406 protein-coding genes, 6 tRNA genes, 3 rRNA genes and 4 pseudogenes (1 of these 419 only partly in view) are annotated in these 461373 nt (G+C 33.6%); 225 read left to right on the top strand and 194 right to left on the bottom strand.

From position 1 onward, the window contains the following. The 3 genes from FJOH_RS15375 to FJOH_RS15365 all read left to right on the top strand — a co-directional run. A protein-coding gene (locus tag FJOH_RS15375; RefSeq protein WP_012025025.1) for a DUF779 domain-containing protein crosses the window boundary here: on the top strand, positions 1-295 show its 3' portion. 80 nt of this gene lie to the left of the window's left edge; 295 of the gene's 375 nt are visible here — the last part of the coding sequence; the start codon falls outside the window, past its left edge; its stop codon occupies positions 293-295. A 219-nt stretch (positions 296-514) separates the two neighbouring features. Continuing rightward, complete coding sequence (locus FJOH_RS15370; protein WP_012025024.1) at positions 515-1042, top strand: TetR/AcrR family transcriptional regulator; 528 nt, start codon at positions 515-517, stop codon at positions 1040-1042. Further along, positions 1042-1455 (top strand): nuclear transport factor 2 family protein, encoded by a 414-nt coding sequence (locus FJOH_RS15365; RefSeq protein WP_012025023.1) that lies wholly within the window; start codon positions 1042-1044, stop codon positions 1453-1455. Before FJOH_RS15370 ends, FJOH_RS15365 begins: the two co-directional genes overlap by 1 nt. 15 nt (positions 1456-1470) lie before the next feature. On the opposite strand, the gene FJOH_RS15360 is transcribed toward FJOH_RS15365, so the two are convergent. From FJOH_RS15360 to FJOH_RS15305, 12 genes are all read right to left on the bottom strand, one after another. Next, positions 1471-2100 (bottom strand): MCP four helix bundle domain-containing protein, encoded by a 630-nt coding sequence (locus FJOH_RS15360; protein ID WP_012025022.1) that lies wholly within the window; start codon positions 2098-2100, stop codon positions 1471-1473. A gap of 217 nt (positions 2101-2317) precedes the next feature. Next, positions 2318-4042 carry a sodium:solute symporter gene (locus FJOH_RS15355; RefSeq protein ID WP_012025021.1) on the bottom strand — a complete coding sequence of 575 codons (1725 nt, stop codon included), beginning with the start codon at positions 4040-4042 and terminating at the stop codon, positions 2318-2320. Positions 4043-4164: 122 nt separating this feature from the next. After that, positions 4165-6696, bottom strand: a complete 2532-nt coding sequence (locus FJOH_RS15350) for a PIG-L family deacetylase (RefSeq protein WP_012025020.1) — start codon at positions 6694-6696, stop codon at positions 4165-4167. A 186-nt stretch (positions 6697-6882) separates the two neighbouring features. Further along, a complete protein-coding gene (locus tag FJOH_RS15345; RefSeq protein WP_012025019.1) occupies positions 6883-8505 on the bottom strand; it encodes an LVIVD repeat-containing protein in 1623 nt (540 codons plus the stop codon). Positions 8506-8722: 217 nt separating this feature from the next. After that, entirely contained in the window at positions 8723-9238 is a 516-nt protein-coding gene (locus FJOH_RS15340) for a hypothetical protein (protein ID WP_012025018.1), read from the bottom strand. Between the two features lie 195 nt (positions 9239-9433). Further along, entirely contained in the window at positions 9434-11263 is a 1830-nt protein-coding gene (locus FJOH_RS15335; RefSeq protein WP_012025017.1) for a BamA/TamA family outer membrane protein, read from the bottom strand. 89 nt (positions 11264-11352) lie between these two features. Beyond that, a complete protein-coding gene (locus tag FJOH_RS15330) occupies positions 11353-12453 on the bottom strand; it encodes an AI-2E family transporter (RefSeq protein WP_012025016.1) in 1101 nt (366 codons plus the stop codon). Between the two features lie 112 nt (positions 12454-12565). Further along, on the bottom strand, positions 12566-13096 hold the full coding sequence (locus tag FJOH_RS15325) for a mechanosensitive ion channel domain-containing protein (RefSeq protein ID WP_012025015.1): 531 nt from the start codon (positions 13094-13096) through the stop codon (positions 12566-12568). Between the two features lie 10 nt (positions 13097-13106). Next, positions 13107-13691: a Maf-like protein gene (locus tag FJOH_RS15320; protein WP_012025014.1), complete on the bottom strand. Its 585-nt coding sequence runs from the start codon at positions 13689-13691 to the stop codon at positions 13107-13109. Beyond that, positions 13684-14610 (bottom strand): geranylgeranylglycerol-phosphate geranylgeranyltransferase, encoded by a 927-nt coding sequence (locus FJOH_RS15315; protein WP_012025013.1) that lies wholly within the window; start codon positions 14608-14610, stop codon positions 13684-13686. The genes FJOH_RS15320 and FJOH_RS15315 overlap by 8 nt, the downstream gene beginning before the upstream one ends. Positions 14611-14692: 82 nt before the next feature. Continuing rightward, positions 14693-15220 (bottom strand): KdsC family phosphatase, encoded by a 528-nt coding sequence (locus tag FJOH_RS15310; RefSeq protein ID WP_012025012.1) that lies wholly within the window; start codon positions 15218-15220, stop codon positions 14693-14695. Then, positions 15204-15965 (bottom strand): Rossmann-like and DUF2520 domain-containing protein, encoded by a 762-nt coding sequence (locus tag FJOH_RS15305; RefSeq protein WP_012025011.1) that lies wholly within the window; start codon positions 15963-15965, stop codon positions 15204-15206. The genes FJOH_RS15310 and FJOH_RS15305 overlap by 17 nt, the downstream gene beginning before the upstream one ends. A gap of 270 nt (positions 15966-16235) precedes the next feature. On the opposite strand from FJOH_RS15305, the gene ccsA reads away from it, so the two are divergent. After that, positions 16236-19460, top strand: coding sequence for a cytochrome c biogenesis protein CcsA (gene ccsA, locus FJOH_RS15300; RefSeq protein WP_012025010.1), 3225 nt, complete (start codon positions 16236-16238; stop codon positions 19458-19460). Between the two features lie 57 nt (positions 19461-19517). Here the strand turns inward: ccsA and FJOH_RS26570 are convergent, their stop codons facing one another. Beyond that, a complete protein-coding gene (locus FJOH_RS26570; protein WP_012025009.1) occupies positions 19518-20903 on the bottom strand; it encodes an alpha/beta fold hydrolase in 1386 nt (461 codons plus the stop codon). Between the two features lie 73 nt (positions 20904-20976). Between FJOH_RS26570 and FJOH_RS15290 the strand changes: the two genes are divergently transcribed. The 3 genes from FJOH_RS15290 to FJOH_RS15280 all read left to right on the top strand — a co-directional run bounded on the left by FJOH_RS15290 (position 20977) and on the right by FJOH_RS15280 (position 23611). After that, positions 20977-21651 (top strand): ArsR/SmtB family transcription factor, encoded by a 675-nt coding sequence (locus tag FJOH_RS15290; protein WP_012025008.1) that lies wholly within the window; start codon positions 20977-20979, stop codon positions 21649-21651. A gap of 150 nt (positions 21652-21801) precedes the next feature. Next, positions 21802-22557 carry a hypothetical protein gene (locus tag FJOH_RS15285; protein WP_012025007.1) on the top strand — a complete coding sequence of 252 codons (756 nt, stop codon included), beginning with the start codon at positions 21802-21804 and terminating at the stop codon, positions 22555-22557. A gap of 73 nt (positions 22558-22630) precedes the next feature. Further along, on the top strand, positions 22631-23611 hold the full coding sequence (locus tag FJOH_RS15280) for a hypothetical protein (RefSeq protein ID WP_012025006.1): 981 nt from the start codon (positions 22631-22633) through the stop codon (positions 23609-23611). A gap of 125 nt (positions 23612-23736) precedes the next feature. Here the strand turns inward: FJOH_RS15280 and FJOH_RS15275 are convergent, their stop codons facing one another. Together FJOH_RS15275 and FJOH_RS15270 are read right to left on the bottom strand one after the other, a co-directional pair. Then, on the bottom strand, positions 23737-24525 hold the full coding sequence (locus FJOH_RS15275) for an anti-sigma factor (RefSeq protein WP_012025005.1): 789 nt from the start codon (positions 24523-24525) through the stop codon (positions 23737-23739). Next, a complete protein-coding gene (locus FJOH_RS15270; protein ID WP_012025004.1) occupies positions 24525-25055 on the bottom strand; it encodes an RNA polymerase sigma factor in 531 nt (176 codons plus the stop codon). Before FJOH_RS15270 ends, FJOH_RS15275 begins: the two co-directional genes overlap by 1 nt. Positions 25056-25791: 736 nt before the next feature. Between FJOH_RS15270 and FJOH_RS15265 the strand changes: the two genes are divergently transcribed. Next, positions 25792-26379: a glutathione peroxidase gene (locus FJOH_RS15265; protein WP_012025003.1), complete on the top strand. Its 588-nt coding sequence runs from the start codon at positions 25792-25794 to the stop codon at positions 26377-26379. 184 nt (positions 26380-26563) lie between these two features. Here the strand turns inward: FJOH_RS15265 and FJOH_RS15260 are convergent, their stop codons facing one another. The 5 genes from FJOH_RS15260 to FJOH_RS15240 all read right to left on the bottom strand — a co-directional run bounded on the left by FJOH_RS15260 (position 26564) and on the right by FJOH_RS15240 (position 34073). Next, entirely contained in the window at positions 26564-27487 is a 924-nt protein-coding gene (locus tag FJOH_RS15260; protein ID WP_012025002.1) for an AraC family transcriptional regulator, read from the bottom strand. 72 nt (positions 27488-27559) lie between these two features. Beyond that, positions 27560-28423 (bottom strand): bestrophin family protein, encoded by an 864-nt coding sequence (locus FJOH_RS15255; protein WP_012025001.1) that lies wholly within the window; start codon positions 28421-28423, stop codon positions 27560-27562. A 26-nt stretch (positions 28424-28449) separates the two neighbouring features. Beyond that, positions 28450-29760, bottom strand: coding sequence for a TolC family protein (locus FJOH_RS15250; protein ID WP_012025000.1), 1311 nt, complete (start codon positions 29758-29760; stop codon positions 28450-28452). A 62-nt stretch (positions 29761-29822) separates the two neighbouring features. After that, a complete protein-coding gene (locus tag FJOH_RS15245) occupies positions 29823-32921 on the bottom strand; it encodes an efflux RND transporter permease subunit (protein ID WP_012024999.1) in 3099 nt (1032 codons plus the stop codon). 93 nt (positions 32922-33014) lie between these two features. Next, the gene (locus FJOH_RS15240) at positions 33015-34073 is read right to left on the bottom strand and encodes an efflux RND transporter periplasmic adaptor subunit (RefSeq protein ID WP_012024998.1); all 1059 of its coding nucleotides are present in this window, start codon (positions 34071-34073) and stop codon (positions 33015-33017) included. A 539-nt stretch (positions 34074-34612) separates the two neighbouring features. Between FJOH_RS15240 and FJOH_RS15235 the strand changes: the two genes are divergently transcribed. From FJOH_RS15235 to FJOH_RS15225, 3 genes are all read left to right on the top strand, one after another. Further along, on the top strand, positions 34613-35212 hold the full coding sequence (locus FJOH_RS15235; RefSeq protein ID WP_012024997.1) for a DUF6436 domain-containing protein: 600 nt from the start codon (positions 34613-34615) through the stop codon (positions 35210-35212). A gap of 28 nt (positions 35213-35240) precedes the next feature. Next, entirely contained in the window at positions 35241-36095 is an 855-nt protein-coding gene (locus FJOH_RS15230; RefSeq protein ID WP_012024996.1) for a hypothetical protein, read from the top strand. Between the two features lie 73 nt (positions 36096-36168). Next, a complete protein-coding gene (locus FJOH_RS15225; RefSeq protein WP_012024995.1) occupies positions 36169-36774 on the top strand; it encodes a PAS domain-containing protein in 606 nt (201 codons plus the stop codon). A gap of 254 nt (positions 36775-37028) precedes the next feature. Here FJOH_RS15225 and recG read toward each other — a convergent pair whose 3' ends face one another. Continuing rightward, positions 37029-39137 (bottom strand): ATP-dependent DNA helicase RecG, encoded by a 2109-nt coding sequence (recG, locus tag FJOH_RS15220; protein WP_012024994.1) that lies wholly within the window; start codon positions 39135-39137, stop codon positions 37029-37031. A 345-nt stretch (positions 39138-39482) separates the two neighbouring features. On the opposite strand from recG, the gene FJOH_RS15215 reads away from it, so the two are divergent. Genes FJOH_RS15215 through FJOH_RS15205 form a run of 3 tightly spaced genes read left to right on the top strand, consistent with a single transcriptional unit; the run spans position 39483 to position 42239 of the window. Further along, positions 39483-41279 carry a hypothetical protein gene (locus tag FJOH_RS15215; RefSeq protein ID WP_044047769.1) on the top strand — a complete coding sequence of 599 codons (1797 nt, stop codon included), beginning with the start codon at positions 39483-39485 and terminating at the stop codon, positions 41277-41279. 28 nt (positions 41280-41307) lie between these two features. Next, positions 41308-41847: a DUF1697 domain-containing protein gene (locus tag FJOH_RS15210; protein ID WP_012024992.1), complete on the top strand. Its 540-nt coding sequence runs from the start codon at positions 41308-41310 to the stop codon at positions 41845-41847. Beyond that, positions 41847-42239: a DUF4348 domain-containing protein gene (locus tag FJOH_RS15205; RefSeq protein ID WP_012024991.1), complete on the top strand. Its 393-nt coding sequence runs from the start codon at positions 41847-41849 to the stop codon at positions 42237-42239. Before FJOH_RS15210 ends, FJOH_RS15205 begins: the two co-directional genes overlap by 1 nt. A 3-nt stretch (positions 42240-42242) precedes the next feature. On the opposite strand, the gene FJOH_RS15200 is transcribed toward FJOH_RS15205, so the two are convergent. From FJOH_RS15200 to FJOH_RS15190, 3 genes are read right to left on the bottom strand one after another with little or no spacing between them, the layout of a single operon-like run. After that, positions 42243-42746 carry a hypothetical protein gene (locus tag FJOH_RS15200; protein WP_012024990.1) on the bottom strand — a complete coding sequence of 168 codons (504 nt, stop codon included), beginning with the start codon at positions 42744-42746 and terminating at the stop codon, positions 42243-42245. A 1-nt stretch (position 42747) separates the two neighbouring features. After that, positions 42748-43143 carry a peptidase associated/transthyretin-like domain-containing protein gene (locus FJOH_RS15195; RefSeq protein WP_012024989.1) on the bottom strand — a complete coding sequence of 132 codons (396 nt, stop codon included), beginning with the start codon at positions 43141-43143 and terminating at the stop codon, positions 42748-42750. Next, positions 43143-43967 (bottom strand): Dph6-related ATP pyrophosphatase, encoded by an 825-nt coding sequence (locus tag FJOH_RS15190; protein WP_012024988.1) that lies wholly within the window; start codon positions 43965-43967, stop codon positions 43143-43145. The genes FJOH_RS15195 and FJOH_RS15190 overlap by 1 nt, the downstream gene beginning before the upstream one ends. A gap of 13 nt (positions 43968-43980) precedes the next feature. Between FJOH_RS15190 and FJOH_RS15185 the strand changes: the two genes are divergently transcribed. Beyond that, positions 43981-46041, top strand: a complete 2061-nt coding sequence (locus FJOH_RS15185) for a M1 family metallopeptidase (protein ID WP_012024987.1) — start codon at positions 43981-43983, stop codon at positions 46039-46041. A 33-nt stretch (positions 46042-46074) separates the two neighbouring features. Next, positions 46075-46980: a patatin-like phospholipase family protein gene (locus FJOH_RS15180; protein ID WP_012024986.1), complete on the top strand. Its 906-nt coding sequence runs from the start codon at positions 46075-46077 to the stop codon at positions 46978-46980. 72 nt (positions 46981-47052) lie between these two features. Here the strand turns inward: FJOH_RS15180 and FJOH_RS15175 are convergent, their stop codons facing one another. After that, complete coding sequence (locus FJOH_RS15175; protein WP_012024985.1) at positions 47053-47574, bottom strand: DUF7935 family protein; 522 nt, start codon at positions 47572-47574, stop codon at positions 47053-47055. A 124-nt stretch (positions 47575-47698) separates the two neighbouring features. Between FJOH_RS15175 and FJOH_RS15170 the strand changes: the two genes are divergently transcribed. The 5 genes from FJOH_RS15170 (at position 47699) to FJOH_RS15155 (ending at position 52447) form a co-directional block, all read left to right on the top strand. Beyond that, complete coding sequence (locus tag FJOH_RS15170; protein ID WP_012024984.1) at positions 47699-48466, top strand: sulfite exporter TauE/SafE family protein; 768 nt, start codon at positions 47699-47701, stop codon at positions 48464-48466. 82 nt (positions 48467-48548) lie between these two features. Continuing rightward, positions 48549-48710: a hypothetical protein gene (locus FJOH_RS26995; protein ID WP_159436630.1), complete on the top strand. Its 162-nt coding sequence runs from the start codon at positions 48549-48551 to the stop codon at positions 48708-48710. Positions 48711-48941: 231 nt separating this feature from the next. After that, positions 48942-51278, top strand: coding sequence for an ATP-dependent helicase (locus tag FJOH_RS15165; protein WP_012024983.1), 2337 nt, complete (start codon positions 48942-48944; stop codon positions 51276-51278). Position 51279: 1 nt separating this feature from the next. Next, positions 51280-51693 carry a hypothetical protein gene (locus FJOH_RS15160; protein ID WP_012024982.1) on the top strand — a complete coding sequence of 138 codons (414 nt, stop codon included), beginning with the start codon at positions 51280-51282 and terminating at the stop codon, positions 51691-51693. A gap of 133 nt (positions 51694-51826) precedes the next feature. Beyond that, positions 51827-52447 (top strand): L-threonylcarbamoyladenylate synthase, encoded by a 621-nt coding sequence (locus FJOH_RS15155; protein WP_012024981.1) that lies wholly within the window; start codon positions 51827-51829, stop codon positions 52445-52447. A 187-nt stretch (positions 52448-52634) separates the two neighbouring features. Here the strand turns inward: FJOH_RS15155 and FJOH_RS15150 are convergent, their stop codons facing one another. From FJOH_RS15150 to FJOH_RS15140, 3 genes are read right to left on the bottom strand one after another with little or no spacing between them, the layout of a single operon-like run. Further along, complete coding sequence (locus FJOH_RS15150; protein ID WP_012024980.1) at positions 52635-53468, bottom strand: OmpA/MotB family protein; 834 nt, start codon at positions 53466-53468, stop codon at positions 52635-52637. A gap of 34 nt (positions 53469-53502) precedes the next feature. After that, positions 53503-54522, bottom strand: a complete 1020-nt coding sequence (locus tag FJOH_RS15145; RefSeq protein ID WP_012024979.1) for a glycosyltransferase family 2 protein — start codon at positions 54520-54522, stop codon at positions 53503-53505. Between the two features lie 14 nt (positions 54523-54536). Further along, positions 54537-54989 (bottom strand): type I restriction enzyme HsdR N-terminal domain-containing protein, encoded by a 453-nt coding sequence (locus FJOH_RS15140; protein WP_012024978.1) that lies wholly within the window; start codon positions 54987-54989, stop codon positions 54537-54539. Positions 54990-55083: 94 nt separating this feature from the next. Here FJOH_RS15140 and holA point away from each other — a divergent pair, with 94 nt between their 5' ends. The 3 genes from holA to ettA all read left to right on the top strand — a co-directional run bounded on the left by holA (position 55084) and on the right by ettA (position 58095). Next, entirely contained in the window at positions 55084-56088 is a 1005-nt protein-coding gene (holA, locus tag FJOH_RS15135) for a DNA polymerase III subunit delta (protein ID WP_012024977.1), read from the top strand. A 64-nt stretch (positions 56089-56152) separates the two neighbouring features. Further along, on the top strand, positions 56153-56335 hold the full coding sequence (locus FJOH_RS26565) for a CAL67264 family membrane protein (RefSeq protein ID WP_012024976.1): 183 nt from the start codon (positions 56153-56155) through the stop codon (positions 56333-56335). 68 nt (positions 56336-56403) lie between these two features. Then, positions 56404-58095, top strand: coding sequence for an energy-dependent translational throttle protein EttA (gene ettA / locus FJOH_RS15130; protein ID WP_012024975.1), 1692 nt, complete (start codon positions 56404-56406; stop codon positions 58093-58095). Between the two features lie 234 nt (positions 58096-58329). Here the strand turns inward: ettA and FJOH_RS15125 are convergent, their stop codons facing one another. From FJOH_RS15125 to FJOH_RS15115, 3 genes are all read right to left on the bottom strand, one after another. Then, positions 58330-58773, bottom strand: a complete 444-nt coding sequence (locus FJOH_RS15125) for a thiol-disulfide oxidoreductase DCC family protein (RefSeq protein ID WP_012024974.1) — start codon at positions 58771-58773, stop codon at positions 58330-58332. 13 nt (positions 58774-58786) lie between these two features. Next, positions 58787-59092, bottom strand: a complete 306-nt coding sequence (locus tag FJOH_RS15120) for a GIY-YIG nuclease family protein (RefSeq protein ID WP_012024973.1) — start codon at positions 59090-59092, stop codon at positions 58787-58789. A gap of 315 nt (positions 59093-59407) precedes the next feature. Continuing rightward, positions 59408-61573 carry an endonuclease MutS2 gene (locus FJOH_RS15115; protein WP_012024972.1) on the bottom strand — a complete coding sequence of 722 codons (2166 nt, stop codon included), beginning with the start codon at positions 61571-61573 and terminating at the stop codon, positions 59408-59410. A 133-nt stretch (positions 61574-61706) separates the two neighbouring features. Between FJOH_RS15115 and FJOH_RS15110 the strand changes: the two genes are divergently transcribed. Further along, on the top strand, positions 61707-62372 hold the full coding sequence (locus FJOH_RS15110; RefSeq protein WP_012024971.1) for a uracil-DNA glycosylase: 666 nt from the start codon (positions 61707-61709) through the stop codon (positions 62370-62372). A gap of 23 nt (positions 62373-62395) precedes the next feature. Here FJOH_RS15110 and FJOH_RS15105 read toward each other — a convergent pair whose 3' ends face one another. From FJOH_RS15105 to porX, 6 genes are all read right to left on the bottom strand, one after another. Further along, positions 62396-63055 carry a hypothetical protein gene (locus FJOH_RS15105; protein WP_012024970.1) on the bottom strand — a complete coding sequence of 220 codons (660 nt, stop codon included), beginning with the start codon at positions 63053-63055 and terminating at the stop codon, positions 62396-62398. 20 nt (positions 63056-63075) lie between these two features. After that, positions 63076-63450, bottom strand: coding sequence for a DUF4258 domain-containing protein (locus FJOH_RS15100; RefSeq protein ID WP_012024969.1), 375 nt, complete (start codon positions 63448-63450; stop codon positions 63076-63078). A gap of 36 nt (positions 63451-63486) precedes the next feature. Further along, positions 63487-64686 (bottom strand): alanine dehydrogenase, encoded by a 1200-nt coding sequence (locus FJOH_RS15095; protein WP_012024968.1) that lies wholly within the window; start codon positions 64684-64686, stop codon positions 63487-63489. Between the two features lie 157 nt (positions 64687-64843). After that, entirely contained in the window at positions 64844-65614 is a 771-nt protein-coding gene (locus FJOH_RS15090; protein ID WP_012024967.1) for a DUF4262 domain-containing protein, read from the bottom strand. 4 nt (positions 65615-65618) lie between these two features. Continuing rightward, positions 65619-66026 carry a tRNA (adenosine(37)-N6)-threonylcarbamoyltransferase complex ATPase subunit type 1 TsaE gene (tsaE, locus tag FJOH_RS15085; RefSeq protein WP_012024966.1) on the bottom strand — a complete coding sequence of 136 codons (408 nt, stop codon included), beginning with the start codon at positions 66024-66026 and terminating at the stop codon, positions 65619-65621. A gap of 79 nt (positions 66027-66105) precedes the next feature. Then, positions 66106-67659 carry a T9SS response regulator signal transducer PorX gene (porX, locus tag FJOH_RS15080; protein WP_012024965.1) on the bottom strand — a complete coding sequence of 518 codons (1554 nt, stop codon included), beginning with the start codon at positions 67657-67659 and terminating at the stop codon, positions 66106-66108. 222 nt (positions 67660-67881) lie between these two features. Here porX and FJOH_RS15075 point away from each other — a divergent pair, with 222 nt between their 5' ends. The 23 genes from FJOH_RS15075 to FJOH_RS14965 all read left to right on the top strand — a co-directional run bounded on the left by FJOH_RS15075 (position 67882) and on the right by FJOH_RS14965 (position 93550). After that, positions 67882-69111 carry an HD domain-containing protein gene (locus FJOH_RS15075; protein WP_012024964.1) on the top strand — a complete coding sequence of 410 codons (1230 nt, stop codon included), beginning with the start codon at positions 67882-67884 and terminating at the stop codon, positions 69109-69111. Between the two features lie 39 nt (positions 69112-69150). Next, entirely contained in the window at positions 69151-70194 is a 1044-nt protein-coding gene (gene lpxD, locus FJOH_RS15070) for a UDP-3-O-(3-hydroxymyristoyl)glucosamine N-acyltransferase (RefSeq protein WP_012024963.1), read from the top strand. Continuing rightward, positions 70187-71575: a bifunctional UDP-3-O-[3-hydroxymyristoyl] N-acetylglucosamine deacetylase/3-hydroxyacyl-ACP dehydratase gene (locus tag FJOH_RS15065; protein WP_044048329.1), complete on the top strand. Its 1389-nt coding sequence runs from the start codon at positions 70187-70189 to the stop codon at positions 71573-71575. The genes lpxD and FJOH_RS15065 overlap by 8 nt, the downstream gene beginning before the upstream one ends. 70 nt (positions 71576-71645) lie before the next feature. Continuing rightward, positions 71646-72431, top strand: a complete 786-nt coding sequence (gene lpxA / locus FJOH_RS15060; RefSeq protein ID WP_012024961.1) for an acyl-ACP--UDP-N-acetylglucosamine O-acyltransferase — start codon at positions 71646-71648, stop codon at positions 72429-72431. A 143-nt stretch (positions 72432-72574) separates the two neighbouring features. Then, positions 72575-73141 carry an elongation factor P gene (gene efp, locus FJOH_RS15055; RefSeq protein ID WP_012024960.1) on the top strand — a complete coding sequence of 189 codons (567 nt, stop codon included), beginning with the start codon at positions 72575-72577 and terminating at the stop codon, positions 73139-73141. 121 nt (positions 73142-73262) lie between these two features. Continuing rightward, on the top strand, positions 73263-74192 hold the full coding sequence (locus FJOH_RS15050; RefSeq protein WP_012024959.1) for a UDP-3-O-(3-hydroxymyristoyl)glucosamine N-acyltransferase: 930 nt from the start codon (positions 73263-73265) through the stop codon (positions 74190-74192). Position 74193: 1 nt separating this feature from the next. After that, on the top strand, positions 74194-74556 hold the full coding sequence (locus tag FJOH_RS15045; RefSeq protein WP_012024958.1) for a nuclear transport factor 2 family protein: 363 nt from the start codon (positions 74194-74196) through the stop codon (positions 74554-74556). A gap of 86 nt (positions 74557-74642) precedes the next feature. Next, positions 74643-75515, top strand: coding sequence for a succinate--CoA ligase subunit alpha (sucD, locus tag FJOH_RS15040; RefSeq protein WP_012024957.1), 873 nt, complete (start codon positions 74643-74645; stop codon positions 75513-75515). A gap of 151 nt (positions 75516-75666) precedes the next feature. Further along, positions 75667-76095, top strand: coding sequence for a hypothetical protein (locus FJOH_RS15035; protein WP_012024956.1), 429 nt, complete (start codon positions 75667-75669; stop codon positions 76093-76095). Between the two features lie 363 nt (positions 76096-76458). Beyond that, positions 76459-77070, top strand: coding sequence for an RNA polymerase sigma factor (locus tag FJOH_RS15030; protein ID WP_012024955.1), 612 nt, complete (start codon positions 76459-76461; stop codon positions 77068-77070). An 89-nt stretch (positions 77071-77159) separates the two neighbouring features. Next, positions 77160-78233 (top strand): FecR family protein, encoded by a 1074-nt coding sequence (locus FJOH_RS15025; RefSeq protein ID WP_012024954.1) that lies wholly within the window; start codon positions 77160-77162, stop codon positions 78231-78233. Between the two features lie 343 nt (positions 78234-78576). Continuing rightward, positions 78577-82290: a SusC/RagA family TonB-linked outer membrane protein gene (locus FJOH_RS15020; protein WP_012024953.1), complete on the top strand. Its 3714-nt coding sequence runs from the start codon at positions 78577-78579 to the stop codon at positions 82288-82290. A gap of 11 nt (positions 82291-82301) precedes the next feature. Continuing rightward, the gene (locus tag FJOH_RS15015; protein ID WP_012024952.1) at positions 82302-83780 is read left to right on the top strand and encodes a RagB/SusD family nutrient uptake outer membrane protein; all 1479 of its coding nucleotides are present in this window, start codon (positions 82302-82304) and stop codon (positions 83778-83780) included. A 19-nt stretch (positions 83781-83799) separates the two neighbouring features. Continuing rightward, positions 83800-84660: a zinc-binding metallopeptidase gene (locus tag FJOH_RS15010; protein ID WP_044047767.1), complete on the top strand. Its 861-nt coding sequence runs from the start codon at positions 83800-83802 to the stop codon at positions 84658-84660. Positions 84661-84693: 33 nt separating this feature from the next. Beyond that, positions 84694-86037, top strand: a complete 1344-nt coding sequence (locus FJOH_RS15005; RefSeq protein WP_012024950.1) for a DUF4302 domain-containing protein — start codon at positions 84694-84696, stop codon at positions 86035-86037. Positions 86038-86094: 57 nt separating this feature from the next. Next, positions 86095-86364 (top strand): hypothetical protein, encoded by a 270-nt coding sequence (locus tag FJOH_RS15000; protein ID WP_044047766.1) that lies wholly within the window; start codon positions 86095-86097, stop codon positions 86362-86364. Positions 86365-86576: 212 nt separating this feature from the next. Next, on the top strand, positions 86577-86786 hold the full coding sequence (locus FJOH_RS14995) for a hypothetical protein (RefSeq protein WP_012024949.1): 210 nt from the start codon (positions 86577-86579) through the stop codon (positions 86784-86786). A 257-nt stretch (positions 86787-87043) separates the two neighbouring features. Next, positions 87044-87790 (top strand): 3-oxoacyl-[acyl-carrier-protein] reductase, encoded by a 747-nt coding sequence (gene fabG, locus FJOH_RS14990; protein WP_012024948.1) that lies wholly within the window; start codon positions 87044-87046, stop codon positions 87788-87790. 80 nt (positions 87791-87870) lie between these two features. Next, positions 87871-89898: a hypothetical protein gene (locus tag FJOH_RS14985; RefSeq protein WP_012024947.1), complete on the top strand. Its 2028-nt coding sequence runs from the start codon at positions 87871-87873 to the stop codon at positions 89896-89898. A 64-nt stretch (positions 89899-89962) separates the two neighbouring features. After that, positions 89963-90796, top strand: coding sequence for a DUF4846 domain-containing protein (locus tag FJOH_RS14980; RefSeq protein ID WP_012024946.1), 834 nt, complete (start codon positions 89963-89965; stop codon positions 90794-90796). Continuing rightward, positions 90797-91543 (top strand): M15 family metallopeptidase, encoded by a 747-nt coding sequence (locus FJOH_RS14975; RefSeq protein ID WP_012024945.1) that lies wholly within the window; start codon positions 90797-90799, stop codon positions 91541-91543. It begins immediately after the preceding gene. A gap of 70 nt (positions 91544-91613) precedes the next feature. Continuing rightward, the gene (locus tag FJOH_RS14970) at positions 91614-92510 is read left to right on the top strand and encodes a LysR family transcriptional regulator (RefSeq protein ID WP_012024944.1); all 897 of its coding nucleotides are present in this window, start codon (positions 91614-91616) and stop codon (positions 92508-92510) included. Between the two features lie 74 nt (positions 92511-92584). Continuing rightward, a complete protein-coding gene (locus FJOH_RS14965; RefSeq protein ID WP_044047764.1) occupies positions 92585-93550 on the top strand; it encodes a YeiH family protein in 966 nt (321 codons plus the stop codon). 2 nt (positions 93551-93552) lie between these two features. On the opposite strand, the gene FJOH_RS14960 is transcribed toward FJOH_RS14965, so the two are convergent. Next, complete coding sequence (locus FJOH_RS14960) at positions 93553-94503, bottom strand: hypothetical protein (RefSeq protein WP_012024942.1); 951 nt, start codon at positions 94501-94503, stop codon at positions 93553-93555. Positions 94504-94678: 175 nt separating this feature from the next. Here FJOH_RS14960 and FJOH_RS14955 point away from each other — a divergent pair, with 175 nt between their 5' ends. Continuing rightward, complete coding sequence (locus FJOH_RS14955) at positions 94679-95677, top strand: zinc dependent phospholipase C family protein (protein WP_012024941.1); 999 nt, start codon at positions 94679-94681, stop codon at positions 95675-95677. 108 nt (positions 95678-95785) lie between these two features. Here FJOH_RS14955 and FJOH_RS14950 read toward each other — a convergent pair whose 3' ends face one another. After that, complete coding sequence (locus FJOH_RS14950; RefSeq protein WP_012024940.1) at positions 95786-97924, bottom strand: alkaline phosphatase family protein; 2139 nt, start codon at positions 97922-97924, stop codon at positions 95786-95788. 202 nt (positions 97925-98126) lie between these two features. Here FJOH_RS14950 and FJOH_RS14945 point away from each other — a divergent pair, with 202 nt between their 5' ends. From FJOH_RS14945 to FJOH_RS14895, 11 genes are all read left to right on the top strand, one after another. Next, positions 98127-98789, top strand: a complete 663-nt coding sequence (locus tag FJOH_RS14945; RefSeq protein ID WP_012024939.1) for a response regulator transcription factor — start codon at positions 98127-98129, stop codon at positions 98787-98789. 5 nt (positions 98790-98794) lie between these two features. Further along, the gene (locus FJOH_RS14940) at positions 98795-100195 is read left to right on the top strand and encodes a sensor histidine kinase (protein ID WP_012024938.1); all 1401 of its coding nucleotides are present in this window, start codon (positions 98795-98797) and stop codon (positions 100193-100195) included. A 310-nt stretch (positions 100196-100505) separates the two neighbouring features. Then, complete coding sequence (gene hisG / locus FJOH_RS14935) at positions 100506-101363, top strand: ATP phosphoribosyltransferase (RefSeq protein WP_012024937.1); 858 nt, start codon at positions 100506-100508, stop codon at positions 101361-101363. Between the two features lie 127 nt (positions 101364-101490). Beyond that, entirely contained in the window at positions 101491-102774 is a 1284-nt protein-coding gene (hisD, locus tag FJOH_RS14930) for a histidinol dehydrogenase (RefSeq protein WP_012024936.1), read from the top strand. An 84-nt stretch (positions 102775-102858) separates the two neighbouring features. Further along, on the top strand, positions 102859-103908 hold the full coding sequence (gene hisC / locus FJOH_RS14925; RefSeq protein WP_012024935.1) for a histidinol-phosphate transaminase: 1050 nt from the start codon (positions 102859-102861) through the stop codon (positions 103906-103908). Positions 103909-104073: 165 nt separating this feature from the next. Next, positions 104074-105210, top strand: coding sequence for a bifunctional histidinol-phosphatase/imidazoleglycerol-phosphate dehydratase HisB (hisB, locus tag FJOH_RS14920; RefSeq protein ID WP_012024934.1), 1137 nt, complete (start codon positions 104074-104076; stop codon positions 105208-105210). 103 nt (positions 105211-105313) lie between these two features. After that, entirely contained in the window at positions 105314-105895 is a 582-nt protein-coding gene (gene hisH, locus FJOH_RS14915; RefSeq protein ID WP_012024933.1) for an imidazole glycerol phosphate synthase subunit HisH, read from the top strand. Positions 105896-105988: 93 nt separating this feature from the next. Next, entirely contained in the window at positions 105989-106711 is a 723-nt protein-coding gene (gene hisA, locus FJOH_RS14910; protein WP_012024932.1) for a 1-(5-phosphoribosyl)-5-[(5-phosphoribosylamino)methylideneamino]imidazole-4-carboxamide isomerase, read from the top strand. Positions 106712-106787: 76 nt separating this feature from the next. After that, positions 106788-107543 (top strand): imidazole glycerol phosphate synthase subunit HisF, encoded by a 756-nt coding sequence (gene hisF, locus FJOH_RS14905; protein WP_012024931.1) that lies wholly within the window; start codon positions 106788-106790, stop codon positions 107541-107543. Between the two features lie 91 nt (positions 107544-107634). Then, positions 107635-108231: a bifunctional phosphoribosyl-AMP cyclohydrolase/phosphoribosyl-ATP diphosphatase HisIE gene (hisIE, locus tag FJOH_RS14900; protein ID WP_012024930.1), complete on the top strand. Its 597-nt coding sequence runs from the start codon at positions 107635-107637 to the stop codon at positions 108229-108231. A gap of 119 nt (positions 108232-108350) precedes the next feature. Then, a complete protein-coding gene (locus FJOH_RS14895) occupies positions 108351-108959 on the top strand; it encodes a hypothetical protein (RefSeq protein WP_012024929.1) in 609 nt (202 codons plus the stop codon). Between the two features lie 25 nt (positions 108960-108984). Here FJOH_RS14895 and FJOH_RS14890 read toward each other — a convergent pair whose 3' ends face one another. Then, the gene (locus tag FJOH_RS14890; RefSeq protein ID WP_012024928.1) at positions 108985-109683 is read right to left on the bottom strand and encodes a carbohydrate-binding family 9-like protein; all 699 of its coding nucleotides are present in this window, start codon (positions 109681-109683) and stop codon (positions 108985-108987) included. Between the two features lie 116 nt (positions 109684-109799). Between FJOH_RS14890 and FJOH_RS14885 the strand changes: the two genes are divergently transcribed. After that, entirely contained in the window at positions 109800-111455 is a 1656-nt protein-coding gene (locus FJOH_RS14885) for a M1 family metallopeptidase (RefSeq protein WP_012024927.1), read from the top strand. A 156-nt stretch (positions 111456-111611) separates the two neighbouring features. Continuing rightward, the gene (locus FJOH_RS14880) at positions 111612-113267 is read left to right on the top strand and encodes a M1 family metallopeptidase (RefSeq protein WP_012024926.1); all 1656 of its coding nucleotides are present in this window, start codon (positions 111612-111614) and stop codon (positions 113265-113267) included. A gap of 199 nt (positions 113268-113466) precedes the next feature. On the opposite strand, the gene FJOH_RS14875 is transcribed toward FJOH_RS14880, so the two are convergent. Next, positions 113467-115011, bottom strand: coding sequence for a hypothetical protein (locus FJOH_RS14875; RefSeq protein ID WP_012024925.1), 1545 nt, complete (start codon positions 115009-115011; stop codon positions 113467-113469). Between the two features lie 155 nt (positions 115012-115166). Here FJOH_RS14875 and FJOH_RS14870 point away from each other — a divergent pair, with 155 nt between their 5' ends. From FJOH_RS14870 to acs, 7 genes are all read left to right on the top strand, one after another. Next, positions 115167-116342 carry a 2-isopropylmalate synthase gene (locus tag FJOH_RS14870; RefSeq protein WP_052295190.1) on the top strand — a complete coding sequence of 392 codons (1176 nt, stop codon included), beginning with the start codon at positions 115167-115169 and terminating at the stop codon, positions 116340-116342. 68 nt (positions 116343-116410) lie between these two features. Then, complete coding sequence (leuB, locus tag FJOH_RS14865) at positions 116411-117529, top strand: 3-isopropylmalate dehydrogenase (RefSeq protein ID WP_012024923.1); 1119 nt, start codon at positions 116411-116413, stop codon at positions 117527-117529. A gap of 269 nt (positions 117530-117798) precedes the next feature. Further along, positions 117799-119472 carry a dihydroxy-acid dehydratase gene (gene ilvD, locus FJOH_RS14860; RefSeq protein ID WP_012024922.1) on the top strand — a complete coding sequence of 558 codons (1674 nt, stop codon included), beginning with the start codon at positions 117799-117801 and terminating at the stop codon, positions 119470-119472. 63 nt (positions 119473-119535) lie between these two features. Then, positions 119536-121230, top strand: a complete 1695-nt coding sequence (ilvB, locus tag FJOH_RS14855; RefSeq protein ID WP_012024921.1) for a biosynthetic-type acetolactate synthase large subunit — start codon at positions 119536-119538, stop codon at positions 121228-121230. Positions 121231-121320: 90 nt separating this feature from the next. Further along, positions 121321-121842, top strand: coding sequence for an acetolactate synthase small subunit (gene ilvN / locus FJOH_RS14850; RefSeq protein WP_012024920.1), 522 nt, complete (start codon positions 121321-121323; stop codon positions 121840-121842). Between the two features lie 78 nt (positions 121843-121920). After that, positions 121921-123390 (top strand): ketol-acid reductoisomerase, encoded by a 1470-nt coding sequence (gene ilvC, locus FJOH_RS14845; RefSeq protein WP_012024919.1) that lies wholly within the window; start codon positions 121921-121923, stop codon positions 123388-123390. A gap of 500 nt (positions 123391-123890) precedes the next feature. Beyond that, entirely contained in the window at positions 123891-125801 is a 1911-nt protein-coding gene (acs, locus tag FJOH_RS14840) for an acetate--CoA ligase (RefSeq protein ID WP_012024918.1), read from the top strand. 106 nt (positions 125802-125907) lie between these two features. Here acs and FJOH_RS14835 read toward each other — a convergent pair whose 3' ends face one another. Continuing rightward, positions 125908-126504 (bottom strand): 3'-5' exonuclease, encoded by a 597-nt coding sequence (locus FJOH_RS14835; RefSeq protein WP_012024917.1) that lies wholly within the window; start codon positions 126502-126504, stop codon positions 125908-125910. A 2-nt stretch (positions 126505-126506) separates the two neighbouring features. Next, positions 126507-128421, bottom strand: a pseudogene (locus FJOH_RS14830) (DUF294 nucleotidyltransferase-like domain-containing protein). 663 nt (positions 128422-129084) lie between these two features. Between FJOH_RS14830 and FJOH_RS14825 the strand changes: the two are divergent. Next, complete coding sequence (locus FJOH_RS14825; protein WP_012024916.1) at positions 129085-129372, top strand: type II toxin-antitoxin system RelE/ParE family toxin; 288 nt, start codon at positions 129085-129087, stop codon at positions 129370-129372. On the opposite strand, the gene FJOH_RS14820 is transcribed toward FJOH_RS14825, so the two are convergent. Then, entirely contained in the window at positions 129369-129683 is a 315-nt protein-coding gene (locus tag FJOH_RS14820; RefSeq protein ID WP_012024915.1) for a hypothetical protein, read from the bottom strand. The genes FJOH_RS14825 and FJOH_RS14820 overlap by 4 nt on opposite strands. Before the next feature lie 713 nt (positions 129684-130396). Between FJOH_RS14820 and FJOH_RS14815 the strand changes: the two genes are divergently transcribed. Further along, entirely contained in the window at positions 130397-130792 is a 396-nt protein-coding gene (locus FJOH_RS14815) for a helix-turn-helix domain-containing protein (protein WP_012024914.1), read from the top strand. Positions 130793-130856: 64 nt separating this feature from the next. On the opposite strand, the gene FJOH_RS14810 is transcribed toward FJOH_RS14815, so the two are convergent. After that, complete coding sequence (locus FJOH_RS14810) at positions 130857-131276, bottom strand: hypothetical protein (protein ID WP_012024913.1); 420 nt, start codon at positions 131274-131276, stop codon at positions 130857-130859. A gap of 140 nt (positions 131277-131416) precedes the next feature. Here FJOH_RS14810 and FJOH_RS14805 point away from each other — a divergent pair, with 140 nt between their 5' ends. Beyond that, on the top strand, positions 131417-132646 hold the full coding sequence (locus FJOH_RS14805; RefSeq protein WP_012024912.1) for a multidrug effflux MFS transporter: 1230 nt from the start codon (positions 131417-131419) through the stop codon (positions 132644-132646). 77 nt (positions 132647-132723) lie between these two features. Here FJOH_RS14805 and FJOH_RS14800 read toward each other — a convergent pair whose 3' ends face one another. The 4 genes from FJOH_RS14800 to FJOH_RS14785 all read right to left on the bottom strand — a co-directional run bounded on the left by FJOH_RS14800 (position 132724) and on the right by FJOH_RS14785 (position 137781). Next, complete coding sequence (locus tag FJOH_RS14800; protein ID WP_012024911.1) at positions 132724-133992, bottom strand: NAD(P)/FAD-dependent oxidoreductase; 1269 nt, start codon at positions 133990-133992, stop codon at positions 132724-132726. Positions 133993-134074: 82 nt separating this feature from the next. After that, positions 134075-135409: a DEAD/DEAH box helicase gene (locus tag FJOH_RS14795; RefSeq protein ID WP_012024910.1), complete on the bottom strand. Its 1335-nt coding sequence runs from the start codon at positions 135407-135409 to the stop codon at positions 134075-134077. Positions 135410-135599: 190 nt separating this feature from the next. Further along, a complete protein-coding gene (locus tag FJOH_RS14790) occupies positions 135600-137138 on the bottom strand; it encodes a DEAD/DEAH box helicase (RefSeq protein WP_012024909.1) in 1539 nt (512 codons plus the stop codon). A gap of 109 nt (positions 137139-137247) precedes the next feature. After that, positions 137248-137781, bottom strand: coding sequence for a DUF6155 family protein (locus tag FJOH_RS14785; protein WP_012024908.1), 534 nt, complete (start codon positions 137779-137781; stop codon positions 137248-137250). Positions 137782-137885: 104 nt separating this feature from the next. Here FJOH_RS14785 and FJOH_RS14780 point away from each other — a divergent pair, with 104 nt between their 5' ends. Both FJOH_RS14780 and FJOH_RS14775 read left to right on the top strand, forming a co-directional pair. Continuing rightward, positions 137886-138179 (top strand): DUF3817 domain-containing protein, encoded by a 294-nt coding sequence (locus tag FJOH_RS14780; RefSeq protein ID WP_012024907.1) that lies wholly within the window; start codon positions 137886-137888, stop codon positions 138177-138179. Then, positions 138172-139431, top strand: coding sequence for a mechanosensitive ion channel family protein (locus FJOH_RS14775; protein WP_012024906.1), 1260 nt, complete (start codon positions 138172-138174; stop codon positions 139429-139431). Before FJOH_RS14780 ends, FJOH_RS14775 begins: the two co-directional genes overlap by 8 nt. A gap of 74 nt (positions 139432-139505) precedes the next feature. On the opposite strand, the gene FJOH_RS14770 is transcribed toward FJOH_RS14775, so the two are convergent. Then, entirely contained in the window at positions 139506-139934 is a 429-nt protein-coding gene (locus FJOH_RS14770) for a hypothetical protein (RefSeq protein ID WP_012024905.1), read from the bottom strand. A 125-nt stretch (positions 139935-140059) separates the two neighbouring features. Between FJOH_RS14770 and FJOH_RS14765 the strand changes: the two genes are divergently transcribed. The 4 genes from FJOH_RS14765 (at position 140060) to FJOH_RS14750 (ending at position 142606) form a co-directional block, all read left to right on the top strand. After that, complete coding sequence (locus tag FJOH_RS14765; protein WP_012024904.1) at positions 140060-140467, top strand: hypothetical protein; 408 nt, start codon at positions 140060-140062, stop codon at positions 140465-140467. Positions 140468-140478: 11 nt separating this feature from the next. Next, entirely contained in the window at positions 140479-140940 is a 462-nt protein-coding gene (locus FJOH_RS26270) for a hypothetical protein (RefSeq protein ID WP_012024903.1), read from the top strand. A gap of 32 nt (positions 140941-140972) precedes the next feature. Beyond that, the gene (locus FJOH_RS14755; protein ID WP_012024902.1) at positions 140973-141548 is read left to right on the top strand and encodes a Crp/Fnr family transcriptional regulator; all 576 of its coding nucleotides are present in this window, start codon (positions 140973-140975) and stop codon (positions 141546-141548) included. A gap of 86 nt (positions 141549-141634) precedes the next feature. Next, a complete protein-coding gene (locus FJOH_RS14750) occupies positions 141635-142606 on the top strand; it encodes a quinone oxidoreductase family protein (RefSeq protein ID WP_012024901.1) in 972 nt (323 codons plus the stop codon). Between the two features lie 163 nt (positions 142607-142769). Here the strand turns inward: FJOH_RS14750 and FJOH_RS14745 are convergent, their stop codons facing one another. Further along, positions 142770-144746 (bottom strand): alpha-ketoacid dehydrogenase subunit alpha/beta, encoded by a 1977-nt coding sequence (locus FJOH_RS14745; protein WP_012024900.1) that lies wholly within the window; start codon positions 144744-144746, stop codon positions 142770-142772. Positions 144747-145111: 365 nt separating this feature from the next. Here FJOH_RS14745 and FJOH_RS14740 point away from each other — a divergent pair, with 365 nt between their 5' ends. From FJOH_RS14740 to FJOH_RS14700, 9 genes are all read left to right on the top strand, one after another. Then, a complete protein-coding gene (locus FJOH_RS14740; RefSeq protein WP_012024899.1) occupies positions 145112-146062 on the top strand; it encodes an isopenicillin N synthase family dioxygenase in 951 nt (316 codons plus the stop codon). A 131-nt stretch (positions 146063-146193) separates the two neighbouring features. After that, a complete protein-coding gene (locus FJOH_RS14735; RefSeq protein ID WP_012024898.1) occupies positions 146194-146526 on the top strand; it encodes a translation initiation factor in 333 nt (110 codons plus the stop codon). Positions 146527-146626: 100 nt separating this feature from the next. Then, a complete protein-coding gene (locus tag FJOH_RS14730; RefSeq protein WP_012024897.1) occupies positions 146627-147496 on the top strand; it encodes a nucleoside phosphorylase in 870 nt (289 codons plus the stop codon). Between the two features lie 35 nt (positions 147497-147531). Next, positions 147532-147924, top strand: a complete 393-nt coding sequence (locus FJOH_RS14725) for a VOC family protein (protein ID WP_012024896.1) — start codon at positions 147532-147534, stop codon at positions 147922-147924. After that, entirely contained in the window at positions 147924-148397 is a 474-nt protein-coding gene (locus FJOH_RS14720) for a DUF4265 domain-containing protein (protein ID WP_012024895.1), read from the top strand. The genes FJOH_RS14725 and FJOH_RS14720 overlap by 1 nt, the downstream gene beginning before the upstream one ends. Positions 148398-148449: 52 nt before the next feature. After that, on the top strand, positions 148450-149301 hold the full coding sequence (locus FJOH_RS14715; RefSeq protein ID WP_012024894.1) for a substrate-binding domain-containing protein: 852 nt from the start codon (positions 148450-148452) through the stop codon (positions 149299-149301). Positions 149302-149319: 18 nt separating this feature from the next. Beyond that, positions 149320-150252, top strand: a complete 933-nt coding sequence (locus tag FJOH_RS14710) for a transglutaminase-like domain-containing protein (RefSeq protein WP_012024893.1) — start codon at positions 149320-149322, stop codon at positions 150250-150252. A 127-nt stretch (positions 150253-150379) separates the two neighbouring features. After that, positions 150380-150751 carry a hypothetical protein gene (locus FJOH_RS14705; protein WP_121361225.1) on the top strand — a complete coding sequence of 124 codons (372 nt, stop codon included), beginning with the start codon at positions 150380-150382 and terminating at the stop codon, positions 150749-150751. Between the two features lie 157 nt (positions 150752-150908). Beyond that, complete coding sequence (locus FJOH_RS14700) at positions 150909-151961, top strand: linear amide C-N hydrolase (protein ID WP_012024891.1); 1053 nt, start codon at positions 150909-150911, stop codon at positions 151959-151961. Positions 151962-152016: 55 nt separating this feature from the next. Here the strand turns inward: FJOH_RS14700 and FJOH_RS14695 are convergent, their stop codons facing one another. Beyond that, on the bottom strand, positions 152017-152364 hold the full coding sequence (locus FJOH_RS14695; RefSeq protein ID WP_012024890.1) for a DUF2200 domain-containing protein: 348 nt from the start codon (positions 152362-152364) through the stop codon (positions 152017-152019). Between the two features lie 150 nt (positions 152365-152514). On the opposite strand from FJOH_RS14695, the gene FJOH_RS14690 reads away from it, so the two are divergent. From FJOH_RS14690 to FJOH_RS14680, 3 genes are read left to right on the top strand one after another with little or no spacing between them, the layout of a single operon-like run. Continuing rightward, on the top strand, positions 152515-152841 hold the full coding sequence (locus tag FJOH_RS14690) for an ArsR/SmtB family transcription factor (protein ID WP_012024889.1): 327 nt from the start codon (positions 152515-152517) through the stop codon (positions 152839-152841). 3 nt (positions 152842-152844) lie between these two features. After that, positions 152845-153312 carry an SRPBCC domain-containing protein gene (locus FJOH_RS14685; RefSeq protein ID WP_012024888.1) on the top strand — a complete coding sequence of 156 codons (468 nt, stop codon included), beginning with the start codon at positions 152845-152847 and terminating at the stop codon, positions 153310-153312. 6 nt (positions 153313-153318) lie between these two features. Beyond that, positions 153319-153693, top strand: a complete 375-nt coding sequence (locus FJOH_RS14680; RefSeq protein ID WP_012024887.1) for a DoxX family protein — start codon at positions 153319-153321, stop codon at positions 153691-153693. Between the two features lie 152 nt (positions 153694-153845). Here FJOH_RS14680 and FJOH_RS14675 read toward each other — a convergent pair whose 3' ends face one another. Further along, positions 153846-155009 (bottom strand): FAD-dependent oxidoreductase, encoded by a 1164-nt coding sequence (locus tag FJOH_RS14675; protein WP_012024886.1) that lies wholly within the window; start codon positions 155007-155009, stop codon positions 153846-153848. A gap of 92 nt (positions 155010-155101) precedes the next feature. Between FJOH_RS14675 and FJOH_RS14670 the strand changes: the two genes are divergently transcribed. From FJOH_RS14670 to FJOH_RS14640, 7 genes are all read left to right on the top strand, one after another. Then, positions 155102-156064, top strand: a complete 963-nt coding sequence (locus tag FJOH_RS14670) for a helix-turn-helix transcriptional regulator (protein ID WP_012024885.1) — start codon at positions 155102-155104, stop codon at positions 156062-156064. A 35-nt stretch (positions 156065-156099) separates the two neighbouring features. Next, entirely contained in the window at positions 156100-156855 is a 756-nt protein-coding gene (locus FJOH_RS14665) for a helix-turn-helix domain-containing protein (RefSeq protein WP_012024884.1), read from the top strand. 73 nt (positions 156856-156928) lie between these two features. Beyond that, positions 156929-158044 carry an FAD-dependent oxidoreductase gene (locus FJOH_RS14660; protein ID WP_012024883.1) on the top strand — a complete coding sequence of 372 codons (1116 nt, stop codon included), beginning with the start codon at positions 156929-156931 and terminating at the stop codon, positions 158042-158044. Between the two features lie 72 nt (positions 158045-158116). Beyond that, positions 158117-158527, top strand: coding sequence for a VOC family protein (locus tag FJOH_RS14655; RefSeq protein WP_012024882.1), 411 nt, complete (start codon positions 158117-158119; stop codon positions 158525-158527). A gap of 22 nt (positions 158528-158549) precedes the next feature. Beyond that, a complete protein-coding gene (locus tag FJOH_RS14650; RefSeq protein WP_012024881.1) occupies positions 158550-159095 on the top strand; it encodes a helix-turn-helix domain-containing protein in 546 nt (181 codons plus the stop codon). 88 nt (positions 159096-159183) lie between these two features. Continuing rightward, a complete protein-coding gene (locus tag FJOH_RS14645; protein ID WP_012024880.1) occupies positions 159184-160122 on the top strand; it encodes a hypothetical protein in 939 nt (312 codons plus the stop codon). Positions 160123-160180: 58 nt separating this feature from the next. Further along, positions 160181-160543 carry a nuclear transport factor 2 family protein gene (locus FJOH_RS14640; RefSeq protein WP_012024879.1) on the top strand — a complete coding sequence of 121 codons (363 nt, stop codon included), beginning with the start codon at positions 160181-160183 and terminating at the stop codon, positions 160541-160543. Between the two features lie 10 nt (positions 160544-160553). Here FJOH_RS14640 and FJOH_RS14635 read toward each other — a convergent pair whose 3' ends face one another. Continuing rightward, positions 160554-160949, bottom strand: a complete 396-nt coding sequence (locus tag FJOH_RS14635; RefSeq protein ID WP_012024878.1) for a VOC family protein — start codon at positions 160947-160949, stop codon at positions 160554-160556. A gap of 129 nt (positions 160950-161078) precedes the next feature. On the opposite strand from FJOH_RS14635, the gene FJOH_RS14630 reads away from it, so the two are divergent. After that, the gene (locus FJOH_RS14630; RefSeq protein WP_012024877.1) at positions 161079-161651 is read left to right on the top strand and encodes a hypothetical protein; all 573 of its coding nucleotides are present in this window, start codon (positions 161079-161081) and stop codon (positions 161649-161651) included. A 56-nt stretch (positions 161652-161707) separates the two neighbouring features. Here the strand turns inward: FJOH_RS14630 and FJOH_RS14625 are convergent, their stop codons facing one another. The 3 genes from FJOH_RS14625 to FJOH_RS14615 form a co-directional block, all read right to left on the bottom strand. After that, entirely contained in the window at positions 161708-162115 is a 408-nt protein-coding gene (locus tag FJOH_RS14625) for a helix-turn-helix domain-containing protein (protein ID WP_012024876.1), read from the bottom strand. Between the two features lie 205 nt (positions 162116-162320). After that, positions 162321-162395 (bottom strand) — tRNA-Val (locus FJOH_RS14620). Positions 162396-162779: 384 nt separating this feature from the next. Beyond that, a tRNA-Val gene (locus FJOH_RS14615) sits at positions 162780-162854 on the bottom strand. Positions 162855-163120: 266 nt separating this feature from the next. On the opposite strand from FJOH_RS14615, the gene FJOH_RS14610 reads away from it, so the two are divergent. After that, on the top strand, positions 163121-164905 hold the full coding sequence (locus tag FJOH_RS14610; RefSeq protein WP_012024875.1) for an ABC transporter ATP-binding protein: 1785 nt from the start codon (positions 163121-163123) through the stop codon (positions 164903-164905). A 151-nt stretch (positions 164906-165056) separates the two neighbouring features. On the opposite strand, the gene FJOH_RS14605 is transcribed toward FJOH_RS14610, so the two are convergent. Beyond that, on the bottom strand, positions 165057-166226 hold the full coding sequence (locus FJOH_RS14605) for a proline dehydrogenase family protein (protein WP_012024874.1): 1170 nt from the start codon (positions 166224-166226) through the stop codon (positions 165057-165059). A gap of 196 nt (positions 166227-166422) precedes the next feature. Between FJOH_RS14605 and FJOH_RS14600 the strand changes: the two genes are divergently transcribed. From FJOH_RS14600 to recQ, 6 genes are all read left to right on the top strand, one after another. Further along, positions 166423-168744, top strand: a complete 2322-nt coding sequence (locus FJOH_RS14600; RefSeq protein WP_012024873.1) for an O-antigen ligase family protein — start codon at positions 166423-166425, stop codon at positions 168742-168744. A 133-nt stretch (positions 168745-168877) separates the two neighbouring features. After that, positions 168878-169945 (top strand): 3-dehydroquinate synthase, encoded by a 1068-nt coding sequence (aroB, locus tag FJOH_RS14595; protein WP_012024872.1) that lies wholly within the window; start codon positions 168878-168880, stop codon positions 169943-169945. 299 nt (positions 169946-170244) lie between these two features. After that, positions 170245-171648 carry a type III PLP-dependent enzyme domain-containing protein gene (locus FJOH_RS14585; RefSeq protein ID WP_012024871.1) on the top strand — a complete coding sequence of 468 codons (1404 nt, stop codon included), beginning with the start codon at positions 170245-170247 and terminating at the stop codon, positions 171646-171648. 109 nt (positions 171649-171757) lie between these two features. Beyond that, a complete protein-coding gene (locus tag FJOH_RS14580; protein WP_012024870.1) occupies positions 171758-172726 on the top strand; it encodes a deoxyhypusine synthase family protein in 969 nt (322 codons plus the stop codon). Between the two features lie 9 nt (positions 172727-172735). Further along, the gene (locus FJOH_RS14575; protein ID WP_012024869.1) at positions 172736-173149 is read left to right on the top strand and encodes a hypothetical protein; all 414 of its coding nucleotides are present in this window, start codon (positions 172736-172738) and stop codon (positions 173147-173149) included. 143 nt (positions 173150-173292) lie between these two features. Continuing rightward, entirely contained in the window at positions 173293-175410 is a 2118-nt protein-coding gene (gene recQ / locus FJOH_RS14570; protein WP_012024868.1) for a DNA helicase RecQ, read from the top strand. A gap of 62 nt (positions 175411-175472) precedes the next feature. Here recQ and FJOH_RS14565 read toward each other — a convergent pair whose 3' ends face one another. The 4 genes from FJOH_RS14565 to FJOH_RS14550 all read right to left on the bottom strand — a co-directional run bounded on the left by FJOH_RS14565 (position 175473) and on the right by FJOH_RS14550 (position 180391). Next, positions 175473-175988 carry a DinB family protein gene (locus tag FJOH_RS14565; RefSeq protein ID WP_012024867.1) on the bottom strand — a complete coding sequence of 172 codons (516 nt, stop codon included), beginning with the start codon at positions 175986-175988 and terminating at the stop codon, positions 175473-175475. Positions 175989-176001: 13 nt separating this feature from the next. Next, positions 176002-178587, bottom strand: a complete 2586-nt coding sequence (locus FJOH_RS14560) for a phosphoenolpyruvate carboxylase (protein WP_012024866.1) — start codon at positions 178585-178587, stop codon at positions 176002-176004. 92 nt (positions 178588-178679) lie between these two features. After that, a complete protein-coding gene (locus tag FJOH_RS14555) occupies positions 178680-179159 on the bottom strand; it encodes an Lrp/AsnC family transcriptional regulator (protein WP_008468989.1) in 480 nt (159 codons plus the stop codon). A 77-nt stretch (positions 179160-179236) separates the two neighbouring features. Beyond that, positions 179237-180391: a M14 family metallopeptidase gene (locus FJOH_RS14550; protein WP_012024865.1), complete on the bottom strand. Its 1155-nt coding sequence runs from the start codon at positions 180389-180391 to the stop codon at positions 179237-179239. A 312-nt stretch (positions 180392-180703) separates the two neighbouring features. Between FJOH_RS14550 and FJOH_RS14545 the strand changes: the two genes are divergently transcribed. Further along, positions 180704-181171, top strand: a complete 468-nt coding sequence (locus tag FJOH_RS14545) for a helix-turn-helix domain-containing protein (protein ID WP_012024864.1) — start codon at positions 180704-180706, stop codon at positions 181169-181171. Positions 181172-181254: 83 nt separating this feature from the next. On the opposite strand, the gene FJOH_RS14540 is transcribed toward FJOH_RS14545, so the two are convergent. Next, entirely contained in the window at positions 181255-181806 is a 552-nt protein-coding gene (locus FJOH_RS14540) for a 1-acyl-sn-glycerol-3-phosphate acyltransferase (protein ID WP_012024863.1), read from the bottom strand. Between the two features lie 65 nt (positions 181807-181871). On the opposite strand from FJOH_RS14540, the gene FJOH_RS14535 reads away from it, so the two are divergent. From FJOH_RS14535 to FJOH_RS14510, 7 genes are all read left to right on the top strand, one after another. Then, positions 181872-182537, top strand: coding sequence for a spermidine synthase (locus FJOH_RS14535; RefSeq protein ID WP_012024862.1), 666 nt, complete (start codon positions 181872-181874; stop codon positions 182535-182537). Positions 182538-182548: 11 nt separating this feature from the next. Further along, positions 182549-183226, top strand: coding sequence for a peptidoglycan DD-metalloendopeptidase family protein (locus FJOH_RS14530; protein ID WP_012024861.1), 678 nt, complete (start codon positions 182549-182551; stop codon positions 183224-183226). Positions 183227-183232: 6 nt separating this feature from the next. Then, positions 183233-183712 (top strand): hypothetical protein, encoded by a 480-nt coding sequence (locus FJOH_RS14525; RefSeq protein ID WP_044048326.1) that lies wholly within the window; start codon positions 183233-183235, stop codon positions 183710-183712. An 11-nt stretch (positions 183713-183723) separates the two neighbouring features. Beyond that, positions 183724-183855, top strand: a complete 132-nt coding sequence (locus FJOH_RS27360) for a hypothetical protein (protein WP_262487881.1) — start codon at positions 183724-183726, stop codon at positions 183853-183855. 123 nt (positions 183856-183978) lie between these two features. After that, positions 183979-184254, top strand: coding sequence for a hypothetical protein (locus tag FJOH_RS27245; RefSeq protein WP_012024859.1), 276 nt, complete (start codon positions 183979-183981; stop codon positions 184252-184254). 51 nt (positions 184255-184305) lie between these two features. Then, complete coding sequence (locus FJOH_RS14515; RefSeq protein ID WP_012024858.1) at positions 184306-184776, top strand: nuclear transport factor 2 family protein; 471 nt, start codon at positions 184306-184308, stop codon at positions 184774-184776. A gap of 118 nt (positions 184777-184894) precedes the next feature. Next, positions 184895-186637, top strand: coding sequence for an APC family permease (locus FJOH_RS14510; protein WP_012024857.1), 1743 nt, complete (start codon positions 184895-184897; stop codon positions 186635-186637). Positions 186638-186730: 93 nt separating this feature from the next. On the opposite strand, the gene FJOH_RS14505 is transcribed toward FJOH_RS14510, so the two are convergent. After that, entirely contained in the window at positions 186731-188218 is a 1488-nt protein-coding gene (locus FJOH_RS14505; RefSeq protein ID WP_012024856.1) for an aminotransferase class V-fold PLP-dependent enzyme, read from the bottom strand. 180 nt (positions 188219-188398) lie between these two features. Between FJOH_RS14505 and msrA the strand changes: the two genes are divergently transcribed. After that, the gene (gene msrA / locus FJOH_RS14500; RefSeq protein ID WP_012024855.1) at positions 188399-188932 is read left to right on the top strand and encodes a peptide-methionine (S)-S-oxide reductase MsrA; all 534 of its coding nucleotides are present in this window, start codon (positions 188399-188401) and stop codon (positions 188930-188932) included. A gap of 135 nt (positions 188933-189067) precedes the next feature. Beyond that, a complete protein-coding gene (locus tag FJOH_RS14495) occupies positions 189068-190636 on the top strand; it encodes a protein adenylyltransferase SelO (RefSeq protein WP_012024854.1) in 1569 nt (522 codons plus the stop codon). A gap of 138 nt (positions 190637-190774) precedes the next feature. Here FJOH_RS14495 and FJOH_RS14490 read toward each other — a convergent pair whose 3' ends face one another. Further along, positions 190775-191743 (bottom strand): YpdA family putative bacillithiol disulfide reductase, encoded by a 969-nt coding sequence (locus FJOH_RS14490; protein ID WP_012024853.1) that lies wholly within the window; start codon positions 191741-191743, stop codon positions 190775-190777. Between the two features lie 3 nt (positions 191744-191746). Further along, the gene (locus FJOH_RS14485; protein WP_012024852.1) at positions 191747-192223 is read right to left on the bottom strand and encodes a CYTH domain-containing protein; all 477 of its coding nucleotides are present in this window, start codon (positions 192221-192223) and stop codon (positions 191747-191749) included. A gap of 196 nt (positions 192224-192419) precedes the next feature. On the opposite strand from FJOH_RS14485, the gene FJOH_RS14480 reads away from it, so the two are divergent. Beyond that, positions 192420-193331 (top strand): OmpA family protein, encoded by a 912-nt coding sequence (locus FJOH_RS14480; RefSeq protein WP_012024851.1) that lies wholly within the window; start codon positions 192420-192422, stop codon positions 193329-193331. A gap of 16 nt (positions 193332-193347) precedes the next feature. Continuing rightward, positions 193348-193902 (top strand): hypothetical protein, encoded by a 555-nt coding sequence (locus FJOH_RS14475; RefSeq protein WP_012024850.1) that lies wholly within the window; start codon positions 193348-193350, stop codon positions 193900-193902. Between the two features lie 68 nt (positions 193903-193970). Here the strand turns inward: FJOH_RS14475 and FJOH_RS14470 are convergent, their stop codons facing one another. The 8 genes from FJOH_RS14470 to menD all read right to left on the bottom strand — a co-directional run bounded on the left by FJOH_RS14470 (position 193971) and on the right by menD (position 202850). After that, positions 193971-195038 (bottom strand): o-succinylbenzoate synthase, encoded by a 1068-nt coding sequence (locus FJOH_RS14470; RefSeq protein WP_012024849.1) that lies wholly within the window; start codon positions 195036-195038, stop codon positions 193971-193973. Between the two features lie 37 nt (positions 195039-195075). Next, positions 195076-196278 (bottom strand): tetratricopeptide repeat protein, encoded by a 1203-nt coding sequence (locus FJOH_RS14465; protein ID WP_012024848.1) that lies wholly within the window; start codon positions 196276-196278, stop codon positions 195076-195078. A gap of 96 nt (positions 196279-196374) precedes the next feature. Next, on the bottom strand, positions 196375-197052 hold the full coding sequence (locus FJOH_RS14460) for a metal-dependent hydrolase (protein ID WP_012024847.1): 678 nt from the start codon (positions 197050-197052) through the stop codon (positions 196375-196377). A 29-nt stretch (positions 197053-197081) separates the two neighbouring features. Further along, positions 197082-198044, bottom strand: a complete 963-nt coding sequence (gene menA / locus FJOH_RS14455; RefSeq protein WP_012024846.1) for a 1,4-dihydroxy-2-naphthoate octaprenyltransferase — start codon at positions 198042-198044, stop codon at positions 197082-197084. Between the two features lie 166 nt (positions 198045-198210). Then, on the bottom strand, positions 198211-199044 hold the full coding sequence (locus tag FJOH_RS14450) for a 1,4-dihydroxy-2-naphthoyl-CoA synthase (protein WP_012024845.1): 834 nt from the start codon (positions 199042-199044) through the stop codon (positions 198211-198213). A 719-nt stretch (positions 199045-199763) separates the two neighbouring features. Continuing rightward, on the bottom strand, positions 199764-200618 hold the full coding sequence (locus FJOH_RS14445; protein WP_012024844.1) for a CvfB family protein: 855 nt from the start codon (positions 200616-200618) through the stop codon (positions 199764-199766). 135 nt (positions 200619-200753) lie between these two features. Continuing rightward, entirely contained in the window at positions 200754-201095 is a 342-nt protein-coding gene (locus tag FJOH_RS14440) for a DUF2853 family protein (protein WP_012024843.1), read from the bottom strand. Positions 201096-201185: 90 nt separating this feature from the next. Next, a complete protein-coding gene (gene menD, locus FJOH_RS14435; protein ID WP_012024842.1) occupies positions 201186-202850 on the bottom strand; it encodes a 2-succinyl-5-enolpyruvyl-6-hydroxy-3-cyclohexene-1-carboxylic-acid synthase in 1665 nt (554 codons plus the stop codon). 177 nt (positions 202851-203027) lie between these two features. Between menD and FJOH_RS14430 the strand changes: the two genes are divergently transcribed. Then, positions 203028-204203, top strand: coding sequence for a thioredoxin family protein (locus FJOH_RS14430; protein ID WP_012024841.1), 1176 nt, complete (start codon positions 203028-203030; stop codon positions 204201-204203). A 64-nt stretch (positions 204204-204267) separates the two neighbouring features. Beyond that, the gene (locus tag FJOH_RS14425) at positions 204268-204765 is read left to right on the top strand and encodes a GNAT family N-acetyltransferase (protein ID WP_012024840.1); all 498 of its coding nucleotides are present in this window, start codon (positions 204268-204270) and stop codon (positions 204763-204765) included. 89 nt (positions 204766-204854) lie between these two features. Here FJOH_RS14425 and FJOH_RS14420 read toward each other — a convergent pair whose 3' ends face one another. The 5 genes from FJOH_RS14420 to FJOH_RS14400 form a co-directional block, all read right to left on the bottom strand. Continuing rightward, positions 204855-205697 carry a DUF2911 domain-containing protein gene (locus tag FJOH_RS14420; protein ID WP_012024839.1) on the bottom strand — a complete coding sequence of 281 codons (843 nt, stop codon included), beginning with the start codon at positions 205695-205697 and terminating at the stop codon, positions 204855-204857. A gap of 70 nt (positions 205698-205767) precedes the next feature. Continuing rightward, a complete protein-coding gene (locus FJOH_RS14415; RefSeq protein ID WP_012024838.1) occupies positions 205768-206430 on the bottom strand; it encodes an HAD family hydrolase in 663 nt (220 codons plus the stop codon). 140 nt (positions 206431-206570) lie between these two features. Continuing rightward, complete coding sequence (locus FJOH_RS14410; RefSeq protein WP_012024837.1) at positions 206571-207284, bottom strand: tRNA threonylcarbamoyladenosine dehydratase; 714 nt, start codon at positions 207282-207284, stop codon at positions 206571-206573. Between the two features lie 56 nt (positions 207285-207340). After that, entirely contained in the window at positions 207341-207994 is a 654-nt protein-coding gene (locus tag FJOH_RS14405; protein ID WP_012024836.1) for a TatD family hydrolase, read from the bottom strand. Then, entirely contained in the window at positions 207994-208593 is a 600-nt protein-coding gene (locus FJOH_RS14400; protein WP_012024835.1) for a DUF1684 domain-containing protein, read from the bottom strand. The genes FJOH_RS14405 and FJOH_RS14400 overlap by 1 nt, the downstream gene beginning before the upstream one ends. Before the next feature lie 97 nt (positions 208594-208690). Here FJOH_RS14400 and FJOH_RS14395 point away from each other — a divergent pair, with 97 nt between their 5' ends. From FJOH_RS14395 to FJOH_RS14360, 8 genes are all read left to right on the top strand, one after another. After that, positions 208691-209905, top strand: a complete 1215-nt coding sequence (locus FJOH_RS14395; protein ID WP_012024834.1) for an MDR family MFS transporter — start codon at positions 208691-208693, stop codon at positions 209903-209905. 170 nt (positions 209906-210075) lie between these two features. Next, complete coding sequence (locus tag FJOH_RS14390; protein ID WP_012024833.1) at positions 210076-210444, top strand: BlaI/MecI/CopY family transcriptional regulator; 369 nt, start codon at positions 210076-210078, stop codon at positions 210442-210444. A gap of 5 nt (positions 210445-210449) precedes the next feature. Continuing rightward, positions 210450-212045 carry a M56 family metallopeptidase gene (locus FJOH_RS14385; RefSeq protein ID WP_044047757.1) on the top strand — a complete coding sequence of 532 codons (1596 nt, stop codon included), beginning with the start codon at positions 210450-210452 and terminating at the stop codon, positions 212043-212045. A 27-nt stretch (positions 212046-212072) separates the two neighbouring features. After that, positions 212073-212441, top strand: coding sequence for a BlaI/MecI/CopY family transcriptional regulator (locus FJOH_RS14380; RefSeq protein WP_012024831.1), 369 nt, complete (start codon positions 212073-212075; stop codon positions 212439-212441). Positions 212442-212446: 5 nt separating this feature from the next. Then, positions 212447-214252 (top strand): M56 family metallopeptidase, encoded by a 1806-nt coding sequence (locus FJOH_RS14375; protein WP_012024830.1) that lies wholly within the window; start codon positions 212447-212449, stop codon positions 214250-214252. 22 nt (positions 214253-214274) lie between these two features. Further along, a complete protein-coding gene (locus FJOH_RS14370; RefSeq protein WP_012024829.1) occupies positions 214275-215726 on the top strand; it encodes a serine hydrolase domain-containing protein in 1452 nt (483 codons plus the stop codon). Positions 215727-215806: 80 nt separating this feature from the next. After that, positions 215807-215950: a hypothetical protein gene (locus FJOH_RS14365; protein ID WP_012024828.1), complete on the top strand. Its 144-nt coding sequence runs from the start codon at positions 215807-215809 to the stop codon at positions 215948-215950. A 58-nt stretch (positions 215951-216008) separates the two neighbouring features. Then, complete coding sequence (locus tag FJOH_RS14360; protein WP_012024827.1) at positions 216009-216854, top strand: EamA family transporter; 846 nt, start codon at positions 216009-216011, stop codon at positions 216852-216854. Positions 216855-216917: 63 nt separating this feature from the next. Here the strand turns inward: FJOH_RS14360 and FJOH_RS14355 are convergent, their stop codons facing one another. After that, complete coding sequence (locus FJOH_RS14355; RefSeq protein ID WP_012024826.1) at positions 216918-217472, bottom strand: fasciclin domain-containing protein; 555 nt, start codon at positions 217470-217472, stop codon at positions 216918-216920. 213 nt (positions 217473-217685) lie between these two features. Between FJOH_RS14355 and FJOH_RS14350 the strand changes: the two genes are divergently transcribed. Next, positions 217686-218213: an ExbD/TolR family protein gene (locus FJOH_RS14350; protein ID WP_012024825.1), complete on the top strand. Its 528-nt coding sequence runs from the start codon at positions 217686-217688 to the stop codon at positions 218211-218213. Positions 218214-218236: 23 nt separating this feature from the next. Further along, positions 218237-218761, top strand: coding sequence for an ExbD/TolR family protein (locus tag FJOH_RS14345; protein WP_012024824.1), 525 nt, complete (start codon positions 218237-218239; stop codon positions 218759-218761). Positions 218762-218886: 125 nt separating this feature from the next. Here the strand turns inward: FJOH_RS14345 and rpsA are convergent, their stop codons facing one another. From rpsA to FJOH_RS14325, 4 genes are all read right to left on the bottom strand, one after another. Beyond that, complete coding sequence (rpsA, locus tag FJOH_RS14340) at positions 218887-220662, bottom strand: 30S ribosomal protein S1 (protein WP_012024823.1); 1776 nt, start codon at positions 220660-220662, stop codon at positions 218887-218889. 165 nt (positions 220663-220827) lie between these two features. Beyond that, positions 220828-221706: a hypothetical protein gene (locus tag FJOH_RS14335; RefSeq protein ID WP_012024822.1), complete on the bottom strand. Its 879-nt coding sequence runs from the start codon at positions 221704-221706 to the stop codon at positions 220828-220830. 174 nt (positions 221707-221880) lie between these two features. Next, positions 221881-222624, bottom strand: a complete 744-nt coding sequence (locus FJOH_RS14330; RefSeq protein ID WP_123875680.1) for a hypothetical protein — start codon at positions 222622-222624, stop codon at positions 221881-221883. Between the two features lie 58 nt (positions 222625-222682). Next, positions 222683-223405, bottom strand: a complete 723-nt coding sequence (locus FJOH_RS14325) for a hypothetical protein (RefSeq protein WP_044047755.1) — start codon at positions 223403-223405, stop codon at positions 222683-222685. Positions 223406-223618: 213 nt separating this feature from the next. On the opposite strand from FJOH_RS14325, the gene FJOH_RS14320 reads away from it, so the two are divergent. Next, positions 223619-224545: a DUF6708 domain-containing protein gene (locus FJOH_RS14320; RefSeq protein WP_012024819.1), complete on the top strand. Its 927-nt coding sequence runs from the start codon at positions 223619-223621 to the stop codon at positions 224543-224545. A 100-nt stretch (positions 224546-224645) separates the two neighbouring features. On the opposite strand, the gene FJOH_RS14315 is transcribed toward FJOH_RS14320, so the two are convergent. The 5 genes from FJOH_RS14315 to FJOH_RS14295 form a co-directional block, all read right to left on the bottom strand. Beyond that, positions 224646-226022, bottom strand: a complete 1377-nt coding sequence (locus tag FJOH_RS14315) for a nucleoside permease (RefSeq protein WP_012024818.1) — start codon at positions 226020-226022, stop codon at positions 224646-224648. Between the two features lie 69 nt (positions 226023-226091). Continuing rightward, entirely contained in the window at positions 226092-226784 is a 693-nt protein-coding gene (cmk, locus tag FJOH_RS14310; protein ID WP_012024817.1) for a (d)CMP kinase, read from the bottom strand. Between the two features lie 215 nt (positions 226785-226999). After that, positions 227000-228019 carry a type IX secretion system protein PorQ gene (porQ, locus tag FJOH_RS14305; protein ID WP_012024816.1) on the bottom strand — a complete coding sequence of 340 codons (1020 nt, stop codon included), beginning with the start codon at positions 228017-228019 and terminating at the stop codon, positions 227000-227002. A gap of 146 nt (positions 228020-228165) precedes the next feature. Continuing rightward, on the bottom strand, positions 228166-230619 hold the full coding sequence (lon, locus tag FJOH_RS14300) for an endopeptidase La (protein WP_012024815.1): 2454 nt from the start codon (positions 230617-230619) through the stop codon (positions 228166-228168). Positions 230620-230837: 218 nt separating this feature from the next. Beyond that, positions 230838-231530 (bottom strand): hypothetical protein, encoded by a 693-nt coding sequence (locus tag FJOH_RS14295; protein ID WP_012024814.1) that lies wholly within the window; start codon positions 231528-231530, stop codon positions 230838-230840. Between the two features lie 171 nt (positions 231531-231701). Here FJOH_RS14295 and FJOH_RS14290 point away from each other — a divergent pair, with 171 nt between their 5' ends. The 4 genes from FJOH_RS14290 to FJOH_RS14275 all read left to right on the top strand — a co-directional run bounded on the left by FJOH_RS14290 (position 231702) and on the right by FJOH_RS14275 (position 234656). Beyond that, entirely contained in the window at positions 231702-232268 is a 567-nt protein-coding gene (locus FJOH_RS14290; RefSeq protein WP_012024813.1) for an RNA polymerase sigma factor, read from the top strand. A 66-nt stretch (positions 232269-232334) separates the two neighbouring features. Next, positions 232335-232871 (top strand): anti ECF-type sigma factor, encoded by a 537-nt coding sequence (locus FJOH_RS14285; RefSeq protein ID WP_012024812.1) that lies wholly within the window; start codon positions 232335-232337, stop codon positions 232869-232871. Further along, the gene (locus tag FJOH_RS14280) at positions 232855-233913 is read left to right on the top strand and encodes a DUF4097 family beta strand repeat-containing protein (RefSeq protein WP_012024811.1); all 1059 of its coding nucleotides are present in this window, start codon (positions 232855-232857) and stop codon (positions 233911-233913) included. Before FJOH_RS14285 ends, FJOH_RS14280 begins: the two co-directional genes overlap by 17 nt. Positions 233914-233933: 20 nt before the next feature. Beyond that, positions 233934-234656: a head GIN domain-containing protein gene (locus FJOH_RS14275; protein ID WP_012024810.1), complete on the top strand. Its 723-nt coding sequence runs from the start codon at positions 233934-233936 to the stop codon at positions 234654-234656. A 93-nt stretch (positions 234657-234749) separates the two neighbouring features. Here the strand turns inward: FJOH_RS14275 and FJOH_RS14270 are convergent, their stop codons facing one another. From FJOH_RS14270 to glgB, 4 genes are all read right to left on the bottom strand, one after another. Next, positions 234750-236069, bottom strand: a complete 1320-nt coding sequence (locus tag FJOH_RS14270) for an MFS transporter (RefSeq protein ID WP_012024809.1) — start codon at positions 236067-236069, stop codon at positions 234750-234752. A gap of 160 nt (positions 236070-236229) precedes the next feature. After that, positions 236230-237039, bottom strand: a complete 810-nt coding sequence (locus FJOH_RS14265) for a M48 family metallopeptidase (RefSeq protein WP_012024808.1) — start codon at positions 237037-237039, stop codon at positions 236230-236232. A gap of 83 nt (positions 237040-237122) precedes the next feature. Next, positions 237123-239522: a glycoside hydrolase family 31 protein gene (locus tag FJOH_RS14260; protein ID WP_012024807.1), complete on the bottom strand. Its 2400-nt coding sequence runs from the start codon at positions 239520-239522 to the stop codon at positions 237123-237125. A gap of 202 nt (positions 239523-239724) precedes the next feature. Continuing rightward, complete coding sequence (glgB, locus tag FJOH_RS14255) at positions 239725-241629, bottom strand: 1,4-alpha-glucan branching protein GlgB (RefSeq protein WP_012024806.1); 1905 nt, start codon at positions 241627-241629, stop codon at positions 239725-239727. Between the two features lie 2 nt (positions 241630-241631). Here glgB and FJOH_RS27355 point away from each other — a divergent pair, with 2 nt between their 5' ends. Beyond that, positions 241632-241757, top strand: a complete 126-nt coding sequence (locus FJOH_RS27355; protein ID WP_012024805.1) for a hypothetical protein — start codon at positions 241632-241634, stop codon at positions 241755-241757. Positions 241758-241760: 3 nt separating this feature from the next. Here FJOH_RS27355 and FJOH_RS14250 read toward each other — a convergent pair whose 3' ends face one another. After that, positions 241761-243041: a glucose-1-phosphate adenylyltransferase gene (locus FJOH_RS14250; RefSeq protein ID WP_012024804.1), complete on the bottom strand. Its 1281-nt coding sequence runs from the start codon at positions 243039-243041 to the stop codon at positions 241761-241763. Then, positions 243038-244459, bottom strand: a complete 1422-nt coding sequence (locus tag FJOH_RS14245; RefSeq protein ID WP_012024803.1) for a glycogen synthase — start codon at positions 244457-244459, stop codon at positions 243038-243040. The genes FJOH_RS14250 and FJOH_RS14245 overlap by 4 nt, the downstream gene beginning before the upstream one ends. A 114-nt stretch (positions 244460-244573) precedes the next feature. Between FJOH_RS14245 and FJOH_RS14240 the strand changes: the two genes are divergently transcribed. Continuing rightward, a complete protein-coding gene (locus FJOH_RS14240; protein ID WP_012024802.1) occupies positions 244574-245440 on the top strand; it encodes an alpha/beta hydrolase in 867 nt (288 codons plus the stop codon). Positions 245441-245485: 45 nt separating this feature from the next. After that, positions 245486-246136: an endonuclease III domain-containing protein gene (locus tag FJOH_RS14235; protein ID WP_012024801.1), complete on the top strand. Its 651-nt coding sequence runs from the start codon at positions 245486-245488 to the stop codon at positions 246134-246136. A gap of 1 nt (position 246137) precedes the next feature. On the opposite strand, the gene FJOH_RS14230 is transcribed toward FJOH_RS14235, so the two are convergent. The 10 genes from FJOH_RS14230 to FJOH_RS14185 form a co-directional block, all read right to left on the bottom strand. Continuing rightward, the gene (locus tag FJOH_RS14230; protein WP_012024800.1) at positions 246138-246572 is read right to left on the bottom strand and encodes a nuclear transport factor 2 family protein; all 435 of its coding nucleotides are present in this window, start codon (positions 246570-246572) and stop codon (positions 246138-246140) included. Between the two features lie 14 nt (positions 246573-246586). Next, positions 246587-247054: a DUF1569 domain-containing protein gene (locus tag FJOH_RS14225; protein WP_012024799.1), complete on the bottom strand. Its 468-nt coding sequence runs from the start codon at positions 247052-247054 to the stop codon at positions 246587-246589. 127 nt (positions 247055-247181) lie between these two features. Next, positions 247182-247267 (bottom strand) — tRNA-Leu (locus FJOH_RS14220). A gap of 6 nt (positions 247268-247273) precedes the next feature. Continuing rightward, a tRNA-Phe gene (locus FJOH_RS14215) sits at positions 247274-247346 on the bottom strand. 71 nt (positions 247347-247417) lie between these two features. Then, a 5S ribosomal RNA gene (gene rrf, locus FJOH_RS14210) occupies positions 247418-247527 on the bottom strand. Positions 247528-247679: 152 nt separating this feature from the next. Next, a 23S ribosomal RNA gene (locus tag FJOH_RS14205) occupies positions 247680-250563 on the bottom strand. Between the two features lie 187 nt (positions 250564-250750). Then, positions 250751-250824 (bottom strand) — tRNA-Ala (locus tag FJOH_RS14200). Between the two features lie 140 nt (positions 250825-250964). Further along, a tRNA-Ile gene (locus FJOH_RS14195) sits at positions 250965-251038 on the bottom strand. A 125-nt stretch (positions 251039-251163) separates the two neighbouring features. Next, positions 251164-252677: ribosomal RNA gene (locus tag FJOH_RS14190) — 16S ribosomal RNA — on the bottom strand. Together the 16S, 23S and 5S rRNA genes with 4 tRNA genes alongside form the textbook arrangement of a ribosomal RNA operon. An 868-nt stretch (positions 252678-253545) precedes the next feature. Beyond that, complete coding sequence (locus FJOH_RS14185; protein WP_012024798.1) at positions 253546-254229, bottom strand: DUF4294 domain-containing protein; 684 nt, start codon at positions 254227-254229, stop codon at positions 253546-253548. A gap of 81 nt (positions 254230-254310) precedes the next feature. Here FJOH_RS14185 and FJOH_RS14180 point away from each other — a divergent pair, with 81 nt between their 5' ends. From FJOH_RS14180 to FJOH_RS14155, 6 genes are all read left to right on the top strand, one after another. Then, positions 254311-255399 carry a M42 family metallopeptidase gene (locus FJOH_RS14180; RefSeq protein WP_012024797.1) on the top strand — a complete coding sequence of 363 codons (1089 nt, stop codon included), beginning with the start codon at positions 254311-254313 and terminating at the stop codon, positions 255397-255399. A 65-nt stretch (positions 255400-255464) separates the two neighbouring features. Beyond that, positions 255465-256145 (top strand): response regulator transcription factor, encoded by a 681-nt coding sequence (locus FJOH_RS14175; protein ID WP_012024796.1) that lies wholly within the window; start codon positions 255465-255467, stop codon positions 256143-256145. Further along, the gene (locus tag FJOH_RS14170; RefSeq protein WP_012024795.1) at positions 256142-257503 is read left to right on the top strand and encodes a HAMP domain-containing sensor histidine kinase; all 1362 of its coding nucleotides are present in this window, start codon (positions 256142-256144) and stop codon (positions 257501-257503) included. The genes FJOH_RS14175 and FJOH_RS14170 overlap by 4 nt, the downstream gene beginning before the upstream one ends. Before the next feature lie 87 nt (positions 257504-257590). Then, positions 257591-258838: a TolC family protein gene (locus FJOH_RS14165; RefSeq protein ID WP_012024794.1), complete on the top strand. Its 1248-nt coding sequence runs from the start codon at positions 257591-257593 to the stop codon at positions 258836-258838. Positions 258839-258850: 12 nt separating this feature from the next. Continuing rightward, the gene (locus FJOH_RS14160; protein ID WP_012024793.1) at positions 258851-259936 is read left to right on the top strand and encodes an efflux RND transporter periplasmic adaptor subunit; all 1086 of its coding nucleotides are present in this window, start codon (positions 258851-258853) and stop codon (positions 259934-259936) included. A gap of 3 nt (positions 259937-259939) precedes the next feature. After that, the gene (locus FJOH_RS14155) at positions 259940-263038 is read left to right on the top strand and encodes an efflux RND transporter permease subunit (RefSeq protein WP_012024792.1); all 3099 of its coding nucleotides are present in this window, start codon (positions 259940-259942) and stop codon (positions 263036-263038) included. 179 nt (positions 263039-263217) lie between these two features. On the opposite strand, the gene FJOH_RS14150 is transcribed toward FJOH_RS14155, so the two are convergent. The 6 genes from FJOH_RS14150 to FJOH_RS14125 all read right to left on the bottom strand — a co-directional run bounded on the left by FJOH_RS14150 (position 263218) and on the right by FJOH_RS14125 (position 268786). Beyond that, positions 263218-263601, bottom strand: a complete 384-nt coding sequence (locus tag FJOH_RS14150) for an ankyrin repeat domain-containing protein (RefSeq protein WP_012024791.1) — start codon at positions 263599-263601, stop codon at positions 263218-263220. 466 nt (positions 263602-264067) lie between these two features. Next, positions 264068-265219, bottom strand: coding sequence for a glycoside hydrolase family 26 protein (locus FJOH_RS14145; protein ID WP_012024790.1), 1152 nt, complete (start codon positions 265217-265219; stop codon positions 264068-264070). A 32-nt stretch (positions 265220-265251) separates the two neighbouring features. Next, positions 265252-266205, bottom strand: coding sequence for a phosphoribosylaminoimidazolesuccinocarboxamide synthase (locus tag FJOH_RS14140; RefSeq protein WP_012024789.1), 954 nt, complete (start codon positions 266203-266205; stop codon positions 265252-265254). A 172-nt stretch (positions 266206-266377) separates the two neighbouring features. Further along, positions 266378-267208 (bottom strand): Cof-type HAD-IIB family hydrolase, encoded by an 831-nt coding sequence (locus FJOH_RS14135; protein ID WP_044047754.1) that lies wholly within the window; start codon positions 267206-267208, stop codon positions 266378-266380. Between the two features lie 138 nt (positions 267209-267346). Continuing rightward, complete coding sequence (locus tag FJOH_RS14130) at positions 267347-267709, bottom strand: DUF1801 domain-containing protein (RefSeq protein ID WP_044048324.1); 363 nt, start codon at positions 267707-267709, stop codon at positions 267347-267349. A 126-nt stretch (positions 267710-267835) separates the two neighbouring features. Further along, positions 267836-268786: a PhoH family protein gene (locus tag FJOH_RS14125; protein ID WP_012024786.1), complete on the bottom strand. Its 951-nt coding sequence runs from the start codon at positions 268784-268786 to the stop codon at positions 267836-267838. A gap of 311 nt (positions 268787-269097) precedes the next feature. On the opposite strand from FJOH_RS14125, the gene FJOH_RS14120 reads away from it, so the two are divergent. The 5 genes from FJOH_RS14120 to dnaN all read left to right on the top strand — a co-directional run bounded on the left by FJOH_RS14120 (position 269098) and on the right by dnaN (position 274355). Further along, positions 269098-269925: an SAM hydrolase/SAM-dependent halogenase family protein gene (locus FJOH_RS14120; protein WP_044047753.1), complete on the top strand. Its 828-nt coding sequence runs from the start codon at positions 269098-269100 to the stop codon at positions 269923-269925. A gap of 317 nt (positions 269926-270242) precedes the next feature. Further along, entirely contained in the window at positions 270243-270539 is a 297-nt protein-coding gene (locus FJOH_RS14115; RefSeq protein WP_012024784.1) for a putative quinol monooxygenase, read from the top strand. A gap of 179 nt (positions 270540-270718) precedes the next feature. Next, positions 270719-271444, top strand: coding sequence for a gliding motility-associated ABC transporter permease subunit GldF (gene gldF / locus FJOH_RS14110; protein ID WP_012024783.1), 726 nt, complete (start codon positions 270719-270721; stop codon positions 271442-271444). Then, positions 271444-273129, top strand: a complete 1686-nt coding sequence (gene gldG, locus FJOH_RS14105; RefSeq protein WP_012024782.1) for a gliding motility-associated ABC transporter substrate-binding protein GldG — start codon at positions 271444-271446, stop codon at positions 273127-273129. Before gldF ends, gldG begins: the two co-directional genes overlap by 1 nt. A gap of 107 nt (positions 273130-273236) precedes the next feature. Beyond that, positions 273237-274355 carry a DNA polymerase III subunit beta gene (gene dnaN, locus FJOH_RS14100; protein ID WP_012024781.1) on the top strand — a complete coding sequence of 373 codons (1119 nt, stop codon included), beginning with the start codon at positions 273237-273239 and terminating at the stop codon, positions 274353-274355. Positions 274356-274709: 354 nt separating this feature from the next. On the opposite strand, the gene FJOH_RS14095 is transcribed toward dnaN, so the two are convergent. Then, positions 274710-275366: a hypothetical protein gene (locus tag FJOH_RS14095; protein WP_012024780.1), complete on the bottom strand. Its 657-nt coding sequence runs from the start codon at positions 275364-275366 to the stop codon at positions 274710-274712. A 141-nt stretch (positions 275367-275507) separates the two neighbouring features. On the opposite strand from FJOH_RS14095, the gene FJOH_RS14090 reads away from it, so the two are divergent. Continuing rightward, positions 275508-276137 (top strand): DsbA family oxidoreductase, encoded by a 630-nt coding sequence (locus FJOH_RS14090; protein WP_012024779.1) that lies wholly within the window; start codon positions 275508-275510, stop codon positions 276135-276137. Between the two features lie 56 nt (positions 276138-276193). On the opposite strand, the gene FJOH_RS14085 is transcribed toward FJOH_RS14090, so the two are convergent. From FJOH_RS14085 to FJOH_RS14040, 10 genes are all read right to left on the bottom strand, one after another. Then, positions 276194-277093 (bottom strand): ROK family protein, encoded by a 900-nt coding sequence (locus tag FJOH_RS14085; RefSeq protein ID WP_012024778.1) that lies wholly within the window; start codon positions 277091-277093, stop codon positions 276194-276196. Between the two features lie 21 nt (positions 277094-277114). Beyond that, positions 277115-278578: a glycoside hydrolase family 125 protein gene (locus FJOH_RS14080; protein ID WP_012024777.1), complete on the bottom strand. Its 1464-nt coding sequence runs from the start codon at positions 278576-278578 to the stop codon at positions 277115-277117. An 8-nt stretch (positions 278579-278586) separates the two neighbouring features. Then, positions 278587-280866: a GH92 family glycosyl hydrolase gene (locus tag FJOH_RS14075; RefSeq protein WP_012024776.1), complete on the bottom strand. Its 2280-nt coding sequence runs from the start codon at positions 280864-280866 to the stop codon at positions 278587-278589. A 152-nt stretch (positions 280867-281018) separates the two neighbouring features. Next, positions 281019-283280 carry a GH92 family glycosyl hydrolase gene (locus tag FJOH_RS14070; RefSeq protein ID WP_012024775.1) on the bottom strand — a complete coding sequence of 754 codons (2262 nt, stop codon included), beginning with the start codon at positions 283278-283280 and terminating at the stop codon, positions 281019-281021. Positions 283281-283426: 146 nt separating this feature from the next. Then, positions 283427-285418: a beta-mannosidase gene (locus FJOH_RS14065; protein WP_012024774.1), complete on the bottom strand. Its 1992-nt coding sequence runs from the start codon at positions 285416-285418 to the stop codon at positions 283427-283429. Between the two features lie 430 nt (positions 285419-285848). Beyond that, positions 285849-287363, bottom strand: coding sequence for a SusD/RagB family nutrient-binding outer membrane lipoprotein (locus tag FJOH_RS14060; RefSeq protein ID WP_012024773.1), 1515 nt, complete (start codon positions 287361-287363; stop codon positions 285849-285851). Positions 287364-287375: 12 nt separating this feature from the next. Continuing rightward, entirely contained in the window at positions 287376-290468 is a 3093-nt protein-coding gene (locus FJOH_RS14055) for a SusC/RagA family TonB-linked outer membrane protein (RefSeq protein ID WP_044048323.1), read from the bottom strand. A gap of 283 nt (positions 290469-290751) precedes the next feature. Continuing rightward, the gene (locus FJOH_RS14050) at positions 290752-291762 is read right to left on the bottom strand and encodes a LacI family DNA-binding transcriptional regulator (protein ID WP_012024771.1); all 1011 of its coding nucleotides are present in this window, start codon (positions 291760-291762) and stop codon (positions 290752-290754) included. Between the two features lie 445 nt (positions 291763-292207). After that, positions 292208-293980, bottom strand: coding sequence for a MutS-related protein (locus tag FJOH_RS14045; protein WP_012024770.1), 1773 nt, complete (start codon positions 293978-293980; stop codon positions 292208-292210). 69 nt (positions 293981-294049) lie between these two features. Beyond that, positions 294050-294883, bottom strand: a complete 834-nt coding sequence (locus FJOH_RS14040) for a universal stress protein (RefSeq protein WP_012024769.1) — start codon at positions 294881-294883, stop codon at positions 294050-294052. A 182-nt stretch (positions 294884-295065) separates the two neighbouring features. On the opposite strand from FJOH_RS14040, the gene mnmE reads away from it, so the two are divergent. The 5 genes from mnmE to FJOH_RS14020 all read left to right on the top strand — a co-directional run bounded on the left by mnmE (position 295066) and on the right by FJOH_RS14020 (position 299197). Further along, complete coding sequence (mnmE, locus tag FJOH_RS14035) at positions 295066-296466, top strand: tRNA uridine-5-carboxymethylaminomethyl(34) synthesis GTPase MnmE (protein ID WP_012024768.1); 1401 nt, start codon at positions 295066-295068, stop codon at positions 296464-296466. Positions 296467-296709: 243 nt separating this feature from the next. Beyond that, positions 296710-297282 carry a helix-turn-helix domain-containing protein gene (locus FJOH_RS14030; protein ID WP_012024767.1) on the top strand — a complete coding sequence of 191 codons (573 nt, stop codon included), beginning with the start codon at positions 296710-296712 and terminating at the stop codon, positions 297280-297282. After that, positions 297269-298417: a tyrosine-type recombinase/integrase gene (locus tag FJOH_RS14025; RefSeq protein WP_044047750.1), complete on the top strand. Its 1149-nt coding sequence runs from the start codon at positions 297269-297271 to the stop codon at positions 298415-298417. Before FJOH_RS14030 ends, FJOH_RS14025 begins: the two co-directional genes overlap by 14 nt. A gap of 133 nt (positions 298418-298550) precedes the next feature. Continuing rightward, on the top strand, positions 298551-298604 hold the full coding sequence (locus tag FJOH_RS26560; RefSeq protein WP_073099591.1) for a hypothetical protein: 54 nt from the start codon (positions 298551-298553) through the stop codon (positions 298602-298604). Positions 298605-298807: 203 nt separating this feature from the next. Next, positions 298808-299197 carry a hypothetical protein gene (locus FJOH_RS14020; protein WP_012024765.1) on the top strand — a complete coding sequence of 130 codons (390 nt, stop codon included), beginning with the start codon at positions 298808-298810 and terminating at the stop codon, positions 299195-299197. A gap of 352 nt (positions 299198-299549) precedes the next feature. Here the strand turns inward: FJOH_RS14020 and FJOH_RS14015 are convergent, their stop codons facing one another. The 5 genes from FJOH_RS14015 to FJOH_RS13995 form a co-directional block, all read right to left on the bottom strand. Further along, on the bottom strand, positions 299550-300383 hold the full coding sequence (locus FJOH_RS14015; protein WP_012024764.1) for a T9SS sorting signal type C domain-containing protein: 834 nt from the start codon (positions 300381-300383) through the stop codon (positions 299550-299552). A gap of 420 nt (positions 300384-300803) precedes the next feature. After that, positions 300804-301172 (bottom strand): hypothetical protein, encoded by a 369-nt coding sequence (locus FJOH_RS14010; RefSeq protein WP_123875764.1) that lies wholly within the window; start codon positions 301170-301172, stop codon positions 300804-300806. 164 nt (positions 301173-301336) lie between these two features. Next, positions 301337-301672, bottom strand: a complete 336-nt coding sequence (locus tag FJOH_RS14005) for a helix-turn-helix domain-containing protein (protein ID WP_012024762.1) — start codon at positions 301670-301672, stop codon at positions 301337-301339. Continuing rightward, the gene (locus tag FJOH_RS14000) at positions 301669-301980 is read right to left on the bottom strand and encodes a hypothetical protein (protein ID WP_012024761.1); all 312 of its coding nucleotides are present in this window, start codon (positions 301978-301980) and stop codon (positions 301669-301671) included. Before FJOH_RS14000 ends, FJOH_RS14005 begins: the two co-directional genes overlap by 4 nt. A gap of 5 nt (positions 301981-301985) precedes the next feature. Continuing rightward, positions 301986-302351 (bottom strand): hypothetical protein, encoded by a 366-nt coding sequence (locus FJOH_RS13995; protein ID WP_052295189.1) that lies wholly within the window; start codon positions 302349-302351, stop codon positions 301986-301988. Here FJOH_RS13995 and FJOH_RS13990 point away from each other — a divergent pair. The 8 genes from FJOH_RS13990 (at position 302337) to FJOH_RS13955 (ending at position 314485) form a co-directional block, all read left to right on the top strand. Further along, on the top strand, positions 302337-303140 hold the full coding sequence (locus FJOH_RS13990) for a restriction endonuclease subunit S (RefSeq protein ID WP_012024760.1): 804 nt from the start codon (positions 302337-302339) through the stop codon (positions 303138-303140). The genes FJOH_RS13995 and FJOH_RS13990 overlap by 15 nt on opposite strands. A gap of 1 nt (position 303141) precedes the next feature. Next, positions 303142-304374, top strand: a complete 1233-nt coding sequence (locus tag FJOH_RS13985) for an AAA family ATPase (protein ID WP_012024759.1) — start codon at positions 303142-303144, stop codon at positions 304372-304374. Continuing rightward, positions 304361-305068 (top strand): HNH endonuclease, encoded by a 708-nt coding sequence (locus FJOH_RS13980; RefSeq protein WP_012024758.1) that lies wholly within the window; start codon positions 304361-304363, stop codon positions 305066-305068. Before FJOH_RS13985 ends, FJOH_RS13980 begins: the two co-directional genes overlap by 14 nt. Then, the gene (locus FJOH_RS13975) at positions 305065-308091 is read left to right on the top strand and encodes a type I restriction endonuclease subunit R (protein WP_012024757.1); all 3027 of its coding nucleotides are present in this window, start codon (positions 305065-305067) and stop codon (positions 308089-308091) included. Before FJOH_RS13980 ends, FJOH_RS13975 begins: the two co-directional genes overlap by 4 nt. A 188-nt stretch (positions 308092-308279) precedes the next feature. Continuing rightward, a complete protein-coding gene (locus FJOH_RS13970) occupies positions 308280-310085 on the top strand; it encodes a DUF262 domain-containing protein (protein ID WP_012024756.1) in 1806 nt (601 codons plus the stop codon). Continuing rightward, on the top strand, positions 310082-312628 hold the full coding sequence (locus FJOH_RS13965) for a DUF262 domain-containing protein (protein ID WP_012024755.1): 2547 nt from the start codon (positions 310082-310084) through the stop codon (positions 312626-312628). The genes FJOH_RS13970 and FJOH_RS13965 overlap by 4 nt, the downstream gene beginning before the upstream one ends. A gap of 283 nt (positions 312629-312911) precedes the next feature. Beyond that, positions 312912-313880: a hypothetical protein gene (locus FJOH_RS13960; RefSeq protein WP_012024754.1), complete on the top strand. Its 969-nt coding sequence runs from the start codon at positions 312912-312914 to the stop codon at positions 313878-313880. After that, entirely contained in the window at positions 313880-314485 is a 606-nt protein-coding gene (locus FJOH_RS13955; RefSeq protein WP_012024753.1) for a hypothetical protein, read from the top strand. The genes FJOH_RS13960 and FJOH_RS13955 overlap by 1 nt, the downstream gene beginning before the upstream one ends. Positions 314486-314798: 313 nt before the next feature. On the opposite strand, the gene hxpB is transcribed toward FJOH_RS13955, so the two are convergent. The 15 genes from hxpB to FJOH_RS13880 form a co-directional block, all read right to left on the bottom strand. Continuing rightward, entirely contained in the window at positions 314799-315464 is a 666-nt protein-coding gene (gene hxpB / locus FJOH_RS13950; RefSeq protein ID WP_012024752.1) for a hexitol phosphatase HxpB, read from the bottom strand. A 269-nt stretch (positions 315465-315733) separates the two neighbouring features. Further along, positions 315734-316483 (bottom strand): hypothetical protein, encoded by a 750-nt coding sequence (locus FJOH_RS13945; RefSeq protein WP_012024751.1) that lies wholly within the window; start codon positions 316481-316483, stop codon positions 315734-315736. A gap of 170 nt (positions 316484-316653) precedes the next feature. Continuing rightward, a complete protein-coding gene (locus FJOH_RS26555) occupies positions 316654-317229 on the bottom strand; it encodes an SH3 domain-containing protein (protein ID WP_073099590.1) in 576 nt (191 codons plus the stop codon). 670 nt (positions 317230-317899) lie between these two features. After that, positions 317900-322456 carry an Ig-like domain-containing protein gene (locus FJOH_RS13935; protein WP_012024749.1) on the bottom strand — a complete coding sequence of 1519 codons (4557 nt, stop codon included), beginning with the start codon at positions 322454-322456 and terminating at the stop codon, positions 317900-317902. A gap of 26 nt (positions 322457-322482) precedes the next feature. Next, positions 322483-322782, bottom strand: a complete 300-nt coding sequence (locus tag FJOH_RS13930) for a DUF6916 family protein (RefSeq protein ID WP_012024748.1) — start codon at positions 322780-322782, stop codon at positions 322483-322485. Between the two features lie 16 nt (positions 322783-322798). Next, positions 322799-323299 (bottom strand): GNAT family N-acetyltransferase, encoded by a 501-nt coding sequence (locus tag FJOH_RS13925; protein ID WP_012024747.1) that lies wholly within the window; start codon positions 323297-323299, stop codon positions 322799-322801. Between the two features lie 11 nt (positions 323300-323310). Beyond that, entirely contained in the window at positions 323311-323826 is a 516-nt protein-coding gene (locus FJOH_RS13920; RefSeq protein ID WP_012024746.1) for a phage tail protein, read from the bottom strand. Positions 323827-323878: 52 nt separating this feature from the next. Beyond that, positions 323879-324400 (bottom strand): phage tail protein, encoded by a 522-nt coding sequence (locus tag FJOH_RS13915; protein WP_044047747.1) that lies wholly within the window; start codon positions 324398-324400, stop codon positions 323879-323881. 23 nt (positions 324401-324423) lie between these two features. Then, positions 324424-324933 (bottom strand): phage tail protein, encoded by a 510-nt coding sequence (locus FJOH_RS13910; RefSeq protein ID WP_012024744.1) that lies wholly within the window; start codon positions 324931-324933, stop codon positions 324424-324426. A 37-nt stretch (positions 324934-324970) separates the two neighbouring features. After that, complete coding sequence (locus FJOH_RS13905; RefSeq protein WP_012024743.1) at positions 324971-325636, bottom strand: hypothetical protein; 666 nt, start codon at positions 325634-325636, stop codon at positions 324971-324973. A gap of 582 nt (positions 325637-326218) precedes the next feature. After that, positions 326219-326878, bottom strand: coding sequence for an IS1 family transposase (locus FJOH_RS13900; protein WP_012024742.1), 660 nt, complete (start codon positions 326876-326878; stop codon positions 326219-326221). A gap of 212 nt (positions 326879-327090) precedes the next feature. Continuing rightward, positions 327091-327438 carry a YbbC/YhhH family protein gene (locus tag FJOH_RS26265; protein ID WP_012024741.1) on the bottom strand — a complete coding sequence of 116 codons (348 nt, stop codon included), beginning with the start codon at positions 327436-327438 and terminating at the stop codon, positions 327091-327093. A gap of 17 nt (positions 327439-327455) precedes the next feature. After that, entirely contained in the window at positions 327456-328148 is a 693-nt protein-coding gene (locus tag FJOH_RS13890; protein ID WP_012024740.1) for a DUF4329 domain-containing protein, read from the bottom strand. Positions 328149-328268: 120 nt separating this feature from the next. Further along, the gene (locus tag FJOH_RS13885; RefSeq protein WP_044047745.1) at positions 328269-328451 is read right to left on the bottom strand and encodes a hypothetical protein; all 183 of its coding nucleotides are present in this window, start codon (positions 328449-328451) and stop codon (positions 328269-328271) included. A 373-nt stretch (positions 328452-328824) separates the two neighbouring features. Then, positions 328825-329088 carry a helix-turn-helix domain-containing protein gene (locus FJOH_RS13880; protein ID WP_012024739.1) on the bottom strand — a complete coding sequence of 88 codons (264 nt, stop codon included), beginning with the start codon at positions 329086-329088 and terminating at the stop codon, positions 328825-328827. Between the two features lie 112 nt (positions 329089-329200). On the opposite strand from FJOH_RS13880, the gene FJOH_RS13875 reads away from it, so the two are divergent. Further along, positions 329201-329572: a hypothetical protein gene (locus tag FJOH_RS13875; RefSeq protein WP_012024738.1), complete on the top strand. Its 372-nt coding sequence runs from the start codon at positions 329201-329203 to the stop codon at positions 329570-329572. Between the two features lie 42 nt (positions 329573-329614). Here the strand turns inward: FJOH_RS13875 and FJOH_RS13870 are convergent, their stop codons facing one another. The 10 genes from FJOH_RS13870 to FJOH_RS13825 all read right to left on the bottom strand — a co-directional run bounded on the left by FJOH_RS13870 (position 329615) and on the right by FJOH_RS13825 (position 347051). Then, positions 329615-330481 (bottom strand): tyrosine-type recombinase/integrase, encoded by an 867-nt coding sequence (locus FJOH_RS13870; protein ID WP_081432672.1) that lies wholly within the window; start codon positions 330479-330481, stop codon positions 329615-329617. Between the two features lie 11 nt (positions 330482-330492). Further along, a complete protein-coding gene (locus tag FJOH_RS13865) occupies positions 330493-331410 on the bottom strand; it encodes a tyrosine-type recombinase/integrase (RefSeq protein WP_012024736.1) in 918 nt (305 codons plus the stop codon). A gap of 110 nt (positions 331411-331520) precedes the next feature. Continuing rightward, entirely contained in the window at positions 331521-333200 is a 1680-nt protein-coding gene (locus tag FJOH_RS13860; protein WP_012024735.1) for a P-loop NTPase family protein, read from the bottom strand. 4 nt (positions 333201-333204) lie between these two features. Next, complete coding sequence (locus FJOH_RS13855; RefSeq protein ID WP_012024734.1) at positions 333205-333768, bottom strand: hypothetical protein; 564 nt, start codon at positions 333766-333768, stop codon at positions 333205-333207. Between the two features lie 425 nt (positions 333769-334193). Then, the gene (locus FJOH_RS13850) at positions 334194-334769 is read right to left on the bottom strand and encodes a tyrosine-type recombinase/integrase (RefSeq protein WP_012024733.1); all 576 of its coding nucleotides are present in this window, start codon (positions 334767-334769) and stop codon (positions 334194-334196) included. Between the two features lie 363 nt (positions 334770-335132). Beyond that, positions 335133-335777, bottom strand: coding sequence for a hypothetical protein (locus FJOH_RS13845; protein ID WP_012024732.1), 645 nt, complete (start codon positions 335775-335777; stop codon positions 335133-335135). 502 nt (positions 335778-336279) lie between these two features. Then, positions 336280-336651 carry a hypothetical protein gene (locus FJOH_RS13840; protein ID WP_123875774.1) on the bottom strand — a complete coding sequence of 124 codons (372 nt, stop codon included), beginning with the start codon at positions 336649-336651 and terminating at the stop codon, positions 336280-336282. A 31-nt stretch (positions 336652-336682) separates the two neighbouring features. Beyond that, entirely contained in the window at positions 336683-341914 is a 5232-nt protein-coding gene (locus FJOH_RS26260) for a DUF6443 domain-containing protein (protein ID WP_012024730.1), read from the bottom strand. A gap of 13 nt (positions 341915-341927) precedes the next feature. Beyond that, complete coding sequence (locus FJOH_RS13830; RefSeq protein WP_012024729.1) at positions 341928-345386, bottom strand: RHS repeat domain-containing protein; 3459 nt, start codon at positions 345384-345386, stop codon at positions 341928-341930. Between the two features lie 3 nt (positions 345387-345389). Further along, positions 345390-347051 (bottom strand): T9SS type A sorting domain-containing protein, encoded by a 1662-nt coding sequence (locus FJOH_RS13825; protein ID WP_044047738.1) that lies wholly within the window; start codon positions 347049-347051, stop codon positions 345390-345392. 1477 nt (positions 347052-348528) lie between these two features. On the opposite strand from FJOH_RS13825, the gene FJOH_RS13820 reads away from it, so the two are divergent. From FJOH_RS13820 to FJOH_RS13815, 3 genes are all read left to right on the top strand, one after another. After that, on the top strand, positions 348529-349098 hold the full coding sequence (locus tag FJOH_RS13820; RefSeq protein ID WP_012024727.1) for a hypothetical protein: 570 nt from the start codon (positions 348529-348531) through the stop codon (positions 349096-349098). 270 nt (positions 349099-349368) lie between these two features. Further along, entirely contained in the window at positions 349369-349524 is a 156-nt protein-coding gene (locus tag FJOH_RS26990; RefSeq protein ID WP_159436648.1) for a hypothetical protein, read from the top strand. A 292-nt stretch (positions 349525-349816) separates the two neighbouring features. Beyond that, the gene (locus FJOH_RS13815; protein ID WP_012024726.1) at positions 349817-350041 is read left to right on the top strand and encodes a hypothetical protein; all 225 of its coding nucleotides are present in this window, start codon (positions 349817-349819) and stop codon (positions 350039-350041) included. A 96-nt stretch (positions 350042-350137) separates the two neighbouring features. Here FJOH_RS13815 and FJOH_RS13810 read toward each other — a convergent pair whose 3' ends face one another. The 7 genes and pseudogenes from FJOH_RS13810 to FJOH_RS27230 form a co-directional block, all read right to left on the bottom strand. Then, positions 350138-351238, bottom strand: coding sequence for a catalase family protein (locus FJOH_RS13810; protein WP_012024725.1), 1101 nt, complete (start codon positions 351236-351238; stop codon positions 350138-350140). Positions 351239-351267: 29 nt separating this feature from the next. Further along, on the bottom strand, positions 351268-352227 hold the full coding sequence (locus tag FJOH_RS13805; RefSeq protein ID WP_012024724.1) for a beta-propeller domain-containing protein: 960 nt from the start codon (positions 352225-352227) through the stop codon (positions 351268-351270). Positions 352228-352229: 2 nt separating this feature from the next. Continuing rightward, complete coding sequence (locus FJOH_RS13800; RefSeq protein ID WP_012024723.1) at positions 352230-353396, bottom strand: PQQ-dependent sugar dehydrogenase; 1167 nt, start codon at positions 353394-353396, stop codon at positions 352230-352232. An 841-nt stretch (positions 353397-354237) separates the two neighbouring features. After that, positions 354238-354891: a YciE/YciF ferroxidase family protein gene (locus FJOH_RS13795; RefSeq protein WP_012024722.1), complete on the bottom strand. Its 654-nt coding sequence runs from the start codon at positions 354889-354891 to the stop codon at positions 354238-354240. Positions 354892-355303: 412 nt separating this feature from the next. Continuing rightward, a complete protein-coding gene (locus tag FJOH_RS13790) occupies positions 355304-355597 on the bottom strand; it encodes a hypothetical protein (RefSeq protein WP_012024721.1) in 294 nt (97 codons plus the stop codon). 179 nt (positions 355598-355776) lie between these two features. Then, positions 355777-356520, bottom strand: a complete 744-nt coding sequence (locus FJOH_RS27235) for a zinc-binding dehydrogenase (RefSeq protein WP_238381504.1) — start codon at positions 356518-356520, stop codon at positions 355777-355779. 39 nt (positions 356521-356559) lie between these two features. Continuing rightward, positions 356560-356943 (bottom strand): annotated as a pseudogene (locus FJOH_RS27230) (alcohol dehydrogenase catalytic domain-containing protein); the annotation flags it as partial. Positions 356944-357545: 602 nt separating this feature from the next. Between FJOH_RS27230 and FJOH_RS13780 the strand changes: the two are divergent. Then, on the top strand, positions 357546-359729 hold the full coding sequence (locus FJOH_RS13780; RefSeq protein ID WP_044048315.1) for a hypothetical protein: 2184 nt from the start codon (positions 357546-357548) through the stop codon (positions 359727-359729). A 188-nt stretch (positions 359730-359917) separates the two neighbouring features. After that, positions 359918-360718 carry an SDR family oxidoreductase gene (locus tag FJOH_RS13775; protein ID WP_012024718.1) on the top strand — a complete coding sequence of 267 codons (801 nt, stop codon included), beginning with the start codon at positions 359918-359920 and terminating at the stop codon, positions 360716-360718. A 443-nt stretch (positions 360719-361161) separates the two neighbouring features. Here FJOH_RS13775 and FJOH_RS13770 read toward each other — a convergent pair whose 3' ends face one another. Both FJOH_RS13770 and FJOH_RS13765 read right to left on the bottom strand, forming a co-directional pair. Beyond that, the gene (locus FJOH_RS13770; protein WP_044047735.1) at positions 361162-361371 is read right to left on the bottom strand and encodes a hypothetical protein; all 210 of its coding nucleotides are present in this window, start codon (positions 361369-361371) and stop codon (positions 361162-361164) included. Between the two features lie 666 nt (positions 361372-362037). Beyond that, positions 362038-362361, bottom strand: a complete 324-nt coding sequence (locus FJOH_RS13765) for a hypothetical protein (protein WP_012024717.1) — start codon at positions 362359-362361, stop codon at positions 362038-362040. A 710-nt stretch (positions 362362-363071) separates the two neighbouring features. On the opposite strand from FJOH_RS13765, the gene FJOH_RS13760 reads away from it, so the two are divergent. Beyond that, positions 363072-363326: a DUF6965 family protein gene (locus FJOH_RS13760; protein WP_012024716.1), complete on the top strand. Its 255-nt coding sequence runs from the start codon at positions 363072-363074 to the stop codon at positions 363324-363326. 71 nt (positions 363327-363397) lie between these two features. Here FJOH_RS13760 and FJOH_RS26550 read toward each other — a convergent pair whose 3' ends face one another. Beyond that, a complete protein-coding gene (locus tag FJOH_RS26550; RefSeq protein ID WP_044048314.1) occupies positions 363398-363847 on the bottom strand; it encodes a response regulator in 450 nt (149 codons plus the stop codon). 396 nt (positions 363848-364243) lie between these two features. Here FJOH_RS26550 and FJOH_RS13750 point away from each other — a divergent pair. From FJOH_RS13750 to FJOH_RS13710, 9 genes and pseudogenes are all read left to right on the top strand, one after another. Then, positions 364244-364627 (top strand): annotated as a pseudogene (locus tag FJOH_RS13750) (DNA polymerase Y family protein); the annotation flags it as partial. Between the two features lie 209 nt (positions 364628-364836). Further along, on the top strand, positions 364837-365298 hold the full coding sequence (locus FJOH_RS27350) for a CorA family divalent cation transporter (protein WP_044047733.1): 462 nt from the start codon (positions 364837-364839) through the stop codon (positions 365296-365298). Next, positions 365289-365738: a CorA family divalent cation transporter gene (locus tag FJOH_RS27345; protein ID WP_073099556.1), complete on the top strand. Its 450-nt coding sequence runs from the start codon at positions 365289-365291 to the stop codon at positions 365736-365738. Before FJOH_RS27350 ends, FJOH_RS27345 begins: the two co-directional genes overlap by 10 nt. Before the next feature lie 337 nt (positions 365739-366075). After that, a complete protein-coding gene (locus FJOH_RS13735) occupies positions 366076-367029 on the top strand; it encodes a hypothetical protein (RefSeq protein ID WP_012024712.1) in 954 nt (317 codons plus the stop codon). Positions 367030-367052: 23 nt separating this feature from the next. After that, complete coding sequence (locus tag FJOH_RS13730; RefSeq protein WP_044047729.1) at positions 367053-367403, top strand: type 1 glutamine amidotransferase family protein; 351 nt, start codon at positions 367053-367055, stop codon at positions 367401-367403. Between the two features lie 17 nt (positions 367404-367420). Next, positions 367421-367990 carry a YciE/YciF ferroxidase family protein gene (locus FJOH_RS13725; RefSeq protein WP_012024711.1) on the top strand — a complete coding sequence of 190 codons (570 nt, stop codon included), beginning with the start codon at positions 367421-367423 and terminating at the stop codon, positions 367988-367990. A gap of 218 nt (positions 367991-368208) precedes the next feature. Further along, the gene (locus FJOH_RS13720; protein ID WP_012024710.1) at positions 368209-369789 is read left to right on the top strand and encodes an FAD-dependent oxidoreductase; all 1581 of its coding nucleotides are present in this window, start codon (positions 368209-368211) and stop codon (positions 369787-369789) included. Positions 369790-369801: 12 nt separating this feature from the next. After that, the gene (locus FJOH_RS13715; protein WP_012024709.1) at positions 369802-370248 is read left to right on the top strand and encodes a hypothetical protein; all 447 of its coding nucleotides are present in this window, start codon (positions 369802-369804) and stop codon (positions 370246-370248) included. A 138-nt stretch (positions 370249-370386) separates the two neighbouring features. Further along, the gene (locus FJOH_RS13710) at positions 370387-371391 is read left to right on the top strand and encodes an SDR family oxidoreductase (RefSeq protein ID WP_012024708.1); all 1005 of its coding nucleotides are present in this window, start codon (positions 370387-370389) and stop codon (positions 371389-371391) included. A gap of 680 nt (positions 371392-372071) precedes the next feature. Here the strand turns inward: FJOH_RS13710 and FJOH_RS13705 are convergent. Further along, the gene (locus FJOH_RS13705; RefSeq protein ID WP_012024707.1) at positions 372072-373259 is read right to left on the bottom strand and encodes a glycosyl hydrolase family 95 catalytic domain-containing protein; all 1188 of its coding nucleotides are present in this window, start codon (positions 373257-373259) and stop codon (positions 372072-372074) included. Positions 373260-373467: 208 nt separating this feature from the next. On the opposite strand from FJOH_RS13705, the gene FJOH_RS13700 reads away from it, so the two are divergent. The 4 genes from FJOH_RS13700 (at position 373468) to FJOH_RS13685 (ending at position 378518) form a co-directional block, all read left to right on the top strand. Further along, positions 373468-374466: an AAA family ATPase gene (locus tag FJOH_RS13700; protein ID WP_012024706.1), complete on the top strand. Its 999-nt coding sequence runs from the start codon at positions 373468-373470 to the stop codon at positions 374464-374466. Positions 374467-374471: 5 nt separating this feature from the next. After that, a complete protein-coding gene (locus FJOH_RS13695; protein WP_012024705.1) occupies positions 374472-376937 on the top strand; it encodes a S8 family peptidase in 2466 nt (821 codons plus the stop codon). A 486-nt stretch (positions 376938-377423) separates the two neighbouring features. Continuing rightward, entirely contained in the window at positions 377424-377705 is a 282-nt protein-coding gene (locus tag FJOH_RS13690) for a hypothetical protein (protein ID WP_044047727.1), read from the top strand. Positions 377706-378230: 525 nt separating this feature from the next. Then, positions 378231-378518 carry a hypothetical protein gene (locus FJOH_RS13685; protein ID WP_044047725.1) on the top strand — a complete coding sequence of 96 codons (288 nt, stop codon included), beginning with the start codon at positions 378231-378233 and terminating at the stop codon, positions 378516-378518. Positions 378519-378812: 294 nt separating this feature from the next. Here FJOH_RS13685 and FJOH_RS13680 read toward each other — a convergent pair whose 3' ends face one another. After that, complete coding sequence (locus FJOH_RS13680; RefSeq protein WP_012024704.1) at positions 378813-379004, bottom strand: cold-shock protein; 192 nt, start codon at positions 379002-379004, stop codon at positions 378813-378815. Between the two features lie 283 nt (positions 379005-379287). Between FJOH_RS13680 and FJOH_RS13675 the strand changes: the two genes are divergently transcribed. After that, a complete protein-coding gene (locus FJOH_RS13675) occupies positions 379288-379515 on the top strand; it encodes a hypothetical protein (RefSeq protein ID WP_123875696.1) in 228 nt (75 codons plus the stop codon). Positions 379516-379572: 57 nt separating this feature from the next. Here the strand turns inward: FJOH_RS13675 and FJOH_RS26985 are convergent, their stop codons facing one another. Then, the gene (locus FJOH_RS26985; RefSeq protein ID WP_159436649.1) at positions 379573-379710 is read right to left on the bottom strand and encodes a hypothetical protein; all 138 of its coding nucleotides are present in this window, start codon (positions 379708-379710) and stop codon (positions 379573-379575) included. A gap of 587 nt (positions 379711-380297) precedes the next feature. Between FJOH_RS26985 and FJOH_RS13670 the strand changes: the two genes are divergently transcribed. Together FJOH_RS13670 and FJOH_RS13665 are read left to right on the top strand one after the other, a co-directional pair. Next, a complete protein-coding gene (locus FJOH_RS13670) occupies positions 380298-381410 on the top strand; it encodes an IS3 family transposase (RefSeq protein WP_012024703.1) in 1113 nt (370 codons plus the stop codon). A gap of 18 nt (positions 381411-381428) precedes the next feature. After that, positions 381429-382550, top strand: coding sequence for an IS3 family transposase (locus FJOH_RS13665; protein ID WP_012024702.1), 1122 nt, complete (start codon positions 381429-381431; stop codon positions 382548-382550). 306 nt (positions 382551-382856) lie between these two features. On the opposite strand, the gene FJOH_RS13660 is transcribed toward FJOH_RS13665, so the two are convergent. From FJOH_RS13660 to dnaK, 5 genes are all read right to left on the bottom strand, one after another. Then, on the bottom strand, positions 382857-383189 hold the full coding sequence (locus FJOH_RS13660) for a helix-turn-helix domain-containing protein (protein ID WP_012024701.1): 333 nt from the start codon (positions 383187-383189) through the stop codon (positions 382857-382859). Between the two features lie 113 nt (positions 383190-383302). Beyond that, positions 383303-384052 carry a hypothetical protein gene (locus FJOH_RS13655; protein WP_012024700.1) on the bottom strand — a complete coding sequence of 250 codons (750 nt, stop codon included), beginning with the start codon at positions 384050-384052 and terminating at the stop codon, positions 383303-383305. Beyond that, on the bottom strand, positions 384049-385308 hold the full coding sequence (locus tag FJOH_RS13650; protein ID WP_012024699.1) for a site-specific integrase: 1260 nt from the start codon (positions 385306-385308) through the stop codon (positions 384049-384051). The genes FJOH_RS13655 and FJOH_RS13650 overlap by 4 nt, the downstream gene beginning before the upstream one ends. Further along, on the bottom strand, positions 385305-385859 hold the full coding sequence (locus FJOH_RS13645) for a helix-turn-helix domain-containing protein (protein ID WP_012024698.1): 555 nt from the start codon (positions 385857-385859) through the stop codon (positions 385305-385307). Before FJOH_RS13645 ends, FJOH_RS13650 begins: the two co-directional genes overlap by 4 nt. Before the next feature lie 205 nt (positions 385860-386064). Continuing rightward, the gene (dnaK, locus tag FJOH_RS13640) at positions 386065-387948 is read right to left on the bottom strand and encodes a molecular chaperone DnaK (RefSeq protein ID WP_012024697.1); all 1884 of its coding nucleotides are present in this window, start codon (positions 387946-387948) and stop codon (positions 386065-386067) included. Positions 387949-388309: 361 nt separating this feature from the next. Here dnaK and FJOH_RS13635 point away from each other — a divergent pair, with 361 nt between their 5' ends. Both FJOH_RS13635 and FJOH_RS13630 read left to right on the top strand, forming a co-directional pair. Beyond that, on the top strand, positions 388310-389581 hold the full coding sequence (locus FJOH_RS13635; protein WP_012024696.1) for a Na+/H+ antiporter: 1272 nt from the start codon (positions 388310-388312) through the stop codon (positions 389579-389581). Between the two features lie 105 nt (positions 389582-389686). Further along, positions 389687-390124 (top strand): acyl-CoA thioesterase, encoded by a 438-nt coding sequence (locus FJOH_RS13630; protein WP_012024695.1) that lies wholly within the window; start codon positions 389687-389689, stop codon positions 390122-390124. A 65-nt stretch (positions 390125-390189) separates the two neighbouring features. Here FJOH_RS13630 and FJOH_RS13625 read toward each other — a convergent pair whose 3' ends face one another. Beyond that, the gene (locus FJOH_RS13625) at positions 390190-393189 is read right to left on the bottom strand and encodes a LamG-like jellyroll fold domain-containing protein (RefSeq protein ID WP_123875697.1); all 3000 of its coding nucleotides are present in this window, start codon (positions 393187-393189) and stop codon (positions 390190-390192) included. A gap of 336 nt (positions 393190-393525) precedes the next feature. Here FJOH_RS13625 and FJOH_RS13620 point away from each other — a divergent pair, with 336 nt between their 5' ends. The 7 genes from FJOH_RS13620 (at position 393526) to FJOH_RS13590 (ending at position 399672) form a co-directional block, all read left to right on the top strand. Then, positions 393526-394362 carry a mechanosensitive ion channel family protein gene (locus FJOH_RS13620; RefSeq protein WP_012024693.1) on the top strand — a complete coding sequence of 279 codons (837 nt, stop codon included), beginning with the start codon at positions 393526-393528 and terminating at the stop codon, positions 394360-394362. A 95-nt stretch (positions 394363-394457) separates the two neighbouring features. After that, positions 394458-395450: an alpha/beta fold hydrolase gene (locus FJOH_RS13615; RefSeq protein WP_012024692.1), complete on the top strand. Its 993-nt coding sequence runs from the start codon at positions 394458-394460 to the stop codon at positions 395448-395450. Between the two features lie 63 nt (positions 395451-395513). Beyond that, a complete protein-coding gene (locus FJOH_RS13610) occupies positions 395514-395903 on the top strand; it encodes a DUF1398 domain-containing protein (RefSeq protein WP_012024691.1) in 390 nt (129 codons plus the stop codon). An 8-nt stretch (positions 395904-395911) separates the two neighbouring features. Then, positions 395912-396769 carry a ThuA domain-containing protein gene (locus FJOH_RS13605; RefSeq protein WP_200799109.1) on the top strand — a complete coding sequence of 286 codons (858 nt, stop codon included), beginning with the start codon at positions 395912-395914 and terminating at the stop codon, positions 396767-396769. Between the two features lies 1 nt (position 396770). Beyond that, a complete protein-coding gene (locus tag FJOH_RS13600) occupies positions 396771-397622 on the top strand; it encodes a sulfurtransferase (protein WP_012024689.1) in 852 nt (283 codons plus the stop codon). A 190-nt stretch (positions 397623-397812) separates the two neighbouring features. Further along, positions 397813-399054: an ATP-binding cassette domain-containing protein gene (locus tag FJOH_RS13595; protein WP_012024688.1), complete on the top strand. Its 1242-nt coding sequence runs from the start codon at positions 397813-397815 to the stop codon at positions 399052-399054. 6 nt (positions 399055-399060) lie between these two features. Continuing rightward, on the top strand, positions 399061-399672 hold the full coding sequence (locus FJOH_RS13590) for a family 16 glycoside hydrolase (protein WP_012024687.1): 612 nt from the start codon (positions 399061-399063) through the stop codon (positions 399670-399672). Positions 399673-399839: 167 nt separating this feature from the next. Here the strand turns inward: FJOH_RS13590 and FJOH_RS13585 are convergent, their stop codons facing one another. Next, positions 399840-400883: an RluA family pseudouridine synthase gene (locus FJOH_RS13585; protein ID WP_012024686.1), complete on the bottom strand. Its 1044-nt coding sequence runs from the start codon at positions 400881-400883 to the stop codon at positions 399840-399842. Further along, positions 400873-401490, bottom strand: a complete 618-nt coding sequence (locus tag FJOH_RS13580; protein WP_012024685.1) for a PASTA domain-containing protein — start codon at positions 401488-401490, stop codon at positions 400873-400875. The genes FJOH_RS13585 and FJOH_RS13580 overlap by 11 nt, the downstream gene beginning before the upstream one ends. A gap of 231 nt (positions 401491-401721) precedes the next feature. Here FJOH_RS13580 and FJOH_RS13575 point away from each other — a divergent pair, with 231 nt between their 5' ends. The 4 genes from FJOH_RS13575 to FJOH_RS13560 all read left to right on the top strand — a co-directional run bounded on the left by FJOH_RS13575 (position 401722) and on the right by FJOH_RS13560 (position 404767). Continuing rightward, positions 401722-402693 (top strand): D-alanine--D-alanine ligase, encoded by a 972-nt coding sequence (locus tag FJOH_RS13575; RefSeq protein ID WP_012024684.1) that lies wholly within the window; start codon positions 401722-401724, stop codon positions 402691-402693. Positions 402694-402829: 136 nt separating this feature from the next. Next, positions 402830-403522: a DUF421 domain-containing protein gene (locus FJOH_RS13570; RefSeq protein WP_012024683.1), complete on the top strand. Its 693-nt coding sequence runs from the start codon at positions 402830-402832 to the stop codon at positions 403520-403522. A gap of 90 nt (positions 403523-403612) precedes the next feature. Then, positions 403613-404071 carry a pantetheine-phosphate adenylyltransferase gene (coaD, locus tag FJOH_RS13565; RefSeq protein WP_012024682.1) on the top strand — a complete coding sequence of 153 codons (459 nt, stop codon included), beginning with the start codon at positions 403613-403615 and terminating at the stop codon, positions 404069-404071. Between the two features lie 117 nt (positions 404072-404188). Further along, entirely contained in the window at positions 404189-404767 is a 579-nt protein-coding gene (locus tag FJOH_RS13560; protein WP_012024681.1) for a PhnA domain-containing protein, read from the top strand. A gap of 177 nt (positions 404768-404944) precedes the next feature. Here FJOH_RS13560 and FJOH_RS13555 read toward each other — a convergent pair whose 3' ends face one another. Continuing rightward, positions 404945-405391 (bottom strand): hypothetical protein, encoded by a 447-nt coding sequence (locus FJOH_RS13555; protein ID WP_012024680.1) that lies wholly within the window; start codon positions 405389-405391, stop codon positions 404945-404947. 176 nt (positions 405392-405567) lie between these two features. Further along, positions 405568-406929 carry a DEAD/DEAH box helicase gene (locus tag FJOH_RS13550; protein WP_012024679.1) on the bottom strand — a complete coding sequence of 454 codons (1362 nt, stop codon included), beginning with the start codon at positions 406927-406929 and terminating at the stop codon, positions 405568-405570. Between the two features lie 259 nt (positions 406930-407188). On the opposite strand from FJOH_RS13550, the gene FJOH_RS13545 reads away from it, so the two are divergent. Continuing rightward, positions 407189-408916 (top strand): M14 family metallopeptidase, encoded by a 1728-nt coding sequence (locus FJOH_RS13545; RefSeq protein ID WP_012024678.1) that lies wholly within the window; start codon positions 407189-407191, stop codon positions 408914-408916. Between the two features lie 148 nt (positions 408917-409064). After that, positions 409065-409403 carry a cyclic-phosphate processing receiver domain-containing protein gene (locus FJOH_RS13540; protein ID WP_044048308.1) on the top strand — a complete coding sequence of 113 codons (339 nt, stop codon included), beginning with the start codon at positions 409065-409067 and terminating at the stop codon, positions 409401-409403. Positions 409404-410506: 1103 nt separating this feature from the next. Here FJOH_RS13540 and FJOH_RS13535 read toward each other — a convergent pair. The 8 genes and pseudogenes from FJOH_RS13535 to FJOH_RS13510 form a co-directional block, all read right to left on the bottom strand. Then, positions 410507-411301, bottom strand: coding sequence for a hypothetical protein (locus FJOH_RS13535; RefSeq protein WP_012024676.1), 795 nt, complete (start codon positions 411299-411301; stop codon positions 410507-410509). Between the two features lie 10 nt (positions 411302-411311). Then, positions 411312-411458: a M15 family metallopeptidase gene (locus tag FJOH_RS26545; protein ID WP_081432670.1), complete on the bottom strand. Its 147-nt coding sequence runs from the start codon at positions 411456-411458 to the stop codon at positions 411312-411314. A 132-nt stretch (positions 411459-411590) separates the two neighbouring features. Then, positions 411591-412442, bottom strand: a complete 852-nt coding sequence (locus tag FJOH_RS13530) for a hypothetical protein (protein ID WP_012024675.1) — start codon at positions 412440-412442, stop codon at positions 411591-411593. Continuing rightward, entirely contained in the window at positions 412439-414808 is a 2370-nt protein-coding gene (locus FJOH_RS13525) for a glycoside hydrolase family 19 protein (RefSeq protein WP_012024674.1), read from the bottom strand. Before FJOH_RS13525 ends, FJOH_RS13530 begins: the two co-directional genes overlap by 4 nt. Before the next feature lie 8 nt (positions 414809-414816). Next, positions 414817-415302, bottom strand: a complete 486-nt coding sequence (locus tag FJOH_RS13520; protein WP_012024673.1) for a DUF4280 domain-containing protein — start codon at positions 415300-415302, stop codon at positions 414817-414819. Positions 415303-415326: 24 nt separating this feature from the next. Next, complete coding sequence (locus tag FJOH_RS26980) at positions 415327-415503, bottom strand: hypothetical protein (protein ID WP_159436650.1); 177 nt, start codon at positions 415501-415503, stop codon at positions 415327-415329. Between the two features lie 316 nt (positions 415504-415819). Then, a pseudogene (locus tag FJOH_RS13515) lies at positions 415820-416232 on the bottom strand (helix-turn-helix domain-containing protein). Positions 416233-416391: 159 nt separating this feature from the next. Further along, positions 416392-417042 (bottom strand): NUDIX hydrolase, encoded by a 651-nt coding sequence (locus FJOH_RS13510; RefSeq protein ID WP_012024671.1) that lies wholly within the window; start codon positions 417040-417042, stop codon positions 416392-416394. Between the two features lie 7 nt (positions 417043-417049). Here FJOH_RS13510 and pyrE point away from each other — a divergent pair, with 7 nt between their 5' ends. Next, positions 417050-417694 carry an orotate phosphoribosyltransferase gene (gene pyrE, locus FJOH_RS13505; RefSeq protein ID WP_012024670.1) on the top strand — a complete coding sequence of 215 codons (645 nt, stop codon included), beginning with the start codon at positions 417050-417052 and terminating at the stop codon, positions 417692-417694. 175 nt (positions 417695-417869) lie between these two features. Beyond that, a complete protein-coding gene (locus FJOH_RS13500) occupies positions 417870-418262 on the top strand; it encodes a hypothetical protein (RefSeq protein WP_012024669.1) in 393 nt (130 codons plus the stop codon). 339 nt (positions 418263-418601) lie between these two features. Here the strand turns inward: FJOH_RS13500 and FJOH_RS13495 are convergent, their stop codons facing one another. Continuing rightward, the gene (locus tag FJOH_RS13495; RefSeq protein WP_012024668.1) at positions 418602-419330 is read right to left on the bottom strand and encodes a biotin--[acetyl-CoA-carboxylase] ligase; all 729 of its coding nucleotides are present in this window, start codon (positions 419328-419330) and stop codon (positions 418602-418604) included. A 92-nt stretch (positions 419331-419422) separates the two neighbouring features. On the opposite strand from FJOH_RS13495, the gene rsfS reads away from it, so the two are divergent. The 8 genes from rsfS (at position 419423) to FJOH_RS13455 (ending at position 425399) form a co-directional block, all read left to right on the top strand. Continuing rightward, entirely contained in the window at positions 419423-419794 is a 372-nt protein-coding gene (rsfS, locus tag FJOH_RS13490; protein ID WP_012024667.1) for a ribosome silencing factor, read from the top strand. A gap of 16 nt (positions 419795-419810) precedes the next feature. Continuing rightward, on the top strand, positions 419811-421736 hold the full coding sequence (ftsH, locus tag FJOH_RS13485; protein WP_012024666.1) for an ATP-dependent zinc metalloprotease FtsH: 1926 nt from the start codon (positions 419811-419813) through the stop codon (positions 421734-421736). 116 nt (positions 421737-421852) lie between these two features. Beyond that, positions 421853-422458 carry a hypothetical protein gene (locus tag FJOH_RS13480; protein ID WP_012024665.1) on the top strand — a complete coding sequence of 202 codons (606 nt, stop codon included), beginning with the start codon at positions 421853-421855 and terminating at the stop codon, positions 422456-422458. Position 422459: 1 nt separating this feature from the next. Then, positions 422460-423350 carry a phosphatidate cytidylyltransferase gene (locus FJOH_RS13475; RefSeq protein WP_012024664.1) on the top strand — a complete coding sequence of 297 codons (891 nt, stop codon included), beginning with the start codon at positions 422460-422462 and terminating at the stop codon, positions 423348-423350. Further along, positions 423340-423993, top strand: coding sequence for a phosphatidylserine decarboxylase family protein (locus FJOH_RS13470; RefSeq protein WP_012024663.1), 654 nt, complete (start codon positions 423340-423342; stop codon positions 423991-423993). Before FJOH_RS13475 ends, FJOH_RS13470 begins: the two co-directional genes overlap by 11 nt. Continuing rightward, the gene (locus FJOH_RS13465) at positions 423994-424263 is read left to right on the top strand and encodes an acyl-CoA-binding protein (RefSeq protein WP_012024662.1); all 270 of its coding nucleotides are present in this window, start codon (positions 423994-423996) and stop codon (positions 424261-424263) included. It abuts the gene before it with no gap. Positions 424264-424272: 9 nt separating this feature from the next. Continuing rightward, entirely contained in the window at positions 424273-425055 is a 783-nt protein-coding gene (locus FJOH_RS13460) for a superoxide dismutase (RefSeq protein WP_012024661.1), read from the top strand. 14 nt (positions 425056-425069) lie between these two features. Beyond that, on the top strand, positions 425070-425399 hold the full coding sequence (locus FJOH_RS13455) for a hypothetical protein (RefSeq protein WP_012024660.1): 330 nt from the start codon (positions 425070-425072) through the stop codon (positions 425397-425399). Here the strand turns inward: FJOH_RS13455 and FJOH_RS13450 are convergent. Continuing rightward, the gene (locus tag FJOH_RS13450; protein WP_044047723.1) at positions 425388-427262 is read right to left on the bottom strand and encodes an alpha-amylase family glycosyl hydrolase; all 1875 of its coding nucleotides are present in this window, start codon (positions 427260-427262) and stop codon (positions 425388-425390) included. The genes FJOH_RS13455 and FJOH_RS13450 overlap by 12 nt on opposite strands. 353 nt (positions 427263-427615) lie before the next feature. Between FJOH_RS13450 and FJOH_RS13445 the strand changes: the two genes are divergently transcribed. The 7 genes from FJOH_RS13445 (at position 427616) to FJOH_RS13415 (ending at position 436790) form a co-directional block, all read left to right on the top strand. Beyond that, the gene (locus tag FJOH_RS13445) at positions 427616-429295 is read left to right on the top strand and encodes an OstA-like protein (protein ID WP_044047722.1); all 1680 of its coding nucleotides are present in this window, start codon (positions 427616-427618) and stop codon (positions 429293-429295) included. A gap of 239 nt (positions 429296-429534) precedes the next feature. Further along, positions 429535-430728, top strand: coding sequence for an aspartate aminotransferase family protein (locus FJOH_RS13440; protein WP_012024657.1), 1194 nt, complete (start codon positions 429535-429537; stop codon positions 430726-430728). Between the two features lie 167 nt (positions 430729-430895). After that, positions 430896-432290: a tetratricopeptide repeat protein gene (locus FJOH_RS13435; protein WP_012024656.1), complete on the top strand. Its 1395-nt coding sequence runs from the start codon at positions 430896-430898 to the stop codon at positions 432288-432290. Between the two features lie 2 nt (positions 432291-432292). Continuing rightward, entirely contained in the window at positions 432293-433042 is a 750-nt protein-coding gene (locus FJOH_RS13430) for a shikimate dehydrogenase family protein (protein WP_012024655.1), read from the top strand. Between the two features lie 64 nt (positions 433043-433106). Beyond that, on the top strand, positions 433107-433853 hold the full coding sequence (locus FJOH_RS13425; protein ID WP_012024654.1) for a hypothetical protein: 747 nt from the start codon (positions 433107-433109) through the stop codon (positions 433851-433853). 245 nt (positions 433854-434098) lie between these two features. Further along, a complete protein-coding gene (locus FJOH_RS13420; protein WP_012024653.1) occupies positions 434099-436078 on the top strand; it encodes a DUF349 domain-containing protein in 1980 nt (659 codons plus the stop codon). 292 nt (positions 436079-436370) lie between these two features. Then, positions 436371-436790, top strand: a complete 420-nt coding sequence (locus FJOH_RS13415; protein ID WP_012024652.1) for an OsmC family protein — start codon at positions 436371-436373, stop codon at positions 436788-436790. A 69-nt stretch (positions 436791-436859) separates the two neighbouring features. Here the strand turns inward: FJOH_RS13415 and FJOH_RS13410 are convergent, their stop codons facing one another. Next, positions 436860-438134: a tetratricopeptide repeat protein gene (locus FJOH_RS13410; RefSeq protein WP_012024651.1), complete on the bottom strand. Its 1275-nt coding sequence runs from the start codon at positions 438132-438134 to the stop codon at positions 436860-436862. Between the two features lie 50 nt (positions 438135-438184). Continuing rightward, on the bottom strand, positions 438185-440824 hold the full coding sequence (gene gyrA, locus FJOH_RS13405; RefSeq protein WP_012024650.1) for a DNA gyrase subunit A: 2640 nt from the start codon (positions 440822-440824) through the stop codon (positions 438185-438187). A gap of 258 nt (positions 440825-441082) precedes the next feature. Between gyrA and FJOH_RS13400 the strand changes: the two genes are divergently transcribed. From FJOH_RS13400 to FJOH_RS13390, 3 genes are all read left to right on the top strand, one after another. Beyond that, positions 441083-443629 (top strand): ATP-dependent Clp protease ATP-binding subunit, encoded by a 2547-nt coding sequence (locus FJOH_RS13400; protein WP_012024649.1) that lies wholly within the window; start codon positions 441083-441085, stop codon positions 443627-443629. Positions 443630-443768: 139 nt separating this feature from the next. After that, entirely contained in the window at positions 443769-445136 is a 1368-nt protein-coding gene (rimK, locus tag FJOH_RS13395; RefSeq protein WP_012024648.1) for a 30S ribosomal protein S6--L-glutamate ligase, read from the top strand. A 102-nt stretch (positions 445137-445238) separates the two neighbouring features. Beyond that, positions 445239-445757 carry a DUF421 domain-containing protein gene (locus tag FJOH_RS13390; RefSeq protein WP_012024647.1) on the top strand — a complete coding sequence of 173 codons (519 nt, stop codon included), beginning with the start codon at positions 445239-445241 and terminating at the stop codon, positions 445755-445757. Between the two features lie 47 nt (positions 445758-445804). On the opposite strand, the gene FJOH_RS13385 is transcribed toward FJOH_RS13390, so the two are convergent. The 5 genes from FJOH_RS13385 to hutH form a co-directional block, all read right to left on the bottom strand. Further along, complete coding sequence (locus FJOH_RS13385; protein ID WP_012024646.1) at positions 445805-447172, bottom strand: SMI1/KNR4 family protein; 1368 nt, start codon at positions 447170-447172, stop codon at positions 445805-445807. A 34-nt stretch (positions 447173-447206) separates the two neighbouring features. Then, entirely contained in the window at positions 447207-447719 is a 513-nt protein-coding gene (locus FJOH_RS13380; protein WP_012024645.1) for a hypothetical protein, read from the bottom strand. A 238-nt stretch (positions 447720-447957) separates the two neighbouring features. Then, positions 447958-449292: an inorganic phosphate transporter gene (locus FJOH_RS13375; protein WP_012024644.1), complete on the bottom strand. Its 1335-nt coding sequence runs from the start codon at positions 449290-449292 to the stop codon at positions 447958-447960. Positions 449293-449322: 30 nt separating this feature from the next. Further along, positions 449323-449967, bottom strand: coding sequence for a DUF47 domain-containing protein (locus FJOH_RS13370; protein ID WP_012024643.1), 645 nt, complete (start codon positions 449965-449967; stop codon positions 449323-449325). Between the two features lie 49 nt (positions 449968-450016). Continuing rightward, a complete protein-coding gene (gene hutH / locus FJOH_RS13365) occupies positions 450017-451531 on the bottom strand; it encodes a histidine ammonia-lyase (protein WP_044048307.1) in 1515 nt (504 codons plus the stop codon). Positions 451532-452174: 643 nt separating this feature from the next. On the opposite strand from hutH, the gene thrA reads away from it, so the two are divergent. The 3 genes from thrA (at position 452175) to thrC (ending at position 457094) form a co-directional block, all read left to right on the top strand. Next, the gene (gene thrA / locus FJOH_RS13360; RefSeq protein WP_012024641.1) at positions 452175-454622 is read left to right on the top strand and encodes a bifunctional aspartate kinase/homoserine dehydrogenase I; all 2448 of its coding nucleotides are present in this window, start codon (positions 452175-452177) and stop codon (positions 454620-454622) included. A gap of 167 nt (positions 454623-454789) precedes the next feature. After that, positions 454790-455710, top strand: a complete 921-nt coding sequence (locus FJOH_RS13355; RefSeq protein ID WP_012024640.1) for a homoserine kinase — start codon at positions 454790-454792, stop codon at positions 455708-455710. Positions 455711-455804: 94 nt separating this feature from the next. Continuing rightward, positions 455805-457094 (top strand): threonine synthase, encoded by a 1290-nt coding sequence (gene thrC / locus FJOH_RS13350; protein WP_012024639.1) that lies wholly within the window; start codon positions 455805-455807, stop codon positions 457092-457094. Between the two features lie 52 nt (positions 457095-457146). On the opposite strand, the gene FJOH_RS13345 is transcribed toward thrC, so the two are convergent. Continuing rightward, complete coding sequence (locus FJOH_RS13345) at positions 457147-459792, bottom strand: HD domain-containing protein (protein WP_012024638.1); 2646 nt, start codon at positions 459790-459792, stop codon at positions 457147-457149. Between the two features lie 189 nt (positions 459793-459981). Further along, positions 459982-460377: a helix-turn-helix domain-containing protein gene (locus FJOH_RS13340; RefSeq protein WP_012024637.1), complete on the bottom strand. Its 396-nt coding sequence runs from the start codon at positions 460375-460377 to the stop codon at positions 459982-459984. A gap of 136 nt (positions 460378-460513) precedes the next feature. On the opposite strand from FJOH_RS13340, the gene FJOH_RS13335 reads away from it, so the two are divergent. Then, the gene (locus tag FJOH_RS13335) at positions 460514-461038 is read left to right on the top strand and encodes a hypothetical protein (protein WP_012024636.1); all 525 of its coding nucleotides are present in this window, start codon (positions 460514-460516) and stop codon (positions 461036-461038) included. Next, the gene (locus FJOH_RS13330) at positions 461022-461255 is read left to right on the top strand and encodes a hypothetical protein (RefSeq protein ID WP_012024635.1); all 234 of its coding nucleotides are present in this window, start codon (positions 461022-461024) and stop codon (positions 461253-461255) included. The genes FJOH_RS13335 and FJOH_RS13330 overlap by 17 nt, the downstream gene beginning before the upstream one ends. The last annotated feature ends 118 nt before the right edge of the window (positions 461256-461373 follow it).

Raw genomic sequence — 461373 nt, 5'->3', positions numbered from 1 at the left:
TTATCAGGCAGGCGGATGCTGCGAAGGAACGCAGCCACAATGTTTTGAAAAAGGCGGTTATTACCAGCGAATGGGTGATGTATGTATTGGCACGATTGAAGATACTGAATTTTGGGTAGATAAAGATTTATTCGAATATTGGAAACATGCGCATTTTACCCTTAAAGTTATTGATGCTTTTGGCGTGGGAGGTTTCTCTCTCGAAACTCCTTTAAAAAAAACTTTTCAAATTGAATATAGAATTTTTACCGAAGAGGAAGAGAAGGATTTGCAACCTGTAAAGGTTTTTGATTGAAGGAGGAGATTTTAAGAGACAAAGTAACAAAGTAACAAAGGTTCAAAGGGATAAAGGTTCAAAGGGATAAAGGTTCAAAGGTTCAAAAGGATAAAGAGACAAGGTTTTTTTATAGAGACGCACTGTGGTGCGTCTTTTTTTTGAAATTTTTTAAAACAAACAGACAAGTCTGTCTATTTGTTTTAAAAATTATTATATTTGTATTCTAATTTATTTGAAATGCTCCCTAAAGAACGAATTTTAGAAAAGACTTTTACTTTATTTCACAAACAAGGTTATAATGCTACGGGAATCAATCAGATTATTGAAGAAGCGAAAGTAGCCAAAGCAAGCTTTTATCAACATTTTAAATCAAAAGAAGATTTATGTGTGGCTTTTTTGAATCAGCGTCATTCTTTTTGGTTTGATGAACTGGAGAAATTTACTTTAAATGCAGAAGACTTAAATTCTAAAGTTTTAAGCTCTTTTGACTTTTTAATTTTCATGAATGCAAAAGAAAATTTTAGAGGATGCAGTTTTCTTAATATACTTTCTGAAATTCCGCCTGATAATAGTAAAATACGCAGCGTTATTCAAAGTCATAAAAGTGATTTGCGGAATTATTTTAGGGAAATTTTAAAAGAGGAACAACTATCAGATCATGTGTATTTATTATTTGAAAGCTGTATAATAGAAAGTCAGTTGTTTAAATCAAACGAGTTAATAGAACAGTCAAAAAAAATAATTCAAACTTTAATTTTAAAATAATGGAACAGAAATTACCATTGCCGCCTTTCACTTTAGAAACCGCAATAGAAAAAATTCAACTGGCAGAAGATGCGTGGAACAGTCAGGATCCGGAAAGAGTATCCAAAGCTTATACTGTTGACAGCGAATGGAGAAACAGGGATAAATTCGTAAACGGACGTGAGGAAATTGTTCTTTTTCTAACCGAAAAATGGAAGAAAGAGAAAAATTATAAACTTAAAAAGGAATATTGGGCTCATACTGACAACAGAATCGCAGTACGATTTGAATATGAATATCAGGATATTAACGGAAACTGGTTTAGAGCTTACGGAAATGAAAACTGGGAATTTGATGCCAATGGTTTAATGCAGAAAAGATTTGCCAGTATAAACGACCTGCAAATAAAAGAAGAAGACAGGAAGTTAAGATAAATTCTATGGAATAAATTAATTCATACTAGGCGGTTCAGGGATTTTTATTTTTCTCTTGATTTTTTTTACAATTAAAAGATAAAAAGTTATACCGCCTAAAACAATTAATAAAGCAATTTGCAATTGTCCTAAACTATTGTTTTTGCTGTACATAGCATTTGCATTTGCCAGTTTTGCTTTTCCTTCTTTTATTTGAATCTGCGATAAAGATTCTAAAGTTTTCAGTGCTTCGGCACTTGAACTGGCAATTTTACTCCAATTTTTATTTTCAACCTGTTTGTTGATTTCCTTACAGGAGCTTAAAAAAGTATCAAAGTATTGTTTTTCTTTATTGGTTAAAACCGTTTTGGCATACAAATCATCAATGTTATGAATAATATCAAGTGTATGAATGATTTCGCTTTTTTTGATGTTATCGCTTAAATCCAGTTTTTCGGCTTCGGCTTTTATGAAATGCAATTGTTTGGAATATTGAAAAATATAGTGAGCAACAACCAATCTGTCTTTGTAAATCGCGTTGATATTTTCATTTACATTTTTAGAATTCCGGAGTGTATTAAAGTTTCCTAATAAAATAATGAGCATTACAATCAGCAATACAAAAGCCGCTTTGGTTTTATTGCTGTATTTTTTTTGGTCTCTCATAATGCTTAGTTTAGGAAATTGCTTTTCTCAAAGATAGAAATTTGTTTCTGACTAAACAGTATTTTTCGAAACTTGAAAACAACAACAAAATGTCATTTCGAGTAACAAGAAATCACACCAGTGTTTCTGCGTAGAAAGCCGACAATCTTTGTAGATTTTCTAATGTGATTTCTTCTTTGTCGAAATGACAAAATTATGTGTAATAACAAGAGATGTATTATTCTAATACCAGCTCTTCATCATTTGGTTTTCCTTTAAAAAATAAGAATTGCAATAAAAGCGACAATACAATAGTTAAAATCGCACCAATGAAATTCAGCCATAAATAGCCTAATTTTTCCTGACTGTAAATCATGTAATAATAAATTACAAAAATGGTTAACTGACTAATAATAGCGCTGATAAACATTGGTTTTGCCTGAACTCTTTTTAAATAAAAACCAACAAGGAAGATTCCCAGAACTGTTCCGTAAAAGATAGATCCAATGATGTTTACAAGCTGAATTAAATTCTCAAACAAAGTTCCCACACAAGCAAAAAGTATTGCTACAACTCCCCAAAATAAAGTAAAAAATTTAGTTGCATGAAGATAATGTTTCTCTGATTTTTCGGTTTTGAGGTTTCTTTTGTAAATGTCGATTGCGGTTGTAGAAGCCAAAGCGTTTAATCCGGAAGCTGTTGATGACATGGCAGCTGAAAGAATCACGGCAAGCAGTAAACCAATTAATCCTTTTGGTAAATAATGCAGAATGAAATGGAAAAAGACATAATCTTTATCATTCGTTTCGCTGTTGCTGTCGGCTCTTGAAATGATTTCTTTGGCGCGGTCGCGTAAATCTTTTTCTTTATTCGACAAATTCACTAATTCTTTTCTCAGAATCGGATTATCGTAATCCTGATTTAACTGATCGATATACAGCAGATTAATTACTTTTTTATCTTCAGAAAGTTTGCTTAGTTTTTTTTCTAAAGCATGGTATTCTTCTTTATAAGCTGATTTTTCGATTACAACTTTATTGTTCGGATTAAAATTTAACGGAACTGGATTGAACTGAAAAAACACAAATACCATTACTCCGGTAAGAAGTATGAAAAACTGCATTGGAACTTTTAAAAGTCCGTTCATGATTAATCCCATCTGGCTTTCAGCAACTGATTTTCCTGATAAATATCTTCCAACCTGCGACTGATCTGTACCAAAATAGGCGAGGGCTAAGAAAAATCCTCCGGTAATACCGCTCCAAAAAGTATATTTTTCTTCTGGATCAAAAGAGAAATCCACAATATTCATTTTATCGTTTGCACCAGCAATATGCAAAGCACTTGTAAAAGTCATATCGTTTGGCAGATAATGCAGAATCAGGAAAAAGGTGATAAACATTCCCGACATGATTACAAACATCTGCTGTTTCTGCGTAACGTTTACGGCTTTGGTTCCTCCAGAAAACGTATAAATAATTACCATTACCCCAATTATGATATTCATAACGGTAAGGTTCCAGCCCAAAAGTGCCGACAAAATAATGGCAGGGGCATAAATGGTAAGTCCGGTTCCTAATCCTCGTTGTACTAAAAACAGGATAGCGGCAAGCGAACGTGTTTTTACATCAAATCGTTTTTCGAGAAATTCATAGGCAGTAAATACTTTGTATTTGTGATAAAGCGGAATAAATGTCAAACAAATCACAATCATGGCAATTGGAAGTCCGAAATAGAATTGAACAAATCCCATTCCGTCGTGATAAGCCTGTCCCGGTGTAGACAAAAAAGTAATGGCGCTGGCCTGTGTTGCCATTACAGAAAGTCCAACGGTGTACCACGGAGTTTCGTTGTTTCCTAAAATAAAGTCTTCAACGTTTTTGCTTCCTTTGGTTTTCCATGAACCATATCCAACAATGAATAAAAGGGTTACAATAAGTACGATCCAGTCAAATAGCTGCATAAGGTTATGAATAAAATTGCATGATTAAGAAAAAAATCACAATGTAAATTGCGTTAGCTACCAAAACATAGGTGTAGCTTTTTTTCCATTTTTTTGTTTTTTTAGCTTCCATATTGCGGTTTTTATTGCTTTATATCTTGTTTTGGAGCTTCAATTGGCTGTTTTAGCGAAATAATATTCGACAGCAGTTTATAAGCGCCGGAAACACCTTCTGGTAATTCTCTAAAGAAACTTAAACCGGTATAGATGTAATATCCTTTTCCGTAAGGAGCTACTAATAAAGCGCCTTTTTTAGCTGATTCTCCTTTATCATGTGATGAAATAATAGGAGTAAAGGCCGGGTCAAATTCGTCTGGATAATATAAACCCTGTTCTTGTGTCCAGCCTTCAAAATCTTTAGACGTGATTTTGTTTGGCGTATTTAAAACCGGATGATTAGGAGCTAAGAATGTAACCTTTGCGTTTTCTTCGGTTACACGGTCATTTGATAATTTTAACGGATATGGTGCAATTTTATCGGTAACCAATTTTCCGTTGGTATTGTACTGCACGATCATGTTTTTACCGCTTTTTACGAAATTGAATAAAATGTTCTGTTTGTTAGCCAAAGCATTTACGGTATTATAAGCACGGATTCCCGTAATCACAGTACTAAATGAATCTAATTTTTCAGGAGTAATTTCTTCTGGTTTTAAAATAGAAACTTTGTATCCCATTTGAGTCAGACTTTCCGGAACTTCGTCACCAGCGCCCATAATATAAGCGATAGCATCGCCAGAAGTTTTTAAATCTATTCTGATACATTTTGATTCTGCCGGTTTTAAAACCATTTGTTTCGTAATATGATTAAAATCAATAATGGTTTGGTCTCTGTCAAAACGCTTATTGTCTACAACGGCAATGCTTTTTGCGACAACTTCTTCTGGATTAACGGGCGGTGTAACTTCAAAATAAAAGATTTGTTCTGTTCCTTTTTTGTCTAAAGTAAACGGAATTTGTTTTGGAGATACACTCCAGCTTTTTGGAAGTTCTAATTGTAAATTTCCTTTTATATCATCTTTTCCTGCACGTACTTTTACCGGAATCATTTTGGTTTTAGTATCTCTAAAAACCAATACTTTCTCTAAAATAGAGGTTGTAACTTCTGGCACTATATCCAGAAAATTATACATTTCGCCTTTTACACCGTCGTTGTATTTGTAAACTACAGTACGTTCAAACGGAATTTCAACACCGCTTATTTTTACATTAAAAACAACCTTTACTTCTCTGATAATATCAGGAATTCCAATATTTAATTGGTTAGAAACGGTGTACATTCCAACTGATGCCTTTTCTTTTAACCAGTAAGGCTGTGTATATTCAATGTTGTTTGGAAGCTGTATCTGCAGATTGATTCTTTGATCGTTATTGTCTTTTAAAACACTGTTTTGAACTGTAGTTTTATTGTCCGGCAATGTTGTAATGCTTGTTAACTGCATTTCAACAGCACATCGGTTTATGGCTTCAAGACTTAATTTTATTGTGCTTCCCGGAGTTGCTTCCTGTTCGCTTGCAACAGCTTCAAGGTATAAACCAGAGCAGGAAGCAATAATATTTTTAATAGCGGCTGCTTTTACAGTTTTCCAATGTGTATCGTCTAAAGCTTCAATCATAGAATACGCTTTTACCAAATCTGGAATACTGGCAGATGGATTATTGAAATTGTACTTTTCAATAATTGCCGAAATCAAATCTCCAATTGGTTTTCCGTTTTTAACGCGGTTCCAGCTGGTGTCAATTCCATCAAACAAATTATCACGGTCTTTTGGAGCTTCGCCATTAATAAGTTCAAGGTATTCAGTTTCTAAACCGCGAACTCCTGTACTTCCAAAACCTTGTGATTGATGACGGCTTCGGCTTAAAGCTGCAATTTCCTGATTTGATTTTCCTGTTCCTGTATAATAAACTCCTGTTTCGAGTTTAGTAAATTTAGATTTGTTAGCAGCATCAAATTTTTCCTGGCTTCCGTAAAACCACCACGATGGATTAAAAAACTGACGTTTTACCTGCCACGGAGCAACATATTTAAGCTGTTCTGGATATATTTTAGGATCGTTTGTTAATTTAAAACTTTCAACACTCAGCATAGCAGATGATGTATGATGTCCGTGAGTAGTTCCCGGCGAACGATGATCGAATCGGTTAATGATAATATCCGGCTGAAAATTTCTGATGGTCCAAACCACATCGGCAAGAACTTTGTCTTTATCCCAAATTTCGAGTGTTTCGTCTGGATTTTTAGAAAAACCAAAATCATTTGCTCTTGAAAAGAATTGTTCTCCGCCGTCAATTTTTCGGGCTTCGATTAATTCCTGAGTTCTAATTACACCAAGCAGTTCACGCAATTGCGGGCCAATTAAGTTTTGTCCGCCGTCGCCTCTTGTTAACGATAAATAACCTGTTCTGGCATTCATTTCGTTGGCCAGATAAGAAATCATACGGGTATTTTCGTCATCAGGATGTGCGGCAAGATACAATACAGAACCTAAAAAGTTTAGCTTTTTAATTTGATTGTAAATTTCAACAGAATTTGGTTTTTGAGGCTGTTGTGCAAATGTGATTTGAAAACCTATAAAAAATAGAAGAAGAAATGAAACCTGTATTTTTCGCATGGCAGAGTTAGATGTTTTTTTGAAATTGTCCCAAAAATACTAATTATTTTATGGAAGATTATTTAAATGAAATGTTAACGCACAATAATTATACCTTAATTTTAAGAATAAAATAAAAAAAGCTGCCAGAAATAAATCTGACAGCTTCTCTATATTAAGTTGTAAAGTGCCTTAACGCTTACAATTTTATTTTAATTTGTTCTCGGTGTCTTTGTAATTTCCTGTTATGGTTACGTTGCTTCCTTTAGTTACTTTTCCGTAAATAGTAATAGAAGAATCGTTTCCGATAAAATTAATTTTGGCACCGCTGTTTAATCTTAAATCTCCCCAAATTACAACTGAACCTTCAATTTGCAATAGTGAATTGCTGTTGATAACAAGTTCTGTTGGGTTTGACTGCTGGTATTTACCCTGAGATAAACTTCCTCTCATATTAAAAGTACCGCCGCTGTTTAAAGTTAAGTTACTTAAAACTGAGATAGCACCGCAATGTGTTAATGTTGCTCCAGAATTTATAATTGCTGAATTTATAGAAGTTGCTCCCTGATACGATTTAATTTCATTTGAATTCAAGATTAAATCTTTTCCTTGATTGTATAAACCATAAGTTAAACAGCTTGCAAACGTTGTATTTGGTTTTTCCATCTTAATGATTTTTAAACCGCCTGTTCCGCTGGCAACATAAATGTAGTTACCGCTTGATTTTACATAGTTTGATGAACCTGCAATTCCTACAGAACCTAATAAGCTGTATTGTGTTCCCGGTTGGTAAACATTAAGTCCTAATGCACCATTAGCAAGAAATGCATATCCATCGTTTATAGAAACTGCATTGGTAACATTATCTTCTCCGGCTGTCGCAATTGCAATGGTCTGTAATTTAGAACCGCTGTTAATATCATACACACCAAGACCGTTTGGACCTTCAGAAACTAAAAGTTTTGTTCCGTCAATATCCATAGTTCTTTTTGCACCGCTTACATCTGTAGATGTTGTAAAGCTTTTTTGCAGAGCAAGTGTTGTTTGATTGTAAATATTAACGCCTTTAGTACCGCTTAAAGTCACAACTTTATCAGATGTTAAAGCAATCGAACGTAAATCTGCCATTGCAGTTTTTCCTGTAACTGCTTTTGTTGAAGTACTTATTTTAAATAAACTTCCGTTATCTCCAGTTACAGCAAAATAGTTAGAAGTATTAGCAGCAACATCTGTTGTTACTCTGCTTTCTAAATAATTAGTAGTTAATTTATCTGTTAGTAATCCTGAGCTTAACGGCATATTGAAAACAACAGCTGGATTACTGCCTAATAACGGATCTTTGTCTACATCTTTTGCAGCACCAATAATAAGGCTTCCGTTAGAGTAGGTAAGTGAGGTAATATCTGTATTAGGAATTAAAGCAGATGTAACTAATTTTGGTTTATAAGGATCTGAAACATCAATAACATCGATAGCTCCAGAATATACATCGCCTCTTGTAATATAAGAAACATAAGCGTAGTTACCGTTTACAGTAACATGGCTTGCCTGTAAAGTTTTTCCATTAGCGTCTACCGGTGGTTTTATTTCAGCAATTTGGACTAAAGGGAAAGAAGTAACGGTGTTTTCAGCAGTTTTACCAGTTAATGAACCGTTTTCGATAGCAATTACTCCTGAGTTAGTGTAATCAAGTCTTTGATTTAAAGTGTTTTGATCTGAGGTAATTGTAATACTGTCTAACGATTGATCGTTTTTGTTGTCATTGTTATCGTCACAAGAAATTAATAATGACAATGCTAAAAATGAAAATAAATAGACATTCTTTTTCATAATTGTGTTTTTTGGATTTTGAAATTCGCTGCAAATGTATGTTATAAATCTAATAAAACAAGTTTGTTCTGTTAATAAATAGCTTTAAATCATTGTGTTATGCTATTTATGCGAAAAGCTTACTGTTTTAACTAAAGTTATTAAAAATAATAGTTAAAAAAAAGAGAGTATCAATAATTTTGATACTCTCTTGCAGTTAAAACTTAGTAATTTGATATTATCTTCTTCCAGGACCTCCGTGTCTATGATCATCATCATGGTCATGTCTGTCGTGTTTTCCGTGGTGTTTATCATGTTTGTCATAATGTTTGTAATCTCTGTGGTCATGACGATCATTATATCCGTAAACTGGTCTTGGTTTGTAAGGTCTTTGCGGTGCACCGTGGTATCCTCTATAATATTTTACTTTATGACGGTCAAAATATACATAAGGAGTTCTTCCGTGGTAATCTGTTAAAACTACTTTGTATCCTCCGTATAAATCATAGTTTCTGTATTGTCTTGGCAAATAAGTTGTTCTAACCCATTTTCCTCTTCCGAAATAGATGAATTGTGATGCACGTACATCATAATAAGCCTCAATGTCTGGAAGATAATAATATTCCATTTCAGAATATCCTGCAGGTCCCCAAGCTGGAGGTGTTCCTATATTAACGTTAATTGATACCTGAGCTTGTGTGGCATTTGCAACCAAAAGAAATAATCCGGCGATTGCTATTTTTATTGTTTTCATCTTTTCTAAAATTTAAAATGTTAATCTTGTTTAGAGATTTTCATATACCGTGCCAAAAATAAAAAACAACTGCATTTCGTCGAATAAAATATGTGTTTTGTCGAGTTGAATAAAGGTAAGTTTATTGTAAAATATTGATTTTTAAAGTGTTTGTTGAGTCTTAAATAAATCAAAAAAAAATAAAAATATTTTTAATTATTTATATTCTACAATTCTTGGCTTTGCAAGTTCAAAATTTTGCAAACCATAATCTGTAGTTTCAAAAGTATTGGTTTTGAAAACATTATCACCCTGAAGCGGAATACTTGGATAGTATGACAGTGACAGCTGAAAGGAACTAAAAACCAAATAGTCATTACTGATTAATAGTCCTAAAGTTACTTTAGAATACGATTTGCTGTCAAACATTGCGCTGTTAGGATTTCCTAAAAAAGCAATAGAATAATTAAAAAACGGATTTAAACGAAATCCCCAAAGTGCATGCGGAGAATAGGTTTGAGTCTGCAAGGATAAAACTGTTTTACTTGTTCCGTATAATGCAGTCCTAAATCCTGCCAGACCGTTTTCTTCATTTACGTTAAGCTGATCTCCTATAATATCTTCGTGATTTGCTCCAACAACTACTTTTGGATTAACGAATTGTCGTAATTTCCAGTTTCCTATACTAAAAAGCTTAGTAAAATAATTGGCTTCAAATAAATAAGATGTCTGATACGTTTTTGATTCGTGAAAATAAGTTCCAGCTTCAAAATTCATACTTAAAAAACCTAAACGATAATAGTTTCCAAAAGAAAATTGTGCCCCGGCATAAGGTCTCCAGATATTATTTTTATACTGGTAGCCAAATGTAACTCCATAAATTCTTCCAATAGGAACGTCTTCAATCTGACCGTTTCTAAAAATATAGCTGTCTTTGATAAATTTACGTCTGTTAAGTCCAACGCCCATTAAGAGCAGTTTTTCATCAGAATAGAAATGGGTAGGATCATGTATAGAATCTGGCGATTCGCTGTAATTGACGTTTAAAAATCGCGCAGAAGTAATTAAATTAGTAATAGCTTCATTATCATCTTCATAAACCTTTGTGGCTTTACCAACCCATAAATCCTGAAAATTGTTTTTGAAAGTTTGAAAAGCAAACGATTGATCTGGTGCCTGCAGAGTATCTTTCCTAAAATTCTGGCCTACAAAAACACCGCCCGCCCATTTAGTCAGCGGAGAATAGAAATCCCTTTCAATATCAATACTTTTAGTATAATTATTATCTAAATCCATATTGTAGTGAAGGATGGTCGAGATATAGGTGTTTTTTATATTAGGAACGGTGTATGTAATATCGTTTCCATTTGCTCCATCATCAAACCTGTTTGTAAAACGATATTCAAGTTGTTGACCTGAACCAAAAAAATCTTTTTCTTTAAATCCTACAGAAACTCTGCTGCTGGATATTGAAAAACGCGGAATTGTACTCCAGGAATCCAAAACCCTGATGGTTACATCAACAGAATCTGAAGCCGGACTTGCCAGTTCGTTAGTAATTCGAACTGCTGTAACATATCTTTGGGCACGAATTAAACGCTCAGATTCCTGTACTTTATAAGTATCGTAAACACTGTTTCTTTTAAATAAAAGAAGATTATAGATGGCTATTTTCTTGGTTTTTAAATGCAGTCTGTTTCCGGTTCTTTCTCCCCAATTTTTTGGTTTTGCAGTTGTATCTGTAATGGAATATCCAAACGGATCGAGTGTAACAATATTTATATTTCTAATAATTTTGCCTTCATAATTTTGAGAATCAGTAGGTATAATAATTTCCTTTTTTTTAGGTCTTTTGGTTCTAAAAAGCAGTTTATGAAGTGTTTGCGTAAATTTATTTTTCTTAGAATAATTTTTAATCTTGGTGTAAATCTCCGTACTGTCTTTTTTGGGAGGATTTTCCTTTTTTGTTTTATCTGTCTGAGCGCAAATGCTTTGTAAACAAAAGCATAAGGAAATAAAAACAATTATTTTTTTATTTAGTAACATTCAGATCGGTTTAAAACTTTATTTTAAGGCAGATTATTCTATGAATTTAAGATAAATAACAGATATATTTAAATAATCAAGAGATTATTTTATTCCTGTGTTTTGGTTCTTCGGACTCTCCAGGCAAATTTTCGTGGAATATGATTTCCCATTAAATATCCCCATGGTTCAAGCGATTCAATTCTGTCAAATATGATTTTTAATATCGCTAAAAGCGGAATTGCGAGAAACATTCCGGAAATTCCGGCGGCGGCTCCGCCCACAATAATTCCCATAATTGAGACAAAAGCATTGATTTCTACTTTTGTATTTATAATTAATGGAACAAGCAGATTGTTATCAATAAACTGAACAATAATATTTACTATTAAAATTCCTAAAATCATCGAAATCTCGGCAGAACCCGTCAATGAAGCCAAAACAGTTATAATTCCGGCAACTAAAATTCCGATATAAGGAATAAGATTTAATATTCCGGTTATCAAGCCTAATAAGATAAAATATTTAATACCAATAATCCACAATCCTAAGCCGGTTAACACAGAAACAACGATCATTTCAATTATTAAACTAACAATGTAATTGTTTATAGAAACTTTGATTTGAGAAAGAATATCTTTTAAAACAGAATGGTTTTCTTTGCTTATAAGTTTCGCTAAAAACAGTTTAAAATGTTCTTTATAAATTAAGAACAAAAACGTATAAATTATAATAATAGTACTGTCTAAAAGGACATCGCTTATAGATATTATGGCTGATCCTAATTTTGCCTGGCCATTTTTAACTGAATCCTTTGTAACTGAGTCAAGATATTTTTTTTGATCTCCAATGCTGATCTCAAAATTTTCTCTGATAAACTTATGAATTTCAATAATAAATGAATTGGCGTTTTTCTTTATGGTATCAAAATCGTTAGCCATATAGGTAACCTGATAGGAAATAAACACTAAAATGCCCACAATAAAAGAGAGGAAAACAGCCATGCAGATTATTGCTGCCAGATGTCTTGGGAACTTAAGTTTTGTGTTTAAAAAAGTAAATATCGGCAGTAATAAAACAGCAAATAAAAATGCCAGTAATACGGGAGTTAAAATATCTTTTGCAATGCAGAAAATGTAAGCAAAAGAAATTAAACTTACTAAAATACAAGCAAGCTTTGCATAAAACGGCAGCTTTAAAGGTTGAGTCATTTTGGTGAAATTTTATAAATAGATATACAATTGGTAAAGCAAATATTATAATATAATTAAATTATAACGTTCCAGCTTTTTGTATATACTTTATAAAATTCCCATTCAAAAATTAGTCAAAAAATTCTTTCTCTTCGTAATGTGCAGGCATTATTGAAATTCCCTTTTGTAACAGGAGATTATTAGGGAAAATAATTTTTTCGCCTTCTTTAGTTCGTAAGCTTACATGAAAGGTGTTTATGTCTTCTATTTCGGCTTCAATTGGAAAATCTTTATCGTGAATTTTTATAGTATCGCCAATTCTGAAAGGAAATGAAAAAAACAAAATCATTCCAGAAGTTATATTGCTTAAAATAGACCATTGCGCAAACATGGCAACACCAATAACGGTTGCAATTGATGAAACAGTAATGAATATATCTTTTGTTTCTACTCCCCAAATTACAATCAAACTAATTGTTACCAAAATATTCATAAATACATGAGTGTATTTGATAACTAAATTAGTACGATGTTCTAATAAGTGGCTTGAGGCTGCAAAGCGGCGGATTAATTTGGCAGTAATCATTCGTAAAGCGACTAAAGCCAATAGAAGAATTATTGTAGCAAGTATTTCCTGAGTATATTCTTTTAAAGAAAACATAAATAAATTTTTACACTAATGTAGTCAAATATTCGTAAACTTTGGCTGTTGGAAGTCCCATAACATTGGTGTAAGAACCTTCGACTTTTGTAACTGCCATAAAACCAAACCATTCCTGAATGCCATAAGCTCCAGCTTTGTCGTAAGGTTTGTAGTTTTCGATATAATATAAAATACTTTCATCTGATAAATCTTTGAAAGTAACTTTTGTAACATCATGTAAAAGGGTAAAAGCAGTGTTAGTTTTAAAACAAACCGATGTAATAACTTCGTGAGTAGTATTCGACATTGATTTGATCATTTGAAAAGCATCTTCGGCATTTTTTGGTTTGCCTAAAGCTTTGTTCTGATGCCATACAATTGTGTCGCTGGTTACCAATATTTCATTTTCTTTTAATTCTCCTTCAAAAGCATTTGCTTTTAACTCTGCCAGAAAATTGGTTATTTCGACTGCTTTTAATTCAGGCGGATAGATTTCTTCTACATCTTTTAATCGAATTTCGAAATCAAGATCCAGATCTTTAAAAAACTGCTGTCTGCGAGGCGATCCCGAAGCCAGTATAATTTTATATTTTTTGAGTTTTTCTTTAAGCATTGTATTGGTGGTTTAAGCTGATTACTAAAATTGATAAAATTCCGAAGAACAAAATCAATTTTAAAATAGTACTTAAATGATGAAAATCCTTTTTTGTTTTAGCGCCGAATATCTTTACTATAAAATATAATAATGGTGCAAGAACAAAAACAAACGTATAAAACGTAACGATTAACAGATTATTTTGGAAGAAATATTTATTGATGTAAAGCAGCGATAAAATAAACGGAATTATAGTAAATCCCAACGCAATTTTAGCAGCTCTGTTTTTCCCAATAGCAATTGGCAGCGTGTTCATTCCCTGATTGTAATCGCCGTCCATGTCTTCAATATCTTTTACTATTTCGCGCACAAAATTGATCATAAAGGCAAACAAAGCATAATCAACCAATATTGAAAATAAGCTGGCCATTTGAGCCTGATTTTCGGTAGTTGTAGCAGGAAATAAATCAAATACACCAATAATTAAAACACTAATAGAAAGGAGTAAAGCAACTACAAAATTCCCCAGAATCATGATCTGTTTTAGATTAGTTGCATAAAAATAAAGAAGCGATGCAATAAAAATAAACAATGAAGCAAACATTGGCCTCATGATCACATTTGAAAGATAAAACCCTAATGCTACACCTGTAATGTTTAATCCTATATAAATATTGTACGCTCTGGTTTCAGAAATTCCTTTACCAACAACAACATTCTCTGGTTTATTGATAGTATCTGTTGGTACATCAAAAATATTGTTGATTACATAACCTGCTGCCGCAAGCAAAACTGTACTTAAAACCAAAAGTCCGTATTGCCAGTCAGCTAATGCCAAAGGAATATCCTGTTGTTTTAAAAAAGCATAACGAAATAAAACCTGCATAAAAGCAAGCATGAGTAGATTTTTATATCGAATTAGTTTTAGATATTTCATTTTTTGAGGTTCTGAGTGGCTAAGATGCTAAGGTTCTAAGTTTTTTAATTAACAATTAATCATTAACAATTCACAATTAGATTTAATCGTGTTTTCCGTTAAAATATTCCATCCATTTTCCCTGTACTTTCATCACCTGTTCGATAACGTCTCTTGCAGCGCCTTTTCCGCCTTTTACGTGCGAAATATAACGGCAGATGTTTTTAATTTCAGGAACTGCATCCTGAGGAGAAGCTGGTAAACCTACTAATTTCATTACATGATAATCCGGAATATCGTCTCCCATATATAAAACCTGTTCTGGTTTGATGTTGTTCGCTTCTGTATACTCTTTAAATGTTTTAACTTTATCAGGAGTTCCTAAATGAATATCAGTAATTCCTAAATTTTGAAGTCTTACGCGGACACCTTCGTTGCTGCCGCCAGAAATAATGCACACATTGTAACCGCTTTCTACAGCCGCTTTCATGGCATAACCGTCACGAATATTCATCGTACGAAGAATTTCTCCTTCTGTGGTTACAAAAACCGAACTGTCTGTAAGTACGCCATCAACATCAAAAATAAATGTTGTAATGTCGTTCATCATTTCTTTATAACTTTTTGCCATTATTCTGTATAGATTGTGTTAGTATTTTATAAATATTTTTTTGATTTTCATTGGTAATAAAATCCAAATGTGCATCGGTTGTAACCGAATCATGTCGTTTTGCGGGACCGGTTTGAGCGTCAACAGGATCTAATGTTTTAATTTTTTCGGCAGTTTCCTGAATTAAAGGTCTTAAAACTTCAAAAGGAACCTGATGTTCTTCGCATATTTCCTGACCAATCTGGTACAAATGATTGGTAAAGTTGTTTACAAAAACAGCGGCAACATGCAAAGCCTTTCTTTGCTCAGAACTTATGGAGAAAACAGCATTTGAAATACTTTTTGCTGTATTTTCTAAAATTGCATAATCATTGTGATTTTCAGTTTCTAAACAAATCGGAATTACTGAAAAATCAACTTCTTTGGTTTTTGAAAATGTCTGCAGGGGATAAAAAACGCCTTTTCTGTTTTTTGAATCTAAAATATCAATTGAAGTCGTACCTGAAGTATGAACAACCAATTGGTTTTCAAAAGGTAATTGACTTGAAACTTCTGAAATGGCATTGTCTGAAACGGAAATAATGTATAAGTCTGCTTCTTTTAATGCAGAAAATTCGGTTACAATTTTTTTTGAATCAAGAAGGTGAATTAAGGCTTCTTTTTTTCTCGAAAATGCCTGTACAATTTCGACAAGAGGATTTGCTGAAAAAGCTTTTATCAGATGCTGTGCGACGTTTCCGGAACCAATAATTGTGAGTCGAATCATACCCGCAAAATTAACATTATTTTTTCTAAAGAAAATATGGTATGGCTAAGTTTGACTACACATAACACAGATTAGACTGATTTATATGGTTTTATGTTTTATTTATTGCAGAAAAATAAAAGAAACTTAAAAAATAATCCATTAAATCTGTGTAATCTGCGGGCTTTTGTTATACCTGATTATTTGGTTTTTATTAACAAATAACATTTACCTCAAATCAACATTTTTAAGTATTTTTGTGGCACTTTTATACAATGTAATTCCTAAGAAATGGATAAAAAAATATTCTCTTTTTTGTTTTCTACACGATTAATGGCCGTTCTTTTTCTAACATTCGCAATTGCAATGGGTGTTGGAACTTTTATCGAAAGTAAATACAATACCGATACAGCCAGAATTTTAATTTATAATACTTGGTGGTTTGAGGCAATAATGCTGGTGTTTGTGATTAATTTCTTCGGAAATATCAAACGCTATCAATTGCATAAAAAAGAAAAATGGGCCACTTTATTACTTCACATTGCCTTTATTTTTATCATTTTAGGAGCTTTTATTACACGTTATATTAGTTATGAAGGAATGATGCCAATTCGCGAAGGTGCGGCAGAAAACCAAATTTATTCAGATAAAACATTCTTAACCGTTTTTGTTGACGGTGAATATAAAGGAGAAATGAAACGTAGAGTTTTTGAAAAAAGCCTGCTGCTTTCTCCAGTTACCAATAACGATTTTTCTATTGACGGAAAATTCGATCAGACTCCGTTTGAGGTTACCTATTCTAAGTATATAATGGGAGCCAAAGAGGTTGTAAAAGAAGATCCAAACGGAATTTTATATCTTAAATTAGTTGAAGCAGGAGCAGGCGGACGTGAAGAGCATTACCTGAAAGAAGGTGAAGTTCAAAACATTCACAATGTATTGTTTGCTTTAAATAAACCAACTGACGGCGCTATTAATATTAATACAACCGGAAAAGAATACACTATTCAGACTCCGTTTGAAGGTGAATTTATGCGAATGGCTGATCAGTTTAAAGGAAAAGTTACTAAAGATAATGTACAGCCGTTAATGATGCGTTCGTTATACAGTATTGGTGATATTCGTATCGTTTTTCCAGAACCGCCAATTAAAGGAAAAGTTGATTATGAATCAAATAATGACTTTAAAGCAAAATCTCATACAGATGCTTTGATTGTAAAAGTAAAAGCTGAAGGACAGGAAAAAGAAGTAATGCTGATGGGTTCTAAAGGAAGTATTGGAGAACCAAAAACAGTTAAAATAGGAAATATTGAGTATTCTTTATTCTACGGAAGTAAAGCGTATGTCTTGCCGTTTAAAATAAAATTAAACGATTTTATTGCAGACAAATACCCTGGAACAGAAAAAAGTTATTCTGCTTTTAAAAGTAAAGTAACAGTTCAGGATTCTACAGAAACTTTTGATGCAGATATTTTTATGAATCACGTTTTGGATCATAAAGGATATCGTTTCTTTCAGTCTTCATTTGATCCGGACGAAAAAGGAACTGTTTTATCAGTAAACCATGATTTTTGGGGAACTAATATTACTTATTTAGGTTATTTTCTATTATACATTGGTTTAATGGCAATTATGTTTACTAAACATTCTCGTTTTGGAGATTTGAAAAAGAAATTAGAAGCGATTCAAAAGAAAAAAGAAAAACTAATTAAAATATTGGTTTTATTTATTGCTTTAAATGGATTAAGTGGTTTTGCTCAGGAAGCGCCGCACGTTCACACACCGGGACACGTTCATGAACACGAACATAATCATAGTACAGATCCAAATGATCACGCTAATCATGTTACAGCACCGCCAAGTCAAAAACAATTAGACTCATTATTGAATATTTACAAAGCGCCAGAATCTCACGCAGCAAAATTTGGACGTTTGATTATTCAGGATGCTGGAGGAAGAATGAAACCTATTAATACGTTTTCATCTGAATTACTTCGTAAAGTAAGCCACAGTGATAAATATAACGGAATGAATTCTGATCAGGTTTTCTTGTCTATGACGCAATATGGGCAGGTTTGGATTCAGATTCCTTTAATTTATATTAAATCAGGAAACGATAGTATTCGTAAAATTATCGGAATTGATTCAAAAGATCAATATGCTCCTTTTATAAAATTCTTTGATCAGCAGGGAAATTATAAATTATCTCCTTATTTAGATGCAGCTTATAAAGCAGCAAATCCGAATAACTTTGAGAAAGATTTTGTTGAAACCGATAAAAAAGTAAACTTAATGGAATCTGCTTTAAGCGGCAGTATTTTGAAAATTTTTCCAATTCCAAATGACCCAAACCACAAATGGGTTTCTTACTTAGAGCGTGATAATAATAATTTTAAAGGAATGGATTCTACGTATGTAAAGCAAATCCTTCCGTTGTATTTTAGCGCTTTAAATAATGCTTCAATTTCAAAAAACTGGGATACTGCAGATCAATTAGTAGAAAGCATTAATGGTTTCCAGAAGAAATTTGGAGCTAAAGTACGCCCGTCAGAAGATAAAATAGATGCAGAGATTGCTTACAACAAATATGATGTTTTCAAAGTATTGCCATATTGGTATATTACAGCATCTATATTGATGTTAATGTTTACGATTTTAAACATTTTCTTCGAGAAAAAATGGCTTCGTATTACCGTTAATGGTTTCCATATTATTGTAGGATTGTTATTTGTTCTTCATACATTGGCATTAATTGCCCGCTGGTATATTTCTGGCCACGCTCCTTGGAGTAACGCTTACGAATCTATAGTTTACGTAGCTTGGTCAACGATGTTCTTTGGACTGGCTTTTGACAGAAAATCAAAATTAACTGTGGCTTCATCTGCGTTTGTTACCGCAATGATTTTAATGGCGGCTTATATGAACTGGATTGATCCTGAAATTGCAAACTTACAGCCTGTTCTTAATTCATATTGGTTAATGATTCACGTTGCCGTAATTGTAGCAAGTTATGGTCCAACAGCATTAGGAATGATTTTAGGTTTTGTTGCTTTAGTATTGATTTTCTTTACCAATGAGAAAAACAAAGCTAAAATGGATTTACATATCAAAGAAGTAAGTTACATTAACGAAATGGCCTTAACAATTGGTTTGATCATGCTTACAATTGGTAACTTCCTTGGAGGACAATGGGCAAATGAAAGCTGGGGTCGTTACTGGGGCTGGGATCCAAAAGAAACCTGGGCTTTAATCTCGATTATGGTTTATGCGTTTGTAATTCACGCACGTTTTGTACCTGCTTTAAGAGGAAAATGGTTCTTTAACTTAATGAGTATGTTTGCCTTTATCTCAATTTTGTTTACTTATTATGGAGTAAACTTCCACTTAGTTGGTTTACACTCTTATGCAAGCGGAGAAGCGCATTCATTAAACTGGATTTATTATTGTTTGGCAGTAATTTCAGTAATTGGAGCAGTTACATACCCAAAATACCGCAAATATTATAAAAAGAAATAGTATTCGACTTTAGATAAATAAAAAAGGTTCAACAATTAAGTTGAACCTTTTTTTATTTTACTTATTTACTCTTTTACTATCATTAGGAGTTTCGTTGCGGTCAAACATTCCATAGTCTCTCACCACATTAGCTATTCGCAGATGATAGTCTTTAAATATAAAATCTCTGCCATTTGATTGTGCATTTCTATGACTTTCCAGATTGCGCCATTTTTCAATAGCTTTTTCATTTTTCCAAAAAGACAATGATAGTATTTTTTCGGGATTAGAAATACTTTGAAATCTTTCGATAGAAATAAAGCCTTCTATTTTTTCTAATTCAGGTTTAAGACTTAATGCAATATCAAGATAGTTTTGTTTGTAAGCAGTATTTGGAATGACCTCAAAAATTACAGCAATATCGTGTTCTTTATCCTCCAAAGTATTTTTATTGTCTTTTAGGAAACTTAAAGTTTCGTTGTACAAATCATTTCTGCTTTTTTCTAAATGCATAACATGTGTTCCTTTTTGAATAACAACATATTTTTTAGATGCCGCATTTTCCAATGAAACAAACAAGCCTTCAGCATCATTATTATCAGGGTATTTATCCCATTCACCTCTTATAATCATTGTTTTTACAGTGATTTTTTTTGGATCATAATATGAGTTGTTATGTAATAAATCCTGAACGTCAGCTGAAGGCCCAGAAGGGAATCGAACAGTCACATTTTCAGATTTCAAAGTCAAAGGATCGCTTTTTTTCCAAATTTCTCCCCAAGATTCAAATATTTCCGGTTCTAATTGACATTCTCTGTTTACTGGTGTTAAACTCTTCATAGCACTTATACGCTGTTGCGGAGTCATTTCTTCGAATGAATTTGATATTTTTTCAAATTCTGTATTTTCATTTCTAGCTGTTATTGCAGCAAACAGAACTAATTTTTCTACGTTATCAGGAATTTTAGATGCGTATAAAGCAGCAACAGAACCTCCCCAAGAATGGCCAATTAAGTAAATCTTAGATTTACCAGTTTCTTTTAAAATAAAATCTACTGCTTTTTCTACGTCCAAAGAAACTTCAGCAGCTCTTCCAACAATCTTGTTTGACGGACTTTTCATTTCTGGATATCGGTCAGAATTTCCATAACCTAAAAAATCTAATGCATAAACATTATATCCATTTTCAGATAAATTTTGCATCCAGGAAGAATTATTCATTTTAAAACCAAATGAAAGTTCAGCAGGAAATGATGATCCATGAAGAAAAAGAACAGGATAATCATTAGAAGTCTTTTGTGGAATTATATGGTTAATTGCAATTTTGAGTTCGGGAATATGGCTTTGAATTTTTAAAATTTCCATTGAATCTGAGTTTTTTGAATTTAAAATTTTAGTGTTGTTTTGAGCATTTATTAATGAAGTTAAAAACATAAACACATGCAGAATAGTATTTTTTTTCATTGTATTTTTTTTACAAAAATAAAATTGGAATAACTTTGACAGTTAAATAGAAACTTAACTATGATTGCAGGGTATGAATAATGAAATTAGCAGAATAAGTACAATAATAGGTGACCCGGTGAGATCAGTAATTTTATGGACACTATTAGATAATAGGGCGTATACGGCAATTGAACTTGCTAATGTTGTTGAAACATCACCGCAAAATATCAGCATTCATTTATCTAAACTAGTAAATGCTGACTTACTGACTGTTGAAAGCCAGGGAAGACACAAATACTACAAGTTATTAAATCCCGAAATTGCTGGTGTCATTGAAGGAATTGCAAATTTAGTTCCCAAAGAAAGACAAAAAAATGTGACGGATAATAATTCTGGAATTAAATATTGCAGAACCTGTTATGACCATTTAGCAGGAAAAATTGGTGTAGAAATTACAGCGAAATTAATAGATAAAAAATATATTGTATTAGATAATAAGGCTTTTTTAGTGACAGAAGAAGGGAAAAATTTTTTCAACAATCTGGGAATAGATCTTGAAGCATTAAAAAAACAAAAAAGAATTTTCGCAAAGCCCTGTCTTGATTGGAGTGAACGAAAACATCATTTATCGGGTTCATTGGCGGCAGCACTTTTAAACAAAATGTTTGAGATGGACTGGATCAGAAGAATAGATAATTCCAGAGCTGTATCGATAACAGCAAACGGACAAAAAGCGTTATATGATAAGTTGAAGTTAATCGTATAATTTTAATTTAAAACTTTTTAAAAAGAAGGAAAAAACTTATATTTTATTTACTTTTGCAAAGTATTAAACCAATGTAAGTTTATCAATGAATACTCAAAAACCTATTTTAGTAATTGTAGTTCAAGGTGAAAAATTTTTTAATTATTAAAAATGAATCTTATTATACCAGAAATAATCAGAGAAGCTAGAATAGATAGATTAGATATTGATTGGAATGAAGAAAATTTTAATAGATATATCCATTTACTTGTAACAAATTGCTACTTAGAAGAACAAATTTCAAAAATTAGTTATAAAGGCTGTATTTCATTAGCTGCTTCATTAAGTGAATGGAATTATTGGTATCTTAATTCAGATAAAAGATCAGAAATTTTTGTTCCAGTTATTAATGCATTATGGGCCAGTGTAATTGATCCAGTATATTTAAAAAGTTTTTACTTTCACTATGCACCAGAAATTGAAAATTCAAAAACTCCAATAGAAGTAAATCTAGCTATCTTGAGTTTTTTATTAGAACAGTATACAGATAAAAAGTACATGCCTTCTTTTACAACTAAGTGCTTAATAAACTTAATAGTTTTTACACAAAATTTAATTCCGCATAAACGAATATTTAATAAATGGTTATCCGAATCAATTTACAAACTTCTTGAAACTTTTCCTTTGCAATATTATGCAGATATAACTTTAAAAGGTGGTGATATGTTTTATGATTCCTATGAAGAAAAATCGATTCCTCGTGATTTTTTTTTCGAAACTTCATTCATTTATAATAATACAGAATCAATAAAATTATTAAATCAATTTTTAGGATCATTAAATTGGAAAACGAATCAATTCTTATCATCACCAAACGAAGTACTTCAAAAAGGATTTAAAGGGAATGTACCCTATTTTATCCAATAGGTTTAATATAAAGAAGGAAAAAACTTATATTTTGTTTACTTTTGCAAAGTATTAAACCAATGTAAGTTTATCAATGAATACTCAAAAACCTATTTTAGTAATTGTAGTTGAAGGTGAAAAATTTTTTAATTTTTTTAAAAATGAAGTTGAAAAAATCTGGCCTTCGCATTCCATATATTTTTTAGAAAATTATTCTGGACAGGTTTTATATAAGTTTAATTATCCTGCTAATACTGATCTTTTAGACTTTCCTTATATTACTGAACCTTCATGGAAAAATTATAAAGAAGATATTGGATATGTATGGCATCTTGAAAATATGGAAGTTGTAAAAACAGATTACAGCAATACAGCGATTCTTAAATCAGCAGAAAAGATTATTTTCATGTCTCCATATTTGTGTCAAGTTGATGCAATTGCATTTGAAATACTTATAAACCAAACTCTTGGTAAAGCAGATAAACCTTGTTTATATTGCAGTGCTGAAAGTTTTGATAGAGAAAAAATTAAGCTTTCTATGAAAAATCCGGTCGCTGTAACTGATGATTTTTTTCAGGATAGTGTAAGATTTTATACTGCCAAACGCTTTTTTGAATATAATTTTAATTTTAACTCTTGTGTTCTATTTAAACCAGCTTTACAAAAAGCCGGCATTTTGAATAGTGATTTTGTTTTTACCAAATATGTTTTTCAGATTTTCTACGCACTAAAAAATAAATCTGATTTCAGCTTCGATGATATGTTTGATATGATATACTATTGGAAAGGTACAGGTTTATATCCAGAAGCCTCAAGTTTTTATTCAGATACTATAGTTCAAAACTTAATTGACGCCGGATTAATAGAAGATAATGGAAATGGTACAGAAGATAACAAACATTATGATTTTACTGAAAAAGGAAAAGCTTTATTTAAGTTTATTAATCCAGAATGCTGGGATATAGATATGCTGGGAAAATTAATAGTATGGCAGCAAAACTGGCCGGAATGTAAAAGAGAGATGGAAGATTATTTAGTGCAATTTTTTAGAAAGCAAATGGAATTTAATGGGTAACAGAATAATGGCCTTGGCTATTCTTAAAAGTAAAGTTCCGTTCATAATTATGATTTTTGGTTTATAAAAAAAGCACATATTAAAATTAATTAATATGCGCTTAAATTTTATAATTAAGTTCGTTTTTAAACTTTTCCTAAAGTGTATAATTGTTCCATTGTAGGCGTTGGACTTCCGCCTGCAGGTTCTAAAGTAATCCCGAAAGCTTCTGCAGAATCTGTCTGGCTTACAGCAAAGATTTTTTGAGAATTTCCTTCAAAATTATCCAATAAACCAATACTTGTTGGCGTAAGAACCGGACTAAGCTTTAAAGACCAAACCTGATAAACCATTCCTTTTGGCGGTGTTGGTAAACCCGCAGCATCAATATAAGTTGTTTTTGTCTGCTTGTTCCAGTACACTTTTGCAAAAGATGTTGGAGAAACCGCCTGACCACCAAGTGTTACGCCAGTATTTTTAATATCTCTAACGATACTTAGGTTTTTCTCAGTCTGCTTATTCTGCTGATCTAAGAACGCGTATTCTCTTTGAATTTTATTTTTCTCACTTCCAACTGTAGAAATAGCTTGTTTTGTTTTTGTCAGTTCTAAAGTCTGGTATCCAAAACCTAACAGTAATAACACCGCAGCTGCCCAGCCCACATATTGTGTCCAGTTTGACGTTGGTTTCAACTCAACTACTTTGCCATGTTTAAGTTCTAAACGCGCTTTAATTTTTTCAAAATTTTCAACAGAGTGGAAAGGAGCAAAGCTGGATGATAAAGCTACAATGGCTTTTTCTATCGCAATAATTTCCTGATCTACATCTTTATTATTCTTAGCCAGTTCGGCTATTTCCAGATTCTCCTTTTCGGTTAATAAACCGTAAACATAAAGTTCTAGAATTCCTGATTCAATATATTCTTGTGCTTCCATTATATTTTTAGATAATTTCTTAAATCGTTAATACAGTTTCTGTTTTGAGTTTTGATAGTTCCCAGTGGCAGTGCCAATTCTTCTGAAGCTTCTTGCTGAGTATATCCTTTAAAAAATAACAAATCAATTATTTCGATACATTTTGGTTTCAGTTTTTTTACGAACTCCTGAATACCAATTGTATCAATTCGATTAGTTAATTTATTACTGTCATCTAACAGATTTACGAAATTATCTGAGGAAAGGTTTTTTTGGCTGTTATTAAAATTTTTAGATCTCAGCTTGTCAATAGACGTATTCCTAGCTATATTAAGGATCCAGGTGTAAAATCGGCCCTTGCTTTCATTATATGAATCGATGTTTTTCCAGATTTTTACAAAAACTTCCTGCAAAACATCTTCGGCTTCTTCACGATTTTTTATTAGAACATTAATAACTGAGAATAAACTTTTAGAGTACATATCGTACAAATGGGTAAAAGCTCTTTCGTCTTTTTTGTAAATTAATACTAACAATTCTTCTTGACTCATAGATTTGGATTTAAAGCTTAAACAAAAATTTATCGAACATATTTTTATAACCTGAGATAAAGATAATTCATTTTTTTGTGAAAAATACTATTTTTTTAGTAGCCAAAAACTTAGGAAAATTAAGGCTTGAGAAAAAAAAGTAAAAAAAAGTGCAATTTTTTTTACTTTTTTTAAATCCAAAAGCAAACCTCTTACGTATATAACCTTAGAAATGAAAATGATAATTAAAACGTTCTCGAATTTCTTAAAAAAGTATTTATGATCAGGATAGAAAATTTGAAAATATTAATTGTTGGTTTAACAGCCGTTTTATCATTAATTAATTTTAGCAATAGTGATTTTAAAAACGAAATCACAAAGAAGGTTGCATTGCATTTGAAATTTTAGAAAAAGATATTGAATAGTTGATGTCCTCGGACTTCCAACTGAAAATTATAATAAATTACACATTTTCCAAAGAAGAAATTTTCCACACATACACGCCATAAATAAATTGAATAAGTGTGATTTAAATAAAAGAAAATGATTTTCAATATAACCGGGGCATCAACTATAATTTACAATATATAAAGGTAACAATCATTAATTCATGGTTTGATTTGTTTGTATGGGGGGAAGCCTGGCGTCTGATTAACGCCAGGCTTCAATTTTTATTTAACTTATTATTAATAAAAATAAAGACTTCAAAATCATACGCCTGAAATACTTTTTAATTAATTTTATAAAAAATTATACAATGAAAAAAATACTATTTATAGCTTGCAGTGCCATTTTTTTTATAAGTGCACAAGCTGAGGCTCAAACAAGCAAGAATAAATTATCTAAATCAGATAAGGCTATGGCAAAAGAAACAATTTACCAGTTTAAAGTAGAAGATTTATCAGGAGACACTTTTGATTTTGCGTCTTTAAAAGGCAAAAAAATCTTAATTGTAAATACAGCATCAAAATGCGGTTTAACGCCTCAATACAAAGATCTTGAAGCTGTTTATAAAGAATACAAAGATAAAGGATTTGTAATTGTTGGTTTTCCTGCAAACAACTTCGCATCGCAAGAGCCTGGAACAAACAAAGAAATTGAAACTTTCTGCCAGCAGAATTACGGTGTAACTTTTCCTATGATGAACAAAGTTTCTGTAAAAGGAGATGATATGTGCGATGTTTACAAATTCCTGACTCAAAAATCTAAAAACGGTTTACAGGATTCTGAAGTTGAATGGAATTTTCAAAAATACCTGATTAATGAAAAAGGTGAATTGGTTAAAGTAATCAAACCTAGAACTCTAGTAACAGAGCCAGAAGTAATTAATTGGATAAAAAGCTAAATTAAAACTATCTAAACCGAAAAAATCCACAAATTTGAGTTTGTCAAATTTGTGGATTTTTTTTTAGTTGGTAAGGTACTGAGGTTCTAAGGTACTAAGCTACTAAGGTTTTATTTTTTATGTTCAAAATGACACAATCAGCAGAAAAAAGCTCAGAACCTTAGTACCTTAGAATCTCAGTACCTTAATTAACATAGAGTAACTGATATTGTTTCGGTGTAATTCCTTCGTGTTTTTTAAATAATCGTATGAAATAATTCGCATCTTCAAAACCAGATAAATAACAAACCTCGTTTATTTGAATTCCAGGATTTCTAAGCAGTTTTTTGGCATGCTTTATTTTTTCATTTAAAATATATTCAATCGGGCTCATGCCTAATTCTCTTTTGAAAAAGCGATAGAATGATGTAGTACTCATACAGGCTTTTTCGCTTAGGATTTTTAGATTTATATTTTCTTTTAAATTGAGCCTTATAAATTCTGTTACTTCATAAATTGGATTATTGGACTGAATTACAATGCCTTCGTCAATAGATTTTGCAGTTTGTGTCTGGATAATTCTAATTAATAATTCCTGTAAAGTTAAATCGGCAAGAGCATCTTTTGTTATCGATGTACTCATACATTCTTTTATAAGTTTGTTGATCGTTGCGGCAAGATCAACATTATTATAAAAGAAATAATTCTGATAGTTTAACTGCCAGAAGGCATCAGTTCCTTCTTTTGGATAACGCTCGTTTAAGAAGTTTAAAGTTTCATTAATTTTAGTATTATCAATAGCTAAAGCGAGACATTGAGTGGGATTTTCTCTGGATGCTTCTGGAAAATCGATTTTCATTTCGATATTGGATGGAACAACTACAGTTTCTCCCGGAAGGTAATCAAAAGCGGGTTCATCAAAAAGATGCATGATTTTTTTACCGCGAAGCATACTAGTTACCACAAAATCATTGAATTTAAGCGGTACAAGATTAGACGATTCGTAAGTCTCAAAAAGATTTAATTCGCATTGATTAAGCGTATAAACGCTCCTGTTTTCAACAAGTGTTTTTAATGATTTTTCATTTGATAAATGAGGCGGATTTATTAAAACACGTTGATTATGCATTGCCGTTAAATTTAAAGTGGAAACTCTAAATTTAATAAAAATATGTTTAGAAAATTATGATTTAACGTTTTATTAAATCAGCTCTTCGATGTGTTTTTTAATGTTTTCAGAAATCTTTTTGGTTGGAAGATCATTTTCGTCATCTCCAAAAGGATCTTCGATTTCTTCTGCAATAAGTTCCAAACTTGCTAAAACATAAAATATAAAAACAACAACCGGTGCCACTAAATATCCTAAACTTACAGAATATCCAAAAGGAAGTGTCATGGTATAAAAGAAGATAAACTTTTTAATAAAAGCACTGTAAGAGTAGGGAATAGGCGTATTTTTGATGCGCTCGCAGGCACCGCATATATCTGTAAAAGCAGTTAATTCTTCGTTTAAAGTAATAAGCTGATCGCCGGATATTTTTTTAGCATCATACAAATCGTTGATTTTATGATACATTATTCTTTTGAGCTGATTGGGTTTATGCTTATGCTGATCAATTTCTAATTCAACATCTTCAAAAAGCTGTTTGCTGGTATCGGCATCTTTTAAATGTTTATGCAGGATATCAGCGTATAATGGAATATATTTTCTGAAAAAGTTTCTGTCGTTTTCATCTTTTAAAACTGCCGAAAGTTTAATAGCAAGATTTCGGCTGCTGTTTACAAGACCTCCCCAAAGTTTACGGCCTTCCCACCAGCGGTCATAGGCCGTATTGGTTCTAAATACAAGCAATAACGAAATTACAAAACCCAGCATTCCGTGCATAATGGGAATGTTGTGAATATAATCGTTTTTATTAACTTTAAAATAATGAATTTCAAGATATCCTACTAAGGCAGAGTAAATCCCGATGGCAATCATTATGGGAAATAATTTTCTAACGGTATCTGACTTGTGAAAATGGAATATAAATGTAAACCAGTCTTTGGTATTATATGAAATCATCTAAGTTTGTTTTGAACAAATTTAGTTTAAAAATTAATATTTCCTGCCAATTCTTTTAATGCAATTTCAGATAGCTTTGCTTCGTATTGTGCGTTGCTGTAGCGTACTTTTGCATTCACATAATTGAGTTGTGCCGTTCTAAAATCGATAGTTGTAATTGTTCCTATTCTAAATTTATCTAAAGTAATTTCTAAGTTTTGCTTAGCGATTGCTTCGTTATTTTCTTCCAGATCTATTAACTCTAAATTGGTTAAATAGGTTTGAAAAGCAGTACTTAATTGTGTATTTAATATTGAAGTTTGTTGTTCAACAGCAATTTTTGAGTTTTCAATTTGAAGTTTAGCAACTTTTTCATTTCTATGCTGATTAAATCCATCAAAAATGTTCATGCTCGCATTAAAACCATAATTAAAACCTCTGGAAGATGTTTCGCTGGTAAAACCTAAACTAGACTGGCTCTCGGCAAAATTATAACCAGAAGTTAATCTTAAAGTAGGATAACGGTCTGCTTTTACTTGTTTAAGCTGCAGTTCGGCAATTCTTTTGCTTATTATCTGTGATTCTAATGCCGGGTTTTGTTTTTGTGCAAGATCCATCAAATCTGCTAAAACAAGTTTATTGTCTACATTAACCTCATCAGTCACCTTAAAATGAATCTTTGGATCACGAGCCAGATATTGATTCAACAATATTTTAGAATTTGCATAGGATTCTTTTTGTCTTAATAATGCAACCTGATCTGAATTTAAATCAACCTGAGCATTTAAAACTTCTAATTTTGAAGCTTTTCCAATTGTAAAACGATTTTGAGCTAATTCTAATCTTTGTTTAGAAATTACAATTGTTGTGTCTAAAGCCGCTAATTGCTGTTGCTGCTGTACTAAATCGTAATAAGCTGAATTTACCTGACCAATTTTAACCAATATGATTCTTTTTAATTCAGAATCACCTAATTTTTGTAGCTCTTTTAACTGATCTAATCTGGCAAACATTTTTAATCCGTCAAAAATAGTCCACCCAAGACTTACTCCATAATTTAAACTATTGTTTTTGGCATTGTTTAAAGATGTCGAAGTTCCATCCTGACGCGTTTGAGATGAATTTGTTACACTATTGTTGTCTGTAACAGAAGCAGTTGCTGTAGGCAGCATTCCGGCATTTCCAACAGTAACATTGGTTTCGCTTATTGTAGAGTTGTTTTTAGCAATTTTGATCTCAAAATTGTTCTCTAAAGCGATTTTCATGGCATCTTCAATAGTTAAAACTTCTTGTGCATTTGTTTTAAAAACACACAAAAGAATAATTAGTAAAGTGCTGTATAGTTTTTTAATATTCATATTTGTTTTCTTTGACTTGAAAATCACGAATTTTAGAGTAAAATTCGTGATTTTTTGGACAATTATTTGATACTTTCTTTTTCGTATTCGTCGATACGATCAAATTCAGGATAATGTTTTCTTGCTTTAGACCACATAAAGTAAATCGCCGGAATAACAAAAAGTGTTAATGCAAGAGAGAAAATAGTTCCTCCAACAATTACAACTCCCATACCAATTCTACTGGTTGAAGCTGCTCCAAGCGACATAGCAATTGGAAGTGCTCCTAATGCAATGGCTAAACTGGTCATTAAAATTGGACGTAAACGCGCTTCAGATGCTTCAAGAATAGCTTCCATTTTTGGTTTTCCCTGTTCGCGTAACTGATTGGCAAATTCAACAATTAAAATACCGTTTTTGGTTACCAGACCAATAAGCATTACAGTACCAATCTGACTGAAAATATTCCAGGTTTGATTGAACAGCCATAATGAAAATAAAGCACCTGCAACGGCCATTGGCACTGTTAAAATGATAATAAACGGATCGATAAAACTCTCAAATTGTGCTGCAAGAATCAGGAAGATTAATAATAAAGCTAATCCAAAGGCGAAAGATGTATTCGAGCTGCTTTCTACGAAATCTCGTGATTCTCCCGCTAAATCGGTTGTGAAACTTTCATCCAGAACTTTAGCTTTAATTCGGTCCATTTCCTGAATTCCTTCTCCTAAGCTTTTTCCTGGAGCCAGACCTGCAGAAACAGTAGCCGACATATAACGGTTGTTGTGGTATAATTGAGGCGGATTACTCTGCTCATAAACTTTAACTACGTTATCCATTTGAATCAATTCACCATTTTTGTTTTTCACAAACATCGAAGTCAAATCTAACGGCTTCGATCTGTCTTTTTGGTCAAACTGCCCAATAACCTGATATTGTTTTCCGTTTTTAATGAAATATCCAAAACGCTGTCCGCTTAGGGAAAGCTGTAATGTCTGTGCAATGTCAAGAATAGAAATTCCTAAACTTTCGGCTTTTGCTCTGTCAATAGTTACGTTGATCTCTGGTTTATTGAATTTTAAGTTAACATCAGTAGTAGAAAACACATCACTTTTACCAACTTCATTCATAAAAACAGGGATTTTCTCTCTTAATTTATCAAAATTTGGGGCCTGTATAATATATTGAATTGGCAAACCGCCTCGTCTGTTAACTGCAATTGTTGGCTGTTGTGTTACAGAAGTTTTAGCATTTGGATATTGCTTAGTCCATTTGGTTAATTTATCAGCAATTTCTTTTTGCGATTTTTCTCTTTCATCAACATCTTTTAATGTAAGTCTAACCAATCCGCTGTTTACAGAGTTTGAACTGAATCCTGGAGAAGTAATCACCAGACTCACTTTTTTCTCCGGAATAGAATCATCAATTAATCTTGAAATTTCCTGCATAAAACGATCTGTATACTCGTATGAAGACCCCTCAGGAGTTGTCATACGCATGGTTACAGAGCTTCGGTCATCATAAGGCGCGGTTTCTTTTGGAAGAATAGTAAAAAATAAATAAATCAATCCAAAACAAGCAATTAAGATTGGAAAACTAATCCATTTTCGATCCATGAATTTCGTTAATGCCTCGGCATAACTGCTGTTCATTTTTTCAAAAAACGGTTCGGTTTTAATATAGAATTTAGATTTTTTTTGTTCGCCGCCTTTCATCAAATACGCATTCAGCATTGGCGTTAAAGTCAAGGATACAAAGGCGGATATTAATACGGCTGCACCAATTACAACCCCAAATTCCCTAAAGAGTCGTCCAACGAAACCTTCAAGGAAGATTACTGGTAAAAATACTGCAGCGAGAGTTACAGATATCGAAATTACAGCATAAAAAATCTCGTTTGAACCCTTAATTGCGGCTTCAATAGGCGACATTCCTTCTTCGACCTTTTTAAAGATATTTTCTGTAACTACAATTCCATCATCTACAACCAGACCGGTTGCCAATACGATAGCTAATAAGGTTAATACGTTGATAGAGAATCCAAAAAGCCACATAATAAAGAAAGTAGCAATTAACGAAACCGGAATATCAATTAAAGGCCTGAAAGCAATTGCCCAGTCTCTAAAGAACAAATAAATAATAATAATAACCAGAACGATAGAAATTCCCAAAGTTTCAGCAACTTCAAGTACAGATTTTTTTACGAAAATGGTATTATCAAGTGCAATATTTAGTTTGATATCTTTAGGAAGATCTTTCTTTAAAGTTTCGTACTTTTTGTAGAATTCTTTTGAAATATCTAAATAATTGGCTCCCGGCATTGGTACAATAGCAAGACCAATTAATGGAAGTCCTGACTGACTTAGTTTGGTTTCTAAATTTTCCGGTCCTAATTCAGCACCTCCAATATCGCTTAAACGAACAATTTTATCACCGTCAGTACGAATAATAATATTATTGAATTCTTCTGGTTTAGAAAGATTTCCAACAGTTTTTACGGTTAATTCAGTGTTGTTTCCGGTTAACTTTCCAGAAGGTAATTCAACATTTTGGGAATTTAATGCCGTACGAACGTCAGCTACGGTACAGCCATAAGCAGAAAGTTTTGCTGGATCAATCCATAAACGCATTGCATAACGTTTTTGTCCCCAGATTTGAACCGCACTGACTCCTGGAATTGTTTCTAATCGCTGTGAAATAACGTTTTCTGCATAATCACTTAATTCTAATGAACTTCGTGTGTCACTTTGAACCGTCATCGAAATAATGGCATCACTATCAGCATCAGCTTTTGAAACAACCGGAGGAGCATCAATATCCTGCGGTAAGCTTCTAATTGCCTGCGAAACTTTGTCACGCACGTCATTTGCGGCTTCTTCTAAATCTTTATCAAGATTAAACTCGATAGTAATGTTACTGCTTCCCTGATTACTTGAAGAAGTTATATTTCGAATTCCGTCAATTGCATTTACTGCTTTTTCAAGAGGTTCTGTAATTTGTGACTCAATAATATCAGCATTTGCTCCGGTATAATTGGTTCTAATTGAAACCTGTGCCGGATCGATCGAAGGAAATTCTCGTACGCCGAGAAAAGTGTAACCAATAAAACCGAATAAAATAATTAATAAATTCAGTACGATGGTTAAAACAGGTCTTCTTATACTTGTAGTTGATAAACTCATGTGTAATTTTAGATTTTAGATTGTCGGTTATAGATTTCAGATTTATTGCTAAATCTTACTGCTATCTTTAAATCTATATTCAAGTCTTTATGACTATTTTACTTTAACTTTAATTGGTGCTTCGTTTTTTAATGACATAACACCGCTTGTGATTAAAGTATCTCCAGCTTTTAATCCTGATAAAATTAGAATTGAAGAATCGGTTCTTGTTGTAGCATCAACCATAACTTCCTTTGCTTTGCCATTATCAGCAATAAAAACTTTTTTACCGTCTTGTATTGGAATAATAGCTTGAGAAGGAACAACTATAGCATCTTTAATAATGTTTAAAGGTAATTTGATGTCGGCAAAAGTTCCAGGGAAAAGTTTTCCGTCGGTATTGTCGGCAATAGCACGAATCTGCAGTGTACGGGTTGCAACAGCTACCTCTGGTTCTATGGCATATATTTTTGCTGTATAGGTTTTATTTGAACCCGAAACCGTAAAATCTATAGTAGATCCTGATTGTACCTGCGAAGCATATTTTTCAGGAATAGAGAATGTAATTTTTAATTTTCCTGTGTTTACTAATTTTGCTACCAAAACAGTTGGTGTAATATAAGTTCCAGGTGAAATAGAACGAAGACCAATTTTTCCTGAAAATGGTGCTTTTACAGATGTTTTAGATATTTGTGCTCTTATTAATTGGCTTTGTGCCTGCGCAGAAGCATGGTCTGCTCTAGCAACATCGGCTTCTTCCTGGCTGATGGCTTCTTTTTGAAGTAAAAGTTTAGCTCTTCTTTCATTTTCTGCAGCTAAGCCTTCTTTAGTTACAGCTTGTCTTAACTGCGCTTTTAATTCGATATCATTTACTTTAAAAAGTACCTGACCTTTATTCACATAAGTTCCTTCATTAAAATAAATACCTTCTACAATTCCAGAAACTTCGCTGTGAATTTCAATTTGTTCATTGGCTTCGATAGAACCAGATAATGACAAATTATTATCAAAAGTAGTAGTTTGAATTACTAATCCTGTTACTGTCGTTGGTTTGTCTTTGTCGCCAAATTTTTTTGATTCGTCGTTCTTTCCTTTGTTGGATATTATTCTATACGTAATAAATCCTCCTAAAACGATGATTATCAAGGCGTAGATTAGATGTTTTAATTTCATAAAAATTTAGGTGAATGTGTGTTTTGGTGTATGTTTTTGCAACTGGCAAATTTAACTTTTTGCGTTGAAACCGAAAGATGTTAGCTTTTATTTAACATTTGGATTGCAATAATTTCAAATTGTATTTAGTATGCATAGTTGTAAAGAGTTTGCTTTTAGATATTGGTTTTAATAAAAGGTTTAAAAGCAAAATGTTGTTTTTTTATTTTTTTTTGATACTTTGTTTGTATTTGTCTTTAAATCAAGCAGATGTGTTTTCTGCTGTTTCTGTTTTATTTTTTAAAAACAGTTATTGATACAGGTAAAGAATAAAAAAAAAAGTATTTGTCCGATTTTTTTTGCAGTTTGTCGAATTTATTTGTATTATTGATATGTTAAACAAAATGATAATTTTATCAGTATTTGTTAAGGAATACTCTTAGGATTATTGTTAAAATAGTAGGATTGGTGTAGTTTTTTTGGGTTTTTTATAGAATTTGATTGATAATTGTATTAACAAGTGTTTATAATTTCTGTTCTTAATTGCTAAAAAATATTATATGAAGAAAAAATTACTCCTAAGTTTATGGTTTACATTACTATTTGCTTCAATAGGCTTTCTTTTCTGGCAGAACGAGTTTAAATACAGTCTGCCAACGCCAATTCCTAAAAACTATCATGATATAGCTATGGGAAGTAAAATAAATTTATCGCAATGCTGTCCTTTTGACAACAAGCCGGTTTTCTTTCATTTTTTTAATCCTGACTGCCCGTGCTCACGCTTTAATGTGCCGCATGTGAGTGATCTGATAAAAAAGTATGGCGATAGAATTAACTTTAAAATAGTTGTTTTAAACAAGCACAAAACTTTTACGATTGAAGAAATCCAACAAAAATTTGGAGCCCGGATTCCTGTATATTTTGATGAAGGAATTGCAAAAAAATGCGGTGTAATTTCTACGCCGCAGGCTGTTCTTTTAGATCCTTCTCATAATTTATATTACCGGGGTAATTACAATAAAACAAGATATTGTACAGATGCAGAGAGTAATTATGCTCAAATGGCGATCGATTCGCTGTTAAAACAAAACAATTCGCCCTCATTTAATGCTTTAGCTCTAAGAGCTTACGGATGTTCGTTACCAAATTGCACTAAATAAAATCTATCACTAACTTAATTTTTTACCTATGAAAACAAAAGCCAGTTTGAATGAGCAAGATTATCTGCACAGTTTTATGTCTACAATGACACAAAAATCAGATACTATTATTAATTACGTTCTTGTTGTTTATTTTCTTCTCGGAATTGGATTATCATTTAAGTACGATACATTCGAAATAGGAGTGGGAGTAGGAACTCTTAATCTCTTAGCGTATTATTCTGCCAAGTTTTTTATGAAGAATTCAAAATTCTATCAGTATGTTTTGTCTGTTATACTGGCAATATTTATGGCGCAGTACATTTACCAAATGCATGGTTTGTTTGAAATGCATTTTACGGTTTTTATTGCAAGTACTATTTTAATTATTTACCAAAACTGGAAATTACAAATTCCGCTTACGCTTTTAGTTATACTGCATCATGCTGGTCTGGCTTATTTGCAAAATTTCGTTTTTAACGATGCAAACGGTCTTCAGGTTTATTTTTCTCAGGTAAACTTTGATTTAGAAACCCTGATTATTCATACTGTTTTAGCGGCAGTTGTATTTTTTATGAATGGGTATTGGGCCTATTATTTTAAAGAACACAGTCAGAATCATATTTCTAAAATTTCTGATGAATATGAATTAGAAAACATGAAACTTGCTTCGGCAAAATTCAGTTCAATGTCGGCTACAAAAGAATACAATGATTTTATTCACAGAACAACTTTAGATTTAAAGCTTCCGGTTAATTCTGTTTTAAAATTAATTGATGTTTCAAAAGGTCATACAGATAATGATAAACTGCTGACTTATCTGGATATGATGCGTGAAAGTGCTAAAAAAATCGATGATTTGGTAAATGATATTCATGTAAAATCTACTAATACCAGACATTAAAATAATTAAAAACCAACTTCCAAAAAAATACACGCAGCACTACCATTGTTTGTTAATTATTAATAGAAAATTTATGGACACTAGATTTACCCGCCCAACTCCATCAGACCGAGAAGTCGATTGGAATAAAAATAAAGTATTACTAAGTAAAACAGATAAGCACGGAACAATTCTATATGCCAACGAAGATTTTATAGATGTTTCCGGATATGATGAATTTGAACTTATTGGACAGCCTCACAGTATTGTGAGGCATCCTGATATGCCAAAAGTAATTTTTAAGTTCTTGTGGGATAGCATTAAATCAAGTGAAAACATTCATGTAATTATTAAAAATATGGCCAAAACAGGCCGTTATTACTGGGTTGTAACCGACTTTAAAATTGTAGCCGATACAAATGGAGACGGTGATATAGTTGGATATTTCGGAACCCGAAAATCTGTTCCTGAACCTATAATTACAAAATTCATTGAACCTTTGTATAAAAAACTGCTGCAAATTGAGCAGACCAGCGGGATAATAGCCTCTGAGGAATATTTGGTTGGTTTTTTAGAAGAACGCAAGAAAACCTATATGGAATATGTAGATCATTTAATTGCGACCGGAAAAGACGATAAAAATAAAGTAAGTAAGGGTTTATTCAGCGGATTATTTGATAAAACACCTCCTAAAAAATAATAAATCACAAAAAGTTATACTTCATTGTGTCGGCAATATTCAAAAACAAATTTGCCCCCAACAAATCTAAATCACCTGAATATTTTAACTTACTAAAGTTAGATGCAGTGAAGTATTTTTTTTAAGTGGCAGAGTTACAAAGAGGCAAAGTGACAAAGGTTTTTTAGCCTTCGACTTTCCTCGGAATGATACTCATTAAAAAACTTTGTGACTTTGCACCTTTGTGTCTTTGTTCCTTCCTAGAGCGCCAGCGACTAAGAAATATAATTCCAAATATTTTTTCTTTTCGTTAATTCTAAGAAAACAGTTTTTAAAATAGCGTGTTCGGGTTTTTGTAACGGTGGATCTTCTTTTAAGATTTTCAGGGCATAATTTCTGGCGAAAGACAAAATCTCTCTGTCTTTTACAATATCAGCAATCTGCAGGTTTAAAACACCGCTTTGCTGCGTTCCCATTAAATCTCCGGGACCGCGAAGTTTGAGATCGACTTCGGCAATTTCAAAACCATCATTGGTCTGCACCATAGTTTCCATTCGGGTTTTACTGTCAGAGCTTAATTTATGTCCAGTCATTAAAATACAATAACTCTGTTCAGCACCACGTCCAACACGTCCTCTAAGCTGATGCAGCTGCGAAAGACCAAAACGTTCGGCACTTTCAATAATCATAACACTGGCATTAGGCACATTTACACCAACTTCAATTACGGTTGTAGCCACCATAATATTTGTTTTTCCTTCTGAGAAACGTTTCATTTCGGCATCTTTATCCGCAGGTTTCATCTTTCCATGAACAATTGAAATTGAATATTGCGGCAGCGGAAAATCTCTTGAAATACTTTCGTAACCATCCATCAAATCTTTGTAATCCATTTTTTCAGATTCCTGAATTAATGGATAAACAATATAAATCTGTCTGCCTTTCGCAATTTCATCACGCAGGAATTTCCAGACTTTTAAACGGTTTGTATCAAATCGATGAACGGTTTGAATTGGTTTTCTTCCCGGCGGCAGTTCATCAATTACAGAAACATCCAGATCACCGTATAAACTCATAGCTAAAGTTCTCGGAATTGGCGTTGCAGTCATGACCAAAACGTGCGGCGGAATCTCATTTTTTTTCCACAATTTAGATCTTTGTTCTACCCCAAAACGATGCTGCTCATCAATAATAGCAAGACCTAAATTCTTAAATTTAACTTTATCTTCTAATAAAGCGTGAGTTCCTATTAAAATCTGAAGACTTCCATTTTCGAGATCTTCATGAATAATTCTTCTTTCAGAAGTTTTGGTTGAACCGGTTAGGATTTTTATACTAATGTTTAAAGTATTAGCAAACTCAGATAAACCAATAAAATGCTGATTTGCTAAAATTTCTGTCGGCGCCATCAAACAAGCCTGAAAACCATTATCTATAGCCAAAAGCATGCTCATAAAACCTACAATTGTTTTTCCAGAACCTACATCTCCCTGCAGTAATCGGTTCATTTGGGCATTACTTCCCATATCAGAACGAATTTCTTTTATTACCCTTTTTTGAGCATTTGTTAAGTCAAATGGAAGATGATTTTGATAAAATTCATTAAAAAGTTCACCCACTTTTGTAAAAGGATGACCTTTAATTTTATGTTTTCTAATTAGGTTTTTAGTAATTAACTGCAGCTGAATAAAAAACAATTCTTCAAACTTCAATCTAAATTGTGCTTTCGCCAAAGCATCGGCACTTTTAGGAAAATGTATGTTAAATAAAGCGGCTCTTTTTGAGATCAGTTTTACTTCTTCAAGTAAATAAGGCGGAAAAGTTTCTGTAAACAAAGCTCCGGTTTCAATAAACAACTGTTCCATCATTTTGTTTATTGTTCTGTTAGAAATTCCTCTGTTTGTAAGGGTTTCTGTAGAAGGATAAACAGGCTGCATGGCAGAACGAAGACTTTTTTCGTGTTCGCTTAACAATTCAATTTCCGGATGCGCCATGCTGAACTGACTTCCGTATAATGAACATTTCCCAAAAATAACCAGCGGTTCATTAAGTTTTAAACTTTCACGAATCCATTTATGACCCTGAAACCAGTTAAGTTCAATTTGTCCTGTATCATCAACAAAAGAAGCCACAAGACGTTTTTTATTCTTAGCAAATTCGACTGTTTTTATATTGATAATTTTTCCAATAATCTGAACTTCAGATCCGGTGTTTTGAAGCTCATTAATTTTATAATAACGAGTTCTGTCTATATATCGATTTGGATAAAAATTTACTAAATCTCCATATTTATGAATTCCTAATTCCTTACGAAGCAATTGACCACGGCTTGGGCCAACACCTTTTAAGTATTCGATAGGAGTTTCAAGAAGATTATTAGACATGAAGAATTTTGAATTTTAGATTTTTAGACTATAGATTTTAGATTGTTGATTTTAAATAAAAATAATCTATATTCTTTGTTCTATGCTCTTTTATTTAGAAAAGCGAAGATAGATTTTAATTAGTAAATTTGAAAATCGAATGTTTGACAGAACTTTAAAATATTTTTTTTACAATGCTATTCTTAAGTCAAATAATCTGCCTTTAGAAGTTTATAATTTAAATATATAACTCATCTTCAAAAACTCTGCTGTTTTTCCGGCAGAGTTTTTAATTATTTAAAGTAAGTATTATTTTAATAAATGAAGATAATTTCTACATTTGTTAAAAATGATATAAGCCCCAATATGAGCAAAGAAGAAAAAATTCCTTTTGAAACCATTCAGTTTGCAGGTGTTACTTTTAAAGTCATTAATCGACACCAAGCCCATGAAATTATAGGTGATCTTACTAATTTTCAAGATCAGAAAATCTACAATGTTTTTGAAGATACCTGGCGTTTTCCTGATTATGAGGAAAATCCAATATTTCTTTTAGCAGAAGATGATGTAGAAATGGATTCATTTGAAATGGATTTTAGTACAGAAGAGCATTCGGATATTTTTATACTAGGATTTATTTTTAAAGGAAATCTTAAAGTTACTAAACTTATAAGCTCTTATGATACAGACAACTCTCCGGCTTTAATTGTGTTGGGAGAAACTGAATCTGTAAATATTAATTTGTTTGGAAGTGTGCATTATTTAGGCGGAGGCGTAAAATGCGATGCACTTTTAGGAGAATACAATCATGGAGAACTTTTTGTAAAAGGAGATGTTACTGCCTGGCTGATTTACAGTGACGATATGCTGATGCATTTTGAACGTTTTACAGATGTTCAGGCTATAATTAGTGTAAACAGACCCGATGTATTAATCTGCAGCAATGTTACCGATGCTGATGGTTCAATTTTAACTATCGAAAACTACTTTCCGTCAACCCATAAATTATCTGATATTGCAGCCGATTCTTTTATCGAATTTTCTGATTATGGAACTGCTGTTTTAGACCATTACCATGACGCTTTTAAAGAAGGACTTTCGATTCTGGATTATGATAAAACAGAAAAATATGCCTATGCTAATTTCCGAGAAGAATTCATAAAAATGGTTCAGGTTTTGTCTGAATTGGAATATGTAAAACATATTGGCAGAATCAGCAAAAAAGTTGGAAATAATGAATACTCTTTTATTCCTTTTGAATATGAAGGGAAGAAATACAGTCAGATTTCTGAAGAAATAGGAAATGGTTTTAATATCAAATTACGCGCGTTATGGTGTCATGATGATGAAGAAATTACGCTTGTTCTTGAATATCTGTATGACGATGGAAATCCAAAATACCAATGGGCAAATAATGAAACTGCTCAAGGAATAGAAATGTACTGTGTAAAACGTGCTGCAATAGAAGCTTTTGAAGTACTTACAGCAGAACCTTCTGAAGATGACGACGACGATTATGATGATGATGACAGCGACGATGAAACAGAATATGAAGAATATGAAGAATATGATAATAGTTTTTCATTAGAAGAATATGCTGTTCAGTTTGGAAATTATGCTTTACCGGAAGATTTAGTAAAACTATATGAGTTTGACCAGCAATACGGATCTGAAACGTATTCAGAATGTTTTGGTCTTACAATAACCGAAGAAAAAACCGGTATAAAAACATGGTCAGAAAAAGAAGAATTCTATAACAGTTTTATTGAATTTGCCGGAGCAAATGGTTCAGGAAGTTCTTATGCTTACTGGCTTATTGATAATGATTTGAATAATTGTCCGATAGTAGTTTTTGGAGACGAAGGAGGAATTCATGTAGTAGCAGAAAACATTCGTAAATTAATTCACATTTTAACTCTGGATACCGAAATTTCAGTTGATTTTGATTCTGCTTATTTTTATAAAGATGATGAATATTATGATGAAAACGAAAATAAAGCAGAGTTTCACGAATGGGTTAAAAATGAATTTAATCTGGATCCGATAGAATCAAACGAAGAAACGGATGAAATTGTAAACCAGGCCAAAGAAAAGTATAAAAAACGTTTAAACGATTTTTTAACGAAGTTTGATATTGAAATAGGAGAAGACGAAGAAGAATAGTTTTTATCTTTGAATAAAATAAAAAAAAATGGCAACACATTTAGCACTTTTACGCGGTATAAACGTTTCCGGTCATAATATGATGAAAATGGAAGCTTTAAAAACCATGCTGGAAAATATAGGTTTTCAAAACGTTCGAACCTATCTGCAGTCCGGAAATGTTTTTGTAGAAAGCGAAGAAGAAGCTTCAAAAGTTGGGTTTATGATTAAACAGGAAATTTTTAAGGTTTTTGGACATGAAGTTCCTGTAATAGTGCTTTCAAAAAAAGATTTAGAATTATCTTTTGCCAATAATCCTTATTTGAAAGAAAAAGACATTGATATTAAAAGATTATATATCGTTTTTGTTTCAATTGCTTTAAAAAAAGAACACATTCACGATTTAAAAATTAGTCAGTTTAAACCCGATGAAGCAAGCATTGACGAAAACAGAATTTTTATTAAATATGCTGTTGGCGCCGGAAAAACAAGATTAGAACTTAAATATATCGAGAAAAAATTAAATGTAATAGGAACGATGCGAAACCTTAATACCGTAACGAACCTGCTTAAAATGTACGAAGAATAATGAAAAAAATAATTACAATCTTATTAATTGCTTGTTTCTGCCAGTTAACGGCAGCACAAGAAAAAACTAAAACCAACATTGAAAATTTCAACACTTTTCTTAAGAAATTTAGTGAAGATAAAAATTTTCAATTAAGCCGTGTAAAATTTCCTATTGTAATCAAAACGCTTGATGATAATTTAGAAGAAATTAGTGTTACCAAGACTCAAAAGAATTATAGGATTCTAAAGTTAGACGATAAAGGAATGGAGTTTAAACAAAAAATTATACTGAAACAAAAAAGCGCAGTTATTGAGCAGCGCGGCATTGATACTGGTATATATGCTGATTATATTTTTGAGTTAAAAGATAATAAGTGGTTTCTTAAAACATGGGTTGATCAATCAACTTAATTTTTAATCCCGAAGCCATTTTTGCATAGCCGGAAAAGGAGATTTGTTTTCTTTTTCGGCTTTTTCATTTCCAACACACAATCCCATCCATTCAAGAAACGGCAATCCGATATAAGTACCGCTGTTGAAATTCGAAATAAACCAGTCAGACTGATTTCTGTAACCATTTGGATGAAACACAAACTCTATTGGTAACTGCAAGTAATGCAGCGCCGCAAAAGACCATAAAATAGCTGCGATTTCTTCTCCTTGAGTCGGCCAGTCTGCAGGAATTTCAGCTGTGCCAATCAAATTTCTATTAGAAGCTGTCGTTACTGCCAAATGCCCGGCTTCGTGCAGTATATCACCGGGATATAATAATTTATCGTAATCAATATAAATACAGTTTGGACCTAATTCTAATCCTGGTAAAAAAGTAGAATCTAATGGTTTTTCGATTACATCAATTTCTATTTCTTCAAGAAACTGAAGCACTTTTTTTACTTCAATATTTTCTTTTAAAGTCATATTAGTTTGTTTTAATCTTGATTTTTTTCAAATAAATTGTATCGGCATTATGCAGACTTCCTTTTCTGGCGCCTCCGCCAAACGGATTCATAAATTGAATATTTTGAGATTCATAACCTTCTTTTTCAATTTTTTCGTTTACAGATAAAGGCTGCGCTTCAAATCCAAAAAATGTAAACTGACGGTATCTTTTTTCGTTGAGCGTAAAATAACCGTTATCACCGCTCATTGTTTCACCTACATTACAATTCTCAATAGGTTTATGAGATTCAAAATCATAAATATAACCCGTAATTTGAGGTCTTTTACAACGGCTGACTAAACAGCTTTGCAAAGTACTAATCGCTGCAATGAGCAGTATAAAAACAATTGCTTTTTTTAGATAAAATCTATTCATTATTCTTTAATTAAATCACAATACCAAAATCCGTAATCAAATGCATCAGAGGTATTTGTGTCGCATGCTGCATCCGATGAATTCTGATTTTGCGGTTTTTCATATTTTCGGTAGACAATCTCTCCGGCTTTAAAATTGATAGGTTCAGAAAAGATTGGACCATCAAAAGTAAAAGTATGAAATTCACCGTTCTCTCCGCAGACATCTACATTTTCAGGTAAATCATTTATAAAATTCTGATCGATTATGCGGCCCACAAAGCTTTTGTCTAAATAACGTTCATTTACACAAACTACAATAGTTTTAAATCCGAGGGAAATGAATTCCTGAATCAAATCATGCGATGGAATTTTCCAAATTGGAAACACACCTTCAAAACCTATTTTTGCTAATTGTTCTTCACGATATTTTCGTAAATCTTCCAAAAAAATATCCCCAAAAACAGAATAAGTAATTCCTTGATTTTTAAGTTCTGTCAAGGTTTCTGTCATTACATTTTCGTAAACCTCCATTGTTGGCATTTCAGGAATCTGCATAACTTTTAAAGGAATTCCAATACTTTTAGATTGTGCTTCCAATAAATCTACACGAACACCGTGCATAGAAATCCGCTGATACTGCTGGTTTACACTGGTAAGCAGATATTCAATTTTGTAATCTGGATTGTGTAAGATTTTGTATAATGCAAGAGCAGAATCTTTTCCGCTGCTCCAGTTAAATAAGGCTTTTTTGGATGTAGACACGTTTGATTTATTTTCTATCGTAAACTTACAAATTTCATTCGATTTGTTGATCAAACCTTTGTAACTTTGGAATTTCGCCATTAATTTATTTTCAATGAAATATATCTTCCTTTTAATAACCACCTTCGTTTTTGCACAGCAAACCAAATATGTTGACTTTAAAACGGTTTCAGGACAATTAACAATAAACGATTCCCAAAAAACTATTTCCGGGTATGTAGATTATGAATTTGATGTGCTGCAACCCATTGATACTATAAAAATTGACGGGAAAAATATGGAATTTACAAATGTTCAAATTGATGGTAAAGATGTTATTTTTTTGAACACAACTAAAGAACTGCAAATCCTGAATAATTTTCAGAAAGGAAATAATCACCTTACTTTTAATTACAATGCAAAACCGAAACAGGCATTGTATTTTGTTGATATTGAAAATAATGAGCATCAAATCTGGACACAGGGACAAGGAAGGTACACAAGTAATTGGTTTCCGAGTTTTGATGATGTAAACGAAAAAGTGATTTTCAATATTGGTGTAACTTATAAAAAAGACTATCAGGTTGTTTCAAACGGAGTTTTAAAAAGCAAAACCGATAAAGACGATCAAATTCATTGGCAGTATCAAATGGAAAACCCAATGAGTTCTTACTTATTAGTGCTTTCTGTTGGAAAATACGAGAGAAAAGATTTTACTTCAAAATCAAAAATTCCGTTAGAATATTATTTAGAGAAAAAAGATACTGCACGTTTTGAACCTACTTACCGTTATTCAAAACGTATTTTTGATTTTCTTGAAAAAGAAATTGGCGTGAAATATCCCTGGAAAGTTTTCAGGCAGATTCCTGTTCGTGATTTTTTATATGCCGGAATGGAAAACACAACCACAACGCTTTTTACAACACGTTATGTGGTTGATGATGTTGCTTTTATTGACAGAAATTATACAAATGTTGATGCTCACGAATTAGCACATCACTGGTTTGGAGATTTAATTACAGCAGAAAGCAGTACTCACCATTGGCTTCAGGAAGGTTTTGCGACCTATTATGCATTATTGGCAGAGCGCGATATTTTTGGCGATGATTATTTTTATGCAAAATTATACGATACAGCCCAGCAGATAAAATTTGCATCGAGAACAGATGCAATTCCGGTTTTAAATGCCAAAGCGAGTTCCCTTACTTTTTATGAAAAAGGAGCGTGGACGCTTTTCGTTCTGCATGAATTTATTGGCGATAAAGCATTTAAAAAAGCAATTAAAAGTTATTTAAAAAAATATGCGTTTAAGAATGTAAACACGCAGAATTTTTTCGACGAAATTAAAAAAGTTTCTGATTTTGATGTGGTTCAGTTTCAAAAAACCTGGCTTGAATCTACCGCTTTTGATACGCCGACAGCAAATGCTTTATTGAGTAAAAATAAAGCAATAAAAGCTCGATTAGAGGTAGATAAATTGAAGAAAACACCTTTAAGTGAAAAGATTGATTTTTTAAAGCAGACTTTAGATTCTGATGTTCATTTTTCTGTAAAACAAGCTGTTATTTCTCAATTACAAGCTGAAAAATATGAGAATAAAAAAGAATTGTTATTAAAAGCACTGCAGCAAAACAATATTCAACTTCGACAAACTTTAGCAGGAACTCTGCCAGCTATACCAGAAGATTTTAGAAAAGAATATGAAACACTGCTGGATGATAAATCGTATGAAACGCAAGAAATAGCTTTGTTTTATTTGTGGAAAAATTTTCCAAACCATAGAAAAGAATATTTAGACAAATCAAAAGAATGGATTGGTTTTAACGATTACAACCTGCGTACTTTATGGTTGTCTCTTGCTTTATCAACGCCAGAATATAGTGATGAACCTGAGAAACTTATAAATGAATTGGTTTCTTTTTCGACTCCAGAATATGAAGCAACTACACGCCAAAATGCTTTGGAAAAACTAATTGCATTTAAGTTTATAAACGATGATGTTTTGACTAATCTGGTTAACGCTACCACGCACCATATGTGGCAGTTTTCTAAGTTTGGAAGAGAAACAATCAGAGTTTTATTGAAAAATTCAGAAATGCGTACTTCATTTAATAGAATTTTGCCTAATTTGAACCCCGATGAACAATTCCAATTGGATCGTTTATTGAAAGAATAAAACATAGAGAATAAAACCTACTTTATATATTTTATGAGAGCATTAGTTATTTCTGGCGGAGGAAGTAAAGGCGCATTCGCCGGAGGAGTTGCACAATATTTAATAGAAGAAAAAAAACATGAATACGATTTATTTATAGGAACTTCTACAGGAAGCCTTCTCATTCCGCATTTAGCTCTCGGCCACATTAAAAAAATTCATTCAGTTTATACAAATGTAACAATGACAAGTATTTTTAATATTTGTCCGTTTGTTGTAAAAGTAAAAGAAGGAATTGATATTGTAACCATCAACCACTTTAATGTACTACGTCAGTTTTTTAAAGGAAAAAGAACTTTTGGAGAAAGTAAAGGTTTGAAGAAATATATTCAGAATAATTTTTCGCTTTCTGATTTCAATAAACTAAAAAAAATGGATAATGACGTGGTTATTACAGTCACGAATTTTACCAAAAACGAATCAGAATATAAGTCGGTTAAAGATTGTACTTACGAAGAATTTTGCGAGTGGTCCTGGATTTCCAGTAATTATGTCCCGTTTATGAGTTTAGTGACTAAGAATAATTACGAATATGGTGACGGCGGTTTTTCGAGCCTGGTTCCAATTCGTGAAGCAATTAATCGCGGCGCCACAGAAATTGATGTTATTATTCTGGAAACTGAAGTTAATACCAGTAAAATGGTAATTGGTAAAAATCCATTTTCGTTGATGATAGATTTGTTTAGAATTGCCTTAGATCAGGTAGAAAAACATGATATTGCTATAGGAAAACTTATGGCAAACAGTAAAGATGTAAAGCTTAATTTATATTACACGCCAACGAAATTAACTGATAACGCTTTGATTTTTAATAAAGAAGTAATGAAAGAATGGTGGGAGCAGGGTTATGAATATGCTCAGAATAAATCTGAAGTTATGAGTGATAACAAAATAACTTAAGATGGAAAAATTTAGATTTTAGATTGAATGTCCATTATCTGAACTCTGCAATCTAAAATCTAAAATATTTTTTTACCAAAGTTCTGCAACTTCGTTTTTAATATAGCTCAAAGCAGCATTGCTTGGAGATTGTTTTTCTAATAAGTCGTTTAAAATAACTTCACGAAGTTTATCGGCGCTGTCAACGCGATCGCTCATAGCAGCTTTGCGAATCATTTGTATGGTTGAATTTTTGGCAGTTGTGATAATAGTCCAGCATTCTTCAGACATATAAATTTGCTGCGTTAAATTGTGTTCGAATTCTTGTTCGATTTGATCAATTACAAAATTTTCGTAATCGTGTTTATCTGGAGAAATTGGACTAATTCTGATTAATAATTTAGTCAAATTAATACGTTCTAAAAACAAAGTCATACGCTCATAAGCTTGTAAACGTATTGGAAGAGATTGTTTCTGATAATCTCTGTTTAGTAAAAAAGCATGTTTCTTATCGCTGTTTTTAATATGCAGTTCAAAAAAACGATAAGCTACAAATCCAGTAACAATTGCAGGTAAAGTATAACTGGCTAATTCTATAATTCTTGTAAAATCCATTGGGTCAAATTTTTTAGCAAAAATATACTTTTTGATGAGAAATCCACTTTAAATTTATCTCAATAAACAAAATGGAAGCTGTACTTTTGCAACTTGTTTTTTAATTTATTGAAACACACTTTTAATGGATTCATACATAATACTTTTTCTTTGTTTAGCTGCTTTTGCGGCGGGATTTGTTGATGCAATTGTGGGTGGCGGAGGATTAATCCAGACACCAATGGGATTAATTTTACTGCCAAACCTTCCAGTTTCTACAGTAATAGGAACTTTAAAGATTCCGGCTTTCAGCGGTACTGCTTTTGCCGCTTTTCAATACCTAAAAAAAGTAATTATTCAATGGAAACTGCTTTTAATTATGATGTTTCTGGCAGTTCCGTCTGCATTTTTGGGTTCTACCATTTTAACACTTGTAAGCAACGATTTTATGAAACCGCTTTTGCTTGTGGTTTTGTCACTGTTGTTTATCTATACTTATGCAAAGAAAAATTTTGGACAGCATGCTGCTAAAGATCATTCGCAGACAACTCAAATAATTTATGCCGTCTTTATTAGTATAATTGTTGGTTTTTATGACGGATTTATTGGTCCAGGAACCGGAAGTTTTTTTGTTGTAGCCTTTATTGCTCTTTTAGGGTTTGATTTTTTACATGCTTCTGCAAATGCTAAAATGGTAAATCTGGCGACAAATTTTGGTTCTATCTGCCTGTTTATGATAAAAGGAAAAATAATCTGGACGATTGCAATTCCCATGGCGATAAGCAATGGACTTGGCGGCTGGTTAGGAGCAAAACTTGCCATTAATAAAGGAAATGGTTTTATCAGGATTTTCTTTTTGGTTGTGGTTGTTGGAACGCTGATTCGTTTCGCTTATGATGTGTTTTATAAATAAGGTTCTAAGGGACTGAGATTCTAAGATGCTAAGTTTTTAAGATGTTGAGATTTTGAATTGTTAAATAACTAAAAAGACTATAATGAAGGATAAAATTGTTGAAAATTCTGAGGATCTTGTTAATGATTTTCAAGATGAAACTATATCCAAAGAATTGCAAAAAAGTGAGGAAGATATAAAAGCAGGAAGAACTATTGATTTTGAAGATTTTAAACAAAAATTAAAAGCGAAGTACAATATTTAAATTTCATTTCTTTCCAATTTCTCAAAAGAAACCAATTGTTTGAATCTAGCCCCGATAGAGGAGGTATCCTCGCAGAGAAGCGGAGAGATAAAGCCGAAAGCGGGAACTGTGTTTGATAAAATGCCTAATGTTCTGCTTCAAAAAATAAAAACTTAGCATCTTAGAACCTTAGCATCTTAGTAGCTATTTAGAGTATTAATTCTTAATTTTGCATAAAAGGAGAAAAATTACATGCAGAAATATATTGACCAGCTCAACGAAGCGCAGAGACAGCCTGTTCTAAAAAAAGACGGGCCAATGATTATTATTGCTGGTGCAGGTTCGGGAAAAACTCGTGTTTTAACGATTAGAATTGCTTATTTGATGGCGCAGGGAGTTGACGCCTTTAATATTTTATCGCTGACGTTTACTAATAAAGCGGCACGTGAAATGAAGCACAGGATTGCAGATATTGTAGGAGCATCTGAAGCAAAAAATCTTTGGATGGGAACTTTTCACTCGATTTTTGCTCGTATTCTTCGCTCAGAATCAGATCATTTGGGGTATCCTTCTAATTTTACTATTTATGATTCTCAGGATTCGGCCAGATTAATTTCTTCTATTATTAAAGAAATGCAGCTGGATCGTGATGTTTATAAACCAAAACAAATTTTAGGACGTATATCTAGTTATAAAAACAGTTTGATTACTGTAAAAGCATATTTCAATAATCCGGAATTGGTTGAAGCCGATGCAATGGCAAAACGACCAAGATTGGGAGATATTTATCAGCAGTATGTAGAGCGTTGCTTTAAAGCTGGTGCAATGGATTTTGACGATTTGCTGCTAAAAACCAACGAACTATTAACTAGATTTCCAGAAGTTTTAGCCAAATATCAGGATCGTTTCCGTTACATTCTTGTTGATGAGTACCAAGATACAAATCACTCTCAGTATTTGATTGTTAGAGCTTTATCAGACAGATTTCAGAATATTTGCGTGGTTGGAGATGATGCGCAGAGTATTTATGCTTTCCGTGGCGCGAATATTAATAACATCTTGAATTTCCAAAAGGATTATGAAGGTGTAGTTATGTTTCGTTTAGAGCAAAATTACCGTTCAACCCGAAATATTGTAGAAGCGGCAAATACGGTAATGGAACATAATAAAACTAAACTTGATAAAGTAGTTTGGACTGCGAATGAATTTGGACCAAAAATTAAAGTCCACAGAAGTTTGACAGATGCCGAAGAAGGCCGTTTTGTTGCCAGTACGATCTTTGAACAAAAAATGCAGAATCAGCTTCACAATGGATCTTTTGCTATTTTGTATCGTACAAACGCACAGTCGCGTGCTATGGAGGATGCTTTAAGGAAAAGAGATATTCCGTATAGAATTTATGGAGGATTGTCATTTTACCAGCGTAAGGAAATTAAAGATGTTTTGTGTTATCTGCGTTTAGTAATTAATCCAAAAGATGAAGAAGCATTGATTCGAGTAATCAATTATCCTGCTCGTGGAATTGGAGATACAACAGTTGAAAAACTTACTATCGCAGCAAATCACTACAAACGTTCGATTTGGGAAGTGATGGTAAACATTGATAAAATTGATTTAAAACTGACTTCGGGTACAAAAAACAAACTAAAAGATTTTGTTACCATGATTCAGAGTTTTCAGGTTATTGATCAAAATCAGGATGCATTTTATATAACAGATCATGTTGCCAAGAAAACCGGCTTAGTTCAGGAATTGAAAAAAGATGCTACTCCGGAAGGAATGGCAAAAATTCAAAATATTGAAGAACTTTTAAACGGTATTAAAGATTTTACAGAAGGACAAAAAGAAATTGACGGTGCAAGAGGAGCTTTATCTGAATTTATGGAAGATGTGGCACTTGCGACGGATTTAGATAAAGATACAACAGATGAAGATCGTGTAGCGTTAATGACCATTCACCTTGCAAAAGGACTTGAGTTTCCTCATGTTTTTGTAGTTGGAATGGAAGAAGATTTGTTTCCTAGTGCTATGAGTATGAGTACCAGAAGTGAACTTGAAGAAGAACGTCGTTTGTTTTATGTTGCATTAACACGTGCAGAACACCAAGCGTATTTGACTTATGCCCAATCTCGTTACCGCTGGGGGAAATTAACAGACAGCGAACCGTCTCGTTTTATTGAAGAAATAGATGGACAATATTTAGAATATCTAACTCCGGCTGAAACGAATTACAGATATAAATCGCCTATCGATGGAGATATTTTTGGAGATATTGATAAATCAAAGTTAAGATTAGCAAAACCGGTAGGAGGAACTCCGCCAAAACATATTACAGATAATAATCCAAAACCGGATTTAAATATTCGTAAATTAAAACCTGTTTCAGGAAATGCGCCAGCAAGTTCAAGTGCTAATTTGTTTGATAATAAATTAACTATTGGGAATGTTGTAATGCATGAACGTTTTGGAAAAGGAGAAGTGATTAATTTAGAAGGTGTTGGAGCTGATAAAAAAGCCGAAATTAAATTTGAAGTAGGAGGTATTAAAAAACTCTTGCTGAGATTTGCTAAATTAGATGTGGTTGGGTAGTATGAGTAAACTATTATGCAATTTAATCTTTTTAGTTTCTTTAAGTGTTTTTGGACAATCAGAAAAATTGGTAAGAAAAAATGATAAAAAGTTAGTTGGATATTGGAAAGGAGCTGATTTTGACAATGTAAAATTTATCCAAAAAAAATATTGGACTATTAATAGAGAAGAAAACGGGAATTATTTTATTGTATTTACATCGTTTATTGATTGTGAAGTAAAAGTTTGGAATGAAAGAGGAACTTGGTGGACTGATAATGGTAAATATTTTCAATTAGATTCTAGAACTCATAATTTAACATCAATCAATTATAGTCTTATTAATATAAATGAGATGTTTTTTTCTAAAAAACCATCAGATGCAAAAGTTGAAAATAATGATGTTTACTATTTTGAGGGTTTAATAGATTATTAAGGTCTTACTATTCTAATAAACTAAGTTTTGAAAATATTTGTCATCTGATACTGAGGGTTTAAAAAATAAACATAGGTTTCGGCTTCGCTCAGCCTTACGAAATCTGAAACAAATAAAAACTTGAAAAAAAACTATGGCAGAATTTATAAAAATATACCCAGATAAACCTAGCGAAGCTGCTATTGCAAAAGTAGTGAAAGTGCTTCAAAATGGCGGATTGGTAATTTATCCAACAGATACTGTTTACGGTTTAGGTTGTGATATTACCAATTCGAGAGCTTTAGAGAAAATAGCAAAAATTAAAGGAGTAAAATTAGAAAAAGCTAATTTCTCATTTATTTGTCATGATTTGAGTAACTTATCAGATTATGTGCGTCAAATCGATACTTCAACTTTTAAAATATTAAAGAGAGCTTTACCAGGACCTTATACTTTTATTTTACCAGGGAATAACAACCTGCCAAAAGAGTTTAAAAAGAAAACTACTGTGGGTATTCGTGTTCCTGATAATAATATTGTATTAGAAATTGTACGCCAGTTAGGAAATCCTATAGTTTCGACTTCGATTCGAGATGAAGATGATGTAATTGAATACACAACAGATCCTGAATTGATTTTTGAAAAATGGCAGAATCTAGTCGATATGGTAATCGATGGCGGTTATGGAGATAATGTTGGTTCAACCATTATTGATCTCTCAGAACATGAACCAATTGTTGTTAGAGAAGGGAAAGGTGATATCGATATTTTGTAAATAAACACTGAAATTGTGTAAAAAATTAAAAAATATAACTAACTTTAGTATAGTTAAAATTTAGTTAGTTAATAAAAATAATGCTATTCTTGATTTATATTTAATTGGTTATTAAAAAAATTAAGGATACATAAAAGCAGGTCAATTGACCTGCTTTTTCTGTTTAAATAATATGTGAAACAAAGAATTATTTCGCTTGTTTTTTCATCTCTTTTTCGATCATATCGTAGAATTGATCGATTTTTGGCATAACAACGATACGAGTTCTTCTGTTACGAGCTTTGTTTTCAGCAGAATCATTTGCAACTAATGGTACATAAGAACTTCTACCTGCAGCAATTAATTTAGCTGGATTAACTCCAAGATCATTAGTTAAAACACGAACGATAGAAGTAGAACGTTTAACACTTAAATCCCAGTTGTCTAAGATAACTCCATTGCTTTTGTAAGGAACATCATCTGTGTGACCTTCAACCATACATTCAAAATCTGGTTTGTCATTTACAACTTTAGCAACTTTAGCTAAAACAGATTTAGCTTTGTCACTTACGTCATAACTTCCACTTTTAAATAATAATTTATCAGCGATAGAGATAAATACAACTCCTTTTTCAACATTAACTTCGATATCCGGGTCGTTGATTCCAACTGCACCTTTTAAGCTTGTAACTAAAGCTAAAGTTACACTGTCTTTTTTAGTAAGTGCATCTTGAAGTCTAGAGATTTTTAAATCTTTTTCTTTCAAGCTTTCTAAAGATTTTTCAAGGTTTTCAGCACCTTTTGTAGTTAAAACTGTTAGATCTTTAGAGCTGTTAATTAAGTCTTGATTATGTTGTTTATAGCTTTCAGCTGTTGCTGCTAATCCTGCTTTTTCTTCTAGACAAGAATTTAATTTAACTGTGCAAGAGTTTAATAAATCTTGGGTTTCTTTTTGCTTAGCCTCCAGTGCTGCATATTCCTTTTTCGATACACACGAAGTTAAGGCCATTAATACTGATAGTGCGATAACTATTTTTCTCATAGGTATTATATTTAATTAAACGTTGATTACAAATTTAGTTTTTAATATTTTGATTAGTGTTAAAGATTTCTTTAAAAACCCTTATTTTCTTAATATAATACAGGAAAACGATACTTTTTACAGTATAGTATTGCTGTATTTGAAAATCTTTTCGTTCTCTTAGATATTTTAAAGATATACAATAAAATGAAAAATGTGCTTTTAAAATTGCAATTGTATGACTAAATTTTCCTTGTGTAAGAAAACGGATACCAGCAATTCCATCTAAAACCATTCTGAAAAAAATCACAAAAAATAATCCTTTTTTTGGTAGGTTTTTGACAAGCATTAACAACGAATTTCTAAAATTTAAATACGTCTTTTTGGGATTCCCTTGCTGCAATGTAGCACCGCCGACATGGTAAACCACCGACTTTGAATTGTACTTTATAATGTGTCCTTCATTTGCTGCACGCCAGCATAAATCAATCTCTTCCTGATGTGCAAAGAAAGTTTCATCAAAACCTTTTAATTCATGGTAAACTTCTTTTCTAATAAAGAAACAAGCCCCGGATGCCCAGAATAATTCACAATCGTCATTATACTGTCCGTTGTCTTTTTCTAATGTTTCAAAGATTCTTCCCCTGCAAAATGGAAAACCATATTTATCAATAAAACCTCCGGCTGCTCCGGCATATTCAAAATATTCCTTGTTTTTAAAATCAAGAATTTTTGGCTGGATAATGGCGGTTTGTTTTTCTTTATCAAAAGTTTCGATAATTGGTTTCAGCCAGTTCTCAGTAACTTCTATGTCAGAATTTACTAAGGCATAAATTTCTGCTTCTACATTTTGAAGCGCATCATTATATCCTTTTGCAAAACCGTAATTTCCAGTGTTTTGAATGATTTTTACCGACGGATAATTTTCTTTAACAAAATTTACAGAAGCATCTGTTGATGCATTATCGGCAACATAAATCGTAGCTTCTTCTGAATATTGCAGAACAGACGGTAAAAATTGTTCTAACAATTTTACTCCGTTCCAATTTAAAATGACAACTGCTATTTTATCCAAAAGTATTCTTTAATTTATTTAATAATAGTATAATCGGGCAGACTCTGCAAAAACTGATATTTTTCGTTTTCAAAATCCATTTGACAGTAAAAATGATTCAGTCCGTTTGTGACATTCAAAAACCGTGCCTTCATTGTCATATTATAACGGGCAATTTGATCAAAAGTTGCCTGAGATATTTTAACCTCTGGAGCTTTACACTCTACTAATATATGTATAGAACCATCCGGATTAAAAACCACTACATCATATCTTTTTCTTAATCCGTTGACTGTTAAAACCTTCTCTACGTTAATGAGGGATTTTGGATATTTTTTTTCATTAATTAAATAATGAACTACATGCTGGCGAACCCATTCTTCTGGGGTGAGAATTATAAATTTTTTCCTGATTTCATCAAAAATAGACACTTTATTTTCGCTATTTTTGAATCGGAAAGTATAAGTTGGGAAATTTAGTTTTAACATAAAGCAAAAATAAAAAATAGTTTGAGGTTTCAAGTTTAAAGTTTCAAGTTTTGAAGCAGAACCTGAAACTTTAAACTTGAAACAAAAAGATTGAATGGACGAAGTAATTAAAATTGTTAACGATATTAAGGCAGGTAATATAAAACCTATCTATTTTTTAATGGGTGAAGAACCTTATTATATAGATAAGTTGTCTGAATATATCGAACAAAATGTTTTGGCTGAAGAAGAAAAAGGTTTCAATCAAACTGTTTTATATGGAAGGGATGTTAGTGTTGAAGATATAGTTTCAACGGCCAAGCGCTATCCTATGATGGCTGATCGTCAGGTTGTTATTGTAAAAGAAGCACAAGAATTGTCCAGAACAATTGATAAAATTGAAGCCTATGTAAATAACCCGATGGAATCTACTGTTTTGGTTTTTTGTTATAAATACAAAACTTTAGACAAGAGAAAAAAAGTCACTAAACTTTTGGCTCAAAACGGGATAGTTTACGAAAGTAAAAAATTATATGAAAATCAGGTAGGAGATTGGATCAAACGAGTTTTAGCTGGAAAAAAATATACAATAGACCCAAAAGCCAATGCAATGCTTGTGGAGTTTTTAGGAACTGATTTGAGTAAAATAAACAACGAACTTGAAAAACTGCAAATTATTCTCCCTCAAGGAACTATGATTACGCCCCAGCATATTGAAGAAAATATAGGTTTTAGTAAAGACTATAATGTATTTGAACTTCGAAAAGCAATTGGTGAACGCAATCAGCTGAAAGCATATAAAATTGCTGAAAACTTTGCTCATAATCCAAAAGAGTATCCGCTTGTAATGACAACCGGACTTGTTTTTGGTTTTTTTGTACAGCTTTTAAAATACCACGGATTAAAAGATAAAAATCCAAAAAATGTAGCTTCAGTTCTTGGTGTAAATCCGTTTTTTCTAAAAGAATATGATTTAGCTGTAAAGAATTATCCAATGCGTAAAGTGAGTCAGATTGTTGGAGCTTTAAGAGATATTGATGTTAAAAGTAAAGGTGTAGGTGCTAATGCTTTACCTCAATCAGATTTACTAAAAGAAATGCTTTATAAAATATTTAATTAAGCCGTTAAAATTCACGATATTTGCCTTTCTAAAAAAAATGCTTTAAAATAATAATGACATAATTATGGGGATGAATAAAAATACCGTTTTAGGATGGGCTACTTTAATAATGGTGCTCATGGGATTACTGCTTATAGGTCTTGGAGCTTTTAGATACAGAGATGTATCAGGCTGGGGATTTGCGGCGGCAGGTGTTGGGTTTTTTGCCAATGCTTGGGTTTTTAATGCTTTGAAAGGAAGAGTTTAAAATATTTAGCAATTACAATTGCATTTTCAATAGATAAAAAAATAAATAATTAAAATTTAAAATAAAAAATGTCAGACGATAAGAAAGTAATTTTCTCAATGCAGAAATTGAGTAAAACCTATCAGGGAGCAGACAAACCAGTACTTAAAAATATTTATTTGAGTTTCTTTTACGGAGCTAAAATTGGTATTTTAGGTCTTAACGGTTCTGGAAAATCTTCTCTTTTAAAAATTATTGCAGGTGTAGATAAAAACTATCAAGGAGATGTTGTTTTTCAGCCAGGATATACTGTTGGTTATTTAGAGCAGGAACCAATTCTTGACGATTCTAAAACAGTTATCGAAATTGTTCGTGAAGGTGCTGCAGAAACTATGGCAGTTTTAGAAGAATACAACCAAATTAATGATTTATTCGGTCTTCCGGAATATTACGAAGATCAGGATAAAATGGATAAATTGATGGACCGTCAAGCGGCATTGCAAGATAAAATTGATGCGCTTGGTGCTTGGGAAATTGATACAAAATTAGAAATCGCAATGGATGCACTGCGTACTCCAGAAGGAGATACGCCAATTAAAAACCTTTCAGGAGGAGAGCGTCGTCGTGTTGCTTTATGTCGTTTGTTATTACAGCAGCCAGATGTATTGCTTTTAGATGAGCCTACCAACCACCTTGATGCTGAATCTGTACTTTGGTTAGAGCAGCACTTGGCACAATATTCTGGAACTGTAATTGCTGTAACGCACGACCGTTATTTCCTTGATAATGTTGCAGGCTGGATTCTTGAATTAGATAGAGGTGAAGGTATTCCGTGGAAAGGAAACTATTCTTCTTGGTTAGATCAAAAATCAAATCGTTTAGCTCAGGAAGAAAAAGTAGCTTCTAAACGTAGAAAAACTTTAGAGCGTGAGTTGGAATGGGTTCGTCAAGGAGCTAAAGGTCGTCAGACAAAACAAAAAGCGCGTTTACAGAACTACGACAAATTATTGAATGAGGATCAAAAACAACTAGATGAAAAACTAGAAATCTATATTCCGAATGGTCCGCGTTTAGGAACAAATGTTATTGAAGCTAAAAATGTTGCCAAAGCTTTTGGCGATAAATTATTATATGATAATTTGAACTTTACTCTGCCGCAAGCTGGTATTGTTGGAATTATTGGACCAAACGGTGCTGGTAAATCTACTATTTTCAAAATGATTATGGGAGAACAAGCAACAGACAGTGGAGAATTTTCTGTTGGTGATACTGTAAAAATTGCTTACGTAGATCAGTCTCACTCAAACATTGATCCTAATAAATCTATTTGGGAAAACTTTGCAGATGGTCAGGAATTGATTATGATGGGAGGGAAACAAGTAAACTCAAGAGCTTACTTATCTCGTTTCAACTTTGGAGGTGGAGAACAAAACAAAAAAGTGTCAATGCTTTCTGGTGGAGAACGTAACCGTTTACACTTAGCAATGACATTGAAAGAAGAAGGAAACGTACTTTTACTGGATGAGCCTACAAATGACCTTGACGTAAATACACTTCGTGCACTTGAAGAAGGTTTAGAGAATTTTGCGGGTTGTGCTGTAATTATTTCTCACGACAGATGGTTCTTAGATAGAATTTGTACACACATTCTAGCTTTTGAAGGAGATTCTGAAGTTTATTTCTTCGAAGGAAGTTTTACTGATTATGAAGAAAACAAAAAGAAACGTCTTGGCGGTGATTTAACTCCAAAACGTTTGAAATACAGAAAATTGATTAGATAAATTTTCTAATAAATTTCAAATAAAAAAAATCCCAAATTCCAAATTTATCGGAGTTTGGGATTTTTCTTTGTGAGGTTTTCACGTTTTGTTTGTCATTTTGACGAAGGGGAAATCTCCACGAGTAGCTCTACAAAGATTGGCTTATTGGAACGGAGTTACTTGCGAAGATTTCTCCTTCGTCGAAATGACAACATTGCGTAAGTTTACAGTTTCGCTATTAGAATTTGGAATTTCTTAAAGAAACTTAGATTTCAATTCTGGAGTTGGAATCATACAGCTTTCTTTTTTACCGTACCAATTGTATCTGTTTTTTGCAACATAATTATAAATTCTGTCACTAATGAAAATTGGAACAATTCGAAAAATTGGAACAATCTTCCAAAGTCCGCCAAAATTTCTGGCTATTTCAATAACCGCAGAAGATTTATAAAAATATGCTGTTCCAGGATCATACAAAATAATACTATCCATTTTAGAAAAACTGATTCCTAAATGTTTGCAAATAGAAATTCCCAATTCTGATTGCAGTGCTACAAATCTAAAAATATCTTTTTTGTCGTGTTTGATGATATATTGAACCGCAGAACTGCAGAGGTTACAAACTCCGTCAAAAAGAACTATTTTTTTATTTTTTGCAGTCATTGCGAGGAACGAAGCAATCTCACGATGTTTTTCCATTACAATTTTATTGTTACATAGTCATTATATTTTCTATTTCATCAAATAGATCTTCCCATTTTGGATTTATAGAACGTATTAAATTATTTTTTGCTTCTCTAGATCCTGCCTTTATTTGTTTTTCTCTTGAAATTGCATCTTCAATCCATTGAAATTGTTCGTAGTACACCAGAATGTTGAGATTATATTTTGCAGAAAATGATTTAGGATATTTTTTGTTTTTATGTTCTAAGATTCTTTTGGGGAGATTTGATGTTACTCCAACATATACTACTGTTTGATATTTGTTTGTTATAATGTATACAAATCCAGGTTTCATATTCTCTTTTAAATTTTGTGAATTTGGAGAACGATTATACTTAGTGTGGTTGCTTCGTTCCTCGCAATGACAAAACTAACGAAAATATTTTTTGTAAGTTTTTTATTATTTATAAATATTTGTTATTGATTTTATTTAATTGATAATTTTAATTAATTGAAAATGGTTTTTATAAATTGTTTTAAAACAGTTTTTAAGAAAAAGGAATCTTCTTTTGTGTAAAATAAAAAATAACTCCTTAAATCGCTTTATTTTAATTTTGTGTTTTTTTAGAGCATTTTTTAAGTCTGAAAAACTGCGACTGAGCCAGAAAACTTATTTTTTAACAGCTTCTACTAATTCCAATTCGTCCAAACTTACTTTTGAGGTAAATAGGCCATAATTTACTGTTGCTTTATTTTTTTCAATTATATCAATACTACCAACAGATCTTCCATCAAGCATTCTTACTCGATCACCAACTTTTAAAATTGGTTTTGGTTTTTCAATAACCGGCTTTAATTTCTTCTCTTTTTTCTCTTTTCGAATTTCTTCAACTTTTACTTGTACTTCGGCAATAATTTCTTTTTGTTTTTCAACTTTTGCTTTAGCTTCTTTCGGAGTTGCTTTTTTACGTTTAGAGTTTTCGATCTCAACAATTTTCAAAAATTCACCAATAAGCTCTTTTTTGTTTTTGTTGTTGAAATATTTTTCAGCTATATCATCAATTTTTTGTCCTATATATATAATCTTCTGGTTACTGTCGTATAATTCTTGATAGCTTTCCAGTTTCTGCTGAATTTTAGTATTGATGTTTTCCATCTTTTTACTTTCTTCACGAGCTCTGGTTTCTTCTTCTTTTAAATTTAAAGAAGTTTTTTCCAGTTTTGAACGCTCTTTTTGAAGTGTTGCAATGGTCTTGTCAAAACGAACTTTTCCAACTTCGATTTTCTTTTTCGCACGATTGATCAATCCAAACGGAATTCCATTTTTCTGAGCTACTTCAAAAGTAAACGAACTTCCAGCCTGACCCAAAGCCAGTTTGTACATTGGCTCAAGTGATTTTTCATCGAACATCATATTCGCATTTGTTGCGTATGGTAATTCGTTTGCTAGAATTTTTAAATTAGAATAATGTGTTGTAATAATTCCGAATGCCTCTCGATGATAAAATTCTTCTAAGAAAATTTCAGCTAAAGCTCCACCAAGTTCGGGATCAGAACCTGTACCAAATTCGTCAATTAAAAACATGGTTTTGTTATTACATTTCTTTAAAAAGTAATTCATGTTTTTTAATCGGTAACTATAAGTACTTAAGTGATTTTCAATAGATTGGTTGTCCCCAATGTCAGTCAGGATTCTGTCAAATAAGAAAGTCTCGCTGCGTTCGTGAACCGGAATCAAAATTCCAGATTGCAGCATTAATTGCAATAAACCGACCGTTTTTAACGAAATAGTTTTTCCTCCAGCATTTGGACCAGAAATTACAATAATTCTGTTTTCTTGTTTTAACTCTATGGTCTGCGGATGCGTAACTTCTTTTTTCTGTTTATTATTTAGATACAAAATTGGATGATACGCTTCTCTAAAAAATAATCGCCTTTCTTCTGTTATTGCTGGAAGAATTCCGTTAATGCGATTAGCATATTTTGCTTTTCCAGCAACTACATCAATATCACTTAAAAACTCCTGATATTCGATTAACAAAGGAAGATAAGGACGAATTACGTTTGATAAATTTTTTAATATTCGCGTAATCTCTTCTTTTTCTTCGTATTCTAAATTGGCTAATTCTCTAGAATACTTTAAAGTAGCTTCTGGTTCTATATAAGCAATACTTCCGGTTTTCGAACTTCCTAAAATAGAACCTTTTACTTTACGGCGATACATTGCTAAAACTGCTAGAACTCTACGATTTTGTACAAAGCTTTCCTTTATATCATCCAGATATCCTAAGCCGTTGTATTGAGTCAGCGCTAAACCAAAACTTTGATTTACTTTGCCACGAACTAAATTCATGTTCTGACGAATTCCGGCTAGAGCAGGAGAGGCGTTGTCTTTTATTTCTCCGTATTTATCTACAATGGCATCAATTGCTGTTATGATGTCTTTGGTCAATTCTACTCTTGAAGCTCTTACATTTAAGTTTGGATAATAATCATCAAACTTTTTCAGGAAATTTAATAAGACATTTGTTGTTGCACCAAGATTTGCAATTTTTCTAAAACTTCCTACTTCAAGAAAGCTGTCTTGAATAGCCAGAAATTTAATTTCATGAGTTATGGCATCAAATCCGTGATTTGGAATTGCGTTATTATTTTGAAAAGAAGAAACATATTCTGAAGTCTGCATCAGCGACTGTATTAATTCTTCTTTATTTCTAAATGGTTTTATTTGTAAAGCTTTTTCTTTTCCAATATCGGTATTGCATCCATCTGAAATGGTTTCAAGTACGGTTGGAAATTGTAAGTCTTGTAATGTTTTTTCGGTAATACTAATCATTTAATTTCTTTAAGAAAGTACACGCAAAAGTACAAAAACATAATGATTGAATTCTACTAGTTCGTGTCTAAATTTTGTTATGTGTAAATATGATTTTAACTTATAATTTCTGATATTCGCTAAAAAAAATGTTATGGACGTAAAAATGCATTCTTCTTGGAAACCAATTCTAAATGAAGAATTTCAAAAACCATATTTCAGCGAATTAATTTCTTTTGTAAAATCAGAATATACCACTAAGGTTTGTTATCCAAAGGGAAATCAGATTTTTTCTGCTTTTGATCATTGTCATTTTGATGAAGTAAAAGTGGTTATCATTGGGCAGGATCCTTATCACGGACCAAATCAGGCAAATGGTTTATGTTTTTCTGTAAATGACGGAATTCCTTTTCCTCCTTCTTTGCATAATATTTTTAAAGAAATCGAAACTGATTTGGGTAAACCAATGCCGTCAACCGGTAATCTTGAGCGCTGGGCAGATCAGGGTGTATTTCTTTTAAATGCAACTTTAACGGTTAGGCAGTCTGAAGCAGGAAGTCACCAGGGAAAAGGCTGGGAAAAATTTACAGATGCTGTTATTAAACAAATTTCTGCCGAAAAAGAAAATGTTGTTTTTCTTCTATGGGGTGGATTTGCTCAAAAGAAAGCTGCTTTGATTGATTCATCAAAACATCATATTTTAAAATCCGGACATCCTTCGCCTTTAAGTGCAAACAGAGGTTTTTGGTTTGGAAACAAACATTTCAGCCAGACAAATGATTTCTTGAAATCAAAAGGATTAAAACAAATTGAATGGTAAATGATTAGAGGTTCTTTTTTATTCTAATAATTAAGGACCTCAAATTTTTCACCTGATACTCTAAAAATACTTGGGTCTACTGTGCAGTTTTGGAGGATTTTCCAATTTTCTTCTTCACTAAGACCGTAACAAAAATATATTCCGTCAAATTTTACTTTGCTGATATTGGCTTCAAAGCTTTGTTTGAATTCATAATCTCCATAATACGTTCGGGCAATTTTTCCTGTCCAGGAAATTTCAAAAGTATTATCAGCGTTTCTGTTTAGAACTATTTCATGATCACAGCAGCTGTCGTGTCCTAATAAATAGATGTAAAAAGCTAAATCCTGAAAATCAAAATTATCTCCTAACGGTAATTTATTAGCAGTAAGGGTTTCGTGATTGAATTTAGAAAAATCAAATTTATTTTCGGGAGTTCCCATTACGATTCCGCCAGAATGCCATTCAGTTGACGATAATATACAATTATGGTAATTTTCCCAAACAGTTTTAGATTTCCAGTCAGATTCTGCCTCTTCTTCATCATCACAATCATCTTCGGCATAATATGAATCTGTCCTTAAATGAAAATCAAATAATAATCCTCTTTCCGGGTCGACTCTTGCACTCCAAACAAATTCTTCTAAAGTATGTCCTAACGGATATGGATTATCATGGAAGAAAATTCTATTGGTTTTGTTCATGAGTCAAAAATGAATAGAGATTATTTTTTAATGATTTCTTCTAAAACAGCTTTCTTTTCGTAGTTTACTACTTTTAATATAATTTCTTGATTCTTAGCTGTTTTTCCTTCAATTATATAAAGTTTTCCCTTCTTAAAAGGAACATTGCTTTGGTCAAAGTCAACATCTCCGTACGTTAAAGTACTTTTAATGTCAGCGGTATCAATCCATTTTTCGTTTAAAGTCTGAATTGCTTTATCTGAATATTGAAAAGGTTTAGTTCTTAGATTATTTAAAACTCGGGCATTTGGAAAATAGTTGCAGCGAGTGTCTTTACCACTAAATACAAGGGCTACAAAAAAGCATCCCATAACTAATCCAATCAAATAATAGGCAAAACGGTGTACGAACTTCATGAAATAAAATTTTTGCAAAGGTACATTAAAGTTCCTTTAAAATACAAGTAAATTAATATCGTTGTCTGGCAGGTCGAACCAGTCGCCAATAGCTTTATTTGTTAGAATTCCATGATATAAATAAATTCCGTTTTTTAAGCCTTTATTGCATCTTATAGCACTTTCGATACCACCATCTTCGGCTATCTGATGAAGATAAGGTGTTAAGATGTTACTAATTGATAATGAGGCAGTTTTAGAATAACGAGAAGGTATATTTGGTACACAATAGTGCAAAACATTGTTTTTAATAAAAGTTGGTTTTTCATGCGTTGTTACTTCAGAACTTTCAAAGCAGCCACCTGTATCGATGCTTACGTCAACTATTACAGCACCTTTTTTCATGTGTTCTACCATAGTTTCACTAACAACAATTGGACAGCGTTCTTTTCCCCGCATAGCGCCAATTGCTACATCACAACGTCTTAAAGCTTTTAATAATGCTTTTTGCTGAATGGTAGAAGTAAAAATTCTTTGGCTTAAATTGTTTTGTAAACGGCGTAATTTTGTAATCGAATTATCAAAAACTTTTACGTTTGCACCCAATCCAATTGCAGTTTTTGCAGCGAATTCTCCAACTGTTCCAGCTCCAAGAATTACAACTTCGGTAGGCGGTACTCCGGTAATGTTCCCGAATAAAAGTCCTTTTCCAAATTCATTTGTAATCATTAATTCGGCAGCGATAAGAATAGAAGCCGTTCCTGCAATTTCGCTTAAAGATTTTACAGCTGGATAAGAACCATCTTCATCTTTTATATATTCGAAGGCAAGGGCAGTAATCTTTTTTTGTGCCAAAGCTTCAAAGTATTCTCTTTTTTTTGTTTTTAACTGAATTGCTGAAATAATTACCGTTTCAGGATTAATCATTTCAATTTCAGCTAATGTAGGCGGTTCTACTTTTAATAAAAACGGACATCCAAAAACTCTTTTAGTGTCTTTTGTAATTTCTGCACCAGCATCTGAATATTCCTTATCTGTGTAACTCGAACTTTCTCCGGCACCAGATTCAATCATAACACGATGCCCTTCATAAGTAAGGGAATTTACGGCATCCGGTGTCAAACAAATACGACGTTCCTGATAACTTGTTTCCTTAGGGATTCCTATAAAAAGTTCTCTTTTAAAACGACCAACCTCAAGTTTTTCTTCTTGCGGAATCAATTGTTGTTTTGTAAATGGAGTTAAGGTAATTGACATGGATAATGCAAAAAATTAAGGGTACAAATTACGTAAAAAGTTTTAAAATTAGTGTAAAAATTGTGCTAATACTAATGTCGAATGTTAAGTTATTTTTTGCGCCATTTTTTTTGCGGTTGCTATACATTTTATGGTCAGACAAAAATAGATTTATCTCTTATTCGTCATCATTATACTCTGAATTATTACGGACCCATTCATCGCCAATTAATTTTCTCTGGGCTTCTTCTCCATATTCGAGATCAAATAATTCATTTAGCGTTTTGTCTTTTAATATTAATTGTTCCAAAGCAACAATTATAATATTTTCAGTTGATATTTCATCATCTGTCAAAAACTGCCAATCACCATCATTATCGTGAATAACCTTTACAATTGTTTTTCCTTCTTGAAGCCATTGTCTCGTTGTAAAAGTTGTGAGATTTTTGGGTTCTCTAAATTTGAAATCACTATTTCTGTCTAATAGTGGTTGTCTGTAAAGAAATTCTTCTTCGAAATTTTCTTCCCAAGGGAATTTATTACTTCTGTCTGTCCAAACTAATTGCAATGCCGGAATATCCTCCCTTTCATAGAAATTAATTGCAGTTCCAAAATAGTCTAAAATATTATTGGGATGAACTTTTAAAAATTCAGCTCTACTGTTTTTAAAAATATTTGTATAGTTTTTTCCTTCAACAATTGTTTCATTCTTTTTGATTATTTCGGCAACATCATTTATAATGGTATGTAAAAGAGAAGTTGATAATCCAAAGCAGATAATTTCAGGATGATTGTATTCTTTCCAAAGCCCTATGCTGTAAGCAAATGAAGGTAAGTAATCAGTTGCTTCAATTAGGATAACTTGAAGACCATATTTTTCAATATTAATTTTAGTATCCCTGATTAATTTATTAGTATCAATACAATTATGATTTTTATCTGAGGTCATACGATCAATTTAACTTCAATTCTCTTTTTCCATCTGCCAATAATTCAATTGTTATAGTCGAAGTTTCTTCCGGAAGGAGATTAGCAATTTTTTCAGACCACTCAATAAAACACCAGTTTCCTGAGTATAAATAATCATCAACGCCCATATCAAGAGCTTCGGTTTCTTTGTTTAATCTGTAAAAATCAAAATGATAAACGATTTGATTATTAGAAGTGTAATACTCATTTACCAAAGAAAAAGTGGGACTGCTTGTTGCATCTTCTACACCTAAACTTTTGCATAACTGTTTAATTAAAGTTGTTTTTCCAACCCCCATTTCACCATTAAAAAGTATGATTTTTTTAGGTTTTGAAGCAATAATCTGCTCTGCAGCTTCTTGAATTTGATCTAATGAAAAAACGATATTCATTTTTATGTTTATTTATTTTAGTCTCAGTCACAGTTTTCACTTCTCAGACTGAGACTGAAAACTGCGACTGAAAACTTTTTTATTTAGGGTTAAATACCAAAAACGGAATAATCATTTCTTCTAACGAAATCCCGCCGTGCTGATATGTGTTTTTATAATAACTTACATAATGATTGTAGTTGTTTACATAAGCCAGAAAAAAATCATTTTTGGCAAAAATAAACGAACTGCTCATATTTATAGCCGGTAAACCAATTGTTTTTGGTTCTTTAACCACATAAACATCCTTTTGTTCGTATGTTAAACTGCGTCCGGTTTTGTAACGCAAATTTAGACTTGTATTTTTATCTCCCACAACTTTCGACGGATTTTTTACATTAATTGTTCCGTGATCTGTTGTTAAGATTAATTTGAATCCTAAAAGCTGTGCCTGCTGAATAATTTCTAATAATGGAGAATTTTTAAACCAGCTTAAAGTCAGTGAGCGATATGCTTTGTCATCAGAAGCTAATTCTTTTACAACTTCCATTTCAGTTTTTGCATGCGAAAGCATATCAACGAAATTATAAACAACAGTCACTAAATCATTGCCTTTTAAGGCTTTGAAATTTTCTGCCAGTTTTTTTCCGCCTGCATAATTGGTGATTTTAAAATAATCTTCCTTAATATTTAAACCTAAACGTTTTATTTGTGCCGAAAGAAATTCAGCTTCATAAAGGTTTTTTCCTCCGTCTTCAACGTCATTTTTCCAGTATTGCGGAAATTGTTTTTCCATATCCAAAGGCATTAAACCAGAGAAAATTGCATTTCTGGCATATTGTGTTGCAGTTGGAAGAATAGAGAAATACGGAACTTCTTTTTCTAATTTGTAATAGTTAGAAATTACAGTTTCAAAAGATTTCCATTGATCGTAACGAAGATTATCAATTACAACAAACAAGATTGGTTTGTCTTTCTTTTTAATTTCGGGAACAACTAATTCTTTAAATAAATTATGAGATTGAATTGGTTTATCTGCTTTTGGAGCAAACCAGTCTTCGTAATTTCTTTCAATATATTTCCCGAATTGTGAATTTGCTTCAACTTTTTGAGATTCAAGAATTTCAATCATCGCCTGATCGTTAATATCTTCTAGTTTCAATTCCCAGAAAAGCAGTTTTTTGTACAGTTCAACCCAGTCTTCATACGAATTAACCATAGCTAATTCCATCGAGATTTTGCGGAATTCTTTTTGGTAATCTAATGTTGTTTTTTCTGTAATCAGTCTTGAATCATCCAGATTCTTTTTTAAACTCAGTAAAATTTGATTTGGATTTACTGGTTTTATCAAATAGTCTGCGATTTTAGAACCAATTGCTTCTTCCATTATATATTCTTCCTCGCTCTTGGTAATCATAATCATCGGGATGGCTGATTTTTTTTCTTTCATTTCAGAAAGTGTTTCTAAACCGCTCATTCCCGGCATATTTTCGTCAAGAAAAACAATGTCAAAGTTTTCTTCTTCAAACAAAGCAATAGCATCAAGGCCATTGTTGCTTGTTGTAACTTCATAATTCTTTTTTTCGAGAAATAATATATGTGGCTTTAAAAGATCGATCTCATCATCGACCCAAAGTATTCTTATCTTATCCATAAACAGTTTTAATTTTAATGCAATTTAAATGTATAGAACTTAAAAAGTATTAAAAATAGTATAAAATTAGGAATGCTGAAATGAAATTTATTTTGAATTATTTTTTGAGCCTATTTAATGTTTAAGAAAATACTGATATTAAATAACAACTTTTTAAGTTAAAAACTAAAATGTGTTTATACTTATTTACTTATATTTGTTGACCAAAAAAATAACCAACTTGTGACTCAAATTAATAAATTAAAAATATTTAACGACCCAATTTATGGGTTTATAACTATACCGAACGAGCTCATTTACGATTTAATCCAACATCCTTATTTTCAGCGTCTACGACGTATTTCACAAATGGGATTGTCGTATTTAGTTTATCCAGGAGCAAATCATACACGTTTTCATCATGCTTTGGGCTGTATGCATTTAATGAAAAAGGCAATCGATACACTGCGTTTTAAAGATGTTGTTATTTCTGAAGAAGAAGAAAATGCTCTTTTAATAGCAATTTTGCTCCATGATATTGGTCATGGGCCATTTTCGCATGCAATGGAGAAAAGTATTGTTGAAGATGTACATCACGAAGCCATTTCGCTGTTGTTTATGAATCAGCTTAATGAAGAATTTGATGGAAGATTAAGTCTGGCAATTCAGGTTTTTAAAGGAGAATATGACAGGAAATTTATGCTGCAGTTGATTTCAAGTCAATTGGATATGGATAGAATGGATTATTTAAAAAGAGACAGTTTTTATACTGGAGTTGCCGAAGGAAATGTAAACTCAGAACGTTTGATCCAGATGATGAATGTGGTTGATGATGTTTTAGTAATTGAAGAAAAAGGAATTTATTCTGTCGAAAAATTTCTGCTTTCAAGAAGATTAATGTACTGGCAGGCGTATTTGCACAAAACTAGCTTGGTTGCCGAATTAATTTTAATGAAGGTATTGAAAAGAGCCAAAGAGCTTACTCTAAAAGGAGTTAAACTTACTTGCAGTGAACCGCTTATGTATTTCATGCAGAACAAAATTACTTTAGAAGATTTTGATGCCGAAAAATTGGATTTGTTTTCTCAATTAGATGATTTTGATATTATAAGTGCCTTAAAATCTTGGCAGAGACATCCGGATTTTATACTTTCAACTTTAAGTAAAATGATCATTAATCGAGATTTGTTAAAGATAAAACTTAGTGCAGATAAAATTCCGATGGAGGAATCGCAGTCTTTAAAAGAAGAGTTTGCAGAAGCGCATAATATTTCGGCTTTAGATGCAGGTTATTTCATATTTAGAGGTAAAATTAAGAATCAGGCCTATAGTAAAGCTGCCGAACCAATACGAATTTTGAAAAAAGATAAAACAATTGAGGATGTTGTTGAAGCTTCTGATCAATTGAATTTGAAATCGTTATCTAAATTGGTGACAAAATATTATATCTGTTTTCCAAAACAACTTATCTAAAATTAACATTTAAAATCTATTTTTTATATTTTTGTCGCGATGAAATTTACAGCAGAACAAATAGCAGGAATTTTAGAAGGAGAAGTTGTTGGGAATCCCAATGCAGAAGTTTCTCGACTTTCTAAGATAGAAGAAGGTGAGGAGGGATCTCTTACTTTTTTGGCTAATCCCAAATATATCAATTACATATATAGTACAAAAGCAACTGTTACAATTGTTAACGACAGCTTTATTCCTGAGCAGGAAATTACTACTACTTTAATAAAAGTAGAAGATGCTTATGCAGCATTTTCTAAACTTTTACACTTTTACAATCAGGTTAAATTAAATAAAAACGGAATCGAGCCGCAGTCATTTATGTCTGAGGGAACTAAATATGGAGAAAATCTATATCTGGGAAGTTTTAGTTACGTAGGGCAGAATGTCGTTTTGGGGGATAATGTTAAAATTTATCCTAACAGCTTTATTGGAGATAATGTAACAATAGGTGATAATGTCTTTATTTTTGCCGGCGCAAAAATTTATTCAGAAACTGTAATTGGAAATAATTGCACTATTCATTCAGGTACTATTATAGGTGCAGATGGTTTTGGTTTTGTACCAAATGAAGAAGGGGTGTACAGTAAAGTGCCACAGATTGGCAACGTTATTATTGAAGATAATGTAGATATTGGTGCAAATACAACAATAGACAGAGCAACTCTTGGTTCTACAATTATTAGACAAGGAGTTAAATTAGACAATCAAATTCAGGTCGCTCACAATGTTGAAATTGGTAAAAACACAGTAATTGCAGCACAAAGCGGCGTTGCGGGTTCTACTAAAATTGGAGAAAACTGTATGATTGGAGGGCAGGTTGGTATCGCAGGCCACTTAACTATTGGAAATAATGTGAGACTTCAGGCACAGTCTGGAGTAGCAAGAAACATTAAAGATGACGAAGTTCTGCAGGGAACACCATCTCTTGGATATACTGATTTTAATAAATCGTATGTTCACTTTAAAAATCTTCCTAAGATAGTTGCCGAAGTTGAAGAAATAAAAAAACAAATAATAAACCCAAAAAATGGAAATAATGGTTAAACAGAAGACCATCAAAAATGAAATTTCACTAACAGGAGTTGGATTACATACTGGAAAAGAAGTTACTATGACTTTTAAACCTGCTCCTATTAATAATGGTTTCACTTTTGTAAGAGTAGATTTGCAAGGCCAGCCAGTCATTGAGGCTGACGCTAATTATGTTGTTAATACGCAAAGAGGAACTAATTTAGAAAAATTAGGTGTTAAAATACAAACTCCTGAACACGTTTTAGCTGCAGTAGTTGGTTGCGATTTGGATAATATTATTATTGAATTGAATGCCTCTGAACTACCTATTATGGATGGTTCATCAAAATATTTTGTTGAAGCAATTGAAAAAGCCGGAATCGAAGAACAAGACGCAAACCGTAATGTTTATGTAGTAAAAGAAGTTATTTCGTTTACAGATGAAGCAACAGGAAGTGAAATTCTTGTTATGCCAAGCGATGAATATCAAGTAACTACTATGGTAGATTTTGGTACAAAAGTTTTAGGTACTCAAAATGCAACTTTAAAAAGTTTATCAGACTTTAAAGATGAAATTGCAAGTTCTAGAACATTCAGCTTTTTGCATGAATTAGAATCATTATTAGAACACGGTTTAATTAAAGGCGGTGATTTAAATAACGCAATTGTATATGTAGATAAAGAAATATCTGAGTCTACAATGGAAAATTTAAAGAAAGCTTTTGGTAAAGATGAAATATCTGTAAAACCAAACGGCGTTTTAGACAACCTTACTTTACATTATCCAAACGAAGCTGCAAGACACAAATTGCTTGATGTTATTGGAGATTTATCTCTAATTGGAGTTCGTATTCAAGGAAAAATTATTGCAAATAAACCTGGGCATTTTGTAAACACTCAGTTTGCTAAAAAACTGGCAAAAATCATTAAAATAGAGCAGAGAAATCATGTTCCTGTTTACGATTTGAACCAAGAACCATTGATGGATATTCACAAAATCATGTCAATGCTTCCTCACAGACCACCATTCTTGTTAATTGACAGAATTATCGAAATGTCTGATCGTCATGTGGTTGGTTTGAAAAATGTTACTATGAATGAGAACTTCTTCGTAGGACATTTCCCTGAGGCTCCAGTAATGCCGGGAGTTTTAATTGTAGAGGCAATGGCACAAACAGGAGGAATTTTAGTTTTAAGCACAGTTCCAGATCCTGAAAATTACTTAACATATTTCATGAAAATTGATAATGTTAAGTTTAAACACAAAGTATTGCCAGGTGATACGTTAATTTTTAAATGTGAATTGATTTCTCCTATCAGACGAGGAATTTGTCACATGCAGGCTAATGCTTATGCAAATGGAAAATTAGTAACTGAGGCAGAATTAATGGCACAAATTGCAAGAAAACAATAATTAATCAAATTTATTGTTTAGGTTTGTTGCCCTAAAATTAGATTATTTTAATTTAAAATATAAAACATAGATGAATCAACCATTAGCATATGTTCATCCTGGCGCGAAAATCGCTAAAAACGTTGTAATTGAGCCTTTTACAACAATTCACAATAATGTTGTTATTGGTGATGGTACTTGGATTGGTTCAAATGTAACCATTATGGAAGGAGCTCGAATTGGAAAAAATTGTAACATTTTTCCAGGAGCTGTAATTTCTGCTGTGCCTCAGGATTTAAAATTTGGCGGTGAAGATTCTTTAGCTATTATTGGTGACAATTGTACAATTAGAGAGTGTGTAACTATTAATAGAGGAACAATTGCTTCAGGACAGACTATTCTTGGAAACAATTGCTTAGTTATGGCTTACGCTCACATTGCTCACGATTGCGAAATTGGTAATAATGCAATTATTGTAAACGGTGTAGCATTAGCTGGTCACGTAGTTGTAGGTAATCATGCCGTAATTGGCGGTTTGGCTGCAATTCACCAGTTTATTCATATTGGAGATCATGCTATGATTTCTGGCGGATCTCTGGTAAGAAAAGATGTTCCTCCTTACACAAAAGCGGCTAAAGAACCATTGTCGTATGTTGGTATCAATTCAGTTGGTTTAAGAAGAAGAGGATTTAGTACTGAAAAAATTAGAGAAATTCAGGAAATTTACAGAATTTTATATCAAAAGAATTACAATACTACGCAAGCTTTAAGTATTATTGAAGCTGAAATGGAAGCAACTCCTGAGAGAGATGAAATTCTTGATTTTATTAGAAATTCATCACGAGGAATTATGAAAGGTTATTCAGGAAACTATTAATTTTAGAGTTTAGATTTCTGGTTTTAGATTTCTAAGCAACAGATTAAAACTGAAAAATAAAATATTAAATAAAAAACAATGAAGATTGGATTCTTTATTTAGAATCTAAAATCTACATTCTAAAATCTAAAATAAAAAAACAAATGGCGTCTACATCAGATATTAGAAACGGATTGTGTATTAAATTTAATCACGATATCTATAAAATTATTGAATTTCTTCACGTTAAACCTGGAAAAGGTCCAGCTTTCGTAAGAACGAAACTAAAAAGTTTAACTTCAGGAAAAGTATTAGATAATACTTTTTCAGCAGGTCATAAAATTGATGTTATACGTGTTGAAACACATACATTTCAGTTTTTATATCCAGAAGGTGATGAATTTCACTTTATGAATGCCGAAACTTTTGAGCAGATTTCTTTAAACAAAAATATCTTAGATGCTCCGGATTTATTAAAAGAAGGAACAAATGTAATGGTTCAGATTAATACTGAAACTGATTTGCCTTTATCTGTAGATATGCCTGCATCAGTAATTTTAGAAGTTACTTATGCTGAGCCGGGAGTAAAAGGAAATACTGCAACAAACGCTACTAAAAATGCTACTGTTGAAACAGGTGCTAATGTAAACGTTCCTTTGTTCATCAACGAAGGTGATAAAATTAAAATCGATACAGCTTCTGGTTCTTACATGGAGCGTGTAAAAGAGTAGTCTTTTAATTAAGATAATTTGGACAATGAGTCAATTAGATAATTTGTGAATCGACATAATTTTGTATATTCACATTCTAATTGACTCATTTTCTAATTGACAAATTTTCTAATTATTATATATGAAATTTCCAAAGAGTCATTCTTTACAAGAAATTGCAAATTTGCTTAACTGCAAATTTATTGGAGACAAAGACTTTCAGGTTTTAGGTATGAACGAAATACAAGTCGTTGAACCTGGAGATATTGTTTTTGTTGACCATCCAAAATATTACGATAAAGCTTTACAGTCTGCGGCCACTATCGTTTTAATTAACAAAGAAGTGGAATGCCCGGAAGGTAAAGCTCTTTTGATTTCTGATGATCCTTTCAGAGATTTCAATACTTTAACCAGACATTTTAAACCATTTCAATTTGCTAATGTTGCAATCTCAGCTACAGCACAAATTGGAGAAGGAACTGTAATTCAGCCAAATAGTTTTATTGGTAATCATGTTAAAATTGGTAAGAACTGTTTGATTCACTCAAATGTGTCAATTTATGATCATACCGTGATTGGTGATAATGTTATTATACATGCCGGAAGTATTTTAGGAGCTGATGCTTTCTATTATAAAAAACGTCCGGAAGGATTCGATCAGTTAATATCTGGCGGAAGAGTTGTTATTGAAGACAATGTTGGTATTGGTGCTCTTTGTACAATTGACAAAGGAGTTACTGGAGATACAACAATTAAAGAAGGTACAAAACTGGATAATCAGGTTCATGTTGGACATGATACAGTTATCGGAAAAAAATGTTTGATTGCATCACAAACAGGTATCGCCGGATGTGTTGTTATTGAAGATGAAGTTACAATTTGGGGACAAGTAGGAACCACCAGCGGCATTACGATAGGAGCAAAGGCTGTTATTATGGGGCAGACAGGTGTTACTAAATCTGTAGAAGGAGGGAAATCTTACTTTGGAACTCCAATTGAAGAATCAAGAGAAAAGTTAAAGCAACTGGCTAATATCAAAAAGATTCCTGAAATTCTAAATAAATTGAAGTAATATGTCTATAAAAGAGTTTGTTCAAAAATTTTATAAGTCGGATGCCTTGATTGATAGTGAAGTTCTAAAAACTTATCTGCATCCAGATGTTATCATTGAATGGAATAGCAGTAAAGGATTCATAGAAATGAATCATGATTCGATTTTAGAAATGGCAAATGAACTTAGCAGGGCATATGTACGATCTAAAGTTAGAATAAGCCATATTATTGCCGAAGATGATTTAGTATCAGTACGTTATTCCCATTATGTAAAAACAATCGAGAACCCTCGTGAAGAGATGCTTCTGGCACATTTTTCAACAATCTGGCAGATAAAAGATGACAAACTTTACAGAGGTTATCAGATGAGTCAATTTTCTTAATATTTTTTTGACAATAAAAGAGGCAAAATACATTACAAAACCTTATTTTTGCAACACAAATTTAAAAACTACATAAAATATATATCATGAGTGTTTTAGTTAATAAAGATTCCAAAATAATTGTTCAGGGATTTACAGGAAGCGAAGGAACTTTCCACGCTTCTCAAATGATTGAGTACGGTACTAATGTTGTTGGTGGTGTTACTCCAGGAAAAGGAGGTACAAGCCATTTAGACCGCCCGGTTTTTAATACAGTAAAAGATGCTGTTGATCAAGCTGGTGCAGATACTTCTATCATTTTTGTTCCGCCGGCTTTTGCTGCTGATGCAATTATGGAAGCTGCTGATGCTGGAATTAAAGTAATTATTGCTATTACAGAAGGAATTCCTGTAGCAGACATGATTAAAGCAAATAATTATGTTAAAGAAAGAAGTTCTAGATTAATTGGACCAAACTGTCCGGGTGTTATTACTCCAGGTGAGGCTAAAGTTGGAATTATGCCAGGTTTCGTTTTCAAAAAAGGAACTGTTGGTATCGTTTCTAAATCAGGAACTTTAACTTATGAAGCTGCTGACCAAGTTGTAAAACAAGGTTTAGGAATTACTACAGCTATTGGTATTGGTGGAGATCCAATTATTGGAACTACAACTAAAGAAGCTGTTGAATTATTAATGAACGATCCAGAAACTGAAGCAATCATTATGATTGGTGAAATTGGAGGTCAATTAGAAGCTGATGCTGCAAAATGGGTAAAAGCTGATGGTAACCGTAAACCAGTTATTGGTTTTATTGCTGGAGAAACTGCTCCTGCTGGTAGAACAATGGGTCACGCAGGTGCAATCGTTGGAGGTTCTGATGATACGGCTGCTGCTAAAAAACAAATTATGAGAGACAACGGAATTCACGTTGTTGATTCACCAGCTGAAATTGGTAAAAAAGTAAAAGAAGTATTAGGATAATCTCTAATATCAAAATAATAAATTCCAAAAAAGTCTCAATATCCTGTTGAGACTTTTTTACATTTTAAAAACTGAGGCATAGATAGGAAAAACTTAGCATCGGAGAACCTCAGTCCCGATAGCTATCGGGATAGAAGCTTAAAAAGAAAATATGTACAAAGAATTAGAAAAATTTAAATCAAGTAATAGTTTTACTTTTACTGTAAATGATAGTTTAGAAGAAGTTTGCAATGCTCCGGAAGGAAGTGCAGGGATTTTTGTGGTTTATGAAATTGACGGAGATTCAAAAGAATTAATTATGGTAGGTTCTACCGGAACAGTTCAAAATGACGGAACTCTTAAAACTAAAAATGGAGGTTTATACGATAAAATTGTAAACGGACATCAATTTGCTAAAACTGGGAGAAAATATTCTTGGCCTGCACAAATGAAATTAGAGAACATTTCTGTTCTTGAAGTAGTTTGGTACGAAACTTTTAATGCAGATGTAAAAGCTATTCCAACTGCAGTTGAAGGACAGGTTTTGCAAAACTTTTTAGATGCAAATGCAAAATTACCTAGATGGAATGTAGCTTTCTAAAAAGCGGTTTAAATAACAGTAACTACACATTTAAAGCCTTATAGATTCTATAAGGCTTTTGCTTTTTTAAGTTGTATTAATTCGTGAAATGCTGTGTTTTTAAGTAAACAGTTTATCGATGTAAAATCTTATATTTTGAGATTATTTCTTAATTCAGAATAATTTTAACATTTCCTTAAGATCCTAGTGATACCAAAAGAAAGAGACAATTTTATATGTTAGAGAACTGTCTCTTTTGTGTAAAATAATTGGTTTTAAATATTTGCTTTTATATATTTATCGAACAATTAAAAGTAATAATGTTAAAATAGTGTATTTTTTACATTAAGAAAATTAATGCTTTTAAAGTTATAATCCACTATTATGAAGACCCGAATCCTACCAGCCAATTTAATTGATGACAATACACTTTGGAATGATTTAATATTAGGAGATGAGAAATCATTCTCACTATTATTTGAGCGTTATTATGGTGATCTGGTCAGTTACGGGAATTCACTTTCGCCTTATGCTGAAAAAGTACAGGATTGTGTTCAGGATGTTTTTACGGATATTTGGGTATATCGCAGTTCTTTACAGAGCAGTGTAGTAGTAAAAGCCTATTTATTATCGAGCGTTCGAAAAAGAATTGCACGATTATTTGAACGTGATCATATTTTTAGAAAAACTGCAAGCACAGACGATATTGCTTTTCTTTTGGAATTTTCTGTAGAAAATGATCTTTTGGATGATGATTATGCAACAAAAGAAAAAGTTTCTTATCTAAATAAATTGTTAAACGAATTACCGGCAAGACAAAAAGAAGCTCTATATCTTCGTTATCATCAGGCACTTTCGGTTGAGCAGATAGCCGAGATGCTGGATGTTAATTATCAATCAGCAAGTAATTTACTTCACCGTGGTTTACTTACTCTTCGTAAAGAATGGAAGGGTAGTTTTGCCTTAATTACTCTATTGTTTTCAAGCTCTCTTTAAAAAAAGTTAAAAAAGTTTAAAAAAAATCATAATTTGGTGAGTATATAATAAAGAAACTGTCCTCTATGTTTTTGTAACCTTATTTTTAGATGCAAAAACGTAATAAATATACCGAAATAGAAGATTTCTTATCAGATGAATCATTCCAACAGTGGGTTTTGTCAAGAGTTGATGAAAACGGATGGGAAGAATGGACTTTAGAAAGTCGTCAGCGTGCGAAATTAGTTGAAGATGCAAGATTAATGCTTCTCGCAATGAAGATTCCAGAGAACGAATTAACTAAATCTGATATTCACAGAGCGTTACAAGATACCTGGCTCAAAATTCGTGAAAAAGAAAATCAAAAAAACGTTAAAACTTTAAAGTTAAATTTTTTCAGAAAAAGATTTCTTACCGGAATAGCTGCAACATTAGTTATTGGTTTAATGTCAGCCTGGTTTTATAACAATCATTTTAAAACTGAAAACAAAATTGTAACCTACAAAGAACTTATTGATGAAAACAGTGAGGGATTAGTAGAACAAACCAACAATTCTAATAAACCACAAATTATTACACTATCAGACGGCAGTTCTGTTTTACTGCAGCCCAATAGTAAATTGAGTTACCCTAAAATCTTTACCGGGAACGAAAGAAAGGTGTATTTATCCGGCGAAGGTTTCTTTGAAATTAGTAAAAATCCTAAAAAGCCTTTTTTCGTTTATGCGAACGAGATTGTTACAAAAGTAGTTGGAACCAGCTTTAGAGTTAAAGCTTATTCTGATCAGCCAGATGTAGAAATTTTAGTACGTACCGGTAAAGTTAAGGTAAAATCTAACGAATTGATTTCTAAATCAGACGAAGAAGAAATCGTACTTCTTCCAAATCAGGCACTTAGATTTCTGCGGAATGATATGAAATTTAATAAAATTACAAATATTACTCAAGATCCTGTGTTGGTTCAAAACGTTGGAAATATTGAACAATTGAGTTTTGAATTTAATGATATTCCGGTATCGCAAATTTTTGAAACTATAGAACAGGCCTATCTTGTAGATATAGATTATCCCGTAAATAAATTAAAGGAATGCCATTTAACCACATCACTGAGTGATCAGCCTTTAACAGAGAAATTAAAAATTGTCTGTAAAAGCATAGGCAATAATACCAGTTTTGAAATATGAATGGAAATCAGATTATCATAACTTCAGAAGGCTGTAATTAATTTTATGTAACTGTAATTACATAGAATAACTATTTTTTAATAACTCCTTTTTTGAAGTTTAATCCTATTTTTTTGAAAATAAACGCGGCTAATTTCTATGCTTTTTATCAATAAATATTAACCAAAAACTTAACTCAACCAGAAATAAATTATTGCCTATGTAAAAAATGTACTGCAAAAAAAAGTGCCGAAATGCTGTAACATTATCGACACTTATAAAATTGAATTGCTTTCTGTAAAAAGTAATTCATCGTTTCTTAAAAATACACTCAAATTAGTATTAATCAAAACAAATCAAAATTATGAAAAAACCAGTTGTTAAACAACGATTACTCCATAGAATCATGAAAATAACACTATTTCAGTTTGTCTTGGCACTTGTGTTTTCGAGCTTTGCCGTGGCAAATAATGTAAATGGGCAAAAAAAATTAGATACAAAAGTTACCATTATAGTTGAAAATTTGACTCTTGATAATGCTTTATCTAAAATTGAAAAATCGGCTCATGTAAAATTTTCGTACAATTCGAGGCTCCCTCAGTTAAGCCGAAAAGTTAGTATAGAAGCGAATCAGGAAACGCTTTCTAGCATACTAAGCCGAATTTTGGTGCCATTTAATATTACTTTTTCAGAAGTGAGCAATCAAATTATTCTGCAAAAAACCGCTGCAGATCCATTTGCAAGTGCAGATAACCATGATTCACTTTTTGAAGTACTAACCGCCGGACCAATTATCAAAGGTAAAGTAACAGATCAAACAGGAAGCCCGCTTCCGGGAGCAACAGTAATGGCAAAAGGAACAAAAGTTGCTGTTCTAACAGACTTTGATGGAAATTTCTCTATCGAAATGCCTGCAAATGCAGATAAACTTGTAATTTCTTACGTAGGTATGGAAACGAAAGAAATTGGAATTACTAATGTTACACCAACAGTTGTTCTTACAGAAGCAGGTCAAAACTTAAAAGAGGTTGTAGTTACAACAGGATATGAGAAAACATCTAAAAGAACATTTACAGGAGCAATCAGTAAAATCTCTGGTTCAGAGTTAAAAGTTGAAGGTGTAGTTGACGTAAGCCGAATGATCGAAGGAAAAGCGGCAGGGGTTACAGTACAAAATGTTACAGGAACTTTTGGTACGGCTCCTAAAATTACCGTTCGTGGATCTTCTTCAATTTTTGGGGATACAAAACCATTATGGGTTATTGATGGTGTTGTTCAGGAAGATATTATCAATGTTACATTTGCAGATTTAGCTTCAGGAAACTCTGCAACATTATTAAGTTCTTCTGTTGCAGGTTTAAATTCTAATGATATTCAAAGTATTGAAGTTCTTAAAGATGCATCGGCTACGTCAATTTATGGTTCAAGATCATTAAACGGAGTTGTGGTTGTTACTACAAAACAAGGACGAAGAGATTCACCATTAAAAGTGAGCTATTCTGTAGAAAATACAGTTAGAACTGTACCTAGTTATTCACAATACGATATCTTAAACTCTCAGGAATCTATGAGTGTTTTTCAGGAAATGAGACAAAAAGGATATCTTGATTTAAGTTCTTCATATACAGGAAGATTTGGTGGTGTTTATAATATCTTGGCTAGAGAAATCAATAATTATAATACTTCAAACGGTCAGTATGGAGTTAAAAATGATCAGCCTTATATCAATGAATTCTTGAAAAAATATGAATTAGTAAATACAGACTGGTTTAGTGTTTTATTTAGACCTTCTATTACTCAAAACCATTCATTAAGCTTTTCTGGAGGAGGAAAAAACAATACTTTTTATGCTTCTCTTGGATACTATACAGATCCGGGATGGACTATTGCTGATAACGTAAAACAATTGTCATCTAACCTTAAAGGTACATTTTTCATCAATGACAAGTTAAACATTACTTTATCTACTTTAGGATCTATTCGTAACCAGCAGGCTCCTGGGGCTTATGAAAGCAAGCAGGATGTTGTATTTGGTAAAACAACAAGAGATTTTGATATTAACCCATTTAACTATGTGTTAAGTACAAGCAGAACTTTAAGACCTTATGATGACAAAGGAAACTTAGAATACTACCAAAACAACTGGGCTCCAATGAACATTGTTAATGAGTTAGCAAATAATACTTTAGATATTAAAGTAAATGATATTCGTTTTCAGGTAGATTTAGATTATAAAATAAATAAAAACTTGACTTATAATTTAACTGGTTCTGCTCGTTATGCAAATACGTCAAGAGAACACAGAATTTATGAAGGTTCAAATGTTGTTGGAGCTTATAACGCTGGAGTTGGTAATAATGTAAATTCTCAGATTCAAAAAGATAACGTGTTTTTATATCAAAATCCAAATGATTTAACAGCACCAAAAGTATCTGTACTGCCAAGTGGTGGATTTTTAAGAAAATTCACAAATGATATGACATCTTACAACATTAGAAATAGTGTTACTTATAGAAATATATTTAAAGACAAACACGAAGTTGAAGGTTTCTTTGGTACAGAGCTTAGATCTGTAGACAGAAACAATGACAATTTTACGGCAGTTGGAATTCAGTACAATAAAGGTTTAACTCCATTTATTGATCCAAGAATTATCGAAAAAATCGTAAACGGAGGAGACTCATATTATGATTTTGGAGAAGAAAGAGAAAGAACAGTTGGTTTCTTTGGTAAAGTTGGATATACATACGATCGTCGTTATACAGCATCTTTAACGGGTCGTTATGATGGATCAAACAGACAAGGAGATACTGGATCATCAAGATGGCTTCCAACTTATACTGTAAGTGGAAAATGGAATGTTGCTGAAGAAAGCTTTATGAAAAACAATGAAACTATCAATACATTAGCATTAAGAGCTTCTTATGGACTTACTGCTACAGCTGGTCCTGCAACAAACTCTTTAGCAATTTATAAAAGTTTTATAACAGACCGTTTTAACCTTTCTGATAGAGAAAATGCTATTAGAATTGAAGATCTTCAAAACAAAGATTTGACATGGGAAAAACAATATGAAACTAACATTGGTGTAGATTTAGGAATGTTTAATAACAGAGTATCTCTTGCAGCAGATGTTTACAGACGTAAAGCTTTTGATTTGATTGATTATGTAATCACTTCTGGTGTAGGTGGAGAATCTATTAAACAAGGAAATAATGCCGATATGGAAACTAAAGGTATTGAGCTTGGATTAACTACTCAAAATATTGTAACAGATAACTTTAAGTGGTCGACAACTTTAAATTTCTCAGTATTTAATCAGGAAATTACAAAATTAGCAAACAGACCATCTGCTTTTGATTTAGTTGATTCTAATGGAGGTAATACTGTAGGACACCCTAGAAATTCTATTTATTCTTATCAATTTACAGGATTAAATAATCAGGGATTACCAACATTTAATTTACAAGAAGGAGCAGAAAATAACATTACAGGTGCTGATTTTCAAGATACCAAAGATGTTACAAAATACTTGAAATATGAAGGTTCTATTGAGCCAAATAAATCAATTGGTTTAGCAAATACATTTACTTATAAAAACTGGTCATTATATGTATTTGTTGTAGGTTCTGGAGGAAATAAAGTTCGTTTAAACCCTGTTTACAGTAACAAATACACTGATTTAACAGTATTTACAAAAGAATACGCTAACCGCTGGATAAACCCTGGTGATGAAAATGTTACAAACGTTCCTGTTATTGCTGATAGATTATTAAACAGAAATTATGGAGAAAGAGATCTTGAAATTGCATACAATACTTATAACTTCTCTGATGTAAGAATTGCTGATGGTGATTTCGTGAGATTGAAAAATGTTACTTTAAGCTGGGAATTCCCAAAAGATTACAAGAAAAAACTAGGCTTAAGTACTTTTACATTAAAAGGTTCAGCAGTTAACCCATGGTTAATTTATTCAGATAAAAGATTACACGGTCAGGATCCTGAGTTTCGTAATACAGGAGGTGTTGCTTTCCCAATCACTTCTCAGTACACATTTACGTTAAATGTTTCATTCTAATTATAATTAATATGAAAAATATAAAAATAACACTTTCATTATTATTGGTGATAAGTCTTAGCAGCTGTGATGAATTTCTTTCTGAAATTCCAGACAATAGAACACAGATTGATACACCAGAAAAAATATCTGAATTATTAGTTACAGCATATCCAAGTAAAAGCTATGCAGTAATTGGAGAAACAATGTCTGATAACGTATTTGACAGTGAGATGACATCATCTGATGTTGATAACAGACAAAGTTTTAACTGGGAAATGCAGACTCAATTAGGACCAGATACCGAAGCTGACTTCTGGAATGCATGTTATGAGGCAATTGCAGCTTCAAACCAGGCATTAGTTGCAATTGATGAACTTGGAAGCCCGGAAAGTTTAAATCCGCAAAAAGGAGAAGCCTTAATTGCAAGAGCTTACAATCATTTTATGCTGGTTTCATACTGGTCACAAAGATACAATCCTTCAAGTGCAGCAACAGATTTAGGTGTTCCGTATGTAACAAAACCAGAAGGTGCATTATTGGCTCAATACAAACGTAACTCTGTTAAAGAGGTATTTGATTTAATCGAGCAGGATATTATCGAAGGAATGAAATACATAACAAACAATTACAAAGAGCCTAAATATCACTTTAATATTGATGCAGCAAAAGCATTTGCATGTCGTTTTTATTTAATAAAAGGAGATTGGGATAAAGTACTTGAATATTCTAAAGGATTAGGTTCTAAACCAACAACTCTTAGAGATTATGTAGCTTTTAATGCTGCAGCTTCTGCTCAAAAACCGCTAGAATATTCAAAAGCAGAACAGCCTACAAACTTATTAGTAGCTTATCCAAACTCAACTGCAAGAAGAGGATACACAAATAGATTTTACCTTTCTGATAACAGATCAGATGAAATCTTAGGATCAGATACTAACATTTGGGGAAAACCATGGTTAATTTATACATCATCATTTTATGAAAACAATGTACTTATCCCTAAGTTTTATGAATACTTTAAATATACTAACGTAACAGCTGGTATTGGAGAAGCTTACACAGGAGTAGTTCTTTTAAGTAATGATGAGTTTTTCTTAAACAGAATTGAGGCTTATGTAATGAAAAATCAGTTTGCAGAAGCTAATGCAGGATTAGAATATCTCTTCAGTCTTAGAACACAAGGATATAATGCGGCAACTGATAAAATTACAGAAGCAAACATTGCAGCTATGTATCCGGTTATTGCAGACGAGTACACACCATTCTATACTTTAAGTCCTTTGCAGGCATCATACATCAAAGCAATTGCAGAAGCAAGAAGAAGAGAGTATATCCAGGAAGGATTAAGATGGTTTGATATTAAACGTTTTAACCTTGTAGTAGAACATATTACTAAAGAAAATGGAAAAGCAGTTAGGACTAATGTTTTAGTTAAAGATGACAAACGAAGAGCGTTGCAAATACCTCAAAGAGCATCTGATAACGGAATCGAAAAAAATCCTAGATAAAAATTTAACATTAATGATTATGAAAATATTACAAAAATATAGAGCAGTTGCAATGATTTCAGTATCAATGTTGTTTGCTGCTTGTGCTCAGGAAGATCAGCCAAAAGAAACTCAGTTAGATTATACAGTTCGTAATAAAACAGAACTGGATACCTGGATTGAAACAAGTTTTTTAAATCCATATAACATAAAAGTGTATTATGAATGGAACCAAAACTTAGTAGATAACAATCGCTTTTTGTTTCCTCCTACAGTAGACAGAGTAAAACCAGCAATGGAAGTTGTAAAAGCAATCTGGATTGATAGTTATTCGACTATTGGAGGAGCAGATTTCGTTAAGAAAATTTCACCTAGAGAATTTGTATTAGTAGGAGGAACTAACTTAAATACATCTGGTACAGTTACATTAGGTATTGCAGAAGGAGGACAGAGAGTTACGCTTTTTGAATTAGATTATTTAAATAGAAAAAGCAGAGCAGATGTAACTAGATTTATCCATACAATTCAGCATGAGTATGTACACATCTTAAACCAGACAAAACCTTTTGATGAGCAGGCATGGGCAAAATTAACACCAGCAGGATATACATCAAGCTGGTATATTTATACAGATGCTGCTTCAAGAGCTTTAGGTTTTATAACTAATTATGCGAGATTGAATATTTACGAAGATTTTGCCGAAACAGCTTCAATAATCTTAACAAGTTCAAAAGCAGAATACGATGCAATTTTGGCAAGTGTTACAGATGCAACAGCAAAAGCAAACCTTAAAAAGAAAGAAGCAATTGTAGTTCAGTATTATAAAGATAATTTCGGAATGGATTTTTACGCTTTAAGAGACGAAGCGCAAAAAAATACAACCACAGTTATCAACAATTAAGACTTGTAATAATCTAATTATAAAATCAATATTATGAAAATAAAACATATATATAAGTTCCTCTTAGTTGGTCTTGTGGCTGTTATTATGGGAGCATGTACAAGTACAGAAGCTGATCCAAAATTTGACGAAAGTCCAATTGAAAGATTAAATGCAAGAAAAAAAGAACTAAACGATTTATTACTTTCTTCTGCAGACGGTTGGAAAGCTGTTTATTATACAGACAGCACTCAATTAGGAGCATGGACGCATTTATTTAAATTTTTGCCAGACGGAAAAGTTGATATGGCATCAGATTTTGATGATGATACAGATATTCACAGAAGTCAGTATGATATTCAATTAGGAAGTGCAGTGAGTTTAGTTTTTACAACTGCTAACAGAATACATCTTTTATCAGAATCAGATAATTATCCAACTCCGGCACTTGTTGGGAAAGGACATCTTGGAGACTTTCAGTTTTTCTACTATGGTCAGGAAAATGGAGAAATCATTTTTAGAACCAATAGAAGTTTTCAGGAGCTGAGATTTAAAAAAGCTACAGCAAAAGACTGGGATGATCTGCATGATAATACCCCAGTAATAGAAGCAATAACAGGAGAAATTACAAGTCCATTATTCAGATTGTTAGAAATTAACGATGGAGCTGCAGTGCAAAATTATGATTTAGATTATAATCCAGATGCTCGTTTTGGAGTAGCAGCATCTTTAGTACCTGGCAGTAATGATTTGATTAATATGTCTTTTGCCTTTACTCCAGCAGGAGCAGTTGTTGAACCGCCAGTTGAAGTTAAAGGACAAAAATTAACTAATTTTAGCTATAACAGTACTGATGATACTTTTGTTTCAACAGGAACAGGAGGTGTAAAAGCAACTATTAAGTATACAACTGTACCGCCTGTAATAACTGATGATTACAAAAAAGGTATTGACGGTCAGCCTCAATTTGTTATATCTTATATAGCGGCTAATTTATATTCAGCACCAACAACTTCTAATTACTTCAGATCATTAATTTTAAAAGCAAATGCTGCATTACCAGCAAATCAATCTATAGCCAGAATTCAGATTTATTTTAATTCTGCTTTTGGAAATTACATTGAATATCGTTTTAATGGAGGAAGACCATCTGTTTATCATAACTTTACGACAACTCCAAATAATACAGCTAAAACATTAGTATTTAATCATGATTCATGGGATAATGGTTCAGCAATTATTCCTGCTCCAGCATTCTTAAAAGACCTTGACGCAGAGTTCTTTACTCCTGCAGGTATGTACATTAAAAAGGAAAATTTCACAATTTCTTTTATTAATACAATTTATACAATGACAAGTGCTTCTAGTAGTTTTAGAACCACAACATATCAGTTATAATTTATAAACTAAAAAGCAGTTCAATTATTGAGCTGCTTTTTTAAACTAAAATAAACAATGAAAAAAATAATTACACCAGCGAGTATTATCATCTTTTTTTGGGGTTTGTTACTATTAGTTACATCAGAATTGTATCCTGATTATACAAGATATTATTTATATCTCTCTATTGCATTAATTATACCGTTTATGACTGCCAATTTAGTAAGACAAAAAAGAGAAGATAAAATAAATGGTACAGTACAACTGCAATCGTCAATGTATAGTATATTGATTTCAGCAGTGATATTGGGAGTACTATTTTTTATCATTTATAGATTAAATTAGTTTTAGTTTTAATTTTTATTTTGGGAAAAGCAGTTCATTTTTGAGCTGCTTTTTTTATTTTAAAATTGAAAATAAAATCTTGTTATTTATTTATAAAAAAGAAATAATTTCTTATTTTTATAATTGAAAATTAACGATTTAGGTTAAAATTCTGTCTGAAACTCAACGGACAAAAAGCATTGAGTATACAAACATCAAACAACTTAATCATTATGTTAAAAACAATTTTAAATTTCAAAGGAGTTGAAGTTCTCGGAAGAGAAGAACAAAAAAATATTATTGGCGGCGGTCCAGAAATAGTTATCTGCACAACACCATGTGCAATGATAATTTCGCCAGAGAATCCATGTTTTATAGAAGGCTGTGCAAGTACACCATTTCCAGATCCGTTTCCAGAACCAGATCCTATTAAAATTGGTTAAAATTTAAAAGAATAGAAAATAAATACATAGAGAATACCAGTAGAAAACACTACTGGTATTTTATTTTATGAATGCCAAATAATCGCCTTTGGCATTTGGAATTTTAAATGAATCGTAAATGATATTTTTTTAAAAAAAGGAATTATCATATATTTGACAAGTCGTTCGGAACCTCGATCAAATAAGTCTTTAATTATTTAAAAGATAAAAGCTGATTTAGGATTTAAGACAAATAAAAGTTAAATCTAATTTTAAATATGAAATTACTAGAAGGAAAAGTAGCAATCATTACTGGCGCTAGCCGCGGAATTGGTAAAGGAATTGCAGAAGTTTTTGCTAAACACGGAGCAAATGTAGCATTTACATATAGTTCATCTGCAGCGTCTGCTGAAGCTCTTGAAAAAGAATTAAATGCTTTAGGAGTAAAAGCAAAAGGTTACCAATCTAACGCAGCTGATTTTAATGAAGCACAAACTTTTGTTGATGCAGTTTTAGCTGATTTTGGAACTGTTGATATTTTAATTAACAATGCCGGAATTACAAAAGATAACTTACTTATGCGTATGTCTGAAGCTGATTTCGACCAAGTTATTGATGTTAACTTGAAATCTGTTTTCAATATGACAAAAGCAATCCAAAAAACTTTCTTAAAACAACGTGCAGGATCTATTATCAATATTAGTTCTGTTGTTGGAGTTTCTGGAAACGCAGGGCAGACAAACTATGCTGCTTCAAAAGCCGGAGCAATTGGTTTTACAAAATCAGTAGCTTTAGAATTAGGTTCTCGTAATATTCGCTGCAACGCAATTGCTCCAGGTTTCATTGAAACTGAAATGACTGCAAAATTATCTGAAGATGTAGTAAAAGGATGGAGAGAAGGAATTCCGTTGAAACGCGGCGGAACAACAGAAGATGTAGCAAACGCTTGTCTTTTCTTAGCTTCAGACATGAGTGCTTACATTACAGGACAAGTTCTTAATGTTTGTGGAGGAATGCTTACCTAATATGTTACTTGTTTGTGGTTTGTTGTTTATTGTTCTGCAGCCAAAAACTATAAACTAAAAACTATAAACCCAAATTAAATATGACTACAAACACGATTTTATTATTATTACTTTCTTTAGTAATAGCGGGTGGTTTGTCGTACTTTCAATACTTTTATAAAGCCAAAAACAAATCAAATCTGATTTGGTTTTTGGCTTTTTTACGTTTTCTGGTCATTTTTGGATTGTTGGTTTTATTGATAAATCCGATAATTTCTAAAAGTTCGCTTCAAATTACCAAAACACCTTTGGCAATTGCCGTAGATAATTCAAGTTCAATCGCTGCTTTAAAATCAGATAAAAAAGCCCTTGAATTATACCAAAAATTAATATCCAATCCAGCTTTAAAAGAAAAATTCGAAATTCAGTCTTATCAATTTGATGATGAATTTAAAACATCAGATAAATTTGATTTTAAAGGAAACCAGACTAATCTGGACGAAGCTGCCAAGAATTTAAAAAGCATCAACAAAAACCTGACTTTCCCAACGGTTATTATTACTGATGGAAATCAAACTACAGGAAACGACTACGTTTATAGATTCGATCCTGCTAATAAAGTTTATCCTTTGGTTGTGGGAGACACAACCACGTTTTTTGATTTAAAAATAAATCAGCTGAACGTAAATAAATACGCTTTTCATAAAAATAAATTTCCCGTAGAAGTTTTTCTACAATATGCAGGAGACAAACCAGTAACGGCAGATTTTACAATTTCACAGGGAAATTCTGTTGTGGCAAAAGAAAAAGTTTCTTTTTCATCGTCTAAAAAAACAGCCTCTTTAAATTTACTTTTGCCGGCTGATAAGGTTGGACTGCAAATTTTTAGAGCCAATATATCTTCAAACGCAAAAGAGAAAAACAGTTACAATAACATCAAAAATTTTGCTGTAGAAATAATCGATCAAAAATCTACAATTGCCATTGTTTCTTCTATAAATCATCCAGATATCGCAGCTTTAAAACGTGCGGTAGAAGTTAATGCACAGCGTAAAGTAATATTGGTTAAGCCAAACGATATTAGTCAGTTACAGGAAGCTTCGGTTTTGGTTTTATATCAGCCAAATTCATCCTTCAAACAGGTTTTTGATAACAATAAAGCAGCAGGAAGAAACACTTTTATTATAACCGGAAACAGCACTGATTTTAATTTCCTGAATCAGCAGCAAAACAATCTGGTTTTCAAAATGAGCGGACAAGTCGAAGATTATTTGTCTGAATTTCAATCGCAGTTTAATTTATTTGCTATAGATAATATCGGATTTGAAAATTTCCCGCCTTTGCAGAATTTATTCGGAACAATTTCAACAAACGGAAATGTTTCAGTTTTACTTTCTTCAAAAATTAGAAATGTTTCTACAAATGCGCCTTTATTGGCTTTTGCCGAAAACCAGGGAAAACGAACAGCTTTTCTTTTAGGAGAAAACAGCTGGAAATGGCGCTTACAGAGTCATATCGATAATCAGTTGTTTGAGAAATACGATGTTTTTGTAGACAAAGTAATCCAATATTTAGCAACTTCGGCTTCAAAAAAATCTTTGGTTGTAACACACGAAAACTTTTATAATTCTGGAGAAGATATTGTAATCAATGCGCAGTATTTCAATAAAAATTATGAGTTTGATGAAAAGGCAAGATTAACAATTACGGTTACAAATGCCGAAACCAAACAAGCAAAAAACTACGACTTATTAAAAGGAAATAATTCTTTCTCTGTAAATTTAGAAGGGTTAACAGCAGGGAAATACAATTTTACAGTAAAAGAATTAAATTCGAACACTTCATATTCTAGTCATTTCGAAATTTTAGATTTTGATATCGAAAAGCAATTTGTAAATCCTGATGTTTTAAAATTGAAACAATTGGCCTTACAAACCAATGGGAAAGCCTTTTTTGAAAACGAGGAAGAAGATTTGATTAATACACTTTTAGAGAATAAAGAATACAAATCAATCGAAAAAAATGTATCAACCAAAACTCCAATTATAGACTGGGTTTGGTTATTGATTTTAATTGCCGCTTTATTAACGACAGAATGGTTTGTTAGAAAGTATAATGGATTGTTGTGATAAATATAATTGAATTCCTTCTGACATTTTGTAATCTTGTGATTGTAATTTAAAGTATAAAATTATGAAAGTTAAATTCTTTTTTATCGCAGCAATTTTGATGGTAATTTTTTGTTTTTTTTCATTTTCAGAGACAAATAATACCAATAAAACCAATCTTTTTGAAAACACGATTCAGCAGCGTTTTCAACTGCCTCAGGGATTTGTGAGAGAAGAAGAATCTAAAACTTCGTTTGATTATTTTTTACGAAATCTTCCATTAAAACCATTGGGTTCAAATGTTTTGTATTTTGATGGAACTACAAAGCCAAATCGAAATGTTTATGAAGCGGTTGTGGATTTACCCATTGGGAAACAGGATTTGCATCAATGTGCTGATGCTGTGATGCGTTTACGAGCAGATTATTTTTATAGCCAAAAGCAGTACGATAAAATACATTTTAATTTTACAAATGGTTTTCGAGCCGATTTTAGTAAATGGGCTGCAGGTTACAGAATTGCAATTAAAGGAAATAAAACCAGCTGGATTAAAACTGCAAAACCATCCGACAGTTATGAAACTTATTGGAAATACTTAGAGAAGGTTTTTATGTATGCAGGAACGGCTTCGTTAGAAAAAGAATTGAAACCAATTAATGCTTTAGACATAAAAATAGGGGATGTTTTTATAAAAGGAGGCTTTCCAGGTCACGCTGTTATTGTAGTTGATATGGCTGTGAATCCAAAAAACAATCAAAAAATTATGCTTTTAGCACAAAGCTATATGCCGGCACAGGAAATTCAAATTTTGAAAAATCCAAATAATAGTTCGTTGAGTCCTTGGTACGCTGTAGATTTTGGAACCTCTCTGCAAACACCAGAATGGACTTTTAGTTCTTCACAATTAAAACGTTTTTAAATGAAACGATTCTTTTTTTTTATCCTTATATTTCATAATGCTTTTTCTCAAGAAATTCCATTGAATGTTCAAAAATTAATTAAAGCATATCCAGATCAAATTGTTGATTATAAGGACAATAAAATTATTTTTAGTGATAAGTCAAGCTTAATTTATGATGATTTTAAAAATAAAACGAATCAGGAATTATTAGATAATCCTGATATTGAGGATCAATTTAAGTTTGTTTATAATAAAGCAGATAAGAATTTAATTCCAAAGGAAGATGCAGGAAGAATTCGAAATGAAGCTTTTTTTAAGAAAATCTACGGAAATTCGAAATCAGAAGTTGAATCAAAAATGACTGAAATTATTTGGTGTCCGAAATTAGCCAATCAAAAAGTAAAAGTAACAACCGTAAATGGAATTGATAAAATAGTAAAAAAACTCTCAGCAGAATTAGATAATAATCCAGAATTTAAAAAATACATTAATGTTATTGGAGGAACATTTAATTGGAGAAAAATTTCAGGAACAAATCGATTGAGTATGCATAGTTATGGAATGACAATAGATATTAATGTCAAAAATTCTAATTACTGGCAATGGGATTGTAAATGCAAAAATGAAGAAGTTACGCTTTCATATAGAAATCAAATTCCCCTCAAGTTAGTTTCAATTTTTGAAAAATATGGCTTTATTTGGGGAGGAAATTGGAAACATTATGACACAATGCATTTTGAGTATCGACCTGAACTTTTGTTGTAAATTTTGAAATTATTTTATTTTTAAAAGAAATACAGAGAAAAGAAGATTACGAATTTAAAAAAATATAATTATGGATTTCAGGCTGAAAGTATTTTATACCGTTGCGCTGCGTCTTAATTTCACTAAGGCGGCTACTGAATTGTATATTACACAGCCAGCAGTTTCAAAACATATTCAGGAACTCGAAGAAACCTATAAAACAAAACTTTTTGAACGAAACGGTTCTAAAATCGCGTTAACTCCAGCTGGAGAAATTTTGCTAAAGCATACAAAAGAAATTTTCGAAATTTACCGCGAAATAGATTTTGAAATGAGTTCCTTTATCAGCGAACGTCAAGGATTACTGAGATTAGGAGCAAGTACAACCATTTCGCAATATATTATTTCTCCAGTTTTGGCCCGTTTTCATCAAAAGCAGAAAGATATAAAAGTCAATTTGTTAAACGGAAATACAGAACAAATTGAAAATGCTTTAATTAATAAAGAAATCGAAATTGGAATTGTCGAAGGGCAGTCAAAAAATCAATCTATCAAATACATTCCCTTTTTAAAAGACGAATTAGTTTTAGTATGCAGTAGTAAAAATTCGTTTGTAAAACAAAATGAAATTTCAGTAAACGATTTAAAATCAATGAAATTCATTACTCGTGAACGCGGATCTGGAACACTTGAAGTTATAGAATTTGCACTTAAAAATGTCGGTTTAAAATTTAGCGACCTGCAGATTGAAATGCAGTTAGGAAGTACAGAAAGTATAAAATCGTATCTTCTCAATTCAGATTGTTTTGCCTTTATGTCTATTCATGCCGTAAGCAAAGAATTGAAAAACAAAGAATTAATTGTTCTGGATGTTGAGAAATTATCCATAGAAAGGTACTTTTATATTATCACTTTACTAGGAAAATCTGATCCTTTGTCAGAATTGTTTATTCAAAACATTGCGAATCACTATAACTTGAAGTTATAGTCAATTGTATTTTACGATTGGCGATTATCATTTAATCGTTGGAACTTTGCAGGGTAATTATCAATTATCCTATTTTGAAAACAAAACAACAATCCGCATCACAACTATTTGAAATTAATCATTATTTACAGCAGATCATTTTTGCAGCAATTGTTCTTTTGTGTCTGTTTTCGATTATTTCACCTCCAGTGGCATTATTACTTGGAGTTATCATTGTGAATGTTTTTGGAAATCCATTTATAGAATTCAATCACAAAGCCATAACTTTCTTATTACAGTTTTCAGTAGTCGGTCTGGGTTTTGGAATGAACGCATCGAGTGCATTATCAGCAGGAAAAGAAGGATTTGTATTGACCGTTTTTTCTATTTTCAGCACCATAATTTTTGGTTTGCTTCTTGGGAAATGGCTTAAAACAGAGAAAAAAACATCACACTTAATTTCCTGCGGAACTGCAATTTGCGGCGGAAGTGCCATTGCTGCGATTTCTCCCGTTATAAAATCAAATGAAAACCAAACTTCAATTGCTTTGGGAGTTATTTTTATTCTAAATTCAATTGCATTATTTGTTTTCCCGTTTATTGGGCATCAGTTCGATTTATCACAAAAAGATTTCGGTTTGTGGTGCGCAATCGCTATACATGATACAAGTTCTGTTGTTGGAGCGGCAAACAAATATGGAGCCGAAGCTTTACAGATTGCAACAACAGTAAAGCTTGCAAGAGCTTTATGGATTATCCCTATTTCTCTTTTAACAGCTGTAATTTTTAAAAACAAAAACAGCAAAATAAAAGTTCCATATTTTATTGGTCTGTTTGTTTTAGCGATGCTTTTAAATTCTTATGTTCCGCAAATTTCTGTTATTGCGCCAGGCATTGTAACTTTAGCTAAAATAGGTTTAACAATAACACTGTTTTTAATTGGTGCAACTCTAAATATAAATACTTTAAAATCAGTAGGTGTGAAGCCTTTATTGCAGGGGATATTTTTATGGATATTTATTGCCGGCTTAAGTTTAACAGCAATTATTTACCTAAGTTAGATTTATTTTACGTTTGAAAATTTTACAATAGGTTTATCTATCATTTTATAGAATTTTCCTTTAAATGAAAAACGTCTTTCGATCTCAAAACTAAATGCTTTTTTTGTTTTTGCCATTTCTGCTATTTCCACAGGAAAATCAACATCAAAATCATCTTCAGCTCGCGCTGTTTTGTTGTAAGATCCTTTAGTTTTAATAATTATATCTCTAAAATGTTTTTTAGCATTATCATTTACAACTGTATAAGATCCTGACCAGGAGATGAATGAAGAATTGGTTAACTGGTATTTATCAGCTTCTAAAATAGGCTGGTATTTACCATCTAAACCTGCAACAAGGTAAAGATAACCTTCATACGCACCACCGGCACCGCCATTTGCATGCATCAATGTAAAGGCAAATTGATCTTCACCAATTTCAACTAATTTAGGAGTAGGGCATTGCGCAAAAGCACCAAAAGCAGCAACAGCAGGTTGAAAAGATCTCATTTCCCAAGAACTTCCATTTTTAGCAAATTTAGCTAGACTAAGAAGTCCGCCGGAAAAGCGTCCGGTTTGCAGACCGTCTTCATCATGAACAGAATGATTAAAAGCTAATATCTTGAATTGATTTCCTTTTGAATCTGAATAATCTATATTGGCAAGAAGTCTGGTTGCAACGCCTTCTGTGTAAGGAAATAACTGATCGCCTTCGACACCGTTTACATCTAGAAAAGGTGAAGCTTTACAAGATTTACATTTCCAGCTTATAAAGGTGTTTTTATCTGCAAGATTGTATAATTTTCCCGGAAAAAGTTTCTGCATTGTTTTTACGCCGTCAAGCGGATCAGCAATTTTTAGTATTCTTTTTGGGTTTAAAATAGTATCGCTAATATTTTTAGGCTGGATATCAACATCTTGAGCGAAACAAAAAACATTCAAAAACAGAAAGAAATTTAAAATTAAAAGGCGCATAATATTGTGTTTATATAATGAAACAAATATATAAAGAAATTGATTGTTAATATGAACTTAAATCACTTTCAAGGCTCAAAAATTAAAAATGTTAAAATAGTAGAATCTTATTAATACTATTCTTTGCGTTTTCTTTAATTAAAGCTAAATTTGCTCCCTCAAATAAAATTTACAAATGAAAAAAATCCAAATGAGACCAAAATTAATCGCTTTCGGTGCTTTAATTATTGGCTTTTTTATGCTATCATGGGGAAATGTAGGCCATGAACGTATTAATAAAGCAGCTGTAATGGCTTTACCAAAACAATTGCAAATATTTTTCTACAATCACATTGATTTTATTACACAGGAAGCTTCGGTTCCAGATATCCGAAAATATGCTTTAAATTATAAAGAAGAAGGTCCCAGACACTATTTTGATATGGAAAACTTTGGTGCTGCTGACACTTATCCGCAGACACTAGAAGAAGCAAAACAAAAATACGATGCTAAATTTTTAAGTGATAACGGAATCCTGCCTTGGTACATCGAAGACATGATGGCAAAGCTGACTAAAGCTTTTAAGGAAAAAAACAGAGCCGAAATCTTATTTCTTGCAGCAGATTTAGGTCATTATGTAGGTGATGCACATATGCCATTGCATACATCTGCAAATCACGACGGACAGTTAACGGATCAAAAAGGAATTCACTCTCTTTGGGAAAGCAGACTTCCTGAATTATTCGTTAAAAATTACAAATTAAACGTTCCTGAGGCACAGTATTATACAGATGTTCATAAAGCAATCTGGGACATGATTAACGACACACACAGCTTTGCACAGCCTTTATTAGATATTGATAAAAGTTTAAGAACTGCAACTCCGCAGGACAAAGTATTTAAATTAGATGCTGAAGGTAAAGTATTGAAAAGCAAATATAACACAGCTGTTTTCTCTGATGAATATGCTAAAAAATTGCACGAACAATTAAATGGAATGGTAGAAACTCAAATGAGAAAAGCTATTACTGCAACGGCAAGTTTTTGGTATACTGCCTGGGTAAATGCAGGAAAACCAGATTTAAGCGATTTAGATGCGCCAGCAGTTACACAAAGAAATTATCAATCTTTACAAGATGATTTAATACTGTATAAAAAAGGAGATTTATTCGGAATGAAAAATCAAAACGACTAAAAAAGAGTTTTCAGTCTCCGTTTTGAGTTTTCAGTTTTGAAAATTAAACTTAAAAAAAGCCTCAAATTCAAATGAATTTGAGGCTTTTTTGATTGTTGTTTTTATGAATTAACGAACCTTTGCATATAATTTACCTTTTTGAGAGATTGAACTTAAGTCTTTAAACTGATATTCTTTCTCTTTCAATAAATATGAAGCTGATTGATAATAAGAAATAGTTTCGTCTACTAAAGTTGATTTCTTAGATTTTAATGGAATTTCGTCGTAATAAATCTGATATTCAGCAGATGGATCAATTTTAGTTTGTTTTAACTGAAACTGTTTGATTTGCTGTTTTGGAGATAAAATCGTTAAAACATCATCCTTTATTAAACCCAAATCCTGATAAGTAGCAATAAAAGCACGAGGCTTATAATTTGGTTTTAAAACATCCTGTCCGAAAAACTTACTGTTATAATCAAAATGTAAAATTCCAAAAAGCGTTGGCATGATGTCAATCTGTGACATTAATTTATTATACTTTTCAGGCTTTTTATTTGGTGTATAAATAAGAGCCGGAATTCTGTATTTGTCCAGCGGAAGTTCTGTTTTACCGGCACTCGAAGCACAATGATCAGCAACAATTACAAAAACCGTATTGTTAAACCAAGGCTGTCTGCCTGCCATATCAAAAAATCTTTTAAGAGCGTAATCAGTATATTTTACACCGCCTTCACGCGATTTAATATCACCCGGAATATCAATTTTATTGTTAGGATATGTAAAAGGCCTGTGATTACTTACCGTCATAATATGATTGAAGAAAGGCTTATTTTGTTTTGCCTCGTCATTCATAATCTTAATAGCTTTGTTGTACATATCTTCATCACAAACACCCCATACATTAGAAAAGGTTATTTCGTTTGGAGAAAAACTGGATTTATCGACAATTTCGTAACCATTTCCAGAATAAAAATCCTGCATATTATCAAAAAAAGCATCGCCGCCGTACATAAATTTTACATTGTAGCCTTTTTGCTTAAATATTGCTCCTGTAGAAAATTTGTTTTTATTGTCTTCTCGTTTTACAACACTTTCACCAGCCGTTGGAGGAATACACAATGTTACAGCTTCAAGTCCGCGAACAGTTCTGTTTCCTGCGGCATATAAATTAGTAAACTGCATGCTTTTTTGTGCCAAACTATCCAGAAACGGTGTTACATTTTCTTTATTTCCGTAAGCCTTCATAAAATCAGCACTTAAGCTTTCAACTGTAATTAAAACTACATTTTTTCGAGTTTCTGCAGAATCGCTGGCAATTTTTTGAGTAGAAATTTTTCCGGAAATATCAGGAAATTGTTCTTTTAAAATTGCAAAAGCTTCCTGATTCGGCATTGTTTTGTAGAATTTAAAATAATCCAGTTTATTATTCTGAAAAGCCAGGTAAAACTTGTACAAGCCGTTTGACTGCAGTTCGTTTACAAATACATTTTTAGAATTTTCGGTTTTAGCCAAATTTGGAATTGCATAAAGCGCCGCTAAAAACAAACCTAAATAAACAGCTGAAATTTTGATTTTTTGAGGAAACGTTGGAATGTCATTAATGTAATCTGCAGATCTTTTTACAATAAAATAAGTTACTGTGCTGCTTATTAAAAATAAAGCCGAAAATATAGGAACTACAGGATATGACTGCATGATGTTTCCAATTACCTCATTTGTGTAAATAAGATAATTAACAGCAATGAAATTGTATTTTACACCAAATTCATTCCAAAAGAAAAATTCACTCAATCCGTTTTGAAGAATCAATAAGACGTATAGAAAAATTACAAAACTAAAAAGCCAGAAACGTATTTTGTTTTTCCACTTTGGTAAAAAAAGAAATAAAGCAAACAGAGCTGTTTTTATTCCAATAAAAATTAAAATAATTCTTGGCAGTGCACCTCCGTATTCGTCAAAAATACTTTTGCCTGATGCAACATAAAGGAACAATGCTGTCAATAATCCTAAAATAATATATCCCGAAGGTTTGTTGTATTTTGAATTAGAAACAAAAATAAGATACAGCCAAAGAAAAATTCCGGCTATTATAAAAACAAAAAAATCTGATACTAATCCTAAAGTAAAAATTTTAAAACTTTCTAAAGCAGTAAAAGAACTTTGCGTTATAGGATGAAAAAGTAATACAAGACGCAACACTAAACTAATTGAGAAATAGAAGATTGCAAGATTGTAAAATGGAGACAGCTTTTTGTAAAAAATCATATCGTTAATTATTTTTTACAAAATTAGACCCGATTAATTAACATTAGATGAAGTTATGCTTTTACCTTGCTTAGCCTAAACTTAATTTTTGCTTAAGATAACAATTCAGATATTACTCTCATGGTTTTAAAGGTTTTTTGACCTGTAAAATAGCTATCTTTGAAAATCGTAAAAATAAATTAACCTTGAATCAAAGTTTAACATGCATATTTTAATTGTTGAAGATGAGCTTGGAATTGTTCAGTTTTTAGAACAGGGACTTCGTGAAGAAGGATACCAGATTACTACCGCCAATGATGGATCTAAAGGTTTTGAATTAACTCAAAATCACACATTCGATTTGATTTTATTAGATTGGATGCTGCCAAAAATTAATGGACTCGATTTGTGCAAAGCCATAAGAATTAAGGATAAAAAAACTCCCATTATTTTTTTAACTGCAAAAGACACCGTTCAGGAAACCATTGAAGGGCTGCGTGCGGGAGCAAATGACTACATAAAAAAGCCATTTAGTTTTGAAGAATTGGTCGAAAGAGTCAAAATTCATTTTAGAAATAAGGCTACAGATGAAATACTTACGCTCGGCAACATTACAGTTGATCTTTCTAAGCATATCGTTTTAAAAAATGATGAAGAAATCAATCTAACGCAAAGAGAATTTGAATTACTGACGTATTTAATTAGAAAAAAAGGCAAAGTCTGTACCCGAAACGAGATTCTAAAAGATGTCTGGGATATTAATTTTGAATATGATACCGGAGTAATTGATGTTTTTATGAATGCTATTCGTAAAAAACTGAACCTTAAAATTGAAGAAGATTACATTAAAACTATTCGGGGCATTGGTTATATCGCCAATGATTAAGCAAAATGAAATTATTATCTTTTAAAAATAGAATTGCATTAAACTATATCGTAGGAACAGGACTTTTGGTTCTGGCAGTTTTTTCGGCTATTTATTTTATTGTAAAACTTACCGTTTACAATCATATAGATGAAAATCTTAATATCGAGGTTCAGGACCACTTAAAAGAAGTTAAAGTCGAGAACGGTGTTGTTATTATGATGGATGCAGAAGAATGGGAAGAAAGAGAACACAATTCTGTCGATGTAAATCCTGTATTTGTTCAGTTTTTAGATTTAAATAAAAAAATCATTGAAAAATCTCCTAATTTAAAAAATGAAAAACTCGTTTTTCATAATAACAAAGATCACTTTCAGCTTTTTGATACTAAATTATTAGGAAACAAAATTCGTCAGATACAAGTACCGCTTCATTTACATTCAAAAAAAATCGGTTATTTGATTATTGCGATGTCTTTGTCAGATTCTTCAAAGGTATTAGATAATCTAATGGATACCTTATTGGTTACATTTCCCATTATTTTATTGATTTTATTTTTTCTTGCCAGATTCTTTGCCGGAAGAAGTATAAAACCCATAAATGATATTATTCAGACTTCCAATATTATTACAAAAGATAATCTCAAAACAAGAATTCCGCTGCCTAAAACCAGAGACGAATTATACACACTTTCTAAAACAATAAATAATTTATTAAATAGAATTGAAGACGCTATTGAGCGCGAAAAACAATTTACATCTGACGCCTCGCACGAGTTAAGAACGCCACTAACAGTAATTAAAGGAACACTTGAAGTGCTTATTCGTAAACCCAGAGACAGCAGGGAATACGAAGATAAAATTAATTATTGCATAAACGAAGTCGACCATTTAAATATGCTTGTTGACCAGCTCTTAACAATGGCTCGTTTTGAAAATCAAAAGCATCAGATAAATGCAGAAAACGTTTATTTAAACGCTGTAATTTTAGATGTTTTAACTTTGAATTCAGAGAAAATAAACAGCAAAAAACTCAAAGTAAAATTTGATGCCGGCCAGGATTATTACACCTATTCAGATAATTTTCTGATCATAACAATTTTAAGAAATATAATTTCAAACTCACTTAAATACACGAAAGATGGAGGAGAAGTTTCTGTTTTTCTTTCTAAAGAAGGAGACAGAACAATCTGCAGAATTTCAGATAACGGAATAGGAATTGCAAAAGGTGATCTCGAAATGATTTTTAATCCTTTTTTTAGATCAAATTATACAGATCATCCTGAAATAAAAGGAGTTGGTTTAGGTTTGTCTATCGTAAAAAGAATTACAGAACAGCTTGATATTCAATTTAAAATAGAAAGTAAAATAGGAGTTGGCACAACTGTAATTTTAGGTTTTAAAGAAGAAATGAAAACGATATCGTAAATTGAAAATTTATAATAGAAACTGTACTTCAGCTTTTTTTTTAACAATAAACTATAGTTAAGTTATATTAAAAATTGCTTTTTTATGAAATTAACTAGTATATTTGCAACCGAATCAAAGAATTATAAAACAAACCAAACAATGATTTCAAATCAATTACATCATCATCATTTACATTATTGCTCTCAAGCGATGTGTTAATGGTATGTGTGTAAATCATCATATTTTAAAACCCGTTTGAGTACATCAAACGGGTTTTTTTATACCAATTCTTTGTACTCAAACTATTAATTAAACAACAACTAAAAAAATGAGTACTTTAAAAATTGCAATTCAAAAATCAGGTCGTTTAAACGAAGACAGTATCCAAATCCTTAAAGACTGCGGTATTTCAATCAATAACGGAATCGACCAGTTAAAAGCCGAAGCTTCAAACTTTCCTCTTGAAGTTTTGTATTTAAGAAATTCAGATATTCCTCAGTATTTAATTGACGGTGTAGTAGATTTAGCCATTGTAGGCGACAATCTTTTAGTAGAAAAAGGAAAAAACATCGAAGTTGTACAGCGATTGGGATTCTCAAAATGCAAAGTTTCTGTAGCAGTTCCTAAAACTTTTGATTACAAATCGATACAGGATTTAGCAGGTCTTAGAATCGCAACTTCTTATCCAAATACCGTAAATGAATACTTTAATTCATTTGGTTTAAAGGTTGATATTCACCAAATTTCAGGTTCAGTAGAAATTGCGCCAAATATAGGACTTGCAGATGCTATTGTAGATATTGTTTCAAGTGGAAGCACCTTATTCAAAAACAATTTAAAAGAAGTTGAAGTTATCCTGAAAAGTGAAGCCGTTTTAGCTGTTTCGCCAAAAGTTTCTCCAGAAATTCAAAAACACATTGATACCTTAAAATTCAGAATTCAGTCGGTTTTAAGAGCCAGAAATTCAAAATACATTTTGATGAACGTTCCAAATGACAAAATTGATGCAGTTGGAAAAATCCTTCCGGTTTTAAGAAGTTTAACCGTTCTGCCATTAGCAGAGGAAGGCTGGAGCAGTGTACACTCAGTAATTGATAAAGATACTTTTTGGGATGTAATCGATAAATTAAAAGAAGTAGGAGCAGAAGGAATTTTAGTATGCCCAATTGAAAAAATGGTTCTTTAGGGCTTCGCCCGCTTTAGGCAGTAGGCTTTAAGCTTTAGGCTTTTGAAAAGTTTGCTCCTTAAGAAAAAAATAAACACAACGTTAATAAAGCCTAAAGCCCACAGCTTAAAGCTTAAAGCTTAAGAAAATGAATAAAATAGACAATCCAAAACCAGATACTTGGTCTGAAATATTAAAAAGACCAACCCAGACAATAGACGATATTGAAGTAACCGTAAAAGAAATCTTCAAAGAAATTCAAAAAAAGGGTGACGAAGCGGTAGCAAAATATACCTCAATTTTTGATGGAATTGCTTTAGACAGCTACGAAGTTACAAAGGAAGAAATACAAGAAGCAATTGAAAAGATTCCCAATGATTTGAAAGAATCAATTCAATTGGCAAAAGACAATATTTATAAATTTCACAGCGCTCAAAAAACAAACAGGATTGACGTTGAAACTATCGAAGGCGTAAACTGCTGGCAGGAAAAAAGACCAATTCAAAAAATTGGATTGTATATTCCGGGCGGTACAGCACCTTTATTTTCAACAGTTTTGATGCTGGCAGTTCCAGCAGAGATTGCAGGATGTAAAGAAATAGTATTATGCTCGCCGCCAGATAAAAAAGGAAAAATTAATCCGGCAATTTTATATGCTGCTAATTTATGCGGTGTAACTAAAATTATAAAAGCAGGCGGAATTCAGGCAATTGCAGGGATGACCTTCGGTACACAATCTATTCCAAAAGTGTATAAAATTTTTGGACCTGGTAATCAGTTTGTAACCGTTGCCAAACAATTAGCGACACAATTTGGAGTAGCAATTGATATGCCGGCCGGACCTTCAGAATTATTAATTGTAGCCGATGATACAGCAGTTCCGGCTTTTGTAGCTTCTGATTTGCTTTCTCAGGCAGAACACGGAACAGACAGTCAGGTAATTTTGGTTTCGACTTCAAAAAAATTGATTGCCGAAGTAGAAAAAGAAGTTCAGTCACAGCTCGAAGTTCTTCCAAGAAAAGCTATTGCAGAGAAAGCAATCGAAAATTCAAAACTAATTTATGTTGAAAATGATCAGAGAGCTTTAGATTTAATTAACGAATACGGTCCGGAACACTTTATAATCTGCTCTCAATATGATGATTTTTACTGTAACGGAATTGTAAACGCGGGTTCTGTTTTTATTGGAAATTATACGCCGGAAAGCGCCGGAGATTACGCTTCAGGTACCAATCATACTTTACCAACCAATGGTTACGCTAAGAATTACAGCGGTGTAAATCTGGATAGTTTTATGAAATCAATGACATTCCAGAAAATTTCTGAAAAAGGAATTCAAAACATCGGAAAAGCAATCGAAACTATGGCTGAGGCCGAAGGGCTGCAAGCGCATAAAAATGCTGTGACGTTAAGATTAAAGAGTTTAGAGTAAAAGACAAAGGAAGAAGAAAGAAGCAAGAGTTAAGATTTTTTAAAGTCTTTCTTTTTAATTCTTGCTTCTTAAAAAATTAAAGCAATGAATACGTTCGATATAAATACAATAACAAGAGAAAACGTAAAATCTTTAAAACCATATTCTTCAGCAAGAGATGAATTTGAAGATTTTGATACAGCCGAAATGATTTTTCTGGATGCTAATGAAAATCCGTTTCAAAATGGTGTAAACCGTTACCCGGATCCGCAGCAAAACTCAGTTAAAGCGATTTTGGCTAAAAACAATAATACAAAACAAAGTCAGATTTTATTAGGAAACGGAAGCGATGAAGTTTTAGATTTACTTTTCAGAGCTTTTTGCGAACCAAATAAAGACAATATCATTTCATTGCCGCCAACTTACGGTATGTATGGTGTTTTAGCAAATATCAATGCGGTAGAAAACAGAGAAATTTTGCTGACAACTGATTTTCAGCCACAAGTTGAAAAGATTTTAGAAGCAGTTGATGAAAATACCAAAATCATCTTTTTATGTTCGCCAAACAATCCAACAGGAAATTCATTTTCTGATGAAAGTGTGGTGAAACTGCTTCAAAACTTCAAAGGTCTAGTGGTTATTGACGAAGCGTATATTGACTTTTCAGAAAAGGAAAGCTGGCTGACAGAAATCGATGAATATCCGAATTTAGTAATTACACAAACGCTTTCTAAGGCTTATGGTTTAGCAGGAATTCGTTTAGGGATTTGTTATGCATCAGAGGCTGTAATCTCGGTTTTAAATAAAATCAAACCGCCTTATAATGTAAACGAATTAACGCAGCAAAGGGCGAAAGAGCGTTTAAAAGATTTAGATAAAATTAAGCAAGAAATAGCTTCAATTATTGAGCAAAGAGAAGAATTGCTTAAAGTTTTACTTGAAGTAAATTTTGTTGAAAAAGTATATCCAACAGAAGCTAATTTTATCTTAGCAAAAGTGGATGATGCTAATAAAAGATACAATCAATTAATCGAAAAAGGAATCGTTATTCGTAACAGAACAACACAGCCTTTATGTGAAAATTGTCTTCGTTTTACAATTGGAACAAAAGAAGAAAATGCGGTTGTAATTAAAGAATTAAAATTATTGAACTAAAAATATTAGCCACAGATTATACAGATTAAAATGATTTCTTTCTGTGTATGATTTTTCGCCACGAATTGCACGAATTAGCACAAATTAAATTAGTGAAAATTAGTGCAATTCGTGGCAAAGAAAAAATCATTTTAATCTGTGAAATCTGTGGCAAAACAAAAAAATATGAAAAAAGTACTTTTTATCGATCGTGACGGAACGATTGTTTTAGAACCTGAAAACTACCAATTAGACAGTTTAGCTAAACTGGAATTTTATCCAAAAGCTTTTCAATATCTGGCTAAAATTGCCGCTGAACTAGATTACGAACTGGCAATGGTAACCAATCAGGACGGATTAGGAACGGATAGTTTTCCAGAAGATACGTTTTGGCCAACTCAGAATTTTATCCTTAAAGCCTTTGAAAACGAAGGTGTTGTTTTTGATGAAATTTTTGTAGACAGAACTTTTCCGGAAGAAAATGCGCCAACACGCAAACCAAGAACGGGAATGCTGACAAAATATATGAATAATCCAGCATATGATTTAGAAAATTCTTTTGTTTTAGGTGATCGTTTAACTGATGTTGAATTGGCTAAAAATCTAGGCGCAAAAGCCATTTTCATGAATATGACTGATGGAATTGGAAGCAATGAAATTTCATCAAAACGAGAAGAATTAAACGATACGATTGCTTTGCAGACGATAGATTGGAAAAGAATTTACGAGTTCCTGAAATTAGAGGCACGTTCAGCTTCGATTACTCGTAAAACCAATGAAACCGATATTTATATCAACTTAAACCTTGACGGAACTGGAAAAAGCAAAATCGACACCGGAATTGCGTTTTTTGACCACATGTTGGATCAAATCTCACGTCACGGACAAATGGACTTAGAAATTACTGTAAAAGGCGATTTAGAAGTCGATGAACACCATACAATTGAAGACACGGCAATTGCTTTAGGAGAAGTTTTCGCGAAAGCGTTAGGAAATAAACTAGGAATCGAACGTTACGGTTTCTGTCTTCCAATGGACGATTGTTTAGCACAGGCAGCAATTGACTTCGGCGGAAGAAACTGGCTGATTTGGGAAACTGAATTTAAACGCGAAATGGTTGGTAAAATGCCGACAGAAATGTTCTATCACTTCTTTAAATCATTTACAGACGGCGCAAAAGCGAATTTAAATATCAAAGCAGAAGGAATAAACGAACATCACAAAATTGAAGCGATCTTTAAAGCTTTCGCAAAAGCGATAAAAGTAGCCGTAAAAAGAGATACCGAAAAAATGATTTTGCCTTCTACGAAAGGAATGCTTTAAATAAGTCGAAAGTTGAAAGTCATAAAGTCAAAAGATTCCTAAATTATGGATTTCAGAAAGCGACTTTAAGACTTTGGACTTTAGACTTTAAGACTAAAATTAAATGAAAATAGTAATTATAAATTACGGAGCAGGAAATATTCAGAGCATTATGTTTGCTATTGAAAGACTGGGTTTTAAGGCGGTTTTGAGTAATAACCCGGACGAAATTAAATTGGCAGATAAAGTAATTTTTCCTGGCGTGGGAGAGGCGAGTTCGGCTATGGCAAAACTTCGTGAAAGTGGTTTAGATAGTCTGATTCCGCAATTGAAACAGCCCGTTTTAGGAATTTGTCTCGGAATGCAGTTAATGTGCAATAAATCGGAAGAAGGAAACACAGAAGGTTTAGGAATTTTTGATGTTGATGTTTTGAAATTTTCAAACAATGTAAAAGTGCCGCAAATGGGATGGAATCAGATTTATGATTTAAAAACCGATTTGTTTAAAGGAATTTCTGAAAACGAGTTCATGTATCTGGTTCATAGTTTTTACGCTCCAAATTGTGCTGAATCTATCGCAACAACAAATTACGATGTAGAATACGCATCGGCATTACAAAAAGATAATTTTTATGGAACCCAATTTCACCCAGAAAAAAGCGGTGATGTTGGAGAAAAGATTCTAGGTAATTTTTTAAAAATGTAAAATTTCAATATCAAAAATCAATCAAAATATCAATTTTTGAGAATCAAAAAGACTTTAAGACTTTAGACTTTCAAACTTTAAGACTAAAATAAAATGAGAATAATACCAGCCATAGATATCATTGAAGGAAAATGCGTTCGTTTGTCCAAAGGTGATTATGATACCAAAATAATTTACAATGAAAATCCGCTTGAAGTAGCGAAATCATTTGAAGCATACGGAATTGAATATTTACATTTAGTAGATCTTGATGGTGCAAAATCAAGTAAAATTGTCAATTATAAAATATTAGAACAAATTGCAACGCAAACGAGCTTAAAAATTGATTTTGGAGGCGGATTAAAGTCGGATGATGATTTGAGAATTGCTTTTGAAAGCGGTGCAAACCAAATTACCGGCGGAAGTATTGCTGTAAAAAACAGAACGATTTTCGAAAAATGGATTTCAGAATACGGTTCAGAAAAAATTATTTTGGGAGCTGATGCAAAAGATGAAAAAATTGCGGTTTCTGGCTGGTTAGAAGAATCAAATGAAGATTTAGTTCCGTTTATTCAGGATTATCAAAATAAAGGAATTCAATACGTTATTTGCACCGATATCGCCAAAGACGGAATGCTGCAAGGTCCAAGTTTTGATTTGTACAGTAAAATTTTAGCAGAAGCTAAAGGCGTAAAACTAATCGCTTCTGGAGGAATCTCAACTTTTGACGAATTGCCAAAATTAGCCGAATTAGGTTGTGAAGGAACGATTATAGGAAAAGCAATTTACGAAGGAAGAATTACCTTAAAGCAGTTAGAGAATTACATAATAGGTTGATAGTTATTGGTTGTCGCTCGATAGTTTATCATATTGCCCAACAACCAACAACCAACAACCAACAACCAAATAAAAAATGCTAGCAAAAAGAATAATACCCTGCTTAGATATAAAGAACGGAAGAACTGTAAAAGGCGTTAATTTCGTTGATTTGCGTGATGCAGGCGATCCTGTAGAACTGGCTGAAATTTATTCGAGAGAAGGTGCAGACGAATTGGTTTTCCTGGATATTTCGGCAACTGAGGAAAGACGTAAAACGCTGGTAAATATGGTGCGAAGCGTGGCAGAAAAAATCAACATTCCGTTTACTGTTGGCGGTGGGATTTCATCTGTTGAAGATGTTGATATTCTGCTGAATAATGGAGCTGATAAAGTTTCAATTAATTCATCGGCAGTTAAAAATCCGCAGTTGATTAATGATTTGGCTCAGAAATTTGGAAGTCAGTGTGTTGTTGTAGCAATCGATGCTAAACAAATTGACGGACAATGGATTGTACATTTAGTCGGCGGAAAAGTTCCGACTGAATTGAATTTATTCGATTGGGCTGTTGAAGTGGCAGAACGAGGAGCAGGAGAAATCCTTTTTACTTCGATGGATAATGACGGAACTAAAAATGGCTTTGCAAACGAAGCTCTGGCAAAACTATCAGAATTAGTAAATATTCCAATTATTGCTTCGGGAGGCGCTGGAAACATACAGCATTTCGTAGATTCGTTTAAAGAAGGAAAAGCAGACGCCGCTTTGGCTGCAAGTGTTTTTCATTTTAAAGAAATCGAAATCAAAGCATTAAAGCAAGAATTAAGAAAGAATGGTGTTGAAGTTAGACTTTAAGAGAAGCAGGAAACAAGAAGAAAGAGAAGATTTAATCTAAAATAAAAGAGTTCAGCAATCTAAAATCTGAATTCTAAAATCTAAAATAATTATGGATATCGATATCAAAAGCGCACACGGATTAATTCCGGCTATAATTCAGGATTCTGAAACAAAAAATGTTTTGATGCTGGGTTATATGAACGAAGAATCGCTTCAAAAAACAATAGAAACTCAAAAAGTAACTTTCTTTAGTCGCTCTAAGCAAAGACTTTGGACAAAAGGCGAGGAGAGCGGTAACTTTTTAAATCTGGTAAGCATTAAAAATGATTGTGACGGCGATACGCTATTAATTCAGGCAAAACCAGTTGGACCAACGTGCCACACAGGCGCAGATACATGTTGGCAAGAACCCAATGATGCGAATTACGGTTTTATTTCACAATTAGAAAATACAATCAAAACCCGTAGAGAAAATGCTGATTCTGAACAGAGTTATGTAGCTTCTTTATTTGCAAAAGGAATCAATAAAATTGCCCAAAAAGTTGGTGAAGAGGCAGTAGAAGTAGTTATTGAAGCAAAAGATAACAACGATGATTTATTCCTCAGCGAAAGCGCCGATTTACTTTTTCATTATCTGATTTTACTGCAGGCAAAAGGTTATCAGTTAAATGATGTTGTAGAAGTTTTAAAGAAACGTCAGAAGTAGTTATACTCAATATTTTCAATCTGAGTGAATTTGAAATACTGTAAAGTGATTTAATAAACTTGATTTCAACTTCGCTCAGTCTGATAAAAATATTTACTTTAGCTAAAAACAATCATTTTATGAAACTATTTGTGTGCCTGTTTTTATTTTTATTTCCAACATTAAACTATGGATTCAAAAAATATGAAATGCCCTATTCAATTGTTATTGCAAAAGCAGACTTAATTGTTGATGGCACCATCTCTAAGGTTTCGAAAAATGAATATGAGTTTAAAATAAGTCAATTTGTAAAAGGAAAATCAGTTTCAAATATTAAAGTTTCCATCTGGAAAGAATGGTTATGTGACCCAAGAATTAAAGAACTAAAATCTGGTCAGAGACTTATTTTGTTTTTACAAAAAACGCCTTATGGTAATTTTGCTCCAATTAATGAAAGTACGGGAGAAATATACGTTGATAATGGAGTATTTATAAATATTTTTCTTCCAAAAGAATTTTCTAGTCCAGTAGTTTTAAAAAAAGGGATATCCATGTTTGCTGAAACTTTTAATAGTTATGGAAATCTAAATGACAGGTTTTTGCAAAATGTTTATTTTGTGTCTAATAAATCTATTTTTGAAGTTTATAAGATGAAAGAAAATAATCAGACTTTTAAATTTCTAGTAGATAGAGAAGTTGGAGAGTATAAAATAAATTCTACACCAATATGTTTTCGATTAAACAATTAACCAGATAAACGATTAAACAAATTTATCACTCCACAAACTCAAAAACTGCAAATTCCTGCGGTTGATGAAATCCAAATTTTAAACTTTTATAAGGCTGTAAAGCAAGGTATTCGGTTGTATTACCGTAATCAATCCTAAAAATATTCGCCTTCCATTTTGTACCGATCTTTGGTTTTAAAAAATGGCTGTTTTCAATTTTTTCTAAGCTTGAAAAAGGGATTTTTATTTCGGTATCAAAACCTTCAGAAGTGATTTTACTGACAGCTTCAAATCCTTCAATATCAAAATTCATATCTGTTTTCCAGCCTCCGCATTCTGGTGAAATACATTTAATAAGCATATCGTAATTAGCAGAAAATGCATTTACACCAATTTCCAAATAATTTTTCCCATCTCCGTCAGGATCAATGAATATTTCTACCAAATCATCAGTTTCATAGATTTTAGAATCTTTCTTTTGAGGTTTTCCTACTATTTGAGAATCTGCTGAGCGATAAGCAATAAAAAGGTATTCATCATTCCACGAAAGTGAAACCATTGTATTTTGTTTTGCTTTTTCTCCTGAATTATGAATTACAAAAGGACCTAAAAAAGGTGTTTTCCAATCGGTTAAATCTCCGTCGATTTTTATTTTTTCACTAGTTTTCGGAATTGAAAATGTCTGTGAATGATTATTTATTGAATACAGAAATGTGAAAAGATATAAAAACGAACTAAATTTCATAAAACAGGAAAATTTTAGCTAAAATAGAAAACAAAACTATATATGAATACTAATTTTGTAACATAAATTGGAAATGTATACTAATATTATAACTAATTCAAAACTTAATTTATATAATGAAAAAATACTTTGGAAGTGTTATAACAGCTTTTCTAATTGGTTTTGCAGCCAATGCCCAAGGACTTTTAAATAAGTCAGAAACTGTTTTTACACATCAGGATAGCTTACGCGGAAGTATTACAAAAGAAAGAGCCTGGTGGGATTTGAAATATTATCATCTTGACATTAAGGTGAATCCGACAGATAGAACCATTTCCGGAACTAATACTGTCCGTTATACGGTTTTAAATGAATACAACCGTATGCAGATTGATTTGCAGGAACCGATGAACATTACGAAAGTAACGCAGAATGGAAAAGATTTAAAGTTTGAAAGAGACGGAAATGCTTTCTTTATTACTTTATCAGAAAATCAAAAAGCTGGAGAAACGAAAGAAATTATCGTTTCATTTGGAGGAGTTCCAAAAGAAGCCGTACGTCCCCCTTGGGATGGCGGAATAACCTGGCAGAAAGATAAAAACGGAAAAGATTTTATCGCTTCATCTTGTCAGGGATTAGGTGCGAGTGTTTGGTGGCCTTGTAAAGACCATATGTACGATGAAGTAGAGAATATGCTGATCAGCGTAAATGTTCCTGGGAATTTAACTGATGTTTCAAATGGAAGGCTGCAAAGCGTTAAAAAACAAAAAGATGGAACTAAAACTTTCAATTGGTATGTCGCTAATCCAATTAACAATTACGGCGTAAATATCAATATTGGGGATTACGTTAATTTCTCAGAAAAATTTAAAGGAGAAAAAGGCGATTTAGATTGTAATTATTATGTTTTGAGAGATAATCTGGCTAAAGCAAAAGAACAGTTTAAAGATGCTCCTAAAATGCTTAAAGCTTTTGAAAGCTGGTTTGGACCTTATCCGTTTTACGAAGACAGTTACAAATTGGTCGAAGTTCCGTATTTAGGCATGGAACATCAAAGCTCGGTAACTTACGGGAACAATTACCAAAACGGTCATAACGGACATGATATAAGCGGAACAGGCTGGGGATTGAAATTTGATTATATCATTATTCATGAATCGGGTCATGAATGGTTTGCTAATAATATTACCTATAAAGACATTGCCGATATGTGGATTCATGAAAGTTTTACGACATATTCAGAAGTTCTTTTTATAGAATATTATTATGGAAAAGATGCTGCAAATGAATACGCTAGAGGAATTAGAAAAATGATTGCGAATAAAGAACCTATTATTGGGCATTATGATGTAAACAGAGAAGGTTCTGGCGATATGTACCCGAAAGGCGCTAATATGATTCACACGATTCGTCAGGTGATTAATGATGATGCAAAATTTAAAGCGATTCTTCGCGGTATGAACAAAACGTTTTATCATCAAACCGTTACCACAAAACAGATTGAAGACTATATTAGTAAAGAATCTGGAATTGATTTCAGTGCGGTTTTTAATCAGTATTTAAGAACGCCTCAGGTGCCTGTTTTTGAATATTATTTTAAAAATCAAAAATTAGCGTATCACTGGATTAATTGTCAGGAAAATTTTGATCTTCCTTTAAAGGTCATTTTAAACGGTGTAGAAACCTGGCTAAAACCAACATCAGATTGGCAGGCGAAAGATTTAAACAGCGAAAAAACAGTTTTAACTGTAGATAAAAACTTTTATGTGATTGAATCTAATATCACTAATTAAGTTTTTAAAATAACTAAAAATGAAACCCAATAAATTTCTTATTTATTGGGTTTGTTTTTTATGAAGAAATCATAAAATTTTAGAATTCTTAATCCGAATGTTTACATTTGTGACAGATTAAGTTCGAATACTTTATTTATTTTATAATTCTAACCAATGAAAAATTACTTTGGAAGCATTTTAACTGCTTTTCTAATTGGTTTTACTGCCAATGCTCAGGGACTTTTAAATAAGTCAGAAACCGTTTTTACACATCAGGATACTTTACGCGGAAGCATCACAAAAGAAAGAGCTTGGTGGGATTTGAAATATTATCACCTTGATGTAAAAGTGAATCCAAAAGAAAAATCAATCTCAGGTTCTAATACAGTTCGTTATACTGTTTTAACAGAAAATAACCGTATGCAGATTGATTTGCAGGAACCAATGAACATTACTAAAGTAACGCAGAACGGAAAAGAATTAAAATTTGAAAGAGACGGAAACGCATTTTTCATCACTTTAAACGAAAAACAAAAAGTTGGCGATACAAAAGAAATTGTAGTATCATTTAACGGAAAACCTAAAGAAGCGGTAAGAGCACCATGGGACGGCGGTTTTTCTTGGAAAAAAGATAAAAACGGAAAAGATTTTATTGCTACATCTTGCCAGGGTTTAGGAGCGAGCGTTTGGTGGCCGTGTAAAGACCATATGTATGATGAAGTAGAAAATATGCTTATCAGCGTTAATGTTCCGGGAGATTTAACAGAGGTTTCTAACGGAAGATTACAAAGCGTTAAAAAAGAAAAAGACGGAACGAAAACTTTCAATTGGTATGTTGCCAATCCTATCAATAATTACGGTGTAAACATCAATATTGGTGATTACGTTAATTTTTCAGAAGTTTTTAAAGGCGAAAAAGGAAATTTAGACTGTAATTATTATGTTTTAAGAGACAATCTGGCTTTGGCGAAAGAGCAGTTTAAAGATGCGCCAAAAATGCTGAAAGCTTTTGAAAACTGGTTCGGGCCTTATCCGTTCTACGAAGACAGTTATAAATTGGTTGAAGTTCCGTATTTAGGAATGGAGCACCAAAGTTCTGTTACATACGGAAATCAATATAAAAACGGTTATTTAGGGCGTGATTTAAGCGGAACGGGCTGGGGATTAAAGTTTGATTTTATCATCATTCACGAATCGGGTCACGAATGGTACGCTAACAATATTACTTACAAAGATATTGCTGATATGTGGGTTCACGAGAGTTTTACAAACTATTCTGAAAGTCTTTTTGTGGAGTATTATTATGGAAAAGATGCCGGAGCAGAATATGTAATTGGATGTAGAAAAAATATTAAAAATGATACTCCAATCATCGGACATTATGATGTAAACAATGAAGGTTCTGGCGATATGTATCCAAAAGGAGCTACAATGCTTCATATGATTCGTCAGGTAATAAATGATGATGCTAAATGGAAATCGATTTTAAGAGGCATGAACAAAACGTTTTACCATCAAACGGTTACTGGTAAACAAATTCAGGATTATATTAACGAACAATCCGGAATTAACTTCAACAGAGTTTTTGCTCAATATTTAACTACAACTCAAATTCCGGTTTTTGAATATATGTTTAAAAACGGAACTTTCGGGTACCACTGGACAAACTGTGTTTCTAAATTTGATATGCCGGTAAGAGTAAAATTAAACGGTGTTGAAACCTGGCTGAAACCAACAACAGAATGGCAGTCAGTAAAAACAGATAATGAAGACAGAAAAATAGAAGTTGATAAAGATTTTTATGTTACGACTTCTAATATTGTAGAATAAATTCTTTTAATTTTCAATATACAAAATCCCAAATTCCATCCCGATAGTTATCAGGAGGAATTTGGGATTTTTACGTTAGTAAACCCGACAGGTTTTTAAAACCTGTCGGGTTTGGTTTTTGGTACAGTTTTGTCGAAATGACTAAAAGCCTTGAAATTCAAGGCTTTTTTATTGAAGTTTGTTTTTTTTATCGGAAGATTTATCGGCTATTCAATTTCGCCTTTTCCTTAATAATATCAGCAATTTTTCTATTTTCAATTTTGCTTTCCAGCCACGAAATAATATCCAGGTATAAGAAAGCTCTTTTTTCGTAAGTATTCTTTTCAAGTTCTACGAAACGGGCATGCATTTTTTTGAATTCCTTTTTAATATCAGCAGGGTAGAAGTTATTCAGGTTTCTTAAAAACTTGATAATCTCTTTTTGAACTTCGTGTAAGTCATTCATTTTTAATAAAAACTTATACGTGCTTTTCAGGTGATTTTCTAAATAATAATCTTTTCCTAGTTCATAATGCGCAATCAGCGACAATAGCCTTGCAAAGCACATTAAATCTTCGCGCATAGTTAAGTTTTTATTATTGATGATTTTGTCAAGATAGAAAATACATTCGTTATACTTTTCATTTCCAAAATAAATAGAAGCAATTTTGTAGAAAAATAACATTTCGTGATGTTCATCAAGGTGGTCGCTGTGTACTTTCAGTTTTTCTAAAATCTCTGGAATCAGATATTCACTTTCGGCAAAAGTCCCTTCCAGAATATGCAGATTCAGTTTGTTATTGTATAAGTATAAAAATGACAGCGAAGCAAGATTATCATTTACAGGAAATCTCGGATCCTGAATTGTTTCTTCTAACAGCGAAAGATATTTTTTGAAATTGGATGTATATTTCAACATATAAAGCGATTCCAGAAAATAATGGTTTCCTTTTAAGAAAAATACCGGATTCAGGTAAATCATATTTGGGTTGTCATAAAAAAGCTGTACCCATTTGTAAGCAAATTTATAACTCGCTAAAAAGTCCTGAACTAAGAAGCTTCGCCATAAATTAGCATTGTAAAACCAATACTTTTCACGGAAACCAAATTTAGTTTCGTCTAGTTTGGCAATGTGCTTATTGAAATAATCATCAATATATTTATACTCCTCATCGCTTTTTACGTAACCTGTTTTCAGCATGATTCCGTATAATTGAAGCGAAAGATTCGATAATTTGCTCGAAATAGTATTTCGGTAATTTAATTCTTTGGCCTGAACAACCAATTCGTCGGCACGGCCTTGGATACTTCTCGTAATATATTGTGATTCTATCAGCTTTTCGAACTCGACAATTTCATATGCCATATATTTTTCGTCATTTTCTAAAGCCTGCTGTTTTGTTTTGTCAAGAATTTTTAAACTCTGTTTATAAAGTCCTTTATTATATAGTATAACAGCAAAATCAATTTGTTCGCGTAATTGATAACGAATATTCTGGCTCGGAATATTTAAACGAATACTAACTAAGATTTGTTTGTATAGGTATGATTTTAAATTAGATAGCTGAACTTTTTTGATGCTTCCGCTCTTTAAAATAAGCTTTTCATCATACGTTTCAGACTTATCTAAAATGTTGAATAGTTCAATGAATTTCGTATTCGAGCTGGTCTCTAATCGGCTTGCAAAAATTTTAAACTGCCTTTTTTCAGATTTGGAAAGTGATTTTATCAGAACAAATAAGAAATCTTTTTGATGGTTAGCCATTGTAAAAAATAATAATATAACTTATTGATTATTAAATATTTAACTCGTTATAAATTGTGTTATGAACAGTATAATTTCATTAAAATGAATTTCGTACTGCGATTGTACAATATATATTTGTTATCAAGATGTGAAATTACATTAAATAAATGAATATGAATAGAGAGAAAGTTCAAATTTTTGACACCACTTTACGCGACGGTGAGCAAGTTCCAGGATGCAAGTTAGATACTAAGCAAAAATTAGTTATCGCAGAACGACTAGACAAAATGGGAGTTGATATTATCGAAGCTGGTTTTCCTGTGTCAAGTCCGGGCGATTTTTTATCGGTCTCTGAGATTTGTAAAATTGTAGAAAATGCAACGGTCTGCGGACTAACAAGAGCCGTGAAAAACGACATTGATGTTGCTGCAGCTGCTTTAAAGCACGCGAAGAAACCTAGAATCCATACTGGAATCGGAACTTCTGAATCTCATATACTCCACAAATTACAAACTACGCCTGAAGATATTATTGCAAGAGCCAAATTTGCAGTAGCACACGCAAAATCGTATGTAGAAGATGTAGAATTCTACGCAGAAGATGCTGGTAGAACTGATAATGCTTTCCTTGCAAAAGTTTGTGAAGAAGTTATTAAATCTGGTGCAACTGTATTAAATATTCCTGACACAACAGGATATTGTCTTCCGGAAGAATATGGAGCAAAGATTAAATATTTAAAAGAAAACGTAAAAGGAATCGAAAACGTAATCCTTTCATGCCACTGTCATAACGATTTAGGAATGGCAACTGCAAACTCAATTGCAGGTGCAATTAATGGTGCAAGACAAATCGAGTGTACTATTAACGGTATTGGAGAAAGAGCAGGAAATACTGCACTTGAAGAAGTGGTAATGATTTTTAAACAACATCCTTACTTAAACTTAGATACAAACATCAATACAAGAGAATTAAACGAAATGAGCCGTTTAGTTTCTGAAAGTATGGGAATGATTGTACAGCCAAATAAAGCTATCGTTGGAGCAAATGCTTTTGCACATAGTTCTGGAATTCATCAGGATGGTGTTATCAAAAACAGAGCAACTTACGAAATTATGGATCCGCTTGATGTGGGTGTAAACGAATCTTCTATCATTTTGACTGCAAGAAGCGGAAGAGCAGCATTAGCGTACCGTGCTAAAAAAGTAGGTTACGAGCTTACAAAAACACAATTAGACACTGTTTACATTGAGTTCTTGAAGTTTGCTGACATTAAAAAAGAAGTAGTAGACGCAGATATTCACCAAATTATAGAAGCTTCTAAAATTGAAGGTGAATTAATCAGAAGCTAATAAAACACAATAGAGCCAAGAAGAAAGAGAAAAAAATAAAGATTTAAATACATAAAGAACGAGACGTTATGAATTTGAAAATAGCAGTTTTACCAGGAGACGGAATTGGACCAGAAGTTATTGCACAGGCCAAAAAAGCATTATATGCTATTGGCGAAGTGTACAATCATGAATTTGTTTTTGAAGAAGCACTCATGGGTGCGATCGCTATTGACAAAACTGGAAACCCGCTCCCGGAGCAGACTTTAAATCTTTGTTTAAATACTGATGCTGTTTTGCTTGGTGCTATTGGAGATCCAAAATACGATAACAACCCAAATGCAAAAGTTCGTCCGGAGCAAGGTTTGTTAAAACTTCGAAAAGAACTTGGTTTGTTTGCCAATATTCGTCCTATTAAACCATTTAAGGCTTTAATTGATGCTTCTCCTTTAAAAAGAGAGATTATTGAAGGAGCAGATTTTACAATTTTCAGAGAATTAACCGGCGGTGCTTATTTTGGTACAAAAACATTAAATGATGAAGGCACACATGCTTCGGATTTATGTGAGTATTCTGAAGAAGAAATAACGAGAATTGCACATTTAGCTTTTAAATCGGCACAAAACCGACGCAAGAAGTTAACTATGGTAGACAAAGCAAATGTTTTGGAAACTTCCAGATTATGGAGAAAAGTGGTTCAAAAAGTAGGCGAAAGCTATCCAGATGTAATTTTGGACTTTTTATTTGTAGATAACGCAGCAATGCAGCTGATTTTGAATCCAAAACAATTTGATGTGATTTTAACTGAGAATTTATTTGGAGATATTTTATCTGATGAAGCCAGCGTAATTACAGGATCTATTGGTTTACTGCCATCAATATCTTTAGGAGAAAAAAATGCTTTGTTTGAGCCAATTCATGGTTCATATCCACAAGCAAAAGGAAAAAATATTGCCAATCCAATTGCTTCGATTTTAGCTGCAGGACTTTTGTTAGAACATTTTGGATTAACTAAAGAAGCGAATGTAGTTTTTCAGGCAGTTAAAAAAGCAATTGAATATGAAGTTGTTACTGTTGATTTAAAACCAGATTCAAAATTTGGTACAAATGAAGTAGGGGAGTTTGTTTCCAATTTCATTTTCAGCAAAGATGACTTATTATATTTTAATAATGATAATGTTTCGATTGGTCAATCGACAATAGTTTAGATTTTTTATTAAAATAATGAATTAAATAACAAGAAGTATTAGAAATGTTGAGATTTTATTTTTTTAGTTCTTAAAGTTTTTGTACTTTTGTAACACTAAAAAAATAAGCGATGCAAATCTCAATTATTATTACTTCTGTCGTTGTTGTCAATGTGTTTAGCGCATCTGCATCGGGAACGGTATAAATATAATTGAAAGACTATATTATAAACCTTCCAAATACTGGAAGGTTTTTTTTTGAATAAAATTAAAATAAAAATAACGCAATAATGGAATTAAATAAGTACAGCAAAACCATCACTCAAGATCAAACACAGCCTGCGGCGCAAGCAATGTTGTATGGAATTGGTTTAACTGAAGAAGATTTAAAAAAAGCACAAGTTGGTATTGTCAGCATGGGTTATGATGGTAATACTTGCAATATGCACTTAAATGATTTAGCAAAAGATGTTAAAAAAGGTGTTTGGGATGCTGGTCTGGTCGGACTTATTTTTAATACCATTGGTGTAAGTGACGGAATTTCTAACGGTACAGAAGGAATGCGTTATTCATTAGTTTCTCGTGATGTAATCGCAGATTCTATTGAAACTGTAGCCGGTGCACAATGGTACGATAGTATTATTGCAATTCCTGGCTGCGATAAAAATATGCCTGGAGCATTAATCGCAATGGGAAGATTAAACCGTCCGTCAATGATGGTTTATGGAGGATCTATCCACTCAGGAAAATGGAAAGGTGAATCTCTAAACATCGTTTCTGCTTTTGAAGCTTTAGGAAAAAAAGTAAAAGGCGAAATTACTCCGGAAGATTTTAAAGGTGTTATTCAAAATGCTTGTCCTGGAGCTGGTGCCTGCGGTGGTATGTATACTGCAAACACTATGTCTTCTGCAATTGAAGCATTAGGTATGAGTATGCCTTACAGTTCTTCTAACCCTGCTTTGAGTCAGGAAAAAAGAGACGAATGTATTGCTGCCGGAGAAGCTATTAAAGTTTTATTAGAAAAAGATATTAAGCCAAGAGATATTATGACTCGTAAAGCTTTCGAAAATGCTATTACAATTGTAGCAGTTTTAGGAGGTTCTACAAACGCAGTTATGCACTTAATTGCAATGGCACACTCTGTTGGTATTACAATTACTCTTGATGATTTTCAGGCAATTAACGACAGAACACCTGTTCTTGCCGATATGAAACCAAGTGGTAAATATATGATGGAAGACATTCACGAAGTGGGAGGTATTCCGGGTGTAATGAAATATTTATTGAAAGTGGGACTTATCCACGGAGATTGTTTAACAGTAACTGGAAAAACAGTTGCTGAAAACTTAGCTTCTACACCGGATTTACAAGACGGACAAGAAGTAATTCATGAAATTCAAAAAGCGTTAAAACCAACAGGAAATATTCAGGTTTTATACGGAAACCTTGCTTCTGAAGGAGCTGTGGCAAAAATCAGCGGAAAAGAAGGGGAATATTTCGAAGGACCAGCTGTTGTATTTGAAGGGGAATTTGAAGTAATTCCAGGCTTGCAGGCCGGAAAGATTAAACCAGGTAATGTCGTCGTCATTAGAGGTTGTGGACCAAAAGGTGGTCCGGGAATGCCTGAAATGCTAAAACCGACATCTGCCATTATTGGTGCAGGATTAGGAAGCAGCTGTGCACTTATTACAGACGGCAGATTCTCCGGAGGTTCACACGGATTCGTGGTAGGACACGTAACACCAGAGGCTTATGATGGAGGTGGTATTGCACTAGTAAAAGATGGAGATTTAATTGCTATCGATGCTGTAAAAAATACAATCGACCTGAAAATATCTGACGAAGAATTTGCAGCTCGTAAAGCGGCTTGGGTTCAACCAGCGCTAAAAGTTGACAGAGGGGTTTTACTTAAATACGCAAGATCGGTTTCTAGTGCTTCAACAGGCTGTGTTACCGATAATTAACCGACAAAAAATATGAGTTTGAAAACTGTAATTATTTCAAATTCTAAACAATAAAATTACCAAATGGGAACAATTAGAATATCAGGCGCCGAAGCCGTTATTAGATGCTTATTAGAAGAAGGAGTAGACTTAATTTATGGGTATCCGGGAGGAGCTATAATGCCGGTTTACGACGAATTATATAAATTTCAGGATCAGCTGCACCACGTTTTAGTACGTCACGAACAAGGTGCAACGCATGCTGCTCAGGGATATGCGAGAGCAACAGGAAAAGTGGGTGTTGCAATTGCAACTTCTGGACCGGGAGCTACAAATCTTGTAACTGGAATTGCAGATGCTCAGATCGACTCAACTCCAATGGTTTGTATTACAGGACAAGTTGGAAGACATTTATTAGGATCTGATGCTTTTCAGGAAACGGATATCATCGGAATTTCAACTCCGGTTACAAAATGGAACTTTCAGGTAACCGAAGCTTCTCAAATTCCTGAAATTATTGCAAAAGCATTTTATATCGCTCGTTCTGGACGTCCAGGGCCTGTTTTAATCGACATTACTAAAAATGCTCAGTTTGATGAGTTTGATTTTAGTTATGAAAAATGTACTGGAATTAGAAGTTATAATCCGGTTCCGAAATTAAATTTAGATAAAGTTGCCGAAGCTGCAGCCTTAATTAATAGTGCTAAAAAACCTTTTATCGTTTTCGGTCAGGGAATTATATTAGGTCAGGCTGAAGCTGAATTTAAGGCAGTTCTTGAAAAATCAGGAATTCCGGCTGCATGGACTATTTTAGGACTTTCGGCTCTGCCAACAGATCATCCTTTAAATGTTGGTATGTTAGGAATGCACGGTAATTATGCACCAAACTTATTAACTAACGAATGTGATGTATTAATTGCTTTCGGTATGCGTTTTGACGATCGTGTAACGGGTAATTTAAAAACTTATGCAAAACAGGCAAAAGTAATTCACTTCGAAATTGATCCTGCAGAGGTTGATAAAAACGTTAAAACAGAAATTGCTGTTTTAGGTGATGTAAAAGAATCTTTAGCTGCTTTATTGCCGCTGCTTGATGCAAAATCACACGATTTATGGCACAATGAATTTAAAGAATTGGCGAAAATTGAATTTGATTCGGTAATTAAAGACGAATTAAATCCATCATCAGCTGGTCTTTCGATGGGAGAAACTATTGAAATGATTAACAAACACTCAAAAGGTGATGCAATTATAGTTTCAGACGTAGGACAGCATCAAATGTTTGCCTGCCGTTATGCAAAATTCAATTCAACAAAAAGTAATATTACTTCTGGCGGATTAGGAACAATGGGATTTGCGCTTCCGGCTGCAATTGGAGCTAAAATGGGAAGACCAGACCGTGAAGTTGTTGCTATTATTGGCGATGGAGGTTTTCAGATGACAATTCAGGAATTAGGAACGATTTTTCAGACTCAGGTTCCTGTAAAAATTGTAATTCTAAATAATGAGTTTTTAGGAATGGTACGTCAATGGCAGGAATTGTTCTTTGATAACAGATACGCTTCAACAAAAATGATTAATCCAAATTTTGTTGCCATTGCCGAAGGATATCATATTAAATCTAAAAAAGTAACACAGCGAGAAGATTTAGATGCTGCTGTTGCAGAAATGCTGGCTTCAAAAGATTCTTATTTCTTAGAAGTTATGGTGGAAAAAGAAAACAACGTTTTCCCAATGATTCCAACCGGAGCGTGTGTTTCAGAAATTAGATTAAGTTAAGAAAAAGTTTCAGGTTTCAAGTTTCAGGTTTCACGTTCTCAACAGAACTTGAAACCTGAAACCTGAAACAAATAAAACTAAAAAAACAAAATGGAAGAGAAAACATTTACCATATCGGTATACTCAGAAAATAACGTAGGCTTGTTAAATAGAATATCTGGAATATTCTTAAAGCGTCACATTAATATATTAAGTCTAAATGTTTCAGAATCAGAAATAGAAAATGTTTCTAGATTTATTATTGTAGTAAATACAACTGAAAAATGGGTTCAGAATATTGTAGGCCAGATCGAAAAGCAAATTGAAGTTATAAAAGCATTTTACCATACAGATGAAGAAACAATTTTTCTTGAAAATGCACTTTTTAAAATCGCTTCGAGCTTATTGTTTGATGAAAAACAAATTCAAAATATCATCAAAGAAAGCCAGTCTACAATTGTAACGGTTTCAAGAGATTTTTTCGTGATTTCAAAATCTGGAAGACGTTCTGAAATTGAAGAATTATACAAAAAGTTCAAGCCTTATGGTATTATGCAGTTTGTACGTTCGGGCAGAATTTCAGTTTCTAAGCAAAAAATGGAAATTTCAGCATTACTGGAAACATTCAAATAACAATTTAAAGACGGTTTAGGCCGTAATCATAAAAATAATCAATTATTAAATTTCATTTCATTAATATTTTAAAACAAAATGGCAAATTATTTCAACACACTACCACTTAGATTACAATTAGAGCAACTAGGAGTTTGCGAATTTATGGAGCAATCAGAATTTGCAGACGGAATTTCAGCATTAGCTGGTAAAAAAGTTGTCATTGTAGGTTGTGGTGCACAAGGTTTGAATCAAGGTTTAAACATGAGAGATTCAGGTTTAGATATTTCTTATGCTTTGCGTGCAGATGCAATTGCAGAAAAGAGAGCTTCATATAAAAATGCAACTGAAAACGGGTTTAAAGTAGGTACTTATGAAGAGTTGATTCCAACAGCTGATTTAGTTTGTAACCTTACTCCGGATAAACAGCATACTTCTGTAGTTAATGCTATTATGCCATTAATGAAACAAGGATCAACTTTAGCTTATTCTCACGGTTTCAACATTGTTGAAGAAGGAATGCAGATTCGTAAAGATATTACAGTAATTATGTGTGCTCCTAAATGTCCTGGTTCTGAGGTTCGTGAAGAGTACAAAAGAGGATTTGGTGTGCCAACACTTATTGCAGTTCACCCAGAAAACGATCCAAACGGATTTGGTTTAGATCAGGCAAAAGCTTACGCTGTAGCAACTGGAGGACACAAAGCAGGAGTTTTAAGATCATCTTTCGTAGCTGAAGTAAAATCAGATTTAATGGGTGAGCAGACAATTCTTTGCGGATTGCTTCAAACTGGATCTATTTTATGCTTTGATAAAATGGTTGAAAAAGGAATCGATGCTGCTTATGCTTCAAAATTAATTCAATATGGATGGGAAACTATCACTGAAGCTTTGAAACATGGTGGTATTACAAACATGATGGATCGTTTAAATAATCCTTCTAAAATTGAAGCTTACGAATTAGCAGAAGAATTAAAAGACATCATGCGTCCGTTATTCCAAAAACACCAAGACGATATTATTTCTGGAGAATTCTCAAGAACTATGATGATCGACTGGGCTAACGACGATGTTAACTTATTAAAATGGAGAGCTGCAACAGGAGAAACTAACTTCGAAAAAACAGCGCCGCAAGAAGCTCCAATCTCTGAGCAGGAATATTTTGATAACGGAGTATTAATGATTGCTATGGTAAAAGCGGGTGTTGAATTAGCTTTTGAAACTATGACAGAAGCTGGTATCATCGAAGAATCTGCTTACTACGAGTCATTACACGAATTACCATTAATTGCTAATACTATCGCTAGAAAGAAATTATTCGAAATGAACCGTGTAATTTCTGATACTGCTGAGTACGGATGTTATTTATTTGATCATGCTTGTAAGCCATTATTGACTGAATTCATGAAAAAAGTAGAAACTAACATTATTGGTAAACCATTCTCAACTTCAAATGGAGTAGATAATACGGTATTAATTGCTGTTAACAAAGAAATTCGTCAGCACCCTATCGAAGAAGTAGGAGCCTGGTTACGTGAGTCTATGACAGCAATGAAAAAAATTGGATAAATAAATTTGGGAATTTCCGCCCATGTTAAGGTGGAATTTGCTCTGTATCAATGTTTTGAATTAATATTTTGAATTAGTAAGCACTTATTAAGTAAATAGATATAGATGCATATTGCATTCACTTAACTTCTGTGAGACAAGTAAGTTAAGTGAAGCTGATCCCGAAAACGGGGTATATTTTAAACAAAAATATACTTGTTGAAATTTCTATTTATAATTAATAAAGATGCTGCTATTTTCAAAATAGATAAAGTATTGTAATGCAGAAATTACAGAATTAATTGTTATTGAAATTTGTTAAATAAAAAGGTGTGATAATTTGTTTGTCATGCCTTTTTTGTGATTTACATTTTCCTTTAAAATATGTTTTTTTAGGATAACTTTAAAAAAAGCTTATATTTTATTTATTATATGTTTTTTTTTTGTCAAAATTTATGAATTAAATAATTTTAAGAATAGAAGCATATTTAATACATTTATAAAAAAAATTCCACAAAACTATGAGTTATTATAAAATTGAAAATTTAGAACAATATTTTAAACATTACAATAAGTCAATACGAGAGCCGAGAAAATTTTGGGGAAAAATTGCTGAAGAAAATTTTACTTGGTATCAACAGTGGGAAAAAGTTGTTGATTTTAATATGGCCGATGCCGAAGTAAAATGGTTTACAGAAGCAAAGGTTAACATTACCAAAAATTGTATCGACAGACACTTAAGCAAAAGAGGAGATAAAACGGCTATTATTTTTGAGCCGAATGAACCTTCTGAAGAAGCTTTACATATAACATACAACGAGCTTTACGAAAGAGTTTCAAAAATGGCAAATGTTTTGCGTGAACAGGGAATTCGTAAAGGAGACCGCGTGTGCATTTACCTTCCAATGATTCCAGAACTGGCAGTAGCTGTTTTGGCATGTGCCAGAATTGGAGCAATTCACTCAGTGGTTTTTGCAGGATTTTCTGCTTCTGCAGTTTCTGCCAGAATTAACGACTGCGAATGTAAAATGGTTATTACATCAGACGGTGGTTACAGAGGAAATAAAACAATTGATTTAAAAGGAATTGTTGATGAAGCCTTAGATACCTGTCCATCAGTTTCTAAAGTTTTGGTTGTAAAAAGAACTAAAACAGAAATTGCTATGAAAGAAGGCCGTGACATTTGGTTACAGCCATTATTAGATGCAGCTCTTGATAATAGTGTTGCAGAAATTATGGATGCCGAAGATCCTTTGTTTATTTTATATACATCTGGATCTACAGGAAAACCAAAAGGAATGGTGCATACAACAGCTGGATACATGGTTTATACAGCTTATACATTCAAAAACGTATTCAGCCACGAAGAAAATGATATCTTTTGGTGTACGGCAGATATTGGATGGATTACAGGACACTCTTATATATTATATGGACCATTGTTAAATGGAGGAACAACTGTAATTTTTGAAGGCGTTCCTTCTTATCCTGATTTCAGCCGTTTTTGGGATATTATCGAAAAACATAAAATCACACAATTTTATACAGCACCAACAGCGATTCGTTCATTAGCAAAAGAAAGTTTAGATTATATTCAAAAATATCCTCTAAAATCTCTTAAAGTAATTGGATCTGTTGGAGAACCAATCAACGAAGAAGCTTGGCACTGGTTCAACGACCACGTTGGAGACAAGAGATGTCCTGTTGTAGATACTTGGTGGCAGACAGAAACCGGTGGAATTATGATTTCGCCAATTGCTTTTGTTACGCCTACAAAACCAACTTATGCAACTTTACCATTACCGGGAATTCAGCCGGTTTTAATGGATGAAAAACGCAACGAAATTGAAGGAAATCAAGTAGTTGGAAGTTTATGTATTAAATTTCCATGGCCTGGAATCGCCAGAACAATCTGGAATAATCACGATCGTTATAAAGAAACGTATTTCTCTGCTTTCCCTGGAAAATATTTTACAGGAGACGGTGCATTACGCGATGAAGTAGGATATTACAGAATCACAGGTAGAGTAGATGATGTTGTAATTGTTTCTGGACATAATTTAGGAACTGCTCCAATTGAAGATGCTATCAACGAACATCAAGCGGTTGCCGAATCTGCAATTGTTGGATTCCCACATGATATTAAAGGAAATGCATTATATGGTTTTGTTATCCTGAAAGAAACCGGAGAAGTTAGAAATAAAGAAAACTTAACAAAAGAGATCAACCAGTATATTTCTGATCACATTGGACCAATTGCGAAATTAGATAAAATCCAATTTGTTTCTGGCTTGCCAAAAACTCGTTCAGGAAAAATTATGCGTAGAATTTTACGTAAAATTGCTGAAGGTGATTTCTCTAACTTTGGAGATACAACTACATTATTAAATCCTGAAGTTGTAGAACAGATTATGAAAGAAAGAATTGCATAATTCTCGATAAATAAATAAAAAAGCCTCTTAAAAATTAAGAGGCTTTTTTTATGTTTACAATTTATGCCAGACTGAGCGAAGTCGAAGTCCTGCAAATTGATATTTTTTATTTAATTCCCAAACGCGATTTTAGTTTTAAGAACAGAAGACCAATTTTATAAGCATCTTCGGCAGAAGAATTTCTGTCACTTTTTGGAATTTTGTAAATTTCGCATAAATCGTTTAAAGAAAACTGTTTGTCGTTAATGTCAGTTAATTTTCTGTACATAACGTCAATATCAAGCGCTTCATTTTTTAACCTGCCGCAATCCAATCTTTCTAAAGCAGCATTAAGCATTTCAATATCAAAATTAATATGATGACCAACCAAAACAGCATTTCCCAAGAAGTTAATAAAAGCTTCTAAGGCCTCAGCTTCGGGCATTTTTGTCATTTTACTCTCAATAATAAATTCGTTAGAAAGACCATTGTCTTCTAAGAATTTGTACTGCAGTAAAACGGCTTCAAAATTCTCCTTAATTATAATGCTGTCATCTATGACTGAAAAAGCGCCAAGAGACAAAATAACATCTTTGTTAGGATTTAAGCCAGAAGTTTCAGTAGACAAAACCACAAATTTGCTGGGTTTTGCTTCTAATTTTGTCAAGTATTCTTTCCAGAATTCCGGATAATCCTTGTTAATGTTTTTAATCCAGTCTAGCATATTTATGAGAATTGTGTAAGTTGAAATTTACTCTTAATTAGTTCCTCAAGGTCTTTCATCGGGGTCAAAGCATTTTTTAACTTCTCTTTGTCTGTTTTAGACATTTCTCTTAAATTGATATATTGCCCAGAATCGTCATTTTTAAAACCTTCCATAGTTCTAAACTTTGAAAGCGTTAAAAATGCTTCTGCACAACTTAAATATATTTCGGCGTTTTTAGAATCGGTTATAGCTAATTGTTTGAACCTTAAATATGTATTTTTAATTCCTTTTATGTTGGCACTTAAAATCAATAAACGTGCACTGTCTATTAAAGGCATCAAAGCACGGGTTTTAATATCAAATTTTCCTTTATGCGGTCCTTCTTCTTCAACAATGAATTTTTTAAAGAAGCTCCAAAGGTGAGTTTCTTTTTAAAGCATCGTTTCCTAAGAAATCAAAGAATAAAGTATTGTTTACAGCATTTTTAAATACTACATTTTCAATAACTTCTTCGATTTTTGGTTCACCAATTACGATCTCATAATCAAAGAAAATACTGCTCAAATCATTGCTGTTTTCACCTGGAGTATTCATCCAGCTGTTGTATTGTTTTGTCCAGTCGCTCAATGACTTACACCAAAGCATATTGCTTCCCATGTGTCCGTTTGGACAATATTCGTAACCAACTTTTTCAAGAATCGCTGTGGTGCGTTTTGCTAGTCTTAAAAAGTAATCTTTTACTTCTCTGTATTTCTCTGGTGCAACATCTTCAAAAATCAAAATACTATCCTGATCTGTCAATAAAAGCTGTTCTTTACGCCCCTGGCTTCCTATGCTCAACCAGGCAAATCTGGCAGGAGGGGAGCCTAAATCTAAAATTGACAATTCTACAGCGCGTTTAATTATGGCCAGATTAATTTCGCTGGCAATATTACTGACATGTGAAATTGGTATATTTTTTTGAATCGAATTCTGAATCAAATCAGACAGACGATCGCGAATTTGTTTTAAATCTTTTGGTAACTGTGAACGCTTAATTTCTTTAATTAAAACACCAGGGTTACTGGCTTGAGCCACAACTAAATCGTGTTCAGAAATAATTCCTTTTACGGCAGATTTACTTGTACCGTCTTTAGTTACGCAAAGGTGAGAAACATTGTGTTTCAGCATTAATAACTGGGCTTCGGCAAGAGAAACATTTTCAATTACAGTAACTACAGGCGAAGACATAATTTTGTCAATCGTTTCAGTAATTGGGTAACGTCCGGTTGCAATTTTAGAAGCTAAATCGGCATGGGTTACAATACCAATTGGATGATTTTTTTCGCAAACTACAATATTATCAACCATTGATTCTGTCATTAAAAGCGCAACGTCTTTTACAATATGATGTGAATCAGTAGTTAACGGTGAGTTATTATAGGTAAGAGACTGGATAAATTGTATTTCTGACTGCTGGTCAATAAACACATTATCAGCATCTAATTTACCATTAGAACGTGCGTTATCTTTGGTATGTCTTGAATTTATGGCAAAACTTTCAAGCAAAAAGTTCAAAACATCAGAATTGTTAGCTACAAAAGGTCTAAATACTGCAATAGGAATAGCATAAATAATGCTTTCTTCACGTGCTTTTGCAGTCATCATATAGTTGTTTTTGGCAAAGAAAGGTCTTAGTCCAAAAATATCTCCTTCATGACATTTATTTATAATAGTTTCCTCAGCATCAGCAATTGTAGTTAAATTAATAACGCCAGATGCTACAACATAAAAACTGTCGTGCAAAGGGTCGTTATTTTGAAACAATACTGCATGTTTTTCTAAATTGATAACACGAATATTTGTAGCAATATCTGACAATTCCTGAAAGGTTAAATTATCAAATGGCGGGTATTCTTTTAAAAAATCTGCAATATGCTCAGCAATTGTATTCATATAATGTGGATAATATTTTTTAAAATATTGAATGTAAAAATAATAAAATTAAGTCTTACAATGAAAGCAACTTGATCAGAATCTGATTATTTTAAAGAAATGTTAAGAATTACTGGATTCAAGGCTTTGAAAAGCTTTTTTAAATATTAAAGTTACATAAATATTTGATTTATAGTTGTATAAAATAATATTTAATAAATATCAGGAATAGAGCACGTATTTAATTAAAAAATCTAATTTATTGGTTTCTCAAACAGTGGTAAAGATTATTAAATATGATAACTAAGAATATGTATAACTGAAAAAGAGCATTGGTTTTCTAATAATTTCTATTTTACATAATATAAATTATAGGTCAAATAGAATAGTGATGCTTGTAGCGTAGGCTGCATAAAATTCATGCTTTTAATATATTATAAAGGTTCCTTTTTTAGCTTTGATTTTATCTTCAATCAAACTTAATTTACTATACTTCTCTAGAACAGATTGTATTTTTTTGGCAAATCTTTGTATTTCAGAAATTTTAAAAAACTAAAAAAGATATTTTTAGTACAAAATTCGAAATATAATCGACGCATAATAAAGTAAATAAAAACTTACTTTTTTGTTTTTGATTTTACTTTTTCTTTTTAGAATTGATTTATATTTACATCAAAAAGTTTTATGGAAGTTATTTGGACAGAAAAAGCAGAAAAGACTTATACTAAAAATTACGAATATTTAGTAGAAAATTGGTCTTTAGCAATTGCTGAAAAGTTCGATGAAGAAGTATTGAAAACAATAGATATAATATCAAAAAATCCCCATTTAGGTAGCTATAATAGGGATTTTGATTTTAGTAGTATTTTAGTTGTAAAGCAAATAACTTTATTTTATACTATTGTTGACGGTAAAGTATTTCTTTTGCTTTTTCATGATAACCGACAAAAACAGGTTAAAGATTTATTTTAAATATCTTTCTTTTTTGCTTTTATTCTTTTAATCATTTCGCTGTGCGGAATAGTTTTTCCGTTTCTAATATCTTCTTTACTTTGTTCGATTTCTTCTAATAATTCCCATTTATTGTATTCTAATGGATCAAGAATTTTTGCAATCGAAAGCATTTCACTAATTGTAAATGTTTGAGTTTGAAGTTTTCTGTAATATGTTGGACTCGACAAACCTAACTGCTCTATTATATATTTTTTTTTATATGGCGATTTGTCTATTAATTCGTCTAATTGTGCAGCAACTTTTCTGTATGCGATAATTTCTTGTAACATATTTGAAACTTTTTTATTACATTTCTTTTAGCAAAAATAGTAAAAATATGTTACAATATAGTTGAATTATGCATCATTTGTATATAGCTTCAAAATGCATTTTATCCGTTTGTAAACGTTTAATTGTATTTCTTTCTGTGCAGATATTGTTCTTCATATTTCCCGTATTCTAAAAAATAAATTTATTTTTTTGAAATAACGCATTTATCTATGCTCCATAATCTGATTTAAAAATAAATTTGATGCATTATGTTACTGCGTCAAATTTCTCATATTTGGAAAATATTTTTTCTATTTCTCAAATATTGAATTTTTGGCTTATCATATATACTTAATCAAATTTCATGTATTTGGAAAACAATTTATTTTTTTGAAATAACGAATTTATCCATGCCTCATAATCTGGTTTAAAATAAAATTTGATGCATTATGGTACTGCGTCAAATTTCTCATATTTGAAAAATATTTTTTTTATTTCTCAAATATTGGATTTTTGTGCTGATGATATTTACAGCTTAAAAAATGCTTCAAATATATACTGAATCAAATTTCGCGTATTTCGAAAATAAAAATATTTTTTTTCAAATACCGCATTTATACACGATCATTAATAAACCCAGTTAAGAACAAATTGATATATAAATAAATGAAAAAATATGTTTTAATTATTTTAAGTAAAAATCCTATATTTGACATTTACGATACATATCAATATGACAGAGAAGAAAATACATCAAGGCAGAAATATAAAACGTTTCCGTGAAATGCTGGGCATTAAACAAGAAGCCCTTGCCTTTGAATTGGGTGAAGACTGGAGTCAAAAGAAAATCTCTATTTTGGAGCAAAAAGAATTGATTGAAACTGATATTTTAGCTCAGGTTGCTAAAATTCTTAAAGTTCCTGTTCAAGCTATCGAAAATTTTGATGAAGAACAAGCAATAAATATTATATCAAATAATGCTTCTTTTGATAATTGTCAACAACCTGCTTTTTTTAACAATCAACCTACATTCAACCCTATTGATAAAATGGTAGAGCTTTATGAGCGTATGTTATTGCAGCAAAAGGAAATGATTGATAAATTGGAAAAGCTGATTCAGAACAAGTAAACAATATACTTCATAAAAAAAGCATCACATTATGTGATGCTTTAAATTTCTCGTATTTGAAAAATTATTTTATTTTTTTCAAATAAACGGATTTTCCGTTAAGCGAAACTTCAATCTGATTTGTTTTATCAGAGAATGTTGTTCTCAAAACATTTCCTTTAAAAACTGAAACGTCTCCGTAAACTTTTCCGGTTTCAGGAGATTCATACTGAAATAACAGCTTTTTATTATCAGGTTCAATTCCTAGTTTGTAACTTGTAAATTTCGATCCGGATAAATCAAATTCCTGCTGAGAGTCAATAATAGTTCCATCTGCATAAAAATTGGTAATCGTTTTGTTTACCGTGATATCCGGATAAAATTGATTAACTTTTTGTATTAAATCATACTGCGCCGGGCTCACATCTTCTTTTTTTGATGTAATGGTCTGAGCAAATGAAATTGTCGTAAAAATAAGTGCTAATAGTAAAGTGAATTTTTTCATAAATTTAAATTTTAAGTTATTGTTTCAAAACATTTTTGAAAGCTTGTATAATACCCAGTTTTGATAAAGGATAATTAATATACCTAACAAGATACTAAATATTTATCTTTGCAGGAAATTATAAGCCTCTTTTTAATAAAATGACAACAAAAAAATACCTCAAACTCATTCTCATTTTAGGTTCTTTAACCGCTCTTGGTCCTTTTTCAATCGATATGTACTTACCTGGATTCTCTGGTATTGCAAAAGATTTGAATACTTCGGTAGCCAAAGTTTCGATGAGTTTATCTAGTTATTTCATTGGAATTTCAGCTGGACAGCTGCTTTACGGCCCATTATTAGACCGTTTTGGACGCAAAAAACCATTGTTTCTTGGTTTAATGGTTTATATTTTAGCTTCTTTGGGCTGTTCGTATGTAACTGATATCGATACATTTATTTTCTTGCGTTTTATTCAGGCTATCGGAAGCTGTGCCGCAACAGTTGCTTCTGTAGCAATGGTTCGTGATTTATTTCCTGTAAAAGATATTCCAAAAGTATTTTCATTGTTAATGCTTGTTTTAGGGCTTTCGCCGATGCTGGCGCCTACAATTGGCGGTTATGTTACCGAAGATTATGGCTGGCATACTGTATTTTCTATACTTATGTTTATGGGAATTGCTATTTTGATTGCTGCTCAAATTGGTTTGCCAAATAGTTACAAACCAGACACTTCAATATCATTAAAACCAAAACCAATTATTTCGAACTTTTTAAAAGTTCTTAAAGAACCACAATTTTATACATATGCATTTACCGGAGCAATCGCATTTTCGGGATTATTTACGTATGTAGCGGCCTCTCCTATCATTTTTATGGATATTTATCATGTTGATGCTAAAACTTATGGATGGATTTTTGCCTTTATGTCTGTAAGTTTTATTGGTTCAAGTCAGTTAAATTCTGTTTTATTAAAGAGATTTTCAAGTGAACAGATGATTTTTGGAGCATTAATCCTGCAGTCTGTCGTTAGTATTATTTTCCTAATACTTTCTTTAAACAATTTATTGGGCTTATATGAAACTATAGCAATCCTGTTTATTTTTCTGGGTTGTTTAGGAATTTCAAACCCTAATACTGCTGGGCTTACAATGGCTCCTTTTGCAAAAAATGCAGGAAGTGCTTCGGCTTTAATGGGCGCAATTCAGTTAGGATTAGGATCTTTGGCCTCATTTGCTGTTGGAATTTTTGTAAAGGATTCTGTAGCGCCTATGGTTCTTATTATGACTGTAACTACAATTATTGCCTTTATAGTTTTAAATATCGGAAAAAGATTTATCAAAAATAAAGTAGAAATAGCTGCTGATGATGACACTATACTTGCTCATTAATGAGTAAAAATTTCAATAAAAAAGCCAGAATCAAAAATTCTGGCTTTTTTTATAGTATCTCAATCTATTGGAATTTCTTATTTCTCCTGAGATCTTTTATCTGGTCTGATAATCATTCTAAGAGATTGGTCTCTTGCAAAGTAAGCAACCATCCAGTTCCAAAATGTGTTTAATCTGTTTCTATAGGTAATTAAAGAAATCAAGTGGATGAACAACCAGATAATCCAGGCAAAAAATCCTTTAAAATGCCATTTTGGACTTGGTAAATCTACTACAGCTTTTGCTTTTCCAATAATTGCCATTGAACCTTTGTCTTTATAAGTAAAAGGATTCAACGGTTTGTTTTTTGTCATTGCCTTAAAGTTTTTCGCTAGATTTAATCCTTGCTGAATAGCAACCTGCGCAACTTGCGGATGTCCGTTAGGGAAATTTTTATCGCCGGCTAAAATTGCAGTATCACCAATTGCATAAACATTTTCAAGTCCGTTTACCTTATTGTATTGGTCTGTAGCCATGCGTCGGCCGCGACCGTAACTTTCCTGCGGAATTCCTTCAAAAATTTTGGCAGAAACTCCTGCAGCCCAGATTAAGTTTTTAGTTTTGATGGTTTCTCCGCTTTCAAAAAATACGGTATCGTCAACGTAATCAACAACTTTAGTGTTTAGTTTTACAACAACTCCTAATTTTGTCAGGGCGTCTAATGTATCTTTTTGAGATTCTTTGCTCATTGGAGCCAGAAGTGCATCGCCTCCATCTACTAAATACACATTACTTGCAGATGTATCCAGTTCTGGATATTCTTTTAAAAGAATGCTTTTTCGCATTTCGGCAAACATTCCAGAAACTTCAACTCCTGTTGGTCCTCCTCCGGCAACAACAATCGTTAATAATTTACGGCGTTTGCGCATGTCTTTGCAAATGGCCGCTTTTTCAAGATTTTTAAGCAGTGTATTTCGCATTTCGATGGCATCATTAAGAGTTTTCATCGGAATGGCGTTTTTCATTACATTCTCCATACCAAAATAACTCGTTTCTGCTCCTGTTGCAAAAACAAGGTGATCGTATGATAATTCACCATTATTTAAAATGATCTTATTTTCAGCTGGAACTACAGAAAGAAGTTCGCCTAAACGAAACTGAAGATTTTTTTTACCAGCAAAAAATTTTCTATATGGATAACTAATGCTTGACGGCTCTAAAAAAGCTGTCGCAACTTGATATATTAACGGCGGAAAAAAGTTATAATTGTTTTTGTCTACAAGGGTTACTTGTATGTCTGGATGGTTAACGAGCTCTTTTGCGAGATTTATTCCCGCAAAACCACCTCCTATTATGACTATGTTCATATATGTTGTTTATTAAGTAGGATTATAAAATAATTCCTTATAAATGTACAACTTTAATAAACAATGACAAAAGTCATCTTTGTTACTTTTTGCTTTTTTTAACTGTTTTATCAACTATATCGATTTTGTTTTGCAAAATATAATTTGCCATTAATTTCTCGATAAGTTCGTCTTTAGTCAAATGATGAAAAACGGTTTTTACTTTCGTTTTTAAATCAGTTGAGATATCATGATTGGGTTTAGTTTTAAAGATTTGTTTCGCCCATAAAAGTGTATTATTTTCTTCAATACTTAATGCAGACGGTTTTTGGAACTTAGAAAATGTAAGCCCTAGTTCTCTTTCAAAATCAGCAATTTCAAAAACTTCTTCTTCTTGTAAAACAGTCAGCGAAAGCCCATTTGCTCCTGCTCTGGCGGTTCTTCCGCTTCGGTGAACATAGGTTTCGTAAGCATCTGGTAAATGGTAATTTACAACATAGGAGATTTCTTTTACGTCAATTCCTCTTGCAGCTAAATCGGTAGCAACCAGAATATTAATATGACCTTCACGAAACTGCTCCATGATTCTGTCACGAATACCTTGTGTTAAGCTTCCATGAATAGCTCCAGAAGAAAAACGGTTTATTGCCAGATTTTTTGCCAATTTGTTGACAGCAGCTTTTGTTTTACAGAAAATAATACCTCTTTCTCCTTCTCTTGAATTTAAAAAGTGCATTAAAACGTCTAGTTTTTCAATAGGATCTACCACAATATATTGGTGGTCAATTCCTTGATTGCCTACAACTTCCATACTTGCGCTTACCTGAACTACATTTTTGTTCAAATAATTCTGAACCAATTGTTTTATAGTTCCCGGCAAAGTTGCTGAGAATAATAAAGTACGGTGTTTTTTAGGAATTTCGGTTAAAATTTCATCCAGACTTTCTTTTAGGATCGAAACCATTTCATCGGCTTCGTCTAAAACTAAATATTGTGTTTGTTTTAAGTCTACTGCTTTTCTCTGAATCAAATCAATTAAACGTCCCGGAGTGGCAACAATAATATGAGTTGGAGTTTTAAGACGCTCAATTTGAGGTTTTATTGGAATTCCGCCGCAAGTTGCTGCAATTGAAATGTTAGGGATATATTTTGAAAAATCTTCTAAATTTCTAAAAATCTGATGCCCTAACTCTCTTGTCGGCACTAAAATTACAGCCTGAACAGCACTTGATTTTGTATCAATTAATTGTAATAATGGAAGTCCAAAAGCGGCTGTTTTTCCGGTTCCGGTTTTAGCCAAACCTACAACATCATGGTTTTCAGCTAATAAAAGCGGAATTGTTTTTTGTTGAATTTCTGTTGGTTCAACAATATTTAATTCGCTTAAAGCTTTTAAAATAGGTTCTGAAATTCCTAATGTTGAGAATTGTTTAGACATGATTTAATTTTAGATTTTTGACTTTAGAATTTAGATTTTCCTAAAATCTTTAAGTGATTTATTTCCCTTTAAAATTATTTAACCATTAAGACATTTGAAATAAATCAAAACATCTTAATGGTTTACTTTATTTAAGATTCCTTATAAGGAACTTTATGACTTTTAAACTTTAGACTTTCCTCTAAATTTATCAATCTGGTTCGTTCATGATTTTCTCGCGGTATTTTTTACCTACCAGCAAAGTTAATCTTTGCTTGTAATCATCCAGAAGCCATTCGCGGTAGTTTTTACTGCACTGGCTTAAACATTTTGCAAAACGTTTAATTCGGCATTCGATATCATCATCTAATTCTTTAGAAAGCGCTTTAGCTTCCTGAAGTGTCTCGGTATTATCAACACACATTGCAGCGTGTTGTTCTAATGATTTGTCTAGTACTATTTTAGAACGTAAATTTTGCTTAATAGCCAGTTTATGTTCTTCATCTATATCAAAAGTTACATCGGCCGTTTTGCTGAATTTTGCTCTTAATTCTGGCGGCATACTGTATTTAAAGAACATTTCGATTTCAGTATCATCTCTTAAATTCTCCAGATAAAATTCAGGAGATTTAAAGATATGCTGCCAGTTTACAGGTTCGCTCCACAATCCAAAACGTGCAGCGTTGTTTCCTAAATCGATAACTGTAAACTCATCTTTACCAGGTAATTTACGAGAACCTCGACCAATCATCTGGAAATATAAAGTTAATGATTTTGTTGCTCTGTTTAAGATAATGGTTTCAACAGTAGGTTCATCAAATCCGGTTGTTAAGATCCCTACAGAAGTTAAAATAGCGTCTGGAGTTTTCTTAAACCACTGTAAAATATCTTTACGTTCTTCAGAACTGCTTGTATTGTCAAGGTGTCTGATATCGTATCCTGCTTCTCTAAAAGTATCATATACATATAAAGAGGTATGGATACCATTGTTAAAAATCAGAGTCTTTTTTCCTAAAGAACGTTCTGTATAGGCATGAAGCAGTTTTTCCTGCATCATTGAGTTGGTGTATAAATCATCTGAAGATTTTACGGTGTAATCTCCATTAATACCTACTTTTAATGAAGTCAGACCCACATCATAACTGTATGTTGTAGCTCTGGCCAAAAATCCTTTGTCTATTAAAGAGCCAATTGTATCACCTACTATAAGTTCGTCATAGCTCTGGTGCATTGGCAGTTTTATGTTAGAACTCAACGGAGTTGCCGTAACTCCTAAAATAAAAGCATTTTTAAATGAGTTTAATAATTTTCTGAATGAATTGTAATGTGCCTCATCAATAATCACCAAACCAATGTTATCAAGATGCAGTTTTTCATCATTAATACGGTTTTTTAAAGTTTCGACCATCGCAACGAAACAAGAATAATCGTTTTGGTCCGGCAGTTCTTTTACCTTACTGTTGATTATTTTGTTGCTTACGCCAAAGCCTTTCAGCATTTTTGAAGTTTGTTTGCAAAGCTCGATTCGGTGTGTTAAAACAACCACTTTTTTGTCATTATTAGATAAATAACGACGTACAATTTCTGAGAATATTACTGTTTTCCCGCCTCCTGTTGGCAATTGATACAATAAATGATGTTTTGGAGGAGCATTATCTAAGCGGTCAAAAATGGCATCAATATCGCCTTTTTGGTATGCATAAAGTTCTTTTTTCTCTTCTCTTTCTATTTCTAAAGTGTTTTGAGACATTGTTTATTTTTGGATTTTTGCAAAAATACATCTAAAAAACAGTTATTCATCTTATTTTAACCTAAAATAAATGTTTTTTTTAAACTAAGATTTTTTATAGGAAATGTTTTTAAAAGTCAATTTTCTCCAGAATTGCTTCAAAATCATACCTGTTTTTCCATTTTTGCTGCAAAGTCTCCTGATAAACTGCTTCAATTCTTGCTTTAAATTCATTCAAAATTCCATTTGAAATAACAAAATTTACTGCCTGCTCAAATGAATTAAACATGCTTTTGTAAAACAATTCCTGCTTAATAAAATTATTTGACGAATACGTTTGCGCAATTTCTATGTTATAAAACATCAAATCGGCAATTATAAATGAATCAACACCTAAAGAAATGAAATGTTTTATGATTTTTTGAGCAACAGAGCGCCGCATTTTTGCTTTCGGACGCCATTTTGCATTGGGCTTTTTTACCGGAAAATATTCATGCGAAATTTTAACTTTTGATTCCTGCAGCAGTTTGTCTTCTTTTGGATTAAAAACAAAGTCATAATAGACTTTTACAGGACTGAACTTTTCATACAATTCAATGAGTTGTTCCTCTAGTTGTTCTTTGGTTAATTCGGCTAAATATTTTTTTAAATCGCGTTTGCTCATTATCAAAGTTTAAGAATACAAAAGTAAATTACTTTCCTGACACATAACCCAAAAACCAATCCTAATACTTAATTTTGCCTGCATAATCTCAAAAATATATCTACATGCTTAAGATTTTTAAAGTTACCGCTATTTTAGAAGGAATTTCATATTTAGTTTTATTCGCCAATATGCTTATCATTAAAACTAACAATCCTGAACTTTACCATACTTTATTAAGACCATTAGGAATGACACACGGGATCCTTTTTATTGGTTATATTATTTTGGCTTTTTTACTAAAAAAATCTCAAAACTGGGATTTTAAAACTTTTGCAATTATACTAATCGCCTCTCTAATTCCGTTTGGAACATTTTATATCGAGAAAAAGTATTTAGAAACTAAAGCAAATGCATAAGCTTTTGGATAAAATATTCAATTTTTTATATCCGCTTTTTAGAGACTGGGGAATGAACCGCAATTTTGCGTCATACATTAGTCTTGTTATTAATATTGCTATTATGCTGGTTTTGGCATATGCAATTTATTATATCGCCAAATTTGTTTTGGTTACGCTTACAGCCGTTTTTGCCCAGCGTACCAAAACTAAATTTGACGATTATTTAATACACAACAAAACCACAAAATATACAGCCTACTTAATTCCATTTTTCTTTATTTATAAAGCTGTTCCGGTTATTTTAGATAAGTATGAATACTGGGAACTGCTTTTTGGAAAAATTGTGGGCATTTATATCGTTTTAATTAGTTTATGGATCATAAGGACCATTTTTAATGCTTTACGCGACTATTTAAAACAAAAACCGGAATACAGCGATAAACCTATCGACAGTTTTGTTCAGGTTATTATGATCGTACTTTGGATTTTTGGAGTAGCGATGATTATTTCAACTTTATTCGGAATCAAAAAAGGCGAATTACTAACCATTTTAGGAACACTTTCGGCTATTATTATCCTTATTTTTAGAGATACTATTCTTGGATTTGTTTCGAGTGTTCAGGTTGCTATAAACGATATGGTTCGTATTGGCGACTGGATTACAATGGATAAATTTGGTGCCGATGGTGATGTAATCGAAATCAATCTGACAACCGTAAAAGTCCGCAACTTCGATAATACCATTACTACGATTCCAACGTATGCCCTGAGTTCAGATTCTTTTCAGAACTGGCGCGGTATGCAGAAGTCTGACGGAAGACGTATTAAAAGACATGTTTTAATAAAAAGCAGCAGTATTCGTTTTCTAAACAATGATGACTTGAATCACATGAAAGGAATACAGCTTATAACTTCGTATATCGAAACCAGACAAGCCGAAATTGAAAAATATAATGAGCTTAGAGGAATTGATAAATCTCTTTTGCTTAATGGTCGTAATATGACCAATTTAGGTATGTTTAGAAAATATATTATGCAGTATTTGTTAGATCATCCGGGATTAAACAAAAATATGCATATTATGTGCCGTCAGCTGCAATCTACCGCACATGGTGTTCCGTTAGAAATTTATGTTTTTTCGAGCGATAAACGCTGGGCAAACTACGAATATATAATGTCGGATATTTTCGATCATGTTATGGCTTCTGTTATTTATTTCGATCTTGAAATATTCGAACTGCCATCACAGATTGGAAGATTGGATAGGTGATTTTTTTAGTTTTCAGTCTCAGTTTTCAGTCACAGATTTTACTTGTACTGAAAACTGCGACTGAAAACTGAAAACTACTTCCTAACTTCTTCAAAAACAAACTTAGGATCATTATAATTTAAAGTTCCCTGAATAAAACACGGAAGATTCATATAAGTTCCTATTACACCATTTCCCAGAATTAATTTGTTGTCTTTTTTTAGTAAAGCCAAAGGGATTCTTTTCCAGCTGCCGCCATTTGAAATATAATGAAAATCTCCCGTTAATGTATTTCCTTTGATATCCCCTCTTACATCTCCAGAATCTTTTCCAAACTGATAATATGAAATCTCGTAGCGTCCATAAAAACGTTTATCGCTTACTTTTATGGCTAAAACTGCTGTGTCTTTATCATTTACAGCCTGATAAAAAACTTCTTTATAATTATCTTTATTCTCCTTTGAGTTACAAGACACGATTACAATTAAAATTAAAAGAAGGAAAGAAAATGATTTTATATTCATCTTGATTTTTTTAGAGCAATATAAGAATTATAAGATTATAAGGAACTCAATCTTAAATTTCTAATATAACTTATATAGTAATTTGATTTTTGTATTAGATTTTTTTCTAAATTTAAATAAAAAACATGGCAGATAGAGACACTTTTTTAAGAGAATTCAGAGGCGAAACTTTAGGAACTGTAAGTGCTCAATCTTCTTCAGATGAGATCTTTCAAAATCAGACGATTAGACCTATACTTAAACTTCAAAACGATTTGTTTATTGCAGTTTTTATTAACTACGTAAACAAAAATAAACCCGATTTTTATTCCTATACAGTCGAAAAGAAACTTCAGACGATAGAAAATTCCATTCAAAAAGATATTAAGTTTAGAAATTCTTTAAAAGGAATTGTAATGGCGCTCTTTACAATTGAAGAATATGATACTTATATTCAAAATTCATCAAGTTTAAACAAACGAATGATGAATTTGTTGATTGACAGACTGAAAAGTCAGGTGCAGTTGTTTGAGGTGGAATCTGATTCTAAATAAAATATACTAAAATGATATTCAATCTTAATTTTACAACAGATTATGGGCAATTTTATCTAAATGATAAAGACGAAGGAGATACTGGTAGTGAAAATTTTTGGTCAGATCAAGCTCTTAATGATAAACTGGCTGTGGAAAAAGGAATTTTAGGAGTTTCTATTGAGAATACTGAAGGAATGGTTAAATGTGAACTTGAGATTTTAAATTCTAAAAGTCTTATTTCTGATTTTAGTAGTTTTGACCATGTAGTAGAAGCAAGTTTAGAAATAAAAACAGGCATTTTACAAGTTAATGATTGTCCATTTTCTATTATAGTTTTAGAAGAAAAAATTGAAATTGGAAACTATAGGGTTCGAGTTTATTTCAATAATCTAAAATCTGCATATTTTGAAAATCCAAAAGATTATTACAAAATAGAAATGTGGAAGGATGTTTTTTCAGATAGACACGTTTTAAAAAGATTTGAAAACTAAAAAATAGTTTTAATAGTCCCTTAGTAAAAATTATGTTCAGCCAATTCCGAAATAAATTCCCTTTAACCGATGAGAAATGGAACGAATACACCGGTTATTTCAATCGTATTGAAGTTCCGGCCAAAACCGTTTTGATTGAAGAAGGAGAAGTTTCTAAAAAGCTTTTTATAATCGAAAAAGGCTGTATCAGGGTTTGGTTTAATAATAATGGAAAAGATTTAACTTCACAGTTCTTTTTCGAAAATCAGAGCGTTGCTTCTATTGAAAGTTTTATTAAAAAATTCCCAAGTCCGGTTGTGGTTGAAACCATCGAGCCTTCTGTTTTGTGGTGGATTCATAAAAAAGATGTCGATACAATTTTGGAAGAAATAAAAGAAATCCCCGAACTTCGGGATCGTTTAATCAATATGCTTTTTCAAAGAACATTTGATTATATGAAACACTTTTTTTCTTTCATAAAAGACTCCCCTGCTCAGCGTTATCTTAGTTTAATTGAAGAAAAACCTCAAATAATCCAGCGTGTTCCGCAGCATTATATTGCTTCTTATCTTGGCGTTAGCACCGTTCATTTAAGCCGAATTAAAAGTAAATTGGCACACAAAAAATAACCTTTTTGAATTTGATAACAAATGTTATCGCCTGCCCGTAAACAGCCCTGTAATTTTGCTTCATAAAATTTAATAATCTTAAAATTATGAAAGCAGCAGTAGTTTATAAAAAAGGTGAATTGCCTAAATATGCAGAATTTCCAGAACCAATAACAGCAAATGAAAGTGAGATTTTAATCTCGGTTAAAGCCGTGGCAATTACAAATCTGGATAAAGGAATTGTGAGCGGACAGCATTATTCTTCAGAAAATGATAATCAAAACGGAACTGTAATTGGCAGTGACGCAATTGGTTTACTAGAAAATGGAACGAAAGTTTACGCCCGTGGTATTTCTGGAACAATTGCAGAGAAAGCTTTAGTTGAGAAAAACAGAATGGTTGTGTTACCAGAAGGAATCGATGATGCAGTGGCGGCAGCCATTCCAAATGCGGTTGCAGGCTCAGCAATGGCACTTCGTTTTAAAGCCGGAATACAGCCCGGAGAAACGGTTTTAATTAACGGAGCAACAGGATTTACGGGACAGATGGCAATTCAGATTGCAAAACATTACGGTGCAAAGAAAATAATCGTAACTGGAAGAAATGAAAAAACACTTCAAAATCTTTTAGAATTAGGTGCTGATGAAATTATTTCTTTAAAACAAGATGATGAATCGTTTATTTCTCAGTTAAAAGAAATTCATAAAAATACTCCCATTGATATTGTTTTAGATTATTTGTGGGGACATTCAGCTGAGCTTATTCTTTCTATTTTAAAAGGAAACGGGAACTTCACTCCCAAAACACGTTATGTTTCTGTAGGCTCTATGTCGGGAGATATAATTCAATTGTCAGCTTCTATTTTGCGCAGCGTTGATCTTCAGTTATCTGGTTCAGGTTTAGGCAGCTGGACAAAAGAGGAAGTGAAATTATTGTTCTCAGAAATTCTTCCTGAAATGTTTCTTTTAGCTTCTCAAAACAAAATAAAAGTAAATATCGAAAAAGTGAATTTAGCCGATATCGAAAAAATGTGGAACGCAGAAGTTCCAGATGGCAAACGATTGGTTGTCTGGATCTAAAAAGTTTTTTAAACACATAGAAACATAGTTTTTTATGTCTTAAAGAAGAATATAAAAAGAAACTAGTTTCTCACACATAGCTATGTTTATTTATAGTAAGTGAAACGCCTTTTATCGGTTTTCAAAAACTATGTTTCTATGTGTTAAAAACCTATTTGTATAATTAATACTTTAATAGTTCCAATAGAGTTTCCTCAAAACGATCTTTTGGTAAAAATTGGTCCTCAAGCGCTTTTGTAAATGGAATTGGCGAATCTAAACTTGCCACTCTTTTTACTGGAGCATCTAAATATTGAAAACATTCTTCCATAATTAAAGCCGAAATATCGCTGGCAATTCCGCCAAACAAAGTATCTTCCTGATAAATAAGGGCTTTTCCTGTTTTCTTAACCGATGCAAAAATAGTTTCGGTATCAAGAGGCTGCAACGTTCTTAAGTCAATTAAATCAGCTTCTATTTCAGGATGTTTGGCTAAAGTTTCTAAAGCCCAGTGAACCGGAGCTCCAAAAGCAATAATGGTTACCGTATTTCCTTCTTTTATTAAAGAAGCTTTTCCAAACGGAAGTGTGTAATAATCTGTTGGAACATCTTGGTAAATACTTCTGTACAACTGTTTGTGTTCAAAAAATAAAACCGGATTAGGATCGTTTATGGCAGTATTCAATAAACCTTTTGCGTCGTATGGAAAAGCCGGATATACCACTTTTAGACCTGGAGTTTTGGTAAACCAGGCTTCATTTGTCTGTGAGTGAAAAGGCCCAGCCTGCGTTCCGCCTCCGCAAGGCATACGAACCACAACATCGGCTTTTTCGCCCCAGCGGTAATGAGATTTTGCCAATAAATTTACAATCGGATTAAATCCAGTTGAAACAAAATCTGCAAACTGCATTTCTACAATTGCTTTATATCCGTTTATAGATAATCCCATTCCGGTCGAAACAACTGCACTTTCGCAAATTGGCGTATTTCGTACTCTTTCTTTTCCAAAAGCATCAACAAAACCTTCAGTAATTTTAAAAGCTCCGCCATATTCAGCGATATCCTGCCCCATAATAACCAGGTTTTTATTGCGCCACATAGATTGTTCTAAACTGTTGCGAATAGCATCAATAAAGCGAATATTTTTTGATTCAGAACTATGTGTATATTCCTCATATTGAAATGGTTTATAAACATCATCTAATTCTCCGCTGTAAGTAGGTTCGATTTCAGGTTCGGCATTAGCCATTGCCCAATTTTCATCAATTTCCTGTTTTATTTCAGCTTTATACTTCTCATCAAGTTCTTCTGTAAGAACTCCAATTTCGGTTAGGTATTTTTTATAATTGGTAACAGGATCTCTAAGTTCCCACTGATCCATTAATTCCTGCGGAACATATTTAGTGCCGCTCGCTTCTTCGTGCCCGCGCATTCTAAAAGTTTTAAATTCCAGAAAAACCGGATGCGGATCTGCTATCATTTCTTCTTTAAGTTTTGATAACTTGTTGTAAACTTCAACAATGTTATTTCCGTCTATAATCCAGCTTTCAATACCATAACCAATTCCTTTATCGGCTAGATTTTCGCATAAATACTGCTCATTTGTTGGTGTAGAAAGTCCGTAGCCATTATTTTCGATAATAAACATTACCGGAAGTTTCCAAACTGCAGCAATGTTTAATGCTTCGTGAAAATCACCTTCGCTCGTTGCTCCTTCTCCGGTAAAAACAGCGGTAACTTTTTTATTATCCTGAAGTTTATTCGCCAGGGCAATTCCGTCAGCAATTCCAAGCTGCGGACCCAAATGCGAAATCATTCCTATTATATTGTATTTCTGAGTTCCAAAATGAAAACTTCTGTCACGGCCTTTTGTAAAACCGTTTGCTTTTCCCTGCCATTGCGAAAAAAGCCTGTGCAGAGGAATGTTTCTGGTTGTAAAAACGCCCAGATTTCGGTGCATTGGCAATACATATTCAGAATCATCTAAAACAGATGTAACTCCCACCGCAATAGCTTCCTGTCCTATTCCTGAAAACCATTTAGAAACTTTTCCCTGTCGAATCAAAATCAGCATTTTTTCTTCGATTAAGCGCGGTTTTAGAAGTTTTTTATATAAATCTAGTAATTTTTCGTCGGTTAGGTTTTCTCTGTAAAAGATCATTATTAGGTTATTTTTTATTCAAATATATAAAAATATAACAATTAAGCTTTTATTTGTTAAATATTTGAAATGTGTTATTTATGTTTTGATTTTATAAAAATAGAAAAATAATTATAGGTTTCTAATAAAAAAAATCGAGAGCAAATATAAAAGGAAATTTTAATTGATCTGTATAAATTGTAATATTTTAACTACAGAAATATATATTGTATTTTTTGAATATTTATAAATTAATGTTCTCATTTTATATTAAAAATTACATATAAACTAAATTTTATTGACAAACATTAAATTCAAATCTAAAATATTATCTACCTTTGTTATTGAAAGGTTTATACCTTTTTTCTTAAATAAAAATGTAAAGTATGCAAAACATTCCTAGTGTAGACTTACGTGATTTCCTTTCGGACGACCCGAAACGTAAACAAAAATTTGTAAATGAAATCGGCAGTGCATTTGAAAACATTGGCTTCGTTGCCTTAAAAGGTCATTTCTTAGATGACAAATTGGTAGACGAACTTTATGGTGAAATTAGAAAATTTTTCGCCTTGCCAGTAGAAACTAAGCATAATTATGAAATTCCCGGAATTGGCGGCCAGAGAGGTTATGTTTCTTTTGGAAAAGAACATGCTAAAGGACGCAAAGAAGGAGATTTGAAAGAATTCTGGCATTTTGGCCAGTATGTTGACAAAGATTCAAAATGGGCTTCAGAATACCCTGATAACGTTGAAGTAAAAGAACTTCCTCGTTTTAATGAAGTAGGAAAAGAAGCTTATCAAATGCTTGAAAAAACAGGAATTTATGTTTTAAGAGCTTTGGCTTTACATCTTGGTTTAGATGAGTTTTATTTTGATGAATATGCAAAAGAAGGAAACTCTATTTTAAGACCAATTCATTATCCGCCAATTACTTCTGAGCCGGAAAATGCGATTCGTGCAGCAGCTCACGGCGACATTAATTTAATTACCTTATTAATGGGAGCTCAGGGTAAAGGTCTTCAGGTTCAAAACCACAACGGAGATTGGATTGATGCTATTGCAGCAGATGACGAATTAGTAATTAATGTTGGAGATATGTTATCAAGACATACAAACAACAAATTAAAATCGACTATTCATCAGGTTGTAAATCCGCCAAGAGAATTATGGGGAACTTCTCGTTATTCTGTTCCTTTCTTTATGCATCCTGTAAGCGATATGCGTTTAGATTGTCTTGAAAATTGTATCGATGAAGAAAATCCTAAAAAATATGAGGATATTTCTGCGGGAGAGTTTTTACACGAACGTTTAGTGGAATTAGGTTTAATAAAAAAATAAAAATTAAATAAATTTCAATCCTGTATCTGTCAGGATAAAAAATTCCAAATTCCAAACTCTGTTATGGGGTTTGGAATTTAATTTTTAAATACCTTTATGGTTGGAAATTTATTTTACAGAATTAAAAAAATATGGACTTAAAAGATCAATTAAAAAACTTATTTCCCGATCACGTAGAAACAAATGAACCAGAGGAAATTCAGGAACAAGATCACGTTTTATATGTGCAGAAAGAACCTATGATCTGTAAATTCGAAAAGCGAAAAGGAAAACCCACAACCATAATTGAAGGTTACGAAGGAAGTGATGAAGATTTTAAAGTATTAGCCAAAGAAATAAAAACAAAATTAAGCGTTGGCGGTACTTTTAAAGACGACTCAATCATTATACAAGGTGATTACCGCGACAAAATTATGGCCATTTTAAAAGAAAAAGGATTTAAAACTAAAAGAGTCGGCGGGTAAAAATAGTTTCACGTTTAAAGTTTCAAGTTACGCAGCCTGAAACCTGAAACAAAAAGACTTAGAACCTTAATATCTCAGAATCTTAGCAACTTAAAAAAAAATGATAAAAGAATCAGAATTAATACTTAATCCAGATGGAAGCGTTTACCACTTAAACCTTCGTCCTGAACATATTGCCAACGATATAATTTTTGTTGGAGACCAAAACAGAGTCGAAAAAATCACCCAGTTTTTTGATTCAATCGAATATTCAACTCAAAAAAGAGAATTTAAAACCCAAACCGGAATTTACAAAGGAAAAAGAATTTCTGTAATGTCTACCGGAATTGGTCCTGATAATATTGATATTGTAATTAATGAGCTGGATGCTCTTGTAAATATTGATTTAAAAACACGTCAGCCAAAAGAAAAATTGACATCTTTAAATATTATCAGAATCGGGACTTCGGGTTCATTACAAGCCGATATTCCTGTTGACAGTTTTGTAATGTCAAAATTCGGACTAGGACTTGATAATATGCTTCGATCCTATTTAATAGATGAAGTTTCAAATGCTGGACTCGAAGATGCTTTCATTCAGCATACCAATTGGGATATTAAAAAAGGAAGACCTTACGTGATTCCATGTTCTGAAAAACTGGAAAAAATTATCGAATCTGATAAAATTTTTAAAGGAATAACTGCTACAGCCGGAGGATTTTATGGTCCGCAGGGACGCGTTTTACGTTTAAATATCCAAGATGAGGAATTGAACAGCAAAATGGATAATTTTAATTTTAATGATAAACGCATTACCAATTTAGAGATGGAAACAGCAGCAATTTATGGGCTTTCTTCTCTTTTAGGACATAATGCCTTATCTTTAAATGCTATTATTGCCAATCGAGCTTCGGGAACTTTTAGTGAAGATCCTTATAAAGCAGTAGACCAATTAATTACATATACATTAAATAAATTGGCAGGGAATTAATTAGAAAAATTGATAATTTTTAAAATCTAAAATTTATGTTTTTACGAGTTGCCAGACATACGAATGATTTAAAGAAAATCGAGGATTTTTACGTTAATATCCTTGGATTTGAACTCTTAGGAGGTTTTGATAACCACAATAATTACGACGGAATTTTTATTGGAAAATCAGGACTTGACTGGCATTTCGAATTTACACAATCTAATACAAAAGCAAAACATTCGTTTGACGAAGATGACATTACGGTGCTTTACCCTAAGAGCATTTTAGATTATAACGAGTTAATTAAGAAAATTTCACACCAAAATATTGAAACGATAGCGGCAGTTAATCCTTTTTGGAACGAAAATGGAACCATGATTCAGGATCCGGACGGTTATCGCATCATTATATCACCATTAAAAGCTGTAATAAGCGAAATAGAATAATGCAGGAAACACATAAAAAAATATTATTTAAATATTATAGTGATTATTTAGAAGAAACGGTTTCAGAAACCATGTGGGCCGAAATTGTTGATTTAGAAAAAGGACTTTTTAAGTTAGATAATATTCCATTCTTCGGGCCGTTAATAGCGACCGATGATTTATTTTACGCCGAATTTGATGAAGATGAAAAACGTCTGGTTTACAAAGAAACGATAGAAAATTCAGGAAATTCAATCGTTCAGGTTATCATTTTAGAAAAAGGTTTCGATAAAGAAATAATCAGAGAAAAATTAAAGGTAATAAATTGTTTGTCTGAAGGATTAAATGATAGTTTTATTTCTGTTGAAGTGGTTCGCGACGTTGATTATTCGATTGTAAGAAGCATTTTAAATGAATACGAAGCCAATGACACAATTCAATATGCTGAGCCTTGTCTTTCCGATAAACACAGGGCCGATTTATTAAAAAACTAAACAAACAAACTTAAGAATACGCATACCAAACTTAACTTAAACTCAAACTATAATGAAAACTGTAAAAATTGTAGGTGTTCCTGAGCACTTCAATCTGCCATGGCATTTATGCATTGAAAATGGCGAATTTGAAGCAGAAAATATCGATTTGCAATGGAAAAACGTTCCTGAAGGCACTGGTAAAATGTGTCAGATGCTGCGTGACGGCGAAGCAGATATGGCCGTAATTTTAACCGAAGGAATTGTAAAAGATATTACCGCTGGAAATCCAAGTAAAATTGTTCAAATTTACGTTCAGTCTCCTTTAATCTGGGGAATTCACGTAGCAGCAAAATCAGATTTCCAGACTGTAAAAGATTTAGAAAACAAAAAAGCCGCTATTTCGAGAATTGGTTCGGGATCACAGCTAATGGCGTATGTAAACGCAAACGAACAAGGCTGGAACAGCGATAATCTGCAATTTGAAATTATAAATACAATCGACGGCGCTGTTGAAGCTTTAACAAACGGCACTGCTGATTATTTTATGTGGGAACGTTTTATGACAAAACCGCTTGTAGATCAGGGAATTTTCAGACGTGTAGGCGACTGCCCTACTCCATGGCCTTCATTTGTGATTGTTGTTCGTGATGAATTCCTTAAAAAGAATGCTAAAGCAGTCGAAAAAGTATTAGAAATCATCAACAAAACAACACACGATTTTGCGCAGATTCCTGATATTGATAAAACTTTGGCAGATTTATTTAATCAAAAAGTCGAAGACATTCAGGAATGGCTGAAACTAACACAATGGTCACAGAAACATTTAAGTGAAAAAGCGTTTGTCAAAATTCAAAATCAATTATTTGATCTGGGAATTATTGATAAAAAAAGTACTTTTGTTGAAACGGTAAAAGCGCTGTAAATACTGCTTTTGATTCTTATGATAAATTTTCCTAAAATTGACCTTCCGCAGTTAAAATCCAAATTACAGGTGAAATCGCCTTGGGACAGGATTATTATTTCTGTGTTGAGTCTTTTTATTACAATTCCGATATTTATCATTCTGCATCAAAACCTTATAGATTTAGAATGGGCATTCAATCTCGATCGTGTTTTTATATTCATTTTTGTTTTTGCCGCTATTTTCTTTCTGTTAATGTATCTGCGAACCATAATTATTTTATGTGTTGCGGTTTACTTATTGATTTTATTTTACGGATCAGTTATTGGAAATTATGGTTTTAGTGAGATTTCAGAAGATTATAATTCGATGATCTATACCATGTCAGACAATCCGTATCCGCAGGATATTGTGGTGGCAAAGCTGCTTCCGTTTCCTAATAAATCAAAAATTATAAATGCAATTGAATACCAGAACCCCAAAGTCCGAAATTTTGCAATTATGGCCACTTCAAAGCATTTTAAAGGCATAAAAGGTTATTCTGACTATAGAACGATTATTCAGTGTTTTGCTGTTTTTAAAGAAATCAACGGACGCTGGAATTATGTAAACGATCCTAAAGACGGCGATTATATTGCCACTGCCAGCGAATCATTAGAATATTTTTCAGGAGACTGCGACGATCATTCTATTTTAATGGCTGCGGCTATTCGTTCTATTGGAGGAACGCCGAGACTTATTCATACAAAAGGTCATATTTATCCTGAAATACTTATTGGATCTATGATCGATCTGGAAAAAGTCAATTATTTAATTAAAAATGTCCTTTTTCAAAAAGAAAGTTATGGTAAAAAAATACATTACCATATCGATGAACGCGGACAAGTCTGGATGAATCTGGATTATACCGCAAAATACCCAGGCGGCCCATTTATGTATGAAGAAATTCTGGGAGCTTTAACACTGAATTAATTTTTAGAACTTTATCAACCCTTATTTTTACTAAGATCTTAGAAACCAGATATTTTGTGTTAATAAAATGTTAGGGATAAAACTTTTTTTTGTATCTTTTTCCTATCTAATTATTAATCACAAAATCATGAAAAATTCTAAACTATTTATCTTCGGGCTTGCATTGGCAGCAGTATTAATGATTTCATGTTCTAAGGGTAGAAATAAACTGATTAACTCTTGGAAAATAACAGCCGTAGAACCGAAAATCCCCATGTCGGACTCCTTAAAAACTGTTATTTTAACCGATGGAACTCTAACGTTTACAAAAGACGGACATGTTACCGGATATTTGACAAGAGAGATAACAAACGGCACTTACGCTTTAACAAAAGGCGGGAAAAGTTTAGTGATTAAAGATGAAGTTGGAACCCCATATCCTTGCGAAAGTACTATTACTAGCGATCAATTAATTCTGGATAGTAAAGAGGTAAAATTGACACTCAAAAAAATAGAATAATAAAAATATAAAAGCCGCTTTTAAAGCGGTTTTTTTTTATGCTTAAACTTTTACAAGAATTAAAATTACTGATATACTGTAAGTTATTACTTCTAAAATTATTAAATTAGCTGTGCTTAAGGCAAACAATCAAATTTTAAATTTTAATACCACCATTATGAAATTAAAAAAGAGATTATCAGCAATTGCAGCTTTATTGAGTATTCTGTTTATGCAGGAAGCTTTTCCTTGTACTAGAATAGTTTACGAAGGTTTAAACGGCACTATTATAACTGCCCGTTCTATGGACTGGAAAGGCGAAATTCCAGCTAATTTATGGCTTTTTCCAAGAGGAATAGAACGATTTGGCGAAGCAGGAAACAATTCGGTTACATGGAAATCAAAATACGGAAGTGTTGTAACTAGTTCTTGGGATATTGCTTCTTCTGACGGAATGAATGAAAAAGGTCTTGCCGGTAATCTTTTATGGCTGGTAGAATCTGCATATCCTAAATTTGTAAAAAACGGCCCTGTAAAAGGACTTGCTGTTTCTTTATGGCTGCAGTACGTTTTGGATAATTATTCAACCGTTGCCGAAGCCGTAAGCGCTTTAGAGAAAAAAGATTTTGTTGTGGCATCGTCACATATTCCGGGAACAGATATTTTTGCAACCGTGCATTTGTCTTTATCAGATTCAACTGGAGATAATGCTATTTTTGAATATATTAATGGAAATCTGGTTATTCATCATGATCGAAAATATGTTGCCATGACTAACTCCCCTATTTTTGATCACCAATTGGCAATTAATACCTATTGGCAGAGTATTCCGGGAACAATTATGCTGCCGGGAACAAATCGTGCGGCAGATCGTTTTGTAAGGGCTTCCTATTATATTGATGCAATCCCCAAAACAGATAATACAAGAACTGCCCTTGCCAGTGTTTTTGGTGTAATTAGAAATTGCTCTGTTCCGCTTGGAATTTCCTCAGAAACAGAACCTAATATTTCTTCTACAAGATGGAGAACTGTCGCAGATCATAAAAATCTGGTTTATTATTTTGATAATGTACTAAACCCCAATGTAGTTTGGGTTGAGTTTAGTAAACTGGATTTTACTGAAAAAGGAAAAGTAAAAAAACTCAGCTTGGCGAATAACGAAAATTATTCTGGAGAATCGTCTATGAATTTTAAACCTACAGCAACATTCAAATTCGCCGGACTAGATTAAACGTTAACCATAAAATTATAAACCCCTCTAAAGTCTTATTTTAGAGGGGTTTTATTTATTCTCTTAATATCTTTTCCATTTTTCTGCCTTTTGCCAATTCGTCTACTAATTTATCCATATAACGAATTTTCTGCATCAGCGGATCTTCGATTTCTTCAATTCTGCAGCCACAAATTACTCCCGTAATTTTCGAAGCATTCGGATTCAGATTTGGTGCTTCAGCAAAAAAGGTTTCTAAATCCGCCTTTTTTTCAATCTGATCTCTAAATTGTTTGTCATTATAACCTGTAAGCCAAAGAATAACAGTATCTACTTCTTCTGCTGTACGGCCTTTCTTTTCTACTTTTTCTTTGTATAATCGATAAATGCTGGCAAACGAATATTGAAAAACCTTGTTGTTCATGATTTCTTTTTTAGATATCTAAAATTATGATTTTTTGAGCTAAAAAGATCAAAGTGTAATCCCCTTTTTCAAATTAATATCTAAATTTTTTTCAAAAAACTATTGCGCAGTCAAATAACTGCATTATTTTTGCAGTCAAATAACTGCACAATGGAAATACGTAGAGATGTTTTTCAGGCAATTGCCGATCCAACCCGAAGAGCAATTTTAAACCTGGTAGCCATACAAGCTATGACTCCCGGTACAATAGCGGAAAATTTTGATTCGTCGAGACAGACGATTTCAAAACACATTAAAATCCTGACAGAATGCGAATTGCTTGACCAGCGGCAAAACGGAAGGGAAATTTATTACTATATCAATGCACAAAAAATTAAGGAAGTGGCTGATTTTATAGAGCCGTTCCGCAAAATGTGGGATGATCGTTTTAATAAATTAGAAAGTATAATGAAGAACTACAAACCTAAAAAAGATTAGTTTATGGAACGCAAAACAAAAATCAGTGCCGAAAACGGCCAGCAGGAAATCCTGATTACAAGAGAATTTGACCTCCCTCTTGAATTGCTTTTTAAAGCGTATGTAGAACCTGAAATTGTAGAACAATGGATGGGAACAAAGGTTTTAAAATTAGAAAATAAAAAACACGGCAGCTGGCAGTTTGAAACCAAAGATCCAAACGGAAATGTGGTGTTTAGTGCCAATGGTGTAATACACGATTTTGTTCCAAACGAAAGAATTATCAGAACTTTTGAAATGGACAATGCAAATTTTGCACCTCAGTTAGAGTTTCTGGAATTTGAAAAACTGACAGATGAAACCAGTAAAATAACCATTCAGACTATTTACAAATCAGTTGAGCATAGAGATTACCAGTTAAAACTGCCTTTTGCACAAGGTCTGAATATGGCACACAATCGTTTACAAGAAATCGTTAATCAACTAAAATAAATCATCATGAGCAAAAGAAATAAAATTATTTACTGGATTGCCACACTTTGGCTGGCTTTAGGCATGACTTCAACCGGAATCGTACAGCTATTAAAAATGAAAGAAGAAGCCGACATGATGGCTCATTTAGGTTATCCGCTATACTTTTTGACCATTTTGGGCATCTGGAAAATATTGGGCGTAATAGCAGTTTTAATCCCGAAATTTCCTTTATTAAAAGAATGGGCTTATGCCGGTTTTATTTTTGCCATGAGTGGTGCTGTATTTTCTCATTTTGCCGTTGGAGATTCAGGAATCGCCTATTTTGGTCCTTCCCTATTATTGGTTTTAACTGTTATTTCCTGGTATTTTAGACCTGCTGAGAGAAAAGTTGTAGATTAAGTTTTACAGTTGCAGTCACAGTTTTCAGTCGCAGTCACAGTTTTCAGTCCTAAAATTACTAAAAACTGAGACTGAATACTGAGACTGAATACTGAGACTGAATACTGCGACTGAATACTGCGACTGAATACTGCGACTGAATACTAAGACTATTAAACAACTTCATTAAAAAAATCAATCAAAAGCTGCAGGTTATTTTCATCGTGCATTGCCTCTGTTTGCTGCAAGGTAATTTCGGTAATTTCAGAAGTTCTGGTGCACATTCTTTTTTCAAAAAAGCCAATTGCATCTTCCATATTCACAAATAAATTAGAAGTTAAAACCTCGTATAATTCTAATGCATCAGCCAGCGCCTGATTTGCTCCTTCTCCCGCGTACGGCGGCATGCGATGCGCGGCATCTCCAATCATGGTAAGGTTTGGCAAAGGTTTCCAAGACTGATCTAACGGAAAATGATACATAGGGCGCGGTGTAAGCCAAACGTCATCACTTTCAAAAAGTTCTTGCCAATCCGGATTCCAGTTTTTAAATTCTTCTTTAAACCATTCTGAAACTTCGGTTTTATTTGTAAAATCAATTCCAGATTTTGCAAGCCAGTCATGTGCTGTTTTTAAACCAATTAAAAGTGTAAGAGTTCCATCACCTTTGGCACTAAATAAAAGCGTTTTTCTTTGTTCTAATGCAAATATTTTTCCATCGTTAACCAGTTTCCAAAGTTTAGGTGCATTCTTTTCGGCATTATAAACATTGATTTCAATTGCAGTAACCCCAGAAAATACAGGCTGAATATCTGTAATATATTTTCTAACACGCGAATTGGCGCCATCAGAAGCAATAACCAAATCAGCATAAGCAGTTGTTCCGTTTTCAAAAGAAATTTCCCAGCCGGATCCTGATGGTTTCATTTCTGTAAACTTAGAATCCCATACTATATTTTCTTCTTTTATAGATGAAATTAATAAATCACGCAGCGGACCTCGGTCTATTTCCGGGCGGAAATGCACATTACCGAAATCTTCTTCCGGTTTTTCATCACCATCATTGTAAACCACTGTCATATTACGATCAGTAATTTTCATTTTATCAGCTCCGGGGCGGTAATTCTTTTTAAAATCATCCATTAATCCTGCAGTCAGCAAAGCTTTTAACCCTGTGTCTTCGTGTAAGTCTAATGTAGAGCCTTGCTGGCGAACGTATCGATCCTGATCTCTCTCGTATACTTTTACTAATGCGCCTTTTTCCTGTAATAATCTGGCAAGAGTTAATCCGCCTGGGCCTCCGCCAATGATTGCTATTTTTTTATTATCTAGTAACATACCTATTCTTTTTATTGTTTAAAATTTCAATTACAAAATTATTAGTATCTTTATAGGTAAAATATCCTATTTTGATATTAAAATAGTCGTAAATGAAAATTGAAGTTACAGATAAAAACGGTTCAGGAATTCTGCATAAGCTTGCTGATGCAATGGGAGCATCTATCCGCGGGCGTTTCGTTGATATTCCCGAAAAATTAGGCGAAGGTTATATGACAGGATTTACCTGGGGCAATGAGCTGCGCATGATGATTCGGAATTACTATTTAAAAGAAGAAATTGTACTCGAACGCAAAAATGAAATTCCTGAGGGACAAGAAAATGTAATATTTTTTCTAAGCGGTATTTTTGATACTTCTTTGCAGCAAAAGGAAAAAACCTCTCCGGAACAGCCCAATGTTTTTATCTGCATGCAGTCTGTTTCGTCTGTAGTTGCAATGCCTCAAAATACTTTTTTTAAAAGCATAACAATTTCGGCATCCAGAGAATATTTACAGCAGCAATTTGGAGCACTGCATCATCCTGTTATTTCAAGCATCCTTACTTCTAAAGATACTTTTGTTTATGAAACCGGAATTTCTCCTGCAATGGTCACAACAGCAAGTGAAATGATTCATCAATTGGTTCCGGAAAGTTTAGAAAATCATTATAATAAGCTCAAATGCGAAGAACTTTTATGTCATATTTTCGCTTTGTTATTGCAGCGGGACGAAACTCCTGCAAGCGGCATTCATATTAAAGACATAAAATCGCTTTATGCCATAAAATACCATTTGCAGTCCAATCTTGATAAAGCACCTGATATCGCTTCATTAGCCAAAGAAGCCGGAATGAGCGAGCCAAAACTTCGAAAATTATTCAAACAGACTTTTGGAAAAGGTGTTTTTGAATATTATCAGTTTATGAGAATGCAGGAAGCGGCAAGGCTTTTAAAGGAAAATCATCTATCTGTTTCAGAAGTTGGCTATGAGTTAGGATTTACCAATTTAAGCCATTTTTCAAGGGTTTTTGAACAGCATATTGGTTTAAAACCGAAAAAATATTCCAGCTTATAACCTAAGTGATTAATTTTGTATAAGATATTTAGAAAATGAGTTTATTAATTCAATCCGCTTTACCAGATTCATCTATTTCGCATTTTGTACACAGCTTTTGGATGCTTGAAAACAATACCGGAAAAGATATTCCGTCGACGATACTGCCAAACGGAATGGTTGATCTTGCTTTAATGAATATGGGTTCTCAGAACTGGGAAATATCAATTCGCGGTTTAGATACTGTACCAAGTGCAATAAATATTCCTGTTGCAACAAAAATGTTCTCTATTGGATTTAAGCTTCTGGCTGTAGAATATTTGCTTGGAGATTCTATTAAAGACGTTTTAAACGGTGGAAAAAACCTTTCAGATGAAATATGGCAGTTTGAAGAGACTGATTTGAATACTTTTGAAAATTTTTGCAGCAAAGCCACACAAATAATTAAAGGAATTTTTATTGAAAATATCGACAATAGAAAAACCAAACTGTTTGATTTAATTTATTCTTCAAAAGGTTCTTTGTCTGTTCAGGAACTTTCTGATAATGTGTTTTGGAGCAGTCGTCAAATTAACCGTTACTTTAATCAGCAATTTGGAATTTCGCTTAAGGCTTATTGCAATATTCTTCGTTTTGGATCGTCATTTAAACCCATCAGCGAAGGGAATCTTTTTCCTGATCAAAACTTTACAGATCAGAATCATTTTATAAAAGAAATCAAGAAATATTCAGGCGTAACTCCAAAAGAACTCAGCAAAAATGTAGAAGATCGCTTTATGGATATTACAGCGATTAAAAAGTTCAACAAATAAAAACGTCTGATTTTTACTATTTCATCCACTCCTTATTTTTCAATTTTGTAGCATAATTCAAAGAATAAAACTTATGCTACTTACAAATAAAAAAACAGCCATTATAGGCGCCGGGCCGGTTGGTTTAACAATGGCCAGATTATTACAGCAAAACGGAATTAATGTTACCGTTTACGAAAGAGACAAAGACCCAAAAGCAAGAATCTGGGGCGGTACGCTGGATTTACACAAAGGTTCTGGGCAAGATGCGATGCAAAAGGCGGGACTGCTTGAGGAATACTACAAAAAGGCAATTCCGATGGGGAGAATCATAACCGATTATCTTGGAAATGTATTGTTTAGCAAAGAAACATCGGTCGAAGAACAATATGACGGCCCGGAAATCAACCGAAACGACTTAAGAACATTACTAATCAACAGCTTAGAAAAAGATACTGTGATTTGGGATAGAAAACTGATTAAGGCCGAAGAACAAAACAATAAATGGGTTTTACATTTTGAAAATGGCGAAATTGAAACCGCAGATTTTGTTATTGGAGCAAATGGCGGCATGACTGCTATTAGAAAATATCTTACTGATGCAGCAGTAGAATTTACAGGAACTTATATGATACAAGGCGAAGTATCTGAACCAGAGATAAAATGCCCTGATTTTTACAAACTATGTGCTGATAAAATTTTAATGACTTCTAATAATGGGAATTTATTAGTTGCAAACCCTAAGAACAGTAATGTTTTGAGTTATAATGTGATTTTTAAAATGCCAGAAATACTTGAATTGGACTTTAAAAATTCTGACTCTGTAATTGAGTTTATTTCAGAAAGATTTAAGGATTGGGACGCTGTTTACAAACAATTATTTCAAGCTGCTTCATTTTTTACTGGTTTGCCCACAAAAAAAATATCAGTCGAGGAATGGAAAAATAATCGTCCCTTACCTATTACGCTTATTGGCGATGCAGCGCATTTAATGCCTCCTTTTGCGGGACAAGGAGCTAATATCGGGCTTCTGGATGCTTTAATTCTATCAGAAAACTTAACAAACAGAGATTTTAAAACCATAGAAGAAGCAGTTTTTGATTATGAACAGCAAATGCAGCTTTATGCACGCAAAGCACAAGAAGAAACCCGAATAAATGAAATTAAAATGCTGAAAAGGGATTTTACATTTTTAAAATTTGCCAATTAAATATTTGGTATTTGTGATGAAAATAATTCTATCTTAGTAACAGAAAACGAACCTGATAATTTGATCTAAAATATGGAAAACTCACAAAATCAATCTGATGCAGCATCAAAAGTGACAGGAATTGGCGGAATTTTCTTTTTTCTTGAAAATCCAAAAGAAACTAAAGAATGGTATGCGAAAAACTTAGGGTTAGAAATTAACGAATGGGGTTCGGCAAGTTTTGAATCCCGAAATCTTGATAATCCGGAGCAGATCGAATCAACGCAATGGTGTCCTTTTAAAAAAGGTGATGAATATTTCTCACCGTCAAAAAAAGAGTTTATGGTTAATTACCGTGTTCAGAATATTGAAGGACTTTTAGAAAAACTAAAAGCTAACGGCGTTACGATTCTGGATGATATAGAAACGTACGAATATGGTAAATTTGTTCATATTATGGATACTGAAGGCAATAAAATTGAACTTTGGGAACCTGTATATTAAATAACCAGATTAAATTTTAAGTATGAAAACAAAGGTTCAAATATTGAGAGAAGAAAATCATCTGACTCAGACTGAACTCGCCGAAAAATCCGGACTTTCATTGCGGACAATTCAACGAATCGAAGCCGGAAATATTCTAAAAGGGTTTACTCTTAAAGCATTAGCAGAATCATTTGAAGTAAAACCTGAAGATCTGATCCTGGATGCTGATAAAATAGATTCTGATATTAAACGCGCTAAACTTATTAATTTTTCGGCTTTGTCTTCTCTTATTATCCCGTTTGGCAACATTATTTTCCCTTCTATTTTAACGTATAAATCAAAAGAAGCAAAGGCCAAAGAACTGGGAAAAAATATTTTGATGGTTCAAATTATTTATACTTTTATTTTGGGCACATTAATGCTGGTAAGTCCGTTTATTCAAAAAGCATTTGCTATAAAATTTCCTTTGTTTCTTGTATTTTTAGTACTCTTAAAAGCTCTGAATGTTTTTATAATTTTTAAAAACGGATTAAGCTTAACTCAAAAATCAGATTTATATATAAAGCTGAAATACAGTATTTTGTAAACGCTGTCGTAAAATTGACGTATAAAAGTCATATCTATTTTACAGTCTGTTTCTGTTACAATTCGCAATATTGCATCAAAAAATTGTAATGAAACTAATTAAGAAAATCGTTTTGACTTTTGCTGTCCTTATTATTCTGTCATTAACTGCGGGTTATTTTTATTTTGACAAAAAATTCAGTCCTCCTCAAAATTATCTCAAAGTTTACGGAAACGCTGATAATATTCCTTTAAAATGGGTTTCGGAAGCAGAAAATCCTTATTCTGCTTTGCTTCTCCCCGTTCAAATAAAAGGCGTTAAGGAAACATTTTATATGCAGCTCGATCTTGGCTCGCCGGTTACTGTATTTTACAAAAAATCATTGCAGTCAATTAAGCAAAAACTTCCCAAACAAATTCGTTTTAATCAGGAATCAAAAGAGATTCTGCTGGATTTTAAATTAGGAAATCTGATTGTTTCATCAGAAAAATTCCAATTATTAGATTATGGAAAAAAGGTCGATACTAAAACCTCAAATGCTGTAAACATTATAGGCACAATTGGAACCGATTTAGCAGAAAAGCGAACTGTTATACTTGATTTTGTTAATAATACGAGTTCTTTTAATGAAAAAAACATTAGCAATAAAGCTTTTAAATTTGAATTTAAAAAACGTAAACTTCTTTTTCCAGCCAAAATTGATAATCAAAATTTAAAATTACTTTACGATTCAGGTACAAGCGGTTATGAATTGATTGTAAATAAAGAAGAATGGCAGAAATATAAAACGAAAAACGGCAGCATTAAAACTGAAAAAGGAAATTCATGGGGAAATATACTGCGTGTTATTTCGGCTCCAGCCAATAAAGAAATGCTATTTGGAAAAACAAAATTGAAAATATCCGAAGTAACTTATATTGAAGGAGTTTCTAAAATACAGACTTTTTTGATGAAACGTTCAGGAATGCAGGGAATGATTGGAAATAAAATCTTTTTGAATCATAAACTTACTATTGACTGCAAAAATGAAAAGTTTACAGTTGAGTAAATAACAGCACTTAAATAATGTTTATATTCGTTGCAGGAACAAATTAAAACCGCAAATCATGGCAAATCAATTTGAAGAAGTAATTGCAAAAGCTTATACAGCCTTTAATGAAAGAAAAATAGACAATGCATTATCTACGATGCAGCCAGATGTGCAATGGTCTAAAGCCTGGGAAGGCGGTTACATAAGCGGACACGATGAAATTAAAAAATACTGGACCAGACAATGGACTGAAATTAATCCAAAGGTTGACCCAGTTGGTTTTAATCAAAGAGAAAATGGCAGTCTTGAAGTAAAAGTACATCAAAACGTAAAGGATCTTCAAAACAATATACTATTTGACGGATTCGTAAAACATGTTTATACTTTTCAAAATGGTTTGATAAAAACGATGGATATTGAATTGGTTGAGAATAATTAGGTTATAAAAACTACATTCCAGGCCAATATAAAAAGTTGAATTTATGTCCGTCAGGATCAGTAAAACCAAAAGTGTAGCCTACTTCAAAATCTTCGGGTTCAGAGAAAATTACGCCTCCGGCTTTTTTTACTTTTTCCAGCCATAAATCGACTTCTTCCCTGCTGTCTGCAGATAACGAAAAGATAATTTCATTTTCAGTTTCTGTGTTGACAGGCTTGCCTTTTAAAGCCCATTCAAACCTTTTAGCGGTAAAAAAGTTAATTATAAAATTGCTGTCGGCAAATGCAAAACTTACTAATTCGCTTGTTTCTTTTCCGTTCTGTTTAAAGCCCAAAGCAGTATAAAACTGAATTGTTTTTTGTATATCGTTAGTGGCTAAATTTGCCCATATCATTCTGGTTTTCATAATATTTAGTTTTTTGTAAAATCGTTAATAGATTAAAATTAAGCATTTTATATGTAATTATCCTTTTGAATTTTAATTGATTAGAAATAGAGATATTTCTTATATTCGCTTTATACACAATTATCGTTTATGAAACTTTTCAGAAAATTCTCTTCACTGCTGACATTAATTTTAACCGGATGTATAGGCAACATGAATCCAACAGGCGGAAATTCTGCGCCCAATTACCCTTATTTTATTACAACAGAACCTGTGGTGGTTAAAAAAATAACAGTGCCTAAGGGAACAAAATTGGTGTATGAAGAACGTATGTTTTTAGAAGGAAAACAAGATAAAATGATGAGTGAGCAAAGGCTTATAGAAATTGAGTTTCCTGCCGGACAAACCATAAATTGGGGCGGTGTTCCTATAACATCAATCAATAAGTTTTTTAATTCTGAAATGCGCGGCTATACGGTTTATGCTAAATTTGATGAATTGAGTGAGGATAAAAAAACGAAATTTTCTGAATTATGGCAGAATTGCAGTAATGATTTGGGAATTACAATAAAAAATACCGACGACTGGTCTTTTAACAAACAAAATATTGCTGATGTAAATGACTGCAGTGTTCTTTATCAGCGCTATTTTAAAGATGATGAAAAACAGCAGACTTATTTAAATGAGCTTTACGCAGCACTTTTAAAAGTAGATTTGAAGTAATAAAAAAAAGAGACTTTTAAGGTCTCTTTTTTTTAATTTATTTTTTTTACAAAAACTTATTTATCTTTTGCTAGTTTTTCTAAAACCTTTATATGTTCATCTTTAGATTTTAAAAGTTCTGAATTTAATCTTTTAATTTCTTCTAAGGCTTCTATCCATTTTTCTATTGGATTTACATTAAATGTTGGATAATAATTATAGCCGTTAGATTGATCATTAAAAGTATTAGAAATAATATTCACGGCTTGCTCTTCATTAAAATTTTGAAAAGCTTCAACAGGAATTTTTAAAGAATTAGATATTAGTTTAAGTACATTATCTTCTATTATATCTTTCTGCTCCAGCATAGAAATTTTCTTCTGGCTCCAGTCTTCTCCCAGATCATAAGCCAATGCTTCTTGTTTTATGCCTAACATTTCTCTGAAACGTTTAACGTTTCTTCCCTGATGAATTTTCTGTTCCATAAATGAGTATTAGTTTCTCAAGTTTTAAAGATAAAATTATCCTGATTAAAATATCAATTTCAAAGATAAAAAAACATCCCCGTAAAATATCCCTTTTGCAACATATTCTAAATAGTTTATTATTTTGAAATATTGAATTCCTCTTTAAAATTATTTTATAAAAAAAAACTCCAAAATCATAAGACTTTGGAGTTTTGGAATTTTGTGGGCGATGAGGGGTTCGAACCCCCGACCCCCTCGGTGTAAACGAGGTGCTCTGAACCAGCTGAGCTAATCGCCCTATTTTACTAGGCTGCTATCGTTTGTGATTGCGAGTGCAAATATACAGCTAGATTTTGTATTTGCAAGTGTTTTTAGAAAAAAAAGATAAAATATTTTGTTCCATACTGTTTGTCAAACTTTTCCAATTCTAATACTCAAGTAAATATATAAAAAAACTCCTTAATTTCTTAAGGAGTTTTTTTGTGGGCGATGATAGCTTGTTCCGATTTTTCATCGGAAGGTTCGAACCCCCGACCACTTCCGATGAAAAATCGGAATGCTCTGAAACAGCTATAGAATTTATTTTTGCTTTCACTAAATAATATATAAACAATAAAATTCATAAAATGTATATAAAGCAAAAAACTCCAAAATCATATGACTTTGGAGTTTTGGAATTTTGTGGGCGATGAGGGGTTCGAACCCCCGACCCCCTCGGTGTAAACGAGGTGCTCTGAACCAGCTGAGCTAATCGCCCTATTTTATTAGGCTGCTATCGTTTGTGATTGCGAGTGCAAATCTACATCTAGATTTTGTATTTACAAGCATATTTTGAAAAAAAATGAAATATTTTTTCAAGTTTTTATTTAGAAATCTATTTTTCAGACTCTTAAAAAACAAATAAAATTTACTGATTTCTTATAATTTAGTTAAAAAGTTAAATTGAGACTCCTAATTCTTAATATTCCTTTGTAGTGATTCGACTTAGTTATACATTTGCATACCTAAAAATAGTAAATTCTAATGGCACGATTTAAAGAAAATGATTTACCAAAATCAAAAATAACGGCTACTTCACTTAATAAAGCAAAAACAATATTTACATACGCAGGAAACCATAAATGGAAATTTTTCATTGGGTTAATTTTTCTGCTTTTAACCGGCGCCACTGCCCTTGCCTTTCCTAAGTTAATGGGAATGCTGGTAGACTGCGTTAAAAACAAAGACAACGGCGAAGCAAATACAATAGCTTTGGGATTAATTGCTATTTTATTTTTACAGTCTTTTTTCTCATTTTTCAGATTATCATTATTCGTAAACTTTACCGAAAATACACTGGCAAACCTGCGTCTGGCTTTGTATACCAATTTGGTTAAACTGCCAATGACTTTCTTTTCTCAAAAAAGAGTTGGAGAATTAAACAGCCGTATCAGCGCCGATATTACACAGATTCAGGATACTTTAACCACTACAATTGCCGAATTTCTGCGTCAGTTTATATTGATTATTGGTGGTGTAATTTTATTAGCAACAGAAAGTTTAAAATTAACTTTATTAATGCTTTCTGTAGTTCCGTTAGTAGCCATTGCTGCTGTAGTTTTTGGAAGGTTTATTAGAAAATATTCTAAAAAAGTACAAGATCAGGTTGCCGAAAGCCAGGTAATTGTAGAAGAAACAATGCAGGGAATAAGCATTGTAAAAGCTTTTGCAAACGAATGGTACGAAATTGCACGTTATAAAGGTAAAATCAGCGATGTTGTAAAACTGGCTATTAAAGGAGGTCAATATCGTGGTTATTTCGCTTCATTTATCATTTTTTGTTTATTTGGAGCTATTGTAGCAGTAGTTTGGTTTGGCGTTCGTTTAAGTATTGCCGGCGAAATGAGCGTTGGCCAGTTAATTTCATTCGTATTGTATTCTACTTTTGTTGGAGCTTCTTTTGGCGGAATTGCAGAATTATATGCCCAAATCCAAAAAGCGATTGGTGCAACAGAAAGAGTTTTTGAATTATTAGACGAAAACCCAGAGAAAATCAACTCAAATTCAAACCAGAATAAAGAGAAAATCAAAGGAAATGTTACCTTTAATAACGTTGCTTTCAGCTACCCTACACGTCAGGAAATTCAAGTTTTAAAAGACGTTAATTTTAAAGCTGAATTTGGACAGAAGATTGCCATTGTAGGGCCAAGCGGCGCCGGGAAATCAACTATTTCTTCTCTATTATTGAGATTCTACGATATTACTTCGGGAGAAATTACAGTTGATGGTAAAAATATTTATGATTACGATCTTGAAGATCTTCGCGGTAATATGAGCATTGTTCCTCAGGATGTAATTCTTTTTGGAGGAACAATCAGAGAAAATATCGCTTACGGAAAACCAGATGCTACAGATGAAGAAATTATCCAGGCAGCGAAACAAGCCAATGCTTTTAATTTTGTTGACGGTTTCCCTGAAAAATTCGAAACTTTAGTTGGAGAACGCGGTGTTAAACTTTCAGGCGGACAGCGCCAGCGTATTGCAATTGCAAGAGCTTTGCTTAAAAACCCAAGTATTTTGATTTTAGACGAAGCGACTTCATCTTTAGACAGCGAAAGCGAAAAACTGGTTCAGGAAGCTTTAGAGGTCTTGATGGAAGGAAGAACAAGTATTATCATTGCTCACCGTCTTTCGACAATTAGAAACGCTGATAAAATTTTAGTTCTTGATAATGGAAAAATTTCAGAAGAAGGAACACATCAGGAATTAATAAATCTGGAAAACGGAATTTATAAAAACTTAAGTAATTTACAGTTTAGTAATTCTTAGATAAATTCCAAATTCAAATAATACAACAAACCCGACAGTTTTTTAAAACCTGTCGGGTTTAATACTCAAATAAATGAATAAAAAAAGCTCCAATATTTATTGGAGCTTTTTTTATATAATCTGTAAACTGAGACAGAAAACTGAAAACTAATTATTTCCCTTTTCTGCGTTTACGTTCTGCTTTAATCATTGATAATTCACGGCTTGTCTGCCCAGCTACCGAAGTATTTTCTTCAGCACGGCGAATCAAGTACGGCATAACATCTTTAACAGGTCCAAACGGAAGATATTTCGCTACGTTATAACCGTTTTCAGCTAGATTGTAGCTTATATTATCGCTCATACCGTATAATTGTCCAAACCAGATTCTGTTGTCATTTTTAGCAATGCCTTTTTGAGCCATACTTTCCATAAGTTTGTAAGAACTTAATTCGTTATGAGTTCCTGCAAAAATTGACATAGTTTCGATATGATCTAACATATAATTAACGGCAGCATCATAGTTTATGTCTGTAGCTTCTTTTGATACACAAATTGGCGAAACATAACCTTTTTCTTCTGCACGCTTGTTTTCTTTTTCCATATAAGCACCGCGAACTAATTTCATTCCAATAAAGAAACCTTCTTTTTTAGCGATTTCGTGCAGTCCTTTTAAATAATCCAAACGATCCCAACGGTACATTTGAAGTGTGTTGAAAATAATCGCTTTTTCTTTATTGTATTTGCGCATCATTTCGGTAACCAATTCATCAGCAGCATCCTGCATCCAGCTTTCTTCACCATCAATTAATAAAGCCACATCTTTTTTATGAGCTTCACTGCAAACCTGATCAAAACGAGCCACTACTCTATTCCATTCTTCTTGTTCAGCAGGACTTAAAGTTTGTTTCTCACCTAATTTCTCATACAATTCAAAACGTCCTAAACCTGTTGGTTTAAATACTGCAAAAGGAATTGCTAAACGTTCTTTTGCAAATTCAATAGTTTTTAAGGTCATTTCTAAAGCGGCATCAAACTGCTCTTCTTCTTCTTTACCTTCAACTGAATAATCCAGTACAGATGAAACGCCTTTTGTAAACATTTTATCAACTACAGTTAAACAGTCATTTTCGTTTACACCGCCGCAAAAATGATCAAAAACAGTAGCACGAATTAACCCTTCAACCGGAAGATGTGCTTTAATAGCAAAATTGGTAACAGCTGTTCCAATTCTTACTAATGGTTCACTGTCAATCATTTTAAAAAGAAAATAAGCCCTGTCAAGTTCTGTGTCACTTTTAAGTGAAAAAGCAACTTGAGTGTTATCGAATATTTTTTCCATTAAATTTAGTTTTTGTGCAAAGATATGGAGTGTTTTGAATATTCTTTACGAAATCGTGTGAAATTTTTACAAATTATCAATGTTAAAGAAATTTAGTATTAATACTTTTTATAAAGCTTATTGAAGATAATTACGCCTTTATAATAAAGTAGGAATTTACTTTATTTTATATATTTGCAAAAAATATAATATTGCTATGAGTACTGCAAAAATTGACCGCATAATTAATGAAACGAAGGAGAAGAAAAAAATCTCAAATTTTGTAACTCTTTCATTTATTGTATCATTACTTATAATCGATTTTCTTCCATATTTCAAAAGTCTGGAAATTATCAATCCGCAATTTCTCTACTTATCAGTTATTAATCTAATCTTTGGTATTTATTTTTACTTTAACACCAATGTACTTTCTAATACTGTTTTTTCATTATTAAAACGCAGTTATATTTTTAGATTATATCTGGCTTTTATTTTATTATGCGGGATTTCATTGTTTTCAGCAAAAAATTCCTCTTTAGTTTTTACAAAATTTACCGAAATAGCAATTGTATTTTGTCTTTTTATAAATCTCACTATTCTGCTCAAAGACAAATTTGACCTGCTGTATAAAATAGTACTGATAATTGGAATCAGCGCCTTTTTTCAATCGTTGCAGCAATTACAAAACTTTCTCATCATTCCTAAAAACACTTCAATTATGGATCTTCTTTGGAGCATGAAAGGAAATACGGGAAATATAAATATACTTGCCGCCAGTCTTACTATTAAAATCCCATTTCTATTATTGGGAATTACACATTTTAATAGTTACAAGAAAATATTCTTTACAGTCACCCTGTTTTCTGTGGTATCAGTTATTTTTTTAACAGGAGCAAGAACTCCATTAATTAATCTGTTTTTAATCTTTTTTATTTATATCGTTTATCTGCTAAAAGAAAATACTTTCAGTAAACCAGGTTTTATAAAAATTATATACTTGATTGTTCCTGTTTTATGTGCAGTTTTGTATACAAACTCAATTTTTGAAAAATCTAAAGACAACAATCGATATGTTGCATTAGAAAACAGAATTGAAAGAATTAACGCTGAGGATAATTCGTCAAAAGCAAGGCTTACATTTTGGGGAAATGCTTTTGAAATGATTAAAAAAAATCCAATACTTGGCATTGGATTAGGTAATTATCAAATAGAATCTATTCCGTATGAAAAAACTACTTCTTACGATTTAATTGTTTCCCTTCATGCACATAATGATTTTATTGAAATTTCTGCAGAAACAGGAATTATAAATGGCTTGATTTATTTATCCATTTTTATACTGATTTTCAGTATCAATTTAAAAAATGTTCTAAAATCAAATGATTCACATACAAGATTAACAGCGCTTTTGACCTTAATGCTGGTTATTGTTTATGGAGTTGATTCCCTTTTTAACTTTCCTATGTACAGACCAACAATGTCTATTTTCTTTAGTTTAATTCTGGCCTTTACTGTTCTAAATAATTTTAAAGACAAAAATTTACAGCAAACTTCAAATAAAACTATTAAGATTATAGCTGTGACTTTAATTGTGGTTTCTTTAATTACCAGTTATTCTGCGTTTTTAATATATAGAGCATCAAATCTGGAATATTTAATTGTAACAGATAATATAAACGTAAATACTAAAGGAGCTCTTAACGGTGACGAAGTGATGAGAAGAATGCCGGCATATCCTAATGTTTTTAATACTTCAGAGTCATTTTATGAATATGCGGGGATTTACTATATCCGTGAAAAGAATTACAGCATGGCCTTAAAATGTTTTTCGAGAGCCTCAAAAATCAACCCATATTTAGGCAGAATCGATTTTTACAAACACGTTATTTCTAATGAAAAAGGAAATATTGACAGCGCTTATATATATGTGAAAAAAGCATTTTACAGATACCCTGTAAATTACGGTATTTACTCCATATCAGCAGCCATGGCGGCAAAAATGAAAGACACTACAGAAATTTTAAAAGAACATGCACTATTTAGTAAATATAGAAACCATCCGGAAGAATTGAATCTAACCTTATCAAATCTAAAAACGGCAGGTTATAACTATAAATCACAATTGAATTTTATAAACAAAAGCTTAATCAAATCTCCTGCAGACAGTACATTATTAAAAAAGAAAAAAGATTTACTTGTAACGGATTATCTTGTAAAAGGTCAAAGTTTTGAATCTCAATCAAAATTAGATAAAGCACTGGAATACTATGAAAAAGCTTTAAAAACAGATCCTAATAGTCCATATCCATTACAAAATATAGGGTTTTATTATTATAAAGCCGGACAGGATAAAAAAGCAATAAGTTACTTATTGAATGCTTTAAAATATCCCGGACTATACGATGGAAAAACAGAATTTTTTATTGGAATATGTTACTTGAGAGAACAGGATAAAGCAAATGCCTGTAAATATTTTAATATTGCCAAGAACAAAAAATATTCTCAGGTAAATCAATCAATTTTGCAAAGTTGTAAATAATATCTGCTTCTTTTTTTAAACAGAAATGAATATTACTTAGAATCATTCGTTTTAAAACAAATAAGGCTTAAAGTTTGAATATTATTTAGCTTAAAATGCTTTATTTTTGCGCTTTCAATTAACCAAAGAAATTATGCAGTCTATACAAGCAAATAATTATCTCGTGCATTTTAACCAAAATGCTTACGAAGCTTTAAATAATCATTTAAGAGAAAATAAATACTCAAACATTTTTATTATTGTTGATACAGAAACAAATGAGTATTGTCTTCCTAAGCTTCTGCCTATTATTGAAACTGATTTAAATATCGAAATTATCGAATTTGAAGCAGGAGAAGCCAATAAAAATATTGAAACCTGCATTCAAATCTGGCATGTTTTAACAGAACTGGGTGCCGATAGAAAATCTCTTATTATTAATCTGGGCGGTGGAGTTGTTACAGATTTAGGAGGTTTTGTTGCTTCTACATTTAAAAGAGGAGTTGATTTTATAAATATTCCAACAACATTATTATCTATGGTTGATGCTTCTGTTGGAGGAAAAACCGGAGTCGATTTAGGAAACCTTAAAAATCAGATTGGTGTTATCAATGTACCTCAAATGGTTTTAATTGACACACAATACCTTGAAACTTTGCCACAAAGCGAAATGCGTTCTGGACTTGCAGAAATGCTTAAACATGGCTTGATTTACGATGCTGCATACTGGAGAGAATTTCTTGATATATCATCTATTGATTATAACGGATTAGATGAGTTAATTTATCGCTCTGTTGAAATTAAAAACGAAATCGTAATTCAGGATCCAACAGAAAAAAATATTCGTAAAGCATTAAATTTTGGTCATACATTAGGTCATGCCATTGAAAGTTACTTTTTAGAAAGCGAAGACAAAACAACTTTACTTCACGGTGAAGCAATTGCTGTGGGAATGATTCTTGAAAGTTACATTTCGCTCCATAAAAATTTAATTTCAAAAGGAGAATACATCGAAATTAAAACAGCAATTCAGTCTATTTACGATCAGGTAATTTTTGAAGAAAATGACATCGATCCTATTCTTGAATTACTGGTTCATGATAAAAAAAATGAATACGGCTTAATTCAATTTGCATTAATTGAAGGAATCGGAAAAATAAAAATTAACCAATCGGTTGAAAATAAATTAATTCTGGAAGCGTTTCAAGATTATAAATCTTAATTTTTTTTTAATCAAAACCGTTGCTTTTGGTATATTTTATTTTTTACATTTGCCTCGATGAAAACAAACAATAAACAAAGACAATTCAGCTCTTACAGAAACCGTCTCAACAGTTCTTTACTAAGGATGTTGAACCGTTTTTACAATAGCAAAAGCCCGTTTTGTTTTGATGTTTTCTTATGCTCAAAAGCAGAACACGAAAAACTGCAAATTGTATTTGCCAATATTAGAGTTTGAATTTAAGATTTAGCCGAGATTTTTACTAAATTTAAATAACAAATTAAAATATTGAAAACTAAATGAATACAAAATATTCTGATCTAATAAACCAAACATATTATTTCCCGCAAGAAGAGTTTAAACTAAACAAAGACAACTTATTGTTTCACAACATCGATTTGATGAAATTGGTAGAACAATATGGAACACCTTTAAAGTTTACTTACCTGCCGCAGATTTCTGAAAATATCAACAAGGCAAAGTCTTGGTTCAGAAAAGCAATGGAAAAGAATAAATACGAAGCAAAATATTACTATTGTTACTGTACAAAAAGTTCTCATTTTGAATACATTATGAATGAAGCTTTCAAGAATAATATTCATATTGAAACTTCATCAGCATTTGACGTTAATATTGTTGAGAATTTATTAGAAAATGGTAAAATCAACAAAAGTACTTATGTAATTTGTAACGGTTTTAAAAGAGACGAATACATTTCAAATATTGCAAGATTAATCAATAACGGACATAAAAATACTATTCCTATTATTGATAACTACGAAGAACTGGATTTACTACAGGGAGAAATTAAAGGTAAATTCAAAATTGGAATTCGTATTGCAGCTGAAGAAGAACCTAAATTTGAGTTTTATACATCAAGATTAGGAATTGGATATAAAAACATTGTTTCTTTTTATAAAAAACAAATTCAGGAAAATGATAAATTAGAGCTTAAAATGCTTCACTTTTTCATTAATACCGGAATCAACGATACTTCATATTACTGGAACGAGCTTGTAAAATGTATTAAAGTATACATTGCACTTAAAAAGGAATGCCCTACTCTTGATGGTTTGAACATTGGGGGCGGTTTTCCAATTAAAAACTCGCTTGCATTTGAATATGATTACCAATATATGATTGATGAAATTATCAATCAAATTAAAATTGCCTGTGAAGAAGCAGAAGTTGATGTGCCAAATATATTTACAGAATTTGGTTCATTTACTGTAGGAGAAAGCGGTGGTGCAATTTATCAGATTTTGTATCAAAAGCAGCAAAATGACAGAGAAAAATGGAATATGATCGATTCATCTTTCATCACTACTCTGCCTGATACCTGGGCAATTAATAAACGTTTTATCATGCTGGCTATAAACCGCTGGAATGATACTTACGAACGGGTTTTGTTAGGAGGTTTAACTTGTGATAGTGATGATTATTACAATTCAGAACAAAATATGAACGCAATTTATCTGCCTAAATACAATAAAGAAAAGCCATTATATATTGGTTTCTTTAATACAGGAGCGTATCAGGAAACTATTGGAGGATACGGAGGATTACACCACTGTTTGATTCCGCAGCCAAAACATATTTTAATTGATCGTGACGAAAACGGAATTCTTGCAACAGAGGTTTTCTCTGAGCAGCAGACTTCTGATGATGTTTTAAAGATTTTAGGCTACAAGAAAAAATTGTAAAAAAAATCTGCAAATTAAAAAGTTATTTTCTATAAAATTCTTAATTTGCATATACAGTAAAAAGGTTAAAAACTTTTAATTCAAAAAAAACAAAAAAAACAAAAACAAAATGAAAGGACCAATCAGTCAGTTTATTGAAAAACATTATTTACACTTTAACTCTGCTTCACTTGTGGATGCAGCCAAAGAATACGAACAACAACTGGCTAATGGCTCAAAAATGTTGGTAAGTATGGCTGGAGCTATGAGTACAGCCGAAATAGGTAAAATTTTCGCTGAAATAATTAGACAAGATAAAGTACAAATTATTTCATGTACTGGAGCCAATCTAGAAGAAGACATCATGAATTTAGTAGCTCATTCTCACTACGAAAGAGTTCCTAACTACCGTGATTTGACCCCAGAAGACGAATGGGCTTTACTGGAAAGAGGATTAAATCGTGTTACTGATACTTGTATTCCTGAGCATGAGGCTTTTAGACGTTTACAAAAACATATCTATAAAATCTGGAAAGATGCTGATGATAAGGGAGAACGTTATTTCCCGCATGAATTCATGTACAAAATGTTATTATCAGGAGTTCTTGAAGAATACTACGAAATTGATTTAAAAGACAGCTGGATGTATGCTGCAGCTGAAAAAAACTTACCAATTATTGTTCCTGGATGGGAAGACAGTACAATGGGTAACATCTTTGCTTCTTATGTAATTAAAGGTGACTTAAAAGCATCAACAATGAAATCAGGTATAGAATACATGACTTTCCTTGCTGACTGGTACTCTAAAAACAGTGCTAACGGAATTGGATTCTTCCAAATTGGAGGTGGTATTGCTGGAGATTTCCCAATTTGCGTTGTACCAATGTTATATCAGGATATGGAAATGCATGACGTTCCTTTCTGGAGCTATTTCTGCCAGATTTCAGATTCAACCACTAGTTATGGTTCATATTCTGGAGCAGTTCCAAATGAAAAAATCACATGGGGTAAATTAGACATTAAAACCCCTAAATTTATTATTGAGTCGGATGCTACAATCGTTGCACCATTAATTTTTGCATATTTATTAGATTTATAGGATATTTTTATGAAAAGAGTTATAGTAGACTACGCCAAACTGACAAATGAAATTTTAAACCTTTTGGTTGAAAAATTTCCTGATGGTTATGATGATTCGGATGTTATCCGTTTTAGAAACGCTAAAAACGAATTAGTAGAAGCTGTTGAAGTTCGTACTGAAGACACTATTTATTTAGTAAAAATCAGTACTAAACTGGCTGACAGAATCGAAAATTATGATGAAGATGACGATATCGATCTTGATGTTGACACAATCGAACCAGTAAAAGGTCTTGATCTTGATGATGAAGCTGATGACGATGACGATGATGACACTCAGGATAAACCAGATACTGACGGCGGCGATGATGATGATGACGATGATGACAGAGATCGTGATGATATCGCTGACGATGAAGATGATGAAGACGACGAAGATTAATTATTCGTTTTAAAAATAAACTAAGGAACTCATTTAGGGTTCCTTTTTTTATGAAATTAGATTGGTAAATAAAATTATTTAAATTATAAGAAAAATACTATATTTATATTTTGGATTTAGTTCCAGATATAAATATTCGCCGCATGAATTCAGAACTACTACACGCCAAACTAAAGGAAAATTTTGGATTTGAAAAATTCAGACCCAATCAGGAGACTATCATTACTACAGTATTGTCTGGTAATGATGCACTGGCAATTATGCCAACCGGAGGAGGAAAATCAATATGTTTTCAATTGCCAGCCCTTGTACTGCCAGGAATAACGATTGTAATTTCACCTCTGATCGCTTTAATGAAAGATCAGGTTGACAGTTTAAAATCAAATGGTATTTCAGCTTGTTACATCAACAGTAGCCAATCTTCAGAAGAACAGCAGTATTATATAGACAATTTAAAAACGAATACTTTTAAACTTGTTTACATTGCGCCTGAAAGTTTATCGTATTTAGACACCATTTTTAGCGAATTAACTATTAGTTTAATCGCAATCGACGAAGCACATTGTATTTCATCCTGGGGACACGATTTCAGGCCGGCTTATACCAATTTGGGTTATTTAAAAAACCGCTTCCCTTCTACTCCTGTTTTGGCTTTAACAGCAACTGCCGATAAAGCGACACGTGTTGATATTACAAAACAGCTCAATTTAAAAAATCCGAAAACTTTTGTAGCTTCTTTTGACCGAAAAAATTTAAGTCTTGAAGTACGCCCTGCATTAGACCGTGTAAAACAAATTATTGACTTTGTAGAAAATAAGCCAAATGAATCCGGAATAATCTATTGTTTAAGCCGAAAAACAACCGAAGAACTTGCTGAAAAATTAGCAAAAAACGGAATTGCAGCAAAAGCCTATCATGCAGGCTTAGACAATACAACCCGTGCCAAAACACAAGATGAATTTATAAACGACGATTGTCAGGTTGTATGTGCCACGATTGCATTTGGGATGGGAATTGATAAATCAAATGTACGATGGGTAATTCATTATAATCTTCCTAAAAACATAGAAGGGTATTATCAGGAAATTGGCCGTGCGGGTCGTGACGGCCTTCCGGCTGAAACGGTTTTGTTTGAAAGTTATGCAGATGTAATTCAACTTCAAAAATTTGCTTCGGATGGATTGAATGCAGATGTGCAGCTTGCCAAATTAGACCGAATGAAACAATATGCCGATGCTGTAAGCTGCAGACGAAAGATTCTGCTTTCTTATTTCGGTGAATTGGTGACAGAGAATTGCGGTAATTGTGATATTTGCAAAAATCCGCCAACTTTTTTCGATGGGACGATTCTCGCACAAAAAGCCCTTTCTGCAATTACAAGATTACAGGAGTCTGAGCCTTTGGCAGTAATTGTTGATTTTTTAAGAGGCTCGAGAAACGCGTATATCTACGAAAAAAATTATCAGGAGCTAAAAACGTACGGAATTGGCGCTGACATTTCGTGGTACGACTGGAATCAATATTTAATTCAGCTTATTAATTTAGGATATTGCGAAATTGCCTTTCATCAGCATAATAAAATTTTATTGACGCCTTTTGCTAAAAAAGTTTTATTTGAAGGCGAAAAAGTAAAGCTTACAACAGTTGTCAAGAAAGTAATTGATAAAAATGAAATAAAACAAGAGAAAGCAAAAGCTGTTAAAAATTCTCTTTTTGAAACCCTTAGAAAATTACGTTATGAAATTGCTAAAGAAGAAGAAGTTCCGGCATATGTAATTTTCAGCGATGCATCTTTGAGACAAATGGAAATCTTAAGACCAATGAGCGATGAAGAATTTCTGGCTGTTGAAGGTGTTGGAAAAGCAAAACTTGAAAAATACGGTGCAGAATTTATCAATGCAATTATTGAGTTTCAAAGAAATAAATCGGTTGTTAAAAAAGAAAAAAAAGACAGCACTTATAAAAAAACGCTAGAATTATTTCAAAGCGGTAGTTCTGTCGAAGAAATTGCAGAAAGAAGAAGCATCAGCCAGACAACTGTAGTTTCTCATATTGCAAAATTATATGTAGACGGATACGATTTAGATTTAAGTCAGTTTGTTTCTGATGAAGAAATTGCTGCAATAGAAAAAGCACAAATTGAATTAGAAAAGCCAAGTGCATTAAAGCCTTATTTCGATTATTTTGAAGAAAAAATGTCTTATGATAAAATTAGATTTGGTTTAGCAGTTGTTGAAAGAAAATATCAAACAATTCAATAAATGCCCTTTTGATCATAAAAAAAATCCTGTGAATATTCACAGGATTTTTTTATGTATAAGCTTTACAAATATCTTTCTTTAAAAACTTTTTGATGATGTTTTGCATGGCCAATGATTACAAAACCTAAAGCTCTTACTGAAATTGGGTTGCCGGAAGCTGTTCCAATTCGTTTAAGCTGCTTATCAGATAAACTTTTGTAAAACAATAAATTCGAATGTCTTACAGCAGAAAATTCAGTTAATAAATCCTGAATACTTCTTTTGTTAGAATCGGTGTTGTCAGCATATTCACTTTCCTCAAAACTTGGCAGAGGCGTTTTATCATTTCTTGAAAATCTTAAAGCGCGATATGCAAAAATACGTTCCGTATCGATAACATGCTGAATGATATCTTTAATCGTCCACTTGCCTTCTGCATAACGATAATCAAATTTATCCATTGGAATATCCTGAACAAATCTGATAAATTCATGAAGCGAAATTTCTAATTCTTCAATTAAAATTCCATCACCGGCTTCTTTGATATAAGTACCAAAATGACCAGAATATTCATTATCTAATAATTCTGCTGTTCTCATTTCTGTTTATTATTTAAGCTGAATTTCTACTTGCATTTGTATTTCCAAAAAGAGATCTCGTTACAATTTTCTCGTACACTTTAATAAGCTCTTCGTTTGGAGAACTCTCTTTGTTTAATTCATTTATTTTTGATAATGCATATTGTTGTATCGTTAACAATGGCAGTACAATACGTTCTCTTATTTGAATTGAAGCTATACCATCAGGATAATTTTCCATTAAGGTTTTATGACCCGCAATTTTCAATAAAAGACGTTTTGTTTCAGAGAATTCATCATGGATAATCTGCCAGAATTCACCAAACTCAGGATCTTTTCTCATGTAAGCTGTTAATGGTAAAAATGATTTAGCCAATGACATCATACTGTTTTCAAGCAGGGTTTTAAAGAACAATGAATTGTGGTACAAATCACTTACTTTGTGCCACTGGCCAGATTTTTCAAAATGTTTTAAAGCTGTTCCTACTCCAAAAAATCCTGGTACATTTTGTTTTAACTGACTCCAAGAACCCACAAACGGAATTGCTCTTAAATCAGCAAAATCTAATGATTCAGATTTACTTCTTTTTGATGGACGGCTTCCAATGTTTGTTTTAGAATAATATTTCAACGTACTCATTTTTTCCAAATAAGGAATAAATTTTGGGTGATTCTTAAAGCTCAAATACTTCTCATATCCTAAATCAGCTAATTGTGTCAGGATTTGAGTTTCTTCTGCAGATAATTCATTCTTTTCTTTACCAAATACCTGATTCGTAACACCGGCACTTAATAAGTTTTCGATATTAAAACGGCAAGAATCTAAAGTTCCAAAATTAGAACTAATAGTTTGTCCCTGAACCGTTATCTGGATTTCTTTATTTTCAATTTTTGGCCCTAATGAAGCGTAGAATTTATGTGTTTTTCCACCGCCTCGTGCAGGAGGTCCGCCGCGTCCGTCAAAGAAAATAGCTTTGATTCCGTATTTTCTTGAAATTTCAGTCAACGAAATTTTTGCCTGATAAATACTCCAGTTAGCCATTAAATAACCGCCGTCTTTTGTCCCGTCAGAGAAACCAAGCATAATTGTCTGCTCATTTCCTCTTGATTTTAAATGCTTAGAATATTCCGGATTAGTATACAGCTGCTCCATAATTTGGTGCGCATTCTGTAGATCATCAACAGATTCAAAAAGCGGAATAATATCAACCGTTGGGTTTTTCCAATTGTTTAAACGGATCATTGCAAAAGTCTCCATTACATTCAGAGCACTTTCGTTGTTGCTGATAATGTAACGATTAGCGCCTTCTTCACCATTGTTTGCCTGAATCGTTTTGATAGCCTGAACAGATTCTAAAGTCGATCTTGTAATTTCGTTTTCAAAATCGGCAGGATTTAAATTCCCTTGTACTTTTGATAAAACATCGATTTTTTGATCTTCTGTTAAATCATAATAATTCTTAGGGAAAATATCTGAACCAGAATTCAAATAATAATTCACAACATCTTTAAATACGGCATTGTGAATTTTGCTGTTCTGACGAATATCTAAAGTAGCAAAATGGAATCCGAATAGATTAATTTTTACTAAAAGTGCTTCTAATTCATCTAGATATAATGATTGATGTTTTTCAATAATTATAGTACGAATAGTATTCAACTGCGTTAATAATTCATCTAAAGTGATGAAAATTTCACCTTTAGAATAAAAAACAGAACGGTAAAGCTTATGTTCAAGATCAGATACCAAAGTATCTACACCTGAGAAAGTTAGCTTTCTTTTTAAGTTTCTCATTTCAACATAGTAGCACTTTAAAATTGAAGTTCTTAAACGATCTGCAACTTTAAGAGTAATTTCTGTTGTAACAAAAGGATTTCCGTCGCGGTCACCTCCAGGCCAGAATCCAAGTTTTATCAATTGGTTCTTGATTGGGTTTCCATCGTGAAGATTTTTTTGAAGATAATGTACAATTTCTCCAGCCGTAGCATAGAATACATTTTCAAGGTACCAAATTAAACTTACCGCTTCGTCGTAAGGATTTGGCTTTTCATGCTGAATAAAAGGTGTTTTTCCCAGCTGCGCAAGCAATTGTTTAATTTGCAATAAATCGTTCTGACGAATTGCTTCTGTCAAATCATTTATAATTCCAAGTACCGGTCCAGGATAAAATTGTGTTGGGTGTGCTGTTAAAACTGTACGGACATTAAAGCTTTCTAAGAAATCTACCAGTTCATCGTCTTTTTCTTTAGCGTCTGATTTTTCTTTAATATCTCGCAAAGAGCCGCGTCCTTCCATATTATTAACTTCAGGAAAAGCTGCATCTTCAATAGCATCAAATAATACAATCTGACGCTCAATATATTGAATAAATCGAAACATAAGATCGATTTTCTCAGTTTCTGAAGCATTGTTTAGGAACTTATTCGAAAAGAAATCAAAAATTTCTTTTGGTGTTTCCTGTTTTTTAAATCCCGTTTCGCAGGTTTCTGTAAATAAAGGAAGTAAAACTCCAGTGTTATCTATAGAATCAAATGGTAATGTTATGAAAACACTATTGTAAATGTGATATTTAGAAAGAACGTCTTTGTTAAAACGTTCTATTTTTGGCAACGTGTACATAATTGTGTTATAGTTGGTTGGTTAATTAGTCATAAAAAAACCCCAAGAAAAACTTGAGGTATATTTTATAATATAGCATTCAAGAGGAATTTTTACATATTTTTAAAAATAGTATGCATCAAACGCTTCTTATCGTTAATACTTTCCTCTAATGAAATCATAGTTTCAGTTCTGTAAACACCATCGATATCATCAATCATGAAAATAACTTCTTTTGCGTGTTTAGTATCTTTTGCTCTGATTTTACAAAAGATATTGAATTTTCCTGTCGTTACAGAAGCTACTGTTACGAACGGAATTTGATTGATACGCTCTAGTACAAATTTAGTTTGTGATGTATTGTTAAGGAAAACCCCAACATAAGCAATAAATGAATAACCTAATTTATCGTAATCTAAGGCTAATGAAGACCCCATGATGATACCGGCATCCTCCATCTTTTTTACTCTAACGTGTACTGTACCAGCAGAAATCAATAGTTTTTTTGCAATGTCAGTAAACGGTACTCTCGTGTTGTCTATTAACATATCTAAAATCTGGTGATCTACTTCATCTAAACGAAATTTACTCATAATTCTTTAATTAATATTACTAATTGCTATTACAAAGTATAAAAATATATATAAAAAATAACAAATTCACATAAAAATTAACTTTTTATCAACCCGTTAACAAATTTAATGTTTTTATTTAAATAAAAATCTGCTTTTTGGTTCATTTTCGGAATATTAGAATAATCATCAGAATAAACAGCTCCTCTTCCATCGTATTCGTAATGACCAAAATAATTTTCCAATTCGCCTGCCTCGACTATGTAAGCATTAAAATGAATCTTATTTTCAATCAATTCTTCTTTGTATTGTGCGACAAAATTCGTAATAATTTCGATACCATCATAATTTATTTTGATATTTTTATACATAAAATCATAAAAAACCACTTTATTTTGTGAAATATTCAAATAATCGGAATTTCTATTGACAACTAAATCGTTTTCGCTTATAAGCTTAAAGCTCGAAATTAGTGAGAAAAATATGTATTTTCTGGTGATTTCCCTATCGTAGTCGTTAGGATAATGGCCTGCTTCAAATAATATAGTAGGAACACCTAAAAACTGAAAAGTGTCTCCTATACAGTTTATATTGAACGAATCGTCAAATCTGCCCACTTGTCCGGGAATATATTTCTGCAATTCATCGTTAATTCCGGCAATTAAATTGATAGCTTTTTGGCGGTTTTCATTTATTTCTCTTTCCTCATTATAAGATGGAGCCAAAAAAGAAACCGTTGCAGGTTTTCCTGTGTCACCTGCACCAAAAATAGTACGCTGATCGTGAAGGTTAAAGCAAAAATCAGGCTTAAAAGCTTCGAAAACCTCTCTTAGAACATTACTTTCCGGCTGTGTAAGGTTTTGAGAATCGCGGTTTAAGTCAATTTTATTTGCGTTCTCGCGAGTGTAAAGTCTGGCGCCGTCAGGATTTAAGATAGGAATGGCATAAAATGTAAATGTATTAAGCATTTTTGCTGCAAAATCAGATTTGCTGTTTAATACATTAATAAAGTCAAAAAGTGCTTTGGTTGTAGTGCTTTCGTTACCGTGCATTTGAGACCATAAATATATACGTGTTTTTCCTGTCCCAAATTGGTAACTATATATAGGTTCTCCTAAAACAGATTTGCCAATAACTTTTACTTCATTATTAGTATTTAATTTATCTAATAAAGGTTTGATATGATCTAAAGTTAGATAACGTCCTTCAATTGATTGTTCTTTGTATTGGTTAAATAATTCTTCTAAATTCATTGTGTTTTGATTAGTTTACAAAAGTAAACATCTTTATTTTTACAATTGTAAACATTGAAAAATTAGTTGAATTTAGAAATGTAAACAGGTTTTAACATTGAATTCAAGTATTTCTTTAAAAAGCGGTTAACAATTGTTATTACTTCAAGTATTAAAAATTAAAATACTGAATTTCAGTTGTTTAAACACAATTACATAAAGTAATTATTAGCTTATCCCTGTATAATTTAGAGTATTAACAACTGTAAAATTGCATTATCTAATCTTTTTAATTACATTTGTAAACAGGTTAAATTTTAAATATAATTTACAATGGTAAACATCGATGATTTTGTAAAAAGACTGGAAATAATACTCGATTATTACGGACTAAACGCTTCTTCTTTTGCAGATAAAATTGGTGTACAGCGATCTAGTATGTCTCACCTATTGTCTGGAAGAAACAAACCAAGTCTTGATTTTGTCATGAAAATTCTGGATGTTTTTCCAGAAGTAGATTTATATTGGATGCTTTTAGGAAAAGGAAATTTCCCTAAATCTGAAAATGAAACTTTAAAATTTGAACCTAAATCGGATATAAAAAGTGAAGACTCCCCTGCTTCATCAAATGAAAACCATTCTGAGATTGATTTGTTTTCTCAGTTACATTATGAAGAAGAAAAAACTCCAGTTAAAAATTATGCAGAACCCAAAAGGTCAAATATAAGTTTTGAAGAAGACGAAATTGAGAAAATTGTATTTTTCTACAAAAACGGAACTTTTAAGGCTTATGTACCATAAGTCTAAAATTTCGCGTATTTGAAAATTTTTAAAATTATTTTTCATTTAAGCGATTCTCACGAATCAGAAAAAATATCCAAAATTTAGATCTGAATTCCGTTTCCTGGAATTTTTCCTAAAACACCTTTATAATGCTGTTTTAAAATTTCCCAATCAGCTTCATAATTTCCTGTTGGGTAAAATGGCTTTCCAAGATTAACTTCTTTTTTGCCCCAGTCAAAAGCTACAGGAACAATTGGCACATTCGCTTTAAGCGCGATATAATAAAAACCTGTTTTAATTTCGGTTACTCCTTTTCTGGTTCCTTCCGGAGCAACTGCCAAACGAAAAACTTCTTTACGATCAAAAATAGCAGCGATAGAATCTACTTTATTTAATCCGCCCGTGCGGTCAATTGGTTCACCGCCAACATTTCTAAAATAATATCCAAACGGAAATTTGAATAATTCTTTCTTTCCAACCCAATTCATCTGCAGACCGGAAATCCCTCTGGTTAATAAACCAATATAAAAATCATGGTTACTTGTATGAGGCATCACCATTAATATACATTTTTTCACTTCGGCATTTTCTATTCCTACTATCTTCCAGCCCATTAGCTTATAAAAGATGAATTTGTATAGTCTTTTCTTCATTAAAATTGATATTTCTTGCAAAATAAAAGATTTAAAATGGTATTTTTGAGTAAAAGCATTACAAAATGATTCAAAAACTATTCAGTTATCTTTATCCAATTAAAATCTTCAAAAAAAAATCGGCCAGAAGCAAAGTTATCGAAGTTACCTGGGCAAATGGAGAGCTGGTTTTAGATTCTGAAAACACTAATTACTCTTACGGAAGTCTGCAGCGTATATTAAGGTACGGACTTCGAAATATTGGTTACAATAAAGTTCTCGAAATGGATCATATATTGGTTCTGGGAGTTGCCGGTGGCAGCGTAATCAAAACGCTGGTTGATGAAATCGAATATAAAGGAAAAATTACGGGTGTTGAAATTGATGCCGAGATGATTCAGATTGCCAATCAGTATTTTAACTTAAATGAAATACAACAGCTCGAAATTGTAATTGATGATGCTTTTGAATTTGTTTTAAAAACAAAAGATAAATATGATTTAATAATTATTGATATTTTTGAAGATACCAATATGCCGAACTTTTTGTTTGAAAAGTTTTTCAGCGAAAGAATTTGTTTTCTTTTAAAAGATCGGGGCTTTGTTTTATTTAATACTATGATTTTAGACGAAGCTCATAATGTTCGAAACAGAAAGTATATATCTGAAATAAATCCAGAATTGTTTACTTCAAAAATGCTGCCCCGCATAGAAGTGCATAATGAACTAATAATAATCGAAAAGCTGCCTTAAATATTATCTTTATGAAACCTCTTGAATCTATATTAAAAGCCTTACCACCTACTAAAATTATTGATGCCTCTATTGATTTTTCAAAATATCTTCCTTTAGATTTATCTATAACGAATACAGAATTAGTCGAAAGTAAACCTGAAACATCTGATGATTTTGAGCGGTTTATTTTTGGATATTTAGCAGATAATAATGCAGAGGTTGCTTATGGCGGTTACATTGAAGGACGTAACTTATATAAAAGGAGCACAATTTTTAAAAACGATTCTATTGCCGAAAGAAATATTCATATCGGCCTTGATTTATGGGCAAAAGCCGGAACTGCTGTTTTAGCACCGCTTGATGGAAAAGTACACAGTTTTCAAAATAATGAAGGTCTTGGAGACTATGGTCCTACTATAATATTAGAACATAAAGCTGAAAATGAAAAATTTTATACTTTATATGGACATTTATCGTTAGAAAGTATAGAAAACCTTACCGTTGGGACAATTTTTAAAAAAGGCAGTCAAATTGCCACATTAGGAAATTCAACTGTTAACGGAGATTATGCACCCCATGTTCACTTTCAGATTATAAAAAACATGGAAGACAAATGGGGCGATTATCCCGGAGTCTGCAATACAAACGATTTGAATTTTTATATAGAAAATTGCCCCGACCCTAACTTATTATTAAAAATAACTTAAATGATTATGAAGAAAGCGGGATTGATTATATGTTTGCTGTTATTATTAATTGGATGTAAATCTAAAACTGTAAGCAGAGATACTGAAGATTTAAAAATTAAAAAAGTTTCTAATGCCGAAATTAGTTCTGAACAGCAGAGAAAAGCTTATGAACTAGGAAAAAGAGTTTTAGAAACCTGTAACACATCAAAGTTTAAACCTTTTAATGAAACTGAAGTTACTCAGTCTGTTAGAGAAAATACGACAGAAGAACGATTGACTAAAACCTGTACAAGATTTAGACAATATTATGGAAGTTTTATTGATTTGAAATTAGACGGAGTTTATAAAACTAAAAACGAAGTTATTTACCGTTATCATGCTTTATACAGTAAAAAAGTAGCTAACAAAGAACTTCGTGTTTTTGTAAACGAAGAAAATTTAGTATCTGCCATAAAATCAATGGACTGGGATGAAAAATTTGATGCCAAAATAGCCGAACAATAAAGTACAACTATATGAAATTAAAAATGCCACTGCTTTTATTACTGTTTATTGCAGCTTTTGTAAATGTTAATGCGCAGCAAACCATAAGCGTAAAAGGTTCTCAGCCATTTCCGGCAACACAGGATTATACATTTATCTGCTAAAAATATGCTTTTACAGGCGAAACCAATATTCAGATTGCAAAAACAGATAAAGGCGGCATTTTAAAGATTACCGTTGCAACATCAAATGATAAAGCCAGAATTGCCGGCGGACTTTATGTAGATTTGGCTAATGCCGATGTTATTGCCTGTGTAGACAAAAACGTAAAAGAATCATCTGATGGAAAAACAACATCATATTATTACTTTACGCCTGCCGAATTTGCTAAACTGAAAAAAAATGATATTTATGCTGTTCGGTTTATTATAAACGGCGGTTCAAATACTTTTGGAAACGAAACCGGATATTTTACTGCGCATAACAAAAAGAATTATTTTTCAACGGCTTACGATACATCTAAGAAGAGTTACGACACGGCTAAAGAAATTAGTGTTTTGTAAACAAAACATTTTATAAAATAAAGCTTATATTTATATTCTAATTTCAAATTTATGACTCCCAACGAAGCTTTAATCACAAAGTTCTATACCGCTTTTTCCAATTCTGATTTTAAAACAATGGCTGAATGTTATCATCCAAAAGTTCATTTTATTGATCCGGCATTTGGTTTATTAAAAGGAGAACAAGTTTCTAAAATGTGGGAAATGCTTTTATCCAGAAGTAAAGGAAACATTAAAATTGAATTTTTTGATGTTAAAGCTGATGAGTTTACAGGATCTGCAAAATGGGTGGCTACTTATAATTTTAGTAAAACCAACCGAACTGTAGTAAACAGAATTTCTGCCGAATTTACTTTTCAAGACGGATTAATTATCAAACATGCAGACAGTTTTGATGTTTGGAAATGGTCAAAACAAGCTTTTGGAACCACCGGATATTTACTGGGCTGGACAGGTTTTTTTCATAAAAAAATCCAGCAGCAGGCATTACTTTCTTTAAAGAAATTTCAGGAATCGAAATAATTTCTGTATTCCAATATACAAATACTAAAAGTATTTTTTAGTCTGCTTTCAATATCTGCCTTCGTGTAGATTATAATTTACTTGGTGCTGAATTAATCGTGTTGTAATAATAAAAAACATGAAAGAAATAATACACAAAAAGTTAAATCAATTGCAGGCAACGGCAATCTGTGGAAACGATATTAGTTCATCCTGTCTTTACGTATCGGCGTTAACGATTTTGTATGCAGGACAATATGCCTGGATTTCTCTTTTAATTGTAGCAGTCGTTTTATTTTTATTCAGAAAAATTTATGGTGAAGTTGTTGGGGCAATTCCTTTAAATGGAGGAGCTTACAATGTCCTATTAAATACATCTACAAAACGTTTAGCATCTCTGGCTGCCACATTAACCGTTTTGTCTTATATGGCAACAGCTGTAATTTCGGCTTCAGAAGGAATGCATTACCTGCACGGAATTTTTGAAGGATTAAATGTTACCATTGCCACAGTAGTTGTTTTAGTTTTATTTACTTTTCTCGCAATCCTCGGAATTGGTGAATCTGCTTTTGTGGCTGTTATCATTTTTGTAACCCATATCGCCACTTTGAGTTTGCTCGTTCTCGCTTCGATTTGGTTTATTTTAAATCACGGATTAAACGTTTTTCATATTAATTGGGAAACGCCTATTGCATTTGGCAGTATGAAAACTGCTCTTTTTTTGGGTTTTTCTGCAGCAATGCTCGGAATTTCCGGTTTTGAAAGTTCTGCCAACTTTGTAGAAGAACAGCAGCAGGGCGTTTTTCCAAAAACACTGCGCAATATGTGGGCGCTTGTCAGTTTTTTTAATCCCGTAATTGCAATTTTGTTAATAAGCGTAATTCCCCTGGCGCAAGTTGGAGAAAACAAAGAATCACTTTTAGCACATTTAGGAGAAACAACAGGCGGATCATGGCTGGCGTGGCTTATTTCTATAGATGCCGTTTTAGTTTTATGCGGTGCCGTTTTAACTTCATTTGTGGGTGTCTCAGGATTATTAAACCGAATGACTCTTGACAGAATCTTGCCTAACTTTTTTTTAAAACAAAACAAAAGAGGTTCACATTATAGAATCGTAATCAGCTTTTTGATTCTTTGTATATCAGTGCTTTTTGCTACAAACGGTCATTTAGAATCTTTGGCCGGGGTTTATACTTTTTCATTTTTAGCCGTAATGGCTTTATTCGGAATCGGGAATCTGCTTCTTAAATTTAAAAGACGAAAATTACCAAGACCAGAGCGCGCGCACGGATTGGCTGTATTTGCTGCCGTTTCTTTTATCATTGCCGCTTTTATCGGAAATATGAAATTAAACATTAATGCTTTTTACACCTTTTTGCAATACATGGTTCCGGCTCTGATTTTCATCGGAATAATGCTCAATCGTGTTATGCTTATAAAAGTGCTTATCGAAATTTTAGAATATTTCTATCAGCCGCTTCGCAAAATGGTAATTCTCAGCAATCGTTACCTTCAAAATTTAAGTGCCGAAATTAATTCTCAGGAATTTGTTTTTTTTACCAAAGGTGATAATATTGCCATTTTAAACAAAGTTCTTCAATATGTAGAAGGCAACGAAACGACCAAAAAGCTAAAAATTGTTTATGTAAAAAATGATGGTCTTATAAACGAAGCTCTGGTAAAAGATTTAGAAGTTCTGGATCGAGCTTACGACAATATAGATATTGAATACCTTGAAATTGAAGGTGTTTTTGGTCCCGAAATTATAGACGAATTATCTCAGAAATGGAAAATTCCTAAAAACTTTATGTTTATAGGTTCTCCGGGAAACAAATTTTCGTATCGTGTTTCAGATCTTGGCGGCGTACGTTTGATTATGTAATTTTTTTAAGCAGAAAACATCTTTCTCATAAAATAACAAACCCGACAGGTTTTAAAAATCTGTCGGGTTTACTATATATAGGCAATGATAAAGTTAAGATTTAAACCAGCTTTCTACCAATTCATCTTCAAATGAAACTGCATTTTTATGAACAAACTCATTTGTATTTTTATTGTAAGAATAGTCTAAAGCCCAGGTTTTATGATTTTTAGCTAAATCTTTAATACTCTCACAGACAAAAGCAATTTCTTCATCAGTTGTCGTTGGATGAATTGACATTCTAATCCATCCCGGTTTTTTGATCAAATCACCAATTGTAATTTCGTTAACCAGTTTATTAGAAGTCTCCTGATCTACGTGCAATAAATAATGACCATAAGTTCCTGCACAGCTGCATCCGCCGCGAGTCTGGATTCCAAATCGGTCGTTTAATAATTTCACGCCTAAGTTAAAATGCAGATCCTCAATAAAAAATGAAATTACGCCTAAACGTTTTTTATGCTGTCCTGCTAAAATTTTAATATTCTCAACAGGTTCCAGTTCTTTGAAAACAAAATCTACAATTTCATGCTCACGCTCCAGAATGTTTTCGATTCCCATTTCTTCTTTCAGCTCAATTGCCAAAGCGGTTTTAATAACCTGAAGAAATCCCGGAGTTCCGCCATCTTCGCGATCCTCAATATTGTCAATATATTTATGTTCGCCCCATGGATTTGTCCAGCTTACCGTTCCTCCTCCCGGACAATCAGGAATCATATTGTTGTATAATTTTTTGTTGAATATCAAAACTCCCGAAGTTCCAGGACCACCGAGAAATTTATGAGGTGAAAAGAAAATCGCGTCCAAATAAGATTCCGGATCTTTTGGATGCATATCGATTTCAACATAAGGACCAGAGCAGGCAAAATCTACAAAACAAACTCCATTGTATTGATGCATTAATTTTGCAGCATCATGAAAAGGAGTTTTTATTCCCGTAACATTCGAACAGGAAGTTATAGAAGCAATTTTTATAGTTCTGTCGCTGTACTTTTGCAGCAGTAACTCTAAATTATCTAAACAAAACAAACCTTTTTCGCAAGATGGAATAATTTCAACATCTGCAATAGTCTCTAACCAAGAGGTTTGATTAGAGTGATGCTCCATGTGCGAAATAAAAACAATAGGTTTTTTTTCTGCTGGAACAGTCGTAAAATTTTTAAGGTTTTCAGGGATTTTCAAACCCAGAATACGTTGGAATTTATTGATAACTCCAGTCATTCCGGTTCCATCTGTAATCAAAACATCATCTTCGTTTGCATTAGTATGACGTTTAATAATATGTCTCGCATGATGGTAAGCCTTTGTCATGGCAGTACCTGACACGGTAGTTTCAGTATGTGTATTGGCAACAAATGGTCCAAATTGGTTCAAAAGTTTCTCCTCAATTGGTCTGTAAAGCCTTCCGCTGGCAGTCCAATCGGTATAAATAATGTTTTTTTTGCCAAAAGGTGACATAAATTCCTGATCTATGCCAACGATATGATGTCTAAATTCCTGAAAATAAGTTTCTAGACTGATGGTACTATTTTTGGTATTCATTTGTTGTGCCTGTGTTTGACTGCAAATATATTGCTTTTTTATAATATTGAGAATTTATCAATTATAAACTTTAAATATTGAATAAACTTTTGGTATCTTTAGTTAAAAGGATGTTTTTTAGATAAATTATCACAATATTCTATCGGATTAATAGGGCATGTAAACTTAAACATTACATTTATGGGAAATTTATCAACAGCCACTTTTGGTGGTGGATGTTTTTGGTGTGTAGAAGCTGTAATTCAGCGTTTAAAAGGAGTTGAAATAATAAAATCTGGTTATTCAGACGGCTTTATAAAAAATCCGGCGTATCGTGAGGTATGCACAGGAAGAACGGGACATGCAGAAGTTATTCAGGTTACGTTTGACTCTGACATAATTTCATATCATGATTTGCTTACTGTTTTTATGACAAGCCACGACCCTACAACTTTAAATCGTCAGGGAGGCGACAGCGGAACGCAATACCGCTCTATCATTTTATATCATGATGAAGCACAAAAAGAAATTGCTGAAAAAGTATTTGAAGAAGTACAGCCAGTTTATGCTGATCAAATTGTAACGCAGTTAAAACCGTTTGAAGTGTTTTATGAAGCCGAAGATTATCATCAAAACTATTACAATAACAATCAGGAAGCTGGTTACTGCCAGTTTGTAATCGATCCAAAGGTTCAAAAACTAAAAAAAATGTACGCTGATAAATTGATCAGCTAAAAAGAATAGACCACAGATTACACAGATTAAACGGATTTCTTTTTTTTATGCAAATAAAAGACAGATTATAGATTTAAATAGATCCGTTTGATCAGTTTTTAACCTGTCTGATCTGTGGGCTGAACAAAAACTCAAATGAAAAATTTAAAAATAAATAATCGATTTACTGCCGAATTACCTGCAGATCCTGACTTAACGAATGAAACTCGTCAGGTGAAGAATACGGCGTTTTCGTATGTAAATCCAACAAAACCTTCAAATCCAAAACTAATTCACGCTTCTGAAGAAACAGCGGCATTAGTTGGTATTTCAAAAGAAGAAATCCATTCTGAAGAATTTTTGAATGTTTTTTCAGGAAAAGAAATTCTTCCTGAAACGCAGCCTTATGCAATGTGTTATGCCGGACATCAGTTTGGTAATTGGGCAGGACAGTTAGGAGACGGCCGCGCAATCAATTTAACTGAAGTTGAAAATAACAATACATTTTATACGCTTCAATTAAAAGGCGCAGGAAAGACTCCCTATTCCAGAACTGCTGACGGTTTAGCTGTCTTGCGTTCTTCGATACGAGAATATTTATGCGCCGAAGCGATGTATCATTTAGGTGTTCCCACAACCCGATCACTTTCATTAATACTTTCCGGAGATCAGGTTTTGCGTGATATTTTATATAATGGTAATCCTGCCTATGAAAAAGGTGCTGTTGTTTGCCGCGTTGCTCCTTCGTTTATTCGCTTTGGAAGTTTTGAAATGCTGGCTGCCCGAAATGAGCTTAAAAATTTAAAACAGTTTGTAGAATATACCATCAAACATTATTTCCCTGAAATTACAGGCGAACCCAAAGAGCAGTATTTACAATTCTTTAAAAAAGTGGCTGATACGACACGCGAAATGATTTTGCATTGGCAGCGAGTTGGTTTCGTTCATGGTGTTATGAATACTGATAATATGTCGGTTCACGGAATTACAATTGATTACGGACCTTATGGCTGGCTTGAAAATTACGATCCAAACTGGACTCCAAATACGACAGACAGCCAGAACAAGAGATATCGTTTTGGAAATCAGCCGCAAGTTGCACATTGGAATTTATACCAATTGGCAAATGCTATTTATCCTTTAATTAATGAAACCGAAGGATTAGAAAAAATCTTAGAATCATTTATGGATGATTTTATTTTAGATTATAAAGAAATGTTTCTAAACAAATTAGGGCTCTTTACTTCAACAGAAACTGATAATGATTTAATCGATAATCTGGAAGCTGTTTTACAATTAACAGAAACTGATATGACTATCTTTTTTAGAAATTTAAGTTCTGTCAAAAAAACAGATTCAGTTGAAAAAGCTATTGAAAAAATTCAATTTGCTTTTTATAAAATTGAAGAAGTTTCAGGAGAAATTTTAGATGCCTGGAAGAAATGGTTCTCTGTATATCTTGATAGATTAAATGCAGAAGTATTATCAGATGAAGTACGTTTACAAAAAATGAACTTAATTAATCCGAAATATGTACTTCGAAATTATATGGCGCAATTAGCTATTGATGCTGCTGATAAAGAAGATTATTCGTTGGTAAATGAACTTTATACTTTACTGCAAAAACCGTATGACGAACAGCCGGAATACCAAAAATGGTTTGCCAAACGACCAGACTGGGCAACATCTAAAGTTGGCTGTTCAATGCTTTCTTGCAGTTCCTAAGTTTTATTAGCACAAATTACACTATTTTTTTACTAATTATAAAAGGTTGTCATACCGAGCGAAGTCGAGATGCTTGTTTGTTCTCGTCTTCGCTCGAACTGACATTGTATAAAAAATACATACTATAATTCGCAGCTATTATTTTGTAGTTATGTAATCCATAATCATATTTGCGTGGATTCTTGAATTTTCAATGAACCATTTATGCGTCTGCATACCGCCGCACACAACACCTGCGAGAAATAATCCTTCTACATTTGTTTCCATCGTTTCAGGATTATAAGCTGGAATTTTCAATTCATCGTTAGAAAGCTGAATTCCAATATTTTCAAGAAAATTTAAATCTGGTTTGTATCCTGTTAAAGCTAAAACAAAATCATTTTCAATAGTAACTTTTCCGTTTGGAGTTTCAATTTCAACTTCATTATCACGGATTTCAGTAATATTTGATTCAAAATACGCTTTAATGCTTCCTTCCGCAATTCGGTTTTCAACATCGGGTTTAACCCAATATTTTACTCTGCTGTTGATTTCGTTTTTACGAATTACCATTGTTACATTTGCACCTTTTCTCCAGCATTCCAAAGCCGCATCTACAGACGAATTATTGGCGCCAACAACCAAAACATTTCTAAAAGCATATTCATGTGCTTCTTTATAATAATGGCGGACTTTTGGTAATTCCTCCCCTTTTACATTCATTAAAATTGGAATATCATAAAATCCTGTAGCAATGATTACATTTTTAGACTGATACAAACTTTTATCTGTCGAAACCACAAAAAGAGCATTTTCGACTTTTTTTATCTCGGTTACTTTTTCAAATAAATTAATATTGAAATTAAAATAACGATGAATATTTCGGTAATATTCTAAAGCTTCCTGACGTCCTGGTTTTGGCGCTAAGCAATTAAACGGAATATCACCAATTTCAAGTCTTTCGGCAGTTGAAAAAAAAGTCATGTACAACGGATAGTTGAAAATACTATTTACAATGGCTCCTTTTTCTATAATTAAATATCGTAAGTTTTTCTTTTGAGCTTCAATTGCGCAGGCCAGCCCAATTGGTCCGCCTCCCACAATAATTAAATCATATTGATCTGTCATAAATTATTCTTTTCTCCAGTTTTTAAATGGATTTTTACTCAAATAAGCATTGTAATATCTTTCATCATTTGTAACTTCTTCGCCCAGCCAGTCAGGTTTTTCGAAATTTTCTGTTTCAGACTGCAGTTCAATTTCTGCCATAATTAAACCTTCATTTTCTCCATAAAATTCATCTACTTCGTAAATATGATTTCCCGATTTAATTTCATAACGCGTTTTTTCAATTTTGCCTTTTTCGCATAATTTTAATAACTCAGCAGCTTCATCCAGCGGAATTTGATTTTCCCATTCAAAACGCGACATACCGCCTTGATGTCCAATTCCTTTTATCGTTAAATAAGCTTTTTCGCCTTTAATTCTAACACGAACGGTTCTTTCCGGAACTGAACTCAAGTAACCTTGTGCAATATTATTTTTTGCAAATGCCTGTTCTTTAAAATCATCGGATTTTACAAGAAACTTTCTTTCTATTTCGAGCATTTTTATTCTAAATTTATTTTACTGCAAGTTACTCAATTTAATTCAGTCAGAATATTGGGTTTAATAAAATCTAAATTTTTTAATTGGTTTCAATTTAAACTTTTACAAGTGTAAAATGCAACCAATTTGCTTGATTATTAACATGTTGCATGTTTTAATTTTCGTTAAATTTGGTTGAATCTTAATTTATTTACCTATGTCTAAAAAAGCACTTTACCTATTAGGCATTGCTCTCACCATAATTTTAGGTACTTTTTTGTACATAAAGTTTTGCTGCAATTGCGCTGTGACCGAACCGAAGGCTGGTCCCGAAAAAACACCTCCAACGGTAATTAAGAACGAAAATTTTGTCCCTTTTGTACTGAATGGCTCCGGATTTGAATATCAAACAAATGATAATTTTAAATTCTTAAAAAATAATTCTGCCCTGATTCAGCCAATAAGTGACTCAATTTCAATTGGAATTGAAAATCTTAAAACTTTTTTAGTTTCAAATCCTAAACAAAAAGTAACAATTACAGGTTACGCAACATCTGATGAAACGAATACTACCAAATTTGAAAATCTTGGTCTGGCAAGGGCAAATGATGTTAAGAATTACTTTGTTTCCAAAGGGTTAGCATCTTCTCAATTAGATACTGAAGGAAAAATCATAAACAGCTGGGAAACAAATGCTGATACATTAATTGGACCTGTTGAATACAAATTTGAGACTGCCGATACAACTTCTGCGGTTACTGATGAATGGTCAGCTTTAAAAGATAAAATTAATGCAGATCCGCTTACGCTTCATTTCAATACTAATAAATCCAGTTTTAATTTAACTAATGATGAAAAACAGAAAGTATCTGACATTTCTAAATATTTAGAAAATGTAAAAAATGCTTCTGTTTTAATTGTCGGACACAGCGATAATGTGGGAAATAGAGAATTAAATATTGTTCTCGCACAAAAACGAGCTGATTTTACTAAAAACTATTTAATTAAAAACGGTATTGAAGCTTCGAGAATCGAAACTGAATCAAAAGGTCCTGACGAACCAGCGGGTGATAATACAACTGCCGAAGGAAAAGCAAGTAATCGAAGAACCGTAATTACAATCAAATAATTAAAAATATACTATTATGAATTTACCATGTATCTTAATACCAATTATAGTGGGTTTAATCTGTGGGATTTTAGGTTACCTGCTTGGAAAATTGAATTCTAAAGGAGATGACTCTCTTGCAGCATCTTTACAAGCAGATTTAGATGCCTGTAAAGCAAACACAAAGAATTTAAACGCAAAAATTTCTTCTTTAGAAGCAGATTTAGCCGCTGCACATGCTAAAGCTTCTGCTTCAATACCTAAATCATTTGTAGCTGATCTTCCAACAGCTGTTTTTGACAGTTCTTTGGCTGCCGGCATTTTAGGTAAAAAAATTAAACAAGATGATTTAAAAATTGTGGAAGGAATTGGGCCAAAAATAGAAGCTTTATTGAATGAATCAGGAATTAAAACCTGGTATGACCTATCACAGTCTTCAACAGAAAAACTACAGTCAATTTTAAATGCAGGAGGTGAAAATTACGCTATTCATAATCCCAGCACATGGGCAAGACAAGCTTTGTTAGCTTTTGAAGGAAAATGGCAGGAATTAAAAGATTGGCAGGAAAGCCTTCTTGGAGGGAAAGAGTAAAAAAAAAGGTTCAGAGGTGCAGAGTGGCAAAGGTTCAATTGTTGTACATTTGTTACTCTGCACCTTTGTTACTCTGCACCTTTGTTACTCTGCACCTTTTTTAAAATTTCCGAATCCCATTTTTGAGATTCGCTGTACCATAACTGGCCTTTTGAGACTTCAAGCGGACAATCAAAATTATTGGTATAAAGTGCTCCGGTTCCAAGTCCTTGAGGTATTTTAGAATTTAGAGTATGAGTCCATTGTGCAATGGCATTTAAACCTATATTGCTCTCTAATGCAGAAGTTATCCACCAGCCAATATTGTATTTTTCTGCCAATGTAATCCATTCCAGCGTTCCTCTAAAACCACCAATAAAACTTGGTTTTAAAATAATATACTGTGGCATGATTTCCTGCAATAATTTTTCTTTGTCTTTGAATGAAAATATACCGATTAATTCTTCATCCAAAGCTATTGGAAAAGGAGTAATTTTACATAAATCAGCCATTGCCTGGATGTTTCCTTTTTTAATTGGCTGTTCTATACTATGCAGCTGAAATTTATATAATTGGTTTAATTTATCTAAAGCTTCATTTAAAGCAAAAGCACCATTTGCATCTACACGAATTTCGATTTCTTCGGCAGAAAAATGACTGCGGATAAAAGCTAATAATTCTAGTTCTTTTTGAAAATCAATTGCCCCGATTTTAAGTTTAATACAGTTAAAACCTGCGGCTAATTTTTCTTCAATTTGTTCTTTCATAAAAGCCGGCTCCCCCATCCAGACCAAGCCATTTATTACAATTGATTTTGAATTGTTTGTAAAATCAGAAGGAAAAAGTAAAAATGGATTTTCACTTTTAAGAGATAAAAAAGCCATTTCGACTCCAAATTGAATCGATGGAAATTCCATTAAAGATTCCCAAAGTGCTTTTTCACCTAAATGAATATTTTCGCAGGTCCACTTTAGTTTTTCTTCATAATCGTCACGGTCATCAGCACTTAAACTGCGGAGAATACCACACTCGCCTATTCCTTTTTTACCATTTTCTTCGAGAATAATAAACCAGGTTTCTTTTTCGGTCATAATGCCTCGAGACGTGCCAGACGGACGTTTAAACTCCAGCATATATTTGTAGTAAGTCGCTTTCATTTTTTTTAGATGCTGAGATACTAAGTTTCTTAGCTGCTTAGTTGTATAGTTTTAAAACTTTTTCGAAGTCTTTTGAAGGTAAACCCGCTTTTTCAAAAATAGTAAAATCAGATTTTGTTTTGTCTTTCCAGCTCATGCTGTCAGTAACGTTTTGATTTTGATATTTTTTATAGATTGCTTTGGCATCGCTGTAATTATGACTCACCAAATAAACGTGTGCCAAATTCAATTTTATAAGTAATTCTGTTTCGTCTAACTTTTCACCTTCTTGCAGAAATTTTAATGCTTTTGCATATTGTTTGGTTAGAATATAGCAGTAACCAATTGAATTGTAATCTAATGCTGTAGCTTTTCCATCGTTGATAATAGTACCCAATTTTGGAATTGCTTCATTGTATTTTTGCTGTTTTATTAAACCTGAAACCTGATTTCTTAAATCGTTATACACGTTTTTAGAAATGTCGGCATCTTTATAACATACATTTCCAAAGTCCTTATAGACTTTTGTTTTTTCAACGGCAAGTAGTTTTTGAAATTCAGAATAACGATATTGTTTCATGATTTTCTCTAAAATACAAACACAAAAATCATCAGAATTGGCCATTTTCTGTGCCATTGTAGAGGTTTTGCAAAGACTGATAATTTCATTTTTGTTATCCTGATTCCAGCCTCTGTTTAATTTTACATCAACCCACGGCACAACTTCTAAAACTACTTTTTGGCTTAAAAACCAGTTTTTGCTTTCAAAACCAAACCAAATTGCTTTTGTATTTTCTTTTAAACAAGAATTTTTATCTAATGAAATACGTTTTGCGTCTTTGCTTACTGGTTCTTTTTGCGAAAAACAGGCATTATCAACTTTACCGTCAGTTATATATTTTTTAGTGTTTTCGCTGGAAGTAAAAAGCGAATAAGTGCATTGATCGTCTCCGGAAATATTAGACATTAAAAAAACAGCTCCTGCAGAGCCTTGTCCAATTCCGTATGGATCGGGAATTGATTTTAGAAGAGAAACCAGACTATTGGCCATTTGCTGGTTTTTATCCAGAAGTGTAATTCTGTAAACAATTTCAGTTGTTCCTACTGGCAGATCTTCTGTTTTTACAACAATACGATCTCCGGCAGAAACTAAAATTTCTTTTGTTGTGGCACGCTCTTTATCCCAATAACCATCTTTTTGAGCAAAAGAATTGTACGCCGAAGCGATTAATAGGATTAAAAATATTCTTTTGAAATTCATAACCTGAATGATAGCTATTTATTTTTATTCTCATTCTGCCATTCATAAGCAATGACAAAATGAGAATATCTTTCTTATAAAGCGATATGTATACTATTATAATTCTATAGATTCACCAATTGCTAAAAGCATCAAATCTTTTCCTTTGTCAAAGAATTTTTTAATTGATTCTTCGTGATTGATTTCGATATAGCCAAAAGTATCAAAGTGATATCCTAAGATTTTATCGCACTCTATAAAGTCTGATGCGATAATAGCATCTTCTACATCCATTGTAAAATTATTTCCAATTGGAAGAATAGCTAAATCTAATTTTGTTCTAAGCGGAATCAATTTCATGTCATACGTAAGCGCTGTATCGCCTGCGATGTAAATGTTTTTATGTTCGCCTTCGATAACAAATCCTCCAGGATTTCCTCCGTATGTTCCGTCAGGGAAAGAACTTGAGTGAATTGCATTAACGTATTTTACTTTTCCAAAATCGAATTTCCAGCTTCCGCCATGATTCATTGGATGTGAATTAAAGCCTTTTTTAGCATAATAGCTTGTAATTTCAGCATTTGAAACAATAACTGCATTTGTATTTTTTGCAATTGTTTCAACATCTAAAACATGATCGCCATGTGCGTGAGTCAATAAAATATAATCAGCTTTTAATGTATTTATATCGATAGCTGCCGCTTGTGGATTTCCTGTAATAAAAGGATCGACAATAATGTGTTTTCCTCCAACTTCAATCGCTAAAGAGGCGTGTCCGTAGAATGTTATTTTCATTTTTTTTAATTTTAAATTGAACTTGATTTTTATCTTCCGCCTAAGAAAAGATTAACAAAAATATCTGCTATTAATGAAATCATGCAGACAGTTAATAGTATAGAAAGCAAAAATGTACTTAGCGCCAGTTTTTTTAATTCAGGATCTAAAAGCTTTGGATTTTGGTTTTTATAAACTGTAATTAAATGTTTAGTTAAAGGAATATAAGCAACTAAAAACAAATACTGATCGAAACGATAATCGCTCAAAATGGCAAAAATTACCATTAAAAGCATTGCTGTAACAATTAAAAAATAATGGTATTTTTTTGCTTTTGCACCGCCCATTTGCACTACAATTGTGTTTTTACCTGATTTTCGGTCAGATTCTTCGTCGCGCATATTGTTTAGGTTTAAAACACCTACGCTTAATAAACCTATTGAAACTGCCGGAAGAATTAACAAAGGATCAACTTCTTTGGCGTATAAAAAATTAACCCCTAAAGTACTAACCAGACCAAAGAAAATAAAAACAAATAAGTCTCCAAATCCTTTATATCCGTAAGCTGAGTTTCCAACAGTGTAACGAATAGCTGAGATAATAGCAGCAATTCCCAGTAAAAGAAAAAATATCGAATAGCCGAAATTGTCTTTTCCAAAGGCAAAATAAATCAAAATAACTGCTGATAATAAAGTCAATACAGAAGTTAGTATTATGGCTTTTTTCATAGCCTGCGGTGTAATAATACCACTTTGAATAGCGCGCTGCGGCCCTACTCGGTCAGCATTATCTGTGCCTTTTACACCATCGCCGTAGTCGTTGGCAAAATTGGATAAAACCTGTAAACCAAGTGTTGTTAAAAGTGCGAAACCAAAAATTTTCCAGCTGAAAACTTCAGTTGGTGTATTGATTGTTTCTGTTGGATTTGAAAGTGCATAAATACTTCCAACTATAATTCCGGAAACTGATAATGGCAATGTGCGCAGTCTTGCGGCTTCAATCCAGTGTTTCATGTTTTAATTTTAGATTTTTGAATTTAGAGTTTAGATTTTTGGATTCTTTTAATTTTAAAAATCTAAAATCTGTAATCTAAATGATAATATTGTTTTTTAATCTAAAGTTTAGATGTCAGTTTTAAATTCAAAAAATCTAGAAGCTGCAATCTAAAATTCAAACTATTTATGGTAACCATTTATTTTCTCCAAAGTTTGGTTTTCTTTTTTCTAAAAAGGCATTTCTTCCTTCTTTTGCTTCTTCAGTCATATAAGCCAAACGAGTCGCTTCGCCGGCAAAAACCTGCTGTCCTACCATTCCGTCGTCAGTTAAATTCATGGCGAATTTCAGCATTTTTATAGAAGTTGGTGACTTTTGTAGAATTTCCTGTGCCCATTCATAAGCAGTTGCTTCTAATTCATCATGCGGAATTACAGCATTAACCATTCCCATTTCAAAAGCTTCCTGAGCAGAATAATTACGTCCTAAAAAGAAGATTTCACGTGCTTTTTTCTGTCCCACCATTTTAGCAAGATAAGCCGATCCGTAGCCGCCATCAAAACTTGTAACATCAGCATCTGTCTGTTTAAAAATAGCGTGTTCTTTACTTGCCAAAGTCATATCGCAAACTACATGTAAACTATGTCCGCCGCCAACTGCCCAGCCCGGAACAACAGCAATAACCACTTTTGGCATAAAGCGTATTAATCGCTGTACTTCTAAAATATTTAAACGATGCTGTCCGTCATCGCCAACATATCCCTGATGACCACGTGCGTTTTGGTCACCTCCGCTGCAAAATGAGTAAACACCATCTTTTGTCGATGGACCTTCTGCAGACAATAAAACTACTCCAATTGAAGTATCTTCTTGAGCATCGTAAAAAGCCTGGTATAATTCTGAAGTTGTTTTGGGTCTGAAAGCATTTCTAACATTTGGTCTGTTAAAAGCAATTCTGGCAACTCCGTTACATTTTTTATAGGTTATATCTTCAAATTCTCTGGCAGTAATCCAATCCATTTCTATTTGTTTTTATTTTAAAAAATTATAGTGTAAAAATAAAGCATTTTTTACATTTTAACCTATTGATTTTCGTTTTAGTCAGCATTAATAACGGTTTCAATGTTAAGAATTGGTGCAGTCATTTAAAAAATAACACTTTTTAACATTAGTTTAGAAAAATAATGAGTAATTTTACACCCTAGAAATCAACGAGATACGAGTTGTTTTGTTGATATAAGATTGATTTTCTTTCACTGATTTATTAACCTAAAAAATGATTTTTTTGAGAAAATTTAAAAAATTTGTCGCTCATTTTTTTACGGTTTTAATTAGTAAACCTGTTAATAATGAGCAAATGATTTATTCGTTTGTTGAAACTTCAAAAAGGAGAAAGTAGCACCTAAGGTTAAACGCTAGAATTGTTTTGTAATTAGTATAAAAATTGATTACGAAAAGAGGAAAAAATGCTAACTAAAACTTTCTAAAAGTTATTTTATTAAACCAAATGGATTAGCCGTGAAATTAAATTTTTGCTTTTGATATAAACGTTTTGATCGTTTAAAGACATACCATTTCAGAGTAATTTCTAAAATTCGTAAAGCTGTTACTTATGAGATGAATTCGAATTTATTTTATTTCTGTTTTTTTTTAATTACAATTTTTTTTAAAACTAGAATAAAAAGGGAAAGGCTGCTTGTAATGAGCAGCCTTTCTTGTTATTATATATTAATTGAACTTTATTCTTTTACAAGATAAATTCCATCTTCCTTAATTTCAATGAGTTTTTCTTTATATAAAGCTCCTATAGCCTTTTTAAAAGTCTTTTTACTCATTTTTAATACCGTTTTAATGTCTTCTGGATGAGAATCATCATTTAGGCGTAAGAATCCTCTGTTTGCTCTTAATTCATCTAATATTTTTTCTGCATTTGGTTCAATACTTTGATATCCCTGAACTTGAAGTGCAACGTCTATTTTATTGTCAGGACGAATGTTTTTAATATAACCGCGCATTCTGTCACCGGTTCTTATCGAATCATCATAAACTTCATCTTTGTATAAAAGTCCTTTGTGTTTTTCGTTAATGATTACATTTATCCCAAGCTCAGTAATATGCGATACAATTAAGTCAACTTCTTCGCCTTTTTCTACTGTTAAATGGTCGTTATTTAAAAACTGATTGGTTTTACTTGAAGCAACTAAACGGTTTGTTTTTTCGTCTAAATATAAATATACCAGGTAACGTTTTCCTTTTTCCATAGGACGTGCCTGCTCTTTAAACGGAACCAGAATATCTTTTTCCATTCCCCAATCCATAAAAGCACCAACCTGATTGATATAATTTACTCTCAAAAGCGCAAATTCATTCAGAAAAATGTAAGGTTCAAGTGTTGTGGCAACCGGACGCTGCTCATGATCCAGATAAACAAAAACGACAAGTTCTTCGCCTATTTCAAATTCATTTGGAACGTATTTATTTGGAAGTAAAACATCGTAATTTCCTTCTGGATCTATTTCAGGTTTTCCTAAAAACAAACCAACTTTGGTATCACGTAATATAGTAAGTGTGTTGTATTTTCCTATTTCAAGCATTATAATAAGGTTCTAAGCTGTTAACAGCTGAATTTCTAAAGTGCAAATGTACGAAGTTTGAAAATGGCAAATAGAAAATGTTCCAGATTAAATCTTATAAAAAAGAAAAAAGCGTCAAAAATGACGCTTTAATTTTTATTTGTAAACACTTTCTTTTTTAAAATGTATTGTCAATAAATAGTAAATAACTACTCTGTATTTATGTTTATTTGCTGTACCATATTTTTGTAAAGCCAAATGAATAGCTTCATCTAAAGCCGGAGTGTCTGCCAGACCTAATTTCTTAATAAGAAAATTATTTTTAACGGTATGCAACTCAGAATCTTGAGTTCCTGCTACTGTTGATGCATCAGCATTATAAATAGACGGCCCGCATCCAATTGTTACTTTTGTCAGCAAATCCATATTAGGAGTAACTCCGCATTTATCTTTTAGGTCTGCCGCATACTTTTTAATTAACTCTTCTCTTTTGCTCATATATAAATTTAATTATTGGTTATATAAAACCAAATCTAAATAATATTAGAAGCAGAAACAAATTTTTAACAATATTTAACTTACAAATAATTATGTAAGCTCTTTAAAGTATTGTTTTAGAATAACATCATTTTCAAAAGTTGGGGTAAAGACTTCTAAAATTCCGGGTGCTTCATTAGAATTGTATAGTAATTCTAAATTTTCATTTAAAGAAGATAAATCATCTGCTTTAAAATAACTGCATTGGTACATTTTAGCCAAATGCTCTGCTGTTAAATGATGCGAAGTTTCAAAATAAGTATTAAAAACAGGTTTTTCCTGATGCCCAGGCAAAATTCTAAAGATTCCCCCTCCTCCATTATTAATCAATATAATTTTGAAATTCTTAGGTATATAAGAGTTCCATAAAGCATTGCTGTCGTACAAAAAGCTGATATCTCCGGTAATAAATACATTTGGTTTACCACTTCCAACAGCTGCACCAACAGCAGTCGAAGTACTTCCGTCTATACCGCTTGTTCCTCTGTTACAGAAAACCTCTATTGAAGGATCAATTTCAATTAATTGTGCATATCGAATGGCTGAACTGTTACTGATTTGCAGCTGACTGTTTTTTGGAAGTGATTCAATTACTTTTTCAAATACTTTAAAATCAGAGAAACCAATTTTAGACAAATATTGCTTCTTTTTGATTTTTCTTAAATCGTAAATTTTATCAATTTTTGAAAAATATTTACTGGTAACAAATTCTGTTTTTGGAAGCAGATTTTTGAAAAAATCATTGGGTTCCATTACAAAATGTTTACTTAAAGCATTGAATGTATCATAAGCACGTAATGTATCTATATGCCAGTGATGTACAGGTTTATATTTTCGCAGAAAAGCTTTAATTCGTTTTGATACTATCATACCTCCAAAAGTAATTAAGACTTCCGGCTCCAATTCTTTAAAATCTGAATCATCAAAAGGTGTAATTAAGCTGTCGATGCTGTTAATAAAACTTGGGTGATGCAGATTTGATGTTGTTTCTGTAAGTACCACAATAGACGGATCTTTGGCAAAGTTTTCTAAAACGGCATCATCGATCGAATTGGCTTCGTTTATTCCTCCAATAAGGATTAATTTTCTTTTGGATGAGTTCCAGATTGAAACAATTTCATCTTCGTTTTCGATGATTTTTGTTTCGAGGAATTCTTCCAGATTGGTAATTTTAGGCTCAACCGAAAGTTCTGAAACTGTTTGGTATAAAGGTTCTTCAAAAGGTGCATTAATATGAACCGGACCTTTTTGAAGAATAGCGGTTTCTATAGCTTTATTAATTTTTAAATCATTTTCTACAGAAGCATCTTCGGTTAAATTGGCATTAAAAACAGAATGATTTAAAAAGACATTTTCCTGACGAATGGTTTGTCCGTCTCCAATATCAATTTTACTCTGCGGGCGGTCTGCTGAAATTACAATTAAAGGTATCTGACTGTAAAAAGCTTCGGCCACAGCCGGATAATAGTTTAGCAATGCAGATCCGGATGTACAAACTACTGCAGCTGGCTTTTGGGTTTGCTGTGCAATTCCTAAAGCAAAAAATGCAGCGCATCGTTCATCGGCAATACTGTAACATTTAAAATTTGGATTTTGTGCGAAACCAATAGTCAAAGGTGCGTTTCGCGAACCTGGAGAAATTATTATATTGTAAATTCCTTTTGCTGAACAAATTTCGATAATGCTTTGTGCAAGCGCTATTTTGGGGTAAATCATTCTAAATGGTGTATAATATTTTGAGAAAATTTAGTACTTAAAAATTTCCTTTTGCAATTACAAAGTTACAAACTTCGTGTCTCATTTAACTTATATATTAGGAAGATATTAAGACTGTTTTTAGAAAAAGAGAATATATTTGTAAAACAGAATTTTCTCTACTAAAATAAACACCTTATGCGTTTTTTATATTTACTTTTTCTTTTTGTTTCACTACAAGCCGTACAAGCACAAAATCAATTTTCTGTTGAAGGAATATCATACAAAACAGCATTAGAAAATGCCAAAACGGAAGGCAAACCTGTTTTTGTTATGTTGTATGCTGATTGGTGTCCGCATTGTAATCAAATGAAAAAAGAAGTTTTCAGCGATCAAAAAGTGATGGATTTTTTGAATAAGAATTATGTGTGTGTCTGGAAAAATATCGAAAAAGAAGAAGGAATAGCTCTTAAAAACAAGTTCAAAACGACTTCTCTCCCATCGTTTTTATTCTTAGACTCAAATGAAACGCTTTTGTATGCTTTAAAAGGAGAAATGAAAACCCCGGAGTTTTTAGCCGAAGCAGGTTATGCATTAAATCCAAAATTTCAACTGCCTAATTTAGAAAAAGATTTTTTGGCTGACACTGGCAATGCCACAAAGTTTTTTAATTATTTGAATACTTTAAAGAAAGGAAAAGACAGAACTGAATTATCAATTCCGACACATATTTATCTGCAGACAAAGTCTGATGAACAATTAATAAGCGAAACTAACTGGCGTGTAATTGCTAATGGTGTTACTGATATTAATTCGAGAGAATTTCAATATGTTTTAAAACATCAAAAAGAATTTGTTGCTGTGGCTTCGCAAAATCGAGTTGACAGAAAAATAGAAAGTATTGTAAATGAATTGCTTCGTCCGTTAGTTGATAATTTAGACACTATAAATTATTACAAACAGAGAGAAGTTGCCAAATCTATCAAATTACAAAAAACAGATTCTATTGTTTTTAAATATGATTTGACGCTGGCTGAACGAACTGAAAAATGGAATTTCTACAAAAAAGTTACACTTGAAGATACTGAAAAACTGGCTTGGAACGATGCCAGTTTCTTAAAAGAAATAGGTCAGACTTACCTGAAACATATTGATGATAAAGAAAGTTTAAAAAAGTCAATTTCATGGGTACAGCATTCTTTAGAGCTAAATGATTCTTATGATGGAACTTTATTAGTTTCTAAACTTTATAATAAAATTAAAGATAAAAAATCGGCATTAAAATATGCCAAAGATGCTAAGGCAATTGGTAAAGAAATGGGCTGGAATACAAAAGATGTCGATGCTTTACTCGCCGAATTAAATTCAAAATAAACAAAAAAGCACACACGAATTTCACGGTTTTTTAATGACGTGAATTTTCAAAACAACCAAAACAATGAGCGTTATACTTAGACCTGCGACTGTAAATGATTTAGGGAAAATCCTTGAAATTGTTAATCATTCTATTCTGCATACAACAGCAAATTACAGTTATGATATTCAAACTATTGAGGTGCAAACAAAATGGTTTGAAGATAAAAAAGCCAAAAACCTTCCTATCGTAGTAGCCGATTTAGACGGCGAAGTTCTTGGTTTTGGAAGTTACGGCCAATTTAGAGAAAAAATTGGTTATCAATATACTGTAGAACATTCTGTTTATGTAGTTGATAATGTGATTGGAAAAGGCGTAGGATCAAAATTATTATCCGAATTAATCCGCCTGGCAAAAGAGCAGGGTTATCACGTTATGATAGGTGCTATCGACGCTGATAATGCAGGAAGCATTGCTTTTCATGAAAAGTTTGGTTTTGTGGAAACCGGAACTATTCGTGAAGTTGGTTATAAATTCGATCATTGGCTTGATCTTGTTTTTATGCAGCTAATCTTGAAATAATCTGAAGAAATTAATCTAAATAAAAAATCCAAATTCCAAAACTCGTAAGTCTTTGGAATTTGGATTTTTTTAATATTGAGATTAAAACCTTATCTGCTCCACTCAGAGATACTGTCTTTATTCATTTTTACGTAATCCTGATTGTTTGCGGCTTCTGCTGCGGCTAAAGAAGCTTTTGCAGTTTCAACTGCTCCTTTTTTATCGCCTTGTTTTGCCTGGATTAACGATTTTAATCTTGTAACATAATATGGCTTTTCAGTGCTCATATCTAAAGCTTTATCAACATAAGTTCTTGCTGTTTCGATATTTCCGTTTGAAGAAAATAAATACTGAGCAGATGCGTAATAATCATTCCAAGTTGGTCCTGCTAATGTTTTCTCGATACTTGCTACAGCAGTTTTAGCTGTCGGCACTTCAAATTTTAAAGCTACATGAGAGTTTTCCCAAGCCATTTCTAAATAAGCATAGTTTGGATCTAAGCCATTAATTCCAATTGTGAAAGTCTCAACTGGTGTTGGTAATGCATCTTCTTTTACAGTAGTTCTTAAAACAACATACTGATCGTTCCAGTTTTCAGGAAGTCCCCAGTTGTCTGTAGAAAGATAAAAGATAACTTCCCAGCTTTCGATTTTAGGAATAGTATAAATTGCATATTTACCTTTCTTTAAAGTCTTACCATCAATTACAACATCATCACTAAAATTAATGATCGTATTTTCGTTTGCTCCAGTTCTCCAAAGTTTACCAAACGGAACTAAATTACCAAAAACGGCTCTTCCTCTGGCACCTGGTCTTGAATAGGTAACTTCAACGTCGGTTAAACCAACTGTTTGTTTGATGTATGCTTTTGGACTCGCCTGCGGTGTTTTAACCTGAGCTTCTGCAGCAAAGGGAGCCAAAATAACAGCTAATGCAATAAGTATTTTTTTCATTATAGAGTTTATTTGTTTTTTTTCAAAATTACGAATTCAATTACCTAACAAATGTTAAATTTTATATAATTCAAGCTTTAAGCTGTGATATTTTTTCGGCATTTAATTCGTTAAAATGATTGATAATCATATCAGCATCAGAAAGATCCTGCATATACGAATGATTACTGTTATAACCCACACAATAAATTCCGGCGCCTTTTGCTGCTTTTACCCCATTTGTGCTGTCTTCGATTATAATACATTCTTCTTTTGGCGCAATTGATAATGAAGCTGCGTGAATAAAAATAGCAGGATTTGGTTTTGACTGCGGAAAATCTTCTCCGCTTACAATATGCGAAAAATACTGATGCAGATTAAATCTTGTAAATACACGTTCGATTGTAACTTTTGAAGCCGACGAAGCCAGAATCAATTGAATTCCGTTTGTATATAAATCTTTTATCAAATCTTCGACACCTTCTAATAGATATAAATCTTCTTTTGTGTCAAAAGCATCGTTAAAAAGGTTTCTTTTTCTTTGAATTAAATCTTCAACCTCATGCTCAATTGTCGGAAAATGTCCTTTTAAGGTTTGAAAAGTATTTCGGGTCGAGAATCCTGTAAATGAAGTGTACATTTCCTCAGGAACCTCAATATTTAATTCTGAAAATTGTTTGTAGTATGCATAACGATGAACGGGTTCTGTATCGACAATTACGCCGTCCATATCAAAAATTACTGTTTTAATCATTTTTTTTAAAGGTACTAAGGTTCTGAGGGACTAAGATTCTAAGGTTTATTGCTTGAGATTAAACTCTTATAAAGTTTTTATTTTTTAAGATACTAAAATTCAAAAGCCTTAGCAGCTGAGAATCTTAGTACCTTAATCTCTTATTTATTGATCAAATAACGAATTACCGTTTCAGCTGCATGAAGTCCAAATAATCCCGGCATATAGCTGTTTGTTCCGTAGAACGATTTTTTGAAGTTTTTCCCGTCAGTTAATTTTAAACTCTTCTCGTTTTGAATTTCTGATGAAAAAACAACTTTTAATTTATTGATATTTACTGCTTTTAAACGTTTACGAATTGTTTTAGAAAAATAACAGTTTATAGTTTTCGAAATATCAGCCACTTTTACTTTAGAAGCCAGCATTTTCCCTCCTGCTCCCATGCTGCTGATAATTTTAACTCTTTTGCGTTTTGCAGCAATAATTAAATTCAATTTTGGTGTAATACTGTCAATACAATCTAATACATAATCAAATTCTGGAGAAACGATTTCAAAAGCTCTTTCCGGCGATAAAAATTCCTGAACGCGGGTTAGTTTTAGTTCCGGATTAATATCCCTTAGACGATCACCGACAATTTTAATTTTTGGTTCGCCAACTGTAGAATGCAAAGCAGGCAATTGTCTGTTAATGTTGGTAATATCAACAACATCACCATCTACTATTGTCATGTTCCCTACTCCGGCTCTTGCCAAAAACTCAGCTGCAAACGATCCAACACCGCCTAAACCTACTACTAATACATTTGCATTACGCAAATTTTCTAATCCTTCTTTTGTAAATAAAAGCTCGGCTCTTTCTGTCCACTCTGCCATATTATATTTTTTGTTGTTTTATTTTTATTTGTTTCAAGTTTCAGATCAAAAACCTTTCACATTTTACTTTCAAATACAATTTTACAATTACTTGAAATAATATCCTGTAATTCTTTTATTGTTATGTTTTTATATTCTGATGCTATATTATAAACCTGCTGGATATCTTCTTCAATTGTATCGGTTTCTAAAAAGAAACGATCGTTTGGAACACTCTCAAAAACGATTTTTAAATCGGGATTCTTTAATAGATATTTCCCAAACGAAAGATAAAATCCATCTTTAATTAATTGTTCTGCAAGTTGTTTATTTTTAGAAAAACCGTGAATGATCATTGGAACAGAAATTTTTAATTTCTTTTTAATTGCCTTAATTTCCTGAAAAGCAGCAACACAATGAATTACTACAGGTTTCTTATATTTTTCGGCTAGAGCCAATTGTTTTTCAAAAACTATAATCTGCTGTTCTAACGGAATTTCGATTCGTTTATCTAAACCGCATTCACCAACAGCCAGGCAATTTTCGGCTTGCAGTTTATCTTCAATAATTTTCAGTTCTAAATCAATTTGATCTTCTTTAATATACCACGGATGAATTCCGATTGAATAAAACGGAATCGATTCATCAAATTCCTGCGGATATTGATTTACCAATTCTAGTATATTAGATTGATTTGTAAATTGATGTGTATGAAAATTAAAGAATTCCATTAATGAAAAGTCTTTACTCCTGCTTTAATTTCTACTTTCAAATCATTTTCAAGAGGAACTAGCGGACAAGAATATTTATGGTTGTAAGCGCAATACGGATTGTATGCCTGATTAAAATCGACAGCGATTGTGTCTCCTTTTGGTATTTTCAAATCGATATATCTGCCGCCAATATAACTTTCCTTCCCGCAGGTTAAATCTGAAAAAGGAAGAAATAAATGGTCTTTATATTCTTTTTGTTTAGAAAGCTCAATGTTTCTGTAAACATTTAACTGCATTTCGGTACCATTTAAAGTAAAAAATAAAGTACCGTATTTTATATATTTTGGCGTTCTGGCTCCGGTAGTTTTCATTTCGAAAACTTTTTCATTTTTTGCTTTTTCAAACTTTGCATTCACAAAAAAGTTCTCGTTAATTGGATAAAAATCTAAAGTTTGAAAAGTCTTTAAATCTTCTTCCATTAATGGACTTGTCTTAGCATCAGCATATTCTGAGTTAATCTGCTTTTGAAATTTTTCTGCTTCACTCTGACTGAATTTCATTTGGCAGAAACCAAAATTAAATGCTAATAACAAAACTAGGATAACACTTTTTTTCATCTGGAAAATTTTCTGCAAAAATAGTTTAAAAGTAACAAAGCAACAACCGTTGTACGTGACAAAGTTTCCTAACTTTGCAGCAATACACTAAAATATAATGCTTAAAACCGCTTTTAACCACTACATCAATAATTTTAAAGGATTTACAAGAGAAATTTGGATACTTACTTTAATTACTTTTATAAATCGTGCCGGTACAATGGTACTGCCTTTTTTATCTAAATATTTAAAAGAAGATCTTCATTTTTCTTATAATCAGGTTGGATGGATTATGGTTTCGTTTGGTTTAGGTTCTATGCTGGGTTCCTGGCTTGGCGGAAAACTCTCTGATAAAATTGGGTTTTATAAAATCATGATTTTTAGTTTGTTTACAACCGGAATTTCAATGTTCCTTGTACAATACATTACTACTTTTTTGGGTTTATGTGCCGCTATGTTTGTTTTAATGGCTATTGCAGATATGTTTCGTCCTGCAATGTTTGTTTCTTTGGGCGCTTATGCAAAACCCGAAAACAGAACGCGCGCCTTAACATTAGTACGTTTGGCAGTTAATTTAGGTTTTGCCGCTGGTCCTGCTCTTGGTGGTTTAATTATCATGGGAATGGGATATTCGGGATTGTTTTGGGTTGACGGAGCTTCGTGTATTCTTTCTATTTCCATTTTTGCCTTACTGGTTAAAGAAAAGAAAAAGACTGATCATGGCGATAAAACCGAAAGTGCTTCTAATACAAAATCGGTTTTTCATGATAAAATATTCTGGGTTTTCTTATTTGTAAGCTTTGTTACGGCTATGATTTTCTTTCAGCTCTTTACAACTTTACCTTTATATCATAATGAAAAGTACGGTTTAAGCGAACTGCAGACAGGGCTGTTAATGACTTTAAACGGACTTTTGATTTTTGCTTTAGAAATGCCGACTGTTGGTTTTATGGAAAGAAAAGCTTTTCCTAAAATCAGAATCATTATTATAGGATCGTTTATAATGGCTTTTAGTTTCATTTTATTGATGATTAACATCTGGGGCGGAATTCTCGTTATCAGCATGATTTGTATTTCTGTTGGTGAAATCCTTACTTTTCCTTTTTCTAATGCCTTTGCATTAAGCCGTGCCCCACGTGGTCAGGAAGGTCGTTATATGGCATTATATACGATGAGTTTTAGTCTTGCACACATTATTAGTTCTAAGGTTGGTTTCGAAATCATTTCTGATTTTGGTTACCAGATCAACTGGCTTTTTATGGCAAGTATTGGAATCTTTGCAACACTTTGCTGCATCTGGATTAAAAAAGCGCTTCTTCAGGAAAAGAAATAATAAATTTCCACTTTTTACATAAATCATTATTATTCAAATCATTAACTTTGATTTTGAATTACTTTTCTATGCTTTAAATTCAGCTTAAAACGAAATTTTTAGTTAAATAACTATTTTTATAGTTGCGTAACTAAAAAAATAGTTGTAGGTTTGAATTAAAATTAGAAAACATGCAAAAGTTAACCAACAAAGAAGAAGAGATAATGCAGATTTTATGGAAGCTTAAAAAAGCTTTTGTAAAAGAAATTCAGGCAGAAATTACTGAAGACCAGCCGCATTATAATACGCTTTCGACTATTGTTCGAAATCTGGAGGAAAAAGGTTTTGTGGCGCATAATGCTTTTGGGAATACGCACCAATATTATCCTATTGTTACTCTTGAAGCGTACAGCAAAAAATATATGAAAACTGCTATTGACAATTATTTTAACAGTTCATATAAAAATATGGTTTCGTTTTTTGCTAAAGAAGAAAAGATATCTGCAGCAGAGTTACGCGAAATATTAGATATGATCGAAAATCCAACAGAAAAAAAATAATCATTATGGAAGCACTATTTATTTATATCGCAAAATCGGCAGGTTTAATTACTATGTTTTATTGTGCTTACTACTTTTTACTTCGAAAAGAGACATTCTTTAACAGCAATAGATGGTTTTTACTTTTTGGTTTAATTACCTCAGTAATATTGCCTCTTATTGTGTACACAAAAGTAGTCTGGGTAAATCCTGCTTCTCTATCTGATTTGACTTTTTCACAAACCAATTTAATTGAAACCGCGTCAAATACACCCTTTACAATCAATTGGTTTTATTTGATTCTTTTTGCTTACGGCATTGGATTTATATCGCTTTTAATAAAGTTTGCTATTGATTTTTACAGTTTAAACTCGGTATTAAAAGGGAAAAAGATTTATCAGCAGGCTGATTTTAAATTTATTGATACAAACGAAAATATTGCACCTTTCTCCTATTTTGAATATATAGTGTACAACTCATCAATGTACACAGCATCAGAATTAGAAAATATTATTGAACACGAGAAAATACACAGCGATCAAAATCATACTGTAGATGTTTTGATTTCCAGAGCTTTTTGCATGCTTTTTTGGTTCAATCCCATAATATGGCTTTATAGAAAAGCAATTATTCAAAATTTGGAATTTATTGCAGATAAAGAAGCCGCTAAAAAATTAGAAGATAAAAAAGCGTATCAGTATACACTTTTAAAAATAACAACGCATGAAAATTGTGTTGCCATTACCAATCATTTTTTTCAATCATTAATCAAAAAACGAATAGTTATGTTAAACAAAAATCAATCTAAAAAGAGAAATTCATGGAAGTACTATGCGGTAATTCCTGCTCTTGCAGCTTTTGTTTTATTATTTCAAATTGAAGTAATCGCAAAAGAAAAACAGCAGACTGTAAAGGAAGTATCTGGAGAAATTAAATCTGTGGATGTTTACAAAATCAAGAAAAACTCAACAGATGCAAATTTGAATGAAATTAAGGAGAAACTGAAAAAACTCCACAATGTAGATTTTGAAGTTTCTGAAATAAAAAGAAATTCCAACAGCGATTTGACTTCTCTTAAAGTTAATATCAAAAACGGAAAACAGACAGCGCAGTCAATTCAAACTGGAGAAAATAGCCCTATTAAAGATTTTGCAGTTATTGTAACGACCAATAAAGACGACAGCAAAAGCGTAGGCATTCAGACTTATGACGAAATAAAAAATTCTAAAACTGACGGCGAACCTAAAGTCGCAATAAGCAAAAAACTTCAAACCAAAACAGAAACCAATGGAAGCAATAATTCTAATGTTAGTGCAAAAACTAACACTAATACTAACACAAATACTAGCACTACTGTAATAGTAAATTCTGATAATGACACCAAAGTAATTACAACTACAAAGGGTTCAACAGCTTCTTTTTCAAACGGAACAAAAGTAAGCATCAATGAAACTGACAAACTTATTGTTGTTGATGGAAAAGAAATGCCAAGCGGTTTTGACTATAATGATATTAATTCAAAAGACATTAAATCTGTAAATGTTTACACTGGAACCAATGCAGTGGCTAAATATGGTGAAAAAGGTGCCAATGGCGTAATCGAAATTGAAACCCGAAAATAAAAGTCTTTAACTTTTAATAACCAAAAAATGCAAAAACTAACCAACAAAGAAGAAGAAATAATGCATATTTTATGGAAGCTCAAAAAAGCTTTTGTAAAAGAGATTCAGGCAGAAATTACCGAAGATCAGCCGCATTATAACACACTTTCGACAATTGTGCGTAATCTCGAAGAAAAAGGTTTTGTTTCGCATAATGCCTTTGGGAATACACATCAATATTATCCCATTGTAACCTTAGAGACATACAGTAAAAAATATATGAATACTGCAATTGATAATTATTTCAATAGTTCGTATAAAAATATGGTTTCATTTTTTGCTAAAGAAGAAAAAATTTCGGCAGATGAATTGCGGGAAATTCTGGCTATGATCGAAAACCCTAAAGAAGAAAAATAATCATTATGGAAGCACTTTTTATTTTTATAGTTAAATCGAGCAGTTTAATCGCATTATTTTACTTTGCTTATTTCTTTCTGCTTCGAAAAGAAACTTTCTTTAATAGCAGCAGATGGTTTTTACTTGCCGGTTTAGTTACTTCGGTTGTACTACCTTTAGTAGTTTATACAAAAGTTGTCTGGATTGATCCGGTTCCGGTTCCTGTTTCATATACACCCGCTGCGAATTTTCAATATGTTTCAAATTTTCATCCGCAAATTGCCGAAAAGGAATCTTTTGAAATAAACTGGAATCTGGTTTCTCTGGTAATTTACGGTATTGGATTTGCTGCATTTATGATAAAATTTGGGATCGATTTTTACAGCTTAAATTCTGTTTTAAAAGGCAGAAAAATTGAACAGCAAGCCGATTTCAAATTTGTAGATGTAAATGAAAACATTGCTCCTTTCTCCTATTTTGATTATATCGTGTACAACTCATCAATGTACAGCGAAAAAGAATTAGAAAGCATTTTGGAACATGAGAAAGTGCACAGCGATCAGCATCATACTGTTGATGTAATAATTTCAAGAATCTTCTGTATTTTATTCTGGTTCAACCCAATAATCTGGTTGTACAAGAAAGTTATCCTTCAAAACTTAGAGTTCATCGCCGACAGTGAAGCCGCTAAAAAAATATCAGACAAAAAAGCATACCAATACACACTTTTAAAAATCACAACACATGAAACTTGTGTTGCAATCACCAATCATTTTTATCAATCATTAATCAAAAAACGAATTGTCATGTTAAACAAAAATCAATCAAAAAAATGGAATTACTGGAAATATTATGCTGTACTGCCTGTACTTGCATTATTTGTTCTATCATTCCAAATTAAAACAATCGCACAAGAGAAAAAAGAACTTCGCGAAAAAGCTGCGCTGACTTCTAAAAACCAAGATCCGGAAGTTATAAAAATCACAAAATCAACTACAGATCAAGAGCTTAAAGATTTGACGGCAAAACTAAAAACCGATCATAACATTAATCTTGAAATTTCGAATATCAAACGAAATAAAAATAATGAGCTTACAAGTATTAAGATCAGAGTCGTAAAAGAAAACGGTAAAGTACAGATTATCGAAATGAACAGTACAGAAGCTTTAAAAGACTGTTCTGTTGTAATTAATACAGATGAAAATGGTTCAAAAAGCGTTAGTTTAGTTACTGCAGATCAAATTGAGCATCCTATCGTAATTAAAAGAGAGGTTGCAGTAAGAGATACTAATGATTCAGATAACGAGAATGACGATGATGCTATTGCTCCCATAGCTCCTATCGCACCTGCTGCTCCAGCTTTTCCTGCAGGATTAATTCCGCCTTCTCCGGTAGATATGTCGAAAATGCCAAAAGCACCAATTGCTCCAAAAAACATTAATGATAAAGCTGCCTGGAGTAAATTTGAAAAAGATATGGCTGAATTTGAGAAAAAAATGAAGGTTATTGAACCACAGCTTACTGCATACGGAGATCAAATTGAAGCTATTATGGCTGAAAGAGAAGCTATCTACGAAAAACAAATGGCTAAATATGAAGTTGCTATGCAAAAATTCAATTCTGACATGGAAAAATACAGCAGAGATGTAGAAATTAGATATGGTCTAGATTCTAAAGATTACGAAAAAAGCATGAAGCAGTATGAAAAAGACATGAAGCAATATGAATTGGACATGAAGCAACATGAAAAAGATATGAAGCAGCATGCCAAAGACATGAAACAGCATGAGAAGGATATGAAGGAATGGGAAAAAGAAAACAGAAAATCTTAATTTTTACTTCTAAACCTCATAAATGAAAAAAACATTTAATGTTTTTTTGTTTCTGTTTGTTATAAATTTCAGCTTCGGCCAGAACACAAATAACCAATTAACAGAACAAAAAATAGACAGTTACATAAAAGAAGTAATTGAAGTAAATGAAATTCCCGGTACTGCACTCGCCGTAATAAAAAACGGAAAAGTCATTTATGAAAAGTATTTTGGAAAAGCTTCTCTGGAAGAAAATAAAGCAGTGGATAAAAACACTGCTTTTAAAATTTTCTCTACAACCAAACTAATCACAAATGTTGGTGTATTTCAGCTTATAGACAAAGGAAAACTTTCTTTAGAAGATCCTATTACAAAATATTTAGAAAATCTTCCTAAAGAATGGCAGGATATAAAAATTAAAAATCTGCTGACGCATTCTTCGGGCCTGCCTGATTTCGTTAAGTTTGATGATATTTCTATTTCAATTCCCTATTCTGAAAAACTTGCTATTTTATCAAAAAAGCCAATGGAGTTTGCAACCGGAAATGAATATCGCTACAATCAGACTAACTATTTGTTTCTTGCTAAAATTATTGAAAAAATTACGGGACAGACTTTTGAAGATTATATCTTACAAAATCAATTTCCATCAATACAATCTGGTGTTTATTTTTCATCAAACTTTGGCGAAGCACATCCTAACAGCGCTTTTAGGTATGTTAACTATAATTATGAAACGAAAAAATATACTAAGAGTACAACAAACAGCGGTTTTGATGCTCACTCGTCTAATGGGCTGAATATTACATTGCAGAATTTTATAAAATGGAATAAAAATCTGGATAATGATATTTTTCTTAAAAAGGAAACCAAATATTCTATGTGGAAACCTTTTTCTTATGGTAATCAAACAGATCGTTTTGGATACGGATGGGAAATTACTCCTTTGAACAAAATTTTATCTTACGGATTCAGCGGCGGTAATGAAACAGCTTTTAGAAAATTTGTTAAGAATGATTTGACTATCATATTTTTATCTAACGGGCACAAATATTCTAATTTATACATTCACAGTCAGGTAATTAATCATGTAGCTTCAATCGCAGATCCAGGTCTTACTGATGAATATTTATTAGCCGATGAAAAAATAACTCAGGATTTTTTAAAACTTGATATTGATAAATCAACTCAAAACTATTTCAATTTGAAAAAAGTTCATCCTGAATGGGATTTTGAATTTCGCTTAAATGCTATTGGTTATACTTTAATGAATTACGGCAGAATTAATGACGCGATAAAAGTTTTTGAAATAAATACAAAAGAAAATCCAAAATCAGGAAATGCATTTGATAGTCTGGCTGAAGGATTATTTAATAACAATCAGTTTGAAATTTCGAAAGAAAACTATAAAAAAGCATTAGAATTAAATCCAGACAATACTAACGCCAAAGAAATGTTGGATAAAATCAAAAAGATTACAGAAAAGAAATCGTAAAAGAGTTCTTCCTTAAACCACAAAAAAGACTTTGCCAGCTGCAAAGTCTTTTTTTATATCTTTGAAAAAACAAATCTGCTATGTATAAATTTTTAGCCAAATTAAATAAAATTCTGCTGCCTAGTTTTACAAAACAAGGACTGGACATTTCAAAAGCAAAGAAATGGCAGATGGCGATAATTGGTTATCGCGCCTTTGTTACCAAACGAGCTTTGGGCAATTAAATCAAATATATCTTTTGTTTAACAGAAATGGTTCACTCATATTTCTGTATTCCCTTTTATGAAAAATAAAGAAATTAAACTCCCTCCTGTTCCGGCTGTATTATTAGCTATTATTAGTGTGCAGTGCGGCGCTGCAATTGCTAAAACACTTTTTCCGGCAATTGGAGCAGCAGGAACTGCTTCTATACGTATTGGTGTTTCGGCGCTGATTTTATTATTAGCTTACAGACCTAATTTGAAAACCATAACGTCTGATCAATGGAAAATTGTAATTCCGTACGGTTTATCGTTAGGAGCAATGAATTTGATTTTTTATTTTGCTATCGAAAGAATTCCTATTGGCTTAGCTGTTACTTTAGAGTTCGTTGGTCCTTTGCTGTTAGCCATTGCAGGTTCAAAACGTTTAGTTGACTACTGCTGGGTTTTATTGGCGGCAATTGGAATTTTACTAATTGCACCCTGGACAAATGACCGTTTAGATCCTTTAGGGATTTTATGCGCACTTTTAGCCGGAGCATTTTGGGCAGCGTATATTGTTTTAGGCGGAAAAATTTCAAAAATAATGAACGATGGTCATGCAGTGTCAACCGGAATGTTGTTTGCTGCTATTTTAGTATTGCCTTTTGGTTTCATTGAAAACGGATTAACCAATCTTACGCCAAAACTTTTCGGAATGGGTGTTGCATTGGCCCTTTTATCCAGTGCTATTCCGTTTACTTTAGAAATGAAAGCATTAGGACAGCTTCCTCCGCGTACTTTTAGTATTTTAATGAGTTTAGAACCAGCTGCAGCATCTATCTGCGCTTTTATTTTCCTTCAGGAAAATCTTAGTTTCTATGAAATTTTAGCCGTAGTTTGTGTTGTAATTGCTTCTGCCGGAAGTACTTTAACTGCAAAAAAATAAAAAAAAGGCCTGCTTTATAAGCAGGACTTTTTCATTATAGGCATTCTGTTTTGGAGATTTTTATTATTTTTTTGGTAATAATACTGCATCAACTACATGAATAACACCATTTGACTGATTCACATCTGCAATTGTTACTTTAGATTTATTACCATTTTCATCTGTAATATATAAATCTTTTCCTTTCATCCAGGCTGTAAGAGTACCACCGCTAACCGTTTTTAGAGTTGCTTTTCCTTTTCCTTCTTTTATTGCTTTTGCAATATCAGATGCGTTCATTTTTCCTGCAACAACATGATAGGTCAAGATCGTTTGAAGTGTTTTTTTGTTTTCAGGTTTTAATAATGATTCTACAGTTCCTTTTGGTAATTTATCAAAAGCAGCATTAGTTGGAGCAAAAACAGTGAATGGCCCAGCACCTTGAAGTGTTTCTACTAACCCGGCAGCTTTTACAGCAGCAACAAGTGTTGTGTGGTCTTTAGAATTAACCGCATTTTCAATTATATTTTTATTTGGGTACATAGCTGCTCCGCCAACCATTACTGATTTTTGAGCATTTGATGTAAATGCAAATCCTAAAGCTAAAACTGCCACTGCTAAAAATTTTCTAGTTTTCATAATAAATGTTTTTAAGTTATAAGCTCATTTACGGGGATAAAGTTGTTTTGGTTTTATTAAATTTTCAAAAAAGTTTAATAAATATTAAAATATCATCAAATAACACTGTAAAACAAAGACTTAATGCTCAAATAATTTTTTAATTATTTTTAAATTTGATCATGGTGGTATGTTAAATTTATTTTTAACTTTAGTAAATAAATTCATTATTTTATGAAAAATCTACCTAAAAAAGTAAGAAGCAAAAAATTAAGTTCAAGAGTTGATTTAACCGCAATGGTCAGCGTTTCCTTTTTGCTGATTATATTTTTTATGGTTGTTGGAGAATTGTCTAAAGCTAAAATTATGAATTTGAGTCTGCCACATAATAATGAAGGAAGAATCTCTTGCGGAACAATACGAGAAGGAGAATATAGATCAATAACAGTAATTTTAGATGATAATAATAGATTGATATATTACATGGGATTAGTGAGCTCTCCCATTATAGCTCCAAAAGAAATTCAATACGGTAAAGAAGGAATACGCAAAGAATTGTTAAGCAGAAAACAAAATATCCTTAATTATTCTTCTAAAAATGTGAGACCCGAAAATCTCATTGTAATTATAAAACCAAGTAAAAAATCTAATTTTAAAAACCTAGTTGATATATTAGATGAAATGGCTATTGCAGAAATAAGTACTTATGCTATTGTCCCAGAATTTACACCCGAAGAATCTAAATTATTAGCTTCAAAATAACTCCTTTTACTAAACTAGAATCTATGAAAAATCTACCACAAAAAGTCAGAAGTAAAAAATTAAGTTCTAGAATTGATTTAACCGCAATGGTCAGCGTTTCCTTTATGCTGATTATATTTTTTATGGTTATTGGAGAATTGTCTAAATATAAGGCTATGGATTTGGGTTTACCAGACAAGGATTGTGATGATTGTCATTCTGGCTGTATTGATGCAACAAGACTTTATACAATTTTATTAGATAAAAATGACAAGATAATTACATATTCAGGTCTATTAGAATATCCTACTCATTTAACAAAAGAAATTGGATTTGGAAAAAATGGTATTCAAAAAGAAGTTTTTCTTAAGAAAAAAGAAATACAGAACTATATGGCAGCGATGGGAAAATACAAAAGTGGTGTTATTGTAATTATAAAACCCAGCAAAAATTCAAACTATGGCAATTTAGTTGATATTTTGGATGAAATGAAAATTGCCAATATAGACACTTATGCTATTGTAAATGATTTTACTCCAGAAGAAGAAAAACTATTAGCTTCAAAATAGAAAAAATCATTTTCAAAAGGGGTCTCGACTCCGCTCGAACTGACAAACGAAACAAACCTGAAACCTAAAATACAAAAAAAGTCCCACATTGCTGTGGGACTTTCTATTTATAAAAAATCTAAGAATTATTTTTTCTCAGTTTTTTCCATTTTAGCTTTTAAAGCAGCTAATACATCATTGTTGTCACCTAAAGTCGCAGCTGGTGCGTTTGTAGATGCAGATGCAGTAGTTTCAGCAGCAGCTTTCACGTTTTTCTCTTCTTCTTCTCTGAAGATAGCAGTGTGAGAAGCAACTACTCTTTTGAATTCTTTGTTGAATTCAATTACTTTGAAATCAGCTGTATCACCTTTTTTCAATTTTTTTCCGTCTTCTTTTTCAAGGTGACGAGTAGGAATGAAAGCAACGATATCATCTCCGAATTCTACAGTAGCTCCTTTGTCAACGATTTCAGAAATCTCACCGTTGTGGATAGTTCCTACAGCGAAAGAATCTTCGTATTGATCCCAAGGATTAGCAGTAGTTTGTTTGTGACCTAAAGATAATTTACGTCCTTCAACATCTAACTCTAATACAACAACATCAAGTTTTTCTCCAACGTTTACAAACTCAGATGGGTGTTTAATTTTCTTAGTCCAAGATAAGTCAGAAATGTAGATTAATCCATCAATTCCTTCTTCTAATTCTACGAAAATACCAAAGTTTGTAAAGTTTCTAACGATACCTGTATGTTTAGAACCTACTGGGTATTTAGAAGTAATGTCAGTCCATGGATCTTGAGTTAATTGTTTGATACCTAATGACATCTTACGATCTTCTCTGTCTAGAGTTAAAATAACTGCTTCAACAACATCTCCAACTTTCACGAAGTCCTGAGCAGAACGTAAGTGAGTTGACCATGACATTTCAGAAACGTGGATTAAACCTTCAACACCTTCAGCAACTTCGATAAATGCACCGTAATCAGCGATTACAACTACTTTACCTTTAACTTTATCACCAACAGTTAAGTTAGCATCTAAAGCATCCCATGGGTGAGCGTTTAATTGTTTCAATCCTAATTGAATTCTTGTTTTCTCATCATCGAAATCAAGGATTACAACGTTTAATTTTTGGTCTAATTCAAGAACTTCACTTGGGTGGTTGATTCTACTCCAAGAAAGGTCAGTAATGTGAATTAATCCGTCAACACCACCTAAGTCAATGAACACACCATAAGAAGTAATGTTTTTAACAACACCTTCTAATACTTGTCCTTTTTGTAATTGACCGATGATCTCTTTTTTCTGTACTTCAATATCGGCCTCAATAAGAGCTTTATGAGATACAACTACGTTTTTGAATTCGTGGTTGATTTTTACCACTTTGAATTCCATCATTTTGTTTACATATACATCGTAGTCTCTAATTGGCTTAACGTCAATTTGAGATCCAGGTAAGAACGCTTCGATACCGAATACGTCAACAATCATACCTCCTTTAGTTCTGCATTTAACAAAACCGTTAACGATTTCTCCAGTTTCATTAGCTGCAATAACTCTATCCCAAGATTTGATAGTACGTGCTTTTCTGTGAGATAATACTAATTGACCTGTTTTATCCTCACGGATGTCGATTAATACTTCTACTTTGTCACCTACTTTTAAATTTGGGTTGTAACGAAATTCGTTTAAAGAAATAACACCTTCAGATTTAGCATTGATATCAACGATAACGTCTCTATCTGTAATTCTAACTACAACTCCTTCAACTACTTCTTCTTGATCTGTAGCGATGAAAGTTTTTGATACTAGTTCTTCAAACTCTTGTAAGTTTTTTTCATCTACTGCATCGATTCCTTCTTGGAAGTTGTGCCAGTTAAAATTTGCTAAAAACTCTTCTTGTGATTTTGTTTGTTCAGACATGCTGATAAAAAAATTTGTATTCTGTTTTTCTCGAGTTTCTCTATGCGATAGAAAATACAGAAGTTGTTTTACATAAATGGTTGATACCTAAAGGAAACTCTTCTCTGCCAAAAGGTTTGCAAAATTACTACAAATATTTGTAATTACAAACAGATAAGCAACTTATTATTTATCAAGCAATAATTTTGACAATTCACTATTAACTGCTATATATTCTACAATCTGATTACTATCAAATTTAATATTGCCTTTATTATCTATTTTTGATGTCTTATTATCTATCGACAAATAGTTTTTTCCTGATTTGGATCTATAAAGTGTAAATACACTATGACTATCTTTCTCACTGTCAACATTTTCATTTAATAAATCAAAAATATCACGATTACCTGCCAGTAGATCTGCTATTATCTGCTGTTGATTTTCAATATAGTTAAATGGAGGCAGAATAATTTCTTGATACCATGAATTATTAGATTCAGAAAAAGGTTTCTTTGCTTCTAAATATGGAAGAAACCCGGAAATTGCAACAACTATAATAAATTCTATTGCCCAAATTATCCACAGAAATGTACCGCTGACTGTCGCTCCGCGAATACCCCATGTGCCATATCCATTAACTTGATTTATATATTCAAAAACCAGATCTGGTCGAAATATCAATGAAAAAACCTGTAAAAACTGAATATTGCTTACTGTAATCCCTATTCTGTTTGAACCATAACTTTCTCCGGCATTAATTACTAAATCTATCCAGATAGCCCAGTGAAAATATAAAGCCAAAAAGGCCCCGGCTAATCCAATAATAAATCCCAAAAGCGGATTCCTTACTTTTCCTTTTTTAATAACTATTATAGAAATGAAAAAGCCTATGAGAAACCCAAAGCCTATTGTGATGAAAAAGTTGATGTATATAAAAGGAATGTACCAAATGAAATAAGCATATATTAATCCTAATATTGGAAATGCTATAACACTAACTAACAAAAAATAGAAGAGAAAAATTAATGAAAATCTCCCTGATGGTTTATAATATTTATCCATGTAACAGTAAATAATTTTATTATTTTTTTAATGGGCTACAAGCAAAAGTCAAATGCTAAACCCATTAAAACTTTATCATTAAAAACAATTGCAAGAATAATACTATTTTTTAAACCTGCAAAATTGAATTGAAATTAAGTTTTACAAGTATAAAAAGTTCTTTTAACGAAAAATTTAAAAGAAAACAAAAAGCATTACAAACACTGTAACTATAATAACAAGTGCCGTTATAAAAAGAGCTGAATTAATATCTTCTTTTCTTTTTTCATATTCTATGGCAAAAGTATCAGGATTTATATAATACATACTAAAAGCTTTAGGATGAATTTTTAAGTCAGGTCTAAAGTGTGATAACCCTAGCAGCAAACCTCTTACTAATTCAAGTTTGTTTGAATAAAGCATACTAAAAATATGATTCCCGGAAAATGTTTCTTTGTGAGCTTTTATATCTCTGTTTGCCGAAACGAACCAAAAAAACGCTTCGTGACTATATTTACCGCTTCCAACCATTTTTGCAAAAACATCATATCGCAAAAGATCCAAATCAGACGAGGAATTTATTCCCGTTATTTTTCCTTTAAAATTGTCGCTCTTTTCAAAACTATTCCATGATATTGTATTTTCAATTTTATGATTAAATCTATTTACATAATGAATACCGCGATTATCAATAATCGTAGTGGTATGCTTCATCGTTTTTCTTAAGTAAATGACTTGAAGAATTATTGGAAGAATCAATAAAATGCATATGTAAATCATATTTTGTTCAAAAGGCAGAAAAAACAAAATAAAAAAGAAAACCCCTAAAACCAATAGAAAAGAAATCAACATTAGAAAACCTAAACCATAATTTTTGATTTTTGACGGACTTGAAGTTACGGAATTAAATGGAGGAAGATTTTTTGTTTGGCTGTTCATAGGCATTAAAAACACTAAAATATTGAAAAAATTGTAATTCTAAAAGACTGTTTACAGTTTAGAAAACCGAAAAATATATAATTGCAAAAATCAAGGCGCAAACTAATCCTGCTATAATTCCAATTTTTCTGCGTTGATTATAATCAATAGTATAACTTTCCTTATCAATATAATGATTACTAAAAATTTCCGGATTTACAGTAATATCTGGTCTGTAATGTGCCAATCCAAGTAAAAAAGTTCTAATCAATTCTAATCGATTTGCATAGAGCATTGCAAAAAAATGTTTACCTAAAAACATTTCACTATGAACTTCTATTTTATTATTTATTAAAACCGGCCAGAAAAACTGGTCAAAAAAAGATTTTGATTGTCGAATATAAGAAACATCAAATTTAGGAGGCTCTAATATATAGGTAACTTTTTCTCTTTTTGCAAAATTACTCCAGCGTATTTCTTTTCTAACTTTGTTATTGAATGCATTCAAATAGCAAATTCCTTTTTCGTCAATTACAATTGATGTGTACATCTTTTTTCTAGAATATAGTATCAAGGCTATTATCGCTAGAATAATTAGAGAGAATATACAAAATAAGGCCAGAGTTCCTTTTTCATCCAGTCCGGTTTCTTCACGAGAATTTATTGATAAAAAAACGATTCCTCCCAAAAAGAAAAGCGTAAAGAATACCCAAAACAAACCAAAAACTACATTTAAGAAAAGCATTGGTTTTGAATTAACAGGTCTAAAAGGCGGAAGTATTTTTTTTTGTTGATGCCGCATATTAAAAATTAAGAATATTATTTTAAATATACACATAAAGAAAAGAAAGTTCCTTAAAAAATAATTTTATATCTCTTTAGGATAATAATAAATATGTCTTATTCTGATATTATTAGAACTTTTTAAGGGCAACATAATCAAAGTGAATAAAATATTTTTGCAAGTCTATTTAAAAAATATTAAAAACAAAAAAAAATATATATCCATAAAAATATGTTTACAACAGTAAAAAAAGAACGCAAATTACGAGATCAGGAATGCATTAATCGTTTACATCTCGATAGAAGCGTTGAAGCCCCAGAAGCTTATGGCAGAGTAATTCGAATGAACTCTACTTATTTGGAAACAGTTGATTATATGTATAAGAAACGTGGTCTAATGAGTTTTTTTGGGATTTTTGCTATTGGATCTATTGGCCTTTTTGTTGTTTTTCTCCTATTTGATGTAATATCTCAATATCTGGATCCTAATTGGGATCACCATGATGAATCTGAAATAATTTGGACAACTCTTTTTATGGCTATTCTTTCATCATTATTCATTATTGGCTTTATTGCTTTCTATCGTACAATTGGAGAGTGGTTTCGATATACTCATTATCCAATACGATTTAATAGAAAAAACAGAATGGTTTATTTCTTTCGGGGTTATGATACGGTTCTCACTGTTCCATGGGACGAGGTCTATTTTACCATACAACTTACAGGAGGAAGATATACTTCATACAATCTTTACGGATTGGTCATGAAAGATTCTCAAACAGTTAAGGAAAAGTTCAATGTTGACTCAGATTTTACCGAAAGCAACAGTTTAAGATATTGGGAATTTATTCGCCGTTATATGGAAAAAGGTGTTCCAGCAGTTATTAAAGCCCCTGGCCTGGAATATTATCTACCCATTGCTGACAAACGCGAAACTGTTCATCAAGGCTGGATAGCATTGACATCAGAATACGAATCAATGCCTATATTTAAAACCATAATAACTCCATTTCTGGCATTAGCTTTCCTTGGGCGTTTTATTTATCAGTGGACAAGCAAAGTACCCTTATGGCCAAAAGATATCGAAAATGAATGTAGAATTAAATTTAGCGATCCTTATATATTTGATTCAAGAAAGAATCCTGAAGGTTATAGATAAACAAATTTTGCGATAATATTCATAATCTTAAAAGTGCATCAAAAATACAAAATCCCGTTTTCAATAAATCGAAAACGGGATTTTTTATAGGTCTAAAATATTAATGACTTAAATTTTCTATCTCTTTTGGGTCATGTTTGTGCTTAAACAAAACAGCAAAAGCAATTGCAATTACTAAAGCATAAATTGCAAACGAAAGCCAGATTGTATGCCAGTCTTTCATTAAAACCGGGTTTGAAAAAGCACCATCAGCAGAAATTGAATTTCCCTGACTTTTTACAAATTCAGCCATTTTTTGGTTAGAAGCATCTGTTTGTAAAAAACCTGCCAATTCTACGGTAGTATTAAACGATTTTGTAAAGAATCGATCGATTGCCCAGCCAGAAGTCAAACTTCCTAAAACTGCTCCTACTCCATTGGTCATCATCATAAATAAACCTTGTGCAGAAGAACGAATTTTAGAATCTGTATTACTTTCTACGAATAATGAACCCGAAATATTAAAGAAATCAAATGCCATTCCGTATACAATACAAGAAAGAATAATCATCCATAAACCATTTACAGGATCTCCAAAAGCAAATAATCCGAAACGTAAAACCCAAGCCAGCATACTGATAAGCATAACTTGTTTGATTCCAAAACGTCTTAAGAAAAATGGAATTGCTAAAATAAATAACGTTTCAGAGACTTGTGAAATCGACATAATAATAGTCGAATATTGAATTACGAAAGAATCTGCATATTTTGGAAAATGTTTAAATTCATCTAAAAATACATCACCATAAGCATTTGTTAATTGTAAAGCTCCTCCTAAAAACATAGAGAAAACAAAAAACAAAGCCATTTTGTAGTTCGCAAATAATTTAAACGATTCTAAACCAAAAGTTTCTATCCACGAAGCATTTTCTTTTATCAAACGCTGCGGCTCACATTTTGGTAATGTAAAAGCGTAAATTCCTAAAATTAAAGCACCAACTCCAGCTATATAAAACTGATATTCAGTTGCTTTACTGCCGCTTAAATTCGTAATCCACATTGCTACAATAAAACCAATAGTTCCCCAAACACGAATTGGCGGAAAATCTTTTACGATATTTTTATTGTTTAATTTTAGCGAAGTATATGAAATAGAGTTACTTAAAGCAATTGTAGGCATATAGCAGCACATTGCCAAAAGCATTACAAGAATAAAATTATCAGGAGTTACAACTTGTGCAATTCCAAATAAAACTGCTGCGTAAACGATATGTAAAATTCCATATAATTTTTCAGCGTTAACCCATCTGTCGGCAATAATTCCGGTTAATGTAGGCATGAATAAAGAAGCAATTCCCATGGTTCCAAATACTAAACCAAATTGTGTTCCTTCCCAATTTTTGGTTCCAAACCAATAATTTCCAATTGTGATAAGCCAGGCTCCCCAAACAAAAAATTGAAGAAAGCTCATAAAGATTAACCTGTTTTTAATTCCCATATAATGAAATTGTCTTTTTAGTAAAAATGAAGTCGTAAAACTACCATTAAAAATAATATCTACAAAAAATTAATCTATTTTAACAACATCGTTTACTAATTCTAAAACAGCAGCAAATTGCTCTTCTTTATTTAAGTAAGAATTATCAATCTCAATAGCATCATCAGCAATTACCAAAGGAGAATCTTCGCGGTGCGTATCAATGTAATCTCTTTCTACAACATTTTTTAAAACATCTTCATAAGAAACATTATCGCCTTTTTGCTGTAATTCATCAAAGCGTCTTTGAGCGCGGGTTTCTGCACTGGCAGTCATAAAAATTTTAAGCTCGGCATTAGGAAAAACTACGGTTCCAATATCACGGCCGTCCATAACAATTGCTTTGTTGGTTCCCATTTCCTGCTGCTGTTCAACTAGTTTTGAACGAACTTCAGATACTTCGGCAACTTTGCTTACAAAATTCGAAACTTCAATAGTTCTAATTTGCTTTTCAACGTTTTCGCCGTTTAAGTACATTTCTGCAAAACCTAAATCACTATTAAATTTAAACTCTAATTGAATTTTTGGCAATGCTTCTATCAAAGCTTCTTTATTAAAAAAATCAGCTCCAATAAACTTATTCTGCATGGCAAAATAAGCCACTGCACGATACATAGCTCCTGTATCTACATACACATACTCCAGTTCTTTTGCCAGCTGTTTCGCTAATGTACTTTTTCCGGTAGATGAAAAACCGTCAATAGCAATGGTAATTTTTTTCAATTGTTTATTTTTAAATTTTTATTCTTAATTCATTCTTTTTTGCGGAAACAAAATAAAACTATTGCAAATGTAGCCATCTTTCTTTTTAAATGGAATACTCAATAATATTAAACTTTTTCTTATACAGAACTGCTCAAAAAGGCATTCATTAAAAAATCCTTTTACAGCCGTATTTACACGATCACAAAAGGATATATTATTATTGAAAAGTGTTGTTATTGAAGGTTTAAAACCAACCCAAAAAGACTTGTATTTGCTGCTAATGTATATCTCGAATACGAATAGTTAAATTTTAACTTATTCATTCGTAAACCAAACCCAAGTGAAACTCCCGAAAAATTACGCTGTTCTTCAACACGTAATTCTTCTCCTCTTCTAAAATTATATCCTAAACGCACATTAAAAGCCCTTTGCGGAAAAAGCTCGACACCAAATACAACATGTCTCAAAGCATTATTTACAAATGAAACTTTTTCAGCATTTGTAGTTCCGTCTATATTGGTCTCGCCGCGGACAGGATTTGAAAAAGCAATATCCCATTGCTGTAAATTCTCTAAAGTAAGATGCCAGCGAAGAGGAATATGCTCTAATTCCTGAGAAATTCCGGCAGTAATTTCAAAAGGCAGATTTTCTTTTATTCCAGAGTAGGTTTTAAATTGTGTACCTATATTTCTAAATACAAGCGCATAATTTATATCATTTCTTTCATCTATATATAAAAATCCTAAATCTAAGGCACCGCCAATCGAATTATAACTTTCCAGAGTAGAGGTTATCAATTTACCATTTACACCTATATGCAGATCTGTAAAAGGAACATTGTAGGCATAACCAACTGATAATGCCCCTTCGCTTCCTGTAAAATCAGATGTTCTTTGACCATTTTCATCATATCCCTCAAATGAACCGTAATTAATATAATTCACTCCGGCATAAAAAGTCTGTAAGTGACGATCGTAAGTATAAGCATACGAACCCGTTCCGTAAGAAGCTTCGCCGTAATAATTTCCATAATTTAAGGCCAAATGATTGTCCATATCTGCGTTTAAGGCTGCTGGATTTGACATAGCCTGATTGACATCTTCATCATAAATGGTAATGGTTTTTCCGCCCAGTGCGGCCTGACGAGGATTGGTTGTCAGGTTAAGAAATTGATAAGTGTAACGCCCTCCAATCTGCCCGAAAGAAACCGAACAAATTAGTATCATTAAAAATAAAACATAGTGTTTTAACATTCGTTTTGGGCGTTCCTATATATGGAAATAACGCAGATGCAAATATAAAATTATATACCTCAAAAAATGAGATCCAATAAAAAAAATCCAAACTCCAATAAGACAACTGGAATTTGGATTTTTATAGTTTTAAAATTAACAGAAGTTTATTTTAATGTTTTAGCATTTTTTACATTTTGGTCTGTCAATGCTATTGCTAGAACTTCGCTCATTTCTTTTACATAATGAAAAGTAAGACCTTCTAAGTATTCTTCTTTAATTTCATCAATATCGCTTTTATTTTCATGACAAAGGATAATTTCTTTGATACCTGCTCTTTTCGCTGCAAGAATTTTTTCTTTAATTCCGCCTACAGGCAAAACTTTTCCGCGTAACGTAATTTCTCCTGTCATAGCAAGGCTTTTCTTTACTTTCTTTTGTGTTAATAATGACACTAAAGAAGTAAGCATTGCAATACCGGCACTTGGTCCGTCTTTTGGAGTTGCTCCTTCCGGAACATGCAGGTGAATATTGTATTTTTGAAACAACTCAATTGCCAGTCCAAGTTTTTTAGCATTGGCTTTAATATACTCAAGAGCAATTGTAGCCGATTCTTTCATTACATTTCCAAGGTTTCCGGTAATCGTCAACGCTCCTTTTCCTTCAGAAATTAATGATTCAATAAATAAAATATCTCCGCCTACACTCGTCCACGCTAAACCAGTTACAACACCGGCAACATCGTTATTTTCGTATTTATCGCGCTCTAATCTCGGAACACCTAATACTTTTACGATATCTTCGTCAGTAACTTTTTTATTGTACTCCTCTTCCATCGCTACTGCTTTTGCAGCATTACGAATTACCTGAGCAATTTTTGTTTCTAAATTACGTACACCAGATTCTCTTGTATAACCTTCAACGATTTTTTCTAATTGTTTTTTACCAATAGTCAAATCTTTAGAAGTTAAACCATGAGCTTCTAATTGTTTTGGAAAAAGGTGTCTTTTTGCAATTTCTACTTTTTCTTCAATTGTATAACCTGACATTTTGATGACTTCCATTCTGTCACGTAATGCCGGCTGAATTGCTGCCATATTATTAGAGGTCGCAATAAACATTACTTTAGATAAATCATATCCCATTTCAAGGAAATTATCATAAAAAGCATTGTTTTGCTCCGGATCTAAAACTTCTAACAAAGCAGATGAAGGATCGCCGCTATTGCCGCTTGATAATTTATCAATCTCATCCAGAATAAATACCGGGTTTGATGTTCCTGCTTTTTTCAGACTTTGTATAATTCGTCCGGGCATTGCACCAATGTAGGTTTTTCTATGACCGCGAATTTCTGCTTCGTCACGCAAACCACCTAAAGAAATACGAACATACTCGCGCCCTAAAGCTTCTGCTACAGAACGTCCAATAGACGTTTTACCAACTCCTGGAGGCCCTGTTAAACATATAATTGGCGATTTCATATCATTTCGCAATTTTAAAACTGCCAAATGTTCAATCATTCTTTTCTTAACTTCGTCAAGTCCAAAGTGGTCTTTATCTAAAACTTTTTGAGCATGTTTTAAATCGAATTTATCTTTTGAGTATTCTCCCCAAGGTAACTCTAAAAACAACTCTAAATAGTTGCGCTGAATTCCAAAATCCGGCGACTGCGGATTCATACGGCGCATTTTAGATAATTCTTTTTCGAAATGTTTCTGCGTTTTTTCGTCCCATTTTTTGGTTTTCGCTTTCTGCCCCATTTCGTCCATTTCTTCTTCCTGTGAAACGCCTCCCAATTCTTCCTGAATGGTTTTCATTTGCTGGTGAAGGAAATATTCTCTTTGCTGCTGATCTAAATCAAAACGAACTTTTGACTGAATGTCATTCTTCAATTCTAATTTTTGAAGCTCAACATTCATGTAACGCAATGTTTCTAAAGCACGTTCTTTTAAGCCATTTATTGATAAAAGACCTTGTTTTTCTTTTACAGATAAATTCATGTTTGAAGAAACAAAATTGATTAAAAACGACTGGCTTTCAATGTTTTTAATTGCAAATGTCGCTTCAGACGGAATGTTTGGACTTTCTTTAATAATCTGGATTGCCAATTCTTTTACAGAATCTAAAATTGCTGTAAACTCGCTGTCATTCTCATCAGGACGTTCTTCTGATACTTCTTTAATAGAAGCTGTCATATATGGTTCTTCAGAAACTACTTCGTCTATCTCAAAACGTTTTTTCCCTTGTAAAATAACCGTTACGTTTCCGTCAGGCATTTTTAAAACACGTAAAATGCGTGCTACAGTACCAATTTTGTGAATATCATCTTTTGACGGGTCTTCGTCTTCTTCATTAATCTGAGAAACTACTCCAATAATTTTTCCGCCGGCGTTGGCGTCATTAATTAATTTTATCGATTTGTCTCTTCCCGCAGAAATTGGAATTACAACTCCCGGAAATAAAACGGTATTTCTTAAAGGCAAAATTGGCAGAGAAACAGGAAGTTCTTCATTATTCATTTCCTCTTCGTCCTCTGGAGTTAACAATGGAATTAATTCTGCTTCTGAATCGAATTCTTGAAGTGACAGATTGTCAATAGTGAGTATTTTATGATTTGACATAATAATATATAAGTCGTTTTGTCATTAAAAGTTTAAAACTAACTGTAAATAAATTATGAAAAGCCTTAATTTCTATCAGGCATTGTATTTACAGGTTAGGTCGTAAAAATAGACAATCATTATGCCAAATCCAAAAATCGGCAGTTTTGAATTGTTTTAATAGTATAAAAAAAGCCGAAAGTTAATTTCGGCTTTTAAAATCTTTATTTGGAATATTCTTAATTTATTTTGTAAGAAGCTAGTTCTGAAGCTGAATCATTATAATTAAACTTAATAACCCCTACACCTTTAGCAATCCAATATTCTGCTTCGGTAGAACCGGCACTCTGTCCTTCTAATGATGTTTCAAGTTTTAGTTTAAACCTAATAACATCCTTATGAGTTACATTTTTTACAACGGCAGTTATTCCTTTTTCTAAGATTGTACCCGTGTATTTTGTTGTTGTTTTAATAGTTCCAAAGCCAGTATATGTGGTTTCTTGTGTATAAGTTCCTGTCCAGGTTTTATTTACATCTAAATAATCCTTAAAGAAAATAAATTCATACCCGCTTATTTTTCCAGAAAAACCATTTGCACTAACATTAATATCATCTAGTTTGATAAAGTAATCTCCCTGCACTTTTTTAATCGATGCTGATGCTGAACCTGGAACTTCACTAGAAGACGATACAAATAATTTGTCGAATTTAAAATAAGTATCGTTGTTTACTTTTTGTGAGCTGACAATTTTCATTGAAGTTTCAGTTCCATTTTGGCTGAAAACCCATTGATTGCCAGCTGCTGCCGGCCAATAATCTCCTTGAGAATTTTCTGGTGACGGATCATCGCTTCCAGAATCACTTGAACATGATGTAAATAAAGTTGTTGACACAAATAATGTCATTAACATTAGGCTTTTTAGTTTTTTCATAGTTTTAGATTTGTTAATGGTATATTGTAGGTAAATTTCTAACCAAAAATAAACCGATCATTTTATTTTTCCTTACGGCTTTACGTAAAAGAAAAAAAATAAAAAAAAGTTTATTCAAACTGTAACATCTTGAAAAAAGCAAAGTCATTATAATAAACCAGCAAAAATTACTTGAGTATAACTAATCAAAATATCGAAGAATTAATCGCGCTTTGTAAAAGCAAGAATCAAAAGGCTCAATTCGAAATTTACAATCGTTATTGTAAGGCTATGTACAACGTGGCTTACAGGATTGTAAAAGACGAGCATTTTGCACAAGACGTCATGCAGGAAGGTTTTTTGAAAGCTTTTACAAAAATTAACGATTATAAACAGGAAGTCGCTTTTGGAGCATGGCTTAAAAGAATCATTATTAATTCTAGCATTGATTTTTATAAAAAGAACAATGCTTTTCAGATGGAAGACTTAAACAAAACGCTTTATAAAATTGAAGAAAGCGATTCTATTTTATCTGAAAGCATCGATTTGAATTCTCTTAAAGTGAAACAAGTTTTAGATACTATTTCAGGTTTAAAGGATAATTACAGAATGGTTTTAACCCTTTTTTATATAGAAGGCTACGATCAGGAAGAAATTTGCGAAATATTAAATATTAGTTATGCTAACTGCAGAACAACTATAAGCCGCGCTAAAGAAAGTTTACGAAAAAAATTAGAAGATATTGAAATCATTACTTAAAAGCAGATTAATTACCTGCCAATAAAAAAGATAACAGTAACACTTCTAAAAATAAATTTTGGATATATGAAAAAGGAAAATGACGAATTAGATCAATTATTTAACAAGTTTGAAAATCAATGGGATATTCATGAAATGGATCCAGATCATCAAATTGATTTCTTAAACAAGTTGAACAAAACAACATCAAGAAAAAAGAATTACGCCGGCTGGGCCATTGCCGCAACGATTGCATTGCTTTTAGGGATATCTGTGCTTTACAATAATAATGAAAAGCCAAAGCAGTTCAAATTTGCTTCAAAAGAAACCAAACGTACGGATTCTATCTTTAATATTTTGATTGAAAATGAGCTGGTTAAATTAAAAGAAAAAAATTCTCCCGAAAATGAACAAATCATAAACGACGCCTTAAAACAAATGAAAGTTTTTGACGCCGATTATGAAAAAATCTTAAAAGAGGTTCAAAAAAATGGAGAAAACAAACAAATTATTTACGCTATGATAAGCAATCTGCAAACTAGAATTTCTTTTTTGCAGACTGTATTACAGCGAATTGAAGAAAACGAAAATCTAAAAAACACAACTCATGAAAAAACATTATAACATATTAATCTTATTGCTTTTGATTCCTTTTTTAGGATTCTCAAACGATGACAGTTACATCTCTAAACAAAAAACAATTAAAAAAACATATATAGTAAATTCTAATGCCGGAATTGATATCGACAACAAATATGGCAATATTACTGTCAATACGTGGGATGAAGATAAAATTGATCTGGATATTGTAATTAAAGTAAACGGCCCAAATGAAAACTGGGTAAACGAAAAACTCAACAGCATCGACGTAAATATCACGGCTCTAAAAAGCCTTGTAACAGCCATAACTTCAATTGGTAATTCGAGTTTAAAAAGTAAAGGCAGCAATAATAGTTTTGAAATTAATTATATAATTAAAATTCCAAAAAACGGTGGTATTAAACTGGTAAATAAGTATGGAAATATTTCTGTTCCAAACGCCGAAGCTTCAACAGATATAAACTGTAAATACGGTAAAGTTACTCTTGGAAAACTTAACGGATCGAACAATCAGGTTGAAATTGCCTATTGTCAAAACTCTAGTATTGATTATATACAATCTGGAAATATTGACGCGAGATATTCTGGTCTTAAAATTAATGATTCAGGAAATATAAATCTGGATGCAAACTATACAGATGTGAATTTGAATGATGGGCAAAACATCAAATACAACTGTAATTACGGCACATTTAAGTTTCAAAAAATTAACTCATTAAACGGTTCAGGAAATTATTTAACGGTTAATATCGGCGAAATATCCAGCAATTTATCTTTTGATACCAATTACAGCAAAATCAATATTGATAATATGAATGAAAAAGCAGGAAATGTAACCATCAATTCTGGATATACTGATGTTTCTATTGGTTATGCTGCTAATTATGCTTTCGATTTTGATATTTCCGGAAGATATACCAATATCAAACATGATAATTCTTTAGACATTTCGGTTTCTGAAGTAAAAAGCAACAATAAAAGAATAAGCGGTTTCTATAAGAAAAAAGGACAAAACAAAGTCAATATTACTTCGGCTTATGGAAATATTTCACTAGCAAAAAATTAATCATCTAAAAAATCAAAACAATGAAAAAATCAATTTTACTTTTAGCACTAAGTGTATGTTTTATTACAGCAAAGTCTAATGCACAAACTAAAATAAACGGAAACGGAAACGTTGTAACGCAAACCAGAACAACCGGAGATTATGATGGTGTTAGAATTGCAGGTTTCTTTGATGTTGATTTAGTTTCTGGAAAAGAAGGAAAAATTATTATTAAAGGAGAAGAAAATCTGCTTCAGGCAATTAAAGTAGAAGTTGAAGGAAACGAATTAAAAGTTTATGTTGAAAAAGGAACTCAAATTCGCACCAGTTCTGGAAAAAAAATCGAAATAACGGTTCCTTTTGAAAAAATTTCAGCGGTAACCTTATCAGGTTCAGGTGATGTTAGGACTAAAAACAAAATTAACAGCGATGCATTTTCTGCTAAGTTATCAGGATCTGGAAATTTTGATTTAGATGTTGATTCTAATAATTTTGATCTGGCTCTAAGCGGTTCCGGCGATATTGTTTTAAAAGGAAAAACAGATTCTTTTACCAGCAAAATATCGGGTTCCGGAAATGTTAATGCCTCTAATTTAAAATCAAAAACGGCAGACGTAACAGTTTCTGGTTCCGGAAATAGTGTAGTAAGCTGTGAAACAAGTTTAACAGGAAGAGTTTCCGGTTCTGGAAATATTAAATATTTAGGAAATCCAGAGAAACGCGATGTAAAAGTTTCGGGTTCTGGAAAAATTTATAAAGGTTGATTATTTAAATGAAATATCACGAATTACAAAAAAATCATCAATCAAATAATTTCATGTAATTCGTGATATTGGTTGTTATTAAAGACGTTTCGATTAGTTTGAAACGTCTTTTTTATGTACTCTTCTTAATAAGAAAATAGCTGTAACGAAGAAAATACCTAAAATTACAATTGCAGCACGCGGGCTTCCTGTGATTTGATCGATAATTCCGTAAACACACATTCCAATTACAATTCCTATTTTTTCTGCAACATCATAAAAACTAAAGAATGATGCTGTGTCTTCTGTTTCCGGTAATAGTTTTGAATATGTTGATCGAGATAATGCCTGAATTCCTCCCATTACAAATCCTGCAATTGTTGCCATAACATAAAAATGCATTGGCAGCGTAATAAAAAATGCAAGAGCACAAAATACAGCCCAGATTCCGTTAATAAATATTAAAGTTGGAACGTTGCCAAATTTTTCTGAAGCTCTTGAAGTTAGAACCGCTCCAACTACGGCTACTAATTGAATTATTAAAATACAGACAATTAAACCAATAGTGCTTTCTTCCTTAGATGACCATTGTATTTCCTGTGCACCAAAATAAGTAGCAACCAGCATTACAGTCTGAACAGCCATGCTGGAAACAAAGAAACCTCCTAAATAACGTTTTAAAGGAATATTCTGTTTCAATAACGCCCAAACCTTTTTTAATTCTTTAAAGCCATTAAATACAACAGATCTTGTTAGTTTTTGTCCCGTTTCTTTACTCCCTTTTGGTAAATAGTAATAAGTATACTGGCTGAATAAAATCCACCAAACTCCTACCATTACAAAAGAATAACGCATTGCTTTCATCGCTGCACCATCTCCCGTAATATTAAAGACTTCCGGCTTCATTATCATTGCTAAATTGATTATCAACAAAATAACACTTCCAATGTATCCTAATGAATATCCTTTTGCACTAATTCTGTCTTGCTGCTCTTCAAATGCAATATCCGGAAGGTATGAGTTGTAAAAAACTAAACTTCCCCAATATCCAAGAAGTCCAAGAAAATAAAATAAAAGACCAACATAAATATTATCCAGGTCAAACCAATATAATCCCATACAAGATAAAGCCCCTACATAACAGAAAAACTTCATGAAAGATTTCTTGTTTCCAACATAATCAGCAATACCAGACAATAAAGGTGAAATAAATGAAACCACCATAAAAGCAAAAGCGGTTATAAAACTTATTAATGCTGAATTTTTAAGATGCATTCCAAAAACATCTATATAATGATCACGATCGCTGAATAAGGTTTCATAAAAAATTGGAAATACTGCAGATGCAATTGTTAAAGTATAAACTGAATTTGCCCAGTCATAAAATGCCCAGGCATTTAAAAGTTTCTTATCTCCTTTTTGTAGGTTTTTCATAGAAATGATTTTGTTAACAGGCTACGAATTTATCTATTTTTTATGATAAACAAATAGAAATTATTCAATTCGTACATTATTAAATTATGAACTTGAGCTAAATAAAAAAAGCCATTCAAAATTGAACGGCTTTTAAAATCATACTTTTTGTATGTAATCTTTATTTTATAGTACCAACTTTAAGGGCTATGGCTTTTGCCTCAGGTATTAAAGCTTTAATATTAGCAATTCTTGTAGCATCAGAAGGGTGTGTACTCATAAACTCTGGTGTACCTGATCCTCCAGATTTTGCCGACATTCTGCTCCAGAAAGCCACAGCATCTTCTGGATTATATCCTGCGATTGCCATTAATGTTAAACCAATTTTATCTGCTTCACTTTCGTTGCTTCTGCTAAATGGCAGCATTACTCCTACTTCAGTTCCCATACCATAAGCTTGAGAAAATATTTCTCTTGTCTGGGCAGATTTATTAGTTGTTGCAGCATCTAAAACTGCTCCTCCAATTTGCTGCAATTGTGCGGCACTCATTCTCTGTGCTCCATGATTGGCTAATGCGTGTGATACCTCGTGTCCCATTACCGTTGCTAAACCAGATTCATCCTGCGTAACCGGCAGAATTCCAGAATATACTACAATTTTTCCTCCGGGTAAACACCATGCATTTACTTCTTTATTATCGACTAATTTATATTCCCATCTATAATCCTTCAAATATTGTGAGTGACCTAAATAGGTTAAATATTTTTCAGCAGCAGCTTTAATTTTAGTACCCACTAATTCTACTCTTTTTGCATCTGCTGTTCCTGTTATCACCTTATTCTCAGACAAAAAAGTGCTGTATTGCTGGAATGAAGTTGGAAACAATTCGCTGTTTGAAACAAAATTTAAGTTTTGTTTACCTGTAATTGGGTTTGTAGCACAAGCCATTACAAGTGCTCCAAAAACTCCTAGAAACAAATATTTTTTCATAATTCAAGCTATTTTCACACAAAAATACAATTATTAAAAATTAATATTTTATACAATTAGTCAAAAAAATAACAGAATTTTACTTACTCTCCTACAATATGAAGTTCATTAAACTCTTTATCAACAATTAAGAAATTATTTAACTCGAAACTAACTTTATCAAACTCAATTTTTTCGTTGTCAATTTCTATTTCTGTAACTTTAAATGGCAGTCCAATAAGATTGATCTTGTATTTCGTGTACGGAGTTGTATATTTTCCTTCTTTGTGAAGCTGGATAATAAGTTCTTTTTCTTTCCCAATATTTCGTAACGATAAATAGCTGTAACGTCCTTTTTTATAATCGTATCCGTCTTGAGCATCTTCATAAACGGCAGATTGTTCTTTACCATTTTTGTAGTAAACATCAAGAGTTAATTCATCAAATTCAAGTTCGCCCACATATTGCTGTACGGGATATTTTGGAATAATTGCTCCCGCTTTCACAAAAACCGGAATTTCATCAAATTTGGTATCAATCCAGATTTCTCTTCCGCCAATAAAAAGTTCATTTGTCCAGTAACTATACCACTCACCTCTAGGGATATACATACGTCTGCCTACAGCATTAGGTTCAAGTATCGGACATACTAAAATTTGGTTTCCAAAAATAAATTCATCGTTTCTGTAGTGCGTTTGTGTATCGTCCTGATCGTAATAAACAAGCGGTTTTAGCATTGGAACTCCTTCTTCAATATACTGCCAGAACATGGTATATAAATAAGGTAATAATTGATAACGAAGGCTGACAAATTTTCTGGTAATAGTAATTACTTCTTCATCAAAAGCCCACGGTTCCTGATTTCCATGATCTCCAGATGAATGTGTTCTGCAAAATGGATGGAAAACCCCAAGCTGAATCCAGCGTGCATACAATTCTCCCGTTGGCTGTTCTGCAAATCCTCCTATATCAGAACCTGTAAATCCCATTCCCGAAATTGACATTCTCTGCACCTGGATATTGGCAATCCATAAATGTTCCCAGGTTGCCACGTTGTCACCTGTCCATGATGATGTATAGCGCTGCGCGCCAGAATATGCCGATCTTGTAATTACAAACGGACGTTTTGGATAAGTAAAACGTTTTACACCATGATAGGTGGCTCTTGCCATTTGTGTTCCATAAATATTATGTGCTTTTCTATGACTGCAGGGATTTCCTTCGTAGAAGTGGCGGACATCCATTGGAAATGTTTTATTTGGAACTTCCATTACGGCAGGTTCATTCATATCATTCCAAACTCCTTTTACGCCTATTTCTGAAACTAATTCTTTAAATAATCCAGCCCACCATTCTCTAACAGCGGGATTTGTATAATCTGGAAAGTTACATTCGCCCGGCCATACTTTACCTTTCATATAAGGTCCGTCGGCTCTTTTGCAGAAATAATCTTTTTCTAAAGCTTCTTTATAAACCCAGTAATCTTTATCAATTTTAATTCCCGGATCTATAATTACAACTGTTTTAAAACCGTCTTCAGCTAATTCAGTGACCATTTTTTTGGGATCTGGAAAATAGTTTTTATTCCATGTAAAACATCTAAAACCATCCATGTAATCAATATCCAGATAAATAGCATCGCATGGAATTTTAAGTTCTCTAAATTTTGAAGTAATCTCTTTTACTTTACTTTCAGGATAATAACTCCATTTACATTGGTGATAACCCAAAACCCAAAGTGGCGGCAATTCTGGTTTACCAGTCAAATCAGTATAAGTTGTTACAACATCCTGCATTTGAGGTCCGTAAATGAAATAATAATTCATTTCTCCTCCTTCTGCCCAAAAACTTGTTATATTTCTTCTTTCCTGACAAAAGTCAAAGAAAGTCCTAAATGTATTGTCAAAAAATATTCCGTAAGATTGTTTGTTATGCAGACCAATATAAAATGGAACTACTTTATATAAAGGTTCCTGATCTTTTTGGTAAGCATACTGATCTGTTGCAAAATTCTCAACTCTTTTGCCTTTCAGGTTCATTTGAGTTGCTTTATCTCCAAGACCGTAATAACATTCACCGTCTTTAGAAAATTTGCTCATTTTTACGATATTCCCGCCATATTCGTAGCTTTCTTCCCAATGAAAACCAAGTTCGTCTTCAAGAATTAGAAAATCATTTAAATCGTAAATTGAAAGGCGTAAATCTGCTTTTTGAATTTTACATTTTACTTTACTGGTTCTTATTTCAAAATAAGTTTCCTGCTCTGTAAGTTCCAGAAAATTATAACCATGAAGCTGGGTTTTATCAATGGCATACGAAAAATCGTTGCTGAAATACCCTTTTGTAGTAAATCGAAATCGAATTAAACTGTCCCTGAGAATAGTGACTTTTAAGATTACTTTGTTATCTGTATTAAAAAAAATCGAATCGCCTTCATGTTCATAAGAAACGATTTTTGATGGATATAAATCGCCTTTATATTCTAATGATGTGTTTGTAATCATATCGCCAATGAATTAATTATAACAATAATCTCTATTTCAAACATACGAAAAAAGTTAGTAAAGCCCTATGAATAAAAGGTTTATTCACGAAAACGTTTTTTCTGGCTGAGAATTAAATTACAGCTCAAAAAATCGAAATATCGATAATTTATGACCGAAAAATGACAAAAAAGCACTTCTAAAAATAATTGTAAGATTTTTTCTAACTGAAAGAATATACCGTTACACTTAATGGCGGTAAAATTAATTCGACTGAAAATTCCCTGCCATCATACGGAATTGATTCGATTTTTAGAGATTTTCCATTTTCTATGCCGCTTCCTCCATAAATAGAAGCATCACTATTAAAAATTTCTTCTAATTTTCCTTTTTTAGAAATTCCAATTCTATAATTTTCACGTACTACCTGCGTGAAATTACAAACTACAATGACATTTTCATCTGGATTATTTCCTTTTCGGATATAAGATAAAACCGCATTTTGATGATCTGAATAATTTATCCATTCAAAACCATCTGCTGTAAATTGCTTTTCATACAATGCAGGTTGAGATTTATATAACTGATTTAAATCTGTAATTAATCTCTTTATTCCAGAATGAAAATCATATTGCAGTAAATGCCAGTCTAAACTTTGTTCAAAATTCCATTCGCTGGTTTGACCAAATTCTGCCCCCATAAACAATAATTTAGTTCCCGGATGCGTGAACATATAACCGTACAACAATCTTAAATTAGCAAATCGCTGCCATTCGTCGCCCGGCATTTTATAAATTAGAGATTGTTTGCCGTAAACAACTTCGTCATGAGAAAACGGAAGCATAAAGTTTTCGGTAAAAGCGTATGTCATCGAAAACGTCAAATCGTTTTGATGGTATTTTCTATAAACCGTTTCTTTTTGAAAATATTTTAAAGTATCGTGCATCCAGCCCATCATCCATTTCATTCCAAAACCTAAACCTCCGGTAAAGGTTGGTCTGGAAACCATAGGAAATGAAGTGCTTTCTTCTGCAATAGTCTGAACTCCATAAAAATTAGCATAAATAACTTCATTAAATTCTTTAAGAAAACTTATACTGTCTAAATTCTCTCTTCCGCCAAAAATATTGGCTTCCCACTCGCCTTCTTTTCTGGAATAATCAAGATACAACATCGAGGCCACAGCATCTACTCTTAATCCGTCTACATGATAATTTTGAAGCCAGAAAACAGCATTGCTGATTAAAAAAGCGCGGACTTCATTTCTTCCATAATTAAAAACCAAGCTTTTCCAATCCGGATGATAGCCTTTTCTACGATCTGGATGTTCATATAAATGAGAACCGTCAAAATAACCTAAACCATGCGCATCATCTGGAAAATGCGACGGAACCCAGTCCAGAATCACTCCAATTCCTTCCTGATGCAGCCTGTCAACCAAAACCATAAAGTCCTGTGGTTTTCCAAAACGCGAAGTCGGCGCAAAATATCCTGTTAACTGATAACCCCATGAAGGATCATAAGGATATTCCATAATCGGCATAAATTCAACATGCGTAAAACCGGTTTCTTTAACGTATTTTACCAGATCATCTGCCAGTTCTAAATAACTTAAAAACCTGTTATGATCAGCTCGTTTCCAGGAACCTAAATGAACTTCATAAACAGAATATGGTTTATCTAAAGCATTATGCTGCTGGCGGTTCTGCATCCAGTTTTCATCCTTCCATTTATAGTCTAAATCCCAGACAACAGAAGCCGTATGCGGTGGTTTTTCACAATAAAGAGCAAAAGGATCTGCTTTTTCAGTAATTACACCATTTATACTCGATTGAATTTTATATTTATAAAGAGCTCCTTTTGAAATATCGGGAATAAATCCTTCCCAAATTCCAGAAGAATCCCAGCGAACATTTAAATTGTGTTCGCCTTGTGTCCAGTAATTAAAATCGCCCACAACCGAAACCGACTGTGCCGTGGGAGCCCAAACGGCAAAATAAACGCCTTTTACTCCATTAACTTCAATTAAATGTGCTCCTAATTTTTCATATAATTTGAAGTGTTTTCCCGCTTTGAATAAATCTATATCAAAATCGGTAAATAGAGAATGTACGATTACTTTAGTCATGTTTGATTTTTAAGGCAAAAATTGATATTGATATTGATATTGATATTGGTATTGATATTGATATTGGTATTGATATTGATATTGGTATTGATATTGATATTGATATTGGTATTGATATTGATATTTAAAAATTATTCAATTCTAAAGTTGTCTGATAAAGTAACACCTTTTTTAATTACAACAATTCCGTCTTTAATACTGTATAATTCATTTGTAAAGTTATCTAAATGCTTTCCGCCGCTAATGTGAACATTGTTCCCAATACGTACATTTTTATCTATCAGTGCATTTTTAATAAAACAATTTTCACCAATACCAACATGAGTTTTGTTAATACTGCTGTCATGATTCAATTCGTCTAAATCCTGATAAAAATCGTTCCCCATTACATAACAATTTTCAAGCACTGTTCCTTCTCCAATTCTCGAACGAATGCCAATTACTGAGCTTTTTATTTCTTTTGCATTAATAATACAGCCTTCAGAAATCAAGGATTGATTGATAATGGAATTTCTAAATTTAGAAGGCGGTAATAATCTTGGTCTTGTAAAGATTTTATTTTCGTTATCAAATAAATTAAATTCAGGAATATCTGCAGTTAAACCAATATTGGCTTCAAAAAATGATTCAATGTTTCCAATATCTGTCCAATAACCTTCATATTGATAACTTAATATTTTGTGTTTTCCAACGGCTTGAGGAATAATTTCTTTTCCAAAATCTTTTGTTTCCTGATCCGCCATTAATTCTTCAAGCAGCGATTTATTGAAAATATAAATTCCCATTGAGGCAAGATATTTTTTTCCTTTTTCCTGCATTTGTTCGCTTACTTCAGATTCCCATTCAGGCAGTAATGAAGCATCTGGTTTTTCTATAAAAGCATGAATATTATTTTCATGATCGGTTTTTAAAATTCCAAATTCCGGAGCATCTTTAGCATTTACAGGCAGGGTTGCAATCGAAATTTCAGCGTCAGCAGCAATATGTGCTTCCAGCATTTCGTTGAAATCCATTTGATACAGCTGATCTCCTGAAAGAATCAAGGCATGATCGAAATCGTGTTTCAAAAAATGTGACATACATTGCCTTACAGCGTCGGCAGTTCCCTGAAACCAGGTTGGATTATCAGGAGTTTGTTCTGCTGCCAAAATGTCGACAAATGACTGACTGAAAATACTAAAATTGAAAGTGTTTTTAATATGTGCATTTAAAGATGCAGAGTTAAACTGTGTCAATACGAATATTTTAAAAATATCAGAATTGATACAATTTGAAATCGGAATATCGACCAAACGATATTTTCCTCCAATTGGGACAGCCGGTTTTGATCTTGTTTCTGTTAACGGGAATAAACGTGATCCCTGTCCTCCTCCTAAAATAATGGCAACTACATTTTTCTTTTTAAATTTCATTTTTGCTGAATTATTAAGTTGTATATTTCGATATATTCTTGGCACACTCTTTCCCAGGAATGATCTGCTGCCATTCCTCGTCTTAAAACGGTATTAAAACTTATTTTATCGTCATACAATTTAACCGCACGGTTTATTGAATAACAAATATCTCCAACCGAAGCCTGATCGTGACAGATTCCGTTTCCATCATCTCCAAAATCAATAACCGTATCTCTTAATCCTCCAGTTCTCCTAACAATCGGAATCGTTCCGTATCGCATCGCATACATTTGGTTTAAACCGCAGGGTTCTACTCTTGAAGGCATTAAAATATAATCTGAACCTGCGTAAATCAAATGTGCTAATTCTTCGTTATAACCAATAAAAACATTGTAATTTCCTTTATAATCATTACGCAGCTGGGTTAACTGCGATTCTATTTCAGCATTTCCTGAACCTAGAATTAAAATATTGATCTCTTCAAAATGCTCTGATAATGCTAATGCAGAAGCTTGCGGGAGTAAATCTCCGCCCTTTTCTTCAAACAAGCGCCCTATAAAGCTAAACAATGGTTTCGAAGGATCGAGTTCAAACTGTTCGCACAATTTTTCTTTATTTTTCTGTTTCCCTATTTCAAAGTTTTCTATTGAATAATTAGCTGCAATCATTTGATCTTTTAACGGATTCCAAATTTCAATATCAATTCCGTTTAAAATACCTTTTGATTTATTTCGAACAGAATTAAACAGAGATTCTAAACCATTTGCACTGTAATTAATTTCATTTAAATAACTCGGAGAAACTGTTGTTACAGCATTCGCACATTTTACTCCAACAGCTAGTGAATTAATGCAATTATTCCATTCTAAAAACCCAATATGTTTTAAATCAAATTCTGGTAAATAATACAGCTTATCAAAACCAAACCATCCTTGATACAATCCATTATGAATTGTTATAACAGTTTTTACATCTTTCAGGTTTTCATATTTATAAGCAAATTGTAATAAAAATGGAATTAAACCAGTGTGATGATCGTGGCAGTTAATAATATCAGGAACTTTATTTCGTGCAATAATCCAATCTAAAACCGCAATTTGAAAAGATAAAAATCGTTCAATATCATCTTCATAACCATAAACATTTGGACGATTAAATAATTCTTTGATTTCTATAAGATATAACTCGTAACCTAATTTATCTGAACTTTCTTTTAAAACACTAAACGGAAAATTAAAATTTCCCAATTTAACCGTTCCCCAATGTACACACTCAAAATTATTCTCTTTTTTAAATTTCGTATCATAAGCCGGAACAACAACTCTTACATCATTTCCTGCATTTTTTTGATATTTGGGCAAAGCGCCTACAACATCGGCCAAGCCGCCAACTTTAGCCATTGGATAACATTCTGCACTAATATGAAATATTTCCATTTAGAATTAATTTGTGATTATTTTTAAGAAACAATCATTAATATGCTACTTTTATGTTTTCTAAATTTAGCAAAAAAATAATCAAGGTTCAGCTTCTAAATAAGTTTTATTGAAATGGCAAAAAAGGCAATTAATCCTACTAAATCATTAAAAATTCCACAGATAATTATAATATCTGCCAAAATTTGCGCATTTGTATCCACAAAACTGGCAACAAAATTCGCAGCAAGAATATTTACAACACCAATAAAACATAAAGTTCCCAAACGTGAGTTTGAAATGGATCGTAAAAGCATTCAAAAAAATGTTTATGTTCCCGCTATTAATAAAAGTGTTGTAACTTATCATTATGGCCAAAGTGAACGCAAAGTATTGTTGGTTCATGGATGGTCTGGCAGAGGAACACAGTTATTTAAAATAGCTGATGAACTTTTAGCAAATGGTTACACTACAATTAGTTTTGATGCTCCGGCACATGGAAAATCACAGGGAAAAACAACGATAATGTCTGAATTTATAGCTTCTATTCTGGAAATTGAAAAACAATTTGGACCTTTTGAATTTGCAATTGGACATTCATTAGGCGGTATGTCGGTATTAAATGCTGTCAAAGACGGTTTAAAAGTAAATAAAGCAGTTATAATTGGAAGCGGAGATATTGTGCAGGATATTTTAGATGAATTTATTTTCAAATTAAAACTCAATAATGAATACAGCAGCCGACTGAGAATCTTTTTTGAAGATTTGTATAAACTAAAAATGGATGAATTTTCGGCTTACCGGGCTGCGCAAAAAATTAAAATTCCGGTATTGGTAATACATGACAATGATGATCCTGAAGTTTCTGTAAAAGCAGGAATTCATATATATGAAAATCTGGAAAACGGCTCTTTATTTTTAACCGATGGATTAGGACACAGAAAAATACTTGGAAATCAAATTGTTATAAAAAAGATATTAGAATTCATTAAAATCAATTAACTTTATAGATAACTATTTCAATATCAACATTAAAGAAAGTATAAGATGGATTTGTTTGGCGAAACTGAAAATTGGGAAACTAAATTAAAACCCATTTTAAAAAAATACAAGCACAAAAAGCATCCTTTAGATTATCAAAACACATATCAGCTTTTGGTAATGGTAGTTTTATCTGCACAGGATTCTGATGCTAACATCAACAAGATTGCACCTGCATTATTTGAAAAATATCCAACTTTAAAAAGTCTGTCAAAAGCTGATATTGATACTTTTATTTCTTACATAAGTAAAGTACGTAATTATCCAACTAAGGCTCAATGGCTTTTAGAAATTGCACACACCATTCAAAATGATAATGATATTCCTTTAACAATGTCTGGTTTGACTGCCTTGAAAGGAATTGGAAGAAAATCTGCCAATGTAATTTTAAGAGAAACTGAACAGCCGGCTGAAGGAATTATTGCCGATTTACATGTAATTCGCGTAGCACCTAGAATTGGAATAATAAAGGAATCTAAAGATGGTAATAAAGTCGAAAAAGACTTAATGCAGGCTTTACCAAAAAGTATTTGGTCAGAAATTGGAATGGCAATTTCATTTTTAGGTCGTGAAATCTGCAGACCAAAACCAAAGTGTGAAGAATGTCTTTTAACAGAAATCTGTTTGTATTATAATACTGTCGTACTAAAAAATTAGATTATTTTCTACGTGTATCAATCAGGTAAATAATTTTCCAGGAATCTTTTTCTTTAAACAATGTAAAAGTGTTTACTCCTGCATGACTTAATTTATCATTTAAATAAAATTCATACGGAGCCCAAACATGAGCCATCGAACCGTCAATTTGAATATTATAACTCAAAATTTTCTCTTGAAATTTCATACTTGCAGGAATTGACGCAATTGATTTATAAAACTCTTTAGCCGTTTCATCAGATAATTTATTTCCTTTTAAAGGATTTTCACTAATAGACTGCAAGATAATTTTATCAGAACAAACCAATTTCATTTTAATAGAATCCTTTTGATGGAATCCTTCAAAAAATGTCTCGATGCATTTTTGAACTTCTTGTTTCTGAGCATTACAATAAAATCCCAAAAACATAAAAAATAAAACTAAAAAAACTCTCATAAAATAAATTTAGGTTAAACGCCAAATTGAGATAAATGATGATCCAAATGTTTCGCAAACATATTATTCCACTCTTTAGAAGTTAATTTACCAAAAGAAAGAGACTCTTTTCCATCAAATTCATTTTCCCCTAATTCTTGTGTTTTTAGTATATAAGAAATCAGTCTGTTTTTTTCCAATTCAAAATTACAATCTCCTTTAATAATAAATTGTGGAGCTGTACCAAGATTTCTTGGATAAGGTTTTTCACTGACTACTTGTTTTTTAGCTAAAAGTTTCAACAAAAGTCTCATTAAAAGATTTGGCTTAGAATGAATATTATCATAAACCATTTCATAAGTGACATTACAATGAGCCAGCATTTGGTCAACCGACATTTTACCCCAGAGAGGCTGAGAATCTATTTTAAGCTGATTGATTCTACTAATAAACTGATCGCAATCTTGTTTATGAAAAACGTTTTGCATAGCTGGAATTACCATTTAAGATTAAATATTGTAGTAAAAATATAAAATTTCTGATTAAAACTGTTTTACGATTTCTAATTATTTAAAATTTCAGTTTATTCCAAAAAAAAAACTTCAATTAGCTTTGCTAATTGAAGTTTAGTACTCAGAGCGGGACTTGAACCCGCACGAACATTGCTGTTCACTGGATTTTAAGTCCAGCGTGTCTACCAATTTCACCATCCGAGCATTAAGTGGTACCTCCAGGGATCGAACCAGGGACACATGGATTTTCAGTCCATTGCTCTACCATCTGAGCTAAGGTACCTTATTTACTTATATTTCTATAAGTAAAAGTTAGAATAAAAAACCCCGTCTTAATAAACAGGGTTTTTAAAAGAAAGGCGACGACATACTCTCCCACAAAACTGCAGTACCATCTGCGCAGGCGGGCTTAACTTCTCTGTTCGGGATGGGAAGAGGTGAGCCCCGCCGCAATAACCACCTTAAGGTCATTCGCTGCTAGCAGCTTTTAATTATTAATTATCAATTATAAATTGTTAATTATCAATTAAACAATATTTTAACATACTGAGATAAAGAAAAGTAAGTTTTTGTTTTAGAAAGTTTCCTCCCGGGCCTTTCGGCCCGGGAAAAGGGTGTACATAAGCTTACGGATTATTAGTACTACTCGACTATGACATTACTGCCTTTACATCTATAGCCTATCAACGTGGTCATCTTCCACGATCCTTAAAAGAAATCTCATCTTGTGGTGGGTTTCGCGCTTATATGCTTTCAGCGCTTATCCCTTCCCAACGTAGCTACTCTGCGGTGCCCCTGGCGGGACAACAGATACACTAGAGGTTAGTCCAATTCGGTCCTCTCGTACTAGAATCAGATCCACTCAAATTTCTAACGCCCGCAGTAGATAGAGACCGAACTGTCTCACGACGTTCTGAACCCAGCTCGCGTGCCACTTTAATGGGCGAACAGCCCAACCCTTGGGACCTTCTCCAGCCCCAGGATGTGACGAGCCGACATCGAGGTGCCAAACCCCCCCGTCGATATGAGCTCTTGGGGGAGATCAGCCTGTTATCCCCGGCGTACCTTTTATCCTTTGAGCGATGGCCCTTCCATGCGGAACCACCGGATCACTATGCTCTACTTTCGTACCTGATCGACCTGTATGTCTCTCAGTCAAGCTCCCTTATGCCATTGCACTCTACGCACGGTTACCAAGCGTACTGAGGGAACCTTTAGAAGCCTCCGTTACTCTTTTGGAGGCGACCACCCCAGTCAAACTACCCACCAAGCACTGTCCCCCGCATAGCGGGGTTAGGCCTCAGATAAACAAAGGGTTGTATTTCAACAATGACTCCACAACGCCTGGCGACGCCGCTTCATAGTCTCCAACCTATCCTACACATCATTTATCCAAGGTCAATACTAAGCTATAGTAAAGGTGCACAGGGTCTTTTCGTCCCACTGCGGGTAAACGGCATCTTCACCGTTACTACAATTTCACCGAGCTCATGGCTGAGACAGTGTCCAGATCGTTACACCATTCGTGCAGGTCGGAACTTACCCGACAAGGAATTTCGCTACCTTAGGACCGTTATAGTTACGGCCGCCGTTTACTGGGGCTTCAATTCAATGCTTCTCCGAAGATAACATCTCCTCTTAACCTTCCAGCACCGGGCAGGTGTCAGGCCCTATACTTCATCTTACGATTTTGCAGAGCCCTGTGTTTTTGATAAACAGTCGCCTGGACCTCTTCACTGCGGCCCTGATTGCTCAGGGCGACCTTTCTCCCGAAGTTACAGGTCTATTTTGCCTAATTCCTTAGCCATGAATCTCTCGAGCACCTTAGGATTCTCTCCTCAACTACCTGTGTCGGTTTACGGTACTGGTACTAATTACCTGAAGTTTAGAGGTTTTTCTTGGAAGCCCTTAGGCGCACTATCTCTTTGTCCGAAGACTCCGAGTACTATCGTATTTCACCAGTTCCTGCGCATTTTACTACAGGACCTATAGCTAGGTACTTCAACGAACTATTCCGTCAGTTCGCGGCGCTTTCATCACTCCGTCACCCCATCACAGTAATTAGTAGTACGGGAATATTAACCCGTTAGCCATCGACTGTCCCTTTCGGGTTCGCCTTAGGACCAGACTAACCCACAGCTGATTAGCATAGCTGTGGAAACCTTAGTTTTTCGGTGTGCGGGTTTCTCGCCCGCATTATCGTTACTTATGCCTACATTTTCTTTTCTAACCAGTCCAGCCCTCCTTACGAAAAACCTTCAACCCTGTTAGAATGCTCCCCTACCACTTGCAATTACTTGCAAATCCATAGCTTCGGTAATATGCTTATGCCCGATTATTATCCATGCTCGTCCGCTCGACTAGTGAGCTGTTACGCACTCTTTAAATGAATGGCTGCTTCCAAGCCAACATCCTAGCTGTCTGGGCAGACAAACCTCGTTCTTTCAACTTAGCATATATTTGGGGACCTTAGCTGATGGTCTGGGTTCTTTCCCTCTCGGACTTGGACCTTAGCACCCAAGCCCTCACTGTTAGTGAACATTATACAGCATTCGGAGTTTGTCAGGAATTGGTAGGCGGTGAAGCCCCCGCATCCAATCAGTAGCTCTACCTCTGTATAACTTTATAACTAACGCTGCACCTAAATGCATTTCGGGGAGTACGAGCTATTTCCGAGTTTGATTGGCCTTTCACCCCTACCCACAGGTCATCCGAAGACTTTTCAACGTCAACCGGTTCGGTCCTCCACTGTGTGTTACCACAGCTTCAACCTGCCCATGGGTAGATCACACGGTTTCGCGTCTAACACTACTGACTAAAGCGCCCTATTCAGACTCGCTTTCGCTGCGGATCCATACCTGAAGTACTTATCCTTGCCAGCAGCGTTAACTCGTAGGCTCATTATGCAAAAGGCACGCCGTCACCCCACGAAAGGGCTCCGACCGCTTGTAAGCGTATGGTTTCAGGATCTATTTCACTCCGTTATTCACGGTTCTTTTCACCTTTCCCTCACGGTACTGGTTCACTATCGGTCTCTCAGGAGTATTTAGCCTTAGCGGATGGTCCCGCCGAATTCAGACAGGGTTTCACGTGCCCCGCCCTACTCAGGATACCACTATCTATTACATTTATTACCCATACGGGGCTATCACCCTCTTTGGCGTCACTTTCCAGTAACTTCCGGTTCTGCATGCATAAAATGTCGTGGTCCTACAACCCCAGCACTGCCGTAACAGCACTGGTTTGGGCTAATCCGCGTTCGCTCGCCACTACTTACGGAATCACTTTTGTTTTCTTCTCCTCCGCCTACTTAGATGTTTCAGTTCAGCGGGTTTGCCCACCTATCGGTGTGCTATATCTTCAATATAGCGGGTTGCCCCATTCGGATATCTGCGGATCAATCTGTGTGTGCCAGTCCCCGCAGCTTTTCGCAGCTTATCACGTCCTTCATCGCCTCTGAGAGCCTAGGCATTCCCCATACGCCCTTATTTTGCTTATTGTACCAATCTTGTTACTTAAAACAAGACCGTTTTTTTTGTTTTTTACAATAAAATTGTAAAAAACGCTTTCTACTTTCTTATTATTTTCTTATCTCAATATGTCAATGAACTTTATCTAGTCAAAAGTCAAAAGTCGTCAAGTGAATCACTTTGGACTTTATGACTTTAATCTTTATGACTAAAATCGTGGAGAATAACGGAGTCGAACCGTTGACCTCCTGCGTGCAAGGCAGGCGCTCTAGCCAGCTGAGCTAATCCCCCAATCTAATTATGAATTGTGAATTATGAATTAGGAATTATTTGTAATTCGTAATCTTTCAACTCTAGAATTTCCTTCTTTTTAAGCTTTTCAGTCTTTTTAATTATCAATTAACAAGTATTAATTGTCAATTCTTAAAAAGTAGTCCCGGGCAGACTCGAACTGCCGACCCCTACATTATCAGTGTAGTACTCTAACCAGCTGAGCTACGAGACTCTGTTTTACTTAATTTTTATCATTTTTTTTAAATTAACAGCAAGAGTAATACAATCTAAAATTCAAAACCTTTAAATTTCATCATTTTTCCTAAGCGTGCATTACTGCTAACACTCAGGCTCTAGAAAGGAGGTGTTCCAGCCGCACCTTCCGGTACGGCTACCTTGTTACGACTTAGCCCTAGTTACCAGTTTTACCCTAGGCAGCTCCTTGCGGTCACCGACTTCAGGCACCCCCAGCTTCCATGGCTTGACGGGCGGTGTGTACAAGGCCCGGGAACGTATTCACCGGATCATGGCTGATATCCGATTACTAGCGATTCCAGCTTCACGGAGTCGAGTTGCAGACTCCGATCCGAACTGTGACCGGCTTTATAGATTCGCTCCTGGTCACCCAGTGGCTGCTCTCTGTACCGGCCATTGTAGCACGTGTGTAGCCCAAGGCGTAAGGGCCGTGATGATTTGACGTCATCCCCACCTTCCTCACAGTTTGCACTGGCAGTCTTGTTAGAGTTCCCGACATCACTCGCTGGCAACTAACAACAGGGGTTGCGCTCGTTATAGGACTTAACCTGACACCTCACGGCACGAGCTGACGACAACCATGCAGCACCTTGTAAACTGTCTTGCGAAAGATCTGTTTCCAAATCGGTCAGTCTGCATTTAAGCCTTGGTAAGGTTCCTCGCGTATCATCGAATTAAACCACATGCTCCACCGCTTGTGCGGGCCCCCGTCAATTCCTTTGAGTTTCAAACTTGCGTTCGTACTCCCCAGGTGGGATACTTATCACTTTCGCTTAGCCACTGAACTTGCGCCCAACAGCTAGTATCCATCGTTTACGGCGTGGACTACCAGGGTATCTAATCCTGTTCGCTCCCCACGCTTTCGTCCATCAGCGTCAATAAACTGGTAGTAACCTGCCTTCGCAATTGGTATTCCATGTAATATCTAAGCATTTCACCGCTACACTACATATTCTAGTTACTTCCCAGTAATTCAAGTTCAGCAGTATCAATGGCCGTTCCACCGTTGAGCGATGGGCTTTCACCACTGACTTACTAAACCGCCTACGGACCCTTTAAACCCAATGATTCCGGATAACGCTTGGATCCTCCGTATTACCGCGGCTGCTGGCACGGAGTTAGCCGATCCTTATTCTTACGATACCGTCAAGCTCCTATACATAGGAGTGTTTCTTCTCGTACAAAAGCAGTTTACAATCCATAGGACCGTCATCCTGCACGCGGCATGGCTGGTTCAGACTTGCGTCCATTGACCAATATTCCTCACTGCTGCCTCCCGTAGGAGTCTGGTCCGTGTCTCAGTACCAGTGTGGGGGATCTCCCTCTCAGGACCCCTACCCATCGTGGCCTTGGTAAGCCGTTACCTTACCAACTAGCTAATGGGACGCATGCTCATCTTTCACCGTTGTGACTTTAATTATAAAGTGATGCCGCTCTATAATACTATGAGGTATTAATCCAAATTTCTCTGGGCTATCCCTCTGTGAAAGGCAGATTGCATACGCGTTACGCACCCGTGCGCCGGTCTCAAAGCCCGAAGACTTCTACCCCTCGACTTGCATGTGTTAAGCCTGCCGCTAGCGTTCATCCTGAGCCAGGATCAAACTCTTCATCGTATATTTTAATATTATATTGCGATGAATATCTATCGGTTCTTTTCGAATCTTTCGATTCTATTACTCTTATTTCTTTTGTTCTAACATCTCTGTTAAAACGGCTGTCAATTCAATATGTCTACGAACGTAATTTCTTTGTCTTTCGCTTGTCTCTCAAAGCGGGTGCAAAACTAAAACTTCTTTTTGTTTCTCGCAAGAAAAATTTAAAAAATTTGAAACTTTTTTTTTCGTCTCTGTTTTTCTCCTTTTCCTTCCAATCTCTCAATGAACTTCCGTGTTTTGCGGGGTACAAATGTAAAAAGCATTTTCAAATCTCACAAGCTTTTTCGAATCTTTTTTTTTGAAAATTTCTTCTCTTTTAATTCTTATTCCTGTCAGTATTTCTGTGAACGTTTTTCGTTGTTGCGGGTGCAAAAGTACCACCTTTATTTACATTTACAAGCCTTTTCTTTATATAATTTCAATCTTTTTTCGCTTTATTTCTTAACTATCTCATAACAGCTGATTTACAATGTAAACTTTTTTGAATATCTATAGGTTTTTTCTTGGCTTGCATGTGGATTTCGTATTTTTAGCGGGTTCGGGTTTGTCGATTTTGCAGAGTTTTCAGCTTTTCCAACTCTTTTTTATGATTCTTTATCCTTTTAACGGCACCTTTCCATCTAAAAACTCCTTCTGGAAACCGATGCCCTAGCCCCGATAGAAGCGGAAATCCTTTTTGTGGCGGGGTTTGCCACAAAAAGATTGAAGCGGATAGCGAGATTTAGCTCCTGAAAATCATAATACCATACTTATATATGTATACACACAAAAAAAAACCCGACAGATTTCAAAAACTGTCGGGTTGTACCTAATATATAATAGTATATTATTTTTTATTGATCTCTTTAGCTTTTGCTTCCCAGTGGGTCATTAGATTATTATAATTTACCGGATTGGCTGAAGGCTGATTTACTAAACGTCCAGATTCAAATGCGCGGACAAGGATTGTTTCTATTAAATAGTCTTCGTTAACTTCAAAAGGTTTGTATTCTGTTTTTAAACTTATATCAAATAAATTTGCTGTTGTATTTGACACAAAGGCCTTAAAACCGCTTTTTAGAGTTTTTATTAACTCATAAGTAGTTTTTCCGGTTTGGCGGTGTACTAACTTTACAAGAATCTGTCCTTGTTTTCTGGAAAGCTTTTTAAGTCTGTCTTCAAATTCATTGTTAAGATAGTCTTCTACAATTTTGAAATACTTCTTTTTTTCACGGCTCGTTTTTAATCTGGCCATTCCATTATTTAAAGCTGTTAGTCTATCTGCTGCAAGTCTTGCATACGGATATACCTTATATACTCTCATTTGTAAAATCTGAAACTGCTTTAATTCTTCGGCACTCATCTTCTCGCCTTTTGAAATAATAATTTCGGGCAATTGAATTGTATCGTTTAGGATTGAATCTCTTTCAGTTAAAATATACCCCATTTCTTGATTTTCTTTTGGAGTAACTTGGGCTTCACTAGTATATGAAATAAATAATAAAAATAAAATACAGCAGGTAAATCTCATGGAGTCTTAATTTAGATGTAAAATTATATATTTATACACAACTCTGATACCAAATTTATAAATTAGCGCAAAAATATTTTTATGAGTACAAAATCTATCTTAAATGATACCTCTATAGCTTTTTTAGAAAGCTATCTAAATAATGCTTCGCCGACTGGTTACGAAAGTGAAGGGCAAAAACTTTGGATGAATTATTTAAAACCTTATGTAGATACTTTTATCACTGATACATATGGTACAGCGGTTGGAGTTATTAATCCTGATGCTCCTTTTAAGGTTGTTATTGAAGGTCATGCTGATGAAATTTCATGGTATGTAAACTATATTACAGATGATGGTTTATTATATGTAATTAGAAACGGTGGATCTGATCACCAGATTGCACCTTCAAAAAGAGTAAATATTCATACCAAAAAAGGGATCGTAAAGGGTGTCTTTGGATGGCCTGCAATTCATACACGTTTAAGAGACAAGGAAGAAATCCCAAAATTAAGCAACATATTTATTGATTTAGGATGCGAAACTAAGGAACAAGTTGAAGCAATGGGAGTTCATGTAGGCTGTGTAATTACCTATCCTGATGAATTTATGATTTTGAATGAAAACAAATTTGTGTGCCGTGCGATAGACAACAGAATGGGCGGTTTTATGATTGCCGAAGTTGCTCGTTTATTAAAGGAAAACAAAAAAACACTTCCTTTTGGTTTGTATATAGTAAATTCTGTTCAGGAAGAAATTGGTCTTCGCGGTGCAGAAATGATCGCTCATACAATTAAACCAAATGTTGCTATTGTTACTGATGTCTGTCACGATACCACTACTCCTATGATTGATAAAAAAGTCGAAGGTGATTTAAAAATGGGTAAAGGACCAGTTATTGCATATTCGCCGGCAATCCAAAATAAACTTCGCGATTTAATTGTAGACATTGCAGAAGAAAAGAAAATACCTTTCCAGCGTCATGCTACTTCTCGTGCAACGGGTACAGATACTGATGCTTTTGCATATAGCAATGGTGGTGTAGCTTCAGCATTAATTTCTCTTCCTTTAAGATACATGCATACTACTGTAGAAATGGTGCATAGAGATGATGTTGAAAATGTAATTCAATTGATTTATGAGTCCTTATTGAAAATTGAGAATAACGAAACATTCTCTTATTTCAAATAAAAGCACTTTCATACTAAATTCGGCTGTTTATAAAATAATAGCCGAATTTACTAATTCCTCAAAGAATGAAAATATTACTGCTCGAAGACGATTTTACTTTGTCTAAAGAAATATCGGCTTTTTTTACCACTAAACAATTCGAGTGTACACCGTATTATGATGGATCTTTACTGCTTAAAAAATACTTTCCGTATGAATATGATTTAATAATTCTGGATATTAATGTTCCGGGAATAAATGGTATTGAGGTTTGTAAAGGTATTCGTGAAATTGATAAAAAAACGCCAATTATAATGCTGACGGCTTTTAGTGAAATTGAAGACAAACTGGCTTCCTTTGACAGTGGTGCTGATGATTATCTGGTTAAACCTTTTCATTTTGAAGAATTATATGCCCGTATTTCATCATTGCTTAGGAGAAAAGAAATTCCTCAGCAAACAGAAAAAAAGATCATTATAGAAGATTTAGAAATTCTGGAAGATGAAATGAAAGTTTTACGTTCTGGTGAAGAAATTAAGCTGACTCCAAAAGAGTTTAAACTAATTCTAATTTTAGCCCATGCAAAAGGAAAAGTTTTGTCTAAGCAATTTATTGCCGAGAAACTTTGGGATTATCATATTGAAACCAATCAAAATACGATTGAAGTTTATATAAATTTTCTTAGAAAAAAAATCGATAAAGATCACGAAACAAAACTCATAAAAACCAAAATTGGTTACGGATATTATTTAAGTAACGAGGAATGACTTTAAAAAACAGAATATCATTATTAGTAAGTCTTTTGTTTACAATCCTTTTTGGATTGGCATCGACTGTGATATTTGTTTTATATTCTAATTTTAGAAAAGAAGAATTTCGTGAACGCCTTGAAATTAAAGCTCTTTCAAATATTAAACTTTTGGTTGATGTAAAAGAAGTTGACGAACAGCTTCTTAAAATGATTGACCAAAATTCAATCAATAAATTATATGATGAGAAAACATTAGTTTTTGACTCACATTTTAAACTTATTTACAGCAGTATCGATGATGCAAAAATCAATTGGTCTGTTGAAGATTTAAAATATCTTAAAAAACATAAAACCTTTTTCAAACAACAAGGCGATTATGAAGTTTACGGCGTTTTTTATGATACTAAAGACAAAGACTTTTATGCTTTAATTTCTGCTACGGATGATTATGGGAAAAGAAAACTGCTTTTTTTAAGATATACATTAGTTGTATCCTATATATTCTTTACATGTCTCTGCTGGGTTTTAACCTCTTTTATGGTTAGAAAAGCAATGAATCCTCTTGGATTATTTCATCAAAAAATTAAAAATATCAATGAAAACAATCTTGATACTCGTATTGAATCAAAAAGCAATAAAGACGAAATTGACTTAATTGCAAACGAGTTTAATTTCATGATGGACCGAATTGAAGTTTCCTATCAAAGACAGAAAGAATTTACGGCTCACGCTTCGCATGAATTAAGAACTCCTTTATCGAGAATTACTGCACAAATTGAAAATACTATAGCCGATTCGACGACATCTCTTAAAGGAAAAAACTTTCTAACTGCAATTTTATCCGATGTCAATCATTTAACTGAATTAATCAGCTCATTATTAATATTATCTAAAATTGATAATAATAAAAATAATGAATACAATGAAATTCACAGAATGGATGAGATTCTTTTCTCGGCTATTGAAGATCTAAAGAAAAGCTTTCCTGATTTTGTTATTTTATTTGAAATTGAAGAAAGCGAAAATTTAGACACAGCTCTGGAAATAAAAGGAAATAAAAACCTTTTGGAAATTGCTGTAATTAATGTTTTAAAAAATGCCTGTGTTTATTCAGATAATCAGCAGGCTTTAGTAAAAATAAGCGCGCCGGAAGATCATCTGATTATTTCTATTTTAAACACTGGAAAAACTTTAAGCGAAAGCGAACAAAAAAATCTTTTTGAACCTTTTATGAGAGGAGAAAATTCTAAAGGCACATCTGGTTTTGGATTGGGATTACGTATTGTAAACAGAATCTTAAAACTTCACAAATCTCACATAACTTACACTACACCAGAGGATAATGTAAATTTATTCCAATTATTCTTTCATTAATATTTTATTTTAAGCTAATTTTAAGGTAGATTTTAAGCCCGCTTAAAGTCTGCCGATAGCATATTTGTACAAAATAAAATAGATACAATGAGAAAACTATATGCATTATTATTACTTGTACTTTTTAATCAGGTAGTTATGGCTCAAAAAACAGTCACTCTTCAAGATTGTGAGAGCCAGTTTTTAAAAAACAATCTTTTTTTGCTAGCCTCTCATTATAATATTGATGCCGCAAAAGCCATGACCATTCAGGCCCGAATATGGGATAATCCAAACCTTACTGCAGAATTAAACGCCTATAATCCTGAAAGGGATAAGTTTTTTGACATTGGCAAACAAGGACAAAAAGTATTTGGTATCGAACAGTTAATCTATTTAGGCGGAAAAAAACGTAATGAAGTTAAACTGGCAAAAACTAACGAACAATTAGCAGAACTTCAGTTCAATGATTTATTAAGAACATTAAAACTGCAGCTGCGCCAGAGTTTTTACACGGTTTATTACAACACAAAAAGTCTTGAAATAACTGATAAACAATTGGTTCATATTGAAGATTTAATAAACTCCTACTCTATTCAGGCTCAAAAAGGAAATATTCCTCTGCGAGATGTTGTGCGTTTACAGTCTCTGTATCTAAACTTTAAGAACGAACGAATGGAAGTCGTTAACAACAGCATTGAAGAGCAGGCAAATTTAAAATTACTGCTAAATTCAACTGAAACTATTATTCCTGATGTTTCTAAAGACGATTTTAATAAATACTTAAAAATAATTCCTTTTGATCTAAAATCTTTTGAAGATGAAGCAATTGCCAATCGTCCGGATTATTTAGCCAAACAAAAAGAAATTGAAGCTAATGAACTGAATGTAAAATGGCAAAAATCGCTTTCTGTACCAGATATAACTTTGGGCGCTAATTATGATCAGCGAAGCGGTGCATTTAATAATGAGGCTAATATTTCTGTTGGAATTCCGCTGCCGCTTTGGAACAAAAACAAAGGAAATATCAAAAATGCTCAGGCCGTTTTAGCCCAATCTAAAGTAGAAAAGCAAAACTTTAATCTTCAATTGGAAACCGAAATCACATCGGCATGGAATAAATGGGATGAATCCCGAAAAAACTATGCAGTTATAAAACCAACTGTAAACTCAGACTTTGAAGCGGTTTATAACGGAATCTTAACCAATTTCCAAAAAAGAAATATCAGCTTATTAGAATTTACCGATTTTATGGAAAGTTACAATCAGGCTAATATTCAGGTTAATGAATTGAAGAAAAAATTGGCTTTATCCGGCGAAGAATTAAATACTACTATCAACAAGGATTTATTTTAAAACTAAATAATAATGAAACATACACTAATTATAGGAATTGCAATAGTAAGTTTATCACTTGCCAGCTGCAAAAAGGAAGTAGAAAATCCTCAAACCAATACTTCTTTCGCCTTAAGCGATAATATGCTGAAAACTACTACTACGGCAGATGCGAAAACCCAGACAGTGAAAAATGAGCTGAGTTTTTATGGAAAAATTACTGCCGATAATAATAAATTAATCGATGTTTATCCGCTTGTGGGCGGAAACGTGATTAAAGTAAATGTTGAACTTGGAGATTATGTAAAAAAAGGCCAGGTATTAGCAACCATAAAAAGTACTGATGTCGCTGATTTTGAAAAACAATCTATCGATGCAAAAAATGATTTGCTTGTTGCAAAAAACAAACTAAAAGTTGCTCAGGAATTATACGACGGAAAATTAAATTCTGAAAGCGATGTTCTTGAAGCAAAATCTGAAGTAAACAAAGCACAGTCACAGCTAAGCAAAATTCAGGAAACTTATAAAATTTACAATATTAAAGCCGGTTCTATTTACGAAGTAACGGCGCCAATAAGTGGTTTTGTTATTCAAAAAAGCATTAATCAGGATATGCTTTTACGTTCTGATCGTTCTGAAAATATTTTTGACATTGCAGAAATCAGCGAAGTTTGGGCAATGGCCAATATTAATGAAATCGACATTAATAAAATAAAACTTGGAATTGATGCCAGCGTAACTACTCTAAGTTACCCTGATAAAGTTTTTAAAGGAAAAGTAGATAAAATCTTCAACGTAATTGATCCCGAAACCAAAGCAATGCAGGCGCGTATTAAACTTCAAAACCCTGGTTTTTTATTAAAACCGGATATGAATGCTAATATCAAATTATCCTATAATGAGAATGAATCAATGATTGCAATTCCAAGCAATGCCATTGTTTTTGATAAAAGTAAAAATTTCGTCATGATCTTTAAAGATCGTCATAACATTGAAACAAGACAAGTTGAAGTTTACCGAGTTGTAGGTGATACAACTTATATTTCAAGTGGTTTAAAGGAAAATGAAAAAGTTATTACCAACAATCAATTATTTATTTATCGCGCTTTAAACGATTAAAAGATGAACAAATTTATACGAAATATAATTGCTTTTTCGCTTAAGAATAAAGCATTTACCTTTTTCTGGGTAGGAATATTGGCTGTTGCAGGATTTATTTCCTTTAAAAATATGCCAATTGATGCTTTTCCAGATGTAACAAATACTCAAATTATTATCATTACGCAATGGAATGGTAAAAGTGCCGAAGAAGTAGAGCGTTTTGTAACGACACCAATCGAGATTTCGATGAACTCGGTGCAGAAAAAAACGAGTGTGCGCAGTATTACGATGTTTGGTTTATCTGTAATCAAAATTATTTTTGATGATGGTGTCGACGATACTTTTGCCCGCTTCCAGGTAAATAATTTACTTAAAAATGTTACACTTCCAGATGATGTTGAACCAGACGTTCAGCCTCCTTATGGCCCGACTGGAGAAATTTTCAGATATATTGTAAAAAGTAACAGCCGTGACAGTCGTGAATTATTGACTTACCAAAACTGGGTTATAGACAAACAATTACGTGCCGTTCCCGGTGTTGCAGATTTAAATGTTTTTGGCGGACAAACTAAAACTTATGAAGTTGGCGTTGACCCAATAAAACTGGCTAAATACAATATTACACCATTACAGGTATATAATGCAGTTGATGCCGGAAATATAAATGTGGGCGGTGATATTATTGAAAAAAACGGGCAGGCATTTGTTGTTCGTGGTGTTGGTCTTATAAAATCCAGAAAAGACATCGAAAACATTATTGTAGACGAAGCTGGAGGAAATCCAATTTTGGTTAAAAATGTAGCTTCTGTTTATGACAGTTCTATGCCGAGAGTAGGACAAACTGGAATTGGAAACAACGACGATGCAGTTGAAGGAATTGTTGTAATGCGTAAAGGCGAAAATGCACAGGAAACTCTTGCTTTAATAAAAGATAAGATTAAAGATTTAAATGATAATATCCTGCCAAAAGATATTAAAATTGAAACTTTCTACGATCGTGACAATTTGATGAATTTCACTACCGAAACGGTAATGCATAATTTATTTGAAGGTATTATTTTGGTTACCTGCGTCGTATTTCTATTTATGGCCGACTGGAGAACTACTTTTACTGTTTCGATAGTTATTCCGCTTTCTTTATTATTTGCCTTTTTGTGTTTAAAAATGATGGGAATGAGCGCCAACTTACTGAGTTTAGGTGCTGTCGATTTCGGAATTATCATTGATGGTGCCGTCGTAATGGTCGAAGGATTATTTGTGGTTCTGGATCATAGGGCGCATCAGCTGGGAATGACGGCTTATAATAAAATTGCAAAAGGAAGCATCATTAAGAAAACCGGAACAGAAATGGGTAAAGCTATTTTCTTTTCTAAATTAATTATCATTACCGCTTTACTGCCAATATTCTCATTCCAGAAGGTTGAAGGAAAAATGTTCTCTCCCCTTGCCTATACTTTAGGTTTTGCCTTAATGGGAGCATTAATTTTCACACTTACTCTGGTGCCGGTTTTATCTCATATTTTATTGAATAAAAATGTAAAAGAAAAGAATAATCCTTTTGTAAACTTTTGGGACAGAATTGTAGGCAAAGGTTTTGCATGGACATTTAAGCATAAAATAAAATCATTAGTTATTTCATTATCTGTAATTGCTGCTACATTTTTCTCTGCTTCATTTTTAGGTACAGAATTTTTGCCTCAGTTAAATGAAGGAGCTTTATGGGTTACGGCAGAATTACCAATGAGTACTTCTCTGCCTGAAAGTGTAAAAACAGCAGCAATGATCAGAAAAGATCTTGAAAGTTTTCCTGAAGTAAAAAATGTGCTTTCACAAACTGGAAGAAGTAACGATGGAACAGATCCAAACGGATTTGGGTTTATCCAGCTCCAAGTCGATTTGAAACCAAAAGCCGACTGGAAACGAAAAATCAGCATGGATGAACTGATTAACCAAATGGACGAAAAATTAAAAGTTCATCAGGGAATTACTTATAACTATTCTCAGCCTGTAATTGATAACGTTGCTGAATCTGTTGCTGGTTTCAAAGCTTCAAATGCAGTTAAAATCTACGGAGATGATTTAGATAAATTAGATGAACTTTCTAATGAAGTTTTAGCAAAAATCAAAGATATTCCAGGTATCAAAGATGTTGGAATTCTTAGAAATGTTGGTCAGCCGGAAATTAGTGTAATTCTTGACAGAGAAAAAATGGCTGCTTACGGTGTAACTTTAAGCGATGCTCAGGCTGTTTTAGAATTAGCTTTTGGAGGAAAAACTGCTACTCAAAAATATGAAGATGAAAAGAAATTTGATGTACGAGTTCGTTTTTCTAAAGAGTATCGTAAAGACGAAGAAGATTTAGCAGAATTAAAAGTACCAACTATAAGCGGTGCAAAAATCCCGTTAAAAGAAATCTGCGACATTAAAACCATAACTGGTCCGGCATTTATTTACAGAGATAATACGAAACGTTTTATTGGAGTAAAATTTTCTGTTCGTGACCGAGATTTAGGAAGTACAATTGCAGAAGCACAATCAAAAGTTGCAGAAGTAAAAATGCCTCCTGGATATACAACTGGATGGACAGGAGAATTTGAAAATCAGGTTCGTGCCAGTGCACGTCTGGCGCAAGTTGTACCAATCAGTTTAATTGGAATATTTGTCTTGTTATTCATTCTGTTTGGAAACTTTAAAGATTCATTACTTGTTTTAGCCAATGTTCCATTTGCTGTAATTGGCGGGATTATAGCTTTACACTTAACGGGAATGAATTTTGGAATTTCTGCAGGAGTTGGTTTTATTGCCTTACTGGGAATCTGTATTCAAAATGGTGTAATCCTGATCTCAGAATTTCATCATAATATAAAGGCAAAATTCTCATTAGAAGAATCCATTTTTATGGGAGTAAAAGCCAGAACAAGAGCAGTAGTCATGACGGCACTTATGGCTTCTATAGGTTTAATGCCCGCAGCAATTTCAACCGGAATTGGATCAGAATCTCAAAAACCTCTTGCAATTGTAATTATTGGAGGATTAGTAACGGCAACAATTTTGACATTATTGGTTTTCCCAATTTTATTCTGGATTTTCAATCGAAAAAAACACGCACCGATAGAATAAAACGGTTTTATGATAAAATTAATTTGGTTAGATTAATTTGGTTTAGAAAGAAAAAGCATCATTATTTTTAATGGTGCTTTTTTGATTTAGATACTCTCTTAAAACAAGCAGAAAAAAAAAACGGTCTTCTGCTCAAAGAAGACCGTTATACTAACTCAAACTTTTAAACTTTTTAAAGTTTATTTTGCATCTTTTAGAATTGCAATTGCATCTGCTGCATTTGATAATTCAGCATATTTTAATGCAGTATATCCTTTTTCGTTTTTATCAGATGGACGAGCTCCAGCTGCTAATAAAACTTTTATAATTTCTACTTTATTGTAACGAGCTGCTGTCATTAAAGGAGACATATCGTCTGCTTTTTCATTTACATTAGCACCGTACTCGATAAATTTCTTTACTGTGTCGATATCTCCTTTAGCTACTGCAACTACAAGAGGTGTTCCTTCATATACAGCAGATACTGTAATTTCATTTTTAGCAGCTGATGTGCTGTTTGAAGCCATAGAAACATTTGCAAATGCTACTAAAGCAAGACCTAAAGAAATAACTGATTTTTTCATAATGATTGGGTTGTTAAATTGATTGATAATTATTTGATTGATAATGAATTTTAAATTCTATACAAATTTAAATTAAAAAGTGGTATATTGTATAACAAAGTACCTTGTTTTAACTAATTCTTAACTTTTAATTAATGAATTCGAAATATTACTCTTCTAAAATTTAAATTCACTATAAAAGACGCAACAAATGTAGAAATGTTACACCAAAACGAATATTTTTTTAAAATTTGTGATCAAGAAAGTATCAAAAATGAAAGAGAAAACTATACTCTTTTAACTATACAACAACAGCATGTATAAAAAAGGCAGAAATTTTTCATTAAAAGAAAAAAAATAAACCGTTTTTTATGGATTTGTGATGAAAATTATCAATGTAAGTAAAAAACACAAAAAGAAAGAAAATACCTATTTTACATCGAAATAGTAATCACTCATTTAATCATTTTAACATGTATTCTTTAAGCTATTTTGCGGTGTTTTTTAATGAAAATTTAGTTCCATATACATTTATCAAATCGTTTTCGAATAAAGTATACGGATCATTATAAAATTGAAGAAAATCAGGAACACTAATCTGCCCCGGAAAAGGTGCATAATAATGCGTTAAACTTACTGCATCATTTCGCCAGACTAAGACATAACAAAGCTTAATATTTTCTTTCTTTATAGATTGAAGTAAAACTTCTGTCCACCAGTTTTTATTTGTTATTGATTCTAAGCCGGTTTCTGTAAAAGCTGCTAATTTGTTCTTTTTAATTGCAATGTCAGAAATGATTTTGAGCTTTTTTATTCCGTTTTCTAAGTCATATTTCCCGTCACGTCCAAAATCTCCATAATTATCTATCCCAAACATATCAACATAATCATCGCCAGGATAGCGTTCTAAATATTCTGACTCAGAATTAAATCGATTATCTGGTGAAAATGCGTAAATAAAATTATGAACTTTTAAAGTATCTCTCAGGTATGACACAGTAAATTGCCAGACTTCTATAAAATCCTCACGCGATGTATATTTTTTTCCCCACCAGAACCAATCACCATCAAATTCATGAAAAGGTCTAAAAATCATTGGAACCAATTTACCATCTTTTGCTTTAGCAGAATTTGCAAAGTCAGCGATTGTTTTTAAAATTTCTTTGTATTGCTCATGATGCGAACCTCCTTTTTTTATTAAAGACATGGATGGGGCTGAAATAGAATCTTTCCAGTAAAATCCACCACCCGAAGCAGGATTATTGAAATGCCAGGAAACCGTTGTGATACCGCCTCGCTCGTAAGTATCAATTACATTTTTTCTTAAAGTTTCTTTTGCTTTTTTAATTTGTTCTCTTGACCGTCCCGAAAAATCGCTGAAATCTATTCCTACAACTGCAGGATGTGAACCTGTAACCAATTTAACATCCGATTTATTAGGTTCGTTTGACCAGCCGTGTCCGTATTCTAAAGCGTGTTGATGCCCAAATAAGATATGCTCTTTTGAAATACTTTTTAGATTGCGATATAAGTTTTTTGTTTCTCTTGTTGCGCTTTTATCAATTTGTGCAAAAAGAAAATGCCCTGTTATCATAAATAGAGATAACAAGGCATTTGTTTTATTTAAGTTAGTTTTCATGGTTTAAATAGTTAGTTTAAACCCGAAAATTACTATTTAGAAGTAAGGTATTGTAATACGTTTTTTTCAATACGTTGATCAATATTGTCAATATCAGCTTTTACGAATTTTTCTCCTAAGATATTTTCATACAATTCAATATATCTTTCAGAAACAGATTCAATATATTCATCTGACATATCTGGAATCTGCTGTCCTTCCTGCCCCTGAAAACCGTTTTCGATCAGCCAGCGGCGAACAAACTCTTTTGAAAGCTGTTTTTGCTCCTCTCCTTTTTCTTGTCTTTCAGCATATCCATCAGCATAAAAATAACGAGAAGAATCCGGAGTATGAATTTCATCAATTAAAACAATAACACCGTCTTTTGTTTTTCCAAATTCGTATTTAGTATCAACTAAAATTAACCCGCGGGAAGCAGCAATTTCAGTTCCTCTTTGAAATAAAGCACGTGTATATTTTTCTAAAACTAAATAATCTTCTTCAGAAATAATTCCTTTAGACAAAATAGCTTCACGAGATATATCTTCATCATGCGAACCATTATCTGCTTTTGTAGTCGGCGTAATGATTGGTTCTGGAAATTTATCGTTTTCTTTTAAACCTTCGGCCATTGTTACACCGCAAATTTGTTTTCTTCCTGCAGCATATTCACGTGCTGCATGTCCTGAAAGATAACCTCGAATAACCATTTCTACTTTAAAAGGTTCGCATAAATGCCCAACAGCAACGTTTGGATCTGGAGTTGCAATTAACCAGTTTGGAACAATATCCTGAGTTAACTCCATAAATTTTGTTGCAATCTGGTTCAAAATTTGTCCTTTGTACGGAATTCCTTTTGGTAAAACCACATCAAACGCCGAAAGTCTGTCTGTTGCTACCATTACTAAAAGTTCGTCGTTAATATTGTAAACTTCTCTAACTTTTCCTCGGTAAACTGATTTCTGATTCGGGAAATTAAAATTTGTGGTTGTGATTGTATTACTCATTATCTTGTTGTGTTGTTTTTTATGAATGCAAATTTAAAATTATTTCACAGAGTTACATCATCAAAAGAAAGAGATAAAGTAAGAAATGTAAAATATTTCAATTTTAAAGTTTTTGGAAATAAAAAATCCCTAAACAATTGTCAGGGATTAAATGTTCTAATTGAGATTAAAATCAGCTTGCTGCTAATTCTTTATCTAATATTTTTGAAGCAATATATTTTGCTACGCCGTCTTCGGCATTTGTTTTAATAACTTCTAAATCCGGCAGTGTTTCTTTTAAAACAGCCGGGGCGTTGCCCATAATTAGACCTTTTCCGGACGCTGACAACATTTGAACATCGTTAAAACCATCTCCAAAGGAAACGGCTTGTTCTAAAGTGTAACCTTCTTTTTCCAGTACTTGTTCAATAGCAACGGCTTTATCTATAGATTTATCCATAAATTCCAAACAAGTCGGCAGACTAAAAGCATGATGCAGATGTTCTGATGAATTAGCCAGAACGTCATCTTTTAATTTTACTAATTTCTCATGATCATCACATGAAAAGAAAATTTTAATGGCTCCAAAATCTTCCAGTTTTTTATAGTCAACTAATTCCGGACGGTATTTTAATTCAGCCTGAAAAGAATTAAGTCTTTCATTCCATTTATTGGTCTGCCAAACATTTTCTTTAAATAAAACCACCGTAATAGCCGGATCAATTTCAACATTTAATGCTGCTTTTACTACATCGCTGTCTAAATTAAAAGCAAATAATTCTTCTTTATTTGGTGAATGAATTCTCGCTCCGTTTGAACTCACTAAATAAACCGGCACTTCCAGCGTTTCAATAATTGCCATGGCATCGAGATGATGACGGCCTGTTGCAACAACTATAAGGTAATTTTGATTGTGAAGTTCCTGAAAAATTGATTTGGTGTAATCTGAAATTTTGTGTTGAGGGTTAAGTAAAGTTCCGTCAAGGTCACTTACTACAACTTTTATATTTTTAAGTTTTGTCATATTAATATCAAACATTTATGATGTGCAAATTTACGGCTTTAAGCTCAGTTGAGCAAAGATTACAAGCCTCGATAGGCATAATTGAGATAAGTTTATTATTTATTTAACTATTTGGTTAAGCATTGCATAATACACAATTTAAACTTTTATTATTCCAGATTTGTACAGATTTACTGCTTTTTGAATTACTAATTCAATTTGTTCCAAAGGAAGATCTTCCTTAACATCCAGCATCATAATTTTCATTCTTGAACGTTTTTCCTGAATTAGAAAAGATTCTTCGAAATGTTTTCCTTCGACAATACCAATATACGGCTGCCTGCTTTTTTTGTGAATCCATAAATAGCAGAACATTTTCTCTTTATAACAAAAAAATGGCATTCCGTATTTTAAAACGTGCGTAATATCTTTGTCTTGTTTTAAGATAATATTACGCAAAGCCAGAAATACCTCTTTTATTGGTTCTTCCTGTTTAATGTAGAAATCATCCAGCTGTTTCATTTTCCTGAATTTTATTTTAAAAAAAATATTCGTTTTACTCATTCTAAAAAAATGAATAAAACGAATATTAATAAATGTTAAAACACATTTTACGATTTACATTTAACATTTCACTAAAAATTGAATTTAGTCGTGATTTTCTATCTGTTTGTAAGCGTCAATTACTTTTTTCACTAATCTGTGGCGCACGATATCTTTATCATCAAGATAGATAATTCCGATGCCTTCTATATCTTTCAGAACCAAAAGAGCTTCTTTTAGACCAGAGATTGTTCTACGCGGTAAATCGACTTGTCCGGGATCACCTGTAATCATAAACTTGGCGTTTTTTCCCATACGCGTCAGAAACATTTTCATCTGCGAATGTGTAGTATTCTGTGCTTCGTCAAGAATTACAAAAGCATTGTCCAGTGTACGCCCGCGCATAAAAGCCAAAGGTGCAATCTGAATAATTCCTTTCAGGATATAATCTTCAAGCTTTTCATTAGGGATCATATCACGCAATGCGTCGTAAAGCGGCTGCATATAAGGATCAAGTTTTTCTTTCATATCTCCCGGTAAAAATCCCAGGTTCTCACCTGCTTCTACTGCCGGCCTTGTTAATATGATTCTTTTTACTTCTTTGTCCTTCAGCATTTTTACAGCCATTGCAACTCCCGTGTACGTTTTTCCTGTTCCGGCTGGTCCAACTGCAAAAACCATATCGTTTTTTTTAATTGTATCTACCAGCAGCTGTTGGTTAGGCGTCATAGCTTTTACTATTTTACCGCCTACACCGTGAACTAATATTTTGTCATGATCGTATGCTTTTTTTTCATCCTGACCATCACTCATTATTACACGTTCAATTACATTATCATCAATGTTGTTGTATCTGGTAAAATGAAGCATAAGCCTCTGAAATCTCTTTTCGAATTCATCTAAAACTTCTTTTTCGCCAAAGGCTTTTAAAGTTGTCCCTCGCGCTACGATTTTAAGCTTTGGGTAGTACTTTTTAATTATTTCAAGATGAGAATCCTGCGCGCCCCAAAAGTCTTTTGGAGCGATGTCTACTAGCTCAATAATTCTTTCGTTCAAATGAGTAATTTTAAATTAAAAATAAATTTGTTTTTTAAATCTATTGCTGTCGGGTTCTTTAAGTCGCAGTTATCGCCAATTTGCAGTTTTTATTATTATCAAAAAAGTACTTAAAATTTTCTTTAAAATCAACTTTTTATTAAAAGACTGAAAACTGAAACTGCTAACTGTGACTACTATATACGTTTACTATAATTTTATCGCAATTTGTCTTTTCTTTCTTTCAATTTGCATTTACTATTACTAGCTTTGCATTTCTCAAATTTAATAAAAATTCGAGTTAAATACTATCAATAGTTATAAACAAAATGATGTCAATAATTACCCTTACTACTGATTACGGCTTAAAAGACCACTTTGTTGGTTCGCTGAAGGGTAAAATCATTTCTGAACTTCCAGATGCAAGAATTATTGATATTTCACACGATATTGATCCATTCAACACAGCCGAAGCCAGTTACGTAATTGGGGCTTCTTATTTGAGCTTCCCAAAAGGTACTGTTCACTTAATAGGTGTTGACATCGAACGCAATAAAGAGAACCAGCATATTGCCATGCAGTGGAACGATCATTTCTTTATTTGTGCCGATAACGGAATCTTAAGTATGCTTACGCAGAAGATTGTACCGCAGAAGATTGTTGAAATTAATATTCATGATCGTTTCCCGGCTGAATTCAGTGATTTGGATATTTTTATTCAAGTGGCCTGCCACATTGCAAAAGGAGGTTTGCTGAATGTTATTGGTAAAGAAATCCCAACTGTTAAAGAAGTAACCGAATTACAAGCCGTTGTTGCTGCCGATGGAAATTCATTAAAAGGTTACGTTATTTATATTGACCATTTTGGAAACATAGTTACGAATATATCAAAACAGCAGTTTTTAGAAGTTGCAAAAGGGCGTCCGTATGAAATTGTAATGAAGCCAAAAAGCATTAAAACCATTCTGCCTAATTATTCGGCAATTGCAACTTCAGACAAATATCCTATCAAAACCTATGAAGGCGAAAAACTGGCTATTTTTAATGAAGCCGGTTTTCTCGAAATTGCCATTTTTAGAAGCAATCCTTCAAAAGTTGGTTCTGCAAATAGTCTGCTTGGTTTGAATTATCGTGATGTAATTACGATCAAGTTTTCATAATAAACAGATCTCACATTTAATGGCTCGCAGATTTTGCTGATTGAACAGATTTATACTGATAACATTCGTATTTTGTCAATCGCGAGAATTTCTACAAAGATTTGTCTTTGCGAGGAATGAAGCAATCTCATTTACTTAAGCAATTAGTGATCTTTTATTAGTGCAGCTGCTTCTAACAATATTGCCGAAAAACTATATTTATAATATTTTATTTTTTATTAAAAAGAACAATCAATTTTGGTATTTTTGCGCACCTGAAATGCTTTTAGACTTCAACTAAATCTAAAAGCAGCAATTTAAAATCTAAAATTGAACACATGTTTGTTAGAATTGTAAAAATGAGTTTTCACGAAGAAAAAATTCCTGATTTTTTGGAGAATTTTGAATCTGTGAAAGATAAAATACGAAATGCAGACGGAAATCGTTTTTTAGAATTGTATCAGGATAAAAATGACAAATGTATTTTCTTTACTTACAGCTATTGGGAAACCGAAGCTGATTTGGAAAATTACAGACAATCTGAACTTTTTAATACAGTTTGGGATTTTACAAAAAAGTTATTCAATGCAAAACCGGAAGCCTGGAGCGTGGATAAAGTAGTTTCTTTAGTTTAAATTGTTTCAAGTTTCAGGTTTCAAGTTATAGGCTGAATCTGAAAATTGAAATGACATAACCGCAAAGAACGCTAAGATTAAATTAAATGGTTTTGATGAAACACGAAGTTCGCAAAGAAAGGAACTTCAAACCTGAAACTTGAAACCAAAAAAAATAAATAAACGAATAAACGTTATACATGAAATCAATCATTTTAAGAGAAATAAAATCCTTTTTTGGTTCTCCTATCGGCTACTTGGTCATTGCGATTTTCTTAATCAGCAACGGGCTTTTTTTATGGGTATTTGAAGGAGACTACAATATATTGAATACAGGTTATGCTGATTTGACTCCGTTTTTCACTTTAACACCTTGGATTTTAATTTTTCTGATTCCGGCCGTTACAATGAGAAGTTTCTCTGATGAAAGAAAACAAGGAACGCTGGAATTGCTTTTAACCAAACCTTTATCGATCTGGCAGATTGTAAACGGAAAATTTCTGGGATCATTTTTCCTTATTATTTTAGCCATTATTCCAACCTTTATTTACGTAAAAGTAATTTCTAGTTTAGGTTCTCCGGAAGGTAATATCGATATGGGAAGCACAATTGGTTCTTATTTCGGATTGTTGTTTTTGATTGCTTCTTATTCTGCAATTGGAATCTTTACTTCTACTCTATCAGAAAATCAAATCGTTGCCTTTATTATTGCCGTATTTATATGCTTTCTGTTTTATTTCGGTTTCGAAGGACTGGCTTCATTAGTTCCGGGGCAATCAAATATCATTTCGGCATTTGGAATGCAGGATCATTTTAAAAGTATGAGCCGAGGCGTTATTGATACCCGCGATGTAATTTACTTTTTAAGTATCAGCGTTTTGTTTTTATCTTTTACCGTTTATCAATTAAAATCTTTTAAAGCGTAATGAAAGCATCTAATAAATTAAATCTTAAAACATTAGGCATTACAATTTTTATTTTAATTGTTTTAAATGTTCTTGGAAGCTTATTTTTTCATCGTTTTGATTTGACCAAAGACAAACGATATACTTTATCTGAAACATCTTTAAAAATTGTAAAACAGGTTAAAAACCCGTTGTCAATTAAAATTTATATGCAGGGAGAACTTCCTGCAGATTTTAGACGTTTACAACAGGAAACCAAACAATTATTAGAAGAATTTCAGGCTTACAATAATAATATTGTTTTTGAATTCGTAAACCCAATGGAAAACGAAAACGAAAGCATGGAAATGGTAAAATCACTTTACCAAAAAGGTCTTACTCCTGTAAATATAACAGTTGACGATAAAGGAAAACAATCGCAGGCAATGGTTTTTCCGTGGGCAATTGCGGTTTATAACAACAAAGAAGTTAATATTCCCTTGCTGAAAAACATTATGGGAGCTTCTACTACTCAAAAAGTGATAGGATCTATTCAGCATTTAGAATATTCAATTGCTGATGCGATCAATAAAATTACGAAAGACAGACAAAAGAAAGTTGCTATTATAAAAGGAAATGGCGAATTGTCTGAAATTCATATAGGTAAATTATTAAGACAAATCAAAGAGAGTTATTACATTGGCCCTTTTACACTGGATTCTGTTGCGAAAGATCCAAACGGAACTTTAGATGCTCTTAAAAAATATGATTTAGCAATTATCTCTAAGCCAACAGAAACTTTCTCAGATGAAGAAAAACAAGTTCTGGATCAATTTATCATGAACGGCGGAAAAACATTATGGCTGATAGATCAGGTTGATGCAGATATGGACAGCTTATATAATGATGCCGGAGCAACACTTGCTTATCCAAGAGATTTGAATTTAAATGATATGTTCTTCAAATACGGTTTCAGAATTAATCCTGATTTGGTTAAAGACGAAAACGGAAGTCCAATAAAACTGGCAACCGGAGAACAAGGAAGTGCAACACAATATCAGGATTTTATCTGGAAATTTGCACCTCAGGTTTATCCAACAAGCCAGCATCCTATCGTAAAAAATCTGGGTGGCATTAAATTCGATTTTGCAAGTCCAATTGATACTTTGAAAAACGGAATTAAAAAGACGGTTTTATTACAATCGTCTCAATATTCAAAACAAATTGGAACACCTTCAGAAATCAATCTGAACATGGTAACCGAAGAAACGTCTCCTAAGGATTATCTGAACAAAGGAAATCTAGTCCTTTCAGTTTTATTAGAAGGAAGTTTTAATTCGGTTTTTGAAAATCGTGTACTGCCTTTTAAAGAAAGTTCGTTTCAGGCAAAAGGAAAACCAACTAAGATGATTGTCGTTGCCGATGGAGATATAGCCAGAAACCAATTAGACAAAAACATGATGCCTGTTGAGCTTGGTTACGATCAAAGAACAGGGAATCTTTATGATAATAAAGATTTTATGATGAACTGTGTAAATTATCTTCTTGACGATACAGGACTTATTAACATTAGAAGCAAAGATGTCGAACTGCCGTTATTGGATAAAGAAAAAGTTTACGAAAATTACACCACAACGCAATTCATAACTATCGGGCTTCCAATCCTTATTTTATTGGTTTTCGGATTAGTATTTACCTTTATCAGAAAAAGAAAGTACAGTAAATAGATGTTAATAAAAAAATTGCGAAACTAAGAATGTTTACGATATATTTGTAAAACCTTACTTAGTTACAGAAAAACTGAGAAAAAGAGCAAAAAATAAAACAAAAGACGATGAAATTTATAGTATCGAGTTCGTACTTATTAAAACAATTACAAGTATTAGGAAGCGTTATTAACAGTAATAATACACTTCCTATTTTAGATAACTTTTTATTTGAACTAGACAATAATGAGTTGACAGTTTCGGCTTCAGACCTTGAAACTACAATGTCTGCTACATTATCAATCGATTCTACAAGTAAAGGAAGCGTTGCTGTACCGGCAAAACTTTTACTTGAAATTTTAAAGACATTTCCAGAGCAGCCTTTAACTTTTACAGTTGAAGACAATAATACAGTCGAAATCAGCTCTAATTCAGGAAAATATGCATTAGCGTATGCTGCCGGAGAAGAATTCCCTAAGTCTGTAAATCTGGAAGATCCGTCTGTAACTTTAGTTCCTGCTGATGTATTGGCAACTGCGGTAAGTAAAACCATTTTTGCTGCCGGAAACGATGATTTACGTCCGGTAATGTCTGGAGTTTTCTTCCAGTTCTCTCCAGAAGGTTTAACTTTTGTTGCTACAGATGCTCATAAATTAGTAAAATATGCACGTGCAGATGTAAAAGCATCTCAGGTTGCTGATTTTATTATGCCGAAGAAACCTTTAAATATCTTAAAAAGTATTTTAGGAAGTTCTGATGCGGAAGTAAAAATTGAATACAACGATTCAAATGCGACTTTCTCATTTGACAATTATATCTTAATGTGTCGTTTAATCGACGGAAAATACCCTAATTATGAAGCGGTGATTCCTAAAGAAAATCCAAACAAATTATTAATCGATCGTTCTTTATTTTTAAGCTCTGTTCGTCGTGTTGCGATTTTCTCAAACAAAACTACACACCAAATTCGTTTAAAAATTGCAGGAGCTGAATTAAATGTTTCTGCTGAAGATATCGATTACTCAAATAAAGCAGAAGAAAGACTAACTTGTGATTATCAAGGTGATGATCTTCAAATTGGTTTTAACTCTCGTTTCTTAATCGAAATGCTGACAAACCTTCAATCTGATGTGATTATGTTAGAGATGTCATTACCTAACAGAGCCGGGATTTTAACTCCTGCTGATGGCTTAGAAGAAGGTGAAACAGTAACAATGTTGGTAATGCCCGTAATGTTAAATAGTTAACATTAAAGTTTCTTTATGTTACAGGGATTTTTTTTAATTTGAAATTAAAGACATATCATTGTAAAAAAAATATCGCTATTAACCAACCATTTTTTATACCTAGAAACCGCAATTCTTTTTTAAGAGTTGCGGTTTTTTAGTTTTAGAGATTTTTTGTTTCATGTTTAAAGTTTCAAGTTGAAATACAATCAGACTTGTATCGTTATTCTATCGCAAAGCACGCAAGTTTTTTTACTATGCAGGATTTGTAAATAATGTAAAGTTCGCAAAGCTTTGTGTAAACTTTCCGCTCTCTGCGGTTAAATTTGACAACAAACCTGAAACTTCAAACCTGAAACAAGTTACCAGTCTTTTTTAATCCTTCTTCTTTTTAAATCCTAAATAATAATTCATTCCAAAACCTAAAGTTCTACTGTCGTATCTAGTTTGTGTTCTGTCTGCTTGAGCTAAAGCTTTTCCCATATTTACTCCTGTATAGTATAGATTGACAGCCAATGAATCATAATTTTTATCTGAAAGAATAATGTCTACTCCAATTCCTATTCCTATAGATTGCTGCCACTCGGTTACAATTTTCTTTTCAGTTTTTGACAGAGACGGATTATTCTGGTTGATTAAAGTATATTTTTCCTGAGCTTCAATTCGTGATATATTATAAATTGGCAGAATTTGAAGAAGCGCATCCCCGGCGCTATACTCACCGCAGGAAAGACATATTTTAGGTGTAAAGCCAAAATTTAAAGCACCTGCACTCAATTGTGATGTGCTTATAATATTTCCTGCTGCATCTGGTTTATTATAATCTTCAAGACTACCGTAGTAATAAGTTGTCGTAAATTCAGGTTTCAAAAATTTAAAAGCTTTAACTTCTATTCCTAATCCGCCCTGAAAATAAGCATTTCCTTTAAATTCAGTATTTCGATAAAGTGATAAATCAATTAAACCTCTTATTTGGGCATTTAAACCTACTGATAGCAAAATCAATAAAAAACAGAGTAAGTTTTTCTTCATAAAATGGTAAGTTACTGGTTATATTTTTTGCACTAAAATACTTTCTTTTTATATACAAAAATGAATTTCGTTTACTATTATTTACAGCCAACAAAATCTTAAATTTCAGGCCTTAAATAAATTTTTCTGTATTTTTGTAAAATGAAAATAGAAATTTGGTCGGACATCATGTGTCCGTTTTGTTATATCGGAAAAAGGCAATTGGAAACGGCCTTACAACAGTTTCCAGATAACGACTTTGAAATTGAATGGAAAAGTTTTCAGCTTGATCCAACAATTACGCCTGAGCCGGGAAAAGACGTTTATACGTATTTAGCGGAACGAAAAGGAATGACAGTCGAGCAATCTAAAGAAATGCACAAAGGTGTCGCAGAACGTGCTAAAAGCGTTGGTTTAGAGTATAACTTTGACAAAGCAGTTATTTCAAATTCTTTAGAAGCGCATAGAATTATCCAATTGGCTAAAACTAAAAAATTAGGCGACGAAATTGAAGAAATTTTCTTTAAAGCTTATTTTACAGAAGGACGGGATTTAAACGACGGCCCGACTTTAATTGAATTAGCTGAAAAAGCCGGATTAGATAAAAATGATGTTTTAGAAGTATTAAAAAGCGATAATTTATACTTAAAAGAAGTTGAACACGATATTGAAGAAGCACAGCAAATTGGCGTTCAGGGTGTTCCTTTCTTTGTTTTTGACCGAAAATATGCTGTTTCTGGTGCTCAGCCGGTTGAAGCTTTTGTGCAAACAATAAAAGAAGGTTTAAAATAAAATTTCAATTATAAAAAAAACGGATGAGTAAATTGCTCATCCGTTTTTTTTATAGTTTAATCGCAAAGAAAACTTACTGCTCCCAATAAGGCTGCAATTTCATTATCTGTAGAAATAGAAACTACTATATCTAAATCAGATTCTTTTATTTTTTTATTGAATAAAGGCAGGAATAATTCTCTTGCGTTGGCAATTTTACCGCCAATGATGATATGATCTGCTGCAAAATTCTTTATCCACGGAATAACAACTTCTGCTAAATCTTCTCCCATTGTTTCAAAAGCTTTTAAAGCCATTTGATCACCTTGCAAGGCTAAATTATAAAGTTCCAGACCATTGTTGAGATCAATATTCGTTAAAGATTTGTAATCTGCCAAAAGACCTCGCGCAGAAACATAATCTTCTGCAATACCTTCTTTGTAAGGCAGATTATAAATTTCACCGTCGGCAGGAACAGAACTGCCTGAGTTAATCGAAACACCTTTATCAATAAAACAAGCACCAAGTCCGGTTCCTAGAGTAACTGCCATAACTTTTTTAGAAAGGTTTTCCTGTTGTTTAAAAACTTCACCTTTTCCAAAACAAACGGCATCATTTTCAAAAAGAACAGGGAAATTTTCAGGAAAGTTTAGACTTTCTAAAAGCAGTTCCCGCACATTCAATCCGTAAAAATGTTCGTATTTAGATTGATCTTTAATCCAGCAGATCCCTTTTTCGTAATCAAAAGGCCCAGGCATACAAACGGCTATTCCAGTTATATTTTCAACTTTTGAGTTTTCAATTGCAGTATCGATCACTCTTTTCCAAATATCCATTACGTGATTTACAGGCAAATTAGAATCGAATGATTCTTTATATATCGAAGAATCAACAATTTTCATTTCTGTTTTATTGATAACTCCAGCTGTAATATGTGTCCCGCCTATATCTAGCCCAATGGCGTATGATGTATTCATTTTTCCTTATTTTGCTTAGTACTAGATATTTTTATCTTTTAAAATTTGAGGATAATGAATGCTGGTATGTACAATCATTTCTCCAAAAAGTGTATTTGCCCACGCAAACCATTTACGGGTAAATTTATTAACGTCGTCTTTATGGAAAGATTCGTGCATAAATCCTGTATCGGCATTGGTTTTAATTAAATTACTGATACAAGCTTTTATTTCTTTTTCGTCTACACTTGTAATGGCTCTTAAAACAATACTCATAGGCCAGATTGTATCGACTCCGGTGTGCGGACCGCCAATACCTTCTCCTGCTTTTCCTTTGTAGAAAAACGGATTGTTTTCTGAAAGCACTACTTTTCGTGTATTTAGATATAAAGGATCATTTGGAGCAATAGCACCTAAATAAGGTAATGATAATAAAGACGGCACATTAGCATCGTCCATCATGTGGAAACTGCCGTATCCGTTTACTTCAAAAGCAATAATTTTCCCGAATTTTGGATGATTGATTATTCCATGTTCATTAAGTCCTTTTTGAACTTCATCTCTTAATTTTGTGGCTTTTACAACTAGATCATTGTCTTTTAAAGCCGGTAAAGAGAAAATTTCGATTAAATAACCTAGTATTTCAATCGCAAACATATTACTCGGAATCAAATAACCAAACAAAGTAGAATCGTCGCTTGGTCTGAAAGTCGAAACAATTAATCCGCAAGGTTTTACAGGATAACCGTAACCGCCTAACGGAACTCCATCTGTTGCCCACGCTGTCTGACGCTGAAAACTATACGGTCCGCCTTTCCCGTCCATTCGCTGCTGCTCTTTAAAAGTCTGCAGAATTAAAAGCATCGCTTCTTTCCATTTGGCATCAAACAAACTGATATCTCCTGTTTCTTTCCAATATCCGTGTGCTAATCTAACTGGATAACACAAACTGTCAATTTCCCATTTTCTTTCATGAATTCCGGGCTGCATTTTAGTAAGGTCATTTTTCCATTCGCTTTCCTTCGTGAAATCTTTATAAAAAGCATTAGCATACGGATCCAGCAGAATACATTTCGCCTGACGATTGATTACTCCTTTTACCAGTTCTGCGAGTTTTGGATCTTCCTTTACAAACGGAATATACGGCCAAATCTGTGCTGTACTATCTCTAAGCCACATGGCATCAATATCTCCCGTAATTACATACGTGTCCGGTTTTCCGTCAATAATTTCAAAATCAACTGTTGTATCTAGCGTATTTGGGAAACAGTTTTCAAATATCCATGCTAATTCTGGATTGGCAATTTGTTTTTTAACACGTACAATAGCGGCTTCAATTGCCTTACTTGTAAATTTTCTTTCGGCAACAGGTGGTCTTTTAGAAACAAAATCTTTTAGCGGAAACTGAAAAGTATCTGAATTAAATCCAAAAGCTTCTGTTTGAATTGCTAATAAACCTGCTGAAAAAATACCTGCGTTTTTTATAAATTTTCTACGTGACTGCATATATATTTTTATTTTGAAGTTGAGTAAGAATATGGGTATGATTCTTTTGCTGTGCCTCTTTTTAAATTTGGAGAACTTGTCATATCAAAATTTAATTCTCCTCCTTTTAATACATCAAAATGATTGATATAATTTTTAGAATAAAGAGCATTATCCCATTTTAATTCGTTTACATATCTGCTGGTTTCTGAATTATCAGGCGCGCTGATAATAAGCTGTTTTCCGTTTTCTAACTGCAAAGTTGTTTTCTTAAACAAAGGTGCTCCCAAAACATATTCTTCTGTTCCCGGGCAAACCGGATAAAATCCCATTGCTGAAAATATATACCAGGCAGAAGTCTGTCCGTTATCTTCATCTCCGCAATAACCGTCTGGAGTTGGTTTATATAAGCGGTTCATTACTTCTCTTGACCAATATTGCGTTTTCCAAGGTTCGCCTGCATAATTGTATAAATAAATCATGTGCTGAATTGGCTGGTTTCCGTGAGCATATTGTCCCATATTCATAATCTGCATTTCGCGGATTTCATGAATAACAGAACCATAATAACTATCATCAAAAACCGGAGGAGTTGTAAAAACTGCATCTAATTTTGCTGTGAAATTTTTCTCTCCGCCCATTAAATCAATCAACCCCTGAATATCATGAAAAACACTCCAGCTGTAATGCCAGCTGTTTCCCTCGGTAAAAGCATCTCCCCATTTAAACGGATTAAAATTAGGTGAAAAACTGCCGTCTTTATTACGTCCGCTCATTAATCCGATAGAAGGATTGTAAAGGTTTTTATAATTCATCATTCGCTTTTCAAGCAGATTGATTTCTTTTTTGGGACGATCTAAAGCTTTGGCTAATTTCCAAATCGTAAAATCATCATAAGCATATTCCAGCGTTCTCGCTGCATTTTCGTTGATCTTCACATCATACGGAACATATCCTAAAGAATTGTAATACTGAACTCCTTTTCTGCCTACAGCATCTATTGGTCCTTCATTATTGGCTCCGTGAAGCAAAGCTTCGTACAAAGTATTGATATCGTAGCCGCGTAATCCTTTCATATAAGCATCAGAAACTACAGAGGCAGAATTATTTCCTACCATTACATTTCTAAAACCCGGACTTGACCATTCTGGCAGAAATCCGCCTTCTTTGTAATCGTTTATTAATCCTTCCTGCATTTCTTTATTTATAGAAGGATAAACCAGATTTAATAAAGGATATAAGGCACGGAAAGTATCCCAGAATCCGGTTCCTGCATACATATAACCCGGCAGAACTTTTCCATTATACGGACTGTAATGCACTATATCGCCGTCTTTATTGATTTCATATTGTTTTTGAGGAAAACAAACTGTGCGGTACAAACAAGAATAAAAGGTTTTTAACTGCTCTTCATTTGTATCTTCAACAGTAATTTTTCCTAAAACTTTGTTCCATTCATTTTTAGACTGAGCAACAGTTTCTTCGAATGAAGCTGTCCCCAATTCATTTTTTAAATTTAATTCTGCTTGTTCAAAACTGATAAAAGATGATGCAATTTTTACATTTACTTTTTCTCCTTTTTTAGTTTTAAAACTTACCACAGCGCCAGCATGAGTTGCAGTTAGTTCTAATTTGCCTTTTTCTAAAGTTTTATCATTAAAGGTTGAATTTACTGCAAACGGCTTATCAAAATAAAGCACAAAATAGTTTTTGAAATTATCCGGAACACCACCGCTGTTACGAGTTGTATAACCTATAATTTTATTTTCAGATGGTATAATTTTTATGTAAGATCCTTTATTAAAAGCATCCACTACAATTGACGAATTTTCATTTTCAGGAAATGTTATTTGAAAATGAGCCGCTCTTTCTGTTGTTGTAATTTCGGTTGTAACATCATAATCAGCCAGATAAACGCTGTAATAATAGGGTTTTGAAACTTCTGCTTTATGACTGAACCAGCTCGCACGTTCGTCTTCGGCGAAAGCCAATTTACCGGTAACGGGCATAATCGAAAACTGACCGTAATCGTTCATCCAGGGTGAAGGCTGATGCGTCTGCTTAAATCCTCTAATTTTTTCTGCGGTATAAGTATACGCCCATCCGTCGCCCATTTTTCCGGTTTGCGGCGTCCAGAAATTCATTCCCCAGGGCCTGCAGATTGCGGGATAGGTATTCCCGTTTGAAAGATTATGAAGGGATTGTGTTCCCATTAACGGGTTTACATATTCTACTGGTTCTTTAACTTGTGCATTTACAGAAATGCAATACTGTATTAATCCAAAAAAAATTAAACTCTTTATTTTCATAGTTTTTACTTTTTTATGCTATACGCTTTAAGCTTTAGGCTGTAAGCTTTAAAACTGAACTTTAATTTTATACCTATGAGGTTTTAAAAACCTTGCAGGAAACTGAATGGTCTTAGTTCTTAAATCTAAAATCTACACTCTAAAATCTAAAATCAATTAGGTCTGTCTTCTTTCTTAACTCCAAATGTCGTTGACGGTTTGCTTCCCATATATAATTTCAGCTCTCCGCCTTTTACTATCATTTCTTGCGTGATATATGATTTTGTGTAAGGCTTTCCGTTATATTCTGCTTTTTGAATGTACATATTTGAAACGCTGTTATTAACCGCATTTATCGTAAATGAAATATCTTTTTTATGATGAATTACAGCAGTATTTACCAGCGGACTTCCCAAAACATAAATTCCGTTTGCCGGATTTACCGAATAGAATCCCATAGAAGATAAAATATACCAAGCCGACATTTGCCCTAAATCTTCATTACCGCACAATCCGTCTGGTTTTGTTGAGTAGAATTTTTCGTCGATTTCTCGAATTAATTTTGCTGTTTTCCAAGGCTGCCCTGCATAAGCATACAAATACGGAATATGATGATTTGGCTCGTTTCCGTGTGCGTACTGACCAATTAAACCGCTGATATCTGGCGAAACATCCTCACCTTCTACTTTATCAGTCAGCAGGAAAAGTGAATCCAGTTTTGCGATAAATTTATCTTCGCTTCCAAATAAATCGATTAAACCATACGGATCCTGCGGCACCAGCCAAGTGTACTGCCACGCATTTCCTTCAACATAATCGTCTTTACGATGCGCTGATGAAAGCGGATTAAATGGCGTTCTCCAATTTCCATTTGTTAATTTACCACGCATAAAAGTGGTTTCTTTATCAAAATACAGTTTGTATAAATTGGCTCTTTTCGTGAAATAATTGTAATCGTCTGTTTTGTTTAAAGCTTTTGCCATCAAAGCAATACAGTAATCATCGATTGCATATTCTAAAGCGTTTCCAACAGATTCTAATAGTTTATCAGCAGGAATATATTCGAGTTTTTGAACGTAATCCATTCCCTCACGCGTCTGCATTGCCGTTTTTTTAATAGCTTCGTATGCTAAGCTGACATCATAATCACGATACCCTTTTAAATAAGCATCGACAATAACAGCTATAGAATGATTTCCGTTCATGGTATTGGTTTCGTTGCCCATTAAATGCCAAACCGGTAATCTGCCTTGCTGCTGATAAATCGCTAAAAACGATTTTACAATATCATTGATTTTTTCTGGCTGCGTAATCGTGTACAATGGATGCAGTCCGCGGTAAGTATCCCAAAGCGAAAAAGTAGTGTAATTGGTAAAATTGGCTTTTTCGTAGACTTTTTTATCTGTTCCAAGATAATCTCCGTTCGCATCATTAAAAATAGAAGGTGCAAACATGGTATGATACAATGAAGTATAGAAAACTTTCATTGTTTTTTCGTCTGCTTTTATCTGAACTTTATTCAATTCTTTGTTCCATTTTGAATCTGCCAGTTTAACTACAGTTTCAAAATCCCAATTCGGAATTTCTGCTTTTATATTGGCAGATGCATTTTCGGTACTTACTGGAGAAATCCCCACTTTTACCAGAATCTGTTTATTTTTTAAGGTTTTGAAATCTAAAACCGCTTTTATTTTTAAGCCTTCGCCTTCAGTTCCTTTTATCACCGTTGTGCTGTCATAAACCTTTAAATTTGTAATGGATTCAGAGAACTCCATTGCAAAATAAATGCGCTGATCTGCTGCCCATCCTGCCGAATAACGGTAACCTTCTATTTTGGTTTCGCTTACTTTTTTAATGAACGTTTTTACGGGTCTGTCCCAACCAATTCCGTCGGCAAGATCAATTAAAATGTGTGAATCGTTTGTGTTTTCAAAAGTATATTTATGAAAACCGACTCTTTCGCTGGCTGTTAATTCGGCTTTAACTTTATATTTATCTAATAAAACACTGTAATATCCTGGTTTTACGACTTCGTTTTTATGAGAGAAATACGAACCATAACCGTTTACCATATCTTCTTTTGTTCCTTTGGTCAAACCGACTTTTCCGCTCACAGGAAGCACCAAAATATCATTTAAATCTCCAATTCCGGTTCCGCTTAAATGTGTGTGTGTGAAGCCCAAAATGGTATTACTGGCATAATTATACCCGCTGCACCAGTCCCAGCCTTCAAAAATATTTACAGGTCCCAACTGTACAGCTCCAAAAGAAACATTTGCTCCCACAAATACGTGTCCATGTCCAGCCGAACCAATAAACGGATCGACATATTTCGTATAATTGATATCTGCTTGTTTTGCCTTTTTTTGCTGTGAAACTGCTGGATTGACAAAAAGTAAACTTAAAGCCAGGAAACCACTAAATACTATTCTCATATATTTTTTATTTTTGATTGCGCATTGTTTAGCCCGCTGATGAAACGGATTAAACTGATTGACGCTGACGTTTTTTAATTTCTACAGATAGACTAAACTGTTTTAAAAAAAACATTGCCCCTTTGTCTCTTTGAACCTTTGTAACTTTATTTATACTTTTCCAAAACCTCAAACAAAGAATAAATCTTAATCTCTGGCTTCGTTATTTTCCCTTCAAACGAAATTGTTTTTTCTTCTCCTGCTTTTAGATCAAAATAATTATCGCTCCATTTTCCATTATATCCTTTCATAGAGATGTAAACGTATTTTGCCATTTTCAGAGCTTTTATAATTATGTTATTTCCTTTTATTTCCCAGTTGATTTTTGGATCTTCTAAAGATAAATCTCTTGGGCGTATAAAATCAGTTTCTGGTTTTACATCGTCTCTGTACGCTTCTCTTATGGCATACCACGAAGCTCGTGGTTCGCGGTTATAATAATCTGTAATACTCCAGCTTGCTGTTGGCCAGCAGTCGTTTAACTGCCAGATTAAAGTTCCCATATTGTACGGTTCTTTAGAACGATGTGTGCCTGCGATATTTTTAACAACATAGTATTGAAGACATTGCGTTAAATAGGTATAATCTTCTAAACTTATGTTTTTTATTTTAGCCGAATCGATAAAATACCTGTTTAAATAGGAATCCAGCTTTTCAAATCCTTTTCCAGATTTTTGATGCGCCAATACTATATCCGAATATAAATATCGGTCTTCAGGCAGAGTAAATACTTCTACAGACGAATAATTTGGCATCGACAGCATTCCGTATTCGCTCACAAATCGTCCCGTTTTTTTCTGTACGGCTTCAATATCTTCCAATCCCCACCAGATTCCCCAATAATGGCTGTCTCCTTCGGTTACGCTTTTTGGTTTTGACCAATGGTATAATGGTGAAGAGCTTAAATACGGACGTTTACCATCGACTTCTTTTACCCATTTCGGAATACTGTCATGAAATAAACGTGTGTAATCTTTCCACAAACGAATGGAATCCTGCTTTGAAATTTTGAAATTTTTCATCCAGCCCCAGTTTTTAAAAGCTTCATCAGATTCGTTGTTGCCGCACCATAAAACAATACTTGGATGATGACGCAGTCTTTTTACCTGATATTGAACTTCTTTTTTTACATTTTCAAAAAAAGCATCGTCTCCGGGAACCATAGTACCTGCAAACATAAAATCCTGCCAGACATTTATACCGTATTTATCACATAAATCGTAGAAATAATCGTCTTCATAAATACCGCCGCCCCAAACGCGAAGCATATTCATATTGGCCTCTTTGGCAGATAAAACTATTTTTTCATATTCTTTTTTAGATACTCTTGAAAGAAAAGCATCAGATGGAATATAATTAGCTCCTTTCATATAAACCGGGTTTCCGTCAATTTTAAAATAAAACGAACTGCCAAGACTGTCTTTGTCTTGTATTAATTCGATTTTTCGAGTTAATACATACGGTTTCTCAGGTTCTTTTTCATCATAAGCTTCAAATCTTGGTGTTTTCCATATGCCGCAGGTTGTGAATTTTGGTCCCCAATCCCAGCCAAAATGGTATTGGGCTTTGCGTACATAAGTACGCGGATTGTCTGGAATTACAAATGGGTAATCTTTTTTTGCCAATGAATCTACCACATTTTGTGCCGATTGAAATACGATTCGTAAATCATTATTTCCTGATTTCAAGACTTTTTTTACATCAACCCGCCATTGACGGAACATATTATCGGCTTTTAAAACCAGCTGATTGTTTACATAAACAGCTGCGTAAGTATCTAATCCGTCAAAAACTAATTCTGTATTTTTCTTTTTCAGCATATTTGCCGTAACCTGAAAAGCAGTTTTGTATTCCCAGTTTTTACGTTCGATCCACTGCAGTTTTTTTTCGTTATCTCTGTAAAATGGGTCTGGTATTAATTTGCTGTTTAGCAAATCGGTATGGATTTCTCCCGGAACGCTGGCCGTATACCATTTTTGTGTTTTTTCTTCACGATATGTCCAATTACTTTTTAATTCAATTTTTTGTGCAAAGGCAATTGATGTAAAACCTGCCAGACAAAGGGACATTATACAATGAAGTTTATTTTGATAATTCATTTTACTGAGTAATATATTAATACCTTCTAAAATTAGTAAAAAGGTAAGTAATTCGGACTATTGGCAGTTTCGAGAAGGAAAAGGATGTACTAAATCATTCCTTCTCTTTAGAATTTATTTTTCGTTATTAACTCAAAATACAACTAGAAATATCTTCTTTACCACTGCCTTAGGTTTTATTTTGGTTTTGATATGGATCATTTTAAATTGAAATAAACTTTAAATACAGCATTTTGATTTTTTTTTAAATGCAGAAAATAAATCCATCTTTTTCAGCAGAAACTGTATGGGTTTTGTGCGAAAAAAAGGTATTTGAAACTGCAAAATAAGGGTTCAAATGCTTTTTAAGTTCATTTAATTAAATGATTTAAAAATAAGCCGGGCATGCTCAGTACCCGACTTATCTTAACTAACCAACCAAATTTAAAAATTATTTATCCCACCAGATTCTTGTGGTCATTAAATCTAAACCTTGACGTTGAATTGCTTCTTTATAATTAGCCTCATTTGTGATAAGTTCTGACTGATCATAAATTAACCTTCTTGGAATTGTTCCTTTTGTATCTCCCGTTGGATCATTAACAGGAACTAATACAGGATAACCTGTTCTTCTGTATTCTGAGAAAGCTTCAAAACCATTGAATAACAATACGATCCATTTTTGAGTAATAATCTGCTCGATTTTCTCTGCTTCTGTTCCTGCAGATTTAAATGGATAAGTTGTGATATAGGTGTTATATTCTGCAGGTGTAACAGCTGGTACTTTATCTCCAAAAATGGTTAAAATATTCATTGCCGCTCTTACTCCATTTTCATAATAAGTCTGAGCCGATCCGCCCACACTCCATCCTTTTACTGAAGCTTCTGCCAATAAAAACTGAACTTCTGCATAAGACATGATTAAAGTTGGTGCATCATAACGCAATACTGTAGAAGTATTTGGGTCTGAGAAAAGTTTTTTATCTCCTCCCGGAAATTCTTTTGCATCATTTGCCAAACCTTGCTGACTTGCCGGATTGTTATCTCCTGTTGCCTCAAGTTTTGCATAAATTCTTAAACGAGGATCGTTTGTGTTTTTCAATAAATCGATAAATGTTTTACTGAATTTAATATTAGATTCTCCTCCATTTAAATCATTTCTTACCCATGAAGATGTAATTGGATTGGTTTTAACTCCCGGAGGCCCTGCATCATGCTGTAAAACAAGACTGTCATCATTTGATGTAAAAACACCTTTTGAATATGCTTTTTCTACAAATTCTTTTGCTTTTGCAGGATTAACTTTAGACAAACGCATTGCTACACGCAGCATTAAAGAGTTTGCCAGTTTTTTCCATCTTGCAACATCACTTTGGTAATACAAATCGGCATTGCCAACAAATGGTTTTGTTGCATCAAGAGCTGTTCCTGCTTCGTCCAATTCTTTTAAAAGATCATTGTAGATCGCTTCCTGTGTATCATACTTAGGAGAAAACACGTTTCCGTTGTATCCTTTTCCAGCTTCAAAATAAGGAACTTCACCATAAGTATCTGTCAATTTTTGAAACAAGAAAACTTTCATGATTCTTAATGCCTGAATCATATTGGTATTTTCCGGCGTATTATCAACTACAGATAATAACTGGAAAATTTGATTTAATCCTTTACCATACGTTTCTCCAAAAAGAGCTGCTGAATATTCCGAAGAATACGTGTATTTTGAACCTGGCCCTCCAAGTGAAGAAAATTGCTGCACGATTTGCGCTGCATATAAATTGTTTCCTCTGGTGTTAGAAAAATCCTGCCCGTCAACATAAATCTCAGCAAGCGTAAACATTGATTTTACAGCCGGATCTGTCAAAGCATTTGGATTTTTATTCATTTCTTCGAATCCTTTATCGCAAGAAGCTAATGTCATGGCACTAACAATTGCGATACAAAATATTTTTATATATCTATTTTTCATCTTTCTTAAGTATTAGAATTTGACATTAAGTGCAAAACCATAATTTCTTGTCAACGGCATTGATGCTCTCTCCATACCCTGAGCATTACTATTTGAATAGTTTGACTCTGGATCAATATTTGGAACTTTGTCATAAATAGTCCATAAATTATGAGCTGAGAATGATAAACTTACAGACTGAAATGGTGTTTTTTGCAAATATGTTTTTGGGAAGTTGTAAGCAAATGAAATTGCTCTAAGCTTAACAAAATCAGCATCGTAAACAAAGTTTGATGTAACATCGCTGTAACTTCTCCAATAATCGTATGCCGAAACTGTTGTGTTAACCGGGTTTCCGTTAACATCTTTTCCGCTTACAGCTACTCCGCCCTCACGGCCCGGAAGTGTAATTTCAGATAATCCGTAACGTGTTCCTAACTGATTTGTAGCTGAGTAGATTTCTCCGCCAAATTTAGCATCAACAAAAACAGAAAGTGTGAAATTTTTATATGAAAAATCATTTGAAAGTCCCATTGATGTTGGCGCAACACCTTGACCAGCAATAATTAAATTTCCTCTCAAGAATTTTCCGTTTGTATCAAGAACAATATTTCCCTGAGCATCTCTTAAATAATCATAAGCTTTAATAACACCAAAAGGCTGTCCTTTTTCTAAAACTACAGAAGCTCTTCCGTCTCTGTTTCCTTCTAATGATTTAGTTGTGATTTTATCTGAAAGATTCAAAACTTCACTATGGTTGTAAGCAAAATTGTAACCTACGCTCCATGCAAAACTTGGTGTTTTAACCGCTTTTACATTAATAGCAAACTCCACCCCTTTGTTCAGGATTTCTCCCACGTTGATTTTTGTAGTTCTGTAGCCAGAAGCCTGAGAAACATCAGCATCAGTAATATCATTCGTAGTTTTTTTGCTGTAAAAAGTCAAATCTGTACTTACTCTGTTATTGAAGAATGTATTCTCAAAACCAAATTCAATTGTGCTTACATTATAAGGTTTCAAAGTTCTGTTTGGAATTGTTTCTCCATTTACACCCAAAATTGGCTGTCCTAAAGAATCCGTCTGTCCGTCTGGCGTAATATAAGTCAATGCTAAAGCATAAGCTTCTGGAAGTGCACCTCCAACGTTACCCCAGCCTGCTCTAATCTTACCATAAGAAATCCACTCAGGAAGACCTATAACTTCAGAATAAATAAAACTTGAACTTACAGAAGGATAAAAAGTACTGTTATTTGATGGATCTAAAGTTGAAAACCAATCTTCACGTCCTGTTAAACTTAAATATAAGAAATCTTTGTATCCAATATCTGCAGAATAGAAAAGAGAGTTTACTTCACTTTCTGAAAACAATTTCTCGGTTTTATCAGGCTGTGTGTTTCCGTAGAAATATTTAAATGGAACAATAAAGTTGTTTCCTTTCATTTTAATGCCGCTGTATCGGTTATGCTGACGGTTTGCACCAACAAAAGCATCTAACGAAATATTTTTAGCAATATCTCCTCTGTAACCTAAGAAACCAGAAGCATTTACTTCAGAACGAGTTTCTATTCTGTTTTCAATTGATCCTCCTGGACTGTAATTTATTCCGGTAGGTTCAATTTCTGTATATTCATAATTGATATCATCAATACCAATAACAGCTTTAGCATAAATTTTATCTGTAATGTTATAATTTACTTTTGCAGAACCAATAAAACGCTTTCTTAAATCATCATTTAAAGGAGATTTTGTAGCAAAGTAAGGATTTGTATGATATACGTTTGCTCCTAAATAATCTTCTTCTCCTCCATTTGCATCATAAGGATTACTTAACCATCTAATATCTGTTCCCGGAGTCATAAAAGTAGTTGGGAAAGATGGGTTTCTTGGCGAATCATTTAAGTATGGACGGTTATGACTTTTCTCAGAGATGTATTGAGCATTTGTCTCAATGCTGATTTTTTTATTTGGAGCTGAGTTTAAACTCAAAGCTACGTTGTTTCTTCCAAAAGTAGTTTCCGGCATGATCGATTCGTCTTTAGTGTTTCCAAAAGACAATCTGAAATTTGTTGTTTCATTTCCGCCAGAAATTGCCAAAGTATTACTGAAAGAATATCCAGTTCTGTAGAAATTTTCAACATTATCTTTTCCATAAGCCTGATACGGTCTTGTAGCACCGTCTAGAGATAATGAAGGCGTTCCATCATATTTATCTCCCCAGGCAAAATAGTAAGAATCTCTAAGTTCTTGTAAATTAGTGAATCTGGTTGGCACACCGCTCGCATTTGGAGCTCCAGCACCGTATTGATCCTGCCATTTTAAAAGACTTACTGGTGTATTAAAAGTAGAATTTGTGCTGAAATCTACTCCTATTCCCGTTCCGTTTTTACCTTTTTTAGTTGTAATTAAGATAACACCGTTTGATCCTCTATACCCGTAAAGAGCAGAAGCGGCGCTACCTTTTAAAACAGACATCGAAGCAATATCATCTGGATTGAAAGAAGACATACCATCTCCTTTATCAGCTCCACCCCACATTCCTGCATTTCCCTGCTGTGTGTTGTCAATTGGAATTCCGTCTACAACATACAAAGGCTGGTTAAGTCCTGATGCCGAAGTAGCTCCACGAATTACAACTCGGCTTGAACCAGATGGTCCCGTAACCGGCGCCGAAACGTTTACCCCGGCAATTTTGCCCTGAAGTGCGTTTCCTAAGTTAATTTCTTTATTTTTTGTCAGGTCTTCGCCCTTAAGCTCTCCAACTGCGTAACCTAAACTTTTCTTTTGTTTTTTAACCCCAAATGAAGTTACAACAACATCTTTTAATTCCTGTGTAGTTTCAACTAATGTCACAGCAACTCTAATCTCTTTTTCCTGAAGTACTACCAGTTTTGACTGAAAACCTATAGAAGATACATTAAGGGTAACTTTTCCTTCAGGAACATTCATTTTAAATCGCCCTTCGGCGTCTGTAATAGCACTAAATGGTTTTCCTTGAACCTCGACTGATGCAGCAACAATTCCCTTGTTCTCTGCATCTGTAACTATGCCGGTTATTAATCGATTTTGCGCAGCAGCACTTAAACTGCTCAGCAATATCACTCCTAACACTGCTAATATTCGTTTCATAAGCATTTTTTTTGGTTATTGGTTTTGATTTCGTTTTGTGTTTGTTTGTGTTTGTGTTTGCTTTAAATAATTAATAAAAATTTGAACTCTGTTTTCAATATTACAGCACAATCAGTATTTTAATATTGCGGCTGTTTTGGTTTTTAATAAATATCTCACCTTAATTATCGAACTGTAAACAGCAGTAAATCAAGGAAAATATTTACTAAATCGTTTTAGTGAAATGATTAAAAAAAAGTCTCCACTTTTTTCATTTCTAATTTTAAATCTGCTATTCGGTTGGTTAAACGGATTCTCTTATTATCAAAGTTCCTTTTTTGAGAACTTTTTCTATTTTAAAATCTTCAAAATTTGTCATCTGGCTCATCAATAACTGGATTGATTCTACAGCAATGTCTTCTATTGGCTGGGCAATAACCGAAATTGTCGGTGTATGCAATTTAAAACTGTCATGGTCATCAAAGCTGATAACCGAAATATCATTGGGAATTTTATAATTTAAAGTTCTAAAAGCCTGAAGTCCCGCAAGTCCCATATAGTTTGCACAAAACAGAACTGCATCTATTTCTTTGTTTTGATTAAAGAAATTGATAATTTCTTCAATTCTGGTTTTCTCACTCGAATGATAATCTAAAAGCAGCGTATATTTTTCATTATAAATTCCTTCCTCCTTAAGCGCTTCTACATATCCTTTTTCACGTAACTTCATCTGAATCATTCCAGACTTATTATTTACGACAGCTATGTTTTTGCGTCCTTTGCTGATTAAAAATTTAACAGCCGAATAAGATCCTTCATAATTATCCATTACAACATGACTTACTTTTTGGTTTGCAAAATACCTGTCGATTAACACAACCGGTTTTTGCAATTTTAAAAGCTGGCTTATTGTTTTTTCTAAATTTCGGGTTGGGGTAATAATAAAACCTTCAACATTTGCCTGCAAAAGACTCTGCACTAATTCTTCAGAACGATCATTATCATCTCCTGTACTGCAATAAAAAACCCTGTAGTTAATATTTTTGGCTTCATCTTCGATTACTCTTGCCAAATCAGCAAAAAACTGATTTGAAATATCTTCTACAATAAGCCCAATTGATCTTGTTTTTCCAGTCCGTAAACTGCTTGCAATCATACTTGGCTTGTATTGAAGTTTTTGCGCAACATCCTGAACTTTTTTAATAACAGCAGGACTAATAGCCATTTTTTCTCCTTTACCATTGATAACAAAAGATACGGTAGAAATAGAAACTTCTGCTTGTTTAGCAATATCTCTAATTGTAATCTTTTTCATCTGGTAAATAATTTATTATTGGATATTTTAGTACATCGCAAATATATGCAAACGAAACTTACAAAAACGTTTTAGTAAAATTTATTTTCAATAAATCGTTTTTTTATTGCCAAAATAAAATAGAATAATCAGTAAATACAGGTTTTTGATCAGTTATTGTCATTTTGACTTTTAATATTGATTTTATGATTTTCATACAGATTTGATAGGTTTTTGATGTGTTTCTTATCTATTTTTAATGTAGGATATTTCAAAAAAAGTCTCAAAATTTCATTTTTTTTAAAGGCATTATTTTACAGAATAAGTAAAAACTGATAAAATATATAAATGCAAAAAAGGCCAAAAGAATAATAATTACTCTTTTGGCCTTTTTTTAAAAATCTAAATTCTAAAATCTAAATTCTAAAATCTAAATTCTAAATTCTAAAATCTAAATTCTAAGATTCTAAATAACTCCCATTTTCTGCATCAGGAAGGTAGCGCTTCTATTCTGGCAGATGCCGCTGCGAAGTTTATAATCAAAATGCAGTTCGTTATTTTGAATTTCTACTTCAAAACATTGATTGGTTAAAATATCCGGATATTCGTTTGTGGTCAAACAGACTTCTATATCATGCGTTGCAATAGCTCCAATCGCATTTTTAGCAATTACTTTTTTGACTACTTCAATAGTGCCGTTACGTTTATCATCAGAGTTTGTTCCTCTTAAAATTTCATCTAATAAAACAAAAGCAGGGCCTTCTTCAAGAGCATCCATAATTTGTTTTAAACGTTTAATTTCTGCAAAGAAATATGACTCACTATCTGCTAAAGAATCAGATAATCGCATTGAAACTAAAACTGGAAGTGGATGTATGTTAGCTTTTGAAGCACAAACAACTGAACCAATTCCGCCTAAAACCATATTTATACCTAAGCTTCTCAAAAAAGTACTTTTTCCAGACATATTCGATCCGGTTAAAATCATAAATGACTGAGGATAAAAATAGGTGTCATTGCCTACTCTGGTCGTCGGATTTAATAAAGGATGACTTAAGTTTTCAAACCCAATTTTATATTGTGAATTGATTTCAGGAAAAACAAAATCAGGGTTATTATACGATAGATTTGCTAAACTATTTAAAGCTTCAAATTCGCCAATTATATTAATCCATTTTTCAAGTTCATGTGCGTAATTGTCTTTCCATTTTAAAAGAGCCTTTAAAACGTGCAGGTTAAACAAAAAAGATCCGTTAAACAAAGTCGCAGTAACAAAATTGTTGATAGTCTCCATTCTTGAAAATAATTCTGACAGCTGTTTTAAATGAGAACTAGCAGAAGCATTTTTAGAAACCAGTTGTTTTTGCAGTTCAATCAGCTTTTTAGATTCAAATTTTTCAAGTTCAATTTTCTTAACCAATAAACTATATTGTTTTATGGTTTTGTCGATATTATCTGCTTTGGCAATTTCAGATTGAATTCGCTTTAGTGATCTTCCCAAAACGATTAAATTGAAAATAAAAATATAAGTTACATAGGAAAGAATAATTGCTTTTGAAGTGATAAAATAAGCAATTACAAAACCAAAAAATAGAGTTGGAAGAATAATTGACAGTGCAATTAAAACTTTAGATAAAGAATTATTTTTAAATGAAATCCAATGAATTAATGAGTCATACGAATTCTTACTGTCAGTACTGACAATTGCAAGAGCTTCAAAATCCTGACGCCAGTCTATTTTAGCTTTTAGTTCGTTTATGGCTTCCTGATTTTCAAGAATTGTTTCATTAGAAAATAGATTTAATAATTTATTCGCTAATGTTTTTTTACCAATAAAAGTGGCTGTTCTGTTTAAATTTTGGAATAAGGAATGCTCTCCAAAAATATCTAAATCGTAAGCATAAGGATGATGAAAATCATTAAATTCAATTCCGTTTTCAAAAGGGAGTTTTTCTCTTTTTAAATATGCTATTTCGTCTTCATTAATTTTTAAAACAGCTTTTGTCAATTCTTTCTGGAAAGAAAGTTTTGAATGGATTCTCATTAAAAAAAGAAAACCAACAAAAAATAAAAAAGCAAATAAGACATATAAAGCTTCATTGGTTTTGATGTAGTAAAACAACATAAACAAACAAAAAAATATGCTTAAAAGTCTTAAAAGACTTATGCTGTTGTATCTTTTGTTGATTTGAGTAAATATTTTTGAATACTGTCTGACCTTGCTTAAATATACTTCCATTTTTAAAATTTAATGAAATACAAATATAGGTTTTACACTTTCAAAAAAGCTATTCATTTACAGCAGAATTTAATTCTCATGCATTATCAATACTGGAATAGAAACCTCTTTTGTGATTTTTTGGCTAAAACTAGAATCAAAAATTCCTTCAAAGAAAGATCTTTTGTGCGTGATTGTAGTCAGGATATCAATATCCTTGTAAAGAATAAAATCAAGAATGGTTTCTTTAACTTCATCACTTGGCAGAACCAGGAATTCTACGTTATCATTTGCAAACTCTCTTTCCCACTCTTTAATTGTTGCATCAGAAACATCTGTGCTTGAAGTTTTAACATACAAACTTTTGACTTTTGCGTCTGTTTTTTTAGCAATTTTCAGCACTTTTTTAAGTTCAGCTTTGTCTTTTTCACGATATCTTGTTGTAAAACCAATGGTTTTGATTTTCTTGAATTTAGCATCTACCGGAACGCACAAAACGGGAACTTTCACTTCTGAAATAACCGAATTTGTATTAGATCCTGTAAAAAACTTCGTCCAGTCTGAAACACCAGTTGTACCCATAATAACAAAGTCAATCTGATCTTCTTCTACTGCATTTCTTAAGTTATAAATTAAGTCGCCGTCCATTAAACGGTGCTTTATTACAATATCATCCAATTTACGTTCTGCTGCAATAGCGCGCAGTTTTGGAATTTCGTCTTTAAACATTTCAAATTTTGCCAATTCTATAGAACTGTATATCGACGCATAATTTTCTGGAAAAAACTGGCTGTCATAAACCGGAATCTCAAATGTGTGTAATAAAACAAGTTCGGCTTTGACAATTTTTGCAAATTCTAAAGCATGTACAAACGCATTTGTTGCTGCTTCAGAGAAATCTGTGGGGAATAATATCTTTTTCATTTTGTTGAGATTTTAGGTTTGTTACTCAAATTTAATCATTCTAAAAACAAATTGAACTGATAATTATCAGGAATTTAACACTTAATTTTTTCTTAATAAAACACTATTTTGTGTAGAGAATCTGATCAAACTGCCGGTTATTAAGACTTTACAATTTTCTGCTTTTTTCATACCTTTGCAGCATGATAAATCAAGATTCTATAGTTGCATTAGCTACTCCATCAGGAGCCGGAGCTATTGCTGTTATTCGTATTTCGGGCGCTGAAGCTGTTTCAATAGGAAATTCTGTTTTTAAATCTATCAAAAACAAAGACTTAACGAAACAAAAAACGCATACTTTGCATTTGGGCCATATTGTTGACAACGGAAAAACACTTGATGAAGTTTTGGTTTCTGTTTTTAAAGGCCCTAATTCGTATACTGGAGAAGATACAATAGAAATTTCATGCCACGGATCTACATATATTCAGCAGCAGATTATTCAATTATTATTGAGAAAAGGCTGCAGAATGGCCGATGCCGGTGAATTTACTTTAAGAGCTTTCTTAAATGGGAAGTTAGATTTATCTCAGGCAGAAGCTGTTGCAGATTTAATTTCATCTGATAATGAAGCTTCACACCACATTGCCATGCAGCAAATGCGAGGTGGTTTCAGCAATGAAATTGCCAAATTGCGAGAAGAGCTTTTAAATTTTGCTTCTTTGATTGAACTTGAATTGGACTTTGCAGAGGAAGATGTGGAATTTGCCGACAGAACTCAGTTTCATGAATTATTAAACAGAATTGAATTTGTTTTAAAACGTCTAATAGATTCATTTGCAGTTGGAAATGTTATTAAAAACGGAATCCCGGTTGCCATTGTTGGTGAGCCGAATGTTGGTAAATCGACTTTATTAAATGCTTTATTAAATGAAGAGCGAGCGATTGTTTCTGACATTGCCGGAACAACGCGCGATACAATTGAAGATGAGCTGGTTATTGGAGGTATTGGTTTTAGATTTATTGATACAGCCGGAATACGCGAAACGAAAGATGTTGTAGAAAGTATTGGAATCAAGAAAACTTTCGAAAAAATAGATCAGGCACAAGTTGTTATTTATTTGTTTGATGGTTTAAAATTTAAAGCATCGAGTTCTGAATTTGTTTCGGAAATTGAACAAATTAAAAACAAATATCCTTTAAAACCGCTTCTTATAGTGGTCAATAAAAAGGATATTTTATCTGAAGATGAAGTTTTAAATATTACACAAAAGCTCGAAAACTTAAACGCGAAACTTCTATTAATTTCGGCAAAACAAAAAATTGGAGTTGAAGAATTAAAGAACGAATTATTATCATTTGTTAATACTGGAGCATTACGAAATAATGAAACAATTGTTACAAATACAAGACATTATGACTCTTTACTGAAAGCTTTAGATGAAATACAAAAAGTAAAATTTGGTCTTGAAACCAATCTTTCAAGTGACTTAATTGCACTTGATATTAAAGAAGCCTTATATCAATTCGGACTTATCACAGGTCAGGTTTCCAACGACGAATTACTAGGGAATATCTTTGCAAATTTCTGTATTGGCAAGTAAAGGGACAAAATATCACAAAATAAAAACAAATAATCGAGTTAAGGTATTGATAAACAATGTTTTAACTCGATTTTTATATTCGTTTTCTTTTGGATATTAGTTGATGTTTTGATTAAATTTGTACCTCATTTGTACCTCATTTGTACCTCGTTTTTGCGAGGTACAAAAAAAAATTTTTTTTGGACAAATGATGGCACGTAGAGACACACATAGACACAGTGGGACACTTAAAGTCCAATTTCTATGAGTTCAAAAATCGAGATTACCAGAATCTGCGAATTCTGTAAAAATGAGTTTACAGCACGCACAACAAAAACACTTTACTGTTCGCTTAAATGCAGCTCCAGGGCCTATAAAGCAAGGGTTCGGCAGGCAAAAATTGACAAAAGCGAAAATCAGACAAAACAGGTGAAAAATGTCAATTTAGAAGCAATTAAAGCCAAAGATTATATCGATGTTAATTTGGCCAGTAATTTGCTCGGCATCAGCAAAAGGACCATATACCGGCTCATTGCGCGGGGTGAACTTGATATCGCAAAGTTCGGAAGAAGAACTATTATCCGAAGATGTGACCTGGACAGCTTCTTTTCAACTCCTTTAGATCAGGCACTGCTGCGGCCTGTTCAGGAATTTCCGGGAATAGAGAATTGTTACAACATAATGCAGATACAGCAGAAGTTTAAAATTTCAGCAGGCGCACTTTATACGCTGATCCAGAGACACGGACTGGCTAAATATTCCATCGGAAAATTTAATTACGTGGCTAAAAGAGATATCGATATTATATTTAATGCAGGAGATTATGAAAAAGACTAATGTAACATTGAGAAAAAAGAAGATCGCAAATGGGAAATTATCACTTTATCTGGATTTTTATCCGCCGATCCAAAATGCAGAGACTAATGAGCTGACCAGACGTGAATTTCTTAAACTGTATCTGTTCGATAAACCTAAAGATCAGCTTGAGAAGATTGCAAACACAGAGAGCCTTCAAACTGCCCAGCTCATTCAGATCCGCAGGCAGAATGAACTGCGCAAGGACGACGTATATAATGAGTTTGAGAAAGAGCAATTGGAAATTCAAAGAATCAGCAGAGGCTCATTTTTGGAGTATTTCAAAAAGATAAGAGATAAAAAAGTGGGAAAAAACCGTCTGATATGGGATACGGCCATTGTACATTTTGAAGCTTTTTTAAAGGGAAATGACTTAACCTTTAAAGAAGTGACAGTGACCCTTATAGAAGATTATAAAGAATACTTATTAAAAGCGAAAAACCGAAAAAATAACAGCAGCACCATCGCAAGAAACACTGCCCTTTCTTATCATAATAAACTAAAAACCACTCTCAAAAATGCCTACAAAGAACAAAAACTAAGAACTGATATTAATGCAGGGATTGATTCTATAAAAGAGCAGGAATCCCAGCGTAATTTTTTAACTTTAAAAGAAGCCAAGAAATTATTCAGTACCCCATGTCCAAAAAGAATAGTGCACCAGATTTCAAAATTTTCGGTATTGACAGGCCTTCGGTATTCCGATATTGCTAAACTCACCTGGGAAGAGATTATGTTTATAGAAGACGACGGTTATTACATACGATTCAAGCAAAAGAAGACAGAAGGCCTTCAGACCATTCCAATATCAAATGAAGCTTATGAAATACTTGCAGAAAAGGCGCAGCCGGTAAAAACCGGGAAAGTTTTTTTCGATTTAAAAAAGTGGGATGTAGACAGGGCCCTGCCGGTATGGATTGCCAGGGCAGGTATTGTCAAACACATCACTTTTCATTGTTTCAGGCATACATATGCTACTCTTCAGATTGCTTCAGGCACGGATATTTTTACAGTCTCCAAAATGATGGGTCACAAAAGCATCAAAACGACACAGATTTACACTAAAATCATTGATGAGAAAAAACGGGAAGCAAGCCAGAGAATAACTTTGAAATAATAAGGGACTGCCCAGACAAAAGCACTTCAAAAAAACGGCCGCTTTTTAAAATACCAAATTTGAAAAAATTAAAATTGTAAGATGCAATAAGTTACTGTAAAATTTTTTAATGAAGAAATAAGGATTTGGATTTATTACACCAAATAATGGCGGGAACCAAGTTTTTGTTCATGTTTCAGATCTATGAAGTGCTCTAATGAGAATATGATAAAGTTCATTTTTATATCTTTGGTACCTGAAGAAATAATTGAAATGATAAATGAAGCAAAAAGTTAAAACTTAGCCTTACTTATATTGTAAGGCTTTTTTATTTCATAATATCTTGAAAAAATTAAAACTAACGACAAATTAAAAATGAGTTTATATTGTCCTTAAATTTGAAAGAAAAACATGGCGGTAAAAGAAGTTAAAATAGGGCAAAGAAAATTTTTGGTAGGTTATGCTAAAGATGAAAAAGAGATGGAATCTATAATTGAAAATCAGGGTCAGGTAATAATGATTTCTTATGATCATGAAGAGAACGAATTCTTATCAGATAAACAAATACAAAAAATTATTGACGATAATCAAGATGAAATTTTTCTAAAATTAGAGGAAATACTTAACTCAAACTGTTACGAAAATGCTGATTTTACAACAATAACATATTCTTGGGAAATAGGAACAACAAGTCATTGGCATATTGGCAATTGTGTAACAAAATCTTATATAGTTAACTACAACAATTATATGTCCGCAAAAAACTTTAAACAGAGAATTTCTGGTGTAAAAAGGGTATAATTACCAAAATAAAATAAAAAGCCCGCATTGACAATGCGGGCTTTTTATTTTAAAACAAGTATGTGTGATGCGGCACGGTGCAAATAATGAACAATGATGTTTTGAAAAACCGAAACAGTTCTCTTCTGCTTTTCCTATTGCTCCAATAGTGCCGCTGCAGTTATATTTGAAATCTGCAAAGGTGTACTATCTTTCAATTTGCAGATATTTGACCTTGATTGCACCGTTTATTGGGTTTTGGAATTTATCCATCCCTGCTATCTAAGACATACCCTTTCATGGTAGTCGGCACAGCATCTTGGCAGCCAATTTTTAAGCCTTTCTTTTTTTAGCGCTTTTCTATGCTTCAAACTTAAAAAATCACCTTCCTGGTTACTATATTTTCATTTTCTAAGGTAGTTTTGACCAGTAGAATCTGCGGACCGGTAAGAATGTTTGCTATTTCAAGTTCGGAAGATCCAAGATGCGGACTGCTGTAGAGTAATTTTCCGGTAATATCAAAAACAGAAACTTTCTTTAAAGCTGCAGGAAATGATTTTACACTGATGACCTGATTTTTTGAAGCCACGCTGAGATGCTGCAGCTGCTTTTCCATTTCATTTATTCCTAATTTTTTATCTGCTATATAGCGGATTACAAAACGATCAGTAAACGTGCCGGAGAGAGTTGAAAAAGTATAACTGCCCGATTTTAAATTATGCATAGTACCGGTTTCTTTGTCTTCTAAGTAAATATTCAGCACATCTAAATCGCCATCGGTATGATCAATGGAAATGGTCAGCTTTCCAGTAATTTCCGACCTGTATCCCACAGGAATGGTATCGGAGACATCAAACGGCACGGCACGCCCCTGAATCACCAGCTTATTGGATTCGATAATGCTGAAAAAATCAGCATACTTATTGGCGTCCATGGTCGGAGCATCATAATTGTGATCGTAGCCATTGGTAGCCCCTGTCACATAAGCAATTAAGATCTGTTTGAATAAACCCTGCGAATTGGTCAAATTAAGCCAGACACGGTGTCTTTCATATTCTATCCCATCAGAGAATACGGGAGATAAACTGACATTGTTTTTAACGTTACCGCTCTGTGTGACGATAGGTCCACAAGCTTGAACAGAATGAGAGAAAAGAACAGACTGAATAGGAAAAAGCAGCACAAACGACAAGTAAAGTTTTTTCATAAGACCCTAGTTTAAAATTAATGACAGTACTAAAAATTATTTAATAAAAAATCTAAAATTCCTTACACCGCTGTCAAGTTACGTCTCAGCCGTCCTTTTACTAAGGACAACTTCAAGGATTCTTTTTGACATTACATTAAAGCACACTATTCAGTTAACAGCAGAAAAGCAAAATGCTGCAACACTATTAAACAGCAAAGGATGCTGTTTATCTGATTAATTAACCGTTAAACGTTCAGAGATTTATCTAAAGTACGATTTTTTTCATACAAATTAGAATTCCCATTAAATAAATTAGTTAAAATTTCAAGCAAAGAAAAATGGGAAACTTATAGGCCGTCTTCGTTGTTAAAAGACGTATCAGAATCTTTTCTGATCCAAAGCGTTACAGTATTGTCTGTACGAAAGTGTGCTGAGCACCTATTTTTTAGTCCTTTTATCTACCCATCCCGGCTGGCTTTCATCATATTTTTCCATCTTTCCCACTGCCAATACAGTATTTGGATAATAGTCGGCCGGCAAAGCGGTTTTAGGCTTTATATATTTAGCATAGTATTCTTCTTTACTGTTCTCACGCAATTGAATCCCCCCGGTCACATATTGGTAAGTGAACTGCATCTGAATGAATATCTTAGTGAGATCCAGTGTTTCCCATTTCCCCAAAAAACAGTACAAAAGATTTCCATGCTCCAGCAGTGTCTTTACTGCCAGATATTCCTTTGAGGTGCTTTTCAACCTGGTGGATGCCAGTATAAAAGCATCCGTTTTTTTTTCTTCCTGTGCTGTCATAATGCTGTTATTTAAAAAAGCAAAATTAGTTACAAAACCAAACACGAAATGAAATCAAATTGTTCCAAATTCTAACATTAACATACCATACAGAATTGTACTACTGCAGAAGTACTGCGCTAAAAAGAACCTGCCTAGTATAAAATCAAAAAACAGGGACAAATTCAATCCCTGTTTTTGCATTTCTGATCTACTTCCGTCTGCAGTTCTGAAATCGTTTTGATCCGCCCGGCCTTAATCCAGTCCAAAAGCTCCGATCTTAAAAAATACAGCTGTTTGCCCTGCTTGCTTACCGGAATCTCATTGCGGCAGACTTTCGAGTATATTGTGGCAACCGAAAGCCGGATCAGTTTTGAGGCTTCAATGATGGTCATCAGACCCGCATCCTCATCCTCAGGGGAGCGGTTTTGGATCTCTTTTAAGAGACGTTCTATATTTTCCACTCGCAGGGATAGTGTTCCCAGGATATTGGGGAGATCTTCAAAAGTAAATGGTTTCATAAGAGGTGTGTTTTACTAATTTCAAAATCAAAAAAATATATTCTGCTGCCCCTGGTTTTCTTAAAGGAAGGTTCATACCGCAGATAGCCGTACTCATGCAGTTCCTGCAGGCATTTATGATAGGTTGATTTAGAAGAAATTTTAGCTGCAGGAACCAGCTCCACTCTAAAAACCTCAATAGGATTGATAAAACCCTTAAGGGAACGGTACCGCAGCAGCGCCGCATAAATGGCAATGTGCGTGCTGCTGATCCGAAAGTCCTTTTCAATTGCGGAAAAGAAATCCAGCAGGGGCTGTAAACTTTCCATCATCTTTACATTGAATGCGACTGTTTGTTTCTTTTCCTTTCCTCTTGCCCTTTCACACCTTCCACATTGTTCTTCTGTTCTCTGGATACCGATTTATCTTCCCCTTGCTGCTGTTTCTCGGCTTTGCTTTCTCGATGGTTGATGCGCTGCATATTTGCATCATAAACATTCACGGTTTTAAAATGGGGATTGGCTTCTATATACATCTTACTTTCCACACCCGAAACCACAAAAGTGACCGACTGCAGGTTGCCTTTCTTTAAAGAGTTTAGAAGATCTTCTTTAAATTTCGGGGTCTCCAGTTCCTTGATCGAATGTTTGGACACTGCCGCTTCCAGATCATAGCCGTAATTCTGATGGTACTGGTTCATTTTGAAATTACCATTACTTTCGGCATCAGTAAAATTCAATTTTGTCCAAAGAAAACGAGGTTAATTGAGTTACTCGACGAAAAGAAAAAAGCGGTTATTATCCAAAACATTATTAAGGGGTTAGCCCCTAATGTAGCTATGAAGGATTCGGGTATAGAATGGTTTGGGGAAATTCCTGAGCATTGGAAGGTAGTGAAGTTGAAGTATTTGAGTAAAAACATTGATACTGGTAGTACTCCAAATGGGTATGATATTCCAATTGAAGAATTAAACGAAAATGTTTGGAATTGGTTTACTCCAGGGGATTTTAATGAAGACTTCAATTTTGTAAATGAATCTAAACGAAAATTAAGTTTTGAAGTTGTTGAAGATAATAATGTTAGACTTTATGATTCTAATTCCGTTATGTTTGTTGGTATTGGTGCCACACTTGGAAAGATAGCTGTAACAGATACTAATTTTTATACTAATCAACAAATTAATATAATTGAACTTAATAATGATATTAATAAAATGTTTGTTGCCTACTCTTTATCGGCTACAATAAAAATATCTAAAATGTTAGCAAATAGTGCTACATTACCTATTCTCAATCAACAGAAACTTGGAGATATTCAAATTCCTATTCCAGATTTAAATGAACAAATTTTGGTTGTTGAACGTCTTGAGAATATTTATTTCAATCATTTCAATATTGCAAATAAAATATCAACTTCAATTGAATTATTAAAAGAAAAAAGAACTGCCATAATATCTGCTACAATTAATGGCGAAATAAACTTAGATTAATATGCGAATTCGAGAGTTAAGTATAAAAAATTTCAGGGCTTTAGAAGATGACCGTCATTTTGAATTCCATTCTAATATTACTTTAATAGCAGGTGTTAACGGAAAAGGGAAAACAGCCATTTTAGACGCTTTGGTTTTGGCTTTATCTCGTTTAGTACCTCAAATATCACCTTCAAAATCAAGAAGAATTAAGATAAAAGAGAGTGATATAGCGATAGGAAAAGAGGCTATGCAACTAACTTTAAAAACAAATTGTGCTGGTCATCCTGTAAATTTTACTATTGATTATGGATCCAAGGAAATCTCAACCAAATTACCTAAAAGAGTAAGAGAGATAATTACTAATGCTTATGGAGACACACAACGCGGAGACGATCAAGCTCCTTTAGCTGTTTTTTATACAACAGATAGAGCAGGTTACAAATTTCCTAAAAGATTACCTGAGATTGTTCCTTCAGGTCAGGCAATGGCTTATAATGGCGCATTAGAAAATCGCTTAGTAGATTATAAAGATTTGATGTATAGATATAACGTATCTGCTACTAATACTGAAGCTCCTTTTAATCAAAATACCATTGAAGCAATCAATTCGGCTATTTCTCAATTTATGGAAGATTTTGGGGATTTACACGTTGAAACCAATCCTTTACGTTTGGTAATCCTAAAAGGCGAAAAAGTTATCGATGTAAAACAGTTGTCGGATGGTGAAAGAGCTTTTATTGCTTTGATTTCTGATTTAGGTCGACGATTAGCCTTAGCCAATCCAGAGTTAGAAAATCCTTTACTTGGATATGGTGTTGTATTAATTGATGAAATTGAGTTGCATCTCCATCCAAAATGGCAGTTAGAACTTTTAGAAAACTTAAGAAACATTTTTCCAAACATTCAATTCATACTTACTACGCATTCTCCATTTATCATTCAAACAGCGCGTGAAGGGGAATTAATATCACTTGACAATGAAATAGTAGTAGAACCTTATGGTAAAAGTTTAGAAGAAGTTTCAAAATATGTGATGGATATTCAAAATACAGAATATAGCCCAAGAATTAAAGAAATGAAAGCGGTAGCTGAAAAATATTTGACTTTATCAAGTGAATTTAAAAAAGCAGGCGATGAAAGAAAATCTGAAATTCAAGTAGAATTAGCTCAATTGTTAGCTCCATTTTCAGATAATCCAGCCTATATAGCATTATTAGAAAGTAAAGGTATTATTACAGATGAGACCAATTAATAAAGGAATTTCACCCCAAGTTTTTGCAGAATATGAAGATGCAAAACGACCTTTGGTTGATAGAATTGGCACCTATTGTTCTTATTGTGAAAGACAAATAGCAACCAATTTAGCAATTGAACATATTTTTCCAAAAGACGATACATTGGGTTACAGTCATCTTAGAGAAAATTGGGATAATTTTTTATTAGCTTGTGTCAATTGTAATTCAGCAAAAAGAGTTAAAATTATAAATGAGGCAACCTATTTGCTACCAGATAGAGACAATACCTTCATTGGTTTTGAGTATTTAGAAACTGGAGAGGTTATTGCTACAAGTGTTGCACCAATAGATACTATGGCTCAAAATACGATCGATTTGGTAAATCTAAACATTGATGAGGAAGATTTAATAGATGAAACTAAACTTTTTACAGCCTTACTAAGATCAGGTCAAAGAGTACAAGCTTGGATACAGGCGAAAGAAGCGCTGAATGATTATAATAATGGGGAAGTTAATATTCGAAGAATAGTTAGAGAAGCACAGTCAATAGGTTTCTTTTCTATTTGGATGAAAGCATTTGAAGGCGTTCCTGCTGTTCGACAAGAATTAATCAATACTTTTATAGGCACAGAAACTAGCTGTTTTGATGTAAATACAAATTCAATTACACCAAGACTAGCCAATCACTTAAATCATTCAGGAAAAGTATGAGAAATAACCAAACTAAAGAAATAGCTTTTGAAAAGTGTATAGAAACCGTATTGCTTGCCACAGGTTACAAAACTATAGCTAGTAGCAGTTATGACAAAGACAAAGCTATTTTTCCTGAAACTACACTTGCTTTTATACAAAAGACCCAGCCTAAAACGTGGGAGAAATTGCAATCTATTTTAGGGGACAACACAGGGAATCAAATTTTTTATGATTTAACAAAATGGATTGAGCTTCACGGCATTTTGTCCACCTTACGTCACGGTTTTAAATGTTATGGTAAACAATTGCAGTTGGCTTATTTTAAACCTTCGCATTCTATGAATGAAGAAGTTTTAGAACGTTATCATAAAAATATATTCGGGATTACGCGTCAGCTCTATTATAGTAATCGCAATCAAAATTCAATCGATGTCGTTTTAAGTGTAAACGGTATTCCTCTGGTAACCTTAGAACTTAAAAATCAACTATCACATCAAAACATTACCCACGCCAAAAAGCAATATTCCAACGATCGTGATCCGCGTGAGCTATTGTTTGAATTTAAAAAAAGAACATTGGTTCATTTTGTGGTAGATACCGATGTGGTCGAAATGACGACTCGTTTAGCCAAAGAAGCCACTTATTTTCTTCCTTTTAATAAAGGAAACGAAGGTGGTGCTGGCAATCCTGTAGATATACTAGGATTGAGTTATAAAACATCCTACCTCTGGAAAGAAGTCTTGCAAAAAGATAGTCTAATGGATATTTTAGGTAAGTTTATTCATTTACAAGTAGAGGAAAGAATCACTGATGAAGGGAGAAAAATAAAAAAAGAAACAATGATTTTCCCTCGTTATCATCAGTTACAAGCTGTTCGCAGTATGATTGAAACGGCATTAAAGGATGATGTTGGGACTAATTATTTAATAGAGCATTCCGCAGGAAGTGGCAAAAGTAATACCATAGCCTGGGCAGCGCATCGTTTATCTTCTTTACATAAAACAGACAATACCCGTTTGTTTGATTCGGTAGTAGTTATTACAGATCGATTGGTATTAGATAGACAATTACAAGACACTATTTACCAGTTTGAACACAAAAAAGGCGTTGTTTTAAAAATAGATAAAGACTCTAAACAATTAGCCGAGGCTTTGGAAAATGGTGTTCCAATTATTATAACCACCTTACAAAAGTTTCCGTTTGTAACGGATCAATTACGAAAACTAGCCGAAGAACGTGGAGAAGAAACAATAGGTTTGCTAAAGACAAAAAATTACGCCATTTTAGTTGACGAAGCCCATAGCTCACAATCAGGAGAAACTGCTGCCGATTTAAAAGAAGTACTTGGAGGCGAAGCCTTAGCACAAGAAGCGCAAGAAAAAGCACAAGAGGAAGAAGCCTACGGTCTAGAGGCTCTTTACCGTAATATGGCAAAACGTGGACATCAAAAAAACATTAGTTTCTTTGCTTTTACAGCCACGCCCAAACATAAAACCATAAAATTATTTGCTACCAATGGCGAACCGCTTCATAAATACACGATGCATCAAGCCATTGAAGAAGGTTTTATCTTAGACGTTTTAGAAAATTATACATCTTATGCTACTTTTTACAAATTGATTAAAGCTTCTGAAGAAGACCCTAAAGTAGAACGCAAGAAGGCTGCTAGAGCCTTAGGTCGCTTTATGCGTTTGCATCCGCACAATATTGCACAAAAAACAGAGGTAATGGTTGAACACTTTTACCAATCGACGCGGCATAAAATAGGAGGTAAAGCAAAAGCAATGGTCGTTACGGGTTCTCGATTAGAAGCGGTTCGCTATAAGCAAAGTTTTGACGAAGTAATTAAAGCCAAAGGCTATAATATAAAATCACTAGTGGCTTTTTCGGGAGAAGTGAAAGACGATAAATTGCCCGACACTCTTTATACAGAAGTTGAAATGAATAAGGGAATCAAAGAAAAAGAGTTACCGGAACATTTTGCTACTCCAGAGTATAGTATTTTATTAGTAGCCGATAAATACCAAACAGGATTTGATCAACCGCTTTTGCATACTATGTATGTAGATAAACGTTTGTCGGGTATTCAATCAGTACAAACTTTATCACGTTTAAATCGTACCCATCCACTCAAAGAAGATACCTTTGTTCTTGATTTTGTAAATGACCGCGAGGAGATTCAAGCAGCTTTTAAAACCTACTATGAAGGTGCTGTACTAGGTCAGGAAGCAGACCCTAATAATTTATATCGTATTCAACAAGAATTATTATTAGAAGATATATTTACTTATGATGATATAAACCATTTTACTGAAATCTATTTTAAACCTAAGGAAAAACAGAGCAACAAGGATCACGAGAATATGAATCATATCTTAGATATTCCTGTTGAAAATTTCAGACATTTTTTACAAGAGCAAAAAGAAGAAGCCGAATTATGGAGAGGTAAAATAACAGCCTATAAAAATTTGTATGCTTTTTTAAGTCAAATTATACCTTATCAGGATTCTGATTTAGAGAAACTATTTATTTTCTTAAGGCATTTATCAAACAAATTACCCAAACGAAATACAGGAGCAGGCTATAATTTTGATGACACGGTTCGTTTAGAATATTATCGCTTACAAAAAATTAGTGAAGGCTCTATAAGTTTAAAAACACCCAAACAATACCAACTTGATGGTCCAACAGATGTTGCTACAGGAATGGTACGAGAAGAATATACCCCTATATCTAGAATTGTAGATGTAGTAAATGAACGTTACGGGACTGATTTTACCCAATCCGATCAATATTTCTTTGATCAAATTATTGAATCAGCCATTGAAAATGATGACATTGTACAAGCAGCACAATCTAATCCACAAGATAAATTTACCTTGATGTTTAAAAATGTTTTACAACAACTATTTTTAGAACGTATAGATCAAAATGAAGATATATTTGCAAGATATATGGAAGAAAAAGATTTTAATAAAACGGTGACTGGATTGTTAGCTAAAGAGGCATTTAATAAGATAAACAAATTACATAACGAATAACTTTTGCTTTGTTGGAACCATAATAATAAGCAGTTTATTTTGAAGACCTGTAAATTGGTCTTTTTTTTAAGAATTTTTAATTTTCATTCATAATTATCTTTTTAAAATTAATTTTTAGTATCAAGAAGTAGTTAAGAAACTAATAAACAATTTGCTGTAAATTAAAACCAAATCACACTAATATACACGTGGAGGAAATAAAAAATGATTCACTAAATAACAGAATTAGTAATACTAAAGAATCTCTAAAATTTATTTATCAGCTAGAAGGGCTAACTTTTACGATTGATAAATATCAACGAGGTTACCGCTGGGGAATTAGAGAAATTCATTCATTATTAAATGACATAATTACTTTTAATTCTAGTAAAGAAAGCTTCTATTGCCTACAACCGCTTGTTTTAAAAAAAAAGGAGGAAACTATTTATGAATTAATTGATGGTCAACAACGCTCAACGACAATCTATCTTATTTTAAAATATTTGCTTAATAGCGACTTCTTTAATTTAAAATACGAGACAAGAGGTAACAAAGATGGTGTAAATAGGTTTCTAGGACAATTAAATAATTACAACATCCTCGATTTTATTGAAATTAGCGAGGAGCAGCTTGATCGTGAAATATCAGATTACTGGAAAAAAAATTTTATTAATACATATGGGATAACTGACAGTGTTGATAATTTCTACTTTTTTAAGGCATACTGTATAATAAAGCGATGGTTTTGTATTGCTGAGGAAAGAAAAGAAGTTGTACATAGAAACCTCCTGTATAGGACCAAAGTAATATGGTATACAGAAAAAAGCACGACAGATAATGCTACCAACACATTTATAAATTTTAATGATGGAAAGATTAACCTTGATCAGGCAGAATTAATCAAGGGACTATATGTACTTGAATTAAATAGCATATCAGATGCTACTCGTAAAGCATACGAAGAAAATCAATTTGCAGATGAATGGAATGCAATTGAACATCATTTAAAAATACCTTCTTTTTGGAGTTTTATAAATAGTGAAAAGGATAATAGGGAAATAGCAAATAAAATTACTCTCTTATTACAACTTGAAAAAGGTAAAGGCAAAAAAACAGAAGATCTTTTTTACACCTATCGTGAATATGAAAAAGCTTTTAATTCTGACAAAAAGCCTGAATGGAGAAATCTTTCTTCTCTTTATAGCCAATTGGAAGAATGGTTTAACAATAGAGAAACCTATCATTTATTAGGCGCATTAGTTCATCTCACCAACAAATCTGTTCATGATATTATTGTAAAGTATAAAGAGAAATCAAACAAAGAAGAATTAAATAATTATTTAAGACAAATTCTGGTAGAGGAGTTTTTTCAAGACGAAAAAAGTTTCAAAAGCAAATACAATCCTGACGAAATAAAGTATGGTAAATATAGCGTATTTCAAATTTTACTAATATATAATATAGCTGTTGCACAACTAACAGACAAATATTATAAATTTCCATTCGATTTATTTAAGAAAGTCAAGCTATGGAATATCGAACATATCTATGCTAAGAATTCAAAAGGCTTCGAAAATCTTGACGATTTAAATGACTGGTATAATGAACTTCAAGAGATAACACAAGATTTAGAATTAAATGCAGAATATCTAAAATTATGGGCGGAAATTGACCTATCAGACTTAGCTAAAACAAATACTGTCGTGAAAAATATCGAGAGTCAATTACTTGAAATATTTGACAAAGACAGTATTTCAAATCTATGCCTTTTGGATAATTTGACAAATATTAGAGTTGGTAACAAGGTCTTTAGAAAAAAACGCGAAATGGTACTTGGAATCAATAACTTAATTGACGACGGAGCCTATATTCCTTTAGCTACAAAAATGGTATTCCAAAAAGCAATGACTCCTTCAGATAAAATTACCATGAACTACTGGAATACTATGGATAGAGAAGCATATGTGGAAGATATAAAAAATAAAATAAAACAATTTTTAGGTGTACCGCTATGATGAAGAATTATTCTTTTTTTGAACTAATTAATCAGTATATTATAGAAATTCCTATAATACAAAGAGATTACGCCCAAGGTAGAGAGCAAGAAAATGTTACTTACATTCGAGAAAAATTTGTCTCCAATTTAGTTAGCAGTATAATAAAAGGAGAGCCTATACATTTAGGTTTTATTTATGGAAAGGTTGAAGGTAAAGATGAGCTTGAGAAAATGAAATTGCATTCAGAAGCTGTCGAAAAACTTTTAAGTACTGTAAAACAATATGCCAATCAATTTAACATTAATGTAGACTCAACAATTAGCACCGAAGTAATTACTTTAAAAAATACTTTACGTTTTATTCCGTTAGACGGACAGCAAAGATTAACCACTTTATTTCTACTATATTGGTACATCAATATGCGAAAAGGAAATGGTCATGGTAATTGGTTAACCAATTTTAAATACAACAATCGAAAATCAGCATTGGCTTTTTTTGATGAGTTATCTAGTAATGATAATATTCTTAAAATCCGAAGTGATATTGATAGTAAAAATAAAATAAATATAAAAGATCAAATAAGTAAGTATATCTGGTATTTATCTAAATGGGATTACGACGCAACAGTTAACGGTGCGATTGTAATGCTAGAGCAAATACACAAAGAATTTTCTAAATCACCAGAACTAAACTTTAAAGAAATAGAATTAAAAACACTTTCATTTACGTTTGATTTTTTTGATTTGCATGAACTGAATCAATCAGATGAGTTATATATAAAAATGAATGAAAGAGGAAAACAATTGACCGATTTTGAGCATTTCAAAGCTTGGTTGCAAAATTTTACTGAGAAAAAATATGATTCTGGAGAACAAAAGATTTTTTTAAGAGATTTTTGGGTAAAGATTGATACTATTTGGTTAGATTTTTTTTGGAAAAATTTAGATGTTGACTACACAGGGCTTGATGATTTATATTTCAATTTTTTGAAGACAATGGCATTAAACTATCATTTAGGCAGTGGCAAAGAAAGAGAAATACCTGATTTTTTAAAAAGTCTTGTCCAAGATATACGAAATACTGATTCTTATGATAGAGAAAAAGTGCAATATATTCCTATTAGTAAATTTTTAAGTAAAATAAAACGAGAAGATCACAATGACTTTTTATTTGAATTATTTTCTTACGAAGCTTTAGAATTTATTACTGATGCTTTTAATGCTTTGTTTAAGCTAAGTGAGAATATGGAATTTACAGTTGCAATAACTGAAGTAACAACAAAACCTTTTGCTTCGAATTCTATCCTAAATGCTTACATAAAGAAGAGTTCCTTTACATTGAACTTATGGGATCACGCAATGTATTATGCTATTATAAAATATTTTCAAAAAGTTCAATCATGTAAAATTACTCATTTAAAAAATTGGTTGCGAATTTTAAGAAATATAATTTATAATACTTACATCCAAAATCCCGAAAACCTATATATAGCCTTGAATACCATTGACAATTTGTTTAATGAACATTTTTTAGACTCAGTTTTACTTAGTGATATAATAAATGCTGACAACTTTGAATTAAGGTTTTTCAATCAAAACCAACTTAATGAGGAAAAGACTAAAGGTCGTTTACTTAAAAATGAACAATGGCATTCTTGTATTGACAAGCTGGAAAAACACCCATATTTTTACGGACAAATTAATTTTATTTTTAATTTGTGTCAATCTGACGGAGGTGATAACTATAACTATGAGCAATTTGAAAGTTATTCTAAAGTATTATATTTATTATTTGAAAAAGATACCGAAGAATTTTTGTTACAAAGGGCTTTGTTATCTCTAGGAGATTATTTGATAAAAGTTAATTCAAATTGGACGTTCTGTAAAACTGATACAGATTCTTTGCGTAGTAGAAATGAAAACTGGAGAAGAGTTTTTATACAAGATGATAAATTAAAAATATTAGAACTTCTAATCTTAGAAATTATCAAGAGAGAAAATATACGTTTAGATTTCAATTCTATTTTAATAGATATTATAAATTCTCACCAATACAATATTGATCAATGGGAATATTACTTTGTTGAATCTGCCTACCCGTTGCAGCAATCTAAATTGATGGAGATTAGATGGAACAATAATGATGATATACGATTGCTACCTGCAAAAACAATAATCGGTTATCATTTAGAACTTAGAACTATTTTTTTATTAAAATTTATATATAAGAAATTAATAAATATTGAGCCATTTGAAAAAATCGAGTTCCTTTGGGACAAAGGTAGCACTGGGCATCCAGGTATCTCAATAACTGGATATGAATTTAGCAATAAAACATATAGACTAGATATTAGGTATTCTCTTAATAAAAACATTTATGACTTTTGTTTTTATAATGAAGCAGACATAATTAGAAATAGATTAGCAAATCAACTGATAGTAAATAATCTGACTGATTATAATTATGATGATAACTTTAAACATTATTTTAAACAAATCCATTTCAGCAACATTGTGCAAGAAATTCAAACATTATGCACTAATCTGAAAACAATATCATAATCAAACATAGAACATTATGTCTATTCGCAAACCACAAATAGAAAATGATCAAACATTTACTTTATATTTAAATTTCTTAAAAACAGTATAAATACCTGCTACAAAATGGCAATTAATCAGTAGAATTGCAAATAATTGATTTAAGATTATGGTTATCCGTAAAATTATTAATAAATAAATTTCAATATTTGTTCGTTTACTGGTAATTAAATTATACTTAATTTCTCTTAATTAAAATGTATGTTAAATAAGCCTTTTGTAATTATCAACCTTGAGAAAAGATATGGAAAATAGAAAGTTAGAAATATATACTTTTATAGCTCACCCAAATAGGAAACCAACTGAAAATGTAGTTTTAGAAGATGTATTTGGTAATGATTTATATCTTAAGCTTAAGAATGGATTTCCTAACTTTGTTGATACTTTTCCTCCTTTGCAAATAGATGATAAAACTGCAAAAATTGAAAAAATAAAAAATGGCAATGAAGTAAAAAGTATTTTCAAATTTAATGATTCACTAAGATATATTGCCGGTAAAATCATGATTGGAGATGATGACGGTAAAGAACAAGATGTAGTAGAAAGTAATAAAGAAAAAACAGTTCTCTATACCAAAAAGAAAGGTCAATCAGTAGAAAGACCTTATTACTTTATGATAATTGTTCCTCTAGGTCTGAAATATGGGTTTATTGTTTTAGAAAGAGAAGGTAAGCATTCTGCAAAAGGTGTTTTTGACAAACTTTTTAGAAAATTTGTATATGAAAATTTATCTGGTTTAAATTGTAAAATAAGCAATTTTGTTGAATCTGAAATTATCAAAGAATACTTAGAATTTGGTCAATATAATAGCATTACTTTAAGCCAAAAAATTATTTCCAGCGACAAGGCGGAACAATATTTAGGAACTTATATTGATGGTTCAAAATATAAAGTCGAACTTCGAATTATTCCATTAGAGAATTCAGTGATTCCTTTTAATACAAAAAAGAAAATACTAAAAAACTTAGAAAATAATGAAGGGTTTTTCGAAGGAACAGAGTTTAGAAATATTGGATTTGATGATGATGCAAATGTTAAGGTCGTGGCAACAAAAGATGGAAATACCAGAACCATTGATTTAGAAGATACCTTTAAAGTTAGACCTTATTACGTTATCAATGTAGCTAATAATAATAAAGGCTTTTCTGATTTTAAAAATATAAATAAAGAAGCTAAGAAATTAATCAGAGGTTTTGATTTAAATATTTTATAATGTATTCAAAACTAAATATAAAAAATATTATAATCGGTCACAAAGACTCTTTAGTTAATGTAAAGAATAAGTCCGATTATAAAAAAGAATTTATTTATATTCCACTATTAGCTTCTACAGTTTTAGTTTTAATTAAAATTCCAGATAATGATGTTAAAAATATTTTTGGTATTTGTTTGTCTATTCTAATTGGACTTTATTTAAATATCTTAGTGCTTCTTATTTCAAGTATTTCATCAGAAAATCTAAAAATATCTTTTAGGCAAAAGAAGACAAGATTGGCGCTACTTAAAGAAACTTTATACAATGTTTCTTTTTCAGTTTATGTTTCTGTTAAAGCCTTAATTGCATTGTTTCTTTCCACCATTCTTATTGTAAACATATATTCATTAAACGATTTATTATGTGTCCTTATCAATAAGGATTTTAATTTTGTAATTCAGTTATTTCTAGGTTTTTTCCTTTATAAATATACAATTGATATTTTCCTTATTTTATTTATGATTCTTAAAAGAATTAATATTATCTATAGTAAGGAAATTGATCTAGAGAATCTTAGGTTAAACGACCTAATTTATAAGGAAGATCACAAAGATGAAGACTAAAATAATTACTTCTTTAGTTTAAAAAAAGCAACATTTAATATAGATAAATATGAAGAAAGTTTTAATAGTTAATGTCAATTCAGAGTTGACGGAAAAATTAAGAAAAGGAAACCATATCATCTTTAAATTATTTATTTCTAAAAATTATTCAATTTCAAAAGGTTAGAATTTCAAAATCTCATATCACTTACTTTGAAACACTACCCAATTTAGTACCGTTCAAATCAACCTCCCTATCCTACCATCTCCCCTCTCACCGGCCAAAACAATACTAAAAACAATCGCAAAAAAAAAAAACAAAAGAAAACACTGCCTAACCAGCTAAATTCAACATTTTCATATGTTTATCACAAAAATCATTAAGTTTTCTAATTTTTATATCCGCTATATCAAACCCTTGATCATAAAATTTTCCTGATTCGGGAACCGCCACTACTCTCATACCAGCGGCAAGAGCAGCACTTATACCGGATTTTGAATCTTCAAATACAATGCATTTGGCAGCTCTGACATCAAGTTCAAGTGCTGTTTTTAGATAGATATCAGGGTATGGCTTTGGCTTTTCTACAAAATCTGCTGATATGGTACTATCAAAATACTCTTCGATCTCCAATTTTTTAAGTACTTTGGGAACAAGGCAGTATGGGGAATTTGTAGCCAGCCCTATTTTGCAGCCTAATTTTTTGAAATACTGAATCAGTTCGATAACTCCTGGCATCATAGTCCCTTTATGATCAATAAGCTCCCCGACTCTATCAATCACCTCTTGTTCCACTTCGTGCAGACCCCTCTGCTTCCACGGTTTATAATTGTACCAATATTCAGTGACCTCTCTTGTTGTCATTCGGCTGGTTTGAACGGCCAGATCGTCCCTTACCTGAATCCCTAAACTTCCAAATACTTCTTTTTCTGCGGTTCTCCAAAATGGCTCAGAATCAATCAACAAACCATCCATATCAAAAATTACAGCTTCAAACATTTACGATGCAATTACGTTATTTTTCATTACTATTATTTTTATTTACTTATACTAATCTTTATGGCCAGCTTCTTCCCCGCCAGTCAAAAATAAAGAAATTAAAAAATCTAAAACTGACTGGCATGACGTTTCTGATAGATCTTATAACCAAATGCATCCTATGGGAAAAATCCGGGATACCAATCACGTGTGGCTGCAGTTACGATTTCTGACCAGTTTTTTTAAGTTTCAATTCATAAGTTTAAGTATAAAGGATTTAATATAATTTGTTATAGAACTGAAAAATTTAGAAATTTTTTGAAGTTTATGGCATCTGTTTCATAATACTTTGTAGCTTTCTGACTTTCATCATCTTCATATTCCATATCCATACTATAAGAATTGGCATCGTATAGGTAAAATTGCACAAGGTTTTTTGCTTTAAAGTAATATATATTCAAACCTAATCTATGTTCAAAAAAATCTCGATTATGTGAATTCTGCTTAACATTAGAAGCCAGGTCTTTTGATATATTCCTATCATTGAAGGTTTGGGTATTAATAAACATCAAAGTGCCTTCATATAATATTCTCATTGTTGTTTTATTTAGATAATCAGGTGTTAACTTGTATGCATTAGCTAATTCTGCCTTTGATACTACATAGTATTTACAACTTACTTTATTGTTCCAGCCTTTTTGGATTGAACTATAAGTATAAAAACCATCCCTGTATTTTTTAATTATAATCGCATATGTACTATCAGCAATTTTTACGTCTTTTATTTCAAGCGAATTAAAATTGTCAGTACCTAAACCATACGACTCATAGTTACCTAAAAGCTTTTGATTTTCACGAAGATCTTGAGGTATTTTATTCTTTCCGCTTATCCATTGTCCAGAAGAGTTTTTTAACCAACCGGTAGCTAATATTAATGCGCTGCTTTTTTTTGTTATTATTGGCAATGGTTCATCCATTCGATTTTGAGCATTGATGCTGGCTGCAAACAATGTAAAAATTATAAGTAGATTTATTTTCATAAGATACTTGTTGGTATATTTAAATTTATTAACATTAAAAATAAACTAATAATACATAGATCTGATAGAATTGAACATCGTAACTACGTAATTTTTTAATTCAAAAAAGTTGTTGATTATTTGGAGGAAATACTACTTTATCTACAAAAAGGAAATGTGAATTACACATTCTACATCTTATAGACATACTCCGCCTTCACGTATCCAAAATTCCCTGAGCGGATCACCTTCACCTGCAGCCACTCCCCGTCAATGGCAATCACCATCAAGAGATCATATTTTTTAAGGGTCTCTATAAATGCCGATTCATTTCCCGGCTCTTCACGCAGCTTTAGAGTTTCAGAATTTACAGCGACTATATCCTCAGGATGATAGATAGCTGTCTTTTTTTTGCTTACGTCTTCTTTCTTTGCCTTGGATTTAACGGACTCCTTGGAAGTAAGAGAAACGGTCTGTACTTTTTTAGACGGACTATTGACGCTACTTCTTGAAGAAGAAGTGCTTGCATGCGGAGTCGTATATCTCGCAGGCGGCGAATAGGTAGCGCAAACTCCGCAGCTTCCACCATTCGAACAATGTCCGCATCTGCTGCAGTTTGAGCATGCGCTGCAGTAAGCGCTCCCTGTGCATCTGCCCGCTTCTTTTGGTTTGGCATCACAGCAGCTTGCCATGAGCTTATCGTTCTGCGCATTAGCACATAATACCGTAAAAAAGAGCAAGGTGTAATAAAAAAGTATTTTTATCATGGTCAAATAGTTATGTTTCAGGCAAACATAAAGAAAGCTTTCCTCTAAAGTTTACGGTTTTCCGTAATTAGCAGATATTTCTAAATCAAGACAATTACAGCTTTATGTGATCTCTAATAAAAAGAATTACTTATTTAATAAATTCTTCAATTAAAACACCCATTCAAAACAACTCACCCATCACCGGCCAAAACAACAATTAAAAACAATCTAAAAAAAATTAGATCCAAATCAAAAACTAACTAACTAACTAACTAACTAACTAACTAACTAACTAACTAACTAACTAACTAACTAACTAACTAACTAACTAACTAACTAACTAACTAACTAACTAACTAACTAACTAACTAACTAACTAACTAACTAACTAACTAACTAACTAACTAACTAACTAACTAACTAACTAACTAACTAACTAACTAACTGCTTAATAATCTTTAATCCAAATAAATAGATCTACCTGGCCGGCTTCACCATCACCGGCCAAAATAGAAACAGAAAGCAGAAAACCCAAAACCAACTGGCAAACAGCTTGCTTAAGAAACATTAACAATAAAAAAACAGCCCAAAGGCTGTTTTAATTTTTCTGCAATCTTACTATAAATGTCTAAATTTCCGTAAATGTTTAGAATCAGCCATTAACTGCCAGCACATCTGACAGATCACCTTATTTTTTCAAAATAAATTTCTGGGCTTTAAATGAATTTCCATCTGTTTTTTTAATTAAAAAAACGCCATCTGAAAGATTTTCCAGGTGAATTGTATTTAAAGAATCTGCATTAAGATTTATTGATTTTACAATTTTTCCAGCAGCGTCTATTATGCTGTAGTTCCCATCGTATCTGGTAAGAATGTTTAAAATTCCTTTGCTTGGAACAGGATACATTTTAAAGTCGGCTGCTTTGAAATCGTACAGCCCCAAAGTACTTACAGTAATACAATCAGAAACAATCGTGCACCCTGCAACGGTAATTTCAACTTTATAGTCTCCAACGGAGGATGGCGTAAAGGATTGGCTGGTTTCGTTTGCCAACAGTGTGTTGGGGCACTTATACCACTGGTAAATGGCTCCGGAATGGTCCGAGGTCAAGATTCCAGAATTTAATGCTACTGTTTTCTGAATTGCAGAAGAATTATTAATGGTCAATGCTAAAGTTTTAATGTCGCATCCCAAAGAATAACTGTAATTCCCCGAAGCGGTATAAGTGGTGCCATTCACCGGCCATGTATAGCTGTCGCAGGCGGTCTCTGTCTGCGTTGAACTTGTAGAATTAGTGATAGTCAATGCTAAAGTTTTAGTGTCGCATCCCGAAGAATAACTGTAATTACCCGAAGCGGTATAAGTGGTGCCATTCACCGGCCATGTATAGCTGTCGCAGGCGGTCTCTGTCTGCGTTGAACTTGTAGAATTGGTGATCGTTAACGCTAAAGTTTTAGTGTCACATCCCAAAGAATAACTGTAATTCCCCGAAGCGGTATAAGTGGTGCCATTCACCGGCCAGGTATAGCTGTCGCAAGCCGTTTCAGTCTGGGTAGAACTCGTAGAATTGGTAATCGTTAACGCTAAAGTTTTGGTATCACATCCCAAAGAATACGTGTAATTTCCCGAAGCGGTATAAGTTGTGCCATTCACCGGCCAGGTATAGCTGTCGCAAGCCGTTTCAGCCTGGGTAGAACTCGTAGAATTGGTAATCGTTAACGCTAAAGTTTTGGTATCACATCCTATCGTATGGGTATAATTTCCAGTAGCTGTATAAGTTGTGCCATTTACCGGCCAGGTATAGCTGTCGCATCTAGAAACAGTTTCAGTTGCTGATGAGGTTGAAGGATTGATTGTTAAGTTTAGAGTCTTAGTATCACATCCTACAACTGCTGTGTATGTTCCAGAGGTGGTATAAGTTGTTCCATTGGCACTCCATGTGTAAGAATCACAAGCCGTTATGGTTTCAGGTGTTGAAGTTGCAGACGGAGTTATTGTTAAATTTAGAGTTTTGGTATCACATCCAACAACAGCAGTGTATGTTCCAGAACTAGTATAAGTTGTTCCGTTAACACTCCAGGTATAAGAATCACATTCGGTTACGGTAACTGGGGGCGACGTTGTTGAAGGAGTTCCCGTCACAGTTTTAACAAGAACCCTGTCACTTGCGCAATAAGCTGTCTCACAAGCAACACAATACGTCGTATTATTTGCCATAGGAGTTGCAGAAACCGAATTTCCGGTTGCAAAACTGGTTCCCCCGTTCATTGCGGTATACCAGGTCGCAGTTGTACCAAGCGGGCAAGCTGCGTTTAATGTAACGGACGTGCTTCCTAAACAAGGGATATTCTCTGTGTCCGCCGTTACTGTTGCAATTGCTGGCTTAATTGATGTTGTTGTAATATTAGAATTTACAGTTGTAAAATTAGAACCGCTAACGGCAGCCTGATTGGTAACCGAACAGGTGTTTTGCGGTAACGTGCCTGCTGCATTGATTGTCGCACTAAAAGTAATCACAGTGCTTTTTCCTGCAGCCAGAGCAAATGGTCCGGCAGTAAGGGTTTCATTAACAGCATTTGCCGCAACAGTTTTAGCAGTTACTGCATTATCAGGTACAGTATTATTGACAGCTGCCGCAGGGTCGGCCTCTTCTTGCGGCGTTTCTTTCTGGATGGCCATTTTTGATGCGCTTGCATTGTCAGGAATAGTGACAGTTCCCGAAATTATGGTTCCAGTACCGCCTTCATCCAGTCCTGCTCCTGTTGGAGTATTAGGATTATTGCTATTCCAGAAATTTGTCAATGCCGCACTTCTGTTTCCAGTTCCTGAAACGTATGCGGTATTACCCTGTAAAATTACCTTACAACTAGGTCCCTGAGAGAGTACATCAAAATTCCCTGCTGCTAATCCGCTTGCAGAGTTAACTATGTTACCAGTAACCTTTGCAGCACTGATCATCGTACTGGAGGCATTATCTGCATAGGCCACTACTCCAATATGAGTGTAGGCATTATTTGCAACGCTAATATTATTATTGGTGATGGAAGCATCAATTCTTCCTGCACTTAATACGGCATTATCATTTGCTTCAGAGAAAATGCCGTAATTGGCGGCATTAGTGATTATATTATTGGCTATCTCAGTAATATGTTTGGCATTACCATAAGCAGCAACACTGATTCCATTGCTGGAAGAAGTTGAGCCGCCGCCATCAATGGTATTATTATTTATACGTCCTTTTATCGTTCCCGAACCCTGATTTCCGACACTGCATGCATAAAGAGCATTGTAGCTTGACTTTAAAGTGTTATTTATAATATTGTAGTTCACAGCTGCATTGCCTGTTACTTGTAAAGACAAACCATTACTTCCAGGACTTGAAGCTGCAGCATTTATAGTATTAGCATCTGTAGATGCATTAGTTCCTCCTATTTGGACGGTATTTACAGAAGATCCGCTAAAATTCAATGCTAAACCGGTCGTTTTTGAATTAGAAAAATCATTCTTTTTAAAAACCAATGTATTGTTTGTAGTCCCTTTAGCCTGAAAAATAAAATTACTGTCTCCGTTTGATTTATTAAAAGAGTTTTTAAATTGAGAGCCGGTTACTGTCAAATTAAGCGTAGGATTTTGAGAAAGCTGGCCGTTAAATCCAAAAAAACCTCTTCCCCAGGAATCATTAACATTTGTGTTTGTGATTGAACTTGTTCCTCTTAAATTTAATGCAAATATTCCTCCCACATTTGCATTTCCTCCATTTGCACTTCCGCATCCTGTAATTGTACTATTGGATAATACGAAATTATTAACATCATTTAAATTTATTCCAACAGAGTTTGTAGTGCCGGTGATCAAAATATTATCTAAATTAACGCCTCCAGAGACAGTTTTAAAATGCAGTGCGCCGTAAGAATTGGTGTTGTCATCTTCGGCATCACTCATTACTGTCGAAGAGTTATTTGCATTGGTAAAATTCATGTTCTTAAGTGTAACATTGGCGCACGAAATAAACTCAGCACCTCTTAAAGATATATTTTGAATTGTCCCGCCAGATCCGGCCGTAGATCCTGTTCCTGTCACCTGAAAACTTCCCTGCGCGCCGGTTACTGAAATTCCCTTAGAGACGCCGCTGGCAGAAATACTGGTAAAAATACAGTCTAAAGCGCCGCCGCCAGTAATATTAACAGCTTGTAAATTTGTTGTATTAATAGTTGTATTTCTTATTTTCAAAGCTCCAACGTTCGAACCAGATAGAGTTCCTGTCAATGCAACAGCTTGGATATCGTTATTTGCTTTTAAATTGACACCGGCAATAGTCGGATTTGTTCCTCCGGTAGCGGGCAAAACATTACTATAGGCCGGCACAGCAAGACTTAATATCGAAGTCAGACTTGCAGCTGCCCCCTGACCAATTACTTTTTGATTATCATTTAAGGTTAAAAGTCCAGTAACTGTTCCCGTATAAATAAAAACAGGAAAGGCATTACTTCCTGTAATACTGTTTAAAGTTTTATAAGGTGATGCTAGAGTTCCGTTTCCTGCAGCAGCCGCTGCACTATTAACAAATATTATAGGAGTGCTTACAGTAATATTTACTGTTGCAGTTGAGGTCTTGCCGCTGGCAGTGGTCAAAGTATAAGTAAAACTATCTGAACCAGAATATCCTGCATTTGGATTATAAATAAAAGAACCGTTCGCATTCAGAACTGCGGTTCCATTTGCTGCTCCTGTTAATAAAGAAGCCGATAAAGCAGTTCCATCCGGACTGACATCGTTTGTTAAAACACCACCTGCCGCATCCACACTAATTCCAACGTTTCCAATGCAGGAATACGAATTGTTGTTTGCTATTGGGGTTGCTTTAAAAGAGTTTGGAACTAAGGTTAGATTAGAATCTAAAATATCCTGAAAATTCATTCCTAAAGCATCATCTGTACCTGTATTTGTTATAGTTATAGTAAAATCAAGCTGAGAACCAGGCTGCGCGTTCCCACCTCCATTAACCGCTACAGCGTTTGCTACAGTAACTGTCGCAGCTACAGTAGATGTATTTGTTTTGTCTTCTTTAATTTCAGCTTTTTTATCTTTATTTTCTTTTTTCTCATCAATAAAAGTTTTTTCAGCTTTTACAAAACGTTCAACTATAGGAGCAACAAAATTATTCTTAATAATAGTATTGTATTTCATTCCAAAACTTAGAAATCCAACTAGTATTATTACAGCTAAGAGTTTGTTATTTTTCATTTTTTTTTTGCTTTTAATTAGCTTAATTAAGAAAATACTGCTTCATATTTCATTCCCGCTTCATCAAAACCTAGCGGTGTAAGAAATAATTCTAAATTGCCTTCTTCAGGGTGTATAACAGTAAAGATGCCCTGCTGGTAATATTCGTTTTTTTGCTGGGTACGAAAAACGAGAGAGAATGGAGTTCTTTGCAATGGAGAATAACTATTAAATTCAGTTACCGAAATCAACTCCGCGTCAAGCTGGATTTCTTCGGAAAATTTGATCGTGAATACTGCATTAAGCAGAGAATTAAAGTTATCTGCAGAGAGTAAAGTTATATCCATATAATTTTGTTAATCGTTAATATCGGTTATTGTAATTCCATTCCATTAAATGGTAAATGCCATTTGTTTCACTTATTTTCCTAAATCCTAATCTTTTATATAAATTCATTGCAGGGTTAAAAGCTTCAACATGTATTGAGACATTTAAATTATTGCTGCGCGCTTTTTTAAGGATTTCATTTAAAATGGAGCTGCCAATATTTTTGTTTCTCCATTCAGGCAATATTGTAATATCTATAATTCTGACCGGTTCATTTTCAGAAAAATCAATATATAATCTTCCAATCGGAACTTTCTCTTTTTCAATTATATAAAATTTTGCATCTGAAAAATTCTTCTGATAATATTCATGCTGTACTGAAAATTGCTGGTCAATGAAAAGTCTTTTTTGTTCATCATTCCAATTAGTGCCCTTATCCAGTTCTTCTTCACGGGTACTGCCGTATATTTCACGGAGAAGCGTTTTATCTCTTTCCTGAATATCTCTAAAGCTAATATCTTTTATTTCTAAATTCAAATCCTCTCAAATTAACCTCTTGACGGATAAATCCCTTGAAGAGCGATACAAAAATTCATTGTCAAATAAGGCATCATATTATTGTGCGGCAATCCTGAGCCAGCTGTAGATACGGAGTTTAAACTCATATTGGCATTGGTTCCTGTCTGATTGTAAATTCTCACAGGATTTCCGCGCCCTAAACTATTATTAGTTGGAGATGTGGATTGTGAGTTTAAAGTCGCAGCCATTAAGGTATGGCTGTGGGATGGAATTTCAGATTCAAGCAGACTGACACTTTCGCTTCCGCTTGTTTCTCCCAGATCATGCAAAGATAATCCGGGTCCCTGTCCTGGATGCATAGGAACGCGACCCTGTAAATCCGGCAGGGCAAAAGTGCTTTTCCCATCTCCTCCATAGGTGGTTCCCAGCAAAGAAAAAAGCGCCGTATTTTGAGATATAGGCAATATTTGTCCATTGCACATAGCCCATCCTAGAGGTGCAAAATTGAATGGAAAAAGACGTATCTCGGCAACAAATTGATCCATAGATATAATGTTTTTATTTTTATTAGAAAAGGAATCGCAAATTTTTAAAATTCTAGGTCTGAGAAGGAAACACTCCAAACAATGAAATAATAAAACTGACGCACAGATAAGGCTGAAAATTAGTGTGGGGCTGGCTGCCCCCGGCACTTGCAATCGATGAGAGATTTAAAGCTGCTGTCGGCGCGGCACTAGAAAACATTTTGCTTCCCGGGGGATTTGTGCTAAATATCGCGTTGGACGGACTTGCAGTATCTGCCAAATCTGAAGTTGCCATTAAATTGTGAGTGTGGGCAGGAATTTGATTGGCCGTTAGCGTACTGTCTTCTGCCCCACCTGTTTCGGCCAATGTGTAGGTTGTACCGCTGGAGGATGTACCAGAGTGAATGGGAACTCTTCCGCGCAAATCCGGTAAAGCAAAAGTGCTTTGGCCATCACCTCCATAAGTGGTGCCTATCAATTGAAATAATGTTTCATTCTCAGAAATGGAAAGAATCTGCCCTTCACAGAACATCCATCCTGCAGGAGCAAAGTTTCCTCCAAACATTCTGATTTCCCCAACGTAAGGTTGCGCCATATCTTTACTTTTTAAAGTTAATATTAATTTTGAGAAGGAAAAGCGCCTATTAGAGCAATGCAAAAATTCAAGGTAAGGAATGGCTGCATGTTTAAATGGGGCTGGTTTCCGCCGACACTGGTAAGAGATCCCGAGTTCATCGAAGTAAAATTTTGACTTTGGCCGCTATAAACTAAATTAGGAGCGGTATTAGCCACAAAATTTGAAGAGCTGGGTATATTGGTACTTGCCGTATCTGTTTTCGCCTGAAGTACATGGGTATGCTCAGGCAGCTCTGATATGCTTAAAGTATGGGCTTCTTCTCCGCCTTTTTCTCCTATTGTATGCCCATTTCCAAAATGAATGGGAGTCCTTCCTCTTAAATTCGGCAAAGCAAATGTTGTTTGTCCATTGCCGCCATACATAGTTCCCAATAGAGAAAACAAAGCTTGATTTTGATTTATAGGCAAAAACTGCCCATTACATAAAGCCCAGCCTTTCGGAGCAAAGTTAAAAGACACGATACGTATTTCTCCTAAATAAGGTGTTGCCATAATTTTGACTATTTATTAAGTTATTCAAGCAATTATATTAGGCCACAAAAGAATCAGCGGCAAAATTATGCTTTGAAATTATTTCTTTTTGGTATACAATAGAAGTGCCTTCTTTTATGATGATTTTTGTTACGGTGTGCTCTGCCGCTAAGTTAGTTTGAAGAGAAATACTGCCTTTTCTGGTATCATATCCATACGGATTTAATTTTTGCGTTGGCGCAGGAAATAAATAATGGGATAAATTAACCTTATTGCGATATATATTTAAATCACGCATTGCTACAGTAATAGCCTCCAAATCAAATCCAGATAAAGATCTTACAGATTTCCAGCTGCCATCTGAATCTTTTCCAAAGCATAGCAAAACATCATCCACTTTTCCAGCAGCCTCAGTTTGGAGATGCATGGGAAACATTTTTAAAAGTCCGTCAGAAGAACTGAAACAATAATTTCCTGAGCAGGCGTATCCTATTTTTTCCCAATTTAAAATAGATTTTTTATAGCAGTCCGCAAGAGACTGATCTAAAAGGAAAGCGTCAAAAAAAGTTATTTTTGAGAATGGGGCTAGAATATTATCTTCATCGTTTTCCAAGATAGAAAAATTTCCTAAAGTGCTCTGAGCAGCCATAGAGCCGCAGAAAAGAGTTGCTGCACCAACAAATCCGACATTTTTTATAAAATTTCTTCGTGCTAAATTGATCATAATTTCCTGCTTTTTTGTTAAAGTCCCAGTAAAAATAATAAAAGGAAATATTAAATGATAATTTTTTGTTAAATAACACAATAAAAATCACATTAGCACGTTAATTTATTCTTTTTTAAAGAAAACACTTATAAGGATAGATATACAGAGTAAGACTTACTCGTATCTTAGTCTATGTTTTAAATTCTGCATTTAATTTTTAGTTGTAGTTTTAACGCAATAATTCAAATCAACTCACCTAGCTGCCTCTTTAGCTGACCATAAATTTTATAAGCTATAAACATCCGGCGTTTATTTATAAAGCTATAAGCAGCTAAGTACTAGTCCTTTTTCTCCTTTCTTTATTTAAAGAACACTTTTTAAATACACTGCACTGCCGTACCAGTTTCCCCATCGCCGGCCAAAACAAAAAAGCAACAAAAGAAAACTAACTAACTAACTAACTAACTAACTAACTAACTAACTAACTAACTAACTTTTTAATAATCTTCCCATTTAACAAACGAACCTTTCCAGCCATCTTCCCCCTCACCGGTCAAATCATGCTGGAAATAAAGCCGAAGAATCTTAATGCTTTATTGCTCAAATCCAAAAATAAATCTTTAAAACAGCCGTAAAAATCACTAAACTTTTACTAAAGCAGATTGTACGTCTGTTTAATCTTTTTAAATGAGTCCTGAGCGTCAAATTCTTTCTTTCAATATGATTTGTTCCAAAACGTTTAACAAAATGCATTTTCTCATCAATCGGATACCTGTAGTTTTTAAGTCTGTCCGTAAATATTTTCTTAGCGTCAGATAATTTTAAAGTTTCCAAAACACGATTCAGAGTTTTATTGGTTCGTTTGCCTACATTAAAACTCACCACATTTTTAGAATTCTTTTCCAATGCATAAACCAGCCAGATATAATTTTTCTTGTGTCTGATATAAGTGCAAAGTTCATCGACTTCATAAGTTTTACCATTGCTGATAATTGGCTTGGTAATGTTTCTAGCAATTGAAACAATTCTTTTTAGTAATGTTGTAGCTGATATTTTCAATATTCTTGCCGTGCTTCTTATTCCTAATCCTTCTCTGGTGAACAGCACTATTTCCTGATTGATATCCTTTTTGTAAGCGTTGTAGCTATATTCAATCTGCTGTCTTTTTTTGCAAGCACAACATTTATAACGCTGATTTCCGTTAGATTGTAATCCATTTTTTATGCATTTACCATTGCAAAAATTACATTTTATTTTCATGACCTAATTTGAAACACTAAGGTAAGGTAAAAGCATTTTAAGGATTATTAAAAGACAAAAAATGAAAGAGACGACCTGATGGTCGTCTCTTTTTCTATTCAATAATTTAATTGTAATATTCTTTTTCAGTTAGTTACATGGATATATTATCAAAACACCTAATCTGAAACACTACCCAAATTATCAAGCTATGTTATAACTATTTTACTTTATCATTTTTCATGATAAACTTTCAATATTTTACAATCTTTCTTCTGTATCTCTATGTAAGCAACACCACCTTTTGTTGTATGTAATGTTCCTTCTACAGCCCACACATTTGGTGACTTCAACGTTGCTACAAACGGTCTCTGTTTATAAATCTTTTTACCATATATAGGCACTAAAATAGCTTCAGCTATTTTTATTGCAGTTTCATTATCAGGAACTAAATCCTTAAATACCAAATTAGGTTTATCTACCACAGATTTTACTACCTTTTGCGACTTGGTTTTCTCTTGGGAGCACGAATTAAAGAATATTAATAAAAAAACCACTAATAATACATTATGCTTTTTCATATTTTTAAAATTTAAGTTTATTTAGCTGGAATTGTTGGAATTAAAGGCTTAATTACTGGCCAAATATTAGTATTTGTTTTTTGTTTACTATCCGTAGTTGACTTTTCAGCCTTCTTTTCATTTGGGGAAATGTTATTTTTTTTATCAGGGTCTTTTGGGTCACTTGCTTGTGTCTCATTTACAATTGTTATTTCCTTAGTTTTAGGATTATATTTTTGAAGAGTTCCACTTGGAGTCGTTAAGTAGCCATTTAGACCTGTATTATCATTGCCTTTTTTGTCTCCACGAGAAAAATCATTATTAAAGTATTCTGAATCATATGCTCCGTGAGCGTGTATATCAGCAGTTGGTGTTGTTCCTTGTGGTGCATCACTAATTGTAACACCATCATTGTCGCCAAGAGCTGGTGGTGCATAGGAATATCTAACATTGCCTTTAGCATCAGTACTCTTTCCAATCGTTGAACCAAATTCTTTATTTTCACGAATCGATTTACCAGCATATTGCTGTCCCCAATTATTAGCCGCCTCCTTTTCAGTCCTAAATAACCTATACGCTTCCAATCCTTCTAATTCTCTCGAATCAATAACTCTGTTTTCAGAAAAATTATATGGCGACTGGAAACTATACTTCTCCGCTAACGGGTCAATAGACATAAATCTTCCAATTGCATAATCATAATTTCTCCACTTGAAGCTGTCCCAGTTCAATCCCAGCTCGTCCTGACGCTCCTGCTCTTGGAACTTATACTTATAAGGATTTACAAAACTTCTATTGTGTTGTAAGAACGTCCGTTTCTCTATTTCCTAGCGGTTCAAATGTAATATTTTTCATTTTAAATGATTCTTTTTTTGTTTGAAATAAGCAGTTATTGCTTCAAAGGCTTTACTGATACATAAGGCATTTATCAATTTAGTCTCGCATTTAGTAGCTTTTTCTGCTCTTTTGGGAAAAGCCATACTCATTGTACGCATTATTAGGAAAAAAGCTAAAACTATTACTAAGTCGTTCATAATCGTGATTTTAAATTTTTCGTTTACAAATTGAAATAATGATTTCTTGATTGATGGTTACAATATGTAACTTTCGTTGCGAATGTAATTTCAAGGTCTGAAACAAAATAGGACACTACATTTTCACAATAAAAGGCATCATGTTAATCATTTACAAATTGAAGAATGATTTTCTAAAATAGTTGTTATCATTGGTAACATTCTTCTTTGCGAAGGTAATTTTGTGCGGTGAAATAAAATAGGACACTAAATTTGGATTATTTTAATACCAAAAAACTCCAAATCAAACAGTTATGATTTAGAGTTTTATTGTAATTTTTAAAATTCCCAGTATTGACAAGGGATACAAGTAGGACAGTTTTATAATTTTTTTTTAGCTTTTTATTTTTGAATTTGGCAAATCAATTCCTTTAAAAAACTCTTCAAGGCTAATTTCCAGAACTCTACATATTTTAATAAGCGTCTTCAACTCGAAATTAGCTCCAGTTTCTAATCTCCAATAAGCAGAACGGCTCATCTCCAGAGCATATGCAATATGCTCGTAATTGGAATATCCTTTTGCTTTTCTTAGTTCTTTAAGTCTCAATGCAATTGCATTAAGTTCTTCCATATTGTTTGTTTGGGTAGAATCTTTCATACTCCAAATCTCAATATTTTGTCTTTTTTGTGGTACTCTATAATTTAGTACACTATAAAATAGAATTTTTAATATATTTGCCTGAATTTTAAATCAACTAAAAACTAAAAAAATGAATAAACCGTTAACAATTCTTGTTAGAATCTTTTTGGTAGGCTTTACACTTCTATGCTTGGGAGCTTATATGCTTAGCAAACATTACGATAACGAATGGGACAAAGACCATCCGAAAACAAAAAGCATGGAAGAGCTTAAAGCATGGGCACAGACAGCGATAGTTCAGGATTATTGTGAAAGCTACCGATTTGCAAAATCGTTCAGCAATGAAACAAAACGAGAAAAAGAGCTCTATTTTGTTGAAAGCAGACAATCAATATACGTACCGCAGGTTGTACGAAATGTAATCGAAGATAATGATTTGCCTGACAGCTATGTTGAAGAACTGCGCTCTTATGTTGATGCTGAAATTGACAAATGCAAATAGCATTACTATCTATAAAAGAGGGAAATCCCTCTTTTTTTTGTGTCAAATCGGAAAGTATTTATTAATCAGCTCACGCTGTTGCTGGCTGTCTGCTTTGATGTACTTCTCTGTTGTTCCAGGCCACTTATGTCCAGCAAGCTCCTGCACATGTTCCAATGGCAGTTTCTTTTCATTGAGCCAGTTGCAGATAACGCTCATTCTGATAGTTCTTGGGTTGAGCTTCTTATCTGGAAATAAAGGCTTTAATGGCTCAATCATTGCATGAATGCTGTTAACGGTGATAGGCTTTCCCAGCTTGCCGATAATCAGCTTATCGGTTGAGGTTCTGAGCATTTTGGGTCTGGCTTCGTTTAAATATTTGGAAAACAGCAGTATCTGTTTTGCTAGCAATGATAATTTTCGTCTGTTCAGATTACTGGATGCTTTGATGTAGATTGTTCCTTCATCCAAATCAATGTCCTGAACATTCAGCTTTATGATTTCATCGCTGGTCAAACCTTGATAAATCAACAGGTTTAAAAGAACGCTGTTTCTGGTGTCCAAATTCTCGTAACGGTTCTCACGTGCCAGAAGAAGCTCCAGCTCTTCGGAACTGAACAAATCCTGAACTTGAACAGCCTGATTACTGTTGACTTTGATGTTGAGCTTTCTGCATGGATGGTCTGTTCTGTAACCGCTCATAATCAGATAATCGTAGTATTTCTTTATAGCTGATAAAATGACAACCCGATATTTGCCGTTAGGCTGTTCTTGGCTGATTTCTTCCATATACTGCACTATGTTCCTGTATTTGTATCGTTTGGCTTTAGGATTACGCTTCAAAAAGTGGTTAATGGCAAACATATAGCTGTCGACAGTCTGCTTGCTGTAACTTTGGAGCAGGAAATTTTCAATTGTTGGTTTAGTCATAAGCATGTTGATTAAAAGGCTGTTACTGGTTTTCGTTTTTTGTTCCGAACTGCATAGATATAGGTTGTATTGATTCCTGAATGACCTAAAAATCCACGTATGAAATCTATTCCAGCATTCTTTTCCATCAAGTGATTGGCGATGCTGTGTCTGAGACAGTGAAGCGTTATCTCTTTCTGTATGAGCTTATAATCATTGGTCTGTTCAATCATTTTCTTTAGGGTGTTGTTGAGGTATTCGCCATTCATTCGCTTTCCGCTATCATGTATAAAAAACGCATCTTGAACTTTGTTTTCGCTGATTAATTTCTCATAACGTTCTTCGGTTATATACTTTCCGAGATATTCAACAACTATATCACTCATCGGGACTTCACGTCTTTTGCTTCCTTTTCCGTCTCTGACAATAAGCATTCCTTTGGAGAGCATGACATCCCTTACATTCAAAGCTGTTATTTCCGACCTTCGAAGCCCACAGCCGTAAGCCACTGATAGTAAAGCCCGCTGTAAATCGCTCTCACAATGCTGGTATATATTTCTGATTTCTTCAACGCTCAGGGCATTTCTTGCTTTTCCGTTTTCTTCCGAATAGCTTGGAATGTAATATGCATTTTCAATGTGCCTGTTCTCCAGAAGATTTGACACAAACAGTCCTAAAGCAAACAGATGGAACTTTATTGTCTTTCCTGCCAGCGTTCCTTTTCCTCGCAGTTTGGGTCTTTTTATCAGATATTCAAAGTAATTCACTGATTCTTTACCTGTTACGCTTTTGATATTGGTAATTCCCGAATCTTCCAGCCAGATAAGGAACTCCGATACAGCTTTCTGGTACATTGAGCCTTTTCCTTGCTTGTAATTCTTTACTCTTACATAGCTGTCAAACTCATTGAGCAGATTTTGAAATGCTGGTGTTTGTATTGTTTTTTTCATCTTTTCTCTGGTTTTAGAATCATCATTCGAAAATGCTTCTTAAGCACACTTTTCAAAATTGTGAATACTAGCTTTATATTGCCTGTATTTACTGGACTTCACGTGTTCTTTTAACTGTTTTTAATCTGGTCTAACTGCATTGCCATTTCTGTTTTTATCTTCGCTTTGAGCTTTTCCATATTGTCCCAATAGCTCACAACATACTTGAATCCTTTGTTTGCAGAACCTTCAACAGCTTGTATATATTCCAGTTCTTGCAGGGTCTGCATGTATTTGAAAGCTGAGGTTTTGCTGATATTAAGCTCTTGTCTTATCTCACGGGTCGTGAACCTATATGTAGTTCCGTTTGGCTGGCTCTTGACAAATCCTTTGAGTTTTTCAAAAAACTGTCTCGTGCTTTTATCGAGCTCGTCCACTTTGATAATAATGGAACTAAAGAATATCTTAACAGCTTTTTGAATGTCTTCAATAGTTGCTATAAGTCTTCCTTTATCATCTTTCTTCCGCTGGTATTGGTTCAGAATCGTTATCTGGGAAACAAAGCTCTGAAATTGGTCATTGAGCCTGCGGAGCATCTTAGCCTCTATTGGCAGTTCGATTTTATCGGCAAATGGATTCACTACAGTATAGCTTTTTAAAACACGCATACAGTTTCTAAGTAGCTGTTTCGCCTGCTGTTCGTTCTCAATGTTGCTGATGCCTGCATTTTTGAGATTCTGCGATTTGATGATGCGGAGCGTCTGCTCCAGACTTTCATCAACTCCCAAAACTACCGAACGGCTCATGTTATCATAGTAAACCTCTGCTTTGGTCGTGGCGGTAAGACTTGCAAAATGAGCATGAACCTTTTTCATTTTTCCTCGAGTGTTGCCCAGCATATCTTTTACTACCGTTGAACTGGTCAGGAACTTGGCTGACTGCATTTCTCGAAATGCAAATTGCGCTTCTTCATCGAGTCCGTCAAAATCTTGGATAATGATAAGCTTGTTCATCAGCTCTTTATCTTTGTAATGATATAGCGATTTGCTGGTAATTCTGGTCATGTTCATTACATCTTCTTGTGGCATGCAGTCCGCTATTGCGTTGATGAGGTGTGATTTGCCTTCACCCGAACTTCCTTGTACTAGTCCATGCATCAGATAAGGCATTTTATAGCTGGATGCCAGTACAAACAGCAGAATCCTGTTTTCTTCTTCTCCTACAATTCCGCTTTGTCCAAGCAGTTTGTCAACACTCTCCAGAAGACGGGGTTTAGAGAGGAATTCTATCGCTTTTTCATGCGCTTGAGGAGTGAGTTCCTTTTCTGAAAATTGGTCGGTTACAGGGTTCATTTCAGCGTTGAAGAGGTTTTCTCTATACTCTTCCAGCAGGTCTGTAAACTGTTTCAAATCAGCTTCAAGCAGATTGCCGTCAAATCCCTGCTTTTCACTCAGTTCTCGGCATTGGTTCTCAACGCTGGTGAAATCAAACAAATCGATTTTTACACGATGTTTTTTCTGGCTGTCCTTCTCTACAATCTGTAACGAGACTCTCAGGTTTCCCAAGTCCATCGGCAGACTGCCAATCGCATAGAATGTTCCTGTTTTTCCTCTATAGCCGATTTTGTAATCGCTGTGGATTTCAAGTGTCGGGACTGCTTTTTCCGTTTCTGTATTCTGTAAAAGTTCCACTATTCCACCAGTACCGTAATTCAGCCACATATCATTCATGCTGTGTCCGTCTGGGAGCTGAATCATATTTACTGGCAGTTCTGGTCTGATATTCTGTATTTGCGTTCTTATATCTTGCATAGTGTTAGCGTTTAATGATTATTATTTCTTCCAATTCGTGAAGGCTTTTAATAGCTTCTAAGTGCTGGGGCAATAACGTTCCGCTGTGCATTGCAATCACAGCATCTCTGTTCTCCAGTGCTTTGGACTGCAAAAAGCTTGCGCAGTCAATGACTGTCGGAACAATATAGAGCCTTTTAGTGAGCAGATTTGGATAAGATGGATAAATGCCTTCACTGTTGAGGTATTCTTCTTTAGGACTCTCCAAATCAAACCGTAAAGCGAAATAGTTTACAATTTGGTTCTCTTTGCTTAGCAGTGGAAAAATTAGTCCGTACCTTCCAAAAACGGTATAGGCTGTCAGGTCTTCTTTTCTCACACCCGCATCGCTCTTTTTAAGCATTCCTAAAGCTTCAAATTCATCTTTGGCTTCTTGGCTTTTATTGTGATGAAACTGTCCTGAATTAAAGCCGATTCTCAGTTCCGCATAATCCAATCCTATCTTATTCAGATATTCTTTCGGCTTTGTAGCTTTCACGCTTCGAATGCCAGTTTCAAAGGACTGGAACAGCGATTCTAAGTTTTGCATAAGCTTTAATTTTTTTTAGAGTTAAACACGTAATTTTTGGGCACAAGAATACTGCTTCGGATATTGCACCGAATTTGTAATATGAAATATAAATTTGATTTTTGAACTGATTGCTTAGCTTTACAATCTGCTCTTTTTCCACTCTTTAGCTACTAGAATGGCGAAATTTTCCTTGCAAGAATCTTTTCCTTTTGATTTTGTTTTACAAAGGTAGAGAAATTAAACATAACTCAAAAATGCGTAAAAACTTACAATTATTAAATTATCAACGCCATATAGATTTATATGGATTTAAAAACTCAATGCGCTGAAAATGAATAAATTACAAATTCATATAGATTTATATGGTTTTAATTTTTACTTTCTCAATATTTATTTAAAAAAAATCATTAAAATCAATGAAATTTTTACGAATAATTTTTTGGCTATATGCTCAAATATAGGTTACTTATCTCTTGTTCTCTGATTCCTAGATAGATTTTAGTAGTTGAAACGCTGGTATGATTGAACAGCTGGGACAATAACAATAATGCTTGGTCACTATATTTGTTTACTTCCCAGACTCTGCGACCTAGCGTTTTTCTCATAAAATGGCTTGAATACTGACCTTTTACATTGTATTTAGTGAATATATCTTTGAGTTTACTGTTCACATACTGTGTACTGAACGGTTTATCTCCAGACCTATTGGCAAACATCAAATCAGTTTCTTTGGCTTCAAGCTGGACAAACAATCTTTTAAGTATGATTTGCAGTTCTGGATTGATAGTCACTTTTCGGATTTTCTTGGTTTTCCTTTCCGTAATGATAAAATGCTCCTCATTCAAAACCTGATTCCAACGAAGCTGTAGTAGGTCAGAAATCCTCAGACCAATATAAGAACCTGTTGCAATCAGCAATGCAAATTTCAAATCATTGTCTCTCTCCAGTTTCAAAACGATAGTCTGCATTTTGTTCCACTCTAAAAAATCACTTGTTGTCTTTTGTCCTTTTAATGCCATTTTGCTTGATTTTAGTTTCACTTTTATACCTTAATATATGTATCTGAAAGCGGTCAATTCTTTATACCATGTAAACCATTGATTTCATTGGGTTTATATGATTGCTTTCACTTATTATCAAAAGTGAAACAAATGTCCAGGTCTATTTTGGATTGTGCAAGAAAAATCCTGGATTTCCTGGGCTCATAGATTTTTGAGCCATTTCTGAGCATAAAAAAACGAGGTCTTTAGCCTCGTTCTTTAGATTGTATTAATTTTTGAAACTCTGAGAATTCTGCATTTGTGAAATCTTTCATTTTAAAACTGATTTGCAGTTTTAGCGGTTCTGACAGCAATATCTTTTTCAACTGAGAAAGTTTAAGCTTAACTCTCATCTGTTGAGGTGTTTGCACTATTATTGATAAAATCCCAATCTTCGCCATTTAGACCTTTTTTCGATATGTAGAACAATCCTGCTTTATAGCGGTCATAGATGCTCACATCAACTCTGTCATAGCTAAAATGCTCCTGAACGTCACTTATAATACTCTCATGAAGCTTTTTATCTTCAACATGTAAAACAAAGTGATTGTGAAAACCTTTTCTATTGGTAAACGGTTCTGTTGTAAAAAACATTCGCAAGTCAGTTGAATCGTGATATTTTTCATTCAGATAGTCATAAAGAGAGTGCATCTGCTTAAAACAGCTGTTCTTATTACGCTCCGTTTTATAGGCAACCGTAAAGAAAAAGCTCCAATCCATCTGCCAGAACGTATGCTGTAAACTCTCTTTATCTGTTAAACAGTCAATAAGATTTCGCATTGACTGATTCTCTTGTCTAAGTATTTTGTTTTCATCAAACATGATTTCAGAATCAAAATATCTTGCATGGTCTACAGGAAACAATCTTTTTCCAGTACTCATTTTAGTTTCTAAGAATAAGTCTTCATTCTTTTTATAAAATCTATAGATTGTACTTTTACTTGATTTTGTGCTTATTATGAATTTCTTTAAATTCTCATATTTCATTTTATTAGTTGATTAGTACCTCATTATTGTATAGATACAGGAACTCCATACAAGAGAGTTAGTCAAGCATCTTTACAATAAATACTATCAAACTTTGAAAAGTGTAGCTTTTTGGCACTTTTTTTTGAGAAATATTTTCAGAATTGGAAAAATAAGTGTTCCAAAATGATACTGTGTTTTATCTGAGCCAAGAATTAAGAGATTTTTCGTTTATCACATCGAGCATATAGACTGTAATATGTGTACAGTTTATAGTGCAGGCAGGTAATTTGATACTCCAAATCGTGGAATTTAGCATTGAAATAGGCGATATAGGAAGTGAGGACTCAACAATCTTTATTTTGATTGCATCTAGTCACTTGGGAATAAGTACGTGCTAATGTTAAGCTTTAATCTTCACTATAAGAGCTATAAAAGCAAAAGCCACTCCGTTATGGAATGGCTTTTATCTTAATAGTGCCAACTACTAGAGCTTTTGCGCCAGTAGTTTTTCTTTATCGAACTATTCTAAAATATCTTTTTCAATTTCTTTAGGCATTTTAACTGGCAGTTTATCTTGATTTTTATAAGTGATTGTGGTTTCTGAAAAAATGGAATTTTGTTCAAGCCAAACAGAAGAACCTATATCACTACTATAAACCCATAAGGCTTTATTAGCATCATCCCAATATAAATACCAATTATGTATATTGCTTATTCCTTCAGTTGATGTAACGACACTATGCTTAGAATTGTCGCTCACATTGAAAGATATAATATCATCATTATTCTCTACTTTTATAGTATACATACTTTTTGTTTTGAATTCTCCAATATGGTCTATTTTACCTTCACCTTTCCATTGTTCGTTTTCTTTTTTGACGCATGATATCATTGTTAACAATATCATAAAATACATTATTAGTTTACTTGTAGCTAAATTTATCATTCCATTTTATTTTAACGTTATAATCTTTCGGTGAATAAAATACATTAAGCAGATTTGACATCATAATATCATCTCCATAATTTTTATTCGGGTCGATTTTATCATTCCAAATTATTTGAACATTGAAATCAAATTGAGAGGTTTTAGAATTGTATTCAACAGTTCCTTTCATTTGAGTATCACCAACCTTTTTATTAGAACCATGTAACATTTCATAACCAGTAAAATATCCATTTTCAATTTCTGCATGAAATGTGAAATCAACATCAATTTTTCCTTCTTTTTTGATATATTCTCTAAAACCATACAAATAATTCATAGCCGCTTCTTCAATTTGTTCTGGTAATAATCCATTTGCTTTCATGTAATCTCCCCATTCTTTATTCGATAATTCAAGATTTTTACCTGAACCATTCAACCAATGGCTTAACAACTCCTGACCTCGAGCATCAAAAAGAACACTACCACTTGTTAATCTACCTCTATTATCATCTCTCTGTCTTAAAGCTCTTCTTCTGCCTGTATCTGATTTAGTTGAACTTGCTTTTTTCTTTTTATCCTTTTCCTTGCCATTACCATCTAAACCATAAGCCGCTAACGCTTCTTCTTGAGTAATTACATCTCCATTACCATTAACATAGTTACCTGAACCATAATCATAATGCTCACCATCTCGACCACTTGGGTCAACCCAATAAACAGGATTATTATTAAATGCACCATATGTTGATGCATCATGATGTGTAACTGGGTCTATAACATTCCATCTGGCTATTGCAGGGTCATACATACGAGCATCCATAGCATACATGTTAAGACCCAGCTCGTCCTGCAACTCTTTTCCATTGTACTTATACTTATTAGTACTTTCTTGCAACGCAACATAACCCTCATGTTTTAATCCAAATGGATAATAATGGGTCTCGTCAATAATCTCAAGACCGTTTTGTGCATTTTTAGTATAACTCAAACGTATATTGCCTAAATGGTCTTTGTACTGAAACACATAGGATAATGCACCGTTTGTGTTTTTAACATATCCCTCTGCTGTAGGGAAAAATTCAAGAACGTTATCTTTATATTGATAGCCGCCTAGATAATCGGCTTTAACTGCAAGAGTTCCTTCATTGATAATTTTACCAAGTTTTTGTCCGGCTGCGTTGTAAATATACTCAATTGAGTTTCCTGTTCCAAATGTAATCTTTTTAGGAAGATTTAAATGATTGTAAGTTATTAATGTAATATTTTTATTCTTGTCCAAAATCATATTTCCATTATCATCATAATCAAAGTCATCGCCGGTTTTATTGTTGTCTTTAAACCCTTGATTATCATTTCCAGCAGGATTTTCTGTAACTTTCATCAGCTGGTTTGAGTTTTCATTTCGATAAGAATATGTCAAATCATCAATCTTAAAAGTTATCGAAGGCGCATCACTGCCGCCAAATCTTTCTAAGAATTTTATATTGCCATTTTTATCATACATTAAACTTTCATTATAAGCACCAGATACCGATATGGCATCTTCGGGTTTTGCATACACTGCAGAGGTTAATCTGTTTAGTTTATCATATTCGTATCTATACGAACGCAGTGAAAAATCACTTGAGGTACGCCATGCTGTTTCAGAAATGTTTCCGTTATATAAACTTGTTATATCTGAACTGCTTGGTTTATCATAATTAATTTTAAAAGCAAATAAATCGGTTAAACCTAAATCTGCCTGCAGATTGCCTGTTTGATTAATTGCCGTGAGCCAGCCTCTAATGTTGTATTTATAATCCACTTTCTGCAATGGATTTCCGGTGCTGTTTCCTGTTTTTTTACTTATCAGCTGTCCCAGATCATCATAAGTATTAGAAGCCAGAAGTTCTACCGCACCTCCGTTTATCTGATGCGTGTGCGTAAGCAGACGATCCTGCGGAGAATATGCAAATTCTTCCTTTACAGTTAATTCTGCAGCACCTGAGGTTCTTTTGTGTTTTGAAATACTATAAAGAGTTTTCCCTGTAAAATCGAGCTTAACATCGGTTTGAGTATAGCCTCCTAAATGGTTTTGCATATAGGTGCGTACTGGTCGTGCTTTAAGATCGTATAAGGTTGTACTGATTTCTCCATCTTTATTTGAAGCCGTAGTTAAAGTTCTGGTCCAGTTTCCTGTCGCCAAACCTTTTACATTACTTAAAACAGGATCGCCTTCTATTGCAGAAGGAACTGCTGGTGCGTTTGGATAAGCATAATTGTCATAATAGTTAACCGTTAAAAGTTTAATATTTTTAGGTTCAATCGCATTACTGTAATATACCTGTATATCATCAACAGAGCCTGATGCCTCTTTGGTTTCAAATGATACTGTTTCATTATTTTTGGTATCCTGAAATGCTTTTCTCGCTGCAGAATTGCAGGTCTGATTACTCCATCCGGTGTAAACAGGACGTCCGAAAGCATCGTATTTAGTAATCATCCATCCTATTGAACTGTCGTCTTTAAACGGAGAGAATGCAGGACCTGTGGCAACAGGTTTATCAAGTTTATCGTAGACAATAAACTCCCACTGTTTTCCCGGCAGTTTTTTCTCAACTAAACGATTGCGGTAATCATATTTGTACTGGTAACATAAATCGTTTAAAATATCTGTATTGATTACACCGTCTGCTTTTGGAGGAATTACATAGGTTAAATTTCCGTAAATATCATAAACATAATGGGTATCGTGTTTTTCTCCATTATTATAGGTTCTTTTTAAAACTACTTGTCCTTCTTTATTTTTAAACTCTACAGTTGACCCTGAAGATTCAACAGGACTGCTTCCTGTATTTTCATCATAGGTTATATTTTTATACAATTCGTTTTTAACATACGATCCCGAATCCTGAAAACTAATTTCATACAATCCAGAATCGGCATTCCACGAGGTATTTGCTTTATATAATTTTACTTCTCCATCTGTATTGGTATCATATCTTAATTTAATCTCATGACCGCTATCCATAGCCCATGAAGCTCCAGGTGCCGCCTGTTTTAAAACTCTGTTTAAAGGTGAAGATTCAAGCATTTTTTGAGAAAATGGATTAGTGGTATTTTCATAAGCATCATTACTGTAGAAAGTTATCGTATTGTCTTTGGCACTTTCTTCATATGCCATTGTTGTGCCTTGTGATTTATAAGGCAGATATTCCTGAATTTGCCTTCCAATATCATCGTAATCAATATGCGTAATAATATCACTTCCAGATGAAGATTGTTTATTTGAAATCTGCTGTATGGGTCTGCCCAGTCCGTCAAAATAGGTAATACTGCTTTGTGCCTGATCTGCTGCAGGAAAATCTACTATAGCGGTTAAAGGCTGTTTATAGGTTTTGGTAATTATATAATTCTGATCTGTTGATGGTGTTGTTACGGCAGAGCAGTCTGAATATGTTCCTGTAATAAGAGGACAGTTGTCTAAATTATTTAAAACATAGTTTCCATTTGGAATGCCACACTGCTGTACAAAATTAGCAGGATCTCCTAAACCATCTAAATCATCATCTAAATACCATATTGTGTTAGGATTAATTGAGGCATCGTTATCGTTGCAGTCAGTATTATTATCTACATATCCCGGTCTGGAAACACTTGCTGCAGACATGTTCAATGCGTATCCAAAACCATCTCCGTCACCATCTTTATAAACGGTGTGAGGTGCAATATTAGTTATATAAATATCTGTGTCGCTGTAATCTGCACTGTTAGCCACATAGCCTGCAGGCGGCACGCTGTAATAAACACTTTTATTTTTATTTCCATACCCGTCTCCATCAGCATCCTGATAAAAATACTGGGGAGCTATATTGGTAATATTTACTGTTGAATCATCGTAATCTAAGACATTATTAACATACCCTGCAGGTTGTAAACAACTTAATACGCCGCCAGTGTAGAGCTCTCCATAACCATCTCCATCCTGATCAAGATACCATCTTGTCTTGGGGTTTATAGATGCGTCGTTATCATTGCAATCATTTCCATTGGAAACCCAATTAGAAGGAGCATAACTGCGATACACACTCGCATATGGATCCCCATAACCATCGCGATCTTTATCTTGATAATAGTATTGCGGCGCGCGGTCAGTAACCTCTGCATTCGTATCATCGTAATCTGAATTATTTCTTACATAACCTGCTACTGGAGTACAGCTCTGAATTTTTAAAGCATTCCAGCCAAAGCCATCACCGTCACCATCATAATACCAAACATTTAAAGGGTTTATTGACGGGTCATTATCATTACAATCAAGATTATTGAAAGACCAGTCATTAGGATGAACACTAAAATATCCACTTATGGACGGATTACCAAAGCCGTCTTTATCTGCATCATAATAAAAAATCTGCGGCGGTATATTTGTTATATTTCGATTTGAGTCATCATAATCTCCCGCAGTACGTATATAGCCTGCCGGCTGTGTACACTGAACAATAACCTGTCTGCTATCCCCATATCCATCGCGATCTGCATCAAGATACCAAGTCGTATTAGGGTTTATCCAGTATTCAAAATCGTCACAATCCAAATTATTAGCTACATATCCATTTGGCATACTGCTGTAATAGACGTAATTAGATGGATTTCCATAACCATCAAGATCTGCATCACGAAAAAAATACTGCGGTGCGATATTGGTGATATTACCTGTCGAATCATCATAATCAGAGGCGTTTTTAACATAACCTGAAGGCTGCAGGCAGCTTTTCATTGAAGAAGAACTCCAGCCATAACCATCGCCGTCCGCATCTCTATACCACACATTGTTCGGGTTTATAGAAGCGTCGTTATCATTACAATCACCATCTTGGTCAACATATCCGGGGCGACTGGTACTCGCATATGAAATTACACTTGAGTTTCCAAACCCATCCCCATCTTTATCCTGATAAACAGTATGAGGAGGTATATTTGTAATGTATTTATTCCCATCATCGAGATCTGTCTTATTAGAAACGTAACCGCTAGGTTTAGTATTTTTTATAACAGATACATCAGGATTTCCGTACCCGTCTCCATCTGCATCTCTAAACCAAGGATATCCTGTGGGATCCCCGCCTCCTGGATCAACAACAGCCTGAATTTTTAAATTAGATTTTACAGACTTTATTATTGTATCCTGAGAATAACTGAAAAAAGCAGTTATTTGAAATAGTAATATAAATATTCTTTTTTTCATTTCTTTTTACTAATTAGTTTTTAAAATGATATCGATTTTCAGACACTACATGCCCCTGTGCGTCTTTAATAGTTTTTAAACGATTAAATTCGTCATAAGAATAAGTTGTTGTGTTTCCTTTTGGATCTGTAACTGTACTAATTCCAATCATAGGCAAATAGGTGTAAGTTGTTACCATGGCATTTGATAAAGCATTTCTCAAACTATTTAAATTACTAAGAAGGTCAATTTCAGTTCCCGTATCAGATTTAGTCTGGAGATTTGAAACATAATTCTGCACATCACTATAAGAAGCATTTTCTATTTTAGCAATTGGCTGTGTTTTATTGTACCCCCATATAATTGCCGTTGGAACACCGCCGTCTAGTGTATATTGGAGTATATTACCTCTATCATCATATTGATTAAAAACAATCTTTTTCTCGAGATTTCCTATACCTGTGATATTACTATTTGCATTAGGAAACTTAGCAGAATACACAGCATTTGGCAATAATAAATTATTGTAAGTTATTAACTGTTCTGATAATTTATTATTTCCTGTAAATGTCTGTGTGTTTAGCGGGGAAAGAATATTTTTTTCAGCCAATTCTGCTGCAAATGGTTTTCCAGACATTTCGGCATCTTTTGCATTAAAATATTTAGTAGTTATTGTTTCTTTTTTAGAATTAGTTTTAGTTTGTGATGACAATTGCACATGATTAATGCCATTGTAATTGTAAATTGCAGTATTACAAATAGGATTTGATCCACTAACATCATAAGTAATGTCCTGACTTGATTTTAAGTAATACCAAAAACCTATATTTTTATAAGATACAATACTTAGGTTATCAATATTTTCCAGGTTTGAAATTGTTTTTGGCAATTGTACTCCATAACAAGGATGTTCAATAAAAGTTGTTTTATTATCATTACCGGGAGCAATACAGGTATAATAGCTTTTACCTTTAATTAAGTTGTCTACAAGATTGTCAGAATAAACATGTTTATGCACAGCAACACATGATATATATTTGGTCCTCTTTGATAAATCCGCTTGAGTACACACATAATTAACCGATGCAGAAGCAATCTTTTCATAATTTTTCCTTGAACTAAACGATCTTACTTCTTTTCTAAACTCATATCTTTCTTCATAAATATTAATTGTCTCTTTTATTGTCTTTAGCTCTTTATTGAAATAATCGATTTTTTTTAATAAACCATTATCCCAGCCCAAATTACTTAGAGGTGCATTTCTAACTTCATAATTTCCAAACACAAATCCATCAGGAGCATCACGATGTACAATAAATTCGTGCTCTTCACCTCCATTTAAGAAATTATTCCCATACGAAATAGTGACATATTGATAAAAAACATTTGAATTTCCTGTATCAAATAGAGAAACAAGACTACTGGAAGAAAGATTCACTAACGTTTTACTGGTAACGACTCCATAAATCCCTGCTACTGGAGATTCCATAATTCGATCGACTCTAAAACGATCAATATAATAAGGGTCTTGTCCTTTGTTCCCGCTTGATTTGCTTAGGTCATCTTTTTTCGCATAAAGAAATTTTTTAACTACAGGCTCGGGTTTATTTAAAGAATAATCTAAAGTCTGTGCCACTCTTATTCCTCCTGTTTTAATATTTGACGCTAATTCAACTGGAGGTGTTGGGTAGTAATTAAAATTTAAAGTAGATGATGTACATGTGAAATCAGCCTCTAAAGTCAGTTTATATTCGTGATTTAGTTCTGCAGTAAAAAAAAGATTTTTTGCCTCCGGCTCTGTATTTGGTCTTATTGTATACATATTACCATTGCTGACAACACTTTCATTGTCTGATCTTTTTAGTGGAATATATTTGTTTGTTGTGTTGTCATAAACACTTATATATGCTTGATTTTTGCCAACATTTAAGTTTGCGTCTAAGCAGTTAAAGCTTACTCCGCCTACTAATGAAATGTCTTGAGGAGTAGGGTTTATAAAACTAGTTGTTTTAACGGCACTATAAGTTTGTTCTGTAGTAACAACATTTAAACTTTTATAAGTTTTAGGAGGATAAACCAGCTTAGTTCCATAATATGTATTAGCCTCATAATCAAAAATAGTATAGCCTTTTGTTGGATAAGTAATTTTTTTCAGCAGTCCTTTTACTGCATAATCTGAATCAGGTTCTTTGTCTGCTCCATTATAATTTACATTACTAAATTCGTAGAGAGTAATACCTTTAGGAACTAAGTTTAAATTACTTTTTCCATTAAAATATCCCCAATGATCCTGGCTGTATGATAATCTTTGAGGCAGATTATTTCTATCCTCATATTCGAATTGATAGTTTTGATTAATATCTTTAAATTGGATCTTATCAAGAAAAACCCTTTTATTTGTTGTAGTAGTGTATGTAAAACCTACATTTTCAATTTCTTTTGCTGTTTTATCTTTTACAATTATTTTTTCGATTTTTCGATTTCCAGATGTAACATCAGCACTTGCAGAAGAAAGATATGTAAATGAAATCTCTCCATATTCTGGGTTGGTGCTTTTTATCGATTTTATTGATTTTCCATTTAAAGTAATTGTATGATCACAAACTGAGCTTAATGAAGGTGAAAAATTTTCAAGACTGCCACCTTGATCATATTGTATTCTTGGGGATAACATTCTGAAAGTCTGCGATTTTGAAGTTATGTAATTAGAAACTTCGCTGTTATAAAAAAACTGAATCACGTCACCTTTTGGATGAACAATTTTGCTTAAATACCACGATGATATAGTCGTAATGGGAATAGAATGTCCTGATCCAACAACTCTTTGAGAAGTAATTTCCTTATCATTAAAAAAGTACTTCACCCCATCAGGTGTGGTTATTACAAAATCAAAACCGTCAGAAGAAACAGTACAATTTATTTGAAAATCCTGAGCAGGCATTAAAACTATACCTCCATCATTGTCAAATACAAATTTGCCTGAATACTTTCCAAAATTAAAACTAAAAAGATCGGCTTCTGTATCTACATCATTTTCTCCAATATATTGATAAAATTCAAGAGCTTGCGGCGAATATCGGCCCATCTCTTCTGTCATTGAGATCGGAATAGGATATTCTCCTCTCTCTTCATCCGGCTTATCTCTTACTATTCTTGTTATAACTCCTCCAAAACTTAAATTCCAGCTTTGCCCGATGTTTGATGATATTTCGTCAACCTTAACGCCATTCGAACTATAAAACATGCTGACAGGCACTTCTAAATTTGCTGTTTTATAAGTATAAATTGGAATATTAATGTTTTGAGAACCTGTGAACAACCCAACAGGTGTGTTGCCATATGTTCCTAATCCGTAAGCTGTTGGTGAAGGCGGTATAATATTAGGAACGAATTTACTTGGATCATTTTCTGTCTGCCCATAAGTAAGCGTGGACATCAGCATAAAAAGAAAAATACTAATTAAGCCTTTTAAATTGTAGTTTATTTTAAACATTTTCTATCGTACGGTTTTAATTACTTTAACTGACTCTGTTTTTACATCAGTCTTAATTTTAATGATATAAATTCCCTCTGCATAATGACTTAAGTCAACAGGAACGGTTCTGCTGTTGATACTGAACTGTTGTAAAATCCTGCCTAAAATATCAATGACCGAAGCTGTTCCTTCTGTAAAATCATAGCCTATAATTACGTTGGTGTAAGTAACAGCAGGATTTGGAATAGCCTCAATACTTGCTTTTACTTTTTCAACTTTAGCCTTATCTTTCAGCTTCACAACCCAAAAATCATTTCCTCCTATGGTTGATTTTTTATCTTTTGAAGAACCTGAATTTGATGTTCCCGCCATTAAATAGCCTCCGTCTCTGGTTTCTATAAGTTTTCGCAGAATATCTTCTCCGGCACTCCCAACGGTTTTCTTCCATAATTCTTCTCCTTTTTCATCTATCTTTAATGCGATATAATCATTAATTCCTTCCTTATCCTTTCCAGTCCCGGCTTTTTTAGCGGCATCTCCAAGCAAAGACTGCTTAGCTTCAGATTTTGCGTAACCTCCAATTAAATAAGTGTTATCATTATTTTCTACAAGGGAAGTTAAAATATCTACTTTTCCAAAATCATAAGTTTTACTCCATACAACTCCTCCTTCGTGGTCTAGTCTCAAAATCCAAAAATCAGTTCCATTACTTACGATTCCTCCAAGGGTGGTCAAAGGATTTGTACTGTTGGAATTGCCTCCCAGAATATAGCCGCCATCTGCCGTTTGATGAATTACATAAGGCTGGTCATCGCCATCTCCTCCATACGATGACTGCCATTGAACAGCACCTGAGTCATCTATTTTAATAATCCAGTAATCACCCACTCCCTTATTAGCGTCAGCTTTATCTCCTGAAACAGGTGAATTTGAATATCCTGCCAAAATATAGCCGTTATCAGCTGTTTGTTCCATGCTTCTTAATACATCAGCATATTTACCACCGTAAGTTTTCTGCCACTCGATAACTCCTTCTTTATCGAGTTTTACGATCCAGTAATCCATATTACCACGGCTTTTTTCTGATTTGCTGTATAAATCTGTTTGAGGAAAAGCGTCCATTTTTCCTTCTGCCTTAATATTTGTAACAGAAGAAGGGCTTGAGCTCGATGAGCCGCCTAAAATATAACCGCCGTCTTTGGTCTGGAAAGCACATAAAAGTTCATCCTGACCATCACCGCCAATAGTTCTCTGCCATTGCTCTTCACCGGAAGCGTCTAGTTTGATAACCCAAAAATCAGTAAGGCCTTTACAATTGTCTTTTTTCTGAAAACTGTTTCCTGAACTTGAAGTTCCTGCCAGAATAAAACCTCCGTCTCTGGTTCCTTTTATACTTTGAAGAAGATCAAATCCATTTCCTCCAATACTTTTCTGCCAGTCGAGTTCTCCTTTTTCATTCATTTTCCAGATCCAATAATCAAGATCTCCATGATTATCTTCGTCTTTATTTCCGGTTTTGTTAGAAAGGGAGCTGCCAGCCAGAATAAACCCATAGTCGGCTGTAGGCTGTGCATCAAAAAGGTAATCTGCATGAATGCCGCCATAAGACTTTTCCCAAAGAATATCTTGTGAGTAAGTTAAAAACGACAATAAAATAAAAAATAAGAGGTAGTTTTTTTTCATAAGCATTAGGATCATCATTATATAAATTTTACAGGCAAATTTATAAGGAACATCCACTAAAATATTATCCTTTTTTTTAACATGATATTTATTTGTTCAACTGTGAAAAAACGCAGAACACAAAAACCTAAAGATCAAAACTTTAAGAAAACAAATCATAAAATTAAAGTAAAAAAATGGGTATTAATACTTAGCTTTTTACTTATGAAAGAGACAGAAGAAATTTTCATTTTTATGGAATCGAAATAAAAATTGTTTTATAAAACAGATAAAAACAAAATAAGGTTACAACTATGCAGTCCATTTTAAGTTTATTATCAATTATAAATAATCTAAAAATGCAGTTTGAGAATTCTGAATAGTTAAATAGACAGACATAAAGAATTTGTTTATCATTTAGATGTAAAACATCGACTGCTTAGATGGTTTGAAAAATCATGTGAAAAGTGAAAGTCCGGCTTATAATAATTCATAACCAGCCAAAAGAGGTCAATTAAAGACAGTACCGGATGTGCAGTTCTCCAAAAAGCGACCTGCTTCCCACAGCCCCGATAGAAGCGGAAATCCTTCTGCGCCGGGGTTCGGCGCAGAAGATTAGAGCGGATAGCGGGAAAAAGCTCCTGAAAAACAACATTAAACCTAAAGTAATACAACCGGTCCTGTCAAGTATCACAGGCGCATAAAGGATTTAAATGAATACGGCTGTATAAACTACATCCCTAAAAAAAATAGAAACCAGAAAAGCATCATTTATTTTCTTGTTTAAAAACGCAGCTGCTATTTTTTGGGTGCAAAAACTAGAACCGTTTTTAAATGTTTAGTAATTTAAATTTTGTGGCAAAATCGTGGCACTTGCAGTTTTAGGAAACGATAAGCATAGTAAAATCAAGGCCTAAGGAGCTTAGGTTCGAAACTGTATACCCACATCAATTACACAGTTGTACTCAGCGGACTGTTCAGGGAAACCTATCAGATTGTCCTGTTCAACGATACTGAAGAAATGCTTTCGCTCTATCAGGCAATGGACAGGATGAAAACCCACTACGGATTTGACGCCGTGAGGAGATGCGCATGCGTCTCTTTCAAACCTAACAATAAAGACGAAATTTTAAAACGCAAAAAATAAATCATGTTTCTCAACTGCCACGCCTATCATTCCCTGCGCTGCGGCAACATTCCGCTGGATGATTTTCCCTGTGACAAATGTTCTTTTCGAGAGAATTATTGTTTGCAGCAAAACAGCTTGATGCAGCAGCTATGCTGCATATCAGTATTTGAAGCATATACCCGTATGATATTGGATCTGCCTGCTTGTCTGATAGCTATTTTATAACTGGAATTCATTATTCTGTAAAGAAAATTGTACCTCTCCGCTATAATTTTGCTAAGAAAGAATTACACGGCCGCAACGATCCTCTCTGCGGGGCAATCCCGTAGCGGCAGACGACAGCAAGAAATAAATTTAAAATATAATGTGATGAAAACAGATACAAAGGGAAACCAGCGTCAGGATGACAAAAATTTCCAAAATACAGCATCAGGCAAGCAGGGACAGCTGAAAACTGCCTCCCCTGCCGCCCACCCGTTTACAGAGAATGCCGAACCCGATTATGGAGATGATCTGAGCACGGAAGAGATCGGCAGCGGTTCCGATCAACAAAAACCTTCAGACGCGGAGCAGCAGAAATTAAAAGTCCGCAATTCAGACGTGCAGGACAGTGATAAAGACAGTAATCCATACGATTCAGAAAATCTTGATAATGAAACGGGCAGCGAATCCAAAGATATAACCGAGAAGGATATTGAAGAGAATCTTATAAATAATGATCCTTCTGAAGGTTTTGAAACTGACATTGACGCGCTCCAGAGTGATGAAACTCAAAACAGCGGCTTTGAAACCATTGAACCCGATCACGATAATCCCGTAAACAAGGAATTTGAAATTGGGGAGCTTGGCAATCAAGAACTTAAAGAAGATGAACGCGTCCGAGATGAAACAGCTAATGGTTCAGTCCACAATTACAGACCATCGCAGCGAAAATTTTAATACACTTACATTTTTTCCTTAAAAAAAAACCGTTACGAATAACGGTTTTTTTATATGATTTCTTTTTATAACCGCATCAGACAGCCGGGTACTCCCTCTATTTAATAATCTGCCGATTGCCAATCAGCCTATACTGCTGAATTATCACATACATCCTAGCTGCTTAAAATTATATAACAAAGGGCAAAAAAAATGTAAGAACAGGATTTTGAGCGTACATTATTTTTATTGAGTCAAGTACATTTTAAGCTAACCAAAAAACAAATATTTATGAAAGCACTATTTTCCAAAGTTGTGATACTATCGATTTTAATGGCGGCGCTGCACATCAGCTGTGAAGCGCTATGCGAAGATGAAAATGATGCCTCGAACCGCAAAGAAAATTATATAATCAAAAACGACTCACTTGCTGTTTCAAAAAATTAATGACTGCAGGAAAGCTTGGCAGCTCTCAGCCGCCTTATAACAGTTTCTGAGTCTGCATCCTTGTAATACGTCCTTTGCCCATCATGATGCCTGCTACAGTGCGCACAAGAATGACCTTTGCATTTAATTGGCTGACAGTAAAAATCAATAATAATCTGAAAATAATGTAATTAAACAGATACAGACTGTAATATAGTCCGGCTTTCTACGGTAACTTTACTGCTCTTTAAATTACAAGAAAAGAAAAGACTGCAGATAAAGCAGCATTTATTAACTATCTAATTTTAACATTATGATACCACAAGAAAACTACGATACTTACCGTCAGGACGACAGTCTGTATCATATGGGGGAAGAATCCATCCAGTCCGAAACCATGGAACATACCGATCCGGGCGTGAACCAGCATTATAAGGACGAAAGGTCTGCCGACCACCAGCCTACCGAACTGGATCATGACGATGCCGACAGAAGAACTTTAGATGAATCTGAGGCCGATGAAGATGATGAGGATTAAAGATATTACTTTTTCCGAGGATGACCAAAGTATATAAGCCTGCGTGATGCAATCATCTCGCAGGCTTTTTTAATCTATTATTTTACGGGGCGGCAATTAATCTGGCAGCTGGTCAATGCTGACTGGTTCTATCCTTGCCTTAGCATTCATATGGTGCCTGTAGCGGCTTGAAGTTTCATAGGCCAGTTGTCTCACGCGCATAATATTGCCCAGCGGGCGGTGATCAGCCAGGCAGTGAAACGGATTAAAACTCAACGTGTCGTCTGCATACACACGGCGCTCGGGACTGAAAGTTTGCTGCGGATGAAAAGTAATTTTACCAACAGGCTGATAAGGACTCTGGTCCTCGGGCCACTGCACGGATCCGTCTTCCACCGGCATCAGTTCTAAATCGGTGCAGAGCTGTGCGCCGATTTCATATTCCGCTGTAGCAGACTGGAAAAAATCAGCAACAATTTTTGTTAAAAAAGCGTGCTCATCTTCGTCGATAATATCCTTATCAATTTTCTTCCCCGCTAATTCCTTTACATTATCCGAAAGCGGCTTTACATTTATTTTGGCTACATAATCCCCAAAACGCAGCGCTGCCATACTGAAATAAGTATCCCCAAGGATATGCGGTCCCGGTGCGCTCAATTGATTGGTATCATCAGCAAGACCTACTGCGGCAAGTACATTCTGCACCCCGACAGCGGCCTTCTGCGCGATTTCCTGAAAGAGCTCCCCGCTGTCGGCCTGCTTTTCCAGCCCCTCCTGCATCTTGAGGTATTCCTTTATCGTTCCGGTTGGAATGACAGGATAATTTACCATAAGAAAGTCCTGGGTCACAGCGTCTGAGAGTTCTGGCAGCAGCTTTTCTCCTTCCACTCCGATTACTTTTATGGCCATACCCCTGAATGCTGACATTTTATCGGGTACGATGGAGCCCTGCGCCGTTGATAAACGCACAATAACAGGATAGGTTCTGGCCTTTGCAAACAACCCCTGTGCCAGATGTTCGGGCAGGTTATCATATACCTTAAGCTCGCCTTTCAATACAGCATGGCTTTTGGCATGCGCATCGCGTATGGCATGTCGGTATTTCTCGTACATCAGGCGGTTAACCCTTGCCATCGAATCCACGATCTTCCGGCTTATTTCAAGCTCATCGGGCTGTATAACTTCGATCGAATCACTATAAGGAATATACTCTATCATGTATGGTATGTTATTGTTTTTTTAATCTTTTATTTTTTCACAGGATTAAATACAGCCTGCTGCAGCGAGAATTTTTTCGATGGAACATTATTTCCTTCCGTAAGCTCGCTGAAGTTCGCATTCATGATCCAGGTCTCACTGCCCGAAATAGCCGCTGTCGACGGAAAGGCAAACCGGTCCTCCACTGAAGTGGACTCCGAAACCTCTGCATTAGTCCAATTATCGGTGCTTTTAATCTTGAATATTTTGTTTACTCCTCCATTCTGCACTAGTGTCAAAGTGGAATTGTCATTTAAAAGCATACCGTCTGCGCTTGGAAAGAACTGCTCTATTTTTACCTTTGTCCCGCTATTGGGATTTGAAATCGGCAATTTTATAAGTGCTCCTTTCCCATTGTTTGCTGCCAGCAGAAAACCTTCCGGATGATAAACAATTCCATTGGGTCCGACTCCTGCTGTTTTAAGCAGTTCGTTTGTGCTGAATACTGACGCTGTTCCTTTTGCATCCACTTTATACACAGCGTATGCATAACTATCCGTGATATAAGCATTCCCTGCTTGGTCAAAAGCCAGGTCATTAGGAAAATGTTCTCCAGCAATAAGGCCGGCCAGATCAATATCATTTAATTTCTTACCTGTTTTAAGGTCAAGTATAAGAAGCCTTGCCATTTTCTTTTTGGTATCAGGCGTGCTGAATTTGCTATAGTTGGCATCGCCTGCACAGACAAAAAGCCTTTTTCCGTCGGGATGCACCTTCAGCCCGTAGGTTGATTTAAGGGTTTTATCGGCATATAATTCCGAATACCTGCCCTCTTTGGTAACTTTTCCAACGGTACCCAATCTTGCCGAGGATACATAAAACACATTGGCAGCCTTATCGAAAGCCACTCCCTCGGGATAACTTTCAGGCGCTTCAAATTCAATGCGTTTTGTTGGCTGCTGAGCCCACGTTAACTGGGCAGCTAACAGTAGTATAATATATTTTTTCATCTTTATTTTTGTTTGAGTGCGTAAATAATACCATTTGCATCATCTGATATATAAACCACATCAGAACCGACCGCCAGTCCTGCGGGTCTGCCGAACCGTTCGCTGCCGATTAAAAATCCCGTTAAGAAATCTTCAGACCCTGTGGGATTGCCCTTGCTGTCAAATTTGATGCGTTCCACTTTGTAACCGCTCGGATTTTGCCTGTTCCATGAGCCGTGCCAGCACACCAGTGCATCTCCTTTATTTTTACCGCTGTCGAAAAATGCAAAAGCAATAGGGGCGCTGTGCGCCGGGAAATCCAGTATAGATGCCTGAGTTGGTTTGACCCAGCCCTCCTTGGTATTGCCCACAGGGTCTTCCCTGCTCTGGTCCACTTCCTTCTTGCCGTAGGCGAAAGGAAATCCGTAATTGCCTCCCATAATAATCTTATTTAATTCTTCGGGAGGCCAGTCGTCTCCTTTAGTGTCTCCGCCGTTGTCCACACCCCACATTTCTTTGGTCTGAGGCTGCCAGTCAAAACCGATGGTATTTCGAAGCCCTGACGCATAAAGCGTTCTTTTCCAAGTCTGCGGATCCACCTGCAGCATGGCGGCAGTTTCCTTATCGCTTTCCTTACAGTCGTTGCAGACGCTTCCCACTGAGATATACAATTTGCCGTCAGGCCCGAAATCCATCGTGCGGTTCGCATGCTGCCCGCCGCTCGGCAGATCTTTAATCAGCGTATCGGCGGCCTTGCCCAAAGTTCCATCAGCATTTAATGCATATCTAAGTACTTTGTTGTTATTGCACAGGTACATAAAATCATCTTTGGCCGTAATGCCATGTACTCCTGGAAAATCAGCTACACGGGTCATATCGTCAAACCTGCCGTCGTTGTTGGTATCGGTCAGCATCAGCACATCTCCCGCATCGCGTCTTGTAACATAGAGCTGGCCTTTTTTGCCGATGTACAGCATCCTTGGTTTTCCAAGTCCCATCGCGGCAGGGGTCGCCTGCCATCCATTTGCCGTTTTAAGGCTCGATGAGAGTGAGGAACTGTACTCAAGATGGGTAGGGAAATTGGTAATGGTCACTTTCTTGGTATCTTCTTTAGGAGGTATGCCTTTCTGGCCGTAGGAAAGCAGCCCCATCACACATAGAAATGCAGTAAATTGGTATTTCGTTTTCATATAGCGTAAATTAATTAGTTCTTAATAGCTGATCAAATACTTTAAAATGAGAATATTGATCTGGATTTGCGTATCCAAAAGTATTATCAATAAATTGTAATCAATTACAAGATATGCTCTAATACTTATAGGATTTACAGCAGATGGGAAAATTCAATTAGGACTGGAATGGGTAAAATGGGTCTGGCAGGCAGAATTGAGTCCTGACTGGCAGTACTAGATAGTGAGAGAGGACGAAAATTTTTATAAACTAAATTTACTCGTCGGTTATTGGATGTATTTAATCTTTGATTTAGCAAATTCGTCCAAAACCAGCTATGCAGATCTTTCTACATCTTTTGCGATAAGGGAAGATTCCAAAAGGTAATTGTCGACGTAATCAAAGACAGTCTTCTCTGTTTCGTGCAATTTTCTGATCGAATCTTCCTAATTGGACGAAGCAAAAGTACTTTCGAGATGTATTTTCAAATCGTTTTCAAATTTTTCTAATAAATCTTTCATTTATTCTTGTAATTTTTAAATGTTGCATAATAAAATAAGTATAATATCATATATGAAAAAAATTAGTACTCCAAAACTTGAATCAGCTGGCTATCTCTTATAAATTTTTAATACAAATAATATAGGCTGACTGCAGGCCTGACTGTAAATTTCACCTTCCTTTCGATGAACTGTAGATTATATAACCTGCGAGGTACTGTCTTTGTATTTATTAACCGGACTGCAACACCTAATCTGAACTTCAGGTAATCTGCATACTAGTAACGCTTATAGAAAAGGCCCGTACTCACAGTACAGGCCAACTTTTATATTATCGTCATTAGTGATATTATACCTGGGCCTAATCTTCCTCGTTTGCATCAAAATTGATGGTATTATAGGCTGCCTCGGTAAGCAGTGTATCTGCTTCTTTTTCCTCCGCCAATGTTTTCTCCAGCAGCAGTACCGCATCATCTTCGCCAAGTGTAGTAGCAAAAGCTGCCAATGTACCGTATGTTGCAATCTCGTAATGCTCTATTTTCTGAGACGCTGCTATGATTCCTGCGTCACGAACAGGTCCTGCTTCGGTTTCTTCCATAATGCTTTCTCCTTCCTTGATAAGTCCTTCCATTGCGTCGCATTTCTTGGCCGCAGCCTTCTCGCCAATTAAAGAAAAAACCTGCTCCAGTCTCTTAACCTGTTCCTCTGTAACGCTAAGATGATCGTTGATAGCAGTTATCAGGTTCTCGGAAGTCGAGTTCTTAGCCATTTTTGGCAATGCTTTAGTCAGGGCTTTTTCTGCCCAGTAAATATCTTTCAATGAATCTACAAATAGTTCTCTTAGTCCATCGGCAGCAGTCGATTTTGCTTTTACTTTTCGGTCTGCGCTCTTAGATGCTGTTTTTGCAGTATTTCTTGATGCAGTATTTCTTGATGCAGTACTTTTGGATGCCGTACTTTTGGATGCCGTACTTTTTGCTTTATCCGCCGTAGTTTTTTTTGCTGTAGTTGCCATAATTTTTTAATTTAATATTATATCCAAATGTACAAAGCCATCAACAGAGAGCCTTACATAATGATCCGTTATATCTTACAGTATTCAAACCTCATAGCAATATAAATCAGCAGGTTACAGATGCGAACTAATACATCGGAAACAAAAGCTGCCAATAATTATTCGAATCTATTACACTTAAAAACACTAAAGGCTGCTAGTATTCGGAAGAACCAGTTTGCTGGAAACCGCCGTCGCGCTTACTATGTGTGAGAAAAACTGTAAGAAGCATAAAATGTGGCAGCAGGCACCAAGGATGCACGGTCTTTTTAAACGTTTAACTTCCAAAAGATAGATGAATATGCACACAAAAAAACCTGCATCCAAACAGGATGCAGGTTTAAAAAGAAATATAAATAATCAACCTTGGCAGCTAGTTACTGCCTTTACTGTTAGATGTCGAATCTTTGTTTATGGTTGTAGTCCCTTTTTGCGTAGTTCCATCCGAACCAGAACCAGTCGAACCCTCGCCGGTAGCACCGGTTGTTCCATTTGTACTTGTACTTGTACGGGTCGTATCCGAGTCAGCTCCAATGCTGTCAACAGCTGCCTGTGTTGAATCTGTTTCATCTGCGTATGGATCTGTGCTGGAATTCTGATTGTTTTTACAAGATAGCACCAGGGCAAAAATCAGTGTAAGGAATGAAGTTTTTAATATTGTTTTCATAATGTACTATTTTAGTTTCAATAACCTCAAAGTTAATATCTTAGAAGTTGAGATCGTTATATCATTAAATGAAGTATTTACAGATTTAGTACTTTAAACAATTAATAACCAGAGCGATAATTATATTTAACGCAATCGGTTTTAAAATATAATAAGCATGACGCGTTGAAGAATTATTTCTATTTCCACGGATCAAGTACTACTTTTACACATCCGTCTTCACGTTTTTTGAAAATATCGTAAGCATGTGAAATCTCACTCAACGGCAGTCTGTGCGTTATAATGTCATCAAGCTTTACCTTTCCCTGAACCACATATTCTAAAAGTTTATCAATGTGTTTGTGCGCTGGAGCCTGCCCTCCTTTTAGGATTATCCCTTTATCAAAAAACTGTCCTATGGGAAAATTATCATAGTTGACAGGATAAACACCCAAAACAGAAACAATTCCGCTTCTCCTTACGGCGCTCATGCAGGCTTCTAAAACTTTTGTTGATCCTTTTTCGAAATTGATGGTAGCCTTAATACGGTCACCTAAATTACGGTCCGGTTCAAATCCAACGGCGTCAATGCAGACATCAGCACCGCGGCCGTTTGTAAGAGAACGTATCTGTTCAACAACGTCTTTAGGCCCATCCTCCCATAGAATTGTGGTACAGCCCGCTGTAGCTTTAGCTTTATCGAGTCTAAACTGAAGTGTATCAACCACAATTACCTGCGCCGCGCCTCTAAGCCAGGCGCTTTTAGCAGCCATGATACCAACAGGTCCGGAACCAAATATCGCTACGGTTTCGCCGCCCTTGACTTCCCCCCAGTCAACCCCGGTATACCCTGTTGGGAAAATATCGGTTAAAAAAAGAAGCTGCTCATCACTTAGGTCTTCGGGAACAACCCTGGGTCCGTAATTGGCATATGGTACGCGCACATACTGTGCTTGACCTCCGTCATACCCGCCATAGAGGTCTGTATAACCGAAAAGTGCCCCGCCTTTCTCTGTGACAATTCCACCCTCAGGACCGTAATGTTCGGGATTGCTGTGCTCACAGTTGCCCGGAACATCGTGATTGCAGAAAAAACAATTCCCGCAGGCAATTGGGAAAGGAACCACAACGCGGTCCCCTCTTTTCAGATGGGTGACAGCCGAGCCTGTTTCCTCCACGATTCCCATAAACTCATGGCCAAGCACCATAGGAGTTGTTGGCATGGCACCCGAATAAATATGCAGATCCGATCCGCATATTGCCGTGGAAGTAACTTTTAGAATAATATCATCTTGTGCTATGATTTTTGGATCTTCTACCGTATCATATTTAACCGAACCAGGTCCGTGAATAACTGCTGCTTTCATGATGTCCTTTTTAAAATTAATAGAAAGCTAAGTAACTATAATTTAAGAGATTAATTTTACAGGATAAGTTTAAATTCTTACAGATAAAACACTGTTGTGCAGGTATGTTCCCGCTCCGCATCATGTATGTACAGTTACCTGCAGACAATTTTGTAATAATGAATCAGCCTAGAGGGCCGCGATTGGCACGCGCAAGAAATCCGGATAGGCATAGTATCCTTACAAATTGCTTGTACAAAATTTTTATTTACTGTCTCAGTTCTTTTTCTGGAGCTCAGCTTTGGCCCAAAGCCATTTCAGGAGAGTAATCATTTACTATGACTAATTCTCTGGCATTGGAAAATCTTGTAAAAACTAGTACAAATTATGTAAGAAGAAAAATGAGCGTTATGCCGAAATTTGATAAAAACCAATCGGATGATGGATGCCTTTTTTAGAAATTACGGCCTATTAACTTATTTTCTTCTGCTCTCTATAGGAGCGGCGGCGACTGGTTTTGTTCTATTTAACTGAGAATAATTTTGATGTGCTTCTGAATGCAGGCTGAATCTGTCATTCCCTATTCACTGGATATCACTTTTTATAAACTAAAAATGATTAAAATGCATACAGTTACACCATGGAGCGCAACTGCTCAGGCAGATATTGAAAATAGTGAAATCCTTTGGGAGAAAAAAATTCTTTCATACACTTATCAATTTTACAATACGGGCGATTCGCTCTGGATTGTTGTCGTTATGCCCGATAATGGAAAAATAGCCTTTCGCGCCGCATTTGCTATGAACAGCTGTTTTGAAGTTACCAATCTTTTTGAAGACCAGGATACTATTATCGTAGTACTCAATTCCAGACTTGGCACTTATGAAGTTCGTGTTGATTTTACCTCTGCAGAAGTACCTGTTTTACATTACACCACGTCCTTTACAGCTAATGTCCCTCTTCTAATGCCATTTTGGCCGCGAGATATAATTCCGCTGACGCAAAGCGGGAATATTGCCAATACTGCAGGAACAATTCACATGGAACAGTTCGGATCCCGTTCAGGACTTCTTTTTGCGAGCATTACAAAACCGCAGACAGGTTCGTTTTTTTATTTTCAAAACCTTACCTCCTTATCCGAATATTGTGAAGCTACGGAAACGGAATCAAAAAATACGGTCGGGGGAAGCTGGCCCGAAATCGGGTTTCAGCTCCCAACAACTGACAAACTGCCTCTTCCGGCGGGAAAAGCATTCACTATCTCGAATGCCTATGTCGTTCTTCATAATGAAATATTTGAACAAACAACAATAATCTGCGAGCACTTTTTAAATAACCTGGTCACGATATATAAATTGCTTGAACAGCCGCGAATTGAATATCACAATTGGCCGGAAATCGCTCAGAAAGTAGTTTCAGATTTAAAGAATAATAAAGGTTCCTGGACGCAAAAGCAAGGCCTGCCGTATTTAAATGCCTACTTATGCGACTACGAAACCCCGCCTGAAAGTATGGTGCAGCTTGCTGTACTGGCTCCTTTTAAGGAATATGAAAAATGGAGCGGCGAAAAACAGCCTATCTGTGAAGATTTAACTAAAGGATTACCTGCATTTTATGATGAAAAAATAAACTGCATTAACCGCTGGCTTCCTTCGATGGTCGACAAACTGGACGAGTCCGAGGAGCAGAAAACAGAAATGGTGATGGATTCCTGGTATCTGCATCATCCGCTGATGAATCTTGCGCGACTTGCTTTACGGGGCGATAAAACTGCAGAGAAACTAGTGCTTGACTCGATAGAATATGCTATAAGAACGGCACACCATTTTAATTATGAGTGGCCTGTATTTTATAACATGGAAACCCTTGAGGTAATCAAAAAAGAAACAGCACCTGGCGCTGGCGGGGAAAGGGATGTGCCGGGGGCATATGCGCATTTAATGCTCCTGCTTTTTAAATTAACCAAAGAAAAACGTTACCTGCACGAAGCAGAAAAAGCGGCAAAAAAACTGGAAGGCCTCGGATTAAATATTCTATATCAGGCCAATAACACTGCTTTTGCAGCCGGCGCTTTATTGGAATTATTCAAAATTACCAATAAAAAACTTTACCTCGATTTAAGTTACACCTGCCTGACAGGCTTATTTAAAAACATTCAGCTTTATGACTGCAGGTACGGATTTGGTAAAAATTATACCAATTTCTTCTCCATTTTTCCCTTAAATGATGCGCCTTATATCGCCGCTTATGAGGAGATGGAAGTCTATGCTGCCTTGTCAGAATATATAGTTCAGGCAGAAGATGTTGAGATTCTTCCGGCGCTGAGGACCCTAATTCCCGAGTTTATAAAATATGCTGTCGGCAGGATTGCCTATTATTATCCAGCAATGCTTCCTCTAGATATGATTTCTGAAAAAGTTAAAACCGGAGAAGTTCAGGCTGATCTGTGGATTCCACTTGAGGATTTATATAACGGCTGGGAGAAAAGCGGCCAAGTAGGCCAGGAAGTCTATGGCGCAGGAATGGCCTTTGGTGTCGTGCCAAGGCAGTACATCAAAATCGGTGATGAGTTTTTACTTTTTGTTGATTATCCCATTATTCACCAAAGTAAAAGAGGAAATACAGTCAGCATAAAATTAGATGGTAATAAAGACTTGAACTGCAATTTGAAAATTATAAAAATTAAAAACAGCAGCATTAAAATGAAAGTCTTGCAGGATAAGCAAACACAGAAACCTTTTACAGCAAATGCGAATATACACGAGTATAAAATTTCAGGTCAGGGTACTGTTAAAATTCAGTGGTAATTTTTTCTCCTGCACTTTAAAGGCACAGAAGGTGAAAGATGAACATAAGGGTCAACAAAAAAGAATGATCGCAATTAAGTTTCTTTTATAAATGCGGATGTATAGGATATCATACATAGAGAATACAAGATGTGCGGACCAATTTTCATCTCATCGACCGTAGTATTCCCGGCACAAAACTTTTTGCTATGCCGGACATAATAGATAATAATCACTTTATAAAACATATAATGGAAAAATTAACAAATTACTTTGGGCAGAATATTAAGGATAAAAAAATAGTTATAACTGGGGGAACAACCGGAATAGGAAAAGCAATTGCCGATGTTCTGATTTCTCTTGGCGGGCGGGTACTTATTTTTGGAAGGGATCAAAAAGATTTCGAAAAAGCCGTGGCAGATATAAAAAAGCAGTTTCCGGACAGCGAGCTTTACGGTACTCCGGCCGATGTTACCAAAAAGGAGGATATTGATAAAATACTGGCAATAGCAGATACTGAGCTAGGTGGAATTGACATCCTTATCAATAATGCAGCCGTGGCAGCCCCGGGACTCATAGAGGAAGCTTATGAGGATTACAAATATGTTATCGATACAAACATTACCGGTTATCTTGCCTTTGCCCAGGCAGCTGCTGTACGAATGAAAAAGCAGAAATCAGGACATATCATCAATATTGGGTCTATGAGCGCCGAAAGCCACACACCGGAAAGTACTATTTATGTAGCCACAAAAACAGCCATACGTGGATTCAGCACCTCCCTGCGCAAGGAACTAAATCCTCTTGGGATCAAGGTTTCCCTTATTGAGCCGGGCGCTGTAACAAGCGACATGCAGACCGATCCGAAGAAAGTGCAGCACGAGAAAGTTGAGAAACTGGAGATGCTGGAAGCTTACGATATTGCAATGAGCACTTTGTTTTGTCTCTCGCAGCCAAAAAGATGCGATATCGTTACGATGCAGATCCGTCCGCACCTGCAGATCATTTAATAGAAACGCATTTATTCAAGCTTTTGATAAAGATCCGTAAATATATATTTCATGGATACAGATACAGTTTTTTAATCCGTTCTCAATAATTTCCCCCAATCACCTTGGCACATTCTTTTTGAAATCTTAAATTTGGCAAAATCAAGTTTAAATAAATATGGTTTCGAATATTTCGAGATTTGGAGTTGCCTTCAATTTTGCCACAAAAAGTTAAGGCGGCTTTTAAAGATATTTCACCGGTCTAAGTTTAGTGGCCAAATCGTGGCGCATTGCCTTTCCATAAAATAGGAATCCAGGAAAATCAATTGCTAAAAAGCTTAGGTTAGAAACTTATACAAATATTTACAAGGCAATGGCTAACAGGAAAAAATTAAAAAGCCTGCAGAAATATAATTTCTGCAGGCTTTTCGAATTAATAATCACCATTTATTTTAATTAAGAACCTACTTTGCTGGCGGCGGAGTCATGGTTTTAGAGGTATCGGTCCCAACAGTATCGGCTGGAACCGTACTGATGGTATCAGCCACAACAGCAGAGCTGTCTGCATAAGTATCATTGGTTTCAGCAGGAACTGTCTCATTTTTTTTACACGAAATGGAAAGCCCTGCAAGCACCAGCAGAACTGCAAACCCAGATTTAAAATTGATTTTCATAACAATATATTTTTTTAGTTTGAAATCCCAAGTTAGAAGAAAACCTGCTTATATTCTTACATAATTTCAGTGTTTTATTACAAAACTGTATGGTAAAATCTAAAAATCAGCATGTTTTTTTTAAATAGACCGCCGTTACACTATTACTGAAACCAGCAGCACGGCAATAAAGAATACTATTGAGATGACCATTGCATTTATTATAGCTCCTTTTCTCTTCTGTGATTGCTGTGCACGCTCGATGATGTGCTTTTTATTGCTTTTAAATAGTTTCATTACGCTGTGATTTTATAATTTTTAAATAAAACGTAAAAATACTGCCCCATGATTTAAAAAGCTTACAGCTTTAAAATCAGGTTTTTCATAATTGGAACATCCTGCATTCCTGTTTTATAAAATAGCCAGCTGGTAAAGAAAGCCCTATTTTTTTTGACAGAATGCTTACATAATTAAAAATCAACAAATTAAATCCTTCCGTATGTGCAGAAAAAGATCCTTGTTACAATGAAAGGCCGCAAATTGAAAACAAAATATTTAATCGGCTCTAAACCTGCTGTTTCTGCAGAGCATCAGAACAAGTGTCACCACAATGCACGAGGCGCTTCCTTCAAATAAAAGACAAAGGATATAGATGGGAACCGAAGGTTCCGCTCCGAACATAAAGGTCTAGGACAAGGATTCAACGTAATGGTCACCTCCCCGGGCATAACTGTAGATCATAAGTGCAGCAAGACTAAGCACTACGCCTATAAACGAAGTAATCATGGCTGATACCGCATTAAAAAGAAAATTGTTCTGTCCTTGGGCAAGGTTAATGTTTAAAATCCTGTTTACGCCGTAAAATATAAAAAACACATTTAATAAACGCAGATAAAATACATGGGAGAGATTCAAAAACTCCATGAGTAAAAAGAAAAGCGCAACTCCTGCAAAAATGATCAGGCCGCTGCTTAATTCCTTAGGAACGGTGGATGAGTATGCTGTTTTCATAATAATTAAATTTTATTTGTATAAACTTCAAATTTAACAGAGCTTTTCCCCGCTGCGTTATAAAATTAAAATACAGCTCTTACAAAATACACAGTACTAAATCACTGATAATCCAATAATTGCACTTGAAATAAATACAATACTAAAGTAAAAAAATGAAAGAATTGCAGTTTTTTCTTTGATGCGCATAAAGTTTACAGCGCACGTCCGCCGACAAAAAAAGCCCCTCAAAATTAAAGGAGCTTTCTGGCAGCCGGCGGGTGCCTGAAATGATATGCGGTAACTAACTAAATCATTGTACAGAACCTTCAGACGAACCCCGCCGGTCCCCTGTTTTTTTTCTGACTGATTAAATTGCTGTTTACCTTTACCAGTATATAGCAAATTTACCAAAACCTAAGGCAGATCACTTACAGCATATCCTTTTAGAATTACAGCTTTTTAAGGCTTAAGCCCATTCTTTTGACAATTTGATTTAATCATTCTCCGGATCTGGCGGCGTACAAATGGTATTTATACGTCCTTTAAAAAAAAAGGCAGCACGCTTTGGCCTTAACGATATAAAACCAAATCATTCTGGCAAAAAAGTACAGGTCAAATACGGGCAAACAGCTGGGCTCCAGAATAGTGAAAACCCTGATCGAAAACAGAAGCCCGGCGGGCTGTAAAAGCAATGCCGGCCTTGTCTGATATATGGTTTTGGATTATTTTTGCAGCATGAATTACGAAGATATAAAAGACATTTTGAAGCGTTTCCTCCTCCCCTTGAGGTGGAATGGAAGCCTTGGGCAAAAATTACAGATACGCAGCTTTTTTTGAAGAGCTGCTACATCGGCATCCGCAATTTCAACGGTCCTGTAGAGAGATGCCCGGCCTGGTGGCATCTCAAGGATTTTTACCTGCACATCAAACGCACCATGCCCAGTCAAGGGAGCCCTGAAAAAGAAACTGTCCCTGAAAAATAAAGCCCCGTCCTGTAAGATCTTGTCTGATTAAAGATCCGCAAGCATTCAGATCCTCATCATTATTTTTATCTTTAGCAGGCGGGCAGTTTTTTTTCCATCTCTTTTCTTAAGCTTTTTAGGTCCCTGTCCAAAATCCCTATTAAAAGATCTTTCAATTCCATAAAGGTAGGCGGTTTTACGGCATAATAATCCGCCCCGAGATTATAGGCGGTCCGGATATGCATCGCACTGCTGCTGGTGGACAGCATGATAATCTTTATATTTTTGAAATCGCTGCCGCCGTTTCGAATTTCTTTAAGGCATTCAAATCCGTTTTTTCGGGGCATATTGATATCCAGAAATATCGTTTCAGGAAGATGCGTCGCCTTTTCAAGGGTTTCCAGCAGTTCGCAGCCGTCTGCCGTCTGCACTACCAAAATGGGCAGGTTTAATTCTTCGACAGCATCAGCAAACAGCAGTCTGTCATCTTCGTCATCTTCAGCCAGATAAATAATTTTCTCCCAATTCTGCTTTTGCGGCATAACTTTTAAATTTATAGTGCGGCCAGACAGATAGATCTGAAAGTCGCAGCGGTTAGAAAATAAACTTAGGGTTAGGTTGGAAAGAAGATTTACATTTTTTTGGTGGTAGCTGTAAAGATAACTCTTTTTTTTTTTAAAAGAAAAAACTTGCAAAAAAAAAGATGATTTATGTGGGCTGAAATGCCTGTTCCGAATATGCTGCAGCGCCGGTGCAAAAAAAAAGAACTGCAGACCCTGCTGTAAATTCTGAATAAAGGCTTTCTGCTTAAACTGCAGCATAATCAAGACCGCCTGTAAAATCAGTGCTTCTATTTTTTGTTACTATTTAGAACATTATGTTTTCATAAAATTGTTATTATCTGTACTAATTTTGACAGGTATAAAATGATAAAGATTATGAACCGGGCTATTGTACACATTGACATGAACACCTTTTTCGTCTCCTGCGAAAGGCTTACCAATTCAGAGCTTAACGGCATTCCGCTCATTATCGGCGGGGGCGAGCGTGGCGTTGTAGCCTCCTGCTCCTATGAGGCGCGGCGTTTCGGGGTGCGCTCGGCAATGCCCATCCAGATGGCGCTCAGGCTTTGTCCGCAGGCCAAAGTGATGAAAGGCGATATGGAACTCTATTCAAGGCTCTCCCATGATGTTACAGAAATTATTCAGGAAAAAGCCCCGGTGGTGGAAAAGGCCTCTATTGATGAATTCTATCTGGACATTACCGGAATGGACAAATTCTACGGCAGCTACAAGTGGACCGACGAGCTGGCGCAGCGCATCCGAAATAAATACTAAATGTGTGCCTTACATTTTTCTCTCAACCTCAAGGAATCCGGAAAATGTTGTCAAAGCCTACAACTGCAATGTGCAGGGCTATTTTAAGAAAGAAGAAGATTTTTCGACCTATAAAATAATGATGAAAAACATTGTGGAATACTGGCGTACGAGCCTTACGCCGGACATCTCAATATAATATAAACCAAAGGACAATGGCACTGAGCACCTGCCAGATAAAAGGCACCGATATTACCTGGATCGATATATATGATCCATCCGATGAAGATATAGAAACGGTCAGCAGCAGATACAGTCTGAATTCCTATACCCTGCTTGATTCCCTTGACCCGGACCATCTTCCAAAATATGAAGAGCATAATGACACCCATTTTTTAATCATCAGGCTGCTTCATGACGAGAGCCAGAAACTGCCTACCATACAAAGCCTGAGCAGTAAAATTGCCGTTTTCTTTACCGATAAGTTTATCATCACCATACATCGCTGTGCACAGCCCATGATCCAGAGTATTATGGACAATCTTGTCAATAAGGGAAAAATAAAATCTGCATCAGGCATCGCGATCCATATTGTTGGCGATGCGCTGCGTTCTTTTGAGGAGCCCGCCATAAACTTTCTGCCGATATCGATTCTTACGAATCTACATTGTTTTTGAAAAAAAATATACCCGATGATATGATCGAAGATATCTACTATCTGAAAAAGAGGGCCGGCCTATATAAAAAATTATTGCTGCTGAGCAATGAAGTGGTAAACTCCATCAAAGCCGATACCGAAGAACGTCCGCTCCACCAGGATGTTAGGGATCTGCATACCAAACTGGTACTGCTCTATGACCAGGTGCAGGAAGACGCCAATAATCTTCTTAATATCTATCTTTCTCTTTCTGCCAGAAAAACTAATGATGTAATGAAGCTGCTGACGGTATTTTCAGTGTTCTTTATGCCTCTTACTTTTATTGTCGGCATTTATGGGATGAATTTCAAATTCATGCCCGAGCTCGAATCTCCTTTAGGCTACCCCCTGACCATAATAGCTATGTTTGTCGTATCTGTATTGATTTTCTTCTGGTTCAAAAGAAAAAAGTGGCTGTAAATATTCAATAACTTATGTTTTGCCCATTCAATTCAGAGCGGCGACTTACTTCCATAATTCATTTAACGCGTCTTATTTTCAGCTTTTGTGGTTATGCTATTTCAACTGAACACTTACCGTCGGTGAATCGCATAAAAATATCATATCATGCTTTTTAAATGAAAATTATATAAGAAAAATTTTGAATTATATGAAGCAAACATCGCTTCACATTATATTTTTACAAATTGATATGAACTTATAAAGTGGGTCTTACTATAATGTTTTTTTAAGTTTTGCATGGAGATTATTTTGACCGGCCTCAATCAATAATTAGCTTAATTTGTAGATCTTGCCAATGAAAACGCTATTGCTTATATTTTGTTTTGCAGCTTCCGGCCTATGTTATCCGCAGAATCAGCGATATACACCTAAGGTACAGCTGGCTATTGAAACATATGCATTTATTCAAGGACAGAAAGCTTCCCTTGCAAAAGTGGCTGCGCAGTTCCCTGTGGTTGCCCAAGAGGTAAGATCTTTGGAGAAAAAAGCTCAGGCAATATATGGACGGGCAGAAAAAAATATAGAGCAGTATCTCAGGAATGAACTAAAAGAAGATCAATTCTCCATCCTTAAAAAAAACATAAGGCTGCTGGCCGAGGATCAGCTGAAGGAGCCAATCCAAAAGAAAGAACATGCCATCGATTTTTTGGAGTCGGTCAGGGACAAGATAGATATGGATGAACATGCCAATATTCCCAAAGGCATCATTTCTTTCGCCTATCAGGATGTTCCCCATCAGGAAATAATCGACGGCCACATCAAAAACTTCACAACCCAGGGCCATCCAAAAGCAGATGAATCGATAGTAACCTTTCCCGTACCTAAAAGCTGGATCGCTCAGGAAGGTGAAATGCCCGCAACGGTCCAGCAGTTTACAAGCTTTGACGGGAAGGGAAACGAAAAAATCATGATGGTAATTCATAAGCTTGCCAAAGAAGACCGTAATCTGCATCTTAATGAAAAGTCTGTTTCTGAAATGATTCCTCCGACTGCGCGATTGATAAGAATAGAAGAAGTAACAATAGACGACATTCCCGGAATAATGGTTGAGGTAGAAGAAACACTTGATATTGCGGTAAATAAAATGAAAGTGCGCATGATGCAGTTTATGGTTACCGATCAGGAAAAATTATACTGCCTCCAGGGAAGCATAGGTCCCGTAGCTCTGGAAGAGAATCTGGATCACCAGTTAAGAAAATTCGAACCGTTGTTTCGTCTTGTAGCAGAAGGTGCAGAGATAGAATTTTAATCGGCAGTCCTCCTTTCAAAACTGTGATTACGGATACTGACGGGGAAATTCATGCAGATTTTAGTTTTCTGACCGCTGCCTCTGTTCTATTTGATGCTGTTTACATTCCTGACGGTCTTGGACTCAGCGTACTGGCGGACAGTGATGAGGTAAACGAATTTTTGAACGATGCTTACAAGCACTGCAAGGTAATCGGAGCCGACGGCAGAGCTGAGGCTGTGCTGAGCGCCGCATCCTTTGCATCCAAAATAACTAACGAAGACAAAGGTATTGTGATTGCCAAAGAAGCAGGAACTGAAAAATTTGCAGCAGACTTTATCGCAGCAATGGGAAAACACAGATTCTGGGAGCGCGAACCTAACCTTTACAACTAATACTAAAAATATAAATCATGAAAAATACAGAAACAAAAAATACTAAAGATACGGCTGAAAAAAACGTAAAAAATGCTGTTGTCCAGCCGAAAACGGGAGCCGCCTCGGAATTGAAGGAATTATTTATTGACAGTCTGAAAGACATCTACTGGGCTGAAAACGCATTGGTAACGGCTCTGCCTAAAATGCAGGCCAATGCAACTGACCCAGCACTGGTTTCGGCTATAAAAGAACACCACGCTGTAACCCAAAATCAGGTAGCAAGACTGGAAAAGGTTTTTGATTTTCTGGGCGAAAAAGCTGAAGGAAAAAAATGCGAGGCGATGGCCGGACTGCTCAAGGAAGGCGACAGCATTTTGGAAGAAACGGAACCTGGAGCAGTTCGCGATGCCGGAATTATTGCAGCTTCACAAAAAATTGAGCATTATGAAATTGCCACATACGGAACTTTGGCCGCTTTTGCCAAAACCCTTGGGGAAAATGATGCCGCAAAATTATTGATTCAGACGCTGGCTGAAGAAAAAGAAGCAGACTGCCTTTTAAACGATGTGGCACTGAATGCTATAAATAGTACAGCGGCAGAGTAACCGTTTATAATCTCTACTACTTAAAGGTCTTGGAAATAATTATACTTATTTCTAAGGCCTTATTTAATAAAATGAAAAAACAGCACGGCAACAGCGCTATCTCCAGCAGGTCAAACTGGCAATGTTGTAAAGTTCGAATTGCAGTCTGTAAGACAGAACGTTAATGCTTTTTTAATTTTGAAGCATAAAGTTCACCTTTAACTTTTAAGAAATAGAATATGAAAAATGCGGATGAAAATTTAAATGACGGAACTATTACTTCTGGAGAAAATGTATCGTACTGGATCGATACTGCGCCCAACACTTCTTTTGAAAAACCCATCAGGAATATAGAAACTGAGGTTTTGATCATTGGAGGCGGCATAGCCGGCCTTACAACAGCTTATAATCTTGTCAAGGCAGGGAAAAAAGTAGTTTTGGTAGAAGACGGTTTCATAGGCAGCGGGGAATCCGGCCGCACTACTGCACACCTGACCAGTGCACTGGACGACCGATACTATTTTCTGCAGGATACTTTTGGAAAGGATGGAGCAAAACTGGCAGCAGAAAGCCATACGGCGGCCATATCCCAAATTGAAAAAAATATCAAAGACTTAAATATCGACTGCTCTTTTAAAAGGGTAAACGGATATCTTTTTCTTCATCCAAGCGATGACGAGAAAAACCTTCAGAAAGAATTTAAAGCCACTCAGAATGCAGGTCTCAATACAGGCATCTTAAACAGGACACCTGGTATAGCAGACGGTGATACTACACCCTGTCTAGCTTTTTACAATCAGGCACAGTTTCATATTCTGCAGTATCTGGATGGACTGGCCCGAGCTGTACAGTCGCTGGGAGGCGTGATTTATACCGAAGCGCGCGCTGAAAAAATATCACAAGAAGGAGCGTTAGTCAATAATTACATCTTTAGTGCGGAAACAGTTGTTGTGGCAACCAACAGCCCGGTAAATGACCTGTTTACCATGCATACCAAACAGGCAGCCTACAGAACTTACGTTATCGCGGGAAAGATACCGAAAGGAAAGCTGCCGTACTCACTTTGGTGGGATACGGGGGATGCCGCTTCTAAGTGGACTGCCCAGCCGTACCATTATGTAAGGGTTGAAAGCTTTGACGATACGCACGATCTCCTTATATCTGGAGGTGAGGATCATAAAACAGGCCAGTCTGATGAAGAAGGAATCAGCGAATCTGAAAGGTATGAAAAGCTCGAACAGTGGACACGAAGCTATTTCCCAGTGCTAGACGAGATTACCTATAAATGGTCAGGCCAGGTAATGGAACCTGTGGACTCACTGGGCTTTATGGGCAGGAATCCCGGAGATGAAAATATTTATATCATTACAGGTGACTCAGGAAATGGTATGACGCATGCAACCATTGGCGCAGCAATAATCAGCGATGCCATTTTAGGGATTAAAAATAAATATGAAGATCTTTACAGCCCTTCCAGAATTACTGTGAAAACGGCTTATGATTTTACAAAAGAAGCTGCAAATATGGCTTCACAATATCTGGACTGGATATCCTCATCAGACTTAAAAAGTACAGCTGATCTCAAGCCGGGTGAAGGCGGTATTATCTCTTCGGGATTAAAAAAAGTTGCGGTCTACCGTGATTATGACAAGACCCTTAAAGCATTTTCAGCAGTTTGTCCCCATCTGGGCTGCATAGTGCAGTGGAACAGCGACGAGAAATCTTTTGATTGTCCCTGCCATGGATCCAGATTTGCCACGGACGGAACTGTAATGAACGGGCCTGCAGATAAGAATTTAAAACCAATCACAGTAAAATAACAAATAAAAACTATGGATTCTCACAGTATATTACAGGTCTTGTTATCTTCTGCCGCAGCTACAACAGTTATGACATTATGCAGTTATGCAGTCTCTGCAGCTGCAAGGGAAATATACAAGGAACCAATTTTACTGGCTTACATTCTCAAGCAGCTGCACTTGAATATAAGTTCTGATGCTAAAAATATGCTGGGCTGGGTTTTACATTATGTCATTGGTTTAGCTTTTGTCACTGCATACCATCTTTTATGGTCGCATAAAATCCTTGATGCAACAATTTTATCCAGTATTATGCTGGGAGCAGCAAGCGGCATGCTTGGAATAATAGGATGGATTGTTTTATTTAAGATAGTTCACCAGAAACCAAATATCGATTACAAGGGCTACTACGCCCAGCTGTTTGCAGTTCATGTAATCTTTGGAGTCACCGCTTTTTTGGTATACCGATTATTTTTATAAAAAACTAAAACAGCTTACAAAGCAGATCATGCAATAAATTGATATAAAAATGAAAAAAGAGCAATTACTTCTCTGTTGAAATTTGATTAATAATCAATGTGATAGAATAGATTTTTTAACCTCATAAATTAAATTATTATGGAAAATAAAAATAATACAGCCCAAAACGCCGAAAAGACTGGTGTAGAATCACCACTTGGAGAAACAGCGTTAAATGATAAAAATAGAACCGATCTGGGAAATGAGAATATCAGCCGCTCGGCAGAAATACAAAATCCCACTACTAAATATGCGGCACCTCCCTTTAAAGAACAGACACAGCCATGGCCCGGTCTTGTCAGCAGAATGGATCCTAAGCCTGATCATGGAGAGAAGAGCTACAAAGGAGCCGGCCGTCTGAAGAATCGCAAAGCACTTATAACCGGAGGGGATTCCGGTATGGGAAGGGCTGCAGCTATTGCCTACGCAAGAGAAGGCGCAGATGTTGCCATAAATTACTACCCGACTGAAGAACAAGACGCACAGGAAGTCATCCAGCTGATAAAAGCTGCAGGAAGAAAGGCAGTAGCCATTCCGGGAGATCTGCGCGACGAGGAATTCTGCAAATCACTTGTCGATCAGGCGGCTGAAGCGCTCGGAGGCCTTGACATCGTAGTGAATAATGCCGCAAGACAGCAGACACATGAATCCATTCTGGATATTACTTCAGAGGAATTTGACTGGACAATGAAAACTAATATCTATGCTCCGTTTTGGATTATAAAAGCGGCGCTTCCCTATTTGAAGCCTGGATCCTCAATTATAGGTACCAGCTCAGTACAGGCTTATGCTCCTACGGAAGATTTATACGATTATGCCCAGACCAAAGCAGCCACCACAAACTATATTAAATCTCTGGCAAAACAGTTAGGACCGAAAGGAATCAGGGTCAATGGAGTGGCTCCTGGACCTGTATGGACGGCCCTGCAGGTAAGCGGCGGGGCGACAATGGAAAAACTTAAGAATTTTGGGTCGCAGACTCCTTTGGGAAGACCCGGCCAGCCCGCTGAATTGGCTTCAATTTATGTACAGCTGGCAGCTGAAGACGCCAGTTTTGCTACCGGACAGATCTACGGCTCAAGTGGCGGCGAGGGAAATCCGTAAAAAAACAGCAGCAATAATTGTTTTAAAATATTAAAACCCTCTGCAGTTGAGGCTCCAGAGGTTTTTTCTTTTATTTAAATCTTAATTCTATTTTTATAGGAGCTTGTCAAAGTGGATTGGCAATTCGTTGATGCGTCTTACTGTAGCGTGAAATACAGCATTTGAAATGGCGGGAGGCATCCCGACAATACCGATTTCTCCTACCCCTTTCACTCCTAGATCATTCACAAAAGTACTAGCAAATAGTTGTCTCTTTTTTTATGCACAAACATATAGATTTTTCAAGTCTTTGCAGCTTAATATTTTTGGTTCGATTTTTTCACAAGAAATTCTTAGCCTGTTTGAAATAAACAGGCTTAAAGTGTTGCTATTAGAGATTTAATCGAAGCATGAGCATGGTTCGAAATCCCGCTAAGGATATAGATATTTTTCTCTACTGCTTTATCGTATTTTTTTAATACTAAATATAGTAATTTTAATATAATTTTAGCTTCCTTCTCACCTACCTGAATGCCCTTTTTGGAACTACAGCAAAGTAATTATCTCTATTTTAATAAAATTTAGAAAATATTCTATAATACCATTTAAGTACAAAAACTTTAACTAATCTACCAAAAAAAGGCGGTATTGGAATTACCTAAACCGCCTTTTTTACACTTTTACTAATTAAGGTACAAAATTTACTGAGTTTTAATGAAAGTCTTTTTTTCTGTTCCAACTCCCATTATTGTTAATTTTTTCCAATTTTTAGGCAGTACTGTTTTAACTTGTTTAATACCTCCGCCTCCATCTATATCCAAGCCTCCGAATCCCATCATGACTGCCTGCAGAACACCGCCGGCGCCGGTTGCAAAATAAGGGTTTTCACCGCCTTTACATTCTGCAATGACCCTGAAGGGAGGATTAAGATTTGGCTCATAGGCATCTTTAAACCAATGATAAGCCTGATCGCTGTCTCCTAAACGGCTGTATAGCAGTGAAAATATGGCCTGTGTCATAGCTGGTGTATCGGAATGGGGTATTTTAGTTTCATAAAATTTTAAATCCTTTTCTATTTGATTTCTGTCAGTTATGATCTGCAATGGATATGCCAGCAGATTCACGTCAGCCTGCTTGATACTTTGATCCGAATAGCTGTCATGTTCTCTTGTCACGCCATTGCCCATTTTTGAAATTGGGATTTTAGCAGCAATCAGATTCCATTCTTTTGGAGCTGTTATGCCCAATACAGCTGCGCATTTAGATGCGTACTGCAGATTTCGGATCGCTATTCCATTTGTATAAGCATTGTTGTCGATATTCTCAGCCCATTCATCTGTTGCAACGACATTCTTTATTTCATAATCACCTTTATTATTCTTCTCTACTCTGCTCGCCCAAAATTCTGCAGTTGCTTTTAATATCGGCCACCCTTTTTCTTTCAGCCATTCCTTGTCCCCTGTAACCAGGTAATACTGCCAGGCAGCAATTGCAACATCTCCCGTGATATGGTGTTCAAATGCACCCGTTAAAGCATTGACCGGAGTTTCTTCAGATCCTGAATCTGCGCTTTCCCAAGGATACATTGCCCCGTCATATCCATATAAAGCAGCTTTTTTACGGGCTGCATCCAGCCTCTGAAAACGATACTCAATCATGCTTTTTGCTATTTCAGGATGGAGCAGCAGCATGGGAGGAAACATCCAGATTTCGGTATCCCAAAACACATGTCCGTTATATCCCAGCCCGCTGAGCCCCATTGGCGACGGAGAAAGAGATGTGCTTTTTCTTGTGAAAGAATAAAGATGATAAAGCATGCTTCTAACATCCTGCTGAGCCTGCGGATCTCCTTCTATTTGAATATCACTTTGCCAGAGGCTATTCCTCAAAATTCGGGTTGAAATAAGGTATTTTTACTTACGCTAAATTAAATTCAAAGCTATATTTTTAGCCCAGAAAAAGTATGTTTCTTCCAATGCTAAAAAATGTAGTTTTTTAGCACATTAAGGAATTTATTTTTGCTATTTTAGATATTAGAATTATCGCATAAAAAGGTGTCGCTTAATTTTTTATATATTTGCAAAAAGGTTAAAAATCATGAACCAAGCATTATTAACTAGATTGTTTAAATCTATTGAAGGAGATCAAGATCAAACCTTGATAAAAATAGCTTTTAGCATAATTGAGGATGAAAAGAAAAAAGGACATTCTAAACTTGCTGAAAGACTAAATAGTATACTACTAGCAAATATCTCTAAATCAAACGAATACAAACCTACCTTAAAAGTAGCAAAAGATTTTACTTATAAAGTTCCCGTTGACAGAAGATACAAACTACCTCTTGCTGTTCATATCCCTCATGAAAATTTAAGACATGAAATGGTTCTTCCTAGTTCTGTTGAAAATAAATTACTAAGAATAGAAAAAGAATATTTAGCGAGAGAAAGACTTGCAAATCACGGTTTAAAACCTCGTAAAAAAGCATTATTATACGGTTCTTCTGGATGTGGTAAAAGCATGGCGGCAGAGAGAATTGCATGGAACTTAGGACTTCCTTTTTACAAAGTTAGATTCGATTCAATAATTTCATCGTATTTAGGAGAATCTGCATCAAACCTACAAAATCTTTTTGAAAGCATTCAAGATTACCCATGTGTACTTCTTCTAGATGAATTTGATATAATCGGTAAACAAAGAAACACTAATTCAAATGATGTTGGAGAGATTCATAGAATTGTCAACATACTTCTAGGTCTATTAGAAGAATATGAAGGCGAAGGGATATTAATCGCTACAACAAATTTAGAGGGCAGTCTTGACCAAGCTCTTTTTAGAAGATTTGATGACTTCATTGAGCTTCCAAAGCCATCCCACAATGAGGTCGTAGAATTATTAAAAATTTCTTTCTCCGCATTAAAAATAAACAAGAATATTAATCTTGAATATTATGCAGAAAAAATGAAGGGGATGTCTTATGCAATAGTTGTGAAAATAGCTAATGACGCGGCAAAAAAAGCAGTAATAAGTTCAAGTCTAGAAATTTCTATCGACGATCTGAATAGCGCCTTAGACGAAAACAAAGCTATGAATAGATAACAAAAATGGAACAGTTCCCTCATCTAAATTTCATCCAAAAGGTTTCTGGCAAACCTCGTCTGTTTGGAGGCGGCAAGCCAAATGCTACAACTGAAGAAAATAAAGCAAACAGACAAGGACATCGAGATTCTCTTTTTTCTAAAACTTCAAATGTAAGATCAAATTGGGAAGACTTATTTAAGATGCGAGATTCAATGGAACTTGCAAACTTAGATAAAGACATTGTTCCAGTACTTATCCAGCTTAATCCTAGCTTATTAAATAATCCTGAGTTTGATTTACATGAGTTTGGAATTGAGATAATTTCAGAAGAAGAAGAGGGATTCATTGTAGGCGCATCTTTTGATAGCTTAAGGGCACTTGAACAGAAGATAATTGGATTTGCAAATTCTTCACATGGTACTGCAAAAATAGCAGACTTGTGGAATATCATTGATGGAAATCGTGAAGAATGGAAACCAAAACATATATTGTCAGATAATTTATTTGAGAATTGGCACAATATTGACGACAATGACAACTACACAGTTGAAGTAGGAATTGCATTTGATTTTCCAGTTAAAAAAGAACCAGACCGAGCAAAAAAAGGAGGAATTAAGCGTTTGGAGAAATACCAAGCATATATCATACATCGAGAGGAAAAGCTTTTTGAAAGACAAGATCATTTTGAATCTTTCATCAACTCTTATGGAAGTTTAAATACTTCATATATTGAACTAGATGACAGCTTTAGTTGCGAAGTCACAATTAGTGGCAAGGGATTAAAAGATTTAGTCGTTAATTACCAATATGTTTTTGAAGTAAATGAAACTGAAACAATTCTTGGAGTACAAGGAAAAGATATAGATACAGACGCTATTCAAAGTGAGATATTAGCCCCAGAAAAAGATTCTCCAATCATTGGAGTAATTGATAGCGGAATAATGGAAAATCATAAATACATTGAACTTGCAATTGATAGTAAAAATTCTAAATGCTACGTCAATGGAGTAAGTTCTGCATCAGACCATGTTCAAGGAGGCGGACACGGAACTAAAGTTGCAGGTGCTATACTTTATCCTAAAAACATTTCAGATATAGAATTTCCATATCAACTACCGTGTTTTATTCGAAATCTCAGAATATTATTTGACGACAATAAACTTCATCACAAGTATCCTGCCCAACTGATGAAGCAAATTGTAGAAGAAAACAAAGACTGCAAGATCTTTAATCTCTCCGTAAATTCCACAGTTCCTTTTAGAAAAAAACACATGTCAACATGGGCAGGAATTATCGACACACTAACACATGATCAAGATGTTTTATTTATAATTTCAACTGGAAACTTAGAAAAATCGGACATAAGAAATTATATTAAAGAAGGAAAGAACTATCCCGATTATCTATTCTCTCGCTTTTGCAATATTGCCAATCCAGCCCATAGTGCTTTTGGATTAACAGTAGGATCTATTAATCATCATGCAGATTTTGAAGATGATACAAGAAAATCTCTTGGCGGTATAAACGATATTTCTGCATTTTCGAGAATTGGAACAGGTATCTGGAATATTATTAAACCTGATGTTGTTGAATATGGAGGTGGGCTGACTGTTTCAAAAAATGGACTAAGCCTTATTACGGGAACAGATGAAACACTTCCAGAACTTATAAGATCTACATTACATGGTGGTAGTGCGTATGGAAAAGATGTCTCAGGCACATCATTTTCCGCCCCTAAAGTGACTCATATTGCCGCTCAACTACAAAAACTATATCCAGAAGAAGGCAACAACCTAATTAGAGCCTTTATAGTTCAAGGAGCAAGATTACCTAATACTTATTTTCTAAATCCCACAACCGAAAGTATTAAACTTTATGGTTATGGACTACCATCATTAGAGCGAGTAACTAAAAACACTGAAAGCAGAATAACTTTTTACAATACTGGAAACCTAGCCACTGAGGAAGGACATATATATTCTCTAATAATTCCTAATGAGCTAAACAACCCTGCAAACGATTTTGATGTTCTAATAGAGGTCACGTTAACATTTACTGCAAAAGTTCGAAGAACAAGACAAAAAATAAAATCTTATTTGTCAACATGGTTAGATTGGACATCCTCAAGATTAAACGAAAATCATAATCAATTTGTTAAAAGAAGTCTCGTTGATGAACCGACAATTCAAGATGAGGAAGAACATCAAGAGGGAGTAATCAACTGGAAAATTCGAGAGAGAAGCCATTGGGGAACAATTAAAGACATAAATAGAACAAACAATACCGTTCAAAAAGATTGGGTAATATTAAAAGCTTATGAACTTCCAGACGAGCTAAGTTTTGCAGTTAGAGCACATAAAGGCTGGGATAGAACTGGATCAAATATACCTTATGCCTTCACCGTATCAATTGAAGTTTTGGGACAAAACATTCCGATCTATGAAAGTATTAGAATCGCAAATGAAATCGAAATTGAAACAGAAACTTAATTTAATTAATACAAAGTTACGTTCGTGTGTTGACACTTGAATTACAAGATTCTGAACGTCAGATAAAGCGACCTAACAACTGCAATTACACGTGACGGATATTCTGAAGAACAAATTGTTGTAAAACTGGTTATTGATAAAGGTACACTTGATACAATTTCTTCAACAAATAATTAAGGCGAACTATATCGGTTTTTTCATCGAGATAAGTTTTGTGGCATACTCGTGGCGCATAACTTTTCATATGCCTCTTAAATCATTAAAATCAAACTCTTCTCTGCTTAGGTTCGAATGGCGGACCGAATGATATCTGGCATAATAAAAAACATTCTAATGGATAAACTAGATTCCGGGTGCAGAATCGGTGCATCATTTTCAGGAACCAAATTAAAACTCTGTGAAACAAACATTTAAAACTTGAGGTTCGAAACATTACTACATCAAAATTGTTCTAAAAATCATTAATCTGAGTTTTGCGGCAAATTCGTGGCACATTGCGTTTTTGAAAAACAGAAACCCAGCAAATCAATTGCTGATGAGCTTAGGTTTGAAACTGTATTACGCAGTTTTACTGTTATTCTACTGAGCTTCAAAATTGATTTATCTCTAACAGCCGTTAGCATTTTTTTAGCCCCGATAGCAGCGGAAATCCTTCTGCGCCGGTGTTCGGCACAAAAGATTGCAGCGGATAGCAGGAAAAAGCTCCTGAAAAACAACATTAAACCTAAAGTAGTACAACCGGCCCTGCCGCGTATCACAGGTGCATAAAAGATTTAAATGAATACGGCTGTATAAACTACGTCCCAAAAAAAAATAGAAACCAGAAAAGCGTCATTTATTTTCTTGTTTAAAAGTGGAGCCGCTATTTTTTGGACAGTAAAAATAAGATCAGTTTTTTATAAATGTTTAGTAATTTAAATTTTGTCGCAAAATCGTGGCACCTGCAGTTTTAGGAAACGATAAGCATAGTAAAATCAAGCCCTAAGAAGATCAAGTTCGAAACTGTATTAAAAAATTTTTATCATGGGTATTCAGTTTAAAATTGCCACTATTGTACGGCTCTTTAAAATCCATCTTTACCCCCTTTTGTATTCATAAAATATATTTTGAAGGTAAAAAGATAATAGTTAGTTAACCGATCCGACAGGACCAAATTTATTCTATAATCTGCCCCTTTTGTATACGCGCTTCAAATCGAATGTAAGGGAAAATATTTAAAAACTTATTAAAGAACAATCAAATCTTTGTATCTTTATTCTAAGCTGTTATGCCATTATTTTAAACTATTATACATTGGAAACACCATACGTTTATTTTGAAAGGATACTGAGTAAACTTGCAGAAAGTTACCCTGGGAGCTGCAAACTGGAAGCGCTTGCGCCACTTGTGATACCCCCTTATAATGTACTGAAAACATTTAGCGAAAATATATCTGTACAGAGGGAAAATCAGGCAAAAATACTCGATGCTCTGATCCTATTGGAAGATCTGGGATATATTGTCCTTGATCAGGCTTCAGATGAAAGCTGCATAACCGCCAAAGGCCTGATCCAGATAAATCATAGAATATTGTCCAATTAACCTGTAAAAAACTGTCCTTTGAAATTATCAAGTAAATCAGCAATTGCCAATGGTCAAAACCTGCAAAAAATTACTGGAATCAAATCAAAAAAAAAAGAAGAATACTCTGATTTAATAATCTGCACACTAAATTTTGGAAATACGAATATGAAAATTATAAGTTCCGGCAGTTATGTTCACAGAATCGGAGTCTATAAAAAATACTTTAAGCGGCGCTCGGAAATAATCAGTTCTGCCAATAAAAAAGACGCCTGCTTGAGCAGGCGCCTTTACAAGCTCACTGTGATAGTATGGTTATGCTACAACTACGTTTACTGCGTTTGGACCTTTACGGCCTTCTTCGATGTCATATCGTACTGCATCGTCTTGACGGATGCTTTCTGACAGTCCTGAAGCATGAACAAAAACTTCGGCTCCTCCATTATTAGGAGTTATGAATCCGAATCCCTTTTCTTCATTGAAAAATTTTACTGTACCTTCTTGCATTTTAATGTATTTAATTATTCAAAGATAGGTATATTTAATTAGAAACGCCTGAATTTGAGTTTTTTATTTTCTATAATTTATACGGCTGTCCACGGGGTTTGACTGCAGTAATCTGTTCAGCATGTTCCTTGATGCAGCAACAACTTGTCTGAGATCAAGGCTGTTTGTTGTAATAAGTCCTGCTTTCTAATTTCCACTGCAGATTCCATATTCGAACAATGAAAAGATTCACTTAAAATCATAATAGGAATTTATCAAAAAAAAGGGGCTTACACAAGGGCTCTTGAGTATTGTAATGCCAATAGCCAGAATCTCTTTTCTGATCGATGCTCCCGAGCTTTGTCTACCCGGTCCAGGCGGAGACTTTGGAACAGTAAACCATGTATTACCATTCCTTTCTGCCGGCGTAAGACCAGCCGGTAAAGATAGCAGTATAATGGCTGCCGGTCCGGCTCCTGCAGCTGACTGGTCCAGAAGAATATTGAACAATTTCTGCTGCGGTAAAGGATAAATCAAATACATCGCCTAGATCTGCAGTACATACTGTTGAATCTAAAATCGAAAATATTTATGTGGCCGTTTCATTTAAGGCTGCATAACGTGAAGCCCTTAATCGTATTCTGGCATAAGCATTGGCAGAGGTGATTTTCTTATTTACTTTGAGAAGTTTTCCGAACTGCGTTTTTGATGCTGCTAAAATCGCCATAAATTTCCCTGCTGCTGCGATTTTACGTCACTTGTCAAAGTGCAGAGAAAGGCAAACGGGCCTATACAAATGCTTTACAGAAAATTGAAAAATCTGGTATAATTTGAAGAAAGCAGAGCTGAAGCCCGCCAAAAGACAGCCTAATATCACAGCGGACCAGCAAAAAAACAGCGGTTATTTAAAAGCCCGCGCCCCTGCGCCGCATCTCAAGGAGTAAAAAGGCTGATAACGTCCGGGCTGGTCTTTCAGTAAAAAGCTCGCCGGCATACTGCCGGCGGGCTCGGGCATAAACCCGGAATTAACTTAGTTTGTTTATAAAAGACTGCGTACAGGTATTGAATGCTGATAAAAGAATTGTTGCTTTTTTTTAATGGTAAGGCGCTGAAGCCCTGCAAAATTAAAACTGCTCATTGCTTCTTATTTGATCAAAGATAATAATTTTACTGATATTTTCCGCAGGCCGGAATGTTAAAAAAAGCATGCCCCATAATGATATATCTAAGCATGTTATTATCTTCTATTATTTCTATATCTAAATCATTATTATTTCTTAAATTCACGTGATCACAGTATCAAAACTTCAAGAGATGGAGAAGTATAAAATTTATGACCGTGATTTCAGAGTGAATGCTGTCAAACTGGGACTTGAAACAAATTTTTTTAAAGCGGCAAAACAACTTGGCGTACCTACAACGAATATTTACAGATGGCGGAATGAACTTAGCAAAGACGGATCAAAAAGCTTTTGCGGCAGAACTCCTGAACAAAAACGGATTGCAGAACTTAAGCTCGCACTGAGAAGAAAACTAAAAAAGGTTGAAATTCAAATTGAAATATTACAAAGCGCAGGCAGATATATCCATCAAGGCAAGCCGCATATTTTTCACTTTATTGAAAATAATCTAGATAAATATTCACTTTGGAGAATGTGTCAAGTTTTAGGTATAATGCCGGCTACTTATATTAACTGGAAAAACAAAATACTTTCTCCCAGAAAACGTAAGACAATTTTATTAGAGAAAGAAATAACTTCTATATTCTATGAATACAAAGAGATGTACGGTAATGCAAAAATTGCAGCAGAATTACAAAGCCGGGGCATTCAATTAAAATTGTGCGCAGTATCCTGGTATATGAAAAGACTGGGCCTTGTCAGTAAGCACAGCACAAAGAACAAGGTCAAATCCGGTATACGATTTAATGCTCATAATCCTTGTATTTTTCCTAACGTTTTAAATAGACAGTTTAAAGCCGACAAACCTTCTCTGATCTGGGTAACGGGCATAGCGAGTCTGGAAACAGCCCAGGGGCTGCTGTACCTGACAATTATCATAGACTTATTCGACAGAAAAATTATCGGATGGAATCTAAGCGAACATTTGACAATAAGAGAAACCTCCATGCCTGCCTGGGAAATGGCTGTTCAAAACCGCGGAACAAAAAAAGGGCTTATATTTCATTCTGACAGATCATCTCAATACGCCAATAAAATTTTCACTCGTAAATTAAACTCTTATGAGCATATTATAAGAAGTATGGCCCGGGCAGGAAATCATTTAGACAATGCTGTCCCTAGGAGCTTTTTTATTTCCATTAAATCGGAACTTGTTAATTTAAACAGTCTTCCAACAAAAAAGGATATGGAAGACAAAGTAGCTCACTATATTGAAAATCTCAATTCAAAAGTCGTAACGTTATAAATTATAAAACTTTAAGCTGTGAAAAGAAAATATGAAGACCATTTTAAAGAGCAGGCCGTCAGGTTAAGTTTTGAGCGGGGGGAGATCAGCAGTGTCGAGAGAGAGCTCGGCATAAATCGCACCAGCTTGGGCAAATGGCGGAAAAAATATGAACACCTAAAATTAGCACCGAAGGATGCTGTAATTATAGAGCTCAACAAAAAAATTAAAGATTCGCTGCTTACACTTGAGATTTTAAAAAATGGCAGTGAGTTCGCCGCTCAAGGAAAAGTAATGACTAAAAGATTCATTGAAAATAATTCATCGAAATATCCTATTGGTAAAATGTGTGCATTACTGCAGATATCCCAGCGTGCCTATTACAAACTAAAAAAAAAGGAAATATCGGATAAGCAGTCTCAAATAATTCTCTTAAAAGAAGAAGTTGCAGCGGTATATTATGAGTTTAAGAAAACATATGGATACAGGAAAATTGCAAAAGTACTTCAATGCCGGGGATTTAAAGTGGGAGAATCGCAGATTAGAATATACATGAATGCACTGGGACTGCGCCGAAGAGCTAAATCCAGATTCACTATAACAACTGATTCAGTTCACAATCATTATATTGCACAAAATATCTTAAACAGGGAATTCACAATTAATCAGCCCGCTAAAGCATGGGTTTCAGACATTACCTATATCGCAGCAGAGAAAGGCTTCCTGTATCTTACAATCGTCTTGGATTTATTTGACAGGAAAATCATTGGATGGAGTTTAGCAGACAGCATGAGCACAAAAGAAACTACTTTACCTGCTTGGGAAATGGCCGTTAAAAACAGGAATATTACTCAAGACTTAATTTTTCACTCTGACAGAGGGGTCCAATATGCCAATAAAATTTTTACTGAAACTTTAGACTCTTATAAATTTGTAAGACGCAGTATGAGCCGCAAGCAGAATCATAATGACAATGCAGTTTCCGAAAGCTTTTTCGGCAATTTGAAAAGAGAACTAATTAACGGGAATAAGCCTCTTCCAAGAGAACAAATGAGAGTCCAAGTTTACCAGTACATTGAAAACTGGTATAATAAAAAGAGAAGGCATTCATATCTAAATTATAGAACAATCGAAGAGTTTGACAAACTGCATTGCATATGATTGCATTTCGGTCTTCATCTTTAAAATAATTTACGGGCAATAAGGGATAAATTATTTAATTATACACATACCGCAGCTTATTTAAAAAAACATCTTGAAAGCAGAAGGATAGAAGAGAAATTAAGATACTGCCTTTAAATCTCCCATAAATCTTGCAGAAGTCTGTTCTGTGCTATAACCACAGCCAAAAGACGCCGATTGGGCTTCTGAGTCCGAAAACTGGTGTTTTTAGCAACTTTCTGCTGCACCTTCTAGAGTAGTGAGGATCTAATTGAACGGCAAAGCTATCCTTGCCGGCTATTTATTTCAATTACGTTTATACTTCGATGCTGCTGATTCGATTTCCTGTATTGTTTTCTTTTTCCCTTTAGAAATCCATTCTAAAAGTTCCTCTTCAAAAAAATAAAGTTTTTTACCATACTTATAGCACGGGATTTTTCTCTGCCTTACAAGACCGTAAATTGTAGGCTTTGCTTTCCCTATCAGCCTGCTTGCTTCTTCAACCCCGATAGGAATGCTTTTTTCTTTAGATTCATATACCTGCACATTCTGAATCAGAAGTTTGATCTCGGCAATTTCTTTCACTAAATGCGCTACTGCTTTGGGCAGGTTCTCAAAAGAGATTTCGTTAATGTCCATAGCTATCGTTTTTAACAGTTATGGTGCAAATGAAAAAAGTGTTTCTGCTGTGTCGCTCTTCAAAGCAGAAACACTTGAAAAACACGGCGCTTAATGCCAATATCTATTAGTATTTAAAAATCTGCAAGATCCTCCATAATCTTTAAAAGCCCTTTCTGTTCATCATCTTTGAGATGCGTTTTAATGCTCTTCTGCTCGACATCTTTTAAAGCTTCAGTAAAAGTGAGCTTTAGAAATTGTGCGGCTGTGTCTTGTCTGCTGACTTTAAAATAATTCCAGATATTCCAGCCAAAATGATACAGATCCAGATTGGACAGCTCTTTTACTTTTACCGGTTTAATCTTTTCAAAATTTAGGCCTTCAGCATATATGAGTATATTGCTGCCCAACTGCTCCAGATCATGATCCGACACATACGGCGCAAACTCCTTATGCGCATAACGGATGGCTGTATCAATTCTGGCCTGTTTTTGATTTCTGGCTGCATTTTGCCGCTCCTCCCTTATCTTCTGAATGTCAATGGCAGCATTTTTATTTTCAGGCATTTTGGGCGTAATTAAATTATTATCAAGCCCTTCTTCTATTTTTACAAGATCCTCACTTGTAATGAAGCTTTCAGGCGATTGCTTTTTTTCAGTCTTCAAAAAACGATTCACCAATCTCTCGGCCAAACCGTTTAGAAACAAACTTAGAATTGCAAACATTAAAACTCCAAATCCAGTGCTGATCCAAAAGAAAACGCCGGCCGTATATTCATCCGCACCTTTTTCCAGAAGCACCAGTCTTCCGATTGCACCGACAAAGACACAGACTAAAAAAACAGACAGGTAAACTGCAATATATTCGAAGTACTTTATTTTCATTGCGCTCTTTTCTTTAAAGATTCCAATTGTATTGCCTGCGAAGCTCTGTTTTTCTTCTCATCTATTACTTTGGCGTAGATTTGAGTAGTTTTTACGTTGGTATGCCCCAGCATTTTGCTGACCGTATAGATGTCTGTCCCGCTTGAGAGCTGCAGTGTTGCAAATGTATGTCGGAAGCAGTGGAAGGTAATGTTTTTTTTTATGCCGGCAGATTCAACCCATTTTTTCAGAGGACGTGAAATCCACGACGGGTCCGGCAGATCCTCAAAAACAAGCTGCCCGGGAAGTCTTGGCTCTCCGCAGAGCTGCAAAGCCTGCTCAGAAATAGGCATATACTCGACACCCCTTGTTTTTTTCTGGGTGAAATGCAGTTTGGCCATGTCGTCTTCAAGGCTTATCTCTTTCCAGCGGAGCTTCTGGATGTCGGAATGCCGCAGGCCGGTAAGCGCTGAGAAAAGCGCGGCTCTTTTAAGGACATCTTTTTCGCAGGGCATTTCAGCCAGCACGTTCAATTCTTTAATGGTAAGATATTCGCGTCTTGATTCCTGCTCAGGTATGCCTTTTATTTTTGAAGACAAATCAACGGTTAGATATCCGTCGATAAAGGCCTGTTTTAAAGCAGCTTTAAATATGGAAAAATACCTTGCTGCAGTGTTGCGGGAAAGTATCCCTTTTTTGCCTCCTCCGAGCGGCGCAGCCAGCAGAAACAGCTTAAAATCTTCCGCCATTCTGCTGTCAATCTGGGAAAACACCAGCCTGCCTTTGGAATAGCTTTTTAAAAACTCTATGGTCCGCTCCCAATTGATCATAATGGATTTTGAGCTTCGGGCATGCCTTTTTGCTGCCACAGAGGCAATGTATCTGATAAAATCCTCTTTTGCTTTTTCTTTCTGTTCAGCCAATAGGTTCTCGGCATCACTGTACAGATCTGTATTATCGTATTCTTTCTGCCTGATTTTACGCACTCCGTCGGCATAGAGCATAATTTCACGGTCGGTTTCGCTTCTGGTGATTATTATTCCGTTATCGCTGCGTCTGGGCTTATAGGATTTTATGCCCTGGGAATCTGTACGGGCGGTTCTCTGCTTGTCCCACTCCACGGTTTTTACGGTTCTGTTTAAGTATTCACGGATTCTCTGTGGCGTTTTCCTTCCGGAAACCTCAACAGGATAGCTTTCTATGTAGACATACCATTCCTCTCGGTCTTCTGCTTTTCGCAGGCGCACAGTCACCTTGGTTTTTGCTAATTGTTTCATATAAAATCATTTCCGTTATACAAGTTATCAATTTCGCTTTTTGGAGCATATACATGCTTTCCGATCTGCCTGGTAGGTATTGAATATTTCCTGATATGGCTGTAGACAGAACCTTCCGATATCTGAAATCTCTGAGCAATTTCACCAATCGAATAGCAGTCTTCTTTTTCAAGGCTGTATAATTTTTTCTTCGGTGCGCTCTCAGCCTGCGGCAGGCTTCGGGCAGGGCCGAACATCCCTTCCATGACTCTGCGGTCGATCCTTACAAGACGGGTTCCAAGATTGACTGAAGGAATTTTTCCCTGGCCGACAAGCCTGTAAAGGGTCTTTTTCGCAATGCCAAAAAGCATGCCAGCTTCAGGAACAGAAATAAATGCTCTGTTCTCGGGTATTTTATTTATCAGAGCTTTGACCTCGTCTTCAATTTTAAGCAGCTTAATCTTCCGTTTGTATGCTTTTTTGCTGCAAATATGTGAGCAGTAGACAGAAGCCACGGTCTTGGGCAGAAATTCCTCCCCGCAGTTAAGACATTGTTTATTTCTTCTTTTCATCGCCTTTGTCGCCTAATTAAGGTACTATAAGGGTACATAAGGGACACTTTGTCTCCCTTTAAGTGCCGGTACAAATATGGTACAAATATATGATAAAAAACGATTAAAAAACAGCAGAAACAAAAATGCATAAAAAAGAAAAACCGCTGTAAACTTTACGTTTACAGCGGTTTAACACTTATTGTTAACTGATGTTAATCAGTACTTATTTGACTTCTTCGAATTCAACGTCTTCTACGTTGTCTCCTGACTGCTCTTGTTGTGGAGCAGCTTGTTGACCTTGGTCACCACCTTGAGCGTACATTGCTTCTGTAGCTGTTTTCCAAGCTGCATTTACATTGTCTAATCCTTTTTGGATTGCATCAAGATCTTGAGATTGGTGAGCCATTCTCAATTCAGTTAAAGCATATTCAATAGCTGTTTTTTGATCGTCTGTTAATTTATCTCCTAACTCTTTCAATTGAGATTCAGTTTGGAAAATAGTACTATCAGCTTCGTTCAATTTCTCAGCTCTTTCTTTTGCAATTCTGTCAGCATCAGCGTTAGCTTCAGCATCTTTTTTCATTTTTTCGATTTCTTCAGCTGTTAATCCAGAAGAAGCTTCGATACGGATATCGTGAGATTTTCCTGTTCCTTTGTCAGTTGCAGAAACTTTGATGATACCATTAGCATCGATATCGAAAGTTACTTCGATTTGAGGAACTCCTCTTGGTGCTGGCGGGATACCGTCTAAGTGGAAACGACCGATAGTTTTGTTATCAGCAGCCATAGCTCTTTCTCCTTGTAATACGTGGATTTCAACAGATGGTTGAGAATCAGCAGCAGTAGAGAATACTTGAGATTTTTTAGTTGGGATAGTTGTGTTAGATTCGATTAATTTAGTCAATACACCACCCATAGTTTCGATACCTAAAGAAAGAGGTGTTACGTCAAGTAACAATACATCTTTTACATCTCCAGATAAAACTCCACCTTGAATAGCAGCTCCAATAGCAACAACCTCATCAGGGTTAACACCTTTAGAAGCTTTTTTACCGAAGAATTTTTCAACTTCGTCAGCGATTCTTGGCATACGAGTAGAACCTCCAACAAGGATTACTTCGTCGATATCAGATGTAGATAAACCTGCATCTTTTAATGCTTTAGCAACTGGCTCCATAGAACGTTTTACTAAAGTATCAGATAATTGCTCAAATTTAGCTCTAGATAATTTTTTCACTAAGTGTTTTGGTCCAGAAGCAGTAGCAGTTACGTATGGTAAGTTGATTTCTGTTTCAGCAGAAGATGATAATTCAATCTTAGCTTTCTCAGCAGCTTCTTTTAAACGCTGTAATGACATTGGATCTAAACGTAAATCAATACCTTCTTCAGTTTTGAATTCGTCAGCTAACCAGTCAATAATAACCTGGTCAAAATCATCACCACCTAAGTGAGTATCACCATTTGTAGATAATACTTCAAACACACCGTCTCCTAATTCCAGAACAGAGATATCAAAAGTACCTCCACCTAAATCGTAAACAGCAATTTTTTGATCATTTCCTTTTTTATCTAATCCGTAAGCAAGTGCAGCAGCAGTTGGCTCGTTGATGATACGCATAACTTTAAGACCAGCGATTTCACCAGCTTCTTTTGTAGCCTGACGCTGAGCATCGTTAAAGTAAGCAGGAACTGTAATAACTGCCTCAGTTACTGTTTGACCTAAATAGTCTTCAGCAGTTTTTTTCATTTTTTGAAGTGTCATTGCAGACAATTCTTGAGCAGTGTATAAACGACCGTCAATATCCACACGCGGCGTATTGTTGTCACCTTTTACAACACTGTAAGGAACTCTTTTTGCCTCATCTTGAGTTTCAGCAAAAGTGTGTCCCATAAAACGTTTAATAGAAGCAATCGTTTTTGTAGGATTCGTTACTGCTTGTCTTTTTGCAGGATCCCCTACTTTAATTTCGCCACCTTCAACAAAAGCGATGATAGATGGAGTCGTTCTTTTTCCTTCTGCATTAGGGATAACAACTGCTTCGTTACCTTCCATTACAGAAACACAAGAGTTCGTCGTACCTAAGTCAATTCCGATTATTTTACCCATTTTTTATATATTTAATTTTGATTTATTTTTTTATAACTCAGGTGGCATAAGTCAATCTTTGTGCCAATATAAAAAACCAAAGTAAAATGTCAGTTTTGGTATTGACACATTAATAATCATCTGACAACATGACATTTTTCAAGACTGACATTCGTGGCATAATACTAATTTCCATGTCATTATTCAGGAGCTGTTTCCCGCTCTCCGCTGTATCTTTTATGGCGAACAACGCCATAAAAGGATGCCGCTTCTATCGGGGCTAAGTCAATAATTTTCATTAGAACTTTTACATTTACCAAATCAGAATATTTTTAATTAAATACCGAAATTAATTACATTAGCATTTTTCTAAATCTAAAAAATGGAAAATTACAGCATCATTATATTCATACTTGCCATTGTTATCGGACTATCTGCCTTTGCTGATAAAGCAAAACTTCCCTACCCTATTCTTTTAGTGATTGTGGGAATTGCCATTGGTTTTATTCCAACGATGACCGAAATTGAAATCAATCCTGAAATTATTTTTTTATTATTTCTGCCGCCATTATTATATGATGCATCATTTAATATCTCTCCTAAAGATTTCAAAACCAATATCAATACGATAAGCACACTAGCCATTACTTTAGTTTTTCTTACTACATTCTGGATTGCTGTTGTGGCTCATTATATGATTCCTAATATAACCTGGCCTCTCGCATTTGTACTCGGAGCTATTCTTTCTGCAACCGATGCCGTTGCCGCTGTAAGTATCACAAAAGGATTAGGAATATCTCATAAAACCATTACCATTCTTGAAGGCGAAAGTTTGATAAATGATGCTTCGGCATTAGTAGCTTACAGATTTGCTGTTGCTGCCGTACTGGGATCTGCTTTTATAATCTGGCAGGCAGCACTGCAGTTTATTTTATTATTAGGAGGAGGTTTTCTGGCAGGATTTGTAATGTCAAAAATTCTGGCTGTTATTTTAAAAAAAGTCCACAAAAATTCAAATGTCACGATTAGTTTCATGCTTTTAATGCCTTTTGTAACTTATTTAATTGCAGAGCATTTACATGTTTCCGGAGTTATTGCCGTGGTTATTTCCGGGTTGGCGATTGCGCGTTTCAGCAAAAAAATATTTCCTGAAAGTTTAAAAAACAGTTCCCGAAGTTTATGGGATATTATCATCTTTTTATTAAACGGATTAATCTTTATCCTGATTGGACTTAATTTTAGATATGTATTAAAGGATATTGAAGATGATATGATATTACCTTATATTGGCTATGCATTCATTATAACCATCGTTGCCTTATTGATACGATTCGTAAGGATATTTCTTCAAAAAATTAATCTTCAAAAAGCGTTTCAAAAAAATCGAAAAGGAAGAAGAAAAATCAGCGAAGATGCTCTTTTAGACTTTAAGAACAGTATAATTTTAGGATGGTCAGGAATGCGCGGTATTGTATCACTTGCCATTGCCATTGGGCTTCCAAGGTTTCTTGAAGACGGAAATCCGTTTCCTGAACGTAACGCAATTATTTTTATTTCTGTCGCCGTAGTGCTTTTTACGCTTATTGGGCAGGGACTTACACTTCCATTTATTGTTAAAAAATTAAACTCTAAACCAGAACAAATAGAATCTTAGAAAAGTTAGAAAAAAAATAAAAAAAATATGCACGCATAGCAATTTCATGCTATTCGTTTATTTTTTATTCGTAATTTCGATTCTCATTAAAATTACAACTACAAAATGGCATCATTTATAAAAGAAATATCTTTACGCTGGTCAGATCTTGATCCCAATTTTCACGTGCGCCACAGCGCTTATTACGATTTTGGCGCACAACATCGTATTGAAATCCTTGAAGAATTAGGATTAACTTTAAAAGTAATGCAAACGCAGGGTTTTGGACCGGTTTTATTTAGAGAAGAATGTGTTTTTAGAAAAGAATTAAAACTTTCAGACAAAATCTTCATTCATACTAAAACATCAAAAATGAAGGCCGATGCTTCCCGCTGGTCAATTATTCATGAGTTTAGAAGAGAAGACGACACACTTTGCGCCACCATTACCGTTGATGGAGCATGGATGGATACAAAACTAAGAAAACTGGCTTCTCCAACTCCTGAAATCGCAATTCAGGCTTTAAGTATTTTCCCAAAAAGCGATGATTTTGTTGGACTTTAAGTTTTAAAAAATATAAAATCCAAAAACATAATTTAGAGTTATGTTTTTGGATTTTTTTCTGCTGTTTATTCGGCTAAAACTTTAAAATTAGTGCTGAAATTTTCTCCCGAAATATTCAAAATATAAAGCCCGGTTATTTTTCTATTTCCAACATTCAAAGTAAAAACTCCGTTTTCATCAGAAATGATTTTTTCTCTAATAATCGTTTTTCCTGTAATATCACTTAATGAAGCGGTTGCCGATGCAAATGTATGACCTGGAACAGTAATAAATATTTGATCTTTCACCGGATTTGGATATACTTTTACGATACTTTTTCCCTGATTAAATTTATTTGTGCTTAAAAAATCCTGTGTAAACAAGGCAGCAACTTCTGTGGGATTTAGAGGATAATTAAAAATCTGTAATTCATCAAATTGTCCTTTATAGGGCGCTGGAGCCGTTCCGGATGTTAACTCAATTTCGCCGATATTTCCAATAATCAAATCCGTTTCTTCAGAAATTCCGGTTACGGCTGTTTCATCCAATTCGGCAGAAAAAATACCGTTTGTATAAATCCTGATTTTATGCGCCGGAATATCTCTCATAATGACCACATTTACCCATTCGTCTGTAAAATATTTGGCTGCAGCCGTAGTTACTTCTTTTTTCGTTTTATCATCATCAATTGCAAAACGCAAAAGGCCTCCTTTAATCTCAACATTATATCTTCTTCCCGTAGCACCTGTTGTTGTATTTTTTGTAAAAGAACCTTTGCACAAAACATAAATACTCGTGGCAGAAGAACTTGGCAGTAAAGCCGGTGCAGCTTTCATCCAAAATGAAAGCGTAAACGAGTTTTTATCAAACAGCAAATAATCCTGATTTGGAATATTTACCATCGATTTGTTATTGGCAGAAGTCGAAAAATCGATCGCATTATTGGCTTTTCCTGCTACTCTTACATTTGCATTATCAAAATCAGGATCTAAAATTCCATGATTGGCATAACTCGAAATATCTGCAATTTCTTCTCCCTGAAGTGCAGCTTCCTTAAACGGCCAATGACCAACAAGACTTGGCGTTAAGGCGCTAAAACTCCAAACATCGCCTGTTGCTGTTCCTTTGGCATTTACCGCATCTACTCTCCAATAATAATTTACAGCCGAATTTAAACCTGTAACCTGATACAATGGGCTGGCTGAATACGGCACATCTGCCAGCTTATTCAGGCTTGAAGTATTTGTTCCAAAATAAACAGAATATGTTGTGGTATTAGAACTTCCGCTCCACTTTAAAGTCAAATTACCGTTTGATAATTCTACATTCGAAACAGCGCTAACGGGCGTTGGATTTGTTACTTTGGCTGGCGCCGACGGAATTGGCGGTGTGGTTACAGAAACAACTTGGGTATAAACCGATGATTCTGTCGCATTTATTGCTTTTACACGATAAAAATACTGCGTATTCGGTACTAAATTTACTTCATTGTAAGTCGTTACATTTGGTCCTAAAGTACTTAAAACCGTAAAATCAGTTCCGTTTAAAGAACGTTCTAAAACATAATTGGTTTCGTTTCCTGCATTATCATTCCAATTTATAGTAAACGAACTCGATGGCGGTATTTCAGTCGAAACCACATTAGTAAAATTGACATTTGAAGGCGGCATAATAAAATCCGGCGGGGTTACATTCGTCAAACCGTTAATGTAAACTTCAATATTAAAATACGGCGAATGCGATGTACTTACAGCCAAAGCATCGGCACTATTATTTTTATCCAATCCGTTAGCATCTTCCCAAGCATCCGGCATTCCGTCATTATCTGAATCTAAAGGTGACGGCGCGCCGTAAACGTGTCCTGCGCCTCCGTTTGTAAAACCAAATTGCGTTGTTAAATCTGTCTGCACATACACATACGATGCTGTTGTTCCTTTAGACATCAAATCAGAAATCATTAAATTGTCAACCTGATCTCTTCTTGGATATGACGCTCCAACACTCGAAACAATTTTATTATAAGCATCCTGAGCCGTTAAAGTGGTGTTTTTCATTGGATAATCATACGGCGCAGAAAGAATGGTCGAGGCATTTCCTGTTGGATATCCTGTTAAATCTGACGGAACCAGAGTTCCGTTCAGTACTCCGTCTTTATTATTATCAAAATAATTTCCAGATCCATACAACGAGAAATTGTCATTTCCGCGATTAAAAGGCGTAGAAACGGTATTGCTTGTATTAGGACCGCCAATGAAATAATTATTGATAATATTTACATCTGAACTTCCGGCAGAATCGCCGCCCATAATGTAGGCATCGCCAGACTCTGTGTGTCCGTAGGTGTTTCCGTAATTTCCCCAATTGTAAACCACATTATTTACAAACTCGTTAATACCTTTAATTTTATTGTTTCGGGTTTTATTACAGATGTATAAATTGCCTATTAAACTTATTTTTCCGCCAGAAGGCTGAATCAATCCTCCTGCCGAATGATTATGTCGATGCAGTCCCTGCCCTATGATCGAATTTTGTATCGTAATATTATCCGGACTTAAACCTTTGTTATCCCAGTTAATTGAAAAAACTTCATCGGTTCCCCAGGTAAAAGTCATGTGATCAAAAATCATATTGGCACCGTTTGCCAATCCAGATGCATCTTGATTTTGAGCCGTTCCGCCGTATCGAATACGAAGATATCGGGCAATTGTATTACTCGCTCCGGTAAAGGTAACTCTTGGGCCTAAAAATACAATTCCTTCGCCTGTTGCCGTTTGTCCTGCAATAGTGGTATTAGCGGCAACCACAACCTGAGTCTGGAGATTTACGATACCGCCAACTTTAAAAATCACGAATCTTCCTTCCTGGCTCACAGCATCACGAAACGAACCCGGACCGCTGTCATTTAAATTAGTTACTAAATAAATCTGCGGATTTGCCGCACCGCGCGCTCCGGTCGTAAATCGGCCAAAACCCGTTGCTTCCGGAAATGCCAGAGTCTGGGCTTTTACATTTCCAGCAGATACAATCAGCCAGCAATTCATAAAAATTTTAAGCATAAGCTTAAAACTTGAGGTAGTTTTTCTCATAGTGATTTGGTTATAATGGTTAAATAGTTATAACCAAATTAGCCATTAGACCAAATGAGACTGTCCTGTTCAATCCTGTTTTACAATTCTAATTATCAATATTTTACATTATTAAAACTGAAATAGAAATTTCATTTAAATTCAAATAATGTAACTGAAGCTCGCAGATGCTTTTTTAAATTTAAATCATATTTTTAACACAATAAAGATTATAAATAATTTTAGGCAGTCTAACTCAATTCAGTTATTTCAATCTTAAAATTATTACTTTGATATCGGGTATTTTCGCTAATAACAATAACTTTGTTAAGCATCAATTTAAAATAGTAAAAAGGTATGTTCGACTTTGCAAAAGACTTTAGAATAGGCATCATTATTTTTATAATAGCCATTACAACCATTATTCTGGGAGCAGTAACAGACAAATTGTTACGTTATTTTTTGTACCGAAAACTAACTAATAAAGAATATGATGCCACGGGATTTAAGTTCTTAAAACATTTAATTATAACTGTAATTTATATTCTGGGTTTTGCTTTTGCTTTAATTCAAATTCCAGAATTTAAAATTATCGGGCATTCGTTTTTAGCGGGAGCAGGAGTTATTTCATTAGTTGCCGGTCTTGCTTCGCAACAGGCTTTGAGTAATATTGTGAGCGGTATTTTTTTGGTGATTTTTAAACCTTTTAGAATTAACGATAAAATCACGATCAACAATTTTGTAGGTACTGTAGAAGATATCAACCTAAGGCAGGTCGTTTTAAAAGATGCCGAAAACAATCGAATTATAATTCCAAACTCTGTTATCAGCGCTCAAATTATTGTAAATACCAATATGCATGACACCAAATGCTGTAAAATAATCGAAATAGGTATTGGTTACGAATCTGATGTTGAAAAAGCCCTTGAAATAATGCAAGATGAAATTGCTAAACATCCTCTTTTTATTGATACCAGAACTGCCGAAAATAAAAAAGCAAAAACATCTTTGGTGACAGCAAGAGTTGTGGCTCTGGCAGATTCGAGCGTAACTTTAAAAGCATGGGCCTGGGCAAAAAATTCTACAGATGGTTTTGTGATGTACTGCGATTTACTGCAAAGTATCAAGAAACGTTTTGATGAATCAGGAATCGACATTCCCTATCCACAGCGGGTTGTAACGCTTAAAAAGTAGATTCACATTTTTTCTGATAATTTTAAGATTTAAATTCTTGCTTTTAAAAATGCATGACGTAATTTTATAATTCTTAACCCAAAAAAAGCGTCAAAATGAAAATTATTCAGGCATTAATACTTTTGTTACCGCTGTTTTCTTTCTCTCAGAAAGAAAAAATAAAATCGTTAGACATAAATTTAACAAATTACGATTATCCATTTTCAGTTCAGTTTTTAGAATTGAATATTCAGCGTCAAAATTTAAAAATGGCGTATATGGATATAAAACCCGATAATTACAACAATAAAAACATCGTTCTTTTTCACGGAAAAAACTTTAACGGTGCTTATTGGGAAACTACAATAAAAGCACTTACAAAAGAAGGTTTTCGTGTTATTGTTCCGGATCAGATTGGTTTTGGAAAATCATCAAAACCGGATAATTTTCAATATACGTTCCAGCAGTTTGCAGAAAACACTAAAAAATTACTCGATCATTTAGGTATTGCAAAAACTACCATTTTAGGCCATTCTATGGGCGGAATGTTAGCCGCAAGATTTACTTTGATGTATCCTGAAACAGCTGAAAAATTAGTTCTCGAAAACCCAATTGGTCTTGAAGACTGGAAACTTGTAGTTCCATACAAACCCGTCGATTGGTGGTACGAATCTGAATTAAAGCAAAATTATGAAGGCATCAAAAAATACCAAATGGAAAATTATTATGATGGAAAATGGAATGCTGATTACCAAAAATGGGCAGAGCTCGGCGCCGGCTGGACAACAGATCCGGATTACAATAAAGTGGCCTGGAATTCGGCTTTGATGTATGACATGATTTTTACGCAGCCTGTTTTATACGAATTTAAAAACATCAAAAGTCCAACGCTTTTAATCATCGGAACAAGAGACAAAACAGCAATTGGAAAACCGTTAGTTTCTGAAGAAGTGAGAAAAACAATGGGAAATTATGCTGAACTGGGCAAAAAAACTCAAAAAGCAATTCCAAATTCGAAATTAGTGAAGATTCCAAATACAGGACATTTACCTCACATCGAATCTTTCGATCAATTTATAAAACCATTAATCGTATTTTTGAAACAATAATTTTTTTTCAATGCAAGGCAATTGCGCTGGAAACCTATATAACTAATCTAAAATTAAAATAATATGTTTACAATCGACCAAATCAAAGAAGCACATTCTAAAGTAAAAAGCGGTGCTGATTTTCCAAATTATATACAAGATTTAATTATTCTGGGTGTAAAAGGTTATGACACTTTTGTGAATGACGGACACGTTGAATACTATGGTGTAAATGGCTATATCGTTACATCTGACGAAAAATATAATCTTATTTCAGTTGCGGCAACGGTCAATAAAGAGCTTTTTATTGAATTTCTTGTAAAACATCAGCAGGGTGAAACAGATTACTTAACTTTCTGTAATCATGCAGGACAATGCGGTATTGCAAAATGGAGAGTTGATATTATCGAAATGACCTGCACGTATTTTGACAGTGCTGAAAATGAAATTTTAATCGAGAAAATTCCAGAATAAATTCTAAAATGACAAATTTTAATTCAATTTATTCAACAGCTAAAAAAGGTATCTTTTTGATGCTTTTTTTAGTTTGTTTTACAGGATTTTCTCAGCATAAAAAAGAAAAAACGAAGTTTAAGGTTATTGCTTTTTATACTGCCAAAAACGATCAGGCGCATATAAGTTTTGTGCATGAAGCCAATAAATGGTTTCCAAAAATTGCTCAGGAAAATCATTTTGTTTACGATTCTACAAGCAATTGGAATAATTTAAATGCAAATTTTTTAGCCGATTATCAGGTTGTTCTATTTTTAGATACAAGACCTGAAGCTCCAGAACAGCGTGAAGCTTTTCGAAAATACATGGAAAATGGCGGCGGTTTTATCGGATTCCATTTTTCTGCCTTTGCTTTAAAAGATTCAAGTTATCCGCAAAATTGGGATTGGTATCACAATACATTTTTGGGTTCCGGCGAATACGGAAGTAATACCTGGAAACCAACATCGGCGGTTTTAAGAGTCGAAAACCAGCATCCGGCAACTAAAAACCTTCCTAAAACTTTTACTTCGGCACCAAACGAATGGTACAGATGGAGCAATGATTTAACCAAAAATCCAGATATAAAAATTCTTTTGGCAATAGACGAAAGCAGTTTCCCTTTAGGAACCGGGCCAAAAGCACACGAAATCTGGCACAGCGGTTATTATCCTGTAGTCTGGACCAATACAAAATATAAAATGTTCTATGTAAATATGGGGCATAATGATATTGATTACGAAGGCAAAACCAATAAAACACTTTCCTACACTTTTGATAATAAAACACAAAACCAATTAATTCTTAATGAATTGCTTTGGCTGGGGAATTCTAAAAAAATTAAATAAAATGGCTGTAAAACTTTCTTCTATCATCAATACAGACGAATTATTAAAATTAAATCCGTCAGAAATCATTTTAATCGATGCCAGAGCAGGAATTAATGCCGAAGAAAACTATAATAAAGAGCATTTAAAAGGTGCTCGTTATGTTGATTTAAATAAAGATTTAGCAGCAGTTGAAGATCCGGCAAATGGCGGAAGACATCCGCTGCCGTCTTTTTCTAAATTTTCTGAAGTACTTTCTAAACTCGGCATTTCACCTTCTTCTCATATTATAATTTACGATGATAAAAACGCCTCAAACGCTGCTTCAAGATTTTGGTGGATGCTGAGAGCTGCAGGACACGAAAAAGTTCAGGTTGTAAATGGAGGTTTACAAGAAGCTGTAAAAGCGGGTTTTCCTGTGAGTTCAGAAATCGAAACTTTTGAAGCAGCCGAAAAATATCCCGTTTCAGAATGGAAATTAAAAACTGCCGATATTGAAGAAGTAGAAAAAGTTCGAAATAACAGTGAGAATATCGTAATCGATGTGAGAGATAAAAATCGTTTTGACGGGCTTACAGAACCTTTAGATTTAATCGCCGGACATATTCCCGGAGCTGTAAATGTTCCGTTTAGTGAAAACCTGGATGAAAACGGTCTTTTTAAACCAGCAGAAATTTTAGCCGAAAAATACAACTCTGTTCTAAAAAACAAACCATCCGAAAATATAATCGTACATTGCGGTTCAGGTGTTACGGCCTGTCATACGCTTTTAGCAATGGATTATGCCGGAATTGAAATTCCAAAGCTTTATGTAGGTTCATGGAGTGAATGGTCCAGAAATGACCGCGAAATGGCAACTAAAGAAAGACAATAATCTCTTTTTATAACACATAAGAAACATAGATTTTTATTGTGTATAAAAGAGCATAAAAAGAAGCACGCTTCTAACACATAGCAAACTATGTTTGTTAATGCAAGTGAAACGCCTTTATTTAAGTTTCAAAAAGCTATGTTACTATGTGTTAAAAATGCTTAAAACAGTTTAAAAAATAGAAAACACAAAAATGCAGCACTGGGATATACTTTTATCTAATCAGGTAGATAAAAAAGCTTTTATAGACAGCATACTTAACGGCGAAGCAAAAGGAGAATTAGCCGTTTTTAATAATCAAAAAGGAATTTTGTTCTCTGATATCGCAATCGAAAAATTCATTGAAAAAGAATACCAATACGACAGCGTAGAAGCTTCTCCAGAATCGCACAGGCAATTACGAACTTTTTCATCTGGAGAACGCAAAAAAGAATTTTTAAAATACTGCATTAATCAAAAACCGGATTTTATCATTTTTGATAATCCGTTTGATCATTTAGATCAGGCTTCGAGAGTAATTTTAGCCGATTCTTTAAAAGATTTAATCCAGGATATTGCCATAATTCAGCTTTTGAACCGTGTAGTTGATGTTCTTGAATTTGTGCCTAATAAAGCACTAATTAAAGATAATACTTTTGAGTTTCACCCAATTTCAAAAACCGAAAATCATTTTAAAACCTTAAATACAGCGGCAATTCCAAAAGCGATTGAACCGCATTCTTTTCACGAAAGTGTATTAATAAAACTGGAAAATATTTCGGTTAGTTATGATGAAAGAAAAATTATAGACAATATTTCGTGGACTATAAAACAAGGTGAATTCTGGCAGTTAATTGGCCCGAATGGCTCAGGAAAAAGCACAATTTTATCCTTAATTACAGGAGATAATCCAAAAGGATTTGGACAGGATTTGTATTTGTTTGGAAGAAAAAAAGGCACCGGAGAAAGTGTCTGGGACATTAAAAAGCAAATCGGAATTTATACAACTTCTATGATGGATTTATTTCAAAAAGGCCACACTGTGGAGCAAATGATTCTTTCTGGATTTTTCGATCAGATCGGACTTTATACTGAGCCGACAACACATCAACAAAATATAGTTTCGCAATGGCTTGAGGTAATTGAAATGAGCCATTTAAGAAAAAAACGTTTTATAGATTTAACACTGGGCCAGCAAAGAGTTGCCTTAATTGTTCGTGCTGTTTTAAAACATCCGCCTTTATTAATTCTGGATGAACCTGTAGAAGGTTTAGACGACGAAAATGTCGATTTGGTAATTCAGCTTATCAATACCATAAAACAGCAGACAAAGGTGACGATTTTATATGTTTCTCACAGAATAGAACAAGGTCTTGCTCCTACTTCGGTATTTGAACTTTTACCAGCACCAACAGGATCAATTGGTAACATAAAATACCATTCAGAATTAAATTAAAACATAATGAAACTCAAAATAATTGGAATATTGATCCTGCAGTTTTTACTGTTTTCATGTTCCGGCACAATTTCAACAGTAAAGAAAGAATATAAGCTTTCAGATTCTGGAGAATTAAAATCAAACTGGAGCATCAATTCAAACGAATGGATTCGCAAAAACGATACCTTAATCGGTAACGGAGGCCCATCTCATTGGGGTGTTTTGATGTCTAAAAAACAGCTTCCAAAAAATTACGAGATTAATTTTAAAGTCAATATGACCAAAGAATCTTTGTTTGAAGTCATGTTAAACTCAGATAAAGAAAATTACATTAGAACCTATCTTTATCAAATTGATCAGAACATCGTAATAGGAAAAGGCGTTTACCATAAAAACAGTGACGAATATGGCAAACGTGGCGGACCAACATTGTTTAAAAAAAATCTGGAATTGCAGAATAACAAATGGTATACGATAAAAATTAAAGTACAAAATAATCAGTTGTTTTTTTCTGTAGATAACAAAACAGCACTGGAATGTTCTCTTGAAAAAAGCAATTTAAGTCAAAAAGGAAAACTAGGTTTCCTTACCAACGGAGAAGTCAAAATAATTGATTTAAGCATTAAAACGCTGTAAAAAAAAGTTTAGGTTTACCATTAAGACATTAAGGCAATTAAGGTATTCCGTTTAATTAAGTATACTTAACTAACTTTAATATCTTAAAGGTAAAAAACAAAAAAAGCTCCCAATCGGGAGCTTTTTTAATATTAAGAAATTATCTAATTTTCTAATTGACAAATTATCTAATTATCATCTTCTGTATTATGCGATTTCACATACGTACGCCATTTCTCAATACAATCCTGAAAATCCTGAGGCAGTTCTGTATCAAAACGCATTAATTCTCCCGTATTCGGATGAACAAATCCAAGTGTTTTAGCATGCAGTGCCTGACGTGGTAATGCTTTAAAACAATTTTCAATAAACTGTTTGTACTTTGTAAACGTCGTCCCTTTCAAAATCAAATGACCGCCGTAACGTTCATCATTAAATAAAGGGTGACCGATATGTTTCATGTGCGCGCGAATCTGGTGTGTTCTACCCGTTTCTAATTTGCAGGAAATCAAAGTTACGTAACCAAAACGTTCCAAAACTTTATAATGCGTAATAGCAGGTTTTCCAATCTCAGGATCAGCGAAAACTGCCATCTGCATACGGTCTTTTAAATGTCTGGCAAGATTTCCTTCAATTGTACCGCTCTCAGCAGCAACATTTCCCCAAACAAGGGCAATATATTCACGTTCTGTTGTTTTGGCTTCAAATTGTTTTGCCAAATGCGTCATTGCTGCTTCGGTTTTAGCCACAACCAAAAGTCCAGATGTATCTTTATCAATTCTGTGAACCAAACCTGGACGCTCGCTGCTGTTCATTGGCAGATTATCAAAATGATGCGCCAAAGCATTTACAAGAGTTCCTGTATAATTTCCGTGACCCGGATGCACAACCATTCCCGGCTCTTTATTAATCAGCAAAAGAGCATCATCTTCATAAACAATATTCAACGGAATATCTTCTGGAAGAATATGATTTTCAAATGGCGGATGCGACAACATAATCGTTATCACATCAAAAGGTTTTACTTTATAATTTGATTTTACCGGAATATCATTTACAAAAATGTTTCCGTCTGTTGCCGCATTCTGAATTTTATTTCGTGTGGCATTTGGAATCAAATACATTAAATATTTGTCAATACGCAAAAACGCCTGACCTTTTGGGACTTCAAATCTGTAATGTTCGAATAATTCGTCTTCCAGATCTAAATTTTCTTCAATATTATTGTTCATCTTGTGGGGTTTCTACAGGCACTGTCGTACTGTCTGCCTGGCTGTCATCTACATAACTCGCTTTTCCGTCACCTAAAACCAAATCAATTTTAGATGCTTTCAATACACGGTCTCCTACTTTTAAATTTCTGCCTTTGTAACGCATTTCAAGAACCATATCTTTTCCAAGATTTGGAATATACGTAATCGTTCCCGGTTCAAGTCCTAAAGCTTTTAAAGTTGGAACCGCTTCACGATATGTTTTTTCAATTAAATCAGGAATCTTAACAGATGAGAATCCAGACGAATTAATTTTAATATATATTTTTCTTCCTACTTTTACTTTAGTTCCCGGCAGCGGATCCTGCTCTACAACACTAAATTTCGGGTATTCACTTCTGTAATCAACACTATCCAAAAGCACATAATCTAAGTCCAGTTCGTCTAGTTTTTGTTCAACTTGTTCTTCAGTTAATCTGGCCAGATTCGGAACCGCAATTTCGTGTCCGTGATCAGTTGTAAACGTCAGCCAATGCATAAACAAATATCCTAAAACAGCAATAATAGCAGCTGCACCTAACACTTGTAAAAAAAACACACGGCTGGTTAAATACTTACGTAAACTCATAAATTTATTTTTAGATGAACGCAAAGATAAAGTATTTCATTTCAAAAAAAATGATAATTTTGTTTAAAACAGGAAAGTCTTTTTCAGGAACGCAAGCTTAGAGAGCGCTCAATGTAATTGGCACACAGATGACACAGATATAAACCGATTGAAAAAAAACAATTTGCGGCGATTTGTGTAATGCGCAGAAAAAATAAACAAATTAACGATTAAACAAATAAATAAAAGTCAATGAAAAACATTGCCATCATCATGGGCGGATATTCAAGCGAATACAAAATTTCGCTTATCAGCGGAAACGTTGTGTACCAATATCTTGACAAAACAAAATACAACGGATTCCGAATTCATATCTTTAAAGAGAAATGGGTTTATGTAGACGCAAATGACGCCGAATTTCCAATTGACAGAAACGATTTTTCTGTAACGGTAAACGGCGAAAAAATTACTTTCGACTGCGTTTTCAATGCCATTCACGGAACTCCGGGCGAAGATGGATTAATGCAGGCTTATTTTGAATTAATTGGATTGCCGCAGTCTTCATGCGATTATTACCAATCGGCATTAACATTTAATAAAAGAGATTTATTATCGGTTTTAAAACCATACGGAATCAAAACGGCAATTTCTTATTACTTAAACAAAGGCGACGAAATCAATACTGCCGAAATCGTTAAAAAAGTTGGGCTTCCTTGTTTCGTAAAACCAAACAAAGCGGGTTCTAGTTTCGGAATTTCTAAAGTAAAATCTGAGGCCGAACTTCCAATTGCAATTGAAGTTGCGTATAAAGAAGATAACGAAATCATCATCGAAAGTTTCCTTGACGGAACTGAAGTTTCTGTCGGCGTAATCAATTACAAAGGCGAAATCAAAGTATTGCCAATTACAGAAATTGTTTCAGACAATGATTTCTTCGATTACGAGGCAAAATACGAAGGAAAATCACAAGAAATAACACCAGCGAGAATCTCAGACGAGCTGACTCAAAAAGTGGGAGAAACTGCAAAACGTGCTTACGAAGTTTTAAAAATGAAAGGATTCTCACGAAGCGAATTCATCATTGTAGACAACGAACCGTATATGCTTGAAATGAACACTATTCCGGGTTTAACAACCGAAAGTTTGATTCCGCAGCAAGCAAAAGCAGCCGGAATTTCTCTGGAAGATTTATTTACAAATGCTATTGAATTATCGCTTGCATAAAGGTTCTAAGATACTAAGGTGCTAAGGTTATAAGATCTTAGCACCTTATTTTTTAAACCTATAAATATCAGACTAAACAAAGTAAAGTCAAAACCTTAGAATCTTAGCAGCTTAGAACCTTAGCACCTTAAAAAAAATGAAAGAAATCTTCGAATGGAATAGGCTCTTTTTTAACGAACTGCCAGAGGTTTTTCTTCTGGAAGTAATATTTCGTTCGACAGTAATGTTTACCATTTTACTGCTAACGTTAAAACTAGCCGGTAAACGAGGCGTAAAACAATTATCTATTTTCGAAACCGTAATTATCATTGCATTAGGTTCTGCTGCGGGCGACCCAATGTTTTATGAAGATGTTGGAATCGTGCCTGCGGCAATTGTTTTTTTGGTAATTATTACCCTTTATCGTTCTGTAACCTGGCTTACCGGAAAGAGCAAAAAATTTGAAGAGTTTATAGAAGGCAAAACCGAATGCTTAATCAACGACGGTAAGTTTTCTGTATCGAGTTTTAAAAAAGAAACTTTGGCACAAGACGAATTTTTCTCTGAACTCCGCGTAAAATCAATCGAACATTTAGGACAGGTAAAACATGCTTTTATAGAACCAAGCGGCGAAATAAGTGTGTTTTTCTATGAAGATAAAGAAGTGAAACACGGACTGCCTATTTTACCCGGTTTATTTAATGAAAAAAGTAAAATAATCGCAACAGACGGGATTTATGCCTGTACTTTCTGCGGTCATACAGAAGAAGTAAAAAAAGGAACCGCAAGCTGCGAAATCTGCCATAAAGATGAATGGGTTCCAGCAATCAAAACCCTTAGAATAACCTAAAATAAAAATCCAAATTCCAAAAGCAAAGCTTAATCCCGATAACTATTGGTATAGCAACTTAAAATATCAGAACCTTAGAACCTCAAAAAAATGAGAAAAGCCATATTTCCAGGATCATTTGATCCTATTACACTTGGACACGAAGATATTATCAAAAGAGGAATCCCTTTATTTGATGAAATTGTAATTGCTATTGGTGTAAACGCCGAAAAAAAATACATGTTTTCATTAGAAGAAAGAAAACGCTTTATTGAAGAAACTTTTAAAGACGAGCCAAAAGTTTCGGTAATAACTTATGAAGGTTTAACCATTGATTTGGCTAAAAAGCAAAAAGCTCATTTCATTTTAAGAGGTCTGCGCAACCCTGCCGATTTCGAATTTGAAAAAGCAATTGCACATACCAACAGAAAACTTTCTAAAATAGAAACAGTTTTCTTATTGACAGCCGCAAGTACCTCTTTTATCAGTTCGAGCATTGTGCGTGATGTATTGCGTCATGGAGGCGAATATGAAATGCTGGTTCCGGATGCGGTTCGGGTTAAGAAATAAAAACTCTAAACGGCATTGCGAGACACCAAGCAATCGCATATACAACAATCAAAAGCATAAATTTGCCAGCGAAGCAAATTATAAGTAATTTCGCATTTTTAAAATAAACACCAAACAATGAGTATCGAAAGAGAATTAAGCAAACGAAGCGGATCTAAATGTGAGCTTTGCGGCGCTGAAGAAAATTTAAAAGTTTATCAAGTACTTCCAACTAAAAAAGGAGGCATTGATGAAGCTGTATTTGCCTGTAACACCTGTATTGACCAAATTGAAAACCCTGACAATGTCGATTTAAATCACTGGAGATGTCTTAATGACAGTATGTGGAACGAAAATATTCCGGTTCAGGTTGCAGCCTGGAGAATGTTGAGCCGTTTACGTGCTGCAGGATGGCCTCAGGAATTGCTTGATATGATGTATTTAGACGAAGATACTCTTGAATGGGCAAAAGCAACCGGAGAAGGCGAAGATGACGAAAATAAACTGGTTCACCGCGACAGTAACGGCGTGGTTTTACAACACGGAGATTCTGTAGTTTTAATTAAAGATCTAAAAGTAAAAGGATCAAGCATGGTTGCCAAACAAGGAACTGCTGTTCGTAATATTCGTTTAGACCACGAAAACGCTGAATACATCGAAGGAAAAGTTGATGGACAGCAGATTGTGATTATTACGCAGTATGTGAAAAAGATATAGTTTTTGAGAGACAAAGTAACAAAGGTTCAAAGTTTTAAATTGAAATTAAACCTCTGAACCTTTACCTAAAATAAAAAAAGCTGCTCAATATGAGCAGCTTTTTTTTATACTAATAAGAGATATGTTAAAAAAAACTTTGTCCCTTTGTTTCTCTGAGGCTTTGAACCTAAAAAAGAATTATTTTTGGAATAATTTATTGATTTGATCTTTTACGAATGGCTCAGAAACGCTGTTTGTAGCAGAATCTCTGTCTTTGCTGGAAACCATGAACTGAACTGTAGCTTTGTCTGGAACAACGTTTCCTGTGTAGTGTAACCAGATGTAGTTGTTTGGCAATTCTAATTTAATGTCATATAACGGAGCAGCTGTAAAACCACCTACGATAATGTTGTAAAGATTAGTATAATCATTATTAACATTTTTGAAACTAAATTTTCTTAAAGGTGAAGAATCATCATCGTTTAAAATACTAGTGTAATACACTGTATATTCGTCTCCAATTTTCTGAATGTAGTTATTATTTACTTTTCCTAATTTTTCTACAGGAACTGTTTCAATAACTTTAATTTGCGCAAACGAAACAAAACTAAAGAACAAAATGGCAATGGTAATAATCTTTTTCATAGTGAATTTGGGGTTACAATTTTACTGCAACAAAAAAACACAGAAATATTGAAAAAACACCTATCAAATCATTATTTTTTTAACACAAAATTGTTAATCTTCTTCAGTAAATTATAAAAAACTGATTTACAAGCACATAAACCAAACCATAACTCTGTACAGCTATCTCAAAAAGGCTAAAATTTCTTATTTTTATCTTCTTCTTTCTTTATAACGTTGCGGGCAACTTCAATTTTAAATTTTTTACCCTTCATTTTTTCATCTTTTACCGCTTTCAGCAGATCTTTTACCTTACCGAATTTTACTGCTGCAAACGAAACAAAATCTTTTACTTCGATAAGTCCTAAATCGTCTTTTTCTAATTTCCCTTTTTGAGAAAAGAAACCTACGATATCAAACTTATTTAATTTTGTCTTTTTACCACCGCTAATGTATATAGTTTGAAATTGCGGAGGTTTAGGCAGCGACGTTATATTTTTAACGTCTAAAACCTGCATATCATAATCGATATAATCTAGTTTTTTCTCACTTTCGTGAACAATAATATAAGCCGTTCCTGTTGCCTGCATACGTGCTGTACGTCCGTTACGATGCGTAAACTCGTCTTCTTTTAAAGGTAAATGATAATGAATAACATGTTTCATTTCAGGAATATCCAGTCCGCGTGCGGCAAGATCTGTTGTAATGAGGTAGCTGATGCTTCCGTTTCTAAACTGAATCAAAGCACGTTCACGTTCGTCCTGATCCATTCCGCCATGATAATAAGTAGCATAAATGCCTTTTTCGTTCAAAGTGTCACTGATGCGTTCTGCAGCATCACGATGATTACAAAAAATAATAGCCGACTCTGATTTTAAAGAGCAGATTAAATTAAACAAGCTTTCTAATTTATCTTTACTTGGCGAAACAATCATTTTCATCGAAAGATTTGCTTTCTCCTCTTCTTCCGGAATAAAATCCAAAACCGTTGGGTTTACCACTCGTGTATATTTTGGAATTTCAATATCAGAAGTTGCTGAAACCAAAACCCGTTTATTTACTTTTGGTAATCTGCCAATAATAAAGGACATCTGCTCGTGAAACCCTAATTGAAGCGATTTGTCAAATTCATCTAAAATTAAAGTCTGAATTTTATCAGTTCTAAAAGTTTCTCTGTCAATATGATCGGCAATTCTTCCAGGCGTTCCAATTAAAACTGCCGGAGGATTGCTTAAATTTTTGATTTCAGTATCAATAGAGTGTCCGCCGTAACAAATGTTTACTTTGTACTGCGTTCCCATTTTCTTCCAAACCTGTTCAATCTGAAGTCCCAATTCGCGCGACGGAACCAAAATTAAACATTGAACCGAAAGAATTTCAGGCTGTAATAATTCTAAAACCGGAAGCAAAAATGCCAGCGTTTTTCCTGATCCCGTTGGCGAAAGCAGTAAAACGTTATTATCGTTCAGAATTACATCCTGAGCAGTTTCCTGCATTTCGTTCAGGCTCTGAATCCCTAAATTCGAAAGTATATTGTTGGAATGGTGATTTTTATTCATTTTGCAAAAGTAGTCAAAAAAGTTGTTTCAAGTTTTTCTTGTTTCAGGTTTCAAGTTTATTTAACCGCAAAGAGCGCAAGGAATTATATATACTAGGTTTTAAAAAACGCAAAGTTCGCAATGCCTTGAACATAAACTTTGCGAACTTTGCGTAACCCTTTGCGCTCTTTGCGGTTAAAAAAACACGACGCACATCAAACTTGAAACCTGAAACTTGAAACAAAAAACTATATATTTGATTTACTATAAAACCAAAACCATGAAACTTTTTACATTTCTTTTTTCACTTCTCACTATAACCATTACTGCACAAAACACTAAAAAATACGATACGTTTTTTGAGAAAGGAAACGGAAATCAATCTGCTTCGTATCAGGAAACAATTGCTTATTTTAAAATGCTTGCAGCTGATTTTCCAACCATTCAAATGAAGGAAATGGGACTGACAGATTCTGGAGAACCTCTGCACATGATCACCTTTAATCCTGACAAGGAATTTGATTTTGATAAAATACAGAAAACAAAAGCCGTTTTATTCGTTAATAACGGAATCCACGCTGGAGAACCAGACGGAATTGACGCAACAATGCAGTTTTACAGAGATTTGGCAACAGGAAAAATGAAAGCACCAAAAAATACCGTTTTGGTTACCATTCCAGTTTATAATATTGGCGGTGCTTTAAACCGAAATTCGACAACGCGTACCAACCAAGACGGGCCAGAGATTTATGGATTTAGAGGAAATGCCAGAAACTACGATTTGAACCGTGATTTAATGAAGTCAGATACCCGAAACACAAAAAGTTTTGTGGAGATTTTCCAGAAAATAAATGCCGATGTTTTTATCGACAATCACGTAAGCAACGGTTCTGATTATCAATACAAATTGACGTATATCATGACACAGCATAATAAACTGGGAACGGTTTTGGGTGATTTTATGAACAACGAAATGATGCCGGCTTTGGTAAAAGATCTTCAGAAAAAGAAAATCGAAACTACGCCTTATGTCGATTCTTTTAAAGATACTCCAGACAAAGGTTTTGGGCAGTTTGTCGATAGTCCGCGATATACAACGGGTTATACTTCGCTGTTTAATACAATTGGTTTTGTGGTAGAAACGCACATGCTGAAAAAATATGCCGAACGTGTAAAAATGACCTACGAATACATGAAATCGACTTTGGATTTTACCGATGCAAATTATCAAAAAATTAAAAATTTAAGAGTAAAAAATTTAGAGCAATATCAGCCAAAAAAATCATACACTTTAAAATGGGAATTAGACAGCACAAAAGCCACCACCTTTTCGTTTTTAGGATATGAAGCGGGTTACAAAAAAAGCGACGCTACAACAGGAAATCGTTTGTATTACGACCGCACAAAACCGTACAAAAAAGACGTTCCGTACATTAAAGAATTCAAATCAATTAAAGAAGTTGTGATTCCTACAGCTTATATTGTGCCGAGAGGATATTGGAATATTATTGATCTTTTGAAAAACAACAATATCTCGTTTAAACAAATTAAAAACGATACAATTATAGAAGTCGAAAGCTACAGAATTGCCGATTTTAAAACGGTTCCCTCTGCTTACGAAGGGCATTATTTACACAGAAACACAACCGTAACTTCTAAAATCGTTAAAATGGCTTTCGCCAAAGGTGATTACATCGTGCCAACGAACCAAAAAGGCGTAAAATATATCGTAGAAGCTTTTGAACCAGAAGGTGTTGATTCGTTTTTTAACTGGAATTTCTTCGACCCAATTTTACAGCAAAAAGAACATTATTCTGAATATATTTTTGAAGATACTGCCGGACAACTTTTAAAAGAAAATCCAGCTCTAAATGCAGAATTAGAAACTAAAAAACAAAACGACCGCGAGTTTGCTAAAAACGCCGAAGCACAATTGGATTGGATTTACAAGCATTCTGCTTATTATGAAAAAGCGCATATGCAGTATCCTGTTTATAGGGTGCTTTAGTTTTTTAACCGCAAAGCTTGTCATTTCGACGAAGGAGAAATCGCACTCGGAACTCTATAAAGATTGTCAATATTCTGTGTGGAATTACTAGTGTGATTTCTCGTTCTTCGAAATGACAAAATATTATGTAATTTTTAAAAAATTGAAAATGCCATACAAACTTTTTCTTGACGATATTAAAGATGTAAACATGGTTTACAAAAAATTAACTAATGACGATTTCGTTGTTGTTAGAAATTTCAATGATTTTAAAAAAGTAATTCTAGAAAAAGGACTTCCTGAGTTAATTAGTTTTGATAATGATTTAGGTCTCGACACAAATCATCAAGTTGCTGAAGATGTTTACGCTTGCGCCAAATGGCTGGTTTATGAATCTGGAATTGATTTACAGAATTTAAAATTTAATGTACATTCTGTAAATCCTGTTGCTAGTCAGCAAATTCAAGGTTTATTGGATAATTTTATTAAACATTTAAAATCACAATAATTCAGATTTGCAATTTTTTCATGCAACGAAAGCAACTATAAAAAGTTAGGATGTTTTACTTTGTGGGCACGGATTACAAATCCGCGCTATCGGAAATAAATTTGCGTGATCGAATCCAACTATATGATATTGCAGTTTAGAAAACCAAAAAAAAAGTAAATATTCGGATGAAGAAAAAAATATTCTAAAAAAATAAAGAGAAGTTATCAACAACTAAAAGACTATATTTTATTAAAATACAAAAATTGCAAAATAGATACTACAATATATCATATCTATCTCAAAACACTCCCTTTAATAAATCAAAAGAAACGTATAATTTGTACGCCAATGTTAATAAGTACGGCACTTAGCAAATATTGAAACCTTGTATACAAAAGAAGAATGAAGTATATTTGTAATCAACAAAGACATTAAGCGTATGAAGATATACGTAACAATATGAGTTTTATTTCTCGAGAACCCGCAAAGCCATCTAGGATGGCAGGGTTCGTACGTAAGTGGTTAGTATTCGTTTTTAAAAACGCAGTCATAATACTAATCCAACAGTTATTTGAAAGGATGCTGTAATTTTCTAAAAAACTCGATAGCTACCAACTATCGGGTTTTCTTTTTTTGAAAACCCCAACAGATTGACAAATTTTTAATTGTCAATAATATGACAAAAGTACAATTATTTTGTTTCAATGCAATATTTTTTTCGTATAATTTGTACGAACCTTAACAGCGCACCCACGCTTCCTAAAGCTTACCCCGCTGACGAGAACTGTCTTGTTCGTGCATAGTTCAGAGATTGAAAAGCATAAACTTAACTTTTACATAGGTAAACCAATACCACCATTTTTAGTATCTTCAAATAATTCTTTAAAATCGGGAATGTTTTAGTAGTTGTTTCTTTTGAATTCTTCTTCTAATTTCTCATCATCCAATTTTGGAAAAAAGGAAAACATATAATTTTTGTCAATTTTTGCAGCATAATAACAATACAAGGCTTTAATTCTTGTGTCTTCGCTAAAACTAAGACCCTCAATTTTTGGAAGATCTATTCTTCATAATAAAAAATAAAGGTAAGTACTCTGATTTCTTTTTTAGAAGATCCTTTTTTATTCTTTCTTTAAAATGTAAGTACTATTTTTTCCATTATTAAAGCTAATATCAATATATGGACATACCCATTTATAGCACCCATTGTTAAAAGTAATTATTCCAAAATTTTTAGTTTTTTTCAACGCCCAACTATTTGTATTATTTAAATCTTTTTCAAATGTTAATCTTAATGTGTCATTTTTTTCAACTACAGAGAGGTTATACAATTGATATAACTGAAATCCTTTAGCGGAATAAATTAAAGAATCTTTATTTATGGTAATGGAAATATCATGTAAGTCTCGCCAATCATCACTATCCTCATTCATGGTAAATAAATATGTTCCATACCACTTTTGATTTAAAAAATTCTTATCTTTTTTGTTTTTTGATTTAATAAAATAGCTTTTATATTCGTAAAAAAGAGCTGTAAACTTATTTCTGTTAGAATTGTTTAATATTACTGTATCCTTTTTTATTATTTTGGGAGTTGAATTCATATAAATAGGCTCTTGGTAATGATTTGTAATATGCCTTACATATAATATTTTTTTATTAAATCTAAATATGTATTTTGAATTGCCCATTTCTCCAAAAGTTTCTATATTCATTATAGAATCGCAACTGTATAATTTTTTAAATAGTTTAGCTTCTGTTCCCTCAGATGATTCTCCATATATAGCTGTATCTTTAATTAATAGTAGAGAATCTTTCTTCACCATAGTGCTTTTGTATTGATATTCTTCTTTGTGTTTACAAGAACACAACACTATCAATACAATTAAAAAAATTAAATTTTCTATTTTTTTCATAAATTTTTAATTACAAAGGAATCTTAGTATAATCATTGTGAATTTCAAGCAATTCTCTTAAATCTTGAGTTGTTTTTCCAAATGTCATTTCAAAGTGAGGTTTATCAATAAAACTTTTCCAATCTCCACCCCATGCTAACGCGAGAATCTCGCTCATGAACACAATCTAAATTATTAATTTAATATTTTTCAGAAATCTATTCAAAACTAATTATTACAAGCGTGACGCTCACACTAGATGAGAAAATGATCAGCCTGCCAGCGCTAAGGTAGCGGAGGAAGTTTTTAATTAATATATTTTTATTAGTTTTCCCATATCATAGACTTCCGTTTTACTAAATGGATCTCCTTCATCATAAATCCATTCACCATTTCTTAAGCCATTTATATATTCACCATGAAGCCAAACAGATTTGTTGTATTGGAGAATGTATTTCTTCTCATCCCAAACACCATGCTTAAGGTGATTTTTTATTTTCCCTTCCAATATATACTGATATTCATATGTAGAATCTTGTCCGTCTTTTGTATAAATAATTTCTTCTTGTCCCCATTTTGGAATATCAATTTGTGAATTTTCAAAATATTCTAAAAAATTATTCTGTTCTATAATATACTTTTCGATTGTTTTTTTTGAATTGCCAACTTTATTAATAGTTATTATATTGTTCGTAATTTTAGAATAACAATTATAGTTTACTTCTGATTTTAAATTTTCATAAACTACTAAACAATTGTTGGGATAATTTTCTTTATTCAGTATTAAAAGTATTGATATATATTGAGCATCTTCAAAAAGTATTTTAACAACATAAGAATTAATTTTTATACTATTTATAACAAATACTTTATAATGATAAATTTTAAACAATGAATCAATATTTGACATAAATGAATCTGCCATTTCAGGTCTTTCAACTTCTCTGTTTATAGCATAATAATATTTGTCTATCATGTCCTTTTTTTCTCTTCCTGCTATTTCTTTTCCTATTTTTTTTAAATCAATGTCAGTTATTAAAGTATCTGTAACAGATTTACTTTTTATTTCTTTAGTAATTTCATTTTTCTTACTATTGTCTCTTTTACAAGAAATTATCAAATATCCCAAAAAACAGATTGTTATAATTTTAAAAAATCTCATTTTATTTTTTTTAAATTAGGTTCAAAAGATTGTATGTGTAAGTGATGATGGTGATCTTCATAATGTATTGAATGATGTAATAGCTTTTTATTATACTTCCATGAAAGCATATTTTTCCATCCATATTTAAATAATGCATCATTAAATTCATTTTGTCTTTTTTCATCCATCCCTTTCCATCCACACGGATCTCCTAATTCAGATTCTAAAGACAAATGGACATTCTTTCCTGATTTATCTTTTCTTAAGTATCTAAGATCTCCATTCATACCATTTTTATGAGATTTACTATTGCCAATAGAGCGACCTAAGTGATCACTAAATCCATTGAAGATAAAATCTGTAAAACTACAATCCAACATTGCTCCTATAAATGAAGCAACAGTAACATCATTCATATAAAACCTATCTGTCCCTGGGTTCATTTTTAAAGTAAATTTAATATTACCTCGATGATAGTTATTTAGATTTCTAATATCAAACAAATAAATGTTAGAGCTTCCTAATCTATCTTTATACTGACCTCCATAATTGTCACTTATTTTTTTTAATTCATATTTTCCAATTTCATGTACAGTAGCCGAACTATCGTGATAATAGTAAGATGCATTCTCTCTTTTTTCATTTTGTACTTTATATTTTAAAATACCAGTATAAAAAATATGATATTCAACATCAGCATCAGATAATATTTCAACTGTTGTTTTTTTACATTGATCAGTTTTAAGAACATACTTTATTTTATTTAGAATATTTTCACGTTGCTTCACGTCGGAAGTAGAACCATGAACTAGATTCGTTGTTTTCGTAAAATCTTCAAGATCTGCAATGGTATTTATATCTTTTTCTGAACCATCTTTCAAAAGAACTCCTTGCTGCCAATACCACCCAGCTGAACGTACCAATAGATTCAAATCATTTAATAATAAGTCAGGATTAGTTGTTAAATTTATACCACAATATTCCCCAAATCTTCGATAACCTTTTTTTCTAGTTATTTGTATTAATCCTCGTCCTCTAAACTTATATCCATCTCCACTATTTTCATTACCATTCTCTCCAATATCTCTATAAACATAATTACCTAACTTTTCAGGGGCATCAAAAAAAGCAGTCGCTTGGGAATACAACAATGGATGACTGCCTTTAGACCAAAAATTGTGTAATGCTTTTTCCGTTTTATAATTTAGATTTTCATCAATTCTAGTAAAGTCTCCCGTCTCTCTTGTTATTTGAGCAAGAAAAAATGCTTTTCTAGTACAAGTATTTATTTTAAATTCTTTTAAGGTTGAATTCAATGCATTAATAAACTCTTGTAACGTTGTATTAGAAAGCCCATTTTCCCCTTTATTAAACAAATTTGTAGAATTAGGAAACATTAAATTAAATTGATGCAAAGTAATATCTTTAAGACAATTGGGACAGATATGTTTTTCTTGATTCTTATTCCAAATAGAATCCCCAACATCAACCATCATCAGACTATTAATCTTTTCCCAGACAGGATTTTTAGAGATCTCATTTTTCACAACAATTTTCTGCTCATGATAATCCTGAACTTTTTTGTCTGACAGGGCTATCTTTTTGGTTTCTTTTTTAGACGGTCCTTTTTGTTCTGCCGGAGTTTGTTTTTTTGCTTCTGGTTCTTTTTTATAATCAGGGTTTGGCACATTGGTATTTTTACTGGCAATTCTTTTAGAGACTTTTTCAAAAATTTCTGCTGTTACATAATATTCATGAAATTCTCCTTCGTTTTCATCTCCGGGAGCCAGTTTAGCATTTGCAAGCCATTTATGACTTGGATCCAGATAAAAAGCAACATCGGCCTTGCCGTTTAATACATCGCCTTTCTTAATCTCTATTTTTACATTTGTTGAATTTTGTTTGGCTTTATCGCCGTCGTCTTCCCATAAAGTTACCTTTACAGGCATCAGCTCCATATCAACACAATGTACACGTGCAATAATCCAGTCGCCATAAGCAAATGGTCTGACAGGTTTATTATAATTATTGTCTAATAAATCTACATGCAGTATTTTTCCTTGAGATGCTTTTTGTGTTACAATATCAAGAACTGCTTTTTCGCCATTGACTTCAACGAGCATTCTTATGCTTTTTCTCTTTAAACTTTTTTGAGAAAACATATAACATACTGTTATGCCGGTTTCATTATTTTCAGTAGTTTTTTTCCAGGTTTTACCGTTTAATACCCAGACACTCCATTTTACCTGATCATCTGATATGCTTTCAAAATTTGGTTCGTTGAATTGAGCAGAAGCTAAATTTCCAAAAAGATCTTTAATTGAGTAAAATTCTTTAGTACCAACCACAGGATTGGCTTTTCCAAATATTTTTAGTTTTGCCATAATTCTTCTTATTTTATAAAAAAACAAATATCGTTTTCATCTAAATCATCGGGATTTAACAGCGGATTTATTTGTTTTAATGCATCACGATCTGCTTTCTGTATCTGCTGCATTCCAACTTCGGCTGTCTGTCCGTGTTTAAAAATCTCAATACAGCCCGGTCCGCCTATATTACATGCCGCTTTACTGTCTTCGGTTAAAATTTTCCCCTGATTGCTCAGTGTAATTTTTTCATAGGGATTATCCCATTTTAGTGGCACTGCTACACAAGGAGCATTCCCTCCTGATGTTGGCTGCAAAGTGCATTTGCCAAATGTGCCTTTCTTTAAGGTTTGATTGACGTCTTTTGTTGTGGCAATAAGTTTTTTATCAGCTCCTTTATCATTTGCAAAATGCTTTTTCTGCGATTTTACCAGTAAAATATCTGTGGCTTTTTGATCTTCGCTAAACTTACACTTGCACAAAGCACCGTCTACAACAACATGTTTTTTCATAATGTGTTAGGTTTTATTTTTATACTAAAAAGAGATATTCCATTGTCTATACTGATTTGTGTACAAAACTGAATACTGGTGATTGAGTTCAAGAGGCCGAAACGGCAGTACATAATCCTGGTTTACAAATAAAACTTGTTGTTTCCTTTTTTCTTTGTCTTCGTCTTTTTCCATATCATTAACAGCGGTTATTAATTTCAATTGCAAAGCAATTGTAGATTATAATCTACAATTTAATCAAAGGTTAAATGTAATCTTTTTACTTAATTAAAAATAAAATATATAAATATTTTCTTTCAATTTTTTAAATTTTAACACAAGAAATAGATGCATTTATTATTCTTAAGCATAATCTTAAGTTAATTATCTGCTCTTAACACAATCAAAATCAATACAATAAAAAAGACACGAGCGAGATGCTCGTGCCAGCAAAAAGATAAAACCTAAAAACAACAAAAAAAGCCTAATAAAAACAACTTTTATTAGGCTTTTTTAAATTTAAGAAGGAATAAAAAACTTATTTATCCTTCAATATTTTTTCTAAATACTCCACTTTATTTTTTCAGCTTGAACCAAACGCTCGTAAAGCTTTTTATTTTCTTCATAAGCTTCAATCAATTTATCTAAAGGATTAAAAGTGCAATTATTATTAGTTCCGAAATTAGTCCCGTTACTATTATCATAGAAATTATTGAAATAATTAATTGCTGCTTCGTCTGAAAAGTTTTTCAGTGCTTCAACACTTACTCCTAAGGCTTTTGCAATTTGTTTTAGCTTTTCATCATCAATTTCTTCACTATTTTCCAAAGCAGAAATAGTCTGCTGGCTCGTTCCTAAAGCTTGTGCCAAAGCTTCTTGCTTCATGTCACGAAGTTCACGAATTCGGCTTATTTTTCGCCCTATATGGCTTGGTTTTGTAAATGTGCTCATAATTCAAAGATAATATTAATGGCAATATCAAGTAACTGGTAAAAAACAAAATTAAATTGTATCCTACCATCAAAACGTATTATAATCATTTTTTGCTTACCAAACAAAAGTACGATTTTTAATACACGAAATATTAAATTTCTATTTTAAAATTACTCGTTATTTAGATTCTGGCCCAGATCGATACGCAATAGGCGAAGCAAGCTTTTCCAATGGTTTTTCTTTCTCCTCAAACAACAACTTGATATTTTCATAAGAGTTCGTCAAAGCCTCTTTAATCTGTTCAGGATTTAACCACGCCACTTTTTCGATTCCTTCTTCAATCTGCCCGTGCGGCGTTCCTTCAAAATCAGAAAACATTTCGAACCAATGTGTGATTTTAAGTTTGTATTTTCCGTTACGTTTAAAGATATGATAGGTTTTTTGAAGTTTACTCGTAATACGAAGCTTGTTTACCCCTGTCTCCTCCTCTACCTCACGCATAGCCGTCGCTTCAATGTCTTCCCCTTTTTCGATTCCGCCTTTTGGCAGGTCCCATTTTCCGTTTCTAAAGATAAATAAAACCTCGCCTTTCTTATTATACACAAAGCCTCCGCCCGCTTTATTTACCGGAATTTTGGCCTTAAGGGTTTTCATTATTTCACTTTCGTCGGGATGATATAAAATGGCTTTTTGAATTTTATTTTGAAAAATTTTAACTATAAGCTGTTCGATATCAATACTCTCCAACAAGAACAATTGGAAATCTGTTTCTTTCGAGATTTCATTTGTCAAAAAAAGTGGTTTGTCGTTTACAAAAACTTTATACATTTGTACTATGATTTTTAATAAAGATACTGCCGAAAAAACAGCTGAATTGCTTTTGCAAATAAATGCAATTAAATTGAATCCAGAAAATCCTTTTACATGGGCTTCTGGATGGAAATCTCCTATTTATTGTGATAATAGGTTAATTCTTTCATTTCCCAGCATTAGAAACTACGTTCGCGACGAGTTTGCGAAGAACATCGAAAAACAATTTGGAAAGCCTGATGTCATTGCCGGTGTTGCCACTGGAGCCATTGGAGTTGGGATTTTGGTTGCCGAAAGCCTAGGACTTCCATTCGTATACGTACGTCCGGAACCAAAAAAACACGGAAGACAAAACCAAGTTGAAGGTTTTTTACAAAAAGGACAAAATGTTGTCGTGGTTGAAGATTTAATCAGCACCGGAAAAAGCAGTTTATTAGCTGTAGAAGCTTTAAGAAACGAAGGTGCCAACATTAAAGGAATGGCTGCCGTTTTTACTTATGGTTTTGGCGTTGCCGAAGAAAACTTCAAAGAAGCTAATGTTGATTTATTCACATTAAGCAACTACGAAAATCTATTAGATTTAGCCGTTCAAAAACAATACATCACAGAAGACCAGCAGTCTACATTACAAGAATGGAGCGTAAGCCCATCGACTTGGGGACAGGAATAAGATTTTAGATTTTAGATTGTTGATTGTTGATTGTTGATTTTCTAAAAATCGCTCTGCTCTTTTTGGATTTTGGAGTTTATTTAAAGTTTCAACTTTGCGAATTTTGCGCAATTATACATAACTTAGTAAAAAACCTTGCGCCCTTTGCGGTTAAATAAAAATTAAAAAATATTATATGAACTTAGAAAGTCCAAAAGTTACTGTTCAGAAATCAGCACAGGATTTATTCGATCAATTGACTGATGTTAAGAATTTTGAAAAATTAATGCCGGATAACATTGCAAAATTTGAGGTTACTGGCGAAGACTCTTTTATTTTTGGATTGAAAGGCATGCCGGAAATCAAATTAAAAATGAAAGACAAAACAGCTCCAAACAAAATTGTTCTGGGCGCTGCAAGTGATAAACTTCCGTTTACTTTAACATCAAACATCGACAGCGTTTCTGACTCAGAAAGTGCCGTACAATTGTTTTTCGAAGGCGAATTTAACGCTATGATGGCAATGATGGTTAAAGGTCCAATTGGTAAGTTTATTGAAACTTTAGCAAACAATATGCACAAACTTTAATAATGGTGAATTGTTAATTGTGAATTATAAATTGAAATGTCCGACTATTGTTGGACATTTTTTTTTACCGCAAAGTCCGCAAAGAGTTTTAGTCATAGTTAACAAACAAAGCAGATCTTAGTAAAAAACTCGACAAAAATTAGTGATTTAGATGGTAGAGCTGCTTGCGAAGATTTGCTTCGCCTGTTCGCTATCGCTCGAGTCTCCTTCGTCGAAATGACAAACAGCACGTTTAAATCTCTGTAGAAACCTTAGCATCTTAGAAACTCAAAATCTTAGAATCTTAGAAACTCAGAACCTTAGCACCTTAGAATCTTAGCATCTCAGAACCTTAGCATCTTAATAAAGCATCTGAATCTCTTTAATCTCAAACTCAGCAACCGAATCATCTTCAAGTAAAACCTGCAGTTTCCCTACCGGAGAAACGCCCTGAATAATTCCCATAAAGTTTGTATTCTGGAGATTTTTAAACGGCATTGGAACTCCTTTTTTAAAAAGTGAATTAAAATAATCTTCCCAAAAAGCTGCTGTATTAGTCTGCCATAATTCGATTTTTTCCTTCATTTTTTCAACTATAGAAACAACCAAAGCGTTCTTATCAAAAGTTTTCCCAGAAATTACAGCCAGCGAAGAAGCATTTGGCAGTTCAGTATAATTGGTTTGATTGACATTAAGCCCAATCCCGACAACTGACACGATTCTGCCATCACTTTTTAGAGTATTTTCTATAAGTATGCCACCAATTTTCTTATTGTATGACATAATGTCGTTTGGCCATTTTATACATAAATCAGGAATATTTAAAGATTTTAAAACTTCTAAAACAGATAACGAAACGATAATATTTAAGTTAAAAACCTTTTCATTATCAAAAAGAAAATCCTTTACCAATACACTCATAATTAAGTTTTTACCGGTTTCAGATTTCCAAACAGCGCCCATTTGCCCCTTGCCTTTTGTCTGATTTTCAGCCGTTACCACTGTAAAATTCTCCTGTTCATCCTGACTTGACATTGATTTTAGGAAATCATTTGTAGAATCTATGGCATCGAGTTTGATTAGTTTCATTAAATAATTTAAATATCTTAATTTAATATTTTGTTAAGGTTCAAAAATAATCACAAAATTTGGTAACTTTACAAATTCATATAAAATAATTCATGGCGAAAAAGACTATTAATAATGATGTTCTATTGGCGAACATAATCAAAGGGATTGAGGAAGTAAAAGGAAATGATATTGACATTCTTGACTTAAGAGATATAGACACAGCAGTTTGTGACTATTTTGTCATTTGCAACGGTAGCTCAAACACCCAAGTTAACGCCATTGTAAACTCAATTCAAAAAACAGTATCTAAAGACTTAAAAGATAAACCATGGCACGTAGAAGGAACCGATAATGCAGAATGGGTTCTTATGGATTATGTGCATATTGTGGTACATGTTTTCCAAAAACACATTCGTGAATATTACAATATCGAAAGCCTTTGGGGTGACGCCAAAATAACTACAATCGAAAACAAATACTAAAGAAAAATTTTTCTAAATGGCTAAAGATAATAATCCAAATCCGAGTAAATTTAAAATAAGTCCCTGGTTAATATATACCGCAATACTTTTAGTTTTTTTATTTATAAGTTTTGCTACCGGTGGATCTAACTTAAGCGAACCTGCTCAATTAACTTCTTCTAAATTCAACACTTTATTAGAAAAAGGACAAATTGAAAAAGTTATCGTTTATAATAAAGCTGAAGCTGAGGTATACTTAAATGCTGCCGCACTTAAAGACCCGGCTAATAAAAAAGTTGCAAAAGATATTTTTGACAGAGCTAACAAAGGCCCTCACTATACTTTAGAAATTGGTAACGACCAGATTTTTCAAACTAAACTTGAAAAAGCGGTTAACGAAGGAAAATTAAAAGACTTCAATTTCATCCAGAAAAATAACTGGAGCGATATTTTAATCAGCTTACTTCCTATCATCATCATTATTGGTGTATGGATTTTCATTATGCGTAAAATGTCTGGCGGAGGCGCTGGCGGAGGCGGACAGATTTTCAATATCGGAAAATCGAAAGCTAAACTTTTTGATGAAAAAACAGATATCAAAACTACTTTTAAAGATGTAGCTGGTTTAGAAGGTGCAAAAGAAGAAATTCAGGAAATTGTAGAATTCCTTAAAAACCCTGAAAAATATACAAATCTTGGAGGTAAAATTCCTAAAGGAGCTTTACTTGTAGGACCTCCGGGAACTGGTAAAACCTTATTAGCTAAAGCTGTTGCCGGCGAAGCACAAGTGCCTTTCTTCTCGTTATCAGGTTCTGATTTCGTAGAGATGTTTGTGGGAGTTGGAGCATCACGTGTACGTGATTTGTTTAAACAGGCAAAAGAAAAATCTCCTGCTATTATTTTCATCGACGAGATCGATGCAGTTGGTAGAGCAAGAGGAAAAAGTAATATGTCTGGCGGAAACGACGAAAGAGAAAACACTTTGAACCAGTTACTAACAGAAATGGACGGTTTTGGTACAAACTCTAACGTAATTGTTTTAGCTGCAACAAACAGAGCCGACGTTCTTGACAAAGCTTTAATGCGTGCAGGACGTTTTGACAGACAAATTTTTGTTGACTTACCAGACATTCGCGAAAGAGCTGAAATTTTTAAAGTTCACTTAGCTCCTATTAAAAAAGTTGAAGGTCTTGATCTTGATTTCTTAGCTAAACAAACTCCGGGATTCTCTGGTGCTGATATTGCTAACGTTTGTAACGAAGCTGCACTTATCGCGGCACGTAATAACAAACCTGCTGTAGACAAACAAGATTTTCTTGATGCTGTTGACAGAATTATTGGCGGTCTTGAAAAGAAAAATAAAATCATTACTCCAGAAGAGAAAAGAGCAATTGCAATTCACGAAGCGGGTCACGCAACTGTAAGCTGGATGTTAGAGCACGCTGCACCGCTTATTAAAGTAACAATTGTTCCTCGCGGACAAAGTTTAGGAGCTGCATGGTATTTACCAGAAGAAAGACAAATCGTAAGAACAGACCAAATGCTTGACGAAATGTGTGCAACTATGGGCGGAAGAGCTGCAGAAAAAGTAACTTTTGACAGAATTTCGACTGGAGCATTAAGCGATTTAGAAAAAGTAACGCGTCAGGCTCGTGCTATGGTAACCATTTACGGTTTAAATGATAAAATTGGAAACGTTACTTATTACGATTCAACAGGACAAAGCGAATATAATTTCTCTAAACCTTATTCTGATGAAACAGCAAAAATTATTGATGCTGAAATTTCAGAATTAATTGAAGGCCAATACCAGAGAGCAATTGAAATTCTTGAAGAAAATAAAGATAAATTAAATCAGCTTGCTGATATCTTAATCGAAAAAGAAGTAATCTTTAAAGATGATCTTGAAACAATTTTCGGAAAACGTACCTGGGATAAAAATTTAGAAGAGGTCGTTTCGTAAATTACTCAATAAATATGTAATATTTTTTAAAATCTTAATTCAAAACAGGCTTTTGAATTAAGATTTTTTTATCTTTGAACGTTTTCAATTAACATGTAAAGTATTTCATATAAAAAATGAATTTTTTTAAAAAAATATTTGGTTCCGGCGAATCTGCTTCTGACGAAGAGCACGAAAGTGAATACGCAGGAACTCCTGTCCCGAATAGTCATTTATCTTTAGACGAACAATTCATTTTCAACTTTAAGAAAAATGGCGGTAAATTTTTGTATTGTGAAAACACGCAGGAAGTTGCAGAACAATTCGAAAATATTTTAGAAGAAAACGACTGGTTTGAAAACGAAGTTTTATGCTACGAGTCGGCTCTTTTTCATTTACTCGAAGAAAACAAATTATTTTACATTGCTCCTTCTCATCCAAAATTTTTATTGGCAAGCTGCGAAAATTTAATTGCAGACGAAGGTTCTATTTTGTTTTCATCTAAACAAATCAGACAAAACAAACCAAACGATTTACCGGCAAATATTGTAATTATTGCTACAACAAGCCAGATTCTCCCAATGAAAAGCGATGGCTTAAGCGCCATTAAACGCAAATACGATAGAGATATCCCAACTAATATCACTACAATAAAATATTTCGAAAAAGCAAAAGAAGAAGATTTTACGCAGTACGGAAGTGTTGCCAAAAACCTTTATTTACTGCTCTTAGAAGATCTTTAAGATGAACGAAACGCTTAAGAGAACCATTTCTGGTGCTGTTTATATTGCTCTGTTGTTAACTTCAATCCTGTTTTCTACCGAGAGCTTCATCCTTCTTTTTGGTATTTTTCTAATCATTACTATTTATGAGTTTTCGAATATCGTAAACCTGAATAAAGTCTTCTCGATTTTATTTGGCACTTTACTGTACAGCATTGTAATTCTCATAAGCCATTACAACAAACAAACTGCTGCTTATCTAAACCAGACATTTCAATCGAATATAAGCTTAGAAACCAATATTCAGCAATTAGACCTTGTATTATTAGCAATTACACTTGTAGTATCTATTAAATGCATCATATTCTTATTTTATGATTCAGTTCAAAAAGTAAGCATCTCTTCAAAATACTTATACCTTTTAGGATATATTACACTTCCATTTATTTTTATTGTCAAAATTTCCTTTGGAACCAACGATTATAATCCGAAAATTATTTTAGGACTGTTTGTTCTAATCTGGACAAACGACACTTTTGCTTATTTAGTTGGAAAATCTATGGGAAAACACAAATTATTTGAACGTGTTTCTCCTAAAAAAACGATAGAAGGATTTGTAGGCGGAATGATTTTCGCAGCTTTTGCAGGCTTTTTAATTTCAAAATTTTACATACAGCCTAATCCGGCTTTTAGCAGCAAATCGATCTTAATATGGACCATTATTGCTTTAATCGTGAGTATTTTTGGAACGATTGGCGATTTGATCGAATCAAAATTTAAAAGAATTGCCGGCGTAAAAGACAGCGGCTCAATTATGCCCGGACACGGAGGTATACTAGATCGATTAGATAGTGTTATATTTGTAGCACCAATTATATTTTTATTTTATCAAATTTTATATTATGTTTCATAAAGAAGGAGGCCCGTCTATTTTATTAGGTGTAATTTTCACTGTTGTTGTGGTTTTATTAGCTGACCAGTTTATTGATATCTATTGGCTGCAAAAACTAGTGCAGATTTTTGCTTTAGTAATTTTAATTATCATTCTGCAATTTTTTAGAAATCCTAAAAGAATCGCTGTTAGAAATATCGAGCATGTTCTTGCTCCGGTAGATGGAAAAGTTGTAGTTATTGAAGAAGTTTACGAAGGTGAATATTTTAAAGATAAACGTTTACAGGTTTCTATCTTTATGTCGCCAATCAACGTTCACGTTACACGTTATGCGATGGACGGAATTATAAAATTCAGTAAATATCATCCTGGAAAATTTTTGGTTGCATGGCACCCAAAAGCCAGCGAAGAAAATGAAAGAACGACTGTAGTTATCGAAAACGATACTTTTGGCGCTATTCTTTACAGACAAATTGCAGGAGCCTTGGCACGACGAATTGTAAATTATGCTAAAGAAGGAATGCAGGTTGTACAAGGAACAGATGCAGGATTTATTAAATTTGGATCGAGAGTAGATTTATTTTTACCTTTAGGTACACCAATAAATGTTGTTTTAGGACAAAAAGCAATTGGCGGTAAAACTATTATTGCTACAAAAGCATAAATGGCAGACAAAGATTTAGATAAACGTTTTTCTGAGGCTGTAGAGATTGCAATGAATATGACTCAGGCCTCGCTGCCGCAAGATGTGCAGCTAAGACTTTATGCATTTTACAAACAGGCCACTTTTGGAACTGCTGTTTACAATCAGTCAGAGAATTTTGATTTAAGAAATGCTTTTAAAACTAATGCCTGGATGCAGATTAGTCATTTATCGACAGATGAAGCTAAGGAGAATTACATAGAAATTATCAATTCGCTAACATCAAAATAAATTAATATTATGAAGAAAATCATTGTTCTTTTCAGCATTTTACCTTCATTCATATTATTATTTTCCTGCAATGATAATAACAAACTGACTGAAGTTGTGGAAGTTCCTCTTCCTACAAAGGAAGAAAAAATAGTAATTGGATCACCAAATGATGTAAAAGCAGATCCCGGTTCTTTTGAACTTACCAAACTGCCTTTTGCTTATGACGGACTAAGCCCTGCTTTACGATCTCTTACAATGGAGACGCATTATTCTAAACATTATTTGTCGTATACCAATAATTTTAACAAAGCTATTGTTTCGACTGAGTTTGAAAATATGCCAATTGAGGATATTTTAAAGAAATTAGATTTAAACAATGCAAAACTGCGTCAGAATGCCGGAGGGTATTACAATCATACTCTCTATTTTAATATTCTGACACCAAAAGAGCAGACACCAAAAGATACGCTTTCCGGCTCAATTAATAAAGAATTTGGCTCGTTTAACAACCTTACAACACAGTTTAAAGGACAAGCCGAAAAACAATTTGGTTCTGGCTGGGTTTGGTTAGTGGTTGACAGATACGGAAAACTTCAAATAACAACTACTGAAGATCAGGACAACCCGCTGATGAAAAACGCTTTGATTCCGGGAACGCCAATTTTAGGCATCGACTTATGGGAACATGCTTATTATCTGGATTATCAAAACAGAAAAGGAAGTTATATTGATGCTTTTTACGAACATATAAATTGGGAAAAAGTAAACGAATATTATATCGAAGCCCTCAAAAAGGTTAAGAAAGTATAACGTAAAAGAATAAAATGAATACAATAAAAGAGATCTTAAAAAAATTTTCAGAAAAAAATGACCTTTGGAATCTTACAAAAATTCATGGTATAGAATGCATACAAAACTATCTCAAAGATAATAATAACACAGAATCATCTAATCTCAAATTAGATGATTTTGTGTTTTATAAAAAAAACCAATCTATAATAATTTCACCTGATTCTAATAATGACGATCATTTTATAATTAAGACTACCTATGATTTATCTTTAGAAATAAAAACTTTTCGTTCAGGATATTATTCTCTTGATGTAGACCAGAAAGGAAATATAATTGATGATTGGTTATATTTAGATTTTTAATTCAAAAATAAACGATTCAGAAGGCAGGATTTTTATTCTGGCGCTTCCTTCTCCGTTCTTCACAATTAGTTTTACCGAAGTTGTTTTGTACAATTGATCTGTAAGCTGATATTCTCCATCTTTAAAATTCCATTTTGAAATGACATCGGCAGGAATCTTCAAATCAAACTCGCTTGTTTTTTCTGAAGAGAAATTAGCTGTAACAATTAACTTTTGGTTTTCAGACCAGCGAACATAAGAATAAATTAATTCATCGTAACCAGCCGTATTTTGACGGTTTACTGATTGGATTTCCTGAAAACTTCCCATTAAAGCCGAACTTTTTAGAGAGAAATTCAATAATCGTTTATAAAAATCACGCAAAGCTTTTTCAGAATCAGACAATTGTCCGCCGTCAAATTTACCTTCATTCATCCATTTTTGATGACTTGGTACTCCAATATAATCAAAAATCGAAGTTCTGGAACGCGTTCCAAAACCAGCATTTTCATTTCCGGCCTCTCCTACTTCCTGCCCAAAATACACCATCGTTGGCGAAGTACTTAAAGTTGTCGAAACAACCATTAAAGGTTTTCCTCTTTCTGGCGTTCCGGCAAATTCCGGCGAAGCCAAACGCTGTTCGTCATGATTGTCTAAAAAATGAAGCATATGATGTTCGATATCCTCCATTCCTTTTTGAATATCTGATAATCCGTCAGGAGACGATTTTCCGCGAATGATATCTTTCAATTTGTCGTACGTTTCTACTTTATCATATAAATAATCCATTTTTCCTAAACGAATATAATTGCGATATTCATTAGGATTATAAACTTCTGCCAGTAAAAATGCATCAGGATTTTTCATTTTGACTGCCGAGTTCATGTAACTCCAAAATTCGTACGGAACCATTTCGGCCATATCGTAACGAAAACCATCAACACCTTTTGCGGTCCAGTACAAAGCGATCGATTTAAACTTTTTCCACGAATCCGGAACATCTTTATCCTGCCAAAAAGCAAAATGTTCTTTGTATGATTTTTGATCAAAACCAGCCGGAAGTTCAGGAAAATCTTTGGTTCCGTCAGGGCGAACACCGTAATTTACTTTTACAGTTTCATACCAATCGTTTTGATCCGGTTTTACTTTTCGTGAGCCGTTTCCTGTCCATTTTGCCGGATTTTCATCAAAAACACCATCAACAAGAGCATTTTTTTCTCCATTTAATGGAATATCTCCTTCAGGAATTTCAAAATGTGAATTTGGGATATAATAGAAATTATTATCTCTTTTATATTCAACCGTTATATCATCATCGGCACCAAAATCTTTTACACCTTCAGGATTGTTTTTCCCTTCGTATTTTCTCGCAATATGATTGGGAACAATATCAATAAGCAATTTCAGTCCTGCTTTGTGTGTACGTGCAATTAAATCTTCAAATTCCTGAAGTCGGTTTGCAGGATTTACAGCTAAATCCGGGTTTACATTGTAATAATCTTTTACGGCATAAGGCGAACCTGCACGTCCTTTTACTACTTCGGGATCGTCATTTGAGATTCCGTAAGCTGTATAATCCCGAACCAAAGCGTGATGAGGAACACCAGTGTACCAAATATGAGTTACACCTAAATCTTTAATTTCGTGAAGTGCTTTATCTGTAAAATCATTAAACTTTCCAACTCCGTTTTCCTCAATTGTTCCCCAAGGTTTATTGGTTTTATTTTTATTTCCAAACAAACGGGTAAAAACCTGATAGACTACAACTTTTTGTTCTTTTGAATTTTCCTGTTTTACTTCACTCATTTTTAAATCTTTTGTTTTACAAGCCGAAAACAACATTGTCACAGCTATTCCTGTGGCAACAAATTTACTTTTTATCATATTTTTTAATCTAACTTAACGATATGGAAATGAAAGTTTAATCCAAAACCAATTCTTAAATTTAGTTTATTTTTTAAAACTCAGAATACAGTAAGCCTGATTTGTTTTTTCCTGATTCAGAAATCGTGAACTACAACGTAAGAGTTCAGGGTTTTGTTGATAAATTTTAAGGTGCAGAGAAGCAAAGTTTCAAAAGAACAAAGCTTTTTTAAATATCTTAAAAATGCAAAAAAAATCAATTTCTTCCTTTGAAATTTTACCTCTTTGCGCCTCTAAACCTAAAAATATAAATTAATGCTAATAACAATCTAAGGTTATATCCTTTTTCATAAATTTGACAAAAATTTAATCACTTGAAGAAATTACTCTTTTTTATATTTTGCGTGCTTGTTTTAAGCGTCCAATCTACTTTTGCGCAAGCAGCAAAATCAGCAAAAACTGCTCCGAAACAGATTCATGTAGAACATGCCGATAATTTTGAACGTAACGAACCTTTGGTGCCGGGTGCAGTGCTTTTGAGCGGTAATGTAAAAGTAGATCACGACGGAATCGTTCTGACTTGTAATAAAGCTTATATTTTTGAAGGAGAAAATTATCTAAAAGCTTTTGGAAATGTACAGCTGGTACAGGGTGATACTTTGTTTTTGAACAGTAAATATGCCGAATACAGTGGTAATTTAAAACAGGCTTTTGCTACCGGAGATGCTGTTATGACTTCTCCTGACGCTACTTTGCAGACAGATACCATTCATTTTGACCGTAATATTCAGCAGGCTTATTATAACACAAAAGGAACAATCGTAAACAAAGAAAATACTTTAGTGAGTAAATCTGGAAGATATTTTGCAGCAGAAAAAAAGTTTCAATTCCTGACTGAAGTTACGATTACAAACCCAAAATATGTTATTAAATCAAATCATTTAGATTATTACAGCAATTCTGGACATACTTATTTACTTGGTCCATCGACTATTACAAGTAAAGCCAATTATATTTATACCGAAAGAGGTTTTTATGACACGAAGAAGAATCTCGCCCATTTTTTACGGAAATCGTATATAAAATATGATGACAGGCTTATTGAAGGCGATAGTTTATATTACAATCGAAATACCGAATTTGCTTCGGCAACACGAAATGTAAAAATTACCGATTCTATAAATAAAGGTATCGTAAAAGGACATTATGCCGAAATTTTCAAACTGAAAGATTCGATGTTTGTTACCAAAAGAGCTGTTGCCATTAATTTAGTTGAAAATGACTCGGTTTATATTCACGGAAAAAAACTGATGGTAACCGGAAAAGAAGGCGAACGAATTTTAAGAGCTTTTAATAATGTTCGTTTCTATAAAACGGATATGAGCGGAAAATGCGATTCGATACATTCAAACTCAAAAACGGCATTAACTAAACTAATTGGAAATCCAATTATCTGGAACGGAGAAAGTCAGATTACCGGAGATATAATGCATTTAATAGGCGATAATAATACCAAGAAATTAGACTCTTTAAAAGTCCTCAATAACACTTTTATAATATCGAAGGATACCCTCGGAACAGGTTATAATCAGGTCAAGGGCATCAATTTATTTGGGAAGTTTAAAGAAGGAAAACTCCATGATGTCGACGTTATCAAAAATACCGAAGTCGTCTATTTTATGCGGAACGACGATAATGAACTTATCGGGATTAATAAAAATGTGAGCAGTAAAATCAATTTGATTTTAGAAAATAATCTAATTGAAACTATTACTTTCTTTAATAAAGTTGACGGCGATATTTATCCAGAAACCGATTTGCCTGAAAATGCCCGTAAACTGCGTGGTTTTGTCTGGCGCGGAGATGAAAGAATAAAATCGAAAGATGATATTTTTACAGAAGAAGATAATGAACTGAATGAAAAATTAATAAAAGAAGGCAAAGAACAGGAAGAGAAAAACAAAAATGTTCCGCTGAAAGTAAGGAAAGAAACTTTGAATTACGACAAGAAAAAACCGGCGCCAAAGACAGAAGCAAAAGATAAAAAGAAGTAGTTTATTTTTAGTTTTCAGCCGCAGGCACAGTTTTCAGTTTGTCTAACATTAAGATCTTGCAATTAAAATGTAATCTTAATTTTAAGCTTACAAACTTGCATAAATCTTTTCGATCTTTGCGGTAGAATTAGTTGCAGTTTTCAGTATTCAATCTCAGTTTATAAAACCTGAAACTTTAAACCTGAAACAAGATAACCCTCAGAACCTTAGTACCTTTGCTACTTTGAACCTTTAAAAAAATGAACCCAGATTTTATAAAATACCAGGCACAAACTTCTCCTTATCCTTTAGGAATGGAAGTTTCACATGCTGTTGGATCTTACATATACGATACAAACAATAAAAAATATTTAGATTTTGTTGCCGGAGTTTCGGCTTGCACGCTTGGGCATCAGCATCCGAGAGTGAACCAGGCAATTAAAGACCAGTTAGACAAATATTCGCATGTAATGGTTTACGGAGAATATTCGCAAAGTCCGGCTGTGCAATATTGCAAATTAATGGCCTCTCTCCTTCCGGAATCTTTAAATAAAACCTATTTAGTCAATTCGGGTACAGAAGCGATAGAAGGTGCTTTAAAACTCGCTAAAAGAACAACAGGACGCAGTCAGCTTATTTCATGTCACAATGCTTATCATGGAAACACAATGGGTTCTATGAGCGTAATGGGATTTGAAGAACGCAAACAAGCTTTTAGACCTTTGCTTCCGGATGTAGATTTTATTACTTTTAACAACGAAGCCGATCTTGAAAAAATAACAACCAGAACCGCAGCAATTCTTCTTGAAACCATTCAGGGAGGTGCCGGATTTATTCAGCCGGAAAATAACTTTCTGCAAAAAGTCCGCAAGCGTTGTGATGAAGTTGGAGCCTTGATGATTGTTGATGAAATTCAGCCGGGTTTTGGAAGAACAGGAAAGCTTTTTGGTTTTCAAAACTATGATGTTATTCCAGATATTGTGGTTATGGGAAAAGGTATGGGAGGCGGTATGCCGGTTGGAGCTTTTACAGCTTCGGCAGAAAAAATGGACCTTTTAACAGAAAATCCAAAATTAGGTCATATAACCACTTTTGGAGGCCATCCTGTCATTGCGTCAGCTTGCCTGGCTACTTTGCAGGAATTAACTGAAACAAATTTAATGAACGAAGCGCTGGAAAAGGAAAAACTGTTCAGATCGCTTTTGGTACATCCTTTGATAAAAGAAGTTAGAGGAAAAGGATTAATGCTGGCCGCAATGACCGAAACAGCAGATATAACCAATGAAGTGATTTTAAATTGTCAAGATAAAGGTTTAATACTGTTCTGGCTTCTGTTTGAAGGATGTGCAATTCGAATAACACCGCCATTAACCATTTCCGAAGAAGAAATAAAGGAAGGCTGTTCTATAATTTTAGAAGTTATGGACGAAATAATGAGAAAACAGCAAGCTTAATATCAACCAAATTAATCTTTTAAAAATCAAAAGATTAAATCTAAAAACAGAATAAAAATTCTGTCCTTATTGTTAATTAAATTGTTCAAAACAATTAATTTGCCTTCCCCGCATCAATAATATGGTTGCCTAAATTTATAACAGGCTAATTTCAAATAAAACAAAGTATGCAATTAAGCAACGAAGAAGAAGATTATAACCTATCCTTATCAAAATTTGAGTCGATGTTAAAAACTAACAAAGTACTCTTTTTTGATTCTGAAGAATTTGAAGAAATTATTCTTCATTATTTAGATATAGGTAAGGCTAATTTAGCAAAAAAGGCCTTAAAACTTGCATTAGATCAGCATCCAAAATCTACGGGCTTAAAATTAGTACAAGTAGAAATGCTGGTTTACGAAGACAAACTTGAAATCGCTGAGAAGCTTTTAAACGAGTTGTATGCAATTGAACCTAACAACGAGGAAATTTATATCCAGAAAGCCAATATCTGCTCTAAAAGAGATCAACACGAAAAAGCTGTAGAATTACTTAAAATTGCTCTGCAGTATACAGATGATTATGCTGACGTGTACAACTTAATTGGAATGGAATATCTTTTTATGGATAATCTTGAACTGGCAAAGGAAAGCTTCATTAAATGTCTTGAAGAAGATTTTGAAGATCAATCTGCCTTATATAACGTAGTGTATTGTTTTGAGTTTTTAGATCAAAACAAAGAAGCTATTGTATATTTAAACGACTATATAAACAAAAATCCTTACAGCGAAATTGCCTGGCATCAGCTTGGCAGGCTTCACTATGGAGTAAAAGAATATGAGGAAGCTATACGTGCTTTTGATTATGCAACTTTAATCGATGATGAATTTTTGGGCGCTTTTATGGAAAAAGCAAAAGCTTATGAGCGTCTTAAAAAATACAATGAAGCAATTGAAAGTTATAATCGTACAATCGAATTAGACGACGCAACATCTTATGCTTTACTTCGTATAGGAAAATGTTATGAAAAACTGGGAAATGCCGTAAAAGCACTTCAATATTACAACCAGACTGTACACGAAGACCCGCTTTTAGATAAAGGCTGGATCGCAATTACAGATTTCCATGTTCGCCAGAAAAACTTTCAAAAAGCCTTATTTTTTGTCAATAAAGCATTAGCAATTGACAATCAAAATCGTTTGTATTGGAAACGTTATGCAACGATCAACAAACAAATGAACTTTTTTGAAGAGGCTGAGTTTGGATACAGAAAAGCAGTAGAATTTGGAGATTATGCGCTTGATACCTGGTTATACTGGGTTGATATACTGCAGTTTTTAGGAGAATTTGAAAGTGCTATTCAAACCTTATTACAAGCTTCAGAATACTTTCCGGAAGAAAACGAAATCGAATATCGTTTAGCAGGATTATATTTCATGATTCAGGACAATACAAAAGCAAAATTCCACTTAAGTAATGGTTTGCGTTTAAACTTTGATAATTATATACTTATCGAAGATTTATTCCCTGTAGTATGGACAAAAAAGACAGTTAGAAATTACATCGAAAAACACAGAAAATAAGAATGATTGGAGTTTTAAAGAGAAGATTTGGCTTATTGGGCCGTAATATTAGTTACTCATTTTCAAAAGGTTATTTTACAGAAAAATTCAACGATGAAATTTTCGCAGGCAACAGCTACGAAAACTTCGATATTTCTGAAATCAGCCATTTTACCGGATTATTAAAAAACAATCCTGATTTGAAAGGTTTAAATGTTACAATTCCATACAAAGAGCAAATTATTCCTTTTCTGGATAAACTTTCAAAAAAAGCGGCTTTAATTGGTGCTGTAAATACTATTAAATTTACCAAAAACGGAAAATTAAAAGGCTACAACACCGATTATTACGGTTTTAAAAAATCATTAAAACCATTACTGGAGCCTCACCATAAAAAAGCTTTGATTTTAGGAACCGGAGGCGCTTCAAAAGGTGTTGCTTTTGCACTTGATGAACTTGATATTCCATATACTTTTGTTTCGAGAGAAGCCAAAGAAAATATTATCGATTATAATTTAATCAACGCAACGACTTTTGATAATTTTCAAATTATCATTAACTGCACTCCTGTTGGCACAAGTCCTAACGTAGAAGCCTATCCGGATCTGCCTTATGAGTTTTTTACAGAAAAACATATTGCTTACGATTTGATTTACAATCCTGCAGAAACTCAATTTCTAAAAAATGCAAAAGAAAGAGGCGCAGTAATCAAAAACGGATACGATATGCTTATTTTTCAGGCAGAGAAAGCCTGGAAGATCTGGAACAAATAAAAAAGCTGATTTTCAAGAAGTTAAAGTAATTTTCGTAATTTAGTCTACTCATTTGTAGATAGTTATGAAAATATCACAATTTTACTTCTGCATAATTTTTCTTTTTTCATCTGCTGTTAAAGCACAAGATACTATTCAATATAATAATCCATTTTCAGAAGCCAGATATCATTATTTTCTAAAAACTATTTTATTTTTTAATGAGTATTTAGATACTGAAAATGGATCATACAATACTACTCAATTGCGTTTCCTTTATCCAATAGGAAATAAAGCCTGGAACCTTCGTTTTGATCTTCCTTTAATATCTGCAAATACTAATTCTGATAATAAAACCGGAATTGGCGACGTCAGCGCCGGGATAAGTTTTATACCGTATATGGAAAGAAATAACGGCATTGCCTTAAGAGCAAGAGTTGTTTCAAATTCAGCCTCTGATCCCAGTTTTGGAAGCGGAAAATGGGTTTTTATTCCCACCGTTTTTTATGGCCGTTATTTACAATCAAAAAGGTATTTATGGATTTCGTCTCTTGAGTACCAAACAAGTTTTGCGGGTTCAAGCAGCCGAAATGATATAAATGTAACGGCATTTGAAAATGTTATTCTATGGTTTTTTGGAAGAAACTGGATTGCTGTCGATGCTGCATTTCGGTATAATAACACTGTAAAAGGATTTCAAAACAATGCATTTTTAGAATTTGGAAGAAAAATTACTCCGGATAATTTAATTTACATTCATCCCAGCGTTGCATTTGGAGGCCAAAAAACATACAATTACGGATTAGAGGCAGGAATTTTGATTTTATTCTAAGCAGAAAATCAGAAAAACGTTCAAAAAACATGATTTTATTTTAGTTAATTACTAAAAAATGTAATGATTTGAAATTTCTATTTCTTCTAAAAAAGGGATAAAATTTTATATATCTATATGCATTATTCTATTATGAATAAGAATTTTATCGTAAAATACTGCATAAACAAACGATTTATTTTGTAGTTAGAAACACCTTTACTATCTTTCGCACTGTTTAAAGTAAAAACCTTATACATTTAAAAATGTTAGAAGAAAAGAATGATAACCTGCAAGAAGCAGACGGAAAATCAGGAATCGAAATAAGCGATTCTACGCAAAGTAATGCAATTGAAAACTCAGATTCTGAAAAAGCTGAAGCAGCTGTTGAAAACACAGCAGCAGAAACCGTTGAAACAGAACAGCCAGATCATCAAAATGCATTAGATGCCATAACAAATTCAAATGCTGAAGAAAGCGAAGATGAGACACTAAAAGAACGTCATGACATTCCTATGAAGGACTATCATACTTTTTCTTTAGATGCTCTTGTTGATGAACTTAAAAAGCTGATCAATATAGACAAAATTATGTCTGTAAAAGATCATATTGAAGAAATCAAAAAATCATTTTTACTACAATACAATCATTTTTTAGATGAAAAAAGAGATGAATTTAATGCATCTAAAGAAGATCCAAACGAAGAGTTTGAGTATCATTCTCCTTTAAAATCAAAATTTGATGAATATTACAATGTTTTTAGAGAGAAAAGAAATGCACACTTTAAGCATTTACAAACCAATCTAAAATCAAATCTGGAAAACAGACTTGCGATTGTTGAGGAACTAAAAGAACTTATAAATCCGCAGGAAAACATAAAAGATACTCTTAAACATTTTAACGATTTAAGAGAAAGATGGAAAAATGCAGGAGCAATTCCAAAAGACAAGTACAATCACGTTTGGAATAATTATCACTTTCATGTAGAAAATTTCTATGATTATCTGCATTTAGATCGTGAAGCCCGCGATTTAGATTTTAAACACAATCTTGATCAAAAACAAAAAATCATTGCAAGGGTTGAAGAACTTGTAAACGAAACTGATGTAAATAAAGCTTTCCGCGAATTACAAGATTTACACCGTTTATGGAAAGAGGACATTGGTCCGGTTTCAAAAGAACATCGTGATTCTATCTGGAATAAATTCAGCGAACTGACTAAAAAAATCCACGATAAGAGAGAAGTTTTATTTGAAAGCCAAAGAGCTAACGAACAGCAAAATCTTGAGGCTAAAAAAGAAATCATTGCTAAAATTGAGGTTTTAGGAACTGAAAAAGTGAATTCTCATTCTCAATGGCTGGTTCAGATTCAAAAAGTTGAAGCCTTAAGAAATGATTTTTTTGCAGCAGGAAAAGTTCCATCAGAAGTAAACGAAGAAACCTGGGCTGCCTTTAAAACTGCAGTTAGAAATTTCAACGCATTCAAAAACTCGTTTTATAAAGACATCAAAAAAGATCAAAACGATAATTTGAACAAGAAAATGGCTCTTGTTGCAAAAGCTAAAGAATTACAAGAAAGCACTGATTTTGGTTCTACTACTCCAGTAATGAAACAAATTCAGGAAGAATGGAAACAAATTGGACACGTTCCTAAGAAATATTCAGATAAAATCTGGAAAGAGTTTAAAGATGCATGCAATCATTATTTTGATAAATTAAAAGAGCACAAATCAGAAGAAAACGCTGATGAGGTTGCCGCTTTTGATAATAAAAAAGCATATTTAGAGACTTTAAGAGCTTACCAGTTAACTGGAGATCATAAAACAGATCTTGATGCAATTAAACAGCATATTGAAATCTGGAAAGGTTATGGAAAAGTTCCTTTTTCCAGACGTCATATTGAAGGTAAATTCAATAAAATTTTAGATGCTCTTTTTGAAAAACTAAGTTTAAGCAAAAAAGAATCTGAAATGATGCGTTTTACAAACAGAATAGATTCTTTATCTGACAGTAACGATACACGCAAATTAGATAATGAAAAAATCTTTATTATGCGTAAAATTGAAGAAGTACAGAATGAAATTTTCCAATTAGAAAATAACATTCAGTTCTTTACCAACACTAAAAATGCCAAAAAAGAGAATTCAATTGTTACAGAAGTACGCAAAAACATTGCTATTCACAAAGAAAGCCTTGAGGTTTGGAAAGACAAATTGAAACAATTACGAAACTTAGGTCAGGAGTAATTAAAATATAAGAACTGCAGTGAATTTTTCATTGCAGTTTTTTTATGTGTGCATTTTACCGCAAAGTTCGCAAAGCTTTTTATTAATTAGCTTTGCGAACTTTGCGTTTTAATAGAATTCAGCTATAGAAAAAACCTCGCACACTTTGCGGTTAAACCTTCACGCTATTTCAACACCAAACTTAACATTCTAATTAAATTCTATAAAACTATTCTGCAAAATATTGATTATATTTGAGTTACCACTATTAACAACAAATAACATTTAATATTAATTTTTAAATTAAAAGACAATGAAATTTACAAGAAAAGCAAATGCCAACTGGAAAGGAACCGGCATGGAAGGAAAAGGAACTATAAGTACTCAGAGTACAACTTTAGATAACGCTCAATTATCTTTTAAAACAAGATTTGCTGACGGAGTTGGAACTAACCCGGAAGAATTGGTTGCTGCAGCTCATTCAGGCTGTTTTACAATGCAATTAAGCTTCTTGCTTAACGAAGCAGGTTTTACAGCTGATGATCTGTCTACAGAAGCCACAGTAACTTTTGAAGACGGCTCGATTACTTTAATTCATTTAGATTTAAAAGGAAAAGTGCCTTCTATATCAGCAGAAGAATTTGAAAAAACAGCAGCTAAAGCAAAAGAAATCTGCCCGATTTCAAAACTTTTAAACACAACAATTACTTTATCAGCTTCATTAGTGAGCTAAAAAGTAATTATAAGGCATAAAAAAACCATTCACAGTGTGAATGGTTTTTTTTTATTATTACAGCCAATATTATTGGTTCATTGTAGCTTTTAGAGCTTTTGCCTCAGCTGTCATTTCTAACGCTTTGTAAACCCCTAATAATGTTTTTGCAACATCATCATTTTTAGGATCTAACTCATTTGCTTTTTTAAGGTAAGGGATAACACCTTTAAAAACATCTTCTCTTTGTGCTTTTAATACATCGTAACGCTTCATATCTTTAGCTGATGTACCTAATTTGTTCATTTCATCAATGATTGGTTTCTCAGCTTCTAATTTTAATGCAGCAAGATTTAAATAAGCATTTGTGTAGTTAGGGTTAATTTCGATTGCTTTTAAGTAGTATTTCTCAGCATCAGCATTGTTTTTTGCATTTGCACTCAATACACCTAAATTAAATACTAAATCAGCATTGTTTGGGTCTTTTTGTAAAGCCTCTCCAACTAATTTTTTGTACTGATCGTAGTCTTTTGTTTCAAGATATAAATTAGCTTCAGTAAGAATTAAAGAGCTGTCATCTGGATTTGTTTTTCTTGCATCTGCAATTGCTTTCTTAGCTTCTTCAATTTTTCCTTTTTGAACTAAAATCAAAGCCAGGTTTTTGTAGATTTCTCCTCTTTTTGAAGGAATAGCTTCTGTTTTAGGTTTTTCGTGAGTTCCTAATTTTACAGCTAAATCTCTTTCTTTTGCATTAGCGAAGTTATCTTCGTTATTATTTGCTTTGTTTACAGCTAAGTATAAAGTTCCTTTTCCAGAATAGTTTAATTTTTTTAACTCTTCGTACATAGGAAGCGCAGTATCAAAATCCTGAGCGTTTACAGCTGTAGAAGCTGCATAATAAAGATTAATTGTATCGTTTTTGTCTAACAAATAAGCATCATACAATTTCTTAGCTCCTTCTGAATGCTTGTTAGCCTGAGTATCAGCAATAGCAGAATTAATTAATAATCCTTTGATGTTTGTGATAGATGCTGCAGCCTGAGTTGAATATTTCTGTTTTCCAGAAGCTTTTTCAACATCAATTAATTTTTTGTAGCTGTCAGCAGCAGCACTTAAATTTTTGCTTTCTTCAACTTTTTTGTTTGCAAGGTCTAAATAAGCATTTCCTTGTACGAAATAGTACTGTGCCTGCTCAGTATCTTTTGCATTTACAATTAAGTTCTCTGCATCTTTTAATTGTGCAAGAGCTCCTTGTGCATCACCGCTTTTTAACGCTTTTTCTGCATTTTTAATTTGATCTTTTTGAGCAAATGTAGCTACAGAAATCAGTAATGCTGATGCTAGTATAACATATTTACTTTTCATAATGTTCAATTTGTATATTTAATTTAATTTTCTTGTGGACTAATTTAAATTTATTCCTCAGATTCTTCTTCTGAATCGTCTTCATCTTCAACTACATCATCAGAGTCGTCATCGTCATCGTCAGCAGTTCCATCATCTTCAAGAACTTCATCAAGATCCGGTTTAACTCTTTCAATAGCAGATTCTACAACGTTACCATCTTCGTCAACTACAACTTCTTCGGCGTCATCTTTCATTACTTTTGTAACAGCCGCAATAGAATCTTTTCCTTTCAGGTTAATCAATCTAACACCTTGAGTAGCACGTCCCATAACACGTAAATCCTCAATTGCCATTCTAATTGTCAATCCAGATTTGTTGATAATCATTAAATCATCTGAATCTGTTACAGCATTAATAGAAATCAGTTTTCCTGTTTTATCTGTAATATTTAAGGTTTTAACTCCTTTACCGCCACGGTTTGTAATTCTGTAAACGTCTTCACCATCATCATCAACTAATTTTGTACGTTTTCCGTATCCGTTTTCAGTTACAACTAAAATTTGAGAATCAGCGACATCATTTTTACCAACAGTAACCATACCAATTACTTCATCAGTATCGTCTTTTAAAGTAATTCCACGAACTCCAGAAGCTGTTCTTCCCATCGGACGTGTTTTTGTTTCTTCAAAACGAACCAATTTACCAGATTTAACTGCCAGGATAATTTGACTTTCTCCGTCGGTTAATTTTGCTTCAAGCAATTCATCTCCTTCTTTAATAGTAATAGCAGCAACTCCATTAGCACGAGGTTTAGAGTATTTCTCTAAAGAAGTTTTCTTAACCTGTCCTTGTTTTGTTACCATTACAAGGTTATGAGTATTGATATAATCTTTGTCTTTTAAATCTTGTGTACAAATGAAAGCTTTTACTTTATCATCACTTTCGATATTGATAAGGTTTTGAATCGCTCTTCCTTTTGCCGTTTTACTTCCTTCCGGAATTTCATAAACACGCATCCAGAAACATTTTCCTTTTTGAGTAAAGAACATCATGTACTGGTGGTTTGTTGCAACGAACATATGCTCTAAGAAATCCTGATCTCTTGTTCCTGCACTTTTTTGACCAACTCCTCCTCTATTCTGAGTTTTGTATTCTGATAAGTTTGTACGCTTAATATAACCTGCATGTGAAATTGTAATTACTACATTTTCATCGGCAATTAAATCTTCGATGCTTACATCTCCACCAGAATATTCGATTTGAGAACGACGATCGTCTCCGTATTTATCACGAATTTCAGTAAGTTCTTCTTTAATCAAGTCAATTCTAAGATTAACATCTGCAAGTAAAGCTTTTAAATGCTCGATTAATTTCATCAATTCATCATACTCAGCTCTTAATTTGTCCTGCTCCAGACCTGTTAACTGACGCAGACGCATTTCAACAATTGCACGAGCCTGAATATCTGACAATTTAAATCTTTCGATTAATTTCTCTCTTGCTTCATCTGTGTTTTTAGACCCTCTAATTAACGCAATTACTTCGTCAATATTATCAGAAGCGATAATTAAACCTTCTAAAATATGCGCTCTTTCTTCTGCTTTACGCAATTCAAACTGCGTTCTTCTTACTACTACATCATGACGGTGCTCAATAAAATAGTGAATCATATCTTTTAGATTCAATAATTGAGGACGTCCTTTTACTAATGCAATATTATTTACACTAAAAGAAGATTGTAATTGAGTATACTTATATAAGGTATTTAAAACTACGTTTGGTGTAGCGTCACGTTTTAGGATATAAACGATACGCATACCATTTCTATCCGATTCATCACGGATATTAGCAATACCTTCAATTTTTTTCTCGTTAACTAAATCTGCCGTACGTTTAATCATTTCGGCTTTGTTAACCTGATATGGAATTTCGGTAACGATGATAGATTCTCTTCCTTCAACTTCTTCAAAACCAACTTTAGCACGCATTACAATACGTCCTCTACCTGTTTTAAAAGCTTCACGAACACCTTCGTAACCGTAAATGATACCTCCCGTTGGGAAATCAGGAGCTTTAATGTGAGTCATTAACTCATCTACTTCGATATCATTATTATCAAGATAAGCTAAAGTACCATTGATTACTTCTGTTAAATTGTGTGGCGGCATATTAGTTGCCATACCAACTGCAATACCGGTAGCTCCATTTACTAATAAAGTAGGAACTCTTGTAGGCATTACTTTTGGTTCATATATTGTATCGTCAAAGTTCAATTGAAAATCAACTGTTTCTTTTTCGATATCTGCCATAATTTCTTCTGAAATTTTGCGCATTCTGGCCTCAGTATAACGCATCGCTGCCGGACTGTCACCATCAACAGACCCAAAGTTACCCTGACCATCCACTAATAAATAACGCATACTCCATTCCTGTGCCATACGCACCATTGCATCATAAACAGAAGTATCTCCATGCGGGTGGTACTTACCCAGAACCTCTCCCACAATTCTCGCAGATTTTTTATGGGCAGATCTTGAAGTTACACCTAAATCATACATTCCATAAAGTACTCTTCGATGTACTGGTTTCAAGCCATCTCTAACATCAGGAAGCGCTCTCGATACAATTACTGACATCGAATAATCGATGTAAGCTGATTTCATTTCATCTTCAATGTTAATAGGAATTAACTTTTCTCCTTCAGACATAAGTTGTTATGTTTAAATAATTATATTAGTTTCAAAGCGTGCCAAGATACGTTTTTTTAAAATTTTTTCAGCTATTTCCTTACACTTATTTAAATGATTTATTAACAACTTTAATTTCGCTTTTAGTTAATAAATTAAGCGTTTTTTAACGCTTTTATTGTTATTTTTTTTGTCAATTAGCTGACAGCAGATCTCGATAGGTATGATTTTTGTTTTTCAACCAGTAAATAATTAAATTTACACTACCAATTATATATTATGGATGATAATTTTTCACCAAGAGTAAAAGATGTTATTACGTACAGTAAGGAAGAAGCCCTTCGTTTAGGACACGACTTTATTGGTACAGAACATCTTATGCTAGGCATTTTAAGAGATGGTAACGGAAAAGCTATTCATATACTTAATAACCTAGCAGTTGATTTAGATCATTTACGCAGGAAAGTAGAAATACTGAGCCCGGCAAATCACAGCGTTGAGGTAAATACAGAAAAGAAAAACCTTCATCTTACCCGACAGGCCGAAAGAGCCCTGAAGACCACTTTTCTTGAAGCTAAAGTATTTCAAAGCTCGTCGATAAGCACTGCTCACCTGCTTCTGTGTATCTTACGAAACGAAAACGATCCAACAACCAAGCTGCTGAATAAACTTAAAATAGATTATGACGTGGCTAAAGAACAATATTTAAATATGACGCCAAACGAAGAAGAATTCTTAGAAAACTTGCCAAGAAACGAATCGTATAATGACGATTCAGGACAAGATGACAGTTTAAAGGAAAGTAGTTTTAATAATCCCGCCAATAAGTCAAACAAAAAATCTAAGACTCCGGTTTTAGATAATTTTGGGAGAGATTTAACAGAAATGGCTGAGGAAGGAAAACTAGATCCTGTTGTGGGACGCGAAAAAGAAATTGAACGTGTTTCGCAGATTTTAAGCCGAAGAAAAAAGAACAACCCGCTTCTTATTGGAGAACCCGGGGTTGGTAAATCTGCAATTACAGAAGGACTTGCATTACGTATTATTCAAAAGAAAGTATCACGTATTCTTTTCCACAAACGTGTTGTTACTCTGGATCTGGCTAGTTTAGTTGCCGGAACAAAATACAGAGGACAATTTGAGGAAAGAATGAAAGCCGTTATGAACGAGCTTGAGAAAAACGACGATATCATTCTTTTTATTGATGAAATCCATACTATTGTAGGAGCTGGAGGAGCAACAGGTTCACTTGATGCGTCTAACATGTTCAAACCTGCTTTAGCAAGAGGTGAAATCCAATGTATTGGTGCTACTACTCTTGATGAGTACAGACAATATATTGAAAAAGACGGTGCATTAGAAAGACGTTTCCAAAAAGTTATTGTAGAACCAACTTCTGTTGAAGAAACAATCGCTATTTTAAATAACGTAAAAGACAAATACGAAGATCACCACAATGTAACTTATACACAAGAAGCTATTGAAGCCTGTGTTAAACTTACAGATCGTTATATGTCTGAGCGTTTCTTACCAGACAAAGCGATTGATGCTCTTGACGAAGCCGGATCTCGTGTTCACATTACCAATATTGATGTTCCTAAACAAATTTTAGATTTAGAGCGTCAGTTAGAAGAAGTTCGCGAAATGAAGAATATGGTAGTTAAAAAACAAAAATATGAAGAAGCTGCCAAACTTCGCGATGACGAAAAACGCATAGAAAAAGATCTTGCTGCTGCACAAGAACAATGGGAAGAAGATTCTAAAAACAACAGAATTGAAGTTACAGAAGATAATGTAGCCGATGTTGTTTCAATGATGACCGGAATTCCTGTAAACAGAATTGCACAGACAGAAAGCAATAAATTAGCCAAATTACCTGAATTAATTCAGAACAAAGTAATTGGTCAAAATGATGCCGTTCTTAAAATTGCACGTTCTATTCAGCGTAACAGAGCCGGACTTAAAGATCCAAACAAACCAATTGGTTCGTTTATTTTCTTAGGTCAGACTGGTGTTGGTAAAACACAGCTGGCAAAAGTATTAGCAAAAGAATTATTCGATTCTGAAGATGCATTGGTTCGTATCGACATGAGTGAATACATGGAAAAATTTGCTATCTCTCGTTTAGTTGGAGCGCCTCCGGGATATGTTGGGTACGAAGAAGGCGGACAATTGACTGAGAAAGTTCGTAGAAAACCATATTGTGTAGTTCTTTTAGATGAGATCGAAAAAGCACACCCAGATGTATTCAATATGATGCTTCAGGTTTTAGATGACGGATATTTAACGGATAGTTTAGGTCGTAAAATTGACTTTAAAAACACTATCATTATCATGACTTCTAACGTTGGTGCACGTCAGTTAAAAGATTTTGGACAAGGTGTTGGATTTGGTACTGCTGCAAGAACAGCTCAGGCTGATGAAAACTCAAAAAGCATTATCGAAAATGCATTAAAGAAAACTTTTGCTCCTGAATTCTTAAACAGAATTGATGACGTAATTGTATTTAATGCACTAGAAAAAGCTGATATCGATTTGATTATCGAAATCGAATTGAAAAAACTATATTCTCGTATTGCAGAGTTAGGCTACAAGTTAAGCTTAACTGACAAAGCAAAAGCTTTTATTGCTGAAAAAGGTTTCGATAAACAGTTTGGAGCAAGACCGCTTAAAAGAGCAATTCAGAAATATGTTGAAGATTTGCTGGCTGAAGAAATCATCACTTCAAAAATACATTCAGGTGATGAAATTATGATGGATCTAAAAGATGATTCGCAAGAACTATCAGTAGAAATTCATAAAGCCGAAGAGCCGACTAATCAATAAATTAGTTAAAATTTATAACAAAAATAATTTACCCGTTACGTTTTCATAACATAACGGGTATTTTTTTTGCAAAAATCACTATCTTTAGTAAAAGCAAATAGCTATTTTTGAATTCAAATTCTATAATAAAAAACAAAATATGCTTCAAAACAAAGTCATTTTAGGCAGTGAAGAATGGTGCTCATTTCCAGAACTTGGAATCCCGACAATTAAAGCTCGTGTCGATTCTGGTGCCAAAACTTCGGCAATGCATGCAATCAATATTGCTCCTTTTATAAAAAATGATGCTAATTGGGTAAAATTTGATATTAACCCAATTCAAAATAACATTAAAACCATTATTCACTGTGAAGCCCCGCTGGTTGATAAACGAATTGTAAAAAGTTCTAGTGGTTACAGAGAACATCGTTATGTTATTCAGACGCATTTAAAAATTGGCGATGCAAAATGGCCGATTGAAATGACTTTGACCAATCGTGATTCGATGGGTTTCCGTATGCTTCTTGGACGCGAGGCCATGAGCGGAAGAGTTTTGGTAGATCCTGAACAAAAATATCTTTTAGGACAGCCTTCTCCGGAAACTTTAAAAGAATTATACCAAAACTCTGAAAAAGCAACTACAGGTTTAAGAATTGGTCTTTTGGCCAGTAATCCTGAATTATACAGTAACAAACGTATTATGGAAGCCGGCGAAATGCGCGGCCACGAAATGCACTTTCTGAACATAAAGGAATGCTACATGAAACTTGATGCTAAAAAGCCCGAAATTCACTATCGAGGCGGAAAAATTCTAAACGAATTTGACGCTATTATTCCAAGAATCCGTCCGAGTATTACTTTTTACGGCTGCGCATTAACACGTCAGTTTGAGGCTTTGAAGGTTTTTGTTTTAAATTCTGCCACAGCTATTACACAATCCAGAGATAAATTATATTCATTACAGCTTCTTTTGAACAGCGGAATTGATATTCCAACTACAGGATTTGCCAATTCTCCGCTTGATACAGACAATTTAATTAAAATGGTGGGCGGTTCACCTCTAATTGTAAAATTATTAGAAGGAACACAAGGAAAAGGCGTTGTTTTAGCCGAAACCAAAAAAGCTGCAGAAAGTGTAATCAATGCTTTTAAAAGTTTAAATGCCAACATCTTAGTTCAGGAATTTATTAAAGAAGCAAACGGAAAAGATATACGCTGTTTTGTAATCGACGGAAAAGTAGTTGCCGCTATTCAGCGCGAAGCAATGCCGGGCGAATTTAGAGCTAATATACACCTTGGCGGAACAGCATCTGTAATCAAAGTAACTGCCGAAGAAAAAAAGATTGCCATAAAAGCCGCAAAAGCAATGGATTTAAAAGTAGCCGGAGTTGATATTATTCGTTCTTCAAAAGGACCTTTATTGCTTGAAGTAAACTCTTCTCCAGGGCTTGAAGGAATTGAGGGCGCAACAAACAAAGACGTTGCTGGAGAAATGATTAAAGCGATTGAGAAAAATTTCAAACTATAATTAAGTTCATTTTAACTTAATCATCTCAAAATAATTTAGCTGCTTTGTCAAAGTTTAAAACCTTTGACAAAGCTTTTTTATTTAACTTTAAAATAAAAAGTTATGTCATTTCCTTATTTAGATATTATTTTTAGAAGTGTTGCTGTTTATTTTTTCATGACAATTGCTCTTCGCATTTTCGGTAAAAAAGAACTTTCACAATTAAATACTGCCGATATTATTCTGATTTTACTAATCAGTAATTCTGTTCAAAACGCAATGGTGGGTCCAGACACTAGCCTTGTTGGCGGTTTGGTTGCAGCTTTAGTTTTATTTGTAATTAACTTTGCTATTAAAAAACTAACTAAGAGATCCAAAATCTTAGGCGATTTGATACTTGACAAACCTGAAGTTTTAATTCATGACGGAGTATTAGATTTCAAAGCTTTGAGCAGACTAGATATTTCGCACGAAGAATTAAAGGAAGCAGCACGCGAACACGGTTTAGAACATCTTACCGACATCAAACTTGCTATGCTGGAAATGGACGGAACGATAAGTGTTATTTCTGCAGATCAAAAACATCTTAAGCAATCGCATTATAAGCGAAAACACAATCATAAAAATCTTCAAAAATTTTAATTGCAGACATCAAAAAGCCGATTTCAAATTAGAAATCGGCTTTTGTTTTAATAGTTATCAGGATCTATTCCTTTTATTGTTTTATTTGTTAATCCAAAAGCTTTAAGTCTATGATTTAGATTTGTTAAAATATAATCTTGTTCTTTTGGAAACCGTATAGCAATATTTTTATAATGCTGCAAAAGCTTTTTTTCGTTGACACCTTCTAAAGCTTGTAATGTAATATGAACAACTCTGTTTACTTCATCATTTAAACCCAAAATAAAAGTTTCTAAATAATCAACCTTATTTTTTAACTGCCCAAGCGCAAAAAAGGCAGTTACTCGTATTGATGCATTTTTATGCGAAGTGAATGAAATTATAACTGAACTATAATCTGTACCTGTTTCTTTTAATAAATACGTACAGAAGTTAAAAGTCTCATCGTCGTTAATTTTTGAAGCATTTTCTTTAATTACTTCCAGCCAGTCAAGACTTCTGTCTTTGGCATACCAGTATACAAATTGAAAAACACTTAATAAATCTTTTTGAACCCAATCTATTAAATAAGGATATGCGCGGTTATAATCGAACTTTACAAGTATTTGAAGAAGTTTTTTCTGGATTTTACCCGCACTTAAACTATATTCTTTTTCTAAAATATCTAATGTTTGAGAATCAATCTTTTTCTTTTTTAAAAAACCTTGTAAACATTCTAATTTTGTTTCCTCATCTTCAGTAGTAACAAATACATCTAAAATATGTGCTGTCGATCCGCCCAAAGTATAATTAAACAAATCTTTTTCATCTATTGCAGTTTCTGCCGTAATTCCGTCTAACCAGCGTTCGTACCAATCTAAAAAATTAGACTCAAAAGCAAAAAAAGGTTTCTGTCTGTCTAAATCTACATTTACAACCCTTCCTTTAAATTTTCCATTTAAAACAAGACCATAATAGTAAGTACAGCCTTCTGTTCCAAGAGGCAAAATTCCTGCAAATATTCTGCCTAGTTCAGCTTCAAAATCTTCCTCGGAAATATCATCGTTCTCTTCAATATTTTTGATTGATTCTTCCCAAAATTCATCACTCATTTTTGGATAAATGAAACAATCCTGACTTAAACAATTCTCTGGATTAGAATAAACAAATTCATCAACATTTTCACCAAAAGGAAATATTCCATAACCAGGCCCCGCTGCAGAATTTTGATATGATATCCCGCCATTTCCTATGTGCAGTAAAAAAGCCCTATAACAATCTGGAAGAGAAACATTGTACTTTTTTTCAAATTCAAAAATATCATCAACAGCTGCCGTTTCACTTAGAACATATACATGACTATCTGCTCCAAAAACTTCTAAATCCTTATCAATTTCTTTTGCTAAAAGCAGCTTCTTTTTGATTCTTTGTATTTGATATGTTATTTCAGAATTCATATTTTATTAAAACGAGAAAATTAAGTGTGCTAAATTACTTAGTTTCTTTATTAGGAATTATATTTTTTCCGTAAAATGGTAAAATCAAATCACTATCTGCAAATTTACCGTCTAAATCAGCTTTTACAGGTGTTTTTACTAATAACGTATTAAATCTTCCTTCAACATCAATATAAATTTTCTTATTTTTAAAATAGTCAACCGCTTTTAGGCAGTCTTCAACAGCAAACAATAATTCTTTTCTTGAAGATTTTTCAATACCTTTCATATCTCCAACTTTAACAATTACCAGAACTGTATCGTTTTTTTCTTTTGAAAAATATTTTAATTCATCTGTCTTAATACCTGTTAGTGTTCTGTTTACACATTCTTTTAAGAAATAAGAAATAGAATCTGTTTTTTGATCTGGAGTATCAGTAACTTTCTTTTTATCCTCCAATAAATAAACCTTTCTCTTATCATCTGGTTTACTGTCACATGAATAAAAAGTGATACCCATAAACATTAAAGCAGCAACTGAAGCCGCGAAACGATTAATTCTTTGCATTTGTATTTAATTTAATATTACATAATTGAGCCGTAAATCAAAGTTTATTACTGCTCTTATTTTTTTGCAAAGGTCTTTTTATTTCATTTTTAAAATATCCACTAAAAGTTTTTAAACTTTCATTTTAAGACAAAATATTCATTTATAAATACAAACAAAAAAAGCCGATTTCAAATTGAAATCGGCTTTAAGATATTTTTTAAAATGTGATTATATATCACATTTTGCAATACTCATATTATGAAATAAATACACTTAGTATAAAATAAACCAAACCTGCTAATATAGCCGAAATTGGAATAGTCAAAATCCAGGCCCAGACTAAACTTACAGTAACTCCCCAGCGAACTGCAGAAACACGTTTTGTTAATCCAACACCAATAATAGATCCTGTAATAGTATGCGTTGTACTTACCGGGATTTTTAAATGCTCTGTAAAGTAAAGTGTCAAAGCTCCTGCAGTTTCAGCGGCAACACCTTCAAACGAACTTACTTTTGTGATTTTAGATCCCATTGTTTTTACAATTTTCCATCCACCGCTTAAGGTTCCGGCTGCAATTGCAGAATAACATGCTAACGGAATCCAGCTTGGCATTTGTCCTTTAATTCCTAAATCTTCATTTGGCAGAACAACATCTAACCAGGCATCCATATGTACACCGTGATTAGTATTGATATAAACAGCAACAGCTGCAGCAATAATTCCCATTACTTTTTGAGAATCATTTCCTCCGTGTCCTAAACTAAACGCCGCAGAAGATAATAATTGCATTTTTTTCAAAGCAGCATCAGCCTGATGAAGATTCAAACTACTGAATATCATACAAAAACCACTAACTGTCAAGACAATGAAAGCAACTAAAAACCATTTAATATTGTGGGCTTCAAAAGCAACACTCCAAAAATGAGAATCAAATCTTGGTTTATCAATCTCTGAATAAGGAATCATCTGATAGTATACAAATACGATTGTAGCAATCATTAATGCTCCAGTAAAAATTTTAGGTCCAATACTTTTTCGAGAAGCATTTAATAACCAGATAGAAATTAAATATGAAGCCAAAGCTCCTAATAATGGCGCAAGAACTATAAAAGCAATAATAATAAGGACTCCGGAGGGCATTGCGCCATCTTTTCCTGCCTTATACCAGCTTACAATTTCATACCAATAATGTGTTGCACCGTCTTCTCCAACATAACCAGAAAAACCGTGAACTGCGATTGCGTGTGCAACAGCTGCTCCGGCAAAACCTCCAATTAATGTATGTGAAGAACTTGAAGGAATTCCTAACCACCAAGTCAATAAGTTCCAGCAGATTGCTGCAATTACTCCAGCGAGAATTACAACCAGGTTAATTTCCATGGTGTGCGCAGTTTTGGCAACAGTATCTGCAACACCAAATCCGAAAACCCAATAAGCCAAAAAGTTAAAAAATGCTGCCCAGACAACCGCCTGAAAAGGTGTTAAAACCTTTGTTGCAACAACAGTCGCTATAGCATTTGCCGCATCATGAAAACCATTGATGTAATCAAAAATTAAGGCTAATACTATAATTAATATAAGTAGCGTCATAAAGTTATAACTTCAGATTGAAAAATTGAATTAAGAATGTTTTACAGAAATAGATTCTAGTATGTTTGCAACACTTTTACATTTATCTGTTGCTGATTCTAAAACAGATAACACTTCTTTATATTTAATGATGTTTTTAGCGTCTGTTTCGTTTTCAAAAATTTCAAAAACTGCTTTATTATAAACATTATCAGATTTGTTCTCCAGTTTATTAATTCTGGCACAAGCATCTTTAATGATTTTAAAATTCTGTAAATTTCTTAACTCTTTTACCGCACTGTCAATGTTTTGACAAGCTTCAAGATTAATCTCTGTCATTTTTCTGATAGACTTTGTAATCTTATCAACCTGATATAATCTCATACGGCTTGCTGCACCATGAAGGTAATCAGCAACGTTATCAATAGAAGTAATTAATGTATGAATATCCTCTCTATCAAATGGAGTAATAAAGTTTCTGCTTAATTCCAAATTGGTCTGACGTGTAATGTCTTCGCCTTTTTGTTCTAATTCGTCAATCTTTTGAAAAAGAATTTCTCTTTCTTTTAATGGAAGGTTTACAGCTTCGTGTAAGTTAGAAGCTAATTCAATTAAATTGCTTGAAGCTTCTTCAAAAAGTGGAAAGAATTTCTTGTCTTTCGGCACTAAAAATTGGAAAATACTGTTTATTGACATTTTTATATTTTTGATAGCGCAAAATTACTTCCATTAATACTTTGCAATGTTAAGCCATTGTTAACAAATCGTTTTCTATTTGGAAACTCTCCAGGAATAACACTGTGTTTTCTATATCATTATGTAAGATTCTGTCTTCTTTTACCAAAGGCACTACTTCTCTGTAACTGCTTAAAAACATTTCAATAAAATCACTTGATTTTAAAGGCTCTCTGTAGGCAATTGCCTGCGAAGCATTTAATAATTCGATTGCTAAAATACGCTCTAAATTATCTAAAATTCGTAAGGCTTTTGTTGCGCCGTTTGCTCCCATGCTTACGTGATCTTCTTGTCCGTTGCTCGAAACAATACTGTCAATACTGGCAGGAGTTGCCAATTGTTTATTCTGGCTGGCAATACTTGCAGCAGTATACTGCGGAATCATAAATCCAGAATTTAATCCCGGATTATCAACTAAAAACGCAGGAAGATTACGCAATCCAGAAATTAACTGATACGTTCTTCTTTCAGAAATACTTCCTAATTCTGCCAAAGCAATCGCCATAAAATCTAAAGCCAAAGCCAAAGGCTGACCATGGAAATTACCGCCTGAAATAATCTGATCGGCTTCAATAAATATATTAGGATTATCGGTTACTGAATTGATTTCTGTTTTGAAAACCTTTCTAACATAATCTATTGCGTCTTTTGAAGCGCCGTGAACCTGAGGCATACAACGGAAAGAATACGGGTCCTGAACATGTTTCTTTTCCTGAGCAATGATTTCGCTTCCGTCTAAAAACTCTGTAATTCGCTGCGCGGTTACGATCTGTCCTTTGTGCGGACGAATATAATGTATCAATTCGTTAAATGGCTCGATTCTTCCATCAAAACCTTCTAAAGAAATGGTTCCAATTAAATCTGCCAGATACGAATATTTATATGCTTTAATTAAAATATGAGCACCATAAGCACTCATAAACTGAGTCCCGTTTAACAGAGCCAAACCTTCTTTTGACTGTAAAACAATTGGTTCCCAGTTAAAATGTTTTAAAACTTCTGCTGATTCTGTTTTTTTTCCTTCAAAATACACTTTTCCTTCACCAATTAAAGGCAAAGATAAATGTGCTAAAGGTGCCAAGTCTCCAGAAGCTCCAAGTGAACCCTGAGTATAAATTATTGGTAAAACATCATTATTATAAAAATCAACCAAACGCTGTAATGTAATTAACTGAATTCCAGAATACCCGTAGCTTAAAGATTGAATCTTTAGCAAAAGCATCATTTTTACAATTTCAGCAGGAACTTCCTCCCCTGTTCCGCAGGCGTGAGATTTTACAAGGTTTTCCTGAAGTTTAGATAAATTTTCATTCGAGATTTTTACGCTGTAAAGAGATCCAAAACCAGTATTAATACCATAAATGGGCGCTGTATGCGTTGCCATTTTTTTATCTAAATAATCACGGCATTTTTGAACGTTTACTTTAGCTTCTTCAGACAGTTCAAGTGTTTTGTTATTTGATAAAATTTCGTGAAGTGTTTCTAAAGTTATCGTTTCTGTACTTATATAATGGATTTCTCTCATGATGATTTCAAATTTTAAAACGTCAAAATTCAACAAATCAACATTAAAAAGCAACATTTTATCACAATAATTAAAAATTTAACCTGCACATTTCTATACTTTTATTTTTTTAACAATAGTAAAATGGTGTCAGCTAGTACTTTTTCCGGCAGTTTTTATTAAAAATCAAAACACTGCCAATCCTGTTTCTTTAATAAATGAATTCTGAAATATATTAAAAACTCAACTTAACATATCTAATTTTAACAAATGCTCAATATTGAATTGCAGAGATTTGAATTATTAAAATATTCGTAAAAAGGCTTTTGAAGTTTTTAACTTTTATAAAAAGCTGTACTTTTGGAAAACCAAAATGAAAAGTAACAGCATAAAATATCAATCTACAATTATTACAGCTCAAACAGGAGCTGCAATTGCTGCTGCCACAATTTCTACTACAACAACTACTACCCCTTAGGGGTATACATTTTTACATATAATCCTAGGTTACCTATACTTTTTTCTTGAAAGAAGAGAGTTATTGGATACATGAAAAACATTTAGAAAAGAAAAAAAATAGCCGCAGTTTTCAGTTTCAGCTCACAGTTAATAGCCTTTGAACCTTTGTTACTCAAAATTGCACCTTATTAAAAAATATCACAAAATGAAAGTATTAAAATTTGGCGGAACTTCTGTAGCCAATGCTCAAAATATAAAACTTGTTCTCGAAATTGTTAATAAAAAAGCTGCAAATGACAAACTTGTTGTTGTAGTTTCTGCACTGAGCAAAGTGACCGATTTACTTCAATCTGCAGCAGCAAAAGCAGCGGCAAACGATGAAAGCTTTAGAGAAGTTGTTGCCGAAATCGAGAAAAAACACCTTGATACTTTAAAAGAACTAATTCCTGTAAGTGAACAAAGCAGTCTTTTAAGCCATGTAAAAAGAATTATTAATCATTTAGAAACTTTATTAGACGGTTGTTTCTTATTAGGCGAATTGTCTCCAAGAACTGCCGATACTATTTTAAGTTTTGGAGAATTACTTTCATCATTCATCATTGCTCAGGCATTTCAGCAAACTGAAAAAGATGCCGTTTATAAAGACAGTCGTGAATTAATTAAAACTGATAATAATTTTGGAAAAGCAGCTGTTAATTTTGAAGTTTCAAATCAGCTGATTAAAGAATATTTTGCTGGAAATAAAGCAAAAATCAATATTCTTCCAGGATTTATTGCGCAGACTTTAGACGGAATTACTTCGACTTTAGGACGCGGCGGTTCTGATTATACTGCTGCAATTATAGCAGGAGCTTTAGATGCTGAACAATTGGAAATCTGGACTGACGTAAACGGAATGTTTACTGCAAACCCAAAAATCGTAAAACAAGCACAGCCAATTGCAAACATTTCATATCAGGAAGCGATGGAATTGTCGCATTTTGGTGCCAAAGTTTTATATCCGCCAACAATTCAGCCGGTTTTAAGAAAAAACATTCCTATTTTAATCAAAAATACTTTTGAGCCGGAAGCTGTTGGAACTTTAATTTCTGACACGGTTGTATCAAAAGATACCGTTGTAAAAGGAATAAGCCATATCGATAATATTTCACTTGTAACTCTTGAAGGTCCGGGAATGATTGGAGTTGCGGGTTCGTCAAGACGTTTGTTTGAAGTATTGTCTCAGGAAAAAATCAACGTGATTTTTATTACTCAGGCTTCTTCTGAGCATTCAATTTGTATCGGAATCCTGAATTCTGATGCTGATAAAGCCGAAGCTGCAATTAACAGAGCTTTTGAAATCGAAATTTCGCAAAACAAAATCGATCCTTGTTATGTAGAAAAAGACCTTTGCATTATTGCTTTGGTGGGTGAAAACATGAAAAATCACCAGGGATTGAGCGGAAGAATGTTCAGTACTTTAGGAAAAAACAACGTAAATATTCGTGCAATCGCGCAAGGTGCTTCTGAAAGAAACATTTCGACTGTAATTAACGAAAGAGATGTTAAAAAAGCACTGAATACTTTACATGAAAACTTCTTTGAAGAAAACACAAAACAGCTCAACTTATTTGTAATGGGAGTTGGAAATGTGGGAGAAAAATTCATCGAGCAGATTCACAGCCAAAAGAAATTCTTAAAAGATGTTTTAAAAATTAATGTTCGCGTAATTGCTTTATCAAACTCAAGAAAAATGATTTTTGATGAAGACGGAATATCTTTAAAAGACTGGCAGTCGACTTTGGAAAAAGGAGAAAATGCAGTTGCGGCAGAATTTATCGCCCGTGCAAAAGAACTCAATTTACGTAACAGTATTTTCGTAGACATTACAGCAAATGCAAGTGTATCTGAAATGTACGAGAAATTTTTAAAAGAAAGTATTGCCGTTGTAACTTGTAATAAAATTGCTTGTTCATCTGCTTACGACAATTATAAAAAACTAAAAAGCTTATCCCGCCAATACAACGCTCCGTTTTTGTTTGAAACGAATGTTGGTGCAGGACTGCCAATTATCGATACGGTAAAAAACCTGATTGCATCTGGCGATAAAGTGCATAAAATCCAAGCGGTTTTATCAGGAAGTTTGAACTTTATTTTCAACAATTTTGACGAAAATAACTCTTTCCACGACGTGGTAAAAGAAGCCGGAGTACAAGGATTTACAGAACCAGATCCAAAAATCGACTTAAGCGGAATCGACGTGGCTCGTAAAATCCTGATCTTAATTCGCGAAAGCGGTTACGAAATGGATATTGATGCCATTGCAAACGAATCGTTCCTGCCGGCAGAATGTTTAGCAACAACAAACAACGAAGATTTCTTCGCATCGTTAATCAAACACGCTGCTCATTTTGAAGGTATTTATAAAGAAGCTTTAGCCAAAGATTCAAGATTGAAATACGTGGCACAATTCGAAAACGGAAAAGCAAGCGTAGGTCTGCAATTCATCCCAAAAGAGCATCCTTTCTACAATTTAGAAGGAAAAGATAATATCGTGCTTTTCTACACAGATCGTTACGTAGATCAGCCTTTATTAATCAAAGGAGCCGGTGCCGGAGCAGCTGTGACAGCATCAGGAATTTTTGCTGACGTTATTCGAATAGGAAACATTTAGTGAGGTGCTAAGATACTAAGGTGCTAAGGTTCTAAGTTTTTTTATCTACTAAACCTTAGAACCTCAGCAACTCAGAGTCTCAAAACCTTAAAAAAAAATGGTGATAGTTTGCAAAGCAAAAACCTTAGAACCTTAGCAACTCAGAACCTTAGAACCTTTAAAAAGAAATGGAAATAAAATTATTCTGTCCCGCTACAATCGCAAACCTCTCATGCGGATTTGACGTATTGGGACTTTGCTTAGACAATGCGGGCGATGAAATGATTGTTCGAAAAGTCGATCAAAAAGGAGTTCGAATCACTAAAATTGTAGGTGCCGATTTACCTTTGGAAACCGAGAAAAACGTTTCCGGAGTTGCTGCTTTGGCAATGTTAGAAACTTTGGACGAACTAGATTTTGGATTCGAAATCGAAATTTATAAACACATAAAAGCGGGAAGCGGAATTGGAAGCAGTGCTGCAAGTTCTGCGGGAGCGGTTTTCGGAATTAATGAATTATTAGGAAGACCGTATTCGCGTAAAGATTTGGTTCAGTTTGCGATGCAGGGCGAGAAATTAGCCAGCGGAAACGCACATGCCGACAACGTTGCTCCTGCCCTTTTAGGCGGCTTTACTTTGGTAAGAAGTTATGCCCCGCTTGACATTATCAGAATTGACAGTCCAGAGGAATTGTACGCAACAGTGGTTCACCCGCAAATTGAGTTAAAAACTTCTGACGCGCGTTCGGTTTTAAAACAAAATGTTTCCCTAAAAAGTGCCATTATGCAATGGGGAAATGTGGGCGGATTAGTAGCAGGTCTTTACACTAAAGATTACGAATTAATTGGACGTTCGCTTCATGATGAAATCGTTGAGCCATTAAGAAGTGTTTTAATTCCTGGTTTTGACCAAATCAAACAAACGGCTTACGAAAACGGCGCTTTAGGTTCTGGAATTTCAGGTTCTGGTCCGTCTATTTTCGCTTTAAGCAGAGGAAAAGAAACCGCCGACCAAATCGCAAAAGCCATGAGCGACGTTTACGAAAAAATGAATTTGCCGTATGAAATTCACGTTTCGAAGATTAACCCAGACGGCGTAAGAATTATTTAAAATGAGTGCTTAGTTCCTAGTCCTTAGTAATTAGTCGCAAAAGACTAAGACTAGCAGCTAAGGACTAAGGACTAATTACTAAGAACTAATAAAAATGAAATACTACAGTTTAAACCATAATGCCCCAAAAGTTTCTTTTCAGGAAGCTGTTATACAAGGATTAGCAACTGACAAAGGATTATATTTCCCAGAAAGCATTACACCGCTTGATCCTTCATTTTTTGATAAAATCGAAAGTTTAAGCCATGAAGAAATTGCTTTTGAAGCGATTAAACAATTTGTTGGCGACGAAATTCCAGCAGAAAAACTAAAAGAAATCATTGCTGAAACTTTAGTTTTTGATTTTCCAGTTGTGAAAGTCGAAAACGGAATCTATTCGTTAGAATTATTTCACGGGCCGACAATGGCGTTTAAAGACGTTGGAGCGCGTTTTATGTCGCGTTGTCTGGGCTATTTCAATAAAGACAAAAAAGACGCTAAAAACACCGTTTTAGTAGCTACATCCGGAGATACAGGCGGAGCTGTTGCAAGCGGATTTCTTGGCGTTGACGGCGTTGATGTTGTCATTTTATATCCGTCAGGAAAAGTGAGCGATATTCAGGAAAAACAATTGACGACTTTAGGGCAAAACATTAAAGCACTTGAAGTTGACGGTGTTTTTGACGATTGTCAGGATATGGTGAAAAAAGCGTTTTTAGACGAAACTTTAGCGCATAAAAACCTGACTTCGGCTAACTCTATTAATATTGCGCGCTGGTTACCGCAAATGTTTTATTTCTTCTTTGCTTACAAAGCATTAAAAAGCCAAAACAAACCTTTAGTTTTCTCTTGCCCAAGCGGAAACTTCGGGAATATCTGCGCCGGAATTATGGCAAAAAAATTAGGTTTGCCGATTGAACATTTCGTTGCGTCTACAAACGTAAACGACACCGTGCCAAGATTCTTAGAAAACGGAAAATACGACCCGAAACCTTCTAAAGCAACAATCTCTAACGCCATGGACGTTGGAAACCCAAGCAACTTTATTAGAATTCAGGAATTGTACAATAATGACTTAAAAGCTTTCGAAAAAGATTTCTCTTCTTATAGTTATACCGATGAAGAAACGCTTGAAGCGCTAAAGAAAATCTATAACGCAGATGGTTACATTGCAGAACCGCACGGCGCTGTTGGTTATTTAGGTTTGAAAAAAGAACTAGAAAAACACCCCAACGCAATTGGTGTTTTCTTAGAAACAGCGCATCCTATTAAATTCTTAGATGTTGTTGAACCGGCGCTAGGAATTACACTTCCTATTCCTGCTCAAATTGAGAGTGTTATTAATGAGGAGAAAGTTAGTGTGAAGATTAGGACTTATGAGGAGTTGAAGAGTTTCTTGGGGTAGTAAAAAATAAAAGACAGCTATAATTATTTTTAGCTGTCTTTTATTTTCACATCTACATAAAATCATTTAAAGTCAATTCATAGTCAATTATTATGTTTTTTTTCAATTCTTTTTCAATTACTTTAATAGCAGAAAAATCTTCACCTTTATCTTCTTCCACGTCAAAACTCTCTATTAATTGAAAAATCTCATCAATCAAATTTTTAGAAGTTGGATTCAAATCAGATTCTTTGTACATAAATATACTTTTTACAAAAGGATGGCTCTTATTTATTTCATTTTCATAAGTACTAAAATTAGAATTGCTATATTTTAATAACTTATTAAGTTTTAGATTTATAGAATCTATATTTTTAGTATTCATAAAGCTAAAATGTTGTATAAAGTCCATGTCATCTTTATTTTCAACACTTTTTATCATTTCAATGTAATAAAAATCATCTTCTTTAATTAAATTCTCTATATAATTATTTTTATTTAACAAACTCATCGATCCTCTCGCTAAATAGTAATCTTCTTCACTATTTTCTAAATAATATTCAACAATAAATTGATCTGATATTTTAGAATTTATGAAAATGGTATTTTCTTCATTATAAGATATTATAAAACTGATTAGCTTTTTATCTATAAACTGTTTATAGTTAACAAATTCATATGCGTTTTCTGTATTATTTAATTTCAGATAGAAATATGGGTAAATTTCTTTTCTGAAATTAGTATAATTTTTTTCTATAAAATTATAGCTAATTTTGGCTAATTGTTCTCCTGTATTTTCATTATTTAGTTTTTTGAAAAATGCAATTGATAAATTATTAATCACTTCATTTAACAATCCATATATCTCAATATCATTAGAAAAATTATTTCTACTAATTTGTAAAGCTAATTTTTCTTTTAAATTGATATTACAAAATATGTCATTAAAATTAATATGATCATAAACTTTACTTACAAGAACACCTTTTTGGCTCAAATTTATCTCATTTCCTCTAGTTGTTTTATTAATAAAATCATCATTCATCAAATAATAAATTTTATTAAATGAATAATCATTAAAGTAAAAAAATGAAATTGCCCCCTCATAGCTTTGATTACTAAAATCATAATCAAATACTTCTATTTTATCCGAAAAGGATTTATATTGATATTTTAGGGACTCAGTAATTTTTTCCTTCACTCTTTTTTCTGTATAGTCTTGCTTTTTGATCTCAACAATTTCACCTTCACAATCAATAATAATAGGGAATTCAATATATCTAAATTTATCTTTTATATAATCAAAATAATCTTTACTTGAATAATTTTCATACTCTTTTTTTAAATTCAAAATTATTGAGGTCCCTGATGCCTTCCTATCAAATTTATTAAAAAAATGAAAATAGTTTTTAGGATCTTTATCTAATCTAAAGCGCAAAGTTTCCGATCTTTCAGTTTTTGTTTCGATATCAATAAAATCTGCCATTAAAAAATATGAAAAGACCCCAACTCCAAATTGACCTATAGCATCGTAATCTTTTTTTACACTTTCTTGTTGATAAAAACTACTACATAATTTACCAAAGTAATTCTTAATGATAAACTCGTCCATCCCCAATCCATTATCTTCTATTTTGATTTTATTTTTCTCAATGAAAAGTTTTATTTCAGGTGTATAAGTTGGATTTAGAACTTTTTTATATCGACAAGTATCAATAGAATTTTGAATTAGCTCGCGGAGAGATGTTAATTTATCATTATAAAGATTTTCCCCTACAAAAGCATTAATTACATTATCAACATCAAAAGAATATTTAATTCCCTTTGGATCAAAATCTATATATTTTACATCATTTTTAATTTGTTCAAGCTTTAAGCTAAAACGTCTCTGTTCTGTATTGCTAATGTTTCTAATTACTTTCTGACAATAATTGATTACAATTGCAATTTTATTAAATTGTTCCTCAAGTGCCGCTAACATACTATGATTTGAACATTTTACTTCAAATTGAACAAAATTTTCAGAAATAAACATTAAAGTATTAGCAATATGTTTATTCCATTCTAAAACACTCTTTTCATTATCTGGCATATAATATTTAGTAAGCAAACCAGGTGTTCTAATATTTGTTATATCAAGTTCATCAGCAATTCTTAAAACTGCAGATAAATATGGTAAACAAACAAAACTTCTTCCACTTTTAACCGTATACTTTGGTTTATAAATATCTGGATTACCTATATCAACTACTCTATGCCCTTCAGATACAAGAGCAATTGCTTCTGCATATTTTTCATTTGGAATTTTTAAATTCTCCCACTCTTCAAGAATGAATTTTTTACTTAAGGTATGGTGATGATCTCGTAGGTATTTTTCCCTACTTATTTCTGGATGCAATTTCCTCTCTTTTACTAATTCTTCCGTATCTGCAATTTCTCCTATTTTTTCCTCAGGAATGCACATTCCGATATCATGTAGATAACTTGCCATTGAGAGAATATAAATCTCATCTTCATTCAAGTTTTCGATTTCTTCGTCAGTCAATACTTCACTTACAATTTCAAACACCTTTTCTGTATGATGAATAGAATGATCTGTATAATCAGGAAAATTCTTTATATATTGATTCAATAATAATTTTACTTCTTCTCTAGTGTCGTTTAATTTTCCAAATAAATGTGGATTTAATTCTCTTAGCTTTAATTCTAATCTATTCATAAATTTCACTTAATAGTTTTTTGGCTAATGTAAGTATTTTATTGTTTTTTTTATATTTGTAAAAAAGTAATTTTATCGAAAATTTAATATAAATGTCAAAATATACAAATCACACTACTACAATATAAAAAACAAAAAAAGAGACCTCAGCAAAGGTCTCTTCTCAATTTATTATATCTTCAAAAACGTTTATTTCCCGTTCAACAACTTCTCCAAATACTCAACTTTATCTTTTTCAGCTTGCACCAAACGTTCGTAAAGTTCAACAACTTTATCTAAAGGATTAAAAGTACAATTGTAATTACCTGTGGTAGTTGAAAGCGTACCATGATCTTGAATGGTATTTCCGATAATATTAAAAACTGCTTCTTCCGAAAAGTTTTTAATTGCTTCAACAGAAACGTCAAGAGCTTTTGCAATCTCAATTAATCTTTGCTCGTCAACCGTTTCGCTGTTTTCAATATTCGAAATGGTCTGCTGGGTTATTCCTAAAGCATCTGCCAGAGCTTCCTGCTTCATATCTTTAAGCTCTCTGATACGGCTTATATTTCTGCCGATATGTTTTGGTTTTGTTGCTGTACTCATAATTCAAAGATATTTAAAATTCTTAAACGAAAATAAATTTCTGTAAAAAACAAAACTGTTTTTGTAAGATACTATTTTCATTATTTCTATATTAGCCAGCTCAACAGGAATTACCAATTATTAATCTTATTGTAAAATGGCAGTTTGGCAATATCTTTTAATCGTAGTTCCAAAAGATTCAATCGGTAATAATTACGAATGCATTTTTAAAAATAACAAAACAGAATTTTTACCAGAGACTGATGTTTTTTGGAAAAATTTTAATGGCAACATTCCTTCAATCATTTCCGGACTTGATCAAATTATCCCTAAAGCGAATTGGGGAAATGAAACTTATTTAAACTGGAAAGGAAATGGACAAAATGAAGAAGATAATGATGCATGCATTTGTTTAAGTGATGATAAAACAAAAATCGAAGAATTTCAATTTAGAATTGATTTGAGGAAACCATCCAATATTACCAATATTCTTCAATCAATATTGAATCTTTGTGAGAAGCACAATCTTGTATTAATTGACTTAAAAGGAAAAATTTTTCAACCAAAATTAGAAGATGTTTTAGGAAGTATTAAAGCCTCAAATGCAACACGATTTTTAAATGATCCAATACATTTTTTTGAAGATTTAAGTAAAAATAATTCAGATGAAACAAGAACATAAACTTATCCTTGAATTACTAGAATCTTATTTAGAAAAGAATCCAAGTCAGAGATTTGGACAGGCATTGTTCAATCTTAATATTAATGAATTTCAGAAAACAACTGACCCAAGAAATCCAAATTATAATATAAGAGATATTCATGGTGACAATGACTTAGATATTATTGAACGAATCAAAAATCGTTTAGATTTGATTGAATCACAGAAAAACAATTAGTTTCTCATGCTAGCAAATGTGTACAATAAAATCAATTGCCTCCAGCTTTAGCTGGAGGTTTTGTTTTGCACAATAAGAGGCTTTAGCCAAAATATATAAAAGATTAGGCTAAAGCCAT

This window comes from Flavobacterium johnsoniae UW101 (assembly GCF_000016645.1).
Lineage (GTDB): Bacteria > Bacteroidota > Bacteroidia > Flavobacteriales > Flavobacteriaceae > Flavobacterium > Flavobacterium johnsoniae.
This window is presented reverse-complemented; position numbering and strand designations above follow the sequence as displayed.

Excerpts from the sequence above, each read along its gene's own strand:
- FJOH_RS15370 (WP_012025024.1), top strand. The coding sequence starts at position 515 with ATGCTCCCTAAAGAACGAATTTTAGAAAAGACTTTTACTTTATTTCAC.
- FJOH_RS15365 (WP_012025023.1), top strand. The coding sequence starts at position 1,042 with ATGGAACAGAAATTACCATTGCCGCCTTTCACTTTAGAAACCGCAATA.
- FJOH_RS15360 (WP_012025022.1), bottom strand. The coding sequence starts at position 2,100 with ATGAGAGACCAAAAAAAATACAGCAATAAAACCAAAGCGGCTTTTGTA.
- FJOH_RS15355 (WP_012025021.1), bottom strand. The coding sequence starts at position 4,042 with ATGCAGCTATTTGACTGGATCGTACTTATTGTAACCCTTTTATTCATT.
- FJOH_RS15350 (WP_012025020.1), bottom strand. The coding sequence starts at position 6,696 with ATGCGAAAAATACAGGTTTCATTTCTTCTTCTATTTTTTATAGGTTTT.
- FJOH_RS15345 (WP_012025019.1), bottom strand. The coding sequence starts at position 8,505 with ATGAAAAAGAATGTCTATTTATTTTCATTTTTAGCATTGTCATTATTA.
- FJOH_RS15340 (WP_012025018.1), bottom strand. The coding sequence starts at position 9,238 with ATGAAAACAATAAAAATAGCAATCGCCGGATTATTTCTTTTGGTTGCA.
- FJOH_RS15335 (WP_012025017.1), bottom strand. The coding sequence starts at position 11,263 with ATGTTACTAAATAAAAAAATAATTGTTTTTATTTCCTTATGCTTTTGT.
- FJOH_RS15330 (WP_012025016.1), bottom strand. The coding sequence starts at position 12,453 with ATGACTCAACCTTTAAAGCTGCCGTTTTATGCAAAGCTTGCTTGTATT.
- FJOH_RS15325 (WP_012025015.1), bottom strand. The coding sequence starts at position 13,096 with ATGTTTTCTTTAAAAGAATATACTCAGGAAATACTTGCTACAATAATT.
- FJOH_RS15320 (WP_012025014.1), bottom strand. The coding sequence starts at position 13,691 with ATGCTTAAAGAAAAACTCAAAAAATATAAAATTATACTGGCTTCGGGA.
- FJOH_RS15315 (WP_012025013.1), bottom strand. The coding sequence starts at position 14,610 with ATGAAATATCTAAAACTAATTCGATATAAAAATCTACTCATGCTTGCT.
- FJOH_RS15310 (WP_012025012.1), bottom strand. The coding sequence starts at position 15,220 with ATGGCAAAAAGTTATAAAGAAATGATGAACGACATTACAACATTTATT.
- FJOH_RS15305 (WP_012025011.1), bottom strand. The coding sequence starts at position 15,965 with ATGATTCGACTCACAATTATTGGTTCCGGAAACGTCGCACAGCATCTG.
- ccsA (WP_012025010.1), top strand. The coding sequence starts at position 16,236 with ATGGATAAAAAAATATTCTCTTTTTTGTTTTCTACACGATTAATGGCC.
- FJOH_RS26570 (WP_012025009.1), bottom strand. The coding sequence starts at position 20,903 with ATGAAAAAAAATACTATTCTGCATGTGTTTATGTTTTTAACTTCATTA.
- FJOH_RS15290 (WP_012025008.1), top strand. The coding sequence starts at position 20,977 with ATGAATAATGAAATTAGCAGAATAAGTACAATAATAGGTGACCCGGTG.
- FJOH_RS15285 (WP_012025007.1), top strand. The coding sequence starts at position 21,802 with ATGAATCTTATTATACCAGAAATAATCAGAGAAGCTAGAATAGATAGA.
- FJOH_RS15280 (WP_012025006.1), top strand. The coding sequence starts at position 22,631 with ATGAATACTCAAAAACCTATTTTAGTAATTGTAGTTGAAGGTGAAAAA.
- FJOH_RS15275 (WP_012025005.1), bottom strand. The coding sequence starts at position 24,525 with ATGGAAGCACAAGAATATATTGAATCAGGAATTCTAGAACTTTATGTT.
- FJOH_RS15270 (WP_012025004.1), bottom strand. The coding sequence starts at position 25,055 with ATGAGTCAAGAAGAATTGTTAGTATTAATTTACAAAAAAGACGAAAGA.
- FJOH_RS15265 (WP_012025003.1), top strand. The coding sequence starts at position 25,792 with ATGAAAAAAATACTATTTATAGCTTGCAGTGCCATTTTTTTTATAAGT.
- FJOH_RS15260 (WP_012025002.1), bottom strand. The coding sequence starts at position 27,487 with ATGCATAATCAACGTGTTTTAATAAATCCGCCTCATTTATCAAATGAA.
- FJOH_RS15255 (WP_012025001.1), bottom strand. The coding sequence starts at position 28,423 with ATGATTTCATATAATACCAAAGACTGGTTTACATTTATATTCCATTTT.
- FJOH_RS15250 (WP_012025000.1), bottom strand. The coding sequence starts at position 29,760 with ATGAATATTAAAAAACTATACAGCACTTTACTAATTATTCTTTTGTGT.
- FJOH_RS15245 (WP_012024999.1), bottom strand. The coding sequence starts at position 32,921 with ATGAGTTTATCAACTACAAGTATAAGAAGACCTGTTTTAACCATCGTA.
- FJOH_RS15240 (WP_012024998.1), bottom strand. The coding sequence starts at position 34,073 with ATGAAATTAAAACATCTAATCTACGCCTTGATAATCATCGTTTTAGGA.
- FJOH_RS15235 (WP_012024997.1), top strand. The coding sequence starts at position 34,613 with ATGAAGAAAAAATTACTCCTAAGTTTATGGTTTACATTACTATTTGCT.
- FJOH_RS15230 (WP_012024996.1), top strand. The coding sequence starts at position 35,241 with ATGAAAACAAAAGCCAGTTTGAATGAGCAAGATTATCTGCACAGTTTT.
- FJOH_RS15225 (WP_012024995.1), top strand. The coding sequence starts at position 36,169 with ATGGACACTAGATTTACCCGCCCAACTCCATCAGACCGAGAAGTCGAT.
- recG (WP_012024994.1), bottom strand. The coding sequence starts at position 39,137 with ATGTCTAATAATCTTCTTGAAACTCCTATCGAATACTTAAAAGGTGTT.
- FJOH_RS15215 (WP_044047769.1), top strand. The coding sequence starts at position 39,483 with ATGAGCAAAGAAGAAAAAATTCCTTTTGAAACCATTCAGTTTGCAGGT.
- FJOH_RS15210 (WP_012024992.1), top strand. The coding sequence starts at position 41,308 with ATGGCAACACATTTAGCACTTTTACGCGGTATAAACGTTTCCGGTCAT.
- FJOH_RS15205 (WP_012024991.1), top strand. The coding sequence starts at position 41,847 with ATGAAAAAAATAATTACAATCTTATTAATTGCTTGTTTCTGCCAGTTA.
- FJOH_RS15200 (WP_012024990.1), bottom strand. The coding sequence starts at position 42,746 with ATGACTTTAAAAGAAAATATTGAAGTAAAAAAAGTGCTTCAGTTTCTT.
- FJOH_RS15195 (WP_012024989.1), bottom strand. The coding sequence starts at position 43,143 with ATGAATAGATTTTATCTAAAAAAAGCAATTGTTTTTATACTGCTCATT.
- FJOH_RS15190 (WP_012024988.1), bottom strand. The coding sequence starts at position 43,967 with ATGGCGAAATTCCAAAGTTACAAAGGTTTGATCAACAAATCGAATGAA.
- FJOH_RS15185 (WP_012024987.1), top strand. The coding sequence starts at position 43,981 with ATGAAATATATCTTCCTTTTAATAACCACCTTCGTTTTTGCACAGCAA.
- FJOH_RS15180 (WP_012024986.1), top strand. The coding sequence starts at position 46,075 with ATGAGAGCATTAGTTATTTCTGGCGGAGGAAGTAAAGGCGCATTCGCC.
- FJOH_RS15175 (WP_012024985.1), bottom strand. The coding sequence starts at position 47,574 with ATGGATTTTACAAGAATTATAGAATTAGCCAGTTATACTTTACCTGCA.
- FJOH_RS15170 (WP_012024984.1), top strand. The coding sequence starts at position 47,699 with ATGGATTCATACATAATACTTTTTCTTTGTTTAGCTGCTTTTGCGGCG.
- FJOH_RS26995 (WP_159436630.1), top strand. The coding sequence starts at position 48,549 with ATGAAGGATAAAATTGTTGAAAATTCTGAGGATCTTGTTAATGATTTT.
- FJOH_RS15165 (WP_012024983.1), top strand. The coding sequence starts at position 48,942 with ATGCAGAAATATATTGACCAGCTCAACGAAGCGCAGAGACAGCCTGTT.
- FJOH_RS15160 (WP_012024982.1), top strand. The coding sequence starts at position 51,280 with ATGAGTAAACTATTATGCAATTTAATCTTTTTAGTTTCTTTAAGTGTT.
- FJOH_RS15155 (WP_012024981.1), top strand. The coding sequence starts at position 51,827 with ATGGCAGAATTTATAAAAATATACCCAGATAAACCTAGCGAAGCTGCT.
- FJOH_RS15150 (WP_012024980.1), bottom strand. The coding sequence starts at position 53,468 with ATGAGAAAAATAGTTATCGCACTATCAGTATTAATGGCCTTAACTTCG.
- FJOH_RS15140 (WP_012024978.1), bottom strand. The coding sequence starts at position 54,989 with ATGTTAAAACTAAATTTCCCAACTTATACTTTCCGATTCAAAAATAGC.
- holA (WP_012024977.1), top strand. The coding sequence starts at position 55,084 with ATGGACGAAGTAATTAAAATTGTTAACGATATTAAGGCAGGTAATATA.
- FJOH_RS26565 (WP_012024976.1), top strand. The coding sequence starts at position 56,153 with ATGGGGATGAATAAAAATACCGTTTTAGGATGGGCTACTTTAATAATG.
- ettA (WP_012024975.1), top strand. The coding sequence starts at position 56,404 with ATGTCAGACGATAAGAAAGTAATTTTCTCAATGCAGAAATTGAGTAAA.
- FJOH_RS15125 (WP_012024974.1), bottom strand. The coding sequence starts at position 58,773 with ATGGAAAAACATCGTGAGATTGCTTCGTTCCTCGCAATGACTGCAAAA.
- FJOH_RS15120 (WP_012024973.1), bottom strand. The coding sequence starts at position 59,092 with ATGAAACCTGGATTTGTATACATTATAACAAACAAATATCAAACAGTA.
- FJOH_RS15115 (WP_012024972.1), bottom strand. The coding sequence starts at position 61,573 with ATGATTAGTATTACCGAAAAAACATTACAAGACTTACAATTTCCAACC.
- FJOH_RS15110 (WP_012024971.1), top strand. The coding sequence starts at position 61,707 with ATGGACGTAAAAATGCATTCTTCTTGGAAACCAATTCTAAATGAAGAA.
- FJOH_RS15105 (WP_012024970.1), bottom strand. The coding sequence starts at position 63,055 with ATGAACAAAACCAATAGAATTTTCTTCCATGATAATCCATATCCGTTA.
- FJOH_RS15100 (WP_012024969.1), bottom strand. The coding sequence starts at position 63,450 with ATGAAGTTCGTACACCGTTTTGCCTATTATTTGATTGGATTAGTTATG.
- FJOH_RS15095 (WP_012024968.1), bottom strand. The coding sequence starts at position 64,686 with ATGTCAATTACCTTAACTCCATTTACAAAACAACAATTGATTCCGCAA.
- FJOH_RS15090 (WP_012024967.1), bottom strand. The coding sequence starts at position 65,614 with ATGACCTCAGATAAAAATCATAATTGTATTGATACTAATAAATTAATC.
- tsaE (WP_012024966.1), bottom strand. The coding sequence starts at position 66,026 with ATGAATATCGTTTTTTCATTAGATCAAATTCAAGAAGCTGCAGAGCAG.
- porX (WP_012024965.1), bottom strand. The coding sequence starts at position 67,659 with ATGGATAAGATAAGAATACTTTGGGTCGATGATGAGATCGATCTTTTA.
- lpxD (WP_012024963.1), top strand. The coding sequence starts at position 69,151 with ATGAAATTTACAGCAGAACAAATAGCAGGAATTTTAGAAGGAGAAGTT.
- FJOH_RS15065 (WP_044048329.1), top strand. The coding sequence starts at position 70,187 with ATGGTTAAACAGAAGACCATCAAAAATGAAATTTCACTAACAGGAGTT.
- lpxA (WP_012024961.1), top strand. The coding sequence starts at position 71,646 with ATGAATCAACCATTAGCATATGTTCATCCTGGCGCGAAAATCGCTAAA.
- efp (WP_012024960.1), top strand. The coding sequence starts at position 72,575 with ATGGCGTCTACATCAGATATTAGAAACGGATTGTGTATTAAATTTAAT.
- FJOH_RS15050 (WP_012024959.1), top strand. The coding sequence starts at position 73,263 with ATGAAATTTCCAAAGAGTCATTCTTTACAAGAAATTGCAAATTTGCTT.
- FJOH_RS15045 (WP_012024958.1), top strand. The coding sequence starts at position 74,194 with ATGTCTATAAAAGAGTTTGTTCAAAAATTTTATAAGTCGGATGCCTTG.
- sucD (WP_012024957.1), top strand. The coding sequence starts at position 74,643 with ATGAGTGTTTTAGTTAATAAAGATTCCAAAATAATTGTTCAGGGATTT.
- FJOH_RS15035 (WP_012024956.1), top strand. The coding sequence starts at position 75,667 with ATGTACAAAGAATTAGAAAAATTTAAATCAAGTAATAGTTTTACTTTT.
- FJOH_RS15030 (WP_012024955.1), top strand. The coding sequence starts at position 76,459 with ATGAAGACCCGAATCCTACCAGCCAATTTAATTGATGACAATACACTT.
- FJOH_RS15025 (WP_012024954.1), top strand. The coding sequence starts at position 77,160 with ATGCAAAAACGTAATAAATATACCGAAATAGAAGATTTCTTATCAGAT.
- FJOH_RS15020 (WP_012024953.1), top strand. The coding sequence starts at position 78,577 with ATGAAAAAACCAGTTGTTAAACAACGATTACTCCATAGAATCATGAAA.
- FJOH_RS15015 (WP_012024952.1), top strand. The coding sequence starts at position 82,302 with ATGAAAAATATAAAAATAACACTTTCATTATTATTGGTGATAAGTCTT.
- FJOH_RS15010 (WP_044047767.1), top strand. The coding sequence starts at position 83,800 with ATGAAAATATTACAAAAATATAGAGCAGTTGCAATGATTTCAGTATCA.
- FJOH_RS15005 (WP_012024950.1), top strand. The coding sequence starts at position 84,694 with ATGAAAATAAAACATATATATAAGTTCCTCTTAGTTGGTCTTGTGGCT.
- FJOH_RS15000 (WP_044047766.1), top strand. The coding sequence starts at position 86,095 with ATGAAAAAAATAATTACACCAGCGAGTATTATCATCTTTTTTTGGGGT.
- FJOH_RS14995 (WP_012024949.1), top strand. The coding sequence starts at position 86,577 with ATGTTAAAAACAATTTTAAATTTCAAAGGAGTTGAAGTTCTCGGAAGA.
- fabG (WP_012024948.1), top strand. The coding sequence starts at position 87,044 with ATGAAATTACTAGAAGGAAAAGTAGCAATCATTACTGGCGCTAGCCGC.
- FJOH_RS14985 (WP_012024947.1), top strand. The coding sequence starts at position 87,871 with ATGACTACAAACACGATTTTATTATTATTACTTTCTTTAGTAATAGCG.
- FJOH_RS14980 (WP_012024946.1), top strand. The coding sequence starts at position 89,963 with ATGAAAGTTAAATTCTTTTTTATCGCAGCAATTTTGATGGTAATTTTT.
- FJOH_RS14975 (WP_012024945.1), top strand. The coding sequence starts at position 90,797 with ATGAAACGATTCTTTTTTTTTATCCTTATATTTCATAATGCTTTTTCT.
- FJOH_RS14970 (WP_012024944.1), top strand. The coding sequence starts at position 91,614 with ATGGATTTCAGGCTGAAAGTATTTTATACCGTTGCGCTGCGTCTTAAT.
- FJOH_RS14960 (WP_012024942.1), bottom strand. The coding sequence starts at position 94,503 with ATGCGCCTTTTAATTTTAAATTTCTTTCTGTTTTTGAATGTTTTTTGT.
- FJOH_RS14955 (WP_012024941.1), top strand. The coding sequence starts at position 94,679 with ATGAAAAAAATCCAAATGAGACCAAAATTAATCGCTTTCGGTGCTTTA.
- FJOH_RS14950 (WP_012024940.1), bottom strand. The coding sequence starts at position 97,924 with ATGATTTTTTACAAAAAGCTGTCTCCATTTTACAATCTTGCAATCTTC.
- FJOH_RS14945 (WP_012024939.1), top strand. The coding sequence starts at position 98,127 with ATGCATATTTTAATTGTTGAAGATGAGCTTGGAATTGTTCAGTTTTTA.
- FJOH_RS14940 (WP_012024938.1), top strand. The coding sequence starts at position 98,795 with ATGAAATTATTATCTTTTAAAAATAGAATTGCATTAAACTATATCGTA.
- hisG (WP_012024937.1), top strand. The coding sequence starts at position 100,506 with ATGAGTACTTTAAAAATTGCAATTCAAAAATCAGGTCGTTTAAACGAA.
- hisD (WP_012024936.1), top strand. The coding sequence starts at position 101,491 with ATGAATAAAATAGACAATCCAAAACCAGATACTTGGTCTGAAATATTA.
- hisC (WP_012024935.1), top strand. The coding sequence starts at position 102,859 with ATGAATACGTTCGATATAAATACAATAACAAGAGAAAACGTAAAATCT.
- hisB (WP_012024934.1), top strand. The coding sequence starts at position 104,074 with ATGAAAAAAGTACTTTTTATCGATCGTGACGGAACGATTGTTTTAGAA.
- hisH (WP_012024933.1), top strand. The coding sequence starts at position 105,314 with ATGAAAATAGTAATTATAAATTACGGAGCAGGAAATATTCAGAGCATT.
- hisA (WP_012024932.1), top strand. The coding sequence starts at position 105,989 with ATGAGAATAATACCAGCCATAGATATCATTGAAGGAAAATGCGTTCGT.
- hisF (WP_012024931.1), top strand. The coding sequence starts at position 106,788 with ATGCTAGCAAAAAGAATAATACCCTGCTTAGATATAAAGAACGGAAGA.
- hisIE (WP_012024930.1), top strand. The coding sequence starts at position 107,635 with ATGGATATCGATATCAAAAGCGCACACGGATTAATTCCGGCTATAATT.
- FJOH_RS14895 (WP_012024929.1), top strand. The coding sequence starts at position 108,351 with ATGAAACTATTTGTGTGCCTGTTTTTATTTTTATTTCCAACATTAAAC.
- FJOH_RS14890 (WP_012024928.1), bottom strand. The coding sequence starts at position 109,683 with ATGAAATTTAGTTCGTTTTTATATCTTTTCACATTTCTGTATTCAATA.
- FJOH_RS14885 (WP_012024927.1), top strand. The coding sequence starts at position 109,800 with ATGAAAAAATACTTTGGAAGTGTTATAACAGCTTTTCTAATTGGTTTT.
- FJOH_RS14880 (WP_012024926.1), top strand. The coding sequence starts at position 111,612 with ATGAAAAATTACTTTGGAAGCATTTTAACTGCTTTTCTAATTGGTTTT.
- FJOH_RS14875 (WP_012024925.1), bottom strand. The coding sequence starts at position 115,011 with ATGGCTAACCATCAAAAAGATTTCTTATTTGTTCTGATAAAATCACTT.
- FJOH_RS14870 (WP_052295190.1), top strand. The coding sequence starts at position 115,167 with ATGAATAGAGAGAAAGTTCAAATTTTTGACACCACTTTACGCGACGGT.
- leuB (WP_012024923.1), top strand. The coding sequence starts at position 116,411 with ATGAATTTGAAAATAGCAGTTTTACCAGGAGACGGAATTGGACCAGAA.
- ilvD (WP_012024922.1), top strand. The coding sequence starts at position 117,799 with ATGGAATTAAATAAGTACAGCAAAACCATCACTCAAGATCAAACACAG.
- ilvB (WP_012024921.1), top strand. The coding sequence starts at position 119,536 with ATGGGAACAATTAGAATATCAGGCGCCGAAGCCGTTATTAGATGCTTA.
- ilvN (WP_012024920.1), top strand. The coding sequence starts at position 121,321 with ATGGAAGAGAAAACATTTACCATATCGGTATACTCAGAAAATAACGTA.
- ilvC (WP_012024919.1), top strand. The coding sequence starts at position 121,921 with ATGGCAAATTATTTCAACACACTACCACTTAGATTACAATTAGAGCAA.
- acs (WP_012024918.1), top strand. The coding sequence starts at position 123,891 with ATGAGTTATTATAAAATTGAAAATTTAGAACAATATTTTAAACATTAC.
- FJOH_RS14835 (WP_012024917.1), bottom strand. The coding sequence starts at position 126,504 with ATGCTAGACTGGATTAAAAACATTAACAAGGATTATCCGGAATTCTGG.
- FJOH_RS14825 (WP_012024916.1), top strand. The coding sequence starts at position 129,085 with ATGGAAGTTATTTGGACAGAAAAAGCAGAAAAGACTTATACTAAAAAT.
- FJOH_RS14820 (WP_012024915.1), bottom strand. The coding sequence starts at position 129,683 with ATGTTACAAGAAATTATCGCATACAGAAAAGTTGCTGCACAATTAGAC.
- FJOH_RS14815 (WP_012024914.1), top strand. The coding sequence starts at position 130,397 with ATGACAGAGAAGAAAATACATCAAGGCAGAAATATAAAACGTTTCCGT.
- FJOH_RS14810 (WP_012024913.1), bottom strand. The coding sequence starts at position 131,276 with ATGAAAAAATTCACTTTACTATTAGCACTTATTTTTACGACAATTTCA.
- FJOH_RS14805 (WP_012024912.1), top strand. The coding sequence starts at position 131,417 with ATGACAACAAAAAAATACCTCAAACTCATTCTCATTTTAGGTTCTTTA.
- FJOH_RS14800 (WP_012024911.1), bottom strand. The coding sequence starts at position 133,992 with ATGAACATAGTCATAATAGGAGGTGGTTTTGCGGGAATAAATCTCGCA.
- FJOH_RS14795 (WP_012024910.1), bottom strand. The coding sequence starts at position 135,409 with ATGTCTAAACAATTCTCAACATTAGGAATTTCAGAACCTATTTTAAAA.
- FJOH_RS14790 (WP_012024909.1), bottom strand. The coding sequence starts at position 137,138 with ATGTCTCAAAACACTTTAGAAATAGAAAGAGAAGAGAAAAAAGAACTT.
- FJOH_RS14785 (WP_012024908.1), bottom strand. The coding sequence starts at position 137,781 with ATGAGCAAACGCGATTTAAAAAAATATTTAGCCGAATTAACCAAAGAA.
- FJOH_RS14780 (WP_012024907.1), top strand. The coding sequence starts at position 137,886 with ATGCTTAAGATTTTTAAAGTTACCGCTATTTTAGAAGGAATTTCATAT.
- FJOH_RS14775 (WP_012024906.1), top strand. The coding sequence starts at position 138,172 with ATGCATAAGCTTTTGGATAAAATATTCAATTTTTTATATCCGCTTTTT.
- FJOH_RS14770 (WP_012024905.1), bottom strand. The coding sequence starts at position 139,934 with ATGAATATAAAATCATTTTCTTTCCTTCTTTTAATTTTAATTGTAATC.
- FJOH_RS14765 (WP_012024904.1), top strand. The coding sequence starts at position 140,060 with ATGGCAGATAGAGACACTTTTTTAAGAGAATTCAGAGGCGAAACTTTA.
- FJOH_RS26270 (WP_012024903.1), top strand. The coding sequence starts at position 140,479 with ATGATATTCAATCTTAATTTTACAACAGATTATGGGCAATTTTATCTA.
- FJOH_RS14755 (WP_012024902.1), top strand. The coding sequence starts at position 140,973 with ATGTTCAGCCAATTCCGAAATAAATTCCCTTTAACCGATGAGAAATGG.
- FJOH_RS14750 (WP_012024901.1), top strand. The coding sequence starts at position 141,635 with ATGAAAGCAGCAGTAGTTTATAAAAAAGGTGAATTGCCTAAATATGCA.
- FJOH_RS14745 (WP_012024900.1), bottom strand. The coding sequence starts at position 144,746 with ATGATCTTTTACAGAGAAAACCTAACCGACGAAAAATTACTAGATTTA.
- FJOH_RS14740 (WP_012024899.1), top strand. The coding sequence starts at position 145,112 with ATGCAAAACATTCCTAGTGTAGACTTACGTGATTTCCTTTCGGACGAC.
- FJOH_RS14735 (WP_012024898.1), top strand. The coding sequence starts at position 146,194 with ATGGACTTAAAAGATCAATTAAAAAACTTATTTCCCGATCACGTAGAA.
- FJOH_RS14730 (WP_012024897.1), top strand. The coding sequence starts at position 146,627 with ATGATAAAAGAATCAGAATTAATACTTAATCCAGATGGAAGCGTTTAC.
- FJOH_RS14725 (WP_012024896.1), top strand. The coding sequence starts at position 147,532 with ATGTTTTTACGAGTTGCCAGACATACGAATGATTTAAAGAAAATCGAG.
- FJOH_RS14720 (WP_012024895.1), top strand. The coding sequence starts at position 147,924 with ATGCAGGAAACACATAAAAAAATATTATTTAAATATTATAGTGATTAT.
- FJOH_RS14715 (WP_012024894.1), top strand. The coding sequence starts at position 148,450 with ATGAAAACTGTAAAAATTGTAGGTGTTCCTGAGCACTTCAATCTGCCA.
- FJOH_RS14710 (WP_012024893.1), top strand. The coding sequence starts at position 149,320 with ATGATAAATTTTCCTAAAATTGACCTTCCGCAGTTAAAATCCAAATTA.
- FJOH_RS14705 (WP_121361225.1), top strand. The coding sequence starts at position 150,380 with ATGAAAAATTCTAAACTATTTATCTTCGGGCTTGCATTGGCAGCAGTA.
- FJOH_RS14700 (WP_012024891.1), top strand. The coding sequence starts at position 150,909 with ATGAAATTAAAAAAGAGATTATCAGCAATTGCAGCTTTATTGAGTATT.
- FJOH_RS14695 (WP_012024890.1), bottom strand. The coding sequence starts at position 152,364 with ATGAACAACAAGGTTTTTCAATATTCGTTTGCCAGCATTTATCGATTA.
- FJOH_RS14690 (WP_012024889.1), top strand. The coding sequence starts at position 152,515 with ATGGAAATACGTAGAGATGTTTTTCAGGCAATTGCCGATCCAACCCGA.
- FJOH_RS14685 (WP_012024888.1), top strand. The coding sequence starts at position 152,845 with ATGGAACGCAAAACAAAAATCAGTGCCGAAAACGGCCAGCAGGAAATC.
- FJOH_RS14680 (WP_012024887.1), top strand. The coding sequence starts at position 153,319 with ATGAGCAAAAGAAATAAAATTATTTACTGGATTGCCACACTTTGGCTG.
- FJOH_RS14675 (WP_012024886.1), bottom strand. The coding sequence starts at position 155,009 with ATGTTACTAGATAATAAAAAAATAGCAATCATTGGCGGAGGCCCAGGC.
- FJOH_RS14670 (WP_012024885.1), top strand. The coding sequence starts at position 155,102 with ATGAAAATTGAAGTTACAGATAAAAACGGTTCAGGAATTCTGCATAAG.
- FJOH_RS14665 (WP_012024884.1), top strand. The coding sequence starts at position 156,100 with ATGAGTTTATTAATTCAATCCGCTTTACCAGATTCATCTATTTCGCAT.
- FJOH_RS14660 (WP_012024883.1), top strand. The coding sequence starts at position 156,929 with ATGCTACTTACAAATAAAAAAACAGCCATTATAGGCGCCGGGCCGGTT.
- FJOH_RS14655 (WP_012024882.1), top strand. The coding sequence starts at position 158,117 with ATGGAAAACTCACAAAATCAATCTGATGCAGCATCAAAAGTGACAGGA.
- FJOH_RS14650 (WP_012024881.1), top strand. The coding sequence starts at position 158,550 with ATGAAAACAAAGGTTCAAATATTGAGAGAAGAAAATCATCTGACTCAG.
- FJOH_RS14645 (WP_012024880.1), top strand. The coding sequence starts at position 159,184 with ATGAAACTAATTAAGAAAATCGTTTTGACTTTTGCTGTCCTTATTATT.
- FJOH_RS14640 (WP_012024879.1), top strand. The coding sequence starts at position 160,181 with ATGGCAAATCAATTTGAAGAAGTAATTGCAAAAGCTTATACAGCCTTT.
- FJOH_RS14635 (WP_012024878.1), bottom strand. The coding sequence starts at position 160,949 with ATGAAAACCAGAATGATATGGGCAAATTTAGCCACTAACGATATACAA.
- FJOH_RS14630 (WP_012024877.1), top strand. The coding sequence starts at position 161,079 with ATGAAACTTTTCAGAAAATTCTCTTCACTGCTGACATTAATTTTAACC.
- FJOH_RS14625 (WP_012024876.1), bottom strand. The coding sequence starts at position 162,115 with ATGGAACAGAAAATTCATCAGGGAAGAAACGTTAAACGTTTCAGAGAA.
- FJOH_RS14610 (WP_012024875.1), top strand. The coding sequence starts at position 163,121 with ATGGCACGATTTAAAGAAAATGATTTACCAAAATCAAAAATAACGGCT.
- FJOH_RS14605 (WP_012024874.1), bottom strand. The coding sequence starts at position 166,226 with ATGGAAAAAATATTCGATAACACTCAAGTTGCTTTTTCACTTAAAAGT.
- FJOH_RS14600 (WP_012024873.1), top strand. The coding sequence starts at position 166,423 with ATGAGTACTGCAAAAATTGACCGCATAATTAATGAAACGAAGGAGAAG.
- aroB (WP_012024872.1), top strand. The coding sequence starts at position 168,878 with ATGCAGTCTATACAAGCAAATAATTATCTCGTGCATTTTAACCAAAAT.
- FJOH_RS14585 (WP_012024871.1), top strand. The coding sequence starts at position 170,245 with ATGAATACAAAATATTCTGATCTAATAAACCAAACATATTATTTCCCG.
- FJOH_RS14580 (WP_012024870.1), top strand. The coding sequence starts at position 171,758 with ATGAAAGGACCAATCAGTCAGTTTATTGAAAAACATTATTTACACTTT.
- FJOH_RS14575 (WP_012024869.1), top strand. The coding sequence starts at position 172,736 with ATGAAAAGAGTTATAGTAGACTACGCCAAACTGACAAATGAAATTTTA.
- recQ (WP_012024868.1), top strand. The coding sequence starts at position 173,293 with ATGAATTCAGAACTACTACACGCCAAACTAAAGGAAAATTTTGGATTT.
- FJOH_RS14565 (WP_012024867.1), bottom strand. The coding sequence starts at position 175,988 with ATGAGAACAGCAGAATTATTAGATAATGAATATTCTGGTCATTTTGGT.
- FJOH_RS14560 (WP_012024866.1), bottom strand. The coding sequence starts at position 178,587 with ATGTACACGTTGCCAAAAATAGAACGTTTTAACAAAGACGTTCTTTCT.
- FJOH_RS14555 (WP_008468989.1), bottom strand. The coding sequence starts at position 179,159 with ATGAGTAAATTTCGTTTAGATGAAGTAGATCACCAGATTTTAGATATG.
- FJOH_RS14550 (WP_012024865.1), bottom strand. The coding sequence starts at position 180,391 with ATGAATTTAGAAGAATTATTTAACCAATACAAAGAACAATCAATTGAA.
- FJOH_RS14545 (WP_012024864.1), top strand. The coding sequence starts at position 180,704 with ATGGTAAACATCGATGATTTTGTAAAAAGACTGGAAATAATACTCGAT.
- FJOH_RS14540 (WP_012024863.1), bottom strand. The coding sequence starts at position 181,806 with ATGAAGAAAAGACTATACAAATTCATCTTTTATAAGCTAATGGGCTGG.
- FJOH_RS14535 (WP_012024862.1), top strand. The coding sequence starts at position 181,872 with ATGATTCAAAAACTATTCAGTTATCTTTATCCAATTAAAATCTTCAAA.
- FJOH_RS14530 (WP_012024861.1), top strand. The coding sequence starts at position 182,549 with ATGAAACCTCTTGAATCTATATTAAAAGCCTTACCACCTACTAAAATT.
- FJOH_RS14525 (WP_044048326.1), top strand. The coding sequence starts at position 183,233 with ATGAAGAAAGCGGGATTGATTATATGTTTGCTGTTATTATTAATTGGA.
- FJOH_RS27360 (WP_262487881.1), top strand. The coding sequence starts at position 183,724 with ATGAAATTAAAAATGCCACTGCTTTTATTACTGTTTATTGCAGCTTTT.
- FJOH_RS14515 (WP_012024858.1), top strand. The coding sequence starts at position 184,306 with ATGACTCCCAACGAAGCTTTAATCACAAAGTTCTATACCGCTTTTTCC.
- FJOH_RS14510 (WP_012024857.1), top strand. The coding sequence starts at position 184,895 with ATGAAAGAAATAATACACAAAAAGTTAAATCAATTGCAGGCAACGGCA.
- FJOH_RS14505 (WP_012024856.1), bottom strand. The coding sequence starts at position 188,218 with ATGAATACCAAAAATAGTACCATCAGTCTAGAAACTTATTTTCAGGAA.
- msrA (WP_012024855.1), top strand. The coding sequence starts at position 188,399 with ATGGGAAATTTATCAACAGCCACTTTTGGTGGTGGATGTTTTTGGTGT.
- FJOH_RS14495 (WP_012024854.1), top strand. The coding sequence starts at position 189,068 with ATGAAAAATTTAAAAATAAATAATCGATTTACTGCCGAATTACCTGCA.
- FJOH_RS14490 (WP_012024853.1), bottom strand. The coding sequence starts at position 191,743 with ATGACAGATCAATATGATTTAATTATTGTGGGAGGCGGACCAATTGGG.
- FJOH_RS14485 (WP_012024852.1), bottom strand. The coding sequence starts at position 192,223 with ATGCTCGAAATAGAAAGAAAGTTTCTTGTAAAATCCGATGATTTTAAA.
- FJOH_RS14480 (WP_012024851.1), top strand. The coding sequence starts at position 192,420 with ATGTCTAAAAAAGCACTTTACCTATTAGGCATTGCTCTCACCATAATT.
- FJOH_RS14475 (WP_012024850.1), top strand. The coding sequence starts at position 193,348 with ATGAATTTACCATGTATCTTAATACCAATTATAGTGGGTTTAATCTGT.
- FJOH_RS14470 (WP_012024849.1), bottom strand. The coding sequence starts at position 195,038 with ATGAAAGCGACTTACTACAAATATATGCTGGAGTTTAAACGTCCGTCT.
- FJOH_RS14465 (WP_012024848.1), bottom strand. The coding sequence starts at position 196,278 with ATGAATTTCAAAAGAATATTTTTAATCCTATTAATCGCTTCGGCGTAC.
- FJOH_RS14460 (WP_012024847.1), bottom strand. The coding sequence starts at position 197,052 with ATGAAAATAACATTCTACGGACACGCCTCTTTAGCGATTGAAGTTGGA.
- menA (WP_012024846.1), bottom strand. The coding sequence starts at position 198,044 with ATGAAACACTGGATTGAAGCCGCAAGACTGCGCACATTGCCATTATCA.
- FJOH_RS14450 (WP_012024845.1), bottom strand. The coding sequence starts at position 199,044 with ATGGATTGGATTACTGCCAGAGAATTTGAAGATATAACCTATAAAAAA.
- FJOH_RS14445 (WP_012024844.1), bottom strand. The coding sequence starts at position 200,618 with ATGCTTGAAATAGGAAAATACAACACACTTACTATATTACGTGATACC.
- FJOH_RS14440 (WP_012024843.1), bottom strand. The coding sequence starts at position 201,095 with ATGAGCAAAAGAGAAGAGTTAATTAAAAAGTATGCGGCAGACCTAAAA.
- menD (WP_012024842.1), bottom strand. The coding sequence starts at position 202,850 with ATGATTTACCCCAAAATAGCGCTTGCACAAAGCATTATCGAAATTTGT.
- FJOH_RS14430 (WP_012024841.1), top strand. The coding sequence starts at position 203,028 with ATGCGTTTTTTATATTTACTTTTTCTTTTTGTTTCACTACAAGCCGTA.
- FJOH_RS14425 (WP_012024840.1), top strand. The coding sequence starts at position 204,268 with ATGAGCGTTATACTTAGACCTGCGACTGTAAATGATTTAGGGAAAATC.
- FJOH_RS14420 (WP_012024839.1), bottom strand. The coding sequence starts at position 205,697 with ATGAAAAAAATACTTATTGCATTAGCTGTTATTTTGGCTCCCTTTGCT.
- FJOH_RS14415 (WP_012024838.1), bottom strand. The coding sequence starts at position 206,430 with ATGATTAAAACAGTAATTTTTGATATGGACGGCGTAATTGTCGATACA.
- FJOH_RS14410 (WP_012024837.1), bottom strand. The coding sequence starts at position 207,284 with ATGGCAGAGTGGACAGAAAGAGCCGAGCTTTTATTTACAAAAGAAGGA.
- FJOH_RS14405 (WP_012024836.1), bottom strand. The coding sequence starts at position 207,994 with ATGGAATTCTTTAATTTTCATACACATCAATTTACAAATCAATCTAAT.
- FJOH_RS14400 (WP_012024835.1), bottom strand. The coding sequence starts at position 208,593 with ATGAAAAAAAGTGTTATCCTAGTTTTGTTATTAGCATTTAATTTTGGT.
- FJOH_RS14395 (WP_012024834.1), top strand. The coding sequence starts at position 208,691 with ATGCTTAAAACCGCTTTTAACCACTACATCAATAATTTTAAAGGATTT.
- FJOH_RS14390 (WP_012024833.1), top strand. The coding sequence starts at position 210,076 with ATGCAAAAGTTAACCAACAAAGAAGAAGAGATAATGCAGATTTTATGG.
- FJOH_RS14385 (WP_044047757.1), top strand. The coding sequence starts at position 210,450 with ATGGAAGCACTATTTATTTATATCGCAAAATCGGCAGGTTTAATTACT.
- FJOH_RS14380 (WP_012024831.1), top strand. The coding sequence starts at position 212,073 with ATGCAAAAACTAACCAACAAAGAAGAAGAAATAATGCATATTTTATGG.
- FJOH_RS14375 (WP_012024830.1), top strand. The coding sequence starts at position 212,447 with ATGGAAGCACTTTTTATTTTTATAGTTAAATCGAGCAGTTTAATCGCA.
- FJOH_RS14370 (WP_012024829.1), top strand. The coding sequence starts at position 214,275 with ATGAAAAAAACATTTAATGTTTTTTTGTTTCTGTTTGTTATAAATTTC.
- FJOH_RS14365 (WP_012024828.1), top strand. The coding sequence starts at position 215,807 with ATGTATAAATTTTTAGCCAAATTAAATAAAATTCTGCTGCCTAGTTTT.
- FJOH_RS14360 (WP_012024827.1), top strand. The coding sequence starts at position 216,009 with ATGAAAAATAAAGAAATTAAACTCCCTCCTGTTCCGGCTGTATTATTA.
- FJOH_RS14355 (WP_012024826.1), bottom strand. The coding sequence starts at position 217,472 with ATGAAAACTAGAAAATTTTTAGCAGTGGCAGTTTTAGCTTTAGGATTT.
- FJOH_RS14350 (WP_012024825.1), top strand. The coding sequence starts at position 217,686 with ATGAAAAATCTACCTAAAAAAGTAAGAAGCAAAAAATTAAGTTCAAGA.
- FJOH_RS14345 (WP_012024824.1), top strand. The coding sequence starts at position 218,237 with ATGAAAAATCTACCACAAAAAGTCAGAAGTAAAAAATTAAGTTCTAGA.
- rpsA (WP_012024823.1), bottom strand. The coding sequence starts at position 220,662 with ATGTCTGAACAAACAAAATCACAAGAAGAGTTTTTAGCAAATTTTAAC.
- FJOH_RS14335 (WP_012024822.1), bottom strand. The coding sequence starts at position 221,706 with ATGGATAAATATTATAAACCATCAGGGAGATTTTCATTAATTTTTCTC.
- FJOH_RS14330 (WP_123875680.1), bottom strand. The coding sequence starts at position 222,624 with ATGAACAGCCAAACAAAAAATCTTCCTCCATTTAATTCCGTAACTTCA.
- FJOH_RS14325 (WP_044047755.1), bottom strand. The coding sequence starts at position 223,405 with ATGCGGCATCAACAAAAAAAAATACTTCCGCCTTTTAGACCTGTTAAT.
- FJOH_RS14320 (WP_012024819.1), top strand. The coding sequence starts at position 223,619 with ATGTTTACAACAGTAAAAAAAGAACGCAAATTACGAGATCAGGAATGC.
- FJOH_RS14315 (WP_012024818.1), bottom strand. The coding sequence starts at position 226,022 with ATGGGAATTAAAAACAGGTTAATCTTTATGAGCTTTCTTCAATTTTTT.
- porQ (WP_012024816.1), bottom strand. The coding sequence starts at position 228,019 with ATGTTAAAACACTATGTTTTATTTTTAATGATACTAATTTGTTCGGTT.
- lon (WP_012024815.1), bottom strand. The coding sequence starts at position 230,619 with ATGTCAAATCATAAAATACTCACTATTGACAATCTGTCACTTCAAGAA.
- FJOH_RS14295 (WP_012024814.1), bottom strand. The coding sequence starts at position 231,530 with ATGAAAAAACTAAAAAGCCTAATGTTAATGACATTATTTGTGTCAACA.
- FJOH_RS14285 (WP_012024812.1), top strand. The coding sequence starts at position 232,335 with ATGAAAAAGGAAAATGACGAATTAGATCAATTATTTAACAAGTTTGAA.
- FJOH_RS14280 (WP_012024811.1), top strand. The coding sequence starts at position 232,855 with ATGAAAAAACATTATAACATATTAATCTTATTGCTTTTGATTCCTTTT.
- FJOH_RS14275 (WP_012024810.1), top strand. The coding sequence starts at position 233,934 with ATGAAAAAATCAATTTTACTTTTAGCACTAAGTGTATGTTTTATTACA.
- FJOH_RS14270 (WP_012024809.1), bottom strand. The coding sequence starts at position 236,069 with ATGAAAAACCTACAAAAAGGAGATAAGAAACTTTTAAATGCCTGGGCA.
- FJOH_RS14265 (WP_012024808.1), bottom strand. The coding sequence starts at position 237,039 with ATGAAAAAATATTTGTTTCTAGGAGTTTTTGGAGCACTTGTAATGGCT.
- FJOH_RS14260 (WP_012024807.1), bottom strand. The coding sequence starts at position 239,522 with ATGATTACAAACACATCATTAGAATATAAAGGCGATTTATATCCATCA.
- glgB (WP_012024806.1), bottom strand. The coding sequence starts at position 241,629 with ATGACTAAAGTAATCGTACATTCTCTATTTACCGATTTTGATATAGAT.
- FJOH_RS14250 (WP_012024804.1), bottom strand. The coding sequence starts at position 243,041 with ATGAAATTTAAAAAGAAAAATGTAGTTGCCATTATTTTAGGAGGAGGA.
- FJOH_RS14245 (WP_012024803.1), bottom strand. The coding sequence starts at position 244,459 with ATGGAAATATTTCATATTAGTGCAGAATGTTATCCAATGGCTAAAGTT.
- FJOH_RS14240 (WP_012024802.1), top strand. The coding sequence starts at position 244,574 with ATGGCAAAAAAGGCAATTAATCCTACTAAATCATTAAAAATTCCACAG.
- FJOH_RS14235 (WP_012024801.1), top strand. The coding sequence starts at position 245,486 with ATGGATTTGTTTGGCGAAACTGAAAATTGGGAAACTAAATTAAAACCC.
- FJOH_RS14230 (WP_012024800.1), bottom strand. The coding sequence starts at position 246,572 with ATGAGAGTTTTTTTAGTTTTATTTTTTATGTTTTTGGGATTTTATTGT.
- FJOH_RS14225 (WP_012024799.1), bottom strand. The coding sequence starts at position 247,054 with ATGGTAATTCCAGCTATGCAAAACGTTTTTCATAAACAAGATTGCGAT.
- FJOH_RS14185 (WP_012024798.1), bottom strand. The coding sequence starts at position 254,229 with ATGAGATTTACCTGCTGTATTTTATTTTTATTATTTATTTCATATACT.
- FJOH_RS14180 (WP_012024797.1), top strand. The coding sequence starts at position 254,311 with ATGAGTACAAAATCTATCTTAAATGATACCTCTATAGCTTTTTTAGAA.
- FJOH_RS14175 (WP_012024796.1), top strand. The coding sequence starts at position 255,465 with ATGAAAATATTACTGCTCGAAGACGATTTTACTTTGTCTAAAGAAATA.
- FJOH_RS14170 (WP_012024795.1), top strand. The coding sequence starts at position 256,142 with ATGACTTTAAAAAACAGAATATCATTATTAGTAAGTCTTTTGTTTACA.
- FJOH_RS14165 (WP_012024794.1), top strand. The coding sequence starts at position 257,591 with ATGAGAAAACTATATGCATTATTATTACTTGTACTTTTTAATCAGGTA.
- FJOH_RS14160 (WP_012024793.1), top strand. The coding sequence starts at position 258,851 with ATGAAACATACACTAATTATAGGAATTGCAATAGTAAGTTTATCACTT.
- FJOH_RS14155 (WP_012024792.1), top strand. The coding sequence starts at position 259,940 with ATGAACAAATTTATACGAAATATAATTGCTTTTTCGCTTAAGAATAAA.
- FJOH_RS14150 (WP_012024791.1), bottom strand. The coding sequence starts at position 263,601 with ATGAAAAAATCAGTTATTTCTTTAGGTCTTGCTTTAGTAGCATTTGCA.
- FJOH_RS14145 (WP_012024790.1), bottom strand. The coding sequence starts at position 265,219 with ATGAAAACTAACTTAAATAAAACAAATGCCTTGTTATCTCTATTTATG.
- FJOH_RS14140 (WP_012024789.1), bottom strand. The coding sequence starts at position 266,205 with ATGAGTAATACAATCACAACCACAAATTTTAATTTCCCGAATCAGAAA.
- FJOH_RS14135 (WP_044047754.1), bottom strand. The coding sequence starts at position 267,208 with ATGACAAAACTTAAAAATATAAAAGTTGTAGTAAGTGACCTTGACGGA.
- FJOH_RS14130 (WP_044048324.1), bottom strand. The coding sequence starts at position 267,709 with ATGAAACAGCTGGATGATTTCTACATTAAACAGGAAGAACCAATAAAA.
- FJOH_RS14120 (WP_044047753.1), top strand. The coding sequence starts at position 269,098 with ATGTCAATAATTACCCTTACTACTGATTACGGCTTAAAAGACCACTTT.
- FJOH_RS14115 (WP_012024784.1), top strand. The coding sequence starts at position 270,243 with ATGTTTGTTAGAATTGTAAAAATGAGTTTTCACGAAGAAAAAATTCCT.
- gldF (WP_012024783.1), top strand. The coding sequence starts at position 270,719 with ATGAAATCAATCATTTTAAGAGAAATAAAATCCTTTTTTGGTTCTCCT.
- gldG (WP_012024782.1), top strand. The coding sequence starts at position 271,444 with ATGAAAGCATCTAATAAATTAAATCTTAAAACATTAGGCATTACAATT.
- dnaN (WP_012024781.1), top strand. The coding sequence starts at position 273,237 with ATGAAATTTATAGTATCGAGTTCGTACTTATTAAAACAATTACAAGTA.
- FJOH_RS14095 (WP_012024780.1), bottom strand. The coding sequence starts at position 275,366 with ATGAAGAAAAACTTACTCTGTTTTTTATTGATTTTGCTATCAGTAGGT.
- FJOH_RS14090 (WP_012024779.1), top strand. The coding sequence starts at position 275,508 with ATGAAAATAGAAATTTGGTCGGACATCATGTGTCCGTTTTGTTATATC.
- FJOH_RS14085 (WP_012024778.1), bottom strand. The coding sequence starts at position 277,093 with ATGAATACATCATACGCCATTGGGCTAGATATAGGCGGGACACATATT.
- FJOH_RS14080 (WP_012024777.1), bottom strand. The coding sequence starts at position 278,578 with ATGCAGTCACGTAGAAAATTTATAAAAAACGCAGGTATTTTTTCAGCA.
- FJOH_RS14075 (WP_012024776.1), bottom strand. The coding sequence starts at position 280,866 with ATGAAAATAAAGAGTTTAATTTTTTTTGGATTAATACAGTATTGCATT.
- FJOH_RS14070 (WP_012024775.1), bottom strand. The coding sequence starts at position 283,280 with ATGAGAATAGTATTTAGTGGTTTCCTGGCTTTAAGTTTACTTTTTGTC.
- FJOH_RS14065 (WP_012024774.1), bottom strand. The coding sequence starts at position 285,418 with ATGAATTATCAAAATAAACTTCATTGTATAATGTCCCTTTGTCTGGCA.
- FJOH_RS14060 (WP_012024773.1), bottom strand. The coding sequence starts at position 287,363 with ATGAAAAATAGATATATAAAAATATTTTGTATCGCAATTGTTAGTGCC.
- FJOH_RS14055 (WP_044048323.1), bottom strand. The coding sequence starts at position 290,468 with ATGAAACGAATATTAGCAGTGTTAGGAGTGATATTGCTGAGCAGTTTA.
- FJOH_RS14050 (WP_012024771.1), bottom strand. The coding sequence starts at position 291,762 with ATGAAAAAGATTACAATTAGAGATATTGCTAAACAAGCAGAAGTTTCT.
- FJOH_RS14045 (WP_012024770.1), bottom strand. The coding sequence starts at position 293,980 with ATGGAAGTATATTTAAGCAAGGTCAGACAGTATTCAAAAATATTTACT.
- FJOH_RS14040 (WP_012024769.1), bottom strand. The coding sequence starts at position 294,883 with ATGAAAAAGATATTATTCCCCACAGATTTCTCTGAAGCAGCAACAAAT.
- mnmE (WP_012024768.1), top strand. The coding sequence starts at position 295,066 with ATGATAAATCAAGATTCTATAGTTGCATTAGCTACTCCATCAGGAGCC.
- FJOH_RS14030 (WP_012024767.1), top strand. The coding sequence starts at position 296,710 with ATGAGTTCAAAAATCGAGATTACCAGAATCTGCGAATTCTGTAAAAAT.
- FJOH_RS14025 (WP_044047750.1), top strand. The coding sequence starts at position 297,269 with ATGAAAAAGACTAATGTAACATTGAGAAAAAAGAAGATCGCAAATGGG.
- FJOH_RS14020 (WP_012024765.1), top strand. The coding sequence starts at position 298,808 with ATGGCGGTAAAAGAAGTTAAAATAGGGCAAAGAAAATTTTTGGTAGGT.
- FJOH_RS14015 (WP_012024764.1), bottom strand. The coding sequence starts at position 300,383 with ATGAAAAAACTTTACTTGTCGTTTGTGCTGCTTTTTCCTATTCAGTCT.
- FJOH_RS14010 (WP_123875764.1), bottom strand. The coding sequence starts at position 301,172 with ATGACAGCACAGGAAGAAAAAAAAACGGATGCTTTTATACTGGCATCC.
- FJOH_RS14005 (WP_012024762.1), bottom strand. The coding sequence starts at position 301,672 with ATGAAACCATTTACTTTTGAAGATCTCCCCAATATCCTGGGAACACTA.
- FJOH_RS14000 (WP_012024761.1), bottom strand. The coding sequence starts at position 301,980 with ATGGAAAGTTTACAGCCCCTGCTGGATTTCTTTTCCGCAATTGAAAAG.
- FJOH_RS13990 (WP_012024760.1), top strand. The coding sequence starts at position 302,337 with ATGGTACTGGTTCATTTTGAAATTACCATTACTTTCGGCATCAGTAAA.
- FJOH_RS13995 (WP_052295189.1), bottom strand. The coding sequence starts at position 302,351 with ATGAACCAGTACCATCAGAATTACGGCTATGATCTGGAAGCGGCAGTG.
- FJOH_RS13985 (WP_012024759.1), top strand. The coding sequence starts at position 303,142 with ATGCGAATTCGAGAGTTAAGTATAAAAAATTTCAGGGCTTTAGAAGAT.
- FJOH_RS13980 (WP_012024758.1), top strand. The coding sequence starts at position 304,361 with ATGAGACCAATTAATAAAGGAATTTCACCCCAAGTTTTTGCAGAATAT.
- FJOH_RS13975 (WP_012024757.1), top strand. The coding sequence starts at position 305,065 with ATGAGAAATAACCAAACTAAAGAAATAGCTTTTGAAAAGTGTATAGAA.
- FJOH_RS13965 (WP_012024755.1), top strand. The coding sequence starts at position 310,082 with ATGATGAAGAATTATTCTTTTTTTGAACTAATTAATCAGTATATTATA.
- FJOH_RS13960 (WP_012024754.1), top strand. The coding sequence starts at position 312,912 with ATGGAAAATAGAAAGTTAGAAATATATACTTTTATAGCTCACCCAAAT.
- FJOH_RS13955 (WP_012024753.1), top strand. The coding sequence starts at position 313,880 with ATGTATTCAAAACTAAATATAAAAAATATTATAATCGGTCACAAAGAC.
- hxpB (WP_012024752.1), bottom strand. The coding sequence starts at position 315,464 with ATGTTTGAAGCTGTAATTTTTGATATGGATGGTTTGTTGATTGATTCT.
- FJOH_RS13945 (WP_012024751.1), bottom strand. The coding sequence starts at position 316,483 with ATGAAAATAAATCTACTTATAATTTTTACATTGTTTGCAGCCAGCATC.
- FJOH_RS26555 (WP_073099590.1), bottom strand. The coding sequence starts at position 317,229 with ATGATAAAAATACTTTTTTATTACACCTTGCTCTTTTTTACGGTATTA.
- FJOH_RS13935 (WP_012024749.1), bottom strand. The coding sequence starts at position 322,456 with ATGAAAAATAACAAACTCTTAGCTGTAATAATACTAGTTGGATTTCTA.
- FJOH_RS13930 (WP_012024748.1), bottom strand. The coding sequence starts at position 322,782 with ATGGATATAACTTTACTCTCTGCAGATAACTTTAATTCTCTGCTTAAT.
- FJOH_RS13920 (WP_012024746.1), bottom strand. The coding sequence starts at position 323,826 with ATGGATCAATTTGTTGCCGAGATACGTCTTTTTCCATTCAATTTTGCA.
- FJOH_RS13915 (WP_044047747.1), bottom strand. The coding sequence starts at position 324,400 with ATGGCGCAACCTTACGTTGGGGAAATCAGAATGTTTGGAGGAAACTTT.
- FJOH_RS13910 (WP_012024744.1), bottom strand. The coding sequence starts at position 324,933 with ATGGCAACACCTTATTTAGGAGAAATACGTATCGTGTCTTTTAACTTT.
- FJOH_RS13905 (WP_012024743.1), bottom strand. The coding sequence starts at position 325,636 with ATGATCAATTTAGCACGAAGAAATTTTATAAAAAATGTCGGATTTGTT.
- FJOH_RS13900 (WP_012024742.1), bottom strand. The coding sequence starts at position 326,878 with ATGAAAATAAAATGTAATTTTTGCAATGGTAAATGCATAAAAAATGGA.
- FJOH_RS26265 (WP_012024741.1), bottom strand. The coding sequence starts at position 327,438 with ATGAAAAAGCATAATGTATTATTAGTGGTTTTTTTATTAATATTCTTT.
- FJOH_RS13885 (WP_044047745.1), bottom strand. The coding sequence starts at position 328,451 with ATGAACGACTTAGTAATAGTTTTAGCTTTTTTCCTAATAATGCGTACA.
- FJOH_RS13880 (WP_012024739.1), bottom strand. The coding sequence starts at position 329,088 with ATGAAAGATTCTACCCAAACAAACAATATGGAAGAACTTAATGCAATT.
- FJOH_RS13875 (WP_012024738.1), top strand. The coding sequence starts at position 329,201 with ATGAATAAACCGTTAACAATTCTTGTTAGAATCTTTTTGGTAGGCTTT.
- FJOH_RS13870 (WP_081432672.1), bottom strand. The coding sequence starts at position 330,481 with ATGACTAAACCAACAATTGAAAATTTCCTGCTCCAAAGTTACAGCAAG.
- FJOH_RS13865 (WP_012024736.1), bottom strand. The coding sequence starts at position 331,410 with ATGAAAAAAACAATACAAACACCAGCATTTCAAAATCTGCTCAATGAG.
- FJOH_RS13860 (WP_012024735.1), bottom strand. The coding sequence starts at position 333,200 with ATGCAAGATATAAGAACGCAAATACAGAATATCAGACCAGAACTGCCA.
- FJOH_RS13855 (WP_012024734.1), bottom strand. The coding sequence starts at position 333,768 with ATGCAAAACTTAGAATCGCTGTTCCAGTCCTTTGAAACTGGCATTCGA.
- FJOH_RS13850 (WP_012024733.1), bottom strand. The coding sequence starts at position 334,769 with ATGGCATTAAAAGGACAAAAGACAACAAGTGATTTTTTAGAGTGGAAC.
- FJOH_RS13845 (WP_012024732.1), bottom strand. The coding sequence starts at position 335,777 with ATGAAATATGAGAATTTAAAGAAATTCATAATAAGCACAAAATCAAGT.
- FJOH_RS13840 (WP_123875774.1), bottom strand. The coding sequence starts at position 336,651 with ATGATATCATGCGTCAAAAAAGAAAACGAACAATGGAAAGGTGAAGGT.
- FJOH_RS26260 (WP_012024730.1), bottom strand. The coding sequence starts at position 341,914 with ATGAAAAAAAGAATATTTATATTACTATTTCAAATAACTGCTTTTTTC.
- FJOH_RS13830 (WP_012024729.1), bottom strand. The coding sequence starts at position 345,386 with ATGTTTAAAATAAACTACAATTTAAAAGGCTTAATTAGTATTTTTCTT.
- FJOH_RS13825 (WP_044047738.1), bottom strand. The coding sequence starts at position 347,051 with ATGAAAAAAAACTACCTCTTATTTTTTATTTTATTGTCGTTTTTAACT.
- FJOH_RS13820 (WP_012024727.1), top strand. The coding sequence starts at position 348,529 with ATGAAAACAGATACAAAGGGAAACCAGCGTCAGGATGACAAAAATTTC.
- FJOH_RS26990 (WP_159436648.1), top strand. The coding sequence starts at position 349,369 with ATGAAAGCACTATTTTCCAAAGTTGTGATACTATCGATTTTAATGGCG.
- FJOH_RS13815 (WP_012024726.1), top strand. The coding sequence starts at position 349,817 with ATGATACCACAAGAAAACTACGATACTTACCGTCAGGACGACAGTCTG.
- FJOH_RS13810 (WP_012024725.1), bottom strand. The coding sequence starts at position 351,238 with ATGATAGAGTATATTCCTTATAGTGATTCGATCGAAGTTATACAGCCC.
- FJOH_RS13805 (WP_012024724.1), bottom strand. The coding sequence starts at position 352,227 with ATGAAAAAATATATTATACTACTGTTAGCTGCCCAGTTAACGTGGGCT.
- FJOH_RS13800 (WP_012024723.1), bottom strand. The coding sequence starts at position 353,396 with ATGAAAACGAAATACCAATTTACTGCATTTCTATGTGTGATGGGGCTG.
- FJOH_RS13795 (WP_012024722.1), bottom strand. The coding sequence starts at position 354,891 with ATGGCAACTACAGCAAAAAAAACTACGGCGGATAAAGCAAAAAGTACG.
- FJOH_RS13790 (WP_012024721.1), bottom strand. The coding sequence starts at position 355,597 with ATGAAAACAATATTAAAAACTTCATTCCTTACACTGATTTTTGCCCTG.
- FJOH_RS13780 (WP_044048315.1), top strand. The coding sequence starts at position 357,546 with ATGCATACAGTTACACCATGGAGCGCAACTGCTCAGGCAGATATTGAA.
- FJOH_RS13775 (WP_012024718.1), top strand. The coding sequence starts at position 359,918 with ATGCCGGACATAATAGATAATAATCACTTTATAAAACATATAATGGAA.
- FJOH_RS13770 (WP_044047735.1), bottom strand. The coding sequence starts at position 361,371 with ATGAAAATCAATTTTAAATCTGGGTTTGCAGTTCTGCTGGTGCTTGCA.
- FJOH_RS13765 (WP_012024717.1), bottom strand. The coding sequence starts at position 362,361 with ATGAAAACAGCATACTCATCCACCGTTCCTAAGGAATTAAGCAGCGGC.
- FJOH_RS26550 (WP_044048314.1), bottom strand. The coding sequence starts at position 363,847 with ATGCCGCAAAAGCAGAATTGGGAGAAAATTATTTATCTGGCTGAAGAT.
- FJOH_RS27350 (WP_044047733.1), top strand. The coding sequence starts at position 364,837 with ATGGCACTGAGCACCTGCCAGATAAAAGGCACCGATATTACCTGGATC.
- FJOH_RS13735 (WP_012024712.1), top strand. The coding sequence starts at position 366,076 with ATGAAAACGCTATTGCTTATATTTTGTTTTGCAGCTTCCGGCCTATGT.
- FJOH_RS13725 (WP_012024711.1), top strand. The coding sequence starts at position 367,421 with ATGAAAAATACAGAAACAAAAAATACTAAAGATACGGCTGAAAAAAAC.
- FJOH_RS13720 (WP_012024710.1), top strand. The coding sequence starts at position 368,209 with ATGAAAAATGCGGATGAAAATTTAAATGACGGAACTATTACTTCTGGA.
- FJOH_RS13715 (WP_012024709.1), top strand. The coding sequence starts at position 369,802 with ATGGATTCTCACAGTATATTACAGGTCTTGTTATCTTCTGCCGCAGCT.
- FJOH_RS13710 (WP_012024708.1), top strand. The coding sequence starts at position 370,387 with ATGGAAAATAAAAATAATACAGCCCAAAACGCCGAAAAGACTGGTGTA.
- FJOH_RS13700 (WP_012024706.1), top strand. The coding sequence starts at position 373,468 with ATGAACCAAGCATTATTAACTAGATTGTTTAAATCTATTGAAGGAGAT.
- FJOH_RS13695 (WP_012024705.1), top strand. The coding sequence starts at position 374,472 with ATGGAACAGTTCCCTCATCTAAATTTCATCCAAAAGGTTTCTGGCAAA.
- FJOH_RS13680 (WP_012024704.1), bottom strand. The coding sequence starts at position 379,004 with ATGCAAGAAGGTACAGTAAAATTTTTCAATGAAGAAAAGGGATTCGGA.
- FJOH_RS26985 (WP_159436649.1), bottom strand. The coding sequence starts at position 379,710 with ATGGCGATTTTAGCAGCATCAAAAACGCAGTTCGGAAAACTTCTCAAA.
- FJOH_RS13670 (WP_012024703.1), top strand. The coding sequence starts at position 380,298 with ATGGAGAAGTATAAAATTTATGACCGTGATTTCAGAGTGAATGCTGTC.
- FJOH_RS13660 (WP_012024701.1), bottom strand. The coding sequence starts at position 383,189 with ATGGACATTAACGAAATCTCTTTTGAGAACCTGCCCAAAGCAGTAGCG.
- FJOH_RS13655 (WP_012024700.1), bottom strand. The coding sequence starts at position 384,052 with ATGAAAATAAAGTACTTCGAATATATTGCAGTTTACCTGTCTGTTTTT.
- FJOH_RS13650 (WP_012024699.1), bottom strand. The coding sequence starts at position 385,308 with ATGAAACAATTAGCAAAAACCAAGGTGACTGTGCGCCTGCGAAAAGCA.
- FJOH_RS13645 (WP_012024698.1), bottom strand. The coding sequence starts at position 385,859 with ATGAAAAGAAGAAATAAACAATGTCTTAACTGCGGGGAGGAATTTCTG.
- dnaK (WP_012024697.1), bottom strand. The coding sequence starts at position 387,948 with ATGGGTAAAATAATCGGAATTGACTTAGGTACGACGAACTCTTGTGTT.
- FJOH_RS13635 (WP_012024696.1), top strand. The coding sequence starts at position 388,310 with ATGGAAAATTACAGCATCATTATATTCATACTTGCCATTGTTATCGGA.
- FJOH_RS13630 (WP_012024695.1), top strand. The coding sequence starts at position 389,687 with ATGGCATCATTTATAAAAGAAATATCTTTACGCTGGTCAGATCTTGAT.
- FJOH_RS13625 (WP_123875697.1), bottom strand. The coding sequence starts at position 393,189 with ATGAGAAAAACTACCTCAAGTTTTAAGCTTATGCTTAAAATTTTTATG.
- FJOH_RS13620 (WP_012024693.1), top strand. The coding sequence starts at position 393,526 with ATGTTCGACTTTGCAAAAGACTTTAGAATAGGCATCATTATTTTTATA.
- FJOH_RS13615 (WP_012024692.1), top strand. The coding sequence starts at position 394,458 with ATGAAAATTATTCAGGCATTAATACTTTTGTTACCGCTGTTTTCTTTC.
- FJOH_RS13610 (WP_012024691.1), top strand. The coding sequence starts at position 395,514 with ATGTTTACAATCGACCAAATCAAAGAAGCACATTCTAAAGTAAAAAGC.
- FJOH_RS13605 (WP_200799109.1), top strand. The coding sequence starts at position 395,912 with ATGACAAATTTTAATTCAATTTATTCAACAGCTAAAAAAGGTATCTTT.
- FJOH_RS13600 (WP_012024689.1), top strand. The coding sequence starts at position 396,771 with ATGGCTGTAAAACTTTCTTCTATCATCAATACAGACGAATTATTAAAA.
- FJOH_RS13595 (WP_012024688.1), top strand. The coding sequence starts at position 397,813 with ATGCAGCACTGGGATATACTTTTATCTAATCAGGTAGATAAAAAAGCT.
- FJOH_RS13590 (WP_012024687.1), top strand. The coding sequence starts at position 399,061 with ATGAAACTCAAAATAATTGGAATATTGATCCTGCAGTTTTTACTGTTT.
- FJOH_RS13585 (WP_012024686.1), bottom strand. The coding sequence starts at position 400,883 with ATGAACAATAATATTGAAGAAAATTTAGATCTGGAAGACGAATTATTC.
- FJOH_RS13580 (WP_012024685.1), bottom strand. The coding sequence starts at position 401,490 with ATGAGTTTACGTAAGTATTTAACCAGCCGTGTGTTTTTTTTACAAGTG.
- FJOH_RS13575 (WP_012024684.1), top strand. The coding sequence starts at position 401,722 with ATGAAAAACATTGCCATCATCATGGGCGGATATTCAAGCGAATACAAA.
- FJOH_RS13570 (WP_012024683.1), top strand. The coding sequence starts at position 402,830 with ATGAAAGAAATCTTCGAATGGAATAGGCTCTTTTTTAACGAACTGCCA.
- coaD (WP_012024682.1), top strand. The coding sequence starts at position 403,613 with ATGAGAAAAGCCATATTTCCAGGATCATTTGATCCTATTACACTTGGA.
- FJOH_RS13560 (WP_012024681.1), top strand. The coding sequence starts at position 404,189 with ATGAGTATCGAAAGAGAATTAAGCAAACGAAGCGGATCTAAATGTGAG.
- FJOH_RS13555 (WP_012024680.1), bottom strand. The coding sequence starts at position 405,391 with ATGAAAAAGATTATTACCATTGCCATTTTGTTCTTTAGTTTTGTTTCG.
- FJOH_RS13550 (WP_012024679.1), bottom strand. The coding sequence starts at position 406,929 with ATGAATAAAAATCACCATTCCAACAATATACTTTCGAATTTAGGGATT.
- FJOH_RS13545 (WP_012024678.1), top strand. The coding sequence starts at position 407,189 with ATGAAACTTTTTACATTTCTTTTTTCACTTCTCACTATAACCATTACT.
- FJOH_RS13540 (WP_044048308.1), top strand. The coding sequence starts at position 409,065 with ATGCCATACAAACTTTTTCTTGACGATATTAAAGATGTAAACATGGTT.
- FJOH_RS13535 (WP_012024676.1), bottom strand. The coding sequence starts at position 411,301 with ATGAAAAAAATAGAAAATTTAATTTTTTTAATTGTATTGATAGTGTTG.
- FJOH_RS26545 (WP_081432670.1), bottom strand. The coding sequence starts at position 411,458 with ATGAGCGAGATTCTCGCGTTAGCATGGGGTGGAGATTGGAAAAGTTTT.
- FJOH_RS13530 (WP_012024675.1), bottom strand. The coding sequence starts at position 412,442 with ATGAGATTTTTTAAAATTATAACAATCTGTTTTTTGGGATATTTGATA.
- FJOH_RS13525 (WP_012024674.1), bottom strand. The coding sequence starts at position 414,808 with ATGGCAAAACTAAAAATATTTGGAAAAGCCAATCCTGTGGTTGGTACT.
- FJOH_RS13520 (WP_012024673.1), bottom strand. The coding sequence starts at position 415,302 with ATGAAAAAACATGTTGTTGTAGACGGTGCTTTGTGCAAGTGTAAGTTT.
- FJOH_RS13510 (WP_012024671.1), bottom strand. The coding sequence starts at position 417,042 with ATGTATAAAGTTTTTGTAAACGACAAACCACTTTTTTTGACAAATGAA.
- pyrE (WP_012024670.1), top strand. The coding sequence starts at position 417,050 with ATGATTTTTAATAAAGATACTGCCGAAAAAACAGCTGAATTGCTTTTG.
- FJOH_RS13500 (WP_012024669.1), top strand. The coding sequence starts at position 417,870 with ATGAACTTAGAAAGTCCAAAAGTTACTGTTCAGAAATCAGCACAGGAT.
- FJOH_RS13495 (WP_012024668.1), bottom strand. The coding sequence starts at position 419,330 with ATGAAACTAATCAAACTCGATGCCATAGATTCTACAAATGATTTCCTA.
- rsfS (WP_012024667.1), top strand. The coding sequence starts at position 419,423 with ATGGCGAAAAAGACTATTAATAATGATGTTCTATTGGCGAACATAATC.
- ftsH (WP_012024666.1), top strand. The coding sequence starts at position 419,811 with ATGGCTAAAGATAATAATCCAAATCCGAGTAAATTTAAAATAAGTCCC.
- FJOH_RS13480 (WP_012024665.1), top strand. The coding sequence starts at position 421,853 with ATGAATTTTTTTAAAAAAATATTTGGTTCCGGCGAATCTGCTTCTGAC.
- FJOH_RS13475 (WP_012024664.1), top strand. The coding sequence starts at position 422,460 with ATGAACGAAACGCTTAAGAGAACCATTTCTGGTGCTGTTTATATTGCT.
- FJOH_RS13470 (WP_012024663.1), top strand. The coding sequence starts at position 423,340 with ATGTTTCATAAAGAAGGAGGCCCGTCTATTTTATTAGGTGTAATTTTC.
- FJOH_RS13465 (WP_012024662.1), top strand. The coding sequence starts at position 423,994 with ATGGCAGACAAAGATTTAGATAAACGTTTTTCTGAGGCTGTAGAGATT.
- FJOH_RS13460 (WP_012024661.1), top strand. The coding sequence starts at position 424,273 with ATGAAGAAAATCATTGTTCTTTTCAGCATTTTACCTTCATTCATATTA.
- FJOH_RS13455 (WP_012024660.1), top strand. The coding sequence starts at position 425,070 with ATGAATACAATAAAAGAGATCTTAAAAAAATTTTCAGAAAAAAATGAC.
- FJOH_RS13450 (WP_044047723.1), bottom strand. The coding sequence starts at position 427,262 with ATGATAAAAAGTAAATTTGTTGCCACAGGAATAGCTGTGACAATGTTG.
- FJOH_RS13440 (WP_012024657.1), top strand. The coding sequence starts at position 429,535 with ATGAACCCAGATTTTATAAAATACCAGGCACAAACTTCTCCTTATCCT.
- FJOH_RS13435 (WP_012024656.1), top strand. The coding sequence starts at position 430,896 with ATGCAATTAAGCAACGAAGAAGAAGATTATAACCTATCCTTATCAAAA.
- FJOH_RS13430 (WP_012024655.1), top strand. The coding sequence starts at position 432,293 with ATGATTGGAGTTTTAAAGAGAAGATTTGGCTTATTGGGCCGTAATATT.
- FJOH_RS13425 (WP_012024654.1), top strand. The coding sequence starts at position 433,107 with ATGAAAATATCACAATTTTACTTCTGCATAATTTTTCTTTTTTCATCT.
- FJOH_RS13420 (WP_012024653.1), top strand. The coding sequence starts at position 434,099 with ATGTTAGAAGAAAAGAATGATAACCTGCAAGAAGCAGACGGAAAATCA.
- FJOH_RS13415 (WP_012024652.1), top strand. The coding sequence starts at position 436,371 with ATGAAATTTACAAGAAAAGCAAATGCCAACTGGAAAGGAACCGGCATG.
- FJOH_RS13410 (WP_012024651.1), bottom strand. The coding sequence starts at position 438,134 with ATGAAAAGTAAATATGTTATACTAGCATCAGCATTACTGATTTCTGTA.
- gyrA (WP_012024650.1), bottom strand. The coding sequence starts at position 440,824 with ATGTCTGAAGGAGAAAAGTTAATTCCTATTAACATTGAAGATGAAATG.
- FJOH_RS13400 (WP_012024649.1), top strand. The coding sequence starts at position 441,083 with ATGGATGATAATTTTTCACCAAGAGTAAAAGATGTTATTACGTACAGT.
- rimK (WP_012024648.1), top strand. The coding sequence starts at position 443,769 with ATGCTTCAAAACAAAGTCATTTTAGGCAGTGAAGAATGGTGCTCATTT.
- FJOH_RS13390 (WP_012024647.1), top strand. The coding sequence starts at position 445,239 with ATGTCATTTCCTTATTTAGATATTATTTTTAGAAGTGTTGCTGTTTAT.
- FJOH_RS13385 (WP_012024646.1), bottom strand. The coding sequence starts at position 447,172 with ATGAATTCTGAAATAACATATCAAATACAAAGAATCAAAAAGAAGCTG.
- FJOH_RS13380 (WP_012024645.1), bottom strand. The coding sequence starts at position 447,719 with ATGCAAAGAATTAATCGTTTCGCGGCTTCAGTTGCTGCTTTAATGTTT.
- FJOH_RS13375 (WP_012024644.1), bottom strand. The coding sequence starts at position 449,292 with ATGACGCTACTTATATTAATTATAGTATTAGCCTTAATTTTTGATTAC.
- FJOH_RS13370 (WP_012024643.1), bottom strand. The coding sequence starts at position 449,967 with ATGTCAATAAACAGTATTTTCCAATTTTTAGTGCCGAAAGACAAGAAA.
- hutH (WP_044048307.1), bottom strand. The coding sequence starts at position 451,531 with ATGAGAGAAATCCATTATATAAGTACAGAAACGATAACTTTAGAAACA.
- thrA (WP_012024641.1), top strand. The coding sequence starts at position 452,175 with ATGAAAGTATTAAAATTTGGCGGAACTTCTGTAGCCAATGCTCAAAAT.
- FJOH_RS13355 (WP_012024640.1), top strand. The coding sequence starts at position 454,790 with ATGGAAATAAAATTATTCTGTCCCGCTACAATCGCAAACCTCTCATGC.
- thrC (WP_012024639.1), top strand. The coding sequence starts at position 455,805 with ATGAAATACTACAGTTTAAACCATAATGCCCCAAAAGTTTCTTTTCAG.
- FJOH_RS13345 (WP_012024638.1), bottom strand. The coding sequence starts at position 459,792 with ATGAATAGATTAGAATTAAAGCTAAGAGAATTAAATCCACATTTATTT.
- FJOH_RS13340 (WP_012024637.1), bottom strand. The coding sequence starts at position 460,377 with ATGAGTACAGCAACAAAACCAAAACATATCGGCAGAAATATAAGCCGT.
- FJOH_RS13335 (WP_012024636.1), top strand. The coding sequence starts at position 460,514 with ATGGCAGTTTGGCAATATCTTTTAATCGTAGTTCCAAAAGATTCAATC.
- FJOH_RS13330 (WP_012024635.1), top strand. The coding sequence starts at position 461,022 with ATGAAACAAGAACATAAACTTATCCTTGAATTACTAGAATCTTATTTA.